397 protein-coding genes, 2 tRNA genes, 6 rRNA genes, 2 other RNA genes, 9 pseudogenes, 4 riboswitches and 1 other annotated feature (2 of these 421 running past the window's edge) are annotated in these 461,373 nt (G+C 30.1%); of the genes and pseudogenes, 74 read left to right on the top strand and 342 right to left on the bottom strand.

The annotated features are described in order from the left end of the window. The 9 genes and pseudogenes from KEC93_RS11510 to KEC93_RS11470 form a co-directional block, all read right to left on the bottom strand. On the bottom strand, positions 1 to 294 hold the start of the coding sequence (locus KEC93_RS11510; RefSeq protein ID WP_065416405.1) for an RpnC/YadD family protein. Its footprint begins 528 nt before the window's first position; only the first 294 of its 822 coding nucleotides appear in the window; the start codon lies at positions 292 to 294; the stop codon falls past the left edge of the window. A 993-nt stretch (positions 295 to 1,287) separates the two neighbouring features. After that, positions 1,288 to 1,680, bottom strand: coding sequence for a retropepsin-like aspartic protease (locus KEC93_RS11505; protein ID WP_307725816.1), 393 nt, complete (start codon positions 1,678 to 1,680; stop codon positions 1,288 to 1,290). Then, positions 1,677 to 1,922, bottom strand: a complete 246-nt coding sequence (locus KEC93_RS11500) for a hypothetical protein (RefSeq protein ID WP_023975106.1) — start codon at positions 1,920 to 1,922, stop codon at positions 1,677 to 1,679. Before KEC93_RS11500 ends, KEC93_RS11505 begins: the two co-directional genes overlap by 4 nt. Positions 1,923 to 2,042: 120 nt before the next feature. Then, positions 2,043 to 2,273 (bottom strand): tyrosine-type recombinase/integrase, encoded by a 231-nt coding sequence (locus KEC93_RS26495; RefSeq protein WP_238893362.1) that lies wholly within the window; start codon positions 2,271 to 2,273, stop codon positions 2,043 to 2,045. Between the two features lie 312 nt (positions 2,274 to 2,585). Beyond that, positions 2,586 to 3,860 (bottom strand): hypothetical protein, encoded by a 1,275-nt coding sequence (locus KEC93_RS11490; RefSeq protein WP_023975107.1) that lies wholly within the window; start codon positions 3,858 to 3,860, stop codon positions 2,586 to 2,588. Between the two features lie 25 nt (positions 3,861 to 3,885). Continuing rightward, positions 3,886 to 4,128: pseudogene (locus tag KEC93_RS11485) on the bottom strand (N-6 DNA methylase); the annotation flags it as partial. 84 nt (positions 4,129 to 4,212) lie between these two features. Continuing rightward, positions 4,213 to 4,731: a hypothetical protein gene (locus tag KEC93_RS11480; RefSeq protein ID WP_023975109.1), complete on the bottom strand. Its 519-nt coding sequence runs from the start codon at positions 4,729 to 4,731 to the stop codon at positions 4,213 to 4,215. Further along, positions 4,731 to 5,699, bottom strand: coding sequence for an AAA family ATPase (locus KEC93_RS11475; RefSeq protein ID WP_039773230.1), 969 nt, complete (start codon positions 5,697 to 5,699; stop codon positions 4,731 to 4,733). Before KEC93_RS11475 ends, KEC93_RS11480 begins: the two co-directional genes overlap by 1 nt. 307 nt (positions 5,700 to 6,006) lie before the next feature. Continuing rightward, a pseudogene (locus KEC93_RS11470) lies at positions 6,007 to 7,596 on the bottom strand (type I restriction-modification system subunit M). 171 nt (positions 7,597 to 7,767) lie between these two features. On the opposite strand from KEC93_RS11470, the pseudogene KEC93_RS11465 reads away from it, so the two are divergent. The 3 genes and pseudogenes from KEC93_RS11465 to KEC93_RS11455 all read left to right on the top strand — a co-directional run bounded on the left by KEC93_RS11465 (position 7,768) and on the right by KEC93_RS11455 (position 10,789). Next, a pseudogene (locus tag KEC93_RS11465) lies at positions 7,768 to 9,136 on the top strand (ISNCY-like element ISCb1 family transposase). A 569-nt stretch (positions 9,137 to 9,705) separates the two neighbouring features. Next, positions 9,706 to 10,278, top strand: a complete 573-nt coding sequence (locus KEC93_RS11460) for a sigma-70 family RNA polymerase sigma factor (RefSeq protein ID WP_077853707.1) — start codon at positions 9,706 to 9,708, stop codon at positions 10,276 to 10,278. A gap of 325 nt (positions 10,279 to 10,603) precedes the next feature. Further along, positions 10,604 to 10,789 (top strand): YvrJ family protein, encoded by a 186-nt coding sequence (locus KEC93_RS11455; RefSeq protein ID WP_077840879.1) that lies wholly within the window; start codon positions 10,604 to 10,606, stop codon positions 10,787 to 10,789. Here KEC93_RS11455 and KEC93_RS11450 read toward each other — a convergent pair. The 4 genes from KEC93_RS11450 to KEC93_RS11435 all read right to left on the bottom strand — a co-directional run bounded on the left by KEC93_RS11450 (position 10,786) and on the right by KEC93_RS11435 (position 14,779). Then, positions 10,786 to 11,355, bottom strand: a complete 570-nt coding sequence (locus KEC93_RS11450) for a dihydrofolate reductase family protein (protein WP_077869808.1) — start codon at positions 11,353 to 11,355, stop codon at positions 10,786 to 10,788. The two genes, KEC93_RS11455 and KEC93_RS11450, sit on opposite strands and share 4 nt — an antisense overlap. Before the next feature lie 137 nt (positions 11,356 to 11,492). Further along, entirely contained in the window at positions 11,493 to 13,193 is a 1,701-nt protein-coding gene (locus tag KEC93_RS11445; RefSeq protein WP_077869807.1) for a methyl-accepting chemotaxis protein, read from the bottom strand. A 352-nt stretch (positions 13,194 to 13,545) separates the two neighbouring features. Continuing rightward, complete coding sequence (locus KEC93_RS11440) at positions 13,546 to 13,800, bottom strand: PHP domain-containing protein (RefSeq protein WP_139357412.1); 255 nt, start codon at positions 13,798 to 13,800, stop codon at positions 13,546 to 13,548. 154 nt (positions 13,801 to 13,954) lie between these two features. Beyond that, the gene (locus tag KEC93_RS11435) at positions 13,955 to 14,779 is read right to left on the bottom strand and encodes a TrmB family transcriptional regulator (RefSeq protein ID WP_111944724.1); all 825 of its coding nucleotides are present in this window, start codon (positions 14,777 to 14,779) and stop codon (positions 13,955 to 13,957) included. A 140-nt stretch (positions 14,780 to 14,919) separates the two neighbouring features. On the opposite strand from KEC93_RS11435, the gene KEC93_RS11430 reads away from it, so the two are divergent. Next, positions 14,920 to 15,837 (top strand): DMT family transporter, encoded by a 918-nt coding sequence (locus KEC93_RS11430; RefSeq protein WP_077869804.1) that lies wholly within the window; start codon positions 14,920 to 14,922, stop codon positions 15,835 to 15,837. Between the two features lie 139 nt (positions 15,838 to 15,976). Here KEC93_RS11430 and KEC93_RS11425 read toward each other — a convergent pair whose 3' ends face one another. Further along, on the bottom strand, positions 15,977 to 16,183 hold the full coding sequence (locus tag KEC93_RS11425; protein ID WP_077869803.1) for an alpha/beta-type small acid-soluble spore protein: 207 nt from the start codon (positions 16,181 to 16,183) through the stop codon (positions 15,977 to 15,979). 150 nt (positions 16,184 to 16,333) lie between these two features. Beyond that, positions 16,334 to 17,188, bottom strand: a complete 855-nt coding sequence (locus tag KEC93_RS11420; protein ID WP_077869802.1) for a zinc metalloprotease HtpX — start codon at positions 17,186 to 17,188, stop codon at positions 16,334 to 16,336. A 484-nt stretch (positions 17,189 to 17,672) separates the two neighbouring features. Here KEC93_RS11420 and KEC93_RS11415 point away from each other — a divergent pair, with 484 nt between their 5' ends. Further along, positions 17,673 to 18,497, top strand: coding sequence for a TerC/Alx family metal homeostasis membrane protein (locus KEC93_RS11415; protein ID WP_077869801.1), 825 nt, complete (start codon positions 17,673 to 17,675; stop codon positions 18,495 to 18,497). 178 nt (positions 18,498 to 18,675) lie between these two features. Here KEC93_RS11415 and KEC93_RS11410 read toward each other — a convergent pair whose 3' ends face one another. The 5 genes from KEC93_RS11410 to KEC93_RS26490 all read right to left on the bottom strand — a co-directional run bounded on the left by KEC93_RS11410 (position 18,676) and on the right by KEC93_RS26490 (position 23,769). Next, complete coding sequence (locus KEC93_RS11410) at positions 18,676 to 19,722, bottom strand: galactose ABC transporter substrate-binding protein (RefSeq protein WP_077869800.1); 1,047 nt, start codon at positions 19,720 to 19,722, stop codon at positions 18,676 to 18,678. Positions 19,723 to 20,097: 375 nt separating this feature from the next. Continuing rightward, on the bottom strand, positions 20,098 to 20,874 hold the full coding sequence (locus KEC93_RS11405; RefSeq protein WP_077869799.1) for a TspO-related membrane protein: 777 nt from the start codon (positions 20,872 to 20,874) through the stop codon (positions 20,098 to 20,100). 76 nt (positions 20,875 to 20,950) lie between these two features. After that, positions 20,951 to 21,367 (bottom strand): bacteriohemerythrin, encoded by a 417-nt coding sequence (locus KEC93_RS11400; RefSeq protein ID WP_077869798.1) that lies wholly within the window; start codon positions 21,365 to 21,367, stop codon positions 20,951 to 20,953. 25 nt (positions 21,368 to 21,392) lie between these two features. Then, positions 21,393 to 23,114: a methyl-accepting chemotaxis protein gene (locus tag KEC93_RS11395; protein WP_077869797.1), complete on the bottom strand. Its 1,722-nt coding sequence runs from the start codon at positions 23,112 to 23,114 to the stop codon at positions 21,393 to 21,395. 424 nt (positions 23,115 to 23,538) lie between these two features. Beyond that, positions 23,539 to 23,769 (bottom strand): ATP-binding protein, encoded by a 231-nt coding sequence (locus KEC93_RS26490; RefSeq protein ID WP_238893420.1) that lies wholly within the window; start codon positions 23,767 to 23,769, stop codon positions 23,539 to 23,541. Positions 23,770 to 23,968: 199 nt separating this feature from the next. Here KEC93_RS26490 and KEC93_RS26675 point away from each other — a divergent pair. From KEC93_RS26675 to KEC93_RS11375, 5 genes and pseudogenes are all read left to right on the top strand, one after another. Further along, positions 23,969 to 24,058: pseudogene (locus KEC93_RS26675) on the top strand (DUF1659 domain-containing protein); the annotation flags it as partial. A 314-nt stretch (positions 24,059 to 24,372) separates the two neighbouring features. Next, complete coding sequence (locus KEC93_RS26670; RefSeq protein ID WP_274597745.1) at positions 24,373 to 24,501, top strand: hypothetical protein; 129 nt, start codon at positions 24,373 to 24,375, stop codon at positions 24,499 to 24,501. A gap of 286 nt (positions 24,502 to 24,787) precedes the next feature. Continuing rightward, positions 24,788 to 26,602 carry a group II intron reverse transcriptase/maturase gene (gene ltrA, locus KEC93_RS11385; protein WP_238953266.1) on the top strand — a complete coding sequence of 605 codons (1,815 nt, stop codon included), beginning with the start codon at positions 24,788 to 24,790 and terminating at the stop codon, positions 26,600 to 26,602. A 108-nt stretch (positions 26,603 to 26,710) separates the two neighbouring features. After that, positions 26,711 to 26,842 (top strand): annotated as a pseudogene (locus KEC93_RS11380) (DUF1659 domain-containing protein); the annotation flags it as partial. Positions 26,843 to 26,877: 35 nt separating this feature from the next. Next, the gene (locus KEC93_RS11375; protein ID WP_077870003.1) at positions 26,878 to 27,096 is read left to right on the top strand and encodes a DUF2922 domain-containing protein; all 219 of its coding nucleotides are present in this window, start codon (positions 26,878 to 26,880) and stop codon (positions 27,094 to 27,096) included. A 116-nt stretch (positions 27,097 to 27,212) separates the two neighbouring features. On the opposite strand, the gene KEC93_RS11370 is transcribed toward KEC93_RS11375, so the two are convergent. The 7 genes from KEC93_RS11370 to KEC93_RS11340 all read right to left on the bottom strand — a co-directional run bounded on the left by KEC93_RS11370 (position 27,213) and on the right by KEC93_RS11340 (position 32,516). Then, positions 27,213 to 28,601 carry an MATE family efflux transporter gene (locus KEC93_RS11370; RefSeq protein WP_077870004.1) on the bottom strand — a complete coding sequence of 463 codons (1,389 nt, stop codon included), beginning with the start codon at positions 28,599 to 28,601 and terminating at the stop codon, positions 27,213 to 27,215. 84 nt (positions 28,602 to 28,685) lie between these two features. Then, positions 28,686 to 29,099 carry an RrF2 family transcriptional regulator gene (locus KEC93_RS11365; protein WP_012058445.1) on the bottom strand — a complete coding sequence of 138 codons (414 nt, stop codon included), beginning with the start codon at positions 29,097 to 29,099 and terminating at the stop codon, positions 28,686 to 28,688. 336 nt (positions 29,100 to 29,435) lie between these two features. Next, the gene (locus KEC93_RS11360) at positions 29,436 to 29,678 is read right to left on the bottom strand and encodes an AbrB/MazE/SpoVT family DNA-binding domain-containing protein (protein ID WP_077870005.1); all 243 of its coding nucleotides are present in this window, start codon (positions 29,676 to 29,678) and stop codon (positions 29,436 to 29,438) included. A gap of 113 nt (positions 29,679 to 29,791) precedes the next feature. Then, on the bottom strand, positions 29,792 to 30,418 hold the full coding sequence (locus tag KEC93_RS11355; RefSeq protein ID WP_077870007.1) for an ATP-binding protein: 627 nt from the start codon (positions 30,416 to 30,418) through the stop codon (positions 29,792 to 29,794). Between the two features lie 49 nt (positions 30,419 to 30,467). Next, positions 30,468 to 31,829, bottom strand: coding sequence for a putative phage replisome organizer (locus tag KEC93_RS11350; RefSeq protein ID WP_077870006.1), 1,362 nt, complete (start codon positions 31,827 to 31,829; stop codon positions 30,468 to 30,470). Continuing rightward, a complete protein-coding gene (locus tag KEC93_RS11345) occupies positions 31,807 to 31,944 on the bottom strand; it encodes a hypothetical protein (protein WP_171781095.1) in 138 nt (45 codons plus the stop codon). The genes KEC93_RS11350 and KEC93_RS11345 overlap by 23 nt, the downstream gene beginning before the upstream one ends. Before the next feature lie 374 nt (positions 31,945 to 32,318). Next, positions 32,319 to 32,516, bottom strand: a complete 198-nt coding sequence (locus tag KEC93_RS11340) for a DUF739 family protein (protein ID WP_023975159.1) — start codon at positions 32,514 to 32,516, stop codon at positions 32,319 to 32,321. 318 nt (positions 32,517 to 32,834) lie between these two features. Between KEC93_RS11340 and KEC93_RS11335 the strand changes: the two genes are divergently transcribed. Further along, positions 32,835 to 33,194: a helix-turn-helix domain-containing protein gene (locus KEC93_RS11335; RefSeq protein WP_012058440.1), complete on the top strand. Its 360-nt coding sequence runs from the start codon at positions 32,835 to 32,837 to the stop codon at positions 33,192 to 33,194. A 373-nt stretch (positions 33,195 to 33,567) separates the two neighbouring features. Here KEC93_RS11335 and KEC93_RS11330 read toward each other — a convergent pair whose 3' ends face one another. Then, positions 33,568 to 34,224: a flavodoxin family protein gene (locus tag KEC93_RS11330; protein ID WP_023975160.1), complete on the bottom strand. Its 657-nt coding sequence runs from the start codon at positions 34,222 to 34,224 to the stop codon at positions 33,568 to 33,570. 140 nt (positions 34,225 to 34,364) lie between these two features. On the opposite strand from KEC93_RS11330, the gene KEC93_RS11325 reads away from it, so the two are divergent. After that, a complete protein-coding gene (locus KEC93_RS11325; protein WP_077840130.1) occupies positions 34,365 to 34,745 on the top strand; it encodes a winged helix-turn-helix transcriptional regulator in 381 nt (126 codons plus the stop codon). 739 nt (positions 34,746 to 35,484) lie between these two features. Then, entirely contained in the window at positions 35,485 to 35,688 is a 204-nt protein-coding gene (locus KEC93_RS26485) for a hypothetical protein (RefSeq protein WP_238893261.1), read from the top strand. A gap of 384 nt (positions 35,689 to 36,072) precedes the next feature. On the opposite strand, the gene KEC93_RS11315 is transcribed toward KEC93_RS26485, so the two are convergent. The 3 genes from KEC93_RS11315 to KEC93_RS11305 all read right to left on the bottom strand — a co-directional run bounded on the left by KEC93_RS11315 (position 36,073) and on the right by KEC93_RS11305 (position 38,634). Continuing rightward, positions 36,073 to 36,525: a GNAT family N-acetyltransferase gene (locus KEC93_RS11315; protein ID WP_077870053.1), complete on the bottom strand. Its 453-nt coding sequence runs from the start codon at positions 36,523 to 36,525 to the stop codon at positions 36,073 to 36,075. A gap of 223 nt (positions 36,526 to 36,748) precedes the next feature. Then, the gene (locus KEC93_RS11310) at positions 36,749 to 37,867 is read right to left on the bottom strand and encodes a DegT/DnrJ/EryC1/StrS family aminotransferase (RefSeq protein WP_077869817.1); all 1,119 of its coding nucleotides are present in this window, start codon (positions 37,865 to 37,867) and stop codon (positions 36,749 to 36,751) included. A 395-nt stretch (positions 37,868 to 38,262) separates the two neighbouring features. Then, positions 38,263 to 38,634: a pyridoxamine 5'-phosphate oxidase family protein gene (locus KEC93_RS11305; RefSeq protein ID WP_077840122.1), complete on the bottom strand. Its 372-nt coding sequence runs from the start codon at positions 38,632 to 38,634 to the stop codon at positions 38,263 to 38,265. Positions 38,635 to 38,809: 175 nt separating this feature from the next. Here KEC93_RS11305 and pdxR (KEC93_RS11300) point away from each other — a divergent pair, with 175 nt between their 5' ends. Next, positions 38,810 to 40,231 carry a MocR-like pyridoxine biosynthesis transcription factor PdxR gene (gene pdxR, locus KEC93_RS11300; protein ID WP_077869816.1) on the top strand — a complete coding sequence of 474 codons (1,422 nt, stop codon included), beginning with the start codon at positions 38,810 to 38,812 and terminating at the stop codon, positions 40,229 to 40,231. Positions 40,232 to 40,505: 274 nt separating this feature from the next. On the opposite strand, the gene KEC93_RS11295 is transcribed toward pdxR (KEC93_RS11300), so the two are convergent. From KEC93_RS11295 to KEC93_RS11270, 6 genes are all read right to left on the bottom strand, one after another. Further along, positions 40,506 to 41,096, bottom strand: a complete 591-nt coding sequence (locus KEC93_RS11295; protein ID WP_077869815.1) for a TetR/AcrR family transcriptional regulator — start codon at positions 41,094 to 41,096, stop codon at positions 40,506 to 40,508. Between the two features lie 11 nt (positions 41,097 to 41,107). Next, entirely contained in the window at positions 41,108 to 41,806 is a 699-nt protein-coding gene (locus KEC93_RS11290) for an ABC transporter permease (protein WP_077869814.1), read from the bottom strand. After that, positions 41,803 to 42,726, bottom strand: a complete 924-nt coding sequence (locus tag KEC93_RS11285; protein WP_077869813.1) for an ABC transporter ATP-binding protein — start codon at positions 42,724 to 42,726, stop codon at positions 41,803 to 41,805. Before KEC93_RS11285 ends, KEC93_RS11290 begins: the two co-directional genes overlap by 4 nt. Before the next feature lie 414 nt (positions 42,727 to 43,140). Further along, on the bottom strand, positions 43,141 to 44,808 hold the full coding sequence (locus KEC93_RS11280; RefSeq protein WP_077869812.1) for a tannase/feruloyl esterase family alpha/beta hydrolase: 1,668 nt from the start codon (positions 44,806 to 44,808) through the stop codon (positions 43,141 to 43,143). Positions 44,809 to 45,233: 425 nt separating this feature from the next. Then, positions 45,234 to 45,395, bottom strand: a complete 162-nt coding sequence (locus KEC93_RS11275; protein WP_172462764.1) for a hypothetical protein — start codon at positions 45,393 to 45,395, stop codon at positions 45,234 to 45,236. Positions 45,396 to 45,623: 228 nt separating this feature from the next. Beyond that, complete coding sequence (locus KEC93_RS11270; RefSeq protein ID WP_077869811.1) at positions 45,624 to 46,184, bottom strand: nitroreductase family protein; 561 nt, start codon at positions 46,182 to 46,184, stop codon at positions 45,624 to 45,626. A gap of 281 nt (positions 46,185 to 46,465) precedes the next feature. Here KEC93_RS11270 and KEC93_RS11265 point away from each other — a divergent pair, with 281 nt between their 5' ends. Then, positions 46,466 to 47,278, top strand: coding sequence for a hypothetical protein (locus KEC93_RS11265; RefSeq protein WP_077869810.1), 813 nt, complete (start codon positions 46,466 to 46,468; stop codon positions 47,276 to 47,278). A 226-nt stretch (positions 47,279 to 47,504) separates the two neighbouring features. Here KEC93_RS11265 and KEC93_RS11260 read toward each other — a convergent pair whose 3' ends face one another. The 28 genes and pseudogenes from KEC93_RS11260 to KEC93_RS11125 all read right to left on the bottom strand — a co-directional run bounded on the left by KEC93_RS11260 (position 47,505) and on the right by KEC93_RS11125 (position 78,743). Further along, positions 47,505 to 47,909 carry a PTS sugar transporter subunit IIB gene (locus KEC93_RS11260; protein WP_012058413.1) on the bottom strand — a complete coding sequence of 135 codons (405 nt, stop codon included), beginning with the start codon at positions 47,907 to 47,909 and terminating at the stop codon, positions 47,505 to 47,507. Between the two features lie 379 nt (positions 47,910 to 48,288). Next, positions 48,289 to 48,516 carry a hypothetical protein gene (locus tag KEC93_RS11255; protein WP_023976544.1) on the bottom strand — a complete coding sequence of 76 codons (228 nt, stop codon included), beginning with the start codon at positions 48,514 to 48,516 and terminating at the stop codon, positions 48,289 to 48,291. A gap of 217 nt (positions 48,517 to 48,733) precedes the next feature. Then, positions 48,734 to 48,901 carry an aspartyl-phosphate phosphatase Spo0E family protein gene (locus KEC93_RS11250; RefSeq protein WP_017212669.1) on the bottom strand — a complete coding sequence of 56 codons (168 nt, stop codon included), beginning with the start codon at positions 48,899 to 48,901 and terminating at the stop codon, positions 48,734 to 48,736. 345 nt (positions 48,902 to 49,246) lie between these two features. Beyond that, a complete protein-coding gene (locus KEC93_RS11245; RefSeq protein ID WP_077869809.1) occupies positions 49,247 to 50,959 on the bottom strand; it encodes a methyl-accepting chemotaxis protein in 1,713 nt (570 codons plus the stop codon). Between the two features lie 379 nt (positions 50,960 to 51,338). Next, on the bottom strand, positions 51,339 to 52,460 hold the full coding sequence (locus KEC93_RS11240) for an IS4 family transposase (protein ID WP_172462699.1): 1,122 nt from the start codon (positions 52,458 to 52,460) through the stop codon (positions 51,339 to 51,341). Positions 52,461 to 52,658: 198 nt separating this feature from the next. Further along, a complete protein-coding gene (locus tag KEC93_RS11235) occupies positions 52,659 to 52,892 on the bottom strand; it encodes a hypothetical protein (protein ID WP_077840863.1) in 234 nt (77 codons plus the stop codon). Between the two features lie 646 nt (positions 52,893 to 53,538). Next, positions 53,539 to 54,907, bottom strand: a pseudogene (locus KEC93_RS11230) (ISNCY-like element ISCb1 family transposase). Between the two features lie 624 nt (positions 54,908 to 55,531). Next, positions 55,532 to 56,743, bottom strand: coding sequence for an EAL and HDOD domain-containing protein (locus tag KEC93_RS11225; RefSeq protein ID WP_077869787.1), 1,212 nt, complete (start codon positions 56,741 to 56,743; stop codon positions 55,532 to 55,534). A 209-nt stretch (positions 56,744 to 56,952) separates the two neighbouring features. Further along, a riboswitch (cyclic di-GMP riboswitch) is annotated at positions 56,953 to 57,036 on the bottom strand. A gap of 251 nt (positions 57,037 to 57,287) precedes the next feature. After that, on the bottom strand, positions 57,288 to 58,676 hold the full coding sequence (gene gltA / locus KEC93_RS11220; RefSeq protein ID WP_077840861.1) for an NADPH-dependent glutamate synthase: 1,389 nt from the start codon (positions 58,674 to 58,676) through the stop codon (positions 57,288 to 57,290). Next, positions 58,676 to 59,566: a sulfide/dihydroorotate dehydrogenase-like FAD/NAD-binding protein gene (locus tag KEC93_RS11215; RefSeq protein ID WP_077869786.1), complete on the bottom strand. Its 891-nt coding sequence runs from the start codon at positions 59,564 to 59,566 to the stop codon at positions 58,676 to 58,678. Before KEC93_RS11215 ends, gltA begins: the two co-directional genes overlap by 1 nt. A gap of 384 nt (positions 59,567 to 59,950) precedes the next feature. After that, positions 59,951 to 61,117, bottom strand: a complete 1,167-nt coding sequence (locus KEC93_RS11210) for an iron-containing alcohol dehydrogenase (RefSeq protein ID WP_077841016.1) — start codon at positions 61,115 to 61,117, stop codon at positions 59,951 to 59,953. 380 nt (positions 61,118 to 61,497) lie between these two features. After that, positions 61,498 to 63,462 (bottom strand): transcriptional regulator AdhR, encoded by a 1,965-nt coding sequence (locus KEC93_RS11205; RefSeq protein ID WP_077869785.1) that lies wholly within the window; start codon positions 63,460 to 63,462, stop codon positions 61,498 to 61,500. Between the two features lie 763 nt (positions 63,463 to 64,225). Beyond that, on the bottom strand, positions 64,226 to 64,393 hold the full coding sequence (locus tag KEC93_RS11200; protein WP_017212661.1) for a hypothetical protein: 168 nt from the start codon (positions 64,391 to 64,393) through the stop codon (positions 64,226 to 64,228). A gap of 281 nt (positions 64,394 to 64,674) precedes the next feature. Continuing rightward, complete coding sequence (locus tag KEC93_RS11195) at positions 64,675 to 65,094, bottom strand: hypothetical protein (RefSeq protein WP_077856528.1); 420 nt, start codon at positions 65,092 to 65,094, stop codon at positions 64,675 to 64,677. A 66-nt stretch (positions 65,095 to 65,160) separates the two neighbouring features. Continuing rightward, on the bottom strand, positions 65,161 to 65,394 hold the full coding sequence (locus KEC93_RS11190; protein WP_017212659.1) for a hypothetical protein: 234 nt from the start codon (positions 65,392 to 65,394) through the stop codon (positions 65,161 to 65,163). Positions 65,395 to 65,426: 32 nt separating this feature from the next. Beyond that, positions 65,427 to 65,645 carry a hypothetical protein gene (locus KEC93_RS11185; protein ID WP_023976552.1) on the bottom strand — a complete coding sequence of 73 codons (219 nt, stop codon included), beginning with the start codon at positions 65,643 to 65,645 and terminating at the stop codon, positions 65,427 to 65,429. A gap of 185 nt (positions 65,646 to 65,830) precedes the next feature. After that, positions 65,831 to 66,166: a YnfA family protein gene (locus tag KEC93_RS11180; RefSeq protein ID WP_023976553.1), complete on the bottom strand. Its 336-nt coding sequence runs from the start codon at positions 66,164 to 66,166 to the stop codon at positions 65,831 to 65,833. A gap of 877 nt (positions 66,167 to 67,043) precedes the next feature. Next, the gene (locus KEC93_RS11175) at positions 67,044 to 69,047 is read right to left on the bottom strand and encodes a 2-isopropylmalate synthase (protein WP_077869784.1); all 2,004 of its coding nucleotides are present in this window, start codon (positions 69,045 to 69,047) and stop codon (positions 67,044 to 67,046) included. A gap of 355 nt (positions 69,048 to 69,402) precedes the next feature. After that, positions 69,403 to 69,768, bottom strand: coding sequence for an arsenate reductase family protein (locus KEC93_RS11170; RefSeq protein WP_012058400.1), 366 nt, complete (start codon positions 69,766 to 69,768; stop codon positions 69,403 to 69,405). 302 nt (positions 69,769 to 70,070) lie between these two features. Further along, positions 70,071 to 70,319, bottom strand: a complete 249-nt coding sequence (gene minE / locus KEC93_RS11165) for a cell division topological specificity factor MinE (RefSeq protein ID WP_077869783.1) — start codon at positions 70,317 to 70,319, stop codon at positions 70,071 to 70,073. Between the two features lie 282 nt (positions 70,320 to 70,601). Then, positions 70,602 to 71,726 (bottom strand): response regulator, encoded by a 1,125-nt coding sequence (locus tag KEC93_RS11160; protein ID WP_023975852.1) that lies wholly within the window; start codon positions 71,724 to 71,726, stop codon positions 70,602 to 70,604. Between the two features lie 17 nt (positions 71,727 to 71,743). Continuing rightward, positions 71,744 to 74,773, bottom strand: coding sequence for a hybrid sensor histidine kinase/response regulator (locus KEC93_RS11155; RefSeq protein ID WP_244999364.1), 3,030 nt, complete (start codon positions 74,771 to 74,773; stop codon positions 71,744 to 71,746). Positions 74,774 to 75,600: 827 nt separating this feature from the next. Then, the gene (locus KEC93_RS11150) at positions 75,601 to 75,789 is read right to left on the bottom strand and encodes a hypothetical protein (protein WP_017212654.1); all 189 of its coding nucleotides are present in this window, start codon (positions 75,787 to 75,789) and stop codon (positions 75,601 to 75,603) included. Positions 75,790 to 75,830: 41 nt separating this feature from the next. Next, positions 75,831 to 76,025, bottom strand: coding sequence for a hypothetical protein (locus KEC93_RS11145; protein WP_012058395.1), 195 nt, complete (start codon positions 76,023 to 76,025; stop codon positions 75,831 to 75,833). Between the two features lie 71 nt (positions 76,026 to 76,096). Then, the gene (locus KEC93_RS11140; RefSeq protein WP_077869979.1) at positions 76,097 to 76,303 is read right to left on the bottom strand and encodes a hypothetical protein; all 207 of its coding nucleotides are present in this window, start codon (positions 76,301 to 76,303) and stop codon (positions 76,097 to 76,099) included. A gap of 525 nt (positions 76,304 to 76,828) precedes the next feature. Continuing rightward, complete coding sequence (locus tag KEC93_RS11135; protein WP_242997591.1) at positions 76,829 to 77,311, bottom strand: hypothetical protein; 483 nt, start codon at positions 77,309 to 77,311, stop codon at positions 76,829 to 76,831. Positions 77,312 to 77,836: 525 nt separating this feature from the next. Beyond that, the gene (locus KEC93_RS11130) at positions 77,837 to 78,229 is read right to left on the bottom strand and encodes a hypothetical protein (protein ID WP_077869976.1); all 393 of its coding nucleotides are present in this window, start codon (positions 78,227 to 78,229) and stop codon (positions 77,837 to 77,839) included. A 112-nt stretch (positions 78,230 to 78,341) separates the two neighbouring features. Beyond that, a complete protein-coding gene (locus KEC93_RS11125; RefSeq protein WP_077869975.1) occupies positions 78,342 to 78,743 on the bottom strand; it encodes a bacteriohemerythrin in 402 nt (133 codons plus the stop codon). A 549-nt stretch (positions 78,744 to 79,292) separates the two neighbouring features. Between KEC93_RS11125 and KEC93_RS11120 the strand changes: the two genes are divergently transcribed. Next, the gene (locus KEC93_RS11120) at positions 79,293 to 80,615 is read left to right on the top strand and encodes an IS3 family transposase (RefSeq protein ID WP_111944725.1); all 1,323 of its coding nucleotides are present in this window, start codon (positions 79,293 to 79,295) and stop codon (positions 80,613 to 80,615) included. Positions 80,616 to 80,848: 233 nt separating this feature from the next. Here KEC93_RS11120 and KEC93_RS11115 read toward each other — a convergent pair whose 3' ends face one another. The 3 genes from KEC93_RS11115 to KEC93_RS11105 all read right to left on the bottom strand — a co-directional run bounded on the left by KEC93_RS11115 (position 80,849) and on the right by KEC93_RS11105 (position 81,834). Then, positions 80,849 to 81,073 (bottom strand): hypothetical protein, encoded by a 225-nt coding sequence (locus KEC93_RS11115; protein ID WP_077869833.1) that lies wholly within the window; start codon positions 81,071 to 81,073, stop codon positions 80,849 to 80,851. 46 nt (positions 81,074 to 81,119) lie between these two features. Next, positions 81,120 to 81,326 carry a hypothetical protein gene (locus KEC93_RS11110; RefSeq protein ID WP_012058389.1) on the bottom strand — a complete coding sequence of 69 codons (207 nt, stop codon included), beginning with the start codon at positions 81,324 to 81,326 and terminating at the stop codon, positions 81,120 to 81,122. 355 nt (positions 81,327 to 81,681) lie between these two features. Continuing rightward, positions 81,682 to 81,834, bottom strand: coding sequence for an aspartyl-phosphate phosphatase Spo0E family protein (locus KEC93_RS11105; RefSeq protein WP_023975860.1), 153 nt, complete (start codon positions 81,832 to 81,834; stop codon positions 81,682 to 81,684). A gap of 500 nt (positions 81,835 to 82,334) precedes the next feature. Here KEC93_RS11105 and KEC93_RS11100 point away from each other — a divergent pair, with 500 nt between their 5' ends. After that, entirely contained in the window at positions 82,335 to 82,673 is a 339-nt protein-coding gene (locus KEC93_RS11100) for a helix-turn-helix domain-containing protein (protein WP_012058388.1), read from the top strand. Positions 82,674 to 82,772: 99 nt separating this feature from the next. On the opposite strand, the gene KEC93_RS11095 is transcribed toward KEC93_RS11100, so the two are convergent. The 3 genes from KEC93_RS11095 to KEC93_RS11085 all read right to left on the bottom strand — a co-directional run bounded on the left by KEC93_RS11095 (position 82,773) and on the right by KEC93_RS11085 (position 88,697). Then, positions 82,773 to 83,474, bottom strand: coding sequence for a hypothetical protein (locus KEC93_RS11095; protein ID WP_077869834.1), 702 nt, complete (start codon positions 83,472 to 83,474; stop codon positions 82,773 to 82,775). 499 nt (positions 83,475 to 83,973) lie between these two features. Continuing rightward, positions 83,974 to 87,204: a response regulator gene (locus KEC93_RS11090; RefSeq protein ID WP_077869837.1), complete on the bottom strand. Its 3,231-nt coding sequence runs from the start codon at positions 87,202 to 87,204 to the stop codon at positions 83,974 to 83,976. 404 nt (positions 87,205 to 87,608) lie between these two features. Then, positions 87,609 to 88,697 (bottom strand): phospholipase D-like domain-containing protein, encoded by a 1,089-nt coding sequence (locus tag KEC93_RS11085; protein WP_054249126.1) that lies wholly within the window; start codon positions 88,695 to 88,697, stop codon positions 87,609 to 87,611. A 224-nt stretch (positions 88,698 to 88,921) separates the two neighbouring features. Here KEC93_RS11085 and KEC93_RS11080 point away from each other — a divergent pair, with 224 nt between their 5' ends. Next, the gene (locus tag KEC93_RS11080) at positions 88,922 to 89,257 is read left to right on the top strand and encodes a rubredoxin-like domain-containing protein (RefSeq protein WP_012058384.1); all 336 of its coding nucleotides are present in this window, start codon (positions 88,922 to 88,924) and stop codon (positions 89,255 to 89,257) included. Positions 89,258 to 89,375: 118 nt separating this feature from the next. On the opposite strand, the gene KEC93_RS11075 is transcribed toward KEC93_RS11080, so the two are convergent. Together KEC93_RS11075 and KEC93_RS11070 are read right to left on the bottom strand one after the other, a co-directional pair. Further along, a complete protein-coding gene (locus KEC93_RS11075; RefSeq protein ID WP_039770871.1) occupies positions 89,376 to 89,738 on the bottom strand; it encodes a VOC family protein in 363 nt (120 codons plus the stop codon). A gap of 152 nt (positions 89,739 to 89,890) precedes the next feature. Beyond that, complete coding sequence (locus KEC93_RS11070; RefSeq protein WP_077869835.1) at positions 89,891 to 90,913, bottom strand: 5'-3' exonuclease; 1,023 nt, start codon at positions 90,911 to 90,913, stop codon at positions 89,891 to 89,893. A gap of 549 nt (positions 90,914 to 91,462) precedes the next feature. Between KEC93_RS11070 and KEC93_RS11065 the strand changes: the two genes are divergently transcribed. Beyond that, positions 91,463 to 92,035, top strand: coding sequence for a 3D domain-containing protein (locus KEC93_RS11065; RefSeq protein WP_023975867.1), 573 nt, complete (start codon positions 91,463 to 91,465; stop codon positions 92,033 to 92,035). A 744-nt stretch (positions 92,036 to 92,779) separates the two neighbouring features. On the opposite strand, the gene KEC93_RS11060 is transcribed toward KEC93_RS11065, so the two are convergent. The 4 genes from KEC93_RS11060 to KEC93_RS11045 all read right to left on the bottom strand — a co-directional run bounded on the left by KEC93_RS11060 (position 92,780) and on the right by KEC93_RS11045 (position 98,359). Further along, positions 92,780 to 94,210: an MFS transporter gene (locus KEC93_RS11060; RefSeq protein ID WP_077869836.1), complete on the bottom strand. Its 1,431-nt coding sequence runs from the start codon at positions 94,208 to 94,210 to the stop codon at positions 92,780 to 92,782. Between the two features lie 561 nt (positions 94,211 to 94,771). After that, positions 94,772 to 95,224 carry a MarR family winged helix-turn-helix transcriptional regulator gene (locus KEC93_RS11055; RefSeq protein ID WP_012058379.1) on the bottom strand — a complete coding sequence of 151 codons (453 nt, stop codon included), beginning with the start codon at positions 95,222 to 95,224 and terminating at the stop codon, positions 94,772 to 94,774. 157 nt (positions 95,225 to 95,381) lie between these two features. Then, the gene (locus KEC93_RS11050; RefSeq protein WP_039771987.1) at positions 95,382 to 96,461 is read right to left on the bottom strand and encodes an NADH:flavin oxidoreductase; all 1,080 of its coding nucleotides are present in this window, start codon (positions 96,459 to 96,461) and stop codon (positions 95,382 to 95,384) included. A 1,193-nt stretch (positions 96,462 to 97,654) separates the two neighbouring features. After that, on the bottom strand, positions 97,655 to 98,359 hold the full coding sequence (locus tag KEC93_RS11045; RefSeq protein WP_023975871.1) for an FAD-dependent oxidoreductase: 705 nt from the start codon (positions 98,357 to 98,359) through the stop codon (positions 97,655 to 97,657). Between the two features lie 704 nt (positions 98,360 to 99,063). Here KEC93_RS11045 and KEC93_RS11040 point away from each other — a divergent pair. Continuing rightward, positions 99,064 to 100,185, top strand: a complete 1,122-nt coding sequence (locus tag KEC93_RS11040; RefSeq protein WP_172462699.1) for an IS4 family transposase — start codon at positions 99,064 to 99,066, stop codon at positions 100,183 to 100,185. Between the two features lie 147 nt (positions 100,186 to 100,332). After that, the gene (locus KEC93_RS11035) at positions 100,333 to 101,454 is read left to right on the top strand and encodes an IS4 family transposase (protein ID WP_172462732.1); all 1,122 of its coding nucleotides are present in this window, start codon (positions 100,333 to 100,335) and stop codon (positions 101,452 to 101,454) included. A 145-nt stretch (positions 101,455 to 101,599) separates the two neighbouring features. Here KEC93_RS11035 and dhaM read toward each other — a convergent pair whose 3' ends face one another. The 7 genes from dhaM to KEC93_RS11000 form a co-directional block, all read right to left on the bottom strand. Beyond that, the gene (gene dhaM, locus KEC93_RS11030; RefSeq protein WP_012058376.1) at positions 101,600 to 101,989 is read right to left on the bottom strand and encodes a dihydroxyacetone kinase phosphoryl donor subunit DhaM; all 390 of its coding nucleotides are present in this window, start codon (positions 101,987 to 101,989) and stop codon (positions 101,600 to 101,602) included. Positions 101,990 to 102,038: 49 nt separating this feature from the next. Next, positions 102,039 to 102,668 carry a dihydroxyacetone kinase subunit DhaL gene (gene dhaL / locus KEC93_RS11025; RefSeq protein WP_023975873.1) on the bottom strand — a complete coding sequence of 210 codons (630 nt, stop codon included), beginning with the start codon at positions 102,666 to 102,668 and terminating at the stop codon, positions 102,039 to 102,041. A 154-nt stretch (positions 102,669 to 102,822) separates the two neighbouring features. After that, complete coding sequence (dhaK, locus tag KEC93_RS11020; protein WP_039771984.1) at positions 102,823 to 103,821, bottom strand: dihydroxyacetone kinase subunit DhaK; 999 nt, start codon at positions 103,819 to 103,821, stop codon at positions 102,823 to 102,825. Positions 103,822 to 104,320: 499 nt separating this feature from the next. After that, a complete protein-coding gene (locus tag KEC93_RS11015; protein ID WP_077869529.1) occupies positions 104,321 to 106,390 on the bottom strand; it encodes a sigma 54-interacting transcriptional regulator in 2,070 nt (689 codons plus the stop codon). Positions 106,391 to 106,922: 532 nt separating this feature from the next. Beyond that, positions 106,923 to 107,843, bottom strand: coding sequence for a polysaccharide deacetylase family protein (locus tag KEC93_RS11010; protein ID WP_039771980.1), 921 nt, complete (start codon positions 107,841 to 107,843; stop codon positions 106,923 to 106,925). A 143-nt stretch (positions 107,844 to 107,986) separates the two neighbouring features. Then, positions 107,987 to 109,726, bottom strand: coding sequence for an ABC transporter ATP-binding protein (locus tag KEC93_RS11005; protein WP_077869528.1), 1,740 nt, complete (start codon positions 109,724 to 109,726; stop codon positions 107,987 to 107,989). Then, the gene (locus tag KEC93_RS11000) at positions 109,727 to 111,460 is read right to left on the bottom strand and encodes an ABC transporter ATP-binding protein (RefSeq protein ID WP_077869527.1); all 1,734 of its coding nucleotides are present in this window, start codon (positions 111,458 to 111,460) and stop codon (positions 109,727 to 109,729) included. It lies immediately after the preceding gene. 140 nt (positions 111,461 to 111,600) lie between these two features. Between KEC93_RS11000 and KEC93_RS10995 the strand changes: the two genes are divergently transcribed. Then, the gene (locus KEC93_RS10995; protein WP_023975879.1) at positions 111,601 to 112,467 is read left to right on the top strand and encodes a LysR family transcriptional regulator; all 867 of its coding nucleotides are present in this window, start codon (positions 111,601 to 111,603) and stop codon (positions 112,465 to 112,467) included. Positions 112,468 to 112,790: 323 nt separating this feature from the next. On the opposite strand, the gene KEC93_RS10990 is transcribed toward KEC93_RS10995, so the two are convergent. From KEC93_RS10990 to KEC93_RS10965, 6 genes are all read right to left on the bottom strand, one after another. After that, positions 112,791 to 114,011 carry an MFS transporter gene (locus tag KEC93_RS10990; RefSeq protein ID WP_077869526.1) on the bottom strand — a complete coding sequence of 407 codons (1,221 nt, stop codon included), beginning with the start codon at positions 114,009 to 114,011 and terminating at the stop codon, positions 112,791 to 112,793. 137 nt (positions 114,012 to 114,148) lie between these two features. Next, positions 114,149 to 114,964, bottom strand: a complete 816-nt coding sequence (locus KEC93_RS10985) for an ABC transporter ATP-binding protein (protein ID WP_039771973.1) — start codon at positions 114,962 to 114,964, stop codon at positions 114,149 to 114,151. Beyond that, positions 114,965 to 115,972 carry a FecCD family ABC transporter permease gene (locus KEC93_RS10980; RefSeq protein WP_077869525.1) on the bottom strand — a complete coding sequence of 336 codons (1,008 nt, stop codon included), beginning with the start codon at positions 115,970 to 115,972 and terminating at the stop codon, positions 114,965 to 114,967. A 1-nt stretch (position 115,973) separates the two neighbouring features. Beyond that, the gene (locus tag KEC93_RS10975) at positions 115,974 to 116,966 is read right to left on the bottom strand and encodes a FecCD family ABC transporter permease (protein ID WP_077869524.1); all 993 of its coding nucleotides are present in this window, start codon (positions 116,964 to 116,966) and stop codon (positions 115,974 to 115,976) included. Next, positions 116,953 to 117,903: an ABC transporter substrate-binding protein gene (locus tag KEC93_RS10970; protein WP_039771967.1), complete on the bottom strand. Its 951-nt coding sequence runs from the start codon at positions 117,901 to 117,903 to the stop codon at positions 116,953 to 116,955. Before KEC93_RS10970 ends, KEC93_RS10975 begins: the two co-directional genes overlap by 14 nt. A gap of 266 nt (positions 117,904 to 118,169) precedes the next feature. Further along, a complete protein-coding gene (locus KEC93_RS10965) occupies positions 118,170 to 119,789 on the bottom strand; it encodes an N-acetylmuramoyl-L-alanine amidase family protein (protein WP_077869523.1) in 1,620 nt (539 codons plus the stop codon). 214 nt (positions 119,790 to 120,003) lie between these two features. On the opposite strand from KEC93_RS10965, the gene KEC93_RS10960 reads away from it, so the two are divergent. From KEC93_RS10960 to ahpF, 3 genes are all read left to right on the top strand, one after another. Beyond that, positions 120,004 to 121,005, top strand: a complete 1,002-nt coding sequence (locus tag KEC93_RS10960; protein WP_077869522.1) for a helix-turn-helix domain-containing protein — start codon at positions 120,004 to 120,006, stop codon at positions 121,003 to 121,005. 159 nt (positions 121,006 to 121,164) lie between these two features. Beyond that, the gene (gene ahpC, locus KEC93_RS10955) at positions 121,165 to 121,728 is read left to right on the top strand and encodes an alkyl hydroperoxide reductase subunit C (RefSeq protein WP_017212628.1); all 564 of its coding nucleotides are present in this window, start codon (positions 121,165 to 121,167) and stop codon (positions 121,726 to 121,728) included. 11 nt (positions 121,729 to 121,739) lie between these two features. Beyond that, entirely contained in the window at positions 121,740 to 123,269 is a 1,530-nt protein-coding gene (gene ahpF / locus KEC93_RS10950; protein ID WP_077869521.1) for an alkyl hydroperoxide reductase subunit F, read from the top strand. Between the two features lie 106 nt (positions 123,270 to 123,375). On the opposite strand, the gene KEC93_RS10945 is transcribed toward ahpF, so the two are convergent. Continuing rightward, positions 123,376 to 123,531 carry a hypothetical protein gene (locus KEC93_RS10945; RefSeq protein WP_023975888.1) on the bottom strand — a complete coding sequence of 52 codons (156 nt, stop codon included), beginning with the start codon at positions 123,529 to 123,531 and terminating at the stop codon, positions 123,376 to 123,378. Between the two features lie 146 nt (positions 123,532 to 123,677). Next, on the bottom strand, positions 123,678 to 124,313 hold the full coding sequence (locus KEC93_RS10940; protein WP_023975889.1) for an ankyrin repeat domain-containing protein: 636 nt from the start codon (positions 124,311 to 124,313) through the stop codon (positions 123,678 to 123,680). A 445-nt stretch (positions 124,314 to 124,758) separates the two neighbouring features. Here KEC93_RS10940 and KEC93_RS26895 point away from each other — a divergent pair, with 445 nt between their 5' ends. The 3 genes from KEC93_RS26895 to KEC93_RS10925 all read left to right on the top strand — a co-directional run bounded on the left by KEC93_RS26895 (position 124,759) and on the right by KEC93_RS10925 (position 126,482). Next, a complete protein-coding gene (locus tag KEC93_RS26895) occupies positions 124,759 to 124,995 on the top strand; it encodes a Spo0E family sporulation regulatory protein-aspartic acid phosphatase (RefSeq protein ID WP_373866472.1) in 237 nt (78 codons plus the stop codon). 130 nt (positions 124,996 to 125,125) lie between these two features. Next, positions 125,126 to 125,512: an HTH domain-containing protein gene (locus KEC93_RS10930; RefSeq protein WP_211969884.1), complete on the top strand. Its 387-nt coding sequence runs from the start codon at positions 125,126 to 125,128 to the stop codon at positions 125,510 to 125,512. Between the two features lie 67 nt (positions 125,513 to 125,579). Beyond that, a complete protein-coding gene (locus KEC93_RS10925; RefSeq protein ID WP_211969883.1) occupies positions 125,580 to 126,482 on the top strand; it encodes an IS3 family transposase in 903 nt (300 codons plus the stop codon). On the opposite strand, the gene KEC93_RS10920 is transcribed toward KEC93_RS10925, so the two are convergent. The 10 genes from KEC93_RS10920 to KEC93_RS10875 form a co-directional block, all read right to left on the bottom strand. Continuing rightward, positions 126,454 to 126,807: a hypothetical protein gene (locus KEC93_RS10920; RefSeq protein ID WP_241395523.1), complete on the bottom strand. Its 354-nt coding sequence runs from the start codon at positions 126,805 to 126,807 to the stop codon at positions 126,454 to 126,456. The genes KEC93_RS10925 and KEC93_RS10920 overlap by 29 nt on opposite strands. Positions 126,808 to 127,876: 1,069 nt before the next feature. Continuing rightward, positions 127,877 to 128,542, bottom strand: coding sequence for a PspC-like choline-binding domain-containing protein (locus tag KEC93_RS10915; RefSeq protein WP_023975891.1), 666 nt, complete (start codon positions 128,540 to 128,542; stop codon positions 127,877 to 127,879). 631 nt (positions 128,543 to 129,173) lie between these two features. Next, positions 129,174 to 131,045 (bottom strand): hypothetical protein, encoded by a 1,872-nt coding sequence (locus tag KEC93_RS10910; protein WP_039771955.1) that lies wholly within the window; start codon positions 131,043 to 131,045, stop codon positions 129,174 to 129,176. Positions 131,046 to 131,238: 193 nt separating this feature from the next. Beyond that, the gene (gene gatB / locus KEC93_RS10905) at positions 131,239 to 132,678 is read right to left on the bottom strand and encodes an Asp-tRNA(Asn)/Glu-tRNA(Gln) amidotransferase subunit GatB (RefSeq protein ID WP_017212623.1); all 1,440 of its coding nucleotides are present in this window, start codon (positions 132,676 to 132,678) and stop codon (positions 131,239 to 131,241) included. 13 nt (positions 132,679 to 132,691) lie between these two features. Beyond that, positions 132,692 to 134,131 carry an Asp-tRNA(Asn)/Glu-tRNA(Gln) amidotransferase subunit GatA gene (gene gatA / locus KEC93_RS10900; protein ID WP_023976981.1) on the bottom strand — a complete coding sequence of 480 codons (1,440 nt, stop codon included), beginning with the start codon at positions 134,129 to 134,131 and terminating at the stop codon, positions 132,692 to 132,694. A 15-nt stretch (positions 134,132 to 134,146) separates the two neighbouring features. Continuing rightward, positions 134,147 to 134,431 (bottom strand): Asp-tRNA(Asn)/Glu-tRNA(Gln) amidotransferase subunit GatC, encoded by a 285-nt coding sequence (gatC, locus tag KEC93_RS10895; protein ID WP_012058353.1) that lies wholly within the window; start codon positions 134,429 to 134,431, stop codon positions 134,147 to 134,149. Between the two features lie 322 nt (positions 134,432 to 134,753). Further along, entirely contained in the window at positions 134,754 to 136,043 is a 1,290-nt protein-coding gene (aspS, locus tag KEC93_RS10890) for an aspartate--tRNA(Asn) ligase (RefSeq protein ID WP_077869687.1), read from the bottom strand. A 344-nt stretch (positions 136,044 to 136,387) separates the two neighbouring features. Next, positions 136,388 to 136,643, bottom strand: a binding site (T-box leader). A gap of 202 nt (positions 136,644 to 136,845) precedes the next feature. Next, entirely contained in the window at positions 136,846 to 137,400 is a 555-nt protein-coding gene (locus tag KEC93_RS10885; protein ID WP_039771951.1) for a GNAT family N-acetyltransferase, read from the bottom strand. Between the two features lie 284 nt (positions 137,401 to 137,684). Beyond that, positions 137,685 to 138,797, bottom strand: a complete 1,113-nt coding sequence (locus KEC93_RS10880; RefSeq protein WP_077869688.1) for an amidase domain-containing protein — start codon at positions 138,795 to 138,797, stop codon at positions 137,685 to 137,687. 33 nt (positions 138,798 to 138,830) lie between these two features. Then, positions 138,831 to 139,733 carry a M15 family metallopeptidase gene (locus KEC93_RS10875; protein WP_172462733.1) on the bottom strand — a complete coding sequence of 301 codons (903 nt, stop codon included), beginning with the start codon at positions 139,731 to 139,733 and terminating at the stop codon, positions 138,831 to 138,833. A gap of 370 nt (positions 139,734 to 140,103) precedes the next feature. Between KEC93_RS10875 and KEC93_RS10870 the strand changes: the two genes are divergently transcribed. Next, complete coding sequence (locus KEC93_RS10870) at positions 140,104 to 141,513, top strand: peptide MFS transporter (protein ID WP_077869690.1); 1,410 nt, start codon at positions 140,104 to 140,106, stop codon at positions 141,511 to 141,513. Positions 141,514 to 141,576: 63 nt separating this feature from the next. On the opposite strand, the gene KEC93_RS10865 is transcribed toward KEC93_RS10870, so the two are convergent. From KEC93_RS10865 to KEC93_RS10625, 49 genes are all read right to left on the bottom strand, one after another. Then, the gene (locus tag KEC93_RS10865; RefSeq protein ID WP_077869692.1) at positions 141,577 to 142,632 is read right to left on the bottom strand and encodes an alpha/beta fold hydrolase; all 1,056 of its coding nucleotides are present in this window, start codon (positions 142,630 to 142,632) and stop codon (positions 141,577 to 141,579) included. 124 nt (positions 142,633 to 142,756) lie between these two features. Continuing rightward, positions 142,757 to 143,098: a hypothetical protein gene (locus tag KEC93_RS10860; protein WP_077869691.1), complete on the bottom strand. Its 342-nt coding sequence runs from the start codon at positions 143,096 to 143,098 to the stop codon at positions 142,757 to 142,759. Between the two features lie 869 nt (positions 143,099 to 143,967). After that, positions 143,968 to 144,150 (bottom strand): hypothetical protein, encoded by a 183-nt coding sequence (locus tag KEC93_RS10855; RefSeq protein ID WP_023977037.1) that lies wholly within the window; start codon positions 144,148 to 144,150, stop codon positions 143,968 to 143,970. 124 nt (positions 144,151 to 144,274) lie between these two features. After that, complete coding sequence (locus KEC93_RS10850; RefSeq protein WP_238892911.1) at positions 144,275 to 146,431, bottom strand: sensor histidine kinase; 2,157 nt, start codon at positions 146,429 to 146,431, stop codon at positions 144,275 to 144,277. Further along, positions 146,406 to 147,110, bottom strand: coding sequence for a response regulator transcription factor (locus tag KEC93_RS10845; RefSeq protein WP_017212614.1), 705 nt, complete (start codon positions 147,108 to 147,110; stop codon positions 146,406 to 146,408). The genes KEC93_RS10850 and KEC93_RS10845 overlap by 26 nt, the downstream gene beginning before the upstream one ends. A 640-nt stretch (positions 147,111 to 147,750) precedes the next feature. Beyond that, entirely contained in the window at positions 147,751 to 149,004 is a 1,254-nt protein-coding gene (locus KEC93_RS10840) for an HD domain-containing phosphohydrolase (protein WP_077868984.1), read from the bottom strand. A gap of 601 nt (positions 149,005 to 149,605) precedes the next feature. Further along, complete coding sequence (locus KEC93_RS10835; RefSeq protein WP_077868983.1) at positions 149,606 to 151,492, bottom strand: endonuclease MutS2; 1,887 nt, start codon at positions 151,490 to 151,492, stop codon at positions 149,606 to 149,608. 624 nt (positions 151,493 to 152,116) lie between these two features. Next, positions 152,117 to 153,625, bottom strand: coding sequence for an IMP dehydrogenase (locus tag KEC93_RS10830; protein WP_077868982.1), 1,509 nt, complete (start codon positions 153,623 to 153,625; stop codon positions 152,117 to 152,119). Between the two features lie 491 nt (positions 153,626 to 154,116). Beyond that, complete coding sequence (locus KEC93_RS10825; RefSeq protein WP_041896297.1) at positions 154,117 to 154,377, bottom strand: DUF1883 domain-containing protein; 261 nt, start codon at positions 154,375 to 154,377, stop codon at positions 154,117 to 154,119. Positions 154,378 to 154,587: 210 nt separating this feature from the next. Next, positions 154,588 to 155,637, bottom strand: a complete 1,050-nt coding sequence (gene arsB / locus KEC93_RS10820) for an ACR3 family arsenite efflux transporter (RefSeq protein WP_077856640.1) — start codon at positions 155,635 to 155,637, stop codon at positions 154,588 to 154,590. Positions 155,638 to 155,665: 28 nt separating this feature from the next. Next, complete coding sequence (locus KEC93_RS10815) at positions 155,666 to 156,079, bottom strand: arsenate reductase ArsC (RefSeq protein WP_077856641.1); 414 nt, start codon at positions 156,077 to 156,079, stop codon at positions 155,666 to 155,668. Between the two features lie 26 nt (positions 156,080 to 156,105). Then, positions 156,106 to 157,854 (bottom strand): arsenical pump-driving ATPase, encoded by a 1,749-nt coding sequence (arsA, locus tag KEC93_RS10810; RefSeq protein WP_077868981.1) that lies wholly within the window; start codon positions 157,852 to 157,854, stop codon positions 156,106 to 156,108. A 55-nt stretch (positions 157,855 to 157,909) separates the two neighbouring features. Next, entirely contained in the window at positions 157,910 to 158,296 is a 387-nt protein-coding gene (arsD, locus tag KEC93_RS10805) for an arsenite efflux transporter metallochaperone ArsD (RefSeq protein ID WP_023976196.1), read from the bottom strand. Between the two features lie 72 nt (positions 158,297 to 158,368). Then, positions 158,369 to 158,686 carry an ArsR/SmtB family transcription factor gene (locus tag KEC93_RS10800; RefSeq protein WP_077868980.1) on the bottom strand — a complete coding sequence of 106 codons (318 nt, stop codon included), beginning with the start codon at positions 158,684 to 158,686 and terminating at the stop codon, positions 158,369 to 158,371. Between the two features lie 414 nt (positions 158,687 to 159,100). Next, positions 159,101 to 159,706 (bottom strand): YdcF family protein, encoded by a 606-nt coding sequence (locus tag KEC93_RS10795; protein WP_077868979.1) that lies wholly within the window; start codon positions 159,704 to 159,706, stop codon positions 159,101 to 159,103. Between the two features lie 41 nt (positions 159,707 to 159,747). After that, the gene (gene hisJ, locus KEC93_RS10790) at positions 159,748 to 160,548 is read right to left on the bottom strand and encodes a histidinol-phosphatase HisJ (RefSeq protein ID WP_077868978.1); all 801 of its coding nucleotides are present in this window, start codon (positions 160,546 to 160,548) and stop codon (positions 159,748 to 159,750) included. A 289-nt stretch (positions 160,549 to 160,837) separates the two neighbouring features. Next, positions 160,838 to 161,314, bottom strand: a complete 477-nt coding sequence (locus KEC93_RS10785) for a GNAT family N-acetyltransferase (RefSeq protein WP_023976200.1) — start codon at positions 161,312 to 161,314, stop codon at positions 160,838 to 160,840. Positions 161,315 to 161,782: 468 nt separating this feature from the next. Then, positions 161,783 to 162,586 carry an N-acyl homoserine lactonase family protein gene (locus KEC93_RS10780; RefSeq protein WP_077868977.1) on the bottom strand — a complete coding sequence of 268 codons (804 nt, stop codon included), beginning with the start codon at positions 162,584 to 162,586 and terminating at the stop codon, positions 161,783 to 161,785. Between the two features lie 35 nt (positions 162,587 to 162,621). Further along, positions 162,622 to 163,923, bottom strand: a complete 1,302-nt coding sequence (locus KEC93_RS10775) for an acetyl-CoA hydrolase/transferase family protein (protein WP_172462758.1) — start codon at positions 163,921 to 163,923, stop codon at positions 162,622 to 162,624. 27 nt (positions 163,924 to 163,950) lie between these two features. Then, a complete protein-coding gene (locus KEC93_RS10770) occupies positions 163,951 to 164,214 on the bottom strand; it encodes a hypothetical protein (RefSeq protein ID WP_065416905.1) in 264 nt (87 codons plus the stop codon). 15 nt (positions 164,215 to 164,229) lie between these two features. Further along, the gene (locus tag KEC93_RS10765; RefSeq protein WP_242960330.1) at positions 164,230 to 164,523 is read right to left on the bottom strand and encodes a NifU family protein; all 294 of its coding nucleotides are present in this window, start codon (positions 164,521 to 164,523) and stop codon (positions 164,230 to 164,232) included. After that, entirely contained in the window at positions 164,513 to 165,967 is a 1,455-nt protein-coding gene (locus KEC93_RS10760) for a 4-hydroxyphenylacetate 3-hydroxylase family protein (RefSeq protein ID WP_077868974.1), read from the bottom strand. The genes KEC93_RS10765 and KEC93_RS10760 overlap by 11 nt, the downstream gene beginning before the upstream one ends. Positions 165,968 to 166,425: 458 nt before the next feature. Continuing rightward, positions 166,426 to 168,198, bottom strand: a complete 1,773-nt coding sequence (locus tag KEC93_RS10755; protein WP_077868973.1) for a sigma 54-interacting transcriptional regulator — start codon at positions 168,196 to 168,198, stop codon at positions 166,426 to 166,428. Between the two features lie 112 nt (positions 168,199 to 168,310). Beyond that, positions 168,311 to 169,606 carry an acyl-CoA reductase gene (locus KEC93_RS10750; RefSeq protein WP_077868972.1) on the bottom strand — a complete coding sequence of 432 codons (1,296 nt, stop codon included), beginning with the start codon at positions 169,604 to 169,606 and terminating at the stop codon, positions 168,311 to 168,313. After that, positions 169,603 to 170,700: a LuxE/PaaK family acyltransferase gene (locus KEC93_RS10745; protein WP_077868971.1), complete on the bottom strand. Its 1,098-nt coding sequence runs from the start codon at positions 170,698 to 170,700 to the stop codon at positions 169,603 to 169,605. Before KEC93_RS10745 ends, KEC93_RS10750 begins: the two co-directional genes overlap by 4 nt. Beyond that, positions 170,697 to 172,178: a class I adenylate-forming enzyme family protein gene (locus KEC93_RS10740; RefSeq protein WP_077868970.1), complete on the bottom strand. Its 1,482-nt coding sequence runs from the start codon at positions 172,176 to 172,178 to the stop codon at positions 170,697 to 170,699. The genes KEC93_RS10745 and KEC93_RS10740 overlap by 4 nt, the downstream gene beginning before the upstream one ends. Then, entirely contained in the window at positions 172,175 to 172,417 is a 243-nt protein-coding gene (locus KEC93_RS10735) for an acyl carrier protein (protein ID WP_012058321.1), read from the bottom strand. Before KEC93_RS10735 ends, KEC93_RS10740 begins: the two co-directional genes overlap by 4 nt. 284 nt (positions 172,418 to 172,701) lie before the next feature. Then, positions 172,702 to 174,630, bottom strand: a complete 1,929-nt coding sequence (locus tag KEC93_RS10730) for an ABC transporter ATP-binding protein (RefSeq protein WP_023976210.1) — start codon at positions 174,628 to 174,630, stop codon at positions 172,702 to 172,704. Beyond that, positions 174,627 to 176,402, bottom strand: a complete 1,776-nt coding sequence (locus KEC93_RS10725; RefSeq protein WP_077868969.1) for an ABC transporter ATP-binding protein — start codon at positions 176,400 to 176,402, stop codon at positions 174,627 to 174,629. The genes KEC93_RS10730 and KEC93_RS10725 overlap by 4 nt, the downstream gene beginning before the upstream one ends. 13 nt (positions 176,403 to 176,415) lie before the next feature. After that, positions 176,416 to 176,859, bottom strand: a complete 444-nt coding sequence (locus KEC93_RS10720; protein WP_077868968.1) for a MarR family winged helix-turn-helix transcriptional regulator — start codon at positions 176,857 to 176,859, stop codon at positions 176,416 to 176,418. Positions 176,860 to 177,035: 176 nt separating this feature from the next. Further along, complete coding sequence (locus tag KEC93_RS10715; protein ID WP_077868967.1) at positions 177,036 to 178,136, bottom strand: PQQ-dependent sugar dehydrogenase; 1,101 nt, start codon at positions 178,134 to 178,136, stop codon at positions 177,036 to 177,038. 929 nt (positions 178,137 to 179,065) lie between these two features. Next, positions 179,066 to 180,070: an ABC transporter substrate-binding protein gene (locus tag KEC93_RS10710; RefSeq protein WP_077868966.1), complete on the bottom strand. Its 1,005-nt coding sequence runs from the start codon at positions 180,068 to 180,070 to the stop codon at positions 179,066 to 179,068. Beyond that, positions 180,051 to 180,833, bottom strand: coding sequence for an ABC transporter permease (locus KEC93_RS10705; RefSeq protein ID WP_012058316.1), 783 nt, complete (start codon positions 180,831 to 180,833; stop codon positions 180,051 to 180,053). The genes KEC93_RS10710 and KEC93_RS10705 overlap by 20 nt, the downstream gene beginning before the upstream one ends. Position 180,834: 1 nt before the next feature. Next, positions 180,835 to 181,596, bottom strand: a complete 762-nt coding sequence (locus tag KEC93_RS10700; protein ID WP_077868965.1) for an ABC transporter ATP-binding protein — start codon at positions 181,594 to 181,596, stop codon at positions 180,835 to 180,837. Further along, on the bottom strand, positions 181,597 to 182,265 hold the full coding sequence (tenA, locus tag KEC93_RS10695; RefSeq protein WP_077868964.1) for a thiaminase II: 669 nt from the start codon (positions 182,263 to 182,265) through the stop codon (positions 181,597 to 181,599). 91 nt (positions 182,266 to 182,356) lie between these two features. Further along, a riboswitch (TPP riboswitch) is annotated at positions 182,357 to 182,454 on the bottom strand. Between the two features lie 51 nt (positions 182,455 to 182,505). Beyond that, positions 182,506 to 184,440 carry a Cache 3/Cache 2 fusion domain-containing protein gene (locus tag KEC93_RS10690; protein ID WP_077868963.1) on the bottom strand — a complete coding sequence of 645 codons (1,935 nt, stop codon included), beginning with the start codon at positions 184,438 to 184,440 and terminating at the stop codon, positions 182,506 to 182,508. Between the two features lie 207 nt (positions 184,441 to 184,647). Beyond that, positions 184,648 to 185,844, bottom strand: a complete 1,197-nt coding sequence (gene fabV / locus KEC93_RS10685; protein WP_077868962.1) for an enoyl-ACP reductase FabV — start codon at positions 185,842 to 185,844, stop codon at positions 184,648 to 184,650. 32 nt (positions 185,845 to 185,876) lie between these two features. Continuing rightward, positions 185,877 to 186,101, bottom strand: a complete 225-nt coding sequence (locus KEC93_RS10680) for a hypothetical protein (protein ID WP_026889638.1) — start codon at positions 186,099 to 186,101, stop codon at positions 185,877 to 185,879. A gap of 337 nt (positions 186,102 to 186,438) precedes the next feature. After that, complete coding sequence (locus KEC93_RS10675; RefSeq protein ID WP_077869306.1) at positions 186,439 to 187,395, bottom strand: tRNA dihydrouridine synthase; 957 nt, start codon at positions 187,393 to 187,395, stop codon at positions 186,439 to 186,441. 644 nt (positions 187,396 to 188,039) lie between these two features. Continuing rightward, positions 188,040 to 188,657, bottom strand: coding sequence for a LysE/ArgO family amino acid transporter (locus KEC93_RS10670; protein ID WP_077869307.1), 618 nt, complete (start codon positions 188,655 to 188,657; stop codon positions 188,040 to 188,042). Between the two features lie 107 nt (positions 188,658 to 188,764). After that, the gene (pdxR, locus tag KEC93_RS10665; RefSeq protein WP_077869308.1) at positions 188,765 to 190,240 is read right to left on the bottom strand and encodes a MocR-like pyridoxine biosynthesis transcription factor PdxR; all 1,476 of its coding nucleotides are present in this window, start codon (positions 190,238 to 190,240) and stop codon (positions 188,765 to 188,767) included. Between the two features lie 501 nt (positions 190,241 to 190,741). Further along, positions 190,742 to 191,962 (bottom strand): adenylosuccinate synthetase, encoded by a 1,221-nt coding sequence (locus tag KEC93_RS10660; RefSeq protein WP_077869309.1) that lies wholly within the window; start codon positions 191,960 to 191,962, stop codon positions 190,742 to 190,744. Between the two features lie 136 nt (positions 191,963 to 192,098). Further along, the gene (locus KEC93_RS10655; protein WP_077869310.1) at positions 192,099 to 193,022 is read right to left on the bottom strand and encodes a hypothetical protein; all 924 of its coding nucleotides are present in this window, start codon (positions 193,020 to 193,022) and stop codon (positions 192,099 to 192,101) included. A 172-nt stretch (positions 193,023 to 193,194) separates the two neighbouring features. Then, a complete protein-coding gene (locus KEC93_RS10650; protein WP_238892909.1) occupies positions 193,195 to 194,244 on the bottom strand; it encodes a hypothetical protein in 1,050 nt (349 codons plus the stop codon). 24 nt (positions 194,245 to 194,268) lie between these two features. Continuing rightward, a complete protein-coding gene (locus KEC93_RS10645) occupies positions 194,269 to 195,738 on the bottom strand; it encodes a nicotinate phosphoribosyltransferase (RefSeq protein ID WP_077869311.1) in 1,470 nt (489 codons plus the stop codon). Between the two features lie 11 nt (positions 195,739 to 195,749). Then, positions 195,750 to 196,289 (bottom strand): cysteine hydrolase family protein, encoded by a 540-nt coding sequence (locus KEC93_RS10640; RefSeq protein WP_077869312.1) that lies wholly within the window; start codon positions 196,287 to 196,289, stop codon positions 195,750 to 195,752. A gap of 768 nt (positions 196,290 to 197,057) precedes the next feature. Beyond that, positions 197,058 to 197,858, bottom strand: a complete 801-nt coding sequence (locus KEC93_RS10635) for a phosphoribosyltransferase family protein (protein WP_023975683.1) — start codon at positions 197,856 to 197,858, stop codon at positions 197,058 to 197,060. 69 nt (positions 197,859 to 197,927) lie between these two features. Then, positions 197,928 to 198,821, bottom strand: a complete 894-nt coding sequence (locus KEC93_RS10630) for an NUDIX hydrolase (RefSeq protein WP_023975684.1) — start codon at positions 198,819 to 198,821, stop codon at positions 197,928 to 197,930. 180 nt (positions 198,822 to 199,001) lie between these two features. Further along, positions 199,002 to 199,202 (bottom strand): hypothetical protein, encoded by a 201-nt coding sequence (locus tag KEC93_RS10625; protein ID WP_139357405.1) that lies wholly within the window; start codon positions 199,200 to 199,202, stop codon positions 199,002 to 199,004. Positions 199,203 to 199,570: 368 nt separating this feature from the next. Between KEC93_RS10625 and KEC93_RS10620 the strand changes: the two genes are divergently transcribed. Beyond that, positions 199,571 to 200,107, top strand: coding sequence for a GNAT family N-acetyltransferase (locus KEC93_RS10620; RefSeq protein ID WP_077869313.1), 537 nt, complete (start codon positions 199,571 to 199,573; stop codon positions 200,105 to 200,107). A 695-nt stretch (positions 200,108 to 200,802) separates the two neighbouring features. Here KEC93_RS10620 and KEC93_RS10615 read toward each other — a convergent pair. Beyond that, the gene (locus KEC93_RS10615) at positions 200,803 to 202,137 is read right to left on the bottom strand and encodes an ATP-binding protein (RefSeq protein ID WP_077869314.1); all 1,335 of its coding nucleotides are present in this window, start codon (positions 202,135 to 202,137) and stop codon (positions 200,803 to 200,805) included. Between the two features lie 381 nt (positions 202,138 to 202,518). Between KEC93_RS10615 and KEC93_RS10610 the strand changes: the two genes are divergently transcribed. The 5 genes from KEC93_RS10610 (at position 202,519) to KEC93_RS10590 (ending at position 206,661) form a co-directional block, all read left to right on the top strand. After that, complete coding sequence (locus tag KEC93_RS10610; protein ID WP_077869315.1) at positions 202,519 to 203,382, top strand: ABC transporter substrate-binding protein; 864 nt, start codon at positions 202,519 to 202,521, stop codon at positions 203,380 to 203,382. Positions 203,383 to 203,563: 181 nt separating this feature from the next. Beyond that, positions 203,564 to 203,872, top strand: a complete 309-nt coding sequence (locus tag KEC93_RS10605; protein ID WP_077869316.1) for a spore coat associated protein CotJA — start codon at positions 203,564 to 203,566, stop codon at positions 203,870 to 203,872. Between the two features lie 9 nt (positions 203,873 to 203,881). Further along, positions 203,882 to 204,145 (top strand): spore coat protein CotJB, encoded by a 264-nt coding sequence (locus KEC93_RS10600; protein WP_012058297.1) that lies wholly within the window; start codon positions 203,882 to 203,884, stop codon positions 204,143 to 204,145. A 6-nt stretch (positions 204,146 to 204,151) separates the two neighbouring features. Then, positions 204,152 to 204,721, top strand: a complete 570-nt coding sequence (locus KEC93_RS10595) for a manganese catalase family protein (protein WP_077856394.1) — start codon at positions 204,152 to 204,154, stop codon at positions 204,719 to 204,721. 569 nt (positions 204,722 to 205,290) lie between these two features. Beyond that, positions 205,291 to 206,661 carry an 8-oxoguanine deaminase gene (locus tag KEC93_RS10590; protein ID WP_077869317.1) on the top strand — a complete coding sequence of 457 codons (1,371 nt, stop codon included), beginning with the start codon at positions 205,291 to 205,293 and terminating at the stop codon, positions 206,659 to 206,661. A 267-nt stretch (positions 206,662 to 206,928) separates the two neighbouring features. Here the strand turns inward: KEC93_RS10590 and KEC93_RS10585 are convergent, their stop codons facing one another. The 3 genes from KEC93_RS10585 to KEC93_RS10575 form a co-directional block, all read right to left on the bottom strand. Beyond that, a complete protein-coding gene (locus KEC93_RS10585) occupies positions 206,929 to 209,583 on the bottom strand; it encodes a phosphoenolpyruvate synthase (protein ID WP_023975692.1) in 2,655 nt (884 codons plus the stop codon). 14 nt (positions 209,584 to 209,597) lie between these two features. Beyond that, on the bottom strand, positions 209,598 to 210,212 hold the full coding sequence (locus tag KEC93_RS10580; RefSeq protein WP_077869318.1) for a TetR/AcrR family transcriptional regulator: 615 nt from the start codon (positions 210,210 to 210,212) through the stop codon (positions 209,598 to 209,600). 268 nt (positions 210,213 to 210,480) lie between these two features. After that, positions 210,481 to 211,725 carry an ammonium transporter gene (locus tag KEC93_RS10575; protein ID WP_077869319.1) on the bottom strand — a complete coding sequence of 415 codons (1,245 nt, stop codon included), beginning with the start codon at positions 211,723 to 211,725 and terminating at the stop codon, positions 210,481 to 210,483. Between the two features lie 366 nt (positions 211,726 to 212,091). Between KEC93_RS10575 and KEC93_RS10570 the strand changes: the two genes are divergently transcribed. Beyond that, positions 212,092 to 212,256, top strand: a complete 165-nt coding sequence (locus KEC93_RS10570; protein ID WP_168982724.1) for a hypothetical protein — start codon at positions 212,092 to 212,094, stop codon at positions 212,254 to 212,256. Between the two features lie 100 nt (positions 212,257 to 212,356). Here KEC93_RS10570 and KEC93_RS10565 read toward each other — a convergent pair whose 3' ends face one another. From KEC93_RS10565 to KEC93_RS10555, 3 genes and pseudogenes are all read right to left on the bottom strand, one after another. Further along, positions 212,357 to 212,965, bottom strand: a complete 609-nt coding sequence (locus KEC93_RS10565) for a hypothetical protein (protein WP_077869320.1) — start codon at positions 212,963 to 212,965, stop codon at positions 212,357 to 212,359. Between the two features lie 250 nt (positions 212,966 to 213,215). Beyond that, entirely contained in the window at positions 213,216 to 214,535 is a 1,320-nt protein-coding gene (locus KEC93_RS10560) for an SEC-C metal-binding domain-containing protein (protein ID WP_077869321.1), read from the bottom strand. 204 nt (positions 214,536 to 214,739) lie between these two features. Next, positions 214,740 to 215,092, bottom strand: a pseudogene (locus tag KEC93_RS10555) (transaldolase family protein); the annotation flags it as partial. Between the two features lie 210 nt (positions 215,093 to 215,302). Here KEC93_RS10555 and KEC93_RS10550 point away from each other — a divergent pair. Further along, a protein-coding gene (locus tag KEC93_RS10550; protein ID WP_420022546.1) for an IS3 family transposase occupies positions 215,303 to 216,624 on the top strand; the annotation gives its coding sequence in 2 pieces (ribosomal slippage) (positions 215,303 to 215,696 and positions 215,696 to 216,624; 1,323 coding nt in all). An 80-nt stretch (positions 216,625 to 216,704) separates the two neighbouring features. Here the strand turns inward: KEC93_RS10550 and KEC93_RS10545 are convergent. The 4 genes from KEC93_RS10545 to KEC93_RS10530 form a co-directional block, all read right to left on the bottom strand. After that, positions 216,705 to 217,070: a rhodanese-like domain-containing protein gene (locus tag KEC93_RS10545; RefSeq protein ID WP_077869964.1), complete on the bottom strand. Its 366-nt coding sequence runs from the start codon at positions 217,068 to 217,070 to the stop codon at positions 216,705 to 216,707. A 3-nt stretch (positions 217,071 to 217,073) separates the two neighbouring features. Next, positions 217,074 to 217,598: a MarR family winged helix-turn-helix transcriptional regulator gene (locus tag KEC93_RS10540; RefSeq protein ID WP_077869963.1), complete on the bottom strand. Its 525-nt coding sequence runs from the start codon at positions 217,596 to 217,598 to the stop codon at positions 217,074 to 217,076. A 739-nt stretch (positions 217,599 to 218,337) separates the two neighbouring features. Continuing rightward, positions 218,338 to 220,761 (bottom strand): NADH:(hydroxy)cinnamate reductase subunit CrdB, encoded by a 2,424-nt coding sequence (locus KEC93_RS10535; protein WP_077869962.1) that lies wholly within the window; start codon positions 220,759 to 220,761, stop codon positions 218,338 to 218,340. 14 nt (positions 220,762 to 220,775) lie between these two features. After that, positions 220,776 to 221,375 (bottom strand): NADH:(hydroxy)cinnamate reductase subunit CrdA, encoded by a 600-nt coding sequence (locus tag KEC93_RS10530; RefSeq protein ID WP_077869961.1) that lies wholly within the window; start codon positions 221,373 to 221,375, stop codon positions 220,776 to 220,778. A gap of 441 nt (positions 221,376 to 221,816) precedes the next feature. Here KEC93_RS10530 and KEC93_RS10525 point away from each other — a divergent pair, with 441 nt between their 5' ends. Together KEC93_RS10525 and KEC93_RS10520 are read left to right on the top strand one after the other, a co-directional pair. Then, on the top strand, positions 221,817 to 222,764 hold the full coding sequence (locus KEC93_RS10525) for a LysR substrate-binding domain-containing protein (RefSeq protein WP_077869960.1): 948 nt from the start codon (positions 221,817 to 221,819) through the stop codon (positions 222,762 to 222,764). Next, positions 222,757 to 223,695: an FAD:protein FMN transferase gene (locus KEC93_RS10520; RefSeq protein ID WP_077869959.1), complete on the top strand. Its 939-nt coding sequence runs from the start codon at positions 222,757 to 222,759 to the stop codon at positions 223,693 to 223,695. The genes KEC93_RS10525 and KEC93_RS10520 overlap by 8 nt, the downstream gene beginning before the upstream one ends. Positions 223,696 to 223,849: 154 nt before the next feature. Here KEC93_RS10520 and KEC93_RS10515 read toward each other — a convergent pair whose 3' ends face one another. Together KEC93_RS10515 and KEC93_RS10510 are read right to left on the bottom strand one after the other, a co-directional pair. Then, positions 223,850 to 224,050 carry a hypothetical protein gene (locus KEC93_RS10515; RefSeq protein ID WP_139357416.1) on the bottom strand — a complete coding sequence of 67 codons (201 nt, stop codon included), beginning with the start codon at positions 224,048 to 224,050 and terminating at the stop codon, positions 223,850 to 223,852. A 56-nt stretch (positions 224,051 to 224,106) separates the two neighbouring features. Next, the gene (locus KEC93_RS10510) at positions 224,107 to 224,769 is read right to left on the bottom strand and encodes a hypothetical protein (RefSeq protein WP_077869957.1); all 663 of its coding nucleotides are present in this window, start codon (positions 224,767 to 224,769) and stop codon (positions 224,107 to 224,109) included. Positions 224,770 to 225,691: 922 nt separating this feature from the next. Between KEC93_RS10510 and KEC93_RS10505 the strand changes: the two genes are divergently transcribed. Next, a protein-coding gene (locus tag KEC93_RS10505) for an IS3 family transposase (protein ID WP_420022546.1) occupies positions 225,692 to 227,013 on the top strand; the annotation gives its coding sequence in 2 pieces (ribosomal slippage) (positions 225,692 to 226,085 and positions 226,085 to 227,013; 1,323 coding nt in all). Between the two features lie 111 nt (positions 227,014 to 227,124). Here the strand turns inward: KEC93_RS10505 and KEC93_RS10500 are convergent. The 8 genes from KEC93_RS10500 to KEC93_RS26480 all read right to left on the bottom strand — a co-directional run bounded on the left by KEC93_RS10500 (position 227,125) and on the right by KEC93_RS26480 (position 234,474). Continuing rightward, on the bottom strand, positions 227,125 to 229,719 hold the full coding sequence (locus tag KEC93_RS10500) for an ABC transporter permease (protein WP_077869636.1): 2,595 nt from the start codon (positions 229,717 to 229,719) through the stop codon (positions 227,125 to 227,127). After that, the gene (locus KEC93_RS10495; RefSeq protein WP_065416982.1) at positions 229,716 to 230,399 is read right to left on the bottom strand and encodes an ABC transporter ATP-binding protein; all 684 of its coding nucleotides are present in this window, start codon (positions 230,397 to 230,399) and stop codon (positions 229,716 to 229,718) included. Before KEC93_RS10495 ends, KEC93_RS10500 begins: the two co-directional genes overlap by 4 nt. A 134-nt stretch (positions 230,400 to 230,533) precedes the next feature. Next, entirely contained in the window at positions 230,534 to 231,535 is a 1,002-nt protein-coding gene (locus tag KEC93_RS10490) for a sensor histidine kinase (protein ID WP_077869635.1), read from the bottom strand. A 1-nt stretch (position 231,536) separates the two neighbouring features. Next, the gene (locus KEC93_RS10485) at positions 231,537 to 232,214 is read right to left on the bottom strand and encodes a response regulator transcription factor (protein ID WP_077869634.1); all 678 of its coding nucleotides are present in this window, start codon (positions 232,212 to 232,214) and stop codon (positions 231,537 to 231,539) included. A gap of 113 nt (positions 232,215 to 232,327) precedes the next feature. Then, the gene (locus KEC93_RS10480; protein ID WP_211969882.1) at positions 232,328 to 232,576 is read right to left on the bottom strand and encodes a hypothetical protein; all 249 of its coding nucleotides are present in this window, start codon (positions 232,574 to 232,576) and stop codon (positions 232,328 to 232,330) included. A 482-nt stretch (positions 232,577 to 233,058) separates the two neighbouring features. Next, entirely contained in the window at positions 233,059 to 233,901 is an 843-nt protein-coding gene (locus KEC93_RS10475) for a nitroreductase family protein (RefSeq protein ID WP_077869632.1), read from the bottom strand. Between the two features lie 63 nt (positions 233,902 to 233,964). Beyond that, positions 233,965 to 234,144, bottom strand: coding sequence for a hypothetical protein (locus tag KEC93_RS10470; protein ID WP_023973766.1), 180 nt, complete (start codon positions 234,142 to 234,144; stop codon positions 233,965 to 233,967). Positions 234,145 to 234,315: 171 nt separating this feature from the next. Continuing rightward, on the bottom strand, positions 234,316 to 234,474 hold the full coding sequence (locus KEC93_RS26480) for a hypothetical protein (RefSeq protein WP_241394817.1): 159 nt from the start codon (positions 234,472 to 234,474) through the stop codon (positions 234,316 to 234,318). On the opposite strand from KEC93_RS26480, the gene KEC93_RS26890 reads away from it, so the two are divergent. Continuing rightward, positions 234,407 to 234,925, top strand: coding sequence for a TetR/AcrR family transcriptional regulator (locus KEC93_RS26890; RefSeq protein ID WP_420022548.1), 519 nt, complete (start codon positions 234,407 to 234,409; stop codon positions 234,923 to 234,925). The two genes, KEC93_RS26480 and KEC93_RS26890, sit on opposite strands and share 68 nt — an antisense overlap. A gap of 188 nt (positions 234,926 to 235,113) precedes the next feature. Here KEC93_RS26890 and KEC93_RS10460 read toward each other — a convergent pair whose 3' ends face one another. The 15 genes from KEC93_RS10460 to KEC93_RS10390 form a co-directional block, all read right to left on the bottom strand. Next, positions 235,114 to 236,334 (bottom strand): IS256 family transposase, encoded by a 1,221-nt coding sequence (locus KEC93_RS10460; RefSeq protein ID WP_023975033.1) that lies wholly within the window; start codon positions 236,332 to 236,334, stop codon positions 235,114 to 235,116. Positions 236,335 to 236,618: 284 nt separating this feature from the next. Further along, positions 236,619 to 236,810, bottom strand: coding sequence for a YwbE family protein (locus tag KEC93_RS10455; protein WP_077869631.1), 192 nt, complete (start codon positions 236,808 to 236,810; stop codon positions 236,619 to 236,621). 106 nt (positions 236,811 to 236,916) lie between these two features. Continuing rightward, a complete protein-coding gene (locus tag KEC93_RS10450; RefSeq protein ID WP_077869630.1) occupies positions 236,917 to 237,696 on the bottom strand; it encodes a class I SAM-dependent methyltransferase in 780 nt (259 codons plus the stop codon). A 1,144-nt stretch (positions 237,697 to 238,840) separates the two neighbouring features. Beyond that, positions 238,841 to 239,734: an AraC family transcriptional regulator gene (locus tag KEC93_RS10445; RefSeq protein WP_077869637.1), complete on the bottom strand. Its 894-nt coding sequence runs from the start codon at positions 239,732 to 239,734 to the stop codon at positions 238,841 to 238,843. A 142-nt stretch (positions 239,735 to 239,876) separates the two neighbouring features. Continuing rightward, complete coding sequence (locus KEC93_RS10440; RefSeq protein ID WP_139357408.1) at positions 239,877 to 240,077, bottom strand: hypothetical protein; 201 nt, start codon at positions 240,075 to 240,077, stop codon at positions 239,877 to 239,879. Positions 240,078 to 240,082: 5 nt separating this feature from the next. Beyond that, on the bottom strand, positions 240,083 to 240,352 hold the full coding sequence (locus KEC93_RS10435) for a hypothetical protein (protein WP_077869629.1): 270 nt from the start codon (positions 240,350 to 240,352) through the stop codon (positions 240,083 to 240,085). A gap of 602 nt (positions 240,353 to 240,954) precedes the next feature. Beyond that, complete coding sequence (locus KEC93_RS10430) at positions 240,955 to 242,349, bottom strand: GntP family permease (RefSeq protein WP_017212766.1); 1,395 nt, start codon at positions 242,347 to 242,349, stop codon at positions 240,955 to 240,957. Positions 242,350 to 242,537: 188 nt separating this feature from the next. Further along, positions 242,538 to 244,094, bottom strand: coding sequence for an acyl CoA:acetate/3-ketoacid CoA transferase (locus KEC93_RS10425; RefSeq protein WP_077869627.1), 1,557 nt, complete (start codon positions 244,092 to 244,094; stop codon positions 242,538 to 242,540). 433 nt (positions 244,095 to 244,527) lie between these two features. Then, on the bottom strand, positions 244,528 to 246,234 hold the full coding sequence (locus tag KEC93_RS10420; protein ID WP_023975724.1) for a sigma-54-dependent Fis family transcriptional regulator: 1,707 nt from the start codon (positions 246,232 to 246,234) through the stop codon (positions 244,528 to 244,530). Positions 246,235 to 246,552: 318 nt separating this feature from the next. After that, positions 246,553 to 246,978 carry a MaoC family dehydratase gene (locus KEC93_RS10415; RefSeq protein ID WP_017212763.1) on the bottom strand — a complete coding sequence of 142 codons (426 nt, stop codon included), beginning with the start codon at positions 246,976 to 246,978 and terminating at the stop codon, positions 246,553 to 246,555. A 72-nt stretch (positions 246,979 to 247,050) separates the two neighbouring features. Further along, positions 247,051 to 248,058, bottom strand: coding sequence for an electron transfer flavoprotein subunit alpha/FixB family protein (locus KEC93_RS10410; RefSeq protein ID WP_012058265.1), 1,008 nt, complete (start codon positions 248,056 to 248,058; stop codon positions 247,051 to 247,053). Positions 248,059 to 248,080: 22 nt separating this feature from the next. Continuing rightward, positions 248,081 to 248,860: an electron transfer flavoprotein subunit beta/FixA family protein gene (locus tag KEC93_RS10405; protein WP_011967673.1), complete on the bottom strand. Its 780-nt coding sequence runs from the start codon at positions 248,858 to 248,860 to the stop codon at positions 248,081 to 248,083. Between the two features lie 13 nt (positions 248,861 to 248,873). Next, on the bottom strand, positions 248,874 to 250,013 hold the full coding sequence (locus KEC93_RS10400) for an acyl-CoA dehydrogenase (protein ID WP_111944718.1): 1,140 nt from the start codon (positions 250,011 to 250,013) through the stop codon (positions 248,874 to 248,876). A 74-nt stretch (positions 250,014 to 250,087) separates the two neighbouring features. Then, positions 250,088 to 250,873, bottom strand: a complete 786-nt coding sequence (locus tag KEC93_RS10395; protein WP_111944717.1) for a short-chain-enoyl-CoA hydratase — start codon at positions 250,871 to 250,873, stop codon at positions 250,088 to 250,090. Between the two features lie 420 nt (positions 250,874 to 251,293). Next, entirely contained in the window at positions 251,294 to 251,653 is a 360-nt protein-coding gene (locus KEC93_RS10390; RefSeq protein WP_077869915.1) for a hypothetical protein, read from the bottom strand. A 338-nt stretch (positions 251,654 to 251,991) separates the two neighbouring features. Between KEC93_RS10390 and KEC93_RS26665 the strand changes: the two genes are divergently transcribed. Next, on the top strand, positions 251,992 to 252,123 hold the full coding sequence (locus tag KEC93_RS26665; RefSeq protein WP_257721991.1) for a hypothetical protein: 132 nt from the start codon (positions 251,992 to 251,994) through the stop codon (positions 252,121 to 252,123). Between the two features lie 219 nt (positions 252,124 to 252,342). Here KEC93_RS26665 and KEC93_RS10385 read toward each other — a convergent pair whose 3' ends face one another. From KEC93_RS10385 to KEC93_RS10360, 6 genes are all read right to left on the bottom strand, one after another. Then, positions 252,343 to 254,346: a KUP/HAK/KT family potassium transporter gene (locus KEC93_RS10385; RefSeq protein WP_023976941.1), complete on the bottom strand. Its 2,004-nt coding sequence runs from the start codon at positions 254,344 to 254,346 to the stop codon at positions 252,343 to 252,345. Between the two features lie 173 nt (positions 254,347 to 254,519). Beyond that, entirely contained in the window at positions 254,520 to 254,909 is a 390-nt protein-coding gene (locus KEC93_RS10380; RefSeq protein ID WP_023976940.1) for a DUF4118 domain-containing protein, read from the bottom strand. Between the two features lie 228 nt (positions 254,910 to 255,137). Beyond that, a complete protein-coding gene (locus KEC93_RS10375; RefSeq protein WP_023976939.1) occupies positions 255,138 to 255,482 on the bottom strand; it encodes a hypothetical protein in 345 nt (114 codons plus the stop codon). 406 nt (positions 255,483 to 255,888) lie between these two features. After that, positions 255,889 to 256,686 carry a nucleotidyltransferase domain-containing protein gene (locus KEC93_RS10370; protein WP_023976938.1) on the bottom strand — a complete coding sequence of 266 codons (798 nt, stop codon included), beginning with the start codon at positions 256,684 to 256,686 and terminating at the stop codon, positions 255,889 to 255,891. Between the two features lie 477 nt (positions 256,687 to 257,163). Then, positions 257,164 to 257,589, bottom strand: coding sequence for a helix-turn-helix domain-containing protein (locus KEC93_RS10365; RefSeq protein ID WP_023976937.1), 426 nt, complete (start codon positions 257,587 to 257,589; stop codon positions 257,164 to 257,166). Between the two features lie 106 nt (positions 257,590 to 257,695). Then, positions 257,696 to 258,466, bottom strand: coding sequence for a type II toxin-antitoxin system HicA family toxin (locus tag KEC93_RS10360; RefSeq protein WP_023976936.1), 771 nt, complete (start codon positions 258,464 to 258,466; stop codon positions 257,696 to 257,698). Between the two features lie 797 nt (positions 258,467 to 259,263). Here KEC93_RS10360 and KEC93_RS10355 point away from each other — a divergent pair. After that, positions 259,264 to 259,614, top strand: a complete 351-nt coding sequence (locus tag KEC93_RS10355; protein WP_077869914.1) for a DUF6568 family protein — start codon at positions 259,264 to 259,266, stop codon at positions 259,612 to 259,614. Between the two features lie 282 nt (positions 259,615 to 259,896). Here the strand turns inward: KEC93_RS10355 and KEC93_RS10350 are convergent, their stop codons facing one another. Next, complete coding sequence (locus KEC93_RS10350; protein ID WP_077869913.1) at positions 259,897 to 260,622, bottom strand: HNH endonuclease; 726 nt, start codon at positions 260,620 to 260,622, stop codon at positions 259,897 to 259,899. A 337-nt stretch (positions 260,623 to 260,959) separates the two neighbouring features. Beyond that, on the bottom strand, positions 260,960 to 261,124 hold the full coding sequence (locus tag KEC93_RS10345) for a hypothetical protein (protein ID WP_017212855.1): 165 nt from the start codon (positions 261,122 to 261,124) through the stop codon (positions 260,960 to 260,962). Between the two features lie 495 nt (positions 261,125 to 261,619). On the opposite strand from KEC93_RS10345, the gene tnpA reads away from it, so the two are divergent. Next, the gene (tnpA, locus tag KEC93_RS10340) at positions 261,620 to 262,051 is read left to right on the top strand and encodes an IS200/IS605 family transposase (protein ID WP_065416022.1); all 432 of its coding nucleotides are present in this window, start codon (positions 261,620 to 261,622) and stop codon (positions 262,049 to 262,051) included. A 135-nt stretch (positions 262,052 to 262,186) separates the two neighbouring features. On the opposite strand, the gene KEC93_RS10335 is transcribed toward tnpA, so the two are convergent. The 23 genes and pseudogenes from KEC93_RS10335 to KEC93_RS10225 all read right to left on the bottom strand — a co-directional run bounded on the left by KEC93_RS10335 (position 262,187) and on the right by KEC93_RS10225 (position 289,253). Beyond that, positions 262,187 to 265,117, bottom strand: a complete 2,931-nt coding sequence (locus KEC93_RS10335; RefSeq protein WP_077868593.1) for a helicase C-terminal domain-containing protein — start codon at positions 265,115 to 265,117, stop codon at positions 262,187 to 262,189. Between the two features lie 12 nt (positions 265,118 to 265,129). Next, complete coding sequence (locus tag KEC93_RS10330) at positions 265,130 to 265,558, bottom strand: HepT-like ribonuclease domain-containing protein (RefSeq protein WP_017212857.1); 429 nt, start codon at positions 265,556 to 265,558, stop codon at positions 265,130 to 265,132. Then, on the bottom strand, positions 265,555 to 265,974 hold the full coding sequence (gene mntA, locus KEC93_RS10325) for a type VII toxin-antitoxin system MntA family adenylyltransferase antitoxin (RefSeq protein WP_023976161.1): 420 nt from the start codon (positions 265,972 to 265,974) through the stop codon (positions 265,555 to 265,557). The genes KEC93_RS10330 and mntA overlap by 4 nt, the downstream gene beginning before the upstream one ends. A 958-nt stretch (positions 265,975 to 266,932) precedes the next feature. Further along, on the bottom strand, positions 266,933 to 267,715 hold the full coding sequence (locus KEC93_RS10320; RefSeq protein WP_023976163.1) for a hydroxymethylglutaryl-CoA lyase-like TIM-barrel protein: 783 nt from the start codon (positions 267,713 to 267,715) through the stop codon (positions 266,933 to 266,935). Between the two features lie 21 nt (positions 267,716 to 267,736). After that, positions 267,737 to 268,651 carry a homocitrate synthase/isopropylmalate synthase family protein gene (locus KEC93_RS10315; protein WP_023976164.1) on the bottom strand — a complete coding sequence of 305 codons (915 nt, stop codon included), beginning with the start codon at positions 268,649 to 268,651 and terminating at the stop codon, positions 267,737 to 267,739. Between the two features lie 217 nt (positions 268,652 to 268,868). Next, on the bottom strand, positions 268,869 to 269,336 hold the full coding sequence (gene ahbB, locus KEC93_RS10310; RefSeq protein ID WP_023976165.1) for a siroheme decarboxylase subunit beta: 468 nt from the start codon (positions 269,334 to 269,336) through the stop codon (positions 268,869 to 268,871). Beyond that, positions 269,329 to 269,796: a siroheme decarboxylase subunit alpha gene (ahbA, locus tag KEC93_RS10305; RefSeq protein WP_039773838.1), complete on the bottom strand. Its 468-nt coding sequence runs from the start codon at positions 269,794 to 269,796 to the stop codon at positions 269,329 to 269,331. The genes ahbB and ahbA overlap by 8 nt, the downstream gene beginning before the upstream one ends. Positions 269,797 to 269,847: 51 nt before the next feature. Then, positions 269,848 to 270,831 (bottom strand): putative heme d1 biosynthesis radical SAM protein NirJ2, encoded by a 984-nt coding sequence (nirJ2, locus tag KEC93_RS10300; protein WP_077868594.1) that lies wholly within the window; start codon positions 270,829 to 270,831, stop codon positions 269,848 to 269,850. Positions 270,832 to 270,880: 49 nt separating this feature from the next. Further along, positions 270,881 to 272,051 (bottom strand): annotated as a pseudogene (nirJ1, locus tag KEC93_RS10295) (putative heme d1 biosynthesis radical SAM protein NirJ1). A gap of 368 nt (positions 272,052 to 272,419) precedes the next feature. Then, the gene (locus KEC93_RS10290) at positions 272,420 to 272,728 is read right to left on the bottom strand and encodes a 2Fe-2S ferredoxin (RefSeq protein ID WP_077868592.1); all 309 of its coding nucleotides are present in this window, start codon (positions 272,726 to 272,728) and stop codon (positions 272,420 to 272,422) included. 286 nt (positions 272,729 to 273,014) lie between these two features. After that, positions 273,015 to 275,705 carry a nitrogenase cofactor biosynthesis protein NifB gene (gene nifB / locus KEC93_RS10285; protein WP_023976169.1) on the bottom strand — a complete coding sequence of 897 codons (2,691 nt, stop codon included), beginning with the start codon at positions 275,703 to 275,705 and terminating at the stop codon, positions 273,015 to 273,017. After that, a complete protein-coding gene (gene nifE / locus KEC93_RS10280; protein WP_077868591.1) occupies positions 275,692 to 277,056 on the bottom strand; it encodes a nitrogenase iron-molybdenum cofactor biosynthesis protein NifE in 1,365 nt (454 codons plus the stop codon). The genes nifB and nifE overlap by 14 nt, the downstream gene beginning before the upstream one ends. Before the next feature lie 979 nt (positions 277,057 to 278,035). Further along, positions 278,036 to 279,400 carry a nitrogenase molybdenum-iron protein subunit beta gene (gene nifK, locus KEC93_RS10275; protein ID WP_077868590.1) on the bottom strand — a complete coding sequence of 455 codons (1,365 nt, stop codon included), beginning with the start codon at positions 279,398 to 279,400 and terminating at the stop codon, positions 278,036 to 278,038. Further along, complete coding sequence (locus tag KEC93_RS10270; RefSeq protein WP_023976170.1) at positions 279,400 to 280,986, bottom strand: nitrogenase component I subunit alpha; 1,587 nt, start codon at positions 280,984 to 280,986, stop codon at positions 279,400 to 279,402. Before KEC93_RS10270 ends, nifK begins: the two co-directional genes overlap by 1 nt. Before the next feature lie 18 nt (positions 280,987 to 281,004). Beyond that, positions 281,005 to 281,388, bottom strand: a complete 384-nt coding sequence (locus KEC93_RS10265; protein WP_012058232.1) for a P-II family nitrogen regulator — start codon at positions 281,386 to 281,388, stop codon at positions 281,005 to 281,007. A gap of 24 nt (positions 281,389 to 281,412) precedes the next feature. Further along, positions 281,413 to 281,739, bottom strand: coding sequence for a P-II family nitrogen regulator (locus tag KEC93_RS10260; protein ID WP_023976171.1), 327 nt, complete (start codon positions 281,737 to 281,739; stop codon positions 281,413 to 281,415). 251 nt (positions 281,740 to 281,990) lie between these two features. Then, positions 281,991 to 282,812: a nitrogenase iron protein gene (gene nifH, locus KEC93_RS10255; protein WP_012058230.1), complete on the bottom strand. Its 822-nt coding sequence runs from the start codon at positions 282,810 to 282,812 to the stop codon at positions 281,991 to 281,993. Between the two features lie 455 nt (positions 282,813 to 283,267). Beyond that, complete coding sequence (locus KEC93_RS10250; protein WP_238892924.1) at positions 283,268 to 284,197, bottom strand: hypothetical protein; 930 nt, start codon at positions 284,195 to 284,197, stop codon at positions 283,268 to 283,270. A gap of 37 nt (positions 284,198 to 284,234) precedes the next feature. After that, positions 284,235 to 284,843: a Fe-only nitrogenase accessory AnfO family protein gene (locus tag KEC93_RS10245; protein WP_077868588.1), complete on the bottom strand. Its 609-nt coding sequence runs from the start codon at positions 284,841 to 284,843 to the stop codon at positions 284,235 to 284,237. Positions 284,844 to 284,999: 156 nt separating this feature from the next. Next, complete coding sequence (locus tag KEC93_RS10240) at positions 285,000 to 285,965, bottom strand: substrate-binding domain-containing protein (protein WP_077868587.1); 966 nt, start codon at positions 285,963 to 285,965, stop codon at positions 285,000 to 285,002. A gap of 61 nt (positions 285,966 to 286,026) precedes the next feature. Next, on the bottom strand, positions 286,027 to 286,989 hold the full coding sequence (locus KEC93_RS10235; RefSeq protein ID WP_077868586.1) for an ABC transporter substrate-binding protein: 963 nt from the start codon (positions 286,987 to 286,989) through the stop codon (positions 286,027 to 286,029). Positions 286,990 to 287,197: 208 nt separating this feature from the next. Then, positions 287,198 to 288,715, bottom strand: coding sequence for an ATP-binding cassette domain-containing protein (locus tag KEC93_RS10230; protein ID WP_077868585.1), 1,518 nt, complete (start codon positions 288,713 to 288,715; stop codon positions 287,198 to 287,200). Between the two features lie 331 nt (positions 288,716 to 289,046). Further along, positions 289,047 to 289,253 (bottom strand): TOBE domain-containing protein, encoded by a 207-nt coding sequence (locus KEC93_RS10225; protein ID WP_039773847.1) that lies wholly within the window; start codon positions 289,251 to 289,253, stop codon positions 289,047 to 289,049. Positions 289,254 to 289,888: 635 nt separating this feature from the next. Between KEC93_RS10225 and modA the strand changes: the two genes are divergently transcribed. Then, a complete protein-coding gene (gene modA / locus KEC93_RS10220; RefSeq protein WP_077868584.1) occupies positions 289,889 to 290,692 on the top strand; it encodes a molybdate ABC transporter substrate-binding protein in 804 nt (267 codons plus the stop codon). 56 nt (positions 290,693 to 290,748) lie between these two features. Here modA and KEC93_RS10215 read toward each other — a convergent pair whose 3' ends face one another. The 24 genes from KEC93_RS10215 to KEC93_RS10100 form a co-directional block, all read right to left on the bottom strand. Continuing rightward, positions 290,749 to 291,180, bottom strand: coding sequence for an MOSC domain-containing protein (locus KEC93_RS10215; RefSeq protein ID WP_077844813.1), 432 nt, complete (start codon positions 291,178 to 291,180; stop codon positions 290,749 to 290,751). Continuing rightward, positions 291,180 to 291,659, bottom strand: a complete 480-nt coding sequence (gene moaC / locus KEC93_RS10210; RefSeq protein ID WP_065417303.1) for a cyclic pyranopterin monophosphate synthase MoaC — start codon at positions 291,657 to 291,659, stop codon at positions 291,180 to 291,182. The genes KEC93_RS10215 and moaC overlap by 1 nt, the downstream gene beginning before the upstream one ends. Before the next feature lie 78 nt (positions 291,660 to 291,737). After that, on the bottom strand, positions 291,738 to 292,712 hold the full coding sequence (moaA, locus tag KEC93_RS10205; RefSeq protein ID WP_077868583.1) for a GTP 3',8-cyclase MoaA: 975 nt from the start codon (positions 292,710 to 292,712) through the stop codon (positions 291,738 to 291,740). 168 nt (positions 292,713 to 292,880) lie between these two features. Next, positions 292,881 to 293,900: a molybdopterin-binding protein gene (locus KEC93_RS10200; protein ID WP_077868582.1), complete on the bottom strand. Its 1,020-nt coding sequence runs from the start codon at positions 293,898 to 293,900 to the stop codon at positions 292,881 to 292,883. Positions 293,901 to 294,212: 312 nt separating this feature from the next. After that, positions 294,213 to 295,142, bottom strand: a complete 930-nt coding sequence (locus tag KEC93_RS10195; protein ID WP_077868581.1) for an NTP transferase domain-containing protein — start codon at positions 295,140 to 295,142, stop codon at positions 294,213 to 294,215. 574 nt (positions 295,143 to 295,716) lie between these two features. Then, positions 295,717 to 296,535, bottom strand: coding sequence for an FAD binding domain-containing protein (locus KEC93_RS10190; RefSeq protein ID WP_077868580.1), 819 nt, complete (start codon positions 296,533 to 296,535; stop codon positions 295,717 to 295,719). After that, positions 296,529 to 296,996 (bottom strand): (2Fe-2S)-binding protein, encoded by a 468-nt coding sequence (locus KEC93_RS10185; RefSeq protein WP_077868579.1) that lies wholly within the window; start codon positions 296,994 to 296,996, stop codon positions 296,529 to 296,531. Before KEC93_RS10185 ends, KEC93_RS10190 begins: the two co-directional genes overlap by 7 nt. Continuing rightward, positions 296,996 to 299,110 carry a xanthine dehydrogenase family protein molybdopterin-binding subunit gene (locus tag KEC93_RS10180; protein WP_077868578.1) on the bottom strand — a complete coding sequence of 705 codons (2,115 nt, stop codon included), beginning with the start codon at positions 299,108 to 299,110 and terminating at the stop codon, positions 296,996 to 296,998. Before KEC93_RS10180 ends, KEC93_RS10185 begins: the two co-directional genes overlap by 1 nt. A 129-nt stretch (positions 299,111 to 299,239) precedes the next feature. Then, the gene (locus KEC93_RS10175) at positions 299,240 to 299,851 is read right to left on the bottom strand and encodes a nucleotidyltransferase family protein (RefSeq protein ID WP_023976187.1); all 612 of its coding nucleotides are present in this window, start codon (positions 299,849 to 299,851) and stop codon (positions 299,240 to 299,242) included. Positions 299,852 to 299,903: 52 nt separating this feature from the next. Further along, positions 299,904 to 302,471: a selenium-dependent xanthine dehydrogenase gene (xdh, locus tag KEC93_RS10170; RefSeq protein ID WP_077868577.1), complete on the bottom strand. Its 2,568-nt coding sequence runs from the start codon at positions 302,469 to 302,471 to the stop codon at positions 299,904 to 299,906. Between the two features lie 402 nt (positions 302,472 to 302,873). Then, positions 302,874 to 304,220, bottom strand: a complete 1,347-nt coding sequence (locus KEC93_RS10165) for a nucleobase:cation symporter-2 family protein (protein WP_017212888.1) — start codon at positions 304,218 to 304,220, stop codon at positions 302,874 to 302,876. Between the two features lie 55 nt (positions 304,221 to 304,275). Next, on the bottom strand, positions 304,276 to 305,343 hold the full coding sequence (locus KEC93_RS10160; RefSeq protein ID WP_023976428.1) for an XdhC family protein: 1,068 nt from the start codon (positions 305,341 to 305,343) through the stop codon (positions 304,276 to 304,278). An 80-nt stretch (positions 305,344 to 305,423) separates the two neighbouring features. Further along, positions 305,424 to 305,801 carry a RidA family protein gene (locus tag KEC93_RS10155; protein ID WP_039773855.1) on the bottom strand — a complete coding sequence of 126 codons (378 nt, stop codon included), beginning with the start codon at positions 305,799 to 305,801 and terminating at the stop codon, positions 305,424 to 305,426. A gap of 85 nt (positions 305,802 to 305,886) precedes the next feature. Continuing rightward, a complete protein-coding gene (gene ssnA / locus KEC93_RS10150; RefSeq protein ID WP_023976430.1) occupies positions 305,887 to 307,215 on the bottom strand; it encodes a putative aminohydrolase SsnA in 1,329 nt (442 codons plus the stop codon). Between the two features lie 425 nt (positions 307,216 to 307,640). Next, positions 307,641 to 308,843 (bottom strand): diaminopropionate ammonia-lyase, encoded by a 1,203-nt coding sequence (gene dpaL, locus KEC93_RS10145; protein ID WP_077868576.1) that lies wholly within the window; start codon positions 308,841 to 308,843, stop codon positions 307,641 to 307,643. 46 nt (positions 308,844 to 308,889) lie between these two features. Further along, positions 308,890 to 309,513 carry a TetR/AcrR family transcriptional regulator gene (locus tag KEC93_RS10140; protein WP_236887954.1) on the bottom strand — a complete coding sequence of 208 codons (624 nt, stop codon included), beginning with the start codon at positions 309,511 to 309,513 and terminating at the stop codon, positions 308,890 to 308,892. 378 nt (positions 309,514 to 309,891) lie between these two features. Next, a complete protein-coding gene (locus KEC93_RS10135; RefSeq protein WP_077830441.1) occupies positions 309,892 to 311,316 on the bottom strand; it encodes an NCS2 family permease in 1,425 nt (474 codons plus the stop codon). A 418-nt stretch (positions 311,317 to 311,734) separates the two neighbouring features. Then, on the bottom strand, positions 311,735 to 314,752 hold the full coding sequence (gene ygfK / locus KEC93_RS10130; protein ID WP_077868575.1) for a putative selenate reductase subunit YgfK: 3,018 nt from the start codon (positions 314,750 to 314,752) through the stop codon (positions 311,735 to 311,737). 440 nt (positions 314,753 to 315,192) lie between these two features. Continuing rightward, positions 315,193 to 316,476: a guanine deaminase gene (guaD, locus tag KEC93_RS10125; RefSeq protein ID WP_039773859.1), complete on the bottom strand. Its 1,284-nt coding sequence runs from the start codon at positions 316,474 to 316,476 to the stop codon at positions 315,193 to 315,195. Positions 316,477 to 316,881: 405 nt separating this feature from the next. Then, positions 316,882 to 317,523: a helix-turn-helix transcriptional regulator gene (locus KEC93_RS10120; protein WP_017212897.1), complete on the bottom strand. Its 642-nt coding sequence runs from the start codon at positions 317,521 to 317,523 to the stop codon at positions 316,882 to 316,884. Positions 317,524 to 317,642: 119 nt separating this feature from the next. Further along, on the bottom strand, positions 317,643 to 319,019 hold the full coding sequence (gene hydA, locus KEC93_RS10115; RefSeq protein WP_023976435.1) for a dihydropyrimidinase: 1,377 nt from the start codon (positions 319,017 to 319,019) through the stop codon (positions 317,643 to 317,645). 736 nt (positions 319,020 to 319,755) lie between these two features. Continuing rightward, complete coding sequence (arcC, locus tag KEC93_RS10110; RefSeq protein ID WP_077869921.1) at positions 319,756 to 320,676, bottom strand: carbamate kinase; 921 nt, start codon at positions 320,674 to 320,676, stop codon at positions 319,756 to 319,758. A gap of 167 nt (positions 320,677 to 320,843) precedes the next feature. Next, positions 320,844 to 322,037, bottom strand: coding sequence for a knotted carbamoyltransferase YgeW (gene ygeW / locus KEC93_RS10105; protein ID WP_077869922.1), 1,194 nt, complete (start codon positions 322,035 to 322,037; stop codon positions 320,844 to 320,846). Between the two features lie 36 nt (positions 322,038 to 322,073). Next, positions 322,074 to 323,384, bottom strand: a complete 1,311-nt coding sequence (locus KEC93_RS10100) for a YgeY family selenium metabolism-linked hydrolase (RefSeq protein WP_111944720.1) — start codon at positions 323,382 to 323,384, stop codon at positions 322,074 to 322,076. Positions 323,385 to 324,005: 621 nt separating this feature from the next. Here KEC93_RS10100 and modB point away from each other — a divergent pair. Beyond that, complete coding sequence (modB, locus tag KEC93_RS10095; RefSeq protein ID WP_077869923.1) at positions 324,006 to 324,683, top strand: molybdate ABC transporter permease subunit; 678 nt, start codon at positions 324,006 to 324,008, stop codon at positions 324,681 to 324,683. Beyond that, positions 324,683 to 325,732 carry a sulfate/molybdate ABC transporter ATP-binding protein gene (locus KEC93_RS10090; RefSeq protein ID WP_077869924.1) on the top strand — a complete coding sequence of 350 codons (1,050 nt, stop codon included), beginning with the start codon at positions 324,683 to 324,685 and terminating at the stop codon, positions 325,730 to 325,732. The genes modB and KEC93_RS10090 overlap by 1 nt, the downstream gene beginning before the upstream one ends. A gap of 206 nt (positions 325,733 to 325,938) precedes the next feature. Here KEC93_RS10090 and KEC93_RS10085 read toward each other — a convergent pair whose 3' ends face one another. The 8 genes from KEC93_RS10085 to KEC93_RS10050 all read right to left on the bottom strand — a co-directional run bounded on the left by KEC93_RS10085 (position 325,939) and on the right by KEC93_RS10050 (position 332,261). Next, positions 325,939 to 326,883, bottom strand: coding sequence for a polysaccharide deacetylase family protein (locus tag KEC93_RS10085; RefSeq protein ID WP_077869925.1), 945 nt, complete (start codon positions 326,881 to 326,883; stop codon positions 325,939 to 325,941). Positions 326,884 to 327,454: 571 nt separating this feature from the next. Beyond that, positions 327,455 to 327,619: a hypothetical protein gene (locus tag KEC93_RS10080; protein ID WP_017212905.1), complete on the bottom strand. Its 165-nt coding sequence runs from the start codon at positions 327,617 to 327,619 to the stop codon at positions 327,455 to 327,457. 43 nt (positions 327,620 to 327,662) lie between these two features. Beyond that, a complete protein-coding gene (locus KEC93_RS10075; protein WP_038457435.1) occupies positions 327,663 to 327,878 on the bottom strand; it encodes a hypothetical protein in 216 nt (71 codons plus the stop codon). Positions 327,879 to 328,079: 201 nt separating this feature from the next. Further along, the gene (locus tag KEC93_RS10070) at positions 328,080 to 328,313 is read right to left on the bottom strand and encodes a hypothetical protein (protein ID WP_017212907.1); all 234 of its coding nucleotides are present in this window, start codon (positions 328,311 to 328,313) and stop codon (positions 328,080 to 328,082) included. Between the two features lie 272 nt (positions 328,314 to 328,585). Next, positions 328,586 to 329,464 carry a tyrosine-type recombinase/integrase gene (locus KEC93_RS10065; protein ID WP_012058194.1) on the bottom strand — a complete coding sequence of 293 codons (879 nt, stop codon included), beginning with the start codon at positions 329,462 to 329,464 and terminating at the stop codon, positions 328,586 to 328,588. An 82-nt stretch (positions 329,465 to 329,546) separates the two neighbouring features. Then, positions 329,547 to 330,179, bottom strand: a complete 633-nt coding sequence (spoIIM, locus tag KEC93_RS10060; protein ID WP_077869997.1) for a stage II sporulation protein M — start codon at positions 330,177 to 330,179, stop codon at positions 329,547 to 329,549. 164 nt (positions 330,180 to 330,343) lie between these two features. Further along, positions 330,344 to 331,126 (bottom strand): SDR family oxidoreductase, encoded by a 783-nt coding sequence (locus KEC93_RS10055; protein WP_031276223.1) that lies wholly within the window; start codon positions 331,124 to 331,126, stop codon positions 330,344 to 330,346. Positions 331,127 to 331,337: 211 nt separating this feature from the next. Then, a complete protein-coding gene (locus tag KEC93_RS10050) occupies positions 331,338 to 332,261 on the bottom strand; it encodes a ketopantoate reductase family protein (RefSeq protein ID WP_023976445.1) in 924 nt (307 codons plus the stop codon). A 132-nt stretch (positions 332,262 to 332,393) separates the two neighbouring features. Here KEC93_RS10050 and KEC93_RS10045 point away from each other — a divergent pair, with 132 nt between their 5' ends. Then, positions 332,394 to 333,275, top strand: a complete 882-nt coding sequence (locus KEC93_RS10045; RefSeq protein WP_077869996.1) for a LysR family transcriptional regulator — start codon at positions 332,394 to 332,396, stop codon at positions 333,273 to 333,275. 106 nt (positions 333,276 to 333,381) lie between these two features. Further along, positions 333,382 to 333,888, top strand: coding sequence for a flavin reductase family protein (locus KEC93_RS10040; RefSeq protein ID WP_023976447.1), 507 nt, complete (start codon positions 333,382 to 333,384; stop codon positions 333,886 to 333,888). A 74-nt stretch (positions 333,889 to 333,962) separates the two neighbouring features. Here KEC93_RS10040 and KEC93_RS10035 read toward each other — a convergent pair whose 3' ends face one another. From KEC93_RS10035 to KEC93_RS10010, 6 genes are all read right to left on the bottom strand, one after another. Next, the gene (locus tag KEC93_RS10035) at positions 333,963 to 334,376 is read right to left on the bottom strand and encodes an acyl-CoA thioesterase (RefSeq protein ID WP_023976448.1); all 414 of its coding nucleotides are present in this window, start codon (positions 334,374 to 334,376) and stop codon (positions 333,963 to 333,965) included. A gap of 90 nt (positions 334,377 to 334,466) precedes the next feature. Further along, positions 334,467 to 334,583, bottom strand: a 5S ribosomal RNA gene (gene rrf / locus KEC93_RS10030). Between the two features lie 3 nt (positions 334,584 to 334,586). Continuing rightward, positions 334,587 to 334,661 (bottom strand) — tRNA-Asn (locus tag KEC93_RS10025). Positions 334,662 to 334,799: 138 nt separating this feature from the next. Next, a 23S ribosomal RNA gene (locus KEC93_RS10020) occupies positions 334,800 to 337,710 on the bottom strand. Between the two features lie 345 nt (positions 337,711 to 338,055). Next, positions 338,056 to 339,567: ribosomal RNA gene (locus KEC93_RS10015) — 16S ribosomal RNA — on the bottom strand. The 16S, 23S and 5S rRNA genes sit together here with 1 tRNA gene alongside, the layout of an rRNA operon. A 570-nt stretch (positions 339,568 to 340,137) precedes the next feature. After that, the gene (locus KEC93_RS10010; RefSeq protein ID WP_023977040.1) at positions 340,138 to 340,614 is read right to left on the bottom strand and encodes a ferritin family protein; all 477 of its coding nucleotides are present in this window, start codon (positions 340,612 to 340,614) and stop codon (positions 340,138 to 340,140) included. A 206-nt stretch (positions 340,615 to 340,820) separates the two neighbouring features. On the opposite strand from KEC93_RS10010, the gene KEC93_RS10005 reads away from it, so the two are divergent. Together KEC93_RS10005 and KEC93_RS10000 are read left to right on the top strand one after the other, a co-directional pair. Continuing rightward, entirely contained in the window at positions 340,821 to 341,264 is a 444-nt protein-coding gene (locus KEC93_RS10005; RefSeq protein ID WP_017210204.1) for a MarR family winged helix-turn-helix transcriptional regulator, read from the top strand. An 81-nt stretch (positions 341,265 to 341,345) separates the two neighbouring features. Further along, positions 341,346 to 342,515: an MFS transporter gene (locus KEC93_RS10000; RefSeq protein WP_077870013.1), complete on the top strand. Its 1,170-nt coding sequence runs from the start codon at positions 341,346 to 341,348 to the stop codon at positions 342,513 to 342,515. Positions 342,516 to 342,699: 184 nt separating this feature from the next. Here KEC93_RS10000 and KEC93_RS09995 read toward each other — a convergent pair whose 3' ends face one another. The 10 genes from KEC93_RS09995 to KEC93_RS09950 form a co-directional block, all read right to left on the bottom strand. Then, positions 342,700 to 344,100 carry an aldehyde dehydrogenase gene (locus KEC93_RS09995; RefSeq protein ID WP_077870012.1) on the bottom strand — a complete coding sequence of 467 codons (1,401 nt, stop codon included), beginning with the start codon at positions 344,098 to 344,100 and terminating at the stop codon, positions 342,700 to 342,702. Positions 344,101 to 344,190: 90 nt separating this feature from the next. Next, positions 344,191 to 345,759 (bottom strand): coiled-coil domain-containing protein, encoded by a 1,569-nt coding sequence (locus KEC93_RS09990; RefSeq protein WP_023977043.1) that lies wholly within the window; start codon positions 345,757 to 345,759, stop codon positions 344,191 to 344,193. Between the two features lie 428 nt (positions 345,760 to 346,187). After that, positions 346,188 to 346,304: ribosomal RNA gene (rrf, locus tag KEC93_RS09985) — 5S ribosomal RNA — on the bottom strand. Positions 346,305 to 346,307: 3 nt separating this feature from the next. Beyond that, positions 346,308 to 346,382: transfer RNA gene (locus tag KEC93_RS09980), tRNA-Asn, on the bottom strand. Positions 346,383 to 346,520: 138 nt separating this feature from the next. After that, positions 346,521 to 349,429: ribosomal RNA gene (locus KEC93_RS09975) — 23S ribosomal RNA — on the bottom strand. A gap of 517 nt (positions 349,430 to 349,946) precedes the next feature. After that, positions 349,947 to 351,460, bottom strand: a 16S ribosomal RNA gene (locus KEC93_RS09970). A gap of 664 nt (positions 351,461 to 352,124) precedes the next feature. Next, on the bottom strand, positions 352,125 to 353,228 hold the full coding sequence (locus KEC93_RS09965) for a PrsW family glutamic-type intramembrane protease (protein WP_077868554.1): 1,104 nt from the start codon (positions 353,226 to 353,228) through the stop codon (positions 352,125 to 352,127). A gap of 222 nt (positions 353,229 to 353,450) precedes the next feature. Beyond that, on the bottom strand, positions 353,451 to 355,016 hold the full coding sequence (locus KEC93_RS09960) for a hypothetical protein (RefSeq protein ID WP_077868555.1): 1,566 nt from the start codon (positions 355,014 to 355,016) through the stop codon (positions 353,451 to 353,453). Positions 355,017 to 355,061: 45 nt separating this feature from the next. Beyond that, positions 355,062 to 355,709 (bottom strand): Fe-only nitrogenase accessory AnfO family protein, encoded by a 648-nt coding sequence (locus KEC93_RS09955; protein WP_077868556.1) that lies wholly within the window; start codon positions 355,707 to 355,709, stop codon positions 355,062 to 355,064. Positions 355,710 to 356,200: 491 nt separating this feature from the next. Next, complete coding sequence (locus KEC93_RS09950) at positions 356,201 to 356,764, bottom strand: GNAT family N-acetyltransferase (protein WP_077306112.1); 564 nt, start codon at positions 356,762 to 356,764, stop codon at positions 356,201 to 356,203. A 154-nt stretch (positions 356,765 to 356,918) separates the two neighbouring features. Here KEC93_RS09950 and KEC93_RS09945 point away from each other — a divergent pair, with 154 nt between their 5' ends. After that, complete coding sequence (locus KEC93_RS09945; protein ID WP_039772907.1) at positions 356,919 to 357,743, top strand: MBL fold metallo-hydrolase; 825 nt, start codon at positions 356,919 to 356,921, stop codon at positions 357,741 to 357,743. Positions 357,744 to 357,899: 156 nt separating this feature from the next. Here KEC93_RS09945 and KEC93_RS09940 read toward each other — a convergent pair whose 3' ends face one another. Beyond that, positions 357,900 to 358,856 (bottom strand): NAD(P)-dependent oxidoreductase, encoded by a 957-nt coding sequence (locus KEC93_RS09940; protein WP_077868557.1) that lies wholly within the window; start codon positions 358,854 to 358,856, stop codon positions 357,900 to 357,902. A 280-nt stretch (positions 358,857 to 359,136) separates the two neighbouring features. Between KEC93_RS09940 and KEC93_RS09935 the strand changes: the two genes are divergently transcribed. Then, a complete protein-coding gene (locus KEC93_RS09935; RefSeq protein WP_012058176.1) occupies positions 359,137 to 359,571 on the top strand; it encodes a CBS domain-containing protein in 435 nt (144 codons plus the stop codon). 109 nt (positions 359,572 to 359,680) lie between these two features. Here KEC93_RS09935 and KEC93_RS09930 read toward each other — a convergent pair whose 3' ends face one another. The 17 genes from KEC93_RS09930 to KEC93_RS09850 all read right to left on the bottom strand — a co-directional run bounded on the left by KEC93_RS09930 (position 359,681) and on the right by KEC93_RS09850 (position 378,730). Continuing rightward, positions 359,681 to 360,901 carry a Zn-dependent hydrolase gene (locus KEC93_RS09930; RefSeq protein ID WP_077868558.1) on the bottom strand — a complete coding sequence of 407 codons (1,221 nt, stop codon included), beginning with the start codon at positions 360,899 to 360,901 and terminating at the stop codon, positions 359,681 to 359,683. A 32-nt stretch (positions 360,902 to 360,933) separates the two neighbouring features. Beyond that, positions 360,934 to 362,433 carry an NAD-dependent dihydropyrimidine dehydrogenase subunit PreA gene (preA, locus tag KEC93_RS09925; protein WP_172462756.1) on the bottom strand — a complete coding sequence of 500 codons (1,500 nt, stop codon included), beginning with the start codon at positions 362,431 to 362,433 and terminating at the stop codon, positions 360,934 to 360,936. A 143-nt stretch (positions 362,434 to 362,576) separates the two neighbouring features. Beyond that, complete coding sequence (gene hydA, locus KEC93_RS09920; protein WP_023975844.1) at positions 362,577 to 363,944, bottom strand: dihydropyrimidinase; 1,368 nt, start codon at positions 363,942 to 363,944, stop codon at positions 362,577 to 362,579. A gap of 239 nt (positions 363,945 to 364,183) precedes the next feature. Then, positions 364,184 to 365,245, bottom strand: coding sequence for an ABC transporter substrate-binding protein (locus KEC93_RS09915; RefSeq protein ID WP_012058172.1), 1,062 nt, complete (start codon positions 365,243 to 365,245; stop codon positions 364,184 to 364,186). Positions 365,246 to 365,400: 155 nt separating this feature from the next. Beyond that, the gene (locus KEC93_RS09910; RefSeq protein WP_077839406.1) at positions 365,401 to 366,168 is read right to left on the bottom strand and encodes an ABC transporter permease; all 768 of its coding nucleotides are present in this window, start codon (positions 366,166 to 366,168) and stop codon (positions 365,401 to 365,403) included. A gap of 12 nt (positions 366,169 to 366,180) precedes the next feature. Continuing rightward, positions 366,181 to 366,957, bottom strand: coding sequence for an ABC transporter permease (locus KEC93_RS09905; RefSeq protein ID WP_012058170.1), 777 nt, complete (start codon positions 366,955 to 366,957; stop codon positions 366,181 to 366,183). Positions 366,958 to 366,959: 2 nt separating this feature from the next. After that, a complete protein-coding gene (locus KEC93_RS09900) occupies positions 366,960 to 367,793 on the bottom strand; it encodes an ABC transporter ATP-binding protein (protein WP_077306094.1) in 834 nt (277 codons plus the stop codon). A gap of 72 nt (positions 367,794 to 367,865) precedes the next feature. Further along, on the bottom strand, positions 367,866 to 369,017 hold the full coding sequence (locus KEC93_RS09895; RefSeq protein WP_077868560.1) for an iron-containing alcohol dehydrogenase: 1,152 nt from the start codon (positions 369,015 to 369,017) through the stop codon (positions 367,866 to 367,868). Between the two features lie 13 nt (positions 369,018 to 369,030). After that, positions 369,031 to 370,356 carry an aminotransferase class III-fold pyridoxal phosphate-dependent enzyme gene (locus tag KEC93_RS09890; protein WP_077868561.1) on the bottom strand — a complete coding sequence of 442 codons (1,326 nt, stop codon included), beginning with the start codon at positions 370,354 to 370,356 and terminating at the stop codon, positions 369,031 to 369,033. Between the two features lie 375 nt (positions 370,357 to 370,731). After that, the gene (locus tag KEC93_RS09885) at positions 370,732 to 371,700 is read right to left on the bottom strand and encodes a ketopantoate reductase family protein (RefSeq protein WP_077868562.1); all 969 of its coding nucleotides are present in this window, start codon (positions 371,698 to 371,700) and stop codon (positions 370,732 to 370,734) included. A 24-nt stretch (positions 371,701 to 371,724) separates the two neighbouring features. Next, positions 371,725 to 372,573, bottom strand: coding sequence for an AraC family transcriptional regulator (locus KEC93_RS09880; protein ID WP_077868563.1), 849 nt, complete (start codon positions 372,571 to 372,573; stop codon positions 371,725 to 371,727). Positions 372,574 to 372,647: 74 nt separating this feature from the next. Beyond that, complete coding sequence (locus KEC93_RS09875; protein WP_077868564.1) at positions 372,648 to 373,802, bottom strand: PucR family transcriptional regulator; 1,155 nt, start codon at positions 373,800 to 373,802, stop codon at positions 372,648 to 372,650. A 276-nt stretch (positions 373,803 to 374,078) separates the two neighbouring features. Next, positions 374,079 to 374,438, bottom strand: coding sequence for a hypothetical protein (locus KEC93_RS09870; protein ID WP_065417870.1), 360 nt, complete (start codon positions 374,436 to 374,438; stop codon positions 374,079 to 374,081). A gap of 277 nt (positions 374,439 to 374,715) precedes the next feature. Continuing rightward, complete coding sequence (locus KEC93_RS09865; protein WP_077868565.1) at positions 374,716 to 375,993, bottom strand: FAD-dependent oxidoreductase; 1,278 nt, start codon at positions 375,991 to 375,993, stop codon at positions 374,716 to 374,718. A gap of 200 nt (positions 375,994 to 376,193) precedes the next feature. Next, positions 376,194 to 377,372, bottom strand: coding sequence for an iron-containing alcohol dehydrogenase (locus KEC93_RS09860; protein ID WP_077868566.1), 1,179 nt, complete (start codon positions 377,370 to 377,372; stop codon positions 376,194 to 376,196). 363 nt (positions 377,373 to 377,735) lie between these two features. Continuing rightward, the gene (locus tag KEC93_RS09855; protein WP_012058162.1) at positions 377,736 to 378,194 is read right to left on the bottom strand and encodes a hypothetical protein; all 459 of its coding nucleotides are present in this window, start codon (positions 378,192 to 378,194) and stop codon (positions 377,736 to 377,738) included. A gap of 167 nt (positions 378,195 to 378,361) precedes the next feature. Next, the gene (locus tag KEC93_RS09850) at positions 378,362 to 378,730 is read right to left on the bottom strand and encodes a hypothetical protein (RefSeq protein ID WP_039770408.1); all 369 of its coding nucleotides are present in this window, start codon (positions 378,728 to 378,730) and stop codon (positions 378,362 to 378,364) included. Between the two features lie 423 nt (positions 378,731 to 379,153). On the opposite strand from KEC93_RS09850, the gene pknB reads away from it, so the two are divergent. After that, positions 379,154 to 380,635, top strand: a complete 1,482-nt coding sequence (gene pknB / locus KEC93_RS09845; protein ID WP_065417867.1) for a Stk1 family PASTA domain-containing Ser/Thr kinase — start codon at positions 379,154 to 379,156, stop codon at positions 380,633 to 380,635. Positions 380,636 to 380,669: 34 nt separating this feature from the next. Here the strand turns inward: pknB and KEC93_RS09840 are convergent, their stop codons facing one another. Both KEC93_RS09840 and KEC93_RS09835 read right to left on the bottom strand, forming a co-directional pair. Then, positions 380,670 to 381,776 carry a DUF3810 domain-containing protein gene (locus KEC93_RS09840; protein ID WP_065417866.1) on the bottom strand — a complete coding sequence of 369 codons (1,107 nt, stop codon included), beginning with the start codon at positions 381,774 to 381,776 and terminating at the stop codon, positions 380,670 to 380,672. Between the two features lie 273 nt (positions 381,777 to 382,049). Continuing rightward, positions 382,050 to 384,044, bottom strand: coding sequence for an oxidoreductase (locus tag KEC93_RS09835; RefSeq protein WP_077868567.1), 1,995 nt, complete (start codon positions 384,042 to 384,044; stop codon positions 382,050 to 382,052). A gap of 220 nt (positions 384,045 to 384,264) precedes the next feature. Between KEC93_RS09835 and KEC93_RS09830 the strand changes: the two genes are divergently transcribed. Together KEC93_RS09830 and KEC93_RS09825 are read left to right on the top strand one after the other, a co-directional pair. Then, a complete protein-coding gene (locus KEC93_RS09830) occupies positions 384,265 to 384,810 on the top strand; it encodes a PadR family transcriptional regulator (RefSeq protein ID WP_065417864.1) in 546 nt (181 codons plus the stop codon). 491 nt (positions 384,811 to 385,301) lie between these two features. Then, on the top strand, positions 385,302 to 385,820 hold the full coding sequence (locus tag KEC93_RS09825) for a hypothetical protein (protein WP_077868568.1): 519 nt from the start codon (positions 385,302 to 385,304) through the stop codon (positions 385,818 to 385,820). A gap of 49 nt (positions 385,821 to 385,869) precedes the next feature. On the opposite strand, the gene aspD is transcribed toward KEC93_RS09825, so the two are convergent. After that, complete coding sequence (gene aspD / locus KEC93_RS09820) at positions 385,870 to 387,507, bottom strand: aspartate 4-decarboxylase (RefSeq protein WP_077868569.1); 1,638 nt, start codon at positions 387,505 to 387,507, stop codon at positions 385,870 to 385,872. A 230-nt stretch (positions 387,508 to 387,737) separates the two neighbouring features. Between aspD and ffs the strand changes: the two genes are divergently transcribed. After that, an RNA gene (ffs, locus tag KEC93_RS09815) (signal recognition particle sRNA large type) lies at positions 387,738 to 388,003 on the top strand. 275 nt (positions 388,004 to 388,278) lie between these two features. Here ffs and KEC93_RS09810 read toward each other — a convergent pair. Further along, the gene (locus tag KEC93_RS09810; RefSeq protein WP_077868570.1) at positions 388,279 to 389,484 is read right to left on the bottom strand and encodes an MFS transporter; all 1,206 of its coding nucleotides are present in this window, start codon (positions 389,482 to 389,484) and stop codon (positions 388,279 to 388,281) included. A gap of 332 nt (positions 389,485 to 389,816) precedes the next feature. Here KEC93_RS09810 and KEC93_RS09805 point away from each other — a divergent pair, with 332 nt between their 5' ends. After that, positions 389,817 to 390,860, top strand: a complete 1,044-nt coding sequence (locus KEC93_RS09805) for an agmatine deiminase family protein (RefSeq protein WP_077868571.1) — start codon at positions 389,817 to 389,819, stop codon at positions 390,858 to 390,860. Positions 390,861 to 390,882: 22 nt separating this feature from the next. After that, positions 390,883 to 391,761, top strand: coding sequence for an N-carbamoylputrescine amidase (gene aguB / locus KEC93_RS09800; RefSeq protein ID WP_017209591.1), 879 nt, complete (start codon positions 390,883 to 390,885; stop codon positions 391,759 to 391,761). Positions 391,762 to 392,262: 501 nt separating this feature from the next. Here the strand turns inward: aguB and KEC93_RS09795 are convergent. The 4 genes from KEC93_RS09795 to murQ all read right to left on the bottom strand — a co-directional run bounded on the left by KEC93_RS09795 (position 392,263) and on the right by murQ (position 396,659). Beyond that, positions 392,263 to 393,108 (bottom strand): MurR/RpiR family transcriptional regulator, encoded by an 846-nt coding sequence (locus tag KEC93_RS09795; protein ID WP_077868572.1) that lies wholly within the window; start codon positions 393,106 to 393,108, stop codon positions 392,263 to 392,265. 38 nt (positions 393,109 to 393,146) lie between these two features. Then, positions 393,147 to 394,220 (bottom strand): DUF871 domain-containing protein, encoded by a 1,074-nt coding sequence (locus tag KEC93_RS09790; protein ID WP_023975824.1) that lies wholly within the window; start codon positions 394,218 to 394,220, stop codon positions 393,147 to 393,149. A 142-nt stretch (positions 394,221 to 394,362) separates the two neighbouring features. Then, positions 394,363 to 395,724: a PTS transporter subunit EIIC gene (locus KEC93_RS09785; RefSeq protein ID WP_077868573.1), complete on the bottom strand. Its 1,362-nt coding sequence runs from the start codon at positions 395,722 to 395,724 to the stop codon at positions 394,363 to 394,365. 14 nt (positions 395,725 to 395,738) lie between these two features. Further along, positions 395,739 to 396,659, bottom strand: coding sequence for an N-acetylmuramic acid 6-phosphate etherase (gene murQ / locus KEC93_RS09780; protein WP_207715156.1), 921 nt, complete (start codon positions 396,657 to 396,659; stop codon positions 395,739 to 395,741). Positions 396,660 to 397,033: 374 nt separating this feature from the next. On the opposite strand from murQ, the gene ssrS reads away from it, so the two are divergent. Then, a non-coding RNA gene (gene ssrS / locus KEC93_RS09775) (6S RNA) lies at positions 397,034 to 397,226 on the top strand. Positions 397,227 to 397,330: 104 nt separating this feature from the next. Here the strand turns inward: ssrS and KEC93_RS09770 are convergent. Together KEC93_RS09770 and KEC93_RS09765 are read right to left on the bottom strand one after the other, a co-directional pair. Beyond that, the gene (locus KEC93_RS09770; protein WP_023975821.1) at positions 397,331 to 398,023 is read right to left on the bottom strand and encodes an SIMPL domain-containing protein; all 693 of its coding nucleotides are present in this window, start codon (positions 398,021 to 398,023) and stop codon (positions 397,331 to 397,333) included. Positions 398,024 to 398,187: 164 nt separating this feature from the next. Then, a complete protein-coding gene (locus tag KEC93_RS09765) occupies positions 398,188 to 398,652 on the bottom strand; it encodes a hypothetical protein (protein WP_023975820.1) in 465 nt (154 codons plus the stop codon). Positions 398,653 to 399,029: 377 nt separating this feature from the next. On the opposite strand from KEC93_RS09765, the gene bioB reads away from it, so the two are divergent. Further along, the gene (gene bioB / locus KEC93_RS09760) at positions 399,030 to 399,992 is read left to right on the top strand and encodes a biotin synthase BioB (protein ID WP_023975819.1); all 963 of its coding nucleotides are present in this window, start codon (positions 399,030 to 399,032) and stop codon (positions 399,990 to 399,992) included. A gap of 35 nt (positions 399,993 to 400,027) precedes the next feature. Beyond that, positions 400,028 to 400,573 (top strand): biotin transporter BioY, encoded by a 546-nt coding sequence (locus KEC93_RS09755; protein ID WP_023975818.1) that lies wholly within the window; start codon positions 400,028 to 400,030, stop codon positions 400,571 to 400,573. A gap of 477 nt (positions 400,574 to 401,050) precedes the next feature. Here the strand turns inward: KEC93_RS09755 and KEC93_RS09750 are convergent, their stop codons facing one another. The 10 genes and pseudogenes from KEC93_RS09750 to KEC93_RS09710 form a co-directional block, all read right to left on the bottom strand. Next, a complete protein-coding gene (locus tag KEC93_RS09750; protein WP_012058142.1) occupies positions 401,051 to 401,254 on the bottom strand; it encodes a hypothetical protein in 204 nt (67 codons plus the stop codon). 117 nt (positions 401,255 to 401,371) lie between these two features. Further along, positions 401,372 to 401,455: riboswitch (cyclic di-GMP riboswitch) on the bottom strand. Between the two features lie 685 nt (positions 401,456 to 402,140). Next, the gene (locus KEC93_RS26470; RefSeq protein WP_077836851.1) at positions 402,141 to 402,713 is read right to left on the bottom strand and encodes an IS630 family transposase; all 573 of its coding nucleotides are present in this window, start codon (positions 402,711 to 402,713) and stop codon (positions 402,141 to 402,143) included. Further along, a complete protein-coding gene (locus KEC93_RS26465; RefSeq protein WP_012060634.1) occupies positions 402,676 to 403,218 on the bottom strand; it encodes a helix-turn-helix domain-containing protein in 543 nt (180 codons plus the stop codon). The genes KEC93_RS26470 and KEC93_RS26465 overlap by 38 nt, the downstream gene beginning before the upstream one ends. Positions 403,219 to 403,797: 579 nt before the next feature. Beyond that, positions 403,798 to 405,192 (bottom strand): NAD(P)/FAD-dependent oxidoreductase, encoded by a 1,395-nt coding sequence (locus KEC93_RS09740; protein WP_023975817.1) that lies wholly within the window; start codon positions 405,190 to 405,192, stop codon positions 403,798 to 403,800. Between the two features lie 26 nt (positions 405,193 to 405,218). Next, positions 405,219 to 405,323, bottom strand: a riboswitch (purine riboswitch). A gap of 247 nt (positions 405,324 to 405,570) precedes the next feature. Beyond that, positions 405,571 to 406,182 carry an ECF transporter S component gene (locus KEC93_RS09735; RefSeq protein ID WP_017209603.1) on the bottom strand — a complete coding sequence of 204 codons (612 nt, stop codon included), beginning with the start codon at positions 406,180 to 406,182 and terminating at the stop codon, positions 405,571 to 405,573. Positions 406,183 to 406,518: 336 nt separating this feature from the next. Then, positions 406,519 to 407,919: a hypothetical protein gene (locus KEC93_RS09730; RefSeq protein WP_172462754.1), complete on the bottom strand. Its 1,401-nt coding sequence runs from the start codon at positions 407,917 to 407,919 to the stop codon at positions 406,519 to 406,521. Positions 407,920 to 408,046: 127 nt separating this feature from the next. After that, the gene (locus KEC93_RS09725) at positions 408,047 to 408,328 is read right to left on the bottom strand and encodes a SoxR reducing system RseC family protein (RefSeq protein ID WP_023975814.1); all 282 of its coding nucleotides are present in this window, start codon (positions 408,326 to 408,328) and stop codon (positions 408,047 to 408,049) included. Between the two features lie 240 nt (positions 408,329 to 408,568). Continuing rightward, positions 408,569 to 408,751 (bottom strand): annotated as a pseudogene (locus KEC93_RS09720) (DsrE/DsrF/DrsH-like family protein); the annotation flags it as partial. A gap of 123 nt (positions 408,752 to 408,874) precedes the next feature. After that, positions 408,875 to 409,030 (bottom strand): zinc-ribbon domain-containing protein, encoded by a 156-nt coding sequence (locus tag KEC93_RS09715; protein ID WP_012058137.1) that lies wholly within the window; start codon positions 409,028 to 409,030, stop codon positions 408,875 to 408,877. Positions 409,031 to 409,173: 143 nt separating this feature from the next. After that, the gene (locus tag KEC93_RS09710) at positions 409,174 to 409,671 is read right to left on the bottom strand and encodes a CarD family transcriptional regulator (protein WP_077870049.1); all 498 of its coding nucleotides are present in this window, start codon (positions 409,669 to 409,671) and stop codon (positions 409,174 to 409,176) included. Positions 409,672 to 410,175: 504 nt separating this feature from the next. On the opposite strand from KEC93_RS09710, the gene fba reads away from it, so the two are divergent. After that, a complete protein-coding gene (gene fba / locus KEC93_RS09705) occupies positions 410,176 to 411,042 on the top strand; it encodes a class II fructose-1,6-bisphosphate aldolase (RefSeq protein ID WP_012058135.1) in 867 nt (288 codons plus the stop codon). Positions 411,043 to 411,122: 80 nt separating this feature from the next. Here fba and KEC93_RS09700 read toward each other — a convergent pair whose 3' ends face one another. Further along, entirely contained in the window at positions 411,123 to 411,479 is a 357-nt protein-coding gene (locus tag KEC93_RS09700; protein WP_023975042.1) for a hypothetical protein, read from the bottom strand. Between the two features lie 247 nt (positions 411,480 to 411,726). Between KEC93_RS09700 and KEC93_RS09695 the strand changes: the two genes are divergently transcribed. Further along, complete coding sequence (locus KEC93_RS09695; protein ID WP_077869509.1) at positions 411,727 to 413,076, top strand: [Fe-Fe] hydrogenase large subunit C-terminal domain-containing protein; 1,350 nt, start codon at positions 411,727 to 411,729, stop codon at positions 413,074 to 413,076. A gap of 137 nt (positions 413,077 to 413,213) precedes the next feature. Here the strand turns inward: KEC93_RS09695 and KEC93_RS09690 are convergent, their stop codons facing one another. Further along, complete coding sequence (locus KEC93_RS09690; protein WP_077869510.1) at positions 413,214 to 415,247, bottom strand: penicillin-binding transpeptidase domain-containing protein; 2,034 nt, start codon at positions 415,245 to 415,247, stop codon at positions 413,214 to 413,216. A 177-nt stretch (positions 415,248 to 415,424) separates the two neighbouring features. After that, positions 415,425 to 415,802 carry a lactoylglutathione lyase gene (gene gloA / locus KEC93_RS09685; protein ID WP_012058131.1) on the bottom strand — a complete coding sequence of 126 codons (378 nt, stop codon included), beginning with the start codon at positions 415,800 to 415,802 and terminating at the stop codon, positions 415,425 to 415,427. A 338-nt stretch (positions 415,803 to 416,140) separates the two neighbouring features. Between gloA and cax the strand changes: the two genes are divergently transcribed. Next, positions 416,141 to 417,187: a calcium/proton exchanger gene (gene cax, locus KEC93_RS09680; RefSeq protein ID WP_023975045.1), complete on the top strand. Its 1,047-nt coding sequence runs from the start codon at positions 416,141 to 416,143 to the stop codon at positions 417,185 to 417,187. Positions 417,188 to 417,264: 77 nt separating this feature from the next. Here the strand turns inward: cax and KEC93_RS09675 are convergent, their stop codons facing one another. Then, positions 417,265 to 418,185, bottom strand: coding sequence for a magnesium transporter CorA family protein (locus KEC93_RS09675; RefSeq protein ID WP_023975046.1), 921 nt, complete (start codon positions 418,183 to 418,185; stop codon positions 417,265 to 417,267). Between the two features lie 282 nt (positions 418,186 to 418,467). Here KEC93_RS09675 and KEC93_RS09670 point away from each other — a divergent pair, with 282 nt between their 5' ends. Both KEC93_RS09670 and KEC93_RS09665 read left to right on the top strand, forming a co-directional pair. Continuing rightward, complete coding sequence (locus KEC93_RS09670; protein ID WP_077869511.1) at positions 418,468 to 419,034, top strand: LemA family protein; 567 nt, start codon at positions 418,468 to 418,470, stop codon at positions 419,032 to 419,034. Beyond that, positions 419,031 to 419,825 carry a TPM domain-containing protein gene (locus KEC93_RS09665; protein WP_077869512.1) on the top strand — a complete coding sequence of 265 codons (795 nt, stop codon included), beginning with the start codon at positions 419,031 to 419,033 and terminating at the stop codon, positions 419,823 to 419,825. Before KEC93_RS09670 ends, KEC93_RS09665 begins: the two co-directional genes overlap by 4 nt. Positions 419,826 to 419,913: 88 nt before the next feature. On the opposite strand, the gene KEC93_RS09660 is transcribed toward KEC93_RS09665, so the two are convergent. The 16 genes from KEC93_RS09660 to KEC93_RS09585 form a co-directional block, all read right to left on the bottom strand. Then, on the bottom strand, positions 419,914 to 420,183 hold the full coding sequence (locus KEC93_RS09660) for a late competence development ComFB family protein (protein WP_012058126.1): 270 nt from the start codon (positions 420,181 to 420,183) through the stop codon (positions 419,914 to 419,916). A gap of 235 nt (positions 420,184 to 420,418) precedes the next feature. Further along, a complete protein-coding gene (locus tag KEC93_RS09655; RefSeq protein WP_077869513.1) occupies positions 420,419 to 421,378 on the bottom strand; it encodes a methyl-accepting chemotaxis protein in 960 nt (319 codons plus the stop codon). 13 nt (positions 421,379 to 421,391) lie between these two features. Then, positions 421,392 to 422,423, bottom strand: coding sequence for an FIST signal transduction protein (locus KEC93_RS09650; RefSeq protein WP_077869514.1), 1,032 nt, complete (start codon positions 422,421 to 422,423; stop codon positions 421,392 to 421,394). Between the two features lie 265 nt (positions 422,424 to 422,688). Continuing rightward, positions 422,689 to 424,020, bottom strand: a complete 1,332-nt coding sequence (locus KEC93_RS09645) for a CCA tRNA nucleotidyltransferase (protein WP_077869515.1) — start codon at positions 424,018 to 424,020, stop codon at positions 422,689 to 422,691. Positions 424,021 to 424,126: 106 nt separating this feature from the next. Then, the gene (locus KEC93_RS09640; RefSeq protein WP_012058122.1) at positions 424,127 to 425,023 is read right to left on the bottom strand and encodes a MurR/RpiR family transcriptional regulator; all 897 of its coding nucleotides are present in this window, start codon (positions 425,021 to 425,023) and stop codon (positions 424,127 to 424,129) included. Between the two features lie 224 nt (positions 425,024 to 425,247). Continuing rightward, positions 425,248 to 425,958, bottom strand: a complete 711-nt coding sequence (locus tag KEC93_RS09635) for a pseudouridine synthase (RefSeq protein ID WP_012058121.1) — start codon at positions 425,956 to 425,958, stop codon at positions 425,248 to 425,250. Between the two features lie 192 nt (positions 425,959 to 426,150). Beyond that, positions 426,151 to 426,411 carry a hypothetical protein gene (locus tag KEC93_RS09630; RefSeq protein WP_041895918.1) on the bottom strand — a complete coding sequence of 87 codons (261 nt, stop codon included), beginning with the start codon at positions 426,409 to 426,411 and terminating at the stop codon, positions 426,151 to 426,153. Between the two features lie 169 nt (positions 426,412 to 426,580). Beyond that, positions 426,581 to 427,648: a hypothetical protein gene (locus KEC93_RS09625; RefSeq protein ID WP_077869516.1), complete on the bottom strand. Its 1,068-nt coding sequence runs from the start codon at positions 427,646 to 427,648 to the stop codon at positions 426,581 to 426,583. Further along, the gene (locus tag KEC93_RS09620) at positions 427,629 to 428,525 is read right to left on the bottom strand and encodes an ABC transporter ATP-binding protein (RefSeq protein WP_077869517.1); all 897 of its coding nucleotides are present in this window, start codon (positions 428,523 to 428,525) and stop codon (positions 427,629 to 427,631) included. Before KEC93_RS09620 ends, KEC93_RS09625 begins: the two co-directional genes overlap by 20 nt. Further along, positions 428,509 to 428,907, bottom strand: a complete 399-nt coding sequence (locus KEC93_RS09615) for a GntR family transcriptional regulator (RefSeq protein ID WP_065418001.1) — start codon at positions 428,905 to 428,907, stop codon at positions 428,509 to 428,511. Before KEC93_RS09615 ends, KEC93_RS09620 begins: the two co-directional genes overlap by 17 nt. After that, on the bottom strand, positions 428,900 to 429,427 hold the full coding sequence (locus KEC93_RS09610) for a hypothetical protein (RefSeq protein WP_065418000.1): 528 nt from the start codon (positions 429,425 to 429,427) through the stop codon (positions 428,900 to 428,902). Before KEC93_RS09610 ends, KEC93_RS09615 begins: the two co-directional genes overlap by 8 nt. Positions 429,428 to 429,629: 202 nt before the next feature. Next, on the bottom strand, positions 429,630 to 431,126 hold the full coding sequence (yjeM, locus tag KEC93_RS09605) for a glutamate/gamma-aminobutyrate family transporter YjeM (protein WP_077869518.1): 1,497 nt from the start codon (positions 431,124 to 431,126) through the stop codon (positions 429,630 to 429,632). A gap of 244 nt (positions 431,127 to 431,370) precedes the next feature. Beyond that, positions 431,371 to 431,775, bottom strand: coding sequence for a YmaF family protein (locus tag KEC93_RS09600; RefSeq protein WP_077869519.1), 405 nt, complete (start codon positions 431,773 to 431,775; stop codon positions 431,371 to 431,373). Positions 431,776 to 432,023: 248 nt separating this feature from the next. Continuing rightward, a complete protein-coding gene (locus KEC93_RS09595; RefSeq protein ID WP_011969204.1) occupies positions 432,024 to 433,301 on the bottom strand; it encodes an FAD-dependent oxidoreductase in 1,278 nt (425 codons plus the stop codon). Then, positions 433,298 to 434,287 (bottom strand): sulfide/dihydroorotate dehydrogenase-like FAD/NAD-binding protein, encoded by a 990-nt coding sequence (locus tag KEC93_RS09590; RefSeq protein WP_077869520.1) that lies wholly within the window; start codon positions 434,285 to 434,287, stop codon positions 433,298 to 433,300. The genes KEC93_RS09595 and KEC93_RS09590 overlap by 4 nt, the downstream gene beginning before the upstream one ends. 203 nt (positions 434,288 to 434,490) lie before the next feature. Further along, positions 434,491 to 435,345, bottom strand: coding sequence for a D-alanyl-D-alanine carboxypeptidase family protein (locus KEC93_RS09585; RefSeq protein ID WP_017209626.1), 855 nt, complete (start codon positions 435,343 to 435,345; stop codon positions 434,491 to 434,493). A 141-nt stretch (positions 435,346 to 435,486) separates the two neighbouring features. Here KEC93_RS09585 and KEC93_RS09580 point away from each other — a divergent pair, with 141 nt between their 5' ends. Then, positions 435,487 to 436,029 (top strand): DUF2953 domain-containing protein, encoded by a 543-nt coding sequence (locus tag KEC93_RS09580; protein ID WP_111944715.1) that lies wholly within the window; start codon positions 435,487 to 435,489, stop codon positions 436,027 to 436,029. A 23-nt stretch (positions 436,030 to 436,052) separates the two neighbouring features. Further along, on the top strand, positions 436,053 to 436,523 hold the full coding sequence (gene ytfJ / locus KEC93_RS09575; protein ID WP_011969200.1) for a GerW family sporulation protein: 471 nt from the start codon (positions 436,053 to 436,055) through the stop codon (positions 436,521 to 436,523). A gap of 166 nt (positions 436,524 to 436,689) precedes the next feature. Here ytfJ and scpB read toward each other — a convergent pair whose 3' ends face one another. The 4 genes from scpB to KEC93_RS09555 all read right to left on the bottom strand — a co-directional run bounded on the left by scpB (position 436,690) and on the right by KEC93_RS09555 (position 442,003). Next, complete coding sequence (scpB, locus tag KEC93_RS09570) at positions 436,690 to 437,280, bottom strand: SMC-Scp complex subunit ScpB (RefSeq protein ID WP_026015690.1); 591 nt, start codon at positions 437,278 to 437,280, stop codon at positions 436,690 to 436,692. Further along, on the bottom strand, positions 437,273 to 438,019 hold the full coding sequence (locus tag KEC93_RS09565) for a segregation/condensation protein A (protein WP_039771839.1): 747 nt from the start codon (positions 438,017 to 438,019) through the stop codon (positions 437,273 to 437,275). The genes scpB and KEC93_RS09565 overlap by 8 nt, the downstream gene beginning before the upstream one ends. Positions 438,020 to 438,445: 426 nt before the next feature. Further along, positions 438,446 to 439,636, bottom strand: a complete 1,191-nt coding sequence (locus KEC93_RS09560) for a D-alanyl-D-alanine carboxypeptidase family protein (RefSeq protein ID WP_039771837.1) — start codon at positions 439,634 to 439,636, stop codon at positions 438,446 to 438,448. A 177-nt stretch (positions 439,637 to 439,813) separates the two neighbouring features. Beyond that, positions 439,814 to 442,003, bottom strand: a complete 2,190-nt coding sequence (locus KEC93_RS09555; RefSeq protein ID WP_077868384.1) for a DNA topoisomerase III — start codon at positions 442,001 to 442,003, stop codon at positions 439,814 to 439,816. Between the two features lie 561 nt (positions 442,004 to 442,564). Between KEC93_RS09555 and KEC93_RS09550 the strand changes: the two genes are divergently transcribed. Beyond that, positions 442,565 to 443,056 carry a hypothetical protein gene (locus KEC93_RS09550; RefSeq protein ID WP_077868385.1) on the top strand — a complete coding sequence of 164 codons (492 nt, stop codon included), beginning with the start codon at positions 442,565 to 442,567 and terminating at the stop codon, positions 443,054 to 443,056. 126 nt (positions 443,057 to 443,182) lie between these two features. Further along, positions 443,183 to 443,338 (top strand): hypothetical protein, encoded by a 156-nt coding sequence (locus tag KEC93_RS09545; protein WP_011969194.1) that lies wholly within the window; start codon positions 443,183 to 443,185, stop codon positions 443,336 to 443,338. 159 nt (positions 443,339 to 443,497) lie between these two features. Here the strand turns inward: KEC93_RS09545 and KEC93_RS09540 are convergent, their stop codons facing one another. From KEC93_RS09540 to glyA, 3 genes are all read right to left on the bottom strand, one after another. Then, positions 443,498 to 443,746 carry a hypothetical protein gene (locus tag KEC93_RS09540; RefSeq protein ID WP_011969193.1) on the bottom strand — a complete coding sequence of 83 codons (249 nt, stop codon included), beginning with the start codon at positions 443,744 to 443,746 and terminating at the stop codon, positions 443,498 to 443,500. 126 nt (positions 443,747 to 443,872) lie between these two features. Continuing rightward, positions 443,873 to 444,388, bottom strand: coding sequence for a cysteine hydrolase family protein (locus KEC93_RS09535; RefSeq protein WP_011969192.1), 516 nt, complete (start codon positions 444,386 to 444,388; stop codon positions 443,873 to 443,875). A gap of 220 nt (positions 444,389 to 444,608) precedes the next feature. Beyond that, on the bottom strand, positions 444,609 to 445,844 hold the full coding sequence (gene glyA / locus KEC93_RS09530) for a serine hydroxymethyltransferase (protein ID WP_077868386.1): 1,236 nt from the start codon (positions 445,842 to 445,844) through the stop codon (positions 444,609 to 444,611). 347 nt (positions 445,845 to 446,191) lie between these two features. Between glyA and KEC93_RS09525 the strand changes: the two genes are divergently transcribed. Continuing rightward, positions 446,192 to 446,950 carry a threonine/serine exporter family protein gene (locus KEC93_RS09525; protein WP_017209635.1) on the top strand — a complete coding sequence of 253 codons (759 nt, stop codon included), beginning with the start codon at positions 446,192 to 446,194 and terminating at the stop codon, positions 446,948 to 446,950. Between the two features lie 64 nt (positions 446,951 to 447,014). After that, complete coding sequence (locus tag KEC93_RS09520; protein WP_017209636.1) at positions 447,015 to 447,464, top strand: threonine/serine exporter family protein; 450 nt, start codon at positions 447,015 to 447,017, stop codon at positions 447,462 to 447,464. A 10-nt stretch (positions 447,465 to 447,474) separates the two neighbouring features. Here KEC93_RS09520 and KEC93_RS09515 read toward each other — a convergent pair whose 3' ends face one another. Continuing rightward, entirely contained in the window at positions 447,475 to 448,032 is a 558-nt protein-coding gene (locus KEC93_RS09515; RefSeq protein ID WP_077723651.1) for a hypothetical protein, read from the bottom strand. Between the two features lie 76 nt (positions 448,033 to 448,108). Continuing rightward, a complete protein-coding gene (locus KEC93_RS09510; protein WP_023975068.1) occupies positions 448,109 to 448,768 on the bottom strand; it encodes a DUF6483 family protein in 660 nt (219 codons plus the stop codon). 225 nt (positions 448,769 to 448,993) lie between these two features. Between KEC93_RS09510 and KEC93_RS09505 the strand changes: the two genes are divergently transcribed. After that, complete coding sequence (locus KEC93_RS09505) at positions 448,994 to 449,536, top strand: DUF4489 domain-containing protein (protein ID WP_017209639.1); 543 nt, start codon at positions 448,994 to 448,996, stop codon at positions 449,534 to 449,536. Between the two features lie 56 nt (positions 449,537 to 449,592). Here the strand turns inward: KEC93_RS09505 and gshAB are convergent, their stop codons facing one another. The 9 genes from gshAB to KEC93_RS09460 all read right to left on the bottom strand — a co-directional run. After that, positions 449,593 to 451,941 carry a bifunctional glutamate--cysteine ligase GshA/glutathione synthetase GshB gene (gene gshAB, locus KEC93_RS09500; protein ID WP_077868387.1) on the bottom strand — a complete coding sequence of 783 codons (2,349 nt, stop codon included), beginning with the start codon at positions 451,939 to 451,941 and terminating at the stop codon, positions 449,593 to 449,595. Between the two features lie 45 nt (positions 451,942 to 451,986). Beyond that, complete coding sequence (locus KEC93_RS09495) at positions 451,987 to 453,300, bottom strand: MATE family efflux transporter (protein ID WP_077868388.1); 1,314 nt, start codon at positions 453,298 to 453,300, stop codon at positions 451,987 to 451,989. Between the two features lie 96 nt (positions 453,301 to 453,396). Then, positions 453,397 to 453,720: an ArsR/SmtB family transcription factor gene (locus KEC93_RS09490; protein WP_011969183.1), complete on the bottom strand. Its 324-nt coding sequence runs from the start codon at positions 453,718 to 453,720 to the stop codon at positions 453,397 to 453,399. A 476-nt stretch (positions 453,721 to 454,196) separates the two neighbouring features. Further along, on the bottom strand, positions 454,197 to 455,063 hold the full coding sequence (locus KEC93_RS09485) for an SDR family oxidoreductase (protein ID WP_077868389.1): 867 nt from the start codon (positions 455,061 to 455,063) through the stop codon (positions 454,197 to 454,199). 144 nt (positions 455,064 to 455,207) lie between these two features. Next, the gene (locus tag KEC93_RS09480; RefSeq protein ID WP_077868390.1) at positions 455,208 to 456,059 is read right to left on the bottom strand and encodes a DegV family protein; all 852 of its coding nucleotides are present in this window, start codon (positions 456,057 to 456,059) and stop codon (positions 455,208 to 455,210) included. A gap of 171 nt (positions 456,060 to 456,230) precedes the next feature. Next, positions 456,231 to 456,875, bottom strand: a complete 645-nt coding sequence (locus tag KEC93_RS09475; RefSeq protein ID WP_011969180.1) for a pentapeptide repeat-containing protein — start codon at positions 456,873 to 456,875, stop codon at positions 456,231 to 456,233. A 168-nt stretch (positions 456,876 to 457,043) separates the two neighbouring features. Next, complete coding sequence (locus KEC93_RS09470) at positions 457,044 to 457,664, bottom strand: superoxide dismutase (RefSeq protein WP_077868391.1); 621 nt, start codon at positions 457,662 to 457,664, stop codon at positions 457,044 to 457,046. A 133-nt stretch (positions 457,665 to 457,797) separates the two neighbouring features. Further along, positions 457,798 to 459,804 (bottom strand): flagellar assembly protein A, encoded by a 2,007-nt coding sequence (locus KEC93_RS09465; RefSeq protein WP_077868392.1) that lies wholly within the window; start codon positions 459,802 to 459,804, stop codon positions 457,798 to 457,800. A 219-nt stretch (positions 459,805 to 460,023) separates the two neighbouring features. Next, positions 460,024 to 461,373, bottom strand: partial view of a S8 family peptidase gene (locus KEC93_RS09460; RefSeq protein WP_023975074.1) — the 3' portion only. It continues 387 nt past the right edge of the window; only the last 1,350 of its 1,737 coding nucleotides appear in the window; the start codon falls outside the window, past its right edge; it ends in the stop codon at positions 460,024 to 460,026.

Raw genomic sequence — 461,373 nt, 5'->3', positions numbered from 1 at the left:
AACGTATGTCACAACATCTTTACCAGTTTGAAAATTAAGGAGAGATTCATAGGTTCTAAACCTTCTTAAATCTTCAATTCCCTTGTTAGTAGTTTGAAATTCAAAATGAATATAAGTATCATCTTCCATTAGGAAAGTGTAATCCATTAGCATATTCTTTATCTCAAGGACAACAATTTCAGTAGATCCAGTATCTTTTACTTTTTTATCTATACCAAAAAATTTCAAACCTTCTTCTGCAAATATATCCATTGCTCTTTTCATTATCATATCTTCATAATTTATTTGTTTCACCAATGCACCCCCTCATGTAAAAATATTTTTATAATAATCTATTCCTCTAATAAAACCTTACTTATATAATTTAAATTTATTAATTTAATTTTAACATATATAAGCAAATTTCTAAATATCATAACACCACTATGCTATATTTTTATTCAATCTCCTATCAATATTATAATCGACATATGACTTATACAAAAGTCTATCCTTTATTATATAAACGCAAAGCACTCATATCTCTAACATTAAACAATTCTTTGTATATTTTATTTCTTTATATAATTTATACTGCCTAATTAATAATACTTATTTAGCTATATCTATTATATAGATTTAATTATTGCCACTTTAATAAATTGTTATCATTGTTTATTCCAATAATTTCCATCTCTATATATTGGCATGTTAAAAATCAAATGAGGAGCACAATACACTATATTAGCTCCTCATTCTAAATCTTTGATAAGAACATGAATATGATTATACATTCTATATTTTATTTCATAATTTATTTTTTATCTAGGAGAGGAGGATTTCCTCCTTTCTAGAAATTCAAAATAAATTAATCATGATTATTTATATATAAAACATATAATTGTTAATGTTAATATGCTAAAAATCATATTTGTTCATATTCCTTTCATCTCTATTCTATTTTAAAATAGAATAGAATTTTCAAGTTATTATGTAGGACGCCTTCAATAATCAACGATTTACGCCATAAGACTTTCCCGATTATTCCCGACTTTTTCCCGACTGAGTTCTAAATCAATATGATATGTTATAATTATCCATATCGCTACAACCTAGTATTTAAGATATTCTACAGATATTTATAATTAAATATAATGATATGTAATTGGTAATTTCCAGACTCAGGAGTTCGATTCTCCTATGGGTCACCAAGTTAGAAAACATCAGCATTTAGGTATCTAAATTGTTGGTGTTTTTTCTATTTTCCCGACCTAGTTTTTAATATGTTTTATTTAATATATTATGTATTTATTGAGTATACATAACTAATTCATCCAAATCTAAAATTATTTTTGCTTCCCTTAAGAAATCTAAACCTAATAATCCATTAACTCTTTCATTTGGATCAATTTCACCAAAATCTATTTTAAAATCTTTCAGCGAAGAGGAATTACAACTAATTGAATCAATTCTTTTCCTCACAGCATAACTAGATGCTCCACCATATCCTGATGCCTCAATAAGTTTATCATCATTTGAGAACTTTGCTCCAAGTTCATCTAGAAAATCTGTTGTTATTATAGTATGAAATGCTCCTGTATCAATAATAACATCATCTATATTCACACATTTTCCTTCATGAATCATCTTTATAGAAGTATATAGTAATCCATTTTTATATATTAGTTTGTGTTTCATCATATACTCCTTCTAACACCAATATGTTTAACTTTTTCTATCTCTATACTTTCATTTTCTGTACTATATACTAATTGACCATTTTTACATTTAGTAAATTCTTTCATAGCTTCTCTTCCATCTTTTATGGCTTTTATTACTGCAACCTCATCAACATATTTTATTTTTTCATCTTCATGAGATTCTACAATTTCAAATTTTACAAATTGATTTGGATATAATTCTCTAACTTCCTTCCATTTCATTAAAATCAGCTCCCTTAATTTCAATCGGCTCTTTTACTTAATTTAGACTTTTAACTTTAATTGCAAAACCATAATATTGTCTTATATCTTAATTATAACTAAAATCAACTTGCATTGAAATCATAATTCTAGATAAACATTTATGTCATATACTGCATAATTAAAAAATTGTTTCAAGAGTTTATTTAAGTTTTCAATAAGATTTCTACTTTTTCCAATGTCTGATAAACCGTTATAATATCTTTGAACTTGGAGTGCTTTTAATTCTGATAATTTAATTGAATATAAAGGACTGTCTTTTACATAATTCCTGTATAATACCTCATACTTTTCAAACGTAGTAGGCTTTATTCTATCAGAAACCCTAATAGTCTCAAATAGCCAAGTGTGTATTAACTCTCCTAGAAGAACTCGCTTGCTATCTGTTCCTAAAACAGCACTTACTCTAAAATAGTTAGTACCATTTTTATTACAATTAGTTTTTACTGCATTAACACACCAACTTTACTGCATTTCTTAAAAATTAGTTATTTCATATTAATTCTATGAATTTATTTGCTAACACAAAAAAACTGATAATAATATCAAATTCATTAATATTATTATCAGCATAGTTGTTGAATTTTACTGCTTGTGATAGCCGAGTTATATATTCCAATTTTATTATAATACATCCTTCGGAAGATAATATATCCTTCCTTCTTTTGCAATAATTCTCACATCTTCTTGAAATAAATCTATTGGATCAATGTTTTGGCGTGTTGTATAACCATTTGTCTGAGCAATAATTTTTTTTACTGTGTTGTTAGGAATGGAACAAAACTTATTCTCTTCATTTATCAAGCCAGGAATAAAATAGATAACGCCATCTAATCCCATTCTTTTTCTACTCTTTTCATCAACATTTATTTCAAACTTTTCAGTCTGAGTTTTATGCCATGTGCTTAACTGGTTTAAGGAATCTTGTACTTGTTTTGAATATGTAGGCAGCAATGCACCACACTGTTCTCTAGAAGCTGAGCCAAGATGTAATGTATGCTTTAATTCAGCAATTTTAATCATTACTTCCATCAGCGTTTTCTGATAAACAAACCAGTTCTGAGCCTCTGCAAGTTGCTTTTCGTATTCCTCGTAATCAAGGTTTTCTTTATTTCCAAATCCTGCAATGGTAAGATTGGCTTGACCCAAGAGCTGAATACATTCTTGTTCCCATCTATTGAGATTATAAATTTCACTAAGTCTTAATTCATCATTATCAAGAATGTCTACTTGGAATATTGCCACCTTTTGAATTTGTGCTACAAGTGCAAATACCTTACTTTTGTATTCATTATCTTGGAACTCTGAAATTTTAGTAATTCCTGCACTAATCTCGCCAAGCTCTTCATTGATTTCATTCATATAATATTGCCCGACAACCATTGATGCTAAATTCATTGCCGATGCTGCTACATTCCTAGAGACATTGGAATTTTTCTTCACTGCAAGAAGATTAGCGTGACCTTTCACCCCCTCAGCACCATGGTAGATACCGCGGACAGCACCATCCATTTCTCTTGAATTAGCAAGTTTAGCCCCAGCGGGGATGATTGCTCTATATAACACTTCAGCATTTGCTTTAGCACCTTGTACTGCATTACCTGCTGCATTTCCTGCTTTAAACAACTCTGGTATCAGATTAGTAACTTGTGCTAAAACCTTGCTATCTGTTATCTCCATTAGCTTAGTTTCATCTGGTATTGAATCTAAAGACAGCTGTTCTAATTGAATCATAAGATGGTTCATTTCTTCATTAACTTGTTCTGAATTTATAAGATTTATATTCTGTTTTGTAACTATGGCATTTTCAATTTTTTTAGTCTGTTGGCTTCTCTTCCAATACACAAAGGCACCTGCAACAACTACAAGAACGATAATACCTATTATGAAACCTTCCATGCTGGCTTCCTCCTATCTCTTGATATATATAAGCATACTTTTCAACGTCTTTACGTTCCTTATATGTCTTTATTATTTTATCAATATCTTCATCTCTTAAATTATTTTGATTTTTATTCTTTTCAAGATCATTAATTGCATCAATAAATAATATATCTTTATTTTCACGATTCTTCTTTAACACTAAAATTACTGTTGGAATAGTTGTTCCATAAAATAAATTTGCTGGTAATCCAATTATTGTATCAAGATAATTTTTACCAGGTAATTCTTGACCTACAGTAAGCAACAAAGAACCTGATCCCATTGTCGGGTCATATACGCTAAATAATTCATCACATTTTCAACTAAGTTAGCTATTGACTTTAATCAAATTATACTTCTTAGCTATTTCTTCATTGACTACAATAACATCACTTTTCCAAATTGTATTGTGATATGCTAAGTTTCTTTTTAATGCATTTAAAATAGGTACCAACCATTCTTCCTTGTGATTTTTAATAACTAGAATGAATTTAAAATTTAAAATACTATTATCTAAATCTAAAAACTTACTACTTATTTCATTGTAATGATTATTTTTTCCTAAAATAGCTGAATAATATAAATTAAAAGAATGTATAAATTTATCAGTAATTTCTTCTATATATTTGTTGAACTTTTCCACTTTCTCTTCACTATCTTGTATTGGCTTCGGTGAACTAGATTTTGCTTCTATAAAATCTAGCTCATTTTGCTTTCTCATAAGAATAAACTCTACAACTTTAATTCTATTACCTATTTTGTCATGTAACTTAGAGATTTCAATTCTAAAGACCCTATCATCCTCATATGCCCCAAAAATCATACCAGATTCACTTATTTCAATCATTACTCCATCGCCCTTTCTATTTCGTCTTCATATAATTGAATAAAAGTATCTCTGATTTGATTATGCTTTAAATTATCTAGCTTAGTACTACATTCATATTCAACACCATTATCAGTCCGATATAATGAAAAATACATAATTTCATCATTATCTGAACGTTTAACATCAAAATATTTTGATAAAATATAATCATGAGTTGTAACAAAAATCTGAACTCCTATTGTTTGTAATTTAATTAATATTTCAACTAAATCAGGTATAAATTTAGGATTAATATTAGCTTCCGGTTCATCCCAAAATAAGATGCTTTTATTATTAATTAATCCATTCCGTATCAACTGCCATAATATCCCTATTTTTCTAATCCCTTCTGCTTCCATTGAAAATTCAATTTTTAGTCCATTGTTCTTTAAAATATAAAATGTATCATTTTCATATATCACTTCTCCTTCTATGATATTTGATATATGATTTAAAATTTTCATATTTAGATCATCTAATCTCTTACTTTTGCCAAGTTCTGACTTTGAAATAATATCAATTAAAGTTCTATCAAACGGAATATGTCTTTCACGTTCTAATGCTAAAAAACCTTTAGAATGTGATAGCATTTCTTTTGCTGGTATAAATACTGAATCGATATCATAATAAGCACTACTAAAATTTCCATCATTATTGCAATAAGATTGTGCGTTGTCAAAATCAATATTAATTATAAATTCTTTATTTTTATTTCTTCTAAAATAATGTGGTACTGTTTCAACATCTGTATTATGTGTAAATATATCTTCCCAAAATCGCATCATAGATTTATCATATTTTACCGAAAGAGGAGCATACATCATTTTCATCAAATGAGTTTTGCCAGTACCATTTTCCCCAATAAAAACATTTATTCCTTTACAAAACTTCATATTTAAATTTTCAAATACAGTAAAATTCTTAACATCAATATTTTTTATATACAAACTACCATCTCCTTAATAACTTAGTTTTTTCTTTATTATAACCTTTTATTTTTATTTAAGAATATATAATATTTATTATAATTATTATATTAATCAAAATAAACCCACAAAATCTAAATTTTAGATTTTCGTGGATTTCATGGTGGAGGCGGAGCATACTTTACTCTATCCAAGATTAGTAAAGATCGCACTCATTTATGATAGGGTGCATCTTATCGCAAATAAATAGAAAGTCGTTCACAAACTCACGACTATTACCCCAGAGGTCTAATTGGGGAAATTTAACTTCCATAACTTTTAAAATAATTTAAATTCTAACCCCTAATATCTTCAATTGTTCATTAATCTCAGCTTCAAGCTCAGCAATTTCCTTATTATCTTGTTCTAACAGCTTGTTTATTTCTTCTAAATCAATTGGTTCTTCTTCCTCAAAAGTATCAACATAACGTGGTATGTTTAAATTAAAATCATTTTCTCTAATTTCTTCAATAGATGCCAAATGAGCATACTTTTCAACATCTTTACGTTCCTTATATGTTTTTATGATTTTATCAATATCTTCATCTCTTAAATTATTTTGATTTTTATTCTTTTCAAAATCATTACTTGCATCAATAAATAATATATCTTTATTTTCACGACTCTTCTTTAACACTAAAATTACTGTTGGAATACCTGTTCCATAAAATAAATTTGCTGGTAATCCAATTATTGCATCAAGATAATTTTTACCAATTAAAGTTTCTCTTATTTTTCCTTCTGCAGCACCTCTAAATAAAACCCCATGAGGCAGCACAATAGCCATTGTTCCAATCTTATTTAAATGATATATACTATGCAATATAAAAGCGTAATCTGCCTTTGAAGCTGGCGCTAACTTGCCGTATTCACCAAAACGTGGGTCTTTTAATTTAGTTTCATCATTATCCCATTTTGCCGAATATGGTGGATTTGCAACTACTGCATCGAAGCTACGTGGATGATCAATACCTTTTTCATCTGGTCCATCTGGCCAGTCACTTTCTAATGTATCCGCATTGTTTAATACCATATTGTTATAAGATACACCATGCATCATTAAATTCATACGTGCCAAGTTATATGTAGTTGTATTCAATTCTTGACCAAAGTACTTCATAGGAGTACCTTTTGGTAATTCTTGACCTACAGTAAGTAATAAAGAGCCTGATCCCATTGTTGGGTCATATACGCTAAATAATTCATCTGACTTTTCTACACCTTCTGTTACTACCTTAGCTAAAATCTTACTTACTTGATGTGGTGTATAGAATTCCCCACCTTTTTTACCAGCACTAGCTGCAAATTGACCAATTAGGTATTCATATATTTCACCTAAAATGTCTTTTCCATCATCACCTTTGTATTCAATACTATCAACCAATTTTACTATGTTGTTAAGTGATTTAGCACGTTCATTTGTAGAATTCCCCAGACGCGAATCTCCTAAATTAATATCATTAAATACTCCGCGGAAATCTTTTACTGCTTCTTTATTTAATTCTGCATTTTTATTAAAATGATCAAAAATAGTTTGATAGTCACTAGGAATAACTTGTGAATTATTAATTTTTTCAATCAATGACTGCCATGTATCCTTTGGAGCAATCGCATATCCTAAGCTTGCTGAAATGTCTTGCAGATAATCTTGAAGCTCTTACTCATCTACTTGTGAATTATAAGCTTCATTAATAGACTCTCCATCTATAACATCTATAACATTATTCTTTAACAAATATTCCTCTTGATGTTCTGATAAATATCTATAAAACATAAATGCCAATATATAATTTTTGTACTCTGATGCATCCATAGTTCCACGTAATTCATTTGCCATTGCCCATAATTTATTTGTAATTGATTGTATATTATTACTCATTATTTCTATTTCCTTTCATATATATATTATTATAGGCGTTTGCGAAACGCCGCAACCCGCAGAAATGCGGGATATTTTTTTAGCAAAATAAAATAACTCCTCACTGATTTATGGTAAAATTGAATTGCCTAAAAACAAAACTACCATATACCTCAGAAAGGAGTCATATATATGATAACATATAAACAGCTTTCTTTGGCAGATGTTTATTCTGATTGCAAAGAAAAATTTGAAAATGATAAATTCCAATTTCTTTCTTTACTCGAAAACACTATCGACCTTGATGAGTTAGTTCCTGCATCTTTCATTAACCATTTTTACGCTTCCACAGGAAGGCCGCGAAAATATCAGCTTTATGCTATGATCAGTGCTTTAATTTTACAACGCATTTTTTCTATTCCTACAGATTCTCTTTTAATTATTTTCCTTAAATATTCTCAAGAACTAAGAGACTTCTGCGGCTTTTTAAGAGTTCCTGATTCATCTAAGTTTACTCGTTTCAAGCAGGACTTTCTTTTGGACTTACAATCCATGTTCGATAATCTTGTTGATATTACTGAACCGATATGCCAACAGATTGATACGGCTCTTGCTTCCATGACTATTTTTGATACTTCAGGCCTTGAAGCATTTGTCACTGAAAATAATCCTAAATATGCTAATCGCATTATAAAACAGCTTAAAAATTTTAAGAAAGCATGCAATTTAGATGACTCTTATGATCCTTATAAAGCTGCCTATGGCTCTATGCCATCACACGCTTCAGCCAACCCTGCCATCCAACAAATGTATATTAATGGGCATTTTTGCTATGCTTTTAAATTCGGAATCATTACTAATGGCCTCGGTATCGTAAGAGATATTTCGTTCTATAATAAAGATTTTCTCAATGCTCATCCTGATATTATTGTTGAGAAAAAATCTGATTCACCTGATGAAGATAAATCTCTTGCAGATTCTAAGGCTCTTATCCCTGTTCTCAAAGATTTTTTTAACAAGCATCCATTAATAAGTCCAAAAACCTTTTTAGGAGATGCTGCTTTTGACAGTATTCAAATTTATCGTGATCTTCTTCTCGAATTAAAATTTGATAAAGCATATATTCCTTTAAAAACTAGGCTTACACTAGAAAATGCTGATTGCCCTTTAAACGAAGACGGCATTCCATGCTGTCCGAATGATCCTTCTATTCCAATGAAACGTGAAGGTAGTAAAAGTCATCTTCGTTCTAGAATTCCAACAATGAAGTTTGTATGCCCTAAAATGAAATGGTTATATAACAAAGAAACCAAAAAGAGCAAACGTGTAACTCAATGTGAAAATCCATGTACAAATTCCTTATGTGGACGAATGTTTTATATTTATCCTGAAAAGAATCTGCGCGCATATCCTGGAATAACACGAGGAACCCAAGAATGGAGTAATACTTATAAAATCAGAGTAGCTGTTGAAAAAAATATAAATCACTTCAAATATAGTTACTGCGTCGCGGAGCGTAAGACTCAAAATGAGCAAACACTTCATGCTGATTTACTTCTAGCCGGAATAACTCAACTAATAACAGTTATCGTGGCAGATAAAATTCATAAACATAAATATATCCGAAGCTTAAAGCCATTAATTGCATAAAATTTATTTATAAAAATTGGAATTCACCTTCGCTTTATTTCGTGCGCCCTTTTTTAAGAAGTCAACTATTATATTTGTATAGCAGGAACCATTAAATCCATTAATAATGTTTTTGCAACTTCAAATCAATCATTATTCATTTTTATCAATGAGTTTCGCAATTATCTATTAAGTTATGTTTTAAAAATCTATTTTCTATTGGAATAATAAAATAATTGTCTATTGCTTTACATGATATATATTTATTGTGAAAATCCACCAAAAACAAAAAGACCACCACTATAACTTTATTATAGTAGAAGTCATCAATCCCAAAAGAGATGTTTAAAGAAAAAATTTTTTCTCAATATTACTTTTCTATATAAGTTATATGTAACTTAACCATATATACTATATGTAGAGGTAAATTTAACACAAAACACAATATATGTAAAATAATTACTTTTATTCATAACTCTTATATTGAAGATGGAGGTTTATATGGATTTTGATTATGTTGAAACTTTAGTTACCAGATGTAAGAATAATGATGAAGAAGCAAAAGAAAAATTAGCTTATGAATTTAGGCCTTTGATTTACAATATTTCTAAAAGGACTTTCATTGATAGGTATAATTTCCACGATATTATACAGGAATGTTACCATTCACTTTTTAAATCTGTTTCCAGGTACAATTTAGAAAAGCATAGATTCGTTGCCTATGCTACTAATGCCATTAAAAATAATATGAATGATCTAATAAAAAGAACTAGAACCAGAAGATCTACTGAAGGTAGTGATGCATTAAGCTTACATGATGATGTAGAAAATAATTTTCCAGAACTTGAGATTTCAACTGAAACTTCATTATGTGAGATGTGCGACTATGAGGATTTAAAATTAGCCCTTGAGAATTTAAATAAAGAGGAAGTTGAACTTATAGATTTTGTATTCTACAAAAATTACACTGTAAAGGAATATGCCTATTTTAAAAATATGTGCTACTCTACTGCTATTCAAAAAAAGAAAAACATTTTAATGAAAATCCTTAATAATATTTCATTGTATTATTAAGCATAAAAGTCTAACAGCTCTAAGGTTAATCCTTAGAGCTGTTATCTTTATTATAATACCAATATTTCATTTACCTATTCAAAACTAAAATCATTTACGATCTCTGTAGTTTTCTCCACATAATCTTCAATAACTTGATCTATTCTATCGCAAATGCATTTTAGGCTACATCCCTGGCATTTAGCTAAAATTCTTGCAATATTTTTAGAATTATCATGAAGAATTATTTATGCGATGTATATATTTTAGTTTTATGTACTATTTGTTTCCTAACATGAAATAATACGTTTTATATCATATATCCATTATAGGAGGTGATGGATTTATGGAAGTAAATGAGTTAATTAACCTTATTGTTAATAATGGGTTTCCAGTGGCGGTATCTGCCTATTTGCTAATTCGTTTAGAGAAACAAATTGTTAGCTTATCTAGTTCAATTAATAAATTAAATACCATAATATCAGCTAAGCTTGGAGTAGCTGTTGATACAGAGAGTTCTGTTAAAAATTAATTACCATTCCAATGATAAATTAATTGTACAACGCCAGAAGAGAACGTTCTGGTGTTGACCATTTTTAAATTCACTCTCTGTTTTATATCATTAAACAACGGTTTTCCTTCTCCCAAAATAACAGGGTGAATAGATAATCTAAATTCATCAACAAGCCCTAAATTTATAAAGGTTGTAATTAGACTTGCTCCTCCATATAGCCAAATGTCTTTACCAGGCTTATTCTTCAATTTATTTACTTCTTCAAGAATATTTTCATTTATAAATATTGCTTGATTATTAGTAGCTATTTGTGTTCTGGAAAACACGTATTTCTCTTTACTATGAATTAATTTCCAAACTTCTTTTTCATCATCTGAATCTTCATCTTGTGGAATATATTGTCCCCATAAATCGTAACTCTTTCTACCATATAAAATAGTGTCAATTTCATTTAAGAAATTAGTGAATCCCATATCAGCGTCCATAATGCACCAATCAACTTCTCCGTTTTTCCCTTCAATAAAGCCATCTAAAGTAGTTGCTAAATCTAAAATTATTCTTCTCTGTTTTACGTTATTTGACATAACTCTTCCTCCTTCTTATATTCTTCCTTGAAAACTTTGATTATAACACAACAATTTACTATCAAGAAATATTTTTAAAAACCGCCTAAATTCATTTGTTTTTTCTTTATGCACTTATTTCTTTTTAATAATCATAGCTATACCTTAAAATTATTAACCATATTAACTAGCTTATTAGTGCTTACATTAACTTCCTTAATTAATTCAACAACATTTCCTGAACTTTCAGATATAGTATTCATATTTTCTGCAATATTATTGGTTCCATCAGCTAATTCAGTATTTGAATCATTTATTTGTTTTACTGCATCCGCAACTCTAAGCATAGAATCCATAATACTGTTAGATTTATTGCTAAATTCTGTTGTCATATCATAAACCATAGCTGCATCCTTACTGTACTGCTCTCCTGTTTTAACAATCATCTCATAATCATTTATCACATCAACATTAATAAATTTTATCATATCTTGAGAAGTAGAAACTAAGTTGTCTACTATTTCCATAACAATATTACTAATATTACTTATTTCTGATACAGTTTTTTTAGAATCTTCTGCAAGATTTCTAATTTCTTCTGCTACTACTGAAAAACCTTTGCCTGCTTCACCTGCTCTTTGAGCCTCTATTGATGCATTTAATGCTAATAAATTTGTTTGAGAGGCAATTTCTAAAATAGCTTCTGATAAGGCCTTTATCTTTTCTACTTCTTTAGCTTTTTCAATAGCTTCTAATAATTTACTTTGAGTTTGTAAATTAATCTTTTGAGCATTTTCCATAGAATTAACAGCTTTATTTTTAAGTTCATTAGCTCTCTCATTTATAAGCTTCGAATTCTCAGCTTCACTTTTTGCCTTTTGTGCAATTCCCATCATATCTGAGTTAATTAAATATGTAGTATTGCCCATTTCTTCTGTTGACGCTGCTGTCTCCTCCATACCACTTGATAATTCTTCTGTTGTAGTATAAACATTTTCGATTAATCCAGATAACTTACCTATATTTTCATTAGTTTTTTCAACTTTATTTTCAACATTTCTTGATTCATTAATAACGACATTGATAATCTGCCTAAAAGACTCCTGCATTAAATTAAAACTTTTTGCCATTTCACCAATCTCATCATTGCTATGAAAATCAATCCTTTGAGTTAAATCTCCGCCATTATTAGACATTTCATTGAGTTTTGAAAGCATAGTAGTTATTGGTGTAACAATATTTTTAGATATATATCTCCAAGTTATAACAAATATTATTACCAAGGCTAGAACAGATATTCCCATTAAAATTATTGTATTTCTTATATCATTTTCTATACTACTTATAGATATTTCGATGTTTTTTGCTGCTGCTTCGTTAAATTTATCAACTTCCTCATTAATCTTTTCTGAAGTAGAATCAAATTCTTCCATAGATAAATTTCCTTTTTCAGGCCCACCGTCTATGTAAGCTTGCGCCATTTTCTTTCCTGTTTCATAATAAGGTTCAAAACTTTTTTGTATATTATCTAATTCATTTGCACTTTCTGGATTTTTTTCTTTAAGATCACTCAAAACACTTTCTAGATCCTTAGCAAATTTTTCTGCTTCATCAAAACCATCATCAAAACCTTTTGCGCCTCTTGTCGCGCTAATATCTGTAAGGAATTGCTGGACTTGTACAACATCTAATTTTAGTTCATCTGCTTTAGTGCTTGTATAAAAATACTTATTATTCATTTCCCGTACCTTTTTTAAATTATTACTTGTAGAGTTAAATTGTATTGCCATAAACACTATAAAAAACAAACTTATTGATATTAATGGCAGCAATACTTTTAGCTTTATCCCTTTTATCATTAAAATCATTCCCCTTATAACTTATTTAAACAAAAAATCAGCGAAAATTATACGCTTATTTATAGTTTATAACTTTCGCTAAAATATTTCATCTATTATCTTGATTTTTTATAAATTTACCTAATTATATCATAAACTTATTTTTACTAATCCAAACTTTTTCCATTACTATCATTAATTTTTACAAAATACCAAGATAGTCAAAAAATTATATTGGCATTTTCTTCTTAATTCTTTGCAAAGCAATGCAATCTTTTTGCAAATCACATCACATCATTTTCTCTTTACCGAAAATGATTTATTAATTATTTCTATTAATATATTCTTATCTTTTGCCTTTTTTTACAATCTCCTATTCATATATAGGCAACTTTGGATTTCCTATATGACCTAAAATATGTAGGTTTGGATTATCCATTGCTTTTAAAAACATCTTTGTATAAATTTCAAGACTCTTTCCTATTTCTACAACTGGATCATGTAGACTTCCTATAATAATATCAAGCTTTTCTTGCTTTTCAATTGACAAATCTATATTACCGCTTTCATCAAGAATATTTGCTTCACACCCATAGAGCATTGTAGCATCATATAACTCACTTGGCATAGTATCAAAAGTATTAAAATACCATTCAGGAGTTCGATTCTCCTATAGGTCATCAAGTTAGAAAGCACCAGCATTTAGGTATCTTAATCGTTAGTGTTTTTTCTATTTTTCCGACCTAGTTTTTAAAATAAACTATTATGATTTCATAGATTAATTATACATAATGTTTTTTTAAATCTTGGTATATAGAAAATTTCTTACGAAGTTCAATAAGATTTTTGCCAAAACTTTCTTCTAATAATTCTCTATGCTTCTCCATGATTTCCATAATATACAGATCATGAATAATTACTTCTGTTATAGGCATAACCAATCCTTTATGCATTGTCCACGCTGCCCTGCTATCTTTACCTAGTGATACAATACCAGCTACAACTTCTGAATTATCGGCACTAGCTACAATCCAACGCCCTCCGTATTCATCGGTAATTTCTGTACTCATATCATGTAAGTAAACATTTGCAAAATCAGTTACTATTTCTCCATAAGCAATAATGGTTACCATAACTCCTTTATCAGCTGCCTTTTTCAATTCAGATTCTAATTCCTTGAATTCCTCTTTCCAAAGTTCAAGCAAAATTCTATGTTTTGCTGAGAGGATGCATTCTTTTACTTTATCAAGTATTTCGTCATGACCAGTTATATTCCAGATATTCTCACGATTCTTCGAAGATTGATTATATTGTTCTAAAGATTTTTCTGCAAGTTTAAAATTCTCTTCAGCTTTTACCCGACGATTTTTAATAAGTTCTTTTGCTGGAATTGGAACATACTGTTGTGTATTTCCATGGCTAATTAAAATATCTCCACGCATAGCAAGACTATCTAAAACCTCATATATTTTTGAACGTGGCACACCTGAATTTTTTGCTACTGCATAGCCTGTTAATGGTGATTCTTCTAATAATGTAAGGTATGCTTTTGCTTCATATTCTGTAAAATTTAAATTTTTTAATACTTCTAAAATGTTATCTTCCATAAATCCTCCAATAATATTAGTCGCTACTTTAGTAACTAATATTATAACTAAATCTATTGACACAATCAACTAAAACTGATATTGTAATCACAAGTAGTTACAATAGTAGTCACTAAATTAAAAGGGGGATATATATTTCTATGTTAAATGCCAAATCATTACTAGATAATCAAAAAACAAATATACAAAATGGAACTTTATCTTACTATTACTTGGCTAGTACTGGGGCTGTTGTATTATGGAGTGCATCTTTTATTGCAACAAAATTAGCTTATGAAACTTTTGCTCCTATTCAACTCGCTGCAGTTAGAACTCTTTTTGCTGTGATTCTCTTTTGGTTCATGAGGAAAATTACATCAAATAATGAACAAATACAAAAGGAAGATCGTATGCGTATTGCATTAAGTGGATTTTTGGGGATTACACTTTATTTTGCAATAGAAAACATTGGGGTTAGTATGACATCTTCTTCAAATTCTGCTTTGATAGTAGCTTCTTTTCCTGCTGTTACAACATTACTAGAATTTTTTATCTATCATTCAAAGCCAAATATAAAAAAGGTACTTGGAATTATACTCGCTATCATCGGTGTTGCAGTTCTAACTCAAATTAATGTAGATGGGAATTCTAAATCTATGTTAGGAAATATAATTCTAATAGGAGCGGGAATTGTATGGGCATTCTACAACTTTATTACGAGAGATTTGACAAATAAATATTCTGCAATGACGTTAACATATTATCAGATGCTAGCAGGCTTCATCTTCTTTTTGCCATTTGTCATCATCGAGGGTAAAACATGTAGAATGCCTACCATCACTTCAGCAAGCGCATTGATCTATCTAAGTGTAGGCTGCTCTATTGTTGCATTTCTATTATATAATTTAGGACTTAGAAAACTCTCCTCTAGTATTTCAGTGTCTCTTATGAATCTAGTTCCTGTTTTAGGTTTGATATTTTCAATATTAATCTTACATGAAAGTGTATCCACCATACAGATATTAGGAGGAGTTATTGTCATCATAGGTGTTATATTAAGTTCTATTCAGAAAGGATAAAATTAAAATGTATAATGAAGTTAATATTTATTTAGTATATCTATTTAAATTATTTAACAAACAAAGTCTATAAAATATACCTAGATCTAGCCATAGGCTATAAATGCACCAAAAACAGATTTGGTGCATTCACTATTATTTAAAGCTCTTGTTCGTAGCTTTCTATCATTCTTTTCACCATTTCTCCACCAATTCTACCATTGTCTCTTGAAGAAAGGTTTCCTTTATCAATGTTTTCATAATCACTTAATCCAATTTCTGAAGCCACTTCAGTTTTTAATCTTTGTAATCCTTGTTTTGCTTCTGGTATTAAAGTTGTATTTCTTCCACTGCTACTTGATGCCATATTATTATTCCTCCTTTTGACTATATTTCTTTACAGAAATATATTAACCATAATTTCAAGCTATAGCCTTCAAAAATAATAACAAAAATAGAATTTATTTATTACTCTACCTATGCAAGGTTGATTTTTCTTGAAAAATTATAAACAAGACTATAAATTTGAATTTTGAAGTCTACGTACTCTATCTTCTATAGTTGGATGAGTGCTAAATAGGTTCATTAATCTTTTCGCACTTAGAGGATTGACTATAAACATATGACTTGCTGCGGGATTTACGTCCATAGGAACCACTCTTGAAGCCTGATCTAACTTAAGTAATGCTTTAGAGAGTCCTCTGCTATGTCCTGCAATCCTCGCTCCTGTACTGTCAGCAAGATATTCTCTAGATCTTGATACTGCCATCTGTACTAACATAGCAGCAATAGGTCCTAAAATAATTAATGGTAAAGCTGCTAGGAATCCTGAGCCTTCTTCTTCATCACTGTTACCCCTGCCAAACATTAACGCCCATTGCGCCCAATTAGCCATTGTTGTGATTACTCCTGCCATTACAGCTGCAATAGTACTTATAAGCACGTCCCTATTCTTAATATGTGCCAGTTCATGAGCAATAACACCTTCTAATTCTTCATAATTTAGTATATTCAATAGTCCTTGTGTAACTGCAACAGCTGAATGCTTAGGATTTCTTCCTGTTGCAAACGCATTAGGCTGAGTAGAAGGTGTAATATAAAGCCTTGGCATTGGTATTCCTGCATTTGCTGTCAATCTTTCCACCATATTATAAATTTCAATATTATCATTTCTTGTTAACGGCTTAGCTCCAGTCATAGATAGTGCAATTTTATCACTAAACCAATAACTTCCTCCATTCATAACTAATGCGAGCACCAAAGCCATCAGCATCCCTGATTGACCTCCAATACCTATTCCTATTAATACTACTAATATCGTCAGGACACTCATCAGAAGCAAAGTTTTAATTTGATTTCCAAAACTATTCATTTTGTTTTCCTCCTTTTACTTAATTACTAAAATATTTTGACAATTTTTTCTCAATTCAGAAATTTATGTAACAAAAAAACTCTATAGCTAGAACACGTTCTAACTATAGAGTCTCACTAAGCATTTTTTGCTTTCAAAGCCGGGATCTCTCCGTAATGACGACTTTGAATCCTGTTATAATCAACAGGCAGTTACTCCCCCTATAAATGAGATTATCACTGTCTTTTTAGTATTGTTATTAATAATATTACTATTAAATAAAAAACTTGTCAATATTATAGAAATCTTAACATGATAAACTTTTATTGATTTATTCTTACATAATTGTTATATTATTATAAGCAAGTTTTTTAATCACTTTTTTAAAATCATTATAATTCATACAAAAACAAACTTGTATCAATATTGTTTTTACATAAAATTTCGAATATATTAAAAAATATATATAATTTAAATATAAATTTATCTGAAAGGAGCTACAAAAATGTCTACTGGAAAACATTTATTTAAGTTTTTATTAATTACATTTATAGCCGCTATATTTAATTTAGCCATATGGTATTACATGGGTTCTGAAAGAGCTTTAGAATTTCTCGGAGGATATATTATTGAATTAAGTCTTAGTGTCGATAATCTTTTTCTCTTTTTATTAATTTTCTCGAGCTTTGGAATTACTGCTAAACATCAAAAAAGAATTTTAACTTATGGAATTTTTGGTGCGATTATTTTAAGATTCATATTTGTTTTATTAGGAATTGCAATTATTAATGCATTTAAATGGATTATATATATATTTGGTATACTTCTTATTATAAGTGGTATAAAAATGATGATTAACAAAGAAGATGATGTATCATTTGAAAATAGTAAATTAATTAAACTTCTAAAAAAAATGATACCTGTAACTAAAGAACTTCATGACGAAAAGTTTTTTGTGAAAATAAACAATGTTCTTCATGCAACACCATTATTTGCCATATTATTTTTAATTGAAGGATCAGATTTACTATTTGCTATTGATTCAATTCCTGCAATATTTGCAATAACAACTAATGTTTTCATCGTATATACATCAAATATTTTTGCAATATTAGGTCTTAGAAATTTATATTTTCTTTTAGAAAAACTACATAGCAACTTCGAATATGTTAAATATGGAGTAGCCTTAATACTTATATTTACTGGTATAAAACTTGGAATATCATTTAAGTATCATATATCTATAGGGATTTCTATTTCTGTTATTATACTAATTCTTGTAATAAGTGTAATTGCCTCTATAATAATTAGTAGAAGAACCCAAAAATGAATTATTAAATAATATCATATTAAAGAAAAATAAGGCACATGAAAAAAATAGCAAGACCCAAATGCCATGATTATTTTTCATTAGGCAAGGAGTTTAATGATTTTCTTTTAAGTATAGTTTCAAATTCCAATAGTAAAGCAAATATCGTACTATTCAATAATAGCTTTCTTATTCAATATTAACCAATATACTTCTTATATGGTAATCTAACAGCTATTTTTGTGTCATCAAACATATATTGCGTATTATAAAGTGGTTCGTCGCCTTGAAATACGTTCATTCCTATTGCATAAATAGCTTGTGCCATATTCAAAGGATCTTGAATAACAGTACCAGCCATAACACCCTGCTTAATCAATTCTTTCGCTTCTGGTAGCGCATCTATTCCAAAAACTGCTATATATTTTGATTCATCTCCTTTATTAAATCCATATTTTTGAATTGCTTCAATTGCACCAATTGCCATGGCATCATTATTTGATATTATTGCTTCAATTTTATTGCCAAAATTTAAGAATAGTGAATCAGCAGTTATTCTGCCTAAATCTACATCCCAATTAGCAACTTTGACTGCAAGTTCCTTTGTTTTTATTCCAGCATTATTAATTGCAGAAATAGCTGCATCAGTTCTTTCATTAGATTCTATATTATTATGCTGACCTTTTAATATAACATATTCTAGCATGCCATTTTTATTTTTATCTATAATTTCTCTATTCTTGTTCCAAGAATCACTAATAATTTCCCCTTGTAATTTACCTGCCTCTTTAGCATTTGTTCCTACATAATAAGCTTTACCATAGGATTTAATTGCATCTACTTGTAATGGCTCACGATTAAAAAAAATTATAGGAATGTTTTTGTACCTAAATTTATCTATAATATCTTGTGTTGCTTGTGAATCAACTAAATTTACCAGTAAAATATCTACCCTACTATTAAATATTTGACTAATAGTTTCATTTTGTACTGCTTGATTTCCTTTTCCATCAAAAAATTCAAATTCTACTTTTCCTTTATTTTGCTTCTGAATCTCTTCTAAGTTTTGACGAACTAAAGAAATAAATTTATCATTAGAATTATATAATAGTACATCTATTTTTATATAATTTTGTCGTATCCCATTTATCTGAGCATTAACATTTTTAGTATCATGTACTGATGTTATTGAAAATACAATAATTACAATTCCTAAAACAGCTAATACTCTCTTTAATACTCTCATTTCTAATCCTCTCTTTCACTGCTATATAAACTTATTATTCTCATCAATAAATAAAATTATTTGTACTAAGTGATATCTATAAAATTAATAATTATTTTTCCACTAAATTAATCATCTTAATTATGCACATATTTAGAAATAAAGTTTCTTAATTCTATTTAGTAAAAAGTATTATATACAATCACTGAATTTAAGGAAGAGTTTACATAATCATGTTAAATCATAAGACTCGCAATAATTATATAAATATAATTGTGGATTAGATTAAAGGGATGAGTGATATTGATTTAAAACACATTAATAAAAAAGCTGAGAATCTTAAAATTTTAAGGATTCTCAGCTTCTATTAAATATGAAATTTATAAAAATATTTGGTCACAACCTTTTTAATATCAAATATACTTCAATTAAGGCTAATAAAACTAAAGATATTATTACAGAATTTATAATTAAATGATATTGTCCTCCGAAGCCATCTTGTGCTGTATGTTTTATTAATATTCCTATATACGCCCAAATTATAACAAGTCCATATGCAATATCTTTATTTTTTAACATTATTCGAATACCTAAGAAAACTCCAAGTACTATTATAATGCTAGTATAAATCTCTGACATTCCAATGTTCCTTAATCCTAAACTAACCATAAGTACAACTGCATTAGCAATTGTAATCCATCCATAGTAAATGCTAAAAGGAAGTTTTAAAAAAAGCTTTTCTCTTAATGACAGTTCTTCATTTTTAACAGTCTTTATAATTAAGACTAAGCTTACAAGAATAACAATCATTAGTATCATTGACAATATAATAATATTGTAATGCCATGATATAATCCACATTGCATTTGCTATAGATGAAATACAGAAATAAATTCTAACTTTTTCAAATGCGTCTTCATTAATCATAGTTTTTTCTTCTTTAAAAAAGCCAAGTTGATAAATTATATATCCTGCAAGTAGAAAATATATTCCACCCCATATAATAAATGTTAGTCCTGCTGGTGCAAAAAGATTTTTATATGAGTCAGATACATTACCGGTAGTCATTCCATTAATTGGTAGAATATTTGCTAACGCATTTATGCTAATCATTATAAAAAATAAAACTGTAGTAAAGATACTAATATTGGCTTTAACTTTTTTATAACTCATTTTAGAGCCTCCTTTACAAAGTCCCCCCCTTATTCAAAATGATTCAAAGATAGATATTTCCACTAAAGAAAGGATTTCAAAATGCTTTCTTTAGTTTTTTTGTCAAATATTCTCCTAGTTCCATATCTGAATTCATTATATGATCTTTACACCATTTAACCATCTTTTGCTGAGTATTAATTACGAACAATGATGATATCCCTGTAGTTTCAAAAACTCTTCTTAATTCTTTAAGTTCATTTTTAAACTCTCCATGTTGTTTATGCTGAACATTGAATTTAGGATACTTATTTTTCTTTTGAATTTCCTCTTCATAATTAAAATGTTTAATTACATATACTTCAAGAAAATCCAAAGTATTAATAACTTCACTTTTACCTTTTCCTTCTTTCATAGCCTCTAATAATTTATTCAAACGATAAAATAGCTCTTTGTGTTGATTATCAATATTATCATCTCCTACAGATAAAGAGTTGTCCCAATTTAAAATCATATTTTAGCCTCCTTCAACCAATATGTTAAATACTAAATTTTTGAGATAGTTCACCTAATGTCTCAGCTGTTTCTGCTTGACTTTGAGATGATTTGGCTACTTCTTCAATTGCTAATGTTACTTCATTAATACTAACTAATATCTCTTCAGAACTAGTAGCTGATTCTACCGCTGTTGCAGACAAACTTTCTAACGCAAAATTTATTTGATTTATAACTTCTTTCATTTGTTCTGATGAACTTGCAATATCACTTGCTATATCATTTACAAATTCCGCATCTTTTTCATATTGAATCCCTGTATTTTTTAACAATTCATAACTTGGTTTAACACTGTTTTCAATGTAGTCTAAAACTTCTTGTCCACTTTCTGATAGATTATCAAAAGCATTTTGAACCCTATGAACCATTCCTTGAATGCTAGCTACTGCGTTTGATGATTGTTCTGCAAGGCTTCGTACCTCATCTGCAACTACAGCAAATCCTTTTCCCATTTCTCCTGCTCTTGCAGCTTCTATAGCCGCATTTAATGCAAGTAAATTAGTTTGAGCTGCTATCTCTCCTATGGAATCTGCCATTATCTTAACATCTTGAACTATTTTTCCTTCATCAATAGCTTTAAGAATATTCATTTTATTTTCTTCATAAATCTTATTTCCATCTTCAATATTTTGTATTGCTTTTTGTTTTATTTCTTCTGCCCTTTTCTTTATTTCGCTTGCAGATTTAAAGCTTTTATTTGCCTTATTATTTAATTCGCTAGTTGCATTTGCTATTTCTTCTGCTGATGCACTAACTTCTTCAGTTGTTGCACTTAAGTCCTGAACTCCTTTAGTTATTTGTTCAGTAGAATCATTGACCATTTGCATTTTTGAAGAAACTTCTTCAGCAGTAGCTGACAATTCTTCACTAGCAGCGCTAATATCACCTGAACTACCTACCATTTGAGATATTAATACCTTTATATTTTCTTTGGATTTGTTCAATGCATTTGCAACTTCACCAATTTCATCATTATATTTAATATCTATTTCCTTTGTTAAGTCTCCTTCACCTAGAGCTTTTGAAAAATCAATTATTTTTCTCAATTCCTTTGAAATAGATATAGATAATAACATTCCAATAATTATAGAAGCAATAAATATGAATATAGTAATTACAATAACTATAATCTTTGAACTATTATAAGTTATTATATTATTTTGCGAATTAGTGCTTGCTTCATTAATATTCATAGAAATTATTTCATCTAATGATTTGAAAAGATTTTCTCTTATAGCAGCCCCTTTTGAAATTTCTCCCATTGAAGATTTATTATTTCCATCTAAAGCAAAAGTATATATTTTCTTAGCTACATACGAATAATCTTTTGCTGAATTTTCTATTTTGGTAAACGTATCTTTTTCATGTTCTGCAATCAATTCATTCTTGTAACTTTCTAAAAGTTTTGAATTATTATCTAATAAAGTTTGCACCTCTTTAACAGTAATATTTTTTTGACTTATATCCATTTCATCATTATATGCTAATGCAGTTAGATCTCCACGAATGATTAAATAGTTTTGTTTTATTTCATCCAGTGTCTGTATAGATTTAAAATTATATTCATACATCAATTTAGTATTATTATTTAATTTGTCCATATTGTGTATCCCTAAAAACCCAACTATACCTGTAAATATAGATACAAATGTAAATAATAAAACTAATTTTGATGCTATTTTTAAATTATTAATCCTTTTAAACATAAATAATCACTCCATTCATACTTTGCTGATTTTTATTGCAATTTTAAAATTTAAATTAACAATCCAACTACGCATAGATATTTCTACTAATCTCATCTTTACATTTTCCTTATTTCATAGAAGAAACTAATAAATTTATACGATTAAATGATTTACATATGCTTTTAAGACAAATAGACAATCTTTCATACCACTCAAAATTCATCAAAACCACCTCTTATATCCATATGTTTTATTATATAATTCTACATATTTCAAAAAATCCCTCTATTTATTTTCACAACATTTAGCATTTTAAAGCATTTTTTATAATATCACTTTCCTTAATTACAAAACAAATATACATCAAGTCGAATTATAACCATTAAATTTTTCATCGAAAATTATGCAAAAAAATCAGTCAATAGTTTTTACTCTTGACTGATTAAGAATATAAAATGCTTCCCTTTCCATAACTACTTTCGACAACCACTTTTCCTCCATGCATTTCTACGAAGGATTTTACAAGATCCAAGCCTATTCCGCTGCCTTCAGCTTTTCTTCTATATACTTGATCAACCTGTGTAAATGTATCAAATATTCTGCTCTGCATACATAAAGGTATTCCTATTCCTGTATCCTCTACTGATATTTTTATTTTGCTTTCATTGCAGATGATATTTACATTGATAGTACCTCCTGTTTTTGTAAACTTTATAGCATTTCACAATATATTTAGCCTGACTCTTTCAATACCTATAACCTGTTTTAGTTCTTTTCTTAAATAAGAAAACAAATAATTTTCATCTATTTATGTAATGACTAAAATTTATACATATATCCTTTATGAAAACGAAATAAAGGAGGTTAAAACTATGGCTGTAACTAAAACTATTGACTCTGTTTCTCTCAGTATTGAAGTTCAAAAAGCTCTAGACAAGGCCGGCGATCCAATTTATACCAAGAGTGCGACTTGTTGCTATTTGAAAAGAATAGCCTAATTAAATGATTAAATTCATAAATTAGAACTGTTATTATGAGAAACCAAATGACGGAGTAACGTCCCGAAGGGTTTACACTGATACTCCGATTAGCGTTTTGCTAAGTAAATAGCAGAAGGTTAAAAGCTCGGTGAAGTCGGCTGAGAGCCATCGTAAGTAGAGAATTTCTTTCTACACGAAATGCAAACTAGAGGTAGTTGAGTGGTGATAGGTCGGGTGTCTATAAAATATCTATGGTTAGGATGCTACTAAAGTAGCTGACGAAGTTGGGAATGTACATGTCTAAAGTAGGAATATCTAGAAATGGATATAACACATATGTGTTGCAAGTGTGGATGAGTAAAAATTCTTGGTATGAAAATCCATATAGTATTACAGGTACTATCAAGCTTGCAGGCTTATACTAACGACCTAAGGATATATGCAAAGATAGTAATAACGGAACAAGGTAAGCTTGGAATATGGAGGTTTTACTGCCCATGAAGTAGTGATAAGGAAAAGAAGTTCTATAACTTATCTTAATCCAAGTGAAAGTGGTGGCATGAAGCTATAATAATTACAGCAATAGTAATTTATGCAATAGCCACTAGACAATTGTTATTTGATAATTAAATACTGAATAATTCAAGGTTCGAGTAAGACTAAGAGATGTTAATCTAAATTTGTATTTATACAAATGAGGAGGCAACAGACTTGGAGGAAAGCTTAAAATTAGAGAAACGACAGTTACTAAGAAATAATGAATATTACGCAATGCAAAATGAATTTGACAATTTGTATAAACAATCTTGCAATAATAAAAATTTCATTAATTTAATGAAACATATAACATCTGACAATAATATCTTACTAGCATATAGAAACATTAAAAAAAATAAAGGTTCAACAACAGTTGGAACCGATAATCTTAATATAAATTACTTTAAAAACATGGAAACAAAAAAGTTTATTGAACGTATCCAAAATAAATTCGATAATTATATTCCAAAAAGTGTGAGACGAGTTGAAATACCTAAACAAAATGGTAAAACCAGACCGCTAGGTATACCCTGTATTGAAGATAGAATTCTCCAACAATGTATTAAGCAAGTTTTAGAACCCATATGTGAAGCTAAATTTTATAAGCATAGTTATGGATTTAGACCTAATAGGTCAACAAAACATGCTATTGCTAGATGTATGCAAATAATGAATTTTAGTAACGCATATTATGTAGTAGATATCGATATAAAGGGATTCTTTGATAATGTCAATCATAGCAAACTAAAAAAACAGCTATGGAACATTGGCATACATGATAAAAACTTGATTTGTATAATTGGTAAAATACTAAAATCAGAAATACAAGGAATTGGAATACCAACAAAAGGAACACCACAAGGGGGTATAATTAGTCCTTTATTATCTAATATAGTTCTAAATGAATTGGACTGGTGGATTAGTTCTCAATGGGAAACATTTGAAACAAGATATAAATATACCCAACAATCACACAAATATAAAGCCATGAAAACAAGTAATTTAAAAGAAATACGTCTAGTTAGATATGCTGATGACTTTAAAATCTTTTGCAAAGATTTTAAAACTGCACAGAAGATTTATAATGCTACAAGATTGTGGTTAAAAGAAAGATTGGACTTAGATATAAGTCCTGACAAATCTAAAATAACAAATTTAAGAAAAAACTATACAGAATTTCTAGGATTTAAACTTATGGTTAAGCCTAAAAGAAATAAATATGTTTGTCAAAGTCGAATGTGTGATAAATCTAAAAATAATGCCATTAATAAACTTAAAGACCAAATAAAGAAAATCCAAAAGCAAGAAAATAGTAATGAAGTATCAATCTTAAACTCAATGATACTAGGTATTCATAACTACTATAATATTGCTACCTATATAAGTAAAGATGTAAAGAAAATTAGTTTCTTAGTTACAGGAACCTTAGAAATGCGATTAAAGAATTGGATATCAAATAAACCTAAATTTTCTGAAACATATAAACGGTTATATGGAAATTATAATGGTAAGATACGTACTATTTATAACGTCACTATCTTCCCTATTTATGGTTGTAAGACCAGACCACCTAATAATTTTAATCAAAATATATGTAATTATACTGAAAGAGGTCGATTGTTAATTCATGACAGACTTAAAGGATATTATCATTTAATCAAATATCTTTTAAAATCTTCGAATTATACTGGAACTGCTGAACTCTGTGATAATATGCTATCTCTGATAGCAGGACAAAAAGGTAAATGTTACATAACAGGTCTAGACTTAGAAACTGATAATATGGAATGCCATCATAAGATACCGAAAAGTAATGGTGGAACAGATGAGTATAAAAATCTTGTTTGGCTATGCGCCGAAGCTCATGTTCTTGTACATTGCAATGAAAAATATACCATAACTAAATATCTAGGTTTATTGTCCTTGGACGAAAAAGGGTTAAAACGAGTCAATTCTTTAAGAAAGTTAGTAGGAAATTCAGTTATTTAATTAAAAAAGTATAAATTGTTGGAACGCCGTATGAGGTGAAAGTCTCATGTACGGTGTGAACCAGGGGAAAAGATGGAGATAACTTCAAATTCTTACCTATTGGTATAAACTTTCTCAGGTATAAAAACAGATGCGACACCTGAAAATGTTTATGCTGTTGCAGATGCAATCAAAGGTGTTATGGAAGCTAATACTAGAGATTACTTTATTAATGAATCTTCTAGCTTAGCAAATGCTTAGGATCTTATTCTAAAAAAAGATTGGAGGTAAATTAAATGGAATATTCTTTATCTATGACTTTTTTAACTGTAGCCGGTGAAAAAAGTACTTTAAGTGTTTCTGGAGTTAAACCTACTCTTACAAAAGATGAGGTTAACGCGCTTATGGACACTGTAATTTCTAAAAATGTTTTCAAGACTGATTCTGGTGATTTAGTTAAGAAATCTGGTGCTCAAGTTACTCAAAGACAAGTTACCAAATTTGAGGTAGCTTAGACTTAGTTTTTGAATATAAAAATGGGGGTTTGTCCTAATTACAAGGATAAATCTCCATTTTTTTTGCTTCTAATTTTTATATGAAAGCTTAAGTAAATTGATAAAAATTTACTTAACTAAAGTATCCTGGATATTGTCTTTCTTATACCCTTGTTGATGTTTTTTTTGTATAAAATATCACTATATCCTTTTATGAATAATATAATTGTGATAATGCTAGATAAAAGGTCTGTTATAGGTTGAGCGAACCATAGTCCGTCTTGACCAATTACCTTTGGTAAGAAAAATATAGTTAGTGCTAATATCACTGATTGCCTTGATATACTTAATATTACGGCAGTTTTAGGTTTACCTGTTAGCATCATGAAGCCAGAGCCAAAGGTAGGAATGGAAATAAGAAAGATAAGCACTGTATATTTTTTTAAGCCATTTATAGAAATATTCACAAGTTCAGGGTTCTGCGTAAAAAGACTAACAGCGAATTTGGGAAATAGCTGCATAATTATAGCACTAACTGCCAAGAATCCAGTACTAAACAAAACAGCAAGGGCAAGAGTCTTCAGGGTTCTGCCATAGTTCTTTTTTGCATAATTATAACCGATAATGGGCTGGAAGCCTTGAGCTATTCCATAAACTGGCATCAAAAATAATATTGTAATAGAGTTTAGTACAGTCATTGCGCCAATTGCTAGTTCTCCACCATATAAATTTAAGGAATAATTGCTTACAATTTGTGCAACACTTACGAATAATTGATTAGAAAATGGAACTAACCCAATTAAGAAAATAGCTTTTACAATTGAAATATGTAATTTGAAATTGATCTTTTTAAGTATCAAAGTATTTTTTAATTTCATAAAATAATAAAGTCCAAGAATTACGGTAGTAAATTGAGCAATGACAGTAGCAATAGCTGCACCTTTTATTCCCATGTGAAATACATATATAAATAAGGCATCAAGTAATATATTAAGAATGCACCCTGTAATTGTAATAGCAGCTGAAAATATAGGATTTCCATCAGAACGAACGATAAAAGGCAGACAAAATCCCAGCATATTAAATACGGTACCAGCCATGATGATTGTAATAAAATCTTTAGTATAAGATAATACTTCACCGTTTATACCGAGCCATCCTAATATTGAATTTTGAAATATCATATAGAGACTAGTAACCAAAAGCCCTAAAACAATGCTTAGAGATAGTGCATTTCCTGCAAAATTTTCAGCTTCTTCTTTATTGCCTTCTCCGAGTTTTATAGAGATATTAGAGCTGGCCCCCATTGATATGAGAGCAGATAAAGCTACTACTATTGTAGTAATTGGCATTGTAAGGCCAATTCCAGTTAAGGCTAGAGTTCCGACTTCTGATATATTTCCTATAAACATCCGATCGATTACTATATAAAGTGAATTAATCAATAAACTGAGTACTGTTGGAACTGAATATTGTATAAGTAATTTTCCAATAGGTTTTTGTTCAAGTTCTTGTATTTTGTCCATTATGTAATTTCTCCTTTAGATATATTAAAGATATATAATATCTGCAATTCAAATATAAAAACCCATATATTAATGGGTAAATATTTATTCTTTGTTGGTTTTGCAGTTTGATTTATTTTGAGTCAGATCATATAGTTTTTTATCTTCTAGATAATTTTCTAGTACATTTTCAGCTTCTGACATTACTTTTTCAATCAAGCATTTGCTATTTTCATTTAAATTGCAAACAAATAATGAGCCAGTTCCTTCAGTGGCCTTAATAACATCCATAAAAGAAATAGACCTCATGTCTTTACGCAAAACGTAACCTCCATTTGCACCTGGAGTTGACTCAATTAAATCAGCTTTTACCAGCTGAGTTAAAATTTTCGAAAGATATGTAGTAGATAAATTAAAGTGTTCCGCTAGAGCACTTACGCTTAGCTTTTCACTTTTCGCATTTTCCATCATATATACAATTGTATGTAGAGCATAATTTGTTGCTTTTGTATATTTCAAATTAAAACCTCCTAAAAGATATTGCAGAGTTTATTTATCTATAATAATAAATATAATAGATTATTTTGTCAATAAGTATTTTATTCACCTGGCAATTCGGATTTTGCAGTTAGGCAGTATACATCTAATTCCGGTATTGAACTCATTTCTACATTTTGGATAGCACACGTTCAATCTTTCCTTTTTCCTGTTACTACCCCTATGTCGTGTTTCACGACACCACTGCAATGTCTTAAAAGTGCATCTCTTAGATTTTTATCCGATAGCTAGCATCCGTACCTCCCATTCTTTAAGTAGAAGATAACGACTGCACGCTCCTAGATAAGTTCAACTGGTTTAATCATGCCCTAAAGCCTTTCTGCATCCATCGCAAACAACTGCTCCATTAAATTCAACAACATCTTTATCACTTCCACAAAAAATGCATCCTTTAATATATTTTTTAACAACCACCCCATTATCAACCTTAATTATTTCCATGGAATCTCCCTCGTAAATTTCTAGTACCTTTCTTATTTCTTTTGGTATTACAATCCTTCCAAGTGGGTCGAGCTTTCTTACTATTCCTGATGATTTCATTTAAACAACTTCCCTTCATAATTTAGCTTTGTTTAATTCTGAAAAAATTCGTTTTCATGAGAATTTTCACTCTGTAATTGTTTATTGTGAATTGTGCACTGTGCATTGTAAATTTATTTAAGTCTATAATTATTCCTAATATCCTTCTCAACTTCTACAACATAATCTTTTGACATTTCATATATTCTTGAAGCAACCCCTTCATCAAATGTCAGTAATCTGTCAATAGAGAATTCGCTGCTGACTATGATAGGAAGAAAATTAAGATATCTGTAATTAATAATTTCAAACATAATATTTGTATCTGTTTCATTGATTTTTCCCTTAAAGAGATCATCAATAAGTAGTACCTCACATAATTGATACTTTGAGATGGTCCTAGTATAATATTCTTCATCAATCATATTTTGTTTTATCTTTGTGATTACATCACGATAAGGCATGTACAGCACTTTAATTCTTTGTTTTAAAAAATTCAATGCAACAGCAATACTGCAATGCGTTTTACCGCTGCCAACCTGTCCACATAATAAAATACTATTTCGCCTAGTATCTTTTATTTCATCAAAATCAGTACAATATGCTGCTGCAGTGTCCTTCATCCTTTGTGACGCATTATTCCAAACTTCAAAACTAGAAAAAGTAAGTTTACTTTGTTCAACATTGATTCCAGAATACTTCCACTCATTCTTTAGTTTTTCTATTTTTCTGCATTCACAGGCTACAGCAAGAGGCTGCATATGTTCCTGGGGGATAAGTATCCATCCAGTATCGCAGCATTTATCGCATTTATATGAGGTTTGCTTCAATCCTCTTTCGTTCAGCTTCTGTAAGTTTTCGCGGTTCCTTCGGCTTGAATCCTGCAAATTCATTTTTATCTGCTCTGTTACTCTTTCCATTGCTTCTAACCCCATTTTTCTTTACCTCCATATGATCTTCTGGATACCCATCTCTCCTCCAGTTTTTTAATACCCCAATTGCATACTTTATGTCAGGACAATTCTTCTCAAACCCAACATCCATGGCCATCTTAACCATTTTTTCTCCATGGATATCAATAGCCGATCTAAGAGCAACATAGTCGCATCCTCCTGGCTTTCCTGTTATTTTTTCATGATAATGCATAAGCTCTAAAGCTTTAAGATTTATGTCCTCCTCTTCCCCTGATTCACTTTTAGTATTATTGTGTTTCTTAGATAGATTCGACTGGCTAACTTCATCATCACAAGCTGAGCCTTTATTATTTATATCAAAACCATTATTCTTTTTACCCTCTATGTTTTTATCTTTATCTATCTCTTTTTTCTCCTTCTTATTCTTATTCTTTTTCTCCTTCTTATTCTGTTGCGTTACTGTAACGTTACATTTATTTTGAGTAACGTTACTATTATTTTTAGTAACAATACAATTATTATCATCAGTTTCTAAAATGTTATTACTGATATCTTCATTATTATCAATAATTTCTACAGTAATATTATTACCTGCTTCGCTAGTAGTAATATTAGTTTTATCATTAATATACGTATTTCCAGAAGCCTCTTCACTAGTTTCCAAATTTTCTAATATATCATTCTTACCTAGAGCTTTGTTTTCTTCTATAGTAGAATTCTTAGAGTAATCTTTCTTTCCTTCTAATTCATTAGTTTTTTCTAATTCTACACTTTCATCCAGATCTTGATTTTCTTCTAAATCTATAAATTCTTCTAAGACTTTATCTTCCTGAGTTTCTTCCTTATTACTTTTAGCTGCATTCTTCTCTTCTTTCTTCTTTTCTCTATGATTTTCAACTCTTTTTCTGTTTTGTTCACGGACCCTTTCCATTCCCTCTATGTTCTGATGCTTATCCCAGTTCACAATTCTAATTACTTTATCAGAAGCTATTTCAATCATGCCAAAGTTAGATAATACTTTTAATGCAATCTTAATATCCTCTAAAGGCCTAGAAAATAATACAGCCAACATTTTGGCAGTGAGAGGTTTCCCTTCTGATAAGAAAACCTTTCCATTAGCATTAAGTTTTCCACCAAGTAAAAGTATTCTTATCCAAACATAATGAATTGTATCCCTGTTAGGCATTGCATCTATTAACTTCATCTTTTCATCATCATGCATATTAGTAGCTAATTTAATCCATTTGATATCTGCCATTATTTTCACGCTCCCATAAATAAAATTGCCTAAACCTTTCAAGACCATTCCATGATGGGTTTAACTCAATTAACTTACAAACATCTATATAACATTTAAAAATCCTAAAATTCATTTGTAAGTCCTCACTTTCTTTTTATACATTTCTATCAAAAATTGTATCCCTGATATATTCTAGCTCAATGTGTATGAAAATAAATTTACATTTATTTTTTAATTTAAGACTACTATTTTCTTAATTCAATTAAAATTTCTTTTAATAATTCTTGCATAGCTTGTCCTTCTATAAAAATAACCATCAGCTCAACATAATGCTCTTAAATTACAATATATACGTTGCAATTCCCAATGCACATTTCACAATTACGTATAAAATTCTTGCAGCATTTTTAGAATTGTGATGAAGAATTATTTTTGCAATATATATAATCAATTCTAGATTTCTAATACTATATATATAAAGTCAATACATTTTACTCTTTAAGTAATTTATTTATTAAAAAAAATCTCTATTGGATTATTTATATCTAATAGTTTTATCATCTTATCGATTTCATTAGAACCAAATATTCCTTTATTAAGTTTATTACCTAAGGTTTTTGGAGACATTCCTAATTCCCTTGCCAGCTTTTCCTGAGTATATCCTTTTGCTTTTATCTTTCCCTTTAACTCATTAACTAATATCATAAATGCTCTCCTTTCGTTACTCGTTAAGTAATATTTTATATATTATGGCTATTATTGTCAATACTTCTTACGTAACTTTTTCTATATACTGGAAAATAATTGTTGCATATCCGGAAACAGATGTTATAATAAATTATATTAATAGTCTCCAAATTAGAATGATTTTTTTAATTTGCCTAACTGCAGTAAACAAAATAAATAAAAAGTTATTAAGTTTTATTAGGACGCTTCGATTTTATTATAGATTATCAATAAATTATATTAATTGATAATCTATAATTTACTTACTTTTAATATAGAACTAAGAGGTGATATAAAATGGGTTTGAAAGAAAATATCAAAAATAGACGATTAGAATTGAATCTCACATTAGAAGATGTTTCTAAAAGATTATCTATTAGTAAGCCAACACTTCAAAGATATGAAAGCGGTGTAATCTCTAATATACCTTCTGACAAAATCGAAAAACTTGCAGTAATATTAGAAACAACTCCATCTATTTTAATGGGATGGGATGAAAACAAAATAAAAACACGTTTACAACTATCAGAAGAATTAGAATGTTTATTAAAAAAATATAATTCTTTAGATAATCTAGGTAAACATACAGTAAACACGGTATTAGAAATGGAATTTAATCGTTGCTCACAACTTAATAATCAAGATAGAATCTTTTAATTTATTGTCTATAATAGGCACGTTATTTGATAAAAATAAATTAAAATTAAATATCCAAATTAAATTACAACACTTCTAATTAATTGCACCAATAGCTATATCACTCATATACAACCTTTTAATTATTAATTTTCATATATAATTAATAATGCTGTATAATTCACTCTAGAATAATACAGCACTTTAATTTCTTTCTTTAAGCTATATTTAAATTTCAAGTTGCTTTTAATTACATATTTCTTCTAATGCTAGTATGGTGCATGCCATATTTCATAGTTTTCCAAAATAAATTTAATAAACTTATATCTATTTAACTAATCAAAAGATTCATTATAGGTTAACTTTTCTCGTAATTTAATATACCACTTTATTTCTAGTGCTTTATTAAATTTGCACCTAATTCAAATGCTTTTTGACAATCTAAAGGAAATTGAATTTTTCTATGTGCTGCTTTTTCTTCTTCAGAGAAGGATTCAACTTTATATTTTGAGTAATCATCAAATTGATAAGTATTATTTGAATACATAACTAATGGTTTTGTAAATATATGTCCAATATTAGATTCCATGCGCTCAAAAGTTTTTAAATAACCAATTTGCTTCATTACCTCTTCTTTAACATTCATTGTATAAATAAATGCTGTTGGCATCCTCTTTGGCGCTAGTGAAGTACCATTATTGTCATACACAAGATAGGGAAATAATAGTCTTTCTAAAAATGATAGGAATTTACCTGTTACATTACTAAAATATACTGGAGAACTAAAAATAAGTCCATCAGATTGAGATACTTTTTCTAAAACTTCTTGAAGATCGTCTTTTACCGCACATTTTCCATAACTGTTACTTCCAAGTCTTTTACAAGCAAAGCAACTTATACATCCAGTATAATTTAAATCATATAAATTAATTATTTCAGTTTCAATTTCTTTATCTTTTGCAGCTTCTTTTACTCCATCTAAAGCTTTTTGAAGCAATGTAGCTGTATTTTTATTTTTTCTTGGACTTCCGTTAATACCATAAATTTTCATAGTAACACTCCTCTTTCTGTATATTCTCCTATAATGTTTTTGTTATAATTAATATAGCATAGGAGAAAAGATATACAAGAATGCAGTTTTTTCTGTGCCAGTATAAAAAGTATACTATTGAATTTGAAGGAGTTGTGATTATGAGTGATTATATGAATTATAATAAAGAATTCCCTGCTGATAATGTATATGAAAGAAAATGTCCTGTTATATATGCACTCGATATTTTAGGCCAGAAATGGAAATTACCTATCTTATGGTGTCTATCCAACAAAGATTTTACTAGATATAGTGAATTAAAACGAAAAGTTAAAGGTATTACTAATATGATGCTTACAAAGTCTTTAAAAGAATTAGAAGAACATAAGCTAATTGTTAGAACCCAATATGAAACCATTCCTCCGAAGGTTGAATATTCTTTGACAGAAAGAGGTAAAGCCTTACTTCCAACATTTAAGGAATTATACATATGGGGTGAAGAGCAACTTAAACTTGATACGTCAAAATCAAATTATGAATAATATAAAATAATGTATAATATATAAATTTACGTAAAAATAAATCTATATATTATCCTTATTATTATAAATTTATATTTCATATCTTTTAAATGCTTCTCATTTACTTTAATACATAATGTAAGAATTTTGAAAACTAGCATGAAACTATTTATGGCTAGTTATAACATCTTTAATGATTATTATTAAGTATTTAAAGCATAGAATATTAATAAAATTATTCCACAAACTATAACGCTAGTAATAATCCTAGTGAGTAGATTCCCTTTCGTTAATCAACTTAAATTACCTATTTGTGAACGATTTACCGAATGTACGAAGTTAGCCATTGAATTTTTTATATTCGTCAATTTTGCGTTTATCTTTTTATCCACGAACTTCCTCCCTAGTATTAATTAATCATTGACAATAATTTACCATTACGAATCGATTATAACATATTTTGTAAACATCCCATTGCTCAATTTTCAAAGAATAATATTTAAAATAGCTACTTCGCATTAGTAGTATTGTGTATAAAATAATTCAGCTACACATGGGTGTATATTTTCATAAAAATAACAAAATAATAATAGCGGAGGTAAATGTTATGAAAATAAAGAAATTCTTGATTATATTTTTAATATATATATTCACCTTTACTATAATTGCAGAAATGCATCCGTCTCCAATGGCTGAAGTTTCAGAACAAGAAATATAACCTATTTCAGCTACTTATAAACAAGGCATCTATTCTCTTTCCTTGTTAGAAGGATATAAGGTCACTGCTAAACTTATAACTCCAAATACAACTGTTACTTTAATAACAGTTGATAGTAACGGTAAACTTATACAATTTATACACTTAGATGAAACAGATGAAATTGTAAAACTAGGTACTCTTCATAATGGGGATACTGGGATAGTACTTGGCAACGGAGAAGTAGCTATTTCTCCTTATAAATAAACTCTTAATGTAGTGGTTATACTCAATCTACTCGCTACATTAAGCCTATCCTTTGAGAATTTCTCACATGATTAACTTATAATATCTATTGTTTGTTCAATTGTACTATGAATTAATTAATTTATTATCATTTATGCTATCTCTATACCTACCATATTAATAATGTTTACTATCCCATTTATCACTTCTTTGCTTAATAATTTCTACTCATATTGTGCAGTAAAAAACCGCAAATTCAATCTCTTGAATAATGCGATTTTATAATTTGCTATTTATTTTTAGTAATTCATAATTTAAGAATAGTGTAAATCTTATATATTGAATATAAAATTAAAGCATGACCGTAAAACGGAAATTAAACTTGAATACATTTTAGTTTGTTTATTAAAAAAAATAACTATACTGATAGAACATTTCATTTCTTTTATACCCTGATTGTTCATATAGTTTTTGTGCAGTAGTATTATCTATTGCAGTTGATAAGGTTAATCCTTTTGCTCCTGTTTCAAATGCAAACTCTTTTGCTTTATTCATTAAACTTTTACCTATACCTTTCTTTCTCGCACTTTCTTCAACATATAAATCATTTAGTATCCATATTCTTTTCATGGATACTGATGAAAAAGATGGGTATAATTGAACAAATCCTAGAGGTATTATTGAGTCTTTCATGATAATAAAAATTACTGATTCATTATGTATCATTCGTTCCTCAATAAATTTCTTTGAAGATTCTAAATTTGAATCTTGTCCATAAAATATTCTATACTTATTGAATAAGTTTCCAACCAACTCAAAATCTTCTAAATCAGCTTTTTTAATTTTTATATTTTCCATATTCTCTCTCCTCTTTATACTTTATGATTTTATTTCGATATAACTATGCGCTAGTAGTATTTCACCATAATTTACTATCATGCATTAATTATAGTATATCTTGTAAAAATCGCATTATTCAATTTTCAAAGAACATTTTTATAATTTACTACATCAAATCTATATATTATGTAAAGTTTCTAGTATTTTTAACTCTCTAACTCACCTTTATAGTCTTCTAATATTATCTAAAAAAATTTTTTATAGTTTCACATACAAAATCAACTTCTGCTTCTGTTATTTGAGGATATATTGGAAGTGCAAGTATTCTCTCACATATACTTTCAGCAACCGGAAAATCTCCTTTTTTATAACCTAAATAACTGAAACACCTTTGAAGATGTAATGGTATAGGATAATAAATACTAAATTGAATCTGATTTTTCTTTAAGTATTCTCCAAGTTCATCTCTCTTTTCTGTTAATATATTAAATACATAATACACAAGATTTTGCTCGCCTTTCAAAGTGGCAAATTTTAATTCCTGACAATCTTTTAACCTATCAAAATACCAATTGGCAACTATTTCTCTCTTTTTAATGCTTTCTTTTATGTATTTCATTTTCACTTGAAGAATAGCTGCCTGTATAGTATCTAATCTTGAATTGTATCCAATATGCTCATAGTGATATTTTTTTGATGCTCCGTGAACTCTATACATTCTAGCTAATCTAGCTAATTCATCATTATTTGTTACTATCATTCCTCCATCCCCAAAACCACCAAGAGTCTTGGTTGGAAAGAATGAGAAAATCCCAAAATCTCCAATAGTGCCTGAATGTTTATATTCAGACCCATTTCCTTTCCATCTCATTCCAAATCCCTCAGCAGCATCTTCAAGTACTCTCAAATTATGTTTACCTGCTATGTCCATTATTTTATCCATATCAGCCATTTGTGAAAAAAGATGAATCGGAACTATACCAACAGTATTTTTAGTAACTTTTTCTTCTATTTTATTTGCATCAATATTAAAAGTCTCCTCATCAACATCTACAAAAACTGGTTTTCCCCCTCTTCTTGTTATACATGAAGTAGATGCAAGAAATGTAAATGGAGATGTGATGACTTCTTTTCCGCTTTCAAACCCTAAAATATCCGAAGTTAAAATTAGCGCATCAGTTCCAGATGCAACAGCAATTGCATGTTTAGCTCCAGTAAACTCCTCAATAGATTTTTCAAAATCAGTTACCTCTTTTCCAAGGGTTGAAATCCCTTCTTGCATAACGCTAATAACAGCATTATCAAACTCTTGTTTATGTTCTTCATATTCTCTTTTAGATGTATAAAAATCAACTTTCAATTTATGTTCCTCCTTTTGTTTTTTCCATATTTTTCATGAATTGCTACTACAAATCTATATATTGCGCAAATCATATGAATAGCTATTTTTTCTTTATACACCTATTTTAATTCCTACCCTTAGGTATGAGTCAATATTAATATCCTAACTGTTTTCCTACAATAATTACCTTTATCCTATCTTTAATAAACTGCCCTCTAATTGATAGATAAGATTATTTATATACGAACATAATCAATTGCTATGCAACTTCTCATATTATATAGTCCTATATCCTATATATATTGCTGAATTAAACTTACATAATCCATATTAATAGTATCTAAAAAGAGTACTTTTTTAGATATTTCACTAAATATAAAGTACTCTTTTTCAAAAGCTATGTTATATTATTACTATATAGTTTGCTTAGCAGATATAACTGTTATCTCTAATACTCTACTTAAGAAAGAAAATTTTTCTTTCATCATATCAAAATCTGAACCCTCTTCAAGGAATTTTGCAGTTCCTTCTATTAAGAATCCTGCTCCCATATACATATGTCCCATTACTTCTTTACTTCCTAAAGTAACCTTAACTTTGTTATTTTGTTCTATATTTTTTTGAGTTCTTCTCATTCCAGCTGCTGGTATTAATAATCTTCCATCTTCAGTAGCAACAACATATGAATTCCAAGTATTAACTACATGTGCCTCATTGTTACTACAAGATACTATAGCTACTACACCTTCATGTGATATAACTTCAAGCAATTTTTCATTTAACATTTAAATTCCTCCTCTGTAATTTTACAAATTTTATTATTTTAATATTTTTAAAAAGTCTTAATTTATGCACATTGACTTTTCTATAAAACAATTATACAATCGATGTGTAATCATCAAAAGTGCCAATTCTTTTTATTTTATTGGATACAGTTCATAAGGAGAGTGTTTTAAAAAAATGATTGTTCTAGATAATGATTCAAGAGTTCCACTGTATTTGCAAATTTACGAGCAGTTAAAAGAAGAGATAATTTCAGGACAAATTCTGGAAGGTAGTAAGCTATATTCAACACGAACGCTTGCAGCAACATTAAATGTCAGCAGAAATACAGTAGAAAGTGCTTATATGCAACTTTCTTCTGAAGGATATGTTACAAGTAAAGCAGGCAGTGGGTTCATAGTTGAAAAACTAGATAGTATGTTAATCACTAAGTTAAAGGGAGAGAACTCTGACAATATTAAGAATCATAAAACAACGTTACCTGAGATGAATTCTGATAATAACTATAAGTATAATTTCAAATATGGAAAGCTACGTGCTTCTGATTTTCCTTTGCGCTTATGGAGGAGGATATCAAATAAATGCTTAGCATCTATAGATGGTGAGGTTATGACATCTTATACTAGCAGTAAAGGTGAAAAAGAATTACGAATAGAAATGATGGATTATTTAAATAAATCAAGAGGGGTCTCATGTACTCCAGAACAAATTATCATTACTTCAGGCTTTGAGCAGTGTTTAAGTTTACTATGCCAGATATTCAGAAACAATTTTTCTAAAGTAGCTTTAGAAGATCCTGGCTACATTGGCGCAAGAAAGATTTTTAACAATAACGGATATGATGTTGTTCCAATTAGCTTAGACAAGGATGGAATAAATATTGCTGAATTAGAAAATAATTCCGCAAAGATAGTATATGTAACTCCTTCACATCAATTTCCTACTGGATCAGTGATGCCAATTCAAAAAAGATTGCAATTATTAGATTGGGCAAGAAGAGAGAATGGATTTATAATTGAAGATGATTATGATAGTGAACTTCGTTATAATTCAAGGCCAATTCCTTCAATACAAGGTATTGATTCAGAAGGCTGTGTTATATATATTGGAACTTTTTCAAAATCTTTGTCCCCAAGCTTGAGATTGAATTATATGGTATTACCCCAATCATTACTAGAAATATATGATAAATTTTTTAGTAGCTACCAAACCTCAGTTCCAATAGTTGAGCAAAAAATCATTCAACAGTTTATGCATTTAGGACATTGGGATAGTCATCTGCGCAAGATATCTCTCCTAAACAAAAGAAGACATGATATGTTAATCCACTCTATTCATAAATTTATGGGAGATAATGTTATTATTCATGGTAAAAATGCAGGTTTGCATATCTTGCTAGAATTAAATAATGGATTATCTGAAGAAGAGATAATAGAAAAAGCTAAAGAATACGGCGTTACAGTTTCTCCTGTATCTACATATTGGTTACGCAAGGATAAATATCCTAATAATATGGTTCTTCTTGGTTTTGGTGGGATGACTGACAGTGATATTGCTGAAGGCGTTAATTTACTTAGTAAAGCATGGTTTAGTAAGTAGATCCTATTAGGAAATTAAAATAGGCATTATAAGGGCTGTCGCATTAGCGGATTAAAATCCATTAGCGATAGCTCATTTTTTAGCCTACATAAATCATTCCCTAAATTAGATATTGAGCTAATTAATAAAAGGTCCAAGTATTATTTTTTAATCAACATTTGAACCTTTTAAATCTAATCTAATTGTCTTTATGCTATGAATCCAGCTCTTTTCTTTATTAAGAAATAACAAAGGAATCTTAATTATAAGTCCCATGTTATTCTTACCAATTAGCTTATTTACTCGCTTTATATATCGGAAGTAAAATATTGTCAATAATATCCTCGGCATTCGTTTCTGTGATCCTTCCATGTAAAACAAGCTCATTTATAATTAGTATAGCTGGTAAATTTAAAGCCTTTTCAGAAATATTATCTACTGAAAGTGAAATCTCTTTACGATGATTAGCTCGCGTTATAATAGTTTCAGTTGATTCACGAAGACCATTTCCGTTGTTTATAACATTAAATAAATCGTAAGGCGTCATATTAGAAAGCATATCTAAAATTACATCTCGTAGATCATCGGGCCTGATAATTTCAAATAGATTTAAAACATTAAATAAGGCCTTTAAATCTTCTCTTAGCGAACCATGATCACTGACTTCTAATTCTATTGATGGTGCATGTCGGCTTAATGCGGCAAAAATAAGATAACATTTTTGTGGCCATCGACGATAAATAGCATTTTTGTTGGTTTTTGCAGCACGAGCTACCTCATCCATAGTCAATTTGCTATATCCTATTTGATTAAGCAATAACCAAGCCTGATCTAAAATCGCATTTTCAAGTATAACGCCACGGCGTCTACTAACATTTTCATTCATGATACAACCTCCTATTTTTGGTCTACATAATTCCACCATAATATAGTACCATAAACACCAATAAATAAAATAGCCAAAATCGTTAATTTACTGATCCAATTAATAAGCTGAGGATTATTTAAATATATTCCTGAAATTGTCCACGGGATATAACGGCCTAAGGGCTGTGATCCAAAAATGGCAGCTATAATTATAGCTACAAAGGAAGTACTAACGGGAGCCAATATTCCTCGCGTGATGCTAGCGATAAGCGGGAATAGAAAACTAAGACTACAATTATAGAGTGTTACTATACCTAACCTTTTTAGAAGAGTCCCAGTCAATAACACATCAAAATTTGTAAAATCCAAGCACAAACCCATGGCAAATGTCCCACTAATTGCTAATACCGTTATGCCTAAAAAACTTAATCCTAAAGCAAAAAACTTTGCACATACTAAACTTGTACGAGAAATTGGCAATGATAAAAGATCTTTAAAAGTTTGATCCTGATACTCTCTACCAAATACCCAGCTGCTTAAAATACCAAATCCCATTAATCCAATAACAGTAGAATACATAAAAAAAGTATTTTTCAAAAATTCTTCCCACGTTTTATCCTGCATATGGATAAGTAACAAAAAACTATAAAAAGCTAAAATATAAATTGGTATATGCCCCCGTATTATTTTGTAAAACTCAATTTTAGTCATTGACCATATCTGTTTCATAATGATTTGCCCTCCTTAATTGTTCTAAGAAAGAATTCTTCTAAGCTTTCATTTACAGGTTGAAAAATCATTGGATTCAATTTTTGATTTTCTAACTGCTGTAATAAAGCAGAATATTGGTTAATAGATATATCCGAAACAAGTATTTCCTGTTCACTTACTGATGTGCATTGCAAGTTTTTTGTAGCAAGATAATGTTCAAGATTCTCGACGGAGCCATCTGTTTTTATGTAAAGCTTTGATTCTCTGCAGGTTTCAAATTCCGAAAAATTTAATTCTCGTAGCAGGCATCCATGCGCTAATATACCAATTCGGCTTACCAGCTTTTCCATCTCATCTAATAGATGGCTTGAAATAAAAATAGTTGTCCCCTCTTTAGCCATTTCTAATAGAGAATTACGAACAACTACAAGCCCCTCCGGATCCAATCCATTTGTTGGTTCGTCTAACAAAAGAATTTTTGGCCTATGAATAAGCGCCTTAGCTAATCCAATTTTTTGATTGTTTCCTAGAGAAAGATCTTTTACCTTAACCTGTAGGTAATTATCTAGCAATAGATGCTGTGAAATGTCATCTATTCGTTTCTTAATTTCTGAATCTGGTATTAGTCTTTGCTTTGCATATAATATAAGATTTTCTTCTACTGTAAGGTTGGGATAAGCATGTGGTGTTTCAATTAAGTAACCCACTTGATTCCAAAATTCAGAAGGTAGCTTTGAAATTGATTGTCCAGAGTAATAAATTTCACCAGATGTAGGATTAACCATTTTAAGCAACATCCTCATTGTAGTTGTTTTTCCTGCACCGTTTAATCCTAGAAAGCCATATATTTCACCTTCATTAGCTGTCAGATTAATATCATAAACACTATTTTTTGATCCGTAACTCTTTGTTAACTTCTTCGTTTGTATTATTGACAAAACGTAAACACCTCCAAGTTATACTTCATTTAAGGTACTAATGTACCTTAAATGAAGTATAACATTGTAGATTATAAAACGCAATACTCAATATTCATATTTTTTTATTTATTCTTATCATTACTACTAGAGCCCTTATCTCTATAAAAAGCTAATGGAGCCTCTTCTACTATCCATTCCTTCCCATGATACTGTTTTTCTAATTTGTGGTAGGGGTTTCTTATTTAAATCTTTTTATTTTAATTCTATACTTACTTTTGAGTAGTAATCAAACCCATTTGCATCAAAATGCAAAGTTTTATCCTATGATATTCAACGTGTCAAAATTAGAAAAAGTTGAAGTCGGGATTAATTATCCCGACTTATTAAACAGCATTATTTTATTATATAACAGAATAAGCTCTTTCCATTTCATTAAGGTGTAGCTCTACTAAAATTTTCAGCAGAATTTACATCTCCGCTTCCTTTGTACTCTGGATACGCAGGATATTCCAAAAGCGGACGTGTACGACCTTTAGTCTTTTCAGATTGATCTGTTACAATCAAATTCTCAGGAGACTTATTATTTACTACCCATTGATCTAATGCGCCCAATGTATCGGATCCCATATTCCAAGTTTCTGAGTTATAATGGCCATTTCCTGGAACCATATAGAATTTTACAAACTCGCCAAGAGAGTCTTTACCGAATTTGTCAATCAGCTGATTATAGTAGTCAATTGTTCCTTGGAAGGTAACAATTTGATCTCCTGCTCCATGAATAAGAATCAATTTTCCTCCATTATTCTTAAAAGCTGAGATATCTGGATTTGTAGCATCAAGTAATTCTGAAGCTTGTACAACTTTGTCGCGCCATTTATCTGCATCAAAATTTTTAGGATTAAAATTATCATCTCGAACTATCATATTTTTAATAACAGCATCCCCACTTTCTGCCATTAAGCCATCTCTGGCAGTTGGTGCTGTACCAAATTGGTTTAGATACATATCGGCTAAAGGTGCTCCCTTAAAAACAGGATATCCCGGCATAGTGGTTAATCCATTGGCAAGAGGATAATTGAATTTCATAGATGAAGCAAATGTTTCTAATGTTTTTATCTGCGCATCTGATAATATATTTTTCAAAGCCTTTAAAACTTCATCCTTCTCTTTTTCAGCTCCATAAATGTTGCTTATTATGCCATCTTTAACGCCGTCTAGTCCATCATCTATTCCAATGATGGTTTGATTAACAAGCTTATACTGTTCAGGACTGATCCAACCCGCTCCATTATTAGCTTGTACGGCATCTGCATTTCTGCTATCTGCAATTGCCTTAGGTACCCAGTTTAATACAGGGAAATAGCAAATAACGCCGTTATATTCTGTTGGGAAATGTTGCACAACCTTCAACGCTTCTCGTCCACCATTAGACCCGCCAACAAAATATACCTGAGACGGCTTGGATTTATAAAAGGCCTGCACTATTTCTAGTACTGTATCTTTTGTTTTCTTTAACTGGTCAGAGGCAAAATTATTTAAGGCTTCATCATTAAGCGCCCATTTACTATCCCAATATGAAGAATTTACATGACCACTATCACTGCCAAATGTCACATACCCTTGAGCCAAAGGTGTTGGATCTGAAACCATTTGCCCGTAATATCCACTATCAGCAGTAACCAGAGCACCGTCAAATCCGCCGCCACCATATTGTAGTATTTTACTGTTCCATTTTACAGGAAGGTTAACCTGAAAGTTAATGTCTGGCGCATTTTTATCTACTGGATGGATTGCACCTAATACCTTGCAGTATTCTCCATTCAGATTACCCTTTTCATCAGATTTCACTATAGTTGCTGAACTTATCGTAGCACCTGATGTAGGCAGCCCTATTTTTGATGCAGGAATTTCTGCTGGTATCGTAAAATTGCTTGATTCATCATAAACTTTAAAATCTTTTGGATTAGTAGATGATGATGTATCAATAACTATAGAATCTTTTGGATTAGTGGAAGCTACTGCACTACTTCCATTAAACATGAACACACAACTAGTTGCAAAAGCACTTACGGTGGTCCAACTTTTCTTTGAAATTTTCATTTTTTCGTCACTCCTTATTTTTGACTGACACTGTCAGAGCTTTATCTGATGTCTACCACTGTAACCTCCCTCCTGTATTAATATAAGATTGATAAAATCATAAATTAGCAAAATTCCACTTGCATATAATGCAAACTTTAACATATATTTCTACCTATGAATATATTATACTTACTCAGACTGATATTCAATAAGTTTTCATAATAATTTTTTTGACTATAGTTCCCTTTTTAAATAATTCATTAATTTGCTATTCCGCAATATAATCTTGAAACAAATATCTAATCACAAATATGTCTAAGGCTACATCCTTTGCATTTATTAAGTATCTCATCATCTTAGTAAAGAACATCTAAGTTCTTCATTGAAAGTAGAATTTACAATGTTAAAAGCAATCTGCTTTTTATTAAAATATTGTAAAATTCTTAAATTCTAAAATTCTTAAAAATATATATTCTTAAATTCTTTAGAATTTTAGAATTTTTAATATCCAACTCATCTCGAATTTCGCCAACTATTTCTTCTAAAATATCTTCAATAGTTACAAGTCCAAATGTTCCTTCATATTCATCAATAGCTATAGCCATATGCTTTTTAGAAATCTGTAATTCTTTAGTGAAATGCTTACACTATAGTATAAATTTCAATATTATCGTGTTTTAATAATGGCTAAGCTCCAGTCGTAGAAAAGGCAATTTTATTAATTTATGAAGCAAAAAACTCTATAACTAGAATACTTTCTAACTATAGAGTCTCATTAAACATTTTTTACTTTCACATATTTAGAAGTCAACTTTTTAACTAATTACTCTTTTTTATTTTACTATATTTACTGTTCCTTCTTTTCTTGTTGGAGCTTTTGGTTCTTTCCCTCCATTAAAGCCTAGGGTTGCTGTACCAAATGTCGCATAGTTTTCTGGAATTCCTAGCTCAGTAAGCACATTTCTGACCTTAGGATCATCTCCAACCATAGCTAAGGTATGTACCCAACATGATCCAATGTTAAGTGAATGAGCTGCTAACATTATGTTTTGTATTGCTGCAGCACAATCAGACTGTCCTACTGGTAAGTTTTTATCACAAGATGTTATCACTATAGTAGGTGCATTATAAAATGGGTTAAAGTTTGGATTATTGGCCATCTTATTTATCTGCTCTATAGGAGAATTTTGTAATGCTTCTTTAGCTGCTGAAATCAGATTGTTTATCTTCTCTCTATTTTGTACAGCTGTAAAATGCCAATCCTGACTATTCATTCCGCTTGGAGCAAACTTAGCAGCTTCTAATATTTTATTTAAGTCTTCATCGGAAATTTGCTCTTCTTTATACACTCTTATACTTCTTCTTGTTATGATACTTTGTATTACTTCGTTCATTATTTTTCTCCTTCCATTTAAGCCCCAATATAACTTTATTTATATTATTATATTGATTAGATTAATTATAAATTTGTCTAGAACTTTCATTCTAGTATATAGTATTATCATTTTTGCAATAAATATATAAATCCGGCGCTAATAAATTTATATGATTAACATTCCTTTTCACATAAATTTCACATTACAGAATTATAATTCCCTTATAGCCGGTTATTTCTATATTAATCTATGTTTTTAACATAAAAATAAATTTTTATATGACGTAAGGAGAGATAATTATGAAAAAGAAAAAAATACTAGGAATTGCAATAGCAGCTATGATCTCAATATCAAGCCTTGTTCCAGCATTCGCTGATGATGCTTCTACACCAAATGTAACAAATAGTGTTACTACAGGACAAGTATCGCAAAATAATAAGGCAGATAAACTTGCAAAACTTACTCAAAAAGCTTCTAAACTTGGAATAGATATTACTGGATTAACTAATGATCAAGCAAGATCAAAAATAAGAGCTGCTGTAGCTCAAAAACTTGGGATTGATATAACAGGTCTATCAGATAAAGATGCTTCAGCTAAAATTAAAGCAGCTTTTGAGGAAAAGACTCTTGAAAGACTTAATAAAAAAGCAACTGAATTAGGTATAGATATAACAAATCTTTCACCTGATAACGCTAGAGCTAAGATTCTATCTGCAGAGGCAGGGAAACTTGGAATTGATATAACAGGACTATCAAATAAAGATGCTTCAGCTAAAATTAAAGCAGCTCTTGAAGCTAAAAGCCTTGCCAATTTAACTAAGAAAGCAACAAAACTTGGAGTTGATATAACAGGTTTATCTAATAAAGATGCTAGAATAAAATTAAATCAAGCAGAGGCTTCTAAACTTGGAATAGATGTTACAGGTCTATCAAATGAAGATGTAATAGCTAAAATTCAAAGTGCAAGAGCTGAGAAATTAGGAATCGATATAACAGGATTATCATTTAAAGATGCTCAAGCTAAAATTAAAGCAGCATCTGAAGCTAAAAAAGAAGCTCATCAAAAGAAAAATACATCAACAACTACAACAACTGATACTTCCGTACAATAATTTCATTAAAGAAGAGATGCTTTCACAAATTTGAAGGTATCTCTTCTTTACTATGTTATAATATGTGAATTTTAAGACCACATTTTCTATAATTTAAAGAATTTTATATATAGGATTTTAAAAATTCAGCTCACTGAAGACTACATCATAAATTATAAAATAATTGAAGTACGATAATTTTATAAAAGATGAACTATATTCTTTATAACTTATATACAAAGATTTATTAAACTTTGCTATTTCTGTAAGCCACATGCCTAGTAACCATCATGGTGTTTTCTTCCCCTGGAAAATATACTGGATTAATTTTAGTTTCATTATACAGATTGATTGCATCTACTACATCTATTGCTAATTCCTTAAAACTAATGAGACCATACATTCTCGGTGGAAGGATATAGATAGGTTTATCAATCTTTGAAGTTTTCACAAATTTCTTAACTTGCATTATTAGATGGGGACAACATACAATTATATCAAATTCATTCATTCTCTTATTTACTAATAAAAATGGAGAAAATTCAATTGAATAATCATTTTGCATATTATTCTCTAATATCTCCTTTTCAACCTTACTGGCTAGGGTACTTGATGAAAAGCCCCCTCCACAGCACAAAAGTATTCTTATCATTTCTAATCCTCCACTGCCTATTATTAATCTTAAACACTAAAGATTTATAGATAAACCAACTATAATCCATACTTATGCGTATAGCTCACCGAAATGAATAATATACTTTTGTTCCAGTTTCTCGGTAATTATGATTGGTGATTCTAAGGCTATAAAGTTGCACCCAAAGTGCTAGCCTCAAAGAACAAGCTTTGAACTAGCACATTTGGAACAACTTATAGCCAAAGAATCACATCCATTAAAATTACCAATGAAACATTCCACAAAAGTATATTACTCATTTCTGGTTGGAATATATTTCATAGTCTAAGTATAGTTTATCATTATATTATCTATATAAATATCAACTTATTCAAATAAATATATTTATTTGAATATACTAAACTTTATCAGTTTTTTTTAATTTGACAATTCCATCTTTAATCGTTATTTGATTAGTTTCCTCTAAATATCTTAGAGTGGGCTCTATACGTTCCTTTACTCTTCCAAGTTTTGAGCCGAGCAGAGTCTTTTGATAAGTTGTGAAACATATTCTATCCAATTCATACAAATTCATGCCATCTGGTCTTATCTTAAGATTCATTATGACTTTTTCTATAGTATTCATAAGATTCCCTCCTTATACATATCTAATTATACAGCAATATGTAAATTTCTTCCATAAAATTTAATTATATAAAGATGAATCATACTTTCCATAGTCCAGCGAAATAAAAATGTTTCTACTTTCTATCTATTATCATATAGGTCTAATGCATATTTTTTTCATATATATAAAATGAATTATATTATTTAAGACTTCTATATTAGTGATATGAATTTCTTTAAATCCCTTTATCGAGTAGCTCGTTGTATTGATTTATTATGTCGTCTAACCTTTGACTAGCAGTAATAACTTCTATTCCTAATAAACTTTTTTCATTGTTTATAATTTCATATAAGGATTGTCTCATTTTACAAATCATTTTCTCTATTTCTATTATTTTTTCCAAATTATACTCCCCCTTACTTTTTTATAAGTATAACTCTGAAAAAATACATTTGCTGTATCAATTGTTACATTATGTAACAAACTTCACTTGTTATATATCGCAATAAATTATATAATCACTAAAAATAAAATATTCTATATTAATATTTATACAAAAATCGCAGGCGACTGTTGAGCCATAGATTTTACTGGAATATAAATTTCCAAAGAATAAAACAAAGCCAAATAAACATTCTACTAAAATGAATATTTGGCCCTGCATATATTCTAAAAATTTTAATTCCTTATATTTTTTCAAAGCGCCTGGATAAAACAATTCTATATATTATTCAGAACTTATATATTTCTAGACTTTAAATTTATTTGCCATTTCTATCATGCTATCAGCCATCTCTGATGTGTCTTTTGCCTGATTAGTAACATTATCTACTGAGGCGCTAGTTTCGCTGATACTTGCAAATATCTCTTCTACACTAGAAGCTGATTGCTGTGATTTTGACGAAATATTTACTATAGCATTATTGACTTTAGATACATTATCTGCAATTTTAATTGCTGACTCAGCAATCTCTTTTGACATTTCATTCACAACTTCAGCATCTTTTTCATATTGATTTCCTATAGACTTCAACATTTCGTAATCTGGTCTAACCTGACTATCAATAAATCTCAATATATCTTTAGTATTATTAGTAAAGTTTTCAATAACACTTCCAACTGTACCTATATTTTTCTTTATATCTATAACTGTTTCTGATGACTTCTCAGCTAATTTTCTAACTTCCTCTGCAACTACAGCAAATCCTCGACCTGCATCCCCTGCATTAGCAGCCTCTATGGATGCGTTAAGTGCTAGAAGATTAGTTTGTTCAGCTATTTGACCAATAGCTTCTGCCATTTTTTCTATTTCTTTAACTATCTTTATATCCTCAATTGCTTTTTTAATCTTAATTTCTTTTTCATTATATAGGCTTATTGCATTATTAGATGATGCTTCTGCTTTTTCTTTTACATTTACCGCTCTCTTCATAATTTCATCTGAATCTAATTCTCTCTTTTCAGCATTTCTGCTAAGGTCATCTGTCAGCTTTTCTATTTCCATTGTATATGAACTAACATCTTGAGTTGCCGCACTTAAATTCATGCTTGCATCAGCAATTTCATGAGTTACAGTTTTAATATTATTCATAGTTGCAGACATTTCTTCCATTGTTGAAGTTAGATCTTCATTTGAAATTCTGACATTTTTCATACGATTAGTAAGTTCCATAATAAGATTTTTCACGTCTAATACAGCAATATTCAATGCTTTTGACATATTACCTATTTCATCATATGCATTTATATTTATTTTCTCAGTAAGATCTCCTTCCGCTAAACCATTAGCAAAATTAACTATGCTGTTTATTCTCTTTCTTAACCAAATTGCTAATCCACCACTTAATATGGCTAATATCAATGCTGAAATAACAATAAATATTGCAAGAAATTTAAACGAATTTTTAAAAACTGCGTTACTTGATTCCGATGTTTCTTTGGCCGCATCAATATTTTCATTTATTATAACATTTATATCATCAGCTATTTCTTCTCTTAAAGTAACATACTCCGAATTATATAGTGCAATAGCTCCCTCATAATTATTGTCAGTTACCTCCTTTATTATCTTTGTTCTTATATCCCTATACCTAATTAACGCATCTTTAACTTTTTTATAATCAGCTTCTTCTTTTTCACTAGAATAAGGTATTTTTTCAATTTCTTCAAAAGTTTTATTATTTAAATCAGATAAATCTGCTAAATCTTTTTGTGCCTCATCTATATCATTTTTAAAATTACTATTAATAATATGTTCCATATCAGATAGTCCTAAGTTAGTATTACTTTTTACTACATATAACTTCTGAAGTCTCATTAAATTATTATTATAAATTTTATCTGTATTTATATTTAGTTTGTTCATGCTAAATAGACCAGCTATGCCGACTAAAACTAAGAATACAGTACATATCACACTACTTCCTATTAATTTTTGGGATATTTTCATTTTCTTAAACATTGTATTTATCCTTCCCTTCGTCCTTTAAGATATAAAAGTTATCATGTTTAATCCCAATACCTAATTCTATAACCATTCTATAAACTACTAAGCTTATCCACTTATTTTTACATAAATATCAAAAACTAATAAGCAATTTACTTCTACTCTAAATTATACCATAATACCCATCCAATTCACATAAGTCTGATAATTATTCTCATATTATTTGATTGTATTTATATTTAAAATAGATGTGATAAAAGTTCCACAAGCAAAATGGATTTATTTTGCACTTGCCAGTCATTTTCAATCTTGTTGAATAGATTTCTGTGTAACTTTTCCACACTCTTAACTTCATTACAATTTTCCACAAGTGTTGATTAACCAAATTTTTACTTTAAATTATTAACTTATTTTTGATATTTTTCAAAAATAAGTTAATAGATATATAGACTTCGACCTTAAGACTTTTTTTAAGCAATTTTCTTACAAATTGAATTAGTGATAATTTAACATATTTTAAATTTTTAGTCGTTTCAACATAAGTAAATTGAAGCAAAACATAAGCTATCAATGATATGAAAAGTTGATTATAGACAGCATTTTCAGTTGTTCCAAATATTCTTTTTACATTCAAGTTTTGTTTTATAAATTTAAAGAAGGTTTCAATTTTCCAACGTTCCTTGTATATTTCTGCTATTTTTTCTGGAGTAATGTTCATTAGGTCAGTGCACACTTTTACTGATTTACCATAATAATCAGTAAATTCAACTACTCTAAATCTATTTTGAGTTTTTTTAGTCTCTTTTCCTAAATAACATGTAACATCTCGAATTACAGAAGAATTTTCTACTACTCCTAAACTTCTCAATTTCTTTGGTTTTGAAAGTATTGTATTATTTTTTATTCTTATAACAAAAGATTGTTTTATTTCTTTAAACATATCAAATCTCTCATGATTTTCATAAGCCCTATCTTCAACTAAAATAGAGTGTACATCTATTAAACCTTCACCTATCGGTCCATCATGCTTTTTAGCAATAGTTTCAATAACTTTTTGTGGTGTAAAGTCATTAATATTTAAAGATATATGAAGTTTTATTCCAGATTTCTTCCCATTAAATTTTGCCCATTTAAGACGGTTTTCACCTACGGTCACGGTAGTTGAATCAATTGCTATTAATTGTTTTGGCAAATTTAGAATTCTTCGCATTCTACGATTACATTTAGAAACAATAATCTCAAATAAAGTTTTAGAAATTTTGTAATCTACCTTAGAGGCTTTTTTAGAAATAGTTGAATAATCAACTGGTGTTAGCCCTACTGATTCCATATGCTCAACGCCATCCCTATAACTCTTATATTCATTCGTAGCTGCTGCAATAAAGAATTTTATTAAATCATATAATGTGAATTTTCTTGCAGTATCAACATATTCTAAAATTTTACTAAATTTTTCAACTTCCTTTTCACTTAAAAATGTTTGAAATATATCAAATATAGTGGTAGTATTTTTCATGAGGGCATTCTCCTTAAGTATTATTTTGGTTCGCACTTTAATATTACTACAGAATGACCTCATTTTTTATATATTTTCACTTCTATTTTTTGGTTAATCAACACATATGACAATTTTCCAAAAATAAAAAACAATCTCCTCATTTTTTAATAGGAGACTGTTTTTCATTTAGTATCATTCACTAAATCAATATTTTTTCTAATTTATTGTATCAACGCTATCAAACATTGCTGTCATTTCGATAAATACTTGTTTCTTGCAACAAAACTCTCTTTTTGAAATATGGCAATTAGCAATCTCTTTGCTCGAGTTATCAGATTTATATTTCTCCAGCTTTTCTTGAAGTTCTTCAAGACATAAATCGTGAATTGCTTTAATAATATCTTCTTCCCATATACAAGCTGGGTAACTATTTATCACTTTTATTTTCATTAATTTAACCTCGTATTAATAATGGGGTGTAAAATCTAATAAATATTAACTACTGAATAATATTTATTATATAATAATCAGATGAAATTAATATTGTGAATGAAACATCTTTGTATTGTAAATTACTACCCTTTAGCATATTATGATTTAAATAAAATTAGAAATCCCCTGTAAAGTCATCATCAATTTACAGGGGATTTACTGTTAGTAGGTATAGTAAAATATAGGAGTGTTATGTAACCACATATTAAGGGGTATATGGGAATCAATTTTTACACACTCAATATATTATTCGTTAATAAATATAATTTTCTGACATAAAACATAAATTTTTCTGATAAAAAGTATATTCTCATTGTTATCAATCATAAATTTTATTATCCCTTTATTAGATAATTGCGAAACTCATTGATAAAAATGAATAATGATTGATTTGAAGTTGCAAAAACATTATTAATGGATTTAATGGTTCCTGCTATACAAATATAATAGTTGACTTCTTAAAAAAGGGCGCACGAAATAAAGCGAAGGTGAATTCCAATTTTTATAAATAAATTTTATGCAATTAATGGCTTTAAGCTTCGGATATATTTATGTTTATGAATTTTATCTGCCACGATAACTGTTATTAGTTGAGTTATTCCGGCTAGAAGTAAATCAGCATGAAGTGTTTGCTCATTTTGAGTCTTACGCTCCGCGACGCAGTAACTATATTTGAAGTGATTTATATTTTTTTCAACAGCTACTCTGATTTTATAAGTATTACTCCATTCTTGGGTTCCTCGTGTTATTCCAGGATATGCGCGCAGATTCTTTTCAGGATAAATATAAAACATTCGTCCACATAAGGAATTTGTACATGGATTTTCACATTGAGTTACACGTTTGCTCTTTTTGGTTTCTTTGTTATATAACCATTTCATTTTAGGGCATACAAACTTCATTGTTGGAATTCTAGAACGAAGATGACTTTTACTACCTTCACGTTTCATTGGAATAGAAGGATCATTCGGACAGCATGGAATGCCGTCTTCGTTTAAAGGGCAATCAGCATTTTCTAGTGTAAGCCTAGTTTTTAAAGGAATATATGCTTTATCAAATTTTAATTCGAGAAGAAGATCACGATAAATTTGAATACTGTCAAAAGCAGCATCTCCTAAAAAGGTTTTTGGACTTATTAATGGATGCTTGTTAAAAAAATCTTTGAGAACAGGGATAAGAGCCTTAGAATCTGCAAGAGATTTATCTTCATCAGGTGAATCAGATTTTTTCTCAACAATAATATCAGGATGAGCATTGAGAAAATCTTTATTATAGAACGAAATATCTCTTACGATACCGAGGCCATTAGTAATGATTCCGAATTTAAAAGCATAGCAAAAATGCCCATTAATATACATTTGTTGGATGGCAGGGTTGGCTGAAGCGTGTGATGGCATAGAGCCATAGGCAGCTTTATAAGGATCATAAGAGTCATCTAAATTGCATGCTTTCTTAAAATTTTTAAGCTGTTTTATAATGCGATTAGCATATTTAGGATTATTTTCAGTGACAAATGCTTCAAGGCCTGAAGTATCAAAAATAGTCATGGAAGCAAGAGCCGTATCAATCTGTTGGCATATCGGTTCAGTAATATCAACAAGATTATCGAACATGGATTGTAAGTCCAAAAGAAAGTCCTGCTTGAAACGAGTAAACTTAGATGAATCAGGAACTCTTAAAAAGCCGCAGAAGTCTCTTAGTTCTTGAGAATATTTAAGGAAAATAATTAAAAGAGAATCTGTAGGAATAGAAAAAATGCGTTGTAAAATTAAAGCACTGATCATAGCATAAAGCTGATATTTTCGCGGCCTTCCTGTGGAAGCGTAAAAATGGTTAATGAAAGATGCAGGAACTAACTCATCAAGGTCGATAGTGTTTTCGAGTAAAGAAAGAAATTGGAATTTATCATTTTCAAATTTTTCTTTGCAATCAGAATAAACATCTGCCAAAGAAAGCTGTTTATATGTTATCATATATATGACTCCTTTCTGAGGTATATGGTAGTTTTGTTTTTAGGCAATTCAATTTTACCATAAATCAGTGAGGAGTTATTTTATTTTGCTAAAAAAATATCCCGCATTTCTGCGGGTTGCGGCGTTTCGCAAACGCCTAATCCCTTTATAACTGAAAGGAGTACTTAGTAAATCTAAAGATATTATTATTTTGTCATTATTTTTTTATTTTTATGTATAATATCTTTAAATTTCGCAAATAATTATTAGTGAAAATATTACTTTTCAACTACACCAAAAGAGATAGCATTTATTAATCTAACTGCTATCTCTTTTCACATTAAAAATCAGTTTCTAAAACTCCTATCATTTTTTTGATTTAATTACTTATACCTCTTAGTAATTTTAGAATATTTATCCTAAAATTTAATAGTATTCCAATGAAAAATAATATATTATTATTTTTTTTTGCCATTTGCACCTTTTTTATATTTTTATTGTTGAATTAAAACAGTTTATGTCGTATAATGTTAATGTAAATATACAATTTACTTATATTGAAATTTTTCCTAGAGTTTTGATATAGTATTTTCTTTTTTTACCAATTAGAGTAAGAAACTAGACATATTCTAGTTTCTTATTTTTTTAACTCACAACCTCATCCGCCCATTTTATAGCATCTATATAGGCTTCTGCAAGCTTATTATCATTGGCACCTATTTCCTTAGTATAAAACTCAACATTTTCCCACTGACCCTTTTCATAGTTAATAGCCAATTTCAATATTTTATTCAAGTAATTATCTTTTTCAATTAGTCCTTCCTTTATTTCATCATCTATATATAATTCTTTTAAGATCACTTCAATTGAACAATTTAAAATTGCGTCCATAACTGAAAATAATCCTACCATATAAGCTGAATAAACATTATTTTTATACTCACTCATATTACATATTAATTCACATAACTTCGCTCTCTGCAATGAGACTTTTATAAGTTCATCTGTGTTATTTTCCTTTAGATCATTTAGCAGAACTACATATAACCATTTTATAATCTCTTTTCTTCCCAAAAGTGCAATAGCATATTTTATAGATCTTACTTCATTCTTTAGGCAGTATGCAGACGAATTTATCAATTTGATTATTTTATATGATAAACCTAAATCCTTTATTATTAGTTCCTCTAATTTATTAAAATCAAAATCGTCTTTATTAATTAACTTTAAAATTTTTATTGCTGTATCTTTGTTAGTCGGAATGTTTTTTCTGGAAAGCACTATTGGTTTACTAAAATAATATCCTTGAAAGTATGAATATCCTAGTTTCAAAGCCTCATCATATTCTTCTTTGTTCTCTACTTTTTCAGCTAAAAACTTTATTTTATTATTTATTTTTTTTAGTTCAAATACTTTCTTTCTTTCTCCCCCTGTAGTGATTTTAAAATCTATCTTTATAATATCAGCTATTTCTATTAATTTAATATATTTAGTATGGAATACAAAATCATCTAATGCTAATATAAATCCTCTTTTCTTAAGTCTTTTACACGCATCCACAATTTCATCATTTGGTTCTATATTTTCTAAAATTTCTATCACAACATATTCTTTAGGAAGTATGGTTGCTATTTCTTTCTTTATCAATTCTTCAGTAAAATTTATAAATGCCTTCTTGTTATCAGTAATATCTTTGAAGTCAAATGTATAAAATGTATTAGCTATAACCTTTAAAGTTGCTTCATCCCCATTAGTATTGTTATAGAAATTATTTTGTCCATTTCTAAATAGAAGTTCATATGCAACAACTTCATTTTTCCTGTTAAATATAGGCTGTCTAGCTACAAAAATATCCATAACAGTCTCATCCCCTTCATTAATACTTGTATACCTCTTAATCCAACCCTTAATGTAGTATAATTTTGGTTCATGAAAATTAAAATCTCATCTCAATAAGCCTACATCATACTTAAAATTAAGATATATAAGTTCTTATTTATATATAAATCAAGTAAATTTTTTCATATAAAAAACCAATTAAAACTAACTAATAAAATAATTAATTAATCTTAATTGGTCGGTTGCACAACTAGCTCCAAACTCTTAAAGTGCCCACTTAGAAAGAATTCTTCATAGCTTCCAATTGTAATATAATGCATCAATATGTACTTATTTCATATATATGAAATATTATCATTAATTTATAATAAAATCAACAAATAATATCATTAGGAATACTAAATTAGAGATTTTTAAGATTATTTTCTCTTTTTATTGAGACATTATTTTTATTTAAAAAAATAATTTTTGTTAAATATCGTCTAAAATTATAAACAAAAAAAGATTAGTTACATCTATATTTCCCTGTAACTAATCTTCTTAATATATAATATGTTAAATGCTATCTACTTAAATATTCATCTATTGCAGCAGCAGCTTTCTTTCCTGCTCCCATTGCTAAAATAACAGTTGCAGCACCAGTAACTGCATCTCCACCAGCATAAACACCTTCTTTAGTTGTTAATCCATCTTCATTGGCAACTAAACAAGCTCTACCATTGATTTCTAAACCTTTAGTAGTTGATGAAATTAATGGATTTGGTGAAGTTCCAAGTGACATTATTACTGTATCAACGTCTAATACAAACTCTGAATTTTCCTTAACTACAGGCTTTCTTCTTCCTGAAGCATCTGGTTCTCCAAGTTCCATTTTAACGCATTTCATTCCTTTAACCCATCCATTTTCATCTGTTAAGATTTCTGTTGGATTAGTTAAAACATCAAATATTACTCCTTCTTCTTTAGCGTGATGCACTTCTTCTGCTCTTGCTGGAAGCTCTGACTCACCTCTTCTATATACTATATGAGCTTCTGCACCAAGTCTTAAAGCAGTTCTTGCTGCATCCATAGCAACATTTCCTCCGCCAACTATAGCAACTTTTTTACCTGCTTTAACTGGAGTATCATATTCTTCTTTAAATGCTTTCATTAAGTTTACTCTTGTTAAAAACTCATTAGCTGAAAATACACCATTTGCATTTTCTCCTGGTATTCCCATAAACTTTGGAAGACCTGCTCCTGATCCAATGAATACAGCTTCAAATTTTTCATCTTCAATTAATTGATCTATAGTTATTGTTCTTCCTACAATTACATTAGTTTCAATTGTTACTCCAAGCTTCTTTATATTTTCAATTTCTGCTTTAACAACATCATCCTTTGGTAATCTAAATTCAGGTATTCCATAAACTAAAACTCCACCTGCTTCATGTAGTGCTTCAAATATAGTTACATCATAACCTTTTTTAGCTAGGTCTCCTGCACAAGTAAGACCAGCAGGGCCACTTCCAATTACCGCAACTTTCTTTCCTTTAGAAGGTTCTGTTTGCGATAAATCTACTTTATTTTTTCTTGACCAGTCTGCGGTAAACATTTCTAATTTACCTATAGCTACAGCTTCACCTTTAATTCCAAGTACACAGTTACCTTCACATTGATTTTCTTGTGGACATACTCTTCCACAAACCGCTGGAAGTGCACTGTATTTTGCTATTTCTTTAGCAGCACCTTCAAAGTCTCCAGTTTTAGCTTTTGATATAAATCCTGGAATGTTGATTGATACTGGACATCCCTCAACACATTTAGGATTTTTACAATTTAAACATCTATTGGCTTCTTTTATAGCATCATCTTCATTATATCCTAAACAAACTTCCTTAAAGTTTTTTGCTCTTACTTCTGGAGCCTGTTCAGTAACAGGTGTTCTTTTCATTCTATCGTTCATCTCTATTACTTATCCTCCTTGCATCCACAACCACCATGGTTATGAGTGTTTCCTTCTTCAAGTTTTAATAATTCTCTTCCTTCTTCTGTTTTATACATAGCTTGTCTTCTCATCGATTCATCGTAATCTACTAAATGGCCATCAAACTCAGGTCCATCAACACATGCAAATTTAACCTTTCCACCGACAGTAACTCTACAAGCACCGCACATTCCAGTACCATCAACCATTATAGGGTTTAAACTTACTACAGTTGGAATATTTAATTCTTTAGTTAACATTGAAGTAAATTTCATCATTATCATTGGTCCAATGATAACAGCTTGATCATATTTCTTACCCTGATTATTAACTAATTCCTTAAGCATATCTGAACCAGTTCCTTTAAAACCGTACGAACCATCATCTGTTGTCACGTAAAGATTTCCAGCAACTGCCTTTAATTCTTCTTCATATATTAATAAATCTTTATTTCTGCTTCCTAAAATAACATCTACAGCTATCCCATGTTCGTGCATCCACTTAACTTGAGGATAAACTGGAGCTGCCCCTACTCCTCCTGCAATAAAGATAATATTTTTCTTTTTCAATTCTTCTAGATCTTCATGAATAAATTCACTTGGTACACCTAATGGTCCTACAAAATCTGAAACATAATCTCCAACATTAAATGCTGCTAACTGCTTAGTTCCTTTTCCTATAGCTGCAAAAACTATAGCTACTGTACCTTTTTCCGCATTATAATCTGCAATTGTTAAAGGTATTCTTTCTCCTTTTTCATCATTTTTTATAATTATAAATTGACCTGGTTTTGCTGATTTAGCAACTCTAGGCGCTTCTATATCCATTAAGAATATGTTATTGGTAAGTTCTCTTTTGTTAACAATTTTGTACACTCTTAGTACCCCCTACGCTTATAAATTCTATTGATAATTTCATATTAAACTTGCTTAGATAGAGTTTGATCCCTATCTGAATCTTAGCTGAAATTTATTTATGATCATACAACTGTTACATATCACTTAAAGAAGCGATAGGATTACAGCTTCTAAACATAAGATATATCCGATAATTGGAATTTTCATCCTTGTTTCCATATCAACAACAAAGACTCCCTGAGGTGGAGAGTCATTGTTGTTTTATCAATGTTGTAACGATTCTTTTAGTAATTATTCAATTATTTACTTCAATAACTTTTTAAAAGTTACATGATTTTTAATGTGAAACAACTTACTTTATCTCTATAAGATTATGAAATAAAAAAATTGCCTTTATTTATTTTATAAATTAACTTTAGTTCCATAGTATGTGCATTCAAATAATTTTTCCATTGTAGCATCATCTATTTCTCTAGGATTTGATCCTGTACATGCATCTAATACTGCATTATGAGCTATAAATGAAAGATTAGCTTTAAAATCTTCTTCAGTAACTCCATACTCTTTCATTGAGTGAGGAATTTCTAACTTATCATTTAATCCGTTAATTAATTCGATTAATGAATCAGTTAACTCTGCATCATTATTTCCCTTTAATTTTAAAGCTCTCGCAATATCTCCATATCTATTTTCGCATTTTGTTCTATTATACTCAATTACATATGGTAAAAATATAGCATTTGCACATCCATGAGGAATATGGAATACAGCACCAACCTTATGAGCCATCGAGTGAACTATTCCAAGTAATGCATTAGAAAATGCCATTCCAGCTAAACATTGAGCTTCATGCATTAGATTTCTAGCTTCTTTATCTCCTTCAAATGATTTGATTAAATTTTCTTGAACCATTTCTATAGCTTTAATTGCTAATGGATCTGAGAAATTTGATTGAAGTGATGCAGTGTATGCTTCTATAGCGTGAGTTAATGCATCCATTCCAGTATGAGCTGTTAAAGTTTTTGGCATAGTTTGAGCAAGTGCTGGATCAACTATTGCTATATCTGGAGTTATGTTAAAATCAGCTAAAGGATATTTAATCTTTTCTGAATAATTAGTGATAACTGAGAATGCTGTAACTTCTGTAGCTGTACCGCTTGTTGATGGAATAGCTACAAACTTAGCTTTTTGTCTAAGGTCTGGTAATCCAAATGGAACAACTGCTTGTTCAAACGTAAAATCTGGGTATTCGTAGAATATCCACATAGCCTTTGCAGCATCAATTGGTGATCCTCCACCGATTGCAACTATCCAATCAGGCTCAAAGTTTCTCATAGCTTCTGCGCCTTTCATTACTGTTTCCACTGATGGATCTGGTTCAACACCTTCAAATAATTCTACTTCCATTCCTGCTTCTTTTAAATAATCTTCAACTTGTTTAAGAAAACCAAATCTTTTCATTGATCCGCCACCAACTACTACGAAAGCTTTCTTACCCTTTAAAGTTTTAAGAGCCTCAAGTGCTCCTTCTCCATGATAAATGTCTCTTGGTAAAGTAAAACGTGCCATAAATATTTCCTCCTAAAATTTGTTCATTTATTATTTTGCATAGTTGTAAAATAATAAGTTAATATGTCTATTTTTGACCACATAAATTATTAAAGCAATATTCATGCCAACTTGTGATTATTTTATCAATATATTTTATATTTATGATAATAAAATGTCAAAATATAAGAGTACTTTTCTAACAAAAAACTCATAATTCCTGAGAAATATTATATTTAAAGGGTTTAAATTAAGTTATTAAATATATAAAAAATAAATTATACATAGATTAATTGTTAAGCATATACTCATTTATATAAATAATTTTTAACAAAGATATGTCCTAAAATAATACAGCATAAATTTAATACAGCGTAATATTTTAGGACATGCTTTATAATTTATTTACGTTTTTTTAATTTTAGATATAGAGTGTTTCTACTTATACCTAAAGTTTTAGCCGCTTTTGTCATATTATGATTATTTATTCTTACAGCTTCATGGATTGCCTTCATTTCAAGTTCTTCTAAGTTTAAAGTATTCACCATATACTCAGTCTTTTCAGTATTAACATTCTTTAAAAAGCCATTTGTCTGATCGTCTTCCCATATCTCTTTACTTAAAAAGTCATCTTTTAATATTTTCCTATCATATGTTTTGTCTATCTCAACACTTTGATTATCTTCAAATTCCCATAAATTAAAAGATGATCGTCCATCTAAATTTACTATATTCTCAATATAATTTTCAAGCTCTCTTATATTTCCAGGCCAATCATAGTCTAATAACTTATTATATAAACTTTTATCAAGCTCCGGTATTGATTTATTCAACTGAAAGGATTTAATCCTTAAGAAGAAGTCAATAAGCATTTTTACATCGCCTTTTCTCTCTCTTAACGGCGGCAAAGTGATTGGAATTACACATAATCTATAGTACAAATCTTCTCTAAAATTCCCTTTTTGAACTTCTCTTTTTAAATTTTTATTAGTAGCTGCTATAACTCTTACATCTATAGGAATCTCTTTGCTTCCACCAAGTCTTGTAACTCTTCCATTTTGAAGTACTCTTAACAGCTTAACCTGTGCATCAAGTGGCATTTCCCCAATTTCGTCCAAAAACAAAGTACCTCCGCTTGCAATCTCAAACTTACCTGGATTTCCGCCTCTTTTTCCTCCTGTAAAAGTTCCATCCTCATATCCAAACAATTCACTTTCTATTATATTGGCTGGTATAGCTCCACAATTTATTGCAACAAATTTATTTCTTCTTCTTACACTATAATTATGCATAGCCTGTGCTAATATTTCTTTACCGGTTCCACTTTCCCCTTGAATTAGAACAGTTGAAGGACTATTTGCAATAACCTTACAGTTAGTTATCACATTAACAATGGCTGCACTATCCCCAATTATATCATTAAAAGTAAAAAATGCCCCTGTTGCATTTTTGTTGTCTTTTCCTTCTTTTTCATAACTTATTGTTACAACCATACCTATAATATTATCTTTATGTTTAAGACCTTTAAAAACTAACTTTATTTTATGTCTGCTTGTATGTTTTAATTTTAATTCCTTTATAATATCACCATTATGGTTTTCAAGTTCTTCTATTACATTTCCCAAATCAGGCAAAATATAATGTATATCTTGACTTATTATCAAATCCTTATCTATATTAAATATCTCTACTCCAAGTTTATTTATATTTATTACTTTATACTCTTTATTTACTATCATGATGCCTTTATCAACATTATCTATGACACTCTCCATATAGTTATAGGTTTGATTCAATATATCACGTATACCCTTCTTGTCCAATTCATTTTCGATTGCCTTTACACCAAAAACAACTAAACCTAAAGTATGTGGATGCTTCATATCTCTTCTACCTGTTAAGTTCAATGTTCCAATAATTTCTCCCTTTGTATTATGAATAGGTGCAGCAGAGCATGTTAAATTGTGGAACCTTTTTATGTAATGCTCAGTTGCAGTTATCTGAATACACCTGTCTTCTTTAATTGCTGTTCCCATTGCATTAGTACCTATACTTTGCTCGTCCATATAAGCCCCAACTTCAAGATTATTCCCCCCAAGCTTACTATTATTTTCTTCTGCTCCTTTAATATATAGAATACACCCATTTTTATCTGTTAACACTATAATAAATTCATTATCCATAACTGCTGAAAATACCATATCTATGTATATTTTAGATACTTCTATTAATTCTTTATTAATAGTTAATATATTTTCTAATTCTTCACCAGTAAGAATCTTATTTGAATGATCTGAATTTTTTTCAACTCCATAACTTTCGCTTCTCTTATGTGAGTTTTCAATTAATAGTTCTTTGTTCTCCATAACGTACCTCCATTCTTTTGTAAAATTCTTTATCTTGACATAAATTTACCTAATCTTTTAATATCTCAATACAATTTCTTAGATACATTTTTTCATTTTCTTCACTTATTTACTAAAACTCTATAATTATTTACTGATATTTTAATAATTTATTTTTTATTATATATTAATACCTTTCTCTCCCTTTACCAAAATACACTTTTAAAATCTACTTATATTTTAACATAAAATAGAGTTTTCTTTACATCAACTCACAATAAACTCCAAAAATCTTAAATCTATCAGATTTAACTCCCTTGTTATAGATATCCAATTTAAGAATTCAACTTATTAGATGAATGTCTTTACAAATTCACTAAAACTTTAAGCTCATATCTTCACTAGAAATCATAAATATATTTCTAACCACAAGGGTCATAATATGAAGAAAACATTTGAAAATGAGCTGTTAAAGGCTCTTTGCTGTAGGTTGTTCCATTTTAGCTTGTGAAGTGAGAGTCCAAAATCTTATTTTGGGTTCTCGAACTTCCTCAGCGAATGTAATGAGTCGAGCTTCCCTAGGAAAGTTGGAGCATGCTAAAGTGGATACAACCTGCTGCTTAGAACCTTCAGCGATATTTTCATAGCTTTTCGGAATCAAAATATTTATGATTTCGGTGATGTATACGCATAAGTATAGATTATAGTAGGCTTATCTATTTTTCTACATAAAAATAAAAAAAGGTAAATTAAGCGTTATCACTCAATCTACCTTTAAAGATAATTATACTTGTAAAAACTTTTCATAAGTCTCTATTTTATCCTCTCTGTTGTTTTTCTTTAGCCATTTATTATATTCTAAAATGACTTCTTCTACTGTTTTTAAATCTAGCTTAACATTCTTTTTTTTGTTCATTTCAGCGTACATATTAATTTTAATTATATTCCCCATGTTGTTCTCACCTCTTTTAAATATATGATAATATTAAATTCTTGTGATTTTTATACAAAAATAATTAAAACTTTATGACTTTTTGTAAACATTATCACGCAATATAAAAATTTTTTATATTGCCTATAATACATTATTGACAACATTTACACTTTCTAATATATATATTATCATTAAATTTTGTCAGTTTTTTGTCAGTTAAAAATGTTTTCTTAAAATTTTACTAAAAAATAAAAGTATATAACAAAAGAACCCTATCCAGGGTTCTCTTACACAGATGTTTAGTTTAATATTTTGCTTAATGCATAATTAATAGAATCTTTTAAACCATCAAATGACATTTCGTCCATTGTTATCGAAGGTTCATCTTTTACTACATATTCTTCACCTTTGCAACTTATTAATATTGCTTTTTCTATACTACTGCTTAATTCACGATTTTTATGTTTTGATATTTTCACTTCATTACCATTTCCATCTACACTGTATCTTATAAAAATATTTGCTTTTCTACCTGGGAATATTATAGCATTTTCATCTGGGACAAATTCAACATACTTGTCTGCATTTCTACTACTAAATAACTCATTCATTAAAGTTATTATGCTATTTATCTCTTTATCTACATTTTCTTTACTAATTTTTTTCGGGCATAAGCTATGTACATAGTTTTCAATCCATGACTTCTGATTAAATTCCATATCCTCACCTCTTTCCATAATAATAATTATACAAAAAAGGAGAAATTCCTCTAAAAATATTAAACCTTACTTAACTGTTTCCATAAATATTTTATTATAGACTCTCATTTCCTCTAATTTTGTTATTATTTTTTCATCTATTTTTAATAAGTTCTTATCTATAATTTCAACTTTCTCTGAATCACTTATATTTTCTCTGCAAAAATCCAATATTTTTTTATATGATTCCATTTGCATTTTAATCAAAGCTTCATACTGTTGGTTAGTTAAATCAACAAATTCTATTTCTTTACTAGTCATATTAGCCGCCTTTCTAAAAATCCAGTATGATTTTACATTATCTTTATTAGTACTATCTTATTATCTTTAAATATAGGAACTATTTTCCTCAGCAAATCATTATCTTGTATGTACTTGATTGCTTCATCAAATTCATCAATACTCATTCCTATCTGCTCATATCCCAAAGATTTAGGAACATTAACTCCTTCGATATTTTCACATGGCATATTTTTTATTATTTCTAATATTACATCTACATTTTGATTCATTAACTCATCCCCTTAATATAGATAATTATATAAAAGTTTATATTTCCCTTCTATAATTTTATATTAATTCAAATATTAGTAATACTCACCCATTACATTTTTCTTAAAGTATTTCCGTTTTTAAAGCTTTTTCAAACTCTTCACACTTGATTTTTATATACGAATTTTTATCATAACACACTCTACTATCCTCTTGGTGCATACATAATTACAATAACACCTACTAGAGCTATACATCCACCAATTAAATCAAACTTATCAGGTACTATATTATCAATTTTCCATCCCCATAAAATTGACATTACAATAAATATTCCTCCATATGCTGCATATACCTTACCAAAATTAGAATTTGAAGGCTGTAAAGTAGGAATTATTCCATATAAAATTAATATGACCGCTCCTATAACTCCATATAAATAGCTTTTTCCATCGCGTAACCATATCCATATAAGATATCCACCTCCAATTTCAAATATTCCAGCCAATATAAAATATAATATTGATTTTATAATCTCCATATTCTTTCCTCCTAGTGTAAGCATCTAAATAATAATTTAAAAGACATCCTTAAATTTATATCCACTACTAGGCTAAATTATAGCATATATTGTAAACATCATCTAATTGTTGTAAAGTCGCCTTTTAATTGATTAGGTAACCTATGGTTTATTGACATATCTCTTAACTGAATACGCAAAAAAAATCGCAGGCGACTGTGGTTAAGTTCCGTATTGTGCTTCGCACTCTTTTCATTTAAGTTCCGTATTGTGCTTCGCACTCTTTTCATATGTGTAGATTTTTTTCACGCATCTGTCTTTTCGAACGCATGTGAGAAAAATCTGCACATCAGAAATAGCAGCTATGCTGCATATAAGAACATTTTATGCAGGCGAATATGATTTATTTTTTTATTCCTTTATAGTAATTAACCCCAGTAAAATATACTACTATAATGTTATCCACAGATTTAATTGCATTATAATTTCTTAAAGAATAAAAAGATACAGCCAAATTATGGCTGTATCTTATATAAAATTTAGGGGAGATTAAGAGTGGGGTTTGGATATCTTTTGTATACATTTATATTAACACAATATTAAAGAATAATCTATATTTTTTGATATTGATTATCAGGTTTTTTTCGACAAATGCTTTTAATATATTTATAGTGCTAAAATAAGAATTTATCTAAGTTTTATAATTATTTTGCCTCTCATTTTATAAATAAGAAAAGAGATAACCATATCTATAGTCACCTCTTTTCGAAATATCTTTAGTTTATTTAAATCTTTAGTTTTTTCAAATCATTTGTTATGTATATAATATACCATAGTATGACATATTAGTCTATATTTTTTGATCAAATCTTTTTTACAAAAAGACAAATTTATTATTTTATTGTTCCATTCGCTTAGGTATATTATTTCTAAATTCTACCGGAGTTATTCCATATGCTTTCTTAAACAATCTAATAAAATGCTCTACATTTTCATAACCAACTTGCTCTGCAATATTTTCTACTGTCATTCCACTTCCTTTAAGTAAGCTCTTAGCTTTATCCATTCTAATTTGTTTTACTATATCCACAAAAGTACTATTTGTACTTTCTTTAATATATTTGGATAAGTAAGGCTTAGATAAGTAAAAAGTTTCTGAAAGCTTTTCTAATGTGACCGTCTTATAGTTTGATTGAATATAATTTAATACCTCTGTCATTCTACCATCTGATCTTTTCATATTCTTAATCTCTTCTAATTGATTAACTGCTACTGCTAAAGCTGCAATTGATGAATTAATAATATCATTTTCTATTCCTACTCCCCAATAAAGCTTATTATGGCATTTGATTCCCACATAAGTAACAGCTTTCGATGATGACCCTCTTGTTAATGAATGTTCTTCATACACATCTAAGTCATAATCAATATCAAAATACTGTTTAATTGCATTGCTAACTGCATCTAATCTTCCGTTTCCATGCGCTGTTATACATTGTATTTTCCCTCCATGACAAATTGTAGTATCGGCTGCCATCTCCTCTCCTTGTATGAAATGACATTCTGGAATTTGAAATACATGGGAGTTACGAATAAACTTCTCTTCTAAAATTTTATAAATTCCTTCTGGTGTTAATTCTCTATGAGCCTTATCTGATACATCCTTTACTGTATACCCAAATGCTTCCTGCATCTGTTTTGGAAGTGATATTCCGAAATTCTTTTGTAATATATAAGCCACTCCACCTTTACCTGATTGACTGTTAATGCGGATAACATCTGAATCATATTGGCGCCCAACATCCATTGGATCAATAGGTAAATATGGAACTTCCCAATACTCACACTCTTTATTTTCACGCCACTTTATTCCCTTTGAAATTGCATCCTGATGAGAACCCGAAAAGGCAGTAAACACTAATTCACCAGCGTATGGTTGGCGCATACCTACTTGCATATTTGTTAATCTTTCATAATTTTCAACTATTTCAGGCATATTTCTAAAATTCAAATTAGGATCTACACCATGAGAATAAAGATTCATAGCAACTGTAACAATATCTAAATTTCCTGTTCTCTCGCCATTACCAAATAGAGTTCCTTCTATTCTATCTGCACCTGCAAGTATACCAAACTCTGCATCACTCACTCCACTTCCTCTATCATTATGTGGATGTAAGCATAAAGTTACAGCCTCCCTATACTTTAAGTTTTTGTGAATATATTCAACTTGGCAAGCAAATACATGAGGCATTGCATTTTCAACTGTTGTAGGAATATTAATGATTGCCTTCTCTTCTTTTGTCGGCTTCCAAACATCCAATACTGCATTACATACTTCTACCGCATAATCTACTTCTGTTCCCGGAAAACTTTCTGGACTATATTGAAATGAATAGTTTCCTTTTTCTTCTTTTGCTATTTCTTTTAGAAGTTCTGCCCCGTTTACAGCAAGCTGCTTAATTTCATCCTTAGATTTACCAAAAACCTGTTCCCTTTGTGCAACTGAAGTTGAATTATATAAATGAATTACTGCATGCGGAGCCCCTTTAACCGCCTGAAAAGTCTTTCTAATGATATGTTCTCTAGCTTGAGTTAAAACCTGAATTGAGACATCATTAGGAATCATATTTTTCTCAATTAATGTCCTTATAAATTGATATTCAGTTTCAGAAGCAGCTGGAAACCCTACTTCAATTTCTTTAAAACCTATTTTCACTAACATATTAAAAAATTCTAACTTTTCTTCTAAACTCATAGGTTCAATTAATGATTGATTTCCATCACGTAAATCAACACTACACCATCTAGGCGCTTTATCTATATAATCTTTTTTCACCCAATCGTATGTCACTTTTGGTGGCATAAAATACATTCTTTTATATTTTTCAAAATTTTCCATCCCTATCACTCCCCAATATAGCAATTTTATAAATGCGCTTACATATATCTATTAAAATATTAATTATATCTATTTTGGCATTAATCAATAAATTTTATTATGCGCTTTATGAAAATTTTGCCTTTTGCTTTATGATATATAGAATAGCACATTTTAAATATTAATTTTAGTGATAAATTTAATCATTTTTATTGATGTATTTTAACATACTACATATTAGCTTGCATAATTATAGAGCATATAATAAATTACTCTTCAATCTCTATAAGTTATTATCTTTGATAATTTCCGCAAAAATAAAGAAAGAGATATTTAAATTCAAATATCTCTTTCTTATTATCACTTAATCACTAATCTAGCCTTTCAAAAGTGACTCTTCCCATAAACTCTCATCTCTAAAACCAACAAGTACAAAGTCATCTCCAACTACAATAGGACGCTTAACCAACATTCCGTTTGTTGATAAAAGCTTTACTTGTTCTTCTTCTGAAAGTTCTTTAAGCTTTTGACTCAAATTCATCTCTTTATATACAGTTCCACTTGTGTTAAAAAACTTTTTAATTGGCAAGCCACTTTTCTTTATCCATTCTTGAAGTTCTTCTATTTTAGGATTGTTATCAACTATATGTCTATCCTCATATTCAACTTGATGTTCATCGAGCCACTTTTTTGCTCGTTTGCAAGTTGTACATTTTGGATACTCTACGAATAAATAAGACATTCTTATTCCTCCCTTTCAATTTAAAACATTAAATAAGCTTTTTCATCATTATATACCACTTTGCTGTCACTTCCAACATGCTATAAAAAAAACAAGTGTAAGTGTTTATCTACTTGCTTATAGTAAAGTAATCACTTACACTTATACAATATCAATTTAATTATTGCTCAAGTCTTGAATTAGGAACGATGCAACATATAAATTACTATCTGTTCGCAGTACGTGCAAAACTCCAGTATATCTTCTTTTTAATAAGATTTTTATATCTGTAATATTATCATATGCATTATATATTCTATTTCTTATTTCATAGGTATACTAGCAATCAATATTGAATAATTATCTATATTTACAGTATCTTGTGTTAATATCATCTTTTTGCATGAATTTTCTGCTTTTATATATATATCAATTACCTCTAGTATTTCCTCTCTCATAGAATCTAAAACCTCACTAGATATATCAGTTTTATCATGTACCAATATAAGTTTTAGCCTCTCCCTCTCTAGACCATTTGATGAAGAAGAAGTTGAAGAAAATAAATTCATCATAATTACCCCCTTGTGTTATTTAATTTTAAAAATATTGTTTATAAAAAGAATTATTACAACTTTATTCTACACAATATATTGTTGCAAATTTGTGGCAAGATATTATTATTTTTAGAAATTAAATAAATAAAAGGTTAAAAATGTAAACATTGTATATTTTTAACCTTTCTTGGAGTATTTATTTTTATTTTATAATATAAATTCTTATTCGAATTATATATAATAGTCTAATATTGCCTAATATTTGTAAATACTTATAGTACTTATCATAAAAATTATTATCTAGTGATTTAAAATGTATTTGTATAATTCTTTTACAGCTGCTGATGGCTCCATCTGCAGATCATTTTCTATCATTTCATAGTACTCATTATAATATTTTTCTGCTTTTTTTATTCCACCGACCTTATAATGTAGCATTAAAGCATTCCCTCTCATTTCCTCATCGTAAGGTTCGTATCGAATAATAAGTTCAACAAGTTTTAAAATCTTAATTGGCTCAGCATTAATATCTTTATAATATTTTACAAGTTTACGTGCTCCATTCAAAAAATATCTATGATAATTTTCTCTTTCAAAATAGCACCAATCGCTGTTAAAATCTTCAAGAAGCATATATTTATAATTAAGTATAACTCTTTCATAATGCTCTATATTAGTAGAATTTATTTCAGCGATATTAAATACTAAGTTTTCTAATTCAAATGCATCTATTCTTATATCTGGTTCCGCCATTTGTAATTTATATCCATTTCCAGTAGATATAATTGAAATCTTTATAGAATTCTCCCTAAAAGTTTTATTTAATCGGCTAATTGTACTTCGAAGATTAATATCTGCTTTTTCTTTATCTTTATCTGGCCATACTTCATTCATTAATCTCCATTTAGATATTTCTTTATCGTCTTTTCCTAGAAGCATGAAAGCAAAAATTTCAGCACTTTTAGCTGTCATCCATCTAATAGGTTTCTTTTCATCTCCTATATATAGAGATACCCCTCCAAATAAAGAAATTTTTATTTCTTTATTTGGACTAACACTAGAAGTCAAAAATCTTCTCTTTTTCACACGCTCAATTGAACTATAAAGTTCCTCAACTATGATTGGCTTTAACAAATAATCTATAGCGTTAACTCTAAATGCATTGATTGCATATTGATTATACGCTGTAATAAATACAATCTCGCAATCATATTCGATTGAATTAACTATTTCTGCAAACTGCAAACCATTAATTTCCGGCATTTCTATATCTAAAAACAACACATCCGGTTTAAATCGCATTATGTTATCAATAGCTTCATGAGGATTTGTATATCCCTCAACTTCAGCACCTGTATCCCTAATTAATTCACAAATATGATCATTAGTTAAAGTTTCATCATCTACAACCATTGCTTTAATCATAACTTCATCCCTTGCTCTTATATATCTAATTTCATAGGTATATTTATTGTAGCAGTAGTTCCTTGCCCTATCTTACTTTCGATAATTATACCCTGTCCATACTCATTTATCAGTCTTTTGTTAACATTTTTCAATCCACTATTTATGGACACGCTATCGTCCAATAATCCCTTCAACTTATCAGCATCTATACCTATCCCATCATCCTGTATTACAATTTTAATATAATCATTACTTTTCTTAATAGATATCTTTACTCTACCGCCAGAAATGCGTTTCACTAAGCCATGACGTATTGAATTTTCTACTAGAGGCTGTATAACTAATGCTGGAATGGTATTTTTCAAGCACTCTTCATCAACATCAAATTCAAATGTAAGTCTTTCTCCAAACCTAGCCTTCTCTAATTTCACATAAGATTTTACAAAAGATATTTCTTCCTTCAAGCTTATAAACGAATTGTAAGGGTCTATATCAAAGGCGAAACGTAAATATTTACTCAATTCTCCAAGAAGCTCTCCTGCCTTTTTTCCATCTCTATAGCACAGAGAAACAATAACACTTAAAGTATTATACAAAAAATGAGGCCTTATCTGAGATTGTAAAAATACAGTTTCCATTTTCAAAGCTTCTTTTACTGCGATTCTCATTTTTTGAAGAGTTATTACTCTAGCTTTTAATTCCATAAAATTAAAAGGTTTGGTTAAAAAATCATTAGCACCTGCTTCAAATCCCAACGCTATGTCGTCTGGTGTACTTCTGACCGTTAAAAGTAATATTGGAAGTTCAAATAGCTTGTACTCTTTTCTTATCCTTTTACACACATCATAGCCAGATAATCCTGGCATCATTACATCAAGTAATACAATTGATATATCTTTATGTTTTTTAACTAATTCTAAGGCATTTACCCCGTTATATGCAACTAAAGTTTCATAATTACTGTCATAAAATATTTCTTGTAAAACTTTGATATTGCATACATCATCATCAACAAGTAAAATCTTTAGCTTTTCTCCATTGTTTTTAGTTTCAGTTGGTTCACACAATATATTAGCACTAAGTTTTTCATCTCTCCTTGAAGTAGTGATATTATTTTCAATATCCTGCTCTTGTCTAATGATATAACTATTTTCGTTTGCTTTAGGTATCTTTACAACAAATATTGAGCCTTCATCTGGTTCTGACCACTTCAGATACAGTTCCCCACCAATTCTAGATGCAAGCAACTTAGAAATAGAAAGTCCAAGCCCAGACGGAAATATTCCATTAAAAACATCTTTATCTATGTCAATGTTTCTTTCAAATATTTCATCATGATACTTTTCATCAATGCCTATACCTGTATCTTCAATTGTTATATTAATATAATTCTTTTCTGCTACTTCAGCTTTAATTTTAATAAATCCATTTTCAGTATATTTCAAAGAGTTAACTATAAGGTTAAACAAAATTTGCTTAAACCTATTTTCATCTGTATAAACATAATATTCTCCAATTGGTACACTATTAATTAACTGTATCTCTTCATTCTTTCTCATATAAGCCAAAATATCAAACACTGCCTGTACAACACCATTAATATCAAATACTTCTTTATTAACCTTAAGCTCTTCATTCTGTATACTTTGAAAGTCAATTATATCATTTACAAGGCTTGATAATCTTGTCGTTGTAGATATTATGTATGCTAAATTCTCATCTACCTTTGCTGTATTTCTATCGTTTTTATTTAAAATAGCCTGAGCAATATTTATTATTCCATGCAAAGGAGTTTTAAACTCATGGGAAGTGCTGATTAAAAATTCATTTCTTAACTTGTCTAATGATATTAGATCGCTATTTATTGTCTGAATTTTATTATATGCATTTATATGCTGTTTCAAAATAATAACCAAAAACGCAAGTAAGAAAATAAAGTATGTAACAAAAGGAATTACACTGCTCTTAATTATCGAACAATAGTATAATACAAAAATACAATATTGAGTTAGAGCCGCAATAACTCCGCAAAGCAAAAGTATTGTTCCTTTTTTCCCCAATTCTCCATATCTTTTATGATAAATTGCTTTCATAATTGAAAAAGCTACAAGAACAGAAATTAATATATTTATTGTATCAATTATATTTTCAAATAATCCTACAAGGTCCATTGGTATTAGCAAAACTGTAAAAATACTAGCAAAAATTATATACTTTGCTAATTTCATGTTTTTTCTAGTAACAAAATCATTGCCATATTGCCGTATAAATAAGAGTGCAAGATATATACTCAAACTTATTAATGCTAGCTTTATCTTCAAAATCCAAAAATACGGCATAAACGAAAAAATTTTATTAAATATCTTTTCGTTTACTGTGGATGAAACAAAAACATAAATTATACATACGCTTCCAATATACAAAAATTTCTTTTGTTTAATATTTTTTAAATAAATTCCAATGTAGTACACCCCAAAAATCCCCAAAATTAATATATTGGCTATATCTAATACAATAAATATGATATAGTAATCTAATATCTCTTCATAATCTCCGAAGAAAACACTTTGGATTATACCTCCACTAGAATTATCTAAATTTGCTACCTGAATGACAATATCTAAAGTATCTCCTTCTGGCTTAAAGCATGTAACAGTCCGTTGAATATCTGAGAAATATCCTTCTTCAAAACTTGGCTTTGGGTTACCTCTTTGTCCAATTTCTTTTCCGTTCACAAATATTTTGTTTGCTGACCGTATATGTGTAGTCTTTATACCATACATTAAGACACTTTTATTTATCTTAATTTTTACTCTGTAAGTTCCAATTCCTTTATCAGATATCACATTATTTGGAATTTGGTTTCTCCATGCACCAGGAGTATTAATATAAACCTTATGTAATTCCACTTCATTATTAATATCTGAAGGAGATAAAAGTTCATTAGGATAGAACTCCCAATATCCATCTAATTTTACATTTCCGTCCTTATTAAAATCCCAATTCGAAAGATCTATAGAACCATTTTCAACTAGAGGCGATTTATTATAGAAACTTTTACTCACAAAATAACCTATAGAAAATATTAATATAATTATCAATCCAAATAGTATATATATATATTTCTTTCTCAATTTTACTTAACCCCTCATCTATACCCTTAAAATTCTTATTTTAAAATATCTATTTTTTAATATGAATATGCAAAGCTTCTGCTCCTCAGATACACAATTTCTATAACCCCTTCCAAATATCACCTGTTATACTTATCTAAATAATTTATAAATATAATAATGCACATAAATAAAAACATATGATAAAGACATAGTAAAAAATCAGATAACTACCATCTCATTATATGCTTTCTATAAATAAGAGAATTTTAATATATTAAGCTAATTAATATATTTAAGACCACTTCTTTGTACTTATATTAATATAATAAAAACTTAATCTCATATTCAAATCTTTAAACAAAACAGATCAATTAGGACTAATGATTAATTAGTTCCAATTGATCAGCTATATAAGCAACTTCAAATACTTAAAACGATCATATAAAAAGGAACTACTTAAAGTTCCAATATCAACATTTTTTATATATACGTTACAAAAATAATTCTTCATCATAATTCTAAAAATATTGTAAGAATTTTAGTCGTAATTGTAAATTTTGCATTGTGAATCGCAACATATATATTTATAATTTTAATACAATTAAATATATTTTATCATTAGAATGCTAGAAAATCAATGTTTGATTCACCTGAAATATTAGTAAAGCAGCCACAAATTAAGTTCTAACTTGGAGCTGCTTATAGCTGTATATTTTTTTAGTCCAGAATACACTGTATATGTAACAACAAATAATATGAACAGATAAATTAACCCTTTAAGACCAATTCTTATTTTTATTTCTCTTATTAAGCTTTCTATTCTCCTTGTTAAATTCCCCGTATTCAAAGTTACTCTTAAACTTGTTTTTTCTATAGGAATAACTTCCATCCTCAAATTCATCATTTTCCTTAGTTGTTCTTGTGTATGCTTCAATTATATCTTTGTATTTTTCTTCTAAATCCATCTCATCTCATCCCCCTGAATATCAAAATTATTATAATTCTTTTAAGTTAAAACACACTCACCATTATCACGATACTTACAAGTATGTATTATTTCTTTTATATTGCTTTCATCATCTAATACATAACAACATCTTATAGGAAATATCTTTCCACAAGTTAAAATATAATTTTCTTTTACTTTTACTTTTCTATCTGTGAATTCACAATAAATTTCATAGTTCTTTAATGTTGACATAAGTTCATCATCCTTATAAACATTTTATTAATTTCATTAGAAACACGATCAAATTACAGAATAAACACTTATTAAAGACATTTTTCATTAATTTCTTTACACTCAAATAGATCTATTTCATTCAACTTTAAATCAGTTAGCTCAACAACTTCTTGTGCAATCTTATTCATTTTAATTAAAAATTCTTCTTTTTCTTCTTCTTTAACGATAAATCCATCAAATCTTATATCAAATTCTTCTGCAAATTTTGAATTTAAATTCACAAGCCAACTACTCATAAATTCCACCTGCTCTCTGTTTATAATAAATACACTTACTGATTTATAGCTCCTTTTAATATTTATCATTAAAATCAGTCATAAACCTTCACTCCTGGTGGATTAGTTTGGAATCAAGTATCGTTTACACTTCTTTTTTTCATATATCTAAAAATAAGTTCCTATAAAAAGCATCTACTTTCCTCTATATAGCTGTTCATTTTTTTGACAAATAATTAATTATTATTACACAGCAAGACACTCACCACGCTTTCACTTCTCTTTTATTACTTTATTATTTTAATTAAACTAAAATACTGTAAATAAATCTTATCACATCCCGCCTGCATTTTTTTGTCTTATTTTGTATATTTAAAAAATATTTTTTAATACATTGTGAAATTAAATTTTATACGTTTTATCATTAATTAATTCGCTAGGATTACCTAGTATTCTAAATATAAACCTATTTATCAAAATTATTGCGTAATAATTTCCCTAATCTAATGAAAATAAATTAATGAATTTCTAAAATAACTTTATTAATCATTCCGATATAACATTAATATTAGCTTTTACCAAATAAGATTCGAATTTTTCATCTGAAGTTATAAAACTATTAATAATCTTTCCTATTTCATATTTTTGCTTTGTGATGTTCATTTTTTTATCCGGGAAAGGAATAAAACATGTACACGCATCTACAAAAACGCCATATACCACCTTAATTATTTGCTCCCTATATTTAAGAATAAACCTTTTATTATATGCATGTTTATTTGGAAAAATACTTGTCCAATCTTCATAACATGTATCATCGCTATTTTCAAGCCATTTTATATCATTTTTTATAATTATATCGATATTATTTCTATACAAATATACTCCTATATCATCCTCATAACACCAATCACTTATATCACTTGAGCATACTTCTTCAAAATATTCCTCATATTTCATCTCTCTCACTCCATTAAACATAGTTGCCTTTACTATATAGCAGTTAGAAAAGATATTGATAGAATCCATATTAAAATTAGACGTTATCAACTATCTTTTCCGAAATCTATCTTAAAGCAAAAAATCTTTTCTATCTCTATACTCATCATCAACATCACTTAACTTCTTCTTTAGTTCTTAACCATTGAATATATTTAATATTTCTAATAATCCTTCATCGCTCCCACCAAAATTACTTAGCAAACAACGTTATTATGTGTCTTGATACTTTAATTCCTTTTAAACTTTTTTTCACACTCAGCCAAATAAATCTCCTTAACTTATTAAGCAGTAAGTTTATTACAAAATCTACAATTGATCATAAGAATTTGTTCCTATTTTGATACTAGTCTATTCAATAAATTATTAATTCGTAATATATATAACCAAAATATTAATTATAAGCATAATTACAAACAAAAATATAAATGTAGATACTTTAAAATCTTTCATGAAATCTTTCATAATCTCTACCTTTCTCTGCTAAAATAAAGATTAAACATCAGCACTTCATGTGCTAAATATTTTTATCTTTACTTTATAACTTCATTCGCATCATATTAAAAGCTTCTTAACAATTAATTGCGAATTAACTCCAGTCTTTAAATGTAATTGAGTTACCTTTGAATACGAAATATCATTATCATACTCTATGTATGCATTATCCAAGACACAATGTCCTACAAATTCATTGTTAAGAAGCGTATAAAAATCAATAATATACGGTTTTACATTATCGTAGCTTATTTTATTCATAGCATTATAAAGAATGATTATTTCCTCATTATTTAATCTAATATTTATAAATTCTTCGCTCCCATAATTCAATTGTTTTTTTATAAGACTTACTTCTTTTGATAAATCAAATTTAATTTTTCCAACTTGTATGCCATATTTTTCTCTTGTATGCTTAGATCTAATTTCTATATCATTAATTAAATGAACCATATACTTCCACCTTTCATAACCTCCATTGTATTGTACCCACTTTAAAATTTACCACAGTAACCACTATGAATTTTATTTCGCTGATTCCTTTAAGATTACATAAACAATCTGTTTAAACATCCATAAGAAACTTGCCTATATCTTTATCCAATTCTATTACATGTTTTCGCCACCAATGGGACATTTTTTGTTGTTCGCTTATTACAAATAACGTAGATACACCTGTAGTTTCGAACACTTTTCTCAATTCTTTTAAATTATTTTTGAAAATTTCATGTTCCTTATGCTGAATCTCATAATTAGGATAATTATTTTTCTTTTGAATTTCCTCCTCATCGTTGAAATGTCTAATTACATACTCTTCAAGAAAATTCAAAGTTGTAATCATCTCCTCTTTTCCTTTTGCATTTTTCATAGAACATACAAGTAAATTAATTCTATTAAACAATTCTTTGTGTTGTCTATCTATCTTATCAACACCAACCGACCACATTTTATCCCATATTAAATCCATCCATTTTCACCTCTCATACATATTTTCCCACGTTATAATTTTGAATTACTTTCATCACCCATAATCTACCCCTATTTAAATCTCAGCCTGATTAATCCCATAGTCAACCACCTCTCTAAAAATTCATTTCTTTTATATAATTAAATTTTTCTACAAAATACACTTAAAAACCTTCTTTTAGCATCATGATATTTTTTCTTTTTTTCGCCATTTAATGGCTTTTTTCTGTATTTTTTCTTTTTATATCCGAGTTTTTATAATATTATTTGTATCTATTTGTCGTTATTAAATTTAAATTGTAATACGATTTTTTCTATAATGATTTATCCTTTTACATAATAAATTCATTTTTATAAAATTTCATTAATAGATAATCAAAAATCGATATTCCAATTTTAATGTTTAATCAATATTCATCACAGTAATAATAAAAGCTAGGCATATTTTAAAATGGAACCTATGAAATAGACACTAAAAAAAGACTATTTCAATAGGTTCTTTTTTTGTACAATAAAAGATAAGAAGAAATATAGTAAGGTTGTGAAAAGAATGAGTAAAAAATTATTTTCAGATGAAGAAATTAAAAGTTTATCAAAAAATAGATATGTTAAATCTGTAAGTAAACGTGGAATTACATATACAGATGAATTTAAAATATTGTTTATCGCTGAGCGTAGCAAGGGAAAACTACCTATTCATATTTTTCAAGATGCTGAATTTGATATAGATGTTATTGGAAATAATAGAATTTGGTGTGCAAGTAAAAGATGGCGTAATGCTTATAATGAATCAGGAGAGCTTGGTCTAAGAGATTCTAGAAAATTAAACAGTGGTCGTCCACTTAAACGTGAACTAACCGTTGAAGAAATAATAGCCAAAAAGGATGCAGAAATTGCTTATTGGAAAGCTGAGGCAGAACTATTAAAAAAAATCGAGCTGCAAGAAAGGCAGGTGAAAAATAGTAAACTAAGTGCATCATCAATCTTTGTAATAATACAACATATAATTTTGACATATAACTATAAAAATATGGTTTCACATTTATGCGAAGTAGCTTTAGTATCTAGATCAGGCTATTATAATTATTTAAAATCAACAGGCAAACGTAATCGTAGAGAAGAAAAGGATTTAGAATTGAAGGATATCATTCTTAAAGCATTTAATCATAGGGGCTACAAGAAAGGTTCTCGTTCTATAAAAATGGTGTTAGAGAATGAATTTAATCTTATAATAAATCGAAAATGTATACAACGAATCATGAGAAAATATAATATTGAGTGCCCAATTAGAAAAGCTAACCCTTATCGTAGAATGATGAAAGCTACTCATGAGCATACTGTTGTACCTAATATTTTAAATAGAGAATTCAAGCAAGATTTGGTCGGAAAAGTTTTATTAACAGATATAACTTATTTAACATATGGAGCATCCAATAGGGCTTATTTGTCAACTATTAAAGATGCTTCAACAAATGAAATTCTTTCATATCAGCTTTCCAATAGCCTTACATTAGATATAGCTACCGAAACTATTAAAAAGTTGATGAAAAATCACAAAAATTTACTAAATAAAGATGCCTTTATTCATTCGGATCAAGGAGTTCATTATACTAGTCCTAGATTTCAAAAACTTCTTAAAAAATATAAAATTGGTCAGTCTATGTCTAGGCGCGGAAATTGTTGGGATAATGCCCCGCAGGAATCATTTTTTGGTCATACGAAAGATGAAATTGACTTAAAAAGTTGTTCAACATTTGAAGAATTAGAAGCTTCAATTGATAACTATATGGAGTATTATAATAATTATAGATATCAGTGGGGACTTAAAAAGCTGGCTCCTGTACAATACAGAAACCAGCTCATAGCTGCCTAGCCTTTTTCAAAATGTCCTTGACATAGGAACCATTTTATTTTATACCTAGCTATACTTTTTATTTAATTTCCAAAAAACATAATAATTTTCATCAATCACACTATATTTTCACCGCAAGCAATATATTATTCATATATAAATACCATTTTTCATATGCTACCCTCAATATATTAATAACCATATAACATTGAATAGAATTATCCCATTTAAATTTTTAATATAAGATTATCAAATCAAACTAACAAATACAATTTGACATCATGCTTATGATTGTATTTACGCGTATTACGTCTATTCATCATATCAAATATAATTTTTTCCTCCGTAATGTTTACTTGATTAATATCTTTTACTACACTCTCATTTATTCCATTAATTTCCTCATAAATTGAAGGACAAATTCTACAATTTAAATTTTTTCTCAACTCTTTTTTATCTTGTTCTAAAATTCCCCGCATAATTTTACACCCTCTTATAAATATTCTTTTTTCAATCAAAATAAATCTAATACTTTAAAACTAACGGATTATCATTTTCATTAAATAAAGCTTCATGCATTGAAGCAAACATTACATTCTTTTGATATTGATCAGCAAAAAAATTTATAACTTCAATATCTTCATCTGATAATTTACTTCTAATGACCATCACTTCATTATAGTTAGTTTTTTCTAGTAATTGAACAATATCTCTCGCGTATGTACTTTTCATCTTTATGCCTCCCATAACCCCTCTTTTTTAGTATTACGTATCCGTTTTCGTCCATATATTATTTTTCCCAAAATCATCAACCCACTTTTAACATTTTCTAATTAAGAAATTAACAATTCTCCTCTAATATATAATCATATGTAAAAATAAATATATATTAAGAACATAGTATAAAAAGTTAATTTAACTCATATATTGACATTTATCCTTATATTGGATTAGAATTATCTAAATATATAAATTAAAATCAATAAATAAGTTTAATAAAAAACGCAAGGTATAAAAACATATTAAATTTATAATTTTAAATTAATTAGCTCAAAGCTTAATTCTACTAAAAATCTTTTTATATAAACTAGTATTTTTTGCTTATGTAGTACTGATTAATAAGGTGATTCAATTTAATGCTAATGCAAATTATCTCATCATTTCTACAAATATCTCCTTCACCAACTAGTTTGTTTAGATGCTCTCTAACAGATTCAATTTTAACTTCCAATTCTTCCATAATACCCTCCTAATAGCATTTTATTGATTTTATACCCTAATTTAATAGTACTCTTTTTATAATTCTCTGGTAACATTTTTTTGCAAATAGTTCATAATTTAATTCAAATAGCTACTTTCATTATATTACTTAAGAATGTACAGTTATATAAAAAGAGAAATAAATTAAATGATATTGATTTCACAGATATTAGAAAACGTATAAAAAACTAAGAGGAAACTTAACGGAATAACTAAAGATTATTTTTAAATAAGTTGATGAAACAGCTTATTTAAGCTAACTTAAATTGGGACAACATCATTTAGATTTTCTGCTTCAATTAGAATTTCCCAAGTTAAATATTCCTTTATTCTTTTAATTTCTTCAAAAGCACATGTATTTTAGTTAGTGTGCTTAATAGTATTTTTGTGAGAAAACTATATGTTTTAATTTTCATAAACGAACTCAAATAGCTTTTTTTGTTATTTGCCTTTAAAATATAAAGTTATATAAAAAAAGGAATGATAAACTTGAATAATATTAATTATATAGATATCGGAAAACGTATAAAGGCTGAAAGAGAACGCAACGGCTTAACTAGAGAAAAGTTTTCAGAATTGGTTAGTATATCTCCAACTTATTTAAGCCAGATTGAATTGGGACAACGTCACCCGTCGCTTCCAACTACAATTAAGATTGCTTCAACTCTACATATTTCTTTGGACTTTTTAGTTTACGGCGAAAGAGCCCTTAATGTTAATAAAGATGACTTGATAGATATAATAAATCATGCTCACGAGAAAGATTTATATGTACTAAAAGAGATTCTTACCGCTATTCTTCCATCCGTAAAATATTAATCAAGAGTATATTTTTATACTTCTGTGCGCAAAAAGTAGACAGTTAGAATTAACTGCCTACTTTTTTGTAATAGTTTAAACTCTCTCAAAATATAAGTTTCAAATCCCAACTTGATAATTATCTTTTTTAGAATGATATTGATATTTATTTAACAATTCACTTCCTAATTCTAAATGCACATTTTTATGTATACATAGAGAAGTATCATGTACGCAAAGAATACTTGAATTAAACTTTTCATTATATCGATTCCAATAATCTTCCTGCTGTAAAAAATATTTTTGCAAAGAAGATTGAATTATCCATCTATTTTTATCATATCCCTTATTTTCAATCATTTTTATTTCTTCACTAAAACTAATTGAATTACTCTTATTACGAATAATTTTTTTCATGTCTTCTATACATATAAATTGCACCTTTTCAATAGAAATTCCATTAATTATAAGTAAATTTTTTAATTTCTTGTAGAGATTTTTCTGAATAGAAATATGAACTTTTTCACTATTTCTTATACCTTCTTCTATATAATCATACAAATTAATAAACAAATTGTAGTCCCCATAATAATACACATCTCGTTGCTTATTACCTACAACAGTATTTCTTCTGCCAGCTTTATAAAACTTAAAAGCATTACAATCTATGCACTCAGCAACCAAATCACCAACATATTGATTCAAAGCAATTATCTCATCATCCAAAAAATTACCTTTCTTTTTAATAATCATACTATCTAATCTCTGTCTCCATTTTTCCACACTACTTCTTAAATAACACTCATTACACATTCTTCTCATTCCCCCACCCTATAATAACATTAAATACCTTTATATTTTTCAAATTTTAATGTTTAATTTTTCCTAATTGATAGATAGATTATTTAATTCCAGATATATAATTATTTTTCCACATTAGACCTCTTAATGCTTTTTTTATATACAATACCTTTATTTAATACTACTATTATTATAGAGCACTTGCAATATATTTTTTACAATTAGTTCATTTTTTAATTCAATTAGCTTTTTAGGGATTAGTTTCAAAATTTACGAGTTCTTATTAAAACTAAGTTAATGCCCTAATCGAAAAGTGCATTTACATTTGCAAAAAATAGCTATATGTAATTAATCCAAATTACATATAGCTAAATTGTTCAAAAAATCAATTTCATCTAAAATATTCTTCACAAACGCCATTACATTCAATTATTACATCTCTTAATAAAAGCATCAACTGATCACAACCCAAATTACTAATATTTCCCTAAATTCTTCCATTACCTTTTTTATTTAGTTTTCATTCATTGTCCATTACAAGTTTTTTTAGCGTTTTTTCCATGCTATAGACTGCTTTCATTAATAAATCTTTATCATCATTTTTTGCAGCATTTTCTGCTTGTAACGCAAATTCAGCTATATCATTGACTCTTACAGTACCTGCTGACCCTTTTAGCTTATGCAGAAGTATACATGATTCATTTAAATCATTTTTATCTATACATTCTTTAATTTGACTCAGAATTTTCTTTGATTGCTCACAAAATTCTTCAAGTAATTCTGTGCAAAAACGTTCATCAAATCCCGATTCCTCTATAAGACTTTTTACTATTTCAGTAAAATACTCACTTTGATTCATCTCAAAACCATGGTCATTTAAATCACTTAAAATATTCATATCATCATTATGAATATTTTTCACATGCTTTTCTAACATTTCCATAACTTGATCAACAGTAAAAGGTTTGCTTAAATAATCGATCATTCCTGCTTCCAAACACTTAATTTCGTCATCTTTCATAGAATAAGCAGTCATAGCTATTACAGGGACATTTTTATAACTTCTTAACAAAAGAATTTTTCTTGTTGCTTCATAGCCATCCATAACTGGCATCTGACAATCCATAAAAATTATATCGTATTCCTTGTTCTCACATGCTTTTAACGCTTTTGCCCCATCAATAGCAATATCACAAGTCAAACCATTTAATTTTAAACTATTAACAAAAAATTTTATGTTTATATCATTGTCTTCTACTAAAAGTATTTTTATCTTTTTATTATATTTAGCTTCTTCAACATTTTGCTTTGTTATAAAAACATCATTATTATATATTTTAGAGCCATCTCCTTTAATCACCATTGCAACGCAATCGAGCAAATCACCTCTTTTATAAGGTTTTGAAATATATCCAGAAAATTTATTTTCCTTCGCTATCCTTGCTTCAGAATTTGCGGTAACTGAAGTTAATAGTATCAAAGGAATGTCATTTATTAAGCCTCTTTCCTTCATTATTTCAACAAGCTCAAAACCAGTTATCTCTTTCATTTGGTAATCAATCAAAATAGTGTTGTATGCCTTCCGATTATTTATAAGCATACTTAATGCCGACTCTAAACTTTCCGCCTCATCAATCATACACCCAACCTCTTCAAGATAAACTTTTGCTATATAACGATTCATCTCATAATCATCAATAACTAATATTCGTTTACCTTTAAATATAGAGTAATCAGGAGGCATTTGAATTACTGATTGTTCTGATTTATCTAGTAATAAATCAAAATAAAAGGTCGTCCCTTTATTTTTTACACTTTTCACACTTATAGTACCACCCATCATCTCAACTATTTTTTTGCATATCGCAAGGCCTAACCCAGTCCCTCCATATTTTCTAGTTGATGAAGAATCAGCCTGACTAAATGGTTTGAAAAGCTTACCTATCTCTTCCTTATTCATGCCTATCCCTGTATCTCTTATTTCAAAATAAAGCTGTACTTCAGTGTTCGTTTCTTTTATAACGGAAACTTCAATAAATACTTCTCCATTGTGTGTAAATTTGACTGCATTGCTAACTAAATTGCTTATAATTTGTCTAATTTTAGTAGGATCTCCTACCAAACAACTTGGTATGGCTGAATTTATAAGCATATTAAGTTCAAGCCCTTTCTCTCTTGCTTTTGCATCATAAAGAAATATGGTGCTTTCAATTACAGAACGGATATCAAAAGCAACTTTCTCTATTTCCATTCTCCCAGCTTCAATTTTAGAAATATCAAGTATATCATTTATAACTACAAGTAATGTTTCTGAAGAAGTTTGGATTGTCTCAACATAATCTTGCTGGGTACTATCTAGGTCAGTTTTTTCCAAGATACTCAAAAATCCAACAATTCCATTAAGAGGAGTTCTTATTTCATGACTCATATTGGCTAAAAATTGACTTTTTGCCATATTAGCGTCTTCAGCTGCTTCTTTTGCAATAATCAGTTCATTTGTTCTTTCTTTAACTTTTTCTTCAAGGTTATTTATAAACGAGCACAGTTCTTCCGCCATGCTATTAAAAGCCTTAGACAAACTTCCTATTTCATCATTTCTAAAAACCTTGGCCCTCTCTGATAAATTACCCTTCGAGAATTTATCAGATATCTCTATCAAATGATTTATTGGTTTCAATATAATTTTAGTACTCTTCATATGAATAATAACAGCTATAATAAGAGCAATCACAGTAAGCTCTATAGCTATATTAATATTATTCCTTATTTCTTTTGTAAAAATAGTTTCTGGAACAGATGTTATTATAAGCCAGTCCAGACCATCTTTATTATACTCAAATATTTTAGTATGGTAGTTCTCATTATTAACTTCCGAAATAAAACTTGTATTAGAAGTATTTATATAGTTTTCATATGCATCATTAATTGATTTATCCGTAATATTCTTAACTAAAGTTCTATTAATATTTCCATCAGAAAGTATTTCAAAATTAGTTTTGTTTAACGAATTCGCAACTAGAAATCCAGAATTCTTTTCAACTATATATATTGAAGCCGAATTCTCATTGGCGATTTTTTCCAACGATTCATTAAGAGTAGAAAGAACTATATGAGTTCCCATTACTCCTTGAATACTCCCATCTTTATTATAAATAGGATATGCCGCTGATAAAGCCAAATCATCTTTTGTAAAATGTTTATAAACGGAAGAAAATACTGGCTTTCCATTTTCTTTAGCACTTATATACCAATCTCTTGTTCTAGGATCGAAATCGCCATAATCATTAACAAATTTTCCCTGCTTTAAATTTTCATCTACATTATAATATAAAGAATGACCTTTGGTTTCAGGTGTACTTCTATATATTTCTATATCGTCATTTCCATTTTTTCTAGCACCATAGTATTCACCATCTTCTGTGCCAAAACTAAAACTGTAAATCTCATCACTACTATATTTAACTATTCCTGCAAAAAAAGCATCTCTCTGATCTTTGTTATGCATGTCTATAACTTTGTTTTCAATAAAAGTGTGGTTAACCTCATTGTTATATAGAGGTATGCTAAATAGCGATTGTATTTCATTAAAAACATCCTGATTGGAATCGTCTTCAATTTTCATGATAGTATTGTTCACCGAACTTTTCCAATTATTAAATATAATATAGGTTATAATACCAACAGTTGTAGCCATAAGTGTAATAAATAATACACTTATTAAAAGCCTTAATGAACCTTTTCTTCCTATCACTGTATTTCCAATTCTGTTAATTATAAATATCACCACCCCAATTTCTTATATAAATATGTAGAATTTTAATAGAAATAAATGTAAACTTATATAAATTATTCTTTGAATCTTATTATATCATCGCACTAATATTTATACAATATTTTTAACATTTCATTATTTTTTATTGTAAAAGTTTATCTCATTAATTTATTTCCATTCTTCAAATAAACATTCTTAAAAGCTTATGTATTTTTTTGGCGAAATAGATAGCATTGAATTCTAAGTATCAACAAGTGCTTTATAAAAAAAAAAACAAAACGAGATATGTTTATTTTCTAATTTCAACACATCTCGTTTCAATCTTCAATGATTTACATTTAATCTAAGCACAGATTGGTATTTAGTCGTTCGCATATTGTCTATTAAAAATCGAAGTATCTATTTCTCAAATCTTTTATAACCTCTATATTAGTGCTATAAGTTGCCCCCTCATCTCTAATATCCTTAGAATTTTCGTCATATTCTCCTGAGAAAGACAATAAATTAAAACTTGTCTCCATATAATATTGCTCATCGCAGATTAAAAGCTTATTATGAGAGTTCACCTTTTTTATTTTAAAATTCCCTCCATAATATTTAAATTTATCTTTTAGCCTTTCTGCTATTATATCGCTATTTCTATTCTTACTTCTATTATTACTATCCTTTTTAATGTGATAAATAGAGCTATTTTCTTCTATACCATATATGATTTTGATAGATCCTCCTCTTGAAAGTAAATTTTCCATCATATTTATCAAATTATTGTTAACCACATAATTGTTCATCCATGGGCTCGCAATATTAAGTTCATACTTGGCATCAGAAAAAGCTTTAATAAATTTATCTCTTATCTCTTTATTTTGTAAGTGATACTCTTCATATTTGTTTGTGATTTCATTCAATGTTCCATATATTTCTTTATCTAAAGGTTCTATATTTTTTATTACATATTTATTTTCTTCATAACTTATATATAAATCACATATATTCTTAATCCTAAATTTACTTAACTTATATGTTTTTTCTATTGAGATTTCATCCTTATTTAACAGACCTATAGTTTCTTCTATCTGAATAATACTTTCTTTCCCAAAAAACATTAATGCATTTATTGCTTTACCATCAATATTCACATTCTCATATTTAAAAAATCTTCGAGATAAACTTTCTTTTTTACAGCTGATTACAGAGTTTAAATCATTAGATTTTATTAGACAATAATCCATTTCTTTTAATTGATCATCATACTTAAGAAATTCATTTTCATACTTTTCCAATTCTTCTTTCTTAGCTTTAAGCTCTTCAAACTGTTTTTTTGCAGATTCTAATGTTAGCTTCTCTGCTTTTTTAGATTTTTTAAATTTATATTTAATTAAATTTTTAAATTTAATAGTGTTTTTTGTAAATATATCTAATAATGATATTCTATTATCTTTTTTATTTTCAGAATATAATAAATCCTCCTTCATTCAAACACCTCATTTCCTTACTATTATGGATTACATTCTTTATTTATCCTAATTTTACATACTCAAATTATGTACGTCAATCTATATTTTAAAGAAAAATATTTTTAAGTTTTTTTTCAATTTTAGGAGGATTTTAACCAATTATGTCAAATTAATAATACTGAGAACATTTACTTAGTATATGTTTTAATAATCTAATGGTAGGATTAAAGGGAGGAATAATTATGAAGAAATTATTTAAATGTAGTGTGTGCGGATTTATATGTGAAGGAGTAGAAGCTCCAGAAAAGTGTCCAAAATGTGGAGTTCCTAAAGAAAAATTTGTCGAATTAACTAGTGAAGAGGCTGATAAAATCTATCACTCTGATAGAACTAATGATATTCATTTAGAGATCATTAACTTAGCTGATAAAATTTTCAAACTTTCTAGAGAAGGAATAGACTTAAATTTAGATCCTACATGTGTAACAGCTTTTGAAAAAGCTAAAAATAGTGCTTGGACTATTAAGCAAATATCAAAAGCAGAATTAGCAGCGCATATGAGCAAAGGAAAATGGTAAAATATTAAAACGAAAATTTTTTGTTAATTAAACTATTGTTTAAAAAGCTGAAAATCCTCAGATTTGATGGATTTTCAGCTTTATTAAATATCTATCTAGAATTCCAACAGCTTTGTGATTATTTATTTTCTACAAATTGAATCTTCAATCCATTAGGATCTAAAACATAAAAAAACTTAGTATTAGGATTTGGCTGAAATGGTCCACTATGAATTTCTATTCCTTTTTCCTTAATAAAGTTTATTTTCTCATCTATGCAGTCAACTTCAAATCCAAGAGAAATATGCTCTCCATAACTTACTTCTTTTACTTCCTCATCACATATTAGTTCTATTTTAGTCTCTCCATCTCCTAAAAATACAATTTCCCTTCCTGGTCCTGCATTAAATCTTTTATTAGTCTTAAGACCAACAATCTCATGATAAAACTTCAATGATTCTTCTAGATTTTTAACTTTTAAAGTACTCCAACAAAATTTCATAACTTATTCCTCCTAATATATATCACTTATGTATAAATGTTATATTTTGCATTTATTTTAATATTTATTAACCTGTCTATTGCTAGCTTTTGAATTGCATATGTATTAAAGTATGTCGCTCCTATATTTAATCACTAGAAACATATTACCAATTAATTTAGCAAATTTGTAAATCCAAGTTCAGTAAATATGTTTTTCATTCCCTCTTCATCTATTTGAAGTTTCAATTGATCTATTGTTATATTATTAAGTTCTTCTATATCACACTTTATAGTGGCCAATTGTTTGCAAAGCAAAGCTGCTTTTTTCCCGACTATTTTTTCATTTGATTCCTCAACTAACTTTGATAACGGGGAACGTAATATGCCAAGATCTTTGAACATTTTTTTTACTTCTTTTTCAGGTGAATTTTCTATAAAATCATATATACCTTCCACTGTTTCAAGTTCTTGAAGTAATGGTATAACAGACTTTTCTCCAACTCCATTTATTCCCGGAATATTGTCAGAAGCATCACCTTCTATAGCTTTTCTATCAATAATTTGGATAGGATCTACACCATAAAAATGATTTACATACTGTGTAGTAAATTCAAAAACTCCGCTAGGTATATTAAGTTCTTTAATATTTATTCCAAGACTTTCGTACATATCGGTACACTTTGAAGTTATAAGCCATACCCTTACATTATCATCAACAAGTTGAAGACAATCTTGATCTTTAGTCCAAATGCTAACTCTCATAGATCTTCCAAATTTCTTTGCCAAGGTACCTATTATATCATCCGCTTCATACTCTTTAAACACAAACTCTGGAACATTCATTTCTTTTAGAACTTTTTGAGCTAATGCAAACTGGCTACCCAGCTCACTTCTCATATCCTTTCTAGTACCTTTATACTCTGAATATAATTTTTTTCTAAAGGTAAATTCTTTAGTTAAATCCCAAGCCACAGCAATATGAGTGGGATTTTGATTTTTAATCATTTTAAGCATTGATGCCATCATTGTAAAGACCCCATTAGTAAACTCGCCTTTAGGTGATTGACGTAATTTTTCAATATATTTATCCTTCTCTTCATCAGTTTTAGCAAATCTATATTCTCTTGGAAGATTACCAAAAAAACAGCAAGATAAAAGAGATGAACCGTCTATTAATAATAAATTGTCATGCATAAATAAAAACTCCTAGCTTTTCTTAAGTTTATTCTGATTAATACCTTTTTATATTAAAACGACTAACCATAATTATTATACCACTATTAATTTACATAAAAAATACAGCCAAACTAATGACTGCATTTTTTAGTTCCATATTATTGCTATAAAGGTTTATACATAATTACATATCTATATTACCATATTTTAATGCCATATTAAACATCATTGCATATATTTGTTAAATATTACAAACACATCAATTAATTTATCTATAAATTATTAATTCACAATTTTTCTTTACTGTTATTTATTAGATTCCTTATTATATAATTGCTTACTTTCTCTTAAAATTCATATATTGCTGGCTGGAATATTGCATTTTTGTCATTTCTTCTAAAAACCACAATTAATATTTTGATTGTTTTTCTTTTACTCTCAATAAGTTATCTCACATGTACATATCTATAAACGCCCTTCCATTTTGTAAATGTTTTACATTTATGTTATAATTTATTAGAGCCTATTATGTCTCATTAAAAAGCACCAACAAAGGGGAGTGGACAAATGCTAAGAGTAAAGAGGCTAGTGTGCTTATTAAGCATCATTTTAATACTTGATACATATGATGTAAGCACAATAACACCATTTAACGCTTTAGCAACAGATGTTGTAGAAGATAATAATATAGAAATAACACATAAAGAAAAAACAGAATTTAAGGAAAATCCTATAGATGAAATAAATAATGAAAAAATTGAGCAAAGAGAATTGACCAAAAAGAAGGAAGCCGAAGAAAAAGAACAAGAAAAGAGTGTTACACCTGAATGGAAAGACTTTATATTAACTTTTTATACATCTCTTGATTCGGAAAATAGTAGTGCTGGTCCAGTGACCTGTCAAAATAAGCCATTAACTCCAGGTGGCGTTGCAAATAACGTAATACCTCTGAATACCCAAATATATTTGGATGGTTATGGACAAGTTACTGTTAATGATAAAGGTTCAGATAAGTATTTTGGAGTAGATAATAGATTAGATGTATTTGTACAACGAGAACCTGGTGAAAACGATCATGACTACTTTCGAAGGGTGAATAGCTACGGAGTACAAAGAGTTCGAGGTTATATAGTTAAATAAATTACATTGGTAATTACACCATTTAAATCCTAGTAATGTATAGATAAACAATATACAACTTAGGCTTATGCGTATGCCTCACCGAAATCATAAATATTTTGATTCCGAAAAGCTATGAAAATATCGCTGAAGGTTCTAAGCAGCAGATTGTATCCAATTTAGCATGCTCCAGCTTTCAGTTTGACAAGCTAAATTGGAACAACCTACAGCTAAGAACCTTTAACAGCTCATTTTCAAATGTTTTCTTCACAAATATATTTATGATTTCTAGTTAATACATTAGCTTAAAGTTCTAGCAATTTTGTAAATATGTTCATGTAATAAGTTGAATTCTTAAATTGGCTATCCATACAGATAAGCCAATTATAAGTTAGATTTACACTATCAAATATATCCCAACTAGAAATGGATAATATACTTTTGTGGAATGTTTCATTGGTAATTTTGATAGATGTGATTCTTTAGCTATAAGTTGTTCCAAATGTGCTAGTTCAAAGCTTGTTCTTTGAGGCTAGCACTTTGGGTGCAACTTTATAGCCTTAGAATCACCCATCAGAATTACCTGGAAACTGGAACAAAAGTATGTTATTCATTTCGGCGAGTTGTATGCATAAGTTCAGGTCTTTGTTGGGTTATCTATACCAATACAATTCATAAATATAAAGTTTTGTTTTTGACTTTTGTCGTAATAATCAGATTTAAAAAACTTATCTTTATCGAGCATACCAATCAGCACTTAAGAAATCATATTTTTCTGTTTAACTTTTTCTTTCTTAATCTTATATAAGTCACTATTACTCCAACAAAACAGATAATGGCCGAACAAACATATACATACCTCATTCCATACATAAAGACATCATCTCTACCCTCTATATATCCAAGTACTTTCTCTCCCATTTTCATACTCATAAATGAATATAAAAGCATTGTCGCCATAGCAACACCGGATGATTGTCCCAAATTCCTTACAAAAGCGTTTATACTTCCTGCAATCCCCAACTTATCACTAGATGCTGAAGACATAACTAGAGAATTATTAGGAGGTAAAAACAATCCATTTCCAATTGCAATAAAGACTATATATACAATTAATTGGTACATATTGGAGTTTTCATTTAAAGTCGCCATTAAACCCATTCCAATTCCTATGAGTATCAATCCTAAAAATGTCAGAAATTCTGACCCTATTTTATCTGATAGATAACCACTAAAAGGAGAAATAACTGTTATTAATACAGGCGAGATCATCATTATCATTCCCGCAAAGCTTGGAGTCATTTTCAAAACATTTTCGAGGTAAAAAGGCTGTACAATATTATTACTGTTAATTGATGCATAACATATGAATGTGCATAATATTCCAACCGTAAAAAGTGAATTTTTAAATAATGATAAATCTAGAAGTGGATATTTTAACTTTCCTTCTATTCGTATGAATATTATAAATAGAATTATAGCTGCACTAAAACTAATTCTAATCATGTTATTATCGTAACCAACAGTTTGTCCATTTATAAGAGAATAAAATAATAATACGACACTTATACCAAAAATTATTGCACCAATAAAATCAATGTCTTCTTTCTTTTCATTTGACTTACGAGGCAATACTTTAAAACCAATTGCTGTTCCAATTATTCCTACTGGAATATTTATTAGAAATATATAATGCCAACTTAAGTAAGAAATTAAAATACCTCCTAATGGTGGTCCAATCATTGTGCCAAGAGCTAGAAATGTTCCCGATATTCCAAGAGCTCTCCCCCTTTCATTAGCTGGAAATACTTGCGTTATTATCCCTTGGTTGTTTGCCATAGCCGCAGATGCTCCTATCGCCTGAACTATTCTAAAAAATAATAGGTACGTAAAATTTTTTGATAACGCACAAAATAAAGAACCTATGGTAAACACCAATAACCCTAAATTAAATACTATAGACTTTCCTTTTATGTCACCGAGCCTTCCAAACAGTAATATTGTACTAACTATTGTTATAAGATAGCAGATTACGATTAACTGAATAGAAGACATAGTTACTGAAAATATATTCACCATAACAGGAAGTGCTACATTAACTATTGTACTATCAAGGGTCCCCATAAATGGAAGCAAAACCACAACGGCCAATATTATCCATCTATTCTTATATACATTTTTATTGTATATTTCCATTATTAAAATCATCCCTTTTCATTAATTCTGTTATAAATATACTTTATTATAATTTTGAGAGTTTCTAATATACTAAATGATATACATAAGTATATTCTTTTGGATATGTTATATTTATATATTATACAGAAGTTATAAAATAGATATTATTTATAGGAATAATCCACCTTAATAAAATCACATTGATTTATTCTCTTACTTTTACTCTTTATTTTTTTAAATATTAAGTTTTTTAACTGCCAACTCCGCCATTTCTCTTACCTTCTCATTTTCTTCATTAATATACAAACAAAATACTATCCTCAACCTAAATTTCAACTTTAACATGTATATACATATATTTAAAATAATATAGTTTATTAATAATAGATTTAGGTTACTATTACTTGTTTTCAACTATATCTATAAAGCTATTAATTTCGAATTAATTGACATGCATATGAATTTAAATTAGGGACTTTTTTATCATTAAACAAACTATTTCTATAAATGATAAGACGTAAAATAATATATGGGCTACAACTAAGTCATAAATATGAATTAAATCATTACTTATGTACTTTATTTGGAAGAGTTATTAATAAAATTTTGTATTTGCGCTAACGTTTTTAAGAATTCTTCAAATTTCTCAGCGCCTATCTCCTTCTCTATTGGTGATTGTACTTCATTCCATACAGGAATTGCCTCATCGAGCTTCTTAATTCCGACATCACTTATTGAAATGCACTTTCTTCTTGAATCATTATCATCTGTTCGCACATCTACATATCCCTTTTTTCTTAAAATTTCAATATTGCGAGTTACTGTTGTCTGATCCATTAGCAAAGCCTCTGCCAACTCACTTACAGCAACATTTTCACGAGATGCTATGTCTGCTAATAATGAAAACTGTGGTGCTGTTAATCCAACCGCTTGAAAAACTTGATCAAAATACTGAGTAGTGACCCTTGTTGTCATACGCAAATTTCTACAAACACAACTTCCAATTTTCTTTAAATCATCTAAATTAGACATAAATAAATTACCTCCGTCAAAACCTCTGAATATACATATAGTAATCTATAGCAATTCTTATTGTCAATATACTCACAAGCAGATTTCAAAAAACTAGCTTTATTGAAGAATATATTATTTTTATCTCATAATATCATTAATTTTTAAGTTTAAGATATTATTTCCTGTTAAAAACACAGATTGTTTTGCCAAATCCTGAACACTTACCGCATGATATACATTTTGATGGCTCAGTATTACCTTCGCTCCAACGATTAATAAGATTACTTTCACATACTAATGGTCTGGACAATGCAAAATAATCAATGGAGCTTTCATTAAGAATTTTTGTTAGGGCTGAAATGTCACGTATTCCGCCTACAGAAATAACTGGAATATCAACTTCTTCCTTTATACTTTCAGCATAAAATGTATAGTAAGGAGCTTGTCCTTTCACTATTTTTCTTGAATAACTCTCATTTGGGCGTGAAGATAAACTCCCCCCACTAATTTCAACAGCATCTACGCCAAGCTCTTCAAGTTTTTTGCATACATATTTACATTCTTCAAAAGTCATGCCTTGATCCATAAAATCTTCGCAATTTATTTTAACTAAAACTGGATAATCTTTTCCTACTTTATCACGTATTTTTTTATACGTTTCTATAAGCATTCTAGATCTATTATCAATACTACCACCATACTCATCTATTCTTCTATTATAATAAGGTGTTAAGAACTTACTAAGTAAATATCCATGAGCTGCATGTATCTGAATGCCATCATACCCTGCTTTTTTTGCTCTAAGCGCTGCATTTGCAAAATCTATCTGAATTGAAACAATTTCTTCCAAAGTCATTTCTTTAGGAGTATTTTTATATCCCAAATCTGTTATATTACTTGGGCCTAAAATTGCCTTTTCTTCATTTCTAATAGTTTGTGTGCCTGCTGCTCCAAGTTGCAATATTATATTGGTATTGTGTTTATGAGTTACTTCAATAATTTTTTTATGATTATCAATAAATGAATCATTATAAATTCCCATTTGGCCTGGAATAAATTCCTCTAAATCAGTCACAGATGTTATTCCAGTAATTATAGTTCCTACACCTCCTTTAGCTAAATCTTCGTAAACTTTAAATAGTTCATCATTTATATTTCCTTTTTCATCTGCCATTCCTTCATATGTTGCAGATCTTATAAATCTGTTCTTTAATTTAAGTGGACCAACTTGCGTTTGATCGAATAATGATTTCATAATTAACCAACTCCATTCTAAATATATGCATATACATATATTTCATTAAAATTTTTTATTCAATAAAAATAAATTTATTAAAACAGATATTATATGTATATGTATATGCATATAATATCATAATCGTTAATTAATCGTCAATCAACTAAAAATTGTTATACCTTATTTTAATTAAGACCTTATATTTTATTCGAGCTAATAAAAATTTCATTTATTTTAATATACTTTATTAAAATAATCAACGAAAATTATTCAATAGAAACACTACATTTGAGTATATATTCCTTTTTAAAAATGTATGAAATTGAACCGCTACTTAATTTCAATATATAATAAATTTAATTAAAATAATATCTAAAAATGCCTGTCATAATTAAACACAGTAATATTTAGTAATATTTCACATATTTTATAGGTACATGATTTGATTTAACAATGAAACATCACATTTATTATCATATTATATATTTTTTTCTTAAAACCCAAAAATAGTAGTAGAAATTCTCCTACTACTGCTTAACATATCATCAATGCTAATTTGTATTTTTTACCAATTAATGTTATAATTATTATGCCATCTCAAATCGATATATTATGGAGGCGTAGCATATGAAACGTGCACATGTAAAAAAGCGTTTCGATAAGGATTTAATGAAAAATATATTTCTTTTTCTTAGTGAGCTACTCAATCTAATCTCTATAATTTTAAAACTCTTCAAATAACAATAGCACAAATATATACTTGAAACATTATTTATATTTTTAGGACTAGTATAATTATATTGCTTAAAAAACGTAAGTACCAATTACGCGAGATGGTAAGTTATTATAATTGAACGTCCTTTTTTATTCTTTAAATAATTATAATTCGAATAAATTCATGAATGATTTATACAAAAGATCATTCAAGTGAATTTAAAAATAACCCAAAGAATTTTTATTTTATCTATCACAACACAAGCATAATTATATCACTTTTGGGATTTAATGTAAATATAATTTTATATATTTTAGACCGACTCATTCTAAAAGTATACTTTAGTCTTATGAGTCCAATGCAAGATTACATCCCAACCGATAAGGACTTAGAAAGAGGATTCTTAGGTCTTCCTAAAATCCCTGGAATCCACTAATAAATCAAATATTATTCCTTCTCTCAATAAAACTGAGAGAAGGAACCCTTTTAATCATCTTTAGTCTTCTAAAAACTTTTGTTTTCTCTCATCTTTTCTATCTATAACAATATCATCAATTTTAACGTTATTTGCTCTTAATCTTTGAATAATATCCTTTATAAATGCGTCACTTCCAACTAAATAATACATAGCATCCTCTGATTTCATTGATTGGCTAAGTATTTCATAAAATTCTTTCCTAGAATTTATCCAAAAATTCTTATAATTTTCATCTGCTAATCTATCCAGTTGATTTTTAAATACAAATTTATCTGATGAGTCTATATTTATATTTGATAAGTATGAGATATTAGTTTTATCATTAATAAATGATAAAATAAGAGGTCTCATAGTAGCTATTCCAACTCCCATTGATATTAAGATTATAGGTTTATTTATACGTCTTAACCCCATTCTTGAACCTATCTTAAAAAATACAACTTCATCACCAATTTTTAATTCAGATAGCTTATTCTTGAATTCAGATTTGCTCCCTGGCACTCTTGTTGTTATGGCAATTTTATTTTCCTCTGGTAAAGTTGTAATGGACATGTGTCTTACCCATTCTTTTCTAGGCTGATCACCAATATCAAACCCAATATGCCCAATATGGGTATGTGAGCCAGGTTCCCATGTTAAATTTTCTGGTTTTTCAAAAAAATATGTTTTTGTATTATCTGTTTCATCAATTATATCAATAATTTTTAGTGTATATTTTTCCATAATCCCTCTCCTTTAATAACAATTCTCAATTTAATAGTATCAACTAAAATTTTTCAAGTCAATGTTTATAAATTTCAATTATAGATAATCCAACTAAAACCTGAACTTATGCATATAACTCGCCGAAATGAATAACATACTTTTGTTCCAGTTTCTAGTTGAGATATATTTCATAGTATAAATCTAACTTATAATTGGCTTATCTATATACAGATTTCCCAAGCAAGAATAATAACTTTTAGTTTTCATTTATAATATGTTTTATTATATTCATTAATGATGATGTCATTAATGTCTTATCACGAAAAATGATATATATTACAAAAATAATCCTTCATTATAACTCTAAAAAAATTTCAAAAATTTTATCCGCAATTTTGAAATGTGTACTGTGAATTGCAATATATATACTTTATAAAAAAATCCCAGGCGACTGTGGAGCCGTAGATTTTTTTTACGCATCTGCCTTTCCGAACGCATGTGAGGAAAATCTGGCAGGCGAATAAGATTTCTTTTTTATTCTTTTTCTATACAAAAACTAATTAAATAGCCTTCTTCATAAGTTATCCACAGATTCTATTACATTATAAATTCCCATATGTGTTGATTAACCAAAAAATAGAAGTGAAAATATATAAAAAATGAGGTCATTCTGTAGTAATATTAAAGTGCGAACCAAAATAATACTTAAGGAGAATGCCCTCATGAAAAATACTACCACTATATTTGATATATTTCAAACATTTTTAAGTGAAAAGGAAGTTGAAAAATTTAGTAAAATTTTAGAATATGTTGATACTGCAAGAAAATTCACATTATATGATTTAATAAAATTCTTTATTGCAGCAGCTACGAATGAATATAAGAGTTATAGGGATGGCGTTGAGCATATGGAATCAGTAGGGCTAACACCAGTTGATTATTCAACTATTTCTAAAAAAGCCTCTAAGGTAGATTACAAAATTTCTAAAACTTTATTTGAGATTATTGTTTCTAAATGTAATCGTAGAATGCGAAGAATTCTAAATTTGCCAAAACAATTAATAGCAATTGATTCAACTACCGTGACCGTAGGTGAAAACCGTCTTAAATGGGCAAAATTTAATGGGAAGAAATCTGGAATAAAACTTCATATATCTTTAAATATTAATGACTTTACACCACAAAAAGTTATTGAAACTATTGCTAAAAAGCATGATGGACCGATAGGTGAAGGTTTAATAGATGTACACTCTATTTTAGTTGAAGATAGGGCTTATGAAAATCATGAGAGATTTGATATGTTTAAAGAAATAAAACAATCTTTTGTTATAAGAATAAAAAATAATACAATACTTTCAAAACCAAAGAAATTGAGAAGTTTAGGAGTAGTAGAAAATTCTTCTGTAATTCGAGATGTTACATGTTATTTAGGAAAAGAGACTAAAAAAACTCAAAATAGATTTAGAGTAGTTGAATTTACTGATTATTATGGTAAATCAGTAAAAGTGTGCACTGACCTAATGAACATTACTCCAGAAAAAATAGCAGAAATATACAAGGAACGTTGGAAAATTGAAACCTTCTTTAAATTTATAAAACAAAACTTGAATGTAAAAAGAATATTTGGAACAACTGAAAATGCTGTCTATAATCAACTTTTCATATCATTGATAGCTTATGTTTTGCTTCAATTTACTTATGTTGAAACGACTAAAAATTTAAAATATGTTAAATTATCACTAATTCAATTTGTAAGAAAATTGCTTAAAAAAAGTCTTAAGGTCGAAGTCTATATATCTATTAACTTATTTTTGAAAAATATCAAAAATAAGTTAATAATTTAAAGTAAAAATTTGGTTAATCAACACTTGTGATAAATTCCCATATGTGTTGATTAACCAAAAAATAGAAGTGAAAATATATAAAAAATGAGGTCATTCTGTAGTAATATTAAAGTGCGAACCAAAATAATACTTAAGGAGAATGCCCTCATGAAAAATACTACCACTATATTTGATATATTTCAAACATTTTTAAGTGAAAAGGAAGTTGAAAAATTTAGTAAAGTTTTAGAATATGTTGATACTGCAAGAAAATTCACATTATATGATTTAATAAAATTCTTTATTGCAGCAGCTACGAATGAATATAAGAGTTATAGGGATGGCGTTGAGCATATGGAATCAGTAGGGCTAACACCAGTTGATTATTCAACTATTTCTAAAAAAGCCTCTAAGGTAGATTACAAAATTTCTAAAACTTTATTTGAGATTATTGTTTCTAAATGTAATCGTAGAATGCGAAGAATTCTAAATTTGCCAAAACAATTAATAGCAATTGATTCAACTACCGTGACCGTAGGTGAAAACCGTCTTAAATGGGCAAAATTTAATGGGAAGAAATCTGGAATAAAACTTCATATATCTTTAAATATTAATGACTTTACACCACAAAAAGTTATTGAAACTATTGCTAAAAAGCATGATGGACCGATAGGTGAAGGTTTAATAGATGTACACTCTATTTTAGTTGAAGATAGGGCTTATGAAAATCATGAGAGATTTGATATGTTTAAAGAAATAAAACAATCTTTTGTTATAAGAATAAAAAATAATACAATACTTTCAAAACCAAAGAAATTGAGAAGTTTAGGAGTAGTAGAAAATTCTTCTGTAATTCGAGATGTTACATGTTATTTAGGAAAAGAGACTAAAAAAACTCAAAATAGATTTAGAGTAGTTGAATTTACTGATTATTATGGTAAATCAGTAAAAGTGTGCACTGACCTAATGAACATTACTCCAGAAAAAATAGCAGAAATATACAAGGAACGTTGGAAAATTGAAACCTTCTTTAAATTTATAAAACAAAACTTGAATGTAAAAAGAATATTTGGAACAACTGAAAATGCTGTCTATAATCAACTTTTCATATCATTGATAGCTTATGTTTTGCTTCAATTTACTTATGTTGAAACGACTAAAAATTTAAAATATGTTAAATTATCACTAATTCAATTTATAAGAAAATTGCTTAAAAAAAGTCTTAAGGTCGAAGTCTATATATATATTAACTTATTTTTGAAAAATATCAAAAATAAGTTAATAATTTAAAGTGAAAATTTGGTTAATCAACACTTGTGATAAATTCCTATAGAATAAAAAAATTAAGAAGATAAATTTATATTATAGAAATTTATCTTCTTAATCTATATAAATACTATTAAAATATTATTCTTCAGATAAATATTTTATTACTTCAAGGCATTTTTCCTAGATTCATGGGTTTTAATGCTTCTTCAATTTCTTCAATATTTTTACCTATACTACTTTCAACTGCTGCTGTCACAGCTCCCTCAACTATTGGGCAATCTACTATCTTTATTTTTTCCTTCATCTTTTCATCTAGAAATTCTATTGCCATTTCTGCATTCATAAAGGCACTGCCTAAATCAAAAATAATAATTACTCCATCTTCTGAATAAACATCTTCTATTGCAGCTGATATTTTATCCATATCAGTGCCAACTCTTCCGTCTGCTGTTCCTCCAGCCACACCTATAGCTACATTAGGTGCCATTTGACTTGCTAATTCCTTTACACCATCTGCTATATTTTTACTATGCGATATTATCACTATTCCTACCATATATATTCTCCTTCAACGACTATTTTGATGTAACTCAAAATAAAAACTACTAATTTAAAGCTTCATATATTGTTTCTAATATTATTGCAGAAGATGTAGCCCCAGCATCTTGGTGCCCTAAACTTCTTTCTCCAAGATAACTTGCTCTTCCCTTTTTAGCTATAATTTCTTTTGTATGCTCTACACCTTTATAAGCAGCTTCTTTTGCTGCTTTTAAAATTTCCTTGACTTCAATCCCGCTATCTATACCTTCTTTTATTGATTTTAATGCTGGCTCTATAGCATCTATCATAGTTTTATCATCAGCTTGACCTTTACCTCTCATTTTTATACCTTCAAGAGCCTCATCTAGCATCTTTGCGAAATCATTAATATCAACTTCCGATTTTCCATTAACACTTACAGCTGCCTTCATAAAAGCTGTTCCATATAGTGGTCCTGAAGCTCCACCAACATTAGATACTAATGCCATTCCTGACTTCTTTAATATACCTCCGATATCATTTCCATCATCGTCTTTTATCTTTTCTACTACAGCCTTAAATCCCTTGCTCATATTAAGTCCATGGTCTCCATCTCCAATTGCAGCGTCTAGCTCTGATAAATATGCTTTATTTTCATCTATCTTTTCACTTATTTTTTCTAATATTTCAATTACTTTTTTTCCTTGAATACTCATTTCTATTCCTCCTATATAGCCTAATTTAGATGATGCTTATATATTATAAAGCTTCATCTAAATTATAATTCTTTGGTAGTAGAATCCGTCATACTCTTAGATATGCTCTACTAAATTCATCTAATCTCAAAAACTCTACCTAAAAATCTTTGCTTTATATTACTTTAAATGCTGGTGTGTTTGCTGGTGCATCTAATAATTCTTTTAATTCACTATCAAGTTTTAATACTGTTATTGAAAATCCAGCCATTTCAAGAGATGTCATAAATTCACCTACAAATGTTTTATGAATTTTAACCCCTTTTTCCTCCAATATTTCATTTACCTTTTTATTTACTATATATAACTCCATAAGTGGTGTTGATGATAAGCCATTTACCATGACTGCTACTTCTTCTCCACTACTCAATTTGATATCTTCTAGAATTTTGCTCATTAAATGTTCTGTAATTTCATCTGCTGTTTTTATTTCCTCTCTATGAGTTCCTGGTTCTCCATGAATTCCCATACCAATTTCCATCTCATTTTCTCCTAATGTGAAATTTGGTTTACCAGCAGCTGGTACAATACAAGATGAAATAGCCATTCCCATACTTCTAACATTTGATATTACTTTCTCTGCAACTCTTGTAACTTCTTCAAGACTAGCTCCTGTTTCAGCTTTAGCGCCTGCTATTTTGTGTATAAATATTGTTCCTGCAATCCCTCTTCGTCCTGCTGTATAAGTACTATTTTCAACTGCAACATCATCGTTTACTACAACAGCTTTTACATTAATCCCTTCCATTTCAGCCATATCTTTTGCCATTTCAAAGTTCATAACATCCCCAGTATAATTTTTAATTACAAGTAAAACTCCTTTACCTGAGTCTACAGCTTTTATTGCTTCATATACTTGATCTGGTGTAGGTGATGTAAACACTGCTCCTGCTACTGCTGCATCAAGCATTCCTTTTCCTACATATCCTCCATGAGCTGGCTCATGTCCACTTCCTCCACCACTTACTAAAGCAACCTTTCCATCTATTGGTGAATCTACTCTTACTAAAACATCTGCATTTTCTAATTTTTTTATATATTCCGGATGTGCAGCTACCATTCCTTTCAACATATCCTCAAGTACTAGATTTGCATCATTAATTATTTTTTTCATAAAATTCTTCCTCCCATATTTAAATATTCTTTATGATTAAAATTATTTATATCTAATTTATATACATATGTTGCAATTCAAAATGCACATTTCACAATTCACAATTACAGTTAAAATTCTTTTAATATTTTTAGAATTGCGATGAAGAATTATTTTTGCAATATATATAAGTTCTAAATAATATAATTCATTCATTATAAAATTATTAGCCTTTATTACCTAAGTAATATAAGATAACTTTTATGAATTAAATTTTTTAGAATATATGTAAATAATTTCGATTTGTTTTTATTTATATTTGTACTTTTATATAGAGCAATACTCATGCCACAATTTCAATTACTAATTAAATATACTTAAAAGTGTGTATTTTCAAGCCTTCTAGCCTAAAGTTTAAGTAAACATTTACAGAAAATTGTAATATAAATAGCATATCTCTTGGTAAAAAGTATCAAGTTGTTCTTTTTTATCATGATACTTTTTACCAACTTGCTATTTTTTATTCCCAAGTTACCTTTTTCTCTATTCCATATTGTCTTGCCTTCGCGGCTACTGTTTTATGAGTAAGTCCTAATGCTTTTCCCGCAGCATTATAACTTCCATATTTCTTAAGTGCTTTTTCTATTATAATTTTTTCATATTCCTTTAGTGGTAATATTTCTTCTGCTTCAATAAGCATGTCTATTTCATTATTATTTTTACTTTTGATTGCATTTTTAACTGTATTTATATCTTTTCTCATATAAGCTGGAAGATCACTTAATTCTATTACTTCTGTTTCATTTAAAGCCATTATTCTCTCTACCAGATTCTCTAACTCCCTTATATTTCCTGGCCATTTGTATTCTAATAGAGATTCCATTGCATCATTTGTTACTATAGTTATTCTTTTATTTATCCTCTTACCTATTTTATCTATGAAGTGCTCTAATAAAGGCGCTATATCTTGCTTTCTTTCTCTTAAAGGCGGCAAAAATATTGGAATTACATTTAACCTATAATATAAATCTTCTCTAAACTCCATTGACTTTACCATTTCTTCTAAATTTCTGTGAGTCGCAGCAATTATTCTAACATTTATTTTTATAGTTTCTTCTCCACCAATTCTTTGAAATTCTTTTTCTTGAATTACTCTCAAAACTTTAGCCTGCATACTCTTATCCATTTCTCCTATTTCATCTAGAAGTATAGTACCATTTTGAGCCAATTCAAATTTACCTAATTTTCTTTTTATAGCTCCTGTAAAAGCTCCTTTTTCATATCCAAAAAGTTCGCTTTCTAATAAGTTTTGTGGTATTGCTGCACAATTTACTCTAATAAAAGGTCCTTTGGAATTCTTACTTGAAAAATGTATTCCTTCTGCAATTAATTCTTTTCCTGTCCCACTTTCTCCTCTTATTAATACGGTGGTATCTGTTTTCGCTGCTTTTAATGTTGTAGCAAGTGCATCTAATATCTTCCCACTATGACCTATATACTTCGAAAAAGCTGAATCAGGTTTCTTAGTTCTAATAAGCTCTTCTTCTAGATAATCAGCTTTTGCAGAGACCTGAGTTAGTTTCTCAGAAAGTTTTTGAACTTCTGTTACATTTTTAACTATGGACACAACACCTGTTATTTCTCCATCAATCACTATAGGGTTTACATTTGAAACTATTATTACACCATTTTCCTTATAGCTGATTGCCCCTATGATGCTTTCTCCTGTTTTAAGTACTTTAATTCTTGCACCCTCTGGAGATACATCTCTAATATTTTTATTTAATATATCCTCTTCTTTTTCGTTCAAAATTCTAAGATACGCCTTATTTACGTATGTTATATATCCATCTGAATTTATAACACATATACCATCTTGTACTGTTTCTAATATAAGCTGTAGCCTCTCTTTCAAATCTTTCACCGTTTTAAGTTCATCTTTAACTTTTTCTAATTTTGATATATCATTAAATACTGCTAATGCACCTTTAGGTTTCTTGTCTATTATTATTGGAGTTCTATTTATAAGCAATATTCTATTATTTATTATTTCTTTTACCATTAATTCCGATTTGCCAGTTCTATTTATTTCATGAAGATTTGTGAATTCTATTATTTCATATACCTTTTTTCCAATAGCATCTCCGGAAGATATCCCTAATAACCTTTCTGCTTCCTCATTGAATATTGAAATTATATCTTTCTCATCTGTGGCAATGATTCCATTAGGTATATTACTGAATACGTGCTCCAACGTTATAGTATTATTATTTATTATGTTATCAACTTGATTAATAGTACTTTTATCTTCTAAATCAAAATCACTTTGTAGAAAATCGCATAATTCATCTAGCGGTTCTTTTGGATCTTCTCCATGAACTTCTACTATAATTTTCTCATTCTGCTTTACCTTCAATAAAACCAGTGGCATAAGACTTGTAGCTAAAATTTTCTTTTTATCTTTATAAATTATAAAAAACTTTAAATCATGTCTCTTTTCAAGTTCGCTTACCTTATGAACAACCATAGCCAAGACTCTTGCATGCAATCCTTTACTGTGCCTTATAACCACTTCTTTGCTAAGTATCAAAATTCTTCACTCCTAATCTTAGTTCTTTAACATATATATGTTGCAATTCACAATGCACATTTCACAATTCACAATTACGGCTAAAATTCTTGCAATATTTTTAGAATTATGATGAAGAATTAGTTTTGCAAAATAATATATATATTATTTTAAAATACAATTTTACATTTTCAATAACCTTTAACTCAATTGTATAAATTTCATTTTATCAATTTACATATTATACTAACGCAGGTATAAATGAAAGCTAAATTTTGCCACCCAATCTCTTAATTCATTGGCTATTTATACAATACACTTTAAATAATGCACTTTAAATAATACTATAACTTAAAATTAAAAATATAAGTGATAAAAATCATTCATATTTTTAATTTTCGATTGGCTTAATGAACCTTAACTTTCTGAATCAGTGTTTCCATAACTTATACTCTCAAGTGGTACAATGTCCACATGTTTAATCTGAACATAAAGTCCTAGAGAACAAAAAGTCTCCCCCTTATTTTATAAATAAGAGGGAGATAATAATTAATTATTCTATTATTTTAAATTCATAGCCTTGCTGTTTTAAATATTCTATTATTCTTGGTAAAGCCTTCGCTGTTTCTTCTTTTCCATAAGTATCATGCATTAAAATCAGTGCCTTTTCTCTATTACCAATACTTTTTATAGCTTCCTGAGTTAGTTCATCTGCATTCTTTTTATGAGTACCTTCTGCATCTCCTGATAATGCATTCCAATCAATTTGATGCCAATCCTTCTCATGTAGGGCTTTGTCCACTTTTTCTGCTCCTTGAGGATCCTTTTTACTCCATGTTTCTTGTCCACCTGGAAACCTAATTGATCGTGTTGAAAAATCTTCGCCTAAAACGTTTTTTAAAGCTTTATCTGTTTTATCAAAATCAGACATACAATTCTCCAAGTTTATTTTACCCTTTGGAAATAAGTAACCATAGTCATGTGAATATGAATGTATGCCTATTGCATTACCTTCTGCTACTTCCCTCTTTACTAGGTTCTTGCTTGCATCATCTTTATCAACATACTTTCCTATAAGGAAAAATGTTGCATGTACATCTTCAGATTTAAGGATATCTAAAATTTGAGGGGTAACTGTTGTCGATGGGCCATCATCGAAAGTTAAGTAAGCAACTTTTTTACCATCAGCTCCATCAGGCTTTTGGTTCTTCTCTTGCTGCTCAATATACTTTTCTAAATATGCAACATCTTCTACGTTGCCATTGCTTTCCTTATTAACTGAATCGCTATTTTCTTTATCATCATTAATACTTTCTCCCGTGTTGCTAGCAGCTTGTACCGTCTTACTGCCTGCTGAAAATTTCTGTACTGCTACTATGCTTCCTATAATTACAAGTAATGCAACTGCAACAATTAATATAGTAATTCTCGCTCTCTTAATATTTTTAGTGCTATTACTATTATTACGTTTCATTTTTCTACCTCTTATACATTTAAAAATTTATGATCCTCTATAGCCTTAAGAGACTCATGATAAAAAAGCTATATTATTAAATATGATATTACCTATACAATTTATACTAACATATAAATTTTTTTAAATATATAAACATCTTTTTACAGCTGATGCTTAAACTGACTGTTATAAAGTTCTGTATAAATTCCGCCTTTATTTACAAGCTCCTCATGATTCCCTCTTTCAGCAATTTTACCATTCTTCATAACAAGGATTATATCTGCATCACGTATAGTAGAAAGTCTATGAGCTATAACAAAGCTTGTACGTCCTTTCATCATTGAAAGAAATGCATTTTGTATTTTTAGCTCAGTTCTTGTATCTACATTACTTGTTGCTTCATCTAATATGAGCATTGGCGGATCAATTAACATTACTCTGGCTATAGTCAAAAGCTGCTTTTGACCTTCAGAAAGATTTCCTCCAGATTCAGTTATAATCGTATCGTAACCATCAGGAAGTCTTTTTATAAAACTATGAATAAAGGCAGCTTTAGCTGCATTTTCAACTTCTTCTAAAGTAGCATTTGGTTTACCATAAGCAATATTTTGCCTTATAGTTCCTTCAAATAGCCATGTATCTTGAAGCACCATACCAAATTGGCTTCTGAGATTATTTCTTGTAAGATCATTTATACTCTTGCCATCTATAGTAATCCTACCTTTGTCTAAATCATAGAACCTCATAAGTAAGTTAACTATAGTGGTTTTGCCAGCACCAGTTGGTCCTACAATAGCTATTGTGCTTCCTTTTTTTATATTAACGCTGAAATTTTCTATAAGTGGAACTTTCTTATTATAAGAAAATGATACATTATCAAACTCGACATTTCCATCACAGCTCTCTATATTTTCAGCTTCTTTAGAATCTGCTTTTTCTGGCTCTTCATCTATAATAGAAAATATTCTTTCACAAGATGCAATAGCTGCTTGAAGCTGAGTAGCTACACTAGTAATGTTGTTTATTGGTTGTGAAAACTGAGTTGAATAGGTTAAAAAACTTGAAATCACACCAACACTTAACCCGCTTAAAACCGAAAGTATCCCTCCAACAAGGCCAACTAAAATATATGTAATATTATTTACAAATCTTGTAGCTGGATTTGTAAGTGATGAATAAAACTGCGCAAGCTGCCCACACTTGTAAAGCCTTGAATTAATTCCTGAAAAGCTCTCCTGAGCTCTTTCTTCATATCCAAAAAGTCTTACTACTTTTTGGCTTCCCACGATTTCTTCTATATAACCATTTAATTCACCTAAAGTCTTTTGCTGCTCTTTAAACATTTTATTTGATCTCTTTGTAATAAAAGAAGCAATAAGAAAACAAAAAGGTGTCATTAAAACTATAACTAAAGTTAATTTAAAACTTAAACTTACCATTAAAACAAGTGAACTTATTATAGTTATGATTCCTGGATAAAATTGTGTTATCCCTTGAAATAATCCATCTGAAATATTATCCATATCATTTGTAAGTCTGCTTATAATATCTCCATGAGGATTTTTATCAAAGTACTTTAAAGGCAGAGAGCTTATCTTATTTAAGGCTTCATTTCTAAGATCCTTTACTGTGTTATATGCTACAGTATTAGCTACTATAGTAAATAGCCACGTAAATAGTGCACTTATTACATATATTACTCCAAGTATTATAATTGTCTTAATCAACCCATCAAAATCAACTTCACCTTTAGCAACTATATGATCAATAGACCTTCCCACTATTAACGGCATAAATGCTATAAGTATATTACTTATTAGCGCAAATATCAGAGATGCAAACATATATCCTTTATATTTTGAAACATAACCAATCAATCTAGAAAATGTACTTTTTTTCATTTACATAGCCTCCTTTGTAACTTGAGAGCTACATATTTCTCTATAAACTTCGGATTCTTTAAGCAATTGTTCATGGTTTCCAACTCCCGCGAGTTTTCCGTCATCTAATACAATTATTAAATCAGCATCCTTTACAGTGCTTATTCTTTGAGTTACCATAATTACAGTTGTATCACTGGAATTTTCTTTAAGAGCTTTTCTAAGTGCAGCATCTGTAGCATAATCAAGAGCACTTAAGCTGTCATCCATTATTAATATTTCAGGTTTCTTTACTAATGCTCTTGCTATAGTAAGTCTTTGTTTTTGACCACCAGAGAAATTAACTCCACCTTGGGATATATATGTGTCATATTTTTCAGGCATTTTTTCTATAAAATCTGCTGCCATTCCAATTTCAGCCGCCTTCTTAACTTCACTCATACTTGCATTTTGAGCACCCCATCTTATATTTTCAGATACAGTGCCGGTAAATAAAACGGCTTTTTGAGGAACTAGACCTATATTATTATCAATTTCTTTTTTATAATAATCTTTAACATTAATTCCGTTTAGCAAAACATTTCCTTTGCTTGTATCATATAATCTAGGTATTAAATTAACTAAAGTAGTTTTTCCTGAACCTGTACCACCTATTATCCCAACCATTTGTCCTCTTTTTATTTCAAAAGAAATATTACTTATTGCATCTTCCTTAGATCCTTTATAAGAAAAAGATACATTATCAAATTTAATTATTGGAATATCTTTATTAATATTTTTACTAAACTCAGAATTTCCACTGTACTTAATACTTGGTTCTGTTCTAAGTACCTCATTTACACGAGCTGCACTAGCTGCTGCTTTAGTAAAAGTAACTATAAGGCTAGCAAGTACTATGAGCGCCGATAATACCATGTTTATATAATTTATATAAGCTATAACCTGTCCTGTTGTCATTCCACCTACATTTACTCTTATTCCGCCAAACCAAATTACTGCCATAAGTGCAAAATTCATTATTACACTTGTAACTGGATTCATAAGCGCAGATATTTTTCCTACCTTAATTGCAGTGCTTGCAAGTTCCTCATTCGATTCTCTAAATCTTACTTTTTCACCTTCTACTCTTGAAAATGCTCTTATAACTCTTACTCCAGATAGATTTTCTCTTAAAATAAGCGACAACTTATCAAGTTTTCTTTGAACCACCTTATATAGAGGAAGAGATTTATTCATAATAAGATATATTGCAAAAGCAAAGAATGGAATTGATAAATACATTATAAGCGACAATTTCACGTCAAGATACATAGCCATTATGATTCCGCCGATGCAAAGAAACGGCACCCTTATAGCAAGTCTTATAAGCATTGCAAGGCCAAGTTGAAGCTGATTCACATCATTTGTAACACGATTAATAAGAGATGGCGTCCCAAAATCATCAATCTCATTATATGAAAAAGTTCCTATCTTTTTGAACATCTCATTTCTAAGAGCCGTCCCAAACCCTTGTGAAGCAATAGATGCAAAATACTGACATGTAAAAGATGATAACACACCTAAAATTGCCATAGAAAGCATTATTAATCCTATTTCAAATATATAGTTTATGTTTTTTGTTCCTATTCCTTTATCTGTTATAAATATCATTATTGTTGGTATTGATATTTCAAAGACAGCTTCAAGCAACTTAAATATAGGACCTAATGTAACTTGCCTTTTATACGGTTTTACGAATTTTAATAAATAGTTCAAGATTTATCCCCCTATCTGTAATGTCTTATTGAACATTTTCAAAATTTCCTTTATCATTATAACAAAAACATATCTATATAAAAAATACATAATATGTATCGATGCCATATATTTTTTGTATATCAGAAGGTGGATAAAAAATGGATATTAAACAATTAAAATATTTCTATGCAATCGCAGAAGAAGGTCAAATAACAAATGCAGCCAAAAGACTTCATATGGCTCAACCCCCTTTAAGCTATCAGTTGAAAAACTTAGAAGATGAACTCGGCGTTAAACTTGTTGAACGAGGAAGTCGAAATATAAAACTTACCGATGCTGGAGTTATACTTTATAAGCGCGCTAAGCAGATATTATCTTTAACAAAATCTACTGAAAATGAATTAAAAGATTTTAAACAAGGAAATCACGGGACCTTATCCATAGGCACTGTATCTTCATCTGGAGCGTCACTTTTAGATAGCAGGTTAAATATATTTCACGAAAAATACCCTTTCATAAATTTTGAAATTCATGAAGGGAATACCTATGAATTATTAGAGTTATTGGATAAAGGTATAATTGAAATCGCTATTGTAAGAACTCCATTTAACAATTCGGGAATAAACTCAATTTTTTTACCAAAAGAGCCTATGGTTGCAGCTATGAGAAAAGACTTAAACTGGACTGATAGTGAAATCATAAACATTACTGAATTAAATAATAAACCCTTGATATTCTATAGACGATTTGAAAGTCTCATATTTAAAGTATGCCAAGATTTTAATTTTCAGCCAACTGTATTTTGCAAAAATGATGATGCACGAACTTCCCTGCTTTGGGCGAATTCTGGACTTGGAATCGCCATAGTACCAAAATCTGCAATAAAATTAATAGGTTCTTCAAGTATAATTTACAAAGAAATTGATAGTGACATATTAACAACTCAGATAGCTATAATATGGTCAAAAACAGGGTACCTTTCATCATCTGGAAAGAATTTTTTAGACCTGTTCGAAAATACGTAAATTTTTAATATCGGACTTGATTACTTTTTAAAAAAGTTTAAAACAACAGCAAACTCGCTGATTATTCAAAAACAGCTTTATAAAGTTCATCAGTTATCCCAATAATTCAGTGGTAACTTTACTAATCACACAATATAATTTTTTAGTCTACTTGATTATCTCATTAGAATATGAAATAAATAAAGCTGAGGCTTTCTTATATAAGAGCGCCCCAGCTTTTAATTAATATTTATAACGTCTCAATCATTGTTAAATATTCTCTAACTATACTCTATAATTTAATTTACTTACATCAATATACGTTAAAGATTAGTTATTTATTTTTAAGCTTTTCTTACATTCCATTTTATAAAATACACTACTCCAACGCTAGAAATAGTACTCAGAATAACGATGCTAAAAAGGCTAAAATTAAAATCTATTAATTGTCCAAAAATCAGTTGTCCAGGGGGCACGCTTACTGTAGCTACTGCTGTAGAAAAAGCACTGACCTTTCCAAGCATATCTCCCCTTACTTCCTGTTGAATATAGTTTAAAGATATAATATTAGATAAAGCCAAAGATAACATTATTCCAAAACCTCCAAATGAATAAAGCCCTAAAATAAAGAATTTATTTTCAGCATTTAAGTATACAGCTATTCCCATAATTATTAGAGCAATTACCATAGGATACATGGTCTTATGTAATTTTTTCACACTAAATAATTTAGGCCTAAAGGTTATTGCCATGCCTCCTATTATCATGCCTGCAACAAATATAGCTTCTATAAAACCATACATACTGGAAGGCAGACTCATTTGTATATTAATAAAATATGGAGTCACAACACTTAAAATCGGCACCACAAAAATATTAGTCAGAGCATAAGAAACTATGATTCCTAAGACGATTGTCTTTCTTTCCTTTAAATATATAAAACTCTTTTTCATTTCCTTTATTGATTTTAAGATAGGATTTTTAAATTTCTCCCTTATTTCCAAATCAGGAATATTTAAAAATAACTCTAAGATTGCGCATATTAAAAAGCTTATAGCATTTATTATTACAACCAGCTTTATTCCAATAAAACTATATAAAATCCCTCCAAGTACTGGTCCAAGCAAATTAACTACATATCCAACCTGCTGAATTATTCCATTAGCTGAAGGTAATTTTTCCTTTTCTATAATTTGAGGAATAGAGGCTGTAACGGCTGGACTGTATAAAGTATAAATAACACTTAACATAAACATTACAATACCTACTATTATGGTATTATCTCTTCCACTCATAAGTATTATTCCATAGGCGCCCATTAATACACTACTTACAAAATCAAGATAAACCATTATTTTTTTCCTGTTTACTGTATCCGCAAGGAAGCCTGCAATTGGTGCAAATAAAACATATGGAATAGTTGATATTGCTAATATGGTTGAAAAAACTCCAGCACTTCCTGTTAAATTTAAAATGTATAAAGACATACAAAATCTCTGAATTGCATTTCCAAATAGAGATATTATCTGACCAATAACAATTATAATAAAGTTCTTATTTCTCATGTTATCCTCTTTCACGGCACAATCAAAAAAATAATAGACCAATATGCTTGCCTATTTCGCGTCATACTGCGTCAGCAGATTGCCCCAATAGGGCTTGGCTATTAGGCTAATCTACTTCCTTGTCTGACACGAAATATTCAGCACATCTTTGGTTTATTATTTTCTTTCATGTGCCTAAGTTCATATTCTACGCAGATTGGATACTCACCATTTTCACTTAATTGTAATTTAACATCTATTCCGTAGATTTTTCTTAAGTTTTCTTGTGTTATAACTTCCCTAGGAATACCCTTGCATATGATTTTTCCTTGCTTCAGTCCAATGATATTACTTGCAAATCTGCAGGCATTATTTAATTCATGAAGGACTATAACCACAGTAATATTATTCTTTTTGTTTAATCTCTCTAATACCTCTAATACTTCAAGCTGGTAAGACATATCTAAATAAGTTGTAGGCTCATCTAACATGATTATATCTGTTTCCTGAGCCAAGGTCATTGCAATCCATGCTCTCTGCCTCTGGCCTCCAGATAGATTATCTATTTCCCTGTCTGCAAACTCTTTAAGACCTGTCTCTTCTATTGCCCAATCTATGATTTCCTTGTCGTGGCTATTTAGGCCTCCAATCATCTTTTGATGTGGAAATCTTCCGTAGGCAACTAATTCTTTAACAGTAATTCCACTTGGACATGTTGGCCCCTGAGGCAAGAAGGCAACCTGAGTTGCTATTTCTTTTTCCTTTTGTTTTTTTATATTCTTTTCATTTACAAAAATTTCACCGTTCTTTGGTTTTATTATTCTACCTATAGTCTTAAGCAGAGTTGATTTTCCACATCCATTGGCTCCTATGATTATACTTATTTCTCCCTTTGGAATCGAAAGGTTCATATTATCTATTATTAAATTATCTTCATAGGCTACGGATAAATTTTTTACACTAATCGCTTCCATCTAATTCTCCTTCATCATTAAATAAATAAAATATGGCACTCCAAAAATTGATATTGTAATCCCAACAGGTATTTCAATTGGAGAAAATAAATTTCTTGAAACTGCATCTGCAAGTAAGATTATTACTGCACTTATAATTGCAGATATTACAAGAAAGTTTTTATGATAAGGTCCAACTAACCTTCTCGCTATATGAGGACATATTAAGCCTATAAATCCAATATTGCCGGCAAAGGCTGTAGCTGCTCCAGCAAGAATAACGGCAATAGTTAAGAATTTTTTTCTCTCCTTATTTAAATTTAATCCAAGACAGACTCCATGTTCATCTGATAAATTAAGAACATCTAATTTCTTATAATTCATGATTACTAGAGTAAACATTATAATAACTAATGGAATTATTATTTTTGCATAATCCCAGCCTGAACCCCAGAGACTTCCAGAGGTCCAGATTAGCACTCTGTTATAATCACCAGCTCCACCTCTAAAAGTGAAAAAAGTTATAAAAGCACTTAATCCTGCATTTATTCCAAGTCCTATAAGAAGCAGTCTCTTTGGCCTTACTCTATCTCTGCTTGATAAAAAGTAGAGTATAATTGCTGAAATTCCTGCACCTAAAATAGCCATAAAAGGCAGCACATAAATAGATAAAGCACCAAGCTCACTATAATAATCCTCAGTTTTTAAAGAAATAAAAATAACTGCTGCCACTGCTGCTCCAGCATTAATACCTATTATCCCTGAATCAGCTAATTCATTTTTTGTTATTGTCTGAAGGAGCGCTCCAGCTGTAGATAAGGCTATGCCTACTGAAATTCCAACTAAAAGTCTTGGAAGCCTGGTGTTTAAAAGTGCTGCCTTCTGTAGTTTAGTTCCGCCTCCAAGGAGCGTATTTATAATATCTAAAGGTGATATTTTATAAGTACCCCAGCTCAAATATAATATTAAAGATATAAACAGCAAGGCTGCTAATATTGAAGCTGTTATTTTAAAACTTTTCTTTTTCATATCAGCCTTTCTCCTTTCTTGCTACAGCTATAAAGAATGGAACTCCTATTAAGGCTGTGAATATTCCAATTGGAGTTTCATAAGGACTTAAAAACATTCTTGCAGCAATATCAGCATAAGTTAAAAGAACTGCTCCAAGTAAAAAAGAACAAGGTATGTTTATCCTATAATCTTCTCCTAAAATTTTTCTTACAATCTGAGGCACAATAAGTCCAACAAAACCAATATTTTTACCAACAGCAACTGCACCTGCACACATTGGTATCATAACAAGTAAAGTTATTAATCTTATTTTCTCAGGATTTTGCCCAAGGCTTATTGCAACATCATCTCCAAGACTTAATATATTTATCTTTTTTGAAAGTAAAAGTGCAATTATTAAACCTATAGTTGCAATCACTGAAACTAATTTAAAATCTAACCAGGTTGCATTTCGAAAACCTCCAGCTACCCAGAAAGCAAGAAGTTGAGATTGGTTTGATAATAACCCTACAATAGTTGTAAGAGAAATAAAAAAGGTACTTATAGCAGTTCCTGCTAAAAGTATTTTTGTAATTGAACTATTATTTGCTTTTTTTGATATAAAACCTATTACTATAATTCCACTAAATATTGAACCAATTAAGGCTGCTATCATAACATTTGTAGTATTTATTGAAATTCCCATAGCATAAAATATTGCAATAACCAAAGTAGCTCCCTGGCTTACACCAAGAAGCGATGGTTCTGCTATTGGATTTCTTGTTACTCCCTGAATAATGGCTCCTGTTACACCCAAAATCCCTCCTGTAAATAATACACATAGAACTCTAGGAATACGTACATCTCTAATAAGTACAAGTTCAAGCTGTTCACTATAGTTAAAAATACTATGCCATATTTCAGAAATTCCAATCTGGGTAGCTCCTAGGCTTACGCCTAGGATTAGACCCACTATCAGAATAAAAATACTACAAACTGTAAAAGTCATTGCATTTTTATTATTTCTTTTCATTTAACTTCTCCACTATTTCATCTAAAAGTTTTTCTCTTCCTATTGGACTATAGCCTTGATTAAAATAAGGTGAGGATGGTAATTTAACAACCTTGCCATTCTTTACTGCTGGAAGTCCATTCCATATTGCATTTCCTTCAAGAGTTTTTGAGTCTTCATCAGTTGCAAGAACGAATATATTATCTGCTTTTATTGCTGCAAGTCCTTCATATGTTACAACTGGTAAGCTTATATCAGTCTGCTCTGGCATACCTTCTGGTTTATTTAAACCCATATCTTCATATAATACATTTCCAAATCCAGCTCCATCAAATACATAGAATTGACCACCGCTAGCTAAGAAGGATAAATAAGTTGCATCTTTCCCCTGAGTTTCCTTAATCTTATCTCCTGCTTCTTTTGCTTTTTTATCATAATTTTCTATCCAATCATTTGCTATATCTTCTTTATCAAAAACTTTTGCTAAATTCTTAACATCTTCCTTCCAATTTAATGCTTCTGATTTAATCATAACTGTTGGTGCAATTTCTTTTAACTGATTATACATTTTTTCCTGTACTGTTGAAATTATTATTAAGTCAGGATTTAAATTCATTATTGCTTCAATGTCCATAGTGTCCTGCATGCTATAACCTACTATTGTTGCATCCTTTAATGTATCTTCTAAATATGTAGGTAATTTTTTATAATTATAAGCATCACTATTAGCTGTTCCTATTACTTTATATCCTAAAATTGATAAAACATCACTCTTACCACTTAAATCAACTATTCTTTGAGGATTTGCTGGAATTTCAATTTCTCCTTTAACATCAGTTACTTTAACAGTTTTATTCTCCTCTTTTACTGTAGAATTGCTTGTATTTGTACACCCAACAAATATCATTGACGTTAAGCAAACTGCTAAAAGTTTCTTAGCCACTGAAATTTTCTTCATTTTGTATCTTCCTTTCATAATTTATATTTTTTCCACTATCTAGCTACTATGAAAATCCAACTTAAATTTATACATAGATCATATTCTATCTGAATTAAGTTCCGCTTTATTATTTCCGACAAAAACAATTGTATATGACATTCATTCTCATTTCAATATTTGCACCAGATTTAATTATTTTTGCACCTTAATTGATTATTTTTGGCTTATATATGAATTAAATAACTTTATAATATCAATCACTTAAGCCTGAAACATATTAAAAATTATTGAATCAAATCCCCATTAATCCCCAGTTTATATCCATCAACCGTAGTATCATAAAGCATTTCTCCTGATGTATTTAAATAATACCATTTTCCACTCTCATTTAGCCATCCAGTTTTCATCGCTCCGTTTTCGCTTAAATGGTACCATTTGCTATTTTCATTAATCCATCCTGTCTGCATTATTCCAAAAGAATTTAAATAATACCATTTATTCTCGTCGTAAAGCCATCCAGTAGCTTTAATATACTCTGGCTTATTATAACTCCAGCTTCCATCTGTATTCATTATCCATCCTAATTTTTTTGCTAAAATCTCTTCTGGCCCATATCCTTCTACCTTTATCTCTTCTGTATCCTCTGATTTTATTGAGTAAACATCAACATCTTCACTCCAAATTATCATATGATTTTCATCATAAACCGATAAATTATCCATAGATCCATCTACCTTATAAATCTTATCCCATTCACTGTAATTATCAAATTTATATACAATTCCATTTTCAACCTTCCATAGGTTTCCATTCGTATCGATATCTATATTTTTTATTTCTTCTGCCGCAATATTATAAGCATATACATAATTTTGATTTCCTCGCTCTTCATATAATGAAATAGTTTGAATTGTTATTGTTCCTGAATCTTTTATATACTCAACTATATATCCTCCTGCCACACTTATTTGGGCCCCATCAAGTAGACTTACAGATGTTCCATCTGTACCAGAAAGTATATATGTAACTGTATTTTTAGCATAGTTAGCACCATCTATCTTATCTTCAGCCTGCTCTTTTGAAATCTTTTGTATAGCTAGAAAACTTACTGTTTTACCATCATTTTCACTTGTATCAAATGCATTTCCAGCATTTACATCAATCCCATCTATTTTACTTATTATTTCATCACTTTCAATAGTAACCTTTGCAGTTCTATATATATAATCTGCATCTTGTCCGAGTACATTTGACTCTGAAACGTATGCTCTGGTTCCTTCTTTTTTATCAATTGTATTTGTTAATGTAATAATATTGCTCGATGTCGTTGCAATCTTAATTTTACCTAAATTGTAATCCGCATCTATATAATTTCCTTCTGAATCTGTGTAAATATTATAACCATCATAATTAGTAAAATACCAGCTTTTTCCGAATTTGGCATTAGGGATTTCAACTAAATCGTTTTTCAAACTAGTATCTGAATATCTTCCTTTAGTGTTTTTTCTTATCTTTCTTGATAACGCCAAGTATGCATTATCTACATCATCCTCTATTAAGCTGTTTTCCGACAACTCACCATTTGACATGTCCAAATAGTAATCTCCATAGTTCATCTCAATATATTTATCTAAGTATGTTCTATAAACTTCTCTTTCAATATCTATATCATTAATTTCAGTATACTTATCTCCATTTAAATAATATGCCCCTTCATTTTCAGCCTCTTTTGTCTCTCCCTTAATATAAAACTTACCGTCTTTATAAGCCGCTGCTTCATAAATAGTTCCTTCTTCTGATGGTATTCTAGGATAAGTCTCTGCCTTAACTCGCATTGAACCCGTCACTGACACAATTGCTGCTAAAGCTAAAACTGATTTAATTTTATTTGTTCTTCTTTTCATAATTCCCTCCGACTTCTAACTTTTCTAAAATATACTTTACAACATTTTATAATTAGTTTAGAATTTATTCTTAACCAAAGCAATTGTAGATGATATTCATTCTCAATGCAATATTCACATCTAATTTAATTAGTTTTACATCTTAACTAATCATTTTCTTGTTTTGAGTATCTATATCATATGTCTAATAATATAAAAATTAAAGGAGCATTTTATGATTGTAAAATCTAGTGATGAGTTTAAAGCCGCAGTCTTAAAAAAATTGAATTTTAGTAAAATTGAAAATGAAAATTATACTTTATATACAAATAAGGATAGACCCGAATTTGGTCATTGCATTATTTATTCAAGGGATGGATATTATAGTTTAGGTATTGCGGATTATACTATTCCTAAAGACTTTTTCTTATCCTTTTCTAACCCTGAGCTACTAATGCGTTTTGGATTAGTTTATAAGGGAGTTACAGAATTTCAGCTTGAAAATAATCCTGTATCCTCTTTTACGCCTTCTTCATTCTTTGTTGTAGAAAAAGATTTAAAAGGAAAACAAAAATGGGCAAAAGGTCAGCATTATCATGGAACTGAAATAACTATACATGAAAAATATTTCACCGAAATTATAAAACCTAATTTTTCTAATGCGATCGATTTTGATTCTTTTATTAGAAATTATACATATATCTATCTGCCTCTAGAAATTACAGAAATTATCCGTCAACTACAAAGCTTAGCTAATAAAAACTTATTAAATAGTATTTACTTGGAAAGTAAAATATTAGAATGTATTGCTATTTTAATAAACGAGGTCAATAAATCTCCTGAGAATGCTTTTACTAATCAGATTGACTATGGAAACATTAATATTGGTAATAATAGAATAGTAAGATTAACCTCTTTTGATATTCGTGCTATTCAAAAAGCTCATGATATTTTATCTAAAAATTATCATAATCCTCCAAATATAAATAGCTTAAGTAAGATGGTCTTTTTAAATGAGCAAAAATTAAAGGCAGGATTTTCAAAATATTATCATATGTCGATTGGTGAATATACAAATCATATTAGAATGATTATTGCTGCAAATCTTTTATCAACAACAGATTTAAGTATCGAGGAGATAGCATATAAGGTTGGATACAATTACTCTGCTAATTTTGCTAAAATGTTTAAGAAAACATATGGAAAAGCACCTTTAAATTTTAGAAAACTCAAGTAAAAATATTACTAAAAGAATTTTTACATAATGGTATTGACAAATTATAATTTAGATTTATAATTATCTTAAGTGATAATCATTATCATTATTAAATAATAATATTTAATAAAATATAAATATAGTTTAAATATAAAAATGAATTTTAGGAGGTAATATATTATGTCATTAATAGGAACAGAAGTAAAACAATTTAAAGCATCAGCTTACAAAAACGGTGAATTTATAGATATCACTGAAGAAAATTTCAAAGGCAAATGGAGTGTAGTTTGTTTTTATCCAGCAGATTTCACATTCGTATGCCCTACTGAATTAGAAGATTTACAAGATAATTATGAAACTTTAAAGGGGCTTGGTGCTGAAGTATATTCAGTTTCAACAGATACACACTACACACATAAAGCATGGCACGATAGTTCAGAAGCCATCAAAAAAATAACTTATACTATGATTGGTGATCCTTCACATACATTATCTCGCAACTTTGATGTATTGATTGAATCTGATGGTCTTGCAGATCGTGGTACTTTTATCATAGATCCAGATGGTGTTATTCAAGCAATTGAAATTAATGCTGGCAATATAGGTCGTGATGCAGCTGTAATAGTAAATAAAATTAAAGCTGCTCAATATGTTAGAAATAATCCTGGTGAAGTTTGCCCAGCAAAGTGGAAAGAAGGCGCATCAACACTTAAACCAAGCCTTGATCTTGTAGGAAAGATCTAAGAGGTACGCCTATGATACTAGATAAAGATATAAAACAACAATTAGCTCAATATCTTGAGCTTATGGAAGGCACTGTACTTATAAAAGTCAGTGCTGATTCCGATGATATATCCAACACTATGGTTTCTCTCGTAGATGAACTAGTTTCTATGTCTCCAAAAATAAAAGCTGAAAAATCAAAATTATTAAGAACTCCTAGCTTTAGCATAAATCGTACTGATGAAGAAACTGGTGTAGCTTTTGCAGGAATCCCTTTAGGACATGAATTTAATTCATTAGTACTAGCTCTTCTACAAGTTAGCGGAAGAGCCCCAAAAATTGATCAGAAAACAATTGATTCAATTAAGAACATTAAGGGAGAATACCATTTTGAAACTTATATTAGTTTAAGCTGTCATAACTGCCCAGAAGTTGTTCAATCTCTAAATTTAATTAGCATCCTTAATCCAAAGGTGACTCATACAATGATTGATGGTGCCGTTTTTAAAGAAGAGATAGAAAGTAAAAATATACTTGCAGTACCATCAGTTTATTTAAATGGAGAATTCTTTGCAAGTGGCCGCATGACTGTCGAAGAAATTCTTGCAAAAATCGGAGAAGCCCCAGTTTCAGAAAATTTTGCAGATAAAGATCCATACGATGTGCTTGTTGTTGGCGGCGGTCCTGCAGGTGCAAGTGCTGCTATTTATGCAGCTCGTAAAGGCATTCGTACTGGAATTATCGTTGAACGTTTTGGTGGTCAAGTATTAGATACTATAGGTATTGAAAACTTTATAAGTATTAAATATACAGAAGGCCCTAAACTTGCAGCAAGCCTTGAAGAGCATGTCAAAGACTATAACGTTGATATAGTAAACTTACAACGTGCTAAGACTATAGAAAAAAAAGACCTTATTGAGATTGAACTAGAAAATGGTGCACGTTTAAAGAGTAAAACGGTAATAATTTCGACAGGTGCCCGCTGGAGGAATGTCGGTGTTCCTGGAGAAGAAGAGTTTAAGAATAAAGGTGTGACATATTGTCCTCACTGTGATGGCCCTTTATTTAAAGGGAAACATGTTGCAGTCATCGGTGGAGGTAATTCAGGCATCGAAGCTGCCATTGACCTTGCTGGAGTTGCTAGTCACGTAACTGTTTTTGAATTTATGCCAGAACTTAAAGCAGATTCAGTTTTGCAAGGTCGTCTTTACAGTTTGAATAATATAACCGTCTTAAAAAATGTTCAGACTAAAGAAATTACTGGAACTGATAAGGTAAATGGAATTACCTATATTGAACGTGACACAGGAGAAATTAAGCATGTTGAATTAGATGGTGTATTTGTCCAAATTGGACTTGTGCCAAATACTGATTGGTTAGGAGAAACAGTCGATCGTAATAAGTCAGGCGAAATTATAATTGATAACTATGGTGCTACTAATGTACCAGGAGTATTTGCTGCAGGAGATTGCACTAATACCCCATACAAGCAAATAATTATTTCCATGGGATCAGGAGCAACAGCTGCCTTAGGTGCATTTGACTATCTAATAAGAAACTAATAAAAGAATCCCTTTGCTATAAAAACTATTACTGCAAAGGGATTCCTTATTTTTTCTTATATTCTAAATTATTATTTCAATCTAAGAATTAAAACTATTTTAAATTTCAATTCTTTCCAACTATTCCATCTGTTTTCCCTCTACCTTTATCTTTGTTATTAGGAAAACCAATTTCTGCACCAACATCTGACTTTACCGTATTTGAGTCAGTTCTTTTTTTGGATAGTGAATTTTTATGCACTCCGCTATTATTTAATGACATTTGAATCTACCTCCTTAATCATAATTTTATTTTGCAGTAATATGTTAACCACAATTATAAATTATACTCGGTAGTAATATTATCATAAAAAAGATTCTAAAATTATATAACTAAGTTTAACTACTCTATAGTATCTAAGCACTTAATTATACACTTCTCTTTGCTCCATGCTCCATCAATATATTTTCAATAGATTTATTTTTACAAAGATATAGCGGTGTGTGACCTAAATTATTCTTTGAGTTTATATCTAGTCCAAGAGAAACTATTTCGTTTAAGTATTCTTCAAACTTATCAGTATCACGACAAGTTAAATAGTCATCATGCAAAAGAGTATTGCTATACTTATCTCTATGTTTAATATCTGCACCATATTTTATAAGAAGATTTAAAAGCTCTACCGAATAATTAAAGTTACAATAAAAGATAGGAGTTTTTCCTGATATATTTTCAGTATTTACTTTAGATCCCTTCTCTAACAGTAATTTAATTACGTCCATCTTAGGACTTACTCTCGCACAGATTCTATGTAATGGTAGTTCTTTCAAATAACTTTGATTACTATTTATATCAGCACCATTGTTTACTAGAAATTGTATTATGTCAAAGTAATTTTTCTCACAATTATCTATAGCAAAATGAAGCAGGCTAGTATCATTATATTTTTCATTAATATCTCCGCCATTTGTTATAAAATTTTTAAGTTCCTCCAAATCCCCTTCTTTTATTATTTTCAAAATAGATTTTGGTCTTGAACCAAACAAAATTTCATGAATGTTCATGATAATTACCTCCAATAAATTACTATATATCTTTTAGTGATTTTTAATTCGAATTATTTCCTCACAAGTGAATACTTTCTTTTTTAATTCATCTATACATTTTAACATCTGTTTCATCAATTTTTCAATGCTAATATTTTTTAAATTATATCTATATATCTATCAAGGTCATAAAAATATCCTTCATAAGTTTTAAATAATAATCTTTATAGTTTTATAACTAGTTCTAGTTACATTCGAACTTATATTTAGTTTGAGATACAAAGTAAATAAACTAAGTTTTTTGGTTCCTAACTATTTTAAATAATATGTATATTAATATACAATTTTATATTTTCCAGTAATTTAATATCTCTTTATATATCATCTAACTAAATTAAACTACTCATTTTATCTGAATAAAACAGCATGTATATTTATACAATATTTTGACATTATTTGTAGTATGATTTTTTTTGAAAATTTATTTTATGTAGATTATAATTTATTTTATGTGTATAAATTAGTAAAAAGAGGTACTATCATGAATAGATTTGAATTATTTAAGTTAAGATATAATATACGTTTAAGAAAATGTCTCCTAAATAATATGCTTTGTATTCTTTCTCCTAGAAATAAAATAGTTATCCGTATTTCTCAAAATCTGGACAAGCACATTGTTAAATATCAAAAAAAGGCCTAAGAATGAGTAAAATGGATCCTATAGAATGGACAGTTAGAAAAAAGGCTTATAAAGCTAAATTTCTTACTGACTCTATTTTACAGGGTCTTTTTTTGTTACAATTAATTTCAGTATAATTGGAGGGATGTTTATGGGCGTCAATCATTTTACAGAAGAACAACAAGAAGAATTGCGAAATAATCCATATATCGAAAAAGTTAGTAATAAATCAATAACTTATACAACTGAATTTAAAGAACTGTTTGCAAAAGAATACCGTGCCGGAAAAATACCATCTCAAATATTGACTGAATGTGGAATTAATCATAAGTTCTTAGGTAAAAAACGTAAGGATGCTCTTGTTGCAATGGTGAAGAGATGTGAATTTCGCTCAGATGGCTTTGAAGATATAAGAAAATGTAACTTAGGTCGTCCAGTTGCAAAGGATTTAACTGATGCTGAACGAATTGCCAGACTCGAACATCAAATTAAATATTTAAAACAAGAAAATGAATTTTTAAAAAAATCGAATTTCTAGACAAACAAGCCGAATGGAAGAACAAACAGAATCAACGCCAGAAGAAAAATTCAAACTCATCCAAGAAATGACTCAGCGTGATAATAATGAATTAAATATAAGTTGGCTATGTAAAATGGCTCGCGTGTCGCGAAGCGGATACTATAACTGGCTTCATTCATTTGGGCAACGATGTAATAAGGAAGAACAGGATAGAGCTGATTTTACACTAATATTAGAAGCCTATAAGTATCGTGGATATGATAAGGGTAGACGTGGAATATATATGCGGCTGCTACATATGGGCGTGCGAATGAATCAGAAAAAGATTAGCCGTCTAATGAAGAAATACAATCTCTTTTGTCCAATTAGGAAGGCCAATCCGTACCGTAGAATGGCGAAAGCTCTTAAGACAGATGCCATATCTGATAACCTTGTAAAACGTGAATTTGTAGAACATGGTGCAGGGAAAATACTTCTTACAGATATCACATATTTATTTTATAACCATGGCTGTAAAGCTTATCTTTCTGTCATTAAAGATGCGTATACAAAACAGGTTCTGTCATATGTAGTAAGCGAGTCTCTTGAAGTTGATTTTGTGTTAGAAACTATTAATAACTTAATTGATAAACATGGAGACAGCCTTCAAATGGATGCTATTCTTCATTCAGATCAAGGCTGTCATTATACCAGCATTTCTTTCCGTCAGTTGCTGAAAGACAAAGAGCTGAGGCAGTCTATGTCACGAAGGGGAAATTGCTGGGATAACGCACCGCAGGAATCTTTCTTTGGGCATATGAAAGATGAAATACATCTAGACAGATGCAGTACTTACGATGAACTTTGCAATGAAATTGATAATTATATGGACTATTATAATAATGAACGTTATCAGTGGAAACTAGCGAAGCTGGCACCAAATCAATATGCAGAATATATAATAACTGGAAAGCATCCGCTCAACGATGAACAGACAGGTCTTCCATGAACTGGGTATGGTAACGTTGGCTATACATAGCCCGGTATTCATCCTTAATCAGTGATTCAGAACTACACTCTGGATTGATCATGTCATAGAAATACATTTCATATGCGAGGTCATGGAAATCGGTTTTTAAAATCCATTTCAGCACATAAAACAGATAGTCAAGTTCTTCTGTAATTATCACAGCTTCCATCATTTGTACATAAAACCATATCCACTTCACTTCATTAAGCTGTTCGCAATAACGAATAACATAAGAGGGAATATCATCACTTAACATAGATTCCTTGAAAGTATTTAAGTTTTCTATAAATTTTCTATTTATCATAATAATACAAGATACAGTTAGCTATTAAGATGAACCAACATCAAATCCAAAGGATTCAATGTTGGCTCATCTTTTCTGCATCTCCTCCTTACGGATAAAATACATGATTTAGATTTAAAATCTAATGCCTTTTTTTATAAATGTCCTTGACAATGGGACCACTTTAGAGGATCTTAGCCCTTTTTTGATGATTACTCATCCCTCTCATAATCATTAATTTTATACCCATCCTTATTTTACTATCTTTCAACAATATCTTCACTTATTTTTATATTACTTTTTTATGTGTATTTTTATCTTTTTCTACAATATCCCGGTATAAATTTATTTTTTCATGTCGTTTTAGAATTCAACATAGGATATATAGTATTTTCATGTCATTGATTGTAATACGATTTATTTTGATAAAAAACTCCATGCATTTTATACTTTAATTGTACGAATTTACTTCAATACTCTCTAATTTTAGAGCGGCTTATTTCCTTGATAAGTCGTTCTTTTTTATAATCATTTTTTGAATAAATTCAGAAAACTAACGCAACAAAAATCTATCAATCCAACTTTATTCCTATATAAATATTTTTAATAACTATTAAACTTTATTTTTTAGTTCTTCTTTTCTTTATAGTAAGCGGTCTACTTTTTTGTATAGATAAACAATTTAATAATTAGACTTATTAGATGAACATATTCACCAAGTTGCTAAAACTTTGAATCCATATCTTCACTAGAAATCATAAATATATTTTCATAGCTTTTTGGAACAAAATATTTATGATTTCGGAAGTTACCACATAAATTTAATTTTAGAGTTGGGTGTCTGCATATCAGTGCTAAAAATTTAAATATTTATTTTGTTTATATTAAGTTAATAAATTTGACACAATCATGTAACATTAATAATATACAATTAAACTTGTAAAGTAGTTAAAGCATTATTATTTATCCCCTTAAATAATAATAAAAGAATGACTTATTTCCCTAACTAAGTCATTCTTTTTTTTGTACTGAACAATATTATTTAAGCACTTAGAAATACTCAATATCACCAATACATAAAATGTTATTATCATCTTGTAACTGTACTTTGTAAAGCTCCATAATCATCAAATTGATAACTCTTGCCTGCATCCAAAATAGAAGTATTAACCATTTTCCCTCTTAGATTTTCGACATCAGTATCTGATTCTCCATCAAAATTAGAAAAGTAGAACCAATTTCCATTAATGCTTTTCCATCCTAAACAGCGTTTTCCGTTCTCCATGTAATACCAGTTAAAACCTTTGGTACTACCCAATTGCTTCCATCCAGTAAAATTCTGTCCATTTTCTGTATAGTACAAATAGTTATTTTTATTTATCATTTTACCAATAACTTTATCATTCTCTATATAATAGTAATTATTAGATATATTCTTGTTTTCTCCATTTTCAATTTTCCATTTATAAGAATTTGAATCTTCATATTTTCCGCTAGGATTGCTTGCTGCAACTCCATTTGAATATATTCTATAACCATTTATTTGCGTATCTTTAGCCATATATCCATTTTGATAGAAATAATACCAATTTCCATCAACTTTTCTCCAACCAGTAGCCCATAGATTTCCTTCACTATACCACCATCCAATATTATCTTGCTTCCATGATGCGTTTGCCCCTACTGGGTTCAATAGCATTATTGATGTGGCGATCATTGATAAAGCTACGGCTTTTTTCCAACAGTTTTTTATCACGTTATCATCCCCTTAAACCTTTATATCATAATTATATATGATTTACATATTTTGTCAAACTAATAATATGCATTGTTGTATTCATTTACCAAATTCATATTATTTTAAATTATGCAATATAGCAAAAATATAGTCTACATAAATTAATTATAATTTTAAGTGTAAATAAAAAAATCGCAAGCGACTGTGGTTAAGTTCCGTATTGTGCTTCGCACTCTTTTCATATGTGTAGATTTTTTTCACGCATCTGCCTTTTCGAACGCATGTGAGAAAAATTTGGCAGGCGAATATGATTTATTTTTTATTCTTTTATAATAATTAACCCTAGTAAAACATACTATTATAAAGTTATACACAGATTTAATTGAATTATAATTTCCTAAAGAATAAAAAAACTTCAGTTTTAGATGATTTCATAATACTGAAGTTTTCATATATAATATATAACCTAATCGCTAAATAAAATTAAAATTTATCAAACCAATTTAATATATATTCTGCAATGCACAATGCACATTTCACATTTCACAATTCACAATTACAGATAAAATTCTTGTAATATTTTTAGACTTATAATGAAGAATTATTTTTGCAATATATATTACCTAGCATTTATCTGCATTTCTATCTTTCATTGAAGTCGAACTTCATATCTAACTATATTATCACTAATTTTTTTGAACATCTCTCTAAACGCACTATAAAAATCATCCATAGTTATATTTGTTTCAATTTCCAAGGCCTTGTATAAATTATTTGTATTAAATTTTTTTCTTGATATATTTGCTAGAAATGCACTTTCAAAATAATTTATAGCGTTTTCTTCAAGCCTTCCTTTAATAGATTTTATTAATTTTTCTTTATCTTCTTTAGAGATTTCGCCATTAACACTTACTAAAATTTTATTCTCATTAGGATGAAATCCAACTGTTTGATAACCATAATCAACCATCATTTTTAATATTCTTTTGCTATCAGTATAATCGCCACTCCTCATACTAAAATCAATTGGTTTATTATCTTTTTTTGTAGTTAAACATTTTGTAACTTTATATTCTTTATAATTATCTTTGCGATTTCTTATTATCGTATGAATCTCACTGTAAGTATAATTTTTGCACTTCCTATCGATTTTTTCATTTTCATCACCAATGATTCTCTTCCACTGATCGACTAGATATCCATTATATCTTTCATAAAGCATTCCCATAAGAGCTTGCACTATCATTCTCTCTTGATTCAAAGAAATACTAATTAGTCCGTCCTTATTTGATGATTTTATCTTTATAGGATTGCCTAATCTTTCACTTTCTTTTCTAATTAGTCTTAATAATTGCACAAAATCATTGTGTGTGTCCAATTTATCTAATGTTCTTTTGTTTATATCTTTAAATTGTTCTGTTACAATAACTTTATCTTCTTTGATCCCTAATTTTTTAGCTGTAGCATATTTCAATGTATCTATTAAATCTTCTCTGGAATTGGAATCTAATAAGTCGTTTTCAAATAAATGATTTTTATATGATTCAAACTCGTTTAAGACATAAAATATTCTCTTCTTTAATGTAGTATCATTTATATTTTCTTTCAATTCCAAAAGATGTTCTAAATTATTACTACATTTAGATATAACCATAAATAATTCTTTATAATCCTCGCCAACACGATTTTCTATTGTTTTTGCTATATTTTCACCTTTAGGGCAATCAATAAATATTATTCCTAAGTATCTCGCTTTGCTAGCAGGAAGCTTAATATATGCTCTTTCAACCATAAGATCACAAGAAGTATTTATTCCGTAAATGACATTACACAAATTTCGGAAATCTCTATTTAAAAACTTATTAATATAATCTTGAGCTTCATTTGCATATTCATGCCCCTCTTCATTACATTCATAGTATTTTGAAATCATTTTCAACCATTTGCTATAATGTTTATGAAACTCATCTTTGAAATCTCCAAAATAACTCTTCCATATATGCTCATCTTTCTCTTCAAAATTATCAAAGTCATCAGAAGAATTTATTTTCCTTAATTCAATAAGCAATTCATTAAAATTAATATCTTTAAATACATTTTGTATACTATTAACTTCATAAAATTTAATTAAGGAAACATTATTAATTTGATTGTTTAAAGAATTATAAAAAGCTTTCTTAAAACCTTCTTCACTAAAATTATCGTTTTCTACACAATTATCTTTATCAAGAATTAGATACGCCTCATATAGTGATTTTATAATCTCATCTTTAAGTTTTTCAACCATGCTAAGTTCATTTTTCAAGCATAAATAAACATTAATAAAATTGCTTTTTGTAGATGAGCACAGCATTTCTGTTGGAAAACTAATATAGTTGTCACTTTTTAAAAAATCTGTTTCTTCAAAAATTCCATCTTTAATAACTACTTTTTGCAATTGAGATTTCCCTAAATTCTCAAGATCTATCACGTTTACCCTTGTCTTAGTTTCATTTTCAAATTTGTTTATGATATTCCCCATAATTTCCTCCCTTTATTAAAATATAATGGAGCTTGAGTATTTAACATATAAGTTAATATATAATATTATTTTTTGTAAATATTTATTCCAATAAAACAAGGCAAAATGCACAATTATTTAATTCATGAATTAGGTAAAATAAAAAGGAGAGCTTTTGCATATATAATGCATGCTCTCCATTTCAATTTAATTTTTAAATCTCACTAAGTTTTTTGTCAACAAGTTCTTTAGCGACTTTTGGGTTCGCTTTACCTTTTGACAATTTCATTACTTGACCCATTAAGAATCCAGCACTTTGTGTCTTTCCTGCTTTAAAGTCTTCTACTGATTGAGGGTTATTTGCAATTACTTCATCAACTATTTTTTCAAGTTCATCAGACGAACTGATTTGCATAAGCCCTTTTTCTTCAATCATCTTCATTGGATCTTTGTTTTCATCAAAGATTTCATCAAGAACTTCTCTCCCTACATTATTGCTAATTTTACCTTCTTCAACTACCTTAAGAAGCTTTGCAAAGTTTTCAGCTTCAAGAGGCATATCTTCAGATTCCATTTTTCTATCATTTAATATTCTTAAAATATCACCTAATATCCAGTTAGAAGCAATTTTAGGCTTAGCACCTAATTCTACAACTTTTTCAAAGAAAGTAGCAAGTCCTTTATCGCCTATTAAAATATCAACTTCTTTTTCTGTAAGTTCATATGAAGTTAAAAATCTTTCTTTCTTTTCATCTGGCATTTCAGGTAAAGATTTAGTTATTGTTTCAATTTGTTCATCATAGATTATGATTGGTGGTAAATCTGGTTCTACAACATATCTATAGTCATCTGCTTCTTCTTTAGATCTCATAGAGATTGTTTTACCTTTTGCAGCATCCCATCTTCTAGTTTCTTGAACTACCTTATGACCTTCTCCATAAGTATAAAGTTCTCTTTGTCTTCTTTCTTCTTTTTCTAAAGCTTTTTGAAGTTCTCTAAATGAGTTAATATTTTTAAGCTCTACCTTAGTTCCATATTCTTTTTGCCCTACTGGTCTTAATGAAATATTAGCATCGCATCTTAATGACCCTTGTTCCATACGACAATCAGAAATTTCACCATATTCTAAAATTGATTTAAGCTTTTTCATAAACGCTACAGCTTCACTAACACTTCTCATATCTGGTTCTGTAACTATTTCTGCTAGAGGAACACCAACTCTGTTATAGTCTACTAAAGAAATTGGTTCTCCTTCTACGTGAACTAGCTTTCCAGCATCTTCTTCTATGTGAATTCTATTTAATCTAACTTTTACTTGCTTTCCTTCATGTTCAAATTCTACAAGCCCACCTGAACAGATTGGTAAATCAAATTGTGAAGTTTGATAATTTTTAGGAAGATCGGGATAAAAATAATTTTTTCTATCCATTTTGTTATATTTATTTATTGTACATCCTAGTGCAGTTCCTGCTTTTATTGCTAAATTTACAACTTCTTCATTAAGCACTGGAAGCGTTCCAGGGACCCCTGTGCATATTGGACATGTATTAGCATTAGGTTCTGCTCCAAATTTAGTTGAACAAGAGCAGAAAATTTTTGTCTTCGATTTTAATTCTGCATGTATTTCAAGTCCTATTACTGTTTCAAAATTCATCGTAATTCCCCTCCTATAATTCAATAGCTAAAGCTTGCTCTAAGCTATATGCAGCTTTGAATATTTTTTCTTCGCATAACATATCACCCATCAATTGAATTCCAATTGGTAAGCCTTCTTTGCTCTTTCCTGCTGGAATTGATATTGCTGGATTTCCAGCTAAATTAACATTAATAGTGTAAATGTCAGCTAAGTACATTGATAATGGATCAGCCTTTTTTTCACCAATTTTAAAAGGTAATACAGGTGAAACTGGTCCTACTATTAAGTCATATTTTTCAAAAGTCTTTTTAAGATCATATCTTAATTTTCTTCTAAAAGCATCTGCTTTCTTATAATAAGCATCATAATATCCAGAAGCAAGTGCATATGTTCCAAGCATTATTCTTCTCTTAACTTCTGCTCCAAAACCTTCAGTTCTACTGTTTTCAACTAATTCATCTAGATTTGTGTAATTTGGAGTCTTATAACCATATCTTATTCCATCATATCTATCTAAATTAGTACTTGCTTCAGCAGATGACATTATATAATAAGCTGCTAATCCATCCTTAATTATAGGAAGAGAAAATGTTTCAACTTCTGCTCCTAATTCTTTTAATTTATCTAAACTATTTTTTACTGATTCCTTAATTTCTTCATCTAATCCTTCACCAAAGAATTCTTCAGGGACACCGATTTTCATACCCTTAATTCCATCTTGAAGACTAGCAGTATAATCTATTTCTTTTAAATCTCTTATGCTTGTAGAATCATATTCATCAGTTCCAGAAATTATATTTAAAATATAAGCACTGTCTTCTACTGAATTAGAAAATGGTCCAATTTGGTCCAATGATGAACCAAAAGCAATAAGTCCAAATCTAGAAACTAATCCATATGTAGGTTTTAATCCTACAACACCGCAAAATGCTGCTGGTTGTCTTATAGATCCACCGGTATCAGATCCTAACGACACTGGTGCGAATTTTGCTGCAACTGCTGCTGCTGATCCACCTGATGATCCTCCTGGAACTCTAGTTATATCCCTTGGATTTAAAGTCTTTTTAAATGCCGAGTTCTCATTTGAAGATCCCATTGCAAATTCATCCATATTTGTTTTACCAATAATTATTGCATCTTCAGCTAATAATTTTTTTATTACAGTTGCATCATATGGTGGAATAAAATCTTCAAGCATTTTTGATGCACAAGTAGTGTTTACTCCTTCTGTACAAATGTTATCCTTTATAGCTATTGGAATACCTGCAAGTCTTCCTAGAGATTCACCAGCTTTTACTTTAGCATCTATTTCTTTAGCTTTAGCCAATGCTTCTTCACAAGTAAGAGTTAAAAATGCATTTATAGTCCCTTCGTTTTTTGTAATTTCTTCAATATATGATTGAACTAGTGCTTCACTAGTTAATTCTCCACTTTTAATTTTTTCTACCATTTCTTTAATATTCATTTGCATTATCTAGTCACCACCCTATTCAATAATCTTTGGTACTTTAATATAAGTCTCTTGCATGTCTTTAACATTTCTAAATAAATCCTTACATTCGAATTGTTTAACTTCATCTTTTCTTACTACTGGCTTTAATTCTGCCTTATTATCTATATCTTCTTTAATATCTAAATCTAATTCATTTAAATATTGAAAATGCTCTAAAATATTTTCAAATTCTTTTGCAAATTTAGCAGCTTCTTCATCAGAAAATCTTAATTTAGAAAGCTTTGCTATATATTTTACTTCATCAATACTAACTTTCATTAATTTCACCTCATCAAATTTTTTGTCATTATAATGCTGTTTAAAACACTATGTTAAAATTCATTAACTTTGCATAAACTAATTAGCTTTATTCAATAGAAGCTTTTTAGGTTTCTATTGAATAACTTTTTTAAATGAAACTCGACTCACTACGTTCGCTGAGTAGGTTCGACTTAACAAATATAAAATTTGAAGTCTTACTTAAGGAAACTCGACTCGCATTCGCTCACTGAGTAAGTTCGAATATCCAAATGTAAAAGCTCACAGAGAAAGTTCTGCTAACCAAATATAAAATTTGGAGCATCACTTTTTGGATTCTCACTTACGGTGTTAATCTCTTCATGTCTCTTGGGAATAATGATGCTTCTCTTATATTTCCAAGGTTTAATATTTGCATTGTAATTCTTTCTAGACCAATTGCAAACCCTCCGTGAGGTGGCATTCCATATTTAAATGTATCTAAATAGAAAGCAAAGTCTTCAAGCTTTAATCCTAGTCTTTCCATTTTAGCTTTTAACATTTCATAATCATGTATCCTTTGACCACCAGTTGTAATTTCAACGCCCTTGAAGATTAAGTCGAAACTCTTTGTCATTTCTCTATTTTCTTCACATTCCATTGCATACATTGGTCTCTTAGCTGTTGGATATTCTGTTAGGAATACATAGTCACTATTATATTTTTCTTTAACATATTTATGGAATAGTGCTTCACCCTCATTATCAATATTTCCAACTGGAGATTTTTTATTAAATTCTGTTAATAAAATTTCTTGAGCTTTAGCAAGTGGAATTCTTGGAATATTAATTTCTTCTGGAAGAACCACATCAAATAATTTCAATTCTTCAGCACATTTTTCATTTAAGTGTTTATATAAATATCTTATAAAGCTTTCTTCCATTTCCATAAGATCAGTTTCGTCTTTTATAAAGCCCATTTCAACGTCTAAACTAACATACTCATTTAAATGTCTCCAAGTGTTGTGAAGTTCTGCTCTATATGCATAACCAACTTCAAATACTCTTTCAAAACCTGCTCCAACCATCATTTGCTTCCAGAATTGAGGACTTTGTGCAAGGAAAGCTCTTCTGTTAAAGTAATTAACAGTAAACATTTCAGATCCACCTTCTGTTCCAGAATGAGTTATCTTTGGAGTATGGATTTCTTCAAAATCATTACCCTTGAAGAACATTCTAAATGCTTCTTCAATTTCATTTTGAACCTTGAAAATTGCTTTTTTCTTAGGAATTCTAAGACTTATTGTTCTATAATCCAATTGAGTTTCAAGAGCAGCCTTTTCTTTAAAGCTTTGAATTTCAAATGGTAATTTGTCATAATATACAGTTCCTGCTATTTTAATATCTGATACTTCAATTTCCATTCCCTTTGGAGCCTTTTCATTTTCGCGAACTATTCCAGTTACTTCTACTGCATTTTCAAGTCTTAAACCTTTAATTTGTTCCTTAGTACATACTAATTGAATTATCCCAGATTTATCTCTAAGTAAGATAAATGAAACATGTGAAAGATCACGAATTTTATGAACCCAACCTTTAAGTAATACTTTTTCTTCCCCGTTAACTGCTAAATCTTTAATAAATATTCTTTTCATGATTATTGCTCCTTTTCCCATATATTGATTATTTTTACATAAGATTTTTATAGATATTTTGTAAAAATAAATATTTTTATTTTAATTAAAATTTATAATAAAAAAATCGTAGGCGACTGTGGTTAAGTTCCGTATTGTGCTTCGCACTCTTTTCATATGTGTAGATTTTTTTCACGCATCTGCCTTTTCGAACGCATGTGAGAAAAATTTGGCAGGCGAATAAGATTTTTTTTATTCTTTTCTAAATACAAATACTATTCAATCAACCTTTTTTAAGTTATCTACAGGTTTTACTGAAATATAAATTCCTAAAGAATAAAAAAATCTCGTCCCTATGCATTATGCATAGGGACGAGATTAACTCGCGGTACCACCCTAGTTAGTTTATAAAAAACTCACCTCAATGAAGTACAAAACATTATTGTTTTATACTCTCCACTTTTAACGGTATGGACCCGATTAAGCCTACTCTTTTAATCTAAAATTTCGGTTAATAGCTCCGAAGTGTTCTTCAATTCAAGACTCATACAGATATTCCACCATCATCTGCTCTCTAAAAATCATCTATTTGAATTTACTTTTCTTCATCATTGCATATATAAATTTTAATTTCTCAAAAATTAATTTCTTTATTATTTATAAGCATATTTGCTTTATGGAATTCATTATATTGCAAAATAATTTATAAATCAATACTTTTTTTAAAAATTTGTTAATGAATTTTCAAATTATACTTTTTTATGAATAATTTTCTTGAAATGCATTTTAAAATAAACTAAGTTTTTACAGTGCTTAGAGTTTATCATTTTAATTCTTTCATTAAAACAAATCTTCTTAATCCACCATATTTTAATTTATCTTCCATAACATTATACCCAAGTTTTTTAAATGTATTCAGGCTATATTTATTATCAGGATAAACTGTTGCACAAATACAATTCATTCCTGCTGTTTTGCTTATTTCTTCAAGAGATTCACACATTATCTTTTGAAGTTTATTTCCTCTATAATCATCCAAAACCATAGTTGATTCAATCTGCCCTACCTTAAGCAACTTTTCCCCTTGAATTTTTATATCATGTCCATAATTATGTTCATCGTATCCATATTCAATATATGCTCCTATAGCAATTAGCTCATCTTCATCTAACGAAACACAACCCAAGACTATACCTTTTTCATTTATAGCAGTTTCAAATTCTTTTTTATCTGAACATACAAAGAAATCTTTGTTTTCTAATCTTGTATATACATCATCTTGTAATTTCATAATTTTATCGATATAGCTTACATCCAATAGTTTCAATCGGGCTTGTACAACACTTTTATCTTTTTTATTTAATACTATTTGTTTCATTCTACTTTAGTAAGAATACAACTATATTTCTTACTAGTCCCCCCCCTTAATGATTAATATCTGATTTGTATTATACTATAATAATTTGATTATATAAAACTATATTACAATTCACAATGCACAGTTCACAATTCACAGTTCCAATTAGGATTATTCTTGCAATATTTTTTAGACTTATATCTATGAAGAAAACATTTTGAAATTAGTTGTTACACAAATTTTATTCTTTTAATTTCAAATAAAGCCTTAAAGTGCATTTAATTACCCCTTAAGGCAAATTTTATTTAGTAATGAACTCTAATAAGCCAAAACTTAATTTTTTTATCACTCCATCCTAAATCCCATGGAACATTATTTCTATCTGTATTATGACACGTTACTAAGGAATATCCTTTAGAATCGACTCCTGTAACTGTCGATACATGGGTTATATCACCTTTCTTTTCGTATGCTATGAAATCTCCGGGAAGTAATTTATAAGAAGCCTTATATACCTTTTCATAACTTCCTCTAGCAATTACCGATGCTCTTCCGCTATTAATCATATAGTGAGTAAACTTACCGGCATTTACCCAAGGACCTGTTGCACTTCCTTTGTCATAGTTCCATGTAGAATTTTCCTTGAATTTTCCTCCTTCGCGTAGTATTTGTGACGCAAAATTTGCACAATCTCCACCTTCTGGATTAAAATCTCTATATTTATTATTATACTTAAAGCCATATTCCTCGATAGTTGCCGCTCCACAGTACCTTTCTGCATATTCCTTTGCTCCTTTTCTTTTTTCATTAATATTTGAAATATCTCTAGGAGGCTGTGATGATATATATTGTTTAATCTCATCTGCTTTAATATTTTCTAAACTTAAGGAATCAGCAAATGGATCTGTATACCATTCCTTTGTTATTATCCAATTATTATCTCTCTTGCTTAATTGAAAAGAATGATATGTCCCCATTCTTGAACTATTTATAGCTTCAGGTTGATCCGGATATATGTACTTATACTCTGTATTACAAATTAAACTAAAAGAACATTTATTGTCTCCAATTTTCGATTTTTTGATTACTACTTTAGGAACGATATCCACAAATTGTATTCCCTGCTTTTCAGCCCAGTTATTAACATACTTAACCTTTTTTTCCTCATACTCATATGCCCATTGACCATATCTAGTATCAGTAGCATATAAGGCTTTAATTGAATCCAAATCTTTGCTAAGTATAGCTTTATTTTTTATTGCAAATATATTTTCTACAATACTTTTCACTTCATTATCAGTACTAGTATCAGCAAATACAATGCTACTTTTATCACTAGTAATCAATGATAAAAACACAATGAATACTAAGATGATTATAAATTTTGACCTGTTTTTTTTGATTTTAGAGAGTCGCATCTATAATACCCCTTTCTAAATTAAGTCATTCTGTTACAATTTATTGTTAATTATTTCAATATACTTATTAGTTTCTTCGTTTAGAGGAATACCTTGGAACCATTCATCATTTTTATTCCAATTAGCAAAATATCTAGCTTTTAATATTATTTCTGGTCTATATTCAAAATGCAATATATCAAAATGTCCCCATTTTCCTCCCCACACGAAATTATTCTTTTCAAATGCTTCCACTAGTTCTTTAGGGTAATCAGAGAGTCTTTCCTTTCCAGCCTTTTCTGAACTCCACTTCCAATAATCTCTCTTATCACTTTTAAGATCAATTGCGATTCCATATGAATGTGGGCTTAGCCTTCCAGTTCCAGATATAACTCTATAATTAAATGTTCCGCTGGCAGGGTAAAGTATACTACCTATATCTGATCTTGATTTTGCTAAAGGCATTAATTCTTTTAAAGCTGCTTCTAAAGACGCATTAGCATTATTTTGCTTATTGAATTGATAATTAGTATATCCATACTTTAAGCTAGCTAAGTTTTTTTCAATTGCTCCCTTAGAATTTCCATATACTTCGCTTAATAACTCGTAATGTCTAGCTCTACCAGGATCAAAATTTTTATCCATGATCTCTGTATTTTTTTCTAATGGGTAGTCTTGCTCTAACATATCTTGTAAATCAGGATTTGTTAATTTTACTTCATGATTTTTTTTCTTTTTATCATCATAAATAATTTTCTTACCTGATTTCATAATTATGTAAACTTCATCATCACTTTTCTTTTCTACATCTACTATATGTTGAGGATATGATAACATAAGAATCAAAATATCCTGCTTCATCTCTGTTTGGTAATCCCTATCTTCTGATGCCTTTGAATCTATAGGAATGCTAAAAATAATAAAAAAACATATTATAAAATTACTAATTTTTCTTATCAATTATATTTCACCACCTTTTTAATCGTATAAATATATACTGTCCCAAGAATAAACATACTATGTACAATAATTTCTTATAAAAACTTACTAAACAAATTTTAAAAATTCATAAAAAATCATATTTTTTAATTAATATCAAAAAATATGATTTTTTTATGAAAAGCTATCATTTTTTAATATATTGCTAATTTAACAACTGTTTTTAGGGATTCTATTGTTAAATTTTTTATATAGAATATTTAATTTTTCATATAAATACCACTATTACAGGTTATAATTTAACATTTTTGTAAGCAAAAATTTGCAAGTTGTCGAATTTGTTGCTAAAATTGTTATGTTAATAAAATATCAAAGAAAGAGGTTTATTATGGAACTTAAAAAAGACAGTGATATAACGATGAAAGAAGTTTCATCAAACGAATCAAGCAAAATGAAACATCCTCCAGGTCTGTATATGTTATTTTTTACAGAAATGTGGGAAAGATTTAGTTACTATGGTATGAGAGCATTGCTTGTAATGTATTTAACTACAGAATTTATAAGAGGTGGACTTGGTGTAGATAAGGTATCTGCAATGACTATATATGCAAATTTTACATCTCTTGTATATCTTACTCCACTAGCAGGCGGATATATCTCAGATAGATACTTAGGACAAAGAAAAGCTATCACTATTGGAGGAATAATAATAGCTCTTGGACAGTTAACATTATTCTCAAACCAAAGTATGACTACATTGTACATAGGTTTATTTTTACTTATAATCGGGAATGGTTTCTTTAAACCAAATATTTCAACAATGGTTGGTCATTTATATGCTGATGGCGATAAAAGAAAAGATTCAGCTTTCACTATTTTCTACATGGGAATAAACGCCGGATCATTTTTAGCACCTCTTATATGTGGTACATTAGCAGAAAAAACAATGGCTACTACACAAGCAGGTGAAATTATACACTACGGATTTAGATATGGTTTCTTAGTTGCAGGACTTGGAATGATTTTAGGACAAGTAATCTTTAATGGATTAGCAAACAAATTCCTTGGAGATATTGGTAAAGCACCTGTAGGTGTAGCTAAATCTAATTCCAATGATAATAAAGCAAAAGCTAAGCCATTAACTAAGCAAGAAAAACATAGAACTGCAGTTATTTTAATATTAACAGCTTTTGCTATAATATTCTGGACAGGCTTCGAGCAAGCTGGAAGTTCACTTACTATATACACACAAGATTTTATAAATAGATCAGTAAATGGATGGGAAGTGCCAGTATCTTGGTTCCAATCATTAAATCCATTGTTTATATTAATACTTGGAATACCTATATCAAAGCTATGGTACAAATTAGCTTGCAGCAAGAGTGGTGATTTAAGTATTCCTCAAAAGATGGCAACAGGTTCAATACTTCTAGGACTTGGTTTCTTACTTATGGTTGGTGCTGTTATGCAAAGAGGAGGAAATATAGAAGATACTGCTATTAAAGCTAACATGATATGGCTTGTAGGAACTTATTTCTTCCATACTGTTGGTGAACTTTGCTTATCACCAGTTGGACTTTCAATGGTAAGTCAATTAGCGCCAGCTAAACTTGCATCTTTCCTAATGGGTGTATGGCTTCTAAGCAGCTTTGTTGCTAATCAAATAGCAGGAAGACTTGCTGGTTACACAGAAACTTTAGGACACTTACAAATATTTGCTGGAATAGCTGCTACTTCAATTATAATGGGAATATTATTCTTATTATTTAATAAAAAATTAGCAGCAATGATGGAATAGTATATTATGAATAGAAGCTTGTCTTTATACGCAAAGACAAGCTTCTATATTTTATTTTAAAAATTATACTTTATCGTAGAAATCTAATAATTCATCTAAATATGGTTTTTGAATTTCATCTTTTTCTAAATATATTTCATGTCTAGAGTTTTCTATCTTTTCTATTTCGCAATTCTTTGAGCTACTTGCGAATTTATTTTGTCCTTCTGCCTTTACATAAGTATCATTATCAGCTTGAAATAATAATGTTGGAATTTCTACTTTTGATGCATTTTCTGGTTTTATAATTTCCTTCGTTGTATCAAAGGCTTCTTTTGTCCAATTATAGCTAGCACCACCTCTTTGAAGTTCTTTGTTATTAGCTACTATATCATGACTATATTTATAACGATTCAAAGAACTTGTCCCAATCTCATTTTCCTTATACTCTGGTGTATATGCTTTCTTACCTAAAACGTAATTTCCACCATTACCAATAGCAACTTCAAATTCTACTATAATATCAGCTAGAAATTTTGGTATATTTCCAGTGTTAACTTCAAGCATGGGAGCACTTAATACCGCAGCATCAAAATAATCTGGGTAATCCTCTATGAATTTTGTTCCAATAGTTCCCCCCATTGAATGAGCAAACAATAATACCTTTTTACCTTGATTATTGGGCATAACAACTTCATCCATAAATTTTTTAAAATCAGTTACATATTGATCGAATTTTTCTACATTCACTTGGGTTTTATCAGCTATTCCAAGTGTGCCGGATCTGCCATGACCTCTATGTTCAATTCCGAAAACATTATATCCTTCTTTTAAAAAATAATATATTAATTCATGATACTTCTCTAAACTCTCAGTATATCCATGAGATATTACTATATTAGCCTTTGCATTTTCTATATTGTATTTTTCATAGTACAATTTAACGTCCTTATCTCCATCTATATATCCAGATTCCAGTTTACTTTTTATATATGGTTCGACTTTACTTTTCATATCTTCATTGTAATTATACTCAGATATATATATTTCATCTAATTTACTATTTATTTCAGCAGCATTAACTTTAATATTAAAAGTATTTATATTGACAAATAGCTGTACTATAAGTGAAATTAGCATTAAACCAATTTTAAATCTTTGAGCATTTCTATTACTATGCTTCCCCAATTGTTTTACATCCCTTCTTATACATTAATTCATTTTATAAAAGAAAAAGCTGTATCAACAGCTAATTATCCTATAATTATTCTAATATAGAAATTACCCACTTATTACATGCTGTACACTTATGTACTGTTATAACAAATAAATCAAATCTCTTATTTAGATCCATAACTCCTAAAGCTTCTCTCTCCTCTTTAGTAATAAACTCATCATTTTCATCAATATATCCAATTATCTCAACTAGATAATTTTTCTTTGTCTTATCACAACATCCATTGGAACCTGCAATCTCTATAATCTCATAACTTAAATTTTCACTTAACTCATCAATAATATCAATTATATCTTCATAATCTTTTATATCATCAACAAAATCCTCTTCATAAAACTCTAAATCTTTAATTTGAAATAATTTATTCATACATATCGCTCCTATTTTTATTTATATATGTTGCAATTCACAATGCACAATTCACAATTACGGCTAAAATTCTTGCAATAGTTTTAGAATCATGATGAAGAATTATTTTTGCAATATATATATTTTTTTTAATATAAAACAGTAATTTCATACTAAAACATTATAATATGTTAACTTTCTTTTAGCAAACCAATTCGATTCAAATAACTTATAACCGATATACAAATTTAAAATTATATTACGTGTGTTAACTTGCCGAAATCATAAATATTTTGATTCCGAAAATCTATGAAAATATCGCTGAAGGTTCTAAGCAGCAGGTTGTATCCACTTTAGCATGCTCCCACTTTCAGTGTGACAAGCAAAAATGGAACAACCTACAGCTAAGAACCTTTAACAGCTCATTTTCAAATATTTTCTCCACAAATATATTTATGATTTCTAGTTAAAGACATGAACTTAAACTTTGGGCAAATTTATAAATATATTCATGAAATAAGTGAAGTATAATTGCATAAAAATATAGTAGACTCATCATTTTTTCAATAAGATGAATCTACTATATTTAATGTTGCTCTTCTTTATAGATATCCAATTTGAGAATTATACTTATAGTTTGAAAAATCTGCTATATCAGAAAGGACAGGTACTCTTTTGTAACCACAGGGGTCATAATATGCAGTGTTACATTAGAGAATATGTTGCAGGCATTTCTTCATCATAAGTTGTTCCATTTTGCTTGTCACGAGCTTGTCTCGTGAGCATGCTGAAATGGTGCAACTTATGATGTTAGAAAGCCTCAACTTATTCTCAGTAACCGAAACAACAGAGTACCTGTCCTTTCGGCAGATTATCGCATAAGTCTAAATTTAATTTTGTTCTTCTTTAAGTTTTTTTAATTTATTTTGAACTAACCATAACTTCTTTTGCTTTCTATTAAATGCAACCATTCTGTTTTTATTATTTTTGTTTTCATCAATTAACTTTATATATTCTGCATCTGCAATTTTTAATGCATCTTCAATTACTAAAAGTTCCTCCTTGGTAAACATAATGCCTCCTTTATTAACTAACAACCTATTATTTTTTTGATTTTGCCGTCTAACATAAGTATATTAAAAATCACTTAACTAGTAAAGCTGCATTAGTTTATTGTCAACAGATTAAATCTACTCATTACTTATTAAATTTAATTACAACCTTAAATAAATCTCCATCTATCTCTATATTAAAAGTTCCACCTTGGACTTCCACAAAACTCTTTGCAATTGCAAGACCAAGACCAGATCCTTCTGTATTCCTTGATTTATCTCCTCTTTGGAATCTATCTACAATATCAAATGGATCAAAATTCAACTCTTCTGCAGACATATTTTTTATTGTAATCTCTACATTTTTCTCATGATCTATTATGTCTACATATACTCTTGATCCCTTCATAGCATATTTGACTACATTTATTATTAGATTTTCAAAAATTCTAAAGGTTTTTTGGCTATCAAGATTTAATATCACCTTACTTGCAGGGTAACTATTTTTTAATATTAACTTTGAATCCTTTATTTTATCATCTAATTCAATTTGCGTCTGTCTCATTAATTCTACAATATCTACATTCACTAAGTTTAGCTTAATATCTCCACTAGTAGCCTTACTTACTTCAAACAAGTCTTCAATCAGAAATTTTAATCTTTGTGATTTTTTATCAATTGTATCAATATACGATTTTCTTTCTTCTTCAGTTAAATTATCTTTTTTTAATAAATCAGTATAAGTTATTATTGAAGTAAGAGGTGTTTTTAAATCATGCGAAACATTTGAAATAAGTTCAGTTTTCATTCTCTGACTTTTAACTTCTTCACTTACCGCTTTTTTCAAACCATCTTTTATTTTTTCAATTCTATCTTTTAGTGGATTGAATAATCCTAAATCATCCTCTATTTCTACTTCTAAATTACCGCCAGCAATTCTATCTGCTTCATTTAAAAGTATACTAAACTTATTCCTTATATCTCCATACTGTTTTCTAATTGAATGAAATAATATCATATTATAAATTAATGCTATTACTATTCCAAAAAACCAGAAAATACAGCAGATTAACATTATTATCAAATTTACGCCAATAACTTTTATAATGAACTTATTGGATTTATCATTTAAATCTATATGCTCTATATAATTAAATACATTACTGAATAGCTTTTTAATCTGCCTAGAAATCTTAATTATTAATAAGTTTTCTTTTAAGTATTTAATTACTCCAAAATTTATTATGCTTTTTAATAACATGACACCTGCAAATATAATATAAATAGCTGCCATCCACATAATTATATTTACTGAAATTACTGTATAACTTTCAAGGTTTTTATCCATTCTTGAGCCAATTAAATTTATAGCAAATCTATTTCTTAAAGTTTCTGTTACCGTAAGTCCTAATACAGTTCCAATGACAATTCCACCTGCTCCAAAAATAAAGCAATTAATCTCAAAAGGAATTTTCGAGAAATATTTAACTCCAAATACTTCCTTACCATTTTTATAAGGAATTAGTAAACTAAGTATTAATATAATACTTACTATTCCTAAGAGGATAGCTACCACAGATGCAATATTCATTTTATTTTGTGATTCATCTATCCTTCTGCTTAAGGCATCTGTATATTTAAGGTCTTTAGGAATTCCATAAATGAAAGTTACATTCTTAATAGGATTAAATTTAACATTCTCTTCATTACTACGAGGATATCCCCAAATTTCTCTTATATTTAGGCCTGAAAATGCATTTTTTACGATATTTGCATCAGCACCATAAACATTACTTATTGACATTAATCCAGTGTTATCATATTTTACGGTCATGTACCACGAATATTTATTCTTTAAATTATTAACTTCACTATCAGATATTAATTCCTTTAAATCATTATTTGTATTTGTAATATTTGCATCATCACTATACACTAAATAATCAAGATTTTTATAGTTATTATTCAAATTATTTTTCCACTCACTCAGTTCATAGTTAAAATTTCGAATAGTATTTTCCTCAGTATCATTATGTGTATCATAGGATGATATATAAATTTTATCACCTGATAACTCTTCATGGTTTGTCTGTCCTACAAGATCTTTATATAAAACATAATCATTTTTATAAATAGTTCTTAAGAACTCATCTTCTTCAAATGGAGATTTAGGCTCCGCTTTTGCCCATTCCCTCATGTTAGGATAAATACTAAATATTCCTACTGACATTATTAAAAATATAATAAATGTTACTAAATTTGTAACATATGATTTTTTACTGTTTTTCAATTTTGTATCCAACTCCCCATACCACCTTTAAATATTTTGGATTCTTTGTATCAATCTCTATTTTTTCTCTTATATTCCTAACGTGAACCATTACTGTATCAGTATTTATGGCTTCCTCATTCCACACTTTTTCATATATTTCTTCTGCTGAAAAAACTCTTCCTGGATTTTTCATTAACAATTGTAATATTTTAAATTCTATTGGTGTAACTTTTATTAATTCTCCATCAAGAATCACTTCTTTTGTATCATTGTTTAACTCTAGACCACCAATTGAAAATACATTACTTTTTTGTTCAGCTCCACTTACAACACTTAAATATTTTGAATATCTTCTAAGCTGGGAATTGACTCTAGCTATCAACTCCATTGGATTAAATGGCTTAGTTACATAGTCATCCGCTCCAATATTAAGGCCTAGAATTTTATCCATCTCCTCTGATTTTGCAGTAAGCATTATTACAGGAAAATCATAATTCTCACGGAGTTTCATCACCATTGTTATTCCATCCATCTTCGGCATCATTATGTCAACTATTGCCAAATGCAAAGTTTGATTTTCTATTATCTCCAATCCTTCTATTCCATTGCTTGCTCTATAAACATTGTAGCCTTGGTTTTTCAAGTATATCTCTATTCCATCACATATTTCTTTTTCATCTTCAACTATTAAAACATTATAAAAATTCATTATTCTTTAACACCCTCACTTACTATAATTTACAAATAATATTTGATTCATATATATATTGTAATGCACAATTCACATTTCACAATTCATAATTACAGCTAAAATTCTTGCAATATTTTTAGAATTGTCATGAAGAATTATTTTTGCAATATATATTTAATTAATCTTAGAATACATACTAAAATTCCTATTCTTATTTAATTTGGAATAAAATTCACATAAAATTTATTATATATCATATGTGAAGCATTTCCAAACTCATAAATATACTTTCATACTAATTTTATTTTTATTAAATTTGATTGTAAATTATAGAATTAAAGATTCTTTCATAAACACCTCCTATTCTTAGATGATATATGCCGCAATAACAGATTTGCATTTAAGTTCCTAGTAATCCAAACGTTAAATTAAAGCAAAATGTAGAAACTCAATTACAACATATTTATTTTTTATATACTGATTAGCTACAAGTAAAATATACAATTCAAAAATAAAGATAGTTTACAATTAAATCGAAAGAATTTCTAAAGAAATTTGGAAATCCTATTAAAAATAACTTTTCAACTAAAAATCCCAAGCAATTAATTATATAGCACATATATTTAATTGCTTGGGATTATATGATATTCACTTATTTTTACGAGAATTTTTTTAATAATTGTTTATATTCAGTCGTTATATTTAGATATTTTGCCATTAAATCACTAGCCTGCTTTTTTGCCTCATCAATTATAAAATCATAATTATCTATAAGCAAATTAGTGATATATAAATCAATTTTATTATCCTTAGCCATATTATTTAAAATTTTAATTATCCTATCTTTGCTAAATTCCTCTTTATAACTCCTTACTCCTAATAAGGCACTAGTAATATCCCCTATTGCTACTATTCTCATTTCTTTAGTTAATTGATTTCCTTTTAGCCCAAATGGATAACCCGCACCATCTAACTTCTCATGGTGAAATGTTCCTATATCTCTTATATCATCTATATTTAAATCACTTAAAATCTCATATCCTATAATAGCATGGCTTTTCATAATTTCAAACTCTTCGTCTGTAAGTTTACCGGGCTTTTCTAAGATTTCTACTGGAATAGCAATCTTTCCTATATCATGAAGTGCAGCTGCCAATTTAATTTTTGATAAAATTTTCTCATCTAACCCACACAGCTTTGCAATTTGATAACTTACAGCTTCTACTAATATAGTATGTTTAACTGTTGCTTCACTTCTAAAATCAATTGAATAAGCTAACATTTTACTATATGATACAACTTCATCTCTTGTAAGTATTCTAGTACCAAAAAAATCATACAACTCGTCAACATAAGTTTTATCTATTAGCTTTTCAATAAAATTAAATTTTCTATCTGCTTCCAGCAATAATTCTATATACTCATTTGAATATTCTTCTGCATGATTTCTAATAAAGTCTTTCGTTAATTCTTTTTTTGATAAATATACCCTATCAATATAATCGGCAAAACTTAATATCATTCCTTCTTTAGATATAATATCCATGTGCTTGTCCTTAAAATACTTACACGTAAAATGATGGCTTAGAACTATATTATATAAATTAGGTAACGGAGAAAAATATTTTATAAATAATGAACCATAGATAGCGTGATCAAATGGAGTTTTTACATCAATATCAACAAGCTTATCTCTTTCCGCAACCTTATATGCACCAATATCGTGAAAAATTGATATGACGCAAATTTTAAGCATATCTTCATTACTATAATTTCCTTTTGCTTTTAATAAATTTAACATTATATATGCAACTTTTTCTCCATGATTCAAAAGTCTTTTGTCCACAGAATTAATAGCTCTATGAATGATATGAATCATTTGCTTTAATGTAACTTCCAAGTTTTCCTTCATATGTTTCCTCCAATTCATTCAGTAACAGTAAAATTATCACCTATGACATGTGTAATAATCTGTTCATATTATAGCATTATTATTTACCAATAAAAAGGCTTACTTAATACATGTTTCCTGAATTAGAAAGAATTAATACATTATTATGCTTTTTATAAAAAGAGGTTATCTTATTGGTTTATACACCTCTATAAGATAACCTTTTTTAATATATATGCTGCAATTCACAATGCAAGTTTCACAATTCACAATTACAGCTAAAATTCCTTCAATATTTTTAGAATTATAACGAAGAATTATTTTTACACTATATATAATTGTTCAAAGCGTTGAAAACACTATAAATTGTTAACTTTTTATATTTTTTCTTTAAAAATATTTTCACTTTTAAATTCTTAAATTCTTTCCTTCTTAAGAATTTAAATTCTTATATTCTTTAATTCTTAAATTCCTTTATTCCTAAATTCTTATATTCTTTCCTTTTTAACTTTATAGATAGACAATTTAAGAGCTCAACTTACAGTTAGAATATACCGCTATACTAGAAATATATTTGATTTCGTTGAGTCATCGAATAAATCTAAGTTTTAACGTTAGATATCTATATACCTTCCTGTTTTCTAAATTTTTTTAGTCCTTTTTTAGATCCTCTTTCAATGTCTCTATTAAGTTTTCTTTCTTTATAGCTTGAAAATAGCTGACTCATATCATAATCTTTAGGATATAATTCTTCAGCACTAATTTCAAGTTTAAGCCTTCTGTAATTTACTTCTATAAATTCATTATTAAATAAAACAGTTATATTATTTAATCTATCAATTTCTTTATAGACAATTCCACTTGCATCTTTATCAAGCAGTAATACTTTATCTCCAACTCTATAAATATACTCATGAGTTTCGGATTTTTCTATTTCTCTTTTAGGAATTTTACTTTCTTTTACTAAATTATAATTATAATCTTTTGTTTGAATATATTTTCTACTTCTTTCAATTATATTATCACTAATACCCATTTTTCTTGATATATATAGGGCATTACTGTCTCCGCTTTTTCCTATATGAAGTTTATATAATGGCTCCAAAGTATCTCTTTTAAATTCCATAGCTGCATTTTCGAAGTCTGGATGATTTTGCGAAAAGTTTTTAATTTCCCCATAATGAGTACTTGCTACTGTAATGCACCCCTTATGATAAAATTCTTCTAAAATTGCAATAGCAAGTGCGGCTCCTTCATTTGGTTCTGTGCCACTTCCAATTTCATCAAAAAGTAATAATGAATTTCTACTGCTTTCTTTTAAAATCTCTGCTAAATTTTTTACATGAGATGAAAATGTACTTAAAGCATTTTCTATACTCTGATTATCACCAATATCAACAAAAATATCATCAAATACTGCAATTTCAGTATTTTCATGTGCACTTATATGAAATCCACTTAATGCTGCTAAAGTAAGTAACCCAACACTTTTTAATACAACTGTCTTTCCGCCTGCATTTGGACCAGTTATTATTAAGCTTCTATATTTATTTCCTATTTCAAAATCCAGTGGAACGCATTCTTTAATTAATGGATATTTTCCCTTTATTATTTTTATATAACCGTAGTCATTAAGCTTGGGCTCGATTCCGTTTATTTCCTTGCTATATTTTGCTTTCGCAAGTATCATGTCATACTCTGAAATAACTTCGATATTTATTTTTATTTCTTGATGCTTTTGAAAAATCATTTCACTTAAGGTAGATAATATTTTGTATTCTTCAATGCTCTCTTCAGCCTTTAAAGTTATTAATTCAATTGTATATTTTGACACTGAAGCTGGCTCCATAAACACTGTAGTACCTTTTGAAGAAGCTTCAACTATAGTCCCTTGTACATGATTTTTATAAGCAGCTTTTATAGGAACTGTATATCTTCCATTCCTTATACTAACAAAAAATTCTTGCATATACTCTTTATTGCTTGGATTCTTAATAAATCTTTCTATCTTTTCTTTTATTTTTTCCTCACAAAGCTCAATGCTCCTACGAATTTTTTTAAGTTCTTTTGTAGCATTAGAATCAACAATGGTTCCTCTAATAGCTATATTTATTTCATCTTCAATATATTTTAAGTCTGTAATATTTTCTCCATATGCACTTAATGTTTCTGCATATCCTTCTTTATCTTTAATGAATGCTTTTACTTTTCTGCATCCTCTAAGAAAATCTCCTACCGTAATCACTTCTGAAGGTTCCAAAACCCCACCTTTTTCTATTTTTTCAATTAATGGAGATATATCAAATACTCCTTCAAGGGGCATATGATAAGATGCATCGATTAGTCTTCTCCCTTCAGAAGTTTCTTTAATCATTCTTCTTACTTGTTTTATATTATTACTTGGAACTAATTTATCAATCAACTTTTTTCCCAAGTTACTTACACAAAATGATTTTACAATGTCTTTTAATTCTTTATAATTTAATTTTTCTAATGTGGCATTATTCATTTTTTCATTTCCTTTTCTTATATATTCAAGCCACGAATAAGGTTATAGATTTCAAAATAGAGTTACTTAACAAACCAATATTTAATGCAATGTATACATTCATCAAATATTTATCTATGTTGCAATAATAAAATTACACTTAGTATGTTTTCAGGATAAGTAAATTCTTGCATACAAAATGTGTAAAAACAATTGCAATACATATATAGTTTAAGTTTTTAAATAAACAAAAAAGCTGTGGATACCTCCACAGCTAAAAAATTCAACATCAAATAAAGATAGAAATATACCTATCTTTTGAAAGCAAATTCGTGGCTCGTATCTTTTAATAGTTATAATTAATTCAACAACAAATAAAAGTATAAAATACTTCTTTTTTGAATTAATATTAAATTACTATAATTAAGATACTAAACACTCACAAAAATACTTCCTTCCAATGAAATCTATATACTATATGATATGACATGGATTAAATAATGTCAATTTTAATTTTTTATTATTAAAACATTTAATATTAACTATGAGTAATTTCATATTTTAATTTGCAAACTCTCTATAATTCCTTGCGAAACAGTTGAACTGCATCTTGTAAGTTTGAAATTACTTCATAGTATATTCTCTTTACTGTTGAGCATTATAGTGATTATCTTTTAACATTACATCATGAGAACTTCCTTCTACGATACTTGTTGCAGACACTAATGTTATTTTTGCATTCTTTTGAAGTTCTGGAATAGTAAGAGCGCCACAGTTACACATTGTAGAACGAACTTTATTAAGTGTTATACTTACATTATCTTTTAAACTTCCAGCGTATGGAACATATGAATCAACACCTTCCTCAAAAGATAATTTCTTATCTCCACCAAGGTCATATCTTTGCCAATTCCTTGCTCTATTTGAACCTTCGCCCCAATACTCTTTCATGTAGTTTCCGTTTATATTTACTTTATTAGTTGGACTTTCATCAAATCTTGAGAAATATCTTCCTAACATAATAAAGTCTGCACCCATAGCCAATGCTAATGTAATATGATAGTCATGAACAATACCACCATCAGAGCATACAGGAATATAAACTCCTGTTTTTTCAAAATATTCATCTCTAGCTTTAACTACATCAATAAGAGACGTTGCCTGCCCTCTGCCTATACCCTTTTGTTCACGAGTTATACAAATAGATCCACCACCTATTCCAACTTTAACAAAATCAGCTCCTGCTTCAGCTAAAAACATAAATCCATCTCTATCAACAACATTTCCAGCTCCAACTTTTATGTTTTCTCCAAAATTCTTATGTATATAATCAATTGTTATTCTTTGCCATTCTGAAAATCCTTCAGATGAATCAATACATAATACATCTGCTCCAGCCTCTATTAATGCTGGTACTCTTTCAGCATAATCTCTAGTATTAATACCTGCTCCTACTATGTATCTTTTTTGAGAATCAATAAGTTCATTTGAATTTTCCTTATTAGCTGAATAATCTTTACGGAATACCATGTATTTTAACTTTTGATCTTTATCAACTAATGGCAGCATATTTAATTTATTATCCCAAATAATGTTATTTGCTTCTTTCAAACTTATATTAGAATCCGCATATATAAGTTCACTGAAAGGTGTCATAAATTCCGAAACCTTAGTACTTAAATCCATTCTAGTTATTCTATAGTCTCTACTTGTTACAATTCCAAGAAGTTTTCCATTTGGAGTCCCATCTTCAGTAACTGCCATAGTAGAATGTCCTGTTCTCTCTTTTATTTCTACCACTTCTTCCAAAGTAGTATCAGGTTTGATGTTAGAATCACTAGTAACAAAGCCTGACTTATAATTCTTAACTCTTGCAACCATAGCAGCTTCATTTTCAATTGACTGAGATCCATATACGAATGAAACTCCGCCTTCTTTTGCTAAAGCTACTGCCATTTTATCATCTGACACTGACTGCATTATAGCCGAAACTAAAGGTATATTAATGCTTAATAATGATTCTTCGCCTTTTTTAAACTTAACAAGAGGTGTTTTCAAACTTACATTTTGTGGTATGCAGTCTACAGAAGAGTAACCTGGTACTAATAAATATTCTCCAAAAGTATGGGATGGTTCATTAAAATAATATGCCATTTTATCTTACTCCTTTTACATTTTAGATATTTTGTATATAATAATATATTTATCCTATTATTGTCAATGCAAAACAAAATCTATTTACTTATTTCAAAATACTACCAAAATTTAATGTAAATTTATATATAAATGTACGCTAAATAATGCCTATTAATATATAGATATCCGACTTTAAAACTATATTTATGCGGTAACTTGCCGAAATCATAAATATTTTGTTCCGAAAAGCTATGAAAATATCGCTGAAAATTCTAAGCTGCAGATTTCACCACTTTAGCATGCTCCCGCTTTCAGTGTGACAAGCTAAAGTGGAACAATCTACAACTAAGAATCTTGACAGCTCATTTTCAAATGTTTTCTCCACAAATATATTTATGATTTCTAGATAAGATAACCCTTTATATATAGTAAATATGTTCACATAATAAGTATAATTAATAATTTGGACATCTATAGTTAAATAACATATTAACTAATACATATGTATTTTATCTAAATACTTTTATAGAGTAGTTTAGAATTCCTGATCCTCCGCCTAAATCTATCACAATATACCAGTGACCAGAACTTGGAACTGTAATATTATATGGTGAGCTATCAACTGGACCACCATAGTATTTAAAACTATTATTATTTCTATACCTAATAAAATTATCACCATCTAATAAATAAATATTTACCTTTCTGTCAATAGTAATCCCTAGTATATCTCCTTTTCTAAAATTACCTTCCTCATAAGAATATTTCATAATATTTTTAAAACTCCTTTCTTAAATTACATAAAACACTTTCGAATATACAATAGATTCCACATATAAATATAAAGCTATAATAGCACAATTTATACTATTATAGCCTTACAACTATTGATTTATATGCAAATTTTATAAATTAATGACTCTATATATTTCACAACAAGCTCTATATATTTTTATTAACTGTAACTAGCAATATCATTTCTATTTAGAATATGAAAAATATTTTCTCCCCCAGTGAAGTGCAACATTTACTAATGCAATCATTACAGGAACTTCTATTAATGGTCCTATTACTGCTGCAAAGGCAACCCTTGATTGAATTCCAAATACTGCTACTGCAACTGCTATTGCAAGTTCAAAGTTATTGCTTGCAGCTGTAAAAGATAAAGTAGTAGTCTTATGATAATCTATGCCTGACTTATAACTAATGTAAAATGATACAGAAAACATTACTATGAAATATATTACAAGTGGTATAGCTACTTTAATAACATCTAAAGGTAATTCTACAATATATTTTCCTTTAAACATGAACATAACTACAATTGTAAATAATAAGGCTATTAGAGCTAATGGACTAATTTTAGGAACAAATTTTTTTACATACCATTCTGTTCCCTTCATAGGTTCTAGTATAAGTCTAGTAAACATTCCTAGTAAAAAAGGAATACCAAGATAAATTGCAACAGACGTTGCCACTTGTCCCATGGAAATATGAATCTCATATCCTGTAAGTCCAAAAATAGGTGGCAATACAGTTATGAAAAAGTATGCAAATACAGAATAAAATACTACTTGGAATATTGAATTAAATGCAACTAATGCAGCAGCATATTCGCTATCTCCATCTGCTAAGCTGTTCCAAAGAATTACCATAGCTATACATCTTGCAAGTCCTATAAGAATAAGTCCTGTCATTAATTCCGAATCAGATTTTAAAAATACAAAAGCAAGTATGAACATCAAAATTGGCCCAATAAACCAATTTTGTACTAACGATAATCCTAGAACTTTTGGATTTTTAAATACTTTTCCTAGTTCCTTATAATTTACTTTAGCAAGTGGTGGATACATCATAACAATAAGGCCTATAGCTATTGGTATTGATGTTGTTCCAATAGATAAGCTCGCTAATCCTTCCGATAGGGCTGGTACTCCCCATCCTAACAATATTCCTAGCGCCATGGCTGCAAATATCCAAAGAGTCAAATATCTATCTAAGAATGATAACCTTGATGATTTATTACTCAATTTTAAAATTCCCCCTATTTTTAATTTACTATTCTAATTTTATTTCATTATTCTCAATTCTTCTGGCTAATTCTTTTACCTTTTCTTCTATTGTTTTAGCTGTTTTTATAAATTCATCATCACTTTTTCCACTTGGATCTTCTAAGCCCCAATCTTCTCTATGCTTAGATGGTAAAAATGGACATTGAACATTACAGCCCATTGTTACCACTATATCCACCTCAGGAATATCTGATAAAAGCTTTGATTTTTGAGTTTCATTCATATCAATGTTGTATAAATCCTTTATGATCCTTACTGCATCTTGGTTTATTTGAGGTTTTGTTTCTGTTCCTGCTGAATAACTTTCAAAAACATCATTTCCATAAAGTTTTCCTATTGCCTCTGCCATTTGTGATCTGCATGAATTGTGGACACAGATAAATGCAACTTTTGTTTTCATCTTTTTTATCTCCCCTTAAAATAATTTTATTGGATTAAGTTAATTAAGTTATTTCCTCTTACGTCTTCTGCCTTCCATTCTATTACCGCAAAGTTTCCATTAGAAATTTCATCAACTTTGTTAATCCACTGAATTTCATTACTTGCCTTTACCTTTAAGATTTCATTGGTTGTATCAGTTGCATAAAGACTTGAATTGATTATCCACCATTTGCTATGAATCTGAGCCCTATCTAAATCCTTTTGAAGTCTCATGGCTTCATAAACAGGAGTTGTTTCAGCCAAAGTTACTATAACTACTTCAGTTTCACTTTCATTTCTTAATCTAGGCAATAATTTTATTACTGACTCTGGTATATCTCCTTCTGATCTAGAAATTTCTTTATTATAACTTTCTGTTGAATCTAAAAGAAGTAAAGTATGGCCTGTTGGCGCTGTATCTATTACTACAACTTCATTTTCTGATCTTTCAACAATTTCAGCAAAAGCTCTAAATACTGCTATTTCTTGAGTACAAGGCGATCTTAAATCTTCTTCAATATATTCGATATCTTCATCAGTCATATTGTTTTCTCTTGCCTTACCTATAACTTCTTGTCTGTACTTTTCGAGTTCTTCTTTTTCGTCAATGTTACTCAAAGATATTCCATAGCTTTCATCTAATACAAATTTCAAGTGAGCAGCTGGATCTGTTGTTGTTAAGTGAACCTTCTTACCCTTTTTTGCAAGTCCTAGTGCTATAGCTGCTGCTATAGTTGTCTTACCAACTCCACCTTTACCCATTGTAAAAATAACTTTTTTGCTGCTATTATATAGATCCTCAATGACATCTTTTAATTTTGGCATAGCCACTGCATTTAAAGATTCCTCACTAATTTTAATATAATCTTTTTTAAGGAAAGCTCTTACGTTTTCAAGCCCAGTTATATTATAAGGTCTTAGAGGAATTTCAAAAGTTTCGATATCCTTAAATTTAGGTGGCATATTACTTAAAGCTTTTTGCTGCTTTTCATAAATAGCACTTGAGAGTTCATCATCATGATTTTGAAGTACACCATTTATAACTAATATTTGATTGTTTACTCCTATTTCTTGAAGTTCACTAGAAGCTCTTTCTGCCTCTTTTAGTGGAGAAGTTTCAGGACGAGATACAAGTACAAGCGTTGTTTTCTCTCCATCAGCCAAAGTATCTACTGCACTTTTGTACATCTCTTTCTTTTCTTCAAGTCCTGCAAGCTGGCCTAAGCATGATGCTCCATGAGTGCTTTCATTAATAAAATCACTCCATGCAGAAGGTAATTGTAACATTCTTAAGGTATGCCCTGTTGGTGCAGTATCAAAAATGATATGATCATATTCATTGAATACTTTTTCATCAGTTATCATAGCTGAGAACTCATTAAATGCTGCAATTTCAACAGTACATGAACCTGATAATTGTTCTTCCATATTATCTATTACTGCTTGTGGTAACTTTCCTCTATATGGAGCTATTACACTTTCCCTATATTCAGCCGCTGCAGCTTCTGGTTCAAAATTTGCAACAGTTAAGTTTGGGACTTCCTTTATTTGAATGCCTTTATTATTTAACTCTGTATTAAATACATCTTGAAGATTTGATGCTGGATCAGTACTTACAAGCATAATCTTTTTTCCTTGATCCGCTAAATTCACGGCTACAGCACAAGCTGTTGAAGTCTTACCAACTCCACCTTTTCCAGTAAAAAATAGATACTTAGTTAAGTTCAGCTTTTCAATATCAAACAGTTTCAACATAATTTACTCTTCCCTTCTACTTAAGTGTATCGATTTATTCTAATGAACCTAATTATTAGCAGCATCCACCTTTACATCCACAGCCTTTAGCAGGCTTTTTTATGCTAGCTTTCTTTATATTAAGCTTCAAAGTATCTGCTGGTATACCCAATAAAACACAAAATTCTTCGTTAGTTGGATAACTACCTTCCTTAACTACTACTCCATCTACCATAGTTACAGGTAAAGCTTCAATGCCTTTGGTGTTTAAAATTTCATTTATCACTTTATTATCTACAAATATTTGAGGATTACTTGTTAAATTGTGTCTTTCCACTACTATACCTTTGTTTTTTAAAGTATTAAGTGCAGTTGAAACTCTCAATAATTCTTTATCTACAGATGGCCCGCAAACACCTGTTGAACAACACATAGCTGGATCAAAAATAATCATTTTTTTCATTTTTATTAACTCCTTTACAATATGATTTTTTATATTTAAATTTCATTTATAGATACATTTAATTTTTTCTTCTTATTTGCAAGTACACTTAGGTTTATCCTTACAAATACAGTCTTTTGTTTCTGTTACGAGGTTCATCATAAATAAAGTAAGTTTATTGCAATTATTAAGATTTAATCGGTAGTAATTCCAAAGACCTTCTTTTCTAACTTCTATAAGACTACAGTCACTTAATACCTTCATATGATGCGAAAGGGTTGGCTGAGTAAAATCAAAGTATTCTAGTATATCGCATGCACATCTTTCACCACAAGATAATATATCAATTATTTTTAATCTGCTTGGATCAGATAATGCTTTAAAAATTTTTGAATTTTCTTCATAGCTCATTCTAATTCACGCCTTTCCTATATAGACATCTATCTATATACAATATAGAACATCATCTATCTATTGTCAATCCAAAGTATATATCTTAACTTTATTTTAATACTAAATATATAACAATCTATATAGTCACTTTATTCAGTAATTAAATTATTGTTACAAAATCGTATACTTTTTTCACTAGATTTATAAAATATTAAAACTTTCAAAAATAGATAATCCCATAAGCAACTATCAAGCTTCTTATGGGATTCATAACATGAATTATATAATATTATTATCAATTCTTTATACAATTATTTGTATTGTGTGATATTTCAATATAGGCGTTGATAAATTAAGATTTTTAAAGTACATATGTTACACTTCACAATTAAGTCTAAACTTCTTGTAATATTTTTAGAGCTATTAAAATACTTAGGACCAAGTAGGAACTGCTTTCTTAAGCTGTCCTCCGCACCGAGATAATTCTCCCATAACCTTATCAATTCCATTCTCAGTTTTGAACCAATTTTCCTTAGTTATTCCGTCTACATCTATTGGACATACAAAGAATTTTGTCTTTGGATATGCATAACTATAAAACATGAGACATCTCTTGGCATGAAATGATTTGCAACATATTATAGCCTTTTTTATATCTAAATTATAGTTATCAGTAACTTCCTTTGACTTAAAGGCATTCTCCTTTGTCCAAGTTGCATTATCTTCTTTTAATATTGCATCACCATTAACTCCATTTGATATGGCTATATCTCTCATAAACTCCCATTCAGTGTTATATTCTCCATTATATATTTCAGCCTTAGTTATTGGTCCTGGAAAATATCCTTTTGACATGCTATATTTTCCTGATGGAAGTATATATGGTGCATATCCCTCTAACCAAAGTTTTGAAGCTTTTTCTGCTGGCTCTGGCCATGCACTACCAGGTATAAAAATAATATCACAGTATTCTGGCTTATCTTCCACAAAGATAAAAGATGTAATTTCTTTAATAAAATTAATACCTTCTAATGACATACCTCACTCCTCAATATAGTTTTACTGCTGCTATCCGAAATTTATTCTTTATCAAAATCTCTTCCAGCATCACTTGCTGTGTGAGAATCTGATCCATATACTTTTTTAATCCCGTACTCATCTATCAAATGTTTAAAAATATCTGACACATAGATTTCACCGCAATATGGCTTTCTAAGGCCAGCTGTATTTACATCTACTTCATAATTCCTTGATTTAATCTCTCTTACTATTTCTTCTAAAAGTTCTTTGTTTTTATATTCTAATGGATATAATTTATTGAAAATCCTAATTAAATTTGGATGCCCTACACGATGAGGCTTATACTCCCCTAAGTCTGATTTTATTGCTTTAAGCAAAGTCTCATAATACTTATCATAAACTTTTTCAGTAGTGCCATAAAACTCTAAAGCTCTTTCAAAGCCCTCTTTTCCATCAATAGCAACATATTCATCGCCCATTTTTATAAAATGTACAGATATTAGCCCATCTTCTAATTTTGGACCATAGGAATTAAGTAGTCTTTTAGTTCCTTCTTCATATCCATCAACAAAATCAACTTCTAGTCCTATATTTATTTTGATTTTGTCTTTATATTTTAATTTTATTTCTTCAACATCCTTAAAATACTTCTCTATTACTTCTTCATTTGGAGCACATTCATCTTGAAATTCTTTGTCATCTATAAAATAACATGGAAAAGGCATGTGTTCAGTAAATGTTATTTCCTCTAATCCCTCTATTAATGCTTTATCAACATACATTTCAAAACTATCTTTAGTTCCATGAGGACAATATGGCGAGTGCATATGTCCATCTCTTACTATCTTTTTATTATTCATAATATTATTAAAAGAGAGGATTTAATACGCTCTCCTTTAATTCTCACTTCCCTTCTATTGTAAAATATGATTTATATATGTTGCAATTAGTTTCTACATTTTGCCTTAATAGGGTACTTAACATACTAGAAGTTTAAATGTAAGTTTATTATTGCAACATATATATGAACAAAACTTATAGAAGCTGTCTTTAATGAAAATTGCAGCTTTCCGCTAACTTAACTATTATTTACAGCTATTAAGCAGCAATCTAGTCATATATGATTACTTATCTTAATAATGTAAATAATTATTTTTCATATTCATACATATTATAATTACATTCGCTCATCCCAAGTGATTCATACGTTGCTTTAGCATTTATATTTTCTTTTTCTACATACAATCTTATGCCAGCTATTCCATCATTATTATCACATATATTCTTAACATTATGATACAACTTCTTATAAATACCTTTTTTTCTATACTCAGAATCTACATATACACTTTGCACCCAAAGAAACATACCATTTCTCCAATCACTCCATTCATATGTAAACATAATTTGTCCAACTACTCTACCATTTATTTCATAAACATAGTATTGTCCTTTTGATGAATCTTCTATCATCGCTTTAACACCATTGCTTAGAATTTCTAAATTAAGTTCTTTATCCTCTGTTTCCTTTGCTAAGTTATAATTGAATTTTACTATAGTTTCTAAATCTTCAATTCTTGCTTTCCTTATGTTTCCTAAATTATTGTCATTATTAATATTACTCATTTCTTTCCTCCATATATCCAGACACATTCAAAAAAATATCAAATCTATATCTGATAGTGTATTTTATTTTTATATTTTATTCTTTACTTATATTTTAGCATTTAAATATTATGTTACATAGTATTTTTATTGTTTTGTCTAAACAATAGAGTAAATCACATACAAAATTCCATTAAACATTTACTATACTTAAATGCATATAAAAACAAAGAAATTCCATATATGCTTGTAACTTCAATGTCATAATATGGAGCAGTCATTAGAAAATAAGCTGATGAAAATAATTAATGTAGGGTTGTTCCAAGTTTACTTGTCCTAATAAAATTAGGAGCATGCACATATGGATACAACCCTACATTAACTGCCTTTCAGCAAAATTTTTATAGTTCTATGGAACAAACATATATAGAATTTCGGTTAGTCACCACATTACTATAACTTTCACTGTGGTTATCTATTTACTACTTTTTATTCATAAAACTCAGGAGCAAGTTTTATTGTTTTAAAGAACTCCTCATCATGAGCAAAAAATACTTTTGCGTCATATTTTTTCTCTAACGCTCTTACTTTTTCAATTGATTTAAAGAAAGAAAGACTATCATAAAGTAATCCTGATGCCTTAGCTGGTGGACCATAAATTTCTGAACTATAAACACAATCTTGTGGGAATATTAATGTACCTTCATTTTCTAAATGAACTACTATTCCAAGTAATCCTGGTGTATGACCTGGTAAATTTACTATTTCTATGCCCTTTGCAAATTCAAAATCCTCTTCAACTAAATGATATTGCTTTACTGAAACATCCATATCAGCTTTAATATATCCTCCGTGTGTTAACGGATTTTCATTTAACCTTACTTGAGTTTGAGCTTGCATAAAGTCTGCCTTTGGTACATATACATCTGCATGTTTAAACATATCTAAATTTCCTGCATGATCTAAATGCATATGAGAAATTATTACTTTCTTTATTTCTTCTGGCTTTGTACCACATAAAGCCAATTGATTTTCTAGTCTTTGTTCTTTTGTTTGATATAATGGATAAACTTCTTGAAGGTTTTTTGGCCAATAACCATTCATAGCTTCTGGATTGCTTCCTACATCATATAATATTTTTCCATCTGGATGATCAATTAAAATAGACATTACAGGTAGCTTAATCCATTCATTTTGTACATGTGGCTGGCTATATGTTCCCATAGTAGCTCCACCCACTACATTATTTTTATCAGTTTCTAAATATCCCGTGTCTAAAACATACACTTTCATAAGTTACTTCCTCCCATATTTTCATTTATTTCAATTTAAAATTTCACTTTAAATCTCTTTTCCCACTCTTTAATAAGGACATCTCTAAAATCAGGATGTGCGACATTTATTAATGCTTTAGCTCTTTCTTTTAAAGTTTTTCCTTTGAGCTCTGCTATTCCAAACTCAGTTACAACATAATGAATATCGTTTCTAGATGTTGTAACAGTTGCACCCTCATCTAAAATTGGAACTATTCTTGAAAGTTTTCCTTTACTTGCAGTTGATGGCATTGCAATTATTGATTTACCACCTTTAGCCATTGCTGCTCCTCTTACAAAATCAACTTGACCGCCTACGCCACTGAACTGTTTAAGTCCAATTGTATCAGCTGCTACTTGCCCCATAAGATCTACCTGAATACATGAATTTATAGAAACCATTTTATAATTTTCTGCTATAACACATGGATTATTTACATAATCTACAGGATACATTTCTACACTAGGATTTCCATTAACATAATCATAAAGCCTCTTAGTGCCCATTAAAAATGTAACTACAGATTTTCCATGATGTAAAGTTTTTGCTTTATTTGTTATTACACCTGCTTCTATTAATTCAACTACTCCATCAGATATCATTTCCGAATGAATTCCAAGATCCTTTTTTTCCTTTAAGAATAATAGTACTGCATCTGGAATTGCACCAATTCCTAATTGAAGTGTAGAACCATCTTCAATGAGCTTTGCACAGTTTTCACCAATAGCCTTTTCAACTTCTCCTATTTTAGGTGGCTTAAGCTCAATAATATCATTTGAAGTTTCAACTATATAATCGATATCAGAAACATGTATAAATGAATCTCCTAAAGTTCTTGGCATTTTGTCATTTAATTCAGCAATAACAATTTTAGCGGCCTCTGCAGCAGGTTTTGTGTAGTCATTTGAAACTCCGAAACTACAATAACCATGTTCATCAGGAACACTTAATTGAACAAGTGCTACATCTACTGGTAAAGTACCTTCCTTAAACATTTTTGGTACTTCCGAGAAAAAGCACGGTGTAAAATCTGCTCTTCCGTCAAGAATAGCTTCCCTTGTTGTTCCACCTGCGAATATAGAATTGTGGCGAAAATTAACAGCCATTTCAGGCTTGCAATATTCACTTTTACCCATTGATACCATATGAACAATTTCTACGTTTTCATATAAATCTTTATTTCTAACCATAGCATCTATAATTTCTTTTGGCTCTCCGCAAGCATGTCCAGTTACTACTCTATCATTCGATTTAATTTTTCTTACAGCTTCGTCAGCTGTAACTACCTTACTCTTGTATAAATCCTTCCAGCTAATTTTAGACACCTCCTAAATATAACTCAATTATAATTTTTTCAAGTCATATACTAATTTGTCATAATCCTTTATATTTTTAATAAAAATCTTATTATATTTTGATATATATTTTTCATGGCTTACACAGCAATTTGAACATCCACAGACTAAAATTAAATAGTCATATTCCTTATTTTCCTTTGCAATCTCGAAATTATGAGTTTTTCCAAGATCGTTAATTAAATTTGTAATAAACGTTTTTCTATCATAACCGGCATTACAGCCACCACAGTATCTAATACCTATTTCCAAAATTTCACCTAGCCTTTATTTTCTAAGCAGCTGTCTAGCAAAATCAAGCATTTCTCTGCTAATTGGATCAACAAGTTGTACATCTTTTACTTCCGGTATCTCTTTTAATACGCAGGAAATTAATTCTTCCATAGTAAACCTTGCAGAAGGGCAGCCACTGCATGCGCCTAAAAGTTTTACGTAAGCTACACCATTGTTAACTTCTACAAGCTCAATATCTCCATTATGCTCGGCAAGTAATGGTTTTATTCTAGTATTGATAGCATTATTAATTTCATCTACCATGATTTTGCTCATATTATTCTTCAATTCTAGCTATTTTCTTAGCTATTTTCTTTTTAGCTGCTAAATTTCCTTGTCTAGCTATCATAATTCTTTGAGCTTGTGGTGATCCAGCTCCATGCATTGATTCTGTTCTATATCCGACAGCTGCAGTCCCTAAACAAATATTTTCTATTAATCTTAATATTCTCATTCTATTTTCTGTTGAAACTGAGTTTACACCTCTCAAATATTTATCTATATATGGACCTATTTTTTCATCTTTAAAATCTGCTTCTGATGGCATAGTAACCATGATTCCTCCAGCAATATCTTCTGCAAGTCTACATATTTCATAAGGGAATCTTGTAACATTTTGCTTACATACATTTGCTAGCAGATTATCAATATAATAATTTCCAGCTTCTGTTTTGGAGCCCATTGCTGAACATGCAATACCACAAGAGAATAAAGTTTCATTTAAGTGAGTCATTTCTATTAATTTATCTTTAACATGAGATGCTTTGTGAGCTCCGTTATAATCAGCAGCTACTGCAGCAGCTCCAATTAGAACATCTCCAACTCCAACTTTGCATCCACCATAACTTTGTCTATGATATCCTGCAAATCTTTCAACTATCATTCCAGCGAAATCAGTTTCTCCATTTAAGAAAATTCTTTCATTTGGTACGAACACATTATCAAATATTGTTAATGTTTCTTGTCCACCAAATTCAGCATTTCCAAGATCTATATCAGCACCTGGCTCCAATTTTCTTGTATCACAAGATTGCCTTCCATATATATGAATTATTCCTTCAGCATCTGTAGGCACTGCAAAAGATATTGCCCAATCCTTATCATTTGGAGTTAATGCTATTGTAGGCATTACTACTACCTCATGAGAATTTAACATTCCAGTTTGGTGACATTTTGCTCCTCTAACAACTACCCCATCTTCTCTTCTTTCAACAACCCTTAAGTATAAATCTCCATCAGCTTGTTTACTTGGCGATAATCCTCTGTCCCCCTTAGGATCAGTCATTGCACCATCAACGGTTAAGTCGTTTTCTTGAACATATTTTAAAAACTTATTAAAGTTTTCATGATAATTTGTTCCACACGCTTTATCTATTTCGTATGTTGAACTGTATAGTGCATTAAAAGCATCCATACCAACACATCTTTGGAAACATGATGCGGTTTTTTGACCAAGTAATCTTTGCATCTTTACTTTTTTAATAAGATCATCTGTGCTTTGATGTAAATGAGCAAATCTATTTACTTTTTCTCCTGTTAAATTTGAAGTAGCTGTCATTAAATCTTCATACTCTGGCATTTGTGCTAATTCATAAGTCATAGCAACTGAATTAAGAGATGGTCTTATAATTGGATGATCAACAACATTGTCTATCGCTTTTCCAAACATGTACACTTTTAGGTTTAGCTTTCCAAGACTTTCAATATATTGTTCCTTTGTTTTTAATGGCATATTATCGCTTCCTTCACTAATTTTTATTTTCTAATAATTATATAAGCAATAAGCGTGCCAAAATAAAAAATTACTATACTGCCTTGAATTTTCCATAATAATCTTATAATTTTTTCAATATCACCTCTAATTTCTGGAACAATATAAATATTTGTTGCAAAAACGCAACTAAAATTTCAATTAAATTTAATAATAACCTCAGAATACGTTTACAGTAGTTATAATTTGAAAATATTTTATTACGTTGCACTTCTGCATCTTGTTGCATTTTTGCACCACTGGCTATCCAATATTTAGCATGTTTATAGTATGATACATGAATTTAAATAGATTATATATTTATTCGCCATACTCAACAAAGAAATTGGATACATATTTGCACAGCAGGCATTTTAAAATAAGCTGCCGTAGCTAATGAATAAATATGTATCCAATTTCTATTTAAATACGTCATATTATTAAATTTCTTCTTTTATATATTTCTGCCTCTTCCTTACAAATGTTGATGCATCTATTCCTAGTGATTTTGCTGCAGCTCTTACATTACCATACTTGTCATATGCCTTCTTAATTAATTTCTTTTCTATGGCATCTAAGGTTTCTTTTAAATTTATACCTTCTTCAAAAGTATTTAAAGTTACAATCATGCCATTTGACCCAATAATATTTTTAGGAAGATCTGACCTCTTTACCTTATCATCCTCACTCATTATTACAGCTCTCTCAACAATATTTTTTAGCTCCCTAACATTCCCAGGCCAATTATATTCATACATACAATTTAAAGCATCTGAAGCAAATATCTTATTGAAATTGTACTTTTTATTAAGCTGTGTGAGAAAAAAATTAATTAATGGCAAAATATCATGCTTTCTTTCTCTAAGGGGTGGAATATATAGCGGTATGACATTGAGCCTATAATACAAATCCTCTCTAAATTGTTTTTTCTTTATCATATCTTCCAAATCTCTATTTGTTGCAGCTAGTACTCTAACATCAATTTTTATAGGCTTTGTTCCTCCAATTCGTACTACTTCCATCTCTTGAAGTACTCTTAGAAGCTTAACCTGCATATCCATTGGAAGTTCTCCAACTTCATCGAGGAAAATAGTCCCTCCAGAAGCCATTTCAAATAAACCTATTTTACCTTCTTTATTTGCTCCAGTAAAAGCACCTTTTTCATAGCCGAAAAATTCAGATTCTATTAAACTTGCAGGCACCGCACCACAATTAACTTTAATAAATTGCTTTTTACTTCGCTTGCTTACTTTGTGTATATGCTTTGCTATTTGATCCTTTCCTGCTCCAGTTTCTCCTAGCATAAGAATCGTAGTGTCCACTTTTGCAATTCTATTGGCAAGCTGGATAATTTCAATAGTTTTATGGTCTTCTGCAACAATTTCTGAAGTATTTAATAATTGAGTTCTCATTTCTTCGATTTCAGAAACATATTTAAGAGTAATTTCTTTATTCTTTTGAAGTTGTTCTTTTAACTCATAAAGTTGTGTTACATCTCGTACGTTTGTAACCACCATAATTATTTTTCCATTCTTATCAAAGATTGGGTTACTGCTCACAAGAACCTTTACTCCTGTTTTGAATTCCTGTTGAATTGTAGTGGTTTTTCTATTCTTTAGCACTAAAAGAGTAGCTGACTGAGATATAACACCTTCTTTCTCCAGGTCTTTCATATTTCTTCCTAAAACCTCTGCTCTTTTAAGTCCTGTAATACTCTCATAGGCATTATTTATTTTTATAGTATTAGCTTCGCCATCTGTTATATAAATCCCATCATAAGAGCACTCAATAATAGAGTCTAACTCAGTTAATCCTAACTTTGTATTTTTCATATCTCTACATTTTTTTGAAATTTTTTCAACCAAATCATTAATAAAATCTGTATGAGTAATTATCCCTATAATCTTATTGTTTTTATCTATAACTGGAAGACGACCAACATTATATTTCAATACATCTTCTATATTCATTTCACTATTAATTGTTATTACTTTTTTAAGATTTAAAGTTTCTAGCTTTGTATTCATTTCCAATTTATTAAGAATAGCCTTCATTAAATCTGTTTTTGTTACAATGCTAATTAACTTCCCATCTCTATCTACAACGGGTGCTCCATCTATGCCATTTTCAATAAAAAGCTTTGCTGCCTCTTCAAATGTATTATTAGGTTTTAATACCAATACCTTTTTTGTCATCAATTCTTTTACTTTCACATTCTCCACACCCTATATCTTATTTATACAGAATTTATAATTCACCATTAACATAAGTACCGTTTATAAAACAAATCTAAAGATTTATCCATTAATAAAGTATTTCTCTTTTTTAATTTAGATTTAAAATTGTCCATTTAACTATTTCACTCATAAAGAGTATTCCATCCCAAGGTGAATCATACAAATTCATGAGACCCACTTTAACTAGCCTATCAACACCATGCAGGCTGACTTTATTTGCAAAATTTATAATCCTGCTATTGTTTTCAGAAGCTATTCCAATAGTTTGTATCCTTGGAGTTATTAGCTTGCAAACCTCAAATATATCTTCAACCTCTTTTAAAAATATAGTTGTATGCTGCACAGGTTCTTCTAACATTATTTCTTTGTCTATTAAAATTGTATAACTGAGGTCTTTACTGCATATTATATCTTTTTCTAAAGATAAAAGATATTCCCCTCTTTTATTAATTATATTTGCAGCTGCTCCTTGATTAATTTCAACCTTAGGATATCGTTTTAAAACCTTTTCTAAAGATTCTGAAAGCATTTGTGCTGCTTCATTAATACCTACAGTAGATTTTTCAATAAATAACACTTGAGGAGAAGAGCATGCTCTTTGATCAAAGCTTATTATATCCTTTGCAAAATTATCGAAGGCTTTAGTTATCTTAAGACTTTCCGTCGCAGATTTTTCAAATACAGCAAAGGAATATTTAGGTCCAAATATAACATCCTTACATGTGGTTTTCTTAGGCAGAACTGACAATGTGTTAACGGCTTCTTCACCGCCGCATATTACTCTTACATCCGCTGCCTGTGACATTTCAGTATTTAATTTTAAATCATTACTTGAAAAATTTATAATTGAAATACTCTTTAATAAGGTACTTCCATAATATTTTTCTCCTCTAAAATTAATTACAATATCTTTTAAAGGTTTTAGAAGTTCAATTGCAGTATCTATACTGACAATAGGTATCCTGCATAAATTAACATTTCTACAAATAATGGCTTGAACTAAATAATATATTGGAAGAGTAGGAACATTGCCAGCCATGAAATGGCACACTACCCCTCTCGGTTGAGCTTTCATAAATTTATTATCTGCTATTTCTATAAAATCATCTAGGAATTCTTGTTTTTTTAGATCTTGGCGTAGAAGCTTCTTAATATTGTCTTTCTTTAGCCATAATACCAAAAATGGTACACCTTCATAGCTTAAAAACTTTCTATCGCTACATAATATTTTACTATATTCATTAATTATTTCAATCATAGCTTCTGATGGATACGAATAAATTGTTTCTCTATTTTTATTAAGCTCTTCTATAATTGCATCTAAACTTTGAAGCTTCTTAGGTTCCTCATAAAATTTATCTCCTAACATAAAGCAGCCTATCATTTCTTGTCCCTCTTTTCTGCAAAAGTATCTCCACATCCTCTTGTTTCAGATTTATCTACTCTATTTTTAAACTTAAAGTATTTACCCGTTCTTCCGCATTTACAATCATCTACGCCTATAAATTCACCAATATCCTCAGTTAATATAGCCTGCCCCGGATAACTCGAAGTAAGTCCACTCATAACCTCTATAAAGCCATATTGACCTTTTTCCACTTCTTTAAGCGTTGAAAAATCTCTTATGATAATTTCTCCAAAATCAGGTACATGTTTATATCCGAATTCACAGTCAAGAAAAACTACGCCTAACTGTTCAACCATTCCATAAAAATCAATTATGTTTTCAGGGTCAGTTCCAAATACTTCAGCCACAGATCTATTAAACTCTTTCTTTTCAACTTTTTGGGCATTTAATTTTTTCCAGCCTCCACTATGAAGTATTTTAATTTTCGGCATGTTTAATTTTATATTTTTTTCTTTTAGTACGTTAACAAACCTAGTCCAGATAATATAAGTAAATCCATATACTAATATATCTGTATCTTTGTACTTTTCTTCAAATTCTTTAAGTCGTTCTATATTAAGTATGATGTTATCATCTACCAAATCCATAGCATAAGTTAAACTCTTTCCAAAACTGCTTACTCCTCTTATTGCCGCGCCTCTTGCAGTTAGATAGTCACTTTTTTTGTTAACTTCTTTACTATCAATTATTAGCATTGGTCTTCTATACGATCCCAAAAAACTTGTTAGAGTTGATATTAATCCTTGAGATTGTCTTATAGATGTTTCCTTATCAATATATATCTTGCTCGGAATGTTTCCAGTTGTGGAACTTGAGTTTAATATTCTAACTACACTTTCTTCACTACAAGTCCTAAGCTCAAAATGCTTAAACATATTTACAGGAATAAAGGGAACCTCTTCAAGAGAATTTATATCATTTATATTAACTCCTAGTTTTTTATACATAATGTTTAAATTTTCATTTATTCTACTTTTATCTATCTGGGGCCTTAGAATGCTCAAAAGCTTTTTTTCTTTGTCCTTTTGCAGACACTTAAATTGCTCATTATTTATAATTTCATCTATCATTTCAAATCCCCCATCATTACTTTACCAGAAGAATTTTTTGGAAGACCCTCTAAAAATACCACATATTTAGGTATTTTATAGGACGGCAATTTATCTTTGCAATAGTCAATTATATACTTTTCATCAACTTTTAATACTTCATCATTTAATACTACAAATGCTTTTACTGCTTCTCCTAATATATCGTCTTGAATTCCAATTACTGCTGCTTCTATAACGCTTGGAATTTGAATTATAATATTTTCAATTTCTTTAGGACTTATTCTATTTCCACCACTTTTTATGATTTGTTTTTCCCTTGCCACAATATAAATATAACCATCTTCATCTACTGTAGCCAAGTCACCGGTATATAAATAACCATTTCTAATGACCTTTCTCGTTTCTTCTTCATCGTTAAAGTAACCCTTCATTATATTTTCACCCAAAGCCACCACTTCACCTATTTCATCCACTTTTACTTCATTTCCTTCTTTATCAATTACTTTAAGCAAAGTTCCAGGAATGCCTTTACCTATTGAACCCATTTTTTCATCAAGCATATTAGGTGGAAGATACGAAAGTCTTGCAGTTGCTTCAGTTTGTCCATACATTATAAATACATCTACTCCTACAAGAGCTTGTCTTACTTCTTTAATAAAACTATCAGGAAGTCTTCCTCCTGCCTGAGCGACGTATCTTAGGCTTTTCAAATTTCTATCTTTAATACTAGATTTTCTAAGTAAAATTTGATAATTACTTGGAACCCCTGCAAAGCCTGTACATTCATATTTTTCAATATCATCTAGAACTGTTTCTGGGAACATGAATTTATTGTTTATTACTAAGCTGCCTCCAACTCTTAAATGTGTATGAAGCAACGATGTTCCAAAACAATAGTAAAATGGTAAGACAACTTCTATCCTATCCTCGCTGTTTAAGCTTAAATATTCTATTATGGAATTAGTGTTATGACAGAGATTATGATGCGTAAGCATTACTCCTTTTGGTCTTGCTGTAGAACCAGATGTAAATAATATTACAGCCACACTATTTTTAAAATCAATTTCTTCTTCTTCTCTATTATTACTAGTACATTCTTTATCTAATAGAAGATTATTTAATGTTTCTTCAGTAACTATCTTAATATCTTTATTAATCAAATTTCGCATATTATCTAAAAAACGTTTTTCAATAAAAATTGCTTTAGGATTGCAACTATTAATTATATACTCAATATCATTCTTACTTAGAGTAGGATTTAGGGGTACACAAGTGCACCCGCTTTTTATTATTCCAAAGTAACTTTCTATAAAAAAAGGTGAATTCTCACTTATTAATAGAATCTTATCTTCCTTTACTATATTAATTTTCTTTATATTATGAGATATCATCAGTACCTTACAGTACAAATCACTATAGCTGATATTTTTCTTATCAATTATTGCAGTTTTGTTAAGCTCTGAGGAGAATTCAAAAACATAGTCAGTAAAGGTCATATTTCAACCCCATATTTTCTCAATGTATTTTTGATATCTCCTATAGTATATAACCTTGAAATATCTTGAACTGCCATAGATATTTCAAATTCTTCCTCAAGGGCTACTACCAGTTCAATATGGCTAAGTGAATCCCATGCCTCAATTTCGTCTGGACCAAAACCATCTTCAATTTCATCTAAATTTTCAATACTCCAAACAGATTTTATTATTTTGTTGAAAGTTCCTAAATTACTCATTTCTAATTCCTCCAATATTTTTTATTCTTCAAGTATATTTAAAGCAAGAATTATGCCAATAATTCTTGATAACTACTTTTTGTTTTAGTATGAGTAATTTAATTTATTTTTTAATGTATATATAGGTATCAAATCAACTTATTAGATAAATGTATTTACAAAGTTACTAAAATTTTAAGTTTATATCTTCACTAGAAATAATTTATAAAAATCCATTTTCTTGTATAAAAATAAAGGATAGTAAACAATATTACTATCGTCTACTATCCTTAAAATATTATAATTTACATTACTTCACTATCTAAATTTGCTCCAGAGAATTGGCTGTTGTAAAGATCTGCATAGAAACCTTTCTTTGCAAGAAGTTCATTATGGTTGCCCATTTCTATAATACTTCCTTTATTCATAACAAGAATTAATTCTGCATCTCTAATTGTAGAAAGTCTATGTGCAATAACAAAACTTGTTCTGCCTTTCATAAGTTCTGTCATAGCCTTTTGTATATAAACTTCTGTTCTTGAGTCAACACTACTTGTAGCCTCATCAAGAATCATTATAGTAGGATTTGCTAGAATTGCTCTAGCTATTGTAAGAAGCTGCTTCTGGCCTTGAGATATATTAGAAGCTTCTTCGTTTAATATTGTATTATATCCATCTGGAAGAGTTTTAATAAAGTGATGAGCATGTGCTGCTTTTGCTGCCTGGATAACTTCTTCCTCAGTAGCACCTTCTCTGCCATAAGCTATGTTATCCATTATAGTTCCGTTAAATAACCATGTATCTTGAAGAACCATACCAAACATATTATGAAGTGCACCTCTTTTTATATCTCTGATATCTACACCATCGATCATTATCTTACCAGAATTTATTTCGTAGAAACGCATAAGTAAGTTAACGAGTGTAGTTTTACCTGCTCCAGTCGGTCCTACAATTGCAATTGTATGACCTTGTTTAACATCAAGGTTCATGTTCTCAATAAGTGGTTCTTCTGGTTTATAGCTAAAATCAACATTATCAAATTTAACTTCACCTTTAGGGAATTCTATAATCTTAGCATCAGCAGTATCTGAAATCTCCTCAACTTCATCTAAAAGTTCAAAAACCCTTTCTGCAGATGCAACTGTTGATTGAATTATATTAGCAATATTAGCAGTTTGAACTATTGGCTGTGTAAATTGGTTTGAGTATTGTATGAAAGCTTGAATATCACCAATACTAATTTTTCCGAGTGTTGCCAAATATCCACCTACAACACAAACTATTACATAACCTATATTACTAACAAATCTCATCATTGGCATTATTATACCTGATATAAATTGTGCTTTCCATCCAGCTTTATAAAGTCTATCATTAATATTTTCAAACTCTTTTATTGAATCTTTTTCATGTCCAAAAACCTTAACTATTTTATGTCCTGTATACATCTCCTCTACATGACCATTAAGTTCTCCTACTTCTTTTTGTTGAGCAGCAAAAAACTTTTGAGAATGCTTAGCAACAAGTGTTGTTATTACAATATAAAGTGGTAATGTTAATATTACTACTAATGTCATCATTGGACTTATAGTTAACATCATGATAATAACACCAACAATAGTTACTATAGATGTAATAAGCTGAGTCAAACTTTGTTGAAGTGTTGTTGAAATATTATCAACATCATTTGTTACACGGCTTAAAATTTCACCATGAGTTCTTGAATCAAAGAATTTAAGCGGTAAACGTGAAATTTTATCTTCAACTTCTTTTCTTAGGTTGTATACTGTTTTTTGAGCAACCCCTGCCATAATATATTGTTGAAGGAAGCCAAAAAGTGTACTGATTACATATAAGCCAAGTAGTAATAAAAGAATATCTCCTATATATTGAAAATCAATCCCAGGCACTGGTATATTACCTGGTTTTCCTGCTTTAAGTAATGCAGCATTTTGAGACATTACAGTAAATTTTCCTACTAATCCTTCAACTAATCTAGTTATAGCTTTACCTGAAATTTTAGGTCCTACTATATTAAATATAGTACTCGCTATAGCAAATATAAAAACTAAAATGAAATTCATTCTTTGTGGTTTCAAATAATTTAAAAGTCTTTTTAATGTCCCTTTAAAATCCTTAGCTTTTACTTTTGGGCCAGCAAAAGATCCCATTGGACCACCGCCAAAACCGCCACCTGATCTTTTATTTACTCTATTACGATTTTCACTCATGATAATTCCTCCTCTGAAAGTTGTGATGATACAATCTCAGAATATACCTTACAACTGTTTAATAGCTCTTTATGAGTTCCAATACCTGCAATTTGTCCTTCATCTAAAACTATAATTCTATCTGCATCCATGACAGTTGCAACTCTTTGCGCTACAAGAATTACAGTTGATTTTACTGTTTCCTTTTTTAATGCTGCACGAAGTCTTGCATCTGTTTTAAAATCAAGGGCTGAAAAACTATCATCAAAGATGTATATCTCTGGTTTTCTAACAAGAGCACGTGCTATTGATAAACGTTGCTTTTGTCCTCCTGATACGTTAGTTCCTCCTTGAGCAATTAAATGCTCATATCCATCATCCATTCCATTTATGAAATCTGTTGCTTGAGCTACTTCTGCCGCATGCTTAATTTCTTCCATACTAGCCTCGTCTTTACCGTATTTTATATTTTCAGCAATAGTTCCAGAGAAAAGAACAGTTTTTTGAGGTACAAAACCTATTTTAGCTCTTATACTTTCCTGACTCATTTCCCTTACATCAATACCATCAACAAGAACTGAACCATTAGTTACATCGTAAAAACGCGGTATCATATTAATTAATGTCGATTTTCCTGAACCAGTACCACCAATTATAGCTGTTACTTCTCCAGGTTTCGCACTAAATGATATATTACTAATAGCTTCTTGCTCTGCACCTGGATAGCTGAAGCTTACATCTTTAAATTCAACATAACCGCCTTCATTTTCATTTAATAATGGGTTTTTAGGATCTACAATTTCAGATTCCATATCTAGTACTTCATTAATTCTTACTGCTGAAGCTTGAGCTCTTGGAATCATTATAAATACCATACCAAGCATTAAGAAACCAAATAAAATCTGCATTCCATATTGCATAAAGGCTATTAATGACCCTACTTCCATATTCCCTGAATCTATTCTTATACTTCCAAACCAAATTACTGCAACAGTTGTAGCATTCATGATAAACATCATTATTGGCATTAAAATTGCCATAATTTTATTTACTTTTATAGCATTATTCATTAAATCTTTATTTGCATCGTCAAATCTAACCTTTTCAGTATTTATACGGTTGAAAGCACGAACTACTCTTATTCCTGTAAGGCTTTCACGTAGTACTAAGTTTAATTTATCTATCTTAACTTGCATCAATTTAAATAAAGGCATTGCAAATTTTAAAGTAAGCCCTATTATAACTGCAAGTAGTGGAATTACTAACGCAAATATCCATGTTAGAGTTACATTCTCTCTTAAAGCCATAACAACTCCGCCTAATGCTGTCAATGGTGCGAAAAGTGCAATTGAAAACATCATTATTGTAACTGATTGAACCTGTGTAACATCATTTGTAGTTCTTGTTATTAAAGTAGCTGTTCCAAATTTATCAAATTCATTTAAAGAAAAACTTTCAACTTTTGTAAATAATTTATTACGAATTATTTTAGCAAAGCCTATTGCAGTTCTTGAAGATAAAAATGATGCTATAATTGAACAAATTGCACCTCCAAGAGATACAAGCAGCATTAATCCTCCTATTCTTAGAATATAATCAACTCCACTATACTCACCGTTATAACCAAGAAACGATATAGTTTGAACCACATCTTTTTGAACAATTCCTTTATCAACTATGTCAGCCATTAATGTAGGCAGATATAAGTTTGCAATTACTTGTGTAAAAACTAATAAAACAATTATTATTATATTAACTGTGTACTGTTTTAAAAATCTAAACAATTTAATCATTAGCGCACTCTCCTTAATTAGCGTTATTTTCACTTAAAAGTCTTTTGAATATTATTAGTCCCTCAGAAATCTTATTAAGCTCTTCTTGTGTTCCTTGATTTAGTATACTCTCAATATTATGTTCAATTTGTTTATTAAAATTCTTATGAATTTCAATAAACTTTGGAGATATACTTACATATACAACTCTCTTATCATCTTCACTTCTTTCTCTTATAACAGCATCCTGTTCTTCAAGTTTATCAATAATACCTGATACTGTACTATTAGGTAAATGTAGCTGCTTGCTTAATTCAGTCACTTTCATCTTCTTATTTTTATGTAATAGTCCAATAACCATACCTTGAGGAGCTGTCATTCCAGTCCGCTCAATTATTTTTTTCATATTTAATCTAAATAAACTCATTACTTCTTGAAATAATCTCGATACCTCTATACTTTCATTAATAATCTCCATATAATTCCCACCTCTTTTTATATTTCGCTTCCAAACATTTCGTGTACGAATATTTCGCTTTCGAAATAAATTATATCTCTATAAATATATTTTGTCAATTAACAAATAAAACTAATTAAATCTAAGACTTTTATTCAATGAGAGCCTTAGATTTAATTAGTTTATTGAATATTTTTTTATTTTAAAATAAGCCTAATAATTTTATCATCACCTGTATTAATATTTCCTCTTCCATCTCTATTACTCGTTGTAATGTAAATTGATCCATCTTTAGCCTGAATAACCTCACGTAAACGTCCATATTCGTTTTTGAACCACGATTCTACATTATTAACTACGCTTCCATCTCTATTTAGTGAGATAACAAGCAGTTGCTGTCCACGTAAATTAGCAACTAGAAGTTTTCCCTGCAATGGTCCTTGGGTTGCAAAAGCAATACCAGAAGGCGCCCATGTATCTTGTCCGCTGTGTATTAATGGCTTTTTTATCTGAATTTCAGTAGATTCCTCATCTCCTTGAAAAAGAGGCCACCCATAATTGCTTCCTGGCTTAATTATGTTTATTTCATCATTAGCTGACTGTCCATGCTCTGACTCATACAAAACATTTTTTGAATTCCAAGCTAATCCTTGAGGATTTCGATGACCTAAGCTATAAAGTGCTGAATTAGAAATTGGATTATCTTCTGGAATACTGCCATCTAATTCTATTCGTAGTATTTTTCCTGCTAAACTTTTAGGATCTTGCGCCAATGCTGAATTTCCTGCATCTCCTGTTGTAATATATAATTTTTTATCTGGGCCTATCTTTATTCTGCCTCCATTATGAATTCGTCCCCCAGGTATTTTATCTATAAGAACTTTATCAATAACCGCCCTATTATTGCTCTCAATCACTCTCACAACACGATTATAAATTACATCTCCTTCTCCATATGTATGCATAACATACATATAATGATTTTTCGAATAATTTGAATCTAGAGCAATCCCCATCAAACCACCTTCCCCTTGACTGACAAAAGGTTCATTAAATTTTATTATTGGATTAGGATTAAGTTTGCCGTCTTCAATAACTCTAATTGCTCCAGACCGCTCCGTAAAATATATTTTTCCTTCATCACTTATATCTATTGCCCATGGTACGTATAAATTTTCAGCTATAACTTGAATTTCGTAATTAAGTTGTCTTGATGCCCCTACTATTACTTGTACATTCGATTTATTGTGACTCTTAAATACTGTGTTAAATAAAATGTTTTTAATTATTTTTTTCATAGTATTATCCTCCAAGTTTAAAATAATACATGTTACAATGTAAACTTTAAGGAAAAAGCAACAAATTCAAAACATATAATTTGTTGCTTTTCTCTCAACCTATATAATTACAATATTATTCTTTCAAGAGTCCAACTGTACCGGCTAAAATATAAATCATAATAAAAAATTTCATATAGTAAAATTAGCTTTTCCTCAGAACTACTCTAATATCACATAGTATTTATAAAACAATAAAAAAATCGCAGGAGACTGTGGTTAAGTTCCGTATTGTGCATATAAGAACATTTTATGCAGGCGAATAAGATTTCTTTTTTATTCTCTTTACGAACTGTAACTTTCTGAATCAGTATTTTTCATAACTTATACCCTCAAGGGGCACAATGTCCACAAATTTAACTTGAATATAAATTCCTAGAGAATAAAAAAAGATACCGAATTATAATCTATATGTTGCAATTCACAATGCACATTTCACAATTCACAATTACGTCTAAAATTCTTGTAATATTCTTAGAATTATGATTAATGATTATTTTTGCAATATATATATTCAGTATCTTTTTTAATATAATTTATCTGTTTTTATCTAAATATGGATAACATAATCATAAAATATACTTAGACTGTGCAATATCTTCCAACCAGAAATGAGTGATATACTTTTGTAACCACAAGGGTCATAATATGGAATGTTTCATTGGTAATTTTGATGGATGTGATTCTTTGTCTATAAGTTGTTCCAAATGTGCTAGTTCAAAGCTTGTTCTTTGAGGCTAGCACTTTGGGTGCAACTTTATAGCCTTAGAATCACCCATCATAATTGCCTAGAAACTGGAACAAAAGTATATTATTCATTTCGGTGATGTATACGCATAAGTATAGATTATAGTTAGTTTATCTATACTATTTCCTATATCAAAGATAAATTATTGAAACACATCTTTACTATCTACATCAGCTTGAAGTAAATTCTTATCTTTTAACCATTTAATATTGTTATTCCAATTTTCTTTATCTTGACTTAAGAATTTACCACTTTCATTTTCCATAAGAGGTAAAAGTATCTCTAAGCTCTTCTTTTCTGTCTCTTCATCTAATGGGAAACTTTCATTTTGAGCCTTCAATATTAAATCTAAAGCCTTATCAGGATTCTTTTGAGTATATTCAAATCCTTTTTTAGCAGCTCCTAAGAACGCTTGTATTGTATCATTATTATTCTTAATTGTATCATCACTTGCAACAAATGCTAATTCGTAGTTATTTGGCACGCCAAAATCTGATGGCGCAAAAGTTTCTAATTCAATACCTTTTTTCTCTAATAATATTTTTTCATGGTTTATATATCCACCTATAATTGCATCAACTTGTTTTGTTTCAATTCCAGGCATTAAGTCATATCCAACATCTACAAATTCAACCTTTGATGGATCTCCACCAGCTTGTGCTACCATTGCTTTAACAGTTTCTTTATCAATATCAAAAGATGCATATCCAACTTTTTTTCCTTCTAAATCCTTTAATGTTTTAACGCCTGAATCTTTACGAACCATTAGTTGGTTTAATGAACTTCTAACTATTGCTCCAACAGATTTAATAGGAATATTTTCGCCTCTTGCTAAGATAATTTGTTTAGGATAGCTTATTGCTAAATCAGCTTTTCCTGCTGCTACTAATTTAATTCCATCATCTGTACCTGCAGGTGTAATTAAGTTAACCTTTAATCCTGCTTCTTTAAAGTATCCTTGCTCTTCTGCTGCATATAAGAATGAATGTACTGCATTTGGATACCAGTCTAAAAGAACATTAACTTCTTTAAGTTCTTTGGTAGCACTCTTGTCTTCCTTATTATTGGAAGCACTAGAGCACCCGCTAAATACTAAACTAACTAACATAATAAATAGTAAAAATATACTAAGCTTTTTTAATTTCATGATTGTCCTCCTTCAATCCTCTTCTGTATTTTAATAAAATCTTTTCTAGCAAGAATCCTACGGAAAATAGAATTAATCCTAGAAATGATAAAACTAACACTCCTGCGAAAACAGAATCTGCCTGAAGCATTCCTGCTGCTCTCTTAATATATATACCTAATCCCTTTTCAGCACCTAGCCATTCTCCAATGGTAGCCCCTGAAATACTGTAGGTTGCAGCTATTTTAAAACTGCTCAAAAAATTAGGTAATACGGAATTCATATGGAGTTTAAAAAATATTTGAAATCTATTTCCTCCAAGAGCTTTTAAAACATCCTCTAAATCTCTATCTACACTATTTAATCCATCTAATGTACTTATTACTATAGGGAAAAAACAAAATAATATTACCACTGCAACCTTTGACCATATAGTATATCCAAACCACATAACCATAATTGGAGATAAAGCTATAGTCGGAATTGTTTGCGAAAAAATTATAATTGGATATAAAGTTTTCGAAACATTTCTCCAAAGGTATATGGAAAGTGCGCAAGATATACCTATAATTACGGACGCAATAAGCCCTAATAGTGCTTCCCCTAGTGTGATAAGAGAATGTTTATATATTAAATCTTTTTGATCTACTAAAGCCTTTATGATTTCAGAAAATCTAGGCAAAATAAAATTCGGCACCTTAAAATATGGTATTATGAATTCCCAGGCCAAAATTATAATTATCAAAAATATTAAAGGAAATATATAGTCTTTAATTTTTTTCATTCTATATCCCCCCTTTATTTTCTTCTAAGGAGTCAAGAACATTTAAAATATCTCTTTTTAGCTCAATAAACTCACTAGAAAGTGTGGTCTCATAATTCCTTGGTCTTTCAATATTTACATCTATAGATTTTAGATTTCTATATGGAAGCTCCGTACAAATAAGAATTCTATCTGATAAAAGTAAAGCTTCCTCTATATCATGAGTTATCATGAACACAGTATTACTTTGTCTTTGGCAAAGATCTAAAAGCCATGACTGCATCTTTCTTCTTGTTAACGCATCTAGAGAAGAAAATGGCTCATCCAATAAGATTATGGAAGGATTATTTACTATTGCTCTTAAAAATGAAGCTCTCTGCCTCATACCACCTGATAATTCATGTGGATAATATTTTTCAGTTCCCTTAAGTCCAAAACCCTCAAAGTATGTAGCTGCCACTTTTCTGGCTTCTTTCTTACTATAACCATTTAATTCAAGTCCAATTGCTGTATTGTCAAGAATATTTCTCCAAGGCATTAAAGAATCTTTTTGAGGCATATATCCTATAATATTTTTATTACCATCTTTTAATATATCTATTTTACCCTTTTGTGGCTTTAATAGTCCTAAAATTAATCGAAAAAGGGTACTTTTGCCTGTGCCACTAGGTGCAATAATTGTGACAAATTCATTTTTATTTATATCAAAAGATAAATCATCTACTATTAATTTATCCGAATCCTTATATCCAAAGGATAAATTATTAATTTCCAATGCTTTCATCTAAATAACCCAACTTTCCTTTTTGTAGCACCCATCCCAAAACATATATTCATATTTTGAAGATATAATGAAAATTTCTTCTAATTTTTGAAGTTGTCTTTCTGGAAGCCCTTCTGCTAGTTTATCCATAAGTTTTACGCACCAATCATTTTCCTTGTTATATTCTTCGGTTGCATATGTAAGTATCCATTCACTGTAAAGTGGATGCTCTAATGCCTTACTATTCTTTGCTAAGGTTTTCCCAATAAATGCATAGCTCCACATACATGGAAGCAGCGCTGCTACTAGTTCAGCTAACGATCCTTCTGATGATACCTGTAACATAAACTTTGTGTATGACAAATTGCTTGCATTTGGCTTTGTGGCCTCTAATTCTTCCCTAGTTATTCCAAACTTCTTAGCATATTCAGTATGTGCATCCATTTCAATATTTACTATAGCATTTGCACATTTAGCAAAGGCTTGTATATCTTCTAATGAATCTGCTTTAACCATACCTAATGCAAAAAGCTTTATATAATCTATTAGATAAACATAATCCTGTTTAACGTAAAAGCAAAACTTATCTTCCTTTAAAGTCCCCTCACTAAGTTCCTTAAGAAAAGGATGCTCCAAGCATGCTTCCCAAATAGGTTTACCTTTCAATAATAATCTTTGTGAAAATTGCATAAAAAAACTCCTTCCAAACAGTACTAAAATACCATTGAAAAGAGTTAATAATCTAATTAAATTGTAAATCTACTACCTTTAGATTTAGCTTTATATTATCTTATAACTTCCCTTCGCTGGCATTACCCAGTGCAGGTTCAAAGGGTCTGAAAACTCATCTCAGCCATTCTGGCTCCCCTAGTACTCGTCTAAATTTTATACTCTAAATGTAAGAATGTCAATGAAAATTTACCATCTTCTTTAGCTATATATGTCTGAAAACTCAATATTTATATTTTCAACCTTAGATTGGTTTGAATAACCATTTTTGTTTTTCTTACCTTCATCTTCTGGAACTATCTTAACAGGAAGGCATATAATAAACTCTGTACCTTCTCCATATACACTTTTTACTTCTATTGTTCCTTCATGCATCTCAACTAAGGCTTTAACTATGGATAACCCAATTCCACTTCCTTCATGACTTCTATTTAATAATCGTTCTACCTGCTTAAATCGTTGGAAAAGCTGCGATACTTTTTCCTCTGGAATTCCTCTTCCTGTATCTTTTACAGAGATAACTATATAATCATCCATATCATATAAATTAACACTTATTTTGTCTCCTGGTTCAGTGAATTTAGTAGCATTGGAAATTAGATTAAGCAAAATTCTTTCTAATTTTTCCTCATCAAAAGCCATAATTTTTTCTTCATTATCTGTATCAAATATTATTGTTCTAGACATATACTCTACATACTCAGCAGTCGATTGTGTTATATCCTCTACAACTTGTACTATATTGCCATTTTTCAATTCTAGTTTCATATAACCTGAATCAATCTTTGTTATATCTATAAGATTATTCACCAATCTTACTAACCTATAACAGTTTTGCTTTATACTATTTGTATAATTCTTCATTTTCTCAGTATTTAAATCCTCATCCCTATTTATAAGTACATTAAATAACTGAGCTGTTGAAAATATAATATTTAAAGGAGTCCTTAATTCATGTGACATATTAGCAATAAATTCCGTTTTTAATTTTTCATACTGCACAGTTTCTTCTAGTAATCTTTTATTTTCTGCCAGCATATCATTAAAACTATTTGCTAAAACTCCTATCTCATCTTTACTATCTATATTACATCGTATTGTTAAATCACCTTTACTCGCTATCTCCATACAAGATTTCAACTTGTTAATAGGCTTAACTAATGTATTAGCTAAAAATAACGCTATAATTCCGCCTAAAACAATAATTATTCCCCCTGTAGCTATTGTGGTCGTCAAAATTGATTTTGCTGAAGAGTTTAATTCCTCATAATCTGCTGTAGTAACTACATACCAATGCCAAGCTTCAAAATACTGATAATATCCTAATTTCTTAACTCCGTTATAAGTGTACTCAATCATTCCACTTTTTTCATTATGCATTTTTTGAACAAAATCGTAGTCACTTACATTCTTTCCACTATCAGATGGATGAAGAATTACATTTCCTTCAGAGTCTAGTATGTACGCATATCCAGTCTTCCCTAATTTAATATTACTTAATGTCTTGTCTAAATAATCATTACTAATTTTATTGCCTAACCCTATTGCCCCTATTACTTTTTTATCTTTATCTAATATTGGCTTCATTCTCGTTAAATATCCAATTCCTTCTATTCTAATATCACCAATATATTCTTCATTATTTAGTGTCTTTTTATAAGCCTCAGTATCGCTTGAAATATATGTACCTAATATCCTATTACCATTATTAAATACGGTAGTAGAAACCCTAATTAGTTTATCATCTTGTAATAAGAACATTGTTGCTATACTACCTGTTGATTGTTTTAGTTTATCAACTATAGTATTATCTAAGGATATTCTTTGATTTCCTGAATATAAAACTGGTAAGTTAAAATCTCCAACTTTTATGATTTCATTGTAATCAACTCTCATATCAGCTAAATTGTTTAATACGTTATTTGCAAAATTTAAATCTCCATAAGATTTCTCAGTAAGCAAATCATTTCTTACACTCAAAGTTGTAATAATTGATTCTGTTAAACGTTGACTTTTTTCGTTAACCTCTTTAAAAACTGCTTTGTTAGATTTATTCCCAATTAACAACCCCAATACACTTACAGCAAATACAATTAAGATCAAATAGCTAACGATAAGTTTATATTTTATTCTCATTTCAAAACACTTCTCCCTAGTTAATTATATTTATTAACACTAAAATCAAATACGACCATAATATACATAGCTATTTGATTTATTGCATACCCGGATAATTATACCACAGGTACAATATTTTTTGAAATATTATTATCTCTCTAAAATATATTTATAAAAAAATAAGAAGTACCCTTTTGATACTTCTTAACATAAACATTCATTAATCTATGGTTCTAGCCTTTTTAATGCTTCTATATCAATGTCTTCACTATAATTGACTCCATCAATTTCAAATCCATTTAACTGCATAAATTCCTTTTTATATCCGTCATAATCCGATAATATTTTAAAATTATCTGAAGTTATTTTTTCCCACAATTCATTAACTTCACTTTGTACATCTTCCCTAAGTTCCCAATCATCCATTCTTAATCTTCCACTATCATCAAATTCAAGTGGATTTTCTGCATATATTTTATCAGCAAACATTCTTTGCATCTGCATAATGCAGTTTTCATGTAAATTCTTTTCTTTCATTACTTTATATAATACCGCTGCATACAATGAGAAAGAAGGTATATATGCACTTGCCTTAGTTACAATTGCTTTATTTACAGAAACAAAAGCCTTTCCATTAATCTTCTTTTTCCAATCTTTATCTATTTGAATTGCAGTATTTTCAAGATGGCGTTTAGCCTCTCCTATTGTACCTTCCCTATAAATTTTATATGTTCTTGATGCTCCAATATATGAATACGAAATTGTTATAGCCTTATCAGAGAGGCAATCATTTTCAAGAAGTAGTTTACACCACTCGCTCCAATCTTCACCTCCCATTACTTTTTTCGTTGCTTCTATCTCTTTATCAGTTGCTGAATTAACTTTAGTCGTAACAAGTTCATCTTTCTCCATATCAATTGTCGGTCCCTGAAATTCTCCAGATGTAGTTTTTAAAGTTGAATCGTATATATTACCTGTCTTAGGCTCTTTTCTTCTTGGAGATGCTAAACTATAAATAAGTAAATCAATCTTTCCAAACTCATCCTTTATATATTTTATAACATTTTCTTTAACTTCATCTGAAAATGCATCTCCTATAAAGTTTTTTGCAATAAGTCCTTCTTTTTCTGCAAACTCTTTAAAAAATATATTATTATACCAACCTGCAGTCCCTGTTCTCCTATCTGTAATTCCTGTTTCAAACGAAACTCCAATTGTATCAGCCTTCGCTCCACCAAAGGCTAAAGAAATTCTTGTAGCAAGGCCAAAACCTGATGATGCTCCAATAATAAGCACTTTTTTAGGGCCATGAAATTGCTTTGCATTCTTACAGTATTCGATTTGGTTTAGTACTTCTTTTCTACATCCATATGGATGGCTTGTTTTCGCTATTCCCTTAATTAATTCAGGTTTAAATATCATTCTATATCCTCCATTTATAAAATCTTCTTTGGCTAGTCTTTGTAAATCTTCGATAATATACTCTCCAGCGAATCACTTAAATATTTTTGATATTTCTTATTAGTTATATGAATCTCTATTTCATTCTTCTTTAGTATATCCACTAAGATTTTGTTTTTGGCATTTAAATCTGCCACTGCGAGAACAAGGTTTGCGATAATGTTTTGCATATCTGCATTTTTACCCCTGTATTTCTCAATTATTTCTTTAACGCCCATATAATCACCCCCTGATACAATAAATTATAAAAATATCAGTGATTATATTCCAAATTTTATAAATATATATTTTTCAATTCATAATGCACATTTCACAATTCATTATAATTCTAAAATTATTGCAATATTTTTAGAATTATAATGAAGAATTATTTTTCCAATATATATTATTCCTATTAATGTATCTTTATAGCAATATTCTAATTATTTTACGCTTATTTTCTATAATAAACAGTAGTTAGGTATAAATTTCATTTATACAAAAATTTATCCCATTAAAAACTTTCTCAATCTATGAGATAATTTAAGCATTAAAATCTATATGATAATTGAACCATTAAAATCCATGTATATCTGTTTTCTTTATATCAAGTTCCTGAAACATGCTTGATATGATTCCTTTGTATTCCTGTAAACTACTAGTCTTTCTTATCTTTTTAGCATATTTATCACTATTAGTAAAGATATGTATCATATAAAACCATAATTCTTTCATTTTAAATAAGACATTTTTATCACCTGAAAGAACTTCTTCATATCCTATGCAGACTTTATCATGAAATGCCTTTATTAACTCTTTATCCATAAGACGATTGGTCTTAATTTCTTCAATCAATCCCGGATTTGCAATAAGTCCTCTACCAAGCATTACTGCTTCAAGCTTTGGATGAGCTTCGGATAATTTCTTATAATCTTCTACATTAAAAATATCACCATTATAACAAATAGGATTTTTACTTAATGCCAATGCATCCTTAAACACTTTCATGTTAGGCTTATTTTTATAAAAGTCTGTCTGAATTCTTGGATGAATTATAAGCTCCTCTAAAGGATATTTATTAAAGATTTCAATTAACTCATAAAATTCATCTGGCGAATCCTTTCCAATTCTTGTCTTTATGGAAATTTTGCTTGACGCATTTGAAAATATATCCTCTAAAAATTCATCGAGCTGCTTTCTTTGTGCAAGAAATCCTGATCCCTTATGCTTTGCAACAACAGTGCCAGATGGGCATCCTAAATTTAAATTAACTTCATCATATCCAAATTTACTCAACTGATTTACAGTATCAATGAAATACTCAGAATTATTAGTGAGTATCTGAGGAATAACATTGATTCCTTCATTATGCTCAGGCAACACATCGTTTAGCTCTCTAGAAGTAAAACCTTTATTCTTAGTTTGTGATATAAATGGCATAAAGTACTTATCAATTTGTCCAAAAAAAGTTTCATATGCATTCCTATATACATATCCAGTAACACCTTCTAATGGTGCAAAATAATATTTCATATCATGAATCTCCTCATTATGTAAGTAATTTCACCTTTATTGTATCCAACAAATACATTTTTGTATATAGATATATCAGCTATAATCCATACTTATGTGTATACCTCGCCGAAATGAATAATATACTTTTGTTCCAGTTTCTAGGTAATTCTGATGAGTGATTCTAAGGCTATAAAGTTGCACCCAAAGTGCTAGCCTCAAAGAACAAGCTTTGAACTAGCACATTTGGAACAACTTATAGCCAAGAATCACATCCATCAAAATTACCAATGAAACATTCCACAAAAGTATATTACTCATTTCTTGTTGGATATATTTCATAGTCTAAGTATAGTTTATGATTGTGTTATCTATAGATAAACGACTTAAGAATTTCATTTATACTTTGCAATAAATACCATACTAGAAAGTAGAAACATTTTTATGCAGCAGGCATCGAAAATGAGCTGTTAAAAGCTCTTAATTGTAGGTTGTTCAACTAATGCTTGTCACAATGAAATTGGGAGCAAGCATTAGTTGTGCAACCTGCAATTTAGAACTTTCAGCGAAATTTTCATAGTCCTGTGAAATAACAATGTTTCTGCTTTCGGTGGATTATTGCATAAGTTTAAGTCTCACTTAGGTTATCTATAGCCACAAAAAAGCTATAAATATATTGCTTCAATAAATGAGTATCCTAATTTTAAGCCATAGAATATAAGTATTAGTCCACAAATTATGTTGATCCATTTAATTATTTTATTAAATTTACTGCTAAACTTCCCTACGAATCCTGCAAGTCCACTAAACCATATGACTGATGCCATGCAGACCCCCAATATAAAGTACTTTGACATTTCTGCTGGAAGTGAAGCATTGAATCCACCTAATAATAAGGATCCATCAATTATTGCCTGAGGATTAAGCCACGTAACAGCAAAGCAAGAAATGGTAATCTTAATAAATGAATTATCACCCAGCTTTTTATCTTCTAACATTTGTGAAAATGTTCTTATTAATCCAGCTCCTATGTAAATTATAACGACAAATCCAAATAGAAGTATTGCCAATTTTAATATATGGTATTTTTGAATAAGCGCCCCTATTCCAAAAAAGCACGAAATCGCTAATGAAATATCAAATAAGATAGTTATAAGTGCAACTTTATATGTTTCAGCCTTACTTTTTTGCATAGCAGTATTTATTACATATAAGTTTTGTGTTCCTATTGGTGCTACATAAGCAAGTCCAAATAGAAGCCCTTGTAATAAGTATTTAATCATAATTTACCCCCTTTATTAGTTCTTTTATTATTTTAACTAATAAAATATAAAAAGTCCCCAACCAAGATATTAGTTTATTACCCAACCAAAAGCAGCCATTGAAAAAATCAATAGCTGCTTTTACTTATATCATTAAAATAGCTCTTTTTTATCAATTCTGATAATATCTTTAAACCCCTTTCTAACTCTCCCAGTGAAGCATATGAATATGAAATTCTTAAGTTTTGGCTATTAGAAAAATCATAAATATTTCCCGGATTAATCAATATTCCTTTCTCATAAGATAATTCAAATAGTTTATTTAATGATAGTGATTTCTTTAATTTTAACCAAATATAAAATCCACCATGTGGTTTGCTCCATGTTGCTATGCCATCAAAATACCTCTTTAAAATATTTAGTGTAGCATCTCTTCGAATTTTCAGCCGATTTCTTAGTTGTAGTAAATATTCATCATATAAGCCACTATCAATCAATTCAGCTAAGACTTCCTGAGACAAAGAACTTGTTCCATAATCCATCTGCATCTTAAGATCACTTAAATGTTCAATTACATTTTCTGGTCCAACTAGCCAACCAACTCTAAGACCTGCTGCTATAGATTTAGAAGCAGTGCCTAAATACATGACATTTCCATTTTTATCTTTTGATTTTAACGGTGGCGGTGGCTCTTTATCTAACCATAGTTCTCTATACGCATCATCTTCAATAATAGGAATTCTTTCTTTTGAACATATTTCTAAAATTTCATTTCTTCTCTCTTCTGTCATTACAATTCCAGTAGGATTTTGGAAAGTGGGTATAGTATATAATAAAGTTGAATTATCGTTTTTCTTATTTTTTATAATTTCATTTGTCTTGATGCCAAAGTTATCTATTGAAACACTATTTAAATTCATTCCATATGATTGAAATAAATTAAGCGAACTCAAATATGAAGGCTTTTCAACAAGTATTGTAGATCCACTCTTTAAAATCCCCATAGAAATTAACTGCAGTGCTTGCAATGATCCAGATACAATTAATATTTTTGATGGGGAAACACTTATATTATGCTTTTTCAGATACTTGCTTATTGTTTCTCTTAAATGCAGTGACCCTTTTGGTTCTTCATAACCTAAATCTTTTACATTTTCTGAAATTTTGTTTAAAATCACTTTCATCATATCATGAGGATATAAATCACGAGAAAGTTCTCCTGTTCCTAACCGTATCATTCCATCTTTAAATTCTAATTGATTTATTTTTTGAATTGTAGGCAGGTTTGGCTTTTGTATACCACTTTGAATATAATTTTGCCATTTTAATGGTGAAATAGATGTAATTAGAGACCATGTATTATTAACTATGACAGTTCCTACACCGCTTTTACCTTCAATTAGACCTTCTGCTTTTAATTCATCTAAAGCCTCCACAACAGTACTTCTATTTACTTCAAATATTTTTGACAGCTCTCTTTGTGTTGGCAGTTTACTACCTACATCCCATTCCCCTGTTGATATCATCGTCTTAATATAATTAACTATTTGCTGATATAATGGAATAGATAACATTTTATTTGGTTTCCAATTAACATTTAACATATAACTCCTACAATATATAGATATCCAACTAAGACCTGAACTTATGAATACAACTCGCCGAAATGAATAACATACTTTTGTTCCAGTTTCTAGTTTGGATATATTTCATAGTATAAATCTAACTTATAATTGGCTTATCTATATAGATCTCCAATTTAAGAATTCGACTTATTAGATGAACATATTTAAAAAGTTACTAAAACTTTAAGCTCATATCTTCACCAGAAATCATAAATATATTTGTGAAGAAAACATTTGAAAATGAGCTGTTAAAGGTTCTTAGCTGTAGGTTGTTCCATTTTAGCTTGTCAAACTGAAAGTTGGAGCATGCTAAAGTGGATACTACCTGCTGCTTAGAACCTTCAGCGATATTTTCATAGCTTTTCGGAATCAAAATATTTATGATTTCGGTAAGTTACCACATAAATCTAGTTTTAAAGTTAGATATCTATAACAACTTCACTATTTATTTTAAATAAATTATGATATTCAAATCTTATTTTAATATTTTACAATATTATCTCTTGATACTCCATAACTTAAATAACAATTGTCAGGATTGATCTTTCTAAGTATATCCTCTATAAACTCATCAGTATGCTTTAACAAAAGATTATTATCTTTATAATATTCTGCCTTATTATTATCTATCTGATCTAGGCATGTTATTGCAATAGATTTACTTACATTGATTTTTTTATTCTTGCTCTTGAAGCTAATCTTATTATAATCATTTTCTATATTCTCCGATAATAAATCTATATCTAGTGGTGCAAATCTCAAAACACCTTGAAATTCATTTTGAATGTTAGTTAAATCTGTAATATTTTTGTATGGCTTCTCTTTAATTTCATTTGGCAATGGTCCAGCACCATGTCTTGTTAAATAGCTCCTTGTTACATAGATTACTTCTATGTCCAGTTCACAGGGCTTTGCTTCTTCTAACAAATCTATCACATTGCTTACACCTGTTTTAGAATGGGTCACATAAGGAAAATATTTATAGTCCTCTGATAGCATCAATCCTTGCGCTCCTTCAAATATAATAGTTTCATAATTTTCTAAAATACTTTCTATATTAGACAGTTCTACTTTTGCTTTAAAATTGTTATCAACATCATAAATAAAATGTTCTATTATATTTGCATCAAACAGTATACTCATTAAATTATCATTGGATGACTTTAAATTTAACTGCTCAAGCCTTTTATCTATATATTCTTTTTTTATAAGCTCCAGCTTATCTTTATAAATTCCACTGAAAATATCACCGCAGGTTATTTTATATCTATCCATACTATTTCTTACAATCGACTCATTATATCCTAGTCCGCAACTTCCATGTTTATTATTTCCTCTATGTCTTTCTAATATCTGATTTAATAGCATGTCTTGTGGTATAACTACAGGGCAATTGGGATCTATCATTGTATGTGGAATATTTCCTATTTTATTAAGTTCATCATATTCTTTTAGAAATAACAAAGGATTGGCTGAAAAATAACTGCTTAAAAAAGTTGGAATACCTTGTAAGCTTCCTGCTCCAAAATGTCCAAATACATGTCTTTTACCATCTGGTGTAACTACAGTATGACCTGCTTGAGCAGATGAATTGAATCGAATCACAACTGGATTTTCATTTATAGAACACATGTAATCTGTCATTAGTCCTTTTCCTTCATCACCAAAATTAGAACCTATTATCACTTTTATAGATTTCATGCCAAGCTCTCCTCTCATGATGTTAAAAATGGAGCTGTTCCATTAAGAAAATTGGCCACAGTATGTTGTATTAGAATTTTTAAATTTAATACAGTATATTGTAGTTTTTATTCTTTCTGCGGCAGCTCCAATAACATTAAAACTTTACAAGTCCATCATCAGTTTTTACATTTGGAACTAATTCCTTTATAGAATTTCTTATTATTAGGCTTGTACTTCCATCCCAACTATCAGAAACATTATCCTTGTCTTCTCCAGTTAATACTTGTAGTGTTGATACTATAAGTTCAGGCAATTTTGTATAATCTGACAATCTCAAAACTCTTTGGCCTAAAATATCATTCCATGACTTTATTACTTCATCTGGCTGATAACGCATATGACTTCCTTCTTCAATAATAATATGGAATACTTCGTATTGCTTAGATACAAGCCTTAATAAATCTTGTGCTGACATGCTATCAGTTTGTATTGTATCTCCAAAGACTTTTTTTATTTCATTTTTAAGAACAGTCTTAGGACACTCTTCATCTCCTATAGTAAATAGATATCCCTTTTTTCCTCTTTTTATAAAATTATCGCATTTTGTATGCATTCCAGCAAACCACCAAGGCAAAGTATAACTTTCAGAGTTATTTCCTCCACCTCCATGTTCCACATAAATTTTAGTTAACTCTTTTGCAATCCTTATATCGGCTTCAAATTGAGTTACCTGCAAAGGCGCTGAATCATATTTAACATCACCAATTCCCATAAACATGATATGTGGGTCAGAAACAGGCTTTCTGTTATATATTTCAGTAGCTAATTTTTCTAAGCCTTCTCTTGCAATACTATCTGCAATTATTCCCATTGAACCAGTTACATCTAATCCAATAATAATTGGTGTTGAGTTTGGATTGTCGCTGCTGTCACAGCTTTCCCTAAAACTTACTTTATACGGATTTAAACTTGGATCAAGTTTCCTCGCTGCAAAGACATCATCTACTGTTTTCTTTCCTTTTATAGTTGCACTTGCATAACTATCCCAAGCTTTTGAATCCCATCTTCCTGTTCCCATTTTAATACCTCCTAAATACTCATATATATTTCAGTTCACAATTCACAATGCACAGTTCACAATTTTCAATTCACAATGAAAATTGCACATTTCACGATTGATAATTACGACTAAAATTCTTGCAATATTTTTTTGAATTATGATGAATGATTATTTTTGTAACATATATATATTACTTATTAATTTTTCCAGCGTATAATTTATTTATATCAATATCCATTTCTACGAATTTTCTTTCCCAATAACTTTGTTTAATCACACTTTCCCAAAGCTTATACTCTTCCATTGGATTGTTTACTGAGACTCCTCTGACCCAATCAATAAGTGGCTTAGGTATATCAGAATCCTCAATAAAACTCATTCCATTCTTATCACCAAGCAAGATTCTTCCAATTAATCTTATGGATTCTAAATCTAATAGAAATGTACCTATTTTAGATGACTTCATTTCTGGAGACATGATGCTATAAATTTCGCTAGGTACTCCAAGCATCTTACCATCTATAGGAACTGTATACCACCAGCCACCTAACAAAAATCCACTATGATTCGAAGGTGAAATATAATAATTATCAATATTTATTCCATTATGTGATAAATTATTATAATATAGAAAACAAGTTATATTATATAAAGTGCTTAGAATCCACATTACATGTCTTGGTGGAACTTTGCTGCTATAATAATTTAATATATCTTTAAGAGAATAAGCATCTTCTGGCTTTTCTATAAGCAGTCCTATCTTCTTATCTATGGTTTCAAATTTCTTTAACACTTTGGGAAAATACTTTTCAAATTCAGATTTCATGTTGTTATTTTCGTATTTTAAGTTCTTGATTCTATCCAATGCATTTTCTACAAAATCCTCATGCTTTTTATCAATTAAATATAAAATTGATCTATTTCCAATAAAATATTTTCCTAATTCAAATGAATATTCTACATTATATCTCATTGAATATTTCTCGCCATCAAAGCTTGTTATTTTAATTAACCCCTCTTCCATCCAGTTTCCATTCTCTAATAATTTAACAGTTTCAGAATATAATTCATTTATTTTACTTGTGACTTCTTTGTATTTCTCTGAATCCCTATGCAAATCTGGATGAAATATTTTAAGAAGATCACTGTGTTCCTTTTTAGTTATTTCTCTATCACCTGTAAATAATTCATAGGGGTATTTCATTTCAAGAATTTCTTCAATAGTGTACAAAATTCTCATTCCCTTCTTAAAAATACAGTAAATCTAAAACTCTCCATGTAACTTCTCTCTAATTTCTTTTAATGAATAATCTTTAATCAAGTTTCCATCCTTAAAAACAACTTCTAATAAATTGTCTTTATACTCCTCCTGCTCTTTTAAAGTAAGCTCGTCCTTATAAAGGATGTCCTCTCCCTCCCTGTATACATAGCACATTCCCTTTTGAGATTTTTTAAAGTTTCCTGTATCAGTTTTAGGATCTTTAAATATGAATTTTTCTTCACCATTTATTACTGCATGAGTTGCTTTCAGAGCAAATCCAAAAGTATCACGAGTATTATATTGATAGGTGTAAGAACCAATTCCAAAAGTACAATTGCTTACTGCAAATCCTTTTTGTGCAAGGCATCTGCAGATTTCTTCGCACCTTTCAACTGTGATGCTATCACCATAAATTGTTCCTATATGTGAATCTAAAACTTTATATCCTTTTGAATTAATTTCCCCACCAAATATATCCCACAAAAGTTCAACAGTTCCTTTATATGCTGGACTATTATGTGGTGCTTCACTATCACCACAGATTATTTTAACTGGATCTCCACTATCTCCTCTGATTACTACCTTTCCATCTCTATTTAATATATCCTCTTTTAATATTGGAAGGATATTAGTAATGAGGTTCCAATAATCGTAGGTATCTGAAACTATACTTATAACACCGCTTGGAAATACTTCATTAATTAATCTCTTATAAGCTTTAAGTTCATCAGTTCCATAAGTGCACATTACACTATGCTCAGTTGATGGGGTTCCAAGTCCAACTATTTCATTTTCAATATTACAGTTATAATAATTTTCTAGATAAAGTATTGATGATATTGTTGCAGTTAAGTCAAATGAAAGTAAATGCCCTGCACTGCTAACCTGTGCACTTTCAATTGAGCTAAATCCTCTCATGCTAAAGTCACCGCAAGCTTTTTTTACATCACCATTTTCAACAGTTAGATCAAAATACTTTAAAGCAATTTCTCTATATCTATATGCTATTGTTGCACTTGTCATAGGCTGCCATATATTACAGCTCATGAAAGTCTCCAAATAATTCACAAGCCAAGCAAATTCATCGTGAGTATTAGTGATTTCAATCATAGGTGTTTTTATATTTACTCTTGTTCCTTCTTGGACTGCTTTTATTTGTATAGGCAAATAACCTAAATCATGCAATTTTTCTATGTGAGCTGTATCTGCTGCGATGCTTCCCATTGTTCTAGATATCACTCTCTTATATTCACTAATAATTTCATCCTTAGGAATGGCGAAAAAATTTTCATCAAAATATTCTATTAAATATTTTTTTATAAAAGATTGAAGCCCAAACATAACCACTTTGTTCATGTTTTCTTTTCTAGACATTCTTGGAGTCCAATAGCTTACAAGCTTTGTAAGTCCTTCTGCATAGCACATATGATGTATTGTCTTATAAAAATCAGTTAATAATAATGGATCTATCATTTATATCTCTCCTATCTTGTAACTTTAACTCCTAGTGATTCAATTACATCTAATGCTTTGTCATGAAGACTATCATCAAAACTTGCACACAATGTTCCATCTACACTTAAGTTTGCATTTATATACTGAGATTGAAATGTGACTACATTGCTTATTACACAAATGTTCGTTACAACTCCAACTAACTCTATTTCATCTATATCCTCGCCAACATCCTTTGATATCTTTAACATGTCCGCTGGCGCTATTCCAAAAGAGTTTTTATTATAATGAAAAGTATTCTCTACGCCCACAAATTCTTTTAACTTTCCATAAAGCTCATGACCTTCAGTATTTATATAACAATGAGGTACAGGTAAATTCTTTCCTTCTCTTGTTTCTAGATAATTTTCAAAATGAGTATCATAAGTGAATAAAACCTTATCGCCATTTTTCAAATATTTTTTTGCTTTATCATAAATACCTTGTTCTAATGTTTCCGCTTTCTTAAATCCTAAAGCTCCATCACCAAAATCTTTTTGATAATCTACAACCACTAATAATTTATTCATAATCGTCTCCCCAATCTCTATAATTTAATTTTAGATATCCAACTTTCAACTTAGACTTGTGTGGTGATATACCGAAATCACATACATTTTTATTCCATAGGACTTAAGAAATCTCCGCTAGAAAGTTCTAAGTAAAAGGTTGTGCCCATTTCTGCATGCTCCTCAAGCAAGTTGATGACAAGAAGTAAACGGAGCAACCTCTCACTAATAACTTTCAATAGCTCAATTTCAAATGCCTGTTTCACAAAAATGTATGCATTTCTGGCATAGGTACACACGAACGTTTAACAATAAAAGATAATTATTCTACATATAAGTCTGGTCTATAGTTGTTTATCTATACTCGCTCAAAACATTGAAAACACTACAAATTGTTAACTTTTTATATTTTTTTCTTTAAAAATATTTTCACTTTTAACTTTTTAAGTTTTTTCATTGTTAAGAATTTAAATTCTTATATTCCTTTGTTCTTAAATTCTTATATTCTTTCATTTTTAACTTTATAGATATTCAATTTGAGAATTATACTTATAGCTTGAAAAATCTGCTATATCAGAAAGGACAGGTACTCTTTTGTACAGTGTTACATTAGAGAATATGTTGCAGGCATTTCTTCATCATAAGTTGTTCAATTTCTGCTTGTCACGAGCTTGTCTCGGGAGCATGCTGAAATGGTGCAACTTATGATGTTAGAAAGCCTCAACTTATTCTCAGTAACCGAAACAACAGAGTACCTGTCCTTTCGGTGGATTATTGCATAAGTCTAAGTTATACAATAGAGGATATTTCAAGTTTCTCATGCTCTTTAGATAAAATGCTGTTAGTAGTAAATACCTTAGTAATTAAATCAGTCTTCAAAATTTCTCCATCAAAAATTGTATCCTCACAATGTGTTACCACCAAATAAATCTCAGTTGCACCCATTTCTTTAAGCTTTTTAGCTGTTAAAATAAAGGTTCCACCCTTAGAGCATAAATCATCTACAATAATAGCTTTAAAATTTTTACTTTCTACAGTTCCGTTTATTTCAAGCTTATTTATAGATCCTGTTTTAAAATCTCTTTCTTTGTTTGCAGTTAATATTTTTTCATATTCAATTTGTTTACCATATCTTTTAGCTGCACCTGCATCTGGATAAACTAAGTAAACTGAATCTTTTTTATCATCTACTTTTTCTAATAAATCTTTTGCTAATATTGCAGACATGTTTATAACTTTAACTCTATCGAGCAATGCCACACATACATCTGAATGTGGTTCATAAATTGATACTTCTTCAAAATTTAAATTATTAATAAGTCTGCATAAATGCTTTAGGGTAAATACAGTAAACCCTTCTGTTCTATCCATTCTGCTATAAGGCATATAAGGAATTATAAGATTACATTTAATATTTAATTCATCCAAATGATCCTTTAAAAATATCAAATGAGTTATATCATTATCACTTTCAAATTTGAGTTTAATGGTATTTACCCATTCTTTAATATTTAACTCTTGGCTGTTTATTAAACTTTCTCCATTAGGAAATTTTTTAACCTCTATTTCTTTGTCATTTAAAAAAATCATTTAATTATCCCCTCTCATATTAAATCTCAATTCTCTATCATTAAATTTTATTAACAACTTACATTTTGTTTAAAAATTGTGCTCCCAGTTTTCATTAAACTTAAATACTTTAGCAGGTCTAAAAGGTTTCCCCTCTATTTTTTCATCAGTTTCTATAATCATATCTTCCATTTTTCTTCTAAAATTCAATATTTCTCTTCCCATTATTGCTTCATATACATTTTGAAGTTCCTTAACTGTAAACAATCTAGGCAAAAGATTTAGTGCAATTGGCGTATATTCTATTTTATTTCTAATTCTGTCTAATGCATAATCTATTATTTTATAATGATCAAAAGCTAATTCATCATTACTTTCATTTAACGTCTTATAACTATTTTCCTTTTTCCTAAAAATAGTTCTTTCTATTTTTTCTATTATCTCATAATTAAATTTTATTTCCTCATCTTCACTTTCAAATTTTAGAATATATTTATTTATGGTATGCGTCTCATCTTTTTTAGAATCAACTAAATTCTTTTCTACCCAAAACCACCTTGATTCTTTCCTATCTTTATAATCACCAAATCTAATATCTTCTTTCGATATTAATGCTATATTTCCTATACTTATTACTCTTGTCCTTGGATCTCTATTAATTTCTCCAAAAGTGTATAATTGTTCAGTATATACATTATCAATTCCTGTTTCTTCCTTTAATTTCCTTAGAGCTCCTTCTTCTAAACTTTCATCATTTTTAACAAAGCCTCCTGGAATTGCCCATTTTCCTTTGTAAGGATAATCATCTCTTTTAATTAAGAGAATTTGCATTCCCTTCTTTGGCACTTTCCTTGAATTCTCTTCTATCCTATCACCAGTTGTAAATATAATAATATCATTTGTAACACTTGGCCTATCATAAATATTTACATCATATTCACTTAGAAATTCTCTTTCATTTTTATCTAATAGTTCTTGATTCAACTTCCCCACCTCTATATATTAGAAAACTTTTTACTATTTATCATTTAGATAATATCAATTTGATTCTATGTATTAATATTAACTCCATTAACTTTATTTGTAAATACCTTTTTGAAAAATAATTATAGAAATAATCCAACTAAAACCTGAACTTATGCATATAAATCCCCGAAATAAGGATTATGCTGTTGTTCCAGTTTCTAAGGAAGTTATGATGGATGATTCTAAGATCACAAGTTGCACCCAAGATGCTAGCCTCAAAGGCAAGCTTTGAACTAGCATACTTGGAACAACTTTTAATCTAAGAATCGAAACCATCAAATTCCTAACGAAACATTTCACAAAAGCATAATTCTTATTTCTAGTTAGTATATATTTCATAGTATAAATCTAGTTTATAATTGTTTTATTTATATAGGGTTCCGCAATGAGAGTTGAACTCATGTGGATATCAGCTGAAATTGAATACATATTTGTTACATATAACTATGAAAATTTCGCTGGAAGTTTCTAAATGGCAGGTTCCCCCCATTACTGCATGTTTCCACTTTCAGCGTGACAAGCAAGCACTAGTGGAACAAGAGATATCTAAAACTCTACTCACGTTCATTCGCTGATATAAAAAAATAGAGAGCTAATGTATGTATGGCTTGTGTGACATTTTGTAAATTATGTTATAATAATTGTTATTAAAAACTATAGTTTAATAAACAATAGTAGATTATTGTGAAGTTATAGGAGCGTATATAATGAAAGAATTTTTTTTAAAATCAATAAGAATTGGATTTTCAAGATGGAGTGAAGATGATATATGTGATGCTTTAGAATTATGGGGAAATCCAGAAGTAGCAAAATTTATCACAGCAGAAGGCACGATGTCAAAAAGACAAGTACAAGAAAGGCTAAGAAAGGAAATAGAAAATTATAACAATTACAATATTCAATATTGGCCAATTTATTTAATAGAAACTAATGAAAATTTAGGATGCTGCGGTTTACGGCCATATGATTATGAGAACAATATATTAGAAATGGGAATTCATTTAAAAGAGAAGTATTGGGGAAAAGGGATTGCTAAAGAAGCATGTTTGGCAGTAATGGAATATGCTTTTAGAAATCTTAATGCTAATGCACTTTTTACTGGACACAATCCTAAAAATTCAGCCTCTGCTCAATTGCTAAAAAAACTTGGATTTGTTTACACCCATGATGAATATTATCCACCAACAAATTTATACCATCCTTCGTACTTAATGAAGAAACAAAACTATATGGATGTGCACTAAAAGGCAATATTCATAAATCATGAATCAAAAAATCAAATAATAAATGTAAAGTCGTATTATTAAAGAAAATGAATTTGCGATTTTTTTGTGTGCAATTTTCATATATTTAGTATTAATAGGTAGACAATCCTATATATAATTTTTAAGGCTATATTTCAACATTATATTAAAACCAAACATAGCCTTATATTATTTAAGAAATGAAAATGAAAAAAAAACTTTTTTACAAGTTTTATTATACTTACAATACCTTAACATTAGCTTAATAAAATTCCAAAAATATTATTATCATATAGGTTGCAAAAATAATTCTTAATCATAGTTCTAAAAATCTTGCAATAATTTTAACCATAATTGTGAATCGTGAAATGTGCATTGCTACAGATACTTTCTAATTATGTAGTTAATTTACTTATCACAGAATAATAAATAAATGTATAAATTAAACCCGTAAGGGCAATAAATCCTAAAAAGTACTTTATTAGTTTCAATACTTTTGACATAAATCTAATCCTTTCACTTTGTTATTATTTTAGTGATACACAAAATATCGTTTTACTATTATTTTAATGATACATCAAAATACCGTTAGTTTCAGAAAATGTTAAACTTTATTTATAAATTTATTCAAATATTTTTTATAGCATTCTAATTTTATCTAAGTCAATATAGCACTATATGAAAACTTAATTTAATTAAATCAACTCGAACTGCTTAACTGATATATTTTCAATATTTCTTGTTATTGGTAGCTTCATAAAAAATGTTGTTCCCTTACCTAGCTCTGTGTCAAACCATATTTTACCCTTATGAATATTAGTAATTGTATGATAGACCATAAACAAGCCAAGTCCTGTTCCTCCACTTCTTCTAAAAGAAAAAGGTTCAAATAAAGTCTCATTTATTTCCTCTGGAATTCCCCCAGCTGTATCTTTAATTATAATGAGTATGGAATTTTTATATTTTTCAGTTGTAACTTCAATTGACCCACCAATATCCATTGCTTGAATTGCATTGTTTATAAGATTCTCTATTGCCCTCTTTAAAAGCTTCTTTGATATGTTCGCATATTCATCTACATTGTCTACCAATGATAACTTTATATTTTTATGATTGCAAATAGGCTGAAAAGAGTTTAAAACATCTTTTATTAGAGGAGTTACCTTCTGTGGTGTGAGCTCTTCTGGTTTAAATATACTTAAAAGTTCCATTACCATATCATTCATTTCGTCAACTTGATTAATTATTCTATTAAAATAATTGTCCATCCTAGCTTTATCTGAAGTTGCTATGCCAAGCTGACCTAATCCTCTAACTACAGATAGTGGATTTTTAAGATCGTGAACAGCTGTTGCAATTAATTCACTTGTTGCAGCTAAATTGATTCCAGTTGATATGTTACTAAATTTATCATTAATATATTTCATGGCTGTCTCAATTGAATTTATACAAGCTATAAAAGAGTGTAATTTTACCGGATTCATATGTTCAACTGGAACACTTATTCCAATTGCCCCTATGACATTTTCATTATTTATAATTGGCACGCCTATACATCCACACTTACAATCAGGCATACCATAGTGTTCTGCCCCATAAACCAAAATTGGCTGCCCCATTGCCAATGCAGTGCCTATCCCATTATTCCCAATATTTTCTTCTGACCAATTTACCCCAAGAGAAAAACCTTCTATTATTCCACCCAGTTCTTCAGTCTTTTCTCTAAACTCAATGATCCATCCATCATTATCTGATAAAGCAATTATGTGTGGAATATTTGCTAAACTCATAGATAGTGAATCCATATACAAGTTTGATATTTCTGTTAGTTTAGAGTTTTCCTTTTTCTTTTTTTCAAGATCCCTGCTTGATAAAAACTCAAATTTCACTTCCTTAGGATTCATTCCTAACTTCTCGCATCTTTTCCATGACTCTAATGTAATTTGTCTCGCTGTTGGATTTTCATTTATAGTCGATATAAAATCATCCCAAGATGAGAAATCATTGCTTATTTCTACTAGACATTTCATTCGGACTTTCACCCCATATATTTATTGTTTGACTATAAGTCAAATCTATTATTATTTATTATTCGCTAATCAGATTTAAATTCCTCTTTTTCAACAAAATAATACATTATAAGATAAATAATTTCCTAGAGTTATGATTTATTTATCTATATCATAACTATTTATTGAGATTTTTACCACCCTTTATTATACCTTCTTTTTCTTAACATAACCTTAATTACAACAAATCTTTTGATTTAATATATATTCCAAAAATATTTAAAGACTCTTAGTCTTAATCATGAATTATACATTTTAAATTGCAGCATATATATTATAAGTCTCTTTAATGAATAAATTTATATTAAGTTAAGATAATAATAAAAAGGAGAAATTTAGTATATGAAAATTCATAAAAAATTGCTTGTTCTTGTTATGTTATTAATGATTATTATTCAATTAATATTTTGTGGCGCTAATATACCAAATAATAAAGTATCAAAAGATAGATTAGAATCAATAAAAGAAAAAGGGGTACTGGTTGTTGCATCTTCAAATGATATTCCCTTTGCTTATATAGATCCCAAAACTAAAGAATTCACTGGAATTGATGCAGAAATTATAAGAGAAGCTGCTAAAAGGCTTGGAATAAACAAGGTAGAAATGAAGCAAATTCCATTTAACGATTTACTAAAACAATTAAATACAGATGATAGCATAGATATAGTAGCTGATGGAATGTATGTTACAGATGAACGAAAAAAAGAAGCATTGTTTACAAATATATTATATAAAGAATCTGAAGCAATAATTACCCCTAAAGTATCTAAAATTGTCTTTAAGGAAGATTTTAAAAATGCTGTAATAGGTGCACAAGTAGGAACAGCTTTTCTAGTTCTAGCCAATAAATGGAAAGTAGAGGGTGTTGTTAAAGATGTAGTTTCATTTAAAAATCAAAATGATCTATTATCAGCAGTAAGTACTAAAAAAATAGATGCCGCAATAACTGATTCTATTTTTGCTTCATATATAATCTTTCGAAGTAATTTATATTTGAGGGTATTGCCTCCAACAGATTATACGCCTGAATCCCCTGGCAAAATAGCTGCTGCTGTTAGGAAAAATGATATTACTTTAGCAAAAGCAATAAATGAAAAAATAGATGAAATGAAATATGATAAAACAATTCCTGAAATACTCGAAAAATACGGCTTAAATAGCAGTTACTTTGTTTCAGTTACAGATGGTCATATTTATCTAAATTAAAGTGAAGGTAGTAATTAGTTTTTCTAAATACTGCCTTTATTTTAATTTCACACTCCTTTATAACATTTTCAGACAACGAATATCAAAAATTCAAAATATATTTTATAAATTATCACATTATTTCATAATACGCATAAGATACTTATATAAATGAACAACAAATGAAGGAGTGTTAACCCTTATGTACAGACGCGACGATGATGACTGTATGTGTAAATCAAAAGAATATTCAAAAGAATATTCTAAAGAGTATTCAAAAAAATATGAATATGCACGCGCATATATATTACCTCAAAAATATGAAAATTTGTATTCTTGCAAAGAAGGTTTCGTAAAAGGAACAATATTTAAAGACCTTTACAGACCATATAAAAAACAGCATGATCATAAAGGCTATGATTGTGACCATGATCATCATGAGCATGAGCACGAACATGAATATGATCATGAATATGAATTTGAATACAAGAAAATCAAATACGAGAGGTGATATAATATTATGAACCAACGAGATATGCTAAATAGTATAAGAGTTTATCAGTTTTGTGCTGTAGAACTAAACCTATTCCTCGACAATTTTCCTGAAGATAAAAACGCTAAAGAAGATTACAACAAGGTATCTTGTAAGTTAACCGAACTAATTAGCGCATACGAAAAAAACTTTGGCCCATTAACAAACTTTGGATCTGCATATGTAGAAAATCCAAAAGCATGGGTAAATACACCATGGCCTTGGGAAAATTGTAGCAGGGAGGAGGAATAAGAGTTTATGTGGTACTATGTAAAAAATTTAGAATATCCAGTGAATCTTAACAAATGCAAAGATCTTAATATGGCAAAATTGCTAATAACTCAATATGGTGGTCCTGACGGAGAATTAAGTGCTGCCTTGAGATATTTAGATCAACGTTATACTATGCCAACTGGAAAATCAAAAGGATTATTAACAGATATAGGAACAGAAGAAATGGCCCATGTAGAAATAATTGCTACAATGGTATATCAACTTATGGAAAACGCAACTATAGAAGAGATAAAAAAAGCAGGACTTGCTGGGCATTATGCTGATCATAGAAAGGCATTATTTTATACAGATGCAACAGGAAATCCATGGACAGCAACTTATATCCAAGCAAAGGGCGAGCCTATAGCTGATTTACATGAAGATTTAGCAGCTGAACAAAAAGCTAGAGTAACTTATGAGAATTTAATGCACTTAACTGATGAACCTCAAATTAAAGAAATACTAGCATTTTTAAGAGAAAGAGAAGTTGTTCACTTCCAAAGATTTGGTGAGTGCTTAATGCACGTTGAAGATGCAATGTGCATTAAAAAATAAGATAGCATAATTTATATATATAGGCTTATATATATAAATAAAACTGCCTCAAAATACAGTTTTGAGACAGTTTTATTATACGTATATACTTTCCTAGTAAAGGTACATATTAATAAATTGCTTAAAGCATTCTTTATGAATAAATTCCTGCTTAGGTTCTATTGTATGTAAATAAAGTTTGTTTTCACCACTATTACTATTTGTAATAGTCACTTTTTCATCCAATCCGATAACTTTTCATCATTCCAAATTACTCTACCATTTCTTATACACATAATTAGCTTAAATATGTTAGTATTATCATAGATGTTAATTTCATCACATAATGGAATAATATCACATAACCAAATTATATTTTTAGGTACTGAACCACAGGAATCCCTTTTATATTCATATGAAAGATGAAATTTATTACAAAAATTATAAATAAAACTATACAAATATCAAGATAATTGATATTGTAATACCAAGGAAAATATAATTTTATATTTGCGCAAAAACGTGTAGAGTTAACCACTTTGAAATTACTCATTTCAAAGTGGTTTTTTTATTTTAAGGAGGATTTTATGATGAAGAAATTAATTTTGAAGAACATTAGACATGCCATAACATTTAATGACAGAGAAGAGGTATTTGAAAATGTAGACATATTAATTGAAGGACCTAAAATTACTTCAATAGCTACTTGCCTTGAAGTACCTGCTGAAACCGAAATTATTGATTGTACTGGACTTGTGGCTTTGCCAGGGTTTGTAAATACTCACCACCACTTGTATCAAACGCTATTTAGGGGAATAAAAGAAGTTCAAGAAAAGCCACTTTTCCCATGGCTTATTGGGCTTTATGAATTTTGGAAAAATATAACTCCGGATGCTGTATATTATGGAGGTCTAGTAGGTTTTAGTGAACTTTTAAGAACCGGATGTACCTTAACTTCAGATCATCACTACGTATTTCCAAAGAACCAGCCTGACACATTAATTGATGAACAAATAAGAGCAGCACAAGAAATTGGAATTCGCTTTACTGCTACAAGAGGTTCTATGTCTTTAGGTAGAGATCATGGTGGACTTCCTCCAATGTCAGTTGTTCAAGCTGAAAGTAAAATATTAGAGAATAGCGATAGACTTATAAGCAAATACCATGATACAAATGATTTTTCAATGACAAGAATAGCTCTTGCACCATGCTCACCATTTTCAGTTACCAAAGAATTAATGCTTGAAACTAAGAACTTAGCCAGAAAAAGAGGAGTTATGCTTCATACTCATCTTGCAGAAACTATTGATGAAGAGAGATTTTGTATCGAAAAATATGGAAGAAGACCTTTTGAGCTTATGGAAGAACTTGAATGGCTTGGTCCTGATGTTTGGTATGCACATGGAATACACTTTAGCGATTCAGAAATAGATAGATTGAATGGAACTGGTATTGCCCATTGTCCTTCATCAAATATGAAACTTAATAGTGGTATCTGTAGAACTTCTGAAATTTTAAAAAAAGGTGGACATATAAGTATAGCAGTTGATGGAAGTGCAAGTAACGATGGTTCGAACATGTGGGAAGAAGTTAGACGTGCGTACCTTCTAAATCATTTAAAGTATGGAGCTGACGGACTTAATGCATACGAAATACTAAAGATTGCAACTAGAGGTGGTGCAGATGTTTTAGGAAGGCCTGATACTGGGAGACTTGATGTTGGAAAGGCGGCTGATATAATACTATTTGATCTTAACAAGGTTGAGTATGCAGGATGCCATGATCCACTTGTTTCATTAGTATGCCTTGGAAATTCAAGCTTTACCAAAATGACTATTGTTAACGGAAAGTTAGTATCAAAAGATGGAAATCTTATTTCAATGAATGCAGATGAAATTGGAAAGACAGCTCATAAAATTGCTAAAAATATAGTTAGCAATGAAAGATTACACAAAGGATAGTATTCAAGATTTTTGCTTAAATTCTTATATTGATTAATTTATAGATTGTTTCATCTTTTGCAAAATGGATAGGATTAGGCCTCCAGTTATAAGAAAAATCCACGACCACCTGTAAATAGCTATTTAAGCTACATACAAATGGTCGTGTTTTTCATGTGGAGGCGAAGTGCGACCTTTGAAATTCACCATAGGCAAGTACTAGCTGCATCATTCCAATGGCAAACATGCTTAAAAGAACGCCTATAAAACCTATCATAGAAAAACCGCCTATTCTTCTAGAACTATTACATATCCGCTATTTCCGTCTACTCTTATTCTTTGACCTGTTTTTATCATTTTAGTAGCATCTGAAATTCCAACAACTGCTGGTATTCCGTACTCTCTAGCTACTACAGTTCCATGAGTTAAAAGTCCTCCAACTTCCATAACTAATCCAGCTGCATTTATAAAAAGCGGCGTCCATCCTGGATCCGTAAATGGAGCTACAAGAATTTCCCCCTTGTTCAAGGATGCCTTTGAAGGATCAGTTATCACCTTTGCAACTCCTTCAATAACTCCTGAGGAAACAGGAATACCTGGAAGTGCTCCTTTTTGAAGATCACCTATCTTATATCCACCTTTTATTTCTTCTCCTTCATTTGTAATAACACGAGGTGCATTTAACGTTTTATAATGTTCATATTCTTCTTTTCTTTGTTCTACTATTGTTTTAAGACTTTCATTATTTTCAATTGCTCTATATAATTCACTGAATGTTACATAAAAAACATCCTTTTCTTCATTTAAATAACCTTTAACAACCAAATCTTCTGCTTCTTTTAGCAATTCCTTCTTAAAAATCATACAAAGTCTCATCATCATAAATTTGTGATGTTCTCGTATTGGAAAAGAATTTCTTAAAACAAATATAAGCCTTTTTACAATTTTAGCTTTGATTTTGCCATGCTTTCTTTGTATTTCTTCTACCATATTTTCTGTTGCTATTTTTGCTTTTTTTATAGTATTTTTGTATTCTTCCCTATGAGCGCCTTCCTCTGAAGTTTTAATAGTTGCAAGTATTGATTTTACAAGTGGCTCAGGATTTTCAATCCATCTATCTCTAGCTATATCTATTTCTCCTGAAGCACGCACTCCGTACATATTTATAAAATCATTAAAAAAGCTTTTAAATTCCTCATTACCTTTAATTTCATTTATTCTTGAAACCAAAGTTTCATAATCTTCATTTTCAAATTCATTAATTAAACTTTGAGATTTTCTCACCATATCCGCCAAATCTCCAGTAAGTAATCCCATTTCTGTTGTAATATTTCCTTCTAAACCTTTTGCAATTATATTACTATAATTATTTGTTCCTAAAAGCTTCATTTCCAGCTTTTCAAGAAGCTTAAAGGCAATAATTCCTGGAGCTAAATATGGTACTATTATTTTAGCATCCTCATAAAGACTTGCTTTTTCATGTATTATATTTAACTTTTCGGTACCTTTCTTTGAATTTAAAATAGCCTTCAAGGTATCTTCTTCACGCTGTTTAATATAATTATTCATAAACTCCACCGTTCCAGTTAGGTTAGTGAAAAGAAGGGTTTTCATAACTTTAACTGCTATTGGAGCTATATATTTTAAGAAGGGTTTTAAGTTAGCTTTCTTTCCTTTAAACTTTTCCTTAAATTCTTCTCTCTTTAAGAGCTCTCCTAAAGCTTCTGCCATCAAAGCATCTGCATTTGTCAATAAAGCTAAAAGCTTTTCCTTTATTCTTTCAGAATTCATAAAGCCACTTACATCTGCATAAATCCTACCACCCGCTGAAGCTAAAATTTTATATTTTTCTTCTCTTTTAATATTTCTACCAAAAGGCAGCATATCTCTAAATAAATCAAGCCCTAAAGGGGATATTGGATCGGTCATCACTTGAAGATGATTTATAGAAATATATACATGAGTGTTATCATCATTGTTATTAGGGGTTGGAAGTGGAAATAATGATGTAATTGCACGACTCTGCACAATATACAATTCACCATTTTCCAAACACCACTCAATATCCTGTGGGCAGCCATAATGCTTTTCTATTTTCATTCCAAGTTCAGCAAGCCTTTTAATATCAGAATCCGCCATGACTTGGTTAGTAGATTTTTCACCTGTAATATCAACTTTTTTAGTTCCCCCACCTTGAATTGGCATTATAGCGAGTTTCTTTTCTGCTATAGTCTTATCTATTATTTCCTCTTTTTTCTTATTAAATTTATATATATCAGGAGATACAAGACCAGAAACTAACGCTTCTCCAAGTCCAAAACTTGCATCAATAGAAATAATTCCTCTATGCCCTGATACAGGATCTGCAGTAAACATAATACCAGCTATATCTGGAAGAACCATTTTTTGAACTACTACAGACATATGCACTTTTTCATGTTCAATTTTATTTTGCAATCTGTAAAGTATTGCTCTATCAGTAAATAATGAAGCCCAACAGTTTTTTACTGCATTAATTAGCGAATCTTTTCCTTTAATATTAAGATATGTATCTTGCTGACCTGCAAAAGAGGCAAAAGCTAAATCTTCTGCTGTAGCACTTGATCTAACAGCATAATAGTTATCAATTCCGATCTTATCAGCAGCTTTAATGATTTCTTCTTCTACTTTTCTAGGCATTTCTGCTTGTTCTATTTTTTCTCTTAATTTAATCCCTATGGTAGCAATATTTTCAAGATTTGCATCTTTAATTTCTTCTACAATAAAACTATAAAGTTTATTATAATTTATAAATTCCTTATAACTTTCTGTAGTTACACAAAATCCAAAAGGAACTAGAAAACCAGCCTTAGTCATCTCTCCCAGATTTGCACCCTTCCCTCCTACAAGTGATAAATCTTTCTTATCTATTTCATCAAAGTACAATGTATACTTATTTACCATAGTGATCATCTCCCCTAATTTTTTTGAAGCTTTGCTCCATTTAAAAATAATTCTATAATTTGGCTCTTTGATAATTCTAAATCGATATTATCATCTCCATAAATACTTGAAATAAAATAATTCATGTACATGAATTGAAAATTTCTTGCCATTATTATTGAAGAAATGTCATTTCTAAGCTGGTTATTTTCTTGTGCATTTTTTATAACTTCTGAAATCAAATTTTCCAATCCACTTCTATTAGGATTATCTATGGGATTAGCGTTAAAAAGTGTTTGGAGTCTGTATCTAAAATAAATTGCTGTATATTGAATATTTTCTCTAAATATATGATTTATGAAATCTAATATCTTATTCAATGTTTCTTTTATATCTCTTGTTTCTTTGAATCTTTCACTAACTTCATTAAAATTATTATCATGATTATTTATAAGTGCCTGAAAATAAGCTGATAATATTGACTCTTTATCTTGGAAATAATTATATAACGTCCCCTTAGAAATATCCGATTTCGTTGCTATTTCCTCCATATAGGTTTCTTGAAAACCCTTTTCTTCAAAAAGAGCTAATGCACTATCAATTATTATTTCCTTAGTTAATTCTTTTTTACGTTCTCTTCTATTTATCATCAAAATCTCTCCCATTTTTATACTCAGTATATTTTTGAACTTAGTATAATTTTATACTACATCAAATATTTTCAGACGTCAATATTCTTTATATTAAGACTTTTAAATAAAAAAATAACCATCTGTAAGCAGCTATTTAAGCCACATACAAATGGTTGTGGTTCATGGTGAAAGCTAAACACGACCTTTGAAATCCACCATAGAATTTTTTTAATTCTATTCTTTAATATTATACTTTCTCCATTTTATGCATTCATGCATTATATTCCTAGTCTAATCCATTAAATGATGGATAAGCAGATTCCCCATGTTCAGCTACATCAAGTCCATCAGCTTCTTCTGAGCTATCAACTCTAATATCCATAAACATTTTCATAACTTTTATAATTAAGAAAGTCATCCCACCTGCAAATATTATTGTTATTACAATACTCATTATTTGTGCAATGAAAAGTTTAACATCTCCATAGAAAAGACCATTCCATTGTGCTACAGGATTAATTGCAGTTTGTCCAAAAATTCCAGTTGCAATACCACCCCAAATTCCACCGATTCCATGACATCCAAAAGCATCAAGTGCATCATCATATCCAAACTTAGTTTTTACTTTTTCCACAAAGAAGAAACAAATTGGAGATACTGCTATACCAATTATAATTGATGACCAAAGTGGAACAAAACCTGCTCCTGGTGTAATTGCAACTAACCCTAATACTGCTCCTGTTGATGCTCCAAGTAATGTTGGCTTACCATGTTTTACTTTTTCAATTAACATCCATGAAAGCATAGCTGCTGCTGCTGCAGTATTTGTTGTCATGAATGCATGTACAGCAAGTGGACCAGCTCCGAGTGCACTACCTGCATTAAATCCAAACCATCCAAACCAAAGTAATGCTACTCCAAGAACTACAAATGGAATATTATGTGGTCTATATGCTATAATTCCATGTCCACGTCTCTTACCTAACATAATACAAGCTACAAGGCCTGAAATACCTGAGCTTATATGAACTACATTTCCTCCAGCAAAATCAACGGCACCTAAAGAACTTATTAATCCACCAGCTCCCCATACCATATGTGCCATTGGATAATATACTAAAAGTGACCATATAGCTACAAATATGAACAATGCGGAAAACTTCATTCTTTCTACTAAAGCTCCAGTTATAAGCGCTGGAGTAATTATTGCAAACATCATTTGAAATGCAGCAAAAAGCTCTTGAGGTATTGTAGGTGCATATGCTGAAGGCTCTGCTCCCACCCCATTAAAACCTAAGAAATTAAGTCCGCCTATTATCCCATGAAAGTCATTACCAAAAGACAATGAATAACCTACTAAAACCCACATTATTGATGCTAATCCACAAACAAAGAATGAAGACATCAATGTATTTAAAACATTTTTCCTACGAACCATTCCACCATAAAAAAATGCAAGTCCTGGTGTCATTAAAAGTACAAGTGCTGAACAGATTAATATAAAACTGCAATCGCCTAAATTAATTTCCATATAAAATCCTCCTTAGTATGTTAAATCTCAAAACAAAATTTCAGCTATTTATGTATAAGTTTTTTTAATTTTTGAATGTGCCTTAGCTTAAAAGTTACTGCGCATTACCTAAAAATTAATTTTTGAATTCTTTTTCTCAACTAATCATAATGTCCTATTTTTTGTATAAAAAAACGACATCCGAAAAATATACTTTTTAAAGTATGTTTGTCGAACGTCGTCGTTCTTATTTCATAGTATATTATTCTCACAGAATTTTGTCAATATTATTTACATTTAAAGATACAAATGATTATTTTATTATCATAACAATGCCTAAATCCTCCAGTAATCTATAAAACATGGAATAATTCTAATATAGGGGCAATGCCCATAACGAAGGAAACAATTGATGCAGCTGAAAATGAAATTTCTAATGATTTGAATATCTGCATGGTAATTCATGTAGATCCAGTAAAAGAACTGCCTAAAAAAATAAGGCTCAGCAATAGCCCATTTTCACTAATCTTATACCTTGTCTATAAAAAGTGAGCTGTCACATAAAAAATATCACTACAGCTTTAAAAATCTTTATCAATAAAAAAGAATTTTAACAATGCTCTTGTGCATTACTAAAATTCTTTTTACATAATTATAATTTTTTAACCTTGAATTTATCCTTGTCATTTACTATTTTAATATTTAAATTATTTAATACTTTATCTAAACTTTTTATTTGATTAATATATTTTATATTATCTTTTTTAATTACCTTTTCTATCATTTTAATTATAGCTTCTTTTTCTTCAGCTTCTAATTTAATTCTTTTACATATATATTCTCTGTTAATGTGAATTAATGTAGTCCAAATTTGTTCTTCTACTATGTTATTGATATTCATCATAACCCAAGTAAAATCTTTTCTTCTATCTTTTACAGGGTATGCCTCCTTAAAGAATTTTATAAAGGCATCTTCTTCTTTAGGCTCCTTTTCAACTACATATTTGCCAAACTGATTTTTTAATTCATTTTGAAGATACATAATAGTATTCGGTTTAACTTTATCTGACATCTTCTCAATATTATCATAGATAAAATTATAAGTATCTTGAATCTTTTCTGGGTCAGCTTCACCCTTTTTTAGTATCTTAGCAATATCAATATATTCTAAAATGTTCTTCTTACAATTTAATTCTTTGTTATATAACTTTTCCCATATTTCTTCTGAATTTAAATTTTCTAAGCTTAAGTTTTCTTCCATGCTTACACTCCCTGGTATCTTTTAAGATACTATGTATTAAAATAATTGTACTCGTGAAAATATTTGTATTAAATTATTATAAAGGTACGCGATAATTTTATCACAATAAAATAAAAGGAGCAATTATAATGAATAATATCTTGAAAATTAACAAGGAACCGTCAAAAAATAACTAATAATTATACTTGTATATTTTTTATACTTTACTTGTTATTTTATTTCTGTTTCCTTAATTAAAGTAATCTAATAATTATTCCAATAAATTAATAACCTTCTCATCTTTACCACAACACTTTTTATATTTTTTTAAACTACCACATGGACAAGGATCATTTCTTTTTATATCCTTATTTGCCTTTAAGCTAACTACATTTGATTTAATCTCATTAGTGGTTGAACCCTTATATCTCCATAACCTAATTTTCTTAACAAATTTATTCATCATACTAGATGCAACATATCTGGCTTCGTCATTTTCAATATTAATTAATTCTATCATTTTATCTACTGCATCTTTAGGTTCATTTTCTTGAACATCAAAAATCAAGTCTTCCATCATAGCTATTAGCATGTCTCTATCTACTCTAAACATATTAGTAAACTCTTTATAAAAAGTTTTTCCTGCTTTACTATTATAAACCCAATTTTCTTCTAACATATTTAATAATTCTTCTTTCGAAATCATGGCATAACTCAAATCTTTTTCTGTATCTATATCCTTTAATAGTTCCTCAAAATTATCTATTTCATTATTAACAATAAATATTCCTTCTTCTCTATATTCATTGTAGTAATATGTTGCCTCCCTAATTAACTCTTCAAATTCACAATTTTCTATATTAAAATATCTTTCTATTATCTCTTTAGCATCTTCTAGTTTTAAAATACCATATACTTTATTCATTGCCCTAAAGATATTTATAATTTCACTATTGAATTTTATTTTACGTCTATATTCAAGATTATTTCTTTCTTTGATTAATCCTTGTACTATTTCAGGCATTAAAAATATTGATACCCCATCTTTTGCAATTGGAAAGAGCATTCCTTGCTGTATAAAATATACGCTCTTATCTGCTTCCTCTTCATCAATATCATCAAAAAGTTTTACACCTTTGCTATCCACATAACTTTTTAAAATCTTATATCTTTCTTCGTCAAAGAATAAAGCTCTTTTTTCAACCAAATTCTTATATTCTTTAAGTAATGTTTCAATTAATTTTTCTTTATTTAAACCTGATATCTTATTTACTCCAAGATTTCTTGCTATATTATATATTTCATCTTTAGATAAACAATTTATTAATTCATTTAAATCAAAAGAATAAACTCTTTTACTTAGCTTTTTCTCTATTTTATCAGCAAGTTTATCTAACCCATCTTCTATGCTCCTGCAATCCTCACATAGCCAACCATTATTTTCATCACTAAAATAACTTGCTTGTTCTCCACAGTTTTTGCATTTATTATTTTCTATTTCCTCTTCATTGCACTTTTTCATCTCAATGCATTTACCTGTATTTTCTTCTCCATTTTTTATTTGTTTATTATAATCATTCTTTTTCTTCAAATAATTCTATCTCCTCTGTATATAAAATCAAGCTAATTCTTAAGCACAAATTTGATTTTATATATAAATTAAATTTAAGTCAATAACTCACTAGTACTTTCTATTTAATCTAATAAAATACCAAAGGCTATTTCAAAATTAAAATTAAATTCCTATTTTGAAATAGCCAAGTCTTAGTTATTTATTAATTTTTTAAGAAATTAACTATAAATTTTCCATTGTATTTCCTTCACCAACTAAACTATAGAAATCTTTAGTAAATACGTCTACTGCACTAATTGTTGCATCATTTTTAATTAACCCATCTATTACATCAGGTGCCGCTGTAACAGATCCAATCTCATGTTTACATAAATTTAGGACTTGTTGTGAATTTTTAAAACTTGCTGCTAATACATCAGCATTTAAGTTATTAATTTTAAGCATATCATGAATATCTTTTGAAACTTGTACACCATCTGCCCCCATATTATCTACTCTATTTACGTATGGTGCTGTAATCTTGTCCCTGCCTTAGCTGCAATAAATGCTTGCTTTGATGTATATACAGCTGTAGCCATAAAACAGAAACTTCCAGTTTCTGTAACGACCCCCGGGGGGGGTACTAGGCAGGCCCAAGTGGTTCACCTTCATACAAATAACTAAAAAAAGAGCAGCTAACTTTTAAAATGGAACCTATGAAATAGACACTAAAAAAAGACTATTTCAATAGGTTCTTTTTTTGTACAATAAAAGATAAGAAGAAATATAGTAAGGTTGTGAAAAGAATGAGTAAAAAATTATTTTCAGATGAAGAAATTAAAAGTTTATCAAAAAATAGATATGTTAAATCTGTAAGTAAACGTGGAATTACATATACAGATGAATTTAAAATATTGTTTATCGCTGAGCGTAGCAAGGGAAAACTACCTATTCATATTTTTCAAGATGCTGAATTTGATATAGATGTTATTGGAAATAATAGAATTTGGTGTGCAAGTAAAAGATGGCGTAATGCTTATAATGAATCAGGAGAGCTTGGTCTAAGAGATTCTAGAAAATTAAACAGTGGTCGTCCACTTAAACGTGAACTAACCGTTGAAGAAATAATAGCCAAAAAGGATGCAGAAATTGCTTATTGGAAAGCTGAGGCAGAACTATTAAAAAAATCGAGCTGCAAGAAAGGCAGGTGAAAAATAGTAAACTAAGTGCATCATCAATCTTTGTAATAATACAACATATAATTTTGACATATAACTATAAAAATATGGTTTCACATTTATGCGAAGTAGCTTTAGTATCTAGATCAGGCTATTATAATTATTTAAAATCAACAGGCAAACGTAATCGTAGAGAAGAAAAGGATTTAGAATTGAAGGATATCATTCTTAAAGCATTTAATCATAGGGGCTACAAGAAAGGTTCTCGTTCTATAAAAATGGTGTTAGAGAATGAATTTAATCTTATAATAAATCGAAAATGTATACAACGAATCATGAGAAAATATAATATTGAGTGCCCAATTAGAAAAGCTAACCCTTATCGTAGAATGATGAAAGCTACTCATGAGCATACTGTTGTACCTAATATTTTAAATAGAGAATTCAAGCAAGATTTGGTCGGAAAAGTTTTATTAACAGATATAACTTATTTAACATATGGAGCATCCAATAGGGCTTATTTGTCAACTATTAAAGATGCTTCAACAAATGAAATTCTTTCATATCAGCTTTCCAATAGCCTTACATTAGATATAGCTACCGAAACTATTAAAAAGTTGATGAAAAATCACAAAAATTTACTAAATAAAGATGCCTTTATTCATTCGGATCAAGGAGTTCATTATACTAGTCCTAGATTTCAAAAACTTCTTAAAAAATATAAAATTGGTCAGTCTATGTCTAGGCGCGGAAATTGTTGGGATAATGCCCCGCAGGAATCATTTTTTGGTCATATGAAAGATGAAATTGACTTAAAAAGTTGTTCAACATTTGAAGAATTAGAAGCTTCAATTGATAACTATATGGAGTATTATAATAATTATAGATATCAGTGGGGACTTAAAAAGCTGGCTCCTGTACAATACAGAAACCAGCTCATAGCTGCCTAGCCTTTTTCAAAATGTCCTTGACATAGGAACCATTTTATTTTGTTAATTGCTCTTTTTAAATAAATTAAAATTCTTCATTCTTATTCTAATGCTTCAATAGGAAGGTTCATTCCTTTCCAACCCTCAAGTGCTCCTGCAAGCTCATAAGCTTCAAAACCTTCTGATAATAAAATAAGTAATGCTGTTTTTCCAAGCGTGGTACCAGCAGTCCAATCATATACAACATACGTTTTGCTTTTATCTAATTCATCTAAATGGTTTCCTAATTCTTTTGCTGGCATTGCAATAGCACCTTTTATTTGGTCTTTTTTTACCTGTGCCGGAGCATTACGAACGTCTAATATGACATATGGCGAATCTTCCTTTCCAATGTTCTCTAACACAGTAAAATGATTTATATATAAGCTAAGGAATGTTTCTAATAATTCGATTTTTTTTGTTTGCATCTTTTATTTCTCCTTTTCTTGGGTATATTTTTGAGTGCTGTCATTAATTTTTTTTAATAAATTTGAGAGTTGCTGAATTTCTTCACTAGACAGACTCCCCAGCAAATTGTTAACGATGCTAAAGTTTTCTGGTAAAAATTTCTCTAAAACATGATTTCCTGTTTCAGTAAGTTGGACGGATAATGAACGTTTATCTGTAGTGGATGTACTTTTTATAATCCAACCCTTCATCTCCATTGCTTTTAATAATTTGCTAACTGTTGCACGAGTGGCTCCCAATTTCTCCGAAATAACTGAAGGCAACAATGTTTGGTTTGGAGCCTGATATAGAAACATCAAAATAATAAATCTTGATTCACTTAAATCGTTCTTATCAAGAGCATAATCATATTGTTTTTGCATATTACGATATGTCCATTGAAAATCAATGAATAATTTGACAATATCTGAATTTAATTCTGAATAAACAGCTTTCATCAACTGTAAACGCTGATTATCAGGACGATCAATAAAAGTAAAGTTATCCATAAATAATCTCCTTTTTAATAGTTAGCCAGCTAACTATTAAAATTATAACACGCTAAATTTTGAATGTCAATTTAAAAGATTACTAACAAACGACTATAATAACTTATTTTAAACTTTCTCTTTATTCAAATGAATTACTACTATAAACCTCTAAATTTTTTTAAACATATTATCAGAATTAATACGTTTTCCCTCTAGGAAATTTTACATTCATTAATGTTCTAACTAAATAATGTTCAAATAAATCTATTAGCAATGCTATTTCAGATTTACTATCTAAAATCATTCTCAGCGCGCATTTTAGGCACATATTCTTTAGAATATATATTGCAATATGGTTTAGAATATACTGTTTCATACATCCTGATTTAAATACCTCTGTAAGTACAGTAGATTTAGCTATAGCTTGGCTTGTTATTACAACACATAGCTAATGAAGGCTGAAAGCAATAGGTCCTATAATAAAATGAATCTAATCATAAATATATACTATAATAGTATTTATCCATGTTTAGGTTTCAATTTACTGCTCTTTTTGAATTAATGCATCTTCACTTACTCCATCATTATAAAAACAGAAACTTCCAGTTTGTGTAACTACCCCCGGGGGTACTAGGCGTTGAATACAAAAAATTTAAGCCCTCAACATTCCTATCAGAAATGTCGAAGGCTAAAAATTTCAAATCTTGGTATTTAGAATTTTATCATACTAGATGATAGATTATTTGATGGAGATTAACTATTTCATTTCATCAACTGCAGTTTTACCAGCAATTCTTCCGAAGGTAAATATATCAGTTAATGCATTACCGCCAAGACGGTTACCTGCATGGATACCTCCAGCAACTTCTCCAGCAGCATAAAGATTTTTAATTGGTTTATCATTTTCATCTAATACATGAGCTTTAGTGTCTATCTTAAGCCCACCCATTGTATGATGAACTGCTGGCTTTCTTGGAGTAGCATAAAACGGTGCTTTCTCTACTTTTAAGCTAAATGTATCCTTATGGAATTCAGGATCAAAACCAGCATCTACATATGAATTATATTTATTAATTGTGTCTACAAGAACTGCAGGGTCCATTCCAACTTTTACTGCTAGCTCTTCTAGGGTATCGGCTCTAAATAAAGTACCAGCTTCTACCTGACGGTCTAACTTTTCTTGACTTGTATTAGCTGCAGTTTTCTTTATTTCATCATCAGCTATAAGGTAGAATAAACCACCTTGGTCAATAGCAGCTTTTGTTAAAACATCTCTTCCAGAGAATTCATTAATAAATCTTTTTCCTTCTTTATTTACCATTACAAAGTTTTCAGGAGGTACTTGAACTCCACTGAATAATTCACCAGTTTCAGGATCAGCTACAGGCATCATTTGAGTAAAGCCCATTCCTGTAAGTGCTGCACCTACAGTTTTACCAAGTAATATTCCATCACCAGTCATAGCATATGAATTAGTAGTTTTTACATCATCAGCTATTTCACTCCAGTAAGTGTTGTATTCTTTCAGCATCTTTGTGTTCGCACCAAAACCACCACTTGCAAGGACTACTGCTTTTGCATGAACAGTTATCTTTTGGCCATTGACACCAGTTGCTATAACTCCTTTTATTTCACCATCTTCTATGATGAATTCTTTTACAGGGCTATCAGTAATGATTTTTCCTGAGTTATCTTGTACATATTTTGTTAGTGCAAGTATAAATGATGAACCATGGCTTTTTGTAGGTTTATGACCACGACGCCAAAGTGCACCAACAGGAGCAAACACTATGCTCTTATCATACTCAACCCCTATATCTTCTAGCCATTTAACACTTTCTAATGCTCTGTCTGTAAGTATCTTTACTAGGTCATATTGGCCGTATATTGTGTTGCCATTAAGGTCAGTTCTTTTACCACCAAAATATGTTTGCATTCTGTGAAGTAGTGGAGAGTCAAATAGATGTCCCTTTTGTGTTCCAAACTTTTCCTTATAAGCAGAAAACTCTTCTCTAAGTGCACGGAAATCATCTATGTATTCTGGATGAATTAAGCTCTCATCTGTATCTAGTAGCTCTTCAATTGTATGTCTTTCTCCTTTATTTTCTTCAAACTGCATCTGCCACTCTGGATCTGCAGCATTGATAGGACCACCTGAACGTATGGTGTTTCCACCTACTGCTGGGTATTTCTCAAGAACAATAGCACTTTTACCATTTTGTAGCGCTGTTGCAGCTGCACTTAATCCAGCGCCACCTCCACCTACGACTACTACATCACAAGTATATTCTTCGTCTTCTTTTATAAGACTGCTAGCAGGTTTTGGACGTCTCTTAAGTATGTCAGGGTTAACTCCTGCAAGCTTAACTGCTTTAGCTACACCGTCTAGTACAGCATTACTAGTTTCAGAAGCACCTGAAAGAGCATCAACATTTAATGTCTGTCCTTCAATTATTTTATCTGGTATTCTTACAAAAACTACATCTGCAAGTCCTTCTGTCTCGCCATCTGTATTTATATCTATACTTTCTATTCTGTTCTCACTAAAAGATACTTTCATTGGAAGACTTCCACTATGACCTATTGCATCTACCTCATATACTCCTGGGTTAAAGGTAAACTCTTCTTCTTCATTAAGCTGATTTGAAATCTTTGCAAAACGCATAAAGCGTAGGAAGCATATTTCTAAGAAGTCTATAGTTCTTTCATTATTTAGATTACCTTCCTCATCAAATGCTTTATTTGCACTTCCAAGTAAAAATTCATATCCTGGCATTACATTTGCATCAACACCTGGTGCATCTAGGATTTGACGAAGATGCAATTGTGCACGTGAAGAACCTTGAACATCAAGAGATGCGCCAAGTATCATTACTGGTTTACCAGCAAGTGGATGAAGATCAAAGCTTAGCCATTCAATTAAGCTTTTAAGACTAGATGGTATTGAGTGATTATACTCAGGAGTAGCTATAATAACACCATCACTTGCTGTAATCTTATTATTGAACATCTGTATAACTTCACTTGAGGACTGATTATCAGATTGATTAAACATAGGAACATCAGTAATCTCAAGTATTTCTATTTCTGCCTTTGACTCAAAATATTTTTTCATAAACTGAAGGAGTTTACGATTATATGATCTTTTTGCACTAGTTCCAACAATTGCTATAAATTTCATTGATATTAAGCCTCCTACTCTTCCCAAGTGAATTTTTTAACTTTTTTATGTAAAACTTTTTCTGCTAAAAGTTTTGATGTAATATCTGTAAATAAAAGAAACTCTCTGAAAATTTCATCAAGCTCTGATAACTTATCTGAATAGATAAGATTTCCTGCGCTATCAAATGCCCCCTGTGATTTTCCTAAAAGGAATTCACTACTTGGCATGATTCTTGCAGCAAGCTCAGGTGAATCAAGTATTTGTCTAAGATGCGCCTGTGCACGAGAAGAACCAAGTGTACCAAAAGAAGCCCCCACTATTAAAACAGGTTTGTCAGTAAGTGCCTGACTAGTGTAACTAATCCATTCAAGAGCACTCTTTAAAACTGCAGGTATGGCATGATCATACTCTGGAGTTGCTATTATTACTCCATCTGCTTTTAAAATTTTATCAGATAATTCTGCTACCTTTTGAGGAATATCAGAATCCTCTGGTTCATTAAAGGCAGGTAAATCCTTAATTTCATATAGTTCTATCTCTGCCTCACTCGAAAAATGCTTTTGCATAAATTGAAGCAGCATACGATTAGTTGACACGTCTGAGTTAGTGCCTACAATTGCTAAATACTTCATAGTAATCCCCTTCCTGTATTTCAAAATTTCATAACTTCATAATTTTAATGATTGTTTGATATAATTTTAACATGTTAAGTATATTATATCTAATAGTTATTTATTGAAGTTTGATAACATATTTGTTATAATCGAACACAAGATTAAATGAGTAAGGCACTATCAAATCAAGTGAAACTTGATTCAGGTGGAGTTTGATCTCCATCTGAATCTTAGTTGAACTTATCTAGGGTCGTGCCGCTGTTTCACAAATCACTAATGTGATTTGTATAAATTCGATTAACCAAATACAAGATTTGGATTCTCACTTATCTCCCGCTTATAGAAGCGGGAGTGTTACAGCGGCTAGACATCAGATAAATAACAAGTCCACTTGCAAGGCTATTTGGGACTCGTTATTTATTTTCATATGCCTAATTATTTCACAAAAGGATGAGTTAAATGTCAAAATACTATTCTCAGGATATTTTGTATTATATTGATGCAATTTTAAAATACAGCAATTATGGCAAGGCTGCCAAATCACTTTATATTTCTCAACCTCACTTGACACAGAGTATTAAAAGGATAGAAAGTCAGTTAAACTGTGAGCTTATAAGTCGTAGCAAGCTGCCATATCGCTTAACTGAGCAGGGGAAGATATATTATCAGTATTTAACTTCAATAGAAAATAATTATGCGAAGCTGATTAGGGAAATATCAGCTGTGTCTGATATAGATAGCAAGGTTATAAAGATAGGAGTACTTCCTAGCCTTGGGACCTACCTTTTGCCTCTTTTTTTACCAAAATTTTTGGATATACATCCAAACTGTAGAATAGAGCTTTCAGAGACTTTACCAGAAAAAAATGAGAAACTCATTTTGAATGGTGAATTGGATTTTTGGCTTGGACAAAATTCAAGAAATATTTCTCCAAACTTAAACTCTATTACTTGGGGCAGACATGGATACCGTGCTATTATTCCTCGCTGCTGTGATCTATATCAAAAAGATGTCGCCATTATTCCAGAAGGAACTATCGACATAAACAAGATATTGTGTCAAAAGCTGATACTAACTTCCAAGGGTTCTGCTATAAGAAAGCAGATAGATCAATTATTAAGCGTTTATAAGGTGGAACCAAAAATCATAATGGAAAGCACCGAAATCAACACTGTACGTAATCTTGCAACGAGTAATTTGGGACTGACCTTTATACCAGAAAGCATCTATGTAAAGGAGTGTCCATCTGAATACAACATATATCAAATTCCAATTGATGAACTGAATTTAGATTATTTTATGGCTTATCACAGTGAAAAAAAACTAACTGATATTGATAAAGACCTTATAGATGCATTTCTAATTCATGGACAAAATAATTACATTGTAGGAGAGCAAAATGAATGAGTATACGAAGATAATATATCTTATGGGAACAAAGATCTCTCTATATATAAAGGGAGAATCTGCTGAAAAGCTTGCAGAAAAGGCTTGTGATATGCTGATTAATTATGAAAAAGTCTTTAGTGCTAACAGTGATAACTCACAGCTTGCCATGCTAAAAAAAACAGCTCCACTAGCTCCGCAAGAAGTGGATGCAGAGCTGTATGAGCTGATAAAAATAGGAAAAAAACATAGTTTATGTGAGAATACATATTTAAATATTGCAATAGGACCATTAATAAAATTATGGAGAATAGGTTTTAAGGAGTCACATGTACCAGAGAAAGAAGCTATAGCAAATGTATTAGAACTTTTAAAGCCTGAAAATATACAACTAGATGATGAAAAAAAGACCGTGTATTTCTTAAAAAAAGGCATTGAAATAGACCTTGGCGCCATAGCTAAAGGCTATTTTGCTGATAAAGTCATGGAATTCTTTAAGGAAAATGGCGCTGTTTCAGCTATGGTAGATATGGGCGGTAATGTCCTCGTTTCTGGAGACTCACCATCAAACAGCGGTGACTGGAATGTTGGAATACAAAATCCGTTTCTACCAAGAGGAAATGCAGTGGCACTTGTCAGAATAAAAGATAAATCAGTTGTAACATCAGGAATATATGAGAGAATTTTTGAAAAGGATGGACGTAAGTATCACCATATATTTGACAGCAAAACAGGCTACCCAATAGAAAGTAATATAGCTTCATTAACTATTATTTCTGATAAATCCATAGACTGCGATATATATACTACAAAATTGTTTGGATTAGATGCTGCTTCAATTATTCATAGAGTTAATAGAATTAAAGGTATGGGTGCTGTTGTAATAACTGTGGACGGAAAACTAGCCTATACAAATAATCTTATAGGAAGAATATCTCCATTAACAATGTAATATTCCCTACCTTTACCTTTCAAAAAACACAACCGCTTGTAAGTAGCTATTTAAGCCACATACAAATGGTCGTGGATTTTATGTTGGAGGCGAAGCATGACCTTATAAATCCACTACATTTCTAAAAAATTTTTAAAGAAGTGTTTCATAAGTATTATGCCATTATTACCATCACTGCAATTGTAATTAAGCTGCCTAATATTCTTCCTAAAGTAACACTGTAATCTATAATCACATTAGGTAATATGGTAAAAAATATGGAGTCCTTTCCTTGTTTAAAATAATTTTGATTACTATACTTATCAGAATAAATAAATTCCTCAACAATTGGCATAACTTGATTTCCGTAATGCATAAGGTTTTTATAACTAATACTTTCATAACGGGGCTGTTGAAATAGCCCCTTTTAAATTATGATAAATTAGTATCTATTGCGTTATATAAATAAGTGGTTAAACGCCTTGTAGAAATAATCATGAAAGTAGATACATTTTCCGCTGTAAGCTTGCCATTTTGATACAAAACTGTAAAGAGCGCAGTTTCCTCTGTTGTAACAAGACCAATTCCCTTATGCCCTAAAAACATGATATCATCCACATTTCTTGTGTTATAAACAATAGCATTGTTAGCAACCCATATTTCATTTACATGCATTGGTGCATTTTGTGGGTTTTGAGATGGTAAGGATAAGAAATTAAATCTAGCAGCAATAAAGTCCTTTAATGGCATTACTACTTTTGATACTATTTTAGTATCTATTACATTTAAATTCATATCATAGGTCCTTGCAAGTAAATGTTCTGACTTTAGGACTACAGTTCCTGATATATAATTGAAATATAGAAAGAATTCATCAGTTGTTCTATAAGTTTGAAGTAAATCTCCACTTACAGAAGCTAATGAAATTGTTGCTGGAACTCCGTTAGAGTTTCCAAGATCAGCTTCTCTTTGTTGCTCCTCAATCTTTTTAATCTCTGTATAATCTACAGGTACATCTTCCGGTAGAACAATCACTACTTTCCCTTTGGGTAGATTTATTTCCACCGTTTTTATTTTTTCTTTTAAATCGTGCATCAAACTACGCCTCCTGAATCTTTCGTATAGTTCAATATATGATTAATTTTATTGAAATGTTACATAATTTAACATATCAATAGATACCTTGTCAGGAAATTATACTATATTTTTTGTTTTTAAATCCGCTATAACCTTGCATATGTCATTATCGAAAGATAAACTTTTTTCTAATATTTTTCCGGCAATTCAGGATAATCCAAATTCATGCGACGTAGTAAAACATTATGATGCTTTTCTTCTATTTCTTTGAATGGGCAGCAGATAATAACAGTGGTATAGAAGCCAACACCTAGCTCTAAAATAATTAAAAGTATTCAATTTTCCCGATCAATTCCATCATATGAATAAATTTAAAACATTTCACAAATATTAAAATAAACAGCTAACAAAAGATACCACCTCCAATGTTTTATAAAAAATAATAGACCCACGTGTGGTGGGTTTCATGGTTGAGGCGAGAGGTGATCTTTGAAATCCACCAAAAAATCTTATCTTATTTTAATCCAAAATATATTACATACTAATAACCTTACTTATAAAATCCACCTCATTATTTATTAATGTATATATGTTGCAATTCACAATGCACAATTACGGCTAAAATTCTTGCAATAGTTTTAGAATCATAATGAAGAATTATTTTTGCAATATATATGGATAATATTCATTATAACTTTCTAAATCGTTTAATTTTAATATTTAGTAACATATTTTTTTATCTTAATATCAGGTATAAATATTGATATTAAAACATAAAAGTTAGCACGAAATAAAGCTCTATACTAACTTTTAATAAAATAAAAAAAGCTAAGGATATAAAATGGAACCTATGAAATAGACACTAAAAAAAGACTATTTCAATAGGTTCTTTTTTTGTACAATAAAAGATAAGAAGAAATATAGTAAGGTTGTGAAAAGAATGAGTAAAAAATTATTTTCAGATGAAGAAATTAAAAGTTTATCAAAAAATAGATATGTTAAATCTGTAAGTAAACGTGGAATTACATATACAGATGAATTTAAAATATTGTTTATCGCTGAGCGTAGCAAGGGAAAACTACCTATTCATATTTTTCAAGATGCTGAATTTGATATAGATGTTATTGGAAATAATAGAATTTGGTGTGCAAGTAAAAGATGGCGTAATGCTTATAATGAATCAGGAGAGCTTGGTCTAAGAGATTCTAGAAAATTAAACAGTGGTCGTCCACTTAAACGTGAACTAACCGTTGAAGAAATAATAGCCAAAAAGGATGCAGAAATTGCTTATTGGAAAGCTGAGGCAGAACTATTAAAAAAATCGAGCTGCAAGAAAGGCAGGTGAAAAATAGTAAACTAAGTGCATCATCAATCTTTGTAATAATACAACATATAATTTTGACATATAACTATAAAAATATGGTTTCACATTTATGCGAAGTAGCTTTAGTATCTAGATCAGGCTATTATAATTATTTAAAATCAACAGGCAAACGTAATCGTAGAGAAGAAAAGGATTTAGAATTGAAGGATATCATTCTTAAAGCATTTAATCATAGGGGCTACAAGAAAGGTTCTCGTTCTATAAAAATGGTGTTAGAGAATGAATTTAATCTTATAATAAATCGAAAATGTATACAACGAATCATGAGAAAATATAATATTGAGTGCCCAATTAGAAAAGCTAACCCTTATCGTAGAATGATGAAAGCTACTCATGAGCATACTGTTGTACCTAATATTTTAAATAGAGAATTCAAGCAAGATTTGGTCGGAAAAGTTTTATTAACAGATATAACTTATTTAACATATGGAGCATCCAATAGGGCTTATTTGTCAACTATTAAAGATGCTTCAACAAATGAAATTCTTTCATATCAGCTTTCCAATAGCCTTACATTAGATATAGCTACCGAAACTATTAAAAAGTTGATGAAAAATCACAAAAATTTACTAAATAAAGATGCCTTTATTCATTCGGATCAAGGAGTTCATTATACTAGTCCTAGATTTCAAAAACTTCTTAAAAAATATAAAATTGGTCAGTCTATGTCTAGGCGCGGAAATTGCTGGGATAATGCCCCGCAGGAATCATTTTTTGGTCATATGAAAGATGAAATTGACTTAAAAAGTTGTTCAACATTTGAAGAATTAGAAGCTTCAATTGATAACTATATGGAGTATTATAATAATTATAGATATCAGTGGGGACTTAAAAAGCTGGCTCCTGTACAATACAGAAACCAGCTCATAGCTGCCTAGCCTTTTTCAAAATGTCCTTGACATAGGAACCATTTTAATATTCTCCAAAGCTTTTTCTTATTTTATAGCTAACTAACTTTTTATCATAGATATTAAATAATTCTATTGATACTATTCACTCTTGAGTGCATCTATAATATTCTCCCTTTTTACTCTTGAGCTAGAATAAAGCATTGCTACACCCACAATTATAAATACAGAAACTACAGCTGATAAAATGCTTACCCATGGAAGAATAAAATTAAAATTAAATTTTCCCATGATTATTCTATGAATTAAATACATTATTCCAATGCTTACTGGAAGTCCATATGCAAGTGATTTAATGCCATAAAATATACTTTCATAGTTTATCATTTTATTGAAGCTTTTTGGTGTCATTCCAACAGATTTTAACATGGCAAACTCTCTCTTCCTAAGAGCAACACTAGTGGATATTGTGTTAAGTATATTTGCAACGCAGATAGCTATAATTAGTGCAACAAATCCATATCCAAAAACTGACATAAGTACAATGATCTGATTTTCTCTTTGTCTATTCATAAATACATTTTGAATAGACATTCTATTGTCCCCTCCAGCATTTATAATAGTTTCAATATCTGTCTGAAGTGTTACAGGATCATTACTCTTTATAAATAAGTTTGTATCAATGCTTTCAACTATATTCCCACGAACACCTATTATTTTATCAAATACTTCTCTAGATACTATAATGTTAAATTCTGGATTTGCCTCTAGAGAAAAAACTCCTGTCGGTAATTTATCTGTAGTAGCTGCTATTTCTACTGATGTTAGCGGCTCATCTTTTTCTGGTTCAAAGCTATGATAAAGTAAATCTAGCTTTTCTCCCTTATTTACTTTTACGGCCTTTGTTTGAACATATTTTTCAGTCTGCATATCTTTATATTTAACTGTATCAATAACTATTGCAGAAATTTTATTTGTATCTTTTAATAAGTTAAAATCTACTCCAACTTCTTTTGCATATATTTTAAGAGCTTCGTTATCTAATGCGTTTACATTAACACTATAAGGATATGCTCCATTTTTCATTATACTCTTGTCGTCACCTTTCAAGTAGTCTGCCATGGAGTTTTCATTAATCCATACCCTTGCATCAAAAGTATTTACTTGGTTAAGCTCTTTTATGTTATCAAGAGCGCTTATTTTTTTAACTGTATTGTTTTTTTCCTCTGCATTTTTACCTGTGATTAATACATTTATATCATAATTTATTCCATCTTGACTTAAAATAACAGATTTCTTTAAATCAGAAGTAACAGAGTTTACACTCAAAAACAATACCATACTGATAGTCAAAGAAAATACTGTTGCCTTATATCTACCTTTATTTCTTTTTAAATTCTTAAGTCCTATATTTCCCTCAATACCAAACACTTTTTCTGTAAACCTTGAAGTTTTTATCTCTTTACCTGTTAATTTTATATCCGAGGTTTGACGAATAGCATCGATAGCAGATATACTTGAAGCTCTTTTTGCAGGAATATATGTTGATATTAGTATAGTAAGAGCAGAAACTACAATGGCAGCAATAACAATTAATGGCGATACAACTACCCTAAAGTTTTCAGTAATTCCCAAAACACCCCTAATAATAGAGTTTACACATAGGAACGTAAGGCTCATACCTAAAAATCCGCAAATAATTCCAATTGGAATACCTATTACTCCTATAACTGCTCCTTCAAAAAACACTGAATCTCTCTTTTGTCTTTTAGTAGCTCCTACACTTGATAGCATTCCTAAATACCTTGAACGTTCTGATACAGAAATAGCAAAAGCATTATATATGAGCGAAATAGATCCAACCATTATTATAATAATCATTATAGCGGATAGACCAAGAATCATATTATGCATTGAATCATCCTTAACAACTCCATGATATCTAAGTAAGCTATTATTAAACTCTACTGTTTTTATTTTATTTTGTTCTGCTATATCTTTTGCATAATCAAATAGTCCTCTGTTAATACTTTTTAATATTACAAACGCATTTTCTTTTTCCTGCGAAGTAACATTATTTTCATCTATATAACCAAGTACTGTAAAACCTGGAGCCCATGTGGGCTCAAACTTAGGACGCTTTATCATACCTACAATTTTATAAGTTTTTGTATTTTCCTTTGTTAAAGTTTCTCCAAGAGTATCTTTATTCTTTTGAAAATAATCGTTCTGTGTCAAAACTCTATTGTCGGAATATCTCTTTCCAATATCAGCAGTTAGAGTATCTCCTATTTTGTAGTTAACTTTAGCATTGTTTATAATGTCCTCTGAAATTACAACTTCATTTGTAGCTTCTGGGAACCTTCCCTTACTTAATTCAACTGGAAACTTCCTAAAACCTTCTTTGTTGTACTCCTGTATAAATAAGTAAGGTTTACTAACATTTTTACTTCCATTTAACAATGCATATCCTAAATCCCTACTCAAAATAACATTCTTCGTATTTTTATCACTTTTTATTGATTGGAGTTGAACGTTATCAATATCTTTATAGACAACGTGCCACTCCCCTTCATTGGCTATACTTTGTCTTTGCATTACATCCATAAAAGAAACTACGAGAGTAGCCACACCAGTTACCATTGCCGCTGAGATAATTACACCTATTATAGTTACAATTGTTCTCTTTTTATTTAATTTTAAATGCCTTAAAGTCAATTTATTTATTATATTCACGAGCGAACCACCTCATCCTTTTTAATTTCACCATCTTCTATTGCTATGATTCTGTCAGCTTGTAATGCAATACGCTCATCATGAGTAATTATTATAAGGGTTTGGTTAAAAGTTTTGTTAAACATTTTTAATAAATCAACTATTTCACTACTATTCTTACTATCTAGATTTCCAGTTGGCTCATCAGCAAGCATTATAGCTGGATTACTTATAAGAGCTCTTCCTATAGACACTCTTTGTTGTTGTCCACCAGAAAGTTGGTTAGGCAAATGATTGAGCCTTTTCTCTAAGTTAAGTATTTTTATTATCTCATCAAACTGCTTCTTATCTACTTTGTGTCCATCAAGCAGTAGTGGGAGAGTAATATTTTCTTCTACATTGAGTACTGGAATAAGATTATAAAATTGATATATAAGTCCGATTTGTCTGCGCCTAAAGATAGCCAGCTGTGTTTCATCTAAATTATAAATATCAGTATTATCTACTAAAACCTTACCACTAGTCGGTCTATCTACGCCTCCAAGCATATGAAGCAAAGTTGATTTTCCTGAACCTGATGGTCCAATAATTGCGACAAATTCTCCTTTTTCTACTGAAAAGGATACATCATTAAGTGCCTTTACCGCAGTATCCCCACTGCCATATACCTTAGATAAGTGTTCTATTCTTAGTATTTCCATCTTAAAACCTCCAAGTTTTTTATCATGGTTTTAGTATATATAGTTCAGATGACTTTACAGTGACTTTATTATTACAATTTAGTCACTTATGAATTTTTAAGCCTTAAATTTTGTTTGATATAAATATCTATCCTTTATACCGTTATCTTATAAAATTTTATAATAAAACATGTCCCCTCATTTTTCCTGCTGCTTACATTTATATCTCCATTTTGACTTATAACAATGGTTTTAGCCATAGCAAGACCTATTCCCACGCTATCTTCACCTGCATTTTTGCCCTTATAAAATCGCTTGAAAATATATGGTAAATCTTCTTTTTCTATTCCACTTCCGTTATCTAAAATCTTTATTTCTGTAAACAAAGGATTTTCATCAAAGAAGATAGATATTCTTCCATCTTCTCCAGTATGCTCTATGCAATTTTTTATTATGTTGATTAAAGCCTCTGTAGTCCAGTATAAATCTCCAATAAAGCTTACATTACTACCGCCTTCTATCACTAGTGTTTGATTCTTAATTTCTATAGGAATCAAAAGAGGCTCAGTTGATTTTCTAATTAGTTCTGATACAGCTACTCTATCCTTTTTAAAGCTCACCGTTCCAGCATCTATTTTAGATAGCTTTAGTAAAGAAGTTAACAGCCACTGCATACGATCAAGCTGCATTTCAATATTATTAGTAAATTCAATTCTTTTTTCCGCCTCTAGGTCATTATTGCTTAATAAGTCTGACATAACCCTCATAGATGTAAGCGGTGTCTTCAGCTGATGGGATATATCCGATATGGCATCAGCAAGCTGCATTTTCTCTTTTTTAAGAAGTTCCCCTTGCTTTGAAAGCATAAGAGTCACCTTATAAATCTCATTTTTAAGAATGCTTAGTTCTCCCTCTTCGTTATCTCTAATATCCAGTGAATACTCTCCATTGCAAATACGCCTCAAATAACCAGAGAGTTTCTCAAGCTCTCCATATTCTCTTTTAATAAACCAAAAACTACTAACAAACAAGATAACAAAAGCTATAAAAGAAATTATTCCTGCTAGAAAATTCAAGAAAAAAATACAGGCTACTGCTATAGTAGATACTATAAAAGCAATAATAAAGTACACTCTAACCTCTCTATTTCTTATCATTTTAATCACCAACCTTATATCCCAAACCCCTGACTGTCTTTATAATTGTAGGCTTTTGTGGATCATCTTCCAGCTTTTCTCTTATCCTTTTTATGTAAACCGTTAGCGTATTATCATTTACGAAATCTCCTGCTACATCCCATATTCCCTCTAAGATTTGATTCCTTGATAAAACCTGCCCCGGATTATTTGCAAAGATTAGCAATAGACGATACTCAAGCGCTGTTAAGGTAATTTCTGCATCATTTTTATATACCTTTGCATCAAGAGTATTAATACGAACATTATTTAATTCTAATATTGCTTTTGAACTGCTGTCCTTACCATATCTGCGTATTACAGACCTTATGCGAGAAATAAGTTCTCTGATACGAAAAGGCTTTGTTATATAATCATCTGCACCAATATCAAGTCCCATTACTACATTAACTTCATCATCGCAAGCAGTTAAAAATATGACAGGTGTATCATCTTTTTCTCTAACTATCTTACATAGTTCATATCCACTTCCATCAGGCAGGGATAAGTCAAATAAGCATAGATTAAATTTATTATCTTCTATAACACCCTTAGCTGAGGAAATATCATAACAAACCATTGTATCAAACCCCTCCTGCTTCAAGGAATATTCTAGTCCAGATGCAATAATTTTATCGTCTTCAACTAGTAAAATCTTCAAGTTATATCACCTCTCTTATAGATTTAACATTATTATAACAGCCTATACGATTTTTAAGTGACTAAATTGTAATAAAACAAAAATTGCAATTATTCTAGTCTCCTAAAAAGTAACTAAAACAACTGCAATTTAATAATTTTAATTTTTTTATATAGTAGTATCTTTTTTCCATCACTGCAAAATAAAAAAGATATTAATTTTTTTACAGTTCCACAATCTAAAGTTAAAGCCTCAATGATATATATTGCATTTAATATGACCCCCCCTTTAGATATTACAAATTCTTCTGCACCATGCTTTACAGTAGTTACACAATCTTTTCCGTAACCACCTTCGTTAATAGAATTTAACACAAAACTCACTCTATATCATTAATAACATACACTATTGAAATATTTCTATTTATTAATCGCTAAAAAGTACACACCACAGCTAACTCTAAATCTTAAAACCTTCTGCCAGAGTTTATCAAAGAAACACTGAAAGCTACTGAAATCAGTGGCTTTGCATTGTATCAAAATCCTAGTCCTTATTTGGTGAAAATGAAGCGTACCTCCCCATGCTCTATTCTCCAAGTTTAATAACTTTCTCATTCACATCTAGTTCTTTAGAATATTCTTGTTTTGCTACGTCATGTATCCCCGTTGCTTTATTTCCTAACAATTGCTTATGGCATTTCAGAAGCATTTCTTTATTGATATAGTGGTATAATTATGTAAATTTTTCTTTTGGATTTTGTCTTGCAATTTCTGCTATCTTAAGTAATTTTGTTTCCATCAATTCATCTACTAATGTGAGTAGTTAATGTTTCCTTAGTTAAGACAAATATATGTAATCTCCTTCCCTATTTTCTAACCCAAGAAATAATATATTTTTTATTATCCTGAGAAGAAAGCTTAAGTTTCTCCCAATGTCCCTCTAACCCTAATTCTGCTGAAGTTAACTCAAAATGGCACATAGCTATGCCAATATCTACTTTGTGCATATCATTATAACTATCACTTTTTGAGTCTTTACTTTGTTCTAAATAGAAATCGTATGAATTAGAACTTTTAATTATTCTCCAAGGTTGCTTGTTTGCTGCTGAAGGTGCAAGCCTTACCATTTGAAGGGGAATAAAATACTCTAAGCTTTCCAGCTCCTTTAAAGGTGTATTGAAATCTACATCAAAGAATAGTTTAGACCAGGCTTTTCTATTTTTAGAACCTGCCATAAACCTAACGAAAGTATCCATGCCTCTTCTTGATTCACTAGGATACCCTACAGGTATAACTATTGGAAGGATTTCATTATCTTTAAGCTCCATAACCTCTGCAAATTGACCTTTATTAAAGGTACCCCCTAGCCAACATGTACCCAAATTTAAATCAGTTGCATACAGCACTGCTCTTTCCAATGAATATCCTAAATCAACTAATGCATTATCTGATTTTGAAATTGATGAAACTATGAAGGTAGAAGTTCCTTTTATAATACCATAGGTTCCAAGCTTTAAATCTGAATCTTTAGAGTTTATCAGCTTAACTCGTATATTTATGCCAAAAGGTGCTTTAACCTGATTTATAATATCTATTATGCTATCGCCTATTGTTTTATCCAAAGGCACTCCATTATATGACCTCATCGATGTTCTTGCTTTTATAACTTCTATAATTGACTTCTTGAAAATCGGATTATCTAAATTCATATTTCAACACTCCCAACCTTTTTATTTTATACTAAATCCTCATTTGAATTGCTGGGTTGTGTTCTAAGAATGTAACTTTAACTTAGATATTAATCCTTTAGTTATGAATTTAACTGCACCAGCCTGACAATATGTTTCATTAAGATATGATTGCGATTTATGAAACTCTCGACAGGCTTTACAATTACCATGATTTTTACAGCTTTTATTTATGCATTTACAGTTTGGATTTATAGTTGACATATTTCCCCCCCTAGAAATAAATATTTATTTCAAACAATTATTATAGCTACACATATTGCAAAACCAACTCGTGTTGCTTATAATGATTATAAAATTAGCTTATACATTTTTCAACCAACAAAATTGATAAAGTGTTGCTTACATAAAACTAAATCTGCAATATGAGTTTAACTAAAATTCTTTTAAATGAGGTAATGATATTTCAGTAAATATAAATAATCCTAGAGTAAAAAGAACCCATGATCTTATTATCAACGCTTTTATTTCACTAGTTACTAAAAAAGGCTTTGACTCCATTACAGTTAAGGATATTACTACCGCAGCCACCATAAACCGTGCAACCTTCTATGCACATTTTACAGATAAATATGCACTACTTGACACCGTCATAGTAGAGAAATTCTCTGAGATCTTTTCCCATAAACTACTAGGCGAGATGCGCCTAAATGAGAATACTATACGTAGCCTCATTCTTTGCGTTTGTGAGTACTTTGAAATGGTAAAAAGCATCTGCAAGTGCGGTTTTGCCTCTATTTTACCTTTAATAGGAGACAAAATATCTTGTGAGCTATATTCCATAATCTATGAGATGCTAGTAAAAGACCATGAATTAGCTGAAAATGAACAAATACGAGCCCAATTAGTTGCAACAATGATGAGCACTTCCATTTATAATGTAACTTACAAATGGGAAGTTCAGAATAGACCACTCCCTCAAGAAGTTCTAATTTCTGAGATTATTGGGTTTGTTTTTACCGGTATGGATACTTTAAAAAAATGAAAAACACTATATCCAATAGTGCTTTTCATTTTTTAAGAGTCTGTCAAGACTTTCGTGTAAACTTCAAAAAGTAATATGTTTATTTTATAAGGTTGGAGGTAGAATAAAACTCCCAACCTTAATTTTGTAGTTATTCAATATTATTACATTATATATGTATAGATTGAGTGAGTTAAGTTCTTATATTTTTAAAACAAAACTTCGTCTAAACGACCTTCGAAGAAGATTGATAATTGAGCTAAAATTTGAGCCCACCCCTTAATTCCTTGCGTCCATTTCTTTGTTATATCAATAGTTGCAAGATAAAGTATCTTTAGCAATGACTCATCGTTAGGGAAAATTGATTTACTTTTAGTAACTTTCCTAAGTTGGCGGTTATAACTCTCCATTGCATTTGTTGTATATATTATTTTTCTTATTTCAGGTGGGTATTTGAAAAATGTTGAGAGTTCATCCCAATTGTTTCTCCAACTTTTTATTGCTATTAGATATTTGTCTCCCCATTTTTCTTCTAGATTATCTAATTCTGCTAACGCGACGTCTTCTGTAGGTGCTTTATATACTAACTTCAAATCAGCATTAAAGGCTTTTAAATCCTTATAAGATAAATATTTACTAGAATTTCTTATTTGATGAATAATACATCTTTGTATTTCAGTATTAGGAAATACTGCTTTAATAGCTTCTTTAAAACCGTTGAGACCATCAACACATGCTATTAGAATATCATTTATACCACGGTTTTTAAGTTCATTTAAAACTAATAACCAGTATTTTGATGATTCAGAAGCACCGATCCAAATACCCAATACATCTTTCTTACCTTCAAGGTTAACTCCGATAACAGCATACGCTGCTTTCGACACAATAGTATTATCTTTTCTTACTTTAAAATGGATTGCATCCATAAATATTATTGGATAAATTGATTCTAATGGCCTGCTTTGCCACTCTTTAAGCATTGGAATAACTTTATCTGTTATATTAGAAATAAGAGTTGGTGATGCATCCATTCCATAAATATCATTAATTTGAGTTGCTATATCTCTTGTGGTCATTCCTTTTGCATACATTCCAATTACAGCACTTTCTAGGTGTGATACATCAGTTTGATGTTTTTTCACTATCACCGGCTCAAATGAGCCTTCGCGGTCTCTTGGAACATCTAAATCAAATAGTCCTAAATTTGATTTCATAGTCTTTGTACTTTTTCCATTTCTACTATTTGAAGTGTTTTTATTTTCATAATCATGTTTAGCATATCCTAAGTGACTTTCCATCTCCGATTCCAGCATCTGCTGAAGCAACCCTCCAAATAAATCCTTTAATGTATTTTGTATATCTTCAGCCGTTTTTATATCAGAGTTATTCAAAATTAATTTTACTAATTCATCTCTAGATAAAGACATAGCCTGTGCTCCCTTCATTTGATAATTTATTATATCATCCTAATGAAGTTTACACAGACTATTTTACACTCTCTTTTTTAAGTTATATATATATATTCGCTTAAACTGCTCATTATAGACATAATTAGTATTTCGATTAAATAGTTTATCATTATTATACTACAAAACTTTATAAATTCACCTATATTTTTCCTCTAGGTTTTTTATATTAAATATCAAAAGGTTAGAAGTAATTTTCACTTCTAACCTTTATACATACTATTAAATAATTTCCCAAGTAACTGTTACTTTATCTCTTTCACCCTGCCCACAATACCGCTCTCAAGCATCACTTTTATGCCACGATAATGCTCTGGTGAATTAGTAAGTATCTTCTTAACTATTCCTTCTGTCAATTTTCCTGTACGTTGATCCTGCTTTTGAACAACTAAAACCGTTGATCCTATTTTAATATTACTTCTCTTTGTTCCGTTCATCTCAATTTCCTCTCATCTATGATTAATATTTATCCCATTGTACACTAAACTAATTATTATTTAAACCTTTCATATAAAACTTCTTACCTTAGCACATCTAAATTTTTTATATATTTTTTTCAATTACTCCATAAATAATTGAACCGCTTTTTTTGCCACCATAATATTTTTCTATTCCTAGCTTTTCAAAATCATTAGAGCCTTGTCTTTCTTTAATAACAACTCTTTTTGAACATACTCTAAGTGCTTCCATTAAAATATTTTTTGTTAACCCTTTGTGATCTGCAAAATCCCTAAAGGAATTTATTGATGTTGACTTTCTATTTGGTTCTTTAAACATAGGATCAAAATATACTACATCAAAACTATTATCTTTTTGCTTTAAAATATAATCTTCATATGATTCATTAACAACCTTTATATTCTCTATAGTTTTACCATTAATATTATTATAGTTTTCTAATCCGCATTTACTTAAATAGGCTATATACTTATTAATTTCCGTCCCTACTACATATCCCTTTTCTCCAACAACTGCTGAAAAGACAAGAGAATCACCTGCAAGACCTAATGTACAATCCAATATACTATTTCCTTCTTCTAATTTTGTTGCCTCTATTATAGCTTCCTTATTTCCTTGTCTTATTGATTTAACCTTAAGTTCTGACATATTAGGATGCCAAAACAGTGCACTATCTTCTCCCTTTATAACAATCTTATCTCTTTCAACTACTAATAAATAGTCAAAACCATCTTTCAAAATTGTTTCTTTGATACTAAAATCACCTCTTTTTATATATGATATGTTTAAATCTTTAGATACACCTTTTGCTTTATAATTTAAGCTCTCATCTGCATCTCTTGTAGTAGTAACTGCAATCTTCATTTTTCCCTCTCTGTCTTTCTTCATATATGTTGCAAAAATAATTGTGAATTTATAATTACAAAATATATTGTTATTCTTTTGTTCTAACAAACATTATACTATATTTCAGTTGAAATATGAGTTTTCTTTATAAATACTGAAATGCAATATGACATTGTACACAAATAACTCATAGTATTCTATAGAGTTATCGCAGTAAATAATTAAAAATATTATTTTTCTTAATTTTGACATAGAAGTTAAAAGTAAAGAAAAAGTCCTCACATATTGCTAGAAAATAGTCCTCATCCACTTCCATAAGTTACAATTTTATTTTGTGTATACTATAACTAAAATTACACATATTAATATTATAAGGAACATAACAGTTGAGCAAAGATTTATATATGCTCTTGAGTTAGGGTGTATATAGGTCGAACAAAGATTATATAATGGTCATAATATTATGGCTGTTATATTAGTCGGCGATAAGATTTTATATGATGAGGAAAAGTTTTATTATAGTTGATTTATATTTATTATAATGGTACTCCAACTTATTATTTAAGGTCGAGTTAACATTATTCAATGTGTTGAATTGATTTTATATAGCCGTGAGGTTATATTGAGTTGAGTAAATATGTTGTTTGGTGGAGCAAAACATGATTATTAGGTTGTGATTTGTTGTATTATTAGTCGAAAGATTTTTATATGATAATAAGCTATCTTTTATTGTGCTAGTTAAGATTGTTATGCTCTTTTAAAAAACAATATTCAGTTCGATAACCATACTGAATATTGTTTTTTTTACTTTCTTAATATTGTTATTTATATCAGATATCAAGTCATTCTTAAACTCACTACTATTACCCCAGAGGTCCTAATTTAAAATTCCAATTTTTTATCCTAAATTAAAAAATCTTAACAAGTTATAAAAAATAATATTTATAGGGGCTGATAGGTGTGTGGGGCTTACAAGTTATAACATATTACCAGACTGTATATTTAATATTTTTATATTCATTTCTCACCTTAAATTCCACAAGATACATTTCCTTGAGTAACGGTAATTTTCTTGACATCTGCTGTATAAAGAAATACCACAAAATTCATTTCTTAATAATGTGATATTTCTACTTCTTCTTTATTTTTTTACTTGTCTATACTAGCACTTTTTTATAACCGGTATCCATATTTCGCTTTTAAAAGTTAGTGAAGTTACATCTTTATTCTCATTCCATAAGATCTCTGGCCCTTGTTTTTGTTCGTAGTTTGAAGATGGAAACCATTCATAATAGATGCGTCCCCAAATATTTTGCAATGTATCTGGAAATGGTCCTACAGCTTCAAATACTGCCCATGTTGAAGCAGGAACTTCAAGTTTTGATAAGTTATCTGGACACTCTTTGGTAGTCGCTGCACCTATATAATGGTCAAGCTCTCCTTTTTCTTCCATTCGTCCTTCTGAAAAATTTAAAGATGCACTTATTAGTCCCCTTGGTTCTGTATTAGATAATTCTTTCAATTCATTGATATTTTCAACAGTTAAGCTTTGCCACATCTTAGCAATTTCAGGATTTACTCCATTAAAAATTATAGGTACTCTTTTCTTAATACCAATTATATTAAATGCTTCTTTCTCTTCAATTCTATAGTTCATTTCATTTCCTCCTTCAATTGATAAACGAAAAGTCATTCTTGGATATGATTTTAATGATTTTCCATTATATCGAGCTTCCGATGGCGTTATCCCGTGCAAATTTTGAAATGCTCTTGTAAATGAATCTGCTGACTGGTATCCATACTTAACGGCCAAGTCAATTATTCTTATATTGCTATTATTAAGTTCAAAAGCTGCTAAGGTAAAACGTCTCCTACGAATGTACTCAGACATTGAAACTCCTGCAAGAAAAGAAAACATTCTTTGAAAATGATATTCTGAACAAAATGCTAACCTTGCTACTTTTTTAAAATCAATTTCACCATCAAGATTTTCTTCAATATAATTTAATGCTTCATTCATTTTTTTATCGAATCCATTTCGTAACCTTCCTTTCATCAATAGAATATCAGAAATCATATTTATCCATCCGACTATTCCTGCAGAATTATGTAGGGTTAATTTATCACAAAATTTTCTGGACCTCTGAGGTGTTGGTCAGGAATTTATAACTGACCTCCTGCAGGTTCTCCATGAGGATTTATCTATCTTCATCCAAATCAGCACCTTTAATTACACCTTTTGCATATCTTATTAATACATCTATTGTTTTTTCTAATCTTTTACTTGTAATAGCATTTAGACTTATAGCCAACGCTTTAATTGTATTTTTGTATCCATATTCATCCTCTAATTCTTCTATTGAATCATACACCTTGCTAACATCCTTTAACTCTGGCATAAACTTCAATTTAAAGAGTTTATATTTTTTTCTTTTGGATATGCTTTTAAAATATCAGAATAACCAATATTATTTATAATATTTAATTCTTTCTTTAAATTACTGATACTATCACTTTTATCAGCCCAAAACATTTCAGAAAATAAATCCAGATTTTCTTCTCCATTTTTTTTAATGTATCTTTGTATAGATTCTAAATCTTTATAATTTTGACTTAATTCAGCGTTAATATATGTCTCTAGATTATATTCTTCTAGAATCTCATTCTTATTCATATTTTTTCAAACTCTGCTTTTGACATATAGTTCTACATTTAAAGTTTTTGCTATTTCATTATCCTAATTTGCTCTTGTAAATAAAATTTTTCATTTTTATACACCTACGTTGGAGATATATGATTTTTTACCCCATGTACTTAATGTAGAGATGACTTTTTTCTCACACTATATACTAATAGAATAATAAAACACTCCTATATAAATTTGACAAGAACAAAATCGCAGGCAACTTTGGTTAAGTTCCGTATTGTGCTCCGCACTCTTTTCATAGGTGTAGATTTTTTTACGCATCTGCCTTTTTGAATAAATGTGAGAAAAATTTGACAGGCGAATATATTTTCCTTTTTATTCTCTTTACAAATCATAACTTTCTTAATCTGTCTTTTCCATAACTTATCCACATATTTAATTTGAATATAAATTCCTAGAGAATAAAAAAGAGTAGATTTCACACTACTCTTTAGAACTATTTATTATTAAGCCTCTACTCTTATGCTTGTTATTGTAACACCCTCACTTATAATTGTCTCTTTATATTGATCTTATGAAAACTTAAAAATACGGTTTACAATATTCGTAATCCTCTCTGCTTTCAATTTTTATACAAAGTGTAAGAAACTTTGAAGGAATATCATTATGAAACATGTCCCTGTTTTTAATACAGTTATAAAGAAAATGTCTCTGTATGCTTGCTTATGAGTTAACCCTGTAATTGCTAAAAGTGTAATAACAGCTCCATTGTGAGGTAATGTATCCATACCGCCTGAAGCCATTGAAGCTACACGGTGAAGTAATTCAGGACTTGTACCTGTAGCTGCTGCCCATGCCATATATTTTTCACCGAACATGTCAAGAACTATACTCATACCGCCTGATGCTGAACCAGTTGTCCCTGAAAGAACATTTACAGCAACTGCTTCAGAAAGAAGCGGGCTACCATTAGAATTAATTCCTATTAAAGCATTAGCTATAGATTTAAATGCTGGAAGTGATTTGATAACATTACCAAAACCAACTTCTGAAGATGTGTTAAGTATAGCTAAGAATGAACCGATCGCACCTAAGTTGATAGCTTTAGGTATAGTAACTTTCATAGTTTTTGGATTTGATAAACATGCAAGTATACTACCAACAAGAAGCCCGATAATAAGTGCCCAGTTATTCATTGTTCCTGTAATTCCGCCTTCAGCCATGTTATATGGTGCTTGAGTTGCCCAAGATGCGATATTCCAATTTGGGAAAACTACTTTTTGAAGAACCAAAGTAACTATAAGCACAGATACCAACGGTAATAGTGACATACCAAAGCTTGGCAAAGCTTCATTTTCATCAAATTCAGGCTCGTTTTTATGCCCTGTACCATATCCTTCTCCCTTTGCCTGAGCTGTACGTTTACGCCACTCTATATAAGCCAAACCTCCACATAAAATGATAATTGTTGCTATGATACCAACAACTGGAGCCGCATAAAGGTCTGTGTTATAAAACTTCATTGGTATTGAGTTTTGTATTTGTGGTGTTCCCGGAAAAGCATCCATAGTAAATGTGAACGCTCCTAATGCAATAGTTACTGGAAGAAGTCTCTTTGGTATATCTGCTTCTTTGAAAACAGAAGCTGCAAATGGATATACAGCAAAAGCAACAACGAAAAGACTTATACCACCGTAAGTAAGAATTGCACAAGATAAAACAACTGCTAAAACTGCTCTCTCCTTACCTAATTTGTTTACTATTGCTTTAGCAATAGCTTTTGCTGCGCCGGATTCCTCCATTGCTTTACCGAATATAGCTCCCAATAAGAAGAATGGGAAATAAACTTTTAGATAGTTTGCTAAATTAGGTAAGAATATTTCTGTGTAACTTGGTAAAATAGACATTCCAGATAATAAAACAGCTACTAGTGCACACACTGGAGCCATAACTACAACTGAGAAGCCCTTATACGCTAAAAAAATTAGTAGTCCTAATGCTAAGAAAATTCCTAAAACCGCCATATTATAATACCTCCATATATATTTTTTCTTTATTTCTATATGTTCATATAGGGTTCCTCATGGATGATTAAATTTATATTGTGAATATATTCACTAACTAGAACTCAATGATATTCTTTTGTTTAATTCTCATTGCAGAACCCTATAACTAATTTCATCTATCAGTCCATAACATACTAACTTAATATTTAAATTTTTAATCCCATCGGTTCTGCTTTGAATATACTTTCATCCATAAGTTTTAAATCTGGTGATATTATTGGTTTAAATTCCATGTGAGCCAATACATCCTTCTCCAAATCTACTCCTGGTGCTATCTCTATTAGAACTAAGCCATGTTTAGATAATCTAAATACTGCTCTTTCTGTAACATAAAGTACAGGCTGTCCAATATTTGATGCGTATTCACCACTGAAAGTAATTTGTTCAACTTTATTTACGAACTTATCAACCTTACCTTCACTTAGTATTGTTAACTTACCTTCATCTATTTTTAGTTTTAGTCCCCCTGTTGTAAATGTGCCGCAGTATATAACTTTTTTAGAATTTTGAGTTATGTTTATAAATCCACCACAACCTGCAATCTTAGGACCAAATTTACTAACATTTATGTTACCCACCTTATCACATTGTGCCAATCCCAAGAAAGCTACATCAAGGCCACCGCCATCATAAAAATCAAACTGAGTAGCCTGGTCCATTATACATAATGGATTAGTTGTAGCTCCAAAGTTTAAGCCACCTGCAGGTACTCCGCCTATTCCTCCTGGCTCTACAGTTAGAGTCATTTTATCTCCAATACCTTCTTCACTAGCAACTATAGCTATTCCTTCCGGCATACCAATTCCTAGATTTGTTGCAGCATCAGGTACAAGCTCCATAGCACATCTTCTTGCTATTACTTTTCTTTCATTAATCTCTAATGGTTCTATTGAATCCACTGGTACTCTAGCATCTCCGGAATATGCTGGGTTAAATGCTTCACCAAAAGTTTGCATGTTATTTTCAGGAGACCCAACAACTACTGCATCAACATATATTCCTGGAATTTTTACTTTTCTTGGATCAAGTGAGCCTTTAGCAACTATCTTTTCAACCTGAAGAATTACTATTCCACCGGAATTTTTAGCTGCTTGAGCCATTGCAGTTGCATCAAGTGTTAGTGCTTCCTTTTCCATTGTCGCATATCCATCCTCATCTGCGTATGTAGCTTTTAAAATGGTAACATTTATAGGAAAAGTTTTATAAAGTAAATATTCCTTATCATCTATGTTGATTAAACTTACGATGTTTTCTGTTGTAAGTTTATTAAGCCTTGCACCTTCTATTCTAGGATCTACAAAGGTTTTCAATCCAACATGAGTTAATGTCCCTGGTTTTCCAGCAGCAATATCTCTGTACATCTGTGATATTGTTCCCTGCGGTAAATTGTATGCTTCTACCTTATTTTCCATAGCCAGTTTTTGAAGCTTTGGCGTTAAATTCCAATGTCCACCTATTATTCTTTTAAGCAGCCCTTCATAACCAAGATGATTTAACCCCTTATCCTTCCCGTCACCTTGACCTGCTGCATATATTAATGTCAAATCTCTAGGTAACTGTTTACTCAAGAATGATTTTTCGATTTCTGCTGTAATTTCTTCTGGATGAGCACAGCCAACAAATCCACCTACTGCAATAGTATCTCCATTTTTTATTAAAGCGACAGCTTGCTCTTTTGACATAACTTTAGATTTAGATTTCATTCATAATCCCTCCTTGTACCTTTTTATAGAGCAATTAGGATGCCAAGTTTCTTTCCAAAAGTCGAAAACCTTTTCCAAATCTACTAAACTCTTTAAATATTATTTTTTTAAACTGTTTACTATTAATTCTATTTACCTTTTTAAATAAAATAAATCAGAAAAATATGTGTTTTTTTTGTACACTTTTAAAGATTCTCCCCCATAAGATTAATATTATATAATCTTTGTTAATGTTTATTTCCTTTACATGTATTTTTTTTATACATATTTTTTTATGAATTAATAAAAGCTTATAAATAGGCTATTCTCAAAATTTATACCAATGTTTAAACTAATATTATGTACCCTATCTTATTGAATACTAATTACATAAGCATTCAATAAAATAGGGTAAAAAACAATTAAGTAGGAACTTTTTAAAACTCCTACTTAATTATACTTTTAAATTAAATTCTTCTATTTTCTTATATAACCCCGCCCTACTTATTCCTAATATTTGAGCTGTTTTATTTTTATTCCAATTATTTCTATTTAAACATTCTAGAATAACTTCCTTTTCAACCTCTTCAACTATGGTTTTCAAGTATTCATTTTTATCACTATATCTTTTGTATTTAGCGCTTGTAAATCTTTTAGACAAATGTTCTGTTTTTATCATTATATTAGAATCCAACAAATTAATTGCTCTTTCAATAACATTTTCAAGTTCTCTAATGTTACCCGGCCAATCATAGTTGCCTAAACACTCTATAGCATCTTTAGATATCCCCTCTACATATACATCTAATCTTTTTGCTATTTTAATTCTCAATGCATTTGCCAATGCAGGAATATCTTCCTTCCGCTCTCTTAAAGGAGGTGAAACAATTTTCACAACATTTAGCCTGTAATACAGATCCTCTCTAAACTCCCCCTTTTTAACAAGCTCCTCAAGATTTTTATTTGTCGCAGTAATTATTCTAACATCAACGCTTTTTACTCCGCTGCCTCCGATGCTCTCAATCTCCCTTTCCTGAATTACCCTCAAAATTTTAGCCTGCATGTTTATATTCATGTCACCTATCTCATCTAAAAATATTGACCCACCATTTGCTAGTTCAAACTTTCCTTTTTTTCCACCTTTTTTGGCTCCAGTAAAAGCTCCTTCTTCATAACCAAATAATTCTGATTCTAATAATTCTGCTGGAATAGAGGCACAGTTTATCTTTATAAATGGAGCTAAGTATCTTTTACTGCTATTATGAATAGAATGGGCAATCATTTCTTTGCCTGTACCACTTTCACCGTTTATTAAAACATTTGAATTTGTATTTGCAACTTTTCCTATTAAATCTTTTACTTTTCTTATTTTATTAGAATGTCCAATAATATTTTCTACAGAATACTTCGCCGTTTTATTTTCAGCAATTTTGCTTTTGTAAAATTCAACCTCTTTTTCTAAGTCGAGCAACTTTTTACTTAGAGCATGAAAATCGCTAATATCTTTAAATACTACTTTACCTACAGCACTTATAACCTTTCCATCTTTTTTTATAGGCACACGCATAGCAATCATCTTATTACCTTTTATTTCCTGAATACCACCTATATCTGCAATCCCTGTTTTTAAGACCTTCCCCATCTTTGTATTTTCTATTATATCCTCTACTTTTTTTCCTATAGGATTATCGCAACCTAAAAATTCTTTATAATCATCACTGATACTGGTAATTATACCTTTTTCATTTATTACCACAAACCATTCATTAAAAGCATCCATTACAGTAAGTAGCGCATCAATATAATCCTTATCTAGGTTTATCTTATTCTGCATTTTTTTTTGATCTGTAATATCAGTAAATATTTCTATTGAACCTTCTACTCTTTCATCTTTAATTATAGGAATTCTATTTGAAATAATTTCTTTTCCATTGATAAAAACCATCTGAGATAATTCAGCTTTTCCTGCTTTTGTGATTTTTGGTATTTGTATTTCAGGTAACACCTCACCTATATATTTACCAAGACTTCTCTCTGAACTAATTCCAAACATGTCTTCTGCCTTTTTATTTATAACTAATATAATTCCTTTTTTATCAATCACTATTAAAGCTTCATTTACATTTTGAATTATTAGTTCAAAACATTCTTCTAAAAACATAAATACCTCCCTATTTAATTATATTTTGTAATAATTCATTTCATTAACAGCAATTAAACAGTCATAAATCTCTCTTTATTGATTTATAATAATAATTTTTTATACGTTTTCAAAGAAATTTTCAACTAGTGTTTATTTGTGTTTTTAAAAGAAATGAAAATCCAAATATATCTTATATTTGAATATTATTATACTACACTTAAGAAAAATTATAAAGAATCGTCAAATTTTGATATATATACAATAACAAAAGTCTTTTAGCAAACTAATGCAAAAGACTTTTGTTATTATATTCTATTTATTCAGTTCTTTAATCATTTATGCTGTTTTTTTAGGTGGCATAACCATTGCTTCGCCGTCAATAACTACTTTTCCGTCCTGATTAGTACATACTGTCTTGAACTTTACTCTATTTCTATCTTCAATCACTTCTATAGCCTCTATTTCTGCTGTTATTGTATCTCCAAAGTGAACTGGTGCAGTAAATTTAAGGTTTTGTGATAAATAAATTGTACCTGGTCCTGGAAGCTGCATACCAAAACATGTCGAAATAAGACCTGATACTAATATACCATGTGCAATTCTCCCTTTAAATATTGTTTCTTTTGCTGTAACTTGATTTGTATGTGCTGGATTTAAATCTCCAGTAATTCCAGCAAATAAATATACATCTGATTCACCAATAGTCTTTACGACTGAAGTTTTGTCTCCTACTTTTATCTTATCAATACTTAATCCTTGCATTATTTTAACCTCCTATTATTTTAATCTATACATTCTAACTACGGATTAAATCATTTTAATTAATAAATTATATTATTCAGCGCTCTTTATTTCTTTAACTTGAGCTATTAATTCTGGTACTACTTTAGTAAGATCACCAACTATTGCATAGTCAGCAATTTTCATTATTGGAGCTGAATCATCTTTATTTACAGCAATGATTAAATCTGAATCTTGCATACCAGCAACGTGTTGGATAGCTCCAGAAATACCACAAGCTATATATATTTGAGGTCTAACAGTCTTACCAGTTTGACCTACTTGATATGCTCCATCAATCCATCCTTTTTCTACAGCTGCTCTTGATCCAGCCACAGTTCCGCCTAGAGCTTCTGCTAATTCTTTAAGTAATTGGAAGTTTTCTTTGTTTCCAACTCCTCTACCACCTGATACAATGAAATCTGCTTCAGCTATATCAACGATATCTTTCTTAGCTTTTATAGTTTCTAAAACTTTAGTTCTTACATCGCTATCTTCTAATTTAACATCAACTTTTTCAATTTTACATTTAGATGGATCAGTTGTAATCTTTGCAAATACTCCTGGTCTTACTGTTGCCATTTGTGGTCTATGTTCTGGACAAGCAATTGTAGCCATTAGGTTACCACCAAATGCTGGTCTTGTAGCTAAAAGATCGCCATTTGTAACATCAACGTCAATTGATGTACAGTCTGCTGTTAATCCTGTTGATAATCTAGCAGCTATTCTTGGACCTAAATCTCTTCCGATGAAAGTAGCTCCTACGAATAATATTCCTGGTTTTCTTTCATTTGCTAAATCACAAATAACTTTTGTGTAAGCATCAGTTGTATAGTGTTCTAAGTTTTTATCATCAGCAACTAAAACTTCATCTGCACCGTGCTCTGCTAAAGTTTTTGCTAATCCTTCTATGTTGCTACCTAATAATAAAGCTGTAAGATTTACTCCTAATTCATCAGCAATTCTTCTACCTTCACCAAGTAGTTCTAAAGATACTTTTTGTAATTCGCCTTCTCTTTGTTCAGCAAAGACCCAAACGCCTTTGTAATCTGCTATATTCATAATAAATTACCCTCCTATTATCTTAGATGTAGTGTTTTTCTTTTAATTTTCCTACAACATAGTATGCTGCATTTTTAGGTGCTTCTCTTACGATTTCTCCTGCACCTTTAACTTCCTTAGTCATTGACTTCTTAACCTTTGTAGGTGAGCCTTTAAGCCCTAATTCAGCTACATCTACATCTATATCAGCTGCGCTCATAACTTTGATTTCATCATCTGAAGTTTCGAATATATCTACAACATTCATATATCTAGTTTCATTTAATTCTTCGATTGCAGTTAATAGACATGGAGTTTTAACTTCTACTACTTGATGTCCATCTTCTAGTGCTCTATTTACTATTAATGTATTTCCTTCAACTTTAACGTCTTGAACGTAAGTTACTTGAGGAATGTTTAAATGTTCTGCTATTTCTGGTCCTACTTGTGCAGTATCTCCATCAATTGCTTGTCTTCCAGCAAATACCAAATCATAATCTAATTTAGCTATTACTCCTGCAAGTGCCTTTGAAGTAGCTAAAGTATCTGCTCCTCCAAGTGCTCTATCTGTTAATAGGACAGCTTCATCAGCTCCCATACATAATGCTTCTCTTAATACTGCTTTAGCCATTGGAAGTCCCATACTTATTACAGTAACTTTTCCTCCAACTTTTTCTTTTAATTGTAATGCACCTTCTAAAGCGTGTTTATCCTCTGGATTCATTATTGATGGAACACCATCTCTTATTAATGTACCAGTTTTAGGATCAATTTTTACTGCTGTAGTATCTGGAACTTGTTTTACACAAACTACTATATTCATTCTAAAAGTCCTCCTATCTTAAAATGCTTCCTGCGATAACCATCTTTTGAACTTCTGAAGTTCCTTCGTAGATTTCGCATATTTTAGCATCTCTCATCATTCTTTCTACTGGGTATTCTTTAGTGTAACCATATCCACCAAAGATTTGAACTGCTTTAGTTGTAACTTCCATTGCAACATCTGCAGCAAATAATTTAGCTCTTGCAGCATCCACTGAGTAAGGCTCACCAGCTTGCTTCTTTGTTGCAGCTAGGTATACTAAGTATTTAGCAGCTTGGATTTTAACATCCATTTCAGCTATATACCATTGTAATCCTTGGAATGCTGATAATGGTTTATTAAACTGTTTTCTTTCTTTCATATAGTTAACAGCTTCTTCAAAAGCTCCTTCTGCAATACCTAAAGCTTGAGCAGCTATACCAATTCTTCCTCCATCAAGAGTTTTCATTGCTATACCAAATCCCTTACCTTCTTTGCTAAGTAGGTTTTCTTTTGGTACTATGCAGTTTTCCATAACTAACTCAGTAGTTGAAGATGCTCTGATCCCCATCTTGTTTTCTAATTTTCCTATTGAGAATCCTGGGAATGACTTTTCTACTATGAATGCAGAAATTCCTTTTGTTCCTTGACTCTTATCTGTCATAGCAAATATTATGAAAGTTTCAGCAACTCCACCATTTGTTATGAAGATTTTTGAACCATTTAATACATAATGGTCTCCTTCTAATACAGCAGTTGTTTGTTGTCCTGCAGCATCTGTACCAGCGCCTGGTTCTGTTAATCCGAAAGCACCGATTTTCTTACCACTACAAAGATCTGGCAAATATTTTGCTCTTTGTTCGTTAGTTCCATTTTCATTAATTACTGATGCACATAATGATGTATGCGCTGAAAGAATAACTCCTGTAGTACCACAAACTTTTGATAATTCTTCCACAGCTATTATATATGAAAGAACATCTCCGCCTGCTCCACCAAATTCTTTTGAAAATGGGATACCCATCATTTTAATCTTAGCCATTTTTTCAACGTTTTCCATAGGGAATCTTTCTGTTTCGTCGATTTCAGCAGCTATTGGCTTAACTTCATTTACTGCGAATTCTCTAACCATTTGTTGTACTAATTGTTGTTCTCTAGTTAACTTAAAATTCATTAAATTACCCTCCTTGTTAATTAAACCTATTTGATACAAACTATATAAAAATCTCTAATAGATTTTTAACTAAATTATTTATTTTGAAAATTCTTTTCTGCTCTTCTTTCTAAGAACGCAGTCATTCCTTCTGTTTGATCTTCTGTTGCAAAGCACTTTCCAAAGTCTTCTGCTTCTATTAATATAGCTGCATCTATATCAACTTGTATTCCTCTGTCTATAGCATCTTTACAATATGCAACTGCTTTTGGAGCATTAGCTGCAATCTTGTTAGCCATTGCTTTTGCTTCATCCATTAAACTTTCTAATTCAACTACTTTATTAACTAAGCCTATTCTATAAGCTTCTTCTGCATTTATAAGATCACAAGTATATATTAATTCTTTAGCCTTTCCTGGTCCTACAATTCTAGCTAATCTTTGAGTTCCACCAAATCCTGGAGTAATTCCAAGACCCGCTTCTGGTTGCCCAAATTTAGCTTTTACTGAAGCTATTCTTATGTCACAAGACATAGCAAGTTCACATCCACCACCAAGAGCAAATCCTGATATAGCTGCAATAACTGGCTTATCCAATTTTTCTAATCTTCTGAAAACATTGTTTCCTAAAATTCCAAATTTTTTACCTTGTTCTTCATTAAGATCTTTCATTTCTGAAATATCCGCCCCAGCAACAAAAGATTTTTCACCAGCACCAGTAACAATAACTGTATACATATTGCTGTCTTTTTCTAAATCTTCTAAAACAGCGTCTAAATCCTTTAATGTTTCTGAATTTAATGCATTTAGTGCTTTGGGTCTATTGATTGTAACAATAGCTAAATGTCCTTCTTTTTCAAGAATCACATTTTTTAGTTCCATTTTAATGACCTCCTTCAAATTTGGTTATTTATTTTTTAAATTTAATTTTTAAGTATCTACCACCTTATCTATTAATGAAAACATATTTCACTATGCATATGGGAATACGAAATTGTTTACAAAAGTTTTTAAAAAAGATATCCTATCCTTAAATAGCAAATAGCATTGCACTAAAGATTGTGGAAAAATTAAGTTATATATATTAGTTCACTTACTACTCCCGTTAATTTTATTATTAGCAATAAGCATGCCAATCATATTTTTTTCCATGAAACCTTATATATTGTGGTTTCCGTAATCAATTCCTAAATATATCAATTGGATTTATGTCTATATTTTGTACACCTTTAATTATATTTCTTAGAATGACTTCTTCTAGATTGAGTTTCCTAATTTTTGAAGAGTTAATTTCCTACTTTCTTAACGAGATTTAGTATACAACTCATTTTTCTTTATTTTTAATTCTTGTTCATATATCTTAATATCACGATTTGAATCCGAATATTCATTTAAAAACCTCATAATTCTACTGTTTTCATCTAACTTTAACAGCATACATATTGTATAAAAATATGCTATTGAAATAAATGCGCCAATCAACCTATTATTTCTAAATATAAAGAGAATGAGAATGATTGGTACTACATAAAGCAAGTTGCTTAATCTTAGTGCATACTTAAGTATTTTTGCTAAAAATATTTTATTCTTTAATTTTTTAATTTGCTGCTTATACTGTTTATTTTCTTCAACGTGTCTCAATAAGTGTTCCGTTTTATCCATAAATTCCCTCCTTGATAAATTTATTTATTTTCAAGTGTTACTTTTATTATTAGCAATAAGCATGCCAATCACTTCTTTTTTATGAAACCTTATATATTGCTGTTGTCGCAATTAAGTCCCTTAATATATCAATTGGATTTATGTCTATTTTTTTTACATGTCTTAACAATATACACATGTAAAAATGGAGATATCTTATCAAAAGATAAATTGGCTGAGGAGTTTAAGCCTTTAGTCATTAATATTTCTAATAGAATCTCTAATAAACAATCATATATCTTTTAAGAATAAACATAAAAATACTTCTAAATAAACTGCCAAAGGAGGATTCATAATTTATGGCTGGAAAAAGAGCCGCAAAGGTTCCTAAAAATGATTTTGAATATGATGAAGGTGAAGTGTGTGGTTTTTCTAGTGAAGCTCCTTTAACTGGTGACGATTCTCATAAAATAGCTAAAAAAAGGCAATAAACACTTGATGATGTTTATTGCCTTTAATTTTAAAAATATTATTTGTTATTTACTTGAAGTAATCCTAATATTTATACATTAAACTGTAACACTTCCACTTCTTTGAGTGAGAGATAACAGCACGATCCTTGACGAGGTACCTCTTGAGGATATAAGTTCAACTAAGATTCAGCTGGAGATCAAACCACACCTGAATCTTAGTTGTTGAACTTGATAAAGTTATTTTGAAACTCTTTTTAATGTTTCCTTATTACAGCTGCCTAAAAAGAGCGGGACATTTTCAATATCAACATCACTAGTATCAAGTCCAAACCATTTTGTCGGAGAAACAGTAAATCTTTTTATAAACAACTTAGCTCTGTATATGAAGGATTCCCAAAAATTCAATTCTGTTTCATATGAAAGCTGTTCTACAATTAAAGAGAAACGAAAATCGCCAACTTTTCTATCGGGCATAATAGTATAGTTTCTAGATTGAATATTTATTTCTCCACTTTTAACTAATTCAGTAGAAATCTGACGTAAATACATATTTAATCTCTGTTCCATTCTAAAACCAAGCCTTAATTGAACTTTTACTATATAAAATGTTCCAAAGGTTTCCACTTCATATTCCGCATCATAAGGATTATCAGTAACAACAATATTAACAAACCAATACACATCTGCTTTCTTAGGTCTTTTATCTAAGATAGAGTACATTATATTTCTTTCAATTTTCTCTGCATACTCTGAATTAGTTAAATATACAAGATTTGTTGCATATTTAGGTCTATCAGTATCTTTTCGCAAGAGATTTAGCTGTGCTTTATAATCTTCAATTTTCACATACTGTAATAAGCGAATTTTAGTGTGGTGACCTTGGATCCATATATACATAACGGATAAGAACGTTAAAGCAATTAAAACTGCTACATATCCACCATGCATAAACTTAACAGCATTTGCAATAAAGAAAGAAACTTCAAATGTACCAAAGAAAACTAACATACTAATGGCAATGGCAGATGAAATCTTTTGTTTTAATAAATAGTTAAATAGTAGAATGGTTGTCATCAGCATAGTGACAGTAATTGATAATCCATAGGCACCTTCCATATTTTCAGAACTTCTAAAGTGTAGAATAAGTCCAATACAAACAATCCATAAAAGTTTATTAATTGAAGGAATATACAATTGTCCTTTATATCTAGATGGATACATTATATGTAATCTAGGAAATAAATTTAATTTAATCGCTTCAGAAACAAGAGTAAACGATCCTGAAATTAATGCTTGAGAAGCAATAATTGTAGCCAAAGTTGAAATTATTATACTGCAAATCAAAAAGCTATGTGGGACCATTTGAAAAAATGGATTTAAGCCTTCTACATTTGTATACAGTGGGTTTCTTATAGCAGATAAAACCCAAGCTCCTTGACCAAAATAATTTAATAATAAGCAGATTTTAACAAAAGGCCAAGATGCATAAATATTTTTCCTTCCAGCATGCCCAAGGTCCGAATACAATGCTTCCGCACCTGTGGTTGCTAAAAATACGCTGCCCAGAATAAAGAATCCTAATTTATTTTCATTGCTAAGAAGAATCTTTATTGCATAGTATGGAGACAATGCACGTAATAGTGTCCAATCATGAGAAATTTGCATAATTCCTAAAATTGCCAACATCGAAAACCACACAAGCATTACTGGTCCAAACATTTTTCCGATTAAATCAGTTCCAAAATGTTGAATAAAAAAAAGTATACTTAATATTACTATTACAATGGTAATAATAATATCTTGATTACTACCAAAAAGAGCGTTAAAACTTGGAATAAGCTCTAATCCTTCAACCGCCGAAGTTACAGATACAACAGGGGTCAACATCCCATCAGCAAGTAAGGCCGAACCACCAACCATAGCTGGAATAATAAGCCACTTTGCACGATTACGAACCAGAGTAAAAAGAGAGAAAATTCCTCCCTCACCTTTATTATCCGCCTTTAATGTAACAAAAACATATTTTATTGTTGTTAAAATAGTTATCGTCCAAAAAATTAATGATAAAGATCCAAGAATAAAATTTTCAGATATATTTTCCAACCCACCATTACCTTGAACAATTGATTTCATTACATAAAGAGGTGAAGTTCCAATATCTCCATAAACTACGCCTAACGCAACTAAGATTCCTCCTAGACTTAATTTACTGACATCATTATGTTTTATCGTTGATTTCATATTAATCATCCTTTGCAATAAATATAAATATATTATGTCTTGTTCTAAATATAATTTCAATGCTTTTTCTAACTTTCAGATTTCCACCATTAAATCTCGTCATACTAAGCAAGTTTTCTACTAAGTCTTATAAGCCACTCAGTGTCATATAAATACCTTGAAGGAGCTCTCCTTTAGTTTCTTCTGATATAATTTAAATGAATATAATATCCTTTTGCCCCATAAAAAGTGTTAGTACCTGCACCAGATTCTTTATCATTTACAAATGTCCAATACGCAGCAGCTTCTTCATCCTTATTTAATAAACTTCTATCTTTTCCCCCTTTAATTACTGTATAAATAAATGAAGTTGATAGCTTATTTTCTTGTGCCAAGTAGCAGATAACTGTTCTTTCTAATAACCTAGATAAGTATTTTATACCTCTCCCTATAACATGTAATGAATATCTAGGTTTTGTAAACAGATAATTAAATAAAATCACGCTAATTGTAGAACATACAAATCCTAAAATATACCCTCTGGTTTTAATATTTACAATAATAACTCCTAAAATAAAAATCATAATAACATTAGCTTAGCCATAGCATAACTTTTTCCGACGCCAGCTGCATACCCAAAAAAATATCTTGAGTTTTCCTCTTGAAGACTCTTTTTCTTCTTCCTTTATTTGATTTAAAAGATAATCTGGATTTTATTTTTTATCAATATCTACTTAAATCACTCCTAACTTTCACTTAATTTTACCCTATACCTACAAAATTATATAGATATATATAAAATAAAGCTAGTATTATTCTATTTTTGAATATACGCACTCTTTTCCTTCTTGTATATAATCATAAAATACTATATTACTTCCTTTAACTTTCCCTTTTAAACTTTCAACATTTAAATAATTTCGTTTATCTTTATAAAAAATTATTTCTATTTCATTATCGCTTATTGTATATTGACCATAGGTGTAAAATACATCTTTATAAAAATTATTTATAACCTTGCATTTTCCAGTTGAATTAAGTTCTAAAATAGTATTATTTGAAGTTATGTATTTGCCACTATAAGGATTACTACTCCCACCCATCATAACAATACTAATAATTGCAAAAAATAAAAATATAGAAACTATTTTTTTCATTGTATCCTCCTTACTCCTAGAAATAATGATATAACGGAAAAAAATCAAAATTAGTAAGTGTATAAGCATGAAATCTAACATTGTTTTCATCTTGTCAGAATTCAATCTTAAATATAAATAATACTATTTAAGGTATAAAGATTGGATTAAAATTCTTATATTCGTATAAAGATTATATAAAGATTGTAATGTTTTATGAATATTAAAATTTATTAAATAATTTTAATTATTATCATTAATCCAAAGAATTGTGGCACCAATTATAACATAATTGGTAAATACCCATATACTTTATAAGGCCTAATATTTTAGAATGCACATAAAAAAAATACCACATTTTCTTTATGAATAATGTGATATTTCAGCATGCTCTTTAATTATTGCTTCATCATCAACTAATATATATCTAGCTATTTGATACATGATTTATTTTATTTAAATAATTTATAGAATATTTTTCAGCTTCCACACGTTTTATAAAATCTTCTGTTATAAAGTATTCTCTTAATTCCAAATATATTTGTATTATCATCTTTAGCGATTTTATACAACTTTCAATACTATATGATGGTATAGTCTCTTTCAGTAAGCTTATGCTCTCTGGAGCAACAAATTCTATTTTTCTAACGCCCCTTGGCAGCTCTCCATTTTTCATCAATATTAGTGGACCTATTACCATTTGCCTTAATGATGATATGAATTCTATAGTCTCAAAAATTTCACCTCTACCTATTTTTGCAGCTCCATAATGAATCCAAACCCAAAATCTATCCTCTATCCATTGTAAACTTGGAATTGGAAATCTTGCATTATTTTCTTTTAATGCTTCTGATACAAAATTACCTCTTTCCCATAAAATAACAGGGTCTTCAACTCTATGTGCTATATTATCTATTGATACGAATTTTAAATCAACATGTAGTAATTCTGGACCATATAAACATATCAAAAGTCGTGGTTCTCCAACGTGTTCTCCTGTAAACGCTGATAGCAATGTACCTAGATTTGCTGCTATTTTATACCGCTCATCCATTACTTCTTCATAATGGTTAGAATCTACTGCAATTATAAAATCAATATCTGAATATTCGTCCATTTCATTTGTAATATATGATCCTCCTGTTGCAATTCCTACAATTCTAAAATCATCTTTTAAAATTTTTATTGAGTTATCTATAAATTTTTTATGATTTATTGGTATCATATAGACCATCTCCTTTAAAAATAGCCAAACTTTAAAATTAGGCATTAGCATAGAATATCATATTTTTAAAAATATTACTATATCAAGAATACATTACTTCGTTTTATTTTTTTCTGATTTAAATCTTCTATTGAGAATATCTTTTAAAACCAAAACGGTATTCTCGTCATTAAAATTAAATTCGTTTTTGCAGTCATCGTATAACTTCAAGTATTTCTTTATTTGCATTAGGATATTCCTTTATCCTTTTTGTTATATCTATAATCCCCATAGTACTACCTTAAATCAACATCTCTGAAATATGAGATGAAGTCTTATTAACTAATGTATTTAAATTGATCATAACATAAGTTGATGCTTTAGAAAAAACATTAATATCCTTAATTTCTTCATTTAACTCTTTTATTTTTTGTCTGTTGTATCATAAATCATTTTATACTCTTCGAATTGAGACTAAGATATCTCCTTGTGCATTTTTTATCTATAGAGATTCTTATGTTTTTTGGATATTAAAACCTGAACCAAATCTTTTAAAATTACCACATCCTTATTTGTAATTTTATCATCTTCCAATAGTTTTACTAAACGTTTAATATTGTTAGGTTTTTTAGAACAACGAAATTTTCCGTTTTTATCTAAATTATTATTATTAGTAGTAGTGGTTCCCAGATCTAATTTTTCATCTTGATTAACGCCTAAGAGGAAATCTGTAGTAACATTATAATATGAAGCTAATCTTATTAAGTGATCATATATAGGATTTGCTTTACCAGTTTCCCATTTAGAAAGCATACTGCCAGTAATACTAATTTTAAACATTTCATTAATTTCATCTGCTAATTGATCTAATGTAATATTCTTATTTAACCTAAGATTTTTAAGAATTTTGCCAGTAATATTCATATTTCCCCTCCACAATGTAATTGATTGATTTAAAATTAAGTATACAATTATTAACATCATCAATCTACAAATTACAATTTATAATTTATTCATTAATTAATATTAATTAACTTGCTTTATTAGCATGAATTTGCTTTTGTATCTGAATCATTAACCCATATTTTAATTCATGAGCAGGAATTGGTACTATTTTATTAGTTTTATTATGTTGCATAATAATATGATCTCCGCTTTGCCTTACCTGCTTATACTCATTTTTCTCTGCTAAATCAATCATTTCTTTATAATCAAATATCTTAAAATAATCTTTTTTTTGATTTTTTTTAAGCTTTTCTAATAATTCTACTCTCTCATCATACTCTTTATTTCTTGTATCAATTATATCTTTAATTGTCATAAGATCCCAATAAACATCTTGCAATACCTCAATTTCACCCATGGATCCCATATCAAATTCAGAATACATATTAATAAGCTTTTTAGTAAATGCATCCATTCTTCTATTAAACATAAGAAGATCTTTCTTTGCACTTATAAATCTACTTACAATTTGAATCATGGTACATTTTAGCTGTGCTGCTTCACTTCCACAAACGTACATATATTCTTTCATCTTATCTCTGCTATTTTCATAATCATCTTTCATTTGAATATACTCTTTAACCAGTTTTTCTACTTCTTCTTTTAATGGATCACCTACAATAGCATTTATATTTAATTTATCTATTAATTTACCAATTGAGTATTTCAAGTTGTGAGCTTTTATATACACTTCATCCAGTAGCTCATACTTGTACTTATCATATTTTCCTAAAATGTCCAATGTTTTATCTGTATTTTCTTTTTCTAATTGATTAAATTTTATTATCCAGTTCATTTTTCATACCAGCTTTCATAAATTCTTATAAAACCCAATTTATTACTTTTAAACCATGTAATTGTATATAATTATACTATATTTCCCAAATTTAATCAATATGTTAATAAAACTGATTTATTACTGAATTCGCTCTTTGTTAAACTAAGTTGAATGTTATTGTATTTACGAAAAAAGTAATTAATTACTTTTTTCAAGTAAAAAAATGCATGTACTAATAATTTTCTACATGCATTTTTTTATAATATATATGTTGTAATTCACAATGCAAAATTGCGACTAAAATTTTTGAAATATTTTTAGAATTATGATCAAGACTTATTTTTGCAATATATATTTTTTTATTATTCTTTATGCTATTAAGCAACAATTATCTTATGTTTATTACTAAATTATAAATAAGCTAAATCCCCTATCTTTTGATACCTATTGGAATTCTAAGAAATCTTGCTTCTTTAAAAAAGCTGAAACTTATTAATTTTATGTGCCTTCATCCCAAATAACTTTTGAAAAACCACATCATTTTGGGGATCTAATACTTTAATCATAGTTACTACCTCGTTTAGTAGTTCTTCTATAATATTGACTTATTTATCTCTACTTATACGAACAAATATTCTTTTTTTAATACATAAAGAGATACTAAGCCATTTTTACCCCCCATTTACATATCTTATTCTATAATTTTCTTTATAATATTTTCTATAATTTCACAAAATAACTACTAGAAAAACTAACTAGATTGATTAAATAATTTAGCTTTGATATACTATTATAAAAAAACTAGGAGGATACATATGTTTGAAAAAGATAGCTATGAAGAGAATGTAAAGTTATTTGAAAAAGTAATTTCTACACAAGCAGAAGAATTATTATCTAATGAAGACTTAGCTGCTATCTATATTGGTCGTGCAACATGCCCATTTTGCCGTAAATTTGCTAAGAAATTAAGTGGCTTAACTAATAAAATTAACACAACAATTTACTATGTAGATAGTTCTAATTTTTCAGATGATTTAATTGCCTCATTTAGAGAAAAATATAATATTGTAACTGTACCAGGATTTATTGTTAGTAAAAATAGAGAAATAGAGGTTCGCTGCGATTCTTCACTTTCAGAGGATGAAATATTAAATCTGTTAAAGTAAATAATCAACGAATATAATTATTATAAACTAAAGATACTCTAATTATAATAATACAAAAAGTGTGATAATGCTTTTCTATGGTAAGCATAAAAATTTTATCACCTTTAATATTTTTAAAGGTAGCAGTAAAATATCCTAGTAAGGCATAAATAAGCTTTACTAGGATATTTTAATATGTCTAATGTCTCAAATTCGTATTATTTAGCCTAATGGTGATATTAATAATATAAAGTAATTTCTCATTTATGATATGGTTCACAGTATCTATTGTAAGTGAGTTTTTTATATATTAAATCTGAATGCACAATTACATTTTTCAATTGTATTTCCTTTAAAAATGGGATAATGTTGAGGATATTTTTCATCAAAATATCTAATATCCTCTTTATCAAATCTAAGCAAATAACCATTCATATAAATATTGCCACTTATTTCGATTGTATCTGTATCTGGAATAATATTAATATTAATATTAATATCCTTATCATACTCTACTTTAAATGTATTTTTAGTATAAGCAAAATCAAATATTTCTTCATTCTCAACCCACCACTTATTATCTTCTACCCAGCAGATAAGATTTCTTTTTTTATCATATAGTCTCAAGGATACGTATAAATTATTATTCTCTACATTCATCTTAATTAGGTTTTCACCATTATAGTTAATAATATTGGGTGTATCTATAAATGTATTACCACCAATCATGACCTTACACTTATTAATAATAGATAAATATCCAGAACTTCTATCAATTTCACCTGATAGCTTTTTTCTTCTTTCTAATAGTTCCTCTTTTATTATTTTTCCTTGATGAACTAATGTATGACAATTGGGACATAATAATATTAAATTGTCAGAACAATTTTTTCCCCCATCCGCATATTGTACTATATGGTGTCTCTCCATTAAATTAACTCCACACCATGCACACTTAAAATTTGATGATTTATCTACTTTGTCTCGCTCTTCTTTTTTTATATATCTTGATTTTTCTTTCTCACTCATTATTTTTTCACCCCAATCCTCCTTTTTATTGTAGCATATTAACTTATGGTACGGTATTTCCACCTATAAAAATAGCCATAACAAAGTTATTTCAATGGCTAAGACTATAAACCTCACTTATTTATGATATGGTTAACCATTTATTATGGTAAAACTCTTTAAATTCCATTTAATTATACTACAATGTTTTGTTTTTTCTCCTAATACTATCCAGAATAACTATTCTACTCCAAAAATAAAACTGCCTCAAAATACAGTTTTGAGGCAGTTTTATTATATGTTAATAACTTTTTTTATACTTTAAAGTTATAATTTTCACTTTAATACTTTTAATTTATTAACTAAGTTGTTGTTCTAATTGTTCTAGATCACTTATGACCATATTTATAACTTCGATTTTAGACTTAGCATAATCATTCTTAGGAAGCCATTTCAACCCACATTCTAAGGATTCCTTTGTACTCTTATATTCTTGTAATAATTGTGTTATATTTTCTACCATACCCTTCACATCCCTCTCTTTATTCAATCTCTAAATTATAATTTTCTTATTTTGTAAAATAAATTACTTTATTTATATTATTACCACCTCCGTATAAAAATATAATAAATTTTCAACTTTATATTTATATACGTTTATTATAGCATATATTACATTTAAAGCTTATATTTTTTCTAAAAATTTTACCATTATCAAAATAATCTTTCAAAAACATCCTATAATTGTAATATATATAACCGATTTAAGAATTCCATTTATTAGATTGACATATTTACAAAGTTGCTAAAACTTTATGTGCATATCTTCACTAGAAATCATAAATATATTTACATAGCTTTTCGGAATCAAAATATTTATGATTTCGGTAAGTTTTATCACTTAAATTTAATTTCTATGCGCGTGGTCTAAATCCACCGTCTTTAGACGGTATAAGCTTTTAGCCTTTTAAGAAATTGTGAATATGACCATACTAATTACTAAGGATGGTGATTTAGTATGGATGAGTATAACAAAGGCAGTCACACGATATATGATATAAAATATCATGTTATATGGGTAACAAAATATAGATACAAAGTATTAAACAAGCCGATAGCCTCAAGATTACGAGAGTTAATTCGGCAAGGTTGCGAAGCAAGAAACATTGCTATTGTTAGAGGAAGTATTGGAAAAGATCATGTTCATATGCTGATAGGATGTTCTCCGAACATTGCACCCAGTAAGGTTGTTCAGTATCTTAAAGGAAGATCATCAAGATTAATACAAGATGAATTCCCAGAATTAAAGAAAAGATACTGGGGACAACATTTGTGGGCAAGAGGATATTTTTGTGCAACAGTAGGTAGTGTTACAGAAGAAACTATTAAAAGGTATATAGAAAGCCAAGAACTTAGTGATAAAGAAGATATATTTAAGATAGAACAATAAAGAGTTTCAGTCATGCTCTTTAGGTTGCTTCAGCTAATGGCCTTTTAGAAGGATTAATCCTTAAAGAGCTATGACTTTCAGTCTAAGGTATTTATACCTTAAATCCACCTACTTTAGTAGGTGAGTAGTTTAATTTTAAATCTTACCATTTAATTTAAAATTAATGTTTTCAAAATAATACATATCATTTTCAACTTTTAGTAATTCCCAAAATAATTTATGCTTTTTCGACTCATTGTTAAATTCCTCTTTAATGCTTTTATTACTTTTCTTAATGTTGTTTATAATTGTATTAATATTGTTTCTTCTCCAATTATTATAATCAAACTCCATCTCTGAAAGTACTTTAGTAGTCGATGAAAATTCTATACTTGGCCCATTTAGATCTCTTTCAAGATTTCTTATAGTATATGAGTTTTGTCCTGGATCTAAAATTATAAAGTATCCATAATCAAAAGTGCTTCTAATAAGTCTGCCATATATTTGCTTAGCTTTAATACATACCTGAGGATAATTCACATCCTGATATCCCTTCTTCTGGTATGTAGTAATTGCTCTTAAAATAGGATATTCTGGACTATAGTTAGGAATTTTATCTAACATAACACAGCTTAATGCGTCTCCAGGTACATCTATCCCCTCAAAAAAGCCCTTGCTTCCAAGTATTATAACCTGCCTATTTTTATCATTTAAAGCTCTTACTGATTTTTTGCTCATATGTACTTCTATTTTTGTTCCTCTAGTAAGCAGCTCAAGCTCTTCATTCACAGCAGTTCTCCTTGCATTATTATTGAATAAAACAAGAATATGACCATTTATTTTTAATGCAGCATTATAAATAAATTTTGAAACATTTTTTATATATGATGGTTCATCATACCTCCCAACATCTTTTAAAGCAAAGATTTTAGTCCTTTTCTTTAAATCAAAAGTTGGTGGAATTATAAACTCCTTTGCCTTTTCCTGTCCTAAATGCTTTTTTATTTTATTAAAAGAATTTTCTATTCTCAATGTTGCCGATAAGAACGTTGTACTTTTAACATCTTTTAACATATGTTCATTAACTAGTTCTCCAACATTTAAAGGAACATTTTTAAGTGTGAATGATTTATATTCTGAGTCTACTTCTAATATTTTTGCATAGAACACTGAGCTTTCTAAAAACTTATCTAAAACATCAAATGCACTTTTAAGCTTTGCTATGAAATCAGATAAATTCTTGTGGTCAATATCTCCATCTATTTCATCATCTAAAGTTATATTATAAATATAATCATTTAACATCTTATATAGTGGATATATACTTTCTTTCAAAACTGATATCTCAGATCCTACGGCATTTGTTATTACTTTTAAATCTTCTCTTGGAAGGAAAAATTCAGTAGTAAAATTATATTCCCCGCTAACAAGCCTTATACTTCTAAAATCATTTAATAATATATTTATATTTACTATAATGTCATTTGCTAAATACATAATTTTATCTTTTTCTATGGTTTCTCTATAACCATAACTAGCATTTAAAGTTAAAAGCATAGCTATAATACTCGGGTGACCTTTTTCTATAAGATCTAGCAATTGTATAAATTCAGCTGACGAAAATTCCTCAGCAAAAAAATCATAACACTTTTCCATTAAGTTATGACCCTCATCAATAATTATGTGGTTAATCTTTTTCTTTTCAGTATATGGCCAGCATGCTAAAAGAGAATGATTAATAACTGTGATGTTTTCCTCAGGCAGCTCATTATACCTTTTTCTTAGGAAGCAAGCCCTTGTACATTTATCAAGCTTACATTGTTCACTATCACAATTAACTTCCCTTATGTACTTATCCAATTCCAGATGTTTTTGAACTAGATAATTTATATTTTCTATATCTCCATAATTACCATTTTCACAAAGTCTCCTTAGAAAAAGTAATGCTAGATTCCCTTTTTCATCCATCTGAAATTCTTCACATTTATTTATTCTTTCTATGCAAAGATAATTTCCTTTCCCTTTCATAGCACCATAATTTAATTTATCATCTAATCTTAATTTTTTAAGTATAGTCGGAATATCCCTCTCAATAAGTTGATTTTGTAATTCCTTTGTATTGGTAGATATAATAAAGCTAGCATCATCTTTTCTATTTTTCTGCTTATTTAGGTACGTTTCAATAGCCGCTATTATTACATACGCAAAAGTTTTCCCACTTCCAGTTGGTGCCTCTATAAATATCCTCTCACATTTTTCAAAATTTTCTCTTATCTTTTTTGCAAATTCCTTTTGATCTTTTCTATACTGGTATCCAAAATCTCCGCCATTATTCCATATCTCTTCATTTTCAAGTAAATCTTCATATTTCAAATAATCTATAGGAATTTTCCTTAGCTTAAGTTCCTCTTCTTTGTTCTCTAGGTAATTTACATATGTATAACCTTCCTCAATGAAAAAAGGAGGCTTCAATAAATGCTTAGTCCATGGCCATTTTTGTAAATACTGATATTCTTTAATAATTAGATTATGCAGAGATTTATTCTTTTTTCTGCTATTTTCTTCTCTATTCCATTGCCTTAAAAGTAGTGAATTAACTACTTTTAAGGTGTCTATTGAATCTGATAGTCCTCTATGTAACTCATCCTTATTTAAATTAGTAATTTCTTTAATCAAAGAATTTAAATTATATTCTTTTCTCCATGGTTCTAAAATTATTGCAAGCTCCATAGAATCCATTATTGTATTTTTTATTTCAGGAATATAAAAAGATAAAAATTTTCTTTCAAAATTTGCATTATGGCATATTAAAGGTAAATCTTCTAAAAATTCCAGTACTTCTTTTTTTATAGAATTCAAACTTCTAGCACTTAGTAAATCTGCCTCATTTAGATCACTGCAGAGACTGTAAATACTTATTGGCACGCGTCCTCTTGGTCTTATTAATGTATTATAAGTAGTTACAACTCCATTCTTAACTTTAACAGCTCCAATTTCTATAATTTCTGAGCATGTTTCATCAAGTCCAGTTGTTTCTATATCTAAATATATTACATTATCTAAAACACTGATTAAATCTTCTAGCATCTCTTCCCCTACTTACTCTTTTAAATACTGTTTTGCAATATTTAAAATTTTCTTAAAATCATCTTTATACTTTACAACATGCTCAAATAATTCTGCATGTGCTGGTTCTTTATATCTATGTGAAATTCTATTTCTAAGCAGTCTTGATTTTTCTAAAAAGTTAAACAACTCAGCATCAAGCACTTTTTCCTCTTTTAAAACTTCTAAACTATCATTTAAAGTCATACCTATTTTATATTTTTTTAATGACTTAAGAGTTACCGATGTAAAGTCTTCTAGTATTGTATTAAAACTTACAAATAATTGTCTCAAACTAGATTTTGCAAGCTTAATCATTATTTTGTTATCACTATTGTTTTTTAATATCTCAATGCATTCATCGATATCACTTATACACTCTTGAAAATCTTCAACTATCTTTATAAGTCTTTCTTGATTCATGACAACACATCCCTTCTTCTAAACCAAAAGAAATTCTCATTTTCTCTATATATTATATCAACTTCATCTTTATACTTTTCTAAAATAACATTATTATCATTAGAATATATAATTTTACCTTCATTTAATACATTTATCTTTAAAAATATAGTTAATTCTCTACTTCTTAAATCTATAACATCAATTTCTTTACCCAAAGTTCTTTCTAAAAATAATTCAAGTTCTAATATTTTATCTAAAGGTATATTTTCTATACCTATTACTGCTATATCTATATCTGACTCTTGAGTGAAATCATCGTTGTTAAAACTTCCAAAAGTGAGCATACTCGAAATGCTATATCTTTCTAGAAGATTATTTACTTCTTCACTTTTTAGTTTGCTCATAATTTGTTTTTTTTCATCTGCCAACTTCATCTTGTTCACCCGCCAATTTACAATAATTTATGTAATAAATTATAACACAATTTTATTTAAACATATTTATTATTTTGGACTTTATAAATAATACTATGCAACTTATATTTTTTCAATATAGATATCTAGCTTTGAACTTAGATTTATGTGATAACTTACCGAAATCATAAATATTTTGTTCCGAAAAGCTATGAAAATATCGCTGAAGGTTCTAAGCAACAGGTTGTATCCACTTTAGCATGCTCCAACTTTCAGTTTGACAAGCTAAAATGGAACAACCTACAGCTAAGAACCTTTAACAGCTCATTTTCAAATGTTTTATTCACAAATATATTTATGATTTCTAATGAAGACATGAACTTAAAGTTTTATCAACTTTGCAAATATGCTCTTCTAATAATTCGAATGCTTAAATTGTTTATCTATATATACCGAAATTGCATATATTTTTATTCCACAGGACTTAAGAAATTTTCGCTAGAAAGTTCTAAGTAAAAGGTTGCACTCATTTCAGCATGCTCCTTAGGCAAGCTCATGACAAGCAGCAAATCAAACACCTCCCATTAAGAAACATCAACAGCTTATTTTCATAGTCCTGCGAAATAACAATGTTTCTACTTTCGGAAAGATATATGCATAAGTTCAGGTCTTAGTTGAATGTCCATAATTTCCCACGCAATAAAATAAGCTTGAAATAATATCTACATTCTTCAAGCTCACTTTTTTATTTATATGATTTTTTTAATTATTTTTAGAAATGTTTTATATTAGAACATATTGTAATTGAGTTTCTACATTATTATTCTCATTTAATGCAATTAGCTCAATAGAATTCCACTTACAAATTTATTATTACAATAATATATTACCAAAATAATTTTTCATGATAATTCTAAAAATATTGCAAGGATTTTAGACGTAATTGTGAATTGTAAAATGTGAATTATAGCATATATATCTAAATCAATCCCTCAATTTTTTTATTTCTTTTTAAATATGCATTTGATATTTTTAAAAACTCCTGTAGATTACAATTTCCTGTTCTTTCACCTATTCCACCCAACGTGCAATCCACATATTTAGCACCACTTTTAACTGCCTCTAGGGAAATTGGAATCGCCATTCCAAAATCGTTATGAGCATGAATTTCTATTTCTATTCCGGTATTGTTTACTAAAGTTTTAATTGAATCCTTTATAAGTGAAGGCATTGATATTCCTACGGTATCTGCATATCTTGCCCGCTTTACGCCCATACCAATAATTATTTCACACAAATTTATAAGATAGCTAATGTCTGCCCTAGAAGCATCTTCAAAACCTATAGTAACTTCATAACCTTTATCTCTCGCTAAAAATACACATTCCTTAATATTTTCTTCAACCCACTTTTTATCCTTTCCTAAATTCGAATATATTTGTATATCCGATGTAGGAACGCTAATATGAATAATATCTGGTTTACACTCCATTGAATGAAATATATCATTTTTATTCATTCTATTCCAAGCGGAAATTAGTGAATTTTTTCTTATTTCTAATATCCTCTTAATGCATTCTTTTTCTAAATCTCCCATTGCAGGTATGCCTGCCTCTATCTGATAAATCTTCATTTTATCCATATATTTCGCAATTTCAATTTTTTCATCAATTGAAAAAGCTTTTCCTGCACATTGTTCACCATCTCTTAAAGTTGTATCCACAATATATATTTCATTGTCTAATTTTTCATTATAAATCAATATATCACCACCTTATAAAATCTAAACACACAGTTTCTTATATAATCTTTTTATTTCATCATTACTTAATCCACCACGCTTTTGTGTGCTCAATTTCCTTACATCTTCCAACATAATTGTTAAATTATCATGCTCGTATTTTATGTTTAGTTCTTCTAATTTTATTTCTAATGCATTTACACTTGAATGCTTACCTATAATAATATTTCTTTTCCTTCCAATTTCACTAGGGTCATATGGTTCAAAAGTTCTTGAATCTTTAGCTATACCATTTACATGAATTCCTGATTCTACATTGAAAATATCTTTTCCTATAAAAGGTGCATTTCCTCTGATTTTACTTTCAGTAATATCTTCAAATATGCTTAATACCTTGGGAAATAGCTTATAATTACTATGATCTTTTATTTTCTCTAAAAAAGAAGACCCTCCTAATATTTCTTGAAGAGGAGCAAAGCCACCAATTCCTGCAAAAGTCGTTACAACTTTTTTCCCTCCAGCTTTAACCCATTCTAAACTCATAGCTGTAGCTGATTTATAATTATTTTTTATACTTAGCTCTATATTATTTCCAAAGAACTTTATTATCTCTAAAAAAATCTGCTGATAATCATAAAAGATAATGTCATCAAGTCCTACTATTCTTGCATTCATTTTGTTATATATATTTAGCTTATTGTCTAATATCTCATATAATACATTAACACTTCCTATTTCAATTTTATTATTGTTAGATATTATGAATTTTACATCTTGAGGCAATGGTGATAGTTCTTCATAAAGCTCTTGCGTAATTTCTATATAATCGCTTCCTATTATATATAGTAATTTTATCAATTCTCTTACCTGTGCGCTTTTCTCTTTTAACTTATCACCAAATATCTCTCTCAAAACAATTATTGTCCTATCTATAATTTCGATTTTTCTTTCATCCATAATTCCACCCCTTTTTAATTGCAAATTTTTTCTACATGTGAATATAATCTATCTAAAAGGAGCCTACTTAATATATTTATATATATTAAACAGGCTCCCTTGCCAACAAAAAATAGCCTAAAACAAAACTTCTTAGTTTGGTTTTAGACCACATTGTCTTTGTTAATATGCTATTTTATACATATATTATCACATAACCAATGCTTTGTATATATATTTATTTGAAATATTTCATGCTAGTCTTTTTTAATTCTCTTGTGCTATACAAAATTTTGTAATTTTCAATTCCTATATCATCAGCTATCTGCTTAATAATTTTGTTACAGCTTTCCTTATCTTTCTCGTGTATCATTGTGTATAGATTATAATCCCACGAACCAAAAGGTTTCCTTTCATAACAGTGTGTAACTACAGAAATGGATGCCATATATTCTCCAATTTCATCTAATCTTTCATCATCAATCTTCCAAACTACCATTGCATTAGCTTTAAATCCAGCTTTTCTATGATAAAGTATTGCTCCTATTCTTTTTAATATTCCAGTTTCACTATAATTTCTGATTTTATCTATAAGCACATCTTCATCCATACTAAGCTCTTTAGCTATATCCTTATACGGATTAGTTATTATAGGAATATCCTCTTGCAATCTACTTATTATTTTCTTATCAAAATCACTAATCATTTGTATCATCTCCTTGAAGATTTAAAGCCACTTTAATCTTAAATAACTTAACTGAAGGTAAACTCATTATTTCTTCCAAACCAGTATTTCTCTTTATTTCTTCAAGAATATTAATCAAATTCTCTTCTGAACGCGTTATCATAGTAAACCACATATTATACTCATCTTCTCTTATATAATTGTGAGTCACTTCATCATACATATTTATATATTCTGCAACCTTTTCAATTTCATTTTCAGGCACTTTAGCTGCACAAAGAGTACTTGTATATCCAATTTTTCTCGAATTAAAAATTCCACCTATTCTTCTTATTATTCCTTCATTTTTTAACTTATTTATTCTTTTTAATACTTCATTTTCTGTAAGTAATAATTTTTCCCCTAGTATTTTAAAAGGATTCTTATCTATTGGAATTTCATTTTGCATTAAATTAAGCAATTCTTTATCTGTTTTATCCATAGCAGTTCCTCCTCACTTAAAGTTTTGGAATGTCAAATAGAATCCTTGCCTTTAATTATTAAAAATGCAAATTTTATCTGATGCCATATAATCTCCGTCATTATAATATGCAGCTCTTGCTCTGCAGCCTCCACAACTTTTTTTATCTTTACAACTGTTACAAGTTCCTTTATATTCTTGAGTTCTTAGGTTATTGAGCAATTCACTATTTTTCCATATTTCATCAAATGGTATTTCTCTTATATTACCAGCTACTTCTGTTAAATAAGCACAAGCCTGAACATCTCCTTTTGGATTAATAATACAATAGCTTCTTCCTGCAATACATCCACGTTTAAATCTACTATTTACACCTAAATCTTCTGCAATTCTAACAAATTGTGGAGCACAAGTTGGCTTTATTTCTATTTTTACTTCACTTTGCTTTTTCATTATTGATGTTAATAACTCTTCATACTCTTTTGAACTTAATAATTCATCTTCTATATCTTTTCCTCTTCCTGTAGGCACAAGGAAGAATATATGATGAGCGGCTGCACCCATAGCCACTGAAAAATCAGTCAAACTAATTATCTCATCTTTATTCCAATCCATGACAGTTGTATGAATTTGAAATCTAATTCCTAAATCTCTACAATTTTTCATTGCATAAATGGTATCTCTAAAAGCTTCATTATTTCCCCTAAATTTATTATGTTTTTTTGAATCAAGACTATCAAGACTTATGCCTATTGCAGAAATACCAGCAGCTTTTAATTTTTCTGCAATTTCCCTTGATATAAGGGTACCATTTGTTCCAAGGACAGGTCTTAAGCCAGCTTTGGATGCATAATTTATTAATTCAAAAATATCCTCTCTCATTAATGGTTCTCCACCAGAGAATATCATTATTTTAAAATTAGCTTTTGCAATTTGATCTATAAGTAACTTTGCTTCTTCTGTATTTAATTCACCTTGACTTTCTTTGCCTGAATCTCTATAACAATGACTGCACTTTAAATTGCATTTATTTGTAGTATTCCATGATATTATCATTTGCATTCACTCACCTTTACATAAAATCTCATATACCCTTTTGTATTTCTTATTTCATAATATTAATTTCATCATCTGTAAGATAGCAAGCAGGATCCTCTGCCCAAAAATCATTATAAACTGCTTCAGCTCTAGTTCTGAAATTGCCATTACAAACATTTAACCATTTACAAGAAGAACATCTACCTTTTAATAATTCTTTTCTATTTCTAAGACCATTTAATATTTCATTTTCAGAATTTCTCCATATAGATCCGAATTTTTCTTCTTTCACATTTCCAAAAGTATGTTGCCAAGTAAATTGATCTGGATGAACATTTCCAAAAAAGTCTACATTGGCAAAAGCCATTCCTGATCTATTTCCACCATTAGTCTTTAAAAGTTTTAATATGTTATCTGATTTATCTTTAAATTTCTCTAATGACTTTAAATATGTATAAACGGCATCTGCATGATTATCAACTGTAAGTATCTCAACACTTGGACCAAATTCTATTGCCTTACTTATGATTAAGTCTAGAGCTTGTCTTGTTTCTTCCTTAGAAATATCTTCATCTACCATTTTACTTCCTCTTCCCGAATATGCTAAATGATAGAAACACACTCTAGGTATCTTTTCTTCTTTATATTAGCTTAAATATATCTTCCAATTCTTTATAATTGTTTTTATTTATAGTAAACCTAAGACCTACTTTTTGATCAACTTCAATGCAATTTCTTATTCCTCTTAAAGCACTGTCAAAAGCACCACTAACACCTCTAAACGCATCATGATTTGATCCTATACCATCAAGGCTTACACCTACATATCCAAGATTTATTTTCTTTAAAGATTTGCAAACATCTTTATCTAAAAGAGTCCCATTAGTAGATATCGTACTTCTTATTTTTCTTTGACTTGCATAATCTAATAATTCCAAAATGTTTTCCTTCATCAGAGGCTCTCCCCCAGAAAACAATAATGCTGGTACGTTAAAATCTTTTAAATCGTCTATGAATTTTTTTGATTCATCTAACGTAAGCTCGTCATCATATCTTTTATTATCTGAACTTGCATAACAGTGTTTACATTTTAAATTACAAGTTTTTGTACAGTTCCAAGCAACTACAGGTCCTCTTCCTGGACTAACTCCATACTTTTCTATGGCTGCGCCTTCTACATACCTTAAGCTATCTCCATAATTATCAGAATTACATAAAAGTTTAGTTATACTTATCATTTTCAAATCTCCTTACATCATTGATTCTCGTTATGATCTAAGCAATTTTTTAAATTCATAAACAAAAACAAATCTAAATTTTTTTACATGGACAGAGCTATCTTAAAATCAAAACCATAGAGATAATTACTCTCTATGGCTTCAATTAATTATGCTTCATTATACCACGAATTGTTAATGCAGTAAAACAATGCTATTCTAAAATACGGCACCTTATACCATCGAGAATATCCGAATCTGTAGCATAAAATACCGCCAATACTTTTGTAATTGGCGGTATCAAATATTTTTATTTTTTCACTGTTGCTTAACACAAAGCAGTTCATAGTGTGACAGCCCACTTTTATGGACTAGTATAAAATTTATTTTTAAATAACTAATTCTTGTACTACTTTTCCACCTTCAATATGTTCTTCCACAATTCTTTCTACATCTTCAATCTTTACATTTCCATACCAAGTTCCTTCAGGATAAACAACTACTATAGGACCTTTATTGCAAACTCCCAAACACCCTGTATTAGTCACCATTACTTCATTTATTAAATCTCTTTCTTCAACTTCTTCCATAAACTTTTGCACAACCTTTACTGAATCTTTAGAATAGCACATTCCTTTTTGCATTCCATTAACTCTACAACTTGCACAAACAAAAATATGATGTTTTAAATTAATCATTTTTCATTTCTCCTTTTTTATTAAACTTTAATTTAAACCTGGTATATTGAGTATCTATAATATATCAGAAATAATGGAGAATGCTTTTGCGAAATGTTGCCTTAGTGATTTATCTGGTTATGATTCTTAGGTTATAAGTTGTTCCACATGTGCTTGTTCACAGCTTGCCTGTGAGGCAAGCATTGTGGGCACAACTTTGTAGCCTTAGAATCATCCAGATAAATCTCGGGTCAACTGTAGCAAACGCATGCCACATTATTTCGGTGTATATACTCATTATTCAGGTTTAAGCTCTTAGCATTTCTTCAACTTCAGTTCCTTTTAATATAGCTTCTGCTGCTTTTTCAACAGCTGTTTCAATGGTTTCACATGTCATAAAAACTTCTATATTCATACTTTTAAATTTTCTTTTTGGTTCATCACCAATTCTAAGACAAAGTACTCCATTGCAGTCTGAAACAACTTTTGAAAGCTTAGCAAACTTATCTTCCTCTTCCTCACAAACTTCTTTACCATTACAATATTTTTCAACATTTCTTTTTTCCAAATATCTTGGCTCTCCATTTTTATATTCATAGATATAAAATTCAGATGCATGTCCAAAATGCATGTCCACGCCTATTCCACTTTTTGATGCAATAGCAAACTTTAGTGGTTTTTCTTCTGTAACTTCCTTTACATTTGATGGCTTATTAAATTTTTGAGATTGATCATCTCCAAGTAAACCAATAGCATCTGCCCTACATTGCTTACAATGATACATCTGCTCAATATGCTCTCCACATTTTTTTCTTAAATCCATTATCTCTTTATTACTTGTAAGCGGCATATTTTCAAAGACACTTCCTTTTACAGGAATCATTTGCATTATATTTGTTATTCCTGCTCCAAGTTCCTTTGCTTTTTTTGTTACTTCTTCTATATGATGATCATTGATTCCCTTAAGCATTACTATATTTACCTTAACCATAATTCCTCTATCAGCTAAATACTTAATACCTGATAATTGGTTAGTTAAAAGGATTTGAGCTGCCTCTTCACCAGTATAAGTAACCCCTAAGTAATCTACGAATTTATATACTTTAGCAGTTATTTTAGGATCAATAGCATTCATTGTTACAGTTACATGACTTACTCCTAAATTAATCAGCTCTTGAGCATAAAATGGAAGCATTAATCCGTTTGTTGATAGACAAAATGTAACTTCTGGATCATGTTCTCTTATAAGCTTCAAAGTTTCCCTAACATTATCAAAGTTAGCAAGAGCATCGCCAGGTCCTGCTATTCCAACAACTTTTAAGTTGTCCATTTTTGATTTTACTAGTTTGTATTTAGCAAAAGCTTCTTCTGGAGATAATACTTCAGTTGTTACCCCAGGTCTGCTCTCATTAACACAATCAAATTTTCTTAAACAATAATTGCAGCTAATATTACACTTTGGCGCTATAGGAATGTGCATTCTTGCATACTTGTGAGCTGATGAACAGCTAAAACATGGATGAGTTTTTGTTTTTTCTTCTACTTCTTCTCTGCTGATAATTCTTGCTTCCATCTTTTTCTCCCCCTCAATTGCTATATCTTTATTACTTATTTCAACTTCTTCCTTATAATATTCATTGTATAAATTCTCTCTAAAGGTCATTTCAGTCTTAGCAAGCATAACATTAGTAATTTGATCCCCTAAATTTAAAGATCCTTCATAGCCTATAGATAATATTCTTTGTCCACCGATCCTATCATGAATAGGAAATGACATTCGAATTAATGGAATCTTATGTTTTTCCTCTATTCTTCTTCCATCCGAGCTTCCAATCATTACATTTACCTTTAAATCTAAGGCGAATTTTTCTATTTCCTTAAAGTCTGCCTCATCTATGATTTTGCATTCACCTGCAAATAACTGATTTGAAAGTTCGTCAACTTCTTCCCTTAAGCTTGGTTCAAGTTTTTTACATACATCTCCACTTGCAATAAGTACTGGTACAGCTCCGTTTTCCACAGCTAATCTTGCAGTAGAGTATACAAAATCAGGTTCTCCAAATATAGCAATTCTAGCTTCTGCATTATATTTATGAGAATCAATCATAGCATCTAAATATCTTCCTCTTTGTTTTTTATATTTTTCTGGAATTGGATTTCCTGATATTTTAGCTAGCACTTTTAAAAAATTATCAGTATCTCTAAGACCTCTTGGAACATTAATTCTAAAATTCTCAACTCCAAAATTCTCCTCTAAATAAACTCCTACAGAATATTCTTCTTTAATAAATGTGGTTAGTTCAATGGTAGCCTTTGCACCACCCATAAATTTAATTTCGTCTATACTCGTACCATTGCTTGGAAGCCTATTATATTTTTTACTATGAACTCCATCTAAATTCTCCGATAAGTCAGGCAGCAATATATAATCAATTTTAAAATCCTCCAAGATCTCTTTTATCTCCCTCATATCCGCACTACTCATTGGCCCGGCAATAACATTTACTTTTTCATTTTTATCTGTATACATTTCTACATTTTCTACAACTGCCCTTAAAGCTGTAAAATATCCGCCATATTGAGTTCCACCATATCCAGGCGATTGTATTGGTATTAACTTAACTTTACTATCTGGATGTTTTTCATAAAATATCTTTGAAAGTCTTACTACATCCTCTCCTATGGTTTCTGCAAGGCAAGTTGTTGCAATACCTATAACTTCTGGGTTATATAATTTAATTAAATTTTCTAATCCTTTAATTAAATTATTTTCACCACCATAAACAGTTCCTTCTTCAGTTAGTGAAGATGAAGCAATATCTACAGGCTCATTATAGTGTGTTGCCATATGTCTTCTAATATATGTACTACAACCTTGAGAACCATGTAATATAGTCATGCAATTTTTAATTCCATATAAAGCATTGCTAACTCCCATAGGCATACACATTTTGCATGGATTTACGGTTAGATTTACATAACTTTTAGATTCCTTCATTCTCTTCACTCTCCTTTACATACTTCCATACAGGACTATTAATTGAAAGATTAATTTCCTTTGCGAAATTAACAGCTCCTACAAAACCTCCAAGAGGATGCTTTCTTTCATGATTATGGTCACAAAAGGCAACTCCCAATTTATAAGCAAGTGGTCTTTCCTTAACCCCTCCAACTAAAATATCTACATCCTGCTCAATCATAAATTTTTCTAATTCCGAAGGATTTGCATCGTCCAAAACTACTGTTCCATCCCTAACTAGACTATTTATAACTTCATAATCATCTTTCTTTCCAGTTTGTGTTCCAACCATCACTGTATCTATTCCAAGTTCATTAAACTGTTTGATTAAGGAGATTGCTTTAAATCCTCCGCCTACATATATTGCAGCTTTTTTACCTCTAAGATTTTCCTTATATTTTTCTAATATAGGCAATATCTTTTCTTCTTCTTCCTTAACAAAAGCCTTAGCCTTTGCTAACATTTCTTCATCTCCAAATAAGCTTGCTATTCTGAGTAATGAATTTTTTGTATCTTCAAGTCCCACAAAACTTATTTTAACGAAAGGAATGTCCATTTCTGCTTCCATTCTCTTTGCTAAATATGTCATGGAACCAGCACATTGAACAACATTAAAACTTGCGCTGCTAGCTTTGATTAATTTGTCATAGCTGGAATCTCCAGTAATAGTTGATATCACATCTACTCCAATTTTCTTTAGATACTCTTTAACTATCCATATTTCACCAGCTAAATTGAAATCTCCTAACATATTAATTCCTTTTCTCTTAGGGAGAATATTCCTAGAAAATAAATTCATTAGTGCATTACATGCTAATTTATATCCTTTAGATTTATTTCCAGAAAAACCTGGCGACATAACTGGAATGACAGGTACATTATATTTTTCCTCAGCCATTTTACATACTGCCTTAACATCGTCACCTATTACTCCAACAATGCAAGTTGCATAAACGAAAATCAACTTAGGATTATGATTTTCCATTATCCCTTCTATGGCAGCAATTAATTTTTTTTCACCACCAAAAATAACATCTTGTTCACTTAAATCTGTTGAAAAACTATTTCTATATAAATTATCACCACTTGAAAGACTTCCTCTTATATCCCAAGTGTAACTAGCACATCCAATAGGTCCATGAACTATGTGGTATGCATCTGTTATTGGATTTAATACAACTCTTGCTCCACAATATACGCACGCTCTTTGACTAACTGATCCTGATACACTATCACCATCGCACTTCATAGATTTTTTATTATGACCTTGTTTAAAACACACAAAATCTTCTCTTTCTTCAAGAAGTGAATTAGATATCCTTTTTTCCATAATGTCACACACCACCTTTTAAATTTGTAATTATAGATTGAGAATTGAGAATAAAGGATGAAAGTTAACTTAACTTTAAACAATGCCACACAATACATTTTTTATAAATTCCTTATAACCAAATTTATTACTCATTCTACATTCTCAATTTTCAATATTAATGAGCATTAAAAGCCCTATTAATAAATAGAGCAATTGACATGTTTTACCCATGTTCAATTGCTCAATCATTGAAATTATTAACTTTTTTGAATTTAACATATCTTTTAAAATCTTAATTGCATCATAGCTGCTTTTTTTATATGTGTATATATGTTGCAAAACTAATTCGTCATCATAATTCTAAAAATATTGCAAGAATTTTAGCCTCAATTGTGAATTGCAACATATACATATGATTTGGTTTATACTATTTCACACACTCTTTCCAAATAAATAAATTAAAAAACAAATTTAAATTTTAGATATACACCGCACCAGAAATGGTGGGTACTTTCTTAAACAAATAAATCAACATTTACACTTAACTTGCAGTGAAAACTTTATCCAAAATACACATCTTTCCACTAAATACTTATTAAACACTCACTTCACACACTATTTTTAGATAAATAATTTTAAAAATAAATTTAAGTTTTGGAGTATACATTACACCAGAAATGATAGGTACTCTTTTATAACCACAAGGGTCATAATATGCAGTGTTGCATTTAGAATACTAATGTAGGATTTCTTCATTAGAAATTGCCAAAACTTTAAGTTCATATTTTCACTAGAAATCATAAATATATTTGTGGAGAAAACATTTGAAAATGAGCTGTTAAAGGTTCTTAGCTGTAGGTTGTTCCAATTTAGCTTGTCAAACTGAAAGTTGGAGCATGCTAAATTGGATACAACCTGCTGCTTAGAACCTTCAGCGATATTTTCATAGTTTTTCGGAATCAAAATATTTATGATTTCGGTAATTATGCATATTTATCTACATTACTAATTCAAAATCTTCATCTTTTACGTCTCTATCTTGTCTATCCATTAATGCACCAAGCATTAATTCTAATAATCTCATAGCACCTCTATATCCAACATTAGGCATATATGAATGAACATATCTATCTAATACTGGGAATCCAATTCTAACTAGTGGGATATCTTCAGCTCTTGCTATGTATTTACCATGAGTTCCACCCATTAGTAAATCAACAGATTCATTCTTAATTAATTGATGTAATTCAAAAAGATCAGCATCTTGTTTAGCTATGCAGCCTTCAACACCAAATTCATCAAACAATGCTTGCATTTGTTTTTCAAATACATTTGATGGAGTTCCTGTAATTACATACTTAGGAATCATTCCAAGCTCTAATAAGAATTTAGATAAAGCAATTAGCACATCTGGATCTCCATATAAAGCTACTTTCTTTCCATCATAATATGGATGAGAGTCAATCATTATATCAACTAATTGTCCTCTTTCTTCTTCAAGTTCATAAGGAACTTGTTGCTTGCTGAATTTACTTAATTCCATAATTAATTCATCTGTAGAACCAATACCTATTGGCATCTTTAATGTAGAGTATGGAATCTTGAATGATTTTTCAAGAGTAGATGCTCCTGCTTCTGAAGCAAAACTTCCTAGTGCTAATGTTTTTTCGCAGTCACCTAATTCAATAATATCTTGAATCTTTGTACCACCCTTTGGATACATTTCATATTTTCCAGTCATTGGGGCATCTAAAACTCCAGTTGTATCTGGTAACATTGTAAAATCTACACCCATAAGTTTTAATAATCTCTTTACTTCACGCATATCGCCAGGGTTAACGAATCCAGGAATCACGCACATTTTTCCGTTCTTTACTCCAGTTGTTTTAGATAAACCTTTAATAAAGCCAGTAACCATATTAGAGAATCCTGTAATATGTGATCCAACATAACTTGGGGTATTTGCATGTAACACATATTTTCCTTCTGGAATATCTATAGCATCAATAAAACCTTTTAAATCATCACCGATTGTTTCTGATAGACATGTAGTATGAACTGCAATTATTTCTGGATCATACATATCAAAGATATTTTTAACAGCAGTTTTAATATTGCTACCACCACCAAATACACAAGCACCTTCACTAAATGATGAACTAGTTGCTATAGCTGGTTCTTTGAAATGTCTAGATAAAACTGTTCTATGATATGAGCAACAACCTTGTGAACCATGACTGTGGGGCATACATCCATGAACTCCAAGAGCTGCATACATAGCACCAACAGGTTGACATGTTTTACTAGGATTAATAGTAATCGCTTTTCTTTCCTTAATTTCTTTAGGAGTTAAATCTAACATTATACCTCACCTCCAAATGTTCCTTCTAATATTGATTCAGTTTTCCATGGAGCTACAGTGTATTTCCATGCTGGAGTATATAAACTCATTGTTACATCTCTACCAAAGTTTGCAGCACCCTTAAATCCTGCATAAGGTCCACTATAATCATAAGAGTGCAATTGTCTTGATAATACTCCACCTTTTTGTATTATATATTTATCCTTAATGCCCGAGAAAAACATGTCAAGTTTTAACTTTTTAATAAATTCTTCTGTTTCAAATTCATTTAAGTCATCAACTACAATCGAACCTTTTTTCATGTCACGCATCATACCTGGATAATATTCTAAATTAATGATTTCTTTCTTTAATTCTTCTAATTCTTCATCTGTTTTAACTGGTTTATATTTACCTTCAATTTTTTCTACTTCTAATACTTCGATATTTTTTAAATCCGCATCTTCAATTATAGTTGGTATTACTTCTCTACCTTCATAGTCATCTCTATGTGCAAATTCAAATCCTGCAACTAATGTTTCTACACCTAAATCATTTAATAGCATTTGATAATGGTGAGATCTTGAACCTCCAACATATAAACCTGCCTTTTTACCAGTTAACTTGCTTTTATAATAATCCATATCATCTTTAATATCTTCAAGCTCTTCAGCTATAACAGCCTCTGTTCTTTCTGTGAACTCTGGATCATTAAAGAATTTCGCAATATCTCTTAAAGTTCTAACAGTACAATCAACCCCGATAAAATCAACTTTTATCCATGCAGTACCATATTGAATTTTCATCATTTCTGCGATATAATTAATGGAACGGTGACATTGGACTAGATTTAAATCTGCAGTATGGGCTTTTCTTATATCGTCAATGCTAGCATCACCTGTCATGACTGATATAACTTCATAGCCTATTTTCTTTAGAATTCTTTCTATTTCCCAAGCGTCACCACCTATGTTATATTCACCAAGGATATTAACTGAATGAGTTTTTGGTGTGTAATCCATAGTTCCTATTACAGATTTTATCAGCTTGTTATTTGCAATATGATGTCCTGCTGATTGAGATACACCTTTATATCCTTCACAAGGGAATGATATAACATCAATTCCATACAATTCTTTAGATTCATTTGCAACTGCTGGTAAGTCATCACCTATAAGTCCAACTGGACATGTCGCACATATAAATATTGCTTTTGGATTAAATATATCTACAATTTCTTTTATAGCAGCCTTTAATTTCTTTTCTCCACCAAATACGATATCACTTTCACCTAAATTTGTAGAAAAACAATATTGTATAAAGTTTCCGTCGCCTTTCTGTGGTATTGCTTTATTTCTTCTAGTACCCCATGAATAATATCCACATCCTATCGGTCCATGAGTTAAAAGTACTATATCTTTTAATGGTCCAAGAACAACACCTTTACATCCAGCATAACAACATCCTCTATGTGTCATAACTCCTGGTATAGTTCTTCTATTTGCATCTATTTCTTGAGTTTCCTGCTCAAGTTCAAGCATATGTTTCTTTCTGTTTTTATATACTTTGGCACTATACTTGTCCAAAACACTATCAACTTTACTCATTAACTTCACCTCCACACTTTAAATTGCCTCTTCACCTATTTGTCCATCTCTGACTCTGTATACTTCTTCAACTGGTAATACAAATATCTTTCCATCTCCTGGAGTCCCAGTTGAATTTACACTTATCACGGTATCTACTACTGTTTTTACTTCGTCATCTTTTACTACTAAAGTTATAAATCTTTTAGGTATTAATCTTCCTCTTTCTGATAAATTCTCACCATACGATGTTGGCGGTACTTCACCAGTTTCCATATAAGCTTCAACTAAAGCTATATCAATTGATTTCTTGCCTCTTCCAAGTACTTTTCTGCAAGTAATGGATGGAAAGCCAGCTTCTGCGAGTGCTTCTTTAGTTTTATTAACTTTATTCAAACGAATAATACACATAACTTCTTTCATAAAGCTATTCCTCCTATTTCAATTTTATAATCCTGATTTCCCACTACTTACAGTGTATACTTCCTCAATCGGTGCAACGAATATTTTTCCATCTCCAAATGCACCTTTTTCTCCTGTTCTAGAATTTCTAATTATTACCTTTATAACATCATCTTTATCTTCATCTTTAACTGCAATTAGAAGCATTTCTTTTGGAAGTTCATCATAATAGATTTCTCCAACTTTGATTCCTTTTTGTTTCCCTCTACCATAAACCGCCATCTTCGTTACTTCTGGGAAGCCAGCATCCAATAATTCTGAAAGCACAGTACTAACCCTTTCTGGTCTTATTATTGCTCGAATCATATACATATCTCTCTATCTCCTTTTATTTAATATTTTGTTTTATATATTTTTCAACTTAAATTTCACATTATAAATAATTGAATTCAAAAAATCCTGAATTGAAAAGTGGTGCTCCAAAAGTGATGCTCCAAATCTTGTATTTGGATAACAGAACTTTCGCCTTGTGGGAATCTTCTATTTGGTTAGCAAAACTTTCTTTATGAGCTTCAACATTAATCAATAATTGTGAATTGTAAATTAATAATTGTGCTTTTATCTTAGATATCCATTAAACCATATTCCATTAATATTTCTTCTAATCTTTCTTGTTTCATTGGCTTTGGAATAACAAACATTTTATTTTCGTTTATATTCTTAGCCAATGTTCTGTATTCATCTGCTTGATCAGCTTTTGGATCAAATTCTATAACTGTTTGTTTGTGTATCTCAGCTCTTTGAACCATGTTATCTCTTGGTACGAAATGGATAAGTTGACTTCCAAGTTCTTTTGCAAAAGCTTCTAAAAGGTCTAATTCTTTATCAACTTTTCTACTATTACAGATGATTCCACCTAATCTAACTCCACCAGTTTTAGCATATTTTTGAATACCTTTTGAAATATTGTTAGCTGCATATAATGCCATCATTTCTCCAGATGCTACGATGTATATTTCTTGTGCCTTACCTTCTCTGATTGGCATTGCAAAACCTCCACATACAACATCTCCTAATACATCATAAAATACATAATCTAAATCAGGTGTATAAGCTCCTAATTGCTCAAGCATTCCTATTGAAGTGATAATACCTCTTCCTGCACATCCAACTCCTGGTTCTGGTCCGCCTGATTCAACGCATCTTATATTTCCATATCCTGTTTTTAAGATTGCATCTAATTCAATGTCGTCTCCTTCTTCTCTTAAAGTATCTAGAACTGTTTTTTGTGCTAAACCTCCAAGAACTAATCTTGTGGAATCTGCTTTAGGATCACATCCTACGATCATTATATTCTTTCCCATTTCAGCTAAAGCTGAAGTTAAATTTTGTGTGGTTGTAGATTTTCCTATTCCACCCTTTCCATAAATAGCTACTTGTCTCATATTAGTTTCCTCCTCATAATTAAATATATTATATAAGCCCAAATGGGTCATTATAACTTATTTGTATTAATATAACAATAAATTATTTTAAAAAAATAAGCCTAATTTATTTAACTATTAATAGTTATAATAAAATAGACTTCTTTGTCCTTTCATTGTAATAAAAAAATCTAAGTCGTTAACTTCCTCATTGAGTTAAACACTTAGACTCCATTGCCTTAATGACAGGTTAATATTTTTTTAATTTAAGTTATATTATTTCAAAAAAACTTGTATATAATTACTTTTTTATTAATTTCTTTTTTTCATTTGCTTGTTTTATTTATTGAAACTATAATATCACAAAAAACTGATATTGCAAACTATTTTTTTATTTTCTATAACTTTTCTAATGATAACGATATATTTTTATCAATTTATCAAAATCATTCGTGTTTTGTTAAATTTAATGAGAATTATTTATTTCTATCTCCATTAAGGGTAAAGTGTCTTTCTCCAAATGCTTTTATCTCAAATTTATTTTCTTTAATCTCATATTCATATTGTTTATCTATTATGACCTTATCATCAATAAATTCCACCTTTAAAGTTATCGTATCCAGAACTTCACTGTTAGAATACAATCTAATTTTTTTTGGAGAATGAAAAATCGTGTCACCTTCCGATGTTTTAATTGTAATTGTATTAGTAGATGTGATAAGAGATTTTATGCTTCCATCCTCATAAAATTCTAAAGAATTACTATCCCCATGAATTCCCATTGCATTAACGTCATAAGCTTCGATTTTTCCAATGGGCGTTTTTATATTTGTTGCAATTAATGGCTCACAGGATTTTATTTTTCCACTTTTATATAAAGAGACTCCTATTCTGCCTGCAAAATTATATTCTCCAACATTTATTTTAATTTTTTCTTTTGGCCACAATGTGATACTTTTAAGTTCTTGTGTTTCATAGAAATGAAGAGACATAATCTTAGCTTCAAATGATGAAAAATCAAAACTAAATTTATAAGCTTTTGCTAATTTATATTCATCATCTTCAGTCCAATACCCTGACAATCTTCCATCCAAAGGAAACAATCTATTTATTTCACCATCTTCATAGAATGTTATTTTTTCAACTTCAAATACACCTATACTAGTATTTATTACTGTCAAATCATTTAATGAAATACTCTTAATATTGCCATTCTTAAATACCTTTACTGGTGGAAATTCTTTTCTTCTTTCATCTACAAATCCATGCAACGGTACTAAATTATAGTCTAAAACTTTTAATTCGCTGTATTCTTCCACCTTATACGCTTCTGGTTCCCCAGTGGAATAATACTCAGCAATAATAGCATCATTTAAAATACCATACTTAGTTATTATTTTCTCCATAAATTCGCCTCCTAGTCTATTATTTTTTTCATGTGCCTCAAACATTTTTCTGTACAGTTACCATATAATCATTTCTTTTTATCTCATTAATGGATAATAAGATTTCACCCTTGTCCATTTTTGCAACCAGCCAAGGCGGTACATGACAACAGCGTACTTCTATTTTTTTTACATCTTCTTTTTCTAAATAAGGAATTATTGCCTTTTTAGAAGTTATTTCAGGATTTATCAGCTCTAATTCCTGTAGATCTATCATGAAATATCCATCACCAAGTTTCTTAGCAATTTCAACTTCTTTATTTTCATTCTCCTCTTGTACCATTTCATTTTTAATAATTTCATCAAAATAATCAAATGGGTTTCCTTCCAATTCCCAAACACTAAAATCCCCCATATAAAATACACTATACGGAATTCCAAAAGCCTTTGTTACTATTATAATTTTACAATCATCCATTTCATTAATTACATTTTTGTATTCCTGTCTGATTTCATTTATTGATTTTTCACCACCTGCCCTATTAATTAAAATGGTTTTTTTTGTTTTCCACAAATGTTTTTCTTTTGCAAATATTTTTACATATCGTGCTTCCTCAAAAGAACTTATAAGATCTTTTTCGTTTAAAAATACTCCTATTTCATCCATATACTATCACTCCTTTATTTAGATATATTCAAAAAATAATCAATCATCATCTATTATTTTCTTTCATATACCTTATTTTTTAATAACAAAAAGGCACAGTAAAATTACTGCGCCTTTGCATAAAATTATAATATTAATCTTATACTATATCATTATTTATGTTTTATCAAGTATTTTGCCTATATCTTTTAAATCATATCCGCCTAAACTTTCAATTTCCCTCTTAAACTCTTCACTTTGAATAGTTCTAATTATAAGTTGATATATAGGATATTTTAAATCAGATTCCTTGATAACTAAGTCATATCTTTCTTCCTGAATTTTAATAAAATCAATCCCATCAACCTGATTAGCTGCTTTTTCATTTCCTATCCCAACATTACCTTCCCCTCTTGCAATACTTCTTGCTACTGCAGAGTGGGATTGTTTTTCAATATTATATCCTTTAATTTGTTCTCTATTTATATTATTAACTCTTAATTTCTCATCAAGCAAAATTCTTATTCCAGAACCTTTTTCCCTATTTATCATGGATATATCTTGTTTAATCAAGTCTTTCCAATTAGTTATTTTATTGGGATTTCCTTTTGGAACATAAAAACCAACATTTCTGTAAGCCAAGTTTATAATTAAACAAGATATACCTGGAACTAGTTTCCTTACAAAAGCAGTATTATATTCATTAGTATCTCCATCCCATAAATGTACTGACGATATAGAAATTTTATCATTATATAAGTCATATAGACCTGAGTAGCTTCCTGTATTAGACCTAAGGACCCTTATATCATTTGCCTTTTCCCTAATTTTTTCTGCTAAAACATCTAAAATCACATCTTGCCCTGATATTATAATATCATTTGAATTTTCCGCTTTTTTTATATTACTCAGATTTTCTTCTATTACTGGCTCATCTATTAATATCTTAATCTGATTATTGCTACCTTTTGCTACCTTTTGACTATTGATGTAATTCTCAACATCCTTTTTATCAATTCTAAGCTTTTTCCCCACTTTGTATCCAGGTAATTCACCTCTTTTGACCATTTCATACACTGTATTTTTAGTTATCTTTAATAGTTCAGCGACATCTACTGCCGTTAGGGATTCTTCATTATTCATAGAACTTCCCTCCTCCGTATAATAATTTATTCTAACATTTAGAGGTGAGAATTTCTAGCATTTAGAAACATTTATTTAAATTTGGAAGTAATTTGTTTATATCATTATTGCTTATAAAATCCCATCCCAACCAATTTAACTTATAATTGTTTTCTTTTAAGCACTCTAAATAATCCATTGGATGAGGCAGTGCTGCATCTTTGCATATATTTCGTACTTGTTCACTAGTAAAATGGCTCACCACATTTTCCAACATGTTTGAAATATCATTTTGGACTAATAATGTCACTGGACTAACTATTGCACCTTCTTCAGGCCAAACAATCTTAACATTCTTATTATTTTTAAGAAGCCTTGCATAAAAATAGGGAATAACACTAATTGTAGGTGAATTCTCAATTCCTTTTCCTGCATTCTTTACCATTTCAGCTGGATGTCCGCCAAAGCCAACAAGTTCTTTTAATTTCATAATTCCATCCATACCATAATCTTTATATATCGCTAGCAATGTTGTTTCACAATACTTTCCTCGCTTTCCTCTTATGGCAACTTCTTTTTTAAATGAACTATTCAAAAGTTCTCCCCACGAGGTTGGTATATTTCTATTATTCAATTTAGTTAAATCTACTGCCATAACTAAATGATTTAATGCCATTATATAATAATTACCTTTTGGATCACTAAAATCATTTTCAATTAATTTTCCATCTTCTATGTTTTTGATTTCCTTAAAGTATTTCTCTTCTATTGCCTTAGCTCTAAAATCTTTTCTATAAAAACTATTAACTCCAGCACTTATAATAATCTTTGGCAATTCTTCTTTTTTAGGAATATATGAAGACTCATCCATCCACATGACCTCATAATTAGCATTACCTTCAACAAGATATTTAAAATCACATTCACTTTCTAAATTATTTATCATTTCATCAAAACCAATTTCTATTGGCACTTTTATAGGGCACGGTAACAATCCAAGAACATCGTATTCTGATTTATCAATTATATTTTTCATCTTTCCCATATTTTCAACCTCCATCTTATATTTTTTTCACTTATTTTTAATAAGAAGATGTTCCATTTTTGCTTGTCACGAGCTTGCCTCGGGAGCATGCAGAAATGTTGCAACTTCTGATGTTAGAAATTCACAGCTGTATTCTATAGCAACCGAAACAACAGAGTTCACCTAATTTCGGTTGGCTATTGCGTAAGTCTAAGTCGCATTTGGATATCTATAGAAAATATTCTTTCATATCCCAATCTATTACTTCTCCACTTCTTAAGGCATTTCTAAGTTCTAACATTTTATTATCAATTTGTTTCATAATCTTAAGATTATCTCTTTCCTTTGGAACTGTTGTGATTACTTTATTTATCGCACCATTTTTTATCACAATTCTCTTATCCCCAAGCAATGCTAATATAGGGTCATGAGTAGATACAAAAACTATTTTTCCTTCTTTAACTAAAAGTTCTAATGCCCTACTTCTATCTACCCCTGCATTTTCAATTTCATCAATGAGTACTATTGGGGAAGCGCTTAATAATGCTGTATCTGCAATCATTAATGCTCTTGATTGCCCCCCGCTCAATGAAGTTATCGGTGTATCCCCAGTGAATTCTTCTCCTGCTAGTTCATTTGCATATTTTACTATTTTGTCTGTAATACTTTTTATCTCTATAACATTCCTGCTTTTTGCATGCATTTTTATAAATTCTTCTACAGATACATCCATTACAAAATTCATATTCTGCGAAAGCTCTGCAACCAGCCTGCTACAATTTAAATTTTCTCCATTTATTTTTATAATTCTTCCAGTTGGAGTATCACCACTCGCAATACACTCTATATCTTCGAGTAATCTACTTTTACCAGATCCTGTAGGTCCAACTATGCAAATTACTTCCCCTACTTTAATTGTAAGTTCAATATCTTCTTTATTTCCACCTTTATCATGTCCTCCTACAATTGTTAACGAGTTAACTATTGTGCAGTCTATTTCAGATATTTCACTATTTTTGTTGAAAGAATAACTCGTTTTAAGTTCTCTGTTACTTTTAATTTCTTGGAAATTTATTTTTTTCGTGTTTCCAGTTTGGTAATCTTCACCTATTATTGTTTCTCCAAGGCAATAAGAGCATAATGCTGAAGGCATTGTAAATCTAAGTTTTTCTCCTTCAAGACTCTCAATAGATTTTGCTTTTTTTATGCTTAAGCTTAATTCATAAGCCCCCTGACCAGTAAGACCATTAATATACACTATCTCTGCTTTGGAATTAGCCTCTTTTACCATAAAACTAAACACTTCTCTTTCAGCCTGAGAAACTATGTCACCTTTTGTAATTACTATAATATCCGCATATTTTAACATTGGTCCAATCTTTTTAGGGGTGTTTACTCCAGACAGACTATCTATTACGCATACTGCTAAAATACCCTTAATATGAGGTGAGCACCTATTACATAACCCCGCACTCTCGCTTATCAACAAATCGAACCCATTCTCTGTTCCATATTTAACACAATCATCTATATTACTGATATAAAAGTGATCCGGGCAAAGATTTCCTGATAATCCTACCATAACTTCAATTCCTGCCTTTTTATAAAGTAAATCATCATAAGTTGTAAGGCAGTCAAATTTTACAACTCCACATTTTCTTTGTTCCGATTTTAAGCACTCAATTACCTTTAATATTACTGAAGTCTTGCCCGATGATGGTGGTCCAGAAAATGTAACAAATTTCAAATTAATCACTCCATTCTTGTTCAACCTTTTAAGATACCATTATTGGGATATCATAATTTAATTTTTTATAAACAAAAAATCTCAAAGAGTTTTCTACATTTCTGCATTCTCCTCTTTGAGATCATTATTAATGATTCCGAACATTGCATATAGATATCATAAATATACACACATATAACTATATTCTTGTAGTATTGTAAAGAATTATTTTTTTGATATATATCCTTTTATTTAAATATATATAGTAGTCTGCTAGTAAAAAAGAGAATATCTTAGCTTAAGATATCCTCTTTTGATTATGATTTCATATGTAGTATAAGATGATAGAGAACTAAGCCATAACCATTACTGATGTTGCCTTAATTACTGCTGTAGCTTCTGATCCTACTGTTAATCCTAGTTCCTTTACTGCATCCATTGATATAGTTGCTGATATTATAGTATTTTCAGCAATTTCGATTTTTACTGATGCATTTACTGCCCCTTCTTTAATTTCAACAACTTTTCCTGCCAATTGGTTTCTTGCACTTAATTTCATTTTTATTTCCTCCCCAAGTTAAATTCAATCAATGTTGTTATGTTACTATTGATTATGTACATTATAAATTATTCCAGCTTAATTTACAACAATATTTTTACTTATATGTTAATTTTTATCATTTCACAATACAATTTGAAAATAGTTTTACATCAGCATCACATTTATAAAATCCTTTATTATTTCAATAAATACACTGAGTCAAAAATATCTTGAAATAATTATAAAAGATTATGAGTAGAAGCAATAACATTACGTAATTACTGTTTCTATCGTACAAATGCAATATAGAGATGTGATATTACAAGCTATATTACTTGTACATAATTATATATTTTCTCAACATAAGCAAAAAAAGATCTCAAAGAAGCTCATACATTTCTGTAATCTCTTCTTTGAGATCTTTATCTAATAAAACATACCGTAACATCACATTACCATTAGGCTAATTATAATCATATCCTAATAATTTTGTCAATATTTCTATTCAAGTACTTATTTTTACAATTACATATTGTTTTTCTTATAAATAAATGCTAGTATAATAATCAACAAGCAAAACGTAATGAAACATATCCAAACGTAACAAAACATAATTATAATAGAAATATTTTTATGAATGTGAGGTTTTATTTATGAAAAAGAAAATAGGATTATTTAGTTTAGTAACTGTTTTATTAACAACGTCACTTATTGGTTGCGGAGCTCAAAAGGCATCAACTACTCCACAAAAGGAATCTGCTACTGAAGCTTCAATAGAATTAAACATTTCCGCTGCTGCTAGTTTAAAAGAAGCACTGACAGATATACAAGACGAATATAAAAAGACTGCTCCAAATGTTACTTTAACTGTTAACTATGGTGCTTCTGGATCTCTACAGCAACAAATAGAACAAGGTGCCCCTTGTGATATCTTCATTTCAGCTGGTCAAAGCCAAATGAAAGCATTAGACAGCAAATCTTTATTACTTGAAAATACTAAAAAAGACTTAGTTAAAAATGATTTAGTTTTAGTCGGACCTAAAGACACTACTATAAGCGGTCTTTCTGATCTAACAAGTGATAAGGTTAAAAAGATAGCTGTTGGGGAACCTAAAAGTGTACCAGCTGGACAATATGCTGATGAAGTTTTCACTAAGCTTGGTATTAAAGATTCTATTTCATCAAAACTTGTTTTTGCAAAAGATGTAAAAGAAGTACTTGCCTGGTCGACTTCTGGAAATGCTGAAGTTGGATTTGTATATAAAAGTGATGCGTTAAGCAGTAAAGATGCTAAAATTATAGAAACAATAGCAGAGGACAAGCATTCACCGATTACATATCCAATCGGAATAATTAAGGCTAGCAAAAATGCTGATGCCGCAAAAGCATTTGAAGATTTCTTATTTACTGATACTTGTAAAAAGATTTTTGAAAAATATGGTTATGGAATAGCTTAATATAGTGAAAAAAATAACAATTCAAAAATATAACTTGAATTGTTATTTTTCTTATTTTAAACTATTATAATATTATCTCCAGCTTTAATATACCCCTCTTCTAGTACTTTAGTAAATATTCCTTCCCTAGGCATTACACAATCTCCTACCAATTTTCTAATTTCGCAGCCCAAATGACATTCCTTTCCTATCTGAGTAACTTCTAGCATAACATCCCCAATTTTAAGCTTTGTTCCTATAGGAAGTTCATATAAAACTATTCCCTCAGTAGTAATGTTTTCAGCAAACTTTCCTGGAGTAAGTCCTTCGACTCCTGATGATTTCATTTTATCAATACTTTCAGTTCCAAGCAAACTTACCTGCCTATGCCACTCTCCTGCATGAGCATCCCCATCGAGACCATGATTAACTCTAAAAAAACCTTTTTCTATAGGATGTTTTATAACACCTTTTTTCTCACTTATATTCACTGCAATAACCTTACTCATCATAATCCCTTCCTTTCAAATATGCCTGATTTCCCTCCACTTTTTTTTACAAGCATAATATTGTTTATGACCATTTCCCTATCAATAGCCTTACACATATCATAAATAGTTAATGCTGCAGTGGATACAGCAGTAAGGGCCTCCATCTCAATGCCTGTCTTCCCTACAGTCTTAGTAGTTGCAGTTATTTCAATTTTATTGTTTTCAACGTCAATTCGAAAACTTATATCACAGCCAGATATCATTATAGGATGGCACATTGGTATTATTTGCGGAGTATTTTTAGCACCCATTATACCTCCTACCTGCGCTACTGATAATACATCCCCTTTTGAAATAGTACCTTCTTTTATTCTTTCAATGGTTTCTCTTTTCATGGAAACTGTTCCAATTGCTACTGCTTCCCGTACAGTGTCAATTTTTTCAGATACATCAACCATTCTTGCTCTTCCTTCTTCATTTATATGAGTTAGTTCCATTTTTCTTATTCTCCTATCTTATACTTCCTAAGTTTTTCATTCTATTGATGCATACTGCTATAACTTTTCCAACAGTATTTATCCTCCTATTTGAACCATGTTTTTTAATTCTATATTTTCCGTGTCACTGCTATTAAAACCATGGTGACTTGGTTTATTATATATTGCATTTTCAATAACTCTTTTTAATTGTTCTTTACTTATTCCACTACGTAGAAGAGGCTTTAATGCAACTCCCTTATTATAATGAAGACATAATTTCAGATTTCCATCAGCAGTCAATCGAATACGATTACAAGTATCACAAAATTCATTTGAAATTGCACTTATAAAGCCAATACTTCCTTTAAAATCTGATAAGTTATAATACACAGCTGGTCCATTACCATGTTTAATTTTTGAGTTCTGAAGAGTTCCAAAATTCTGTTCTATCTGCTCAAATATTTGTTCATTACAAACAGGTGAATAACTTTTCCCAAAACCAATAGGCATAAGTTCTATAAAACGTACATCGATTGGATTTTCTTTAGCAATTTTCAATATATCTATTAAATCATCACCATTTAACTGAGCTATTGGGACACAATTTATTTTTGTTTTCAATCCAAGCTCCTCTGCTTTTTTCAATCCAAACTTCACTTTATCTAAGCAGTCTCTACGAGTAATTTTATTAAAGTTTGTACTATTTAATGTATCAAGACTGATATTTACACTATCAAGACCAGCTTCTGCTAAACTATCTGCCATGTCACCAAAAAGTACGCCATTTGTGGTCATTGTTATCTCTTCAATCCCATCAATATCTTTGATTCTTCTAACTAAATTTACAATACCCTTTCGTACTAATGGTTCTCCTCCTGTAATTTTGACCTTGTGAATACCAAGCTGTGAAACAGTTTTAACTATAAGCATAATCTCCTTAAAAGTAAGTATTTCGTCATGTTCTAAGTTTTCAATTCCACATTCCGGCATACAATATACACATCTAAGATTACATCTATCTGTAACAGAAATTCTAAGGTATTCAATATTTCTACCACTACTATCTACCATTTTATTCACCTCATATCAACCAAGTTTATCACAGATAATTTTTAAATACTTATTAAAGACATTAAGCCATAGGAACACTTTCAGGTTGACCTTGCAATATTTATCTAAGATTCATATGGGATCAAATCCCACCTGAATCAAGTTTCACTTGATTAAGCTTTGTCAGTCTTATTTCCCGAAACCACAATTAGGGAATGTACAAATATCGCATGAAAGACACAACCCACCATGCCCAAGGTTTGCAATATCCTCTAAAGTTATTTTGTCATTTACCATAACTCTTGGAAGAACCAAATCAAAAATAGTACGCTTGGCATACATTACGCAGCCTGGAAGTCCAATAACTGGAAGTGCATCATTATAATATGCTAGTAAAAACATTGCACCTGGAAGCACAGGGGCACCATATGAAACAATCTTTGCGCCTGTATTTTGAATTGCAGTTGGTGTTGTATCATCAGGGTCTACACTCATTCCACCTGTACATATTATTAATTCTGCACCTTCTTTAATAAAATCCTTTATAGCTTCTGTAATTAATTTAGGATCATCACTAAGAATCTTCTGCCCTAAAACTTCAACATTATATTCTGCAAGCTTTTCTCTAATAACAGGCCCAAATGTATCTTTAATTCTTCCATAGAAAACCTCATTCCCTGTAGTTACAATCCCTGCTTTTTTGTGGATAAATGGAAGAATCTCCATTAATGGTTTATCACCTGCCAATTTAACTGCCTCGTCCATTTTCTTTTGTTCAATTACAAGAGGAATAATTCGTGTGCCTGCTAATTTATCACCTTTTTTTACAGGAAAATTACTGTGGCGTGTTGCAATCATCATTTCGCCAAGAGAATTTATTTTACGAAGCTTTTCAATATCAATTTTAAACAACCCATCTTCTGCCGCAATTAGTTCGATTTTGCCTTCCTTCACCTTAGTTGCACTCATATAGTCACTTTTACATATTTTACAGAGAATTTCTGCTGCTTCATTTTCATGAAGCATCCCCTCCTTTTTTTCCCATACATAAAGATTATCTTTACCTATTGATAATAAAACTGGAATATCTTCCTCAGTAACAATGTGTCCTTTTTTAAACGCAACATCTTTTTTTTCTCCTTTGATAATTTGTGTAATATCATGACAAATTACATTACCTACAGCTTCTGTAGTTTTAATCTTTTTCATTTTTGTTCCTCCATCATTATTTGGTAATTTTGTATAAGTATAACGAATTATAAGTAAAATTTTTTTCAAAAATTTTGTTAAATATCAAGTGAAACTTGATTCAGGTGGGGTTTGATTCCCATCTGAATCTTAGTTTAACTTATACCATCAAGGGGTACCTCGTCTAGGGTCGTGCCGCTGTTATCTCCCACTTAAGCAGAGAACCTAAATCTATGATTTAGTGTGAATCGCTTACTCATCTGACTTTAGGAAGAGGAGTTTCATATATTGTGGGAGTGTTACAGCGGCTAGACATCAGATTAATTGCAACTTCTAAAATAACCTTTCAAATTCATTCTTTGCAAACTGGTGTACATTCTGTTCAAATTGCTGATATTTTTCCAAAAATTCAGTACCTTCTTTTGTAAGATAAGTTTTTCCACCATTGCTCCCACCATGCTTTCTTTCAACTACTGCATAATCTAGTTCTTGTTCCAACTGATTTAACATACTCCATGCTTTACTATAAGATAATGCCATATGTTTGCATGCACTTCGTACAGAGTGGGTATCTTGAATCAGAATTAGAAGCAATTTTGTTCTTGAATCAAAAAACAAGTATTCTTTTTCAATGCTGATTTTAACAAAGGGATGAAGTATATGTTTATTATGTTTTATTAAAAGTTGATCTAATCGGTCAATATAATCAGTATCATATAGAATACCTTCATCTTCTACATCTATCCATTGTCTTTTAACTCCAATATTTTCAATGGCTCCTCGTAATCCCATATTCCCATTATATTTTAGAATTTTAGGAATCAATTCAGACGATATCAAAAGGGGATGCCCAGATTTTCCACGATATGCTGGTGAAAGTAATTTTTCATCATATTCTATCATCATTTGAAGCGTCTCTGGTGTAAACATAGGAATATTAACTGGGGTGAATAATAGCTGGTCGCATTTATTCTGTAAAAAATCTAGTCCTATCTTTGCAGAATCAAACTTTCGCGAGTTTTCATATTGATCATTTCGCAAAAATACAACTCCATAATCAGCTAAATGATGTTCTATTTCTTCAGCTTTATATCCAGTAATCACCACAATTGGTGAAATTCCAGCTTTTTGAAAAGTTAAAACAATTCTTTTTACTACAGTAATGGAGCCAATTTTCAATAATGGATTCAATCCATTTCTTTCTGATGTTTTTCCTGCGGCAACAATTATACCGCCTGTTGTTCTCTTCTCTTTACTCTTCATATCTATACCTCTTGCTCTACTTAAGCAGTATTATCTTATTCTTCAACAAAACTCAAATAGGCTTGTACATATCATTCAAACTTTAACAAATTGATTAGTATCTTATATTTTGGTTATTAGATTCCAATTTAATCCCTCAAACTAACTGGTTATATTTTACTTTTGATACAATATTATTCTACACGTTTTTATAAAATAATTAAACCCTAAAAATACATATTATGGATTATTATTATATCTGTTTAGAATATATCCCTATTTATCAATAATTTTAATAATGAGGCTTATTCAAAAAATAACGATTCCATCTGCTACGCCTATTTTCCGTCATCCTGTGTCAGCAGATTGCCCTAATAAGCCCGCTATGAGACAATCTACTTCCTTGCTTGATGAAAAATAATCATGGCATTTTGGACTTGTTATTTTCTTTCATATGCCTAAAAAGCATTCAATCCTATTGAGATTAAATGCTTATATTCTATTTAACTTTATCTTATCTCTAGCCACTAAGATTCAGACGGGAATCAAATCCCGCCTAAATAAAATTCCACTTAATGCCAGAATCTTATATAAGTTAAATTCCATTACTTTCAAGAAAATCACGTAGTAAATTCATACACACAGTTTTTCTGTATTTTGCAGATACTCTACCCCTTATTGGAACAATTTCCTTTTCATATGCTGCTAGATACTTATCCTTGAGAGCCTTAGCTTCTTCAACAGTCTTTCCTATAAGCATTGCATCAATATCTGAACGGCTTATAACAACATCACTTACTGCACCAAATGCTGTTCTACAGTTAAAGACCTTATCATCAACTATATTAATGATGCCAACGAAAGAAACTCTTGAAATTGCCAAAGCATTTCTTTCACCAACCTTCTTGTAATAGTAATTATTTAAATTATTTTTATTCATTAGAATCTCAACGAGGAGTTCATCTTTCTCAATCGCAGTATTCTTTCTTCCAAGGTAAAAGTCAGAAATAGGAATTACTCGTTCGCCTCTGTTACTTGCAAGACGTAGTTTAGAGTCAGTGGCAAAAAAAATCAGTGCACTATCAGCCTTTGGAGAACCATTGCATATATTTCCACCAACAGTACCAATATTTCGAATTGCTGGTGCTGCAATCTGTGAAACTGCTTCTTTCAGTACTGTTGGAATAAGTTTATTTTCAATAATATCAGTATAAGTACATGCTGCACCAATACGAATATATTCTTTATCTTCTACAATATTTTTCATTTCTGCTACTTTATCAAGGAATAAATATGTGGCATTTTCATCTGGTTTAATCATCAAATCAGTACCTCCAGCATAAGGTGTAGCACTTTCCTTTGCTAGGATGTCCAATGCTTCTTTTAAAGATGTTGGTTTATAACAATCTACCATAATCCTTTCCCCTCCTTTGCTGCAATGCCAATAGCCTTAACTATGGCATTATAACCAGTACATCTACAAAGATTTCCAGAAATGCCTTCGCGAATCTCTGCTTCTGTAGGATTTGGATTCTTGTTAAGGATACATTCAGATGCAAGGATCATGCCTGGAATACAAAAACCACACTGCACCGCACTAACTGATGCATATGCCTTATCAATAACTGCAAAACGTTCAGTTTCTCTAAAGCCTTCAATAGTGACAACAGTACTGCCTTCAATACTGCCCATAGCCACCATACAAGAATTAACTAACCTGCCATCAAGAATTATAGAACAAGCTCCACATTCACCTTCTTTACAACCACACTTTACGCCAGTAATACGAAATTCATTTCTAAGTACATCTAGTAAACGCTCATTTGCTTTAGAATTTGATGTAACCTCTTTGCCATTAAGAATAAATTTTATCATTATTTATCCACCTCCTGTAAAACCATCATTGTATCTTCTGTTGTGAATGGAACTTTATTTAAATCTCCACCAATAGCATTTTCCATAGCTTCAACATAAGCTGGAGCTGCACCTACGAGAGGTAACTCACCTGCACCCTTTGCTCCATATGGACCATGTGTATATGGATTATTGATTATTTCAGTAACTAAATTTGGTACATCTACTGCTGTAGGAATAATGTAATCACTAAAACTATTATTTCTAATCACACCTTTATCGTTGTAATCCATCTGTTCCATAGATGCATATCCAATCCCTTGAAGGAATCCGCCCTGCATCTGTCCTTGTATAATATTCATGTCAATAGGAACACCAACATCAAAGCTTCCCCATGCTCCTAGTATCTTTGTAGTGGCAGTAAATGTATCTACTTCCACTTCAATAGCATTTACTCCCCAAGAATAAGTTGGATATGCATCTCCCTTAAATTCATCAAGACTAAATGGAATCACAAAATCAGGTTCAACGAAATGTTCTTCTATAACTTGAACTTCTCCTGATTTCCATTCTTTTTTAAGTCTCTCTGCTGCGCGCCTTAATAATTCTCCAACTGTCATAAGCGAACGACTTGCAACAGTTGGGCCTGAATCAGGAACAAGATCTGTGTCTGGATTATTGATAAATACTTGTTCATAGGAAATACCAAGAGTATCCGCAACAATTTTAGAGAAAGTAGTTTTAAGACCTTGACCTATATCTGAATTACTTGCAAGAATATCTACAGTATCATCCGAATTTTTCCTTATTTTTGCAATTGCTTTAATGAAATCACGTTCTCCACTGCCAGTAAAACCACATCCATGGAAAAATAAAGACATTCCAATACCTTTACGATATCTACCATTCTGAATCTTATACTGGTCTCGTTTTGCACGGTAATTGCAAAGTTTATCAATCTGTTCAATCATTTCAGGTAGAGGTACATGGAAATGATATTTGCCACTAGTAGACGTAGAATCACCTTGTTTAACAATATATTCTTCCTTAAGCTTAAGGGAATCAACACCCATTTCTTTTGCAATATGATCCATAATCATTTCTACTGCAAAGAACGTCTGTGGTGCACCAAATCCACGGTATGCGCCACAAGGTACAGTATTGGTCTTAACAGCACGTCCCACAACACGGAGATTATCTACACGGTATACGCCGTTTGCACAAATTAAGCCACGCTGTAAAACAACTGGAGAAAGTGTAGTATATGCACCACTATTAAATAAAACATCAATGTCCATGCCAGTAATCTTACTGTTCTTAATAGCTACCTTATAGGTAGATATAGATGGATGACGTTTTGAAGTAAACTCCATGTCTTCTCTTCTATCAAATATAACCTTAACAGGTCTATTAGCCTTTTTAGCAGCAACTGCAACCTGGCAGGCAAGTATTGAAGGAAATGCTTCTTTTCCTCCAAATCCTCCACCAGTAACATCTTGAATTATTTGTATATCCTTTGCATCATAACCCAATGCTTTTGAAACTGCTCCATAGACATAATATGGACATTGCATAGAACCTCGTACAGTCATTCTTCCATCATGGGGATAAGCAATCATTCCCTGAGTTTCAAGGTAAGCTTGTTCTTGATATCCAGTCTGAAATGTTTCTATGAAAACACGATCAGCTTCTTTTAACGTCTTATCTATATCCCCTTTTGCATAGTTGTAATGGAAAAAAACTGTATCAGACTTACGCATATCCAAAATAGGAACTTCTTCTTCGTATGCTACAATAATCTCATTTAAAATTCTTTCAACTTCTTTAAACTCAGGTCCAACAACCATTAAAATCGGTTCCCCAACATACTCTACAGTATCTTCAGCATAAACCGGAGTATCATCCTCAACAATATGGACACGGTTTACACCTGTTACATCTTTCTTATCAACAACAAAATAACCTTCCGGTAATTTAGGAATCGAAATATTGGTAATTCGTGCTTTTGCCTTTGCTGAATGCAGTAGTTTACCATAAAGCATACCATCCATTACATGATCATCCACGAAAAGAGCACTACCCCTTATTTTAGATTCATGATCCTTTTTCTTTACAGATTCACTTATTTTTTCCATGCATAGCGCCTCCCATATATCTACTAATTATTTTTTGCAAAATTTCAAAGTCTTTAACTTTATGTTATCTTACAAAAATATTTGCAATGTATTTCCTTACTTAAAATCCAATTTTAATATATTAAAATCTCAATTCTTTTCATCCATATAATGTACCAACCTATTGTAATCTTCCTTTGTATCTGCATCTATCGTACACCCAAAATCCTCAACAGGAACTGTTACTATTTGGTCTTCAAGCTGATTCCATAATTCTCTAAGACCCCCATCTCCGTGAAAATTAATAATAAAATCTATGCATTTCCAAGAAATCAAAGGTGGATGTTTTCGTTGTCCATTAATAGTAGGAAAAGCCACCATAGCACCTGTTCTGCTTATTGAATCTTTCACCATAAGGAAAGTTTTTGTTTCAATTGCTGGCATATCTCCTGGAAGAAGATAAAAGGCATCACAGTTATCCAATGCTAGTACTCCAAGCTTAACAGAAGCAAGCATATCCGTTTCAGCATATTTTTCATTGTATATAAATGTTAATTGTGAACAATCATATTTATTACGTAGTAAAGTCTCAACTTCTTCAGCATTAAATCCCAAAACTACAGCGATTTGATTCACTCCAGCATTAAGCATACTATCAATACTGTATTCAATTATAGTTTTTTCTTTCAATTTCAGGAGTGGTTTAAATGCCTTCATACGGCTAGATAAACCAGCAGCCACTATAATGCCATTAGTTTTCATCTAAGAATCTTCCTTTCTTAAAAACAAAAGAATAAATACTTCCTTTTATATATTATTTATTCTTTTGTTTTTTATAAAATGTATCTTTTAGTGGCAACTGAGCACGGAATTTTCCGTCTAATCTATAGTAAGCAAGGGAACAAGCTGGAGCTGTTGGAATCAAGCATAGTTCTCCACAACCTTTGGCACCATAGGTCTCTGGAATTTTATTTTTGCTCTGCACAAGAATAACTTCAAGCTCAGGGGCCTCAGTCGCTCTCATAAGTCCTAGCGCGCCTAGTTTTGTTTTAGGATAACTTCCTTCAATTTTAAATTCTTCTGTCAAAGCATAACCTAATCCCATAACCATACCACCTTCAATCTGCCCTTCAACAGACTGAATATTAACAGGTGTTCCAACATCATATGCTGCAACTACTTTTTCAACTTTTCCTTCTTCATTTAAGATAACAACTTGAGCTCCATAGCTATAGCTTACATGACTAATTGGATTTTCTTTTATAGATCCCATTGGGTCTGTCTTTGCAGAATACTCTCCATAAAATTCTCTGCCTTCTAAATCATCAAGCCCTAAGCCTTTATCTAATTCTGCTTTCAATTTTTCAGATGCTCGTCTTACAGCCTCTCCAGTTACTACAGTTTGTCTAGAAGCTGTACTAGTTCCTGAGTTAGGTGTACGAATAGTATCTGGTCTTTCGTGTATAATAAGAACCGGATCTAACCCAGTTGTCTCACATAATACAGTAGTGCACATTGTTGCAATCCCTTGCCCCATACATGCTGCAGAAGTTCGAATATGAACTTTTCCATCTTCAATTGATAAAATACAACGCCCAATGTCTTTATTTCCTACACCAGTTCCGCTATTTTTGAATCCAATGGCAATACCCGCATATGGATTTGATTCATATACATCCTTAACGGCTTCCAAACACTCTGCCATAGCAACACTTTCATCTGCTATCTGACCATTTGGCAAAACCTCCCCAGGACGAATTGCATTACGATAACGAATTTCCCATGGTGAAATTCCGACCATTTCAGCAAGTAGATTAATGTTATTTTCAGTAGCAAAACAACTTTGTATTACACCAAAGCCTCTAAATGCGCCAGATACAACATTGTTTGTGTAAACTGACATTCCTAAGATATCAATATTCTGATAATTATATGGTCCAGGTGCGTGAGTACATGCTCTTTGTAATACAGGCCCACCAAGAGATGCATACGCGCCTGTATCGGCAATAATAACACCTTTCATAGCTGTCAAGTAACCATTTTCATCGCAAGCTGTTGTAAACTCCATTTCCATTGGATGACGTTTAGTATGATAATCCAGACTTTCCTGTCTCGAGAATTTTACTTTACATGGTTTTTTCGTATACCATGCCATTAATGCTGCATGATGCTGAACGCTCATATCTTCTTTACCACCAAATCCGCCTCCAACAAGTTGTGCATGACAATGTACCTTTTCTATTGGAATTTTAAGCATATTTGAAATCTCACGTTGCTCATCATAAACAGATTGAGAACCTGAATACAACAATATGCCATCTTCTCCTTCAGGCATTGCGATTGCACATTCTGGCTCCATAAATCCATGTTCCTGAAATGGTGTCTTATATTTTCTTGTTACAACATATTTAGAATTTTTAATTGCTTCATTAGCATTACCCCGTTTTAGAATATCACGGCTCATAATATTTCCATCAGAATGGATTAGAGGTGCATCTGCCTTTAAAGCATCTGTCGGACAAGTAATGGGTTCCAATTCAGTATAGTCAATTTCAACTAATTGACATACTTCATCAAGTTTGTCTTTATGGTAAGTTGCTACTAATGCCAATGCATCTCCTACATATCTAGTTGTATCTCCTTCAGCAATCATTACATCCCAGTCCTGCTTTATATGCCCAATTTTATTGTTTGGAACATCTTTTGCAAGTAAGACTTTCGCGCAGTCAGGATGCGCTTCTGCTTTCTTTATATCAATTTTATTTATAATAGCTCTTGGATATTTTGTACGTACTGCTTTTACATATAACATTCCAGGTATTTCAATATCATCTACGAAAATACCTGTCCCATTTATTTTTTCAGCTGCATCAACACGTTTAAATTTCTGTGCCATTTTTAATTCAGTAGGAGCAGTTGGAATTTTAAGATTGTCCCTAAAATATTCTGCTGCCATTAAAATAGCTTCTTCAATTTTCTTATAGCCTGTACATCTACAAAGGTTTCCATTAATTGCTTTTTTCACATCTATTCTTGTTGGTTTAAGATTAATATCTAATAATGATTTTGCGGAGATTACCATTCCAGGAATGCAAAAACCACATTGAACTGCGCCTGCTTCTGCAAAACAATGTTCATAAACTTCCTTTTCTCTAGAGCTTAATCCTTCAACAGTTAAAATCTTTTTTCCTTCGAATTTTGATATCTTTTGGAGGCAAGCCTTTACCTTTTTCCCATCTACTAAAACGGTACATGCTCCACACGCCCCTTCGCTGCAACCATCTTTTACAGAAGTGATTCTCAAATCATCTCTTAAAAAAGACATTAAAGATTTATCAATTTCAGATACTTCATCTTTACCATTTATATTTAATCTAAACATAAATAACCTCCCATTTAATATCTTTTAACAGTATTTACTATAAATAGTATAAATCTGTAAATAAATTCTAGCAAATTATTTCTCAAAAGAACTTGCTAAGTATAGTTTCTAACATTTTAATATATAGATAAATAACTTGTAAATTCAACTTATTAGATGAACATATAGTTCATATCTTCATTAGAAATCAAGTACATTTTTGTGGAGCAGGCATTTGAAAATAAGCTTCTATAAGTACTTAATGGAAGCTTGTTTGCATTAGCTTTTCACAATGAAATTGGGATCAAGCTAATGTTGGTGTAAGCTTCCATTTAAATTTTTATAGTCCTAAGAAACAAAAATGTATTTGATTTTGGTAAGTTATCAAATAACTCTAAGTTGTATGCTAGATATCTGTAAGATTCATTCTGAAACCGAATTTTGCTTTATATTACTTTCAATATTCCTATTACCATGATTCAAAAATGCATTTAGAATTACGGCAGTTACTGATGCCGAAACTATACCACTACTAAAAATAGACTTGAAAAATGTTGGTGTTTGGTCAAGTAACGTAGGTACAGCAGTAATTCCAAGTCCTATACCAATAGAGCAAGCAACAATCATCATATTTGCATTATTATTAAAATCTACACTTTGAAGCATTTGAAAACCTGCGACTGCAACCATTGCAAACATTATTGTTGTAGCTCCGCCTATAACAGGCTGAGGAATAATAGTAGCTAATGCTGCAAATTTAGGAATTAATCCTAGTGAAATAAGAATAATACCAGATGCTATAACAACAAAACGGCTTTTTACTTTACTTAAAGCTAAAAGTCCTAGGTTCTGATTGAATGTTGTATATGGGAATGAATTAAAGATACCTCCTAAAAATGTTGAAATTGCTTCTGCTCTAAGTCCACGTACAATATCTTTTTCGGTGATAACCTTTTCACAGACCTTGCCAATTCCAAGAAATGTACCTGTTGATTCAATCATTACTGTTAACATAACGAATGTCATCATAATTATTGAACCAATATCAAATTGAGGTAATCCAAAATTAAAAGGATGAACAATACTTATCCATTTTGCATTTGTTACTACTGAAAAATCTACTTTTCCCATAAATGCAGCAACTATTGTTCCTAAAATAATACCATTTAAAACAGAAATTGCTTGAAAAAATCCCCTTAGAAATTTATTAGATATTAAAACAATTATCATTACAAATGATCCTAGTATAAGGTTGTCTACACTTCCAAAATCTTTAGCTCCTGAACCTCCACCAATACTAGTGACTCCTACATTTACTAAAGAAAGACCTATCATTGTAACTACTGTCCCTGTTACAACAGTAGGGAAAAACTTTAATATCTTTCCATACAATGGCGCTACTAATACAACAATAATTGCGGCTACTATTATAGAACCATACGCTGTTTGCATTCCTAAACTTTTACCAATAATAATTAGTGGACCAACTGCAGCAAATGTACAACCTAAAATTGCTGGCAGCTTAATACCAACATACGGACCTATCCCAATTGCCTGTATTAAAGTTGCAATACCGCAAGTAAATAAATCTGCAGCCACCAAAAATGCTAATTGCTCGGGTGTTAGACCTACAGCACCGCCAATTATTAATGGTACTGCAACTGCACCTGCATACATTGCTAGTACATGTTGTAATCCTAAAATAGCAAGCTGACTTACTGGTAGCATTTCATTTACTTTGTCATCTTTTTTAATATTATTTTGTGACATAATCAACCTCCTCAATAAAATTTAGTATTAATTAATGTTAAAAAATTAACTTTCCCTAAATTATTTCAATTAGCACTTCCATAGTTCCACCACATGCCATACCTTCAGATTCAGCCACATCACCGGTCATGTCAACTTGCTCTATATAAAAACCTTTTTCTCGCATAATTTCTCTTGCCTTTTGCAATACACCAGATTCACTGCATCCTCCGCCTATACTTCCGATAGTTCTGCCATCAGGATAAGTCAACATTTTAGCTCCTGCTTTTCTCGGAACTGATCCTTTAGAAGACAGTATAGTTATAAGTGCTTTAGGTTCTGATGATTTTTTAGATATATTTTCTAATATTTCTGCATCAAACTCTGGAATGGCGAAATTTTTACCAAACTTACTCATAGAACCCTTATTTTTAAAGCTTATAAGCTGTGCTACTATAGAAATAGCTATTTCATCTGGAGTGATAGCATATATATCTATACCTATTGGAGCATTAACCAATTCAAGCTTTTCTTTAGAAAAGCCCTCCTCTAATAGCTCGCTTCTCATAGCATTTACTCTGCGCCTTGAACCTATCATTCCAACATAACTAAGGTCATGATTTAAGACTTTACGCAAAACAACTCCATCATATCTATGCCCTCTTGTTATAATAACTACATAATCGGACTTCTTTAAGTTAATTAAATCAAAGGATTTCTCGAAACTTTCACAAATAACTTTTTCTGCTTCAGGAAATCGCACTGTATTAGCAAAGGAAGGTCTATCATCTATAACCGTAATAGAGAAACATGCTCTTGATGCAAATTCTGATAAAGGTTTTGCTATGTGACCGCCACCAAAAACAATTAAACGTGGTTTAGGGATGAATGGTTCAATTAAAATAGTCTCATTTTCTTCTATATTAAAAGATTCAAGTTTCCCACTTTCTAAACAACTACATATTTTTTCGTAAATATAGTCATTAAGTGAAAGAGACTTTTTTTCTATATCTTCCTTTGTTAAGATAACTTTTCTGACAATGGAACCTTGTCTTGCACTATGCAAATCAAGATAAGTTAACATTACGCACTGATTACGGTTGTTAACTTCAATTAATATTTGCTTGTATATGTCTTCAAACATTTTTTCACCTTCCACCGTAAATATTCTCTTAATAATATTCTCACCATTCTCTTATCACTTTTTATAAATCTATCGTAATATTATTCCATTGTTGCAATGACTTCTATTTCAATAACTGCGTCCATTGGTAATTTAGCAATTTGAACGCAACTTCTTGCTGGTGGATTTTCTTTAAAATATGTTCCATAAACTTCATTTACTGCTGCAAAATCATTTAAATCTTTTACAAATACAGTTGTTTTAAATACTTTCTCCATACTTGTTCCTGCTTCTTCTAATATGGCTTTACAATTTTCTAAACTTTGTTTAGTCGCTGTTTTTATTTCAGTTTCTAAAACTTTTGTTTCCGGATTTAATGGTAGTTGACCTGAAGTATATACTAATCCTTGAACTACCACTCCTTGGGAATATGGTCCTATTGCTGCTGGTGCCTTTTGAGTATTAATTATTTTTTTCATTTTTAATTCTCCTAATCTTGTTATATTTTATTTTTTTATTACACTTACTTTTAACAAAGATGTTCATTTCCAAAATATCTTTTGATTAAATTCTATCCCATAGCTTTTGACTTACTTTTCTAGCTTCATTTAATATTTCATCTTCATTAACATTAAGAAGCTTACCATTGCTAACTAAAACATTTCCATTTACTATAGTTGTATCCACAGATTTTCCCATCATTCCAAATAAGATATGTGAATTGTGATTACTTTCATTCATTGGTGTTAATGGATTGTAATCTACTATTATCACATCTCCATTAGCTCCTCTTTCAATAATTCCAAATTTTCCTGCAAAATGCCTTTCTGCAATACTCCCATTATTCTCAAATAGCATTAAAGGTACTTCACCCCAAGCTACTGATGGATCTTTTAAATTATGCTTATGAATTATATTTGCAACCTTCATGGATTCAAACATATCTTGAGTATAACCATCTGTTCCAAGTCCAACAGTTACACCTTTCTTTATAAGTTCAATGGCTGGTGATACACCTACTGCATTGCCCATATTTGATTCAGGATTATGCACTACAGACGTATTTGTATTTAAAAGTAATTCTTGCTCATTTTCATTTGCATGTACACAATGTACTGCAATTGTTTTTTCTCCTAATATATTAAAATCATTTAGTCTTTCTACTATTCTCTTGCCATACTTTTCTACACATTGCTCTTCATCTGCTAATCCTTCAGCTACATGAATATGATATCCGCAATTTAATTTTTCAGCTTCCTTTACACATTTTTTTAAGGATTCATCAGATAGTGTAAAGCTTGCGTGCATTCCAAATATTGCAGACTTCATATTATCATGCTTTTCATTGCAATAATTTATATAATCCACATTTTCTTTAATTCCCTTTTCTAAAACTTCTTCTCCATCTCTATCAGATACTTCGTAACAAAGCGAAGTTCTTATCCCAAGTTCTTCTGCTACATTTCCAATTGTAAAAAGGCTGTCTTTAACAGCATTTGGACTTGCATGATGATCAAAAAATGTTGTTACTCCAAACTTTAAACTATCCATTAATGTTGTGTAAGCACTATACTTTATATCTTCTAAAGATAAGTTTTTATCTAATCTCCACCATAAATTATTTAATATATCTAAGAAGTTTTTAGATGTTGGACCATCTAAATTCATACCTCTTGCAAAAGCGCTATATATATGTCCATGAGTATTTATAAGACCCGGCATGATAACTTTTCCTTTTGCATCTATATATTCTGCTTCCTTATATTTATCTAAGATATCACCAGTATTTCCATAGTCAATTATCTTACCATCATTTATAACTAATGCACCATTTTCAAAAAATGGATTTTCCTTGTTTTGAGTTATTAGTCTTCCATTACCTACAATTTTCATAAAAACTCCTCCATACCTTTTTATACCAGCTTTCGCCTTTTTTTATTTTGAACTCTACTTTGGTATTTATCTGATGTCTAGCCGCTGTAACACTCCCACAATATATGAAACTCCTCTTCCTAAAGTCAGATGAGTAAGCGATTCACACTAAATCATAGATTTAGGTTCTCTGCTTAAGTGGGAGATAGGTGATAGTCCAAAAGTGATGCTCCAAATCTTGTATTTGGTCAACAGAACTTTCTCTGTGAGCATCTTGTATTTGGTTACTCGAACTTATGCAAATCACATTAGTGATTGTATAACAGCGGTACAACCCTAGACGATGTACCCCCCTTGAGGATATAAGTTCAACTAATATTCAGATGGGGATCAACCCCCACCTGAATCAAGTTTCACTTGATAAAACATTCATTGTGACCCAATTATTAATATTTACCATTCCAGACTATTTCTCTATATTTCTCTGGATCTGTATCTCCTTCTGTACTAAATAAAAGCACTTTAGAATTTTCATCTAACTCTAAAGCTTCTTTTAAATCTTTATATTCATCATTAGTCATAATTTCATATAAAGCACCAGTCGTTACTGCTCCTGATTCACCTGAAATTACGCTTGTATCTCCCTTTAATGGATTTCCAAGAATCCTCATTCCTTTAGCAGCTACCCAATCAGGGCATGAAATAAATGCCTTTGAATAATTCTTTAGTATGTTAAAACCAATTGTGTTAACTTCTCCACAAGCAAGTCCAGCCATAATTGTTTGCATATCACCACCAACCGATCTTGCTTCCCCATCATTGGCTATTGCTGATTTATAGTAACAATCGGCAAGATTTGATTCTACTACTACAGTTTTTGGGCAGTCGTCTCCATATTGCGAAGCAAAGAAACCTTGAACAGCTCCTGCGAGTGAACCAACACCAGCTTGTACGAAAATGTGAGTAGGTTTTAAAACATTAAGTTCTTTTAATTGTTCACTTGCTTCTAAAGCCATTGTTCCATACCCTTGCATTATCCACGCAGGGATTTTTTCATAGCCTTCCCATGCAGTATCTTGAATAATTACGCCTTTATGTTCTTCTGCATATTTATTTGCAAGTCTTACGGCATCATCATAGTTTAGTTCTGTAATGCTAGCTTCTGCACCTTCTGCCTTTATGTTATTTAATCTTTTAATTGAAGAGCCCTTTGGCATGAAAACTACTGATTTTTGTTTCAACCTATTAGCTGTCCATGCAACTCCTCTTCCATGATTACCATCTGTTGCTGTTACAAAAGTTATATCTCCAAGCTTATCTTTAACTTCCTTACAAGTCATTTTTTCATATGGTAAATCGTCTATATCCTCACCTAACTTTTCTGCTAAATATCTCCCCATGGCAAATGAGCCGCCTAACACTTTAAATGCATTTAATCCAAATCTATAAGATTCATCCTTTAAATATATTCCTCCCAATCCAATCTTTTCAGCTAACTCTTTTAAATCTATTAATGGTGTTTCATCATATTCTAAAAAACTTTCATGAAATTTCCTTGCCTTTGATACTTCTTCTTTATTAAGAAATTTTACACTTTCTTCTTTATCAGTTTTAGGCAACGTATTTTCTTTCCATAATATTTTTTCCATTATAATTCCTCCTATTAAATTAATTCTTATCTTACTAAAAATTTAATTACTTTATGCTAAGGCAAATTAGCTTGTTATTTTTTTGAATTTGCCCAAATATCACTTCTTCTGCTAGATCAAAATATTGATCTAAATCAAATTTCCCCTCATCAATTAAATATTGCAGTGAAGCACCTAGCATTAAAGACACTGCTAAGTACGGTAACATGTCCAAATTCATCATATCTTTATCTTCGATTTGATCACCTTTATATAAAACTTCACGAATATTGTCACGCCAAATTTCAAATGTATTTTTAAATTTTAGTTTTATTTCTTCATTTACTGTTCCTTGCACCCAATAATCAATCTGGGTATAATCAAATTCCTTTTTGTTGAGAATATCATTCTTTTTTTGATCAAAAAAACCTCTGATATTTTCAACTACACTTTTATTTTCCAAATTAATATAATTCTTTCGATCATTAGAAAATTCTTCTTGTATCTTATCTAAAAGAGAAATCAATATATCATTTTTAGATGAGAAATGATAATGTAAATTTGCTTGACTCATATGCGCTTCATTGGCAATCATATGCATACGAGTACCACTAATTTTCTCTTTTGAAACCACTTTCATTGTAGCCTTTAGTATTTTTTCTTTAACGTCACCAGACATAATTAATCCCATCTTTCTTGTAACATTTTATTATGTAGAAATTTATGTTTATCCAATTGATTTTCCTCTTATCCGATAACTAGCATCCGTAAACTCTCCCAATAGTGAATATTTCAAACTTACAGATACTTGTTCTATCTTTAATAGAAAATGTCATATTGGCTGAACTAGGTGATATAGTTTGTTTTAGGCACATGAAGAAAATAAATAACAAATCCAAAGTTGCTATGATTATTTTTTTGAATGTGACTTATTAAATCTAAACACCTAGTTACCTTATTTGGCATAGACATTTTAACTTATCTCGCAAGTTTTGTGATTACTAACGTTTTAACTCATAATATACTTCCTAATATCATTAACTGGTATATAAGTTACTATTCCATAGTTTTATTCAAAGGGAAGTAAAATATATCTAAGAATGAATAATACTGCAAGTATATACACTATTGGATGGATTTCTTTTTGTCTGCCTGTAGCTATTTTTGTTATTGGATAAAAAATCATAGCAACTGCAATTCCATTAGCTATACTATAAGAAAAAGCCATTAATGATATAGCAAAAAAGGCTGGAACTGCTTCTGTAAAATCGCTGAAATCTATATTAACAATTGCTGACATCATTAAAACACCTACTATTACAAGGGCTGGAGCTGTTGCTTGTCCTGGAACTATACCAACAAGGCCTGAGAAGAATAATGATAAAATAAATAATATTCCCACTACTGTTGAAGTAAGTCCAGTTCTTCCTCCTTCTGAAACACCAGCTGTAGACTCAATATATGTTGAAATGGTACTTGTACCTAAAACTGAACCAGCAGTTGTTGCTACTGCATCACAAATCAATGCTTTTTTCATTCTTAAAACCTTACCATTTTCATCAACCATTCCTGCTTTTGTAGCTGTACCTACAAGAGTTCCGATAGTATCAAAAAGATCGACTAAACAAATGGTTATAACAACCATTATAACGCTAAGAAATGCGCCTCCTATTGATGTGCCTCCTTTTGAAAAAAGTCCTGCAAAATCAAATGCTGCAAACGTAGGAGCAAGTGATGGTGGTGCACTGAAAACATGTAAATTTTCAAGTGATGTGATTTTGAATGGAATTCCTATTATTGTAGTTGAAATTATTCCAATTAAAATTGAACCCTTAATACCCCTAGCCATTAGAACAGCAGTTATTATGATTCCTATTATAGTAAGCAGTGTTCCTGGATTTGCAAAGTTTCCGAATCCAACTAATGTTGCTGGATTTGACACTACTACACCACCAGATTTCAATCCAATAAGAGCTATATAGAGTCCAATACCTCCGGAAATTGCATATTTTAGATTTTGAGGTATTGCATCAACTATCTTTTCTCGTATGGATGTTACTGTAATAAGTATAAATAATACACCTGACATGAATACGCATGATAAAGCCTGATGCCATGTAAAACCTAAGGTTAAACATACTGTATACGTAAAAAATGCATTAAGACCCATACCAGGAGCCTGAGCAAAAGGAAGATTTGCATACAGCCCCATTATTAATGTGCCAATGGCAGCTGCGAGACAAGTAGCTACGAAAACTGATGATACTATTGGATCAGAGCCTACACTAAACTGTGCTGCTGCATCTCCTACTGCATTTGCAGAATTCATACCAGCTATTTTTAATATATTAGGATTAACAAATATAATGTATGCCATTGTAACAAAAGTAGTAATTCCAGCAAGTATTTCTGTCTTTACATTTGAGTTATTTTCCTCCAAGTGAAAATAACTCTCCAAAAATGATGGTTTTTGTTTGGTTACATCTTTTTTCATGAAATGTCCTCCTTAAAATTATAGCTAGTGTTAGGCACAATCAAATAAATAACAAATTCATGTGCCTTATTGTTGTTTCAATTTTCTAAATCCTTGCCATACACTCCCCCTCTTGCAATGGTACATAACCTCTTCGCTTGCTATCTATTTAATTTTTAATACTAAGGCACATTCAAAAAATGACAAGTCCATTTACTAGCCTATTTTCCATCATTAAAGGAGGTTAAATTACATGCGCAATTTAACTAAGTTCGAGAAAACAAATACAAGATTTGGACTCTCACTTATAATAGGCCCACTATGAGGGTAATTTGCCTCCTTGCCTGATGAAAAATATCCACACATTAGAACAGAGTAGCTATGCTGCATGTCGGAACTTATATTGGCAACTTTGGACTCGTTATTTATTTTCACATGCCTAAAGCATATAATCATACTTATCTATACACGTTTGAATTAGACTAGCCATTTCTTTTGAAACTTCTGATTGCTGCGAAGCAGTATAACTTATAATAGCGTTTTCTTCAGTTCTTACTAGACAAATGCCTTTTTCTAAATTTTCAGTAAAAAATCCTTTGTTATCACTATTTTCAAAATCTTCTTTACTCCAAAAAACTGTTATTTTATCCTTATATGGATTTCCTTTATGATGACAAAAAATACCACAATTACCGCACTCATTACACATACCATCTAAATGTATAATCTGATGATTAGAAACAAAATCACTGTTTACATTAATCATTACGTTTGCTCTATTAGGACAAACATCAACGCATAATTCACAAATGTTCTTGCACCCTAAACATCTATCAGCTTCTTCTTCACAAGACTTTGAATCTCCTAATATTCCCTTCCTTCCATATAATATCTTTTCATCAGTACAATAACCTTGTTGCTTAAAATCAGAACTCAAACCTTCTTTTGCTAGAATATCTTTTGTAACTATTTTTGCATCTGCTATTGCATTAACAATTGTAGATGGACCTTTTTTTAAATCGCCAATAATATATACATTTGCAATATTTGTTTCTAATTTTTCGTTAACAACAGGAAATTCATTAGAATCCAAATTTATTTCATTTTGTCTTAATAAATTACTATCAATTTTTTCACCTGTTGCTATAATGACTGTATCTGTATCTAATGTTGTTATTTCTCCAGTACCTACAGAACTTCTTCTTAAGGATGCATCTCTATCACCTAAAATCATTTTTTCACAAGTAAGTTTTCCATCGTCAATAGAAATTGGCGTAAGGAGTTCTTTAAGTAAAATACCTTCAGAAATAGCAAGTTCTATTTCTTCATTATCCGCTGGCATATATTTTTTAGTTCTTCTATATATAATAGAAACCTCTTCAACGCCACTCACCCTTTTAGCTGAGCGTGCTGCATCCATGGCAACATCTCCTCCTCCAATAACACAAACTTTTTTACCTAAAGCAATATTTCCTTTTTGTTTCTTATATTTTTCTAAAAATGAGATAGCATTAATTGCTTTATTATCGCAATCGCTTAGTGAAACTTTTCCAGGTTTCCATGCTCCTATGGCTAACACTACATAATCATATTCCTTTTTTAATTCTTTCAAATTAATATTTTCATCTACACAAAATTGAAATTTTACTCCTTGCTTTTTAACCATTTCCAAGTCTTTTTTAATCATTTCAGAAGAAATTCTAAACTCAGGTATAACATGCTCTACGACACCCAATGCACTTTCCTTTTTATCCCTTACAGTAACATCTACACCATTTCTCCTTAAGAAAAGAGCTAATGAAAGACCTGCAGGACCAGCTCCAATAATAACAACTTTTTTCCCGGTTCTAATATCTGTTGGTTCAATAGACTCAATAAATTTATCCTGTGCATTTAAAACTGCAATTTGTTTTAAATCTCTAATTGAAACAGATTCATCATAATCAATTCTAGTACATTTAGTCTGGCATTTATGATTACAAATAGTTGATGTAATAGCCGGTAACGCGTTATCTATCGCAATTATTGAAAAAGCCTCATCATATTTTTTTTGCCCTACTAAAGCTGTATATTGTGGGATTTGCTGATTAATTGGACATCCTACAGAGCAAGGTGCGACTGCACAATCATAAAACTGAAGGTTAGAATTAAGTTTTCTGCTATTAACAAGTCGTAGTTCTTTTCGATAATGTTTATCCTTAATAGTTTCCTTGACTATGTCCTCTAGAATTTCTACATTAATTCCAGAAATTTTACCATTAAGCTGTTTCTCAACTTTTTTAGCCATTTGAGTTATTCTTTCGTAACCACCTGGCTTTAAGATAGATGTAGCAAATGTTATTGGACTAATTCCTGTAGATAATATCTTATCAATATTAAAGAAATCAGCCCCTCCTGAATAAGAAATTTGTAAATCACCATTAAATTCTTTAGCTAATTTACTTGCTAAAGATATAGATAGTGGGAATAATGCACGTCCTGACATATACATTTCTTCCCCTGATAATTCATTATTAATTATTTTAGCTGGCAGTGTGTTAGTTAGTTTAACTCCTATTTCTAAATTCAAGTTATTTGCGACCGCCTTCAAACGTTTTAGCATTGCAACTCCATCTGAGTACTGCAAATCATTTGTAAAATGATGTCCATTAAGAACTATATAGTCATATCCCATGGCTGTTAAAGTTTCTTTAACAAACTTTTCTCCTAGTAATGTAGGATTCATCTTAATATAAGTATTTAATTTTTTTTCTTCAATAAAATAGCTAGCAATGCTTTCAATTTCATTAGCAGGACAACCATGAAGTGTTGAGATCGTAATAGATGAACAAATAGTTGGTGAAATTTTTTCCAAATCTTCCTTTGTAAATTCAGAAAACATTTCTATATGAGAAAGAAGTGCTTCTTGACATTCTGTCCAAATTTTTGTAGACGATGCGTTTTGCATCCCTTTAATATAAGTATCAATTTTAGAAGATTTTATGCCTTTCAAGTCATATCCCACGCTCATATTGAACATAAAATCTCTTTCCTTTGCGAATTTGAGCTCTTTCATTAAGACATGAAGTAAAAACCAGGCTTTTACATATTCATCAAAGGCTTCTGATACCTTTAATTCTGTAGACCACTCTACATTGTACCCCTCATCTTGTGCATTGATGCAAGGTTTAGACACTGTAATATCTTCTCCATCAATAACTTGTACTGTTTTTAATTCAATAAAACGACTTCCAGTTAAATATGCACAAACAATATTTTGTGCTAATTGAGAATTTGGGCCTGCTGCCGGTCCAAGTGGTGATGAAAGTTTCTCATTAAATAACGTAATTGATTTTCCAGTTTCATTATAATAAAATTTATCTTTATGCACGCCAAAAATAGATTCTTTTTCTTTTAACTCTCTAGTAATCCAAGTTAACATTTTTTCAAAAGGAATGCGTTGCATTTTATCACTCATAAATAATCCCCCTATTTTCTATTTTTTCTGTTTAAATTATAGATACCCCAGCTAAAATCTGAACTTATGCGTATGTCTCATCGAAATGAATAACATACTTTTGTTCCAGTTTCTAGGTAATTTTGATGGGTGATTCTAAGGCTATAAAGTTGTACCCAAAGTGCTGGCCTCAAAGAACAAGCGCTCACAGAGAAAGTTCGAAGAACGAAATATAAAATTTCGATTCTCACTTTTTGAACTAGCACATTTGGAACAACTTATAGCCAAAGAATCACATCCATCAAAATTACCAATGAAACATTCTACAAAAGTATATTAATCATTTCTGGTTGGAAGATATTTCATAGTCTAAGTGCAGTTTATGATTGTGATATCTATAACTGAAATAAATATAAGTCAATACTTATTAACTAGTTAATCAAATTTTAGCGTAAAAATATTCAATATTGTTTCGGTTCTTCTATCTTTTTACCTGCTACATATATTTCCTTAATATTTCTGTCATCACCTGTATAAATAAATTTTTCTAGTCTTTCTTCTACTGACAATGGCTTGAAGATGGATAGACTGCTATCGTCAATAATTAAGGCATCAAATTCATATCCTTCTTCAAAACTTCCCACTTTACCAAAAAACTTTCCTCCACCCTTTGTTGCTAAATATAATAATTCTGCTGTGGTTAGAGGCTTGTCTGATTTATTACTTTCTAGCCATTTTAACTTTGACACCTGAGCACAACTAGCAATTACATTCGCCATCGATACACTATGTCCACCTGATATATCTGTTCCAAGTCCTATGTTTAACCCTTTTTTCATCAATTTTCGAATAGGTGCAATACCACTTGATAAATTGTTATTTGAATTAGGACAATGGGCAATGAAAGCTTCTTTTTTCACCATTAGTTCAATTTCTTCTTCTTCTAGCCAAATACAATGAGCCATTATAGTAGGAAGATCACCAAGCAATCCCGCTTCATTATAGACACTTGCATAGTTTTTTAATTTAGGATGTAGTTTTTTCACAAAACTAATTTCGCTCAAATTTTCACTCAAATGAGATTGCACTGGAACATTATATTTTTTTGATAATTCCCCAAGACTTTTTAAGAGCTCAAAGCTGCATGTTGGAACAAATCTTGGTGTAATAATAGGTTTCACTAATTCATATTTTTTCCCATATTCATCTAATAGTTCTTTAGTATTATGAATGGATTCCTCTGCACTTTCTAATAAATATTCTGGTGCATTTCTATTCATATTAACCTTTCCTACATATGCACCTAATCCTGCTTCTGCAAACAAATCCATTAATAACTTTGTTGAATTCTTATGAATGGTAGCAAAAACGCAAGATCTCGTAGTGCCATATTTCCATAAACTTTTTACAAAAGCAGAATACACTTTTTTTGCATAGTCTATATCTGAATATTTTTTTTCTTCTGGAAAGGTGTATGAATCTAACCATGGCATAAGTTCCTTATCTAGTCCTAATCCTAGATTTGGAAACTGTGGTGCATGTGAATGGATGTCAATAAATCCTGGTATTATAAGTGCATGCCCATAATCTAAAATCTTTAGTTTACTGAATTTTTTAGGCAGCTCTTTATAAACACTTTTAACAAATTTACCATCAATAACAATATATCCATTTTCAAATATTTCATACTTACCTAATTCTTTAGTAAAAATAATATTGCCTTTAACAATATACTCATCTTGCATCACAAGCCCTCCTAATAAGGCACATTCAAAAATATAATTTTCTTTCATGTACCCAAAATATACATTACCAATGATCAAAGGGTCACTTTTATAAATTAAATATAAATTTTTAAGGAAACGTTTACCGTATTGTCAATTTGACGAACTAGTCCTTTCTTGTTTTTATTATCACTAACTGACTAGTTGATCAATTTCAATTATATTCCATATATTGGTATTTTTCAATTAATTTATATATTTAAGTAATACATTTCATCTAATCTTATTTATTTTATATATGAGTTCTATTATTATATATATCTGATTTACACAGAATTATTACTTATTAAATTAATAATCTATAGAATGAAAGACTAATTGTTCGATTTTTTATTAATCCTTTTAAATATTTTACAGTGATTATATTTAATCCTCATTATTATTTAAATAGCTGTAAAGTGAATATTTTGAAATATCATAGAACTTTGAAATTTTATCTCCCGATCTTTTAATTAAAAGCGCACCTTTACTCTCTAAATATTTAATGGCTTTCATTTTATCTTCTTTAGTCATGACCGCAACAGGTTTTCCAATTAATTGATACGATTCCTCAATTAAGTCTTTGAGAAGTTGATTAACATCAGTTGGAATTGTAACATCACTTTCATCACTGCGTTCTACTTCCTTTATTGAAACAAAATCTTCTATAATCTTATTAGATACCATTAGCTGAGTGATATCATAATTAATACAAAGAAGTGCTTTCGCTTTACCATTTTCATCTGGAATGCATATAGTAGTAGATTTCAAAATACGTCCATCATTTGTACGGGTACTATAACTATAATGGTCTTTATGCTGAAGATTTGAGTGAATTGTTTCCATTGCAATTCGCGATGCAACATCCCCAACTTTACGTCCTGTAACATGACCATTTTCAATCGCTATAATGCTATGTTCATATCCTGCTTTTAGATCATGAATCGCGACTTCACAGTTTGGACCAAACTCTTCTGCAATCCCTTTAATAAGCCTTTTAAAAAAATCCAAATCATCATATACATTCATTCTAAAATCTCCTTTATCATCTTATATTTACATTACATAAATATGTTTTGTTATAATTCAAAGCATACAACCAACTATTGTGGCCACTGTGCTTAATATATTAAATAAACAATATACTATTATCCAATTACTTTTCTCTTAATAAATTTTCCATCACCTTTTTTCCCTAAAAACTTATTATTTTTATAAGCTACTTTACCACTCTGTATTACAATATCAATATCTCCCTTTAATGTCATGCCTTCAAAGCATGTGTAATCTACAGCTCCATGAAGCATACTTCTTGTAAGAGTATACTCAGAATTTGGGTTAATTATAGTAATATCAGCATCCCCACCTGGAATCAAAGAACCCTTTTTAGGATAAAGTCCATAAATCTTTGCAGGATTTGTACATAAAAGTTCTACAAAACGATTAATTGAAATTTTCTTTTTCATAACGCCTTCAGAGAAAATCACCCTTACTCGTTCAGCAACGCCAGGAGCTCCATTAGGGCATTTTGTAAAATCGTTAATCCCCTTTTGTTTGTCGCCTTTTAGATTGAATGAACAGTGATCAGTAGCAATTATATTAATTGCACCATCTTGTACGCCTTTCCATAGAGCATCAATATCATTACTTTGACGCAAAGGTGGCGACATTACATATTTTAGTCCATTATTATCTTGCTCAAGATATTTTTGCTCTGTCATTGTTAAGTACTGAGTGCAAGTTTCAGAAAAAATATTCTTTTGCCCTTGTGCTCTTGCTTTTCTTATCTCATCCAATCCCTTTTCAGTAGAAATATGAACAATATAAATTGGAGCATCTCCTGCCAATGCTGCAAGATGTAGCACTCTGCTAATTGCCTCGGCTTCACAATGGTCTGGTCGTGATTTTGCATGATATATTGTTTCTAAACAGCCATTTGAAACATAATTTTCTCTAAGGTAATTTATAACATCATTGTTTTCAGCGTGTACAGCAATAATTACTCCCAATTCTTTTGCTTTTTTTAATACTTTTAAAATTGAGACGTCATCCAGTTTAAAATCATATGTCATATAAATCTTAAAGCTAGAAATTCCTTCTTTAGCCAAAGACTCCATTTCAGATAAAACCTCATCATTTACATGCTGTACTACTCCATGGAATCCATAATCAATTACTGCTTTTCCATTAGCCAATTTATGATATTCGTCAATTTGGTGGCGAAGAGCACAATTTTTAGGACCAAAGGCTACATGATCAACAATACTTGTAGTTCCACCACAAACAGCTGCAACAGTTCCAGTATAAAAGTCGTCTATTGATCGACTATTTCCAGATTGCAAATCCATATGAGTATGCACATCCACTGCTCCAGGAATTATATACATTCCCAAAGCATCAATAATTTCTGCATTATCATTGGACAAATTTGTTCCAATGCAAGATATTTTATTATTTTCTATCATAATATCTGAACAATAACTTTCTGATTCAGTCACAATAGTTCCATTTTTAATAATAATCATTCATAAGCACTTCTTTCATTTTAGGCACATGAAAATGAATAACAATTCCAAAGTTGCCATGGATATTTTTCATCAGGTAAGGAGGCGAATTGCCCTCATAGCGGGCCTATTAGGTCAATTTGCCGATGAGCAGAGAACCCAAATCTATGATTTGGTGTGAATCGCTTACTCAGTGAGCGTAGCGAGTCGAGCTTCCCATGATGGAAAATAGGCTGGCAAAAGGACTTGTTATTTATTTGATTGTGCCTGATATTTTTTTGATTATTCCTTATATGTAGTTGTATTCCTCTCCTCCTAAATCTCTAGTTAAACTTATATCCTCAACGAGTACAATGTCCAACAGCTAGCTGTGGGGCAAAATATTTATGATTTCAGTGAGTTACTGCGTAAGTCTAGGTTACGATTTTGATATCTATAGATATCAAATTTGAGAATTATACTTATAGCTTGAAAAATCTGCTATATCAGAAAGGACAGGTACTCTTTTGTAACCACAGGGGTCATAATATGCAGTGTTACATTAGAGAATATGTTGCAGGCATTTCTTCATCATAAGTTGTTCTATTTTTGCTTGTCACGAGCTTGTCTCGGGAGCATGCTGAAATGGTGCAACTTATGCTGTTAGAAAGCCTCAACTTATTCTCAGTAACCGAAACAACAGAGTACCTGTCCTTTCGGTAAGTTATTGTATAAATCTAAGTTTTGGATATCTATAGCACAATGCATAAATTTAACTTTACATTTTAAAGTGAGTTCCTGTTTTACCTAAAATTCCATCATGTACTTTACTTAGAAGCGTAATAATTGCAGTCCTTCCTTTTCCTGAAGAAACAAATTCTAAAGCTGCTTGTACTTTTGGAAGCATAGATCCTGGTGCAAATTGGCCTTCTTTAATATACTTTTTAGCTTCTTCCACTGTAAGTGAATCCAACCACTTAATATCTGGTCTACCAAAATTTACAGCAACTTTTTCTACTGCTGTTAAAATAATCAAACTATCTGCATCTATCTCTTTAGCTAACAATGCTGCTACAAAATCTTTATCGATTACTGCTGGTACACCTTTTAAATGGTTGTTTTCTGTTTGAATAACTGGAATTCCACCACCACCACCTGCGATAACTACTTCTCCAGCCGATACTAGTTCTAAAATCGTTTCCTTTTCAATTATGTCAATAGGTTTTGGAGAACAAACAACTTGCCTATATCCCCTACCTGAATCTTCTTTCATCACGATTCCGGTCTTCTCTAATTTTTCAGCATCCTCTTTTGAATAAAAACCTCCAATTGGCTTTGTAGGGTTTAAAAATGCGCTATCATTCGGATCCACAAGAGTTTGAGTAATGAGAGTTGTGACAGGATTATTTAAATTACGTGATAAAAGTTCTTCCCTAATGGCATTTTGCAAATCATATCCAATATACCCTTGACTCATTGCAACACACATTGTTAATGGTATTTGAGAGTTTTTAACAAGCTCCATTGCTGAGTTTATCATTCCCACTTGTGGTCCATTTCCATGAGTAATAACTACCTGATTTCCACTTTCGATTAAATCTACAATACTTTTAGAAGTAGCTTTTACAGATTCCATCTGTTCTTCCAGTGTATTTCCTAGTGCATTTCCCCCTAAGGCTATTACAATCTTACTCACCATATATTCCTCCAATTCTCTTTTTAAATATTTAGGCACTAGAAAGAAAATAACAATTCAAATTATGCCATGAAATGTTCTTATATGCAGCATAGCTGCTCTTTTTAAATAAAATGTTCTTATATGCAGCATAGCTGCTCTTTTTAAATGTGTATATTTTTTATTAATTACTAACCCCTGAATCTTATATCCTCACTTTGAGCCATTTTTTCTAAAACTTCTGCAGGATTCTTTACCTTTGCTAGAAGAATCATTGCTGCTATAATATATGGCTTATAACTTGCTTCTTTATAAAGTGGAACTCTGTAACGATCAAATACAGAATCTTCAACTTCACCTTTCTCACATGACAAATTACTAATATCAGCTGGTAAGCAATGTAAATAAAGTGCCTTTCCATCTTTAGTTGTTTTCATTAATTCCTCTGTACATTCCCAATCTTTATGTTCTGCATTTTGAGCAAGAAGTTTTTTCTCTAATGCTTTAATACCTTCAGAATCGCCTTCTGAATAAAGATCAGTACGTTCTTTCATTGCTGCAAAAGGAGCCCAGCTCTTTGGATATACTATATCTGCATCTTTAAATGCTTCTGCCATATTATTAGTTTTTGTGAATGTCCCACCTGATTCCTTAGCATTATTACGAGCTATATTTTCAACTTCTTCCATTACTTCATAGCCTTCTGGATGTGCTAAGCAAACGTCCATACCGAAACGTGTCATTAATCCTATAACCCCTTGTGGTACAGATAATGGCTTACCGTAAGATGGTGAATAAGCCCAAGACATAGCTATTTTTTTACCCTTTAAATTTTCAATACCACCAAACTCATGTATGATATGTAGCATATCTGCCATAACTTGAGTTGGATGATCAATATCACATTGTAGATTTACTAATGTTGGTTTTTGTTCAAGAACTCCATCTTCATATCCTTCCTTTACTGCATCAGCAACTGTATGCATATATTTATTTCCTTTTCCAATATACATATCATCACGAATTCCGATGACATCAGCCATAAATGAAATCATGTTAGCTGTTTCCCTTACAGTTTCACCATGAGCGACTTGACTTTTTCCTTCATCTAGGTCTTGTACTTCAAGTCCTAAAAGATTACATGCACTAGCATAGGAAAAACGAGTACGTGTTGAATTATCACGGAATAATGAAATTCCAAGTCCACTATCAAACAATCTTGTTGATTTGTTATTTCTACGTAATTCTCTTAATGCATCTGCCACTTCATAAACTGCCTTTAACTCATCTGTAGTTTTTTCCCATGTAAGAAAAAAGTCATTTTTATACATTTGATCAATTTCTAAGCTTTTTAATGCATTAACATATTTATCGACAATACTCATAATTTTAATATCCCCCTTAATTTTTACTAACAATCTTTATTTATTTGAAGTATATATAGTTGGGACAGCAGCATAAACTGCAGCACATTTTACTAAATCTTCTTTCCATGTCTTTTCATTAGGAGCATGTGCTTGAGCTTCTGCACCAGGTCCAAATCCTATTACAGGAATTCCATTACGTCCCATAATTGAAACACCGTTTGTAGAGAATGTCCATTTATCAGTAAGTGGACGAGCTTTTCTCATTGCTTCATTTTCAGCAGCACCGATTCTTGTTGTGCCGTAAAGACCCTTATATGCTTCTTCTAATGCTTTTGTTACAATATGATCTTCTGGAATTACCCAAGTTGGGAAGTAGCATTCAATTGGGTACGCTAAACCAGTGTAGCTTGGTCTATCATAGTTATACATACTTACTGTTGCATTGTATTTTTTAACAGCTGGAAGTTGACGAATTTCTTCTAAACAGCTTTCCCAAGTCTCACCTGCTGTCATACGACGGTCTAATGAAATTGAGCATGAGTCAGCAACTGCGCAACGGCTTGGTGAAGTATAGAATACTTGAGAAGTTGTAACAGTACCTCTTCCTAAGAAGTTAGCCTCTTTAAACTCTGGGTTGTATTTTTCATCTAACATTTTTACTAAGCCTTTGATTTCTTTATTATCAGCTGCATCATTTTCGTTAAGGTCACGAATGTTCATTAATATTTCAGCCATTTTATAAATTGCGTTGTCTCCTCTTTCTGGAGCCGAACCGTGGCATGAAATTCCTTGAACATCAACACATATTTCCATACGGCCTCTTTGTCCTCTATAGATACCACCATCTGTTGGCTCTGTAGAAACCACAAATTCAGGTCTGATTTTACTTTCTTTGATTATATATTCCCAGCAAAGTCCATCACAATCTTCTTCTTGAACTGAACCAACAACTAATGCTGTGTATTTTTCATTTAAAAGGCCTAAGTCTTTCATTATTTTTGCACCATAAACAGATGAAACAATTCCGCCTAATTGATCAGAAGTACCACGTCCGCCTATTTCAGTTTCGGTTTCATATCCTTCGTATGGATCAAAGTCCCAGTTATCTCTGTTTCCTATACCAACTGTGTCAATATGAGCATCAAAGCCTATTAAAGTTTCTCCTGTACCCATATATCCTAAAATGTTACCCATTGGATCTATTTCTACTTTATCAAATCCAACGCTTTTCATTTCTTGTTCTATTCTTTTTATAACACCTTCTTCTTCTGCACTTTCACCAGGTATTGCAACTAAATCGCGAAGGAATTTGGTCATATCCTCCTTATAGTTTTCAGACTTTGATTTAATTTGTTCAAAATTCATATTCTCTTCCCCTATCTTAATTAATATTTTATTTGAAATCATATTTATCTGATGTCTATCTGCTGTAACACTCGCACTCACAAACCCAACCTGAGTCAAGTTTCACTTGATAATGTAAATAAATGCTTGTTTACTTTGTTTGTAATGATATTTAGTAGCCTATGAAATCCACTTCTGAAATATTATTATTAAATTAATCTCTTATATATTCTACAAATCATTTCATTTCCTAAAAAAAATTTTTTATCCCAAATTTATTTTTATGGTAATATCATACATCTTTTCAATTAACTTGTAAATATTTTCAAGTTATCTTTTTTAATAATATTTCTATTATTTTTTTACTAGCAGAAAACAAAATTAAGCATATGTAATACACTATTGTATTTTTATAGAATTAATGCTAATATTATAAAAATCATAATAAAACCGAACTAAACATTATCAAACATGACTATATGAAACATATTTAAATATTGTATTATATATTTATTCTATTTTGCATTGATTTTTAACAGTGGTAATCTACTCTAATTAAAATTTTTTAGATTGGCTGCTACAGAATTATGTTATATTTTTTGACAATTTTTTAGTTTGTCTAACTTTTAAGGAGGAATTAATATGGATTTTTCACCTTTATGGATTTCTATAAAAACTGCTACATTATCAACAATAATAACATTCTTTTTAGGAATTATAGTTTCTTATTGGATGTCAAATTTTAAAGGAAAATCTAAAGGAATAATAGATGGGTTATTTACTTTACCTTTAATTCTTCCTCCAACTGTTGTAGGTTTCTTTTTATTGCTTATCTGTGGTAAAAATGGTCCTATAGGAAAGCTGCTGGACCTCTTCAATACTTCTTTAATTTTCAGCTGGAGTGCTACAGTCATTGCGGCTATAGTAGTTTCATTTCCTATGATGTATAGAACCACGCGTTCTGCTTTTGAACAAATAGATATCAATATTCTTTCTGCTGCCAGAACTCTTGGCCTTAGTGAATTTAAAATATTTTATAAAATCGCTATTCCATTAGCCATGCCAGGTATTATAGGTGGACTGGTTTTATCTTTTGCAAGAGCTATGGGTGAATTTGGCGCAACACTTATGCTAGCAGGTAATATCCCTGGAAAAACTCAAACTATGCCACTTGCAATATTCTTTGCAGCCGAAGGTGGAGATATGCAAAAAGCGATTCTTTGGGTTATTATAATTGTTACTTTATCATTATTTCTAATTCTAATATTAAACTATTGGTCAGAAGTTCAATTAAAACTTATGGGAAGGAGTGATAAATAATGTCCTTATATGTAAATATAGAAAAACATCTCTCCTCATTTAATTTAAATGTGAATTTTGAGCAAAAAAGCGGTGTTCTAGGTTTCTTAGGTGCATCAGGATCTGGTAAGAGTATGAGTTTAAAATGTATATCCGGATTAGTTACTCCTTCTAGAGGAAAAATAATTGTAAATGATAAGATTTTTTTTGATTCAGAGAATAAAATTAATTTAACTCCACAGAAAAGAAAAATCGGTTATCTATTTCAAAATTATGCTTTGTTTCCTAATATGAATATAATTGATAATATTGAAATAGGCATTTCTAAGATGGAAAAAGATCAAAAGGAATCCTTAATCAAAGAATATATAGAAAGATTACATCTTGGTGGACTCGAAAAACGCTATCCTTGGCAGTTATCTGGTGGGCAGCAGCAAAGAGTAGCTTTAGCTAGGGCACTTATAACATCCCCTGATATTTTACTTTTAGATGAGCCTTTCTCTGCTTTAGATCAACATTTAAGAAATGATTTAGAAAAAGAATTAATGTCTATAGTAAAAGATTATAGTGGTAATATTATCTTTGTTACTCATGATATAGCTGAAGCTTATAGAGTTTGTGACAATATAATTGTTTATGAAAATGGAGTTTCTTTAGAAAATCGAGAAAAGAAAGACTTATTTAAACATCCTAAAAGTCTTACAGAAGCTACATTAACAGGATGTAAAAACATATCTAAAGCTAAAAAGACTGGGAAAAATACCATTTATGCTGAAAATTGGGGCCACGAATATGTTATTAATGACGAAATTCCAGACAATATCCAATATATCTGCATAAGAGCTCATGATATTGAAATATGCACAAACAATAATGAAAACATTAATACTTTTCCTTATACCATTGATACTATTATAGAAAACCCCTTTGAATTTACTATATATATGAAAAACAATACTAAAAAAGATGCAAAATTGATTGAATTTAAGGTAGAAAAAAAGAATATGAATTTCTCTCTAAACACTAGTGTATATCTCAACTTTCCAAATGACAATCTATTTTATTTTTAGACTTAAGTCGTTTACTACTATATATATAATTAAAAAGTCCCATTTTAAATTTATGTGAATATACAAAAGGTGATGGATAATCTTAAGTTAACTTTTCCATCACCTTTGTATAAAACTGCAAATCAAGACTACAATAATCTTCTTATATAAATAGAAAGAGGTGAATTTTAATATAATTTCTAAATTCATCTTTTTCTTAATAAATACTATTTAATAACCTTGAATTCATATCCCTGTTGTTTTAAATATTCTATAATTCCTGGTAATGCTTTTGCTGTTTCTTCTTTACCGTAAGTATCATGCATCAAAATTATTGCCTTTTCCCTTCCTGCTGTAGTTTTTATAACTTCCTGCTTTAATTGCTCTGCATTCTTAGGTGCACCTTCCGCATCCTGAGATAATGAATTCCAATCTATTTGATGATAATCTTTTTCATGTAAAGCCTTGTCCATAGTATCCATACCAACTGAATCTTTATTCTTCCAAGTCATATGCCCACCTGGAAATCTAATAGCTCTAGTTGAAAAATCTTCTCCTAAAACCTTTTTTAGAGACTCATTTGTTTTTTCAATGTCAGACATACAATTCGATAAGTTTATCTTTCCATTTGGATATAAATAATTATAATTATGTGAATAAGTATGATTACCTATAGAATTTCCTTCAGATAATTCTCGTTTAACTATATTTTTAGTGTTCTCATCTTTATCTAGTGATTTTCCCACAATAAAGAATGTTGCATGCACATTCTCCGACTTCAAAATATCTAGTATTTGAGGTGTAACTGTTTCCGATGGACCATCATCAAATGTTAAATATACTACTTTCTTACCGTCTGCTCCATCTGGCTTTTGCCCCTTCATTTGCTGATTCAAATACTTTTCAATAAATGAAGAATCTTCTACTTCTGAATTACTCTCAACATTCAGAGAATCTCGGTTATCCTTTTTATCATTTGAATTTGAATCTGAATCTCCACTTTGCTTAGTGTCATCAAGTGCTTGTACTTCTTGTCTATTTTTGGAAAACTTCGCTGCAACGAGAGAGCTACCTCCGACTATTAAAAAAACTATAGTCATAAATAAAATAATTATTCTAGCTTTTTTTATGTTATTATCTTTACTTTTATTATACCTATAATTTTTTCTCATATATTTATTTCCTCCTATAGCTAGATTAATTTACATTTTTATAAGTATATCATATTTGTTTTACTTATTGCACAGAAGTTCGACTTAAATATAAATTATGTAATTTTTTGTAATAATCTATATATTTTCTGTCGTTTTATTGTATACTTTTCCATAAAAATCACTTCACTACAATATACGACATTATTTATGCTAATTTAGCTATTTACAAGCTCTAATATATGTTACTAATAGTATATACTAACTCAGCATGTACAATACTATTATCAATTAGTATTCTAATTCCATATTACTTTAAAATAACCATAAATAATTTATTCAAATCCAAAACCGCTATTAAGAAATTTATAATTTTTCTTTTATTTTTTTAGTCTGCCATCATACTGACACAATGATATACTAAAATAAGTACATAAAGTTAATAAAATCTTTTTTTCATAAATATTTACCCTATAATATAAAAAACAAAGAGCAACATTCATATTACCCCTATGTATGTTGCTCTTTGTTTTTATAGTTTTAAATAATAATGCTAAAGCATTATTACAGTTTATCTTATTTATAATAAATATCATATTTTTATATTTAAAACCGAAGTGATAAGTGTTTTAAGCTTTATATACAATCTAAAGCCAATATACGCTGACGACTTTCTAGCTACTTCTTTATATTGATTGTCAAGCCACTCGTAATCATAAATTTTAAAAAACATATCATCAATTTCTTTATCATTCATTATCTCACCTGCTTATATATGCTCTCAATAAAATTGATAATTATTAATAATTTTCATATTTATTGCTATTTATATAATAATCTCCCTTTGCATGTCCTTCTTTTTCTCCTATATAAATGTCAAGTGCTCTTATACCTCTATTAGCTAGCTTTATAAATAATATGAATGCATATATTGATAAAGCAAATATTACTATTGATAATATTAAATATACTATAATTAGTATGACACTTAATATTGTAGTGCTTGTTGGATGCATAAAAAATTCCTCCCCAATCTATTATTAATTAAAATTGCATTTAAGATTATACCATTAATTACCTATAACCACAATCATCTATAAATATTATTATTAGGTTACTTCTATACTTTTTCTATATCAATTTAAATTTAAAATAAAATTTTATAACGTCAAAAAGAACCCTATTTCTAGAGTTCTTAGTTAAGTTTACTCTCTATATCATTTCTCATTATTACACCTTGGCACAATAATATAAAACTTATTTAAAGCTTTACATTTGGGACATTTCACTTTAATATCATATTTCCCTTCTTTAGCACTTACTAGTTTAGCACTAGCTATTGATGAAGTCTCTCCTTCAAAATTCAATACTCTTTCTGTTTCTGGAGTAGTGTATTCCCATGCAAAACTTATATCACACTTAGAGCATTTCTGTATTGAACTTAATAACATTAATCTTCCTCCTCTTATATAACTAATTGTATATAAAGGCTACGCTATCCATATGCACCTTTCCTTTTTGACCATAAATATCGCCTCCTCTCATATAAGTTAATTATACAAAAGTTGGAATATTCCTTCTGTAAATTTTAATAAATAAATATTAATCTACAAATACAAAAATTCATCCTTAAATAAAACTTGCCACCAATTTGATAAGTGGTGGCAAACGGGTGGAAACTCCCGTAATATTTTTAATTAATTTCTTGTACAAATAACTATTCTCAAGCTCTTGGATGAGTATGCATGTATATATAGTTTATTTTATCATTATTGATTATCTCATAGTACGTATCCATATATGTTAATACCTGATTACCGAGTAACTTCTGAACAGCCCTAACATTTGCTCCATTTTGAAGAAGATGAACAGCAAATGAATGTCTGAAAGTGTTTAAATTAACGTCTTTATCTATACCAGCTTTTCTAGAGTATTCTTTAACAATTCTCCAAATACCTTGTCTCGTAAGCTTATTACCATTTAAATTCACAAAAAGGTTAGAAACACCGCACTGTGCTATCTTATACCTTATGCTTAGATATTCTGTTAATGCTTTACAAGCGCTTCTTCCTATAGGAATAAGCCTTTCATAATGCTTATTATCTGTACATTTTACAAAATTTAAATCAAGATTAACATCATCTACATTTAATCCAATAAGTTCTGAAACTTTCATTCCAGTAGCGTACATTAACTCTAACAATGCATTATCACGAATTCCTTTTGAGCAGTCTTTTTCCACTATTCTAATTATCTTATCTACTTCTTCAATGGTCAAAATTTGTGGCAATTTTCTATTATTTTTTGAACTCTTATATTCAATTTTAGGAACTTCCTTAATTAAAGTTTCACTTTTCAAATATGAATAGAAATTCCTTAGACTTATAACTATTCTATTTATAGATCTTTCTGATTTTCCTTGATTAGTGAGATTTTGTATATATGACATAACCGTTGATTTATCACTTTCATATAAGTCTATCTTTTTTCTATTTAAGAATTTTAAATAGAGACTAACATCTGTTACATATGCATATATAGTATTCTCACTTTTACCACTCTCAAACAAATAATTTTTATAATTATTTATACTATTTATCATTATTAACTCCTATACCATTGATTATGATTAGCATTCGACCAAATCGTCATTTTTCTTTCCTTATTTAAAATCATCTTTTGTTTTATAAATAGAATTTATTAGCCACAAATCTTATCAAAGATGGTGATATATAAGTTTCAATTAATATGCCTATTGTAAATAATATTAGGATGACAATTAATTTATTTAATACACCATCTAAAAAAGGATCTTTTATCTTTCCATGTTTGAAAAATCTTCCCTTAAACCTTTCTGTAGACATAGATAAACTAATAACACTTAATGCTATGAAACATGGAATATATATTAAATTCTGAGGAACAATAGATATTAAGGCTAGTCCCATCCCTTTTCCTTGAAAAGTAGTTATCATGAAAGAAAAAGTATACCCTAATGTAAAACCTTTTAATAAGTCCAAAATTAATATTACAGGAGCTCCAAAAAAAGTTAAACCTAATATAAATATAGGTATAATAATTAGTATATTTTTCTTTATAACCTCGAATAATAAATTTCCATAATTGATAGGATGGCTATCTATAGAATTAGTAAAACTAAAAAAATAATTTGTTAAATCCGTTTTATCTGATTCCCCCATATATTTAACAGTGTAAAGCCCAAAAGATATTCCTAAACAAAACATTATCAGTACAATGAAAAAATAGGCTTTCTTATCCCTAAAAGTATCATTTAGTTTAGTAAGTAAAAAATTCATCTCTTATTCCTCCTTTAGTTACTCTACTTTATACTATGTTTTATATTTGAAGTTTATTCCAGCACCTAATTATAAATATGTAAATCCGAAAAAAAAATCTTATGCATATAGAAAATAACTTCTATATACATAAGATTTAAAAAATTTTTATAATGTATTAAATACTAATTACTATCATATCTCCATCCATTATCATCGTTATATATCATAAGTTTTGTCATTCCGCCATCTATATTAATATTTTCTCCATTAATAAAGCTGTTTTCTTCATTACACAAGAACATAGCTGCTCTCGCTATATCTTTTGGATTCCCTATTCTGCCTGATGGATGCTGCAATAAATCACTCTCACTATACTTTGGTACATATTCTTCATCATAATAAGAACCTGTATCAATCCAACCTGGGCTAATCGAATTCACCCTGACTTTATTAGAAAGACTAACAGAAAGCCCATGAGTCAATGCCAAAATTCCGCCTTTAGCAGCTGTATAACTTTCTGTATCAGATTGTGACATATAGGCTCTAGTAGATGAAATATTTACAATTGCACCATTTTTATTAAAATTATTCATAAGTAACTGGGTTAATATGTATGGCGCGGTTACTCCAACTTTGAGTACATAATTAAAATCTTCATATGAACATTTAGAAATAATTCCTTTTTTATTAATACAAGCATTATTAATGAGGTAATCTATATTTTTATATTTTTTTATTATAAACTCTGCAAACTTATATAAAGTATCCTCTTCTGCAATATCGCCTAAAAAGAATTCAACTTCTCCACCTTTTCTTTTTATATATTCTACATTTTCATTCCCTGCTTCTTTATTTTTATCAATGAAGATAACTTTAGCACCGACATTTGAAAATTCTCTTGTTAAACATCTTCCTATCCCTAAAGCTCCTCCAGTAATTATGCATACTTTATTTTTATAATCCATAATATATCTTAGTGCAAGAGTTAAATCACACTAAAAATTCACCTCCGTAAATAAGTCAAAATAATAAACTATTATAGTTGCTAATATTATAACACACTAGTGAATTTTTAATGATCAATCTTATTTTAAACTAAATAATCATATTCGTGAACTATAAATGAATTATTTAAGAAAATGCTTTACATACCTATTATATGTGTTTCAGAATATCTTACACAGGTTGTAAAACTCTTAGCTTTTCATAAGCTTTTTGAGTATAAGGGGTAGGAACTCCCAAATCTTTTCCCATCCTACATAAATCGCCACAAAATAATTCAAGCTCAAATTTTTTTCCAGATACTACATCTCTATGCATTGAACTTATACTTTTTTTAGATAAGCTTTTTAGTGTACTTATTGCATTCTCATAAATATTAGGATGAAGATTTATTCCCTTACTTCTAGCAACTTCTTCGCATTCCTTTGCTACATTACAAAATGTTTCAAATTTCATTTTATCTTCTAATATTCCTTTTACTTTCACATCGTAATATGAATCAGTTACATTAAAAGCACAATTAAATACGTAGTTATTCCATGCAAAAATTTCTGCATCTCTTCTTACCTCACATAAAATATTCGATTTAGTTAAAACATTATAGATCCGTTCTAAATCTCTTTTATACATAGGGCGTTTTTTATTAGATGATATAAATATTCTAGTATTTTGGCTAGTATGCTTAATAACTCCATCACCTTCAATTTTTGAGCTAATTGACATAATAGCATCTGTTACTTTTCCTTTTCTTAAGTAAGAATATAACTTATTTCCGCCGTCTACCCCATTAATTATAGGAATAATTAAAGTATGATCACCTACCATAGGTAAAATTGCTTTTGCTGCCGCCTTTAAAGAATATCCTTTTACGCAAACAAAGATAATGTCAACAACACCAATTTCATCTGAATTATCTGTCGCGAGAGTAGGAAAAACAGTAAAATTTCCATTTATTTCACTTTCCAATGAAATTCCATCAGTCTTTATTTTATTTAGTGTTTTTCCATACGCTACAACATTAACATTTTCTTTACTTCTACAAAGCATAGCAGCAATATACCCACCTATCGCTCCCATTCCAATTATTCCAATCTTCATAATCTGTTCTTCCTTTCTTTTATATTTTTAATATAAATTTAAATATTTTTCTATCTTATTACTATTTTAGCTTGTCTTAATGTATAATAAAAATATATATTAGTTATGAATACTATAATTAGGAGTTATACTATGATTTTTGATCTAAATCTTTATAAAGTCTTTCTCACAGTAGCCAAATGCAAGAATATATCTCATGCAGCTGAAATTCTTTTTGTTTCTCAGCCTGCTGTAAGTAAATCAATAAAAACATTAGAAACTTCTTTTAATGTAACCTTATTTTCGAGAAGTTCAAAAGGTGTGACCCTAACACCAGAAGGAAAAATATTATTTGATCACATACAAAATGCTTTTGATGAACTTAACCTTGGAGCGAATATCTTGGAAAAGCTAAAAAATAAAGAAACTGGTACAATTAATTTAGGTGTAAGCACAACCATTGGAAAAAATTATTTTTTACCTAGATTTCGGGAATTTATAAAAGAATATCCTTATTTTAAGACCAAGATAATAAATAAACCTACTTTGGATACAATAAAGTTAGTTCAAGAAGAGAAATTAGATTTAGGCATCATTGGTACTACTTCCACCCAAGCTGATCTTAATTTCATAAGGCTGTGCAAAATTCAAGATATCCTAGTAGCAAGTGGTACTTATTTAGAAAAACTAAACTTGAATCCTGCTGATGATACATTAGCTGAGGGATCTTTTATGCTTCTTGAAAATCCTAACGCTACACGAGAACATATAGAAAGCTATTTTAATAAACATAATATCAATATCATTCCAGATATTGAAGCCAGCAATATGGATTTTTTAATTGAATGCGCAAAAATGGGACTTGGTATTACTTCTGTTATAAAAGAGTTTTTAAATGATGAGCTTGAAAATAAAATCCTTTTAGAAATTCCTCTAAAATACGAGATCCCTCCTAGATATATAGGTGTGATTTATAAAAATTCAAATAATCTGTCAATAGCCGCTAAAACACTTATCGATTTCCTAAAAAAGTGATTTAAGTAATTATATAAAATTAAAAATTATGTAATTGAACTTTTATTCTAATAGCTTTAAAATAAGTATAAATTATTAAATAAAAAAATTTATAGGAGGCAAGCATATGTCATTCAAAGAAATTGAAATTAAAAACCTAAATATAAATCCATTCACTCTCATCGGACACGAATGGTTATTAATCACAGCTGGTACTGAAAATAAATTCAATACCATGACCGCAAGTTGGGGAGGACTAGGCGTATTCTGGGGTAAAAACTCAGCTACTGTATACATTAGACCTGGACGTTATACAAAACAATTTGTAGATTCAAATGATACATTTACATTATCATTTTTTAGCGAAGATTATAGAAAAGCTTTAAATATTTGTGGAAGTCTTTCTGGAAGAGATGATAACAAAGTTGAAAAAGCAAATTTAACTCCAATTTTTGATGAGAATAATACTTACTTTAAAGAAGCAAAAATGGTGGTAGTATGCAAAAAGATGTATCATACAGAAATTAAACCTGAAAACTTTGATAATCCTTCTTTTGATGAGAAAATTTATCCTGAAAAAGATTATCACACAATTTATATTGGAGAAATCGTAAAAGTATTGGTTAATGAATAAACCTGCTACAAAACAAAGATCATATCTAAAATTCTTAATTTAAGATATGATCTTCTAGATTCACACAATATATTTTATATTAAAGATTCTAACTTATTAAATATTTCTTTATTGACCTTCTTTAAGTTAATTATCTTGAAGTCATTGTTAACAAAAACATGTAATGTACTTCCTTTAGCAATTTCTTTTTGATCATTTTCTCTGATAACGGAATAATTAAACTCTACCTTAACAGGCGTTAGTTGCTTAACCCATGTTTTTATGATTAATTCATCTTCATATTTTGCTCCTATAATATATTTACAATTACTTTCAGTTAAAGGTATTAGTATGCCATTTTCCTCCATTTCACTGTAACTTATATTACTTCCTTTTATGAAATCAGTTCTCCCTGCCTCAAACCAAATAAAGTAATTAGAATGATGAACAATTCCCATTTTATCTGTTTCGGCATATCTTACTACAATCTTTGTTTCACTTATATACAATTAAAGCACTCCTTCTTATGATAAATATACTATTTATTTCATAATTTCTGTATAAAAAAAAGACAGTCATAATGACTATCTTTAATACTTACCTCGCAACGTCCTACTCTGCCACACAGTCTCCCATGCAGTACCATCGGCGCTATAGACCTTAACTTTCCTGTTCGAAATGGGAAGGAGTGTTACCTCTATGCCATCATCACGAGATATTGGCTCCGCGAAGAGGACTCGAACCTCCAACCTATCGGTTAACAGCCGAGTGCTCCACCATTGAGCTATCGCGGAACGCTATTTGAAAGAATTTGTTCTTTCAAAATTGCACATAAGTGAGGGTCCAAATTTTATATCTGGATACTCGAACTTACTCAGCGAACGCCAGTGAGTCGAGCTTCCTCTATTAATGTATATTACAACTTGATTATATTGGTCAAGCTCTCGACCTATTAGTATCAGTCAGCTAAATATGTTACCATACTTACACCTCTGACCTATCAACCTTGTAGTCTTCAAGGGGTCTTACTAGCTTATGCTATGGGAAATCTCATCTTGAGGTGGGCTTCACACTTAGATGCTTTCAGCGTTTATCCCTTCCCGACTTAGCTACCCAGCTATGCTTCTGGCGAAACAACTGGTACACCATAGGTCAGTCCATCCCGGTCCTCTCGTACTAAGGACAGCTCCTCTCAAATTTCCTACGCCCGCGACGGATAGGGACCGAACTGTCTCACGACGTTCTGAACCCAGCTCGCGTGCCGCTTTAATGGGCGAACAGCCCAACCCTTGGGACCTACTTCAGCCCCAGGATGCGACGAGCCGACATCGAGGTGCCAAACCTCCCCGTCGATGTGAACTCTTGGGGGAGATCAGCCTGTTATCCCCGAGGTAGCTTTTATCCGTTGAGCGATGGCCCTCCCACGAGGTACCACCGGATCACTAAGCCCGACTTTCGTCCCTGCTCCACTTGTAGGTGTCGCAGTCAGGCTCCCTTCTGCCTTTACACTCTTCGAACGATTTCCGACCGTTCTGAGGGAACCTTTGGGCGCCTCCGTTACATTTTAGGAGGCGACCGCCCCAGTCAAACTGCCCACCTAACAATGTCCTGTCACCAGTTTCATGGCATCCAGTTAGAACTTCAATACTATCAGGGTGGTATCCCAACAACGACTCCACTAAGGCTGACGCCCTAGTTTCCCAGTCTCCCACCTATCCTGTACAGACAATACCGAAATTCAATGCTAAGCTACAGTAAAGCTCTACGGGGTCTTTCCGTCCAATCGCGGGTAGCGAGCATCTTCACTCGCACTACAACTTCGCCGGATTTGCAGTTGAGACAGTGCACAAGTCATTACGCCATTCGTGCGGGTCAGAACTTACCTGACAAGGAATTTCGCTACCTTAGGACCGTTATAGTTACGGCCGCCGTTTACTGGGGCTTAAGTTCACACCTTCGCGAAACTTCGCTAAGTGTTCCCCTTAACCTTCCAGCACCGGGCAGGCGTCAGCCCCTATACATCAGCTTTCGCTTTAGCAGAGACCTGTGTTTTTGTTAAACAGTTGCTTGTGCCTATTCTCTGCGGCCTGATTTCTCAGGCACCCCTTCTCCCGAAGTTACGGGGTCAATTTGCCTAGTTCCTTAACTGCAATTCTTCCGTCGGCCTTAGGATTCTCTCCTCATCTACCTGTGTCGGTTTGCGGTACGGGCACTACTTCTCTTTCTAGATGCTTTTCTTGGAAGCATGGAATCAGATACTTCGGTTCCGTAGAACCTTCCCCATCACGCCTCAGAATTGTTGGAACGGATTTGCCAATCCCAACTCCCTAAACGCTTAGACTAGCATCCAATAGCTAGCACATCCTATCCTTCTCCGTCACACCATCGATAATAACGATTATAGTGGTATTGGAATATCAACCAATTGTCCATCGACTACGCCTTTCGGCCTCGCCTTAGGTCCCGACTAACCCTGAGAAGACAAACTTTACTCAGGAAACCTTAGATATTCGGCCTGTAGGATTCTCGCCTACATCTCGCTACTAATGCCAACATTCTCACTCGTAATCAGTCCACCGCTCCTTACGGTACGACTTCAGCCCGATTACGACGCTCCTCTACCGCTCACGTAAAACGTGAACCCGTAGCTTCGGTGGTAAGTTTGAGCCCCGGACATTTTCGGCGCAGGATCTCTTGACTAGTGAGCTATTACGCACTCTTTTAATGAGTGGCTGCTTCTAAGCCAACATCCTAGTTGTCTTAGAAATCCCACATCCTTTTCCACTTAACTTACACTTTGGGACCTTAGCTGACGATCTGGGCTGTTTCCCTTTTGACCATGGAACTTATCTTTCATAGTCTGACTGCCGGACTGATAGTATGTGGCATTCGGAGTTTGATAAGGTTCGGTAAGCGCTATGCCCCCTAGCCTATTCAGTGCTCTACCTCCACTACTCACATTTTCCGACGCTAGCCCTAAAGCTATTTCGAGGAGAACCAGCTATATCCGAGTTCGATTGGAATTTCTCCGCTATCCACAGCTCATCCCATGCTTTTTCAACAGCAACGTGGTTCGGTCCTCCACGAGGTTTTACCCTCGCTTCAACCTTACCATGGATAGGTCACCCGGTTTCGGGTCTACAGCATGCAACTAGTCGCCCTATTAAGACTCGGTTTCCCTTCGGCTCCGTACCTTAAGTACTTAACCTCGCTACATACCGTAACTCGTTGGCTCGTTCTACAAAAAGCACATCATCACACACATAAGGTGCTCTGATCGGTTGTAGGCACATGGTTTCAGGTTCTATTTCACTCCCCTCCCGGGGTTCTTTTCACCTTTCCCTCACGGTACTGCTTCACTATCGGTCATCAGGTAGTATTTAGCCTTGGGAGGTGGTCCTCCCTGCTTCCCACAAGGTTTCACGTGTCTCGTGGTACTCTGGTGCAGAACTGATTATCATAGTTTTCACTTACGGGACTATTACCCACTATGGTCCAACTTTCCAGTTGTGTTCAATTAACTATGATTTCTCGTTATGTTCTGTCCGCAACCCCAGAGATAAATCTCTGGTTTGGGCTCTTTCCTTTTCGCTCGCCGCTACTAAGAAAATCGATTTTTCTTTCTCTTCCTCCAGGTACTTAGATGTTTCAGTTCCCTGGGTATACCTTCATAAAGCTATGTATTCACTTTATGATACATGGGGTTTCCCATGTGAGTTTCCTCATTCGGAAATCTTCGGATCTCTGACTATGTGCGTCTACCCGAAGCTTATCGCAGCTTATCGCGTCCTTCATCGGCTCCTGATGCCAAGGCATTCACCATGCGCCCTTTGTAGCTTGACCTAATTATTAGTCATATCACAAAGAATATTTATTCTTGGCTTTGTTGTATTTTATATATACATTAAATCTATGTGCAATTTTCAAAGAACATCTGCTGCTTATTAACTTCAATTGCTTCATCAGCTCCAAATTTTACTCATTCACGTACGTGAAGTACGCTTCATTTCATAAAATTTTCGCTTCTTCGCACTTGTTGCTACTAAGCTACGCATTTTGAAAGACTTAGTCTTTCAAAATTGAACAGAACAAATACTTAAGTAACCTTTGAGCAAGTATTTTATATTTTCATACATAATAATGTATCTGTACTAGTCAGACATCATGCTGATCTAGATTTCTCCATAGAAAGGAGGTGATCCAGCCGCAGGTTCTCCTACGGCTACCTTGTTACGACTTCACCCCAATCGCTGACCCTACCTTAGGTCGCTGCCCCGCTTGCGCGTTAGCTCACGAACTTTGGGTATTGCCAACTCTCATGGTGTGACGGGCGGTGTGTACAAGGCCCGGGAACGTATTCACCGCGACATTCTGATTCGCGATTACTAGCAACTCCAGCTTCATGTAGGCGAGTTTCAGCCTACAATCCGAACTGAGACTGGTTTTAAAGTTTAGCTCCGCCTCACGGTTTAGCATCTCTCTGTACCAGCCATTGTAGCACGTGTGTAGCCCTAGACATAAGGGGCATGATGATTTGACGTCATCCCCACCTTCCTCCCGGTTAACCCGGGCAGTCTCGCTAGAGTGCTCAACTAAATGGTAGCAACTAACAATAAGGGTTGCGCTCGTTGCGGGACTTAACCCAACATCTCACGACACGAGCTGACGACAACCATGCACCACCTGTCTTCCTGCCCCGAAGGGCTTCCCCGATTAAGGGTAATTCAGGAGATGTCAAGTCTAGGTAAGGTTCTTCGCGTTGCTTCGAATTAAACCACATGCTCCGCTGCTTGTGCGGGCCCCCGTCAATTCCTTTGAGTTTTAATCTTGCGACCGTACTCCCCAGGCGGAATACTTAATGCGTTAGCGGCGGCACAGAGGTCATGACAACCCCTACACCTAGTATTCATCGTTTACGGCGTGGACTACCAGGGTATCTAATCCTGTTTGCTCCCCACGCTTTCGAGCCTCAGTGTCAGTTACAGTCCAGAAAGTCGCCTTCGCCACTGGTATTCTTCCTAATCTCTACGCATTTCACCGCTACACTAGGAATTCTACTTTCCTCTCCTGCACTCTAGATATCCAGTTTGGAATGCAGCACCCAGGTTAAGCCCGAGTATTTCACATCCCACTTAAATATCCACCTACGCTCCCTTTACGCCCAGTAAATCCGGACAACGCTTGCCACCTACGTATTACCGCGGCTGCTGGCACGTAGTTAGCCGTGGCTTCCTCCTCAGGTACCGTCATTATCGTCCCTGAAGACAGAGCTTTACAATCCGAAGACCGTCATCACTCACGCGGCGTTGCTGCATCAGGGTTTCCCCCATTGTGCAATATTCCCCACTGCTGCCTCCCGTAGGAGTCTGGGCCGTGTCTCAGTCCCAATGTGGCCGATCACCCTCTCAGGTCGGCTACGCATCGTCGCCTTGGTGAGCCGTTACCTCACCAACTAGCTAATGCGACGCGGGTCCATCTCATAGCGGATTACTCCTTTAATTGCTATGCCATGCGGCACTACAATCTTATGCGGTATTAATCTTCCTTTCGGAAGGCTATTCCCCTCTATGAGGCAGGTTACCCACGTGTTACTCACCCGTCCGCCGCTAATCCACTCCCGAAGGAGCTTCATCGCTCGACTTGCATGTGTTAAGCACGCCGCCAGCGTTCGTCCTGAGCCAGGATCAAACTCTCAATAAAAAGTTTAATCTTAGCTTACTCAAATAAAAATTGCTGGTTTACTTAAATGTATTTATGTTATTCTGTTCAATTTTCAAAGACCAATTTTTCCTTCTAAATCCTGTTATTACAAGACTTACAAGTTTCTGTCGTTTCTGACAGCTTATTCAGTATATCATCGCTTTCAGACTTTGTCAACAACCTTTTTCTAAACTTTTCAAACATTTTTTTCTTAGATGTTTTATTAGCTTTAAGTTATTGAATTTCATCCTCTTCAGCAACGAATTAAATCATACCATCGCTATTCAATATTGTCAACATTTTTCACAAAACTTATAATTTTACATTTCAAATATCTTGTAAACTTGAGTTTTTTTGTTTACATCTCTTAGCGACGTTTTTTATCTTAACACTTCTAAATTACTTACATTTTAAATTATCCCCTAATTTTATAAGATTATTCATACTTTTCTCTGCTATATGTCATTATTCTAAATTTTATTTATACTGACACACTAGAAATAGTTTACTAATAGACTTACTATACTTCAATGCATATATTAATGTTTCCTAGAAGTTATATCTTAAATATTATTTCAAAACCAAATCACTAAACATTTTCTCATGTCTCCTTTCTTCTTCTATAATATTTGAGATAATCTTATATACATTATTGTTTACATCATTTAAGTTTCCAAGTAATCTTCCCCGGATATCTAGAAGTAAGCTTATGCTATTTTTCTCAAATTCTAATGAATATTTTATTAAATCCTGAACATTGTCTACATGAGGAATTCTAATTTGACTCTTAAATTCATATAAAAGCTTTACAACTTTGTCATATAAGTAAAAATCAATAGTATCATTGAGTTCATAGTTAAATTTCTCTTTTAATCGCTCATAATATTTGATATGTTTAATTTCTTCCTTTCTAATCACTCTTGTAATAATCTCAATATTTTTAGAATTCTTTTCTTTTGCATTTTCTTCAATTTTTTTATATACCTCTAATGCATTGTTCTCAATATCAATAAGTCTCTCTATCAAATCATAAATAGTATAATTCATAATTAATTTCTCCTATTATATTTGAATTTATTTTAAATTGTATATAGACTAAAGAAAATTTATAAAATTATTATCATTATACTTTTTAACTATAATTAATATACGTTAACTAGTATATTTTTATATTCATTATCATCTTCACTAAAGCATTATCTATTACATTATAACGTTTGACAACATTGTGTAGCATCTATACAATATTTATTATGGATAAATTATTAGACAATAAAGAAATTAGTGAAATATTTCTGGAAGTAATATGTAGTTTCTTTGAAAAAGATTTGAAAGCAAAAAATTTTGGAACAGATTCAAATCTATATCATTCCGAAATACACATGCTGCAATATATAAAAGAAAATGAGGGCTTACATATTTCAGCTATTGCAAGAAAACTTGAGATTACGCGAGGTGCTGTCTCACAAACTATAAAGAGATTAGAAAATAAGGGCTATCTATTTAAGGAGGCGAGTTCTGATAGTAATTCAAAACTAATATTGAAGCTTACAGAAAAAGGTGAGGTGGCATATAAAAATCATAAAAGCTATCACAACCAATACAATCTTGTTATAAAAGAGTTATTGAGAAGTGCTAGCAGAGAAAATAAAGAATTTTTGTATAATTTTCTAAAGCAATTTAAAGACAAAATATAAGATACCTTTTCAAGGTATTTTATTTTATATTATATGTATAGTATCTATACATAAATCAATACAGTATTGTGGAGGATTAAAATGACTCATAAATCAAATTTTAAATTAAACAGATTTATAATATTAATTATGGCTATTACTTGCGGGGCTACAGTTGCAAACCTATATTTTATTCAGCCATTACTAACACAAATTTCTATAAACTTTAATATTTCAGAATCTCAAGCAGGATTTATTGTAACTCTAACCCAAATAGGTTATGCTCTAGGATTATTTCTATTTGTTCCACTTGGAGATATAAAAGAACGTCGTAATCTAATTATAAAAATGCTTATAGTTGTTGGTATTTCTTTGCTATTAGTTGCTATTTCTCCTAATTACGTAATTTTATTAATTGCTTCTCTGTTAGTTGGATTTACAACAATAATTCCTCAACTAATAGTTCCATTTGCTGCGCATTTGGCAGAACCTTCAGAACGTGGAAAAATAATAGGTAATGTTATGAGTGGACTTCTAATAGGAATATTACTATCAAGAACATTTAGTGGGATTGTCGGCCAAGCTTTTGGTTGGAGATCAGTATATTTCTGTGCTGCATTCTTAATGGCACTTTTTGCAATAATAATAAAAAACTTTTTTCCAACAAGCATACCAAACTCCAGTATATCATACGCTAAGCTAATACTCTCCATATTTCCTCTAATTAAACAAGAGAAAACTTTAAGAGAAGCATCTATAAATGGAGCATTGATGTTTGGAGCTTTCAGTGCATTTTGGACTTCTGTTATTTTTTTATTAGGTTCTCACGTTTATAATCTTGGAACACGTGAAGCTGGATTGCTTGGTTTAATAGGGGTTGCTGGAGCTGGCGCCGCACCTTTTGTTGGAAGAATTGCTGATAAAAAAACCCCTAAATTTACAGTGGGAATAAGCATTATTTTTTCTACTTTATCTTATATATGTTTTTTCATTTTAGGATATAAACTTTATGGTTTAATTGTTGGTGTTATACTACTAGATTTAGGAACCCAAGCTGGTCAAGTTTCCAATCAAGCAAGGATACATGAGCTTGGTGATGAAGCACGTAGCCGAATTAATACTGTATTTATGGTTTCATATTTTCTTGGTGGATCATTAGGCTCATTTCTAGCACCTTTAAGCTGGCAATATTTCGGTTGGATTGGAGTATGCTCAATAGGATTTATATTCGAAGTTATGGCTCTAATTTTTCACTACATCATTTATAAGTAAAATTTCAAGCTACTTATCATTTCATTAGACCATTAATAAATTTATTCTTCTATGGAAATTATACTAACCTTTAATATATCGTAGCCTATATATAATAAAATTATTACTATTATAACCTACGATATATCAGCATTTTGCTTTTTAATAACATTAAAACTTAGTTTCCTAATAGAAATTTATTATTTTAATTAAGAAATTTTTTAATTAAAGTCATACTCTTTGCGCTATATGGTGGAAAAAGTATTCTAATATTTATTTTTGTTCCTCTATTCAGGACACTTTTTCTATGAGAAAATGTTTTAAAGCTCTCTTCTCCATGATAAGATCCTATACCAGAATTTCCAACACCTCCAAATGGCAAATTACTATTTGCTAAATGATTTAAAGTATCATTTATACAAATGCCTCCTGATGGTATTTCTTCGATGACTCTTTCTCGTATTTTCTTATTATTAGTGAATATATAAAGAGCCAGAGGTTTAGGCATTTTTTTGATTTTCATTACAACCTCATCAAAATTAACAAACTCAATAATAGGTAGTACAGGCCCAAATATTTCTTCCTTCATGCTTTCCGATTCAAATGCTGATACATCTATAATTGTTGGCTCTATAAACCTTTCATATTCATCATAACTTCCTCCATAAAGAATTCCCCTTTTATCTTTATCAATTAAATTTTTTATTCTGTTAAAATGTTTATCATTTATTATCCTGCCATAATATTTACTAGATTTAACGTTATCTCCAAAAAATTCTTTTATGGCATTTTTCATTTCTTTAATAAGCTCATCTTTAATATTTTTACTAACCATAATATAATCTGGAGCTACACATGTCTGCCCTGCATTTAAAGTCTTTCCCCAAATAATCCTTTGAGCAGAAATTTTGATATTAGCAGTTTCATCTACTATTACTGGACTTTTACCGCCTAGCTCTAGAGTAACTGGAATCAAATTTTGCGCTGTCGCTTTCATTACTATCTTTCCAACACTTACGCTTCCAGTAAAGAATATATAATCAAATGGAGCATTTATTAATGAAATATTTGTCTTAATACTTCCTTCTACACAGCTTATATATTTTTTATCAAATATTTTTGAAATCATTTCACTTATTGTATTTGAAACATTCAATGAAATTTCAGAAGGCTTTATTACTATGCAATTCCCTGCACTTATTGCACCTATTAACGGCTCAATAACGAGTTGAAACGGGTAATTGTAAGGACCGATTATTAACACGCTTCCATAAGGTTCGCTAACTATATAACTTTTTCCAGGCTTTAAAAATATCGGTGTTTCTGTTTTTTTAGGCTTTGCCCATTTCCTTAAATTATTAATTGTATTTTCTATACTCAAATATACAAATCCTATTTCTGTTACATATGATTCAAATTCATGTTTTCCCAAATCAAGACTTAAAGCTTCAGTAATTTTACTTTCATAATCTTTTATACTTTCTTTAAGTTTTTTTAATTGATTAATTCGAAATTCTATTTTCTTAGTAGCCTGAGTGCTAAAAAACTCTTTCTGATCTTTAAGAATTTCATTAACATCTTCTGATGTTAATTCAGAACTATTCATTTTATTATCTCCTTACCTTATATTCTAAGCAAATATTCCATAATTATAATTTTATCCAAATACTTGTAAAAAAATAACTTATGAGATAATTTAAAATTCCGGAGTGATTTCATCTATATGTACTGTCTTTTCTCCATTTTCCAATATCCTAAACTGAATCTCTATTTTAAAGCCATCTAAGAAGCTTACATCTATGTATTCATATTCTTCCTTTTTTTTCTTATTGCCTTTACTTTCTATTACTCCCATGCTTAAAGCCATTGGATCATTTGTAAAATGTAATTCATGTAAACATTGTTCGATTTTAAGTAATTCGCTTCGGGTAAAGCTTACTACATTACCCAAGTTATCAAAATTAAAAGTAAACTTATTAAAAAAATGGCTCCATTTCTTAAATATTTCACTCTTCTTTTCTTCTTCTTTATTTCTCACATCACTTTTCATTTTGTTATAAGCATCTACCAAGTTATGTGCTTCCTCTTTTAAATGTTGAAATTCCATTCCAATGTTTTTTATACTTTCCTCTTTAATAGATATTGCTTTAACATTATCATCTATCAATTCCTTCTTATATGTGGCCTTTATATTAATATCTGAAATCTTATTATTCACATCAATTTCTTCAAACTTAACTACTTTAAATTCTTCCATAAGTGAGTCTAGTTCCTCTAATGGTGCGTTTTCCATTTTAACCTTAATCTCTTTTAATTCATCTTCATATGATTTCTTGACTGATGTTAATTTAATATGTATTTTCCCCAAATCTATTATATCTTCTTCCGCTTTATCTCTACTTCTAATTGCGCTCTTCAATAGACGTTTTTCTTTCTCTAAACTATTCTCAATAGAATTTATTTTATCCTTACATAATTCTATTTGTTTTTTCAACTTTAACAATTCTTCCTGCGACTTCTTTAATTCTTCTTCTCTTTTAAATGCTTCCACTTCCTCTTCACTTGTTACAAAACTCGGAAGTTCTTCTTCTTTCACAGTAAATCTACCTCCATAAGCCTTAACGCATAACCATATAAGTCTTATAAAATGTTGCCTATCTAATTTTTTCCACACATTAAGAAATGTCAATTTTGCAACATCTACTGATTGAGTAAATTCTCTTTTTTGTTCTTCATCCATACTACTTATAATTTCTTCTATATCTTTTGTAGTTTCTTGTAGATCTACAAATGCTTGTCCATTTATATATTCTTTAGCCTTACCACTAAGCTTTTCATTATATTTTGAATAAATAATATCAGCCTTATGGTTTGGCGTTAAGTTTTTATGCACTTTATATAGTTTAGCTGCTTCCTCTATTACCTCTATTGATACTTCGTCCTCTGTTGCACTCTCTAAATCATCATTAGCCTTTTCGGAAAGAATGTTGAACAACCTTTCATTTAACTCATTTCTTGTACACTTTTCCAATTCTTCTTTTTTTTCGTCAACCAAAGCCCATATTTCTTTTACTTCCGGTTCTTCAAGCACACGATTTTTTCCTATTTTACTTCCTATAAAATTAATTATACTTATAGTTCTTTTCTTAGCCTTTTGTATAATTGGCTTTGATATATTTGTCACATTCATTGTTTCAAGTAATGCAATTTGTTCAATGATGTCATTATCTGAAATTTTTCTAAGTCCGTCAAAAATATTAGGCATATCTGTCTCCTTTGTAAATTAATTATTAGTTATTTTTATCATAGTTCATCTTAACAACGCTATAAAGTCAGCATAATAAATTCATATTAAAGCTACGATAATTCCTACCTAATTACTATATAGATTCTCAAATGAAATTTCAACCATATAAGTTATAAATAATATAATTCATTCTTTATAAGTTTATTGGTTTTATATATCTTGATAATTTTAAAATAAACTTTGATCAATTAAATTTTTTAGATAACATATGATAATGAAATATAATATTCACTAACACAAATTCTAGCATATTCATCTATATTTTAACAGAATAACCATTAATATTCCACATTATTGGTGAGATTCCTATTTTTATATATCTATATGTTCACCATCCCAAAATTTGATAAAAAAAAAGACAGCCATTATGACTATCTTTAATACTTACCTCGCAACGTCCTACTCTGCCACACAGTCTCCCATGCAGTACCATCGGCGCTATAGACCTTAACTTTCCTGTTCGAAATGGGAAGGAGTGTTACCTCTATGCCATCATCACGAGATATTGGCTCCGCGAAGAGGACTCGAACCTCCAACCTATCGGTTAACAGCCGAGTGCTCCACCATTGAGCTATCGCGGAACGCTATTTGAAAGAATTTGTTCTTTCAAAATTGCACATAAGTGAGGGTCCAAATTTTATATCTGAATACTCGAACTTACTCAGCGAACGCCAGTGAGTCGAGCTTCCTCTATTAATGTATATTACAACTTGATTATATTGGTCAAGCCCTCGACCTATTAGTATCAGTCAGCTAAATATGTTACCATACTTACACCTCTGACCTATCAACCTTGTAGTCTTCAAGGGGTCTTACTAGCTTATGCTATGGGAAATCTCATCTTGAGGTGGGCTTCACACTTAGATGCTTTCAGCGTTTATCCCTTCCCGACTTAGCTACCCAGCTATGCTTCTGGCGAAACAACTGGTACACCATAGGTCAGTCCATCCCGGTCCTCTCGTACTAAGGACAGCTCCTCTCAAATTTCCTACGCCCGCGACGGATAGGGACCGAACTGTCTCACGACGTTCTGAACCCAGCTCGCGTGCCGCTTTAATGGGCGAACAGCCCAACCCTTGGGACCTACTTCAGCCCCAGGATGCGACGAGCCGACATCGAGGTGCCAAACCTCCCCGTCGATGTGAACTCTTGGGGGAGATCAGCCTGTTATCCCCGAGGTAGCTTTTATCCGTTGAGCGATGGCCCTCCCACGAGGTACCACCGGATCACTAAGCCCGACTTTCGTCCCTGCTCCACTTGTAGGTGTCGCAGTCAGGCTCCCTTCTGCCTTTACACTCTTCGAACGATTTCCGACCGTTCTGAGGGAACCTTTGGGCGCCTCCGTTACATTTTAGGAGGCGACCGCCCCAGTCAAACTGCCCACCTAACAATGTCCTGTCACCAGTTTCATGGCATCCAGTTAGAACTTCAATACTATCAGGGTGGTATCCCAACAACGACTCCACCAAGGCTGACGCCCTAGTTTCCCAGTCTCCCACCTATCCTGTACAGACAATACCGAAATTCAATGCTAAGCTACAGTAAAGCTCTACGGGGTCTTTCCGTCCAATCGCGGGTAGCGAGCATCTTCACTCGCACTACAACTTCGCCGGATTTGCAGTTGAGACAGTGCACAAGTCATTACGCCATTCGTGCGGGTCAGAACTTACCTGACAAGGAATTTCGCTACCTTAGGACCGTTATAGTTACGGCCGCCGTTTACTGGGGCTTAAGTTCACACCTTCGCGTTACCACTAAGTGTTCCCCTTAACCTTCCAGCACCGGGCAGGCGTCAGCCCCTATACATCAGCTTTCGCTTTAGCAGAGACCTGTGTTTTTGTTAAACAGTTGCTTGTGCCTATTCTCTGCGGCCTGATTTCTCAGGCACCCCTTCTCCCGAAGTTACGGGGTCAATTTGCCTAGTTCCTTAACTGCAATTCTTCCGTCGGCCTTAGGATTCTCTCCTCATCTACCTGTGTCGGTTTGCGGTACGGGCACTACTTCTCTCTCTAGATGCTTTTCTTGGAAGCATGGAATCAGATACTTCGGTTCCGTAGAACCTTCCCCATCACGCCTCAGAATTGTTGGAACGGATTTGCCAATCCCAACTCCCTAAACGCTTAGACTAGCATCCAATAGCTAGCACATCCTATCCTTCTCCGTCACACCATCGATAATAACGATTATAGTGGTATTGGAATATCAACCAATTGTCCATCGACTACGCCTTTCGGCCTCGCCTTAGGTCCCGACTAACCCTGAGAAGACAAACTTTACTCAGGAAACCTTAGATATTCGGCCTGTAGGATTCTCGCCTACATCTCGCTACTAATGCCAACATTCTCACTCGTAATCAGTCCACCGCTCCTTACGGCACGACTTCAGCCCGATTACGACGCTCCTCTACCGCTCACGTAAAACGTGAACCCGTAGCTTCGGTGGTAAGTTTGAGCCCCGGACATTTTCGGCGCAGGATCTCTTGACTAGTGAGCTATTACGCACTCTTTTAATGAGTGGCTGCTTCTAAGCCAACATCCTAGTTGTCTTAGAAATCCCACATCCTTTTCCACTTAACTTACACTTTGGGACCTTAGCTGACGATCTGGGCTGTTTCCCTTTTGACCATGGAACTTATCTTTCATAGTCTGACTGCCGGACTGATAGTATGTGGCATTCGGAGTTTGATAAGGTTCGGTAAGCGCTATGCCCCCTAGCCTATTCAGTGCTCTACCTCCACTACTCACATTTTCCGACGCTAGCCCTAAAGCTATTTCGAGGAGAACCAGCTATATCCGAGTTCGATTGGAATTTCTCCGCTATCCACAGCTCATCCCATGCTTTTTCAACAGCAACGTGGTTCGGTCCTCCACGAGGTTTTACCCTCGCTTCAACCTGGCCATGGATAGGTCACCCGGTTTCGGGTCTACAGCATGCAACTAGTCGCCCTATTAAGACTCGGTTTCCCTTCGGCTCCGTACCTTAAGTACTTAACCTCGCTACATACCGTAACTCGTTGGCTCGTTCTACAAAAAGCACATCATCACACACATAAGGTGCTCTGATCGGTTGTAGGCACATGGTTTCAGGTTCTATTTCACTCCCCTCCCGGGGTTCTTTTCACCTTTCCCTCACGGTACTGCTTCACTATCGGTCATCAGGTAGTATTTAGCCTTGGGAGGTGGTCCTCCCTGCTTCCCACAAGGTTTCACGTGTCTCGTGGTACTCTGGTGCAGAACTGATTATCATAGTTTTCACTTACGGGACTATTACCCACTGTGGTCCAACTTTCCAGTTGTGTTCAATTAACTATGATTTCTCGTTATGTTCTGTCCGCAACCCCAGAGATAAATCTCTGGTTTGGGCTCTTTCCTTTTCGCTCGCCGCTACTAAGAAAATCGATTTTTCTTTCTCTTCCTCCAGGTACTTAGATGTTTCAGTTCCCTGGGTATACCTTCATAAAGCTATGTATTCACTTTATGATACATGGGGTTTCCCATGTGAGTTTCCTCATTCGGAAATCTTCGGATCTCTGACTATGTGCGTCTACCCGAAGCTTATCGCAGCTTATCGCGTCCTTCATCGGCTCCTGATGCCAAGGCATTCACCATGCGCCCTTTGTAGCTTGACCTTTTGTTCGTTTACTAATGTCTATTACTTCGTCAACTTCAAAAATTACTCACTCTCGTACGTTTAAGTACTGCTCATTTCATAATTTTCTCGTTTCCTTGTACTAGCCATTATTAAACTTCACAAATTAGTACGCATTTTAGTATCTACTACAAAAATTACGTTATCCAATTTGGTTTAATCATTTCACAAAGAATATTTATTCTTGGCTTTGTTGTATTTTATATACATTAAATCTATGTGCAATTTTCAAAGAACATCTTGCTTGCTTATTATCGTCAATTGCTTCGTCAACTACAAATTTTACTCATTTACGTACGTGAAGTACGCTTCATTTCATAAAATTTTCGCTTTCTCGCACTTGTCGCTACTAAGCTATGCTTTTTTGAAAGACTTAGTCTTTCAAAATTGAACAGAACAAATACTTAAGTAACCTTTGAGCAAGTATTTTATATTTTGATACATAACAATGTATCTGTACTAGTCAGAACGTCTGTCTGATCTAGATTTCTCCATAGAAAGGAGGTGATCCAGCCGCAGGTTCTCCTACGGCTACCTTGTTACGACTTCACCCCAATCGCTGACCCTACCTTAGGTCGCTGCCCCGCTTGCGCGTTAGCTCACGAACTTTGGGTATTGCCAACTCTCATGGTGTGACGGGCGGTGTGTACAAGGCCCGGGAACGTATTCACCGCGACATTCTGATTCGCGATTACTAGCAACTCCAGCTTCATGTAGGCGAGTTTCAGCCTACAATCCGAACTGAGACTGGTTTTAAAGTTTAGCTCCGCCTCACGGTTTAGCATCTCTCTGTACCAGCCATTGTAGCACGTGTGTAGCCCTAGACATAAGGGGCATGATGATTTGACGTCATCCCCACCTTCCTCCCGGTTAACCCGGGCAGTCTCGCTAGAGTGCTCAACTAAATGGTAGCAACTAACAATAAGGGTTGCGCTCGTTGCGGGACTTAACCCAACATCTCACGACACGAGCTGACGACAACCATGCACCACCTGTCTTCCTGCCCCGAAGGGCTTCCCCGATTAAGGGTAATTCAGGAGATGTCAAGTCTAGGTAAGGTTCTTCGCGTTGCTTCGAATTAAACCACATGCTCCGCTGCTTGTGCGGGCCCCCGTCAATTCCTTTGAGTTTTAATCTTGCGACCGTACTCCCAGGCATGGAATACTTAATGCGTTAGCGGCGGCACAGAGGTCATGACAACCCCTACACCTAGTATTCATCGTTTACGGCGTGGACTACCATGGTATCTAATCCTGTTTGCTCCCCACGCTTTCGAGCCTCAGTGTCAGTTACAGTCCAGAAAGTCGCCTTCGCCACTGGTATTCTTCCTAATCTCTACGCATTTCACCGCTACACTAGGAATTCTACTTTCCTCTCCTGCACTCTAGATATCCAGTTTGGAATGCAGCACCCAGGGTTAAGCCCGAGTATTTCACATCCCACTTAAATATCCACCTACGCTCCCTTTACGCCCAGTAAATCCGGACAACGCTTGCCACCTACGTATTACCGCGGCTGCTGGCACGTAGTTAGCCGTGGCTTCCTCCTCAGGTACCGTCATTATCGTCCCTGAAGACAGAGCTTTACAATCCGAAGACCGTCATCACTCACGCGGCGTTGCTGCATCAGGGTTTCCCCCATTGTGCAATATTCCCCACTGCTGCCTCCCGTAGGAGTCTGGGCCGTGTCTCAGTCCCAATGTGGCCGATCACCCTCTCAGGTCGGCTACGCATCGTCGCCTTGGTGAGCCGTTACCTCACCAACTAGCTAATGCGACGCGGGTCCATCTCATAGCGGATTACTCCTTTAATTGCTATGCCATGCGGCACTACAATCTTATGCGGTATTAATCTTCCTTTCGGAAGGCTATTCCCCTCTATGAGGCAGGTTACCCACGTGTTACTCACCCGTCCGCCGCTAATCCACTCCCGAAGGAGCTTCATCGCTCGACTTGCATGTGTTAAGCACGCCGCCAGCGTTCGTCCTGAGCCAGGATCAAACTCTCAATAAAAAGTTTAATCTTAGCTTACTCAAATAAAAATTGCTGGTTTACTTAAATGTATTTATGTTATTCTGTTCAATTTTCAAAGACCAATTTTTCCTTCTAAATCCTGTTATTACAAGACTTACAAGTTTCTGTCGTTTCTGACAGCTTAATTAGTATATCATCGCTTTCAGACTTTGTCAACAACCCTTTTTAAAACTTTTCAAACATTTTTTCTTAGATGTTTTATTAGCTTTAAGTTATTGAATTTTATAATCTTCAGCAATGAATTAAATCATACCATCGCTATTTAATATTGTCAACATTTTTCACAAAACTTATAATTTTACAATTCAAGTATCTTATAAACTTGAGTTGTTTTTGCTTATATGTCTTAGCGACGTGTTTTATCTTAACATCTTTAATTTAACTTACTTTTTAAATTATTCCCCAATTTTATAAAATTATTTATACTTTTCGCTATCATACTTGAGTATACTAATTTTTACCTATATTGATACACTAGTCTCAGTTGTTACATGATTGAAATAGCCATACTAAACTTTATATCCTGAAAGACATCTTCATAAATTATATAACAAATAACATTTTAGTTTATAAGCAACATCGCTTGCAACTTTAAAAGCTAGTATATTGAAATTTTATTTCCATAAACTATGATCTGATGGAATTAGATTCTATTACTATAACTTAAACTTGAAATTTGTTTTAACCCTGTACTGATTAATATTAATATAACAATCCACGCAATTATTGTAAGAATTCCTTGTATTATTGGAAGATTACTCGTATTACTTATTGGCATATCCCAAACCGCATGTAACGCAACAGCAATAATAAAATATTTAAGAAATTTTATATTCGTTATATATTTAAATTTTAGCCTATTATCTTCCTTTACCATAACTAAAGCAGCTCCATACATTGCTGCCCAGACAATATGACCTCCAAATGCTAAAATTCCTCTAGTATATATTATCTTCATCATTGTAGGTATTTGAAATCCATAAGCAAACGCATATCCAGCCGTTTCAAAAACTGCAAATCCTGCCCCCACTGCTGCACCTAGCAAAAGCCCATTTAAAATATATTTTTCCTTACTTCCTCTTAAAAAATACGCAACAACAATGAATTTAGCAGATTCTTCAATAATTCCTATCATTATTGATCCAATGTAATCTACATTTCTAACATACACTACTCTACTTAGAATCATTGTTATTAACAAAGAAAAAACACCTCCAAAAAAGAATATTTTTACTACATCAAATATATTAATATTTCTTGGAGCATTTACCTCCCAAAAGAAAATAAGTAATGAAAACGGAATTATCAAAGCACCTATAAATATAATTCCTGGATAAGCTAATATATTCTCGAAAATTTTTAACAGCGCTACTAATCCAGCAAAAGTTATTGCAAATAGAAAAAAAACTCTTGAAAACAGCCAAGGCTTAGGCCACTTTGAACATATCTCGCCTTCCTTAGGAGATGTTTTTGCTGTTCCGCAAATAAATGTATTTTCTCTCTCTTCTGGTGTGTGCTTTTTAAATACATTAACAACTAGATCTCTTAATCTTAATTCTACTTTCCCGCTTCCTCCCGCTATTTTGTTTAACTCGCTCAAAAAACTATCATTTCCATTATTAGTTTCTTCTTTAGCTCTTATATAATTTTCATCACTATCAAGATCTAGTCCGCATGAACTACAAGACTTTGAATTATTAGCAGTTTTTTTCTTGCAATTTGGACATTCCTTAGTGTTTTTTTCCATACATCTATCCTCCTTCAATCTGGTTCTAATTATTTTTCCCAATATTTTTTTTGTAATTCAAATTTTCTGATTACATACCCAACTGATCCCCTAACAAGTATAAAAATAATTTCTACATTCTTTCACACTTACTAAATATCATAAATTAAGCAATTCATTTTTTTTATGAATTAATTTATAAATCACCCATAAATTCTTTGTTACATAAAAATTTAATTATTTCTAGTATATAGATTCTTCATGATTTCCTTCGCATGAAACTATTTTTTCGATAATTTCTCCCTCTACAAGATCTATATTCGTCTTTCCTATATATCCAAATTTACATTTATTAAGCTTAATAAAATCCATAGCTCTATGAAACGTGGAATGATTCATATATTGAGTATAAAAAAATATGTAATCAGCTGTATTTAAAATTCTTATATCAAAGTTTTCGTTGAAACCATTTAACATTCTTATTTCTGGATATTTTATTCTAAATCGCCTTCTCCATTCCTTATCTCCGCCAATTATAATAATTTTTTTGCTGATAGTATATTTCTCTAATCTTTTGTTACAATCCGAAATTTTGTGATTAGTATCAGAATTAAACTCATATTCTTTTAAATATTCTAAATCCAATTTTAAAATCTTTTCTTCATTTAATTTATTCTCAAGAATTCTAATTCGATCTTCCTTCTTCTTCATTTCTAATTTATATATGCTATCTAGCTTGCTTAATTCAGACTTCAGCCTCTTTTCATACATTAACTTTTCCTTGTTAAAATAATCAAGTTTATTTTTCAAGCTAATGTTTTCTTTTTTAACTTCACTAATCTGCTCCTCTAATATGCTTAATTTATAGCTATTTGACTCCTCCATATTATTAAAATATAAGCTTCTAGCCTTCTTATACTCATTAATAAGTGATTGTATAAATATTCCACTAACAATACAAAATAAAATTATGTCTGAGTCTTCATTTTTTGCCATCCTCACATACGGCAGTATAATTTTCTCGATACAAATAAATTGCGAGTCTTCAAACATACTCTCTATATTGATCCCATTCATTATAAACAAATCCTCTAAAATTTCGCCTAACTTTCTAACACCTTCATTATTATGTCTCAAGATATCTTTAAAATTATATATCTTCCCAAACTTTTGCTTTATTAGCAACTTAACTTCCTTTATTTTATTCTTATAATTTTCAATCTCCATCTCAATATTTTCATTTATAAAATTTTTAGATTCAAACTCCTCAATATCGTTTAGAATAGAAATTACGAACCCTTGATCTACTATTTCTTGTGAAATATAAATAGCAAAATATAGATATACTGCCGCATCAAATTTTGCTTCTATATTTCTAGTTATTAAATCCATTTTCATGTATCTATTTTTCAATATTTTCTTATCATGCTTCTTTACAGCATTATATATAATTGGATAATACTTTCTAAGAACTTTAATAATTTTGCTTCTTACTGTACTATCCGTTTCCCCTTCTATAAGTACCCCAACAATCCTACGTGAATATATTTCTTGTTCAATATTTGCTTGCTTTATAGTAGTATAATTTATACAAGTGTCATTTATAGCCGCATTATAATATTTCAGTCTATCCTCATAATATATTTTATCAATATCTTTTTTCATTTCTTTGCTTCTCGTTAGACTTATACTTATATTAGCAAATATATAATTTCTTATAATGTTACTATCAATATTTAAATGTTCAGCAATAATTTTTGAAAAAGAACTTACATTTATCTTTCTATTATTACGCACTTCAATATCCACTATTTTTTCCTCCTTGCATTTAATACTGAATCTAGAATCTAAATCCTAATACCCATCATAATTATTTATTACAACAATATAATCACTTTCTCCAATCTTTGAAAACTGAAATTTAAGATTCAATTTTGTTAAATCTTCCTCTAACCAATTTGGAATATGACTGCAGGCTATTATTAGCTCATTAAAAATTTTTCTATTTAGAAATGGCTTCAAAGCTTGCTTAGACGTAATACCTATATTATCCTTCTGCAAATTCTTAAGATTTAATATATAACGCCCACATTCCCCATTACCTAATGAGATAATAAATTGCCTATTATTACTTATATCTGAATGATTTATAAATTTACTTACTTTCTCCGCCTCTTTTTCTTGTTCTAATATATACTCCAAAAAACATATTGGATTTCCATCCATATTCCACAAACTCAACCCCATTTTATCTAATGTAGTATGCACAAAATCCGAAAAATTCTTAGCAACGAAAACTTTGCATTTTCCTAGTTCCTGCGCAATATTTAAAACTTCTAAATAAATTTCTTTACTATCCTTTGTATAACAAAATTCAAATACTAATTTTTTAACCACTCTCCATTCATTTCCCTGCTTTGAAAAAACCTTAATAAATTTGCTTTTCTCATATTCAGTAGCCTCTCCAAAATCATTTACACAAACTGCTATTTCATTAACCATAAATACCTCCATGTTTATAACTTAATTTCTATAAATTCTTTTGTAATAAATTTTATTTTAATTACAAAAAAATTTGATCTTTTTAATTAACAGAAAGAACAAAATCGCAGGCGACTGTGGAGCCTGAGATTTTTTCACGCATCTGCCTTTTCGAACGCATGTGAGAAAAATTTGGCAGGCGAATAAGATTTCTTTTTTATTCTTTTTAAAATACAAGAACTAATCAATCAACTTTTTTTAAGTTATCCACAAATTTTATTGGAATATAATTTTCTAAAGAATAAAAAAAGTCTAATTCATATACTTTGTTAGTATAAAAATTAGACTTCATAGCCATTTTGAAAGAATTAATTTATCTTTATTTTTTTACAGCTTTGGTTTAGGTAGCTGTTTAATAACATTATTATATATTTTAAAATTATATTTTTCAATAAGCCTTCGCTCTTATTTAATGTAGTAAAAATAGAACTTTTATATTTTAAGAATTTAAACTATACATAACTTAATTCAACATATTTTGAATATAAGCTTCCTGGAATTATTTCTTTGTATATATCCTTTAATCCTGTATAAATTGCCAGATCTTCAAGATCTACATTACATAAACACATAATGCAATAATCTATATCAAATAATTTACAATAAATATCTGTCATTCTCATCCCGTTTCTTTTATAAAAGTCAATTCTTCTTTTTCTAATAATTTTCTCACTTTCATTAGGTCCGCATTCTACCCTCTCTACTTCTACTATAATTCCATCATAATTTCTAAAATGCTCCTGTAGTATACTTAAAAATTCACTTCCAATTCCTTCATCTCTATGCTCTTTGCATACCGCATAGTAATCAATTAACAAATATGATTTTGATGAAGCTAAAAGTGCGTATGCTAGAAGTTCATTATTATTATACAAGCCTATACATATGTAATTTTTTCTTTTATTAAGTTTCTGTATTACATCAAGAGGCTTTAATTCCCCATACGGAAAATCTTTTATCATATGTTCATTATAGATAATTTCAATATCTTCATTATTTAGTTCTTTTAGATTCATTTTCGTTCATCCTATCATTATCTTATTTTCTCAAAACTATTTCTCTAATTATAACATATTTTTTCTATTCTCAAATTCTTACTATTCAAAAAAATAATTACAATATGAACCACTTGTGGTAATATATAATTATTTCAAAAAGGATGGTGTTATTATGAAAACTGGAATTGAATTAATAAAAGATATTGATGAATGTATTTTAGAAAATGGAGATGTTGCGTTCTGGTGGCTTGGACAGCTGGGATATGCTATTAAGATAGCTGAAACTACTATCTATTTAGATGTGTTTCTATCGGATTGGCCTAATAGAAATATTCCTCCACTATTAAAGCCAGAGGAAATTGTCAATGCAGATTTTATAATTGGCACTCATGATCATCCTGACCATATTGATCGAGATGTATGGCACCAATTATCTATTAGTTCGCCCAACGCAAAATTTGTAGTTCCAAAGCTTCTTATCACTGAGCTTTCAGATGACTTGAAAATACCTAAAAATAGATTTATAGGTCTGGATGATGGATTATCCATTTCAGAAAAAGATTTAAAAATATCCGCAATTCCTTCAGCTCATGAGTTCTTAGATCAAGATCCGTCTGGTCTCTATCCATACTTAGGCTATACAATTGAGGGAAATGGATGTACTGTATACCATTCTGGTGATACATGTATGTATGATGGTATCTTCTCAAAATTAAAGCAGTGGGATAACTTTGACATTATGTTTCTTCCTATCAATGGGCGCGATGCGAAAAGATATAGAGAAAATTTAATAGGAAATATAACTTATCAAGAAGCAGTTGATTTAGCTGGAGCTATTAAGCCTAATTTGGTCGTTCCCGGGCACTATGAAATGTTTGATGATAATAGCGAAAATCCTATATTGTTCTATGATTATCTTAATGCAAAATATCCTGGAATTAAATGCTGGATTGGAGATCATGGTGAGATGGTTAAAATATGTAAAGCAAATAAATGAGCAAACGGCCTCACTAATTTTCTAAATAGCGATAAACAATTAGAATATATCCCAACAATTAGTATTAACTAATTGCTGGGATATAATTTTTTGTCATATAAGACCTAGTGAATCTATTGTAAATTCAAAAATATCCTTATTACTTGATACTTAATTTTAAACAATAATATTAACAGGTTCGTTCTTAATAAAAGCTTCTATATTATTTGCTAATAAATTTATAAGCCTTTGCCTAGACTCAAAACATTTCCAACCTATATGTGGAGTAAGAATGACATTTTCCATGTTAAAAAGTGGATTATTTAATTCTGGAGGTTCTGGATCTTGAACGTCAAGTGCGGCACCTGCAATCTTTTTATTATTCAAAGCTTCAATTAAATCAGTTTCCTTTATAATGGCTCCTCTAGATGTATTTATAATAAATGATGACGATTTCATAAGATCTAATCTAGACTTATCAATAAGATACCTTGTTTCTGTTGTAAGTGGACAATGTATTGTAACAAAATCACTTTCTTTTAAAAGTTCTTCAAGGCTGACAAATTTGATGTTTGAATCGCTTAAATCTTTATAGCTTCTACTGTATATAAGTATTTTCATTCCCAATGCTTTAGCTACATTCATGACTTGTATTCCTATAGATCCAGCGCCTATAATTCCAAGTGTTTTATTTTGTATTTCTATATGAGGAACCTGAAGATATTTAGTAAAATTACTGTAATTTTTATTTTCAATCATTCTTTGCTGTTGCGCTAATGATGAACTTAAATTTAGAATAAATGTAATTACTAGTTGTGCAACCGCTTCGCTGCTATATCCTGGTACATTGCATACAGATATACCTTTTTCTCTTGCTGCTATAATGTCAATATTATTATACCCAGTACCAGCCTCACAAATTAATTTAACACTAGATGGAAACTTTTCTATTAACTCCTTGTTAATTGTAAGTTCCTTTGTAATTACAATATTTTGTTCTTTTACCCGTTCTAAGATTTCATCATTGCTGCTATCTTCATATTTAGTCACTTTACCTAAATTATCTAGCGATGAAAAATCAAGTTGTCCATCAAAGTTTATTCTGCTTGCATTAAGAAACACAATTTTATTCATTTTATCCTCCTACTTCTCTTTTTCACTTTTTATAGCGTGAAAGTATTAAGTAATATTACTCTACAATATTATAACATTTTAAATGTTAACTTTATCCTATTAATTAAAATTTAATAATATTTCATCTCTCTTAAAAAATAGATGTTTTTTCTGCGTTTTTTATTTCAAGAATTAACATAAATATTTCGATAAATCTATTCATTCTAAATTTTTATTAGCTAAGAACTTTTAATAATAAAAAACATATTCATAGGGAAATATATTTTTGGAGGTGATCATTATGCAAATAAAAGATGTAATGTCAAAAGATATAGTGAGTTTAAATTCAGAAGATTCTATTGAAAGAGCTGCTCAAATGATGAGACAGTTTGACGTGGGCGCAATACCTGTTTGTGATAACTCAAACAAATTAGTTGGAATGATTACAGATAGAGATATTGCTTTGGATTGTGTAGCATCAGGTGCAAGTGCAGACCAACAAAAGATATGTGATTATATGACTTCAAATCCTGTTACAGGAAGTCCTGATATGGATGTTCATGATGCAGTAAGACTAATGAGCAGACATCAAATAAGAAGATTACCTATTGTAGAAAATAACAGTGTTATCGGTATCGTTTCTCTTGGTGATATTTCACAAGAACCAAATCTACAGGATAATGCTGAGGTTGCTCTTAAAAATATTTCAGAACCTGGAACAAACAATCATATATAAATGTTATATCAGTAAAAAATAGTACAATTATACTTTTTTTAATTGTAAATATAAAAACAATTTCATGATGTTTATGCCATGAAATTGTTTTTATTTAATGTTATAAAAATTAATTATTATCAATATCTAATATTGTCTTCAACAAAACATTTGCACCCTTTAAACAGTTTTCAAGTGGTGTAAATTCTTTTTCGCAATGACTGTGCCCCTTTTCACTTGGAACAAAGATCATTGTAGTTGGAATGATATCTGTAATAAATTGTGCATCATGTCCCGGACCACTATACATTCTTTTTGTTGAATATCCAAATTCTTTTGCATTTTTTTCAACATAATCTACAAAGTCAGAATAAAAATGAACTGTATTTCTTGACCAAGCTTTTTCATAACTTGTTTCACATTTTTCAACAACTTTAGGAATAGCCTTAATTATTTCAAGAACTTTATTAATTACTTCTGGATCTTGATGCCTTGCATCCAAAGTGAATTTAACATAATCAGGAATTACTGTATGGATATTTGGATGAGCTGAAATCTTTCCTGTTGTATATACTAGCTTACTATCAAGCTTGTCTAGTTCATCATGAAGATATTGAATAGTTTTTACAGCCGCATATAGAGCATCTTTTCTATATTTCATTGGAGTTGTTCCAGCATGATCTGCTTGACCTTTAAATGTAAATTCATAATTTATCATTCCACAAACACCTTCAACTACCCCTATATCAATTTTTTCATCTTCTAAAACAGGTCCTTGTTCAACATGTAATTCAACTAGTGCCCTGTATTTTTCTGGATTCATTCGATTTTCTATTTTTCCCATATATCCACTAGCTTCTAATGCTTCCTTAAATGTAACTCCTTCAGTATCCTTAGATGCTAACATAACATCTTTATCAAATTTTCCTGTAATAACACCTGATGACATCATTGCTGGTTCAAAGCGTGCCCCTTCTTCATTAGTCCATATAACAACTGTGATTGGATGTTTATGAGCTATTTTTTCAGTTACTATAGTTTCTGCAACTTCTAATCCAGTAAGAACTCCCAAAATACCATCATAATTACCACCTTGTTTAACTGAATCAGCATGAGATCCCATCATAATAGCAGGTAACTTTTCCTCTCCAGGAATGGTTGCGTATATGTTCGCCATATCGTCGGTTTTTATTTCCATACCAAGTGCTTTGCATCTTTTGCAAAATTCCTCTCTTGCTTCTAAAGCAGCAGGTGATAAAGACAACCTCGTGATTCCTCCTTTACCTGTATCCCCGAATTTACTAAATGTTGTGATTTTCTCTTGAAGCCTTTCTTTATTACAAGTTAACATATGAATATCCCCCTTTAAATTTAGTATAGTAATTATTTTTTCACTCTCTTTCCTGGTTCTACTGCTCTTGCAGGACATACAGTACTGCATAATTGACAGCCTACACATTTATCTACTAACAATATTGGCATTCTTGTATTTATGTCTACCTTAATTGCTTGATGCCCACCATCATAACATGATAAGTAACATCGTCCACATCCTATGCACTTTTGCCTATCAAACCTTGGATAACAAATACTATCTCTATCAAGTTTATCTGTTGGAACAATATTAGGTAAAGCACTACCAACAATTTCAGATATATTTTTATAACCTTGTGAACTTAAGTATAATTTCATCCCATTAATTAAATCATCGATAATTCTATACCCGTATTGCATTACAGACGTTGTTATTTGCAAATTTTCACATCCTAAGGCCATAAATTCAGCTGCATCTTTCCATGTTTCAATACCGCCCATCCCACTTATTGGCACATCTTTTAGTTCTTCACAAGCTTTCATATCATGAATAAAGCGTAAAGCAATTGGTTTTACTGCTTTTCCTGAGTATCCTCCTACACTAGTCTTACCTTCAACATTAGGTTCCGATTCAAAGTTTTCTAGGTTTAGATTCATAATACTCTTAATTGTATTAATTGCTGCAATACCTGTTGCTCCTGCCTCCATTGCAGCCATTGCTGGTATTTCCATATTTCCAATATTAGGTGTCATCTTTGCAAGTATAGGTAAATTTGTTCCCTTTCTAGTAGCTTTAGTATATAGTGCTACCAAATCTGGATTTTGTCCAACATCTGAACCTACGCCTTTACTTGTCATATGCGGGCATGAGAAATTACATTCAATAATATCTGCTCCTGCCTCTGTCATTAGCTTGGCCAATTTAGTCCATTCTTCTTCGTTTTGCCCCATGATTGATGCAACAATAATTTTGCTTGGATAGTCTTTTTTCAATCTTTTTAAAAATCCTATATTCTCTTCCAATGTGTGATCCGAAATCTGCTCTATATTTTTGAAACCAACAAATGGAACACTTTCTTTACTTAAAGCAGTAAACCTTGGTGAAACCTCCTTTGGTACAAACATTCCAATAGTCTTAAATGCTACCCCTGCCCAGCCCATTTCAAATGCTTTAGCTACCATTTCGTAATTACTTCCAACTACTGATGATGAAAGGAAAAATGGATTTTCACACTTCACCCCACAGAAGTCTATTTCTAAATCAACTTCATTTTCTTTAACTCTAGATTCAGTTGATATTGCTTTCATAACTTTGTCAATTGGTACTGATTCATTAATTTTCCCTTTTAAGCAAGCCTCCTTACATGGCTTTTCTTCACATGTGTCACAAGGAAGTAGATTGGGCAGTTTATTTACTGCCCCAGCCTTATTTTCAAACCTTAAAGAACGGATAATAGTATCCACTTCAATGGAGTGGGGACAAGCTTTGCGACAAGGTGCTTCATCGCACAACAAACACCCTGACACATATTCATTTGTTGAAATATCTTTATAAAATAAACTACTCATTTCCATTCCTCCTAAATCATCGCTTATCTGATGTTTAGCCACTATAACTCTCATTATTCTTAATCTGTAGATAACAGTATCATAATCCTAGATAACTTGAACTACAGTCCAGGCACTAAATATCACCTAAGCCAAGTTCCTATTTACTTTCTTCCTACTCGTTTCACAAATTGTCCAAATCCTGCTTTTCCAACGAATTCACCATTATCATAAACTAAATTCCCACGCACATAGGTTTGAACTGGATATCCATGAAGAGTTTTTCCTTCCCAAATTGTATGATCATAATCTGAATGCATATTCTCTACCGAAATTGTGAAGTCTTTATTTGGATCATAAATTACAATGTCTGCATCTTTTCCAACTGTTAGAGAACCTTTTTCTGTACATCCAAATATTTTAGCTGGATTAAATGAACATAATTCTACCGCTCTATTAAAAGTTATTTTTCCTTCATTTGCTGCTGAAAGCATATATGGATATAAATTTTCTACACCTGCACACCCATTTGGAATCTTCGTAAAATCATCTTTCCCCCAGTCCTTTTCATAGCTTTGGAATGGGCAGTGGTCTGTAGCTACAGTATCAATATCTCCTGATTTAATAGCTTTCCAAAGTGCATCTTGACTTTCTTGCCCTTTCATTGGTGGTGAACATACAAAATTTCTGCCATCTTCTCTTTTATAAACATCGCACGTAAATTCCAAATATTGTGGGCATGTTTCAACATATATATCATGACCTTCTCTTTTGGCTTCAATAGCAGTTTCTAATCCTTCCTTGTCTGCCATATGAACTAAATATAGTGGGGCTCCTATGGATTTAGCTAAATGCACTGCCCTTTTATCTGCCTCAGCTTCAACAAATTCTGGTCTGCTTAAGTAGTGATACCATGCTGAAGTTTTTCCTTCTTTTAAGAAGTTTTCAATATTTAAATCAATCAAATCGGGATTTTCAGCATGGATGTTTGTCATCGCCCCAGTTTCTTTAGCCTTCAATAGTATTTTCACTAAAGTCGCATCATCCACCATCATCCCCTCTTTTTTATAAACTAAGAAACATTTAAAACTAGGTACACCATATTCAACCGCATCTTCAAATTCATCTAAGATAGTTCCTTCATTTAAATCAGTTATGATACAATGAAATGCATAATCTACGCACGCCTCTGGATCACACATTTCTTTTCTTGTTTCAATGGTTTCAATTATTCCGTTGCCTTTTCTTTGCATTGGATAATCAAATACTGTTGTAACACCTCCGCAAGCAGCTGCCCGTGTTCCGGCAAGATAGCTGTCAGCTGAAACAGTACCTCCAAACGGCATAGCTAAATGAGTATGTGCGTCTATAGCCCCTGGTAATATTAACTTGCCTTTAGCATCTACAACACTTGCACCTTCTTCTGAAAAACCTGTTCCAATCGCTACAATCTTTCCACCTTTTACAGCAAGGTCAGCTACATAAGATTCTAATGGTGTTACAATAGTTCCATTCTTAATAATTAAATCCATAAGTATTCTCCTTCCATTTATATATATCCTTAATATCTAAATAACTAATTTAGTTAATAATTTTCTCTTTAATGCTTCTGCTTTTTGTTGTACTTTTGATTTGAGCTTCCTAATGTATTTGTATTTTTAATAAATTAGTTCTTTTGTGATAAATTACTTTCTCAAATTAAAATTTTGTTATATAAATTTTAAGATGATTCTGTGTGGATTTAACCACACAGGAATCAATTTTTATCATATTATTTTGTTGCTTCTTCCCAATACTTTGAAGTGAATGTTGTATCGTCTACCACTGGAGTTTTAGCTAAATCTTTATTATAAAGTTTTAAGAAATCCCCTGTTTGCTTAATTGCATTCATATCGATTTGTCCAATTTTTGAAGTATCAAATCCTTGAGGTGCTACAAGTTTAGCAACTTCTTTCGCCATATAAACTTGGTGATCTAAAGAAACTGATTTATCTACATCATAAACTGTTTTTCCTGCTGCTTCAGGATCTTGGACAGCATCTTTCCAACCTTTTATAGATGCCTTTAAGAAACGAACTAATAAATCTTTATTCTTACCTGCCCATTCAGAGTTTACAAATAAGCAATCTTCCATCATTGCAACACTTTCATTGTTCATATCAATTACATTTAAATCCTCTTTCTTCATGCCGCCTTCAAGTAATAAACCAAATTCGTTATAAGTCATTGCTGATGCTGCATCAACTGATCCTTCTTTTAATTGATCCATTGTAAAGTCTTGTTGTACAAGTTTTAGGTCTTTCTCTTTATCTAAATTGTATTTTGAAAGTAGTGCAAGAAGTTCATATTCATTACCACCAAACCAGTTACCTACTTTTTTACCAGCTAAATCTTTTGGCGAATTAATACCTTTTTCTTTTTTAGATACTAGTAACATGCCTGATTTTTGAAATACTTGAGCGATTTCTTGTAAATCATACCCTTGAGCTTGGTAAGTCATTAAACTTGAAACCCAAGTTACCCCTATATTAGCTACACCATTATAAACATTTTGTTCTGGAATAATGTCACTTCCTCCTGGAAGAATTTGAATATCTATTCCTTCATCTTTATAGTAACCTTTTGCTGCTGCTACGTAATATCCCATAAATTGTGATTGCGGAAGCCATTTTAATTGAAGTGTTACTTTTTCTAACTCCCCATCCTTCTTTGTAGTATCCTCTGATTTAGTTGCATCTTTCGCTGTTGTTTCTGATGTTTTTGATCCACATCCTATAAGCATCGTCCCCATCATTAATACAGCTAACCCTAAAGCTAATAACTTCTTTTTCATAATAAATTCCTCCTTATTAAATAAATATTATTTATCTTATACATGCCATCTATGTGTTCTCTTGAAATTCTAAGAGATATCGGTGACTTTCAATTTTGCTTATAAAGCAAATAGTATATTAGGTTGAACTAAACTTTTCTATTTTAAAGTTGGTATTATCTTTGTGATGCATGCCATTTTATGGTTCTACGTTCTATTAATAAAATAATTAAGTATAAAACAATCCCAACTAATGCTGCCATTACTATATAGGACCACCCCATGGCCATCATTCCTTTTCTTAAATTATCTTTAATTCCAAACCCAATCCCTGAAGTTGATGCTGCAAAGTATTCACTTATCATAGCCGCCATTATTGCTGCCGCCACATTAATTTTTAATGCAGTTAAAATACTCGGAAGACAATTGGGTAAACGAAGCTTGAAAAATATAATTTTTTCTGGTGCTGCATATGACTCTAATAAATCTTTTGCAAATGGTTTTAAATCATTTAATCCCCTATAGGAGTTAATTGCCATAGCTGCCATACATACAACCGTTACAACACCAACTTTTTGTGCAAAACCACTTGTAAACCAACGATTCATAATAGGCGATAATGCAACTATTGGAATTGCATTAAATGCAGCTATTACACTAAGTCCTGTATATCCCCACTTTGGAAACTGCGTAGCTATCACTGCGACAATAAATCCAATTATGCATCCTAAAGCAAGTCCTACCAATGCCCCTGAAACTGTAATCATCGTGTCAGTTAGAGCTTTAGAAAAATTATCACTTAAAGTTTTAATAATTTGTGATGGTACTGGTAATTGAAAGGGTTTAAAACCTAATGCATCATGAATGATACCAACTTGCCATGCGATTATCATTAATATTCCAAAGCCTAAAGGCCATAAGACATTTTTAATTTTTTCATTCATAAAATTACCTCCCTATGTAGTCTGTTTTCTCCAAGGCATACAAATTTTTTCGAATAATATTACTATAAAATAACTTAAAATCCCCATTAAAGCGCTGGTAACTACTGATCCCCAGAATACATCTTTTGTTCCTGAGTATAACGAGTATAAAAGTTTCACTCCAATTCCACCACTTGAACCTAACATGTCAACTAAGATAGATGCTGTTATTGACATTGGTGCCGCTATTTTTAAACCAGCAAATAAATATGGCATTGAATATGGAATCATAAGCTTATAATATATGCTTTTCTTTTTTGCAGCATATGAGTATAGCAATTCTTTTTTATCGCTTTCTACACTATTTAATCCACTAAGCATATTTACTGAAACTGGGAAAAATGTGATATATGCTGCAATTACTATTCTAGAAGTATTCATATCCCTGACTAAAGTAAAGATTATAGGAGCTAACCCTAAAACAGGTATCATTTGTGATATTATTAAATAAGGTAATGATATTTTTTCTGCTATTTTCGATAAACTCATAATTATTGCTAAAACAAATCCTATTGCAGCTCCAAGTGCAAACCCAAATACAGCTCTTGAAAAGGTAAGTCCAGCCGCGCTCATTAAATCAGTGAAATTTTCTGCTATTGATATGATGACACTATGTGGATAAGGCAATTTTGCTCCAGCCATTGGATCATGCATCACTTGTTCTAGAAAGAAAGCTACTAATTCCCAAGCTATAAAGATGCCTATAGCCCAAACTAGATTAACTTTATATTTCTCTTTCCTGCTAATCATAATCATACCCCCTCAAAGCTATTTCTTATTTTGGTTATATAATCATAAAATTGTTTTGACTGTTTTGACTCCATATTTCTTGGTCTTGGTATGTCAATATCAATCACAGCAGAAACACGTCCTGGATGTGGAGATAAAACCACAACTTTATCCGATAAAAATACTGCTTCTGAAATATTATGGGTTACAAAAACTACTGTCTTTTTGGTCTTTGTCCATATTTCTAAAAGATCTTCATGAAGCTTTTCACGTGTAAATTCATCTAAAGCTGAGAATGGTTCATCCATAAGAAGTATTTCCGGATTAATGGCTAATGCTCTTGCTATACCAACCCTTTGCTGCATCCCTCCACTTAATTCATAAGGATAATGCGTACCAAAGTTAGTAAGTCCTACTAGATCAAGCATTTCCGTAACTCTTGAAGTACGATCCTGCTTCTTCATTCCTAGAAGCTCCATTGGCATACAAACATTTCTTCTTACTGTTCTCCAATCGTATAGAACTGGATTTTGAAATACGATGCCATATTTCTTTTGAAGTCTTATTTCTCTTGGGCTTTGTCCTCGTACTATCACTTTTCCTGAAGAAGGTTGCAATAGATCAGCTATAATACGAAGTAATGTTGTCTTTCCACAACCAGAAGGACCTAGTAATGAAATAAATTCTCCTTCTTTAATTTCTAAATTAACATTCTTAAGTGCTGTTACTGGTTCTCCACCATTCTTATCTTGGTAAACCATACTTAAATCTTCAATTTTAATTTCTACTTTTTCTTCTCTTGTCCTAAAAACATTTCTGCTTTCAAATTCTGTATCTATTTCATTCAACATACTCATTGATTTACGCCTCCTTTTAAACAAAAAACGGTACAAAACTATTTGTTTTGCACCGTTGCAATTATTTTATATTTACCATAATCTACTGTATATAGTTAATAAGTCTTCCTTTTTAACTTCTTTTATAGTATTCGATGGACTTCCACTGTTCATAGCATCTTGCGCCATCTTATCTACTACTTTATTGAATTCTTCTTTATTAATTCCATACTCTTTTAAAGTTGGTATTTCACATATGTTACATAACTCTGTTAATTTTTCTAGAAAAGCTTCTGCTGCTTCCTTATCACTTTTCTTATCATCTGCTGCATTAATTACTCTACCTATTGAACCAAAACGTTCATAGCTTCCATCCAAAACATAAGATAAACATTCCTTTATTAGCATGGCATTTGAAATTCCATGAGCAACATGAAAATTAGCTCCAATTGGTCTGCTCATGCCATGTACCAAGGTAACTGAAGAATTATTTATACATACACCAGCTTCATATGCAGCAATGGCCATTTCTTCTCTAGCCTTTTTATTGTCACCATCTTTATAAACCAATGGTAAAAACTCAAAAATTCTTTTGATTGCAGATAATGCAAAGGTATCTGTTAGTGAATTTGCTTTTCTTGATGTATACGCTTCTACTGCATGAGTTAACGCATCCATGCCTGTTGCCGCTGTTACGCTTTTAGGTGATGTCATTGAGAATTTGGAATCAATCACTGCCAAATCAGGTAGTAATGCTTCTCCCTTTAGAAGCATTTTTATATTCCTCTTTGAATCTGTAATAACCGTAAATTTGGTAGCTTCTGAACCTGTACCTGCTGTAGTTGGAATCAAAACCAATGGTGGAAAATCTCCTTCAATTGTTTTTCCCATGTAATCAGATATTGAACCTTCTAATTTTGTCATGGCAGCAATAGCTTTACCGCTATCTAATGGACTTCCTCCTCCAATTGCTATGCAGAAATCACATTTAGCGTTTTTATAGGCTTTTACGCCACTTTCAATCATTAAATCGGTTGGCTCTCCAATAATATCATTAAAAATTTCATATTCAATTCCTAAGTTATCTAAACAATCTGTCAAAACTTTAACTGTTCCAATTCTAGTTACGTTTTTTCCAGATACAATAAATGCTTTTTTCCCAAGGGATTTTATCAAACTCTCGCTTGATTCTAATGCGTTATCTCCAATAATCGTACGTCTTGGTAAACTAAACTCATATGCCATTTTCTCACCTCATCTAGATAAATTGTTTGTCTACAATTCCAAGTACTTCGTCTAATTTAGCTAACTCTTCTTCTAATTGCTCCTTAGTAATTATTAGTGGTGGAGCAACAAGTATCATGTTCTCATGAGTATATGTCATAAACTTTCTTTCCTTTAATAATCCTAAAATTTTCCCCATAACTCCTTCTGGATCCTTTCCATATGGTACTAAGGGTTCCTTGCTTCCTTTATCCTTTACTAATTCTACTGCTGAAAATAATCCAATATACCTCACATCTCCAACTGATGGGTGAGAAGCTTTCATCTCTTCTAGTTTTTCACCAAGTACACTACCTACTTCGTTAACATTTTTTAGTATACCTGCTTCTTCATAATAGTTTATACACGCTACACCTGCTGCACAAGCTAGGGGATGTCCACTATAAGTTAGTCCGCAAGATAATAAATTATCATCAAAGTAAGCTGCTATTTCTTTACTTACTACAACTCCGCCAAGTTGAACATATCCACAAGTAACACCTTTTGCAAAAGTTACTATATCTGGTTTTACATCAAAATTCTCAAAGCCAAACATTCTACCAGTTCTGCCCCAGCCTGTCATAACTTCATCACAAATCATTAAGATTTTAAATTCATCACATAAAGCTCTAACTCCTGGAAGATATCCTTTTGGCGGAATGATAACTCCATTTGAACCTGTTATAGTCTCTAAAACTATTGCAGCCACACTATCAGGTCCTTCATAAATTATTTGTTCTCTTAGCTTGGCCAAGTAATATTTTGTTGCTGCTTCTTCTGATTCGAATTCTATTGGTTCTCTATAAATATATGGATCAAAGAATTTTACGAATCCTGGAATACCAGGTTCTAATTGATATCTTCTAGGTTCACCTGTTAAATTACCAGCACCAAACGAAGATCCGTGATAACTTCTATAACGGCTGAACACCTTTGTCTTACCTGTGAACATTCTTGCTATCTTTACAGCATTCTCATTTGATTCTGCACCTGCATTTGTGAAAAATACCTTCCCCATATTATCAGGCATTAATTCAATGATCTTCTTTGCAAGCTTGGCTCTAGATTCAGCTCCATAAGATGGCCCTACAAAACAATATTTATCTACTTGCTCTTTTATTGCATCTCCAATCGCCTTATTTCCAAAACCTAAATTCATATTAACAAGTTGTGACGACATATCTGAATATCTATTTCCATCATAATCCCAAAAGTAAATTCCATCAGCTTTTTCAACTGAAATTGGATTTAAATTTCTTTGTTTACTCCACGATTGTAAATTATATTCTTTTAAAGTATTTCTGATTTCTTCACCATTCATCTTTATACACTCCCTCATATACATTAAATATTTTCCTCAAATAAAAAAACGGAACTTATTCAAGTGAACAAGCTCCGTTGCTGTTATCTCTATTAAATTCGTTTTTTCTTTAAGTTGTTTTTATTATATACTAGTAAAACTGTTATATCAATGAATAAGTGACTAAGTTTATTTGTGCAACTGCACATTTATTTATAAATATTATATTAAGGACGGCTATGCTCCACATCTCATATTAAGAAATTTTTTACTAAATCCTAAAAAATAAAATTAAGACTATACATTTACAAATTCTATACTAATTACTGAATTGAATATATGTCAAAGCAATTTCTAACTATGCAAAGTATCATGTGATAGTTTAAATTTTTACAATTATTTTAAAACAACAAATTTATCAACATAATGTTTTAACTCACTAAAATATGGCATGTCTACATTGTATTTTTTCCCACTCTCAAATACATCATAGACCATTGCCTTCATTTCATTAATAGAGTGAGAAATATGTCCTTTAATCATTAACTGGGCTCCATCAGTACAATATATATTTTTTAAAGCTGGAATTAAGACATCTAGAGATGAGTAATATAGATTTTGAGGCTCTATTTTGTCTATATCTATTCCACGAGCTTTACAAACGTTTAGACCTTCTCTAATTGCAAGTATTGTATGTTTCAATATTTCATTGCTTTCTGCAAAAGCTTTTCCTGAGCCTGCCTTCATTACTCCACTGAGAAGTCCAGCTGCTTCGGCATAGTGAGTTAATATCCAAGGCAATATTTGTGTCGATACTTCTGGATTTAAATTGGCAGATTCCATTACTTTTGCTATGGTTTTTATACGTTTTGTTATCTTTCCATCCTTTTCCCCAAGCATAGTAGGTGCAGTTTTGTTTCCAAATATAGTACAGTAAATCCCCTCTTCGTCCATTCCTCCACCCATAATATGAGGAAAACCGAATACATATTGAGAAGGTGATAAATATCTTTCAATTTTATTTGTATTCTCCCAAAAATTCTGAAAAATCAGCACATCAGATTTGCCTACTTTATTTTGAATTTGCTGAAATAATTCATCCAACTGAGTTGACTTTACAGAAACAATTATAAAATCAAATCTATCCTCATTTGAAAAGTCATTTACAACACAAGGCTTATATATTAAATCCTTAAAATTTTCTTCCCCATTTCTATAATCAGAACAGCGAATACGAATTCCATTTTTTTTAAGTTCTTTGAACCTTTTTTCTCTAGCCAAGATAGTAACATTATTTCCAACTTCACTCAACTGCCATCCATAGGTTGTTCCAATAACACCTGCTCCTATTATTAATATATTCATAGTATCACTCCTAATTTACATATTCTATTCAATAGGAATATACAAATTTGCCCTTCCATTTCTTCCATTAGGTTCAAAATTTTTATCGTAGAACTCAAAAACATAATTGTTTATTGGTATAATTTCTTTTTGTTTAACTAGACCGTAGTAAATATTATTTATAGTAAAAGGTATATCTTCAATGTTATTAGGCAGATCAAATATTGCATATTTATTGCCTTTTACTTTTTTTATATCCATACCTTCTGGCAGATTATAAATATTTGATATTTCCACTCCTACTAAACAGGTAAACTCTTCTGAATTATCGCAGATGTCCAAACTATATAAACCATCATAAATAATGTTACCGTCTATTTTATGCATATTAGAAACAAACTCATTGAAAAGCTTCGGTACTTCTTTCTTACTATTTCTCCCCGTATATTTCATGCCAATAACATAAAATTCCTTTCTTTCGATAATTTTATATTGCAATTTTGCAGACTCATTCTTAAATTTTAAATCTTCTTCTGTAATTCTTGGTTTATACAAATTGGATAAGTGCACCCCAAGTGTTCTATATTTCTTAGGAGTTAAACCATAATAATTTTGAAATACTCTTGTAAAAGCTTCTTGCGAGTTATACACGTATTTAAAAGCAATATCTAAAATATTCAGATTTGTTTCGATAAGATCTATAGCCGCACTTGTAAGTCTTCTTTTGCGAATATATTCAAAAATTGTGTCATTGCTTATTACTTTAAAAATTCTTATAAAATGAAATCTAGAAAATCCTACTTCACTGGCAATATCTGAAATATTTATTTCATTCTTAATATTATTTTCAATAAAATCTATTCCTTTTAAAACATATTTAAAATAGTCAGGCAATTTTATCTCCTCCTAGCTAATTATATATTATTTAATCAAAGTTTTTTTGATAGCAATTGCTATGTTTTCATCTCTTATAATACATCTTTAACAAAGAAACCTAAATAAAATCGTAGTTTTTCTTCTAAATTTGATGGATTATATCCAGTAATCTTTTCAATCTTTTTAAGCTGATTATTTACTGTATTCCTATGAATATATTGTTTCTCAGCAACAAGACTTTGACTACCGTTGTTCTGTAAAAACATATATAAGAAGCTCATTAAATCAGTATTATTTTCCTTATCATATTTTTCTAACTTACCTAGAGTATCCTTGTAATATTCTTTAAGCACTTCTTTATCTTTAGCATTTAAAAGCAATTTATGAATATCTAATTTATCATAAAACACCATTTCTTTTCCTTGTTTTTTGGCCATCGTCATTGCTGTGAAAGCATTATTAAAATTCTCCGCCTGCATTTTAATGCCTGCTTTATTTTCACTTATTCCCATATGAACCTTCCATGAAGGTTCATTCCAATTCTTAAAAAAAGTATCAACAAAATTAGTGACATCGTAATTTCCATAATTCACAAGAGCCAGAACCCAAGAATCTTTATATGAAAATGAAATATATAATTCATGAATACTTCTAGCTAATCTTTCTGAATACATTTTAATTTTATTCATATCAAATTCTAATTGATTGTCTTCTTTGTGTTCAAATGACATGACTATAAAGCAGAAATGACTGTCTCTCAAATACCCATATCTCTCCATCTGTAAGATTAATGTTTCTATATCACCTGTTTTAAATATAATATTCTTAATCGTACTTGCTATACTTATTTCTACTTGCTCACTTTGCATTATTCGATAACATATATTCCGTGTTAAATCTACCATTCTTGTTTCCCATGGAATAGTATAAAGAGGCATTTTTATTTGGTTACAATATTCTATAACATCGTTAGGTATTGACTTGGTGTATGGCCCAATATTTACAACAAAAGCGCTTGCCCGAGCAGCATATAGCTTTTTTGTATATTCTAACAACCATCCATCGCCATCATTTAGAATTCCTGATGTAAGGACAACTTCATTTCCATGAAGAAATTCACTCACCTCATCATTTTCAATAATATGTACCCATTCCACTAGATTATTAAGACCTTTCTGTCCTGCTAGCAGTTTCATTTGATACAAAACGGCCCCATTTCCAAATAATTTTCCTACAGTAATTGACATATTATCACCCCAATTTTATATAAAACTATAAGAGTTTTATGCCTATTATATCATAATTTTATTTTAATTAAATTTTATTAAATAATACAAAAACTTATTTATATTATTTATTTATAAACAGAAACTTAATAAAGTTAAGTTGGTTTTACAATTAGTACTATTTACTATAAAATAATTCGGATGTACTCTGCATAAAAAAATTCTAGCCATATTACTTAAAGCAATAAATAAAGAGGCACTTTGATAAAAATCAAAATACCTCTTTATTTTATTGCTTTACTTATTATTACTTGACTTTAAATATTCTTTAACACTTGGCGATATTCCTATAATATATACGCTAAAGATATACACTATCATTAACATAGTAATCATTATATTAGGCGAAATCATAATTGCTGCAACTGCCGCTAGAATGACAATTATAAGCAAAATTATCATTATAATCTTAGCCCATGCTTTTCCTTTAAATATAAAATATAATAGAATAGCTTCTACTACAGTCCTAGTTAGTCCTGAAATTATTCCTATGTTTCCTTGCATAAAATAGCTAAATGCAGTTGTAACTATACTTACAGCTAATATTGCTATTACCATGGATAAAAATAGTTTTTTTCCTTTTTCTACACTTTTCATAATATCCTCCATAACAATGTATTAAACCAATTGGATATAACGTTTTAATTAAATAAGTTATCTCTCTTTATTTAGGACGTAATTATTATTAATAATTCCTTATTTATTTTTACTTAACATTGCGTTATTATTCCTCAAAAATAAATCTTTATGTACATTACCATATTTTATATTTATTATAACATGAATTCATAGAATTTATATTCTTATTTTCATTCATAATTATTGGGAAGCTAATAAAAGCTCCCCAAAATTTAATATTTTTAATTATAGTAACTTAGTTTTTACATTGCTTTAAAAATATATTTGTTAAATTTAGTTTTTTAACTCTTGATCTTATTTCATCATTATTTATGCTATACAATCCTAAATCTTTCATCCTTTCAAAATATTCTGCTCCTGAAAATGTATATCTTTCACTCATTTTTCCTTCCTTAACTTTGTCATTTGCATATGCAATAATATCACCTGTAGCAAGCTCTCTTGGCAATTCTAATAAAGGCTTTTTCTCCAAATACTGAACTGCATTATAACCTGCTAAAGTCCCTGTAGTCATAGCCTCAGTATGACCTACAAAGAATCCACTTTTTTCACCTCCACAAAATAAATTTTCAACGCCATTTACTTGCATTGAATTATTTCTAGGCGCAGCACATAAATATCTAATTGAATTACCATTACTTCCAACTAGTGGATCTATATAAACTACATTTTCTAATCCTTTTATTTTCCTTAATTTATCTAGTGGATAGTGAGATGTCATAAGCTTTACGCGTCCTGTATCTAATAATATAATATTCTCTGCAAATTCTAAGGTCGCATATTGCTGACATACCTTTTGTTCTAACTTTTCTAAATGTACATCTTCCTTAGGTATAGGAATAACTACAACTCCATTTTTCTCTAATTCTTTTATTATGTCTTTTGATAAAGATTCTCTAGGAAATTCACAAGATCCGCTCATTGCACCCTTCATTCCATTTGCTCTTTCTCCTACTAAGTCATTTACTCCTGCTCTACTGCTTATACTAACTCTTGCACCAAAGCTAGGACATCTTAATGTACACATGACGCATCCATTTCCATACTTCACACAATTAGGCATTGATCCTGTTGATCCTGTAGTTTCTACAAATACATCTCCAGTTATAATATCTTTATTAAATAATACCAATGATTTTATTTTATTGCCTTCCATATTTACATCTGTTATTCTACTTTGCAAAAATATTTTAACTCCACATTCTATTAAATATCTTCGAACAATTGGTTCAGCTTTACCTATATCACATAGCCATGAATGTTTGTGTTCTGGGAAATCTATATTCTTATGAATTGCTATTGAATCCATAATTCTTATGAAATCACCTGCACCAAGATTTATCAGCTCTTCTGCAGCAGTATATCTTCCATTATTCCTCATTATCCCACCAACATTTCCTACTCCAAGTAGCAAATCAGTTCTCTCATATAACTCAACTTCTGCACCTAATTTTACTGCTTCTAATGCGGCAGAGCACCCTGCCCATCCTCCACCTATAATTATAACCTTCATTTTATTCTCCTTTAAAATAGTTATCTGTTATATATTGTATTCAATTTTTTGTCTAAGTTGAGTCTTATCATGTTTACTGATCAAATTCTCTAAAAATTTATCACTACCTATTAACATATAAAAGAGCCAAAAAGCTTATCTTGTCTACTTTTGGGCTCTTTAAAGATTTATAACACTGACTATAATTCCTGAAATAATTTTTATCTAGCCATTATATAAATTTTTTTCATGTCTTCCATATTGAGCTTTTGAAATTCCCCTATGGTTCTAGTATCTTTGAAGCTACATTTATAAGCTAGGTCATCAATTTGATCATCTGTCAAATTAACTCCAAGTTCTTTTATTGATATTGGCATATCAATAGAATGATAAAAACTTTCCATTGCTTCTATTCCCTCTAATGCAACTTTTTCTGGATTATAAAAGTCATTGGTTATTCCCATTACGTTTACAGAGAATTGTACAAAACGACTTATATTACTTTTATACACATACCTAGCCCAGCTTCCCCAAACTGCTGCCAAACCAGCTCCATGAGCAACATCAAACATACCTCCAAGTTCATGTTCTAATTGATGACATGACCAATCACCAACTGAACCACATCCAGTTAAATCATTATGCGAAAGACTTCCTGCCCACATTACTTCAGCACGTGCATTATAATCTTTTGGATTTTTCATTAATATTTTTATATTATGAATTACTGTTCTCATTAATCCTTCGCTAATTCTATCTGTTATCTCCATGCTCTGTTCTTTTGTAAAATAACGTTCCATAGTATGCATTAATATATCAGTAGCTCCACTGGCAGTCTGATATTTAGGTAATGTATAAGTAAGTTCCGGATTCATAATTGCAAATTTACAACGTGCATACTCAGAATTACATCCTCTTTTCAGCCATCCTTCTTCATTTGTAATAACTGATGAATTGCTCATTTCACTTCCTGCAGCTGCAATAGTTAAAACTGCCCCAACAGGTAAGCAGCCGGTTGGAATAACTTTTTTACTATATATATCCCATACATCACACTCATTAGCTATGCCATATCCTATTGCTTTTGCTGAATCAATAACACTGCCTCCTCCAACAGCTAATATAAAATCTACCTTTTCCTTTTTGCATAAATTGATTCCTTCATATACTTTTGAAAGTCTAGGATTAGGTACAACTCCACCTAAGCTAACATAATCGATTTCAGCTTCCTTTAAAGATTCAAAAATTTTATCCAAAAGCCCAGACTTTTTTGCACTGCTTCCACCAAAATGAACTAGGACTTTCTTACAATTTTGATTCTTTATAATAGTGCCGATCTGTTTTTCTGAATCCTTTCCAAAAATCACTCTCGTAGGAGCATAAAATTCAAAATTCTTCATTATTAATACACTTCCTTATTTCTAATTTAGTATTAAGTTCTTTAATAATATATTACTCCTTCGAGACAACTCTAAGTCAAGAGAAATATATGAATAAAATGGTAAAATAAAAAACTAACTTCTTGATTGCAAGAGTAAATTTATCTTACAAGAAGTTAGTATCAATTGAATACTTAACATATCACAGCTTCAAATAAAAATTTATTACTGAACACATATAAGTTAAAATTATATTACTAAACTAAATTTAAGATATTGCATTATAAAATACACTCTTAAAGTTTTATATTAAAATAAATGATATTATTTAAAATATTACCAACATTCTAAGTTTTAGATTTTTATCTTTCTATGTAAAGACCTTTAGAGTGTGATGTTATTCATTTCATTTATCATATTGGTGACTAGATCATCCATTCCTATATTCTCTAGCCCACTAGGAACTATAAAATTAGGATCGTCTAACTCTCCACCAGCTTTAGCTATAATTTGTTTTGCCCTTTCAGCATTATTTTCATCTGTATTTACAATTACCTTATAATTTACATCAGCTATTTCTTCAAAACCGCCCATACCGCTTACCATTGGATTTGCAGCTGCCATTGGCCCGTAACCTGAATCAACCGTAGGATTATCGTTAGATAGTATTAAGTTTGCCAGACTATTTGTGCTGCTTTCAGTGCCTGGCCTGTTTTGTCCAGGGTTATCATTTGTATAATGATCATTTATATCTGCCACAGCATCTTTTATACCTATTTTATTTAATGCTTCTACAGCTTGATTAGCTGCTTTTATACCACTAAAGTAACCTTCTATCTTCATAAAAAAATATCTCCTTTTATAATTTTATTCAGTGGTATTTTTTCACTATGTTTAAACTATTATTCCTAAATCTTGAATATCTAAATATCTTTTTAATTTCTTTACACTAAAAAGCAACTGCAGGGTTGCTTCATTTACCTATCCCGCAATTGCTTTTTTATAATTACCTATTTATTGGGTTCACATGGATATATATAATTTCCTATGGTACGAACTCTTAATCTTTCTGGATCACATTCTTCTTGTTCTGGAATTACGAACACTACTTTACGCTCAATAGTTCCACATGCATCACGATCGCAAGGATCTTCATGTGCCATTGTTACAAATCCTTTGAATGCAAGTATTCTATCACAATCATCATATAAAATAGCTGCAATAGCTACTTTTTTGCCTAAGCAAACATTATTTACTTTTATTTTTACTGTTACTAATTTTGCACCATGCTTTTCCAAATTAACTGGTTTTGATTTGATTGTACTACATAATTCGCAGTCATGCTTAGTACATTTACATTTATTTTCATATCTTTCCATTCTATACAACTCCTTGCATATAAACTCAAAATGAAATAAAAATTACTTATATTGACTTGGTCATTTTAATTTTTTTATAGTTACATATATCATTAAAATATATCTTCAACATAAAGTATAAGTTGATATATGTTCTCCAAAATCAAATGAGTATCTTTAAAACGCTTTTATTTCACATATGCAATGCTTTATCAGCAACGAATTTTCAATGAAAATATTTAATGCGCTTCCTATGTTTATAATATATTCTCTAATAAATATTTATGTGAAAGAAAACGACATTTTTTCCTATAAAATAAAATCATCACTTAAAATAAAATGATATTTCCTGTAATAATCTTCTTTTTTCTTTGCTATTATTTGAAAACAAATATAAAATTAGTTATGATATAATAGATATACAACTGTTTTAGGGGGACATATATGATTGGAACATTACTTATAAACAGGTATGAGTTGCTTGAAAAAATAGGTGAAGGTGGCATGGGAATTGTCTATAAAGCAAAATGCCATTTATTAAATAGATTTGTAGCTGTAAAAATATTAAAATCAGAATTAAGCAATAATGAAGAATTTATTCTCAGATTTAAGAGAGAGGCAAATTCAATTGCAAGTTTATCACATCCAAATATAGTAAATATTTATGATATTGGCTCAGAGAATAATATTAATTTTATTGTTATGGAATATATTAATGGTAAAACATTAAAACAAGTATTAAAGGATAATGTACGACTCAGCCCTGATACTACCTTAAATATATCTTTACAAATGGCTGAAGCTTTAATATACGCTCATAAAAATAATATAATTCATCGAGATATAAAATGTGATAATATTTTAATTTCAGATGATAACATTGCAAAATTAACAGACTTCGGAATTGCAAAACTTCCAAATTCTTCAACAATAACAAATTCAAATAAAATTATAGGCTCAGTGCACTACTTTTCACCAGAACAAGCTAAAGGAGGATATGTTGATTTCAGAACTGACATCTATGCTCTTGGTATTGTCATGTATGAAATGATTACTGGAAATGTTCCTTTTAATGGAAAGACATCTATTTCAGTAGCAATTATGCATATACAAGAACCTGTTATTCCGCCAAAGAATTTTATTACAGATATACCTGAGAACATTAATTTAGTAATTCTAAAAGCCTTAGAAAAAAATCCAGCCGATAGATTTAAATCAGCTAAAGAATTTGCTAATGTTTTAAGTTCACTAAAAGAAAATCCCAACTTAAAAATAGACTTTAATAGCACATTAATAGATGATTCAACTGTCATGATTGATACCAATAAAGAAATTGATCCCACTGTGGTTATGAGCAAAGAGCCAATACAAGAAACTGTGCTATTAAAGAGCGTCACTAATAATTTACATATAAGCAACCTAAAAAGTAAATCAAAAAAAGTTATTTTATCAATTGGGCTAATTGCTTTTTGCATTGCTGCCTTTGCCTTAGGTAAGTATTTCTATGGAGGATTATCTAAAAATACAGGATATAAGGATTCTCCTATAAATAGTAGCATTGAAGAAAATACTTTAGGAACCACTAGTAAAGAAAATAATGACAAGTTGCAACCAAGTGAAAAAAGGCAAGTACCACTATTAGTTGGAAAATCTCAAGATATTGCTGAATCTATTATAAATAGTAATGAATTTTTACTTGGAAATATAGGTTATGAATACAGCGATACTGTATCAAGCGGCCTAGTTATAAGTCAATCTCCTACTGTTGGTACATCTTATGAAAAAAGTGGAAAGATAGATTTGATTATAAGCCAAGGACAAAAAGTTACTCAACCTGCACCAGAAACAAGAAAAAATAATAGCAATAATAATGGCAATGGTAACGGTAATGGAAAAGAAAAAGAGAAAAAGCAAAAAAATAAATGACCAAAGGAAAGTTTATCTCCTTGGTCATTTCTTATTAAAATTGAACTTTATACCCTGATATCAGTAGTTTCACGACAGCATTATAACTTTTAATTCCTTCTGTTTGACCACCAGCTTTTAATATCTTATCATATACATTATCATACAGCTTTGATATTTTACCTCTATAATTGCTCCAGTATAATGAATCATTTTTTAATTCTAATTTCACATTATCTGAAAGTTCATTATTTATTCTTTTAAAGGCTTCTTGATTGAAATAATATAAATCATTCATGCAGTAAGAATACGCCATAAGATATCCGCTATATTGATATTCATAATTTTTAGAGTTAGTGCATGCTAGAAAACTTATATAATTTGCCTCATCTTCACTATTAAAACCTCTTACATGGCTCAATTCATGACAAATTGTACTTGGAACATTCCATTTGGGCATATCATTATTATAATTAGCTTCAAGGGTAAAAGTTGTTTCTCCCTCCAATAATTGATATGACATAAGTTTTGAAAAAACAACTGGCTTTGGATTTGGATAAAAACCTTGCAAAGACGGATAAATTTCTCCTATATGTTCCATACTGATTATTCCTTCTTTTCTTGCATCATAATCTAGCTTTAATAGTCCATCTTCATCTCTTTTTATCTTTCCATCTAACTCATTCAATCTAACTTTTAAATAGTCACAAAGTTCTATTAATTTTTCTTCTGAATTATCCTGCACTTTTAATCCAGTTAATTCAACAAAATTTAATCTGAATGAGTTTATCCCTAGAGTCATTATATTTAAAAATACAAATGCTGATATATATATAAGCACATTTGAAGTAGCTCTTATCATTATTTTTTTTAATGAAAGTTGTTTTGAAAAGAGTAGATATGTATAATTTAATATTCTTACAAGAATATATATAAGGAAAGCATATAATATTATTTCGTATACTGAAAATGGTATTAATGACAAACATCTTGAAAGTGTATTTACCAGTGTTAAATAAATATACTTGTAATAGAAATTTGAAAATCCATATATATACCGTGCCATTGCAAATAGAAGAATGCTGAATCCAAGTAGTAATCCACTTATTATAAACTTAGTTTTAATTGATATATTCTTTTTTCTTTTTAGTAAATTTCCCATTCTCAATGTTCCTTTCTTACTAAGAAACTAACCTTCTAATATTGTAAATCAGTTCCAATATCATTATAATATCACTTTTTATTTTTACATTCTATACTAAAAAAGACAGTAAATTTATAAATACAAATTCACTGCCTTTTTATAATTCATATACATATCTTACAATATTGATTTTGTAAATAAAATTTACTCCTAAAATATTATATGAAAAACCTTCTAAATATAAAGTGCCATATAAATAGCTTATATGACACTTTGCTAACATTAGATTAATTATATATGATTTGCAACCTCATATGCATCCCAGATGGCATACATAATATTCGAAACCTTACGTGCATCTCCTAAAAGATAGATTTCTGGAATCTCAAATTCCAATTCTCTATATAAAGAATTTTCTTCCTTATACCCTACTGAAAGTATTACTGAATCACATTTAATTTTTTCTACTCCGTTTTCTGTTTCTATCTCAAGATTTCCATCCTTATAAGCTTTAACTTTTGAATTTACTTTTACTTCAATACCGTTAAATGGTATTAATCTTTCAAGCATTTCACTATTTGCAGAACACAAAGGACCATTTAGTGCAAGAATCTTATGCAATGCTTCTACTATAGTAACTTTCTTACCCTTCTTAGCTAGATCAAGCGCTAATTCACAGCCAACTAATCCACCACCAATTACTACAGTATTATTAGCTGACTCTTTCTTTCCTAATAATACATCTGCTGCTGTAAATACTCTCTCATCATCTCCCAATGAAAATACTTTAGGAGTAGATCCTGTTGCTATTATCACAGAATCTGCCTTATGACTTAGTATTTGTTCTTTTGTAATTTCGCTATTTAAATTGACTTCTACATTTAGTTGCTTCAATGTATTTGTATACCAGTTAGCTAATGCAATATCATCTTCTTTAAAGTCTGGCGAACCTCCTGGTATAAGATTTCCACCTAATCTATCAGTCTTTTCATAAAGTACTGGTTCATGCCCTCTAAGAGCTAAAACTCTTGCTGATTCACAACCTGCAACTCCACCACCAACTATAAGTACTTTTTTCTTTCCTAATATAGGAGTTAATGCATTGTCCTTTTCTTTACATGCTTGTGGATTTACCGCACAGTTAAGCATAGCATAATTTTGAAGACGCCCCATACATCCTTCTTGACATGATATACAAGGTCTAATTGAATTACACTTATTTGCTCTTAATTTATTTACATAATCAGGATCTGCAAGAAGTGGCCTTCCAAGACTCACAATATCACAAGTTCCATTTTCAATTGCCTCAAGAGCCATATCAGGATTGTCCATTCTTCCAGCACATATTACTGGAACATCAACAGTTTCTTTCATTAATTTAGCATATGGTCTGTATAACCCCTTTTCTTGATACATTGGTGGGTGACTCCACCACCATGAATCATAAGATCCAACGTCTATATCTAATGAATCATATCCATAGGATACAAGTAACTTAGCAGCTTCAATACCTTCTTCTAAATCTCTTCCTTTTTCAATAAATTCTTCTCCTGGAAGTGCTCCATCTCTTAAATCTTTAATAAAACTCTTTGGAGAATATCTAAGAGTTACAGGGAAATCCTCTCCACATCTATCTTTAATTTCTTCTACTATTTCATGTGCAAATCTAAGTCTATTTTCTAGGCTTCCACCATATTCATCAGTTCTATGATTAAATAATGAAATAGCAAATTGATCTATTAAATAACCTTCATGTACAGCATGAATTTGTACACCATCAAATCCTGCTCTCTTTGCATTATAAGCCCCATCTCCAAACTTTTTAACTATAGATTTAATTTCATCTATTGCAAGTTCACGACATATTTTATCAAGCCATCTATGTTGAATTGCTGATGGTGCAACTGGTGGATATTCTCCAAGATTAGTAGGAATTGTAACCCTTCCAAATCCACCTGACATTTGTAAAAATACTTTTGCATTATATGCATGTATCCTTTCAGTCATTTCTTTGCTTGTTCTAACAAAATGTACTGGATTATGTGTAGGACATGGAGTACTTGGCATACCATGTTCTTCTACTTCATTATCTACAAAAGTAACTCCAGTGATAATTAGGCCTGTCCCGCCTTTAGCTCTTTCAGTATAGTAGTCAATTCCCCTTTGATTAAATCCACCTTCGCTATCAGCTAGTCCAAGTGGTCCCATTGGCGCTAATGCAAAACGATTTTTTATCTCACAGTTACCAATTTTAATAGGTTCAAATAGCTTTTTATACTTATTCATAAATTTCCTCCCATAATGTTTAAACGTTTAATTATCTGATTACCTTAATTCCTTTATTCAACTATATTATAATACTGCAAAAATAAACATGTCAATTTTTACATGTTTAACAGTTAATATTTTTCTATTTCACTTTATATTTTACTATGCTAAAATTGTCATTGGATAAACTCAAGCAAATAACATTCAAATAAGCTACAGAAATATTAGAGGTGCATGTATGAGAACTTTAAAATATGCTATTTTAGGACTTATTAATAGAAATCCTTTAACCGGATATGATATAACAAAAGAATTTAATTCTGGTTTAGTTGAATTTTGGTATGCTAAGCATAGTCAAATATACCCCGAATTAAAGAAATTAACCGATGAGGGGTTAATTTCATACGAGACTGTTATACAAGGAGAAAAGTTAGAAAAAAAGTTATATACTATAACTGAAAAAGGGCGAAAGTCATTGCAGAAATGGCTTTCAAAAGACGATCCTTTAGAGCCAACCCCAAAGGATATTTTTAAACTTAAAGCTTATTTCTGTGATGAGATGGATCACGATACTTTAATAAAGCAATTTAAAAATACACTAACCAAACACATTGAAAGATTGGAATACCTTGAAAATTCAATGGATGAGCTTTTAAAGACAAAAGACATTTTAACAGTATCCTCTTCAGATTTCGGGGGCTATATAATATTGAACGGAGCCATCATGAGGGAAAAATCATACATAGATTGGCTGGAAGATTGTTTAAGAAAAATGCATTTATAGTATGCAATTTTCTTGGCAAATTAATCTTTAATTGCTTAGATATAGATAAACAATATATGACTTAGACTTATGCAATCACCTGCCGAAAGTAAAAACATTATTATTTCACAGGACTATGAAAATTTCGCTGAAAGTACTAAATTGCTGGTTGCACCACTAATGCTTGCTCCCAATTTCATTGTTACAAGCATTAGTTGAACAACCTAAAATTAAGAGCTTTTAACAGCTCATTTTCAATGCCTGCTGCATAAAAATGTTTCTACTTTCTAATATGGTATTTATTAAAAACTAGATTTATGTGATAACTTATGGAAATCACAAATTTTGATTCCGAAAAGCTATGAAAATATCGCTGAAGGTTCTAATCAGAAGGTTATATCCTCTTTACTAAAATAAATTAAAAATTCAAGTTATTTTTATCAATAAATTAGAATTATTTTTTTAATGTGAAAAAAATTATATAATAAAATATCTTAAGGAGGATCACAAAAATGAAAAACTCTAGATCAAAAAGCTTATATATATTAGTAATAATATTGTTTATAGTAATCATATCTGCATTTTCTTTTTTCAGACATTCCAATAGTAATCTGCCCAAAGGCAATAGTGATTTATCAAATAACGAAAGCCAAGACCCTTCATACTATAAAAGTCTATATGGTACTTGGACTATTGAAAAGCATATACCTTCGAATATAAAGACTACTCTAAGCGAATCTACTATATCTCTATGTATAGGTCAAAAATTTACTATAGAGAAAGATAAGATTTCCTCAATTTACGGAGCTGTATCTGATCCAACTATTAATGAAGGAACAATTACAGCTACAGAATTTTATAACACTTATAATGATACTTTCAAAAATCTTGGTATTTCAGGTGATAAAATTAAATATATAAAAATAACGCAGCCTGAAAAGACAACTCATTCTGCAACTCTTTTTATTACAGATGATGAAAAAGTCTATGCTCTATTAGGTGGAGCACTTTTTGAATTAAAGAAACAGTAAGAAAGCTAAAAAGATAACTAAATTAATACTAGTTATCTTCTTAGCTTTCTTATGACTTATTTCCTTGATTTCTCCATGAAGTAACATATTCATCTAAAATTTTATGAAGTGCCTCTCCAATCCTTGAATATGCATCATCATTAAGATTAGCCAGAGATATTCTAATTGACCACTCTGGTCCTTTAAACCCTCCACCACTTAATAGAACTATAGATGATTCCTCAGCCAATTTGTATAAAATATCTACTGGCTTATAGTTAATTTGAAGATATTCGCCAAATTCACTTCCATAATAGCAAGTAGCCCATTCTAATAAATCAAATTCTGTATAATATGCAGCATCATACGGATCTTCTCTTAAATCTAATCCTAGACCCTTAAACAAAAGTTTTTGTCTTCGTTTGCAAATATCTTTGGTTTGTTTCTTATATGTGTTTTCTTCGTCTAATAGAGCAAACGCACAAAAGAAGGCCATTTGGACTTGCTGTGGAGTTGATAATCCTGCCGTGTGATTAAGAGCTACTTGTCGGCTGTCTGCTACAATTCTATCTATAAATTTTATATCATCTGGAGTCGTTGAAAGATCCCCATACCGCTGCCTTAACTCAACCTTTTTATCTTCTGGTAAATTCTTTAATAATTTATCAAAGATATTCTCTGAATAAAGTGATATTGTTCCAAGTCTCCATCCAGTTACTCCAAAATATTTTGAAAAAGAATAAACACCTATCGTATTATATGGCAAGTCTGCCATTAGAGATCTATAATTATTTACAAAAGTGCTGTAAACATCATCTGAAATAATCATTAAATTAGGGTTATAATCTTCTACTATATTTATTAACTGCTTAACGCTCTCTGGTTTAATTGCTACAGAAGGAGGATTACTTGGATTAACAACAAATAGAGCCTTAATACTACAATCTTTAAGCTTATTAAGTTCTGATTCTGGGTATTGCCACGTATGAGTTCCATCCTCTGTAAGTTCTGTCGCTTCAATATGTATAATTTCAAAGTTATAACGCGGCAAATGTGGTATTTCCAAATAAGGCGTAAAAACTGGAACCATTAGTCCTATTTTTTCTCCAGGAGCCAGCAATTCATTTGCGATTAAGCTATCGAATATATAACACATTGCTGCAGTAGCCCCTTCAACTGCAAAAATATTAAATCTCCCTACAGGCGGTTTATTGTAACAAAGCTCTGAAACAAGATACTCATGAACAATTTTTTCAATATGTATTAGCATCCGATCTGGCACTGGATAATTATCTCCTATAATAGAATCTGTAAGCTCAAATATCCAAGAGTCTGCATCAAACCCTTGATTTTTAATACCATAATCGCTTATTCTTCTTAAAAGCTCTATTCCTGGCATCTCTTTATTTTGGTCTAAAAAATCATAAAATCTTTCAGCTATCCCCTCTTTTTTAGGCATACCAGCTAAATCGACATCATTCCAAACTCTTCTTGTTTCTTCTACTGCAAAAATTCCAAAAGTAAAAAAAGCTTCCCTAGGTGTTGCAGCAGTCCAGTTAGGATTACCTCTTCCTGCATTTAATAACGTACGGGCACTCTTTTTTCTTTGCCCCTCAGCTAAATTTATTAATTCATTCTTGAATTCAAATGGACTTATTTTACCATAAACTTTTTCTATTTCTTGACGCTGAACATTTTTAATACTCATAAATAGTACTCCTTACTCAAGTTATATGAACATATTTGTTATTATTGTTCAACAAGTTACGATAATTTATTCCTAACTAATCATATAACTTTTTAGAAGAATATCTTTTCAAATACCGAAAAATTATCAAATATTCACTTAAATTCCCACGGAAATGTCTCTTGAATATAAGCTTTGAAGATGTTATTATTATTTCACGGCAAGAAAATGCTTGTCATTATAAGTAATTTTCGTGCTAGATGGGGAGCTAGCGGTGCCCTGTAACCTGCAATCCGCTATAGCAGGATTGAATTCTCATTATAGGCTTTAATCCATTTGGTCAGTCTAATACAAGTGGTGTTGAGAATCGGGTCCCATGCAGCAGAAACTTGTGAATTCCGTCAGATCTGGAAGGAAGCAGCGGTAAATGATAACTTCTGAGTGCCGTGGATAAACCTAGTTTGAGCTAACTATATTAGTAGCGCAAGTATGTTAACTGTCAACAATGAGTGCACGTTTCCTTGATTATTAATTCTGAGATATTCGTTAAGCTCTTATTTTGAACCTACAAATTAAATTCGGGAGTTTAATATTTAGATGATGAAATGTACTTTTGAGTGAATCCTTTTACGGTTTTAAAAGCGATTGAGGCATCTGTGAAAACACCCACCTATCGAGAGATAGGCGTCAAAATTAGAGTACCGATATTTTGGATCTTATTTTAGAGATTTAAAGCCAATGCTTAATAACATTAAGCATTGGCTTTTTGATTTCTTGCAAATAAACGAGGTTCTATCCATGATTTTCTATCTTAATAAGTTTTAAAACTGATGATAAGCCAATTAGAATAAAAAATGCAACTGCTAAAAAGCATGATATCATGATAACAACGCCTTCCCATCCGTATAAAGACCAAAACGTTCCTCCAGCAGTTCCACCAACGCTTGAACCAACATAATAAAATAATAAATAAAGAGATGACGCCTGAGCCTTATCATGAGTTGCTATTTTGCCAATCCAACTACTAATTATTGAGTGGCCTGCAAAAAAACCAAATGTTAAAAGAGCTATTCCAATAATCTTTAGCAAAAGACTTACATTTAATGTAATGCTTATCCCAAATAACATTATAAAAATTGAAATGCATAACATTATATATTGTCCATGTTTATCTGCTAGACGTCCCATAAATGTTGAACTAAATGTTCCTACTATATATATTACAAAAATAAAGCTCACTAAGGTTTGGCTCAAATTGTATGGTCGTTCAATTAATTGAAAACCTATAAAATTATATAACGAAACAAAACTTCCCATAATTAAAAATCCAATACCATATAAGCAAAGAAGATTAGGATTCTTTAAATGATTAAAACTTGATTTAATTAAATTCTTAATTTCAAATGATCTAGCCTCGAAATGCTTTGATAAAGGCAGCTTTCTCCAAAACAAAAAACTTGAAATAAGTCCTAAAATACCTATAACTGCCAACGCTAATCTCCAGTTAAAAAAATCATTAATTACCCCTATAATAATACGTCCACTCATTCCACCTATAGAATTACCACTTATATATAACCCCATTACTAATCCTAAACTTGATTTGTCAATTTCCTCACTAATATAAGCCATAGCTATTGCAGGTAATCCCGCTAAGACAAATCCTTGCAAACATCGTATTACTAGCATACTGTTAAAATTAGGAACAATAGCCGTCAATACTGCTAGTATTGATGATGCGAAAAGAGAAAAACACATAATTGGCTTTCTCCCAAGAACCTCTGACAATGAACCAAAAATCAACATACTAACAGCCAATGTACATGTTGTAACTGACAGCGATAAACTCGCCATTGTAGGTGATATACCAAATTCCTTAGACAAATAAGGCATTAATGGTTGTGTACAATATAAAATCGCAAATGTATTAAAGCCGCCAGCAAATAAAGCAATACTAGCATGGCGAAATTCACGTGTACCTTTTTGAATATAGCTCATAATAATCACTCCATACTTTATTCTATGAAACATTGTTATAATAACCACTATAATTTTAGCACAATGAATTATACGTTTAATTTATAAAAATAGTGTAATATTTTGTATTAGGCCTATGATAACGTTTATAGATGTATATTTCTACAATTTTCATAAAAACATAATCAAGGTAAAAAATATACCTTATTCTTAAAAATGTAACCGTTAAAAATCCATCTATATTCTTCCTATAATTCAGGCCTTGACATTGATGCAATGTGGAGTTTATTATATGATAGATACTATATATAGTATTAAAAATATAAAATATAAGCATGAAAAAGAGGTATTGTATGTATCCAAAAGATTTTAATTATAAAATGCCTGCTGAATGGACTGCTCATGAGCGTACATTCATATCTTGGCCAGTAAAAGATTCAATGTGTCATCCAGATAACTATAAAGATGTTTGTGCTGGATATGCAGAATATATTCAATCAATTGCTGAATTTGAACCAGTTTCAGTAATTGTTAATCCATATGAATTGGATAATGTAAAAAAACTTTTTAGTGAGTCTAATATAGAACTACTCCCTATTGAACATAGTGATGCATGGCTTAGAGATAATGGCCCTACATTTCTAATTGATGACGAAGGAAATAGAGCAGGTGTAAATTGGAAGTTTAATGCCTGGGGTGAAAAATATGCACCATGGGATTTAGATGATAAAGTAGCTCCTCAAATTTTAGAGCATTACAATATTAAAAAATTTGATGCTCCTTTAATTATGGAAGGAGGTTCTCTTCATACTGATGGTGAGGGGACATTGATTACTACTGAAGAATGTTTGCTAAATCCTAACAGAAATCCTAACCTTACTAGAGAACAAATTGAAACATATTTAAAGCAATACTTGAACATAGAAAAAATTATTTGGCTTAAGAACGGACTAGATGGAGATGAAACTGACGGCCATGTTGATAATATAGCCTGCTTTGCTGAACCTACTAAAATAATTATTCAAACTTGTGATGATCCAAATGATGCAAATTACAAAATTACTTTAGAAAATATTGAAATCTTAAAAAATTCAACAGACGCAAAGGGCAGAAAGTTTGAAATTATCCCAATTAATCAACCACCTAGAGCTGAATACAAAGGAGAAAGGCTAACTCTAAGTTATCTAAACTTTTATTTTGTTAATGATGGTATTATCTTACCTACTTTTGGTGGAAATGCATCAAAAGCAGATAAAATGGCTGAGAAAGTATTAAGTTTAACTTTCCCAAAAAGAAGAATAAGAACTGTAGATGGAATGGCTGTTATTAAAGAAGGCGGTAATGTACATTGCACAACTCAACAAATGCCATTTCCAAGAAACCTAAAAGTACTATAGAAAAATAAGATGAGGTGATAACATGAGAAAAGTTAAAGTTGCAGCTACACAAATGAGCTGTTCTTGTAATATTGATGAAAATATTTCTAAAGCAGAAAAATTCGTAAGAGAAGCAGCTGGAAAAGGTGCTCAAATTATTCTACTTCAAGAATTATTTGAAACTCCATATTTTTGTCAAAAAGAGAAATCTGATTACTATGTATATGCTACCGAAGTAGCACAAAATAAAGCAATAAATCATTTTAAAGAAATTGCTAAAGAGCTTAAGGTAGTGCTACCAATAAGCTTCTATGAAAAGAAGAATTATGCTAGATATAACGCTATAGCGATAATCGATGCTAATGGTGAAATACTTGGAACTTACAGAAAAAGTCACATTCCTGATGGTCCTGGATATGAAGAAAAATTCTACTTTAATCCTGGAGATACCGGATTTAAAGTATGGAATACGCGCTACGGAAAAATCGGTGTAGGTATCTGTTGGGATCAATGGTATCCTGAAGCTGCTAGATGTATGACTTTAATGGGAGCTGAAATGATATTCTATCCTACTGCTATTGGCTCTGAGCCACAAGACGGCTCTATTGATTCAAAAGACCATTGGCAAGCTTGCATGTTAGGTCATGCTGCTGCAAATTTAGTTCCTGTAATTGCATCAAACCGTGTTGGAGTTGAAGAAGATGAAGATTCTAAAATAACATTTTATGGTTCTTCTTTTATAGCAGGTCCTCAAGGAAATAAAATTGTTGAAGCTAATCGTACAGAAGAAACAGTATTAGTTGCTGAATTTGATTTAGATCAATTGGAGACACAACGTATTGAATGGGGAATATTCAGAGATCGTCGCCCTGATTTATATAAAATAATTACATCATATGATGGAGATCTAATAATTAAATAGCTGCTATTTTCATTATTAAATATTACAGTTTTCGAAAAAAATAATAAGAGTAAAATACTTTTTAAAGCATTTTAACTCTCTCTAAATATTTTAAAAAATTCATTAGTTCAAAAGCTATGATTATAAGATATCAACTAATCTTATAACCATAGCTTTTATTTTACTCTTATGATATTTATAATTTGAATTTTCCTTTTCCCCCTATGTTTCCTCTTTATTAATATTTTCATAAGCTATTTACCACACATCTTCTTACTTATTACATTTCATAGCCTTTTATTCTGCTATTAGAAATTGCTGTTTTGCAATTGCTTCCTTTATATAAATGCTCTATATCCCTGATTTTCCCTATAAATTGTATATTCTTAAATTGTTTTCTTGTTAAAATTATATATTTTTCCCTTTATAAATTGTTTTCTTCATACCTTTTTAAATTGTTAAATTTAAACACTTTTTAACTTTTAAATGTAAATATGTTTTAATTCTTATGTAATTTTACTTTTATAGTTCTTTAACAGCTTTCCTTGTAGAAATTAATTTCTCCTCTACTTCTTTTATGTTATTTCTAATCATCCCAATATATAACATATCTATTATTGCTAATTGAGAAATTCTCGAGCTAATTGCTCCTTCTCTTATTGATTTTTCTACAGCTGGTATGCGAATTACTATATCAGAAATATCAGCTATTGTATTATTTACACTAGCCTTTGTTATTGATATAACTGGAACTTTTCTACGTCTTGCATTTTTTACACACTTAATGACTTCCTTAGTCTCTCCTGAATATGATATTGCTAGTGCTACATCTCCTTCTTCTAATAATACAGATGAAGTTATTTGAAGGTGAGTATCTGTATTACATATACATCTCTTATTCATCCTGCTTAGTTTATAATAGAAGTCCTGGCCAACAAGCCCTGATACCCCAACACTAAAAATATAAATATTTTTAGCGCTTATAAGTAGTTCTATTGCTTTGTCTAAACATTCTTCATCTAGTAAGCTGACCGTTTGTTCCATAATTGAATCTACTGATTGTTTAATTCCATAGATAATATTTTTTGTTCCTAAATCGTTATCTAAATATTGAAACTGTATAGCTCCTGCTTCCTCTTCTTTGCTAATATTAATAGATAATTTTAGTTTCAATTCATTTAAAGTATTAAACCCTATTTTTTTAGCAAATCTTACTACTGTTGGAGCTGAAGTTTTTGTAGCCTCAGCTATATCTCTTGCAGACATTGATATAATCCGTTCCTTAGTTTCTATTAAATAATCTGCTATTAACTTTTCTCTATCTGTAAAACTGTCATAATTTTGCTTAATATACTGTAATACATTCATAATCTCACACCTTATCGTACTTGGTTTTGCTCTTACAATTATTTTATATTAAAATAAAATCTTTTACCACCATCTATATATTTCAATAAATATAAGTAATCTTTCGTAACTGAAGCTATGACATTTGTTCTAATATCAGCTTTTTGATTTGTTTTAAGAATCTGTAATTCCCCCATATATCTCATATAATTTACATTATCCAATGTAATATCACCGAAGTTCTTGTCTATTGTATTAAATGGCTCTATAGTTTCTCCATTAAGAAGCAATCTACTTTCAGCTGCTCTTATTGCATCTCTAGCCTCATCTATTCTTTGGGTATAAGTTTCTTTTAGCAATTTTAGAGTTATATCATTATAATCTTTTAACTCTATTAGTAGCTCAACTGCATTAGGATCTAATGATGATAAATCTTCTAATTCTTTTTTACTTGGAAGAGAATCTCCAATGAAAACACATTGATTTCCTAATGCAAATAAATGGTTAGCAGCTTCTCTTACATTTTTCCCTCTATGATCCTCTAATGTTGGTAATCCATCTTTTAAAGGTGCTCTCCTTCTATTATTCGATTGCACAAAAGCAGAGACTTTAATCCCTCGCTCGCTCAAAATAGCATTTTTTTCTTTCATACATTCTTCAGAGATTCCAGTTCCCACCCTTGGATAAAAATTGTGAAGTGCATCTATATTCTCATAGTCTGGTGAATAATTATCTAATCTCTCAAAAAATCTCTTAGTAATTGTTGATGCATTTAATTGAATTTTGATTCCATAAGGATTTTTGCTCATTCTCGCTATTTCTTCTTCGGTATATCCAAAATCTATTCTAATAGTCTTAACACCAATGTTACCTAATTCTTTTAAGTCCATGTTTTCTAATTCTAAGAACTTAAAAGTATTAGGTGATATATCACTTATTATATCCATATTATATTCTTTTGCTAACTTAAAAAATTCTATTACTTCTAACTTTAAGACATTATAATTTGCCTCTGGTATATGAAGGGATGTAAATATCCTTGTAATATTCAGATTATGTGCATCCTTTAACAATTTTATATTTTCTTCTTTAGTATTATCCAATCCAAAATAAACAGAAAATCCATAATTCATAATAATGCCCCTTTGCTATATTTATATGAAATTAAATAAAAGTTTTTTATAATTCACATATCATGATAAATTATTCATACATCTACTATGATTCTATTCTCTTATTCATTAACTAAAAAGACCCTTTCGGGTCTTTTTAAAATTATTCAATTGGGTCATCGAAGCCTAAAATGTTAGTAAATAGATATCCACTTGCATATGAAACCAATACTCCTATTAAGAACACCCCAATTTTCCCATTTGCAATTAACAATGCTAAAGGTAATCCTGATACGCCCATAGCAACTGCTCCTACTTTAAATATAGCCATTGCTGCACCACCTACTGCAGCTCCTAAACAAGCTCCAACAAATGGTTTACCAAGTGGTAAAGTTATTCCATATATTAATGGTTCTCCTATTCCTAAAAATCCTGGTACTAATCCATTTTTAGCAATTTTCTTTAGTCTTTCATTTTTTGTTTTTCTTAGTACAGCTATAGTTGCTCCTACCTGTGCCATTCCTGCTGTTGCTAGTATAGGCAATAATACAGTATACCCAACATTCGCTATTAAATCTGCATGTATTGGAGTTAAAGCCTGATGCATTCCTGTCATAACTAGTGGTAAGAATAAACCTCCTGATACAGCACCTGATATAACTGCTATAAGAATATTATCTGATGCTATTGTTTTTGCAACTAAGAATCCTATACTATCTGAAATAGCTCCTCCAACTGGTTGAAGGATAAATAGTGCCGCTAATGCTGAAACTGAAAGTGTAACTAATGGAGTAACAAACAAATCTAATACATCTGGCACAACTTTTCTGCATGCTTTTTCAATGAAACAAGCTAACACTACTACTAATATTACTGATATAACCCCTCCACGTCCTGGAGTTAACTTTTGTCCAAAAAGAGTTATGTTTGCAAGAGTTGCTGATGAAAGAATTCCGCCTAATACTCCACCGAGCATTGGCATTTGTGAGCCAAATTCTTTTGCTGCATTTACACCAACTAAAACTGATAATATAGAAAATACTCCATTTCCTATAAGCCCTATAATTTGAGCAGCTGTTGTTTTTGTATAAGCATCTTTAAAATACACTCCTGCAATATTATTTATTGCAAGCACAAGGCCACAAGCCACAAATAATGGAATCAAAGGAATGAAGACATTTCCTAGTTTTTTAAGAATATTCTTAAACTTAGTATCATTCTTTTCCTTCAATTTAGCCTTTGTTTCAGCTACTGCATCTTCTCCTATAACTACCTTTGTCCCTACTAATTTCTTTACTTCTTCAGTTACTTTATTAACCTTTCCTGGTCCATAAATAACTTGTAGTTGTTCTTTTGTCTCAACTATACCAAGAACTCCTTCTGATTTCTTAATTGCTTCTATATTAGCTTTTGAAAAGTTATTTAATTCAAATCTACAGCGTGTCATACAATTAGTAACTGATTTTACATTATCTTTGCCTCCGACTAATTCTACTAATTTTATAGCAATCTCTTTATTTGTCATAAATCTCCTCTCCTTTACTTATTATCTATTTCTTGTAACGCTTTAGCTATATAACCTTTATTTTTATCCAATTTAATTCTCGCCTCATCTTTATTTAGCTTTGAAAGTATCATAAATATTGCTAGTTTGACATCGTAATCTGTTTTATTTAGTGCTTCTGTTGCCTCTTCCATGTTTATACCCGTTGCTTTACAAACTATTCCTTTAGCTCTTTCAATTAGCTTTTCATTTGTAGCTCTTAAATCTACCATTAGATTTTCATATACTTTTCCAAGCTTAATCATGACACCAGTTGATATCATATTTAATACTAGCTTTTGAGCTGTCCCAGACTTTAGTCTCGTTGAACCTGTTACAACTTCCGGACCAACTACTGGTGCAATTGAAATATGGGCCTCCTTTGCAACATCTGAATTTTCATTACAAGTCACTGAAACTGTTAACGCACCGATTTCATCAGCATACCTCAATCCTCCTATAACATAAGGGGTTCTTCCGGAGGCTGCTAGTCCTATTATTGTATCATTCTCTGTTATATTTTTACTCTTTAAATCTTCCACTGCTAATTCTTCTGAATCCTCTGCTCCCTCTTTTGCTCTAAATATAGCTTCTTTTCCCCCAGCTATAATTCCTTGCACCAATTCTTCTGAAACTCCATATGTTGGTGGACATTCTGAGGCATCTAATACGCCAAGCCTTCCTGATGTTCCTGCACCTATATAAATTAATCTTCCTCCTCTATGAATTCTTTCAGCTATCATATCTATAGCTTTTGCTATTTTAGGAATCTCTTTTTCTACAGCGTTTGCTACCTTTTTATCCTCATCATTCATGATTTTTACCATTTCTAAAGTCGATACTTTATCTATATTTATTGTAGTTTCATTTCTGCTTTCAGTTGTTAGATTTTTTAAATTTAAACTATCCACATTCATCGCCTCCATATAAAACATTTAATTTTGACTACGTTTTCACTTGATATATACATCATAACATTTTTGAAATTTTGTTTCAATATATTTTAAAAAATATATTATTTTGTTTCTAAAATATAATTTAATTATATCATCTGTTCTCTATGCCTCTAGGTTTAACAAATTTCTTTATACAATTTTGTTATATTAATTCTAAACAACCTTAATAAAAACCGCTTAAATGCCTTGTGTAAATACTAATACAAATTATCTATAAACATTAGCCTAAATTATCATAAAAATCTCTTGCATAAGAAATTTAAATATGTTATTATATCTTCACGGCCTAAGAACAAATGATATTAAGTTGTTCAAGTAGGCTTATATATTGATTATAAATTCTGGAATATTCGTTAAGCTCTTATTTTGAACCTACACTTAAAATACGGGAGTTCAATTATCTAGATGTGGAAATGTACTTTCATATGAGTCCTTTTACGGCTTTGAAGGCGATTGAATCATCTGTGAGAGCACCCACCTATCGAAGGATAGGGGTCAAAATTAGAGTACCGGTATTTTGGATATTATATAGGACATTCTATGCCAATGCTTAATGTTAAGCATTGGCTTTTTATTTTCATGAATTAAAACTAAAATAAATGTTTAAGAGCTCAAATTAATCTCTGCTCTTTTTAGTAATTATTTTTATTATCCGCATATGTGAATATAGCCTCTATATCTGCATTTATAATATTTTCTCCCGCTTCAATAGGGGTAGTATTACTGGTAGATTTAAGAGTCATTACTAGTGGTGTACTAGTGGTCTCATTTTGTTCATTTATTTGAATTGGTATAATATTCAACTTTACTTTAAGTTGATCAGCTACAACTCGTGCTTTATTTTGAGCATCTTGTAGAGCTCTTCTTAACGCTTCATAATAATACTTTGTTTCATCTGAGACAATAAAGATAATCCCAGTTAATGAATTTGCACCATTGCTTACTGCAGTATCAATTACTGCACCTACATTATTAATATTACTAATTAAAATCTTCAAATTGTTTATTACTTCATATCCTCTAAAAACCTGCTTTCCATTGATGTAATCATAATTTGGCCGTATGCTATAATTTTCGGTTTGTATATTCTTAAGAGGTATTCCCAATGCTCTTATACTATTTATAACTTCTTGAGTTATCTTAGCATTCTCCTCCTGCGCAACTTCCAATTGCAAATCTTCAGTTATAACTCCAACGACTATTTCTGCTAAATCTGGTTTTACACTTACCGTTCCTTTTCCTATAACTTTTAGCTTATTAGATGAGCATTGATCATCGTTAAAATCATTTAAGCTATAGATACCGCCCTGCCCTAAAGTATGCATCTCATTTTCCCCTTCAAAAAATTAATCATTAATTCATAATATGATGAATCACTCGAAATGTCTCTAAGCTACATACATCAATCTTCGGAATACTTTATGGTTAGAAAAAGTCTTAAATTCATCTCAAATTTAAGGCTTAAATATACTTTACTGAATTCAAGATCCTAAAAAGAATAATGCTTTTCCACCACTTCTCTTGTAAATCCATAATCAATGATGACTGGCTTTCCATCAATCATTCCCCAACTGCTTTTCCTACAAAAATCCCCCAATAACAACCTATAATTTTTCTTTATTTCTTGCAATTCCTGAGTTTTTAAAAATTCATCCCTATTCGATACATTAAAATACTTCCATACATATAAAATATCACTTATCTTGCTTGCTTTTTGCATTATAAGTAAGCTAAAGTCACTTGAAACTTGTATAACTTTTGCAAATAACTTAGTATGATCATTATCCGAAATGATATATTCAGCTTTATTTTGTGCTATTCCAGCCTTATTTTTTGCTATCTTCAAAACATATCCATTTCCTAAATCGAATGCTTTCCTGCCAGAACCTGAACCAATATATTTATAATAGCCTTGTTTTATATTAAGCATAACTTTATCAAAATCAATAGTCATTCTAGCACCTACTCATAACTATATTTTAATCTATTCGAACTCTACATATTACATTACTCTATTCTATTAAAATTTGTTCTTATTAAACTAAATTTTATTTTTATTAGTGCTATGCAATTTCTTATATAGATTAAAATAATAAATCAACATTTGAATCTCTAGCAAACCAAGTGCTCAATTAAGAGCATAATATAGAAACTTAATTGCAATATATTATATATACTTATAAAATATTTTGTTAATCCATTGGTTTTATATGCATATATTAAGCACAACCAATGTTGTTAACTACATTTTCATATCGAGTTGACAATATTAAATATTAATTATATACTTGTCTTGAAATTATTTAATAAATTGGGGCGTGGTAAAATTATATGGAAAAATTAGCAGAAGAAATTATTAACGGAAGACGATTAACTAGATCTGACGATTTAGAATTTTTATTAACTTGTGATTTAAAGAAAATTTGTGATGGTGCTAATAAAATTCGTAAAACACTATGCGGAGAAAGCGTGGACCTTTGTACAATTATTAATGGTCGCAGTGGAAAATGCAGCGAGAACTGTAAGTTTTGTGCTCAATCAAACCACCACAAAACAGAAATTAAAGAATATGATTTTTTAGATCCTAATGTAATTTTAAAAGACTGCAAAAAAAATGAAGCTAATGGTGTACATAGATACTCTATTGTTACAGCAGGAAGAGCTTTAGTTGGGAGCGATTTTGATAAAGCTGTACAAGCATACAAAATGATGAATAAAGAATGTTCCATCAACCTATGTGCATCTCACGGTTTTTTAAGCGAAGAACAATTTGTACTTTTAAAAGAAGCAGGAGTCACAATGTACCATGCAAACATAGAAACTTCTAAAAGAAATTTTCATAATATTTGTACTACTCATTCATATGATGACAAGATTAAAGAAATTAAACTAGCGCAAAATGCAGGTTTAAAAGTTTGTTCCGGTGGTATTATAGGAATGGGTGAAACTTGGTATGACAGAATTGACATGGCTATAAGCTTATCAGAACTTGGAGTTATATCTATACCAATAAATATATTAATGCCTATCAAAGGTACTCCATTAGAAAATTTAAAGAGGATTTCTAATGACGATATCTTAAGAACGATTGCTATTTTTCGTTACATAAATCCAACAGCTTATATTCGTATGGCTGCCGGAAGAACTTATTTTGAAGATGGCGGCATAGAAATTTTTCAATCTGGAGCTAATGCAACGATAACTGGTGATATGCTGACTACTGTAGGTAACAATACATGCCAAGATAAAATAATGTTGCAAACACTCGGTTTTTTAATTAAAAAAGAATTATAGAAAAGAAATATAATATATAAAGGAGATTTAAAATTATGGAAAATATACGTAGAACTAACGCACGTCAGTTAACAATAATCGGAATAATGAGTGCTTTTATATGTACATCTGCACCATTTTCAATTCCTATTGGTATAGTACCAATTACATTAACAAATTTGGCAATTTACCTTACTATATATATAATTGGAAAAAAGGAAGGAACAATTAGTTATCTTATTTATCTTCTCATAGGTGCATTGGGATTGCCCGTTTTTTCAGGATTCTCTGGTGGATTTACTAAATTAGCAGGGCCAACAGGTGGATATTTAATTGGATTCGCTTTTATGGCATTTATAAGTGGAATATTCATTGACAAATTTCCTAATAAAATTTTTATGTGCTTTTTAGGTATGCTGATAGGTACACTAGTAACCTACATGCTCGGAACAGTATGGCTAGCATATGTTGCACATCTACCATTTAATAAGGCTCTAACAATTGGTGTTCTTCCATTTATTCCTGCTGACCTCGCAAAGATGGTAGTTGCATCACTAATAGGGCCTCAGATTAGAAAAAGAATTAAAAGCGCTGGATTATAATAGTTAAAATATATATATTCGCTAAAAAGGATTTTCTTTAAATTATAACATTAAAGAAAGTCCTTTATATTATAAATCATTCAAATTCACTTCTACTTTTTTCTAACTTCTCTAAGTATTCTCTCACTTATCTCTTCAACTTCTTCATTATTCAATCCTTTTCTTTTAATAGCATTAGCAAATATATTTGTTATTTGTTCCCAATCACTAATTTTCTCTGAATGTAATTTTATCTCCTCTAATAGCTCATATACCTTTTTATTTATACCATCACTCTCCTCGTCAAATCTACCATATTATTATAACAAAAAAATAAGAATCATAAACAATATTTCTAATGTCCATGATTCTTATTAATTAAACCTCTTTATGAGAAAAGTCTGTAATTATTTTATTATCATCATCTTCCGTTTTCTTTATTTTGCCTAATTTAATCTTAATAGTTAGTGTCATGTCTTCCCTCTTCCTACATATTAATTAACGTGAATAATTAATCTTTATATAAGTATTATTTATTATTTTATAATTGAACTTCGCTTTTATACTATCAATACTCGATATCTTTTCAATATAGTACATATCTGCTAAAGTTAAATCTCTTAACTCTGCAACAAATTCAAATTTAGAACACTTTTCCAAATTATCATTTATAACTTTCATGATTTCATTATGTATCTTCATAGCATATCACCTCTCATATATATTAACTTTAAAAAACTATTTTATTTACTTTTAACTCTATTATGTTTAGTTCAAAAATATAAAAAACCAATCAAAACTAATTAAAAAAATTAATTAGTTTTGATTGGTGGGTTGCATCATTAACTCCAAATTCTCAAGATGCCCAAATACAGAGAATTTTTCACAGTTCCCAATCTTTGTATATTTATGTTACTTTATGTCTTTCTATGTATATATTATAACAATAATATAAGAAAAATCAACATTAAATGCAATATTTACCTTACAATAATTGTTACATATTTAAAGGTAATTATTAAATGTATAAAAAATTTTATTTACTGTCCTTAAATATCATATTTAAGTTCATTTTAATATAATGTTTATATTGAATTAACATATTTGTTATAATCTTGTAATAATTATCAGCTATAATAAGAAAATAAGATAATTTCTTATTAACTATTTATCCTTCTATATAAAATCGTTTATGGGTAACTTATTTATGTATTGTAATAAGTTACCCTTATTAATTTTATAATTCTCATATAGATATCCAAATTTAAAACTAAACTTATGTGATAACTTACCGAAATCATAAATATTTTGTTCCGAAAAGCTATGAAAATATCGCTAAAATTTCTAAGCAGCAAGTTGTATCCAATTTAGCATGCTCCACCTTTCAGTTTGACAAGCTAAATTGGAACAACCTACAGCTAAGAACCTTTAACAGCTCATTTTCAAATGTTTTCTCCACAAATATATTTATGATTTCTAGTGATGATATGAACTTAAAGTTTTAGCAAATTTGCAAATACATTCATCTAATAAGTTGAATTCTTAAATTGGATATCTATATAGATAAACAAATTTAGAATTAGACTTATTAGTAGTAATTTCTAGCATAAGCTAACGACTTAACCATATTTGTATCATCATTGAAACAATCATAAATTGATGATACAGAGGAAAAAAGGTCATCAATAGAAGGAAAAGCACTAGGACTGAAAATACAACTTTTTAATTTATTCCAGATATTTTCTTGAGGATTTAACTTAGGAGAATATCTAGGAGTATTTATTAAAAACAATTCTTCGCTATGCGCGTTAGCGAAATCTTGAATTTCTTTAGATGTATGAAATTTTGCATTATCCAATAAAACATATACTTTTTTGCCCGGATTTGCGTCAAGCAATCTTTCAAGAAAAACCTCAACCTCATGTGATTTAATAGAATGTTGAGCGGAATAAGCATCCATAATGGTATCGAATTTTTTTGAAATCTCAGTTGCACCAATTAAATTAAGTCCTTCGTGAGAATTATTACTTTCCAAAACAGGGGATACACCTACCTTACTCCAAGTCCTACGAATATCAGATTCTGTCCTAAGACCAGTCTCATCTAAGGCATACAAAACAGTATCAGAAGAATTTTCTACAGTATGGAGAAGGGTTCGCATTTTTTTTAAAGACCTCTTGTTCTTTTTTATCAGCCTTACTAGGCTTTCGTTGAGCTCTTTTATAGCTTAATCTACGTTTTTTTAATAAAACTCTTATATATTCATCTGAATATTTAATACCATAGTTTTGGTTTATATATTCTGCCAAGAGAGGGCAAGTCCATACATTTCCGATGAATCCGAAATCGTTTGGACGCGTATTTAGAACAGTATTTACTAAATCATCCTTCATTTCGGCTGTAAAAGTTCCTCCGGTCAAAGCACCACGACCATCTTTAAGTGCCTTAAGACCGACGGAATTCCAACTTTTTATATAATGAATAACTGTTGATTTAGTTTTTAATAAAAACTTTGATATTTCAATAGTACTATTTCCTTCATATCTCATGATTACAGCTGTTAGCACGTTACGAGCAAATTCGTCCTTAGATGAATTTCTCATTTTCTTAAGATTTTCGATTGTCCAATTATATAATGATGTTACTTCAATACCTTTTCTACCCATAGCTATTTCTCCTTACAAAAATTAACTAATACTAGTTTGTGTAAAAATAAATATGCTATGCATAAGTGTATTTATTAGTTTGGATATCTATATATATAACATAATCATAAACTATACTTAGACTATGAAATGTCTTCCAACCAGAAATGAGTAATATACTTTTGTGGAATGTTTCATTGGTAATTTTGATGGATGTGATTCTTTGGCTATAAGTTGTTCCAAATGTGCTAGTTCAAAGCTTGTTCTTTGAGACTAGCACTTTGGGTGCAACTTTTATAGCCTTAGAATCACCCATCAGAATTACCTAGAAACTGGAACAAAAGTATGTTACTCATTTCAGCGAGTTATATGCATAAGTTAAGGTCTTAGTTGGGTTATCTATATTTCTTTATACAATTTATAATCTTAACTTTAGGTTATTACTAATAACACATCATTTAAATTAATATATCTTTTATAAAAAAACAGCATCCCCCATAATTTTCATAAAAAATTATGTAGAATACTGTTTAATGGATGTTATCATCCCCTGAATTTATGAATACTTTATATTAATACAACTTAGTATTTTCAATATTTTTAAAGTTTTCTACCCATTATCACACCCATGGCTGATGCCATCATAAGTCCTCTAGTCCATCCACTTGAGTCACCTAAACAATGTAAGCCTTTTATATTAGTTTCGAAATTTTTATCTAAATCAATTCTATTACTGTAGAATTTTATTTCTGGGCCATATAATAATGTTTCTCTGCTTGCAAATCCTGGAACTACTGTATCCATGGCTTGTATGAAGTTTAAAATATTTGTCATAGTTCTATATGGCATAGCTGATGTTAAATCTCCAGCTTCTGCATCTGGTAATGTATGTCTAACGTTTGATTCATACAATTCCTTTTCCCAAGTTCTCTTACCATCCAATATATCTCCATATCTTTGGACTAATATTTTTCCATTTCCCAACATATTAACAAGTTCTGCAACCTTCTGACCATATTCAATTGGTTCATTGAAAGGCGCTGAAAAATTATGCGAACTTAAAATTGCTAAGTTTGTATTATCAGATTTCTTATCTTTATAAGAATGTCCATTAACTATTGCTAAATTATTATCATAATTCTCTTGACTTACAAAACCACCTGGATTTTGACAAAAAGTCCTAACCTTATCTTTAAATGGTGCTGGATGCCCTATAAGTTTAGATTCGTAAAGTACATTATTTACACTTTCCATTACTTCATTTCTGAGCTCAACTCTAACACCTATATCAACTGGCCCTGCACTATGATTTATCTTGTGTTCAATACACATGTCTTTTAACCAATCAGCACCTTTTCTACCTGTTGCTACAACTACTTTATCTGAAAACATTTCTTCATCATTACTTCTAGTTAATGAATCTGTTATTAATACCCCAGATACTTCATTGTTTCTTATCAAAAGATTTTTAACTGTTGTATCAAATTTAATTTCAACACCAGCATTTAATAGATGTTTTTGAATCTTCAAATATATTTCTTGAGCTTTTTCAGTTCCTAAGTGTCTTATTGGACAATCTACTAGCTTTAATCCACCTTGTATTGCTTTTCTTCTTATTTCTTTAACTGCTTCATTATTTCCTACACCTTCAACTTTAGTATCTGCTCCAAAATCCAAATAAATTGAATCTGTATAATTTATGTATTCTTGTATTAAATCAGCTCCTGCAAGTTCAGGTAGATCTCCACCTACTTCATAGCTTAAAGATAGCTTTCCATCTGAAAACGCTCCTGCGCCAGAAAATCCAGTAGTAATATGACAATAAGGTTTGCATGATACACACTTTTTAGTCTTATCTTTTGGACAATGTCTCTTATCAATGCTCTTTCCTGATTCAACTAAAAGGATTTTAGATTGAGGTTTTTGTTTCTTTAGTTCATACGCAGTAAATATTCCTGCTGGACCAGCACCTACTATTATTACATCATAATTCATTCTTATCTCTCCTTGACATTAAATATAATTTTTAAGTAGACACTTATAGTCCTATAGCAATTTACGGTAGCTTGGTAGAAACATCCGACCCTTATTATCAGATTTATATAAGTGAATATTATTAACTTTTTTTTTAAAATAGTTCTTATTACTAGGTAATTTTAGCTCATATATTAATAAAAATCAATAACAAATTATTTTTTTCTTCTTTTTTCCTTTATAAACACGAACATTAATCTAAACTCAAAGAATAAAACTCTCATCTATGTGATCGTATGGCCTTATAAAAATTAAAATTTATTGTATTTTAAATTGGTAAAAACCACCAAAATCAGAAATTGTGATTTTAATGGTTTCTTACATACAAAAATAAAGTTATTATTTTACTATAGATTTTCTTTCTCCAACTGGTAATAATAATCCAGACTTTGATAAAACGGGTCTTATAGCATTATAAATAATACTTACTAATATTACTGACACTACTGCATTAACAAAGGTTGCAAATACACTTATTTTTGCCAAAACTGCAGCCATTTGCTGCGGCTGCCCAAGAATATATTGTTTATAAAAGTATCCAGCTATAGGATCAAAAACAACATTAAAAGCTAATCCTCCAATTGCAGCAATAATAGTCCATTTAGCTATATACTTTTTATCCCTACTTTCATCTATTTTTGCATATTTATGAGCAATTAAACCAGTTATCAAACCAATGCATAACTTTAAAATGAAAGTTTTAGGTGCTCCGATTGCATATGTTGGATCTAATAGATCTGATATTGTCATACCTATAGCCCCTGATAATCCACCATACCAGCCTCCTAGAAGCAATGCTGCCAATACACAAAATGCATTCCCAATGTGCAGTGAAACCGCATCTTCACCTACAGGTATTTTTATTGAAAGAAAAGTAAATGATACAAAGCATAATGCTGCAAGGACACCCGTCTGAATTACTTTTACAATTCTTGAATTCTTATTTTCCATATAATAGCCCCCCTTATTGTATTATTCTATCTTCATAGGAAAATGTTGTGATTATTATAACACTATAGGAGTTCTCTAGCAATTGTATGGGTTCATTTATATTTCACATTGCATCTTTTATTATATATTATGTTTAAATTTACAATGCACATTTCACAATTCACAATTACGGCTAGAATCCTTGCAATGTTTTTAGAAATTTTATGAAGAATTATTTTTGCAATATATATACAAAAAATAAGACTCCCCTAAATCACAAATTAGTGGAGTCTTTTAATCGTAATCTTCTATTTTAATAATGATATAGCTATTTAATTTAGCCTGATTTTAACTTTGTTAAATAATAATTATTGCTACTATTGTTGTGATAATTAATCCTATAACAACAGGTTTGAGATTTTTTTTAGCTAATTCAAATGCATCTACACCGCAAATCGCTGCTACTGGTATTAGTGCCCATGGGATTACGGTTCCTCCACCTACCCATATTCCTGCAATTTGTCCTAAAGCTGTTAATGTTGCTACACCACCACCTAAAGCAGTTGAGAATATTTTCGAAATGGATCCTACCAAAGATATTCCTGAAAAACCTGATCCATCTAAGCCTGTAATTGCGCCAACTACTGTAAGTGTGCCGGCAGAAATAGTTGAATTTATTGGAACGTTATTTGCAAGTGCAGCACCTAAGTCATTAACTATGCCATTTGAGCCTTCTGGAAGTATCTTTCCAAATATATCTGTAAATGCAGAGTCACCTAAATAAAAAAATGCAGCTATTGGTATAACAACTCCAAATATTTTGAAACCAAACTGGAGTCCTTTAACAAGATTATCAGTAATTTTATCTAGTGATTTTTCTTTATAAGCTAGTATTGAAATTAAGCTCAGGATAAATATAGCAGTACCTCCAATAAGCGCTGTTGCATCACCACCTTGTAATTTAGCAATATACATTATAAAAATATCTAATGCAAATAATACTAGAATTAATAACGCTAAAAACCTTCTTACTTTTTTTGAAGAAATAAGCATTGAAGAACTTGAAATTGATGTTGAACTTTCTATTTCCTCATATTCACTAGACATCTCTCCTGATTTAATCTCCTTTCTGAGGAAATAAAATGCAGCAACAGTTGTAACTATTCCCATTGTTAGTTCAAGTGGAATACTTGCAGATATAACCTCAGAAACTGGTATACTTGCTGCATCAGCAGTAAGTTTTGGTGCTGCCTGAATTATATAATCGCTTGATAAAGCTATACCATGTCCAAATAAATTCATTGAAATAGCTACTCCAATAGCTGGAAGTCCAGCTTTCTTAGCAATAGGTAGAAACAATGCCCCTATAAGTGCAACTGCTGGAGATGGCCAGAAAAACCACGATAAAACCATCATAAAAATTCCAATTACCCAATAAGCAATCCAATAATTTTTTATAACTTTTCTAAAAGGAGACACCATCTCATCATTTATTCCAGAGTCCATTAATGTATTACTCATTGCTGTTATTATTGATATTATAAAAATTGTTGGCATCAATTCCTTTGCTGCATAAACAAAACTATTAAATACTCCCATTACAGATTTATAAATTGATTCTGTTCCGGCCAATCCCAGAATAAAAATGCCTAATATACATAAAAGAGAGATATCTTTCTTCTTCACCATAGCCAATATAATTATAATGATAAAAATAAGATAAATATAGTGAAGCGGTGTTAATACTAAGTTAATCATATATTTCTCCTATAAAAGTTCTTGTACTTATAAATTATGTAGGAAATATATTCTTAGTTACTATATATTAAACAATTGTCAACAAATATTTTTTATTTAGCAATTCCTTATTATTTCTATCAGTTATTTATAAATCATCCCAATAAATCTTCTCTGACTTTTCATCTGCTTTTGAATGTTTATCAAACACTTTGACTATTATGGCTGATAACAAAAAGCCAATTACTCCACCTACGATTTGAAAAGTTCTATCAGAAGCCACCTGCATATTTTCACCTATTATTCCACCTATAAAAGCTCCTATAAATACCAGCATTATTGGCAAAATGAAAATCATGAACGCAGCTAGTATCATACTTGTATTTTTCTTTTTTGTCTTTAAATTTGAGCCATTTTCTAAATCTCTCATAAAATCCCTCGCTTTCATATTAATATGTTTATATAAACGTTTATTAACTTGTTTTACCTGCATGATAATATTTTCAAATTAAAATATATCCCATTCTAATTATATATTTTAATCCCAATACTTGTCTTCTATAATTTCATATTATCACCAATCATTGTAAAAACAAACAATAAAAAATAGACTTGGTGAAATTATTAATTACCAAGTCTATGAAATATTTATATTACAAACAATTATTAATTAAATAAACAAGTTTAGTCCAGAACCTTCTGTTGATCCTAAATATAAAGCAACTCCACCAATTTCAACCCCATCAATAAATTCTTCTTTTTTAATCCCCATTAACTCCATGCTCATAGAACACGCTCCCACCTTAACTCCCATATCTATAGCATTTCTTATTAATGTTTCTAATCTATCAACTTAAAACGCAAAAACTATCTAGGCAACTTTTTTTAAGTTATCCATAAATTTTATTGGAATATAAATTTCTAAAGAATAAAAAAAGAGTTGTAAGAAAATCTTACAACTCTTAATAAAATAATATTATCTTCTATTATTTTGTTCCTTCTTAATTCTTCTGCAAGATATACATCTTGTAGGTTCATTAGTAAATCCCTTTTCTTGGTAGAATTCTTGTTCCCCTACAGTGAAAACAAATTCTTCTCCACAATCTCTGCATACTAAAGTCTTATCTGTCATATAAAGTTCCTCCTTTAACTAAAGATTAATATATTGATTCATATAATTCTCTAAAGGAGAAATTTACATATCTATAAAAAACCTTTTATTTTATTTACAATATTCATTATAACATACTTCAGTAAAATAGCAAACTTTTTAACTTAACTTTTTAAATTCATTGAGATATCCAATAACTCAGAAGCCTCATCACTTGTTAAACATTTTGCTTGAGCAATCTCTTCTACTACAATTTTCTTTATATGATTTAGCATTTGTTTTTCACTTGAATTTAAACTATGCCATCTTTTCAATTGTGTTAAATTAAAGATAACTTCAATAAATTCATCAAATGTGCCTGATTTCATTTTTATTTTACTTATATTCCTTCTTTCTTTATAATTAATTTTAGAAAATTTTTCTGCTTCTGTCATAAATCTATCCAAATGTTTTAAACTATTCTCTAATGTTTTAATATCGCTCACTAACCTTATATTGAATGTATTTGCTGCACTAATAGGTAAAGTTAATTTCATGGTATTATTAATTAAGTGTATTATATAACATTTTATTTTCTCACCTTTGAGTTCCTTTTCTTCAATAACATCAATTATTCCTATTCCTTGACTTGGGTATACAACCTTATCTCCTATGTTAAACAAAAAATGACCTCCTCACATGTAATAGAATTAATAAAACTAAATTATATAAAATTTTAATATTGTAATTATCTAGATAATACATATAAAATTAAGCGCTCTAAAAGTTCATTTTAAAATGCCTACTCATCTTATGACCATTGTAGTTATAAAAAGTTTTTACTTTCTAGTATGGTACTTATTTCAAAATATAAATCTAACTTTTAGCATTTTTTATCCGTACCATCATTTCTCTACATAAGTCCTTTTTTTAATTAAATTCTACATATTACCACTCTTTCATAAAATAAGATTTTTATTATCTAAATATATATTATGTAAATTTCGTATAAAGATACATATGTTTTATTAAAAGAAGCAGATTTTTCAATTTATTGTTTTCATATAGTTAATTTTAGAGTATAATAAGTTTGAAAAAGGAAAAACTGATGTGTAAAGTACATAAATCATTTTTCCTAAGCTATTATAGTTATTATAATAAATATACAAGTATACGGAGGTCGTAAAATGTTAACATCAGCTAAAGAAATGTTAAACAAAGCTAGACAAGGAAAATATGCAGTTGGTCAATTCAACATCAACAACTTAGAATGGACTAAAGCTGTATTATTAACTGCACAAGAAAATAATTCACCAGTTATCTTAGGTGTATCTGAAGGTGCTGGAAAATATATGACAGGATATAAGACTGTATCTGCAATGGTTAAAGCAATGATCGAAGAATTAAACATTACTGTACCAGTTGCTTTACACTTAGATCACGGCAGCTATGAAGGTGCAAAAAAATGTATCGAAGCTGGATTCTCATCAATCATGTTTGATGGATCTCATTATCCAATAGCTGAAAATATAGAAAAGACTAAAGAATTAGTTGCTATAACTAATGAAAAAGGACTTTCTTTAGAAGCAGAAGTTGGTTCAATTGGTGGAGAAGAAGACGGAGTTATAGGTAAAGGTGAAGTTGCTGATGCAAATGAGTGTAAGCAAATAGCTGAATTAGGAGTTACTATGTTAGCTGCTGGTATTGGAAACATTCATGGAAAATACCCTGCAAACTGGGCTGGATTAGATTTTGAAGCATTAGCTAAAATTGAAGAAGCTGTTGGAACTTCTATGCCATTAGTATTACATGGTGGTACTGGAATTCCTGAAGATATGATAAAGAAAGCTATATCTCTTGGAGTAGCTAAGATCAATGTTAATACTGAATGCCAATTATCATTCCAAGAAGCTACTAGAAAATATATTGAAGCTGGAAAAGATTTAGAAGGAAAAGGATTTGACCCAAGAAAGTTATTAAATCCTGGATTCGAAGCTATCAAAGCTACAGTTAAAGAAAAAATGGAATTATTCGGTTCAGTAAACAGAGCTTAATTTCATTGAATATAAGGAGCACTATATTTAGTGCTCCTTTTTATTTTAAATTAGTATTTCAATCAAATTTCCCTCTTTATCTAAAACAATGCCTTTATAAATATGTTTTCTAGTATTGATATTGAATCTATAATTACTTTTTCTCTTTTTTTAATATAAAAATTGTCATGTATGTTTTCAAGTATCCTATTATAGTCATTATCAACTATAAACTTACTCAAAATCTCAATTCTATCATTTCTATCCAATTTATATTTATCCAAAATTCCTACAATATCTCCTATTTCACTATTAAAACTTTTAAGATTAGAACCTCTTTTGATATTTGCTAACCTCGAAATGCAACCTGTATCATTAATAATTTCAATGTTCGATAACCCCTCAATTTTATTTTTCCTTGCCCCATCTTTTAAAATATTTAATATATAAATAAACATTTTTACATCTCCCCAATAAGAATAAAACTTAAATTTAATTATACGTTTACATTGAATAAAATTCAAGATTAATATAAAATTTATTAACTGTATTTTAAATATTACTTCTACATCTATATTTGTTTTTCCTTCCATTTTCTTATTTTTTTCTATTTTAATTTAACTTATGCTGAATTTTAGTATTAATATATGCAAATAAATATATAATAATATATAATAGATATTTTTGCAATTTGGAGGTGTCTTAATGAATAATAAATATAATGATTTATTCGATGAGTTAGTTAAATCATATTACAATGGTAATTTTGATGAAACTCTTAAACGTATTATGGTATGTCACAAAAAGTCTCCACAAGAAACTTTTGAGATTATTAGATCGTTGTGTGGAGTTGATATGGAGTTCGATAATAATTATGTATATAATCTAAAAAAAGCAATTACAGAATATACAGTTAATACAAGATTAATTGAAAAACTTAAAGGCTGTAATGAATCATGTCCTAGAAATGAAGACGGTAAATTTAGCTGTCAGGTTGCTTGTCCTTTTGATGCCATTCTTTATGATGAAGAAGAAAGATCAACATACATAGATAACGATAAATGTCTAAATTGTGGTGTATGCGTGGATTCATGTAAGCATGGATTAATATTAGATAAAGTTTATTTTCTTCCCGTTTTAGATTTAATGCAGAACAATAAAAAAGTCTTTGCTGCAGTTGCTCCTGCTATTAGCGGGCAATTTGGCGCTGAGGTCACTATGGATCAAATCAGGGCTGCTCTTATAAAAATAGGTTTTACTGATATGATCGAAGTTGCCTTTGCAGCAGACGTATTAACAATAAAAGAAGCTGTTGAATTTGATAAACATGTGAATGGGCCTAAAGACTTGATGATTACTTCATGCTGCTGCCCTATTTGGATAGGAATTCTTAGAAAAGTTTACAAGGAACTTGTTCCTGATTTATCCCCATCGGTTTCACCTATGGTTGCTGCTGCACGAATGATAAAAAGTCTTGATTCCGATGCAAAAGTAGTTTTTATAGGTCCATGTATTGCAAAAAAAGCTGAAGCTAAAGATAAGGATTTAAACGATGCAGTAGATTTTGTATTAACATTTCAAGAGCTTGACGAAGTATTCAGAACTTTAGACATAAAGCCTGGTGATTTGGATGGTGTACCATCTGTTGAGTACGCTTCTAGAGGCGGAAGATTATACGCCCGCAGTGGTGGCGTTTCAATTGCTGTATCAGAAACAGTTGAAGAACTTTTCCCTGAAAAGCACAAGTATTTTAAAGCTGCAAAAGCCTCTGGAGTAAAAGATTGCAAAGAACTTCTTGAAAACGCTCTAAATAGAAATGTTGATGCAAACTTCTTAGAAGGAATGGGATGCGTTGGCGGATGTGTTGGTGGTCCTAAAGCAATAATTCCTACAGAACAAGGTAAGGAATCAGCCGATAAATTTGCTTATGATTCACCTATAAAGGTTCCAGTTCATAGTAAAGTACTTGATGAGGTATTAAATAAACTTGGTATAAATTCAATAGATGACTTTCATGATCATGAAAAAGTAAGTATTTTTGAACGTGAGTTTTAACCTAATTTTATTTTGACTTCTTAATCTATAATTTCATCTGAATGCTAATTAACATAAATATTTATAGTATATTTTACTAAAAAATGGCTGTATAAATCTACAGCCATTTCATATATGAATTGCAATTGTTAATCTTACTAATTTACAGTTTCAAGAGCCTTTTTTACTTTAGGAACTACATAGTGGCTACTACCTCTATCTTTAACATCTTCAATCATCATTACTACCAATAGATTATTGGGAGATTTATTAGTGGTCATCCCAACGAACCATCCTAATTCTGTACCATTATTATCATCCTGAGATGCTTTTATCTCCGCTGTTCCTGTCTTTCCAGCTATAGTTAACCCACTAGTATAAGCTCCATGACCTGTCCCACCTGAATTTTCTACTACTTGTATCAAATCTTGAAGTACCGTATTAGCTGAGTCTTTTGATACAACATTAGCTTTCCATACTTTGTTATCTGAATTATCCTTTTTCACAAGATATGGTGTTAATATATTTCCTTCATTTTGAAACATAGTGTAAAGCGCTGCTAGATGCACAGGATTTACCAAAACTTCACCTTGACCATACCCACTGTCTGCTAGTTGTACCTCAGATTTAAAATCCTTATCACTTGAATATTGTGAATTATATAATGGATATTCAAATGGAATTTTATCAACAAATCCAAAGCTATTTAACTTATCTCTAAGTATATCCTTTCCAATATCTAACGCTGCCTGAGCAAAGTAGATATTATCAGAATAAACAAGTGCATTCGATAGATTTGACGGTCCTTTATAATCGCTTACTCTTGTAACTGAGTAATTTCCCCAACTGCTATCCTTCTTCCAGCTAAGGCCAGTTATATTTTTATTTGCATTGGGATCTATCTTTTTTGTATCTAAACCAATAACCGCAGTAATTGGCTTAAAGGAAGATCCAGGCACTAATGTTGCCTGAAATCTATTATACATAGGTTTTTTAGGATCATTATTCAAACTATTCCACTCATCACCTGACATGCCCAAAACAAAATCATTTGGATTAAATGCTGGTGTACTAACCAAAGCTAAAACCTCTCCTGTATTAGGATTCATAGCAACTGAAGTTCCTTTATCACTACCAAGCTGACTATATAATAAGCTTTGTAGACTGCTATCAATTGTTAATTTTAAATCCGCACCGTTTTTAACATCTTTTGTTATAATTGATTTTTTCTTTTCGCCCTGAATACTTTGAATATATATTTCAGCACCATCAATTCCTCTTAATGTATCTTCGTATGTTTTTTCAAGCCCTGATTTACCAATTATAGAATTTTCAGTATACTCCTCATCTTTATGTTTATCCAATTCATCAGCATTTATAGCTTGCACATATCCAGTTAGATGTGCTACCTGCTCTCCTAGAGAATAAACTCTTGCATCTTTATCATTAATTTTAACTCCTGGAATTTTAAGAAGGCTCGGAATTCTTTCATCACCATATGGTATTGCCTTTACCGGAATAAACATATCTGGTTTAACATATGATGCATTTAGTTGACTGTTTATATAATCAACAGTTATCCCTAATACTTTTGAGATTTCATCAATTGATTTATCTTTGTTTTCACCTAAGTTTCCTGGAACAATTCCAACGTTAGATGAAAAAGAATCTGTTGCCAGTTTAACTCCATTTCTATCTAATATGTCTCCTCTTTTAGATTTTATTATTTTAACTCTTATTTTGTCGCTATCAGCTAAGTCCGGGAATATTGCTTGAGAATTCCACATTAAAGCATAATCCTTTCCAATCTTCCTACTCATAGTTGCACTATTTGAAAATTCTAATTTTCCACATATAGTATCCATGCTGGTTTCATAATATACGGTAGCTTTATCACCATCTTTTTTTACATTTTTTACATAGATTTCAATATTACTAGCACCAATACCTTCATAAATATTTTTGTTCCTTGTAATAAAATCATCTTTGGACATCTTTTGTATAATTTCACCATCTGCCAAATCATACATTTTTTCATATTCTTTTGAATTTAATAAGCTAAAGTACTCCAGTAATTTATTTTCCGGTTTGTGTGTCTTATTGTAAAAAAAGAAAGCAGCTAAACTAATAATAAATGGAATTACTACTATTCCTGCACCAATTAATATATAAATATTTTTCTTTTTATCCATAAAATCCAACCTTCTCTATCTTAAATCTATCAGTAAATTATACCATATAAATGTATATCTTTACATCTCGAATTCCACATTATTAAAATATAAAGAGAGACTACTTTTATATTTTCGCAATCTCTCTTAATCTAATATATATTTATATAATTCACTTATTTTTCAAGCATAAAAGTATTATCTTCGTATAACTTCTACTTTATATCCATCTGGATCAGTCACAAAATAATATCCTGGTTTTTCTCCTGGTAATCCTTTCAAAGGCGTAACTTCGTATCCTAGTTCTATATGTTTTTCTCTCATTTCTTCTAAGTTTTCAACACCTATTGCAGTATGGCTGAATCCATTTCCTAAATCGTATTTTTCAACACCATAATTATAGGTAAGTTCAATTTCATATCCCCCCATCTCATTTGATAAATAAACAAGGGTGAATTTATGTTCTGGGAAATCTTTTCTTCTAGTCTCTATAAGACCTAGTGCATCTCTATAAAACTTTAAAGATTCCTCTAAATTTTTAACTCTAATACAAGTATGCAACATTTTTACTGACATTTCAGTTCCTCCTTAATTTAAATAATTTTATAATTTATTTGCATCAATAGTATATATTTCTCTATACAACATTACTTTGCATTTATATACACTAATTTCTTATATTAATATACCACATAAAATGCAAATAATAAAATAGTTTCCTATTCCTAAAATAAAAGTAAAACTAATTCTAACTATTTTCCTAATTAGAAAAATATAGCATAATGTCAAATTATAGTTTATAATATTATGATGTATTTATTAAACACTAATTATTATTCAATTATCATTTGAATTTTCAATTAAAATTAATTAGAATTACAAATTTATAATAATTATCAAGGAGGCAATATTTCATGAAATTACTAAAATATATGCTTATTTTTATTCCAATAAGCTTTATAGCAGAATTTGTTATGCATGTATCTCCATCAATAATGTTTATACTTGCAGCATTATCTATAGTACCACTAGCAGGACTTATGGGTGAAGCAACTGAAGAAATTTCATTCTACTCAGGCCCTAAGATTGGCGGTTTTTTAAATGGCACTTTCGGAAATGCAACAGAACTAATAATATCATTTTTTGCTCTTAAAGAAGGCCTTTTTGATGTTGTAAAATCTTCTATAGCTGGGTCTGTAATCGGCAATATATTGTTAGTACTTGGTGCTAGCATGCTTGCTGGGGGGCTAAAACATAAAACTCAGACTTTTAACAAAAAAGTAGTTGAAGTTTCTTCAAGTATGTTACTATTTGCTGTTGTTGGCTTGTGTGTACCTGCTTTATTTACCCATACTGTGGACCCAACTCTTTTGAATACTAGATATGAAGGGTTAAGTATAATAGTTGCAATAGTAATGCTTTCTATTTACATTTTAAGTCTTATTTTTTCATTCTTCACTCACAAAGATATTTATACAGTTTCTAATCAAGAAGAAGGTAGTGCTAAATGGACATTAAAGAAAGCAATATCTGTATTAGTTATTGCTACAGTTCTAGTGGCTATAGAAAGTGAATTCTTGGTAAGTGGAATAGAATCTATAACTTCAAGCTTAGGACTTAGTGAATTTTTCGTTGGTATTATTTTAATCCCTATTATAGGAAATGCTGCCGAACATAGTACTTCTGTTGTAATGGCAATGAAGAATAAAATGGACGTTGCTTTGGAAATAGCTATTGGCTCAAGCTTGCAAATTATATTATTTGTAGCACCAGTATTAATATTCTTAAGTTTATTATTCACTCCTATGAGTATTGTTTTCAATGAATTTGAACTGATTGGCCTTATTGTTGCTGTATTAATAGCTAATAGAGTTTCCAACGATGGAGAATCAAATTGGTTGGAAGGAGTTCAACTCCTTGCTGTCTATTTAATAGTTGCCGCATCATTCTTTATTTTGTAAAATTCAAAAAATAATCTAATTCCATTTTAATGCAATACCTCATAATTTCTTATTTATAAAATTATGAGGTATTATTTTTATAACCACTTATTTTTCTTGAACCATACACCACATAACACAACTACGCTGACACTTATTGAAATCACAAAGGGATATCCATAACTCCAACCATATTCCGGCATATTAAAATTCATTCCATACCACCCTACTATAAGAGTAAGTGGCAAAAATATAGTCGTGACCACCGTGAATAACCTCATTAATTGATTTTGATTTATGTCAACTTGAGCTTGATATGCTTCCCTTACTTGAGTAACATAATCTCTAAGATTATTCACATTCTGATATAGTCTATTAATACGATTAGTGAACATTCTAAAGTATCTTATTATTTTTTTATCAATTAATCCATTATCATTTTCTTCTATAGATTCTGCAATATTTAATAATCTTTCATAATACCTCTTCAATTTTAATAATTTTTTTCTCAACATAATAATCTTCTTTAAGTAATTATCATTCTTTGAAGTCATTAAGCCTTCTTCAAGTGCTGCAATTTCATATTCAAGTTCTTCAATATGATAAGTGTCCTCAAATGTAAGTTTATCAAAAAATGCATATAAAAGCTTGCTAAGATTCAATCCTTTAATCTCACCCGTTTTACTCTTAGAAATCACCTCTTCTAGAATATCATTTCCATCACTTATAAATACAAGTACGTTTTTCTGAAGAAACATACTTACTTTTTTTGATTGTTTTAATACATTATTAATTATAGGAATCTTTAAAGATATGTAATCTAGACCTTCATAACTTTCAAATTTAGATGTTCTTCCATTCATACAATCATATAATAATTTTTCGTTTATATTGAGGATGTCCGAAACTGATTTAAGTTCATCAAATTTGATGACAACAACAAATAATTTATTATTATTTGTTGTAATACTTTCCATTTTATCACTTTGTAATATATCATTCTCTAAAACATAGACCATTTTTAATCTCCTAAGTATAAATTTATTATATTTTAACATATTATCATAATCATTTCATCATATCCTTAAACTTCATAATGATTCGTTAATTAAAATTCGTTTATCGTTATGATACTTAAATTTTAACATCATAAATATTCTCCTTATTTAATTCCAAATCAATAATCTAAAGCTACTTGTAATTTTTGAATTATTATTTTAAATTTTGTTATATGGTTAGTTTACTATATAAAATTTATATTTCTGCACATAATATAATTAACTTAGAAAGGAGGCTTTTTAATGCGAAAAGGTACAAAAATAGCAATAATTGTAGTAATAATTTTGATAATAGTTGGTGTTCCTATAAGTAGTTATAATCAGTTGGTTTCTTTAGAACAGACTACCAATTCCGCATCTTCAAATATTGATACTCAATTGCAGAGAAGATCAGATCTAATTCCTAATTTGGTTAATACAGTTAAAGGATATGCTACACAAGAGAAATCTATATTTACTGATATCGCTAACGCAAGAAGCAGGCTATCTGGTGCAACGAATATACAGGAACAGGCTAATGCTGATAATCAACTTTCTGGTTCTCTTTCAAGATTATTGGCTATAGTAGAAAATTATCCTGATCTAAAGTCTAATCAAAATTTCAGGGATTTATCAGTTCAATTGGAAGGAACAGAAAATAGAATTGCAATAGCGAGACAAGATTATAATACTGCTGCAACAAATTATAATACTAAAAGAAGAAGTTTTCCAGTCAATATAGTATCTTCATTATTTGGTTTTCAAGAAAAACCACTTTATAAAGCTAGCGAAGGTTCAAAAGAGGTTCCTTCAGTAGATTTTACAAAATGATAATAAAATTAATACATAAATTTTTAAATTCATTATTATGTTTTCTTCTTTTAGTTACTTCTTCCCTTTGCCTCCTTTCAGCAAACGCTGAAAGTAAAGTTCCTTCTCCAACATCTTACAAATATTTAAATGATTATGTCCATATAATCAACGAAACTGAATTAAATAGTTTAATCTCTATCGGAAAGGAATTAGAAGATAAAACTGGTGCACAAGCTGTTGTAGTTATCATAAATTCAACTAATAATGTTCCTATTGAAGACTATGCTAATACTCTTTTTAGATCATGGGGCATCGGAGAAAAAGGTAAAGATAACGGCTTATTGATTCTTTTAGCGTTAAACGATAGGGCGTGGAGAGTTGAAGTCGGCCGCGGACTTGAAGGTGCTATTCCAGACGTTTTAAGTAGCAGAATTATGGAATCAGTTGCTAAACCTAGTTTTATAGAAGGAAAATATGGTGAAGGATTACTTAATTCTTATAGTACTTTCTGCGATCATATAGCAAAGGAATATAATGTTACTCTAGATAAATCATTAAATATCTCTGAAAAAAATACAAATGCTATTAAGTCTAATACCACAACTAAGGTGTTTGGAAGTATAATTCTAGGCGTGCTATTGCTAGATATTATATTTAATAGAGGTAGGATTTCTTTTTCACTACTTCAAATTCTTTTCTGGAGTAGTATCTTTAGAGGCCGTGGTCCCAGAGGCGGATCATCTGGAGGAGGTTTTGGTGGCTTCGGTGGTGGTTCCTCTGGTGGTGGTGGCTCTAGTGGAAACTGGTAGAACCACCCTAAACCATAAAATAAAGGTGCTCTTCTAAACGATATTTTATAATTTTCTGAATATCAGTAGTAATATTTTTCTGCAATGTTCATCTATCATGATTAGGGTTATTACTAACCTTATTTATCGCTGTTGTAACTTGTACTATTATATCAGTTTCAACTTGTTGTTTAGTACTTTCTATTTTGGCCATTATCTTTCCCAAAGGTGTTGCCACATAGTACGGTTTTAAATTGTTAAGAGAAAGTGTGAAGATGTCTCTTTTACATTTATCGCATTTACATCCATCTGTTTTTGCTAACAAGATTTCCATATACTCCTTAACCCATATTTCCATATAATTAATAACATTCTCCATTATGTTTTCTCCTTAATATTAAAGTCTTAAGCATTATCTAATCTTTACCACTGATAATGAAATTATACCACAATTTTCTAACACAACAATTATATCACTAATTTTTGAATATTTTAACCCTTATAAACTCATTTATCTGTATTTAAAGCAATAAAAGATTAGTTCTGCTAAACTCATCTTTTATTGCTTTATACTTGTTAGTTTGCTCACTGTACAAAAATATTTTATACAATATTTATTCCTTTTTAAGAATTTTAATTTGATTTATATAATTAAGTATATCTAGGTAACAATCACCTTTTTTCTGTATGCTATATACTATGTTTTGTAATTGTTGATTTTCAGTTCTTGATTCCTCAACTAAATTAGTTAAATTTGTTGATATTTCCTTTATTCCATGTAAATTATTCTTTTGAGAATCTTGAACTCCTTGTACATGTTTATATACTTCCGATTCAGCATCTACTATTTTATCTAGTATAGACGAAGATCCTTCAATAATTTTAGTTGTTTTATTTATAACTTCAGTTCCTTCATTGGATTTACCAGATAATTGCTCCATTGATTTTGTTAAATCATCTAAGGAATTCATAATATCTTTGGCATTTTTCTGAGTATCAACAGAAAGTTTTTTGATTTCATTAGCTACAACAGTAAACCCTTTTCCAGCTTCACCAACTCTAGCTGCCTCAATAGCTGCATTCAATGACAATAAATTTGTTTGCTGGGCAATTCCATTTATAATATTAGCAAACCCTTGAATGCTGTTATACTGATTTTGTATCTCTGAAATTAAACTGATAAATTCATCAAAAACCTTAGAGACTATACCGACCCGATTGATTAATTCATTAAAATCATTTCTTGCATTATCTATTTCTTTTTTAGAATTATCAAGACTAAAAAAAACACCTTGCACAAGACTTTCTGTCTTATCGCTATTATTAGATAAAACTTGCAAATACTCATTAACATTTTCTGTTTGGTTAGTCGTATATTCAGCTCCTTTAAGAAGCCTGTCTAATACGTATGTCACATTTTCTTCTTCATTAATAACTGTTCTTATATTATTTTCCATTATAGATGTTAACTCCATAACTTCATCTACGTATAGGAAACATTCCTCTTTTTCATTTATGTTAACTTCATTTTGATTTTGTATAGTTCTTATTTTCTTGCTTTTAAATTTAAACATCCCAATATCCCCCTTATTCAACTGCTAATATTACCATAGTTTGATTTACATGTTTTTTATAAAATTGTTCTCCATAGCTTACAAACCCGGTAGTATTAGGGCAAAATGAGAGGATTTCTTTATCTATTGCTTTCCAAATATTATCTTGTTGAAATTTTAAACTTCTTAATATACAATGGATTGATAGTATAAAGCTAGGTTTAAATCCGATTTTTCTAACTGTATCTTTTATTTGACTTATTGGATCGACAGGCTTTAGAACCTCTACGAAAGTACTTGACATAACTTGGCTATAAAATGTAATTGATTTATCAGCATTTACTTTCATAGGAGAAGATATAAAAATTTCATCTTCATATATTTTGCCTAAAGGATTATTTATAAAATAATTAGGAAGGTCGCTTTCTTTTATGTTTAAAGCTCTTGCATATTCAGTGCTGGCTGGAACTTTATTGAATGTCTTTATCGTTCTACTTATAGGATCGGCTTCAGTTACTAATAGCCTTTGCCCCATTGGTATGTATATATTTTCTTTAATTATACTAGTTCTTCTTTTTATGTTGAAGAATATTACTGCACTATTGACACGTTTTTCTCCTATGAATATAAATGTTTCTTTAAATTTAAGATTATCTCCAGCACTTCCACCTATGACTTTAAAATTATCATCTGTAAAATAGAGGGTACCTATAATACTTTCTTCCATTCCAGTTAAACCATCACATAATAAAAGTGCAAAAGCATTCTCATTATTTCTTATTTTTTCATAAGCCTTTTTTAAGTTATTTATGCTTTTTATTGGTGGATAACTTATTTCTATAACTTCACCATCACAAAGCTCATACTGGAATCCAGAGATAATTCCATTTTCATAACCATTTTTCCCATACTCTCCAGACGTAGAACAAAGTATAACATTTTCAGATACTAATTTGGATAATTCTACAACATTTTCTACATTTGAAAATAATATAAACCCCATATTAGTATTATTATTTGTGAACCTGGACGCTTCTTGTACGTTCGAAAATATTAAATTTATCATAATCCTATCTCCACCTTAAATTTTTCTTAAATGTAAAAATTTTCTCAAATTTCATTATAATTATATCCAATTTTTCTACAAAATACAATCACACAATTATTCTCTCATTAATTAAATTTATTGTATAGATTTAACTAAATAAAAACTTAAATATTTATATATACAAATTAAAAAAACTTAAAATAAAAGATATAAATTCAAAATGAGCAGCGCTTAATTTGAATTTATATCTTTTGATTATTAACATATTCTATATTAATAAATTTTATCTCCATCGTTTCATAACTAATTTAATTAGTTCCTGTTTCTCATTTGATTTAGGATCTTCAATTACAATATCCAGCAAATAATTTAAGATTTCACCAATCTTTTTTCCTTTATTAAATCCTAAGGATAATAAATCTCCACCATTGATTTTCAAGTTCTTTAAAGAAAAACATTCATCGTTATCAATTATTTCATTAAAATTACTTTCTGCCTCATCCAAATTTATTAAATGTTTTTTAGAGTATTTAGAGTCCTGAGCAAGTATATCCGCTCGCTGAATTTTAATTAGATCTTTAAAAAGATCTATACCTATTTCTCTCAATAGTTTTTTTATAGATACTTTATTATCCATCCTATAGTCATGATACTGTATAAGAAGTGTAACTTTATTAATTGTATTATTATCATATTTCAAATATTTTAATATTTCATTGGCTATTCTTGAGGATTCTTTTGAATAAGAACTGCAATGCAAATTGTCATTTTCATCAGTTCTTATTGTGCAAGCCTTTCCAAAATCATGAAATAGCATACTCAATCTCAAATATATTTGGGATTCTACAGTTTCAGTTGCTATAATTACATGATTATATAAATCATGTGAATGGCAAGAATTGTTTTTATTAAAATTATAGATTTTGCTTATTCCTGGAACTATGTATTCTAAAATTCCACATTCCCTCAATATTTCTATTTTTCTTGGATTATTAAGTAATATCTTATTAAATTCTTCTCTGATTCTCTCTTTTGATATATTTCTTATATTATCTTTAAGTTCTTTTATTGAATTCAGTGTTAACCTATCGATAGTAAAATCTAGTTGGGCAGAAAACCTAATTGCCCTAAGCATTCTTAATGCATCCTCGCCAAATCTTTTTCTAGGTTCACCTACAGTTCTTATTACCTTTTCATCCAAATCCTCTATCCCATTAAAATAATCTACTAATCCACTTATATTATTATATGCCATTGAATTAATGGTAAAATCTCTTCTCGCCAAATCTTCCTTTAAAGAACTCACAAACTTAACCTCTTTGGGATGTCTATTATCTTCATATTCACCATCTGATCTATAAGTTGTAATTTCATAACTCTCTTTATTTAACATTACTGTAACTGTTCCATGCTTTAATCCAGTTAATATAACTTTATCAAATAACTCCACTACTTCTAGTGGCTTAGCATTAGTTGTTATATCCCAGTCTTTAGGTTCTTTTCCTAGAATACAATCTCTAACACATCCTCCAACCATATAAGCCTCATATCCATTTTCTAATAACCTATCAATGATTAATGCAACATTTTTAGGCATCTCTATATTTTTATTCAATATTTCACCTCTAAACTTATCATTCTTATCAAAATAAATTTATCTTTATCTAATAAAAACAAGCTGCCCTCATAATCATCTGAGAACAGCTCTATTTACTAGAATTTTAATCATCTGCAACATTTCTATTATTATAAGAATAAACATTATACGTCTGCCATATTTGTTCTAAATTACCAAAAATATCAGATATGTTTTCCTTCTCTCGCATTCCTACTGCAATAATTAGTGCATTTATTACCGACATAGGTGCAACTAAAGAATCTACAAATGATGCCATATTACTTTGTGCAATTAATGTGTGATCAGCTTTAGACGCAAGAGGTGATAGTAAACTATCCGTGAGAGCAACCACTTTGGCTCCTCTATCTTGTGAAAATTCTAATGCATCAATAGTTTTAGCAGCATATCGAGGAAAACCAATTCCTATAACTAAATCTCCATCTCCTACATTTATCATTTGTTCAAATACATCTGAAATTCCATAACTTACAATTTTAACATTTTGCAGTATTATATTTAGATAAAACCCTAAAAACTCCGCAAGAGCAGTAGAACTTCTAAGACCAATTATGTATATTCTATTTGCCTCAAAAATCCCCTTTACTACGTCTTCAAACGTGTTTTGATTAATTTTTTCAAGAGTTGCACGTATATTTTCCATATCAGCTTTTAGTACACCTTTTAATGCATCTCCATCAGAAAAATAATCATTTCTAAGCTCTAATCTCTGTACAGTTGTTAGCTTATTCTTTATAAGTTCTTGTAATGCTTTTTGCAATTTAGGATATCCTGAAAAGCCAAGCTCAATCGCAAATCTTACAACTGTTGATTCAGAAACTCCAACAGATATTCCTAGTTTGGCTGCCGTCATAAATGCTGCTTTATCATAATTTTTTAATATGTACTCAGCTATTAATTTCTGACCTTTACTTAGCCTTATAAATTTTCCCTGAATTAATCTCATTAAATCTTTACTGTTTTCATTATTTACTTCATCCATCTTTTGCCTTCCTGTTACAACATTGAATAATATTATCTTAATTCTATCATCTTATTTCTAAATATTCAACAAATAACTTGTTTTTCACAGAGCATATTAAAATTTTGCAATATTTTATCAAGCTACTTTCATTACGTATTATATTTTAAAATCAATATCTTACTTTAATTTATTAATGATGTACAATCAAATTTCCTTTATCTGTCATTATGATTAGTTATTTTCTATAAACTATTAATATAATCTAGTTCTTCTTTGTTTAACTTTCTATATTCCCCTCTTTTTAAATATCCTAGTTTTATTTCCCCTATAGATATTCTTTTTAAAGATAATACATCATGGTGTATAGCAGCACACATTTTTCTTATTTGTCTGTTCTTTCCCTCATGAATACCAATCTCAATAGTCGAAACGCCTTTATCATAACTAATAACTTTAAGCTCAGCTGGAGCAGTAATATACCCTCCAATATCTATACCTATTTCAAACTTCATCTTATCTTTATCAGTTATCTCTCCCTTAACTACCGCCACATACCTTTTTATTATTTCTACCCTTGGATGGATTATTTTATTGTAAATTTCCCCATCATTTGTTAATAACAATAATCCTGAGCTATCATAATCTAATCTGCCAATTGGATATATTCTCTCATTCACCTTAACTATATCCAAAATAGTATCTCTGCCTTTTTCGTCTTTAACCGAGCTAATATATCCCTCAGGCTTATTGAGCATTATATAAACTTTATCTTCTTTCTTTTTTATTTCCTTTCCATCATATTCTATCATATCTTTTAATGGATCTACTTTTATTCCTACTTCATTAACTATAACCCCATTTACTTTAACTTTTCCTGAAATTATTAATTCCTCACATTTTCTTCTTGAAGCTACTCCACAATTTGCGAGATATTTCTGCAATCTTTCTTCCATAATTTAAATCACTCCATTTAGCATATAAATACATTTATACTTTTACATTTTAGATTATATCTTTTTCACTTATATAATACAACTTTCTAATTATTTTTATTTGAATATAAAGTAATAGAAACGCTGTCACCAGCGTTTCTATTATCTAATTATAAGGCTACTTTTAAATTGTACTCCTTATGATTAATCAAATTACCAGAGAAATCCTCCGCAACCTGCTCCGCCACCAAGGAATAAAATTAATAAAATCCAAAGCCAGCTTCCGCAGCCACCAAAGCCACCTCCGCAGCCCAAGCCGCCGCCACCAAAGCCGCCGTAGCCTCCAAATCCACCACCGTATCCACCGTATCCTCCGCAGCCGCCGCCGCATCCACAAACATTACAGCAACTAGGTTTGCAAGAGCAACAAGAATTACATTTACAGCAGCAACAATCATTAGAATGTTTAGACATGTTGATCATCTCCTATTCTTTTGTTAATATATTCTATTCGATACATATATTTTTTGTTCTTTATGATTTAAATAAAATATGAGAACCATCTACAAGTATCCTTACTGCATATGATTCTCACTAAATTAAAATTTATAAATATTCTGTTTATCAAAACTTTTTTTATCACCTAAACTATATTTTTTAATATTCTTTTTATTACTTTATAGGCTATAAATCCAATTAAAAGCATGCATATTATATCTAATCCAAGACCCTTTATTAAGTCTGATCCTATTAATACCATAGAATTTCCATTCTTCCGCTGCAAACTATGAATAAAACTTTCAGTTAAAAACAATGATGCAAATGATCCAGCCGCTGTTGATACTAATATCAGTAAAATCTTTTCATTATTTTGTGATGAAAATATCTTATTAGCGTTTTCTAGTTTATACTTATTTTGAACTACACTGTAAACAATGATCATAATTATAATAATAAATAAAATAATTACTGTTTCAATCCACAAATTTCTGATTATTATATCTTTAACGCTAATCCTATCAAATACAAGCTCAAAAAAACCTCTTCTTAATTTACCGTTATAATCTAACCCTATTATTTTATCCAATAAACTATAATTCTTATTAACTCCAAAATATACAAGTATCGAACCAACTTTAACTATTACTATAAAAATAGATGCAGGTATTATCGAAATCATACTAATAAACCCTATTACTGAATTAGAAAACATCAAATCTATTATTAACATAAACATTATACCAATAATTCCAAGTAAGATTATTTTTGAAGTTTCTATAATAACTATGTTCCAATATCCTTCAACAACGGATATAAATTCAACATTACCGAAATATGATACTGTTGCAATATAAACATAAGTCATTACAAAAAGTATTAATGTAATTAAAAGGCATATGAATTCATTATATCTAATCTGCTTTTTAGTATATGGTCCACTGCATAAAAACATTTCAGTATTTCTCTTATTAATTCCCTTTGCTATAAAATATATGGCTACAAATATAATTGATAACATAAAATATTCATTACAAACATTCGTATAATAGTAATTATCAAAATTGTTTGCAAGTCGATTTCTAACATCATTTAAATTGCTCTTTATAATTTCATATGCTACAGCGCCCCATACTAATAGTCCTATAGCTATAGCAGCTTTAGCAGAATTGAACCATGCATATAACAATCCTTTATTTAAATATTTTTTCATCGTTATCCTCCTTATCAACTTTATAGATAAAGATATCTTCTAGGCTTAGATCTATTTCTTCAATAAATAAAGGTTTAAACTTTTCTAAGCTTTTTATAAACTCCTCATCATATTCATCAGTTATTATAGTAAATACTCTGCCAACTCTACTAATTCTAAATATTCCCTTAAGTTTTAAATCTTCTTCATAAACAGGCTCATCAAAAGCCACTTGTATCTTTTTTATCTTATTCTTCATATTTTCCACAGAATTTTCATATGTAACTATGCCTTTATCTAAAATAGCTACATCATCACAAATTCTCTCAAGCTCATTTAAATGATGAGAACTTATTATTATAGTTATACCATTTTCAAAAACTTCATCTGCAAATATCTTTAATAATTTATTCTTTAGTATTGCATCTAGTCCTGATGTTGGCTCATCCAATATTAAATATTCAGCATGAATAGAAAAAGCTAGCATTATGGAAAGTCTCATCTTCATTCCTTTTGATAATTGGAATATATATTTATTAGTTTGAACTTTAAAAATTTTATTTAATTCATTAAATTTCTTTTCATCAAAATTTTTATATGAATATTTGTAATACTTTAATATTTCGCTAACTTTAAAATTTGTTTGCATGATATTCTCATCAGCTACATAGCCAATCTTATTTTTGACGTCTATATTATCATAAACATCTTGCCCATCATAAAATACATTTCCTGATGTCCCTTTATAAATTCCTGTTAAGCATCTTAAAAGTGTAGTTTTTCCCACGCCATTTGGTCCTATAATTCCAAATATTTTATTTTTATCTATTCTAATATTTATATTTTCCAAAATTTGTTTCCCATCAATCTCAAAGGATAAATTATTTACTTCTATCATTATCATCCACCCCTAACTCGGAAAATATTTGAAGTGCCAACCTTATAAATTCTTCCTTACTAACGCCCCCATAACTTGCCTCAAGTATAATTTTTTTTAATTCATTTGAAATGTGCTCCATTTTTTTCTGATCCCCCTTACCTTCATAATTAGATGTTATAAAAGTTCCTTTTCCCCTTAAAGTTTCAATTATACCTTCTCTTTCAAGTTCACCATAAGCTTTGCTTATTGTATTGGGGTTTATCATAAGTATTGATGCCAACTCTCTAACTGATGGTAATTTCTCTCCCATCTTTAAAGCTCCTTTTAGAATAAGTTCCTTTATCCCAAGTTCTATTTGTTCATAAATAGGAGTACTACTCCTAGGATCAATTCTAAGCATTGTCATTACCTTCTACATAAGAATGATACATAATATAATCAATTACTAAACCTTCCCCCTCATCTACGAGGACTAAGTTAACTTTTAGCTTTTGTGGTCTATCATCTTTTTCTTTTAGAGATCTGTAATTATATGCATCAACAATTAAACTTACTGGTTCTTCTCTTGTTATCGGACGTCTTTTAGAAAAATTATTTCGGAATCCATCATATTCACTTAGCATTTCATTTTTATCCTTTTCATTAAGATCACATACTTTTTCTATGTTTACCTTCGAAAAATTAAACTCAAAATTAGTTAACCTTTTTCGTTCTGAAAAACATTCTTTAAATTCATTTGTTTCAGTTAACTTTCCGGTATCATCAATTGCTTTTAACTGCTTATCATTTAGCTGATCTAGAACTTCATTTATAGTTTCAAAATGCTTCTGCTTTTGATAAATCTTATTATTATCCATCGCAAGAAAAGCAGTAACTATAATGACAATTCCAAACATAATAATTATCGTTGATTTTTTCATAAACTTCCCTCCTAATTGTATTAAGTGTACTAACTCATATAGTACACTTGAATTATAAAACTCATTTCTTGCTTTTTCAATTAATAATTGTTTAACATTTCTTAATTTTTCCTTAATATACATAATGTAACCGAAAATATTAATAATAAAAATAACTAGAGATTTTAACCCCTAGTTATTTTTACTATGTACAAACAATTTTCTAAATATCTTTTTTCTTCTCTCCATTAGCATAGATTAATAATGCTGCTACAGCAAAAACTACAGGTCCCGCAATCATAGCAAATGTCGATTTGTAATCCCCATGGATTGCCGGCTCGATAATTGTAAAGAAATTTGCGAATCCAACCACTGCCGTAACTATAACTCCTATAAATATAGCAAATGATTTACTTTTCAATATTATAAAAGGCTTCTCTATATTATCTTTTTTTCTAAATGATATATACGCACTTGATAAAAATAAATATGGTATAGTCATTGCGACATTAGTCATTAATACTAACATTGTGAAAAATAATTTTGCACTGCTTCCTCCCATAGAAACAAATAGCACCATAACTGCTACTATAATAGTTTGAATAAACATTGCATTTATTGGCATCTCGTTTTCATCAATAACAGCCATCTTTCCTGGCCAAAGTTTTGCTGGCGTTCCTTCTATTAACTGTTTAAGTGGAGAATATGATAGTGTAAAAAATGCTCCTGTTAATGCTAAAAACATTGATAATCCAACAAACCTAGCTACCCAATTTCCAACTTGTATAGATAACGAATTACTTAACCCCATTGAACTGCCCAAAGTATATCCTAAATTATTCATAACAACATATGCAACGTTTGCCATATTGATGTTTTCACCTGAAAGAGTGCCTGCCCAGTTTGTAAATATTCCAATCAAGAAAATTCCAAGAGAATAACCAACAGAAATTATAGCTGCTGCCATTAAAATCCCCTTAGGAAATGTCTTCTCTGGATTTTCAGTTTGATCGACAAGTCCACTCACAGCTTCGATACCACCATATGCAAATAAAGCAAAGACTAGGAATGATAAAACTGAACTAACATTCTGATAAGCTGGATTTGGTGAATTAACAAAAGACATTGTAGATGTAATTTCCTCTCTAAATTGTCCCTTATTTAATATAGATATTATAATTGCCCCTATTATCAAAACTATGTTTAGAAGTGCTACCGCTATTCCTCCAACTGATGTAATCTTAGTTATTTTGCTTATTCCTCTTTTTGATATAAGATATGTTGCAGATACCCATATAACACCAAGTACCCCTAAAACCTGAGTTGAATTCAATCCAAGTATTCCCCAATTTGATGTAGTATCTATTCCAAATATTGTATTTGATAATGGAATCCAAATAGTAGAACATATATTTATCATCCATACTACATAAGAAGAATACCACATGAAAACTCCTACAAAGGCAAACTTAGGGCCCACAGACTTCTCCATCCATGAGTATATACCACCTTTTTCATCTTTAAATGCAGATCCATATTCTGCCATCATGAATGCAAATGGTATAAAATATGTTATCCCTCCTAATATAAACCAAGGAATTGCACCATAACCCATAAGATAAAAAGATCTTGGCATATTAGCAAATCCGAAAACTGATGTAAAGATCATCAGAATTAGTGTAATTAATGTTAATTTCTTTTGTTTATTATTTTCTGCCATTTTTGTTACTCCTTAATTTTAAATACTTAACATATTCAAATAGAATGAATAGTATTTTTATTTATTATTTGCAATTTTGATGTACTTTTATGCTATATTTAAATATTTAAATACATTATAAATTCTTAAAGAATAAAAAAACTAATTAACCACACTCTATTTATACTAGAGTGTGGTTAATAGCTATGACGACTCATATTTGTTTATGCAATAATATATGCAAATAAAATATCTTAATTTATCGTTAATTTCTATCTGGTACATTAGATGGATCGTCAATTAGAGTAGTAAAAAAATAATCGTGATCATGCCCATCATTGAATGATGTTTGCCCTTGAACTATATGAATATGCTTATTTCGTGAAATATAAATCGCTGGACCAGTTGTAATGCAAACTCTATGATTATGATCATTAAATGTGTCTGTGACTTCTTCGATTCTATGAACATGAGATAGTCCAACCCTTATTGCTGGGCCAGTAGTACCAGCAATACGATGATTGTGTTCTTCACAATTCTCATCTTCTTCATAATTTGTGCTTGATAGAAATTCATGATTATGATCCCTATACCTATAATAATTATCACCAAGTTGGTTTCCTCTATAATGACGACCATAAACAATATCGCAATTATTATTGTTGCTCATATCTAATTCCTCCTCAGTTTTTATATACTATATGTTATGTACGATCATATGATTGGTGTTAAAAAGCCGAACTTATTTCATCTATCTTTCTAATTAACTAAAGTTTAATTAACGTCAACTTATAGAATAAATTTTCCTAACTTATTTAAATTAATGCTTAATGTACGTTTCTTTATAAAAATAAAAGACATGATTTTAAATACCATGTCTTTTAAATCTTTATAACTTCCTCTTAATTGTAATAATTATTATAATAATTTTTGGCTAAAAACATTATCTAAATTTACTTTTTGTATTCTTTTTGTAATTTCATCTACATCTATTGTATACAGACCTAATTCTTTCATCCTATTAAAATATACTGAACCTGCGAAAGTATATCTATCTTTTCTTCCTTCTCTAGTACTCGCCTTTTCATTCGCGTAAGTTATCATATCTCCGATTGCTATAGATGAAGGAAGTATCAAAAGCGGCATTCCCATAGCCAATCTTACCGCATTGTGTCCAGCTAAAGCACCAGTACACATTGCTTCCGTATGACCAACAAATAATCCACTTTTCTCACCTGCACAGAACAAATTATCTACGCCAATTACCTTTAAGTCATTAGTTCTTGGTGCAACTGATAAATACCTAATTGAGTTTCCTTTACTTCCTGCGTATGGATCAACATATTTAGCATTTTCTAATCCTTTTATTTTCCTTAGTTTGTATAACGGATAGTAAGTTGTCATTAGCTTTGCATGTCCCGTATCCAAGAGTATGATATTCTCAGCAAATTCTTTGAGCGCATATTGTTGGCATACTTTTGTACTTAATTTATCATAATTTATATCTTCCTTAGGAACTTTTAAAACTACAACACCTTTAGAATCTAACTCATTTCTTATTTCATCTGACAAACTTTCTTTAGCCAATTTACAAGAACCAGAGAACGCCCCTAAGATATCATCTCCTCTTTCTCCTTGAATATCGGAAACTCCACATCTTTCACTAATACTAATTCTAGGCCCAAAAGCAGGACATCTTAAAACACACATTGAGCAGCCATTTCCATAACGCAAGCAATTTCCCATAGGCCCGGTAGTTCCTGTTGTCTCTATAAATACGTCACCTTCTATATAAGTTCCATCGCTAAGATAAGCACCTTTTATTTTTTGTCCATCAAAATTTATGTCATTAACTCTGCTCTCCATCATTAGATTTATATCTAATGATTTCAAATATTTGCTAACAACTCCCTCTATTAAATTAACATTATAAAGTGTAGCATGTTTATGTCCTGGAAAATCTATATTTTTATGAGTTGAAATTTCATCTGTGATCTTAATCAGATCTCCTCCGCCAAGAGCTATTAATTCTTCTGCAGCAGTATATCTACCATTATTACGCATTATTCCACCTACATTACCAAGTCCAAGTAACAAATCTGTCTTTTCGATTATAGTAACATCTGCTCCAGCTTTTTTACTCGAAATTGCTGCCGCGCATCCAGACCAACCTCCGCCAACAATAATAACCTTCATATAAATCTTCTCCCTTCAAAAATACTTCTCGGGTCAGCCTGTTCTTTGCAGAATCTTTTTACTCTGTGACCTGAAAATCTTGATGTACATGCTCCACAAATTCCTTCACCGCAGCACATCTTAAAATTATTACAACATGAAAGTGAGACATCATTTCTATTAATGTCGCTTAAATAATTAATAACACCATAAGTCAAGATATCGGCTCCTGCTACATGAATATAATTAGTTCCATTTTTAAGCGAATCCTTAATCAATACTTTTGCATGATCTGAGAGCTTGCCCGTATCCAGTAGTGAACATTCTGATACCTCTATTTTATATTCAGATAAAATTTCTTCAGAAAAATTTTCCTCAAATGGATCTTTATCGATTATTATTTGTATATCATTATTTTGTGAAATTAACTTTCTTACTACAGGTATCATAGGAGCTAATCCAATACCTCTTGCAAGTACTAATGCTTCATTATTCTTTTGGGCCAATATATTTTTAATTCCAAAAACACCATTCCAGTAAGGTCCACGTATTACTATGTTCCCGCCTGTTTTAATATCTAATAATTTAGCAGTTTTAACCCCTCTAATTTCAACAGCAACCATGATAATGTCACTTTCTATATCTGAATTCATTATAGATATCGGAACATCGAAATAAGTATTTCCATCAGTTCTTATAAATATATAACTTCCAGGCTTCACCAAATCTATAACTAATTTATGAGGAGCTTTAAATTTAATTATCACTAATTCATCATTATAATTTAGTACCTCTGTCACATTACATTCAAAAGTTTTACGCCCTTCTTTTGCTTTATTTCCATTATTATGGAGTTCTTGATATATACAAACCCCCTTCCAATTCAAACAATCACAAAAAACTTCTCCTTGGCATTGGGAACATGTCAAACACTGCCCATACTCTGCAAGTTTACATGGACAATACTCCGTTCCCGCATCTATACAATCAATAGCTTCTTTTACCATTTTTTCTCCTTTAGATAAAATTGCTTCTAATATAAATTATTTTAAAATATCTAATTTGACACAAATATAATTGTTTAAAATTATTTATTTTCCAATATTCTAATCTATACCTTATACTCTAATGATTTATTTTTGATTTTCTAAATATTTTATTTAATAATAAAAAAAGTAGATAGTAATAAAAAACTATCTACTATTGCTTACTAAACCAATTCTTTAACTGTATGATTCCCAAATGCTACTTTCTCTAATACATAATTATATATTTTTTCTGTCACATTCCATCTATCTGGACAATTTAAAACTACAATTATCACATCTTTGCCATTATTATTAATTGATGAAACTAAACACTTACCAGCTTGGCCTGTATATCCTGTTTTAACACCATTAGCTCCTGGAATTCTCCACAATATTTTATTTATGTTATTATAATCTCTTGTAAAATTATACTTTTCTTTTGAGATTTGTTTACTTCCTACTACTTCTCTAAATAGATCATAATCCATGCCCTTAGCAGTAAGTATCGCTAAATCATATGCTGAAGAATAGTGTTTACTACTATCCAATCCATGAGGAGACTCAAAATGTGAATCTAATATTCCTATGCCCCTAGCATAATGATTCATTATTTCCGCAAATCCTTCTATTGATCCCCCTAATTCCTCGGCAATAGCTATTGCTGCATCATTTCCCGACTTAAACATTAATCCAAAAACTAACTCCCTCAAAGTAATTTCTTCGTTTTCTTTATATCCAACTGTAGACCCTCTTATACTAGCTGCTTTTTTACTTATTACTACTTTTTTATCTAGATTACCTTGTTCAATAGCTATTAAAGAAGTAAGTATCTTTGTTGTACTTGCCATTGGAACTATTTCATAAGCATTTTGTTCAAATAAAACTGCATGACTTTCCTTATCCAATGCAATCGCAGATCTAGCATTTACCCTTAAATTATTACCTTTACCTTTGGCATTTGCATCTATACATATTATTTGAGTACATATAAGAATTAGTGCTATCAATGAAGTGCATTTACTAGTACCTTTTCGCATAATTAATCACCTTCTAAACTTACTATTTGGTTCTAGTTTACCTTTAAAATTAATTTTTAAACCTAATTTTGATAATTTTCTAGGTTTATTTTTTTATTATTAGTCAATAATTATGGAGTAGATGTAGTTTGGAGGAATTTTATGAAATTATTTTATGTCTTTTTAGTGGTCTTATTAATATTTTTTATTCCTATTCCCATTAAATTTAGTATTTACTATTCTACCGTAGATTATTATATAAAATTATATGGATTTAATCTTATCTCTAAAAATAAGAAAAGAATAACACGTATAAAAAAACTCAAAAATTCACCTTTAATTAAAAGTAAGCATAAATTTTTTTCAAAAATTAATAGTAAAATAAATTTCAAGCATCTGATTTCTACTTTAAATAATTTAAAATATAGGCCACTGTTAAAAATAAATTTATCTATGGAATACTCACTAAACGATGCTGCGAGAACTGCAATTTTCTATGGAGTCATATATAATACAACATCATTAACTTACATTCTCCTTAATTACCTTTTTAATATAAAGAAATTTAATTTTAAAATAACTCCTGTATTTGATGATAATTTTTTACTAAAAATTGAAACTTCAAGTATAATTTTCTTATCACTTGCAAACATTATATATATAATAATTAATTTATTAAAAAATAACGATAAACAAGGGAGGTGACCCCTTAATAAAGGGGATTTATTATGTCAAGTGAACAACATGTAGAAAACTTAATGAAAAGTACCATGGAAAATCTTAAGGATATGATTGATGTAAACACAGTAATAGGGAAAGCCATAGAAACAAAAGATGGAGCTTATATCGTTCCTGTTTCAAGATTAAGCTTTGGATTTGCTTCTGGTGGAAGTGAATGTCTAAATTTAAAGCAAAATATCACAAGCACAACATTTCCTTTTGGAGGCGGCTCCGGAGCAGGGGTTTCTGTTAAACCTGTAGCATTCCTAGTTGTTAAACAAGATGGTGTTAGAATGCTACCTGTAGATCAAGATACTACATATGATAGAATTGTGGATACAGTTCCTCAAATCTTAGATATTGCAAAAAGTTTAGTAAAAGATATATGTGGAAAGAATAAAAAATCTGCTACTGTCAATACTACTACTGTTGATAATAATTCCGAAGAATGTTATTGCAGTGATAGCGATAATATTTAAATTGCTCCTAATTTTTAATTCAAGAGAGAAATAGTTATTTAATAATACACTATTTCTCTCTTAAATTTAATAAAATAAATATAAAATATCTAAAAATAGATTTTATTGTTTTTCAAAATTTCAAGTATTAATATATTTATAAATTCCGATGATATATCCTTAAATTTTATTCCTGTCCATGATCTTCCTGAACATCTTCTTGCCCAAATAAATCTAGAGAAGGAAGTTCTTTTAAATCTTTCAATTCAAATTGTCTTAAAAATTCATCTGTTGTTCCATATAAGATTGGTCTACCAGGCACTTCTAGTCTGCCAACCTCTTTTATAAGATCTTTTTCTAAAAGCCTTTGGAGAGCACTCTCTGATTTAACTCCTCTAATTTCATCAATATCAATTCTTGTTATAGGCTGCTTATAAGCAATTATGGCTAAACTCTCTATAGATGCTTGTGATAAAGATTGTCTTTTGTTTTTCTTCAAAAGCTTCTGTATATAATCAGAGTTTTCAGCTTTCGTAACTAACTGGTAACTTCCTTTAATACATATTATTTTTATTCCTCTATTATCATTTTCATATTCTTCCATCATTTCATGTATGATAATTTCAATAAGTTTATTTTTTTCTTCAAGATGGTTAACCAAATCCTGCAAACTTAATGGTTCACCACTAGCAAATAGTAAAGATTCTATTGCTGATTTTAAAGAATTTTTTTTCTTGTCATCTATAAATGGAATTTGAATCCCTTTATCATTACTCATCATCTGTTCTCCTTTCAATCAATATATTGCTAAAATTTTCGCTTTGATATACTTTGATCATCCTCTGTTTAATCATCTCTAGCAATGCCAAAAATGTCACAACACACTCTAATTTGCATTCACAATTTTCGATAATCTTGTGAAAGCTGCTTACCTTCTCTGTTTTTAACTTGTCCATAATATATTCTAACTTATCTTCTATTTTATATTTATCCATATATATTTTTTTCTGAATTATGTTATTTCTATTTTGCTTATTATTATATATCTCAAGTAAATTATTATATATATTAAACAATTCTATAAGACTTATATTTTTTAATAAATCTTTTTTATCAGTATCATCTCTTTTTTCTTCTATTACCTCTGGTTTCTTTCCATATATCTCGCCAGCACTAGTATATCTGTCTTTTAAAAATACTGAAACCCCTTTTATTTTCTTATAAAGAATAAGTTTTTCTAAAAGCTTTTTCTCATCATCTTCTTCATCATCTTCTTGTTTTTTAAGCTTCGGCAACAAATTCTTAGATTTAATTTCTATTAAGGTAGCCGCTACTACAATAAACTCAGAAGTTATTTCTAAATCCATCTTTTTCATTTCATTAATATAATTCAGATACTGATTAGTTATTTCATATATTTTTACATTATATATACTCATTTGATTCTTTCTTATTAAATGCAATAGAAGATCAAACGGGCCTTCAAAATCATTAATTTTAATCTTTGGAAGTTCCATATATATCTTTTTTACCTCCATTATGAATTATACTTAAATTATAACTTTAAATCTAAATAATAAGTACTATAATATATAATAACAAGTTATAACATCTAAAACAAGAATCATTAATATATATATATGTTGCAATTCACAATTCACAATTACGGCTAAAATTCTTGCAATATTTTTAGAATTATAATGAAGAATTATTTTTGCAATATATATATTTTGAATAACAAATTTACATTTGAAATTTTCTTAAGTTAAATGTTTCACTTAAGAACAATATATAAGAGCTAATTAAAAATATGTATATTATAAAAATATAAAACAAGCATAGCTAAATAAATTTAATTAAATTTATTGTTTAGCTATGCTTGAATTATTTCTTATTTATAGTTTTACAAGAAAAATATAAAATTCATAATGTTTTTTATCGGGCTATACACCTTTTTCGAATAAGTTTTTAATATTATATTTTATATTGTCAATTATATTGCCTTTCTTCACATCTCTATCGCAATATATATCTACTTCTCCCACTTTTTCGCTACCCAAATAAACTTCACATTTTCCAACTATATCTCCTGCTTTGTATTCTTTTTGTAGTTCATCTATAACAATTTTCTTATCTAAATCTTTATTACCACCCTTAGGAATTATAACATTTAAATCATCTTTTGCCATTGCCATAAAGAACTTATCTGTTTGTTCATCCATATATACTTTATCTATTTCTTCATCTTTAGATACAAGTTTTTTACCTTCATACTTTGAGAATCCATAATTAAGTAAAACACCCGCATCACGATTTCTTATTTTGTAAGTTGGTGCTCCCATTATTACAGATAGCATTCTTACTCCATTTCTTGTTGCTGTAGCGCTAATACAGTATTTAGCTTCATCTGTAAATCCAGTTTTTAGCCCGTCACATCCTTCAAAAAACCTAACTAATTTATTGTGGTTTACTAGTTCTATTGGAGATTTTCTTCCTTCTGATATATTATCCATATAAGTTCCTGTGTATTTCAATACCTTTGGATGTTTCAACAACTCTTTTGACATTATTGCTATATCTTTTGCCGTAGACATATGTCCATCAGCTGGTAATCCATTGCAATTTTTAAATGTTGTATTAACCATTCCAAGCTCTTGAGCCCTTTTGTTCATCATATTAACGAAGTCTTGTTCTGTCCCTCCAAGATATTCTGCAAGTGCAACTGCAGCATCATTTCCAGACGCTATAGCTACACCTTTCAAAAGTTCTTCAACAGTTCTTATTTCTCCAGTGTCTAAAAGCATTGTACTTCCGCCCATTTTCTTAGCATTTTCACTACAAGTTACTTTATCATCTAATTTAATTTTTCCACTATCTACAGCCTCCATTGTGAGCAACATAGTCATAATTTTTGTTACAGATGCTGGTGCAAATTTTTCATCTGCATTCTTTTCATAAAGTACTTTACCGCTCATTGGTTCCATTAATAAAGCTGATCTTGCTTCAATATTAGTTCCATCTGATTTTACTTTTTCATCTGTATCTACAGCTTTGGCTAAGTTAATTGGTAAAAGTAATAAAGTAAAAATAAATATCAAAGTAAAAGATATAATTCTTTTTGCATTATTTTTCATAGTTACTGCCTCCTTTCAAAATTAGTGTTACCATAAGAAGAAATAATATAACAAGTAATTCTAATTTTCTTAACAATATGACAATATTTTTAACTTATGCATAACTACCGAAATAAAGGGTATAAATATATTTAATAAAAAACTTCTAGTAACTTTAAATTACTAGAAGCTTTTTTACTATTTATCAAATTTTATATCGCCTAATAATGCGGCAAAAGGATTATCATTAAATTCCTCTGCTTCTTTCTTCATTTTCTTCATATAATTATTCACTTCTCTTTTATCAATCTTTCCATTTTTCTCAAATCTCTTCTTAAATTGAGAAGCTTTTTCTCTAAAATTGCAGTTACTGCCAGGGCATACGTATATTGCTCCCTCACCATTTCCTCTTAGTTCCAATTTCTTCTTGCACTCTGGACATCTAGCATTTGTCACTCTAGCTACACTTTCTCTATATCCACATTCTCTATCTTGGCAGACATTCATTACTCCATTTTTACCTTTAACCTCTAATAGATACTTGCCACAATTAGGACACTTCTTTCCAGTTTTATTATCATGAACAAACTTATTATTTGTACCTTTAACATCTTCCACTAAAGCAACTGAATAGTTTTTCATTTCTTTTATAAATGAATGATCATCTCTTTTTCCTTTTGATATTTCATCTAATTGGCTTTCCCATTTAGCCGTTAAAAGTGGTGATTTTAAATCCTTTGGCACAAGTTCCATTAATTGTTTTCCTTTTGACGTAGGAATTATTTCCTTGCCCTTTTTTTCTATAACAAATGAATTAAATAATTTTTCAATAATATCTGCTCTTGTAGCAACTGTTCCAAGGCCACCTGTTTCACCTAAAGTTTTAGCAGCTTCCTTGGAAACATTAATATATTTATGAGGACTTTCCATCGCTGATAAAAGAGTAGCTTCTGTAAACCTAGCTGGTGGTTTTGTTTCACCTTTCTTTATATTAACACTCTCTACTCTAATATTGTCCCCAATAGACACTGTAGGAAGAACTTGCTCTTTTATTTCTTCTTCATCACTATCTTCTTCTAATCTATCATAAAGCTTTTTCCATCCTTTAGCTTTAATAACTTTTCCTTTAGCTACAAGCTTTTCCCCCTGAACCTCTACCTCTATTGTGGTTTGAATATATTCAAAGGGTGGAAGCATAACGCTTAAAAATCTTTTAACCACTAAATCATAAATTTTTCTTTCTTCAGATGATAAAAGTGCTAAATTAGGCTTTTGTTCTGTTGGAATAATAGCATGGTGATCACTTACCTTTGAATTATCTACAAAACTCTTATTGCCAATTATTTTTCCTTTAAGTAGTTCTTCTGCTACAATTCTATATTCTCCAATAGAAATTGCTTTTAATCTATCAGGAATAGTAGCCACAATATCAGTAGTAATATATCTTGAATCTGTTCTTGGATAAGTTAATATTTTATAATTTTCATAAAGCCTTTGCATTATGTTTAATGTCTGTTTTGCAGAATATCCCCATATTTTATTTGCATCTCTTTGAAGTTCTGTTAAATCATAAAGAGCTGGAGAAAACTTTTTCTTATTGGCTTCATTTATATTTACTATTTTCCCCTCTGAATTTTTTAGTTTTGAAGCTACCTTATTAGCAAATTCTTCATCAAATATTCTCGAATTATTGTCTTTATTTACCCATGCTAAGTTAAATCCCCTAGTTTTTCCTTCCAAAGTATAATAAGTTTTTGGTTTAAAATTTCTTATTTCATCTTCTCTTAACACAATCATAGATAATGTTGGAGATTGAACTCTTCCTGCTGATAATTGTGCATTATATTTACATGTCAAAGCTCTTGTCACATTAAGTCCTACAAGCCAATCAGCTTCTGCTCTACATACTGCTGCTTTATAAAGATTTTTATAAGCTGCACCTGGTTTTAAATTTCTAAATCCATCTAAGATTGCTTTTTCTGTTTGAGATGAGATCCATAATCTTTTAAGCGGCTTTTTCACCCCTGATTTCTCCAAAATCCACCTAGCAACTAATTCCCCTTCTCTTCCAGCATCTGTAGCAATTACAATATCGCTAACATCATTTCTCAATAATTGTTTTTTTACTTCATTATATTGTCTCCCTGTTTTTTTTAACACCGTAAGTTTCATATGTTTAGGAAGCATTGGGAGTGTTTCCATTTTCCACTCTTTATATTTATTATCATATCCTTCAGGATCCATAAGCCCAACTAAATGCCCCATTGCCCAAGTCACTATATATTTACTACCTTCTATATATGAACCTTTATTTTGGTTACACTTAAGAACTTTTGCCAAATCTCTCCCCACTGATGGTTTTTCTGCTAATACTAATGTTTTACTCATTTTTTCTCCTTGTCGATAAAAAATTCAATAATAAAAATTTATTTCTTATCATTGTTTATTTTCTATACTTAATTTTATTTTAGTAAAATATATATTTCTCAAATTAATCATATTTATTTTACAAATTTTAAGACGTCTTATCGTTTATTTAATTATTCTAGTATATGATTATCAGTATGATTTTTAATTACTTTATCATTATACAACGTTTTTCTTGATAATCCTATTATTTTGAATCAACTATTCTCAGCTTAGTCATTTTAAAATCACTAATTCTTTACACCCACCATTATTTTTCAATAATTAACTTGAATTTATGATTAACCCTACTATCATAGATGCTTAATGACCATTTTCACTGTACTGCTATCATATAAATATAACTCATATCTACATAGTCTTTGTCAAATAATTAGTTAATTATTTAGCTTATAATTTGTTTTAAAGTAAAAACTCAATTCTATTCAAACATATTTATGTATATATTTAAATATACTAACTTAATTTTATTATAAATTTATATAATAATAACTTTAATGTTCATTAATAAAGGAGGTTTTTATGGGAACTAAAAGATGGATTGCCAATGTAGATAATATAAATTACACTATAGAATATTCTAAAAATTTTTTAAGAAAGACCCTACTAGTAAATAACATTCCTGTAAAACTTCAAAGCTCTAAAACTTTTGGAGTTACACGCGAGACTACATTTAAACTAGGAAGTAAAACCGCTATTCTGGTAAGTATAGATAATAACTGTGATATTGCTATTAATGGTACATACTTAGATTCAGGAAAAAACTATGTCCAAGTAAAATACATGCCTGGCTGGAATTTTATATTTTTAGGCTTAATTTTACTTATCTTTATACTCTCTTACGATAGTCTATGTTCTGCACTTTTTACTTTAACAGGTTTTTATTTTCTTATAAGAGTAAGTATAGAGCCATCTTTAAATACAAGGCAGAGACTTCTAATTTGCTCATTTATAACATTCTCCATGCATTTGTTTTTTTGGGGTGTTTTATTTGTATTAATTTCTATTTTGTAATATTTTCTTGCAAAAGGATTATAAAATAGAATATTATTTTTTATAATATCTATACTAAATTTACCACAATTAATTTTTCTTAATGTAGACATACTATATATATAATAAATTAAAGGAGATGATTTTGTGGACAATAATAATAATAAAGATTATTCAGAAAGTAATTTTTTAAGAAATGGTAACAAAACTCAAAATCAATATGCGAAAAGTAGTTACAATACAACAATAAAAAAGCCTGGAAGAAATGAAAGTGGTATTGAAGCTGAAAAAAGAGGATTTTAATTTCCGAGCCAAATTAACATATTAATAATAAATTTCCCCTAAAAATCTATTATGCTTTTTAATCTAAAATAGAAGAAGTTTCATATAGTTAAATCCTTACAACTATATGAAACTTCTTTTATTCAATAAGTACTTGAAAATATATAATTCTAATTTAAATCATTTATAAATATTATACTCATCTAATAATCCTAAGATTCTTTTTACCGCATGCTTTGCATCTTTAGGTAATCTTTCCATAGCTTGTTCCCTTTGACTTTCATCACTAATTTGAGCTATTTGAATAACTCTTTGCTGAAGTCCTGGCACCTTGTTTAATTCAGATACAGCTTTATTAAATTTATTAGCAAAGTCAGGATCTTGTTGCATTCTTTGTTGAACATTCATGATTAATTGATAAGGATTCATTAATTTTTCCTCCCATAAAACCTTCTTTCTTCATAATATATATTATTCTGAAATACTTTAAATGTTCATGAGAAATTTTTAAATAAAATATTTATAAAAACTTAATCTTAATTTTATTAGTTTTTTTCATATATAAGCTACTCCGATTGACTTTAATTTGTTCGTTATTCTACGATATTTTTCATTATTAATAATTCCTATGCTATTGCTGGGTATGATAACATTAAGTCCAATCTTAACAGCACTTCTTGCAGTCTTAAAAATACATTCATTATTATCAACTCCAACCAACTCTATTTTACTCACTTCATTCTTTTTCATGAATTTCACTAAATTACTATTTCTAAAAGCACTTGCAAATTGTTTTTCAAAATAATTTTGCGATACTATCTTAATCCTCTTATCCAATTTGGCCCCTTTAGTTCCTACAAGACCGTATCCAAAAAACTTCTTATAAAAAAAATTATTAGGAAGTACACTAGCAATATAAATTACTATATCTTTATTTCTCTGATAAAATATAATTTTCTTATTTATATTATTAATAAGATTATCTACATCTTCAAAATTAAATCTCTCTTTATTACGCTGTTCACCAATAAAATCTTCTTGAGCATCAATAATTAAAAGTGCTTTTTTCATCTATCTCCTCATCTTCCACATAAATCATATTATATTTTCAAAATCTCTTATGTAAATTCTAAACCTCACTTTATTTTATTATTATCTTAAGTATTTAATTACTTATTTAAGTATAAATAATAGAGACAATAAAAATAATAATTTCTATTTACTCTTTAGAATTCTAGATAAATATAACAAGAGGCTTCATATAAATGAAGCCTCACTATATCCTTATTACTTAATTGTATAGTGGATGTTTATCGCATAAAGTTTCTATTCTAGTTTTAAGAGCTGATAAATCTCCATCTCTATTCTCTATTGCCTCTGATATAACCGCTGCAATTTCAGCCATATCATCCTTTACAAAACCTCTAGTTGTTATCGCTGCTGTACCAATTCTGATTCCTGAAGTTACAAATGGACTTCTTGTTTCATTAGGTACTGTGTTTTTATTAACAGTTATTCCAACGGAATCTAATAAAGCCTCCGCTTCTTTTCCTGTTATGTCTTTGTTATTTAAATCAACTAAGAATACATGGTTATCTGTTCCACCTGATACAATTTTAAAACCTCTAGCTATTAATTGTGCTGCAAGTTCTTTGCAGTTTTCAACTACATTTTCTCCATATGTTTTAAAACTTGGATCTAATGCTTCTTTAAAACACACAGCCTTAGCAGCTATAATATGCTCTAGAGGACCTCCTTGTATTCCAGGAAATATGTTTTTATTTAATACTTGAGCATATTTCTCTTTACAAAGTATTAACCCACCTCTTGGACCTCTTAAAGTCTTATGAGTTGTTGTTGTTACAAAATCAGAATATGGCACTGGTGATGGATGAACACCTGCAGCAACAAGTCCTGCAATATGAGCCATATCTACCATTAGTAATGCACCAACTTCATCAGCTATTTCTCTAAACTTTGGAAAATCTAAAATTCTTGCATATGCGCTTGCACCAGCAACTATAAGCTTTGGCTTATTTTCAATAGCTAGCTTTCTTACATTTTCATAGTCAATCATCTCAGTTTCTTTATCAACTCCATAAGATACAAAGTTAAACAATTTTCCTGAAAAGTTAACTGGAGAACCATGAGTTAAATGTCCACCATGGCTCAAATCCATACCCAATACAGTATCTCCTGGTTCTAATACTGCAAAATATACAGCCATATTAGCTTGTGAACCTGAATGAGGTTGAACATTAGCATGCTCTGCCCCAAATAATTCCTTAGCTCTATCAATTGCAATTTGTTCTATTTCATCTACAACGTGACATCCTCCATAATATCTTTTATTTGGATATCCCTCAGCATATTTATTAGTTAAATAAGAGCCCATAGCTTCCATAACAGCCGGACTTACAATATTTTCTGAAGCTATTAATTCTATTCCTTTTTGTTGTCTAACTAGCTCTTTCTCAATTAAATCATAAATTTCTTTATCTTCTCTTTGTATATTTTCAAAATTCATCTTAATAAATCACCCCAATATATTTTTGTTCCCTAACGGGCACGAGAAACCACTTTAACATAGTATAAAATATGTACAAGAGTTTCACTTATATTCAAATTATATGTTTTCTTACTAAATTTATCAACTATTTTTTATATTTTTATATTTCCTTTAGTAGAATTTGTTATATTTTATATTATCTTATAGATTCAGTCTACTATATTAATATGCTTAACTTCCAATGATTTTATCCGCTGATAACATATAATCTTTCATTATTAAATATTATATAACTTACTCCTATAAGAATTATTTATTATGTGCTATAATTCATTTGTTATAAAAAATATATTGGAGAAAAAATTATGGACTTAAATAAATTACTCAAAGTATCTACATTGGCTGGAAAAATAATGCTAGAAAGTGGTGCTGAAACTTATAGAGTCGAAGAAACCATTAGTAGAATATGTACTGCCTTTGGTGCTCATACAGTTGATAGTTTTGTAATACCGACAGGGATAATTGTAACAGTCACTTATTACGATGAGGTTGCTACCCTTGTTCAAAGAATTATTTCTAGGGGTGTTGATTTACATAAAGTAGATTTAGTCAATGATCTTTCTAGAAAAATACAAACAGAAACTATTGATATAAATGAATTTAATAAAGAACTTACAAACATATCGAATAGCCATAGGTACTCTAACTTAACCACTTTATTGTGGTCTGCTCTTAGCGCAGGATGCTTTAGTATTATGTTTGGTGGAAATCTTAAAGACTTTATTTCTGCAAGCATAATTGGTGCAGTAATAAAAATCATTGTTGTTATATGCCAAAAATTAAATATAAACGAATTTTTCACTAATTCCTTAAGTGGAGGATTGTGTGCATTTTTAGCTATAGCATTCATAAAATTAAATTTATCTAATAATTTAGATAAAACTATTATAGGTTCTATTATGCTTCTTGTTCCTGGGCTCACAATTACTAATGCAATTAGAGATACTATAGCTGGTGACTTTTTATCTGGTATAACAAAAGCCTCCGAAGCATTTTTAGTTGCGGTTTCTATAGCTGTTGGCACTGGTGCAGTTTTAAGCCTATTTATAAATAACTTAGGTTAATTCTAATCCAAATAATAAGCTAATAGAATATATTTCATTTTTATTATAATATTTAGGAGGTTTTATGCTAACACAAATTGCAGTCTCATTTTTAGCATCCTTAGGCTTTGGAATAATTTTTAATATAAAAGGAAAGAATTTAATATTTGCATCTATAGGTGGTGCTATAAGTTGGTTTTCTTATCTTTATTTAAAAGAAAATTATATAGGTGATATCTTATCATTGTTTATATCCTCAATACTATTTAGCATATATTCAGAAATTTGTGCAAGGCTTTTAAAAACACCTGTAACAACTTTGGTAATTTGTGCACTTATTCCACTAGTTCCTGGTTCTGGAATGTACTATACAATGTACGAAACAATAAGTGGCAATATAAACCGTGCAGTAGAATTAGGGTTAAATACATTAGCTAGTGCTGGAACATTAGCATTAGGGGTAATATTTGTATCTACTATAACAAAACAGGTAACAAATTTAAAAAAAGTTAAAGAAAAATTACTAGAAAAATAAATTAACTGGATTATTTTTCTAGTAATTTTTTAATCTCTTTTATTTCTTCTCTTAAATCATTTAATGATAATTCCAAATGGTTTATCTTACTATCCATGTCCTCTTCTGAATTTTTCTTCTTAATATCATTTGTTGATTTATTAGGTTTATTTTTGCTTGAGTTAGTATTTTGCGAACTACTACAAAACGGATTACTTACATTATAACTTTTAGGATTAAAGTATATTCCTGGTCCTCCTTGGAAATATTGCTGCTGGGCATTATATGTCTCTATTACTTGGCCAACTAATTGCAGCCAATTTCCTAATGCATTTTGAACATTGAACGGAAGCCTTCCTGATAATATATTTCCCAATATCTCTCCTATAAGAATAAATAGCTGTGGATCTACATCTTGAAATCCGTTTGGAATATCTCTACATTCTGAATTTTCAAACTCATCCTCTGTTTTATCTCCATTGTCATTTTTACCACAACTACTATATCCACAAGCTCTCGCTAGATTCTCAAAATCATTCCATCCCTTAAACTCCATAGTTTCCTCTAAATTGTAATTACTTTTTATCATTATATTATTTATTTTTAGCAATGTTCCTATAATACCAACAGCAAGTCATTTCTACTTACTTCATTTAAGTAAAGATTTATAAACCAAGTCTTCTTTCAAGCTCCAAAATTCCATCTTTAACTTCCTCTATAGGAAGATTACCTTCCGCTAATTCATCGTAATCTTTTTCTTTAAGTCTGTTGTAAAATTTAATTCCTTCTAAAATAATGCTACCATCATTATCAGTCTTTCTAAGAATATAAAATAAGGTATCCTCTGCTCTATCAAACTTATTAGTCAGTTCATATATTCTAAATATTTTCTTGTCTAAATCTAAGGAAAGTTCATAATTAATTAATTCATCTGCTACTTCTGTTGCTTCATAAAGATATTTCTCATTTATCTCATCATCTTCAATATAAGCCTTATAAAAACCTTCTAGTGACTTTTCATAATATTGAATTTTAGCGCTTTCATTATTTTCCTTATCGCTAATAAGTCCTTGAAGTTTCATAAGACTTCCAAATGCTATAAATTTTTCTGCATTATAATGCGTTTCTTTACCTATAAAACTTTCTATGCTGCTGAAAGAAAATATGTCTATAGTTCCTATATCGATTCCTACGAGAGCCTTAAGTTTTTTGTTTATTTTTTCTTTAGCTTCTCCTATATCACCCTTTACTATATCCTTTCTTACTTCTTCATTTGTTAATGTTAAAGTATTCTCTATCTCTTTCATATAATCATTCTTTATCATTGAGTCGCACCTCATCTTTTAAATTATTAGTTAAATTTGTATATTCCTAAAATATAAATACCTTTGCATTTAATTATTATACTCATAAAAATTTATAAAATATTAGATTTTCTAATACATCACATTTTTATACATTTCTCATACAATATAATATAAAAAGAATCTCTTACAACTAAATTATACGGAGAAAAACTTGATAAACTTATGATAGTATGGAGGTAATTTATGAATATTATTTGTGAAAATGAACATGATTATGATTGCTACGATACTCGTCCTAGCTGCACTTATTCTGACAATCGTCCTAGTTGCAGATGTTACAATCGTGCCCCAGAGCCTGGTAGAGCTTTACTAAATGTTGGTTCTGGTGGAGTTGGACCATTGCCTATAATTTCAACACCATTATCTAGACCTATACCTGTAGCTAGTGTTTCTCTAGATACTACTAACATGTGTAATCCTAAAGTGCTTTTAACATTTACTAGCATAATTTCTTTACCTGTAGATATTTTAGTAAATTTAAATTTCACATTAATAAAAACAGTTGGTGATGGAGCTCCTCAACCAATAGGTGGAACATTTACTTTCGCCGAAACAGTTAGTGTCTTAGAATCTGAATCATTTAGTTTTCAATTTTGTGATTGCAATCCAGCTTATGCTAATACGACTTATACAGTTCAACTTGAGCCAACTAGCTTAATTTCTGTAACAGCTGGATTAACTATAACTAATGCAGTATTATCAGCTTTAGCTGTTGAATCTCTATAATTATAGCTAATTATATTAAAGGGAGCTCTTTTGAGAGCTTCCTTTATTTTTATATTTTAAACGAAATTTAATACCCTTAATATTTCTACACCAATTTCTCTTTCCGTACCTTTATAAGGATAGCAATGAATATGAATTGCAGGATTAAAATTTAGTTCGATTATTGAGTAATTAGAATTTTCGTCGTTAAAATTTTCAAGCATCATGTCAACTCCACAAATTCTTGCGTTTACAGCATCCGCTGCATTTACAGCTATTATTTTAAACTTTTCAGGAATACTATCAGTATAATCTATACTATCTCCTCCAGTGCTTATGTTTGAATTCTCTCTTAGATAAACAATTTCGTCTTCCTCAGGGATATAATTAAAATCTTTATTTTGTTGCTTTAAAAATAATTCTGCACTTTCATCTAAAATTATCTTTTCAAGTGGTGTTACATAGTGATGACCTCTTAACGGATCCTGATTCTTTATTTCCACTAGTTCCTTAATAGAACTGACTCCATCCCCTTTAACATTAGCTGGAACTCTATGAAGTATTCCTGCAACTTTACCGTCTATAACTAAAAAACGATATTCTTTTCCCTTAACAAATTCTTCTATGAGAACTGTATTATCATATTTAAATGCGAGTTCAAAAGCCTTTTTAATACTCTCTTCATCAGCGCCTTCTTTAAATATACTTATACCTATCCCAAAATTTGTTGATTTTGGTTTAATAACAACTGGCTTTTTAGTAAATTCTTTTATTATATTAAAAGACTCATTTATTGAATTTACCTCAATTCCTTTTGGAACCTTAATACCACTATCAGAAAGAACTCTTTTAGTCACGCTCTTATTTTCCATAATTAAAGCAGTTATATAGCTATCTTTTGATGTTTTAGTTGCCTGCTTAATATATTCTACTTTATTATTCTTTCTAAGTGATATGAAATTTTCGAATTTATCCAAAACTTCAACTTCTACTCCTCTTTTAATGGCTTCTTTCATTAATATTTGAGTAGATAGCTCTAATTCTTCATATCCTTCCAATTTAAATCTGTTTTTATAAGAATTTTCTTTATATTTTTGTGCTATATCTAAATGGGCATTGATATATCCTTCTTCTTTTACTTTTTTTTCAATTTTATAAGCATATGTTAGTTGATTATTCTTAATTTTTTCGATCATCAAGTCAATAATTCTTTCTTTTCCAAGATTCAATTTATCATTAATATCTCTTATATTATTTAATATTTCTACTCCCCAATGCTCTTTGGAAATAAGCTCTCCATCTTTCTTTAATAAAACATCTTTTTGTCCTAGTTTTGAAATTATATTTTGGTTTTCTGTTCCCTCTTCCTGCCATCTATCATAGTCAGTTTCTTCATTAATTAGCAAAAACAAATTAAATACTTGAAGAAAATACAGATCATCTAAGCTTATTCCTCCTTTTTCAAAAGGATTAATATCAATACTTCTATATTCTAGATATTGGATTCCATCTTTACTAAGTGAATTAAAGAAATCACTTGGATCTTTTGGTTTAAGCCTTACACAGCTATATAATTCTTTATGGCTTCCTATAAGCTTATCGCTTACAAATCTCCTTAAACTTTCAATATGCTCATCAACAGAATTATAATTAGGATATAGATCTATTTTATTCTTATACCCACATTCACTATTTCTATAAGACAAAGCCCCTTCATTTGAAAAACTATCATGTGCAATTTCCTTAGATGAATTCATACAAGGTCCCATATAGCTTTTGTCAACAACTCCACTTGCTCCTAAAAGATAGATAATAATCCACCTATACCTCAAGTAATTTCTTGTAACCTTTAAGTATAAGTTATTTTTAAACTCCTTGTATCTCAATTTCTGATTTTCATTAAATATTCCACTAAAAATCTTATGAGTGTTCTGTCTTTCATATAAACAGTATAACTTTCTCAAGAAATCATCATCAAAGGAAAAATTATAATGGATACCGCATATAAGCTGTTTTTTACCTCCATATTTTTTTATTAAATTTTCTCTGTAACGTCTAGCTTCTCTACCTTTTTCATTGTCACCATATTCTGCAATTCTAATTTTATCATCGGTAGGTACTATTCCCGGCATAGACTGTGGCCATAAATATTCATCCTCAATTTCCATTGCAGCAATATCATATAGCACTCTAGAAAAATTATATGTTTCTTCTATATTTTTAAATGGTGGTGTTATAACTTCTATTTGACTTTCAGCAAAATCCGTAGTTATATATTTGTTTTCCACTTTCTCACCAAACACTGCTGGATGCCTTTTAACTGATAACTCCCCTTTATTATTTACTCTTAAACTTTCTCTTTCTATACCATAATTACCTTTTAATAATTCAAAAGGTGTAAATAATTCTTTAAGTTCATTTAACATTGACTGCCTCCCCATATAAATTTTATCTATATATTTTATTAATTCCTATTTATATTTTCTTTTCACCTCAATTATATATAATATATAAGCTACACTTCCTTTTAGAATACTCGATATAGAAATACTTATCCAAATGCCATTTAAACCAAATGGTTTTATTAAAGCTAAGGCCATTGGTATTCGTAGTGCTGTAAATACAACGCTTATAATTGAAGATATTTTAGGTTTTCCTATACCTGTAAATAATCCATTAGATACAGTTTCTGTAGTACTAAATAATTGAGAAAATGCTACTACTTGTAAGTACATATTAGCTATTGCAATTGTTTGCTGATCTTTAACAAATAATTTAACAAATGGTGTACTAAAAAACATGAATATAAATGCCATAAGAAGAGAATATACAATTCCTATCTTAAGTGCAGTGTTATACCCTTCTTTGATTCTTCTATATTTTTTAGCCCCAAAATTTTGACCTGTAAATGCAGCTATCGCACCATGAAGACCACCAATAACCATATATGTAATAGATTCAATTTGAAGTCCTATTTTTTGAGCAGCTATTGCATCTGATCCAAATATGGCTATTATTTTTGCAAGGAATATGTTTATTACAGTAAATAGAATTCTTTGTATAGCCATAGGAAATCCTAAAATTATTATTTCCTTTATCTTATTATAATCAATTTTTACACTAAAATTATACCTAAGTGTTCCCGATGATCTAAATAAATATAACAAAAACATTATAATATTAGCAATCATTGTTGCAATTGCTGCTCCTTCAACGCCTAGTTTTACAGCATAAATAAAAATCGGGTCTAATATTATATTTGCAACTACTCCTACAACATTTATATTAAATGCTAATTTATTATTTCCAAAGCTCCCCAGTATCCTTGCATATAAAAGATTAAAAAATGCAAAAATTATTGTAGGTCCACTGAAAATTAAAAATTCATATGCATCTTTTTCAACTGCAATATTATTTATATTTAAAAAATTCACAAGTGCTCTTCCTAATATAATAAGTATAGACCCAAAAATAAACGACATTACTGCATTAATTAAAAGGCCCGCATTAATATACTCTTTTACCTCATTCTCTTCTTTTTTACCTATAGAATGTGCGACTTTTATTCCTGTTCCTATAACTACTAATGAGTTTATAGAATATCCAAGGCCTACGAAAAAACTCGCTGATCCAACACTCGCTACAGCATTACTTCCAAGTCCGCCAACCCACAGCATATCAACCAGATTATATGTAAATTGTAGCAATGAACTTCCCATTATTGGTACTGATAATGTTGTTAGAACATTCAATGTTTTTCCTTTAGTTAAATCAATCTGTCTCATTTCATCTCCGTTTTTATAAATTTTTATTATTTTTAATAAGTACATTATATTTAGTATATTATAAAGATTAACAAAATCGTACTTTCATATTAACTTTTAATTAGAATCTTCATTTTTCTTATCAATTTGTACGCAATCCTCATTTTCTGTAATTAGATTAAGTAAAAACAGCACTAATCTGTTACAATTACTTGTGTTTAACTTGTACAAGTTCCAAATTCCATCTTTTCTTGCTTTAACCAACCCACAATCTATTAATACCTTCATATGATGCGATAAAGTAGGTTGTGTAAATTCAAAGCTCTCTAATATCTCACACGCACATTTTTCTCCACAAGATAATAAGTCTATTATTTTTAGCCTATTAGGATCTGAAAGTGCCTTTAAAATTCTTCCATTCTTATCATATTTCTTACACACATTTAACTCCTTTTTCAATATTAGCCATTTTACTAATCTATGTATATAGTATAGATATTCATCTATGTGTAGTCAAGATTTTTTATTTTAATTTGCCTTTTAAACCGCCATCACATATATACCTATCTATTTGATGCCATAACTCTAGCTACTGTCTTATGTTGATAAATAGTATATTTTAATCTAAGGTTTCCGCAAACATAAATGCTAGTATTATTCTTTTAGCATTTCTCATTAATATATTTTACTTTCTATAGAAATATCGCTTAAATCAAAAGAGCCAAGATTTTATTCCTGACTCTAGATTTTCTAATCAACATTTTATGATGTTACAAAGTATAATTTTAATCTATGTAAATCATATAATAAATTTTACTACTAGTTTCGCAGCTTTAAAAGTAAGCTTCCCATATAAATTTCTTAATATAATTTATGTAAAATTGTTCTTCAAAAACATTATACAAATATTTGTTTATCTACGCATTTACTATTTCTCCACCATTAACATGGATTACTTGCCCTGTGATATATGAAGCACATTGTGAAGCTAGAAATACGTATGCTCCAGCACACTCTACTGGCTGTCCTGCTCTTCCCAATGGTGTATCCGATCCAAATTTCTCAACCTTTTTTTCATCAAAGCTTGCTGGAATTAATGGTGTCCAGATTGGCCCAGGTGCAACAGCATTTACTCTTATATTAGTTTTTCCTTTTGCTAATGCAGTAGATAAAGATCTTGTTAATGTAACTATAGCACCTTTAGTCATTGAATAATCAATTAATGTTTCATTTCCCTTATATGCAGTTATTGAAGCAGTATTTATTATGCATCCACCTGCTTTTAAATGATTTAATGCTGCCCTTGTCATATAAAATGTTCCATATACGTTTGTCTTAAATGTCTTATCAAATTGCTCGTCACTTATTTGCTTGAAATCTGCACTTTCATATTGAACTGCTGCATTATTAACTAATATATCTATTTTTCCATATTCTTTAATAGTTTTTTCTAAAACATTATTACAAAAATTAGGATCACTTATATCACCTTTAATTAAGGTACATCTTCTCCCTATATTATCCATTATTTTTTTTGTTTCTTCTGCATCTTTATTTTCATTATAATAAGCAATCACTATGTCAGCACCTTGATTTGCATATGCTATAGCAACAGCCTTTCCGATTCCACTATCGCCTCCAGTAATTACTGCAATCTTGTCCTTTAATATATCTCCTTTTTTATTATAACTTGGATCATCATATATTGGAGCTGGATTCATTTCATACTCCAGTCCTGGTTGTTCTTTTTGTTCTTGTTTTGGAAAAGATGTTGGAAAATTCATTTTAATTCCTCCTGTTTTTCTTTATTTTTATAAAAATTAGTTTTTCCTATATACTAAAAAATATTTATGTACAAAAAATTAAACTTCTAGTAAGTTAGAAATTTAATTTCACTTAACTTACTAGAAGTTTATTTATAATACCTCTTATTCATCTATTCTCTCAATTGCGAGTCCTACAAGTCCTGGTCCTGTATTTACCCCAAGCGCTGGACCAATTGTTCCAGCTATTGTACACTCAACTACATTGGGTAAATCTTTTATCAAACAGTATAGGTTTTGTACCTTATCAAAACCATTTCCATCTAAAATCCAGGCTTTATATTTACCTTTTTCTAAATACATTTTAAATATACTGGTTAATTTAGATACAGCTTGCTTTGAACCTCTAACTTTAGCTGCAGTTCTATATGTTCCATCTTCTGCTACAGTTATTATTGGCTTAAGATTCAAAAACTCTCCTATTGTTCCTGCCACTTTGCCAATCCTTCCTCCTTTTTGAAGATATTCTAAAGTATCTATTGTAAAAAATAAATCTATCTTCTCTCTGTATGTAGGTAGAATTTCAATTATTTCATTAAATGTTTTACCTTCTCTAATTAACCTTGAAGTTTCCAAAACCATTGCGCCTTCTGCCATTGTTAATGTTCTAGAATCAAAAACAAAAGTTTTCAGCTCCTTGAACTCCTCACAAATTAGTCTTACTGCATTATATGTTCCTGAAAATGCAGATGAAATAGTTATTATTATTGCATGCGTAAATCCCTCACTAACAACATCTTTCAGAACGCTTGTTATTTTTTCAATACTCGGTAACGATGTTTTAGGAATTTCTGTTTTTAATCTTTCATACATAAATTGGGGAGTTATATCAATTCTATCCTCGTATTCCTTATCCGAATATATAATTTTAAATGGCAAAAGCCTTATTTGGTTTGCTTCTAATAACTCTATGCTTATATCCGATGCACTATCAGTAATTAATGCTATTTTTTCCACTTATTGTTCCTCCTAAATTAATTTTACATTAAAATCATTATATCACTCTCTATACGTTTATCAATATTTCCAAAACATTTCGAAACTAATACCCTAACTTTTAAAAAATCTAATCTTTAAAATCGAAAAATAAATCACCTATAGACAATTTTACTTTAACGGGAATAATGCTTATTTAACTATTACACCAAGAAATCTTGCTAGCTCAACTGCCTGCATAGGAGATACAATAGCATCTTTTAGCTCTTTTCCAGTTAACGATATGTCCGAAATGTTATTTTCTCTAAAATCTACTTTTTTAAGAGGAGTATTAGTAAACTCAGAGTTAGCTAAATCACATCCATTAAATGCAACATACGTAAAGCTACATTCCAAAAACATACTACTTTGCATATCACATTCCTGAAATTTTACATTCTTGACCTTTGAATATCCAAAGTTTGAGTATCTGCTAACTGTATCTTTAAAAAGAACCTCTTGTATACTACTATCACTAAAATCAGATCCTAAAAGCTTGCAATTATTAAATTCTACTCTATGTATACTTCCATTTGAAAAATCAATATTTGATAAATCACAATTTTCAAATATTATATCTACTAAGTCTACATTTCTTAAACAACACTCCCTAAACACAACATTTTCAAACTTGCATGCACTAATCTCTACCCTTTCTTCATTCATATATTCTAGACAACTATTCCTAACTAAAGTATTTGTTAAATATTTTTCATTTATGAGTTTCTCTTTAATGTTTATATTTTCTTCTAATATACTCTTTAATCTTGGTCCTGATATTTTTTTTAATTCCGCCATATGCATTCTCCTTACCCCAAAATTAATTTTAAATTTTCCTTTATTATAATTCTTATTTTATGAATTGTGTATAATAATTTACTATACACAATCTTGATTTTATTTTAGTACATATATAAAAGAGAACTTTAACTAAAGTAAAGCTCTCTTTATTGACGGAAATTAAAATCAAACCAAATTGTCATTCTTATACAATTCCTCAACTCGCGCCCAGTCAATTAAATTCCATATGTTTTTAACGTAATCTCCACGTAAATTTTTATATTTCAGATAATACGAGTGCTCCCAAACATCTATTGTTAGTATTGGAGTAAATCCAAAACTTAGAGGTGTATCCTGATTTGAACTATTTGCAACTTTCAGCTTACCACGTTTATCTTTAACTAGCCAGCCATAGCCTGATCCAAATTTATTTATTGCAGTTTCGCTAACAAGCTTCTTTAACATTTCTAGTGAACCAAAAGTACTAACTATTTCGTTAAGTAGTTTCCCTTCAGGTTCCTTTTTAGGATAAGGGAAAAGAATTGAAAAATATAAATTGTGATTTAATACACCTCCACCTTGATTTATAACATCGCGATAAATTTTTTTAGGTATTTTATTTGGATTTGAAAGTATTTGCTCTAAGGTTTTTCCATCTGTAAATTTCTCATATCCCTTAAGCACATTATTTAGTTTATCAACATATCCTTGAAGATGTTTAGTATAGTGTATTTTTACAGTTTCTTCATCAATGTATGGTTCTAGTGAATTATACGAATACGTTAATTCAATTTTTTCATATCTCATATTTTTCCTCCAAACTTTAGAGAACAAAATTCATTTTATATTATAGTATGTTTTAATTGAATAAATGTTCACCTAAATAATCAAAGTAAAAATTTGAAATCCTATCAACACACATGAGAAAATCTATAATTCTTTACAGTACAAACTTCTCAATTATTATTTCTCCTTCTTTATTGACATATGCCTTAATATCTTTACTTGAGACATCTAATGTTTTTAATCTTTCTCCAAAGCAAAAAACTGTATTGCTATATGCAATTTTTGCAGTTATAATTCCTCCTTGCAACACTTCCAATTTGGTTGTTACCCCCGAAGGACTCCCAACTATTCCAAGTTTAATATTTCCTCTTGCTGATATAACGCCCCCTCTGGCTACTGAATCATCACGTAAAAAAATAATATCATTTAGTGCTGTTAAATTAGAAACATATTGTCCTTTATCTTTTATAATAATATTTCCTGTAGATTTTATTAAAGAATCCTGACAATAGCCTATATATATGTCTGCTGGAATTATCATATTATCTTCTAACAGTTCTATTTCATTGGTTATTAACTCTTCAAGATTTCTTAAATCCTCTATTGATTCTATTTTTGATAAGTTTAATCCCATCATTTTACTTCTTATAAAACTTACTAAATCATTATTATCACTATCTTCACAAATACTATGAGTTATTATATTTAAAGACAATTTAGGTATAGATTTATACCTGTTTTCTATAAGAATTTTAACCAATTCAGAAATTTTTTTAGAGTTATTGCTAGACTCATTTAACTTTTCAACCGCACTTATAAGTTTTGATATGATATCTTTATATTCATTTAACTTTTCCAAATACATTTTCTTTTCCATATCTACTTGTCCAGTAAGAACAGTTGATTTAATCACGCTTCCTTTAATATTAATTTCTCCTCCTGCCACTATGGTAGATATGTCAACATTTTTTTCGATAGTTAAAGAATTTCCCGATTTAACTTTCATTCCCTCTTTAACATTACCTTTAATATAAACGTCTCCAACAAAAAATATATTCCCGGATTTTATATCTACATCTTGAATATTATATAAACTATTTACACTCAAAATTCCATTTTTAGATGATGGCCTGCCAGTTTTAGTGGCAATTATACTATTTCCTTCAACTTTACATCCATCGCCTATTTTTATAGGTCTACTTTTCACAGTCTTTTTCTTTAATACTTCACCACATATATTTTTACCATCTTGCCCATTTTTACCTGGAATTATTTCTGCCAGAACTTGTCCTTCAGTTATACTAGATATAGAATATACATTCCTATAATCTATCTTTTCATTTGAGTTTTCATTCACTATCCTCTTTTCTCCAATATCAAATAACACTTTAATTTCATTTGGCGTGTCATCAATAGCACTAATACCTTCAGCTATTAACTTCTCTTCTCCATTTCCTAATGCGCATGCTTCTATAAGATTTTTATATATTATTCCATCAGTTATCTTGTTTTGCCTTAATATTTCCTTTATTTCTGTTAATGTATATTTTTTAGGATAATCTTCCTCTACCTTCATCGCCTTAAGAATCAAATCTTTAGCCATTGGCTTATCCCTAAGTTTATATACGTATGCTGGTTTATATTCTACCTTTATATATCCTTCCATTTTATCCACTGAAATATTCACTGATATTTTCTTTACTTGTTCTATTTTCTCCCCTATATAATCTATCTTATCAGATTGATTTATTTCATATGGTCCTTTTTCACTACATAGTTCTCCATTAATAAAAAGTTTGATTTTCTCACAAGGCCTAATTGTTATCTGTTCTTTATATACTTTGCTTAAACCTTCTATTACTACTACATCACCATTTTCTACTTTAACTCCATTTTCATCATTATTAATTACATTATCCTCATTAATTACAACTCTTTTCTTAGCAACATCTTTCGTGAAATCTTCCGTATAATTTAGATGATTATTAGAACTTGAGGAATATAAATCAACATCCATAACTTCTATTTCAACTTTTTTATTGATAAATGAATGATTGTCCTTAATTATTTTATAGTTTAGGTCTTCCTCTGCAACATTTAATTCTTTTGAAGCATTATTTAAACATTCATCTAAATATTTTCCAACATAAGTCCTATTCATATTCCTCATCTCCTTAACTTGACATTATTCCTTAACTAATTATAACATTAATCGATTACATTTAATACTTATTTATACATATTGTTAGCTTTTCTTATATAAATTGCCACTAATCTACTAAAGAATAACAATATTTTTCTTTAATAAAATAAAAGACTTACTCAATTAAGAATAAGTCTATAAAAAGATAATTAAAATATTGCTTTAATTACTCTTTCTCTATGTCATATTTTCAAAAATCCTTGGTACATTCAATATGCCATAACCCCAATATGGATTTGGAGTAACATCTCCACTTCTCGCCATTGCTCCTTTTGCAAGATATGCTTTAATAGTTTGTGCATACATATTAGGTTCATTTCCATTTACAATCCCCCATTGAAATAGCATAGCACAAACTCCAGATACGACAGCCGCTGATACACTAGTTCCGCTTACTACTGCCGTTGTGTTATTCGGGGCAACCGTTAGTGCATTTATTCCACCTGCTGCAACATCTATTCTATCAGTGTAGGATTCCAAAAAGGCCATACCAGAAAAATCAACAATATTGTTATTATTTTGATTATATGCCGCTACAGTTATAGCGTATATTGAGTTTCCTGGATTTGTTATAGTTCCAAATGGATCTGAAAAACTAAATCTTGTATCTCCAACTGTTAGCCCCTTTTGTGGTATCCAAGCATTAAATCTTCCATTAGAAATATAATTCGCCAGTATTCTGATTCTCCATATACCAGGCTGCAAATTATAAAATCTTATCCTTATCAACTCATCTCCAGTTACTTCTTCTGGAAAATAAAAATTAACTCTAATTGAGGTCTTCTCAAAAATAAAAGTATGATTTATGGTGTAATTAATTATTAAACTCAATATCCCAGAACTTTCCCCTGATGGTGAAACTATTTCAACCGTCATTATGTTAGGCAAATCAGCCCATATTTGCACCCATATATTTTTTTGTTCAGGTGACGCTTCTAACTCCGCAACCCCAGCACCAGGTGATTGCGCTCCAACAATCTGAGTTACTGAACCAGATGTGTGGCCGCCAGCATTCCTCTGATTTCCAGTACCAGTAACTACCGCTATTCCTCCATTGCTTGATATTGCATCTATAAAGTCTTCCAGTATACCTTCTCCCTTATGATTTCCCAAACTACTTCCAAGAGGAAAATATATAACCATTGGTTTGTTGGTCGTTAAAGCATATTCATACACATATTGCAATGCTGCAAAAATAGCAGTTATATTAAACACAGGAACTATTACGTCTGGAAACTGGACCTCATATGAAAAATCTCTTATAAGTTTTACTACTACAAAATTACAGTCTGGTGCAACACCCCTTAAATTCGGATTCTTTCCACTAGCTCCAATTATTCCAGCCATATTCGTCCCATGTCCAATTTCATCTCTGCTTGGAACTATATCATCTGGAGATCCTCCCTCCCTACTTGCTCTTATAGCATCATTTATTTTATTTCTATCAAATAATACCCCAAACGGTACAGATTCCGAACCGTTTTCGGCATTACTTATCAATGTTTGATCCCAAATATTTTCAATTCT

The sequence above is a fragment of the Clostridium beijerinckii genome (assembly GCF_018223745.1).
Classification (GTDB): Bacteria; Bacillota; Clostridia; order Clostridiales; family Clostridiaceae; genus Clostridium; species Clostridium beijerinckii.
This window is presented reverse-complemented; position numbering and strand designations above follow the sequence as displayed.

Bases quoted from the DNA above. Each gene is read 5' to 3' on its own strand.
- KEC93_RS11505 (WP_307725816.1), bottom strand. From the start codon at position 1,680: ATGATGAAACACAAACTAATATATAAAAATGGATTACTATATACTTCT.
- KEC93_RS11500 (WP_023975106.1), bottom strand. From the start codon at position 1,922: ATGAAATGGAAGGAAGTTAGAGAATTATATCCAAATCAATTTGTAAAA.
- KEC93_RS11490 (WP_023975107.1), bottom strand. From the start codon at position 3,860: ATGGAAGGTTTCATAATAGGTATTATCGTTCTTGTAGTTGTTGCAGGT.
- KEC93_RS11480 (WP_023975109.1), bottom strand. From the start codon at position 4,731: ATGATTGAAATAAGTGAATCTGGTATGATTTTTGGGGCATATGAGGAT.
- KEC93_RS11460 (WP_077853707.1), top strand. From the start codon at position 9,706: ATGGATTTTGATTATGTTGAAACTTTAGTTACCAGATGTAAGAATAAT.
- KEC93_RS11455 (WP_077840879.1), top strand. From the start codon at position 10,604: ATGGAAGTAAATGAGTTAATTAACCTTATTGTTAATAATGGGTTTCCA.
- KEC93_RS11450 (WP_077869808.1), bottom strand. From the start codon at position 11,355: ATGTCAAATAACGTAAAACAGAGAAGAATAATTTTAGATTTAGCAACT.
- KEC93_RS11445 (WP_077869807.1), bottom strand. From the start codon at position 13,193: ATGATAAAAGGGATAAAGCTAAAAGTATTGCTGCCATTAATATCAATA.
- KEC93_RS11440 (WP_139357412.1), bottom strand. From the start codon at position 13,800: ATGCCAAGTGAGTTATATGATGCTACAATGCTCTATGGGTGTGAAGCA.
- KEC93_RS11435 (WP_111944724.1), bottom strand. From the start codon at position 14,779: ATGGAAGATAACATTTTAGAAGTATTAAAAAATTTAAATTTTACAGAA.
- KEC93_RS11430 (WP_077869804.1), top strand. From the start codon at position 14,920: ATGTTAAATGCCAAATCATTACTAGATAATCAAAAAACAAATATACAA.
- KEC93_RS11425 (WP_077869803.1), bottom strand. From the start codon at position 16,183: ATGGCATCAAGTAGCAGTGGAAGAAATACAACTTTAATACCAGAAGCA.
- KEC93_RS11420 (WP_077869802.1), bottom strand. From the start codon at position 17,188: ATGAATAGTTTTGGAAATCAAATTAAAACTTTGCTTCTGATGAGTGTC.
- KEC93_RS11415 (WP_077869801.1), top strand. From the start codon at position 17,673: ATGTCTACTGGAAAACATTTATTTAAGTTTTTATTAATTACATTTATA.
- KEC93_RS11410 (WP_077869800.1), bottom strand. From the start codon at position 19,722: ATGAGAGTATTAAAGAGAGTATTAGCTGTTTTAGGAATTGTAATTATT.
- KEC93_RS11405 (WP_077869799.1), bottom strand. From the start codon at position 20,874: ATGAGTTATAAAAAAGTTAAAGCCAATATTAGTATCTTTACTACAGTT.
- KEC93_RS11400 (WP_077869798.1), bottom strand. From the start codon at position 21,367: ATGATTTTAAATTGGGACAACTCTTTATCTGTAGGAGATGATAATATT.
- KEC93_RS11395 (WP_077869797.1), bottom strand. From the start codon at position 23,114: ATGTTTAAAAGGATTAATAATTTAAAAATAGCATCAAAATTAGTTTTA.
- KEC93_RS26670 (WP_274597745.1), top strand. From the start codon at position 24,373: ATGTCTAAAGTAGGAATATCTAGAAATGGATATAACACATATGTGTTG.
- KEC93_RS11375 (WP_077870003.1), top strand. From the start codon at position 26,878: ATGGAATATTCTTTATCTATGACTTTTTTAACTGTAGCCGGTGAAAAA.
- KEC93_RS11370 (WP_077870004.1), bottom strand. From the start codon at position 28,601: ATGGACAAAATACAAGAACTTGAACAAAAACCTATTGGAAAATTACTT.
- KEC93_RS11360 (WP_077870005.1), bottom strand. From the start codon at position 29,678: ATGAAATCATCAGGAATAGTAAGAAAGCTCGACCCACTTGGAAGGATT.
- KEC93_RS11355 (WP_077870007.1), bottom strand. From the start codon at position 30,418: ATGCAGCCTCTTGCTGTAGCCTGTGAATGCAGAAAAATAGAAAAACTA.
- KEC93_RS11350 (WP_077870006.1), bottom strand. From the start codon at position 31,829: ATGGCAGATATCAAATGGATTAAATTAGCTACTAATATGCATGATGAT.
- KEC93_RS11345 (WP_171781095.1), bottom strand. From the start codon at position 31,944: ATGAATTTTAGGATTTTTAAATGTTATATAGATGTTTGTAAGTTAATT.
- KEC93_RS11340 (WP_023975159.1), bottom strand. From the start codon at position 32,516: ATGATATTAGTTAATGAGTTAAAGGGAAAGATAAAAGCAAAAGGATAT.
- KEC93_RS11335 (WP_012058440.1), top strand. From the start codon at position 32,835: ATGGGTTTGAAAGAAAATATCAAAAATAGACGATTAGAATTGAATCTC.
- KEC93_RS11330 (WP_023975160.1), bottom strand. From the start codon at position 34,224: ATGAAAATTTATGGTATTAACGGAAGTCCAAGAAAAAATAAAAATACA.
- KEC93_RS11325 (WP_077840130.1), top strand. From the start codon at position 34,365: ATGAGTGATTATATGAATTATAATAAAGAATTCCCTGCTGATAATGTA.
- KEC93_RS11315 (WP_077870053.1), bottom strand. From the start codon at position 36,525: ATGGAAAATATAAAAATTAAAAAAGCTGATTTAGAAGATTTTGAGTTG.
- KEC93_RS11305 (WP_077840122.1), bottom strand. From the start codon at position 38,634: ATGTTAAATGAAAAATTGCTTGAAGTTATATCACATGAAGGTGTAGTA.
- pdxR (WP_077869816.1), top strand. From the start codon at position 38,810: ATGATTGTTCTAGATAATGATTCAAGAGTTCCACTGTATTTGCAAATT.
- KEC93_RS11295 (WP_077869815.1), bottom strand. From the start codon at position 41,096: ATGAATGAAAATGTTAGTAGACGCCGTGGCGTTATACTTGAAAATGCG.
- KEC93_RS11290 (WP_077869814.1), bottom strand. From the start codon at position 41,806: ATGAAACAGATATGGTCAATGACTAAAATTGAGTTTTACAAAATAATA.
- KEC93_RS11280 (WP_077869812.1), bottom strand. From the start codon at position 44,808: ATGAAAATTTCAAAGAAAAGTTGGACCACCGTAAGTGCTTTTGCAACT.
- KEC93_RS11275 (WP_172462764.1), bottom strand. From the start codon at position 45,395: ATGGCTATAGCTATTGATGAATATGAAGGAACATTTGGACTTGTAACT.
- KEC93_RS11270 (WP_077869811.1), bottom strand. From the start codon at position 46,184: ATGAACGAAGTAATACAAAGTATCATAACAAGAAGAAGTATAAGAGTG.
- KEC93_RS11265 (WP_077869810.1), top strand. From the start codon at position 46,466: ATGAAAAAGAAAAAAATACTAGGAATTGCAATAGCAGCTATGATCTCA.
- KEC93_RS11260 (WP_012058413.1), bottom strand. From the start codon at position 47,909: ATGATAAGAATACTTTTGTGCTGTGGAGGGGGCTTTTCATCAAGTACC.
- KEC93_RS11255 (WP_023976544.1), bottom strand. From the start codon at position 48,516: ATGAATACTATAGAAAAAGTCATAATGAATCTTAAGATAAGACCAGAT.
- KEC93_RS11245 (WP_077869809.1), bottom strand. From the start codon at position 50,959: ATGTTTAAGAAAATGAAAATATCCCAAAAATTAATAGGAAGTAGTGTG.
- KEC93_RS11240 (WP_172462699.1), bottom strand. From the start codon at position 52,460: ATGAAAAATACTACCACTATATTTGATATATTTCAAACATTTTTAAGT.
- KEC93_RS11235 (WP_077840863.1), bottom strand. From the start codon at position 52,892: ATGAAAATAAAAGTGATAAATAGTTACCCAGCTTGTATATGGGAAGAA.
- KEC93_RS11225 (WP_077869787.1), bottom strand. From the start codon at position 56,743: ATGGATATTTTTGTAGCTAGACAGCCTATATTTAACAGGAAAAATGAA.
- KEC93_RS11210 (WP_077841016.1), bottom strand. From the start codon at position 61,117: ATGGCACGTTTTACTTTACCAAGAGACATTTATCATGGAGAAGGAGCA.
- KEC93_RS11205 (WP_077869785.1), bottom strand. From the start codon at position 63,462: ATGGAGAACAAAGAACTATTAATTGAAAACTCACATAAGAGAAGCGAA.
- KEC93_RS11200 (WP_017212661.1), bottom strand. From the start codon at position 64,393: ATGGGGAATATAATTAAAATTAATATGTACGCTGAAATGAACAAAAAA.
- KEC93_RS11195 (WP_077856528.1), bottom strand. From the start codon at position 65,094: ATGGAATTTAATCAGAAGTCATGGATTGAAAACTATGTACATAGCTTA.
- KEC93_RS11190 (WP_017212659.1), bottom strand. From the start codon at position 65,394: ATGACTAGTAAAGAAATAGAATTTGTTGATTTAACTAACCAACAGTAT.
- KEC93_RS11185 (WP_023976552.1), bottom strand. From the start codon at position 65,645: ATGAATCAAAATGTAGATGTAATATTAGAAATAATAAAAAATATGCCA.
- KEC93_RS11180 (WP_023976553.1), bottom strand. From the start codon at position 66,166: ATGGAGATTATAAAATCAATATTATATTTTATATTGGCTGGAATATTT.
- KEC93_RS11175 (WP_077869784.1), bottom strand. From the start codon at position 69,047: ATGGAAAATTTTGAAAAATATAAAAGAATGTATTTTATGCCACCAAAA.
- KEC93_RS11170 (WP_012058400.1), bottom strand. From the start codon at position 69,768: ATGTCTTATTTATTCGTAGAGTATCCAAAATGTACAACTTGCAAACGA.
- minE (WP_077869783.1), bottom strand. From the start codon at position 70,319: ATGATGAATTTATTTTCTTCAACTTCTTCTTCATCAAATGGTCTAGAG.
- KEC93_RS11160 (WP_023975852.1), bottom strand. From the start codon at position 71,726: ATGATTAAAGCAATGGTTGTAGATGATGAAACTTTAACTAATGATCAT.
- KEC93_RS11150 (WP_017212654.1), bottom strand. From the start codon at position 75,789: ATGGATTTAGAAGAAAAATACAAAGATATAATTGAAGCATACACAAGA.
- KEC93_RS11145 (WP_012058395.1), bottom strand. From the start codon at position 76,025: ATGTCAACATTAAAGAACTATGAAATTTATTGTGAATTCACAGATAGA.
- KEC93_RS11140 (WP_077869979.1), bottom strand. From the start codon at position 76,303: ATGAGTAGTTGGCTTGTGAATTTAAATTCAAAATTTGCAGAAGAATTT.
- KEC93_RS11135 (WP_242997591.1), bottom strand. From the start codon at position 77,311: ATGGATTCTATCAATATCTTTTCTAACTGCTATATAGTAAAGGCAACT.
- KEC93_RS11130 (WP_077869976.1), bottom strand. From the start codon at position 78,229: ATGGTTCATTTAATTAATGATATAGAAATTAGATCTAAGCATACAAGA.
- KEC93_RS11125 (WP_077869975.1), bottom strand. From the start codon at position 78,743: ATGGATTTAATATGGGATAAAATGTGGTCGGTTGGTGTTGATAAGATA.
- KEC93_RS11120 (WP_111944725.1), top strand. From the start codon at position 79,293: ATGAGTAAAAAATTATTTTCAGATGAAGAAATTAAAAGTTTATCAAAA.
- KEC93_RS11115 (WP_077869833.1), bottom strand. From the start codon at position 81,073: ATGCGGGGAATTTTAGAACAAGATAAAAAAGAGTTGAGAAAAAATTTA.
- KEC93_RS11110 (WP_012058389.1), bottom strand. From the start codon at position 81,326: ATGAAAAGTACATACGCGAGAGATATTGTTCAATTACTAGAAAAAACT.
- KEC93_RS11105 (WP_023975860.1), bottom strand. From the start codon at position 81,834: ATGGAAGAATTGGAAGTTAAAATTGAATCTGTTAGAGAGCATCTAAAC.
- KEC93_RS11100 (WP_012058388.1), top strand. From the start codon at position 82,335: ATGATAAACTTGAATAATATTAATTATATAGATATCGGAAAACGTATA.
- KEC93_RS11095 (WP_077869834.1), bottom strand. From the start codon at position 83,474: ATGAGAAGAATGTGTAATGAGTGTTATTTAAGAAGTAGTGTGGAAAAA.
- KEC93_RS11085 (WP_054249126.1), bottom strand. From the start codon at position 88,697: ATGAAGGAGGATTTATTATATTCTGAAAATAAAAAAGATAATAGAATA.
- KEC93_RS11080 (WP_012058384.1), top strand. From the start codon at position 88,922: ATGAAGAAATTATTTAAATGTAGTGTGTGCGGATTTATATGTGAAGGA.
- KEC93_RS11075 (WP_039770871.1), bottom strand. From the start codon at position 89,738: ATGAAATTTTGTTGGAGTACTTTAAAAGTTAAAAATCTAGAAGAATCA.
- KEC93_RS11070 (WP_077869835.1), bottom strand. From the start codon at position 90,913: ATGCATGACAATTTATTATTAATAGACGGTTCATCTCTTTTATCTTGC.
- KEC93_RS11065 (WP_023975867.1), top strand. From the start codon at position 91,463: ATGCTAAGAGTAAAGAGGCTAGTGTGCTTATTAAGCATCATTTTAATA.
- KEC93_RS11060 (WP_077869836.1), bottom strand. From the start codon at position 94,210: ATGGAAATATACAATAAAAATGTATATAAGAATAGATGGATAATATTG.
- KEC93_RS11055 (WP_012058379.1), bottom strand. From the start codon at position 95,224: ATGTCTAATTTAGATGATTTAAAGAAAATTGGAAGTTGTGTTTGTAGA.
- KEC93_RS11050 (WP_039771987.1), bottom strand. From the start codon at position 96,461: ATGAAATCATTATTCGATCAAACGCAAGTTGGTCCACTTAAATTAAAG.
- KEC93_RS11045 (WP_023975871.1), bottom strand. From the start codon at position 98,359: ATGGAAAAATATACACTAAAAATTATTGATATAATTGATGAAACAGAT.
- KEC93_RS11040 (WP_172462699.1), top strand. From the start codon at position 99,064: ATGAAAAATACTACCACTATATTTGATATATTTCAAACATTTTTAAGT.
- KEC93_RS11035 (WP_172462732.1), top strand. From the start codon at position 100,333: ATGAAAAATACTACCACTATATTTGATATATTTCAAACATTTTTAAGT.
- dhaM (WP_012058376.1), bottom strand. From the start codon at position 101,989: ATGGTAGGAATAGTGATAATATCGCATAGTAAAAATATAGCAGATGGT.
- dhaL (WP_023975873.1), bottom strand. From the start codon at position 102,668: ATGAGTATTCAAGGAAAAAAAGTAATTGAAATATTAGAAAAAATAAGT.
- dhaK (WP_039771984.1), bottom strand. From the start codon at position 103,821: ATGAAAAAAATAATTAATGATGCAAATCTAGTACTTGAGGATATGTTG.
- KEC93_RS11010 (WP_039771980.1), bottom strand. From the start codon at position 107,843: ATGAAACGTAATAATAGTAATAGCACTAAAAATATTAAGAGAGCGAGA.
- KEC93_RS11005 (WP_077869528.1), bottom strand. From the start codon at position 109,726: ATGAAAAAAAGTACATTTTCTAGATTGATTGGTTATGTTTCAAAATAT.
- KEC93_RS10995 (WP_023975879.1), top strand. From the start codon at position 111,601: ATGGATATTAAACAATTAAAATATTTCTATGCAATCGCAGAAGAAGGT.
- KEC93_RS10990 (WP_077869526.1), bottom strand. From the start codon at position 114,011: ATGAGAAATAAGAACTTTATTATAATTGTTATTGGTCAGATAATATCT.
- KEC93_RS10985 (WP_039771973.1), bottom strand. From the start codon at position 114,964: ATGGAAGCGATTAGTGTAAAAAATTTATCCGTAGCCTATGAAGATAAT.
- KEC93_RS10980 (WP_077869525.1), bottom strand. From the start codon at position 115,972: ATGAAAAAGAAAAGTTTTAAAATAACAGCTTCAATATTAGCAGCCTTG.
- KEC93_RS10975 (WP_077869524.1), bottom strand. From the start codon at position 116,966: ATGAAAAGAAATAATAAAAATGCAATGACTTTTACAGTTTGTAGTATT.
- KEC93_RS10970 (WP_039771967.1), bottom strand. From the start codon at position 117,903: ATGAAGAAAATTTCAGTGGCTAAGAAACTTTTAGCAGTTTGCTTAACG.
- KEC93_RS10965 (WP_077869523.1), bottom strand. From the start codon at position 119,789: ATGAAAAGAAGAACAAATAAAATTAAATCAGTTTTAGCTTTAGCAGCA.
- KEC93_RS10960 (WP_077869522.1), top strand. From the start codon at position 120,004: ATGATTGTAAAATCTAGTGATGAGTTTAAAGCCGCAGTCTTAAAAAAA.
- ahpC (WP_017212628.1), top strand. From the start codon at position 121,165: ATGTCATTAATAGGAACAGAAGTAAAACAATTTAAAGCATCAGCTTAC.
- ahpF (WP_077869521.1), top strand. From the start codon at position 121,740: ATGATACTAGATAAAGATATAAAACAACAATTAGCTCAATATCTTGAG.
- KEC93_RS10945 (WP_023975888.1), bottom strand. From the start codon at position 123,531: ATGTCATTAAATAATAGCGGAGTGCATAAAAATTCACTATCCAAAAAA.
- KEC93_RS10940 (WP_023975889.1), bottom strand. From the start codon at position 124,313: ATGAACATTCATGAAATTTTGTTTGGTTCAAGACCAAAATCTATTTTG.
- KEC93_RS26895 (WP_373866472.1), top strand. From the start codon at position 124,759: ATGATTTTTTTTGAAAATTTATTTTATGTAGATTATAATTTATTTTAT.
- KEC93_RS10930 (WP_211969884.1), top strand. From the start codon at position 125,126: ATGGGCGTCAATCATTTTACAGAAGAACAACAAGAAGAATTGCGAAAT.
- KEC93_RS10925 (WP_211969883.1), top strand. From the start codon at position 125,580: ATGACTCAGCGTGATAATAATGAATTAAATATAAGTTGGCTATGTAAA.
- KEC93_RS10920 (WP_241395523.1), bottom strand. From the start codon at position 126,807: ATGATAAATAGAAAATTTATAGAAAACTTAAATACTTTCAAGGAATCT.
- KEC93_RS10910 (WP_039771955.1), bottom strand. From the start codon at position 131,045: ATGGGGAATATCATAAACAAATTTGAAAATGAAACTAAGACAAGGGTA.
- gatB (WP_017212623.1), bottom strand. From the start codon at position 132,678: ATGAATTTTGAAACAGTAATAGGACTTGAAATACATGCAGAATTAAAA.
- gatA (WP_023976981.1), bottom strand. From the start codon at position 134,131: ATGCAAATGAATATTAAAGAAATGGTAGAAAAAATTAAAAGTGGAGAA.
- gatC (WP_012058353.1), bottom strand. From the start codon at position 134,431: ATGAAAGTTAGTATTGATGAAGTAAAATATATAGCAAAGCTTTCTAAA.
- aspS (WP_077869687.1), bottom strand. From the start codon at position 136,043: ATGAAAAGAATATTTATTAAAGATTTAGCAGTTAACGGGGAAGAAAAA.
- KEC93_RS10885 (WP_039771951.1), bottom strand. From the start codon at position 137,400: ATGAAACAAATAGTATTAAATAAAAAAGATAAAAGTGTTGTACAAGCC.
- KEC93_RS10880 (WP_077869688.1), bottom strand. From the start codon at position 138,797: ATGCGACTCTCTAAAATCAAAAAAAACAGGTCAAAATTTATAATCATC.
- KEC93_RS10870 (WP_077869690.1), top strand. From the start codon at position 140,104: ATGGAACTTAAAAAAGACAGTGATATAACGATGAAAGAAGTTTCATCA.
- KEC93_RS10865 (WP_077869692.1), bottom strand. From the start codon at position 142,632: ATGCTAATTTCACTTATAGTACAGCTATTTGTCAATATAAATACTTTT.
- KEC93_RS10860 (WP_077869691.1), bottom strand. From the start codon at position 143,098: ATGAATAAATTATTTCAAATTAAAGATTTAGAGTTTTATGAAGAGGAT.
- KEC93_RS10855 (WP_023977037.1), bottom strand. From the start codon at position 144,150: ATGTTTACCAAGGAGGAACTTTTAGTAATTGAAGATGCATTAAAAATT.
- KEC93_RS10845 (WP_017212614.1), bottom strand. From the start codon at position 147,110: ATGAATTTTTATAATGTTTTAATAGTTGAAGATGAAAAAGAAATATGT.
- KEC93_RS10840 (WP_077868984.1), bottom strand. From the start codon at position 149,004: ATGAAGGAAAACTTGGAAGTTACATTAAAGCAAATGATTCATATCATT.
- KEC93_RS10835 (WP_077868983.1), bottom strand. From the start codon at position 151,492: ATGAATAATGCCACATTAGAAAAATTAAATTATAAAGAATTAAAAGAC.
- KEC93_RS10830 (WP_077868982.1), bottom strand. From the start codon at position 153,625: ATGGCATATTATTTTAATGAACCATCCCATACTTTTGGAGAATATTTA.
- KEC93_RS10825 (WP_041896297.1), bottom strand. From the start codon at position 154,377: ATGAAATATTCTTATGAGGAAGGTAATTTTAGAAAAGGAGATATACTA.
- KEC93_RS10815 (WP_077856641.1), bottom strand. From the start codon at position 156,079: ATGAAAACAAAAGTTGCATTTATCTGTGTCCACAATTCATGCAGATCA.
- arsA (WP_077868981.1), bottom strand. From the start codon at position 157,854: ATGTTGAAACTGTTTGATATTGAAAAGCTGAACTTAACTAAGTATCTA.
- arsD (WP_023976196.1), bottom strand. From the start codon at position 158,296: ATGAAAAAAATGATTATTTTTGATCCAGCTATGTGTTGTTCAACAGGT.
- KEC93_RS10800 (WP_077868980.1), bottom strand. From the start codon at position 158,686: ATGAGCTATGAAGAAAATTCAAAAATTTTTAAAGCATTATCTGATCCA.
- KEC93_RS10795 (WP_077868979.1), bottom strand. From the start codon at position 159,706: ATGTCATTAGAAGGTATTAATTTTATTAAAGAAATTACATCTTTTATC.
- hisJ (WP_077868978.1), bottom strand. From the start codon at position 160,548: ATGAATAATAAAAAGATAGTAAGAGATGGACATATGCACTCGCCATAT.
- KEC93_RS10785 (WP_023976200.1), bottom strand. From the start codon at position 161,314: ATGAGTAATATTAATAATGACAATAATTTAGGAAACATAAGGAAAGCA.
- KEC93_RS10780 (WP_077868977.1), bottom strand. From the start codon at position 162,586: ATGAAAGTGTATGTTTTAGACACGGGATATTTAGAAACTGATAAAAAT.
- KEC93_RS10760 (WP_077868974.1), bottom strand. From the start codon at position 165,967: ATGCCATTAAAAACAAAGGAACAATATATTGAAAGTCTTGGAAAGCTA.
- KEC93_RS10750 (WP_077868972.1), bottom strand. From the start codon at position 169,606: ATGATAGGCTGCTTTATGTTAGGAGATAAATTTTATGAGGAACCTAAG.
- KEC93_RS10745 (WP_077868971.1), bottom strand. From the start codon at position 170,700: ATGATAGATGAAATTATAAATAATGAGCAATTTAAGTGTCTGCAAAAG.
- KEC93_RS10740 (WP_077868970.1), bottom strand. From the start codon at position 172,178: ATGACCTTTACTGACTATGTTTTTGAATTCTCCTCAGAGCTTAACAAA.
- KEC93_RS10735 (WP_012058321.1), bottom strand. From the start codon at position 172,417: ATGAGTAATTTAGGAACTTTCAACAAAATAATAAAATCTGTTTGGAGT.
- KEC93_RS10730 (WP_023976210.1), bottom strand. From the start codon at position 174,630: ATGAGTGAAAATCGTAATAGAGTAAATAAAAGATCAGGTGGCGGTTTT.
- KEC93_RS10725 (WP_077868969.1), bottom strand. From the start codon at position 176,402: ATGATTAAATTGTTTAGATTTTTAAAACAGTACACAGTTAATATAATA.
- KEC93_RS10720 (WP_077868968.1), bottom strand. From the start codon at position 176,859: ATGGAGATTATTAATGAAAGTATAGAGGTATCGAGATTATTTCAAGAA.
- KEC93_RS10715 (WP_077868967.1), bottom strand. From the start codon at position 178,136: ATGAAAAAAATAATTAAAAACATTTTATTTAACACAGTATTTAAGAGT.
- KEC93_RS10710 (WP_077868966.1), bottom strand. From the start codon at position 180,070: ATGAAATTAAAAAAGCTTAGTATATTTTTACTATTTATTATGTTAGTT.
- KEC93_RS10705 (WP_012058316.1), bottom strand. From the start codon at position 180,833: ATGAAAAAAATTAAAGACTATATATTTCCTTTAATATTTTTGATAATT.
- KEC93_RS10700 (WP_077868965.1), bottom strand. From the start codon at position 181,596: ATGAAAGCATTGGAAATTAATAATTTATCCTTTGGATATAAGGATTCG.
- tenA (WP_077868964.1), bottom strand. From the start codon at position 182,265: ATGCAATTTTCACAAAGATTATTATTGAAAGGTAAACCTATTTGGGAA.
- KEC93_RS10690 (WP_077868963.1), bottom strand. From the start codon at position 184,440: ATGAGAATAAAATATAAACTTATCGTTAGCTATTTGATCTTAATTGTA.
- fabV (WP_077868962.1), bottom strand. From the start codon at position 185,844: ATGATATTTAAACCTGAATTAATTAAGGGAATAGCGAAAACAAGCCAT.
- KEC93_RS10680 (WP_026889638.1), bottom strand. From the start codon at position 186,101: ATGGGCGTTAAAGAAATAATTGAGAAATACAGGGGTAAAAATGCAGAT.
- KEC93_RS10675 (WP_077869306.1), bottom strand. From the start codon at position 187,395: ATGAAATATTATTTTGCACCATTAGAAGGTGTTACTGGATATGTATAT.
- KEC93_RS10670 (WP_077869307.1), bottom strand. From the start codon at position 188,657: ATGATTAAATACTTATTACAAGGGCTTCTATTTGGACTTGCTTATGTA.
- pdxR (WP_077869308.1), bottom strand. From the start codon at position 190,240: ATGTTAAATGTTAATTGGAAACCAAATAAAATGTTATCTATTCCATTA.
- KEC93_RS10660 (WP_077869309.1), bottom strand. From the start codon at position 191,962: ATGAAATCTATAAAAGTGATAATAGGTTCTAATTTTGGTGATGAAGGA.
- KEC93_RS10655 (WP_077869310.1), bottom strand. From the start codon at position 193,022: ATGGGAACAGGAAGATGGGATTCAAAAGCTTGGGATAGTTATGCAAGT.
- KEC93_RS10650 (WP_238892909.1), bottom strand. From the start codon at position 194,244: ATGAGAATTTTGTACACTATTGAAGAAATTCTTGAAATGAAATACCCC.
- KEC93_RS10645 (WP_077869311.1), bottom strand. From the start codon at position 195,738: ATGATAGATCCATTATTATTAACTGATTTTTATAAGACAATACATCAT.
- KEC93_RS10640 (WP_077869312.1), bottom strand. From the start codon at position 196,289: ATGAATAAATTATTAGTGGTTGTAGATTATCAAAAAGATTTTGGTGAT.
- KEC93_RS10635 (WP_023975683.1), bottom strand. From the start codon at position 197,858: ATGATTTTTTTAAATGACAAAGAAATAGAGGTTAAAAAATTTCCTAAT.
- KEC93_RS10625 (WP_139357405.1), bottom strand. From the start codon at position 199,202: ATGAAATATATACTAACTAGAAATAAGAATTATGCTTTTGTGAAATGT.
- KEC93_RS10620 (WP_077869313.1), top strand. From the start codon at position 199,571: ATGAAAGAATTTTTTTTAAAATCAATAAGAATTGGATTTTCAAGATGG.
- KEC93_RS10615 (WP_077869314.1), bottom strand. From the start codon at position 202,137: ATGAAATGTCTAGTAGAAATAAGCAATGATTTCTCATCTTGGGATGAT.
- KEC93_RS10610 (WP_077869315.1), top strand. From the start codon at position 202,519: ATGAAAATTCATAAAAAATTGCTTGTTCTTGTTATGTTATTAATGATT.
- KEC93_RS10605 (WP_077869316.1), top strand. From the start codon at position 203,564: ATGTACAGACGCGACGATGATGACTGTATGTGTAAATCAAAAGAATAT.
- KEC93_RS10600 (WP_012058297.1), top strand. From the start codon at position 203,882: ATGAACCAACGAGATATGCTAAATAGTATAAGAGTTTATCAGTTTTGT.
- KEC93_RS10595 (WP_077856394.1), top strand. From the start codon at position 204,152: ATGTGGTACTATGTAAAAAATTTAGAATATCCAGTGAATCTTAACAAA.
- KEC93_RS10590 (WP_077869317.1), top strand. From the start codon at position 205,291: ATGAAGAAATTAATTTTGAAGAACATTAGACATGCCATAACATTTAAT.
- KEC93_RS10585 (WP_023975692.1), bottom strand. From the start codon at position 209,583: ATGGTAAATAAGTATACATTGTACTTTGATGAAATAGATAAGAAAGAT.
- KEC93_RS10580 (WP_077869318.1), bottom strand. From the start codon at position 210,212: ATGATAAATAGAAGAGAACGTAAAAAAGAATTAACTAAGGAAATAATA.
- KEC93_RS10575 (WP_077869319.1), bottom strand. From the start codon at position 211,725: ATGGAAATTAATTTAGGCGATTGCAGTTTTATATTAATCTGTTCAGCA.
- KEC93_RS10570 (WP_168982724.1), top strand. From the start codon at position 212,092: ATGCCCATAACGAAGGAAACAATTGATGCAGCTGAAAATGAAATTTCT.
- KEC93_RS10565 (WP_077869320.1), bottom strand. From the start codon at position 212,965: ATGGAAGAAAACTTAAGCTTAGAAAATTTAAATTCAGAAGAAATATGG.
- KEC93_RS10545 (WP_077869964.1), bottom strand. From the start codon at position 217,070: ATGCAAACAAAAAAAATCGAATTATTAGAAACATTCCTTAGCTTATAT.
- KEC93_RS10540 (WP_077869963.1), bottom strand. From the start codon at position 217,598: ATGGATAACTTTACTTTTATTGATCGTCCTGATAATCAGCGTTTACAG.
- KEC93_RS10535 (WP_077869962.1), bottom strand. From the start codon at position 220,761: ATGAAATTTATAGCAATTGTTGGAACTAGTGCAAAAAGATCATATAAT.
- KEC93_RS10530 (WP_077869961.1), bottom strand. From the start codon at position 221,375: ATGAAGTATTTAGCAATTGTAGGCACTAACTCAGACGTGTCAACTAAT.
- KEC93_RS10525 (WP_077869960.1), top strand. From the start codon at position 221,817: ATGTCAAAATACTATTCTCAGGATATTTTGTATTATATTGATGCAATT.
- KEC93_RS10520 (WP_077869959.1), top strand. From the start codon at position 222,757: ATGAATGAGTATACGAAGATAATATATCTTATGGGAACAAAGATCTCT.
- KEC93_RS10515 (WP_139357416.1), bottom strand. From the start codon at position 224,050: ATGCATTACGGAAATCAAGTTATGCCAATTGTTGAGGAATTTATTTAT.
- KEC93_RS10510 (WP_077869957.1), bottom strand. From the start codon at position 224,769: ATGCACGATTTAAAAGAAAAAATAAAAACGGTGGAAATAAATCTACCC.
- KEC93_RS10495 (WP_065416982.1), bottom strand. From the start codon at position 230,399: ATGGAAATACTAAGAATAGAACACTTATCTAAGGTATATGGCAGTGGG.
- KEC93_RS10490 (WP_077869635.1), bottom strand. From the start codon at position 231,535: ATGATAAGAAATAGAGAGGTTAGAGTGTACTTTATTATTGCTTTTATA.
- KEC93_RS10475 (WP_077869632.1), bottom strand. From the start codon at position 233,901: ATGAATTTAGATAATCCGATTTTCAAGAAGTCAATTATAGAAGTTATA.
- KEC93_RS10470 (WP_023973766.1), bottom strand. From the start codon at position 234,144: ATGTCAACTATAAATCCAAACTGTAAATGCATAAATAAAAGCTGTAAA.
- KEC93_RS26480 (WP_241394817.1), bottom strand. From the start codon at position 234,474: ATGGTGGCTGCGGTAGTAATATCCTTAACTGTAATGGAGTCAAAGCCT.
- KEC93_RS10460 (WP_023975033.1), bottom strand. From the start codon at position 236,334: ATGTCTTTATCTAGAGATGAATTAGTAAAATTAATTTTGAATAACTCT.
- KEC93_RS10455 (WP_077869631.1), bottom strand. From the start codon at position 236,810: ATGAACGGAACAAAGAGAAGTAATATTAAAATAGGATCAACGGTTTTA.
- KEC93_RS10450 (WP_077869630.1), bottom strand. From the start codon at position 237,696: ATGAAGATTGCAGTTACTACTACAAGAGATGCAGATGAGAGCTTAAAT.
- KEC93_RS10445 (WP_077869637.1), bottom strand. From the start codon at position 239,734: ATGAAAGGAAGGTTACGAAATGGATTCGATAAAAAAATGAATGAAGCA.
- KEC93_RS10440 (WP_139357408.1), bottom strand. From the start codon at position 240,077: ATGCCAGAGTTAAAGGATGTTAGCAAGGTGTATGATTCAATAGAAGAA.
- KEC93_RS10435 (WP_077869629.1), bottom strand. From the start codon at position 240,352: ATGAATAAGAATGAGATTCTAGAAGAATATAATCTAGAGACATATATT.
- KEC93_RS10430 (WP_017212766.1), bottom strand. From the start codon at position 242,349: ATGGCGGTTTTAGGAATTTTCTTAGCATTAGGACTACTAATTTTTTTA.
- KEC93_RS10425 (WP_077869627.1), bottom strand. From the start codon at position 244,094: ATGAAATCTAAATCTAAAGTTATGTCAAAAGAGCAAGCTGTCGCTTTA.
- KEC93_RS10420 (WP_023975724.1), bottom strand. From the start codon at position 246,234: ATGTTTTTAGAAGAATGTTTTGAACTAATAATTCAAAATGTAAATGAA.
- KEC93_RS10415 (WP_017212763.1), bottom strand. From the start codon at position 246,978: ATGCAAGGATTAAGTATTGATAAGATAAAAGTAGGAGACAAAACTTCA.
- KEC93_RS10410 (WP_012058265.1), bottom strand. From the start codon at position 248,058: ATGAATATAGCAGATTACAAAGGCGTTTGGGTCTTTGCTGAACAAAGA.
- KEC93_RS10405 (WP_011967673.1), bottom strand. From the start codon at position 248,860: ATGAATATAGTAGTTTGTGTAAAACAAGTTCCAGATACTACAGCAGTA.
- KEC93_RS10400 (WP_111944718.1), bottom strand. From the start codon at position 250,013: ATGAATTTTAAGTTAACTAGAGAACAACAATTAGTACAACAAATGGTT.
- KEC93_RS10395 (WP_111944717.1), bottom strand. From the start codon at position 250,873: ATGGAACTAAAAAATGTGATTCTTGAAAAAGAAGGACATTTAGCTATT.
- KEC93_RS10390 (WP_077869915.1), bottom strand. From the start codon at position 251,653: ATGGATAAAACGGAACACTTATTGAGACACGTTGAAGAAAATAAACAG.
- KEC93_RS26665 (WP_257721991.1), top strand. From the start codon at position 251,992: ATGGCTGGAAAAAGAGCCGCAAAGGTTCCTAAAAATGATTTTGAATAT.
- KEC93_RS10385 (WP_023976941.1), bottom strand. From the start codon at position 254,346: ATGAAATCAACGATAAAACATAATGATGTCAGTAAATTAAGTCTAGGA.
- KEC93_RS10380 (WP_023976940.1), bottom strand. From the start codon at position 254,909: ATGATTTTTATTTTAGGAGTTATTATTGTAAATATTAAAACCAGAGGG.
- KEC93_RS10375 (WP_023976939.1), bottom strand. From the start codon at position 255,482: ATGAAAAAAATAGTTTCTATATTTTTATTTTTTGCAATTATTAGTATT.
- KEC93_RS10370 (WP_023976938.1), bottom strand. From the start codon at position 256,686: ATGATACCAATAAATCATAAAAAATTTATAGATAACTCAATAAAAATT.
- KEC93_RS10365 (WP_023976937.1), bottom strand. From the start codon at position 257,589: ATGAATATTACTGGCAAAATTCTTAAAAATCTTAGGTTAAATAAGAAT.
- KEC93_RS10360 (WP_023976936.1), bottom strand. From the start codon at position 258,466: ATGAACTGGATAATAAAATTTAATCAATTAGAAAAAGAAAATACAGAT.
- KEC93_RS10355 (WP_077869914.1), top strand. From the start codon at position 259,264: ATGTTTGAAAAAGATAGCTATGAAGAGAATGTAAAGTTATTTGAAAAA.
- KEC93_RS10350 (WP_077869913.1), bottom strand. From the start codon at position 260,622: ATGAGTGAGAAAGAAAAATCAAGATATATAAAAAAAGAAGAGCGAGAC.
- KEC93_RS10345 (WP_017212855.1), bottom strand. From the start codon at position 261,124: ATGGTAGAAAATATAACACAATTATTACAAGAATATAAGAGTACAAAG.
- tnpA (WP_065416022.1), top strand. From the start codon at position 261,620: ATGGATGAGTATAACAAAGGCAGTCACACGATATATGATATAAAATAT.
- KEC93_RS10335 (WP_077868593.1), bottom strand. From the start codon at position 265,117: ATGCTAGAAGATTTAATCAGTGTTTTAGATAATGTAATATATTTAGAT.
- KEC93_RS10330 (WP_017212857.1), bottom strand. From the start codon at position 265,558: ATGAATCAAGAAAGACTTATAAAGATAGTTGAAGATTTTCAAGAGTGT.
- mntA (WP_023976161.1), bottom strand. From the start codon at position 265,974: ATGAAGTTGGCAGATGAAAAAAAACAAATTATGAGCAAACTAAAAAGT.
- KEC93_RS10315 (WP_023976164.1), bottom strand. From the start codon at position 268,651: ATGGATGAAAGAAAAATCGAAATTATAGATAGGACAATAATTGTTTTG.
- ahbB (WP_023976165.1), bottom strand. From the start codon at position 269,336: ATGATTAGTGATTTTGATAAGAAAATAATAAGTAGATTGCAAGAGGAT.
- ahbA (WP_039773838.1), bottom strand. From the start codon at position 269,796: ATGGATAAAACAGATAAAGAATTGCTTAATTTAATGCAAAATGAAATT.
- nirJ2 (WP_077868594.1), bottom strand. From the start codon at position 270,831: ATGATAATATCATGGAATACTACAAATAAATGCAATTTAAAGTGCAGT.
- KEC93_RS10290 (WP_077868592.1), bottom strand. From the start codon at position 272,728: ATGATTAATTTAAAACATCATATTTTTGTTTGTGCAAGTTGTAGAGTT.
- nifB (WP_023976169.1), bottom strand. From the start codon at position 275,705: ATGAAGGAATCTAAAAGTTATGTAAATCTAACCGTAAATCCATGCAAA.
- nifE (WP_077868591.1), bottom strand. From the start codon at position 277,056: ATGGAAAAAAGGATATCTAATTCACTTCTTGAAGAAAGAGAAGATTTT.
- nifK (WP_077868590.1), bottom strand. From the start codon at position 279,400: ATGTTAGATTTAACTCCTAAAGAAATTAAGGAAAGAAAAGCGATTACT.
- KEC93_RS10270 (WP_023976170.1), bottom strand. From the start codon at position 280,986: ATGAGTAAAGTTGATAGTGTTTTGGACAAGTATAGTGCCAAAGTATAT.
- KEC93_RS10265 (WP_012058232.1), bottom strand. From the start codon at position 281,388: ATGAAAGAAGTTATGTGTATTATTCGTTTGAATAAAGTTAATAAAACT.
- KEC93_RS10260 (WP_023976171.1), bottom strand. From the start codon at position 281,739: ATGTATATGATTCGAGCAATAATAAGACCAGAAAGGGTTAGTACTGTG.
- nifH (WP_012058230.1), bottom strand. From the start codon at position 282,812: ATGAGACAAGTAGCTATTTATGGAAAGGGTGGAATAGGAAAATCTACA.
- KEC93_RS10250 (WP_238892924.1), bottom strand. From the start codon at position 284,197: ATGGAGAAAATAATAACTAAGTATGGTATTTTAAATGATGCTATTATT.
- KEC93_RS10245 (WP_077868588.1), bottom strand. From the start codon at position 284,843: ATGGATGAAATAGGAGTATTTTTAAACGAAAAAGATCTTATAAGTTCT.
- KEC93_RS10240 (WP_077868587.1), bottom strand. From the start codon at position 285,965: ATGAATAATGAAGAATCCCTAACGGCAGTAGATGTCGCTGAACTATTA.
- KEC93_RS10235 (WP_077868586.1), bottom strand. From the start codon at position 286,989: ATGGGAAAGATGAAAAATATAATTGATAAATCAGAATACGATGTTCTT.
- KEC93_RS10225 (WP_039773847.1), bottom strand. From the start codon at position 289,253: ATGAAATTAAGTGCAAGAAACCAATTGGCAGGAAAAGTTGTTGAAATT.
- modA (WP_077868584.1), top strand. From the start codon at position 289,889: ATGAAAAAGAAAATAGGATTATTTAGTTTAGTAACTGTTTTATTAACA.
- KEC93_RS10215 (WP_077844813.1), bottom strand. From the start codon at position 291,180: ATGAGTAAGGTTATTGCAGTGAATATAAGTGAGAAAAAAGGTGTTATA.
- moaC (WP_065417303.1), bottom strand. From the start codon at position 291,659: ATGGAACTAACTCATATAAATGAAGAAGGAAGAGCAAGAATGGTTGAT.
- moaA (WP_077868583.1), bottom strand. From the start codon at position 292,712: ATGGTAGATAGTAGTGGTAGAAATATTGAATACCTTAGAATTTCTGTT.
- KEC93_RS10200 (WP_077868582.1), bottom strand. From the start codon at position 293,900: ATGAAAAAGATTAAAACTACAGAAGCTGTAGGTAATGTAATTTGTCAT.
- KEC93_RS10195 (WP_077868581.1), bottom strand. From the start codon at position 295,142: ATGAAGAGTAAAGAGAAGAGAACAACAGGCGGTATAATTGTTGCCGCA.
- KEC93_RS10190 (WP_077868580.1), bottom strand. From the start codon at position 296,535: ATGGTAGATTGTTATAAACCAACATCTTTAAAAGAAGCATTGGACATC.
- KEC93_RS10185 (WP_077868579.1), bottom strand. From the start codon at position 296,996: ATGATAAAATTTATTCTTAATGGCAAAGAGGTTACATCAAATTCTAAA.
- KEC93_RS10180 (WP_077868578.1), bottom strand. From the start codon at position 299,110: ATGGAAAAAATAAGTGAATCTGTAAAGAAAAAGGATCATGAATCTAAA.
- KEC93_RS10175 (WP_023976187.1), bottom strand. From the start codon at position 299,851: ATGAAAACTAATGGCATTATAGTGGCTGCTGGTTTATCTAGCCGTATG.
- xdh (WP_077868577.1), bottom strand. From the start codon at position 302,471: ATGTTTAGATTAAATATAAATGGTAAAGATGAAGTATCTGAAATTGAT.
- KEC93_RS10165 (WP_017212888.1), bottom strand. From the start codon at position 304,220: ATGTCACAAAATAATATTAAAAAAGATGACAAAGTAAATGAAATGCTA.
- KEC93_RS10160 (WP_023976428.1), bottom strand. From the start codon at position 305,343: ATGTTTGAAGACATATACAAGCAAATATTAATTGAAGTTAACAACCGT.
- KEC93_RS10155 (WP_039773855.1), bottom strand. From the start codon at position 305,801: ATGAAAAAAATAATTAATACTCAAAAGGCACCAGCAGCAATAGGACCA.
- ssnA (WP_023976430.1), bottom strand. From the start codon at position 307,215: ATGAAAATTGTAGGTAATGGAAGACTAATAACTCAAAACAAGGAAAAT.
- dpaL (WP_077868576.1), bottom strand. From the start codon at position 308,843: ATGGAAAAAATATTATGGAAAGAAAATACGTTGCCTAAAACTGATAAA.
- KEC93_RS10140 (WP_236887954.1), bottom strand. From the start codon at position 309,513: ATGGGATTAATTATGTCTGGTGACGTTAAAGAAAAAATACTAAAGGCT.
- KEC93_RS10135 (WP_077830441.1), bottom strand. From the start codon at position 311,316: ATGAAAAAAGATGTAACCAAACAAAAACCATCATTTTTGGAGAGTTAT.
- ygfK (WP_077868575.1), bottom strand. From the start codon at position 314,752: ATGAGTGATAAAATGCAACGCATTCCTTTTGAAAAAATGTTAACTTGG.
- guaD (WP_039773859.1), bottom strand. From the start codon at position 316,476: ATGCAAGATGAGTATATTGTTAAAGGCAATATTATTTTTACTAAAGAA.
- KEC93_RS10120 (WP_017212897.1), bottom strand. From the start codon at position 317,523: ATGAATGTATATGATGATTTGGATTTTTTTAAAAGGCTTATTAAAGGG.
- hydA (WP_023976435.1), bottom strand. From the start codon at position 319,019: ATGATTATTATTAAAAATGGAACTATTGTGACTGAATCAGAAAGTTAT.
- arcC (WP_077869921.1), bottom strand. From the start codon at position 320,676: ATGGTGAGTAAGATTGTAATAGCCTTAGGGGGAAATGCACTAGGAAAT.
- ygeW (WP_077869922.1), bottom strand. From the start codon at position 322,037: ATGAGTATTGTCGATAAATATGTTAATGCATTAAAAAGCTTAGAAATT.
- KEC93_RS10100 (WP_111944720.1), bottom strand. From the start codon at position 323,384: ATGAATTTTGAACAAATTAAATCAAAGTCTGAAAACTATAAGGAGGAT.
- modB (WP_077869923.1), top strand. From the start codon at position 324,006: ATGGATTTTTCACCTTTATGGATTTCTATAAAAACTGCTACATTATCA.
- KEC93_RS10090 (WP_077869924.1), top strand. From the start codon at position 324,683: ATGTCCTTATATGTAAATATAGAAAAACATCTCTCCTCATTTAATTTA.
- KEC93_RS10085 (WP_077869925.1), bottom strand. From the start codon at position 326,883: ATGAGAAAAAATTATAGGTATAATAAAAGTAAAGATAATAACATAAAA.
- KEC93_RS10080 (WP_017212905.1), bottom strand. From the start codon at position 327,619: ATGAATGATAAAGAAATTGATGATATGTTTTTTAAAATTTATGATTAC.
- KEC93_RS10075 (WP_038457435.1), bottom strand. From the start codon at position 327,878: ATGCATCCAACAAGCACTACAATATTAAGTGTCATACTAATTATAGTA.
- KEC93_RS10070 (WP_017212907.1), bottom strand. From the start codon at position 328,313: ATGTTATTAAGTTCAATACAGAAATGCTCTAAGTGTGATATAAGTTTT.
- KEC93_RS10065 (WP_012058194.1), bottom strand. From the start codon at position 329,464: ATGATAAATAGTATAAATAATTATAAAAATTATTTGTTTGAGAGTGGT.
- spoIIM (WP_077869997.1), bottom strand. From the start codon at position 330,179: ATGAATTTTTTACTTACTAAACTAAATGATACTTTTAGGGATAAGAAA.
- KEC93_RS10055 (WP_031276223.1), bottom strand. From the start codon at position 331,126: ATGGATTATAAAAATAAAGTATGCATAATTACTGGAGGAGCTTTAGGG.
- KEC93_RS10050 (WP_023976445.1), bottom strand. From the start codon at position 332,261: ATGAAGATTGGAATAATTGGAATGGGAGCGATAGGTGGGTATATTGCT.
- KEC93_RS10045 (WP_077869996.1), top strand. From the start codon at position 332,394: ATGATTTTTGATCTAAATCTTTATAAAGTCTTTCTCACAGTAGCCAAA.
- KEC93_RS10040 (WP_023976447.1), top strand. From the start codon at position 333,382: ATGTCATTCAAAGAAATTGAAATTAAAAACCTAAATATAAATCCATTC.
- KEC93_RS10010 (WP_023977040.1), bottom strand. From the start codon at position 340,614: ATGAATTATACTATTTATGATTTGATAGAGAGACTTATTGATATTGAG.
- KEC93_RS10005 (WP_017210204.1), top strand. From the start codon at position 340,821: ATGGATAAATTATTAGACAATAAAGAAATTAGTGAAATATTTCTGGAA.
- KEC93_RS10000 (WP_077870013.1), top strand. From the start codon at position 341,346: ATGACTCATAAATCAAATTTTAAATTAAACAGATTTATAATATTAATT.
- KEC93_RS09995 (WP_077870012.1), bottom strand. From the start codon at position 344,100: ATGAATAGTTCTGAATTAACATCAGAAGATGTTAATGAAATTCTTAAA.
- KEC93_RS09990 (WP_023977043.1), bottom strand. From the start codon at position 345,759: ATGCCTAATATTTTTGACGGACTTAGAAAAATTTCAGATAATGACATC.
- KEC93_RS09965 (WP_077868554.1), bottom strand. From the start codon at position 353,228: ATGGAAAAAAACACTAAGGAATGTCCAAATTGCAAGAAAAAAACTGCT.
- KEC93_RS09955 (WP_077868556.1), bottom strand. From the start codon at position 355,709: ATGGTTAATGAAATAGCAGTTTGTGTAAATGATTTTGGAGAGGCTACT.
- KEC93_RS09950 (WP_077306112.1), bottom strand. From the start codon at position 356,764: ATGAATCTAAAAGAACTAAATAATGAAGATATTGAAATTATCTATAAT.
- KEC93_RS09945 (WP_039772907.1), top strand. From the start codon at position 356,919: ATGAAAACTGGAATTGAATTAATAAAAGATATTGATGAATGTATTTTA.
- KEC93_RS09940 (WP_077868557.1), bottom strand. From the start codon at position 358,856: ATGAATAAAATTGTGTTTCTTAATGCAAGCAGAATAAACTTTGATGGA.
- KEC93_RS09935 (WP_012058176.1), top strand. From the start codon at position 359,137: ATGCAAATAAAAGATGTAATGTCAAAAGATATAGTGAGTTTAAATTCA.
- KEC93_RS09930 (WP_077868558.1), bottom strand. From the start codon at position 360,901: ATGTTAACTTGTAATAAAGAAAGGCTTCAAGAGAAAATCACAACATTT.
- preA (WP_172462756.1), bottom strand. From the start codon at position 362,433: ATGAGTAGTTTATTTTATAAAGATATTTCAACAAATGAATATGTGTCA.
- hydA (WP_023975844.1), bottom strand. From the start codon at position 363,944: ATGGATTTAATTATTAAGAATGGAACTATTGTAACACCATTAGAATCT.
- KEC93_RS09915 (WP_012058172.1), bottom strand. From the start codon at position 365,245: ATGAAAAAGAAGTTATTAGCTTTAGGGTTAGCTGTATTAATGATGGGG.
- KEC93_RS09910 (WP_077839406.1), bottom strand. From the start codon at position 366,168: ATGAATGAAAAAATTAAAAATGTCTTATGGCCTTTAGGCTTTGGAATA.
- KEC93_RS09905 (WP_012058170.1), bottom strand. From the start codon at position 366,957: ATGATTAGCAGGAAAGAGAAATATAAAGTTAATCTAGTTTGGGCTATA.
- KEC93_RS09900 (WP_077306094.1), bottom strand. From the start codon at position 367,793: ATGAGTATGTTGAATGAAATAGATACAGAATTTGAAAGCAGAAATGTT.
- KEC93_RS09895 (WP_077868560.1), bottom strand. From the start codon at position 369,017: ATGGCATATGAGTTTAGTTTACCAAGACGTACGATTATTGGAGATAAC.
- KEC93_RS09890 (WP_077868561.1), bottom strand. From the start codon at position 370,356: ATGAATGGTGAAGAAATCAGAAATACTTTAAAAGAATATAATTTACAA.
- KEC93_RS09885 (WP_077868562.1), bottom strand. From the start codon at position 371,700: ATGAATATATTAATAATAGGAGCAGGTGTTATTGGAACAACCTATGGA.
- KEC93_RS09875 (WP_077868564.1), bottom strand. From the start codon at position 373,802: ATGTCAATTACTGTAGGAAAATTATTTGGAAATGGGGCCGTTTTGTAT.
- KEC93_RS09870 (WP_065417870.1), bottom strand. From the start codon at position 374,438: ATGAAAAGTGTAGAAAAAGGAAAAAAACTATTTTTATCCATGGTAATA.
- KEC93_RS09865 (WP_077868565.1), bottom strand. From the start codon at position 375,993: ATGAAGGTTATAATTATAGGTGGAGGATGGGCAGGGTGCTCTGCCGCA.
- KEC93_RS09860 (WP_077868566.1), bottom strand. From the start codon at position 377,372: ATGAAGAATTTTGAATTTTATGCTCCTACGAGAGTGATTTTTGGAAAG.
- KEC93_RS09855 (WP_012058162.1), bottom strand. From the start codon at position 378,194: ATGAAGATAGAAGGTTACTTTAGTGGTATAAAAGCAGCTAATCAAGCT.
- KEC93_RS09850 (WP_039770408.1), bottom strand. From the start codon at position 378,730: ATGGAAAGATATGAAAATAAATGTAAATGTACTAAGCATGACTGCGAA.
- pknB (WP_065417867.1), top strand. From the start codon at position 379,154: ATGATTGGAACATTACTTATAAACAGGTATGAGTTGCTTGAAAAAATA.
- KEC93_RS09840 (WP_065417866.1), bottom strand. From the start codon at position 381,776: ATGGGAAATTTACTAAAAAGAAAAAAGAATATATCAATTAAAACTAAG.
- KEC93_RS09835 (WP_077868567.1), bottom strand. From the start codon at position 384,044: ATGAATAAGTATAAAAAGCTATTTGAACCTATTAAAATTGGTAACTGT.
- KEC93_RS09830 (WP_065417864.1), top strand. From the start codon at position 384,265: ATGAGAACTTTAAAATATGCTATTTTAGGACTTATTAATAGAAATCCT.
- KEC93_RS09825 (WP_077868568.1), top strand. From the start codon at position 385,302: ATGAAAAACTCTAGATCAAAAAGCTTATATATATTAGTAATAATATTG.
- aspD (WP_077868569.1), bottom strand. From the start codon at position 387,507: ATGAGTATTAAAAATGTTCAGCGTCAAGAAATAGAAAAAGTTTATGGT.
- KEC93_RS09810 (WP_077868570.1), bottom strand. From the start codon at position 389,484: ATGAGCTATATTCAAAAAGGTACACGTGAATTTCGCCATGCTAGTATT.
- KEC93_RS09805 (WP_077868571.1), top strand. From the start codon at position 389,817: ATGTATCCAAAAGATTTTAATTATAAAATGCCTGCTGAATGGACTGCT.
- aguB (WP_017209591.1), top strand. From the start codon at position 390,883: ATGAGAAAAGTTAAAGTTGCAGCTACACAAATGAGCTGTTCTTGTAAT.
- KEC93_RS09795 (WP_077868572.1), bottom strand. From the start codon at position 393,108: ATGAATGTATTACAGTATATTAAGCAAAATTATGACAGTTTTACAGAT.
- KEC93_RS09790 (WP_023975824.1), bottom strand. From the start codon at position 394,220: ATGAATTATGGATTTTCTGTTTATTTTGGATTGGATAATACTAAAGAA.
- KEC93_RS09785 (WP_077868573.1), bottom strand. From the start codon at position 395,724: ATGACAAATAAAGAGATTGCTATAAAATTAGTAGAATTAGTCGGAGGC.
- murQ (WP_207715156.1), bottom strand. From the start codon at position 396,659: ATGAATGTGGATAGTTTAAATTTAAAAAATCTAACAACTGAAAGCAGA.
- KEC93_RS09770 (WP_023975821.1), bottom strand. From the start codon at position 398,023: ATGCATACTTTAGGGCAGGGCGGTATCTATAGCTTAAATGATTTTAAC.
- KEC93_RS09765 (WP_023975820.1), bottom strand. From the start codon at position 398,652: ATGACTATTGATTTTGATAAAGTTATGCTTAATATAAAACAAGGCTAT.
- bioB (WP_023975819.1), top strand. From the start codon at position 399,030: ATGGAAAAATTAGCAGAAGAAATTATTAACGGAAGACGATTAACTAGA.
- KEC93_RS09755 (WP_023975818.1), top strand. From the start codon at position 400,028: ATGGAAAATATACGTAGAACTAACGCACGTCAGTTAACAATAATCGGA.
- KEC93_RS09750 (WP_012058142.1), bottom strand. From the start codon at position 401,254: ATGAAGATACATAATGAAATCATGAAAGTTATAAATGATAATTTGGAA.
- KEC93_RS26470 (WP_077836851.1), bottom strand. From the start codon at position 402,713: ATGCGAACCCTTCTCCATACTGTAGAAAATTCTTCTGATACTGTTTTG.
- KEC93_RS26465 (WP_012060634.1), bottom strand. From the start codon at position 403,218: ATGGGTAGAAAAGGTATTGAAGTAACATCATTATATAATTGGACAATC.
- KEC93_RS09740 (WP_023975817.1), bottom strand. From the start codon at position 405,192: ATGAATTATGATGTAATAATAGTAGGTGCTGGTCCAGCAGGAATATTT.
- KEC93_RS09735 (WP_017209603.1), bottom strand. From the start codon at position 406,182: ATGGAAAATAAGAATTCAAGAATTGTAAAAGTAATTCAGACGGGTGTC.
- KEC93_RS09730 (WP_172462754.1), bottom strand. From the start codon at position 407,919: ATGATTAACTTAGTATTAACACCGCTTCACTATATTTATCTTATTTTT.
- KEC93_RS09725 (WP_023975814.1), bottom strand. From the start codon at position 408,328: ATGAGAGATTTAGAAAATGGCTCAAATTTAAAGACAAAAAAGAAAAAT.
- KEC93_RS09715 (WP_012058137.1), bottom strand. From the start codon at position 409,030: ATGACAGATAAGACTTTAGTATGCAGAGATTGTGGAGAAGAATTTGTT.
- fba (WP_012058135.1), top strand. From the start codon at position 410,176: ATGTTAACATCAGCTAAAGAAATGTTAAACAAAGCTAGACAAGGAAAA.
- KEC93_RS09700 (WP_023975042.1), bottom strand. From the start codon at position 411,479: ATGTTTATTTATATATTAAATATTTTAAAAGATGGGGCAAGGAAAAAT.
- KEC93_RS09695 (WP_077869509.1), top strand. From the start codon at position 411,727: ATGAATAATAAATATAATGATTTATTCGATGAGTTAGTTAAATCATAT.
- KEC93_RS09690 (WP_077869510.1), bottom strand. From the start codon at position 415,247: ATGGATAAAAAGAAAAATATTTATATATTAATTGGTGCAGGAATAGTA.
- gloA (WP_012058131.1), bottom strand. From the start codon at position 415,802: ATGTCAGTAAAAATGTTGCATACTTGTATTAGAGTTAAAAATTTAGAG.
- cax (WP_023975045.1), top strand. From the start codon at position 416,141: ATGAAATTACTAAAATATATGCTTATTTTTATTCCAATAAGCTTTATA.
- KEC93_RS09675 (WP_023975046.1), bottom strand. From the start codon at position 418,185: ATGGTCTATGTTTTAGAGAATGATATATTACAAAGTGATAAAATGGAA.
- KEC93_RS09670 (WP_077869511.1), top strand. From the start codon at position 418,468: ATGCGAAAAGGTACAAAAATAGCAATAATTGTAGTAATAATTTTGATA.
- KEC93_RS09665 (WP_077869512.1), top strand. From the start codon at position 419,031: ATGATAATAAAATTAATACATAAATTTTTAAATTCATTATTATGTTTT.
- KEC93_RS09660 (WP_012058126.1), bottom strand. From the start codon at position 420,183: ATGGAGAATGTTATTAATTATATGGAAATATGGGTTAAGGAGTATATG.
- KEC93_RS09655 (WP_077869513.1), bottom strand. From the start codon at position 421,378: ATGTTTAAATTTAAAAGCAAGAAAATAAGAACTATACAAAATCAAAAT.
- KEC93_RS09650 (WP_077869514.1), bottom strand. From the start codon at position 422,423: ATGATAAATTTAATATTTTCGAACGTACAAGAAGCGTCCAGGTTCACA.
- KEC93_RS09640 (WP_012058122.1), bottom strand. From the start codon at position 425,023: ATGGATGAAGTAAATAATGAAAACAGTAAAGATTTAATGAGATTAATT.
- KEC93_RS09635 (WP_012058121.1), bottom strand. From the start codon at position 425,958: ATGGAAGAAAGATTGCAGAAATATCTCGCAAATTGTGGAGTAGCTTCA.
- KEC93_RS09630 (WP_041895918.1), bottom strand. From the start codon at position 426,411: ATGTCTAAACATTCTAATGATTGTTGCTGCTGTAAATGTAATTCTTGT.
- KEC93_RS09625 (WP_077869516.1), bottom strand. From the start codon at position 427,648: ATGAAAAAATATTTAAATAAAGGATTGTTATATGCATGGTTCAATTCT.
- KEC93_RS09620 (WP_077869517.1), bottom strand. From the start codon at position 428,525: ATGATAGAAGTAAATAATTTATCCTTTGAGATTGATGGGAAACAAATT.
- KEC93_RS09615 (WP_065418001.1), bottom strand. From the start codon at position 428,907: ATGCTTAGAATTGATCCTAGGAGTAGTACTCCTATTTATGAACAAATA.
- KEC93_RS09610 (WP_065418000.1), bottom strand. From the start codon at position 429,427: ATGAAAAAATCAACGATAATTATTATGTTTGGAATTGTCATTATAGTT.
- yjeM (WP_077869518.1), bottom strand. From the start codon at position 431,126: ATGGCAGAAAATAATAAACAAAAGAAATTAACATTAATTACACTAATT.
- KEC93_RS09600 (WP_077869519.1), bottom strand. From the start codon at position 431,775: ATGAGCAACAATAATAATTGCGATATTGTTTATGGTCGTCATTATAGA.
- KEC93_RS09595 (WP_011969204.1), bottom strand. From the start codon at position 433,301: ATGAAGGTTATTATTGTTGGCGGAGGTTGGTCTGGATGCGCGGCAGCA.
- KEC93_RS09590 (WP_077869520.1), bottom strand. From the start codon at position 434,287: ATGGTAAAAGAAGCTATTGATTGTATAGATGCGGGAACGGAGTATTGT.
- KEC93_RS09585 (WP_017209626.1), bottom strand. From the start codon at position 435,345: ATGCGAAAAGGTACTAGTAAATGCACTTCATTGATAGCACTAATTCTT.
- KEC93_RS09580 (WP_111944715.1), top strand. From the start codon at position 435,487: ATGAAATTATTTTATGTCTTTTTAGTGGTCTTATTAATATTTTTTATT.
- ytfJ (WP_011969200.1), top strand. From the start codon at position 436,053: ATGTCAAGTGAACAACATGTAGAAAACTTAATGAAAAGTACCATGGAA.
- scpB (WP_026015690.1), bottom strand. From the start codon at position 437,280: ATGAGTAATGATAAAGGGATTCAAATTCCATTTATAGATGACAAGAAA.
- KEC93_RS09565 (WP_039771839.1), bottom strand. From the start codon at position 438,019: ATGGAACTTCCAAAGATTAAAATTAATGATTTTGAAGGCCCGTTTGAT.
- KEC93_RS09560 (WP_039771837.1), bottom strand. From the start codon at position 439,636: ATGAAAAATAATGCAAAAAGAATTATATCTTTTACTTTGATATTTATT.
- KEC93_RS09555 (WP_077868384.1), bottom strand. From the start codon at position 442,003: ATGAGTAAAACATTAGTATTAGCAGAAAAACCATCAGTGGGGAGAGAT.
- KEC93_RS09550 (WP_077868385.1), top strand. From the start codon at position 442,565: ATGGGAACTAAAAGATGGATTGCCAATGTAGATAATATAAATTACACT.
- KEC93_RS09540 (WP_011969193.1), bottom strand. From the start codon at position 443,746: ATGAATCCTTATCAATTAATCATGAATGTTCAACAAAGAATGCAACAA.
- KEC93_RS09535 (WP_011969192.1), bottom strand. From the start codon at position 444,388: ATGAAAAAAGCACTTTTAATTATTGATGCTCAAGAAGATTTTATTGGT.
- glyA (WP_077868386.1), bottom strand. From the start codon at position 445,844: ATGAATTTTGAAAATATACAAAGAGAAGATAAAGAAATTTATGATTTA.
- KEC93_RS09525 (WP_017209635.1), top strand. From the start codon at position 446,192: ATGGACTTAAATAAATTACTCAAAGTATCTACATTGGCTGGAAAAATA.
- KEC93_RS09520 (WP_017209636.1), top strand. From the start codon at position 447,015: ATGCTAACACAAATTGCAGTCTCATTTTTAGCATCCTTAGGCTTTGGA.
- KEC93_RS09515 (WP_077723651.1), bottom strand. From the start codon at position 448,032: ATGATAAAAAGTAATTACAATTTAGAGGAAACTATGGAGTTTAAGGGA.
- KEC93_RS09510 (WP_023975068.1), bottom strand. From the start codon at position 448,768: ATGATAAAGAATGATTATATGAAAGAGATAGAGAATACTTTAACATTA.
- KEC93_RS09505 (WP_017209639.1), top strand. From the start codon at position 448,994: ATGAATATTATTTGTGAAAATGAACATGATTATGATTGCTACGATACT.
- gshAB (WP_077868387.1), bottom strand. From the start codon at position 451,941: ATGTTAAATGAACTTAAAGAATTATTTACACCTTTTGAATTATTAAAA.
- KEC93_RS09495 (WP_077868388.1), bottom strand. From the start codon at position 453,300: ATGAGACAGATTGATTTAACTAAAGGAAAAACATTGAATGTTCTAACA.
- KEC93_RS09485 (WP_077868389.1), bottom strand. From the start codon at position 455,063: ATGAATTTTCCAACATCTTTTCCAAAACAAGAACAAAAAGAACAACCA.
- KEC93_RS09475 (WP_011969180.1), bottom strand. From the start codon at position 456,875: ATGGCGGAATTAAAAAAAATATCAGGACCAAGATTAAAGAGTATATTA.
- KEC93_RS09470 (WP_077868391.1), bottom strand. From the start codon at position 457,664: ATGAGATATGAAAAAATTGAATTAACGTATTCGTATAATTCACTAGAA.
- KEC93_RS09465 (WP_077868392.1), bottom strand. From the start codon at position 459,804: ATGAATAGGACTTATGTTGGAAAATATTTAGATGAATGTTTAAATAAT.